Annotated in this window: 408 protein-coding genes, 1 pseudogene and 1 riboswitch (1 of these 410 running past the window's edge); of the genes and pseudogenes, 248 read left to right on the forward strand and 161 right to left on the reverse strand. The window is 66.3% G+C overall.

The window, feature by feature from the left end; genetic code table 11:
- Positions 1-6: 6 nt before the first annotated feature.
- The 4 genes from repA to WMC41_RS22435 all read left to right on the forward strand — a co-directional run bounded on the left by repA (position 7) and on the right by WMC41_RS22435 (position 4,109).
- Positions 7-1,212, forward strand: a complete 1,206-nt coding sequence (gene repA, locus WMC41_RS22420; protein ID WP_398430787.1) for a plasmid partitioning protein RepA — start codon at positions 7-9, stop codon at positions 1,210-1,212.
- A gap of 2 nt (positions 1,213-1,214) precedes the next feature.
- On the forward strand, positions 1,215-2,243 hold the full coding sequence (repB, locus tag WMC41_RS22425; RefSeq protein ID WP_244766161.1) for a plasmid partitioning protein RepB: 1,029 nt from the start codon (positions 1,215-1,217) through the stop codon (positions 2,241-2,243).
- A gap of 156 nt (positions 2,244-2,399) precedes the next feature.
- The gene (gene repC, locus WMC41_RS22430) at positions 2,400-3,722 is read left to right on the forward strand and encodes a plasmid replication protein RepC (RefSeq protein WP_432348874.1); all 1,323 of its coding nucleotides are present in this window, start codon (positions 2,400-2,402) and stop codon (positions 3,720-3,722) included.
- 93 nt (positions 3,723-3,815) lie between these two features.
- Positions 3,816-4,109 (forward strand): DUF6074 family protein, encoded by a 294-nt coding sequence (locus tag WMC41_RS22435; protein WP_432348876.1) that lies wholly within the window; start codon positions 3,816-3,818, stop codon positions 4,107-4,109.
- A 2-nt stretch (positions 4,110-4,111) separates the two neighbouring features.
- Here WMC41_RS22435 and WMC41_RS22440 read toward each other — a convergent pair whose 3' ends face one another.
- Positions 4,112-4,693 carry a LysE family translocator gene (locus WMC41_RS22440; protein WP_432348878.1) on the reverse strand — a complete coding sequence of 194 codons (582 nt, stop codon included), beginning with the start codon at positions 4,691-4,693 and terminating at the stop codon, positions 4,112-4,114.
- 148 nt (positions 4,694-4,841) lie between these two features.
- Between WMC41_RS22440 and WMC41_RS22445 the strand changes: the two genes are divergently transcribed.
- The 8 genes from WMC41_RS22445 to WMC41_RS22480 all read left to right on the forward strand — a co-directional run bounded on the left by WMC41_RS22445 (position 4,842) and on the right by WMC41_RS22480 (position 15,304).
- A complete protein-coding gene (locus WMC41_RS22445; RefSeq protein WP_272807552.1) occupies positions 4,842-5,342 on the forward strand; it encodes a heme-degrading domain-containing protein in 501 nt (166 codons plus the stop codon).
- 101 nt (positions 5,343-5,443) lie between these two features.
- A complete protein-coding gene (locus WMC41_RS22450) occupies positions 5,444-7,267 on the forward strand; it encodes a sensor histidine kinase (RefSeq protein ID WP_432348880.1) in 1,824 nt (607 codons plus the stop codon).
- Positions 7,264-8,619: a sigma-54-dependent transcriptional regulator gene (locus tag WMC41_RS22455; RefSeq protein WP_432348882.1), complete on the forward strand. Its 1,356-nt coding sequence runs from the start codon at positions 7,264-7,266 to the stop codon at positions 8,617-8,619. Before WMC41_RS22450 ends, WMC41_RS22455 begins: the two co-directional genes overlap by 4 nt.
- A 199-nt stretch (positions 8,620-8,818) precedes the next feature.
- Positions 8,819-9,802 carry a tripartite tricarboxylate transporter substrate-binding protein gene (locus WMC41_RS22460; RefSeq protein ID WP_432348884.1) on the forward strand — a complete coding sequence of 328 codons (984 nt, stop codon included), beginning with the start codon at positions 8,819-8,821 and terminating at the stop codon, positions 9,800-9,802.
- A 147-nt stretch (positions 9,803-9,949) separates the two neighbouring features.
- Entirely contained in the window at positions 9,950-10,411 is a 462-nt protein-coding gene (locus tag WMC41_RS22465) for a tripartite tricarboxylate transporter TctB family protein (RefSeq protein WP_272807555.1), read from the forward strand.
- Between the two features lie 9 nt (positions 10,412-10,420).
- A complete protein-coding gene (locus WMC41_RS22470) occupies positions 10,421-11,926 on the forward strand; it encodes a tripartite tricarboxylate transporter permease (protein WP_272807556.1) in 1,506 nt (501 codons plus the stop codon).
- Positions 11,927-12,057: 131 nt separating this feature from the next.
- Positions 12,058-12,942: an AraC family transcriptional regulator gene (locus WMC41_RS22475; RefSeq protein ID WP_244766170.1), complete on the forward strand. Its 885-nt coding sequence runs from the start codon at positions 12,058-12,060 to the stop codon at positions 12,940-12,942.
- Between the two features lie 166 nt (positions 12,943-13,108).
- Positions 13,109-15,304 carry a TonB-dependent siderophore receptor gene (locus WMC41_RS22480; protein ID WP_432348887.1) on the forward strand — a complete coding sequence of 732 codons (2,196 nt, stop codon included), beginning with the start codon at positions 13,109-13,111 and terminating at the stop codon, positions 15,302-15,304.
- Between the two features lie 100 nt (positions 15,305-15,404).
- Here WMC41_RS22480 and WMC41_RS22485 read toward each other — a convergent pair whose 3' ends face one another.
- From WMC41_RS22485 to WMC41_RS22535, 11 genes are all read right to left on the reverse strand, one after another.
- Entirely contained in the window at positions 15,405-16,427 is a 1,023-nt protein-coding gene (locus WMC41_RS22485; RefSeq protein ID WP_432348889.1) for an LLM class flavin-dependent oxidoreductase, read from the reverse strand.
- A gap of 394 nt (positions 16,428-16,821) precedes the next feature.
- Positions 16,822-17,172 (reverse strand): ribbon-helix-helix domain-containing protein, encoded by a 351-nt coding sequence (locus tag WMC41_RS22490; RefSeq protein ID WP_244766173.1) that lies wholly within the window; start codon positions 17,170-17,172, stop codon positions 16,822-16,824.
- 23 nt (positions 17,173-17,195) lie between these two features.
- On the reverse strand, positions 17,196-17,792 hold the full coding sequence (locus WMC41_RS22495) for a DJ-1/PfpI family protein (protein ID WP_432348892.1): 597 nt from the start codon (positions 17,790-17,792) through the stop codon (positions 17,196-17,198).
- Between the two features lie 95 nt (positions 17,793-17,887).
- Positions 17,888-18,247: a cupin domain-containing protein gene (locus WMC41_RS22500; RefSeq protein WP_272807558.1), complete on the reverse strand. Its 360-nt coding sequence runs from the start codon at positions 18,245-18,247 to the stop codon at positions 17,888-17,890.
- Between the two features lie 19 nt (positions 18,248-18,266).
- A complete protein-coding gene (locus tag WMC41_RS22505; RefSeq protein ID WP_432348894.1) occupies positions 18,267-19,652 on the reverse strand; it encodes an NAD(P)/FAD-dependent oxidoreductase in 1,386 nt (461 codons plus the stop codon).
- A gap of 18 nt (positions 19,653-19,670) precedes the next feature.
- Positions 19,671-20,777 carry an ABC transporter ATP-binding protein gene (locus WMC41_RS22510; protein ID WP_432348895.1) on the reverse strand — a complete coding sequence of 369 codons (1,107 nt, stop codon included), beginning with the start codon at positions 20,775-20,777 and terminating at the stop codon, positions 19,671-19,673.
- A 3-nt stretch (positions 20,778-20,780) separates the two neighbouring features.
- The gene (locus tag WMC41_RS22515; RefSeq protein ID WP_244766178.1) at positions 20,781-21,566 is read right to left on the reverse strand and encodes an ABC transporter permease; all 786 of its coding nucleotides are present in this window, start codon (positions 21,564-21,566) and stop codon (positions 20,781-20,783) included.
- A gap of 4 nt (positions 21,567-21,570) precedes the next feature.
- Positions 21,571-22,428 (reverse strand): ABC transporter permease, encoded by an 858-nt coding sequence (locus WMC41_RS22520; RefSeq protein ID WP_432349350.1) that lies wholly within the window; start codon positions 22,426-22,428, stop codon positions 21,571-21,573.
- 236 nt (positions 22,429-22,664) lie between these two features.
- Positions 22,665-23,738: an extracellular solute-binding protein gene (locus WMC41_RS22525; RefSeq protein WP_398430802.1), complete on the reverse strand. Its 1,074-nt coding sequence runs from the start codon at positions 23,736-23,738 to the stop codon at positions 22,665-22,667.
- A 42-nt stretch (positions 23,739-23,780) separates the two neighbouring features.
- Entirely contained in the window at positions 23,781-24,398 is a 618-nt protein-coding gene (locus WMC41_RS22530) for a helix-turn-helix domain-containing protein (RefSeq protein ID WP_064332806.1), read from the reverse strand.
- Between the two features lie 118 nt (positions 24,399-24,516).
- Positions 24,517-26,478, reverse strand: coding sequence for an FAD-dependent oxidoreductase (locus WMC41_RS22535; protein WP_432348897.1), 1,962 nt, complete (start codon positions 26,476-26,478; stop codon positions 24,517-24,519).
- A gap of 224 nt (positions 26,479-26,702) precedes the next feature.
- Here WMC41_RS22535 and WMC41_RS22540 point away from each other — a divergent pair, with 224 nt between their 5' ends.
- Complete coding sequence (locus WMC41_RS22540; RefSeq protein ID WP_432348899.1) at positions 26,703-27,308, forward strand: helix-turn-helix domain-containing protein; 606 nt, start codon at positions 26,703-26,705, stop codon at positions 27,306-27,308.
- 2 nt (positions 27,309-27,310) lie between these two features.
- Here the strand turns inward: WMC41_RS22540 and WMC41_RS22545 are convergent, their stop codons facing one another.
- A complete protein-coding gene (locus tag WMC41_RS22545; protein WP_432348901.1) occupies positions 27,311-28,189 on the reverse strand; it encodes a LysR family transcriptional regulator in 879 nt (292 codons plus the stop codon).
- A 242-nt stretch (positions 28,190-28,431) separates the two neighbouring features.
- Here WMC41_RS22545 and WMC41_RS22550 point away from each other — a divergent pair, with 242 nt between their 5' ends.
- From WMC41_RS22550 to WMC41_RS22600, 11 genes are all read left to right on the forward strand, one after another.
- A complete protein-coding gene (locus WMC41_RS22550) occupies positions 28,432-29,229 on the forward strand; it encodes a transporter substrate-binding domain-containing protein (RefSeq protein WP_432348903.1) in 798 nt (265 codons plus the stop codon).
- 126 nt (positions 29,230-29,355) lie between these two features.
- Positions 29,356-30,870, forward strand: coding sequence for a M81 family metallopeptidase (locus tag WMC41_RS22555; protein ID WP_432348905.1), 1,515 nt, complete (start codon positions 29,356-29,358; stop codon positions 30,868-30,870).
- Positions 30,871-31,010: 140 nt separating this feature from the next.
- Positions 31,011-32,057 (forward strand): LacI family DNA-binding transcriptional regulator, encoded by a 1,047-nt coding sequence (locus WMC41_RS22560; RefSeq protein ID WP_288079036.1) that lies wholly within the window; start codon positions 31,011-31,013, stop codon positions 32,055-32,057.
- On the forward strand, positions 32,050-33,072 hold the full coding sequence (locus tag WMC41_RS22565) for an ABC transporter substrate-binding protein (RefSeq protein ID WP_244766185.1): 1,023 nt from the start codon (positions 32,050-32,052) through the stop codon (positions 33,070-33,072). Before WMC41_RS22560 ends, WMC41_RS22565 begins: the two co-directional genes overlap by 8 nt.
- Before the next feature lie 245 nt (positions 33,073-33,317).
- Complete coding sequence (locus WMC41_RS22570) at positions 33,318-34,145, forward strand: ABC transporter permease (protein WP_272807569.1); 828 nt, start codon at positions 33,318-33,320, stop codon at positions 34,143-34,145.
- Complete coding sequence (locus WMC41_RS22575) at positions 34,142-34,918, forward strand: ABC transporter permease (RefSeq protein WP_064332814.1); 777 nt, start codon at positions 34,142-34,144, stop codon at positions 34,916-34,918. Before WMC41_RS22570 ends, WMC41_RS22575 begins: the two co-directional genes overlap by 4 nt.
- Positions 34,911-35,939, forward strand: a complete 1,029-nt coding sequence (locus WMC41_RS22580) for an ABC transporter ATP-binding protein (protein ID WP_432348907.1) — start codon at positions 34,911-34,913, stop codon at positions 35,937-35,939. Before WMC41_RS22575 ends, WMC41_RS22580 begins: the two co-directional genes overlap by 8 nt.
- A gap of 5 nt (positions 35,940-35,944) precedes the next feature.
- Positions 35,945-36,868: a nucleoside hydrolase gene (locus tag WMC41_RS22585; protein WP_432348908.1), complete on the forward strand. Its 924-nt coding sequence runs from the start codon at positions 35,945-35,947 to the stop codon at positions 36,866-36,868.
- Positions 36,865-38,655, forward strand: a complete 1,791-nt coding sequence (locus WMC41_RS22590) for an adenine deaminase (protein WP_432348909.1) — start codon at positions 36,865-36,867, stop codon at positions 38,653-38,655. Before WMC41_RS22585 ends, WMC41_RS22590 begins: the two co-directional genes overlap by 4 nt.
- Entirely contained in the window at positions 38,652-39,554 is a 903-nt protein-coding gene (locus tag WMC41_RS22595; protein WP_432348910.1) for a DMT family transporter, read from the forward strand. The genes WMC41_RS22590 and WMC41_RS22595 overlap by 4 nt, the downstream gene beginning before the upstream one ends.
- A gap of 16 nt (positions 39,555-39,570) precedes the next feature.
- On the forward strand, positions 39,571-40,872 hold the full coding sequence (locus WMC41_RS22600) for an amidohydrolase (RefSeq protein ID WP_432348911.1): 1,302 nt from the start codon (positions 39,571-39,573) through the stop codon (positions 40,870-40,872).
- Positions 40,873-40,951: 79 nt separating this feature from the next.
- On the opposite strand, the gene WMC41_RS22605 is transcribed toward WMC41_RS22600, so the two are convergent.
- Genes WMC41_RS22605 through capB form a run of 3 tightly spaced genes read right to left on the reverse strand, consistent with a single transcriptional unit; the run spans position 40,952 to position 46,220 of the window.
- Entirely contained in the window at positions 40,952-42,307 is a 1,356-nt protein-coding gene (locus tag WMC41_RS22605; RefSeq protein ID WP_432348912.1) for a purine-cytosine permease family protein, read from the reverse strand.
- A 60-nt stretch (positions 42,308-42,367) separates the two neighbouring features.
- Positions 42,368-44,446 carry a caprolactamase subunit alpha gene (gene capA, locus WMC41_RS22610; protein WP_432348913.1) on the reverse strand — a complete coding sequence of 693 codons (2,079 nt, stop codon included), beginning with the start codon at positions 44,444-44,446 and terminating at the stop codon, positions 42,368-42,370.
- 13 nt (positions 44,447-44,459) lie between these two features.
- Positions 44,460-46,220 carry a caprolactamase subunit beta gene (gene capB, locus WMC41_RS22615; protein WP_432348915.1) on the reverse strand — a complete coding sequence of 587 codons (1,761 nt, stop codon included), beginning with the start codon at positions 46,218-46,220 and terminating at the stop codon, positions 44,460-44,462.
- Positions 46,221-46,462: 242 nt separating this feature from the next.
- Between capB and WMC41_RS22620 the strand changes: the two genes are divergently transcribed.
- Positions 46,463-47,455 (forward strand): helix-turn-helix domain-containing protein, encoded by a 993-nt coding sequence (locus WMC41_RS22620; RefSeq protein ID WP_432348916.1) that lies wholly within the window; start codon positions 46,463-46,465, stop codon positions 47,453-47,455.
- Between the two features lie 35 nt (positions 47,456-47,490).
- Here WMC41_RS22620 and WMC41_RS22625 read toward each other — a convergent pair whose 3' ends face one another.
- Positions 47,491-48,969 (reverse strand): PLP-dependent aminotransferase family protein, encoded by a 1,479-nt coding sequence (locus WMC41_RS22625; protein WP_432348917.1) that lies wholly within the window; start codon positions 48,967-48,969, stop codon positions 47,491-47,493.
- Between the two features lie 137 nt (positions 48,970-49,106).
- On the opposite strand from WMC41_RS22625, the gene tauA reads away from it, so the two are divergent.
- The 9 genes from tauA (at position 49,107) to WMC41_RS22670 (ending at position 58,078) form a co-directional block, all read left to right on the forward strand.
- Positions 49,107-50,126, forward strand: a complete 1,020-nt coding sequence (tauA, locus tag WMC41_RS22630; protein WP_432348918.1) for a taurine ABC transporter substrate-binding protein — start codon at positions 49,107-49,109, stop codon at positions 50,124-50,126.
- Between the two features lie 84 nt (positions 50,127-50,210).
- Positions 50,211-51,023 carry a taurine ABC transporter ATP-binding protein gene (locus WMC41_RS22635; protein WP_244766198.1) on the forward strand — a complete coding sequence of 271 codons (813 nt, stop codon included), beginning with the start codon at positions 50,211-50,213 and terminating at the stop codon, positions 51,021-51,023.
- Positions 51,016-51,843 carry an ABC transporter permease subunit gene (locus WMC41_RS22640; RefSeq protein ID WP_432348919.1) on the forward strand — a complete coding sequence of 276 codons (828 nt, stop codon included), beginning with the start codon at positions 51,016-51,018 and terminating at the stop codon, positions 51,841-51,843. The genes WMC41_RS22635 and WMC41_RS22640 overlap by 8 nt, the downstream gene beginning before the upstream one ends.
- 110 nt (positions 51,844-51,953) lie before the next feature.
- Complete coding sequence (locus WMC41_RS22645; protein ID WP_432348920.1) at positions 51,954-52,340, forward strand: nuclear transport factor 2 family protein; 387 nt, start codon at positions 51,954-51,956, stop codon at positions 52,338-52,340.
- 17 nt (positions 52,341-52,357) lie between these two features.
- Positions 52,358-53,758, forward strand: a complete 1,401-nt coding sequence (locus tag WMC41_RS22650) for an NAD(P)/FAD-dependent oxidoreductase (protein WP_432348921.1) — start codon at positions 52,358-52,360, stop codon at positions 53,756-53,758.
- A gap of 36 nt (positions 53,759-53,794) precedes the next feature.
- On the forward strand, positions 53,795-55,570 hold the full coding sequence (gene xsc / locus WMC41_RS22655) for a sulfoacetaldehyde acetyltransferase (protein WP_432348923.1): 1,776 nt from the start codon (positions 53,795-53,797) through the stop codon (positions 55,568-55,570).
- Positions 55,571-55,641: 71 nt separating this feature from the next.
- Positions 55,642-56,679: a YeiH family protein gene (locus WMC41_RS22660; RefSeq protein ID WP_432348924.1), complete on the forward strand. Its 1,038-nt coding sequence runs from the start codon at positions 55,642-55,644 to the stop codon at positions 56,677-56,679.
- Positions 56,679-57,680, forward strand: coding sequence for a phosphate acetyltransferase (gene pta / locus WMC41_RS22665; protein WP_432348926.1), 1,002 nt, complete (start codon positions 56,679-56,681; stop codon positions 57,678-57,680). The genes WMC41_RS22660 and pta overlap by 1 nt, the downstream gene beginning before the upstream one ends.
- A 173-nt stretch (positions 57,681-57,853) precedes the next feature.
- Complete coding sequence (locus WMC41_RS22670) at positions 57,854-58,078, forward strand: hypothetical protein (protein WP_244766205.1); 225 nt, start codon at positions 57,854-57,856, stop codon at positions 58,076-58,078.
- 27 nt (positions 58,079-58,105) lie between these two features.
- Here WMC41_RS22670 and WMC41_RS22675 read toward each other — a convergent pair whose 3' ends face one another.
- The 5 genes from WMC41_RS22675 to WMC41_RS22695 are packed head-to-tail and all read right to left on the reverse strand — an operon-like array spanning position 58,106 to position 63,054.
- The gene (locus WMC41_RS22675; protein ID WP_432348928.1) at positions 58,106-59,170 is read right to left on the reverse strand and encodes a DUF2218 domain-containing protein; all 1,065 of its coding nucleotides are present in this window, start codon (positions 59,168-59,170) and stop codon (positions 58,106-58,108) included.
- Positions 59,167-59,988, reverse strand: a complete 822-nt coding sequence (locus WMC41_RS22680; protein WP_432348930.1) for an ABC transporter ATP-binding protein — start codon at positions 59,986-59,988, stop codon at positions 59,167-59,169. Before WMC41_RS22680 ends, WMC41_RS22675 begins: the two co-directional genes overlap by 4 nt.
- Positions 59,985-61,019 carry a FecCD family ABC transporter permease gene (locus tag WMC41_RS22685; protein WP_272807588.1) on the reverse strand — a complete coding sequence of 345 codons (1,035 nt, stop codon included), beginning with the start codon at positions 61,017-61,019 and terminating at the stop codon, positions 59,985-59,987. The genes WMC41_RS22680 and WMC41_RS22685 overlap by 4 nt, the downstream gene beginning before the upstream one ends.
- A 2-nt stretch (positions 61,020-61,021) precedes the next feature.
- Positions 61,022-62,065, reverse strand: coding sequence for a FecCD family ABC transporter permease (locus WMC41_RS22690; RefSeq protein WP_432348932.1), 1,044 nt, complete (start codon positions 62,063-62,065; stop codon positions 61,022-61,024).
- Positions 62,062-63,054, reverse strand: coding sequence for an iron-siderophore ABC transporter substrate-binding protein (locus WMC41_RS22695; protein ID WP_288079065.1), 993 nt, complete (start codon positions 63,052-63,054; stop codon positions 62,062-62,064). Before WMC41_RS22695 ends, WMC41_RS22690 begins: the two co-directional genes overlap by 4 nt.
- 294 nt (positions 63,055-63,348) lie before the next feature.
- Between WMC41_RS22695 and WMC41_RS22700 the strand changes: the two genes are divergently transcribed.
- Positions 63,349-65,481 carry a TonB-dependent siderophore receptor gene (locus tag WMC41_RS22700; protein ID WP_432348934.1) on the forward strand — a complete coding sequence of 711 codons (2,133 nt, stop codon included), beginning with the start codon at positions 63,349-63,351 and terminating at the stop codon, positions 65,479-65,481.
- A 6-nt stretch (positions 65,482-65,487) separates the two neighbouring features.
- On the opposite strand, the gene WMC41_RS22705 is transcribed toward WMC41_RS22700, so the two are convergent.
- On the reverse strand, positions 65,488-66,381 hold the full coding sequence (locus tag WMC41_RS22705) for a helix-turn-helix domain-containing protein (protein WP_432348935.1): 894 nt from the start codon (positions 66,379-66,381) through the stop codon (positions 65,488-65,490).
- A gap of 219 nt (positions 66,382-66,600) precedes the next feature.
- On the opposite strand from WMC41_RS22705, the gene WMC41_RS22710 reads away from it, so the two are divergent.
- The 8 genes from WMC41_RS22710 (at position 66,601) to WMC41_RS22745 (ending at position 72,818) form a co-directional block, all read left to right on the forward strand.
- Entirely contained in the window at positions 66,601-66,789 is a 189-nt protein-coding gene (locus WMC41_RS22710) for a hypothetical protein (protein WP_432348937.1), read from the forward strand.
- Between the two features lie 72 nt (positions 66,790-66,861).
- Positions 66,862-67,302: an acetyl-CoA carboxylase biotin carboxyl carrier protein gene (locus WMC41_RS22715; protein ID WP_432348939.1), complete on the forward strand. Its 441-nt coding sequence runs from the start codon at positions 66,862-66,864 to the stop codon at positions 67,300-67,302.
- Positions 67,302-68,669, forward strand: coding sequence for an acetyl-CoA carboxylase biotin carboxylase subunit (locus WMC41_RS22720; protein ID WP_432348940.1), 1,368 nt, complete (start codon positions 67,302-67,304; stop codon positions 68,667-68,669). Before WMC41_RS22715 ends, WMC41_RS22720 begins: the two co-directional genes overlap by 1 nt.
- Positions 68,656-69,123: a hypothetical protein gene (locus tag WMC41_RS22725; protein WP_432348942.1), complete on the forward strand. Its 468-nt coding sequence runs from the start codon at positions 68,656-68,658 to the stop codon at positions 69,121-69,123. Before WMC41_RS22720 ends, WMC41_RS22725 begins: the two co-directional genes overlap by 14 nt.
- Positions 69,120-69,818: a 5-oxoprolinase subunit PxpB gene (gene pxpB, locus WMC41_RS22730; RefSeq protein ID WP_272807597.1), complete on the forward strand. Its 699-nt coding sequence runs from the start codon at positions 69,120-69,122 to the stop codon at positions 69,816-69,818. The genes WMC41_RS22725 and pxpB overlap by 4 nt, the downstream gene beginning before the upstream one ends.
- Positions 69,815-70,807: a biotin-dependent carboxyltransferase family protein gene (locus tag WMC41_RS22735; RefSeq protein WP_432348944.1), complete on the forward strand. Its 993-nt coding sequence runs from the start codon at positions 69,815-69,817 to the stop codon at positions 70,805-70,807. Before pxpB ends, WMC41_RS22735 begins: the two co-directional genes overlap by 4 nt.
- 9 nt (positions 70,808-70,816) lie before the next feature.
- Positions 70,817-71,584 carry a LamB/YcsF family protein gene (locus WMC41_RS22740; protein WP_432348946.1) on the forward strand — a complete coding sequence of 256 codons (768 nt, stop codon included), beginning with the start codon at positions 70,817-70,819 and terminating at the stop codon, positions 71,582-71,584.
- 31 nt (positions 71,585-71,615) lie between these two features.
- Positions 71,616-72,818: a pyridoxal phosphate-dependent aminotransferase gene (locus WMC41_RS22745; protein WP_432348948.1), complete on the forward strand. Its 1,203-nt coding sequence runs from the start codon at positions 71,616-71,618 to the stop codon at positions 72,816-72,818.
- Here the strand turns inward: WMC41_RS22745 and nac are convergent.
- Positions 72,815-73,726: a nitrogen assimilation transcriptional regulator NAC gene (gene nac / locus WMC41_RS22750; RefSeq protein ID WP_432348951.1), complete on the reverse strand. Its 912-nt coding sequence runs from the start codon at positions 73,724-73,726 to the stop codon at positions 72,815-72,817. The two genes, WMC41_RS22745 and nac, sit on opposite strands and share 4 nt — an antisense overlap.
- A 150-nt stretch (positions 73,727-73,876) precedes the next feature.
- Here nac and WMC41_RS22755 point away from each other — a divergent pair, with 150 nt between their 5' ends.
- From WMC41_RS22755 to WMC41_RS22780, 6 genes are all read left to right on the forward strand, one after another.
- Positions 73,877-74,629, forward strand: coding sequence for an SDR family oxidoreductase (locus WMC41_RS22755; RefSeq protein ID WP_288079077.1), 753 nt, complete (start codon positions 73,877-73,879; stop codon positions 74,627-74,629).
- Complete coding sequence (locus WMC41_RS22760) at positions 74,626-75,333, forward strand: amino acid ABC transporter permease (protein WP_432348953.1); 708 nt, start codon at positions 74,626-74,628, stop codon at positions 75,331-75,333. The genes WMC41_RS22755 and WMC41_RS22760 overlap by 4 nt, the downstream gene beginning before the upstream one ends.
- Complete coding sequence (locus WMC41_RS22765) at positions 75,330-76,082, forward strand: amino acid ABC transporter permease (RefSeq protein ID WP_244766223.1); 753 nt, start codon at positions 75,330-75,332, stop codon at positions 76,080-76,082. Before WMC41_RS22760 ends, WMC41_RS22765 begins: the two co-directional genes overlap by 4 nt.
- Positions 76,079-76,846 (forward strand): amino acid ABC transporter ATP-binding protein, encoded by a 768-nt coding sequence (locus WMC41_RS22770; RefSeq protein WP_432348956.1) that lies wholly within the window; start codon positions 76,079-76,081, stop codon positions 76,844-76,846. Before WMC41_RS22765 ends, WMC41_RS22770 begins: the two co-directional genes overlap by 4 nt.
- Before the next feature lie 26 nt (positions 76,847-76,872).
- Complete coding sequence (locus WMC41_RS22775; protein ID WP_244766225.1) at positions 76,873-77,709, forward strand: ABC transporter substrate-binding protein; 837 nt, start codon at positions 76,873-76,875, stop codon at positions 77,707-77,709.
- A gap of 94 nt (positions 77,710-77,803) precedes the next feature.
- On the forward strand, positions 77,804-78,478 hold the full coding sequence (locus WMC41_RS22780) for a 4-carboxy-4-hydroxy-2-oxoadipate aldolase/oxaloacetate decarboxylase (protein WP_432348958.1): 675 nt from the start codon (positions 77,804-77,806) through the stop codon (positions 78,476-78,478).
- Between the two features lie 49 nt (positions 78,479-78,527).
- Here the strand turns inward: WMC41_RS22780 and WMC41_RS22785 are convergent, their stop codons facing one another.
- The 7 genes from WMC41_RS22785 to WMC41_RS22815 all read right to left on the reverse strand — a co-directional run bounded on the left by WMC41_RS22785 (position 78,528) and on the right by WMC41_RS22815 (position 84,656).
- Entirely contained in the window at positions 78,528-79,337 is an 810-nt protein-coding gene (locus tag WMC41_RS22785) for an ABC transporter ATP-binding protein (protein ID WP_432348960.1), read from the reverse strand.
- Between the two features lie 23 nt (positions 79,338-79,360).
- The gene (locus tag WMC41_RS22790) at positions 79,361-80,056 is read right to left on the reverse strand and encodes an ABC transporter permease (RefSeq protein WP_432348962.1); all 696 of its coding nucleotides are present in this window, start codon (positions 80,054-80,056) and stop codon (positions 79,361-79,363) included.
- A complete protein-coding gene (locus WMC41_RS22795; protein ID WP_432348964.1) occupies positions 80,056-80,769 on the reverse strand; it encodes an ABC transporter permease in 714 nt (237 codons plus the stop codon). The genes WMC41_RS22790 and WMC41_RS22795 overlap by 1 nt, the downstream gene beginning before the upstream one ends.
- Positions 80,766-81,926: an NAD(P)/FAD-dependent oxidoreductase gene (locus tag WMC41_RS22800; protein WP_432348966.1), complete on the reverse strand. Its 1,161-nt coding sequence runs from the start codon at positions 81,924-81,926 to the stop codon at positions 80,766-80,768. The genes WMC41_RS22795 and WMC41_RS22800 overlap by 4 nt, the downstream gene beginning before the upstream one ends.
- The gene (locus tag WMC41_RS22805) at positions 81,919-83,418 is read right to left on the reverse strand and encodes an FAD-dependent oxidoreductase (protein WP_432348968.1); all 1,500 of its coding nucleotides are present in this window, start codon (positions 83,416-83,418) and stop codon (positions 81,919-81,921) included. The genes WMC41_RS22800 and WMC41_RS22805 overlap by 8 nt, the downstream gene beginning before the upstream one ends.
- A complete protein-coding gene (locus WMC41_RS22810; RefSeq protein ID WP_244766232.1) occupies positions 83,415-83,720 on the reverse strand; it encodes a (2Fe-2S)-binding protein in 306 nt (101 codons plus the stop codon). The genes WMC41_RS22805 and WMC41_RS22810 overlap by 4 nt, the downstream gene beginning before the upstream one ends.
- Positions 83,721-83,807: 87 nt before the next feature.
- On the reverse strand, positions 83,808-84,656 hold the full coding sequence (locus WMC41_RS22815) for a transporter substrate-binding domain-containing protein (RefSeq protein ID WP_432348969.1): 849 nt from the start codon (positions 84,654-84,656) through the stop codon (positions 83,808-83,810).
- A 127-nt stretch (positions 84,657-84,783) separates the two neighbouring features.
- On the opposite strand from WMC41_RS22815, the gene WMC41_RS22820 reads away from it, so the two are divergent.
- Positions 84,784-85,707, forward strand: coding sequence for a LysR family transcriptional regulator (locus WMC41_RS22820; RefSeq protein WP_244766234.1), 924 nt, complete (start codon positions 84,784-84,786; stop codon positions 85,705-85,707).
- A 98-nt stretch (positions 85,708-85,805) separates the two neighbouring features.
- On the opposite strand, the gene WMC41_RS22825 is transcribed toward WMC41_RS22820, so the two are convergent.
- The 5 genes from WMC41_RS22825 to WMC41_RS22845 all read right to left on the reverse strand — a co-directional run bounded on the left by WMC41_RS22825 (position 85,806) and on the right by WMC41_RS22845 (position 93,441).
- Positions 85,806-86,942 carry a lysozyme inhibitor LprI family protein gene (locus tag WMC41_RS22825; RefSeq protein ID WP_432348971.1) on the reverse strand — a complete coding sequence of 379 codons (1,137 nt, stop codon included), beginning with the start codon at positions 86,940-86,942 and terminating at the stop codon, positions 85,806-85,808.
- Positions 86,939-88,189, reverse strand: coding sequence for a lysozyme inhibitor LprI family protein (locus WMC41_RS22830; protein ID WP_432348973.1), 1,251 nt, complete (start codon positions 88,187-88,189; stop codon positions 86,939-86,941). The genes WMC41_RS22825 and WMC41_RS22830 overlap by 4 nt, the downstream gene beginning before the upstream one ends.
- 23 nt (positions 88,190-88,212) lie before the next feature.
- Positions 88,213-89,535 carry a caspase family protein gene (locus tag WMC41_RS22835; protein ID WP_432348975.1) on the reverse strand — a complete coding sequence of 441 codons (1,323 nt, stop codon included), beginning with the start codon at positions 89,533-89,535 and terminating at the stop codon, positions 88,213-88,215.
- 234 nt (positions 89,536-89,769) lie between these two features.
- Positions 89,770-91,767: a CocE/NonD family hydrolase gene (locus tag WMC41_RS22840; RefSeq protein ID WP_432348977.1), complete on the reverse strand. Its 1,998-nt coding sequence runs from the start codon at positions 91,765-91,767 to the stop codon at positions 89,770-89,772.
- 90 nt (positions 91,768-91,857) lie between these two features.
- Positions 91,858-93,441, reverse strand: coding sequence for an ABC transporter substrate-binding protein (locus tag WMC41_RS22845; RefSeq protein WP_272807615.1), 1,584 nt, complete (start codon positions 93,439-93,441; stop codon positions 91,858-91,860).
- Between the two features lie 141 nt (positions 93,442-93,582).
- Between WMC41_RS22845 and WMC41_RS22850 the strand changes: the two genes are divergently transcribed.
- Positions 93,583-94,377 carry a helix-turn-helix domain-containing protein gene (locus tag WMC41_RS22850; protein ID WP_288079092.1) on the forward strand — a complete coding sequence of 265 codons (795 nt, stop codon included), beginning with the start codon at positions 93,583-93,585 and terminating at the stop codon, positions 94,375-94,377.
- 22 nt (positions 94,378-94,399) lie between these two features.
- On the opposite strand, the gene WMC41_RS22855 is transcribed toward WMC41_RS22850, so the two are convergent.
- The gene (locus tag WMC41_RS22855; protein WP_432348979.1) at positions 94,400-95,353 is read right to left on the reverse strand and encodes a LysR family transcriptional regulator; all 954 of its coding nucleotides are present in this window, start codon (positions 95,351-95,353) and stop codon (positions 94,400-94,402) included.
- A 101-nt stretch (positions 95,354-95,454) separates the two neighbouring features.
- Here WMC41_RS22855 and WMC41_RS22860 point away from each other — a divergent pair, with 101 nt between their 5' ends.
- From WMC41_RS22860 to WMC41_RS22890, 7 genes are read left to right on the forward strand one after another with little or no spacing between them, the layout of a single operon-like run.
- Entirely contained in the window at positions 95,455-96,864 is a 1,410-nt protein-coding gene (locus WMC41_RS22860; RefSeq protein ID WP_432348981.1) for an amidase, read from the forward strand.
- Positions 96,864-97,712 (forward strand): branched-chain amino acid ABC transporter permease, encoded by an 849-nt coding sequence (locus tag WMC41_RS22865; RefSeq protein ID WP_432348983.1) that lies wholly within the window; start codon positions 96,864-96,866, stop codon positions 97,710-97,712. Before WMC41_RS22860 ends, WMC41_RS22865 begins: the two co-directional genes overlap by 1 nt.
- On the forward strand, positions 97,709-98,689 hold the full coding sequence (locus WMC41_RS22870) for a branched-chain amino acid ABC transporter permease (protein ID WP_432348985.1): 981 nt from the start codon (positions 97,709-97,711) through the stop codon (positions 98,687-98,689). The genes WMC41_RS22865 and WMC41_RS22870 overlap by 4 nt, the downstream gene beginning before the upstream one ends.
- Positions 98,686-99,372 carry an ATP-binding cassette domain-containing protein gene (locus WMC41_RS22875; protein ID WP_432348987.1) on the forward strand — a complete coding sequence of 229 codons (687 nt, stop codon included), beginning with the start codon at positions 98,686-98,688 and terminating at the stop codon, positions 99,370-99,372. The genes WMC41_RS22870 and WMC41_RS22875 overlap by 4 nt, the downstream gene beginning before the upstream one ends.
- Positions 99,372-100,067, forward strand: coding sequence for an urea ABC transporter ATP-binding subunit UrtE (gene urtE, locus WMC41_RS22880; RefSeq protein WP_432348989.1), 696 nt, complete (start codon positions 99,372-99,374; stop codon positions 100,065-100,067). The genes WMC41_RS22875 and urtE overlap by 1 nt, the downstream gene beginning before the upstream one ends.
- Positions 100,068-100,119: 52 nt before the next feature.
- The gene (locus WMC41_RS22885) at positions 100,120-101,286 is read left to right on the forward strand and encodes a substrate-binding protein (RefSeq protein ID WP_432348991.1); all 1,167 of its coding nucleotides are present in this window, start codon (positions 100,120-100,122) and stop codon (positions 101,284-101,286) included.
- Positions 101,274-102,575: an amidase gene (locus WMC41_RS22890; RefSeq protein WP_432348992.1), complete on the forward strand. Its 1,302-nt coding sequence runs from the start codon at positions 101,274-101,276 to the stop codon at positions 102,573-102,575. Before WMC41_RS22885 ends, WMC41_RS22890 begins: the two co-directional genes overlap by 13 nt.
- A gap of 57 nt (positions 102,576-102,632) precedes the next feature.
- Here the strand turns inward: WMC41_RS22890 and WMC41_RS22895 are convergent, their stop codons facing one another.
- Positions 102,633-103,109: a RidA family protein gene (locus WMC41_RS22895; RefSeq protein WP_432348993.1), complete on the reverse strand. Its 477-nt coding sequence runs from the start codon at positions 103,107-103,109 to the stop codon at positions 102,633-102,635.
- A 125-nt stretch (positions 103,110-103,234) separates the two neighbouring features.
- Between WMC41_RS22895 and WMC41_RS22900 the strand changes: the two genes are divergently transcribed.
- A complete protein-coding gene (locus tag WMC41_RS22900) occupies positions 103,235-104,206 on the forward strand; it encodes a helix-turn-helix transcriptional regulator (protein WP_432348995.1) in 972 nt (323 codons plus the stop codon).
- An 83-nt stretch (positions 104,207-104,289) separates the two neighbouring features.
- On the opposite strand, the gene WMC41_RS22905 is transcribed toward WMC41_RS22900, so the two are convergent.
- Positions 104,290-105,204 carry a LysR substrate-binding domain-containing protein gene (locus WMC41_RS22905; RefSeq protein ID WP_272807625.1) on the reverse strand — a complete coding sequence of 305 codons (915 nt, stop codon included), beginning with the start codon at positions 105,202-105,204 and terminating at the stop codon, positions 104,290-104,292.
- A 169-nt stretch (positions 105,205-105,373) separates the two neighbouring features.
- Here WMC41_RS22905 and WMC41_RS22910 point away from each other — a divergent pair, with 169 nt between their 5' ends.
- From WMC41_RS22910 to WMC41_RS22940, 7 genes are all read left to right on the forward strand, one after another.
- On the forward strand, positions 105,374-106,207 hold the full coding sequence (locus WMC41_RS22910) for a transporter substrate-binding domain-containing protein (RefSeq protein ID WP_244766252.1): 834 nt from the start codon (positions 105,374-105,376) through the stop codon (positions 106,205-106,207).
- Positions 106,208-106,272: 65 nt separating this feature from the next.
- Positions 106,273-106,932: an amino acid ABC transporter permease gene (locus WMC41_RS22915; RefSeq protein ID WP_288079106.1), complete on the forward strand. Its 660-nt coding sequence runs from the start codon at positions 106,273-106,275 to the stop codon at positions 106,930-106,932.
- Positions 106,929-107,705, forward strand: a complete 777-nt coding sequence (locus WMC41_RS22920) for an amino acid ABC transporter ATP-binding protein (RefSeq protein WP_244766254.1) — start codon at positions 106,929-106,931, stop codon at positions 107,703-107,705. Before WMC41_RS22915 ends, WMC41_RS22920 begins: the two co-directional genes overlap by 4 nt.
- 24 nt (positions 107,706-107,729) lie before the next feature.
- Positions 107,730-108,851: an enolase C-terminal domain-like protein gene (locus tag WMC41_RS22925; RefSeq protein ID WP_432348998.1), complete on the forward strand. Its 1,122-nt coding sequence runs from the start codon at positions 107,730-107,732 to the stop codon at positions 108,849-108,851.
- 94 nt (positions 108,852-108,945) lie between these two features.
- A complete protein-coding gene (locus WMC41_RS22930) occupies positions 108,946-110,223 on the forward strand; it encodes an NAD(P)/FAD-dependent oxidoreductase (RefSeq protein ID WP_432349000.1) in 1,278 nt (425 codons plus the stop codon).
- Positions 110,224-110,260: 37 nt separating this feature from the next.
- On the forward strand, positions 110,261-112,015 hold the full coding sequence (locus WMC41_RS22935; RefSeq protein WP_432349001.1) for a thiamine pyrophosphate-binding protein: 1,755 nt from the start codon (positions 110,261-110,263) through the stop codon (positions 112,013-112,015).
- Positions 112,016-112,042: 27 nt separating this feature from the next.
- Positions 112,043-112,801 (forward strand): SDR family NAD(P)-dependent oxidoreductase, encoded by a 759-nt coding sequence (locus WMC41_RS22940; RefSeq protein ID WP_432349003.1) that lies wholly within the window; start codon positions 112,043-112,045, stop codon positions 112,799-112,801.
- A 12-nt stretch (positions 112,802-112,813) separates the two neighbouring features.
- On the opposite strand, the gene WMC41_RS22945 is transcribed toward WMC41_RS22940, so the two are convergent.
- The 9 genes from WMC41_RS22945 to WMC41_RS22985 form a co-directional block, all read right to left on the reverse strand.
- Positions 112,814-114,394 (reverse strand): GMC family oxidoreductase, encoded by a 1,581-nt coding sequence (locus WMC41_RS22945; RefSeq protein ID WP_432349004.1) that lies wholly within the window; start codon positions 114,392-114,394, stop codon positions 112,814-112,816.
- Between the two features lie 7 nt (positions 114,395-114,401).
- Positions 114,402-115,832 carry an NAD-dependent succinate-semialdehyde dehydrogenase gene (locus WMC41_RS22950; RefSeq protein ID WP_432349005.1) on the reverse strand — a complete coding sequence of 477 codons (1,431 nt, stop codon included), beginning with the start codon at positions 115,830-115,832 and terminating at the stop codon, positions 114,402-114,404.
- On the reverse strand, positions 115,822-116,811 hold the full coding sequence (locus tag WMC41_RS22955; protein ID WP_432349006.1) for an NAD(P)H-dependent flavin oxidoreductase: 990 nt from the start codon (positions 116,809-116,811) through the stop codon (positions 115,822-115,824). Before WMC41_RS22955 ends, WMC41_RS22950 begins: the two co-directional genes overlap by 11 nt.
- Before the next feature lie 4 nt (positions 116,812-116,815).
- Entirely contained in the window at positions 116,816-118,438 is a 1,623-nt protein-coding gene (locus WMC41_RS22960) for an AMP-binding protein (protein WP_432349007.1), read from the reverse strand.
- Complete coding sequence (locus WMC41_RS22965; RefSeq protein ID WP_272807637.1) at positions 118,428-119,207, reverse strand: enoyl-CoA hydratase/isomerase family protein; 780 nt, start codon at positions 119,205-119,207, stop codon at positions 118,428-118,430. Before WMC41_RS22965 ends, WMC41_RS22960 begins: the two co-directional genes overlap by 11 nt.
- Complete coding sequence (locus WMC41_RS22970) at positions 119,207-120,394, reverse strand: CaiB/BaiF CoA transferase family protein (protein ID WP_432349008.1); 1,188 nt, start codon at positions 120,392-120,394, stop codon at positions 119,207-119,209. Before WMC41_RS22970 ends, WMC41_RS22965 begins: the two co-directional genes overlap by 1 nt.
- Complete coding sequence (locus WMC41_RS22975; RefSeq protein WP_432349009.1) at positions 120,394-121,140, reverse strand: enoyl-CoA hydratase/isomerase family protein; 747 nt, start codon at positions 121,138-121,140, stop codon at positions 120,394-120,396. Before WMC41_RS22975 ends, WMC41_RS22970 begins: the two co-directional genes overlap by 1 nt.
- 8 nt (positions 121,141-121,148) lie before the next feature.
- Positions 121,149-122,075 (reverse strand): hydroxymethylglutaryl-CoA lyase, encoded by a 927-nt coding sequence (locus tag WMC41_RS22980; protein ID WP_432349010.1) that lies wholly within the window; start codon positions 122,073-122,075, stop codon positions 121,149-121,151.
- Positions 122,076-122,154: 79 nt separating this feature from the next.
- Positions 122,155-122,721, reverse strand: coding sequence for a MarR family winged helix-turn-helix transcriptional regulator (locus WMC41_RS22985; RefSeq protein ID WP_133036248.1), 567 nt, complete (start codon positions 122,719-122,721; stop codon positions 122,155-122,157).
- Between the two features lie 177 nt (positions 122,722-122,898).
- Here WMC41_RS22985 and WMC41_RS22990 point away from each other — a divergent pair, with 177 nt between their 5' ends.
- The 12 genes from WMC41_RS22990 to WMC41_RS23045 all read left to right on the forward strand — a co-directional run bounded on the left by WMC41_RS22990 (position 122,899) and on the right by WMC41_RS23045 (position 136,693).
- Positions 122,899-123,942 (forward strand): ABC transporter substrate-binding protein, encoded by a 1,044-nt coding sequence (locus tag WMC41_RS22990; protein ID WP_432349011.1) that lies wholly within the window; start codon positions 122,899-122,901, stop codon positions 123,940-123,942.
- Between the two features lie 22 nt (positions 123,943-123,964).
- Positions 123,965-125,032, forward strand: coding sequence for an ABC transporter ATP-binding protein (locus tag WMC41_RS22995; RefSeq protein WP_432349013.1), 1,068 nt, complete (start codon positions 123,965-123,967; stop codon positions 125,030-125,032).
- A complete protein-coding gene (locus tag WMC41_RS23000) occupies positions 125,029-125,931 on the forward strand; it encodes an ABC transporter permease (RefSeq protein WP_432349014.1) in 903 nt (300 codons plus the stop codon). Before WMC41_RS22995 ends, WMC41_RS23000 begins: the two co-directional genes overlap by 4 nt.
- Positions 125,931-126,740 (forward strand): ABC transporter permease, encoded by an 810-nt coding sequence (locus WMC41_RS23005; protein ID WP_288079133.1) that lies wholly within the window; start codon positions 125,931-125,933, stop codon positions 126,738-126,740. Before WMC41_RS23000 ends, WMC41_RS23005 begins: the two co-directional genes overlap by 1 nt.
- A 42-nt stretch (positions 126,741-126,782) precedes the next feature.
- Complete coding sequence (locus WMC41_RS23010) at positions 126,783-128,165, forward strand: aminotransferase (protein ID WP_432349015.1); 1,383 nt, start codon at positions 126,783-126,785, stop codon at positions 128,163-128,165.
- A 12-nt stretch (positions 128,166-128,177) separates the two neighbouring features.
- Positions 128,178-129,197 (forward strand): histone deacetylase family protein, encoded by a 1,020-nt coding sequence (locus WMC41_RS23015; RefSeq protein WP_432349016.1) that lies wholly within the window; start codon positions 128,178-128,180, stop codon positions 129,195-129,197.
- A gap of 617 nt (positions 129,198-129,814) precedes the next feature.
- The gene (locus WMC41_RS23020) at positions 129,815-130,417 is read left to right on the forward strand and encodes a TetR/AcrR family transcriptional regulator (protein ID WP_244766272.1); all 603 of its coding nucleotides are present in this window, start codon (positions 129,815-129,817) and stop codon (positions 130,415-130,417) included.
- A gap of 242 nt (positions 130,418-130,659) precedes the next feature.
- A complete protein-coding gene (locus WMC41_RS23025) occupies positions 130,660-131,913 on the forward strand; it encodes a sarcosine oxidase subunit beta family protein (RefSeq protein ID WP_432349018.1) in 1,254 nt (417 codons plus the stop codon).
- 9 nt (positions 131,914-131,922) lie between these two features.
- Positions 131,923-132,207, forward strand: a complete 285-nt coding sequence (locus WMC41_RS23030; protein WP_272807649.1) for a sarcosine oxidase subunit delta — start codon at positions 131,923-131,925, stop codon at positions 132,205-132,207.
- The gene (locus tag WMC41_RS23035; protein ID WP_432349020.1) at positions 132,188-134,995 is read left to right on the forward strand and encodes a 2Fe-2S iron-sulfur cluster-binding protein; all 2,808 of its coding nucleotides are present in this window, start codon (positions 132,188-132,190) and stop codon (positions 134,993-134,995) included. Before WMC41_RS23030 ends, WMC41_RS23035 begins: the two co-directional genes overlap by 20 nt.
- Complete coding sequence (locus WMC41_RS23040) at positions 134,988-135,518, forward strand: hypothetical protein (RefSeq protein WP_432349022.1); 531 nt, start codon at positions 134,988-134,990, stop codon at positions 135,516-135,518. The genes WMC41_RS23035 and WMC41_RS23040 overlap by 8 nt, the downstream gene beginning before the upstream one ends.
- A gap of 59 nt (positions 135,519-135,577) precedes the next feature.
- A complete protein-coding gene (locus WMC41_RS23045; RefSeq protein ID WP_244766277.1) occupies positions 135,578-136,693 on the forward strand; it encodes an ABC transporter substrate-binding protein in 1,116 nt (371 codons plus the stop codon).
- Positions 136,694-136,899: 206 nt separating this feature from the next.
- On the opposite strand, the gene WMC41_RS23050 is transcribed toward WMC41_RS23045, so the two are convergent.
- Positions 136,900-137,928: a LacI family DNA-binding transcriptional regulator gene (locus WMC41_RS23050; RefSeq protein WP_244766278.1), complete on the reverse strand. Its 1,029-nt coding sequence runs from the start codon at positions 137,926-137,928 to the stop codon at positions 136,900-136,902.
- Positions 137,929-138,138: 210 nt separating this feature from the next.
- Here WMC41_RS23050 and WMC41_RS23055 point away from each other — a divergent pair, with 210 nt between their 5' ends.
- The 11 genes from WMC41_RS23055 to WMC41_RS23105 all read left to right on the forward strand — a co-directional run bounded on the left by WMC41_RS23055 (position 138,139) and on the right by WMC41_RS23105 (position 149,458).
- The gene (locus WMC41_RS23055) at positions 138,139-139,431 is read left to right on the forward strand and encodes an ABC transporter substrate-binding protein (RefSeq protein WP_244766279.1); all 1,293 of its coding nucleotides are present in this window, start codon (positions 138,139-138,141) and stop codon (positions 139,429-139,431) included.
- A gap of 69 nt (positions 139,432-139,500) precedes the next feature.
- Positions 139,501-140,376: a carbohydrate ABC transporter permease gene (locus WMC41_RS23060; RefSeq protein ID WP_432349025.1), complete on the forward strand. Its 876-nt coding sequence runs from the start codon at positions 139,501-139,503 to the stop codon at positions 140,374-140,376.
- A 10-nt stretch (positions 140,377-140,386) separates the two neighbouring features.
- A complete protein-coding gene (locus tag WMC41_RS23065; protein WP_064333952.1) occupies positions 140,387-141,211 on the forward strand; it encodes a carbohydrate ABC transporter permease in 825 nt (274 codons plus the stop codon).
- Positions 141,212-141,216: 5 nt separating this feature from the next.
- Positions 141,217-142,215, forward strand: coding sequence for an alcohol dehydrogenase catalytic domain-containing protein (locus WMC41_RS23070; protein WP_432349027.1), 999 nt, complete (start codon positions 141,217-141,219; stop codon positions 142,213-142,215).
- A 4-nt stretch (positions 142,216-142,219) separates the two neighbouring features.
- A complete protein-coding gene (locus WMC41_RS23075) occupies positions 142,220-143,296 on the forward strand; it encodes an ABC transporter ATP-binding protein (protein WP_432349029.1) in 1,077 nt (358 codons plus the stop codon).
- Positions 143,293-144,204 carry a sugar kinase gene (locus WMC41_RS23080; protein ID WP_432349031.1) on the forward strand — a complete coding sequence of 304 codons (912 nt, stop codon included), beginning with the start codon at positions 143,293-143,295 and terminating at the stop codon, positions 144,202-144,204. Before WMC41_RS23075 ends, WMC41_RS23080 begins: the two co-directional genes overlap by 4 nt.
- Before the next feature lie 11 nt (positions 144,205-144,215).
- Positions 144,216-145,262 carry a tagatose 1,6-diphosphate aldolase gene (locus tag WMC41_RS23085; protein ID WP_432349032.1) on the forward strand — a complete coding sequence of 349 codons (1,047 nt, stop codon included), beginning with the start codon at positions 144,216-144,218 and terminating at the stop codon, positions 145,260-145,262.
- Positions 145,263-145,289: 27 nt separating this feature from the next.
- Entirely contained in the window at positions 145,290-146,768 is a 1,479-nt protein-coding gene (locus WMC41_RS23090; protein ID WP_432349034.1) for an NAD-dependent succinate-semialdehyde dehydrogenase, read from the forward strand.
- 8 nt (positions 146,769-146,776) lie between these two features.
- The gene (locus WMC41_RS23095; RefSeq protein WP_432349352.1) at positions 146,777-147,511 is read left to right on the forward strand and encodes an SDR family NAD(P)-dependent oxidoreductase; all 735 of its coding nucleotides are present in this window, start codon (positions 146,777-146,779) and stop codon (positions 147,509-147,511) included.
- Between the two features lie 7 nt (positions 147,512-147,518).
- Positions 147,519-148,688, forward strand: a complete 1,170-nt coding sequence (locus tag WMC41_RS23100) for a mandelate racemase/muconate lactonizing enzyme family protein (protein WP_432349035.1) — start codon at positions 147,519-147,521, stop codon at positions 148,686-148,688.
- Positions 148,685-149,458 (forward strand): TSUP family transporter, encoded by a 774-nt coding sequence (locus WMC41_RS23105; protein ID WP_432349036.1) that lies wholly within the window; start codon positions 148,685-148,687, stop codon positions 149,456-149,458. Before WMC41_RS23100 ends, WMC41_RS23105 begins: the two co-directional genes overlap by 4 nt.
- A gap of 28 nt (positions 149,459-149,486) precedes the next feature.
- Here the strand turns inward: WMC41_RS23105 and WMC41_RS23110 are convergent, their stop codons facing one another.
- From WMC41_RS23110 to WMC41_RS23125, 4 genes are all read right to left on the reverse strand, one after another.
- The gene (locus WMC41_RS23110; RefSeq protein WP_432349037.1) at positions 149,487-150,185 is read right to left on the reverse strand and encodes a methyltransferase family protein; all 699 of its coding nucleotides are present in this window, start codon (positions 150,183-150,185) and stop codon (positions 149,487-149,489) included.
- A 117-nt stretch (positions 150,186-150,302) separates the two neighbouring features.
- Positions 150,303-151,409: a DUF2218 domain-containing protein gene (locus tag WMC41_RS23115; RefSeq protein ID WP_432349038.1), complete on the reverse strand. Its 1,107-nt coding sequence runs from the start codon at positions 151,407-151,409 to the stop codon at positions 150,303-150,305.
- Positions 151,410-151,437: 28 nt separating this feature from the next.
- Entirely contained in the window at positions 151,438-152,544 is a 1,107-nt protein-coding gene (locus WMC41_RS23120; RefSeq protein WP_432349040.1) for an ABC transporter substrate-binding protein, read from the reverse strand.
- Between the two features lie 11 nt (positions 152,545-152,555).
- Positions 152,556-154,706, reverse strand: coding sequence for a TonB-dependent siderophore receptor (locus WMC41_RS23125; protein WP_432349041.1), 2,151 nt, complete (start codon positions 154,704-154,706; stop codon positions 152,556-152,558).
- Between the two features lie 251 nt (positions 154,707-154,957).
- On the opposite strand from WMC41_RS23125, the gene WMC41_RS23130 reads away from it, so the two are divergent.
- Positions 154,958-155,659 (forward strand): TetR/AcrR family transcriptional regulator, encoded by a 702-nt coding sequence (locus WMC41_RS23130; RefSeq protein WP_432349043.1) that lies wholly within the window; start codon positions 154,958-154,960, stop codon positions 155,657-155,659.
- Positions 155,660-155,725: 66 nt separating this feature from the next.
- On the opposite strand, the gene rtcR is transcribed toward WMC41_RS23130, so the two are convergent.
- Positions 155,726-157,333, reverse strand: a complete 1,608-nt coding sequence (gene rtcR, locus WMC41_RS23135) for an RNA repair transcriptional activator RtcR (protein ID WP_432349044.1) — start codon at positions 157,331-157,333, stop codon at positions 155,726-155,728.
- 209 nt (positions 157,334-157,542) lie between these two features.
- Between rtcR and WMC41_RS23140 the strand changes: the two genes are divergently transcribed.
- From WMC41_RS23140 to prfH, 4 genes are all read left to right on the forward strand, one after another.
- Positions 157,543-159,099: a vWA domain-containing protein gene (locus tag WMC41_RS23140; RefSeq protein WP_432349046.1), complete on the forward strand. Its 1,557-nt coding sequence runs from the start codon at positions 157,543-157,545 to the stop codon at positions 159,097-159,099.
- A gap of 658 nt (positions 159,100-159,757) precedes the next feature.
- A complete protein-coding gene (locus WMC41_RS23145; protein ID WP_432349047.1) occupies positions 159,758-161,182 on the forward strand; it encodes an RtcB family protein in 1,425 nt (474 codons plus the stop codon).
- Positions 161,183-161,413: 231 nt separating this feature from the next.
- On the forward strand, positions 161,414-162,631 hold the full coding sequence (locus tag WMC41_RS23150; RefSeq protein WP_432349049.1) for an RNA ligase RtcB family protein: 1,218 nt from the start codon (positions 161,414-161,416) through the stop codon (positions 162,629-162,631).
- Positions 162,618-163,238: a peptide chain release factor H gene (gene prfH / locus WMC41_RS23155; protein ID WP_432349050.1), complete on the forward strand. Its 621-nt coding sequence runs from the start codon at positions 162,618-162,620 to the stop codon at positions 163,236-163,238. Before WMC41_RS23150 ends, prfH begins: the two co-directional genes overlap by 14 nt.
- 87 nt (positions 163,239-163,325) lie before the next feature.
- On the opposite strand, the gene WMC41_RS23160 is transcribed toward prfH, so the two are convergent.
- The 5 genes from WMC41_RS23160 to WMC41_RS23180 form a co-directional block, all read right to left on the reverse strand.
- Positions 163,326-164,111, reverse strand: coding sequence for an SDR family oxidoreductase (locus WMC41_RS23160; RefSeq protein ID WP_432349052.1), 786 nt, complete (start codon positions 164,109-164,111; stop codon positions 163,326-163,328).
- A gap of 49 nt (positions 164,112-164,160) precedes the next feature.
- Complete coding sequence (locus WMC41_RS23165; RefSeq protein WP_272807669.1) at positions 164,161-165,111, reverse strand: sugar-binding transcriptional regulator; 951 nt, start codon at positions 165,109-165,111, stop codon at positions 164,161-164,163.
- A 22-nt stretch (positions 165,112-165,133) separates the two neighbouring features.
- On the reverse strand, positions 165,134-166,603 hold the full coding sequence (locus WMC41_RS23170) for an FGGY family carbohydrate kinase (protein WP_432349053.1): 1,470 nt from the start codon (positions 166,601-166,603) through the stop codon (positions 165,134-165,136).
- Between the two features lie 83 nt (positions 166,604-166,686).
- The gene (locus WMC41_RS23175) at positions 166,687-167,655 is read right to left on the reverse strand and encodes a transketolase family protein (protein ID WP_432349055.1); all 969 of its coding nucleotides are present in this window, start codon (positions 167,653-167,655) and stop codon (positions 166,687-166,689) included.
- Positions 167,655-168,464 carry a transketolase gene (locus WMC41_RS23180; RefSeq protein WP_288079173.1) on the reverse strand — a complete coding sequence of 270 codons (810 nt, stop codon included), beginning with the start codon at positions 168,462-168,464 and terminating at the stop codon, positions 167,655-167,657. Before WMC41_RS23180 ends, WMC41_RS23175 begins: the two co-directional genes overlap by 1 nt.
- Positions 168,465-168,673: 209 nt before the next feature.
- On the opposite strand from WMC41_RS23180, the gene WMC41_RS23185 reads away from it, so the two are divergent.
- The 5 genes from WMC41_RS23185 to ribB all read left to right on the forward strand — a co-directional run bounded on the left by WMC41_RS23185 (position 168,674) and on the right by ribB (position 173,943).
- The gene (locus tag WMC41_RS23185) at positions 168,674-169,648 is read left to right on the forward strand and encodes an ABC transporter permease (protein ID WP_244766304.1); all 975 of its coding nucleotides are present in this window, start codon (positions 168,674-168,676) and stop codon (positions 169,646-169,648) included.
- A gap of 118 nt (positions 169,649-169,766) precedes the next feature.
- Complete coding sequence (locus WMC41_RS23190) at positions 169,767-170,699, forward strand: substrate-binding domain-containing protein (protein WP_244766305.1); 933 nt, start codon at positions 169,767-169,769, stop codon at positions 170,697-170,699.
- A gap of 21 nt (positions 170,700-170,720) precedes the next feature.
- On the forward strand, positions 170,721-172,208 hold the full coding sequence (locus WMC41_RS23195) for a sugar ABC transporter ATP-binding protein (protein WP_432349057.1): 1,488 nt from the start codon (positions 170,721-170,723) through the stop codon (positions 172,206-172,208).
- 14 nt (positions 172,209-172,222) lie between these two features.
- A complete protein-coding gene (locus WMC41_RS23200) occupies positions 172,223-173,011 on the forward strand; it encodes an SDR family oxidoreductase (RefSeq protein ID WP_432349058.1) in 789 nt (262 codons plus the stop codon).
- Positions 173,012-173,071: 60 nt separating this feature from the next.
- Positions 173,072-173,218, forward strand: a riboswitch (FMN riboswitch).
- Positions 173,219-173,307: 89 nt separating this feature from the next.
- Entirely contained in the window at positions 173,308-173,943 is a 636-nt protein-coding gene (gene ribB / locus WMC41_RS23205; RefSeq protein WP_432349059.1) for a 3,4-dihydroxy-2-butanone-4-phosphate synthase, read from the forward strand.
- 49 nt (positions 173,944-173,992) lie between these two features.
- Here ribB and WMC41_RS23210 read toward each other — a convergent pair whose 3' ends face one another.
- The 4 genes from WMC41_RS23210 to glyA all read right to left on the reverse strand — a co-directional run bounded on the left by WMC41_RS23210 (position 173,993) and on the right by glyA (position 178,657).
- Positions 173,993-175,324, reverse strand: coding sequence for a D-serine ammonia-lyase (locus WMC41_RS23210; RefSeq protein WP_432349061.1), 1,332 nt, complete (start codon positions 175,322-175,324; stop codon positions 173,993-173,995).
- Positions 175,325-175,474: 150 nt separating this feature from the next.
- Positions 175,475-176,371: a formyltetrahydrofolate deformylase gene (purU, locus tag WMC41_RS23215; protein ID WP_432349062.1), complete on the reverse strand. Its 897-nt coding sequence runs from the start codon at positions 176,369-176,371 to the stop codon at positions 175,475-175,477.
- Between the two features lie 20 nt (positions 176,372-176,391).
- Complete coding sequence (gene folD, locus WMC41_RS23220) at positions 176,392-177,288, reverse strand: bifunctional methylenetetrahydrofolate dehydrogenase/methenyltetrahydrofolate cyclohydrolase FolD (RefSeq protein ID WP_432349064.1); 897 nt, start codon at positions 177,286-177,288, stop codon at positions 176,392-176,394.
- A 91-nt stretch (positions 177,289-177,379) separates the two neighbouring features.
- Positions 177,380-178,657, reverse strand: a complete 1,278-nt coding sequence (glyA, locus tag WMC41_RS23225; RefSeq protein WP_432349066.1) for a serine hydroxymethyltransferase — start codon at positions 178,655-178,657, stop codon at positions 177,380-177,382.
- A 131-nt stretch (positions 178,658-178,788) separates the two neighbouring features.
- Here glyA and WMC41_RS23230 point away from each other — a divergent pair, with 131 nt between their 5' ends.
- The 5 genes from WMC41_RS23230 (at position 178,789) to WMC41_RS23250 (ending at position 184,236) form a co-directional block, all read left to right on the forward strand.
- Entirely contained in the window at positions 178,789-179,757 is a 969-nt protein-coding gene (locus tag WMC41_RS23230; RefSeq protein ID WP_272807679.1) for a LysR family transcriptional regulator, read from the forward strand.
- 255 nt (positions 179,758-180,012) lie between these two features.
- Positions 180,013-181,044 (forward strand): transporter substrate-binding domain-containing protein, encoded by a 1,032-nt coding sequence (locus WMC41_RS23235; RefSeq protein WP_432349068.1) that lies wholly within the window; start codon positions 180,013-180,015, stop codon positions 181,042-181,044.
- Positions 181,045-181,109: 65 nt separating this feature from the next.
- Positions 181,110-182,321 carry an ABC transporter permease subunit gene (locus WMC41_RS23240; protein ID WP_432349070.1) on the forward strand — a complete coding sequence of 404 codons (1,212 nt, stop codon included), beginning with the start codon at positions 181,110-181,112 and terminating at the stop codon, positions 182,319-182,321.
- The gene (locus WMC41_RS23245) at positions 182,318-183,448 is read left to right on the forward strand and encodes an amino acid ABC transporter permease (RefSeq protein ID WP_432349072.1); all 1,131 of its coding nucleotides are present in this window, start codon (positions 182,318-182,320) and stop codon (positions 183,446-183,448) included. The genes WMC41_RS23240 and WMC41_RS23245 overlap by 4 nt, the downstream gene beginning before the upstream one ends.
- Before the next feature lie 29 nt (positions 183,449-183,477).
- Positions 183,478-184,236: an amino acid ABC transporter ATP-binding protein gene (locus tag WMC41_RS23250; RefSeq protein WP_288079186.1), complete on the forward strand. Its 759-nt coding sequence runs from the start codon at positions 183,478-183,480 to the stop codon at positions 184,234-184,236.
- A gap of 45 nt (positions 184,237-184,281) precedes the next feature.
- Here WMC41_RS23250 and WMC41_RS23255 read toward each other — a convergent pair whose 3' ends face one another.
- On the reverse strand, positions 184,282-184,530 hold the full coding sequence (locus WMC41_RS23255; RefSeq protein ID WP_244766317.1) for a hypothetical protein: 249 nt from the start codon (positions 184,528-184,530) through the stop codon (positions 184,282-184,284).
- Between the two features lie 174 nt (positions 184,531-184,704).
- The gene (locus WMC41_RS23260; RefSeq protein WP_272807685.1) at positions 184,705-185,583 is read right to left on the reverse strand and encodes a LysR family transcriptional regulator; all 879 of its coding nucleotides are present in this window, start codon (positions 185,581-185,583) and stop codon (positions 184,705-184,707) included.
- 162 nt (positions 185,584-185,745) lie between these two features.
- Here WMC41_RS23260 and WMC41_RS23265 point away from each other — a divergent pair, with 162 nt between their 5' ends.
- The 5 genes from WMC41_RS23265 (at position 185,746) to WMC41_RS23285 (ending at position 192,804) form a co-directional block, all read left to right on the forward strand.
- Entirely contained in the window at positions 185,746-186,588 is an 843-nt protein-coding gene (locus WMC41_RS23265; RefSeq protein WP_432349074.1) for a DMT family transporter, read from the forward strand.
- A 339-nt stretch (positions 186,589-186,927) separates the two neighbouring features.
- Positions 186,928-189,009 (forward strand): hydantoinase/oxoprolinase family protein, encoded by a 2,082-nt coding sequence (locus WMC41_RS23270; protein ID WP_432349312.1) that lies wholly within the window; start codon positions 186,928-186,930, stop codon positions 189,007-189,009.
- Positions 189,010-189,024: 15 nt separating this feature from the next.
- A complete protein-coding gene (locus WMC41_RS23275) occupies positions 189,025-190,683 on the forward strand; it encodes a hydantoinase B/oxoprolinase family protein (RefSeq protein ID WP_432349076.1) in 1,659 nt (552 codons plus the stop codon).
- 121 nt (positions 190,684-190,804) lie between these two features.
- Positions 190,805-191,611, forward strand: a complete 807-nt coding sequence (locus WMC41_RS23280) for an NAD-dependent epimerase/dehydratase family protein (RefSeq protein WP_432349078.1) — start codon at positions 190,805-190,807, stop codon at positions 191,609-191,611.
- Complete coding sequence (locus tag WMC41_RS23285) at positions 191,611-192,804, forward strand: NAD(P)/FAD-dependent oxidoreductase (RefSeq protein WP_432349080.1); 1,194 nt, start codon at positions 191,611-191,613, stop codon at positions 192,802-192,804. Before WMC41_RS23280 ends, WMC41_RS23285 begins: the two co-directional genes overlap by 1 nt.
- A gap of 19 nt (positions 192,805-192,823) precedes the next feature.
- Here WMC41_RS23285 and WMC41_RS23290 read toward each other — a convergent pair whose 3' ends face one another.
- Entirely contained in the window at positions 192,824-193,555 is a 732-nt protein-coding gene (locus WMC41_RS23290) for a FadR/GntR family transcriptional regulator (RefSeq protein WP_244766323.1), read from the reverse strand.
- A gap of 176 nt (positions 193,556-193,731) precedes the next feature.
- Between WMC41_RS23290 and WMC41_RS23295 the strand changes: the two genes are divergently transcribed.
- On the forward strand, positions 193,732-194,481 hold the full coding sequence (locus tag WMC41_RS23295; RefSeq protein ID WP_432349081.1) for an SDR family NAD(P)-dependent oxidoreductase: 750 nt from the start codon (positions 193,732-193,734) through the stop codon (positions 194,479-194,481).
- Positions 194,474-195,217 (forward strand): SDR family oxidoreductase, encoded by a 744-nt coding sequence (locus WMC41_RS23300; RefSeq protein WP_432349082.1) that lies wholly within the window; start codon positions 194,474-194,476, stop codon positions 195,215-195,217. Before WMC41_RS23295 ends, WMC41_RS23300 begins: the two co-directional genes overlap by 8 nt.
- Positions 195,218-195,235: 18 nt before the next feature.
- On the opposite strand, the gene WMC41_RS23305 is transcribed toward WMC41_RS23300, so the two are convergent.
- From WMC41_RS23305 to WMC41_RS23325, 5 genes are all read right to left on the reverse strand, one after another.
- Complete coding sequence (locus tag WMC41_RS23305) at positions 195,236-196,027, reverse strand: MurR/RpiR family transcriptional regulator (RefSeq protein WP_244766326.1); 792 nt, start codon at positions 196,025-196,027, stop codon at positions 195,236-195,238.
- Positions 196,028-196,070: 43 nt separating this feature from the next.
- Entirely contained in the window at positions 196,071-196,928 is an 858-nt protein-coding gene (locus tag WMC41_RS23310) for an inositol monophosphatase family protein (protein ID WP_432349085.1), read from the reverse strand.
- Positions 196,925-198,022, reverse strand: coding sequence for an ABC transporter ATP-binding protein (locus WMC41_RS23315; RefSeq protein WP_432349087.1), 1,098 nt, complete (start codon positions 198,020-198,022; stop codon positions 196,925-196,927). Before WMC41_RS23315 ends, WMC41_RS23310 begins: the two co-directional genes overlap by 4 nt.
- Positions 198,023-198,027: 5 nt before the next feature.
- Positions 198,028-199,710 (reverse strand): ABC transporter permease, encoded by a 1,683-nt coding sequence (locus WMC41_RS23320; RefSeq protein WP_432349088.1) that lies wholly within the window; start codon positions 199,708-199,710, stop codon positions 198,028-198,030.
- A gap of 166 nt (positions 199,711-199,876) precedes the next feature.
- On the reverse strand, positions 199,877-200,896 hold the full coding sequence (locus WMC41_RS23325) for an ABC transporter substrate-binding protein (protein ID WP_432349089.1): 1,020 nt from the start codon (positions 200,894-200,896) through the stop codon (positions 199,877-199,879).
- A gap of 380 nt (positions 200,897-201,276) precedes the next feature.
- Between WMC41_RS23325 and WMC41_RS23330 the strand changes: the two genes are divergently transcribed.
- The 5 genes from WMC41_RS23330 to WMC41_RS23350 all read left to right on the forward strand — a co-directional run bounded on the left by WMC41_RS23330 (position 201,277) and on the right by WMC41_RS23350 (position 206,743).
- On the forward strand, positions 201,277-202,116 hold the full coding sequence (locus tag WMC41_RS23330; protein WP_432349090.1) for a DMT family transporter: 840 nt from the start codon (positions 201,277-201,279) through the stop codon (positions 202,114-202,116).
- A 184-nt stretch (positions 202,117-202,300) separates the two neighbouring features.
- A complete protein-coding gene (locus tag WMC41_RS23335) occupies positions 202,301-203,215 on the forward strand; it encodes an ABC transporter permease (RefSeq protein ID WP_272807696.1) in 915 nt (304 codons plus the stop codon).
- Between the two features lie 9 nt (positions 203,216-203,224).
- Positions 203,225-204,145 carry an ABC transporter permease gene (locus WMC41_RS23340; RefSeq protein WP_432349091.1) on the forward strand — a complete coding sequence of 307 codons (921 nt, stop codon included), beginning with the start codon at positions 203,225-203,227 and terminating at the stop codon, positions 204,143-204,145.
- Positions 204,138-205,772, forward strand: coding sequence for an ABC transporter ATP-binding protein (locus WMC41_RS23345; RefSeq protein WP_432349093.1), 1,635 nt, complete (start codon positions 204,138-204,140; stop codon positions 205,770-205,772). Before WMC41_RS23340 ends, WMC41_RS23345 begins: the two co-directional genes overlap by 8 nt.
- Entirely contained in the window at positions 205,769-206,743 is a 975-nt protein-coding gene (locus WMC41_RS23350; protein ID WP_432349094.1) for a 2-hydroxyacid dehydrogenase, read from the forward strand. The genes WMC41_RS23345 and WMC41_RS23350 overlap by 4 nt, the downstream gene beginning before the upstream one ends.
- Here WMC41_RS23350 and WMC41_RS23355 read toward each other — a convergent pair.
- Positions 206,731-207,444 carry a GntR family transcriptional regulator gene (locus WMC41_RS23355; protein ID WP_244766336.1) on the reverse strand — a complete coding sequence of 238 codons (714 nt, stop codon included), beginning with the start codon at positions 207,442-207,444 and terminating at the stop codon, positions 206,731-206,733. The two genes, WMC41_RS23350 and WMC41_RS23355, sit on opposite strands and share 13 nt — an antisense overlap.
- Before the next feature lie 145 nt (positions 207,445-207,589).
- Here WMC41_RS23355 and araD point away from each other — a divergent pair, with 145 nt between their 5' ends.
- The 7 genes from araD (at position 207,590) to greA (ending at position 215,457) form a co-directional block, all read left to right on the forward strand.
- On the forward strand, positions 207,590-209,326 hold the full coding sequence (araD, locus tag WMC41_RS23360) for an L-arabinonate dehydratase (protein WP_432349096.1): 1,737 nt from the start codon (positions 207,590-207,592) through the stop codon (positions 209,324-209,326).
- 93 nt (positions 209,327-209,419) lie between these two features.
- The gene (locus WMC41_RS23365) at positions 209,420-210,130 is read left to right on the forward strand and encodes a ribonuclease activity regulator RraA (protein WP_244766338.1); all 711 of its coding nucleotides are present in this window, start codon (positions 209,420-209,422) and stop codon (positions 210,128-210,130) included.
- Positions 210,131-210,270: 140 nt separating this feature from the next.
- Complete coding sequence (locus WMC41_RS23370) at positions 210,271-211,176, forward strand: 5-dehydro-4-deoxyglucarate dehydratase (RefSeq protein WP_432349097.1); 906 nt, start codon at positions 210,271-210,273, stop codon at positions 211,174-211,176.
- Complete coding sequence (locus WMC41_RS23375; RefSeq protein WP_432349099.1) at positions 211,176-212,081, forward strand: dihydrodipicolinate synthase family protein; 906 nt, start codon at positions 211,176-211,178, stop codon at positions 212,079-212,081. Before WMC41_RS23370 ends, WMC41_RS23375 begins: the two co-directional genes overlap by 1 nt.
- 150 nt (positions 212,082-212,231) lie before the next feature.
- Positions 212,232-213,752 carry an ABC transporter substrate-binding protein gene (locus WMC41_RS23380; RefSeq protein WP_432349101.1) on the forward strand — a complete coding sequence of 507 codons (1,521 nt, stop codon included), beginning with the start codon at positions 212,232-212,234 and terminating at the stop codon, positions 213,750-213,752.
- Positions 213,753-213,815: 63 nt separating this feature from the next.
- Positions 213,816-214,871: an Ldh family oxidoreductase gene (locus tag WMC41_RS23385; protein WP_432349103.1), complete on the forward strand. Its 1,056-nt coding sequence runs from the start codon at positions 213,816-213,818 to the stop codon at positions 214,869-214,871.
- A gap of 103 nt (positions 214,872-214,974) precedes the next feature.
- Positions 214,975-215,457: a transcription elongation factor GreA gene (greA, locus tag WMC41_RS23390; protein WP_244766343.1), complete on the forward strand. Its 483-nt coding sequence runs from the start codon at positions 214,975-214,977 to the stop codon at positions 215,455-215,457.
- A gap of 4 nt (positions 215,458-215,461) precedes the next feature.
- Here the strand turns inward: greA and WMC41_RS23395 are convergent, their stop codons facing one another.
- Together WMC41_RS23395 and WMC41_RS23400 are read right to left on the reverse strand one after the other, a co-directional pair.
- On the reverse strand, positions 215,462-216,160 hold the full coding sequence (locus tag WMC41_RS23395; protein ID WP_432349105.1) for an LrgB family protein: 699 nt from the start codon (positions 216,158-216,160) through the stop codon (positions 215,462-215,464).
- On the reverse strand, positions 216,153-216,527 hold the full coding sequence (locus tag WMC41_RS23400; protein ID WP_432349107.1) for a CidA/LrgA family protein: 375 nt from the start codon (positions 216,525-216,527) through the stop codon (positions 216,153-216,155). The genes WMC41_RS23395 and WMC41_RS23400 overlap by 8 nt, the downstream gene beginning before the upstream one ends.
- A 231-nt stretch (positions 216,528-216,758) precedes the next feature.
- Here WMC41_RS23400 and WMC41_RS23405 point away from each other — a divergent pair, with 231 nt between their 5' ends.
- From WMC41_RS23405 to WMC41_RS23435, 7 genes are all read left to right on the forward strand, one after another.
- A complete protein-coding gene (locus WMC41_RS23405; RefSeq protein ID WP_432349109.1) occupies positions 216,759-217,094 on the forward strand; it encodes a hypothetical protein in 336 nt (111 codons plus the stop codon).
- A 71-nt stretch (positions 217,095-217,165) separates the two neighbouring features.
- The gene (locus tag WMC41_RS23410; RefSeq protein WP_432349111.1) at positions 217,166-218,638 is read left to right on the forward strand and encodes a multicopper oxidase family protein; all 1,473 of its coding nucleotides are present in this window, start codon (positions 217,166-217,168) and stop codon (positions 218,636-218,638) included.
- Positions 218,639-218,752: 114 nt separating this feature from the next.
- Positions 218,753-219,262 (forward strand): c-type cytochrome, encoded by a 510-nt coding sequence (locus WMC41_RS23415; protein WP_432349113.1) that lies wholly within the window; start codon positions 218,753-218,755, stop codon positions 219,260-219,262.
- 135 nt (positions 219,263-219,397) lie between these two features.
- Positions 219,398-220,954, forward strand: a complete 1,557-nt coding sequence (locus WMC41_RS23420; RefSeq protein ID WP_432349115.1) for a D-aminopeptidase — start codon at positions 219,398-219,400, stop codon at positions 220,952-220,954.
- Positions 220,955-221,086: 132 nt separating this feature from the next.
- Complete coding sequence (locus tag WMC41_RS23425; protein ID WP_432349116.1) at positions 221,087-221,938, forward strand: D-amino-acid transaminase; 852 nt, start codon at positions 221,087-221,089, stop codon at positions 221,936-221,938.
- Between the two features lie 136 nt (positions 221,939-222,074).
- Complete coding sequence (locus tag WMC41_RS23430; protein WP_432349117.1) at positions 222,075-223,112, forward strand: P1 family peptidase; 1,038 nt, start codon at positions 222,075-222,077, stop codon at positions 223,110-223,112.
- Complete coding sequence (locus tag WMC41_RS23435) at positions 223,109-223,909, forward strand: M55 family metallopeptidase (RefSeq protein WP_432349119.1); 801 nt, start codon at positions 223,109-223,111, stop codon at positions 223,907-223,909. The genes WMC41_RS23430 and WMC41_RS23435 overlap by 4 nt, the downstream gene beginning before the upstream one ends.
- On the opposite strand, the gene WMC41_RS23440 is transcribed toward WMC41_RS23435, so the two are convergent.
- Entirely contained in the window at positions 223,881-224,852 is a 972-nt protein-coding gene (locus WMC41_RS23440) for a LysR family transcriptional regulator (RefSeq protein ID WP_432349121.1), read from the reverse strand. The genes WMC41_RS23435 and WMC41_RS23440 overlap by 29 nt on opposite strands.
- Before the next feature lie 182 nt (positions 224,853-225,034).
- On the opposite strand from WMC41_RS23440, the gene WMC41_RS23445 reads away from it, so the two are divergent.
- From WMC41_RS23445 to WMC41_RS23485, 9 genes are all read left to right on the forward strand, one after another.
- Positions 225,035-226,660 (forward strand): amidohydrolase, encoded by a 1,626-nt coding sequence (locus tag WMC41_RS23445; RefSeq protein WP_432349123.1) that lies wholly within the window; start codon positions 225,035-225,037, stop codon positions 226,658-226,660.
- Between the two features lie 56 nt (positions 226,661-226,716).
- Entirely contained in the window at positions 226,717-228,309 is a 1,593-nt protein-coding gene (locus WMC41_RS23450) for an ABC transporter substrate-binding protein (RefSeq protein ID WP_432349125.1), read from the forward strand.
- Positions 228,310-228,392: 83 nt separating this feature from the next.
- A complete protein-coding gene (locus WMC41_RS23455) occupies positions 228,393-229,328 on the forward strand; it encodes an ABC transporter permease (protein ID WP_432349127.1) in 936 nt (311 codons plus the stop codon).
- A gap of 5 nt (positions 229,329-229,333) precedes the next feature.
- Complete coding sequence (locus WMC41_RS23460) at positions 229,334-230,155, forward strand: ABC transporter permease (RefSeq protein WP_272807717.1); 822 nt, start codon at positions 229,334-229,336, stop codon at positions 230,153-230,155.
- Positions 230,152-231,063 (forward strand): ABC transporter ATP-binding protein, encoded by a 912-nt coding sequence (locus WMC41_RS23465; RefSeq protein ID WP_432349129.1) that lies wholly within the window; start codon positions 230,152-230,154, stop codon positions 231,061-231,063. The genes WMC41_RS23460 and WMC41_RS23465 overlap by 4 nt, the downstream gene beginning before the upstream one ends.
- Positions 231,060-232,022 (forward strand): ABC transporter ATP-binding protein, encoded by a 963-nt coding sequence (locus WMC41_RS23470; protein ID WP_432349131.1) that lies wholly within the window; start codon positions 231,060-231,062, stop codon positions 232,020-232,022. The genes WMC41_RS23465 and WMC41_RS23470 overlap by 4 nt, the downstream gene beginning before the upstream one ends.
- 88 nt (positions 232,023-232,110) lie before the next feature.
- Positions 232,111-233,982, forward strand: a complete 1,872-nt coding sequence (locus WMC41_RS23475; RefSeq protein ID WP_432349133.1) for a sigma-54-dependent Fis family transcriptional regulator — start codon at positions 232,111-232,113, stop codon at positions 233,980-233,982.
- 162 nt (positions 233,983-234,144) lie between these two features.
- Positions 234,145-235,218: a 2,3-butanediol dehydrogenase gene (locus WMC41_RS23480; protein ID WP_432349135.1), complete on the forward strand. Its 1,074-nt coding sequence runs from the start codon at positions 234,145-234,147 to the stop codon at positions 235,216-235,218.
- A 66-nt stretch (positions 235,219-235,284) separates the two neighbouring features.
- On the forward strand, positions 235,285-237,084 hold the full coding sequence (locus WMC41_RS23485; protein WP_432349136.1) for an NAD(P)/FAD-dependent oxidoreductase: 1,800 nt from the start codon (positions 235,285-235,287) through the stop codon (positions 237,082-237,084).
- Positions 237,085-237,160: 76 nt separating this feature from the next.
- On the opposite strand, the gene WMC41_RS23490 is transcribed toward WMC41_RS23485, so the two are convergent.
- From WMC41_RS23490 to WMC41_RS23500, 3 genes are all read right to left on the reverse strand, one after another.
- Positions 237,161-238,534 (reverse strand): aspartate aminotransferase family protein, encoded by a 1,374-nt coding sequence (locus tag WMC41_RS23490; RefSeq protein WP_432349137.1) that lies wholly within the window; start codon positions 238,532-238,534, stop codon positions 237,161-237,163.
- Positions 238,535-238,791: 257 nt separating this feature from the next.
- Complete coding sequence (locus WMC41_RS23495; RefSeq protein WP_432349138.1) at positions 238,792-240,288, reverse strand: NAD-dependent succinate-semialdehyde dehydrogenase; 1,497 nt, start codon at positions 240,286-240,288, stop codon at positions 238,792-238,794.
- 131 nt (positions 240,289-240,419) lie between these two features.
- On the reverse strand, positions 240,420-240,902 hold the full coding sequence (locus tag WMC41_RS23500; protein ID WP_064332869.1) for an Lrp/AsnC family transcriptional regulator: 483 nt from the start codon (positions 240,900-240,902) through the stop codon (positions 240,420-240,422).
- Positions 240,903-240,968: 66 nt separating this feature from the next.
- On the opposite strand from WMC41_RS23500, the gene WMC41_RS23505 reads away from it, so the two are divergent.
- From WMC41_RS23505 to doeB, 10 genes are all read left to right on the forward strand, one after another.
- Positions 240,969-242,390 (forward strand): PLP-dependent aminotransferase family protein, encoded by a 1,422-nt coding sequence (locus tag WMC41_RS23505; protein ID WP_432349313.1) that lies wholly within the window; start codon positions 240,969-240,971, stop codon positions 242,388-242,390.
- Positions 242,391-242,512: 122 nt separating this feature from the next.
- The gene (gene ehuA / locus WMC41_RS23510; protein ID WP_432349140.1) at positions 242,513-243,298 is read left to right on the forward strand and encodes an ectoine/hydroxyectoine ABC transporter ATP-binding protein EhuA; all 786 of its coding nucleotides are present in this window, start codon (positions 242,513-242,515) and stop codon (positions 243,296-243,298) included.
- Between the two features lie 86 nt (positions 243,299-243,384).
- On the forward strand, positions 243,385-244,212 hold the full coding sequence (gene ehuB / locus WMC41_RS23515) for an ectoine/hydroxyectoine ABC transporter substrate-binding protein EhuB (RefSeq protein ID WP_432349315.1): 828 nt from the start codon (positions 243,385-243,387) through the stop codon (positions 244,210-244,212).
- A gap of 205 nt (positions 244,213-244,417) precedes the next feature.
- The gene (gene ehuC, locus WMC41_RS23520; protein ID WP_272807727.1) at positions 244,418-245,077 is read left to right on the forward strand and encodes an ectoine/hydroxyectoine ABC transporter permease subunit EhuC; all 660 of its coding nucleotides are present in this window, start codon (positions 244,418-244,420) and stop codon (positions 245,075-245,077) included.
- Between the two features lie 2 nt (positions 245,078-245,079).
- Positions 245,080-245,742, forward strand: a complete 663-nt coding sequence (gene ehuD, locus WMC41_RS23525; RefSeq protein ID WP_288079241.1) for an ectoine/hydroxyectoine ABC transporter permease subunit EhuD — start codon at positions 245,080-245,082, stop codon at positions 245,740-245,742.
- The gene (gene eutA, locus WMC41_RS23530; RefSeq protein ID WP_432349143.1) at positions 245,742-246,518 is read left to right on the forward strand and encodes an ectoine utilization protein EutA; all 777 of its coding nucleotides are present in this window, start codon (positions 245,742-245,744) and stop codon (positions 246,516-246,518) included. Before ehuD (WMC41_RS23525) ends, eutA begins: the two co-directional genes overlap by 1 nt.
- 3 nt (positions 246,519-246,521) lie before the next feature.
- Positions 246,522-247,529 carry a hydroxyectoine utilization dehydratase EutB gene (gene eutB, locus WMC41_RS23535; protein WP_432349145.1) on the forward strand — a complete coding sequence of 336 codons (1,008 nt, stop codon included), beginning with the start codon at positions 246,522-246,524 and terminating at the stop codon, positions 247,527-247,529.
- Positions 247,526-248,518, forward strand: coding sequence for an ectoine utilization protein EutC (gene eutC / locus WMC41_RS23540; RefSeq protein ID WP_432349147.1), 993 nt, complete (start codon positions 247,526-247,528; stop codon positions 248,516-248,518). The genes eutB and eutC overlap by 4 nt, the downstream gene beginning before the upstream one ends.
- A gap of 34 nt (positions 248,519-248,552) precedes the next feature.
- The gene (gene doeA / locus WMC41_RS23545; protein WP_432349149.1) at positions 248,553-249,734 is read left to right on the forward strand and encodes an ectoine hydrolase DoeA; all 1,182 of its coding nucleotides are present in this window, start codon (positions 248,553-248,555) and stop codon (positions 249,732-249,734) included.
- Between the two features lie 3 nt (positions 249,735-249,737).
- On the forward strand, positions 249,738-250,745 hold the full coding sequence (gene doeB / locus WMC41_RS23550) for a N(2)-acetyl-L-2,4-diaminobutanoate deacetylase DoeB (protein ID WP_244766373.1): 1,008 nt from the start codon (positions 249,738-249,740) through the stop codon (positions 250,743-250,745).
- 106 nt (positions 250,746-250,851) lie between these two features.
- Here the strand turns inward: doeB and WMC41_RS23555 are convergent, their stop codons facing one another.
- The 9 genes from WMC41_RS23555 to WMC41_RS23595 all read right to left on the reverse strand — a co-directional run bounded on the left by WMC41_RS23555 (position 250,852) and on the right by WMC41_RS23595 (position 261,696).
- Positions 250,852-251,685: a hypothetical protein gene (locus tag WMC41_RS23555; RefSeq protein WP_432349151.1), complete on the reverse strand. Its 834-nt coding sequence runs from the start codon at positions 251,683-251,685 to the stop codon at positions 250,852-250,854.
- Between the two features lie 225 nt (positions 251,686-251,910).
- Complete coding sequence (locus WMC41_RS23560) at positions 251,911-252,237, reverse strand: hypothetical protein (RefSeq protein WP_432349153.1); 327 nt, start codon at positions 252,235-252,237, stop codon at positions 251,911-251,913.
- A 259-nt stretch (positions 252,238-252,496) separates the two neighbouring features.
- Positions 252,497-253,342 (reverse strand): transporter substrate-binding domain-containing protein, encoded by an 846-nt coding sequence (locus WMC41_RS23565; RefSeq protein ID WP_432349155.1) that lies wholly within the window; start codon positions 253,340-253,342, stop codon positions 252,497-252,499.
- A 120-nt stretch (positions 253,343-253,462) separates the two neighbouring features.
- Positions 253,463-254,623 carry a tricarballylate utilization 4Fe-4S protein TcuB gene (gene tcuB / locus WMC41_RS23570; protein ID WP_432349157.1) on the reverse strand — a complete coding sequence of 387 codons (1,161 nt, stop codon included), beginning with the start codon at positions 254,621-254,623 and terminating at the stop codon, positions 253,463-253,465.
- A gap of 15 nt (positions 254,624-254,638) precedes the next feature.
- A complete protein-coding gene (gene tcuA / locus WMC41_RS23575; RefSeq protein WP_432349316.1) occupies positions 254,639-256,033 on the reverse strand; it encodes an FAD-dependent tricarballylate dehydrogenase TcuA in 1,395 nt (464 codons plus the stop codon).
- A 177-nt stretch (positions 256,034-256,210) separates the two neighbouring features.
- Complete coding sequence (locus WMC41_RS23580) at positions 256,211-257,857, reverse strand: amino acid ABC transporter permease/ATP-binding protein (RefSeq protein ID WP_432349159.1); 1,647 nt, start codon at positions 257,855-257,857, stop codon at positions 256,211-256,213.
- A gap of 127 nt (positions 257,858-257,984) precedes the next feature.
- Positions 257,985-258,965, reverse strand: a complete 981-nt coding sequence (locus tag WMC41_RS23585; RefSeq protein WP_432349161.1) for an ornithine cyclodeaminase family protein — start codon at positions 258,963-258,965, stop codon at positions 257,985-257,987.
- Between the two features lie 8 nt (positions 258,966-258,973).
- Positions 258,974-260,263 carry an FAD-dependent oxidoreductase gene (locus tag WMC41_RS23590; RefSeq protein WP_432349163.1) on the reverse strand — a complete coding sequence of 430 codons (1,290 nt, stop codon included), beginning with the start codon at positions 260,261-260,263 and terminating at the stop codon, positions 258,974-258,976.
- Entirely contained in the window at positions 260,260-261,696 is a 1,437-nt protein-coding gene (locus WMC41_RS23595) for an aldehyde dehydrogenase family protein (RefSeq protein WP_432349318.1), read from the reverse strand. Before WMC41_RS23595 ends, WMC41_RS23590 begins: the two co-directional genes overlap by 4 nt.
- A 181-nt stretch (positions 261,697-261,877) precedes the next feature.
- Between WMC41_RS23595 and WMC41_RS23600 the strand changes: the two genes are divergently transcribed.
- The 6 genes from WMC41_RS23600 to WMC41_RS23625 are packed head-to-tail and all read left to right on the forward strand — an operon-like array spanning position 261,878 to position 269,465.
- Positions 261,878-263,530: a hydantoinase B/oxoprolinase family protein gene (locus tag WMC41_RS23600; protein WP_432349164.1), complete on the forward strand. Its 1,653-nt coding sequence runs from the start codon at positions 261,878-261,880 to the stop codon at positions 263,528-263,530.
- Positions 263,520-265,628 (forward strand): hydantoinase/oxoprolinase family protein, encoded by a 2,109-nt coding sequence (locus tag WMC41_RS23605; RefSeq protein ID WP_432349166.1) that lies wholly within the window; start codon positions 263,520-263,522, stop codon positions 265,626-265,628. The genes WMC41_RS23600 and WMC41_RS23605 overlap by 11 nt, the downstream gene beginning before the upstream one ends.
- Positions 265,628-267,238, forward strand: coding sequence for a thiamine pyrophosphate-binding protein (locus WMC41_RS23610; protein WP_432349168.1), 1,611 nt, complete (start codon positions 265,628-265,630; stop codon positions 267,236-267,238). Before WMC41_RS23605 ends, WMC41_RS23610 begins: the two co-directional genes overlap by 1 nt.
- An 11-nt stretch (positions 267,239-267,249) precedes the next feature.
- Positions 267,250-268,035 (forward strand): SDR family NAD(P)-dependent oxidoreductase, encoded by a 786-nt coding sequence (locus WMC41_RS23615; RefSeq protein WP_244766384.1) that lies wholly within the window; start codon positions 267,250-267,252, stop codon positions 268,033-268,035.
- Positions 268,036-268,047: 12 nt separating this feature from the next.
- Positions 268,048-268,962 (forward strand): branched-chain amino acid transaminase, encoded by a 915-nt coding sequence (locus WMC41_RS23620; RefSeq protein ID WP_432349170.1) that lies wholly within the window; start codon positions 268,048-268,050, stop codon positions 268,960-268,962.
- A 26-nt stretch (positions 268,963-268,988) separates the two neighbouring features.
- Positions 268,989-269,465 carry a MaoC family dehydratase gene (locus WMC41_RS23625; protein ID WP_432349172.1) on the forward strand — a complete coding sequence of 159 codons (477 nt, stop codon included), beginning with the start codon at positions 268,989-268,991 and terminating at the stop codon, positions 269,463-269,465.
- A 32-nt stretch (positions 269,466-269,497) separates the two neighbouring features.
- On the opposite strand, the gene WMC41_RS23630 is transcribed toward WMC41_RS23625, so the two are convergent.
- From WMC41_RS23630 to WMC41_RS23640, 3 genes are all read right to left on the reverse strand, one after another.
- Complete coding sequence (locus tag WMC41_RS23630) at positions 269,498-270,247, reverse strand: FadR/GntR family transcriptional regulator (RefSeq protein WP_272807746.1); 750 nt, start codon at positions 270,245-270,247, stop codon at positions 269,498-269,500.
- A 136-nt stretch (positions 270,248-270,383) separates the two neighbouring features.
- Positions 270,384-271,838 carry an FAD-dependent oxidoreductase gene (locus tag WMC41_RS23635; protein WP_432349174.1) on the reverse strand — a complete coding sequence of 485 codons (1,455 nt, stop codon included), beginning with the start codon at positions 271,836-271,838 and terminating at the stop codon, positions 270,384-270,386.
- Entirely contained in the window at positions 271,835-272,137 is a 303-nt protein-coding gene (locus tag WMC41_RS23640) for a (2Fe-2S)-binding protein (RefSeq protein ID WP_432349175.1), read from the reverse strand. Before WMC41_RS23640 ends, WMC41_RS23635 begins: the two co-directional genes overlap by 4 nt.
- 194 nt (positions 272,138-272,331) lie before the next feature.
- On the opposite strand from WMC41_RS23640, the gene WMC41_RS23645 reads away from it, so the two are divergent.
- On the forward strand, positions 272,332-273,315 hold the full coding sequence (locus tag WMC41_RS23645; RefSeq protein WP_432349177.1) for an NAD(P)-dependent oxidoreductase: 984 nt from the start codon (positions 272,332-272,334) through the stop codon (positions 273,313-273,315).
- Between the two features lie 245 nt (positions 273,316-273,560).
- On the opposite strand, the gene WMC41_RS23650 is transcribed toward WMC41_RS23645, so the two are convergent.
- The 6 genes from WMC41_RS23650 to WMC41_RS23675 are packed head-to-tail and all read right to left on the reverse strand — an operon-like array spanning position 273,561 to position 280,885.
- Positions 273,561-275,747: an acetate--CoA ligase family protein gene (locus WMC41_RS23650; protein WP_432349179.1), complete on the reverse strand. Its 2,187-nt coding sequence runs from the start codon at positions 275,745-275,747 to the stop codon at positions 273,561-273,563.
- A 49-nt stretch (positions 275,748-275,796) separates the two neighbouring features.
- A complete protein-coding gene (locus WMC41_RS23655) occupies positions 275,797-276,225 on the reverse strand; it encodes a Zn-ribbon domain-containing OB-fold protein (protein ID WP_432349181.1) in 429 nt (142 codons plus the stop codon).
- Between the two features lie 3 nt (positions 276,226-276,228).
- Positions 276,229-277,374, reverse strand: coding sequence for an acetyl-CoA acetyltransferase (locus WMC41_RS23660; protein WP_432349183.1), 1,146 nt, complete (start codon positions 277,372-277,374; stop codon positions 276,229-276,231).
- Positions 277,374-278,372, reverse strand: coding sequence for an SDR family oxidoreductase (locus tag WMC41_RS23665; protein ID WP_432349185.1), 999 nt, complete (start codon positions 278,370-278,372; stop codon positions 277,374-277,376). Before WMC41_RS23665 ends, WMC41_RS23660 begins: the two co-directional genes overlap by 1 nt.
- Positions 278,373-278,418: 46 nt before the next feature.
- Entirely contained in the window at positions 278,419-279,600 is a 1,182-nt protein-coding gene (locus WMC41_RS23670; protein WP_432349187.1) for an acyl-CoA dehydrogenase family protein, read from the reverse strand.
- A 10-nt stretch (positions 279,601-279,610) separates the two neighbouring features.
- Positions 279,611-280,885, reverse strand: coding sequence for an acyl-CoA dehydrogenase family protein (locus tag WMC41_RS23675; protein WP_272807755.1), 1,275 nt, complete (start codon positions 280,883-280,885; stop codon positions 279,611-279,613).
- Between the two features lie 102 nt (positions 280,886-280,987).
- Between WMC41_RS23675 and WMC41_RS23680 the strand changes: the two genes are divergently transcribed.
- From WMC41_RS23680 to WMC41_RS23700, 5 genes are all read left to right on the forward strand, one after another.
- Entirely contained in the window at positions 280,988-281,905 is a 918-nt protein-coding gene (locus tag WMC41_RS23680; RefSeq protein WP_432349188.1) for an ABC transporter substrate-binding protein, read from the forward strand.
- Positions 281,906-281,967: 62 nt separating this feature from the next.
- Complete coding sequence (locus WMC41_RS23685) at positions 281,968-282,438, forward strand: hypothetical protein (protein WP_432349189.1); 471 nt, start codon at positions 281,968-281,970, stop codon at positions 282,436-282,438.
- 9 nt (positions 282,439-282,447) lie between these two features.
- Positions 282,448-283,227, forward strand: coding sequence for an enoyl-CoA hydratase/isomerase family protein (locus tag WMC41_RS23690; protein ID WP_244766399.1), 780 nt, complete (start codon positions 282,448-282,450; stop codon positions 283,225-283,227).
- Positions 283,228-283,254: 27 nt separating this feature from the next.
- Positions 283,255-283,443, forward strand: a complete 189-nt coding sequence (locus tag WMC41_RS23695) for a hypothetical protein (RefSeq protein ID WP_432349191.1) — start codon at positions 283,255-283,257, stop codon at positions 283,441-283,443.
- Entirely contained in the window at positions 283,440-284,831 is a 1,392-nt protein-coding gene (locus tag WMC41_RS23700; protein ID WP_432349192.1) for an amidase, read from the forward strand. Before WMC41_RS23695 ends, WMC41_RS23700 begins: the two co-directional genes overlap by 4 nt.
- A gap of 71 nt (positions 284,832-284,902) precedes the next feature.
- Here the strand turns inward: WMC41_RS23700 and WMC41_RS23705 are convergent, their stop codons facing one another.
- The 5 genes from WMC41_RS23705 to WMC41_RS23725 all read right to left on the reverse strand — a co-directional run bounded on the left by WMC41_RS23705 (position 284,903) and on the right by WMC41_RS23725 (position 289,021).
- Positions 284,903-286,114, reverse strand: coding sequence for an ATP-binding protein (locus tag WMC41_RS23705; protein ID WP_432349194.1), 1,212 nt, complete (start codon positions 286,112-286,114; stop codon positions 284,903-284,905).
- Position 286,115: 1 nt separating this feature from the next.
- On the reverse strand, positions 286,116-286,811 hold the full coding sequence (locus WMC41_RS23710) for a response regulator (protein ID WP_432349195.1): 696 nt from the start codon (positions 286,809-286,811) through the stop codon (positions 286,116-286,118).
- A gap of 9 nt (positions 286,812-286,820) precedes the next feature.
- On the reverse strand, positions 286,821-287,357 hold the full coding sequence (locus WMC41_RS23715) for a cytochrome b (RefSeq protein WP_432349196.1): 537 nt from the start codon (positions 287,355-287,357) through the stop codon (positions 286,821-286,823).
- A 70-nt stretch (positions 287,358-287,427) separates the two neighbouring features.
- Complete coding sequence (locus WMC41_RS23720; RefSeq protein WP_432349197.1) at positions 287,428-287,913, reverse strand: Spy/CpxP family protein refolding chaperone; 486 nt, start codon at positions 287,911-287,913, stop codon at positions 287,428-287,430.
- Between the two features lie 166 nt (positions 287,914-288,079).
- Positions 288,080-289,021: a LysR family transcriptional regulator gene (locus WMC41_RS23725; RefSeq protein WP_432349199.1), complete on the reverse strand. Its 942-nt coding sequence runs from the start codon at positions 289,019-289,021 to the stop codon at positions 288,080-288,082.
- A 270-nt stretch (positions 289,022-289,291) separates the two neighbouring features.
- On the opposite strand from WMC41_RS23725, the gene WMC41_RS23730 reads away from it, so the two are divergent.
- The 6 genes from WMC41_RS23730 to WMC41_RS23755 all read left to right on the forward strand — a co-directional run bounded on the left by WMC41_RS23730 (position 289,292) and on the right by WMC41_RS23755 (position 294,849).
- Complete coding sequence (locus tag WMC41_RS23730) at positions 289,292-290,116, forward strand: amino acid ABC transporter ATP-binding protein (protein ID WP_432349200.1); 825 nt, start codon at positions 289,292-289,294, stop codon at positions 290,114-290,116.
- Between the two features lie 13 nt (positions 290,117-290,129).
- The gene (locus WMC41_RS23735; RefSeq protein ID WP_244766407.1) at positions 290,130-290,789 is read left to right on the forward strand and encodes an ABC transporter permease; all 660 of its coding nucleotides are present in this window, start codon (positions 290,130-290,132) and stop codon (positions 290,787-290,789) included.
- A gap of 11 nt (positions 290,790-290,800) precedes the next feature.
- Positions 290,801-291,532 carry an ABC transporter permease gene (locus tag WMC41_RS23740; protein ID WP_432349201.1) on the forward strand — a complete coding sequence of 244 codons (732 nt, stop codon included), beginning with the start codon at positions 290,801-290,803 and terminating at the stop codon, positions 291,530-291,532.
- Positions 291,522-292,688, forward strand: coding sequence for an alanine racemase (alr, locus tag WMC41_RS23745; protein WP_432349202.1), 1,167 nt, complete (start codon positions 291,522-291,524; stop codon positions 292,686-292,688). The genes WMC41_RS23740 and alr overlap by 11 nt, the downstream gene beginning before the upstream one ends.
- 1 nt (position 292,689) lies before the next feature.
- On the forward strand, positions 292,690-293,535 hold the full coding sequence (locus WMC41_RS23750; RefSeq protein WP_432349204.1) for a transporter substrate-binding domain-containing protein: 846 nt from the start codon (positions 292,690-292,692) through the stop codon (positions 293,533-293,535).
- A gap of 69 nt (positions 293,536-293,604) precedes the next feature.
- A complete protein-coding gene (locus WMC41_RS23755) occupies positions 293,605-294,849 on the forward strand; it encodes a CapA family protein (protein ID WP_432349206.1) in 1,245 nt (414 codons plus the stop codon).
- 249 nt (positions 294,850-295,098) lie between these two features.
- On the opposite strand, the gene WMC41_RS23760 is transcribed toward WMC41_RS23755, so the two are convergent.
- On the reverse strand, positions 295,099-295,338 hold the full coding sequence (locus tag WMC41_RS23760; protein WP_432349207.1) for a hypothetical protein: 240 nt from the start codon (positions 295,336-295,338) through the stop codon (positions 295,099-295,101).
- Positions 295,339-295,538: 200 nt separating this feature from the next.
- On the opposite strand from WMC41_RS23760, the gene WMC41_RS23765 reads away from it, so the two are divergent.
- The gene (locus WMC41_RS23765; protein WP_432349209.1) at positions 295,539-298,328 is read left to right on the forward strand and encodes a bifunctional aconitate hydratase 2/2-methylisocitrate dehydratase; all 2,790 of its coding nucleotides are present in this window, start codon (positions 295,539-295,541) and stop codon (positions 298,326-298,328) included.
- Between the two features lie 323 nt (positions 298,329-298,651).
- Entirely contained in the window at positions 298,652-300,037 is a 1,386-nt protein-coding gene (locus WMC41_RS23770; protein ID WP_432349211.1) for an FAD/NAD(P)-binding protein, read from the forward strand.
- A gap of 65 nt (positions 300,038-300,102) precedes the next feature.
- On the opposite strand, the gene WMC41_RS23775 is transcribed toward WMC41_RS23770, so the two are convergent.
- The 3 genes from WMC41_RS23775 to msuE are packed head-to-tail and all read right to left on the reverse strand — an operon-like array spanning position 300,103 to position 301,181.
- On the reverse strand, positions 300,103-300,438 hold the full coding sequence (locus WMC41_RS23775) for a TIGR01244 family sulfur transferase (protein WP_432349212.1): 336 nt from the start codon (positions 300,436-300,438) through the stop codon (positions 300,103-300,105).
- 49 nt (positions 300,439-300,487) lie between these two features.
- On the reverse strand, positions 300,488-300,631 hold the full coding sequence (locus tag WMC41_RS23780; protein ID WP_432349214.1) for a hypothetical protein: 144 nt from the start codon (positions 300,629-300,631) through the stop codon (positions 300,488-300,490).
- Positions 300,621-301,181: an FMN reductase gene (gene msuE, locus WMC41_RS23785; protein ID WP_432349215.1), complete on the reverse strand. Its 561-nt coding sequence runs from the start codon at positions 301,179-301,181 to the stop codon at positions 300,621-300,623. The genes WMC41_RS23780 and msuE overlap by 11 nt, the downstream gene beginning before the upstream one ends.
- Positions 301,182-301,543: 362 nt before the next feature.
- Between msuE and WMC41_RS23790 the strand changes: the two are divergent.
- From WMC41_RS23790 to WMC41_RS23845, 12 genes and pseudogenes are all read left to right on the forward strand, one after another.
- Positions 301,544-302,503 (forward strand): annotated as a pseudogene (locus tag WMC41_RS23790) (O-acetylhomoserine aminocarboxypropyltransferase/cysteine synthase family protein); the annotation flags it as partial.
- 222 nt (positions 302,504-302,725) lie between these two features.
- Complete coding sequence (locus tag WMC41_RS23795) at positions 302,726-303,958, forward strand: acyl-CoA dehydrogenase family protein (protein WP_432349217.1); 1,233 nt, start codon at positions 302,726-302,728, stop codon at positions 303,956-303,958.
- Positions 303,959-303,963: 5 nt separating this feature from the next.
- Positions 303,964-305,016 carry a methionine ABC transporter ATP-binding protein gene (locus WMC41_RS23800; protein WP_244766432.1) on the forward strand — a complete coding sequence of 351 codons (1,053 nt, stop codon included), beginning with the start codon at positions 303,964-303,966 and terminating at the stop codon, positions 305,014-305,016.
- Positions 305,006-305,665 (forward strand): methionine ABC transporter permease, encoded by a 660-nt coding sequence (locus WMC41_RS23805; RefSeq protein WP_244766433.1) that lies wholly within the window; start codon positions 305,006-305,008, stop codon positions 305,663-305,665. Before WMC41_RS23800 ends, WMC41_RS23805 begins: the two co-directional genes overlap by 11 nt.
- Before the next feature lie 20 nt (positions 305,666-305,685).
- Complete coding sequence (locus tag WMC41_RS23810) at positions 305,686-306,498, forward strand: MetQ/NlpA family ABC transporter substrate-binding protein (RefSeq protein WP_272807789.1); 813 nt, start codon at positions 305,686-305,688, stop codon at positions 306,496-306,498.
- 74 nt (positions 306,499-306,572) lie between these two features.
- Positions 306,573-307,838, forward strand: a complete 1,266-nt coding sequence (locus WMC41_RS23815) for an SfnB family sulfur acquisition oxidoreductase (RefSeq protein ID WP_432349220.1) — start codon at positions 306,573-306,575, stop codon at positions 307,836-307,838.
- Positions 307,839-307,873: 35 nt separating this feature from the next.
- On the forward strand, positions 307,874-309,241 hold the full coding sequence (locus WMC41_RS23820; protein WP_432349222.1) for an LLM class flavin-dependent oxidoreductase: 1,368 nt from the start codon (positions 307,874-307,876) through the stop codon (positions 309,239-309,241).
- Between the two features lie 156 nt (positions 309,242-309,397).
- Positions 309,398-310,402 carry a sugar ABC transporter substrate-binding protein gene (locus tag WMC41_RS23825; protein WP_432349223.1) on the forward strand — a complete coding sequence of 335 codons (1,005 nt, stop codon included), beginning with the start codon at positions 309,398-309,400 and terminating at the stop codon, positions 310,400-310,402.
- A gap of 61 nt (positions 310,403-310,463) precedes the next feature.
- Positions 310,464-311,996, forward strand: coding sequence for a sugar ABC transporter ATP-binding protein (locus WMC41_RS23830; protein ID WP_432349225.1), 1,533 nt, complete (start codon positions 310,464-310,466; stop codon positions 311,994-311,996).
- Positions 311,986-313,035, forward strand: coding sequence for an ABC transporter permease (locus tag WMC41_RS23835; RefSeq protein WP_432349227.1), 1,050 nt, complete (start codon positions 311,986-311,988; stop codon positions 313,033-313,035). Before WMC41_RS23830 ends, WMC41_RS23835 begins: the two co-directional genes overlap by 11 nt.
- 1 nt (position 313,036) lies before the next feature.
- Positions 313,037-314,014 (forward strand): ABC transporter permease, encoded by a 978-nt coding sequence (locus WMC41_RS23840; RefSeq protein ID WP_432349229.1) that lies wholly within the window; start codon positions 313,037-313,039, stop codon positions 314,012-314,014.
- Positions 314,015-314,040: 26 nt separating this feature from the next.
- Positions 314,041-315,255 (forward strand): SfnB family sulfur acquisition oxidoreductase, encoded by a 1,215-nt coding sequence (locus WMC41_RS23845; RefSeq protein ID WP_432349231.1) that lies wholly within the window; start codon positions 314,041-314,043, stop codon positions 315,253-315,255.
- Between the two features lie 153 nt (positions 315,256-315,408).
- Here WMC41_RS23845 and WMC41_RS23850 read toward each other — a convergent pair whose 3' ends face one another.
- A complete protein-coding gene (locus WMC41_RS23850) occupies positions 315,409-316,620 on the reverse strand; it encodes an acyl-CoA dehydrogenase family protein (RefSeq protein WP_432349233.1) in 1,212 nt (403 codons plus the stop codon).
- A 251-nt stretch (positions 316,621-316,871) separates the two neighbouring features.
- Here WMC41_RS23850 and WMC41_RS23855 point away from each other — a divergent pair, with 251 nt between their 5' ends.
- The 3 genes from WMC41_RS23855 (at position 316,872) to WMC41_RS23865 (ending at position 320,193) form a co-directional block, all read left to right on the forward strand.
- Positions 316,872-318,284: an LLM class flavin-dependent oxidoreductase gene (locus WMC41_RS23855; RefSeq protein WP_432349235.1), complete on the forward strand. Its 1,413-nt coding sequence runs from the start codon at positions 316,872-316,874 to the stop codon at positions 318,282-318,284.
- Positions 318,285-318,330: 46 nt separating this feature from the next.
- Positions 318,331-319,785: an FAD/NAD(P)-binding protein gene (locus WMC41_RS23860; protein WP_432349237.1), complete on the forward strand. Its 1,455-nt coding sequence runs from the start codon at positions 318,331-318,333 to the stop codon at positions 319,783-319,785.
- A 132-nt stretch (positions 319,786-319,917) separates the two neighbouring features.
- On the forward strand, positions 319,918-320,193 hold the full coding sequence (locus tag WMC41_RS23865) for a hypothetical protein (protein WP_432349238.1): 276 nt from the start codon (positions 319,918-319,920) through the stop codon (positions 320,191-320,193).
- A 65-nt stretch (positions 320,194-320,258) separates the two neighbouring features.
- On the opposite strand, the gene WMC41_RS23870 is transcribed toward WMC41_RS23865, so the two are convergent.
- Positions 320,259-320,921 (reverse strand): TetR/AcrR family transcriptional regulator, encoded by a 663-nt coding sequence (locus tag WMC41_RS23870; protein ID WP_432349240.1) that lies wholly within the window; start codon positions 320,919-320,921, stop codon positions 320,259-320,261.
- A gap of 117 nt (positions 320,922-321,038) precedes the next feature.
- Between WMC41_RS23870 and WMC41_RS23875 the strand changes: the two genes are divergently transcribed.
- Positions 321,039-322,259 (forward strand): efflux RND transporter periplasmic adaptor subunit, encoded by a 1,221-nt coding sequence (locus WMC41_RS23875; protein ID WP_432349241.1) that lies wholly within the window; start codon positions 321,039-321,041, stop codon positions 322,257-322,259.
- 23 nt (positions 322,260-322,282) lie between these two features.
- A complete protein-coding gene (locus WMC41_RS23880; RefSeq protein ID WP_432349320.1) occupies positions 322,283-325,378 on the forward strand; it encodes an efflux RND transporter permease subunit in 3,096 nt (1,031 codons plus the stop codon).
- Between the two features lie 57 nt (positions 325,379-325,435).
- Here the strand turns inward: WMC41_RS23880 and WMC41_RS23885 are convergent, their stop codons facing one another.
- The 5 genes from WMC41_RS23885 to ehuB (WMC41_RS23905) form a co-directional block, all read right to left on the reverse strand.
- Positions 325,436-326,131, reverse strand: coding sequence for a GntR family transcriptional regulator (locus WMC41_RS23885; RefSeq protein WP_244766448.1), 696 nt, complete (start codon positions 326,129-326,131; stop codon positions 325,436-325,438).
- Positions 326,131-326,910, reverse strand: a complete 780-nt coding sequence (ehuA, locus tag WMC41_RS23890) for an ectoine/hydroxyectoine ABC transporter ATP-binding protein EhuA (protein WP_272807804.1) — start codon at positions 326,908-326,910, stop codon at positions 326,131-326,133. Before ehuA (WMC41_RS23890) ends, WMC41_RS23885 begins: the two co-directional genes overlap by 1 nt.
- Positions 326,907-327,560 carry an ectoine/hydroxyectoine ABC transporter permease subunit EhuD gene (gene ehuD, locus WMC41_RS23895; RefSeq protein ID WP_280530969.1) on the reverse strand — a complete coding sequence of 218 codons (654 nt, stop codon included), beginning with the start codon at positions 327,558-327,560 and terminating at the stop codon, positions 326,907-326,909. Before ehuD (WMC41_RS23895) ends, ehuA (WMC41_RS23890) begins: the two co-directional genes overlap by 4 nt.
- Entirely contained in the window at positions 327,560-328,288 is a 729-nt protein-coding gene (gene ehuC / locus WMC41_RS23900) for an ectoine/hydroxyectoine ABC transporter permease subunit EhuC (protein ID WP_432349244.1), read from the reverse strand. The genes ehuD (WMC41_RS23895) and ehuC (WMC41_RS23900) overlap by 1 nt, the downstream gene beginning before the upstream one ends.
- 63 nt (positions 328,289-328,351) lie before the next feature.
- Positions 328,352-329,182: an ectoine/hydroxyectoine ABC transporter substrate-binding protein EhuB gene (gene ehuB / locus WMC41_RS23905; RefSeq protein ID WP_432349245.1), complete on the reverse strand. Its 831-nt coding sequence runs from the start codon at positions 329,180-329,182 to the stop codon at positions 328,352-328,354.
- 223 nt (positions 329,183-329,405) lie between these two features.
- Between ehuB (WMC41_RS23905) and WMC41_RS23910 the strand changes: the two genes are divergently transcribed.
- The 15 genes from WMC41_RS23910 to WMC41_RS23980 all read left to right on the forward strand — a co-directional run bounded on the left by WMC41_RS23910 (position 329,406) and on the right by WMC41_RS23980 (position 345,334).
- Entirely contained in the window at positions 329,406-330,587 is a 1,182-nt protein-coding gene (locus tag WMC41_RS23910) for a M24 family metallopeptidase (RefSeq protein WP_432349247.1), read from the forward strand.
- 30 nt (positions 330,588-330,617) lie between these two features.
- On the forward strand, positions 330,618-331,766 hold the full coding sequence (locus WMC41_RS23915) for a M24 family metallopeptidase (protein WP_432349249.1): 1,149 nt from the start codon (positions 330,618-330,620) through the stop codon (positions 331,764-331,766).
- A gap of 7 nt (positions 331,767-331,773) precedes the next feature.
- Entirely contained in the window at positions 331,774-333,030 is a 1,257-nt protein-coding gene (locus tag WMC41_RS23920; protein WP_432349251.1) for a sarcosine oxidase subunit beta family protein, read from the forward strand.
- Between the two features lie 9 nt (positions 333,031-333,039).
- Positions 333,040-333,306 carry a sarcosine oxidase subunit delta gene (locus WMC41_RS23925; RefSeq protein WP_432349253.1) on the forward strand — a complete coding sequence of 89 codons (267 nt, stop codon included), beginning with the start codon at positions 333,040-333,042 and terminating at the stop codon, positions 333,304-333,306.
- Entirely contained in the window at positions 333,303-336,227 is a 2,925-nt protein-coding gene (locus tag WMC41_RS23930; protein ID WP_432349255.1) for a sarcosine oxidase subunit alpha family protein, read from the forward strand. The genes WMC41_RS23925 and WMC41_RS23930 overlap by 4 nt, the downstream gene beginning before the upstream one ends.
- Positions 336,220-336,711, forward strand: a complete 492-nt coding sequence (locus WMC41_RS23935; RefSeq protein ID WP_432349257.1) for a hypothetical protein — start codon at positions 336,220-336,222, stop codon at positions 336,709-336,711. Before WMC41_RS23930 ends, WMC41_RS23935 begins: the two co-directional genes overlap by 8 nt.
- Positions 336,712-336,858: 147 nt before the next feature.
- Positions 336,859-337,473 carry a cupin domain-containing protein gene (locus WMC41_RS23940; protein WP_244766651.1) on the forward strand — a complete coding sequence of 205 codons (615 nt, stop codon included), beginning with the start codon at positions 336,859-336,861 and terminating at the stop codon, positions 337,471-337,473.
- A gap of 138 nt (positions 337,474-337,611) precedes the next feature.
- The gene (locus WMC41_RS23945) at positions 337,612-338,553 is read left to right on the forward strand and encodes an ABC transporter substrate-binding protein (RefSeq protein WP_432349259.1); all 942 of its coding nucleotides are present in this window, start codon (positions 337,612-337,614) and stop codon (positions 338,551-338,553) included.
- A 70-nt stretch (positions 338,554-338,623) separates the two neighbouring features.
- The gene (locus tag WMC41_RS23950; protein WP_432349261.1) at positions 338,624-339,424 is read left to right on the forward strand and encodes an ATP-binding cassette domain-containing protein; all 801 of its coding nucleotides are present in this window, start codon (positions 338,624-338,626) and stop codon (positions 339,422-339,424) included.
- Positions 339,425-339,510: 86 nt separating this feature from the next.
- Positions 339,511-340,431, forward strand: coding sequence for an ABC transporter permease (locus tag WMC41_RS23955; RefSeq protein WP_432349323.1), 921 nt, complete (start codon positions 339,511-339,513; stop codon positions 340,429-340,431).
- A 1-nt stretch (position 340,432) separates the two neighbouring features.
- On the forward strand, positions 340,433-341,524 hold the full coding sequence (locus WMC41_RS23960; protein ID WP_432349263.1) for a phosphotriesterase family protein: 1,092 nt from the start codon (positions 340,433-340,435) through the stop codon (positions 341,522-341,524).
- A gap of 28 nt (positions 341,525-341,552) precedes the next feature.
- Positions 341,553-342,317 carry a glutamine amidotransferase gene (locus WMC41_RS23965; protein WP_432349265.1) on the forward strand — a complete coding sequence of 255 codons (765 nt, stop codon included), beginning with the start codon at positions 341,553-341,555 and terminating at the stop codon, positions 342,315-342,317.
- 25 nt (positions 342,318-342,342) lie between these two features.
- A complete protein-coding gene (locus WMC41_RS23970) occupies positions 342,343-343,254 on the forward strand; it encodes a PfkB family carbohydrate kinase (protein WP_432349266.1) in 912 nt (303 codons plus the stop codon).
- Positions 343,255-343,259: 5 nt separating this feature from the next.
- Complete coding sequence (locus tag WMC41_RS23975; RefSeq protein ID WP_244766463.1) at positions 343,260-344,093, forward strand: BtpA/SgcQ family protein; 834 nt, start codon at positions 343,260-343,262, stop codon at positions 344,091-344,093.
- A complete protein-coding gene (locus WMC41_RS23980; protein WP_432349269.1) occupies positions 344,090-345,334 on the forward strand; it encodes a Zn-dependent hydrolase in 1,245 nt (414 codons plus the stop codon). The genes WMC41_RS23975 and WMC41_RS23980 overlap by 4 nt, the downstream gene beginning before the upstream one ends.
- A 3-nt stretch (positions 345,335-345,337) precedes the next feature.
- Here WMC41_RS23980 and WMC41_RS23985 read toward each other — a convergent pair whose 3' ends face one another.
- The 9 genes from WMC41_RS23985 to WMC41_RS24025 all read right to left on the reverse strand — a co-directional run bounded on the left by WMC41_RS23985 (position 345,338) and on the right by WMC41_RS24025 (position 353,495).
- Positions 345,338-346,642, reverse strand: a complete 1,305-nt coding sequence (locus WMC41_RS23985; protein WP_432349271.1) for an aspartate aminotransferase family protein — start codon at positions 346,640-346,642, stop codon at positions 345,338-345,340.
- Positions 346,643-346,655: 13 nt separating this feature from the next.
- Positions 346,656-347,324, reverse strand: coding sequence for a cysteine hydrolase family protein (locus WMC41_RS23990; RefSeq protein ID WP_432349273.1), 669 nt, complete (start codon positions 347,322-347,324; stop codon positions 346,656-346,658).
- Positions 347,321-348,349, reverse strand: coding sequence for a branched-chain amino acid ABC transporter permease (locus WMC41_RS23995; RefSeq protein WP_272807821.1), 1,029 nt, complete (start codon positions 348,347-348,349; stop codon positions 347,321-347,323). The genes WMC41_RS23990 and WMC41_RS23995 overlap by 4 nt, the downstream gene beginning before the upstream one ends.
- 12 nt (positions 348,350-348,361) lie before the next feature.
- Positions 348,362-349,252: a branched-chain amino acid ABC transporter permease gene (locus WMC41_RS24000; RefSeq protein ID WP_244766468.1), complete on the reverse strand. Its 891-nt coding sequence runs from the start codon at positions 349,250-349,252 to the stop codon at positions 348,362-348,364.
- 5 nt (positions 349,253-349,257) lie between these two features.
- Positions 349,258-349,965 (reverse strand): ABC transporter ATP-binding protein, encoded by a 708-nt coding sequence (locus tag WMC41_RS24005; RefSeq protein WP_432349275.1) that lies wholly within the window; start codon positions 349,963-349,965, stop codon positions 349,258-349,260.
- Positions 349,958-350,692 carry an ABC transporter ATP-binding protein gene (locus WMC41_RS24010; RefSeq protein ID WP_244766470.1) on the reverse strand — a complete coding sequence of 245 codons (735 nt, stop codon included), beginning with the start codon at positions 350,690-350,692 and terminating at the stop codon, positions 349,958-349,960. Before WMC41_RS24010 ends, WMC41_RS24005 begins: the two co-directional genes overlap by 8 nt.
- Before the next feature lie 52 nt (positions 350,693-350,744).
- Positions 350,745-351,917, reverse strand: a complete 1,173-nt coding sequence (locus WMC41_RS24015; RefSeq protein ID WP_244766471.1) for an ABC transporter substrate-binding protein — start codon at positions 351,915-351,917, stop codon at positions 350,745-350,747.
- 121 nt (positions 351,918-352,038) lie between these two features.
- Entirely contained in the window at positions 352,039-352,689 is a 651-nt protein-coding gene (locus tag WMC41_RS24020) for an isochorismatase family cysteine hydrolase (RefSeq protein ID WP_272807824.1), read from the reverse strand.
- Positions 352,689-353,495: an N-formylglutamate amidohydrolase gene (locus WMC41_RS24025; RefSeq protein WP_432349278.1), complete on the reverse strand. Its 807-nt coding sequence runs from the start codon at positions 353,493-353,495 to the stop codon at positions 352,689-352,691. Before WMC41_RS24025 ends, WMC41_RS24020 begins: the two co-directional genes overlap by 1 nt.
- Positions 353,496-353,641: 146 nt before the next feature.
- On the opposite strand from WMC41_RS24025, the gene WMC41_RS24030 reads away from it, so the two are divergent.
- From WMC41_RS24030 to WMC41_RS24040, 3 genes are all read left to right on the forward strand, one after another.
- Positions 353,642-354,538, forward strand: a complete 897-nt coding sequence (locus WMC41_RS24030) for a MurR/RpiR family transcriptional regulator (RefSeq protein ID WP_244766474.1) — start codon at positions 353,642-353,644, stop codon at positions 354,536-354,538.
- Complete coding sequence (locus WMC41_RS24035; protein ID WP_432349280.1) at positions 354,528-355,841, forward strand: glutamine synthetase; 1,314 nt, start codon at positions 354,528-354,530, stop codon at positions 355,839-355,841. The genes WMC41_RS24030 and WMC41_RS24035 overlap by 11 nt, the downstream gene beginning before the upstream one ends.
- Positions 355,842-355,923: 82 nt before the next feature.
- The gene (locus WMC41_RS24040) at positions 355,924-356,157 is read left to right on the forward strand and encodes a DUF2171 domain-containing protein (protein ID WP_244766476.1); all 234 of its coding nucleotides are present in this window, start codon (positions 355,924-355,926) and stop codon (positions 356,155-356,157) included.
- Positions 356,158-356,220: 63 nt separating this feature from the next.
- On the opposite strand, the gene WMC41_RS24045 is transcribed toward WMC41_RS24040, so the two are convergent.
- Entirely contained in the window at positions 356,221-356,982 is a 762-nt protein-coding gene (locus tag WMC41_RS24045) for a DeoR/GlpR family DNA-binding transcription regulator (RefSeq protein ID WP_288079534.1), read from the reverse strand.
- A gap of 231 nt (positions 356,983-357,213) precedes the next feature.
- Between WMC41_RS24045 and WMC41_RS24050 the strand changes: the two genes are divergently transcribed.
- From WMC41_RS24050 to dmeF, 7 genes are all read left to right on the forward strand, one after another.
- A complete protein-coding gene (locus WMC41_RS24050) occupies positions 357,214-358,179 on the forward strand; it encodes an ABC transporter substrate-binding protein (protein WP_432349283.1) in 966 nt (321 codons plus the stop codon).
- Between the two features lie 94 nt (positions 358,180-358,273).
- On the forward strand, positions 358,274-359,293 hold the full coding sequence (locus WMC41_RS24055; RefSeq protein ID WP_432349325.1) for a quaternary amine ABC transporter ATP-binding protein: 1,020 nt from the start codon (positions 358,274-358,276) through the stop codon (positions 359,291-359,293).
- 4 nt (positions 359,294-359,297) lie between these two features.
- A complete protein-coding gene (locus WMC41_RS24060; RefSeq protein ID WP_432349285.1) occupies positions 359,298-361,331 on the forward strand; it encodes an ABC transporter permease in 2,034 nt (677 codons plus the stop codon).
- A complete protein-coding gene (locus WMC41_RS24065) occupies positions 361,331-362,242 on the forward strand; it encodes a phosphotransferase (RefSeq protein ID WP_432349287.1) in 912 nt (303 codons plus the stop codon). The genes WMC41_RS24060 and WMC41_RS24065 overlap by 1 nt, the downstream gene beginning before the upstream one ends.
- Positions 362,239-364,680, forward strand: a complete 2,442-nt coding sequence (locus tag WMC41_RS24070; protein ID WP_432349289.1) for a GcvT family protein — start codon at positions 362,239-362,241, stop codon at positions 364,678-364,680. The genes WMC41_RS24065 and WMC41_RS24070 overlap by 4 nt, the downstream gene beginning before the upstream one ends.
- 89 nt (positions 364,681-364,769) lie before the next feature.
- Positions 364,770-365,042 (forward strand): metal/formaldehyde-sensitive transcriptional repressor, encoded by a 273-nt coding sequence (locus WMC41_RS24075; protein ID WP_064332969.1) that lies wholly within the window; start codon positions 364,770-364,772, stop codon positions 365,040-365,042.
- An 87-nt stretch (positions 365,043-365,129) separates the two neighbouring features.
- Positions 365,130-366,125, forward strand: a complete 996-nt coding sequence (gene dmeF / locus WMC41_RS24080; RefSeq protein WP_432349291.1) for a CDF family Co(II)/Ni(II) efflux transporter DmeF — start codon at positions 365,130-365,132, stop codon at positions 366,123-366,125.
- Positions 366,126-366,138: 13 nt separating this feature from the next.
- Here dmeF and WMC41_RS24085 read toward each other — a convergent pair whose 3' ends face one another.
- Positions 366,139-366,780, reverse strand: coding sequence for a class I SAM-dependent DNA methyltransferase (locus tag WMC41_RS24085; RefSeq protein WP_432349293.1), 642 nt, complete (start codon positions 366,778-366,780; stop codon positions 366,139-366,141).
- A gap of 80 nt (positions 366,781-366,860) precedes the next feature.
- Here WMC41_RS24085 and WMC41_RS24090 point away from each other — a divergent pair, with 80 nt between their 5' ends.
- The 12 genes from WMC41_RS24090 (at position 366,861) to WMC41_RS24145 (ending at position 380,243) form a co-directional block, all read left to right on the forward strand.
- Positions 366,861-367,766 carry a phosphotransferase gene (locus tag WMC41_RS24090; protein WP_432349294.1) on the forward strand — a complete coding sequence of 302 codons (906 nt, stop codon included), beginning with the start codon at positions 366,861-366,863 and terminating at the stop codon, positions 367,764-367,766.
- 204 nt (positions 367,767-367,970) lie between these two features.
- On the forward strand, positions 367,971-368,999 hold the full coding sequence (locus WMC41_RS24095; protein WP_133034068.1) for a substrate-binding domain-containing protein: 1,029 nt from the start codon (positions 367,971-367,973) through the stop codon (positions 368,997-368,999).
- Positions 369,000-369,223: 224 nt separating this feature from the next.
- Positions 369,224-370,744 carry a sugar ABC transporter ATP-binding protein gene (locus tag WMC41_RS24100; RefSeq protein ID WP_244766655.1) on the forward strand — a complete coding sequence of 507 codons (1,521 nt, stop codon included), beginning with the start codon at positions 369,224-369,226 and terminating at the stop codon, positions 370,742-370,744.
- A 22-nt stretch (positions 370,745-370,766) separates the two neighbouring features.
- On the forward strand, positions 370,767-371,756 hold the full coding sequence (locus WMC41_RS24105; protein ID WP_244766484.1) for an ABC transporter permease: 990 nt from the start codon (positions 370,767-370,769) through the stop codon (positions 371,754-371,756).
- 1 nt (position 371,757) lies between these two features.
- On the forward strand, positions 371,758-372,765 hold the full coding sequence (locus WMC41_RS24110) for a sugar-binding transcriptional regulator (RefSeq protein ID WP_272807836.1): 1,008 nt from the start codon (positions 371,758-371,760) through the stop codon (positions 372,763-372,765).
- Positions 372,762-373,757, forward strand: coding sequence for an aldo/keto reductase (locus tag WMC41_RS24115; protein WP_432349296.1), 996 nt, complete (start codon positions 372,762-372,764; stop codon positions 373,755-373,757). Before WMC41_RS24110 ends, WMC41_RS24115 begins: the two co-directional genes overlap by 4 nt.
- A 12-nt stretch (positions 373,758-373,769) precedes the next feature.
- Positions 373,770-375,518: an FAD-dependent oxidoreductase gene (locus tag WMC41_RS24120; RefSeq protein ID WP_432349298.1), complete on the forward strand. Its 1,749-nt coding sequence runs from the start codon at positions 373,770-373,772 to the stop codon at positions 375,516-375,518.
- On the forward strand, positions 375,491-376,333 hold the full coding sequence (locus WMC41_RS24125) for a class I fructose-bisphosphate aldolase (protein WP_432349300.1): 843 nt from the start codon (positions 375,491-375,493) through the stop codon (positions 376,331-376,333). Before WMC41_RS24120 ends, WMC41_RS24125 begins: the two co-directional genes overlap by 28 nt.
- Positions 376,334-376,362: 29 nt before the next feature.
- Positions 376,363-377,892 carry an FGGY-family carbohydrate kinase gene (locus tag WMC41_RS24130; RefSeq protein ID WP_432349302.1) on the forward strand — a complete coding sequence of 510 codons (1,530 nt, stop codon included), beginning with the start codon at positions 376,363-376,365 and terminating at the stop codon, positions 377,890-377,892.
- 17 nt (positions 377,893-377,909) lie between these two features.
- Complete coding sequence (locus WMC41_RS24135) at positions 377,910-379,514, forward strand: GMC family oxidoreductase (protein WP_432349327.1); 1,605 nt, start codon at positions 377,910-377,912, stop codon at positions 379,512-379,514.
- Between the two features lie 70 nt (positions 379,515-379,584).
- The gene (locus tag WMC41_RS24140; protein WP_288079336.1) at positions 379,585-379,833 is read left to right on the forward strand and encodes a type II toxin-antitoxin system VapB family antitoxin; all 249 of its coding nucleotides are present in this window, start codon (positions 379,585-379,587) and stop codon (positions 379,831-379,833) included.
- A complete protein-coding gene (locus WMC41_RS24145) occupies positions 379,830-380,243 on the forward strand; it encodes a type II toxin-antitoxin system VapC family toxin (RefSeq protein WP_272807842.1) in 414 nt (137 codons plus the stop codon). Before WMC41_RS24140 ends, WMC41_RS24145 begins: the two co-directional genes overlap by 4 nt.
- 56 nt (positions 380,244-380,299) lie before the next feature.
- On the opposite strand, the gene WMC41_RS24150 is transcribed toward WMC41_RS24145, so the two are convergent.
- Positions 380,300-380,962, reverse strand: coding sequence for a GntR family transcriptional regulator (locus WMC41_RS24150; protein ID WP_244766492.1), 663 nt, complete (start codon positions 380,960-380,962; stop codon positions 380,300-380,302).
- 243 nt (positions 380,963-381,205) lie between these two features.
- Here WMC41_RS24150 and WMC41_RS24155 point away from each other — a divergent pair, with 243 nt between their 5' ends.
- From WMC41_RS24155 to WMC41_RS24175, 5 genes are read left to right on the forward strand one after another with little or no spacing between them, the layout of a single operon-like run.
- Positions 381,206-382,471 (forward strand): NRAMP family divalent metal transporter, encoded by a 1,266-nt coding sequence (locus WMC41_RS24155; RefSeq protein ID WP_272807843.1) that lies wholly within the window; start codon positions 381,206-381,208, stop codon positions 382,469-382,471.
- Positions 382,472-382,489: 18 nt separating this feature from the next.
- Positions 382,490-383,257, forward strand: coding sequence for a LamB/YcsF family protein (locus WMC41_RS24160; RefSeq protein ID WP_288079339.1), 768 nt, complete (start codon positions 382,490-382,492; stop codon positions 383,255-383,257).
- A gap of 9 nt (positions 383,258-383,266) precedes the next feature.
- Positions 383,267-384,076, forward strand: a complete 810-nt coding sequence (locus WMC41_RS24165) for a putative hydro-lyase (RefSeq protein WP_432349305.1) — start codon at positions 383,267-383,269, stop codon at positions 384,074-384,076.
- Between the two features lie 7 nt (positions 384,077-384,083).
- Entirely contained in the window at positions 384,084-385,676 is a 1,593-nt protein-coding gene (locus tag WMC41_RS24170; protein WP_432349307.1) for a 5-oxoprolinase/urea amidolyase family protein, read from the forward strand.
- A 10-nt stretch (positions 385,677-385,686) separates the two neighbouring features.
- Positions 385,687-387,417 carry an acetyl/propionyl/methylcrotonyl-CoA carboxylase subunit alpha gene (locus WMC41_RS24175; RefSeq protein ID WP_432349309.1) on the forward strand — a complete coding sequence of 577 codons (1,731 nt, stop codon included), beginning with the start codon at positions 385,687-385,689 and terminating at the stop codon, positions 387,415-387,417.
- Positions 387,418-387,620: 203 nt separating this feature from the next.
- On the opposite strand, the gene WMC41_RS24180 is transcribed toward WMC41_RS24175, so the two are convergent.
- The 17 genes from WMC41_RS24180 to WMC41_RS24260 form a co-directional block, all read right to left on the reverse strand.
- Positions 387,621-388,466 (reverse strand): cupin domain-containing protein, encoded by an 846-nt coding sequence (locus WMC41_RS24180; RefSeq protein ID WP_432349310.1) that lies wholly within the window; start codon positions 388,464-388,466, stop codon positions 387,621-387,623.
- Between the two features lie 28 nt (positions 388,467-388,494).
- The gene (locus tag WMC41_RS24185; RefSeq protein WP_432348437.1) at positions 388,495-389,064 is read right to left on the reverse strand and encodes a TetR/AcrR family transcriptional regulator; all 570 of its coding nucleotides are present in this window, start codon (positions 389,062-389,064) and stop codon (positions 388,495-388,497) included.
- A gap of 32 nt (positions 389,065-389,096) precedes the next feature.
- Positions 389,097-390,182 (reverse strand): Gfo/Idh/MocA family protein, encoded by a 1,086-nt coding sequence (locus WMC41_RS24190; protein ID WP_432348438.1) that lies wholly within the window; start codon positions 390,180-390,182, stop codon positions 389,097-389,099.
- A gap of 29 nt (positions 390,183-390,211) precedes the next feature.
- The gene (locus WMC41_RS24195) at positions 390,212-391,051 is read right to left on the reverse strand and encodes a carbohydrate ABC transporter permease (protein ID WP_244766501.1); all 840 of its coding nucleotides are present in this window, start codon (positions 391,049-391,051) and stop codon (positions 390,212-390,214) included.
- 1 nt (position 391,052) lies between these two features.
- Positions 391,053-391,961, reverse strand: coding sequence for a carbohydrate ABC transporter permease (locus WMC41_RS24200; protein WP_244766502.1), 909 nt, complete (start codon positions 391,959-391,961; stop codon positions 391,053-391,055).
- Position 391,962: 1 nt separating this feature from the next.
- Positions 391,963-393,036, reverse strand: coding sequence for an ABC transporter ATP-binding protein (locus tag WMC41_RS24205; protein WP_244766503.1), 1,074 nt, complete (start codon positions 393,034-393,036; stop codon positions 391,963-391,965).
- Positions 393,033-393,977, reverse strand: a complete 945-nt coding sequence (locus WMC41_RS24210; RefSeq protein ID WP_432348440.1) for an ROK family protein — start codon at positions 393,975-393,977, stop codon at positions 393,033-393,035. The genes WMC41_RS24205 and WMC41_RS24210 overlap by 4 nt, the downstream gene beginning before the upstream one ends.
- Positions 393,974-394,759, reverse strand: a complete 786-nt coding sequence (locus WMC41_RS24215) for a 6-phosphogluconolactonase (RefSeq protein WP_432348441.1) — start codon at positions 394,757-394,759, stop codon at positions 393,974-393,976. The genes WMC41_RS24210 and WMC41_RS24215 overlap by 4 nt, the downstream gene beginning before the upstream one ends.
- Complete coding sequence (locus WMC41_RS24220) at positions 394,756-395,631, reverse strand: sugar phosphate isomerase/epimerase family protein (protein WP_432348443.1); 876 nt, start codon at positions 395,629-395,631, stop codon at positions 394,756-394,758. The genes WMC41_RS24215 and WMC41_RS24220 overlap by 4 nt, the downstream gene beginning before the upstream one ends.
- A 111-nt stretch (positions 395,632-395,742) precedes the next feature.
- Positions 395,743-397,005: an ABC transporter substrate-binding protein gene (locus tag WMC41_RS24225; protein ID WP_432349329.1), complete on the reverse strand. Its 1,263-nt coding sequence runs from the start codon at positions 397,003-397,005 to the stop codon at positions 395,743-395,745.
- A 314-nt stretch (positions 397,006-397,319) separates the two neighbouring features.
- Entirely contained in the window at positions 397,320-397,679 is a 360-nt protein-coding gene (locus WMC41_RS24230; protein ID WP_272807856.1) for a hypothetical protein, read from the reverse strand.
- 178 nt (positions 397,680-397,857) lie between these two features.
- Positions 397,858-398,574: a DUF6065 family protein gene (locus WMC41_RS24235; protein WP_244766509.1), complete on the reverse strand. Its 717-nt coding sequence runs from the start codon at positions 398,572-398,574 to the stop codon at positions 397,858-397,860.
- Positions 398,575-398,677: 103 nt separating this feature from the next.
- Complete coding sequence (locus WMC41_RS24240; RefSeq protein WP_432348446.1) at positions 398,678-398,986, reverse strand: DUF6958 family protein; 309 nt, start codon at positions 398,984-398,986, stop codon at positions 398,678-398,680.
- Positions 398,979-399,515, reverse strand: a complete 537-nt coding sequence (locus WMC41_RS24245; protein ID WP_432348448.1) for a GFA family protein — start codon at positions 399,513-399,515, stop codon at positions 398,979-398,981. Before WMC41_RS24245 ends, WMC41_RS24240 begins: the two co-directional genes overlap by 8 nt.
- Positions 399,466-400,146 (reverse strand): TetR/AcrR family transcriptional regulator, encoded by a 681-nt coding sequence (locus WMC41_RS24250; RefSeq protein ID WP_432348449.1) that lies wholly within the window; start codon positions 400,144-400,146, stop codon positions 399,466-399,468. The genes WMC41_RS24245 and WMC41_RS24250 overlap by 50 nt, the downstream gene beginning before the upstream one ends.
- Before the next feature lie 472 nt (positions 400,147-400,618).
- Positions 400,619-401,359: an anti-sigma factor family protein gene (locus WMC41_RS24255; RefSeq protein WP_432348450.1), complete on the reverse strand. Its 741-nt coding sequence runs from the start codon at positions 401,357-401,359 to the stop codon at positions 400,619-400,621.
- The gene (locus tag WMC41_RS24260) at positions 401,356-401,898 is read right to left on the reverse strand and encodes an RNA polymerase sigma factor (RefSeq protein WP_432348451.1); all 543 of its coding nucleotides are present in this window, start codon (positions 401,896-401,898) and stop codon (positions 401,356-401,358) included. The genes WMC41_RS24255 and WMC41_RS24260 overlap by 4 nt, the downstream gene beginning before the upstream one ends.
- A gap of 381 nt (positions 401,899-402,279) precedes the next feature.
- Between WMC41_RS24260 and WMC41_RS24265 the strand changes: the two genes are divergently transcribed.
- Positions 402,280-403,398, forward strand: a complete 1,119-nt coding sequence (locus WMC41_RS24265) for a S8 family serine peptidase (protein WP_432349331.1) — start codon at positions 402,280-402,282, stop codon at positions 403,396-403,398.
- 81 nt (positions 403,399-403,479) lie between these two features.
- Here WMC41_RS24265 and nadE read toward each other — a convergent pair whose 3' ends face one another.
- From nadE to WMC41_RS24295, 6 genes are all read right to left on the reverse strand, one after another.
- Positions 403,480-404,469 carry an NAD(+) synthase gene (nadE, locus tag WMC41_RS24270; RefSeq protein ID WP_288079357.1) on the reverse strand — a complete coding sequence of 330 codons (990 nt, stop codon included), beginning with the start codon at positions 404,467-404,469 and terminating at the stop codon, positions 403,480-403,482.
- On the reverse strand, positions 404,466-405,992 hold the full coding sequence (locus tag WMC41_RS24275) for a class I adenylate-forming enzyme family protein (RefSeq protein ID WP_432348453.1): 1,527 nt from the start codon (positions 405,990-405,992) through the stop codon (positions 404,466-404,468). The genes nadE and WMC41_RS24275 overlap by 4 nt, the downstream gene beginning before the upstream one ends.
- 13 nt (positions 405,993-406,005) lie before the next feature.
- Positions 406,006-406,260: an acyl carrier protein gene (locus tag WMC41_RS24280; protein WP_272807866.1), complete on the reverse strand. Its 255-nt coding sequence runs from the start codon at positions 406,258-406,260 to the stop codon at positions 406,006-406,008.
- A gap of 2 nt (positions 406,261-406,262) precedes the next feature.
- Positions 406,263-408,218: an asparagine synthase (glutamine-hydrolyzing) gene (gene asnB / locus WMC41_RS24285; RefSeq protein ID WP_432348454.1), complete on the reverse strand. Its 1,956-nt coding sequence runs from the start codon at positions 408,216-408,218 to the stop codon at positions 406,263-406,265.
- 4 nt (positions 408,219-408,222) lie between these two features.
- Complete coding sequence (locus WMC41_RS24290) at positions 408,223-409,332, reverse strand: hypothetical protein (RefSeq protein WP_432348455.1); 1,110 nt, start codon at positions 409,330-409,332, stop codon at positions 408,223-408,225.
- Between the two features lie 148 nt (positions 409,333-409,480).
- Positions 409,481-410,263: a MauE/DoxX family redox-associated membrane protein gene (locus WMC41_RS24295; RefSeq protein WP_432348456.1), complete on the reverse strand. Its 783-nt coding sequence runs from the start codon at positions 410,261-410,263 to the stop codon at positions 409,481-409,483.
- Positions 410,264-410,314: 51 nt separating this feature from the next.
- On the opposite strand from WMC41_RS24295, the gene WMC41_RS24300 reads away from it, so the two are divergent.
- The 8 genes from WMC41_RS24300 to WMC41_RS24335 all read left to right on the forward strand — a co-directional run bounded on the left by WMC41_RS24300 (position 410,315) and on the right by WMC41_RS24335 (position 419,693).
- The gene (locus tag WMC41_RS24300; RefSeq protein WP_244766522.1) at positions 410,315-410,719 is read left to right on the forward strand and encodes a MerR family transcriptional regulator; all 405 of its coding nucleotides are present in this window, start codon (positions 410,315-410,317) and stop codon (positions 410,717-410,719) included.
- A 232-nt stretch (positions 410,720-410,951) separates the two neighbouring features.
- On the forward strand, positions 410,952-412,070 hold the full coding sequence (locus tag WMC41_RS24305; protein ID WP_244766523.1) for a sugar ABC transporter substrate-binding protein: 1,119 nt from the start codon (positions 410,952-410,954) through the stop codon (positions 412,068-412,070).
- 54 nt (positions 412,071-412,124) lie between these two features.
- A complete protein-coding gene (locus WMC41_RS24310) occupies positions 412,125-413,675 on the forward strand; it encodes a sugar ABC transporter ATP-binding protein (protein ID WP_432348458.1) in 1,551 nt (516 codons plus the stop codon).
- Between the two features lie 3 nt (positions 413,676-413,678).
- Entirely contained in the window at positions 413,679-414,650 is a 972-nt protein-coding gene (locus WMC41_RS24315; RefSeq protein ID WP_244766525.1) for an ABC transporter permease, read from the forward strand.
- Positions 414,651-414,662: 12 nt separating this feature from the next.
- Positions 414,663-416,198 (forward strand): FGGY-family carbohydrate kinase, encoded by a 1,536-nt coding sequence (locus WMC41_RS24320; RefSeq protein WP_432348460.1) that lies wholly within the window; start codon positions 414,663-414,665, stop codon positions 416,196-416,198.
- Positions 416,195-416,971 carry a DeoR/GlpR family DNA-binding transcription regulator gene (locus tag WMC41_RS24325; RefSeq protein WP_432348461.1) on the forward strand — a complete coding sequence of 259 codons (777 nt, stop codon included), beginning with the start codon at positions 416,195-416,197 and terminating at the stop codon, positions 416,969-416,971. The genes WMC41_RS24320 and WMC41_RS24325 overlap by 4 nt, the downstream gene beginning before the upstream one ends.
- Positions 416,972-417,009: 38 nt before the next feature.
- A complete protein-coding gene (locus WMC41_RS24330) occupies positions 417,010-418,698 on the forward strand; it encodes an FAD-dependent oxidoreductase (RefSeq protein ID WP_432349333.1) in 1,689 nt (562 codons plus the stop codon).
- Positions 418,695-419,693, forward strand: a complete 999-nt coding sequence (locus tag WMC41_RS24335) for a hypothetical protein (protein ID WP_432348462.1) — start codon at positions 418,695-418,697, stop codon at positions 419,691-419,693. The genes WMC41_RS24330 and WMC41_RS24335 overlap by 4 nt, the downstream gene beginning before the upstream one ends.
- A 77-nt stretch (positions 419,694-419,770) precedes the next feature.
- On the opposite strand, the gene WMC41_RS24340 is transcribed toward WMC41_RS24335, so the two are convergent.
- From WMC41_RS24340 to WMC41_RS24350, 3 genes are all read right to left on the reverse strand, one after another.
- On the reverse strand, positions 419,771-426,565 hold the full coding sequence (locus WMC41_RS24340) for a beta strand repeat-containing protein (RefSeq protein WP_432348463.1): 6,795 nt from the start codon (positions 426,563-426,565) through the stop codon (positions 419,771-419,773).
- Positions 426,566-426,751: 186 nt separating this feature from the next.
- A complete protein-coding gene (locus WMC41_RS24345) occupies positions 426,752-428,767 on the reverse strand; it encodes a beta-N-acetylhexosaminidase (RefSeq protein WP_432348464.1) in 2,016 nt (671 codons plus the stop codon).
- 5 nt (positions 428,768-428,772) lie between these two features.
- Positions 428,773-429,249 carry a GNAT family N-acetyltransferase gene (locus WMC41_RS24350; RefSeq protein WP_272807877.1) on the reverse strand — a complete coding sequence of 159 codons (477 nt, stop codon included), beginning with the start codon at positions 429,247-429,249 and terminating at the stop codon, positions 428,773-428,775.
- A 162-nt stretch (positions 429,250-429,411) separates the two neighbouring features.
- Here WMC41_RS24350 and WMC41_RS24355 point away from each other — a divergent pair, with 162 nt between their 5' ends.
- Positions 429,412-431,706, forward strand: coding sequence for an FdhF/YdeP family oxidoreductase (locus tag WMC41_RS24355; protein WP_432348465.1), 2,295 nt, complete (start codon positions 429,412-429,414; stop codon positions 431,704-431,706).
- Positions 431,703-431,972: a hypothetical protein gene (locus tag WMC41_RS24360; RefSeq protein ID WP_432348467.1), complete on the forward strand. Its 270-nt coding sequence runs from the start codon at positions 431,703-431,705 to the stop codon at positions 431,970-431,972. Before WMC41_RS24355 ends, WMC41_RS24360 begins: the two co-directional genes overlap by 4 nt.
- Positions 431,973-432,148: 176 nt before the next feature.
- On the opposite strand, the gene WMC41_RS24365 is transcribed toward WMC41_RS24360, so the two are convergent.
- The 8 genes from WMC41_RS24365 to WMC41_RS24400 all read right to left on the reverse strand — a co-directional run bounded on the left by WMC41_RS24365 (position 432,149) and on the right by WMC41_RS24400 (position 444,598).
- Positions 432,149-434,239 carry a caspase family protein gene (locus WMC41_RS24365; RefSeq protein ID WP_432348468.1) on the reverse strand — a complete coding sequence of 697 codons (2,091 nt, stop codon included), beginning with the start codon at positions 434,237-434,239 and terminating at the stop codon, positions 432,149-432,151.
- An 86-nt stretch (positions 434,240-434,325) separates the two neighbouring features.
- Positions 434,326-436,203 (reverse strand): methyltransferase domain-containing protein, encoded by a 1,878-nt coding sequence (locus tag WMC41_RS24370; protein WP_432348470.1) that lies wholly within the window; start codon positions 436,201-436,203, stop codon positions 434,326-434,328.
- An 8-nt stretch (positions 436,204-436,211) separates the two neighbouring features.
- Positions 436,212-438,431 carry a glycosyltransferase gene (locus WMC41_RS24375; RefSeq protein WP_432348472.1) on the reverse strand — a complete coding sequence of 740 codons (2,220 nt, stop codon included), beginning with the start codon at positions 438,429-438,431 and terminating at the stop codon, positions 436,212-436,214.
- Positions 438,428-438,868, reverse strand: coding sequence for a hypothetical protein (locus WMC41_RS24380; RefSeq protein WP_432348474.1), 441 nt, complete (start codon positions 438,866-438,868; stop codon positions 438,428-438,430). Before WMC41_RS24380 ends, WMC41_RS24375 begins: the two co-directional genes overlap by 4 nt.
- A gap of 115 nt (positions 438,869-438,983) precedes the next feature.
- Positions 438,984-440,660, reverse strand: a complete 1,677-nt coding sequence (locus WMC41_RS24385) for a heparinase II/III domain-containing protein (protein ID WP_432348476.1) — start codon at positions 440,658-440,660, stop codon at positions 438,984-438,986.
- 414 nt (positions 440,661-441,074) lie between these two features.
- A complete protein-coding gene (araH, locus tag WMC41_RS24390; protein WP_432348478.1) occupies positions 441,075-442,025 on the reverse strand; it encodes an L-arabinose ABC transporter permease AraH in 951 nt (316 codons plus the stop codon).
- Positions 442,022-443,536 (reverse strand): L-arabinose ABC transporter ATP-binding protein AraG, encoded by a 1,515-nt coding sequence (araG, locus tag WMC41_RS24395; RefSeq protein WP_432348480.1) that lies wholly within the window; start codon positions 443,534-443,536, stop codon positions 442,022-442,024. Before araG ends, araH begins: the two co-directional genes overlap by 4 nt.
- Before the next feature lie 78 nt (positions 443,537-443,614).
- Positions 443,615-444,598 carry an arabinose ABC transporter substrate-binding protein gene (locus tag WMC41_RS24400; RefSeq protein WP_432348482.1) on the reverse strand — a complete coding sequence of 328 codons (984 nt, stop codon included), beginning with the start codon at positions 444,596-444,598 and terminating at the stop codon, positions 443,615-443,617.
- A 191-nt stretch (positions 444,599-444,789) separates the two neighbouring features.
- Here WMC41_RS24400 and WMC41_RS24405 point away from each other — a divergent pair, with 191 nt between their 5' ends.
- Genes WMC41_RS24405 through WMC41_RS24415 form a run of 3 tightly spaced genes read left to right on the forward strand, consistent with a single transcriptional unit; the run spans position 444,790 to position 447,532 of the window.
- Positions 444,790-445,560: a FadR/GntR family transcriptional regulator gene (locus WMC41_RS24405; protein WP_432348483.1), complete on the forward strand. Its 771-nt coding sequence runs from the start codon at positions 444,790-444,792 to the stop codon at positions 445,558-445,560.
- A 35-nt stretch (positions 445,561-445,595) separates the two neighbouring features.
- Positions 445,596-446,744: a galactonate dehydratase gene (gene dgoD / locus WMC41_RS24410; RefSeq protein ID WP_244768269.1), complete on the forward strand. Its 1,149-nt coding sequence runs from the start codon at positions 445,596-445,598 to the stop codon at positions 446,742-446,744.
- A gap of 11 nt (positions 446,745-446,755) precedes the next feature.
- Positions 446,756-447,532, forward strand: a complete 777-nt coding sequence (locus WMC41_RS24415) for an SDR family oxidoreductase (RefSeq protein WP_432348484.1) — start codon at positions 446,756-446,758, stop codon at positions 447,530-447,532.
- Positions 447,533-447,775: 243 nt separating this feature from the next.
- Here WMC41_RS24415 and WMC41_RS24420 read toward each other — a convergent pair whose 3' ends face one another.
- The gene (locus WMC41_RS24420; RefSeq protein ID WP_244766545.1) at positions 447,776-448,981 is read right to left on the reverse strand and encodes an ROK family transcriptional regulator; all 1,206 of its coding nucleotides are present in this window, start codon (positions 448,979-448,981) and stop codon (positions 447,776-447,778) included.
- A 189-nt stretch (positions 448,982-449,170) separates the two neighbouring features.
- Between WMC41_RS24420 and WMC41_RS24425 the strand changes: the two genes are divergently transcribed.
- The 6 genes from WMC41_RS24425 to WMC41_RS24450 all read left to right on the forward strand — a co-directional run bounded on the left by WMC41_RS24425 (position 449,171) and on the right by WMC41_RS24450 (position 455,212).
- Positions 449,171-450,409, forward strand: a complete 1,239-nt coding sequence (locus WMC41_RS24425; protein ID WP_244766546.1) for an extracellular solute-binding protein — start codon at positions 449,171-449,173, stop codon at positions 450,407-450,409.
- Positions 450,410-450,478: 69 nt separating this feature from the next.
- The gene (locus tag WMC41_RS24430) at positions 450,479-451,363 is read left to right on the forward strand and encodes a carbohydrate ABC transporter permease (protein ID WP_432348486.1); all 885 of its coding nucleotides are present in this window, start codon (positions 450,479-450,481) and stop codon (positions 451,361-451,363) included.
- Positions 451,363-452,208 carry a carbohydrate ABC transporter permease gene (locus tag WMC41_RS24435; protein WP_432348488.1) on the forward strand — a complete coding sequence of 282 codons (846 nt, stop codon included), beginning with the start codon at positions 451,363-451,365 and terminating at the stop codon, positions 452,206-452,208. The genes WMC41_RS24430 and WMC41_RS24435 overlap by 1 nt, the downstream gene beginning before the upstream one ends.
- Positions 452,209-452,210: 2 nt before the next feature.
- Positions 452,211-453,227, forward strand: coding sequence for an SIS domain-containing protein (locus WMC41_RS24440; protein ID WP_432348489.1), 1,017 nt, complete (start codon positions 452,211-452,213; stop codon positions 453,225-453,227).
- On the forward strand, positions 453,228-454,151 hold the full coding sequence (locus tag WMC41_RS24445) for a PfkB family carbohydrate kinase (protein ID WP_432348490.1): 924 nt from the start codon (positions 453,228-453,230) through the stop codon (positions 454,149-454,151).
- A complete protein-coding gene (locus tag WMC41_RS24450; protein WP_432348492.1) occupies positions 454,148-455,212 on the forward strand; it encodes an ABC transporter ATP-binding protein in 1,065 nt (354 codons plus the stop codon). Before WMC41_RS24445 ends, WMC41_RS24450 begins: the two co-directional genes overlap by 4 nt.
- A 3-nt stretch (positions 455,213-455,215) precedes the next feature.
- On the opposite strand, the gene WMC41_RS24455 is transcribed toward WMC41_RS24450, so the two are convergent.
- Positions 455,216-456,121 (reverse strand): siderophore ABC transporter substrate-binding protein, encoded by a 906-nt coding sequence (locus WMC41_RS24455; protein WP_432348494.1) that lies wholly within the window; start codon positions 456,119-456,121, stop codon positions 455,216-455,218.
- Between the two features lie 44 nt (positions 456,122-456,165).
- A protein-coding gene (locus WMC41_RS24460; protein WP_432348496.1) for a TonB-dependent receptor crosses the window boundary here: on the reverse strand, positions 456,166-457,121 show its final stretch. The gene runs 1,354 nt beyond the window's last position; only the last 956 of its 2,310 coding nucleotides appear in the window; its start codon lies beyond the right edge, outside the window; the stop codon is at positions 456,166-456,168.

A 457,121-nucleotide genomic window follows, 5' to 3' on the forward strand; every position in this document is an offset into this window, starting at 1 on the left:
ATGAATATGGCCGCAACGTTCGGACGGGCAATTTCCGAGGTCGATCAACTGATCATCGGACAGGCGCACGAACTGTCAGACAAGCTGAAGCAGCACCGGCTGGAGATGTTTCCTCCCGTCGCACAGAAGAGCCTGCGCCAGTTCCAGCTGAGCGAGGCCGCCCGGTTCCTGGGCGTCACCAGCGGCTACCTGCGCAATCTCTCGCTGGAATCCAAGGGGCCTCTGCCGCAGGTCACGCCCTCCGGCCGCCGGTCCTATTCGGCCGAGCAGTTGCAGGAGATGCGCGAATATCTGGAGCAGAACGGGCGCGGCGGCCAGCGTTACGTGCCGCGCCGGCGCGGCGGCGAGCACCTTCAGGTCATTGCCGTCGTCAACTTCAAGGGCGGCTCCGGCAAGACGACGACGACGGCGCACCTTGCCCAGCATCTCGCGCTCACCGGGCACCGGGTCCTCGCGGTCGATCTCGACCCGCAGGCGAGCCTTTCGGCGGTGCACGGCTTCCAGCCGGAATTCGACGTCAACGAGAACGAGACGCTCTACGGCGCCATCCGCTACGACGACCAGCGGCGGCCGCTGAAGGAGATCATCCGCAAGACGAACTTCCCGGGGCTCGACATCGTGCCGGGCAATCTCGAGCTCATGGAGTTCGAGCACGATACGCCGCGTGTCCTGGCGCAGGGTGACCGGAGCGACTACGGCCGCATCTTCTTCGCGCGGCTCGACGAGGCTTTGTCGTCCGTGGCCGACGACTATGACGTGGTGGTGATCGACTGCCCGCCGCAGCTCGGCTTCCTGACGATGAGCGCGATCTGCGGTGCGACGGCGGTCCTGATCACGGTGCACCCGCAGATGCTGGACGTCATGTCCATGTGCCAGTTCCTGCAGATGCTGGGCGAGGTGCTGAACACGCTGAAGAGCGCGGGCGGCAACATGAACCTCGACTGGCTGCGCTATCTCGTCACCCGCTATGACCCGGCCGACGGGCCGCAGACCCAGATGGTCGCCTTCATGCGCTCGCTGTTCAAGCAGCATGTCCTGACTAATCCGATGGTGCGAAGCGTCGCCATCGCCGATGCGGCGCTGACCAACCAGACGCTCTACGAGGTCGACCGGAGCCAGTTCACGCGTGCCACCTATGACCGAGCGCTCGAATCGCTGGAGGCGGTCAATGCGGAGATCGTCGAACTGATCCACAAGGCATGGGGGCGTTGACCATGGCGCGCAAGAACGTTCTTTCCAACCTGATGTCGCCGGCCTCGGAAAAGTTGACGCCGGTAAACCCCGTCAATGACGAGCCGCGCCAGCACGTGACCTACAAGGGCATCGGCGCGCTCGGCGCCGTCACGCGCAGCATCGATGCGCTGGCCGCCAAGGCGGATGCGGCGAAGGAAATCGAGGCGAAGCTGACGGCCGGCGAAGTCGTCATCGAGCTCGAGCCGGACCAGATCGAGGAATCCTTCATCTCCGACCGTCTCGTTCATTCGGACGAGCAGTTCCGCGAACTGGTCGAGGCGATGCGCGTGCGCGGGCAGGATTCGCCGATCCTCGTGCGTCCGCACCCGACGAAGAGCGGGATCTACCAGATCGCCTTCGGCCACCGCCGCGCCAAGGCCGCCCGCCTGCTCGGGCGGCCCGTCCGCGCCGTCGTCAAGGCACTCACCGACCGCGACCATGTCATCGCGCAGGGCCAGGAAAACAGTGCGCGCGCCGATCTCTCCTTCCTCGAACGGGCGACCTTTGCCGGCGAACTGGAGGCGCGCGGCTTCGACCGCGAGACGATCATGGCGGCGCTGAGCGCCGACAAGACGACCGTGTCCAAGATGCTCTCGGTGGTGAACCGCATTCCCAAGGCGGTGCGGGCCGGCATCGGCCCGGCGCTCGCCATCGGCCGCGACCGCTGGCATGAGCTGGCTACCCGCTTCGACGCGCCCGAAAACGAGGACAAAGCGGTGGAATTCCTGGCACGCGAGCGGGTGAAGACCCGGGCGCCGGAGGATCGCTTCAACCTCGTCAGCAGCCACCTCGCCCGCAAGGAGGCGCCGGAGGCCGTTGCCAGGCCCGCGCCGGCCGAGTGGGTGCGCAAGGATGGCCCCGTGCGCGCCAGCATCAAGACCACCGGCCGCCAGTACACGATTGCGCTGAAATCCGCGGACGCCGCGGCATTCGGCGCCTACATAACCCAGAACCTGGACCGTCTCTACGAGGCGTTCCGGACGGAAAATGCACAGAAATCAGGAGATTGATCCGCAAAAGAAAAAGGCCCCCTCAACGTTACCGTCGCGGAAGCCCTTCTCATCGTTTAGCAGCCTGAGAATCGCACTTCCCCGAATCACAGTCAAGCCTTTTTGGCGCCGGTTCCGGTGATGGGGTCTCTTTTGCCTGTTGAAAGGTGAAGAGACATGGAGACGGACGGCATAACGACGCCCTTCGGGCGGCGGGCGATGACGCTTGGCATGCTCGCAAGCCAGGCGATCGCAAAGACAGTCCCGCCGGATGCGAGCGTGGACAAGTGGAAGCTGTACCGCTGGCTTTGCGAAGCGCGGCCGAAGCTGGGCATTAGCGACCGGGCGCTTTCGGTGCTGAATGCGCTGATGAGCTTCTACCCGAAGGCCGATCTCCTCGGCAGCGACGGGCTGGTGGTGTTCCCCTCCAACGCCCAGCTCTCGCTGCGCACGCATGGCATGGCGGAGACGACGTTGCGCCGGCATCTCGCCGCGCTCGTGGAAAGCGGCCTCCTCACGCGGCGCGACAGCCCGAACGGCAAGCGCTACGTGCGGCGCGACCAGCAGGGGGCGATCGACGAGGCCTTCGGCTTTTCGCTGGCTCCGCTGCTTGCCCGTGCCGAGGAAATCGAGCAGCTTGCCGCCGAGGTGGTCGCCGACCGCCTGTTGCTGCAGCGGCTGCGCGAACGCGTGACGCTCGTGCGCCGGGACATTGCCAAGCTGATCGAGACTGCGCTGGAAGACAGCCTTCCAGGCGACTGGATGCGGTACGAGACGGATTTCCGCGCGCTTGTCACCGCCTTGCCGCGCGTGCCGACGCCGGAAAATCTGACACCGGCCCTTTCTTCCCTCGAAGCGCTGCGTGCGGAAATCGTCAAGCATCTGGAACAACAGATTATTCTGCAAAAACCGGCGGGCAATGCCGGCCAAACTGAGCGGCACAAACAGAATTCAAAACCCGACTCATCTTTTGACTCTGAACCTAGCTTCGAAACGAAGCAGGGTCGCGATGGCGAGGCCAAACGGGAAGAGCTGGCTGGGGACGACGGCAGTGGGGATGAAAAGACGAACGGGCGCTATTCGCAATGGCCCGTGGACCTGCCGACCCCGGCAAAAGGGGTTCATCCACAGCCGGCGAATGTTTCGGATGCGCTCAAACCCTATCCGCTGGGCCTTGTGCTGCAAGCCTGCCCGGAAATCGTGGCTTTCGGCCCGGGCGGCGCGATTTCAAGCTGGCGCGATCTGATGACGGCGGCCGTGGTGGTGCGCTCGATGCTGGCGGTCAGCGCCTCGGCCTATGAGAATGCCTGCGCGATCCTCGGGCCGGAGAATGCGGCGACGGTCATCGCCTGCATTCTCGAGCGGGCCGGGCATATCAACTCGGCGGGCGGTTATCTGCGCGACCTCACCCGCCGGGCGGAACGCGGCGAGTTTTCGCTCGGGCCGATGCTGATGGCGCTCGTCCGGGCAAATGAGAAACCGGCGCGGCAGGTGGGCTGACGATGTCATTGCGGCACAGGAAATTCACTTTGGAAACCGGGCATTAACCATGGCCTCCCTAATCATGGGGGGAAGACAAGGAAGCCCGAATCAATGCCCCCAGTTGCCGCGATCCAGCCGCACCGCCGTTCCGTTGCCAACGAGAATGGACCGGTCGTCCCGTTTCCTGCCGAACGCCGTACGGCGCATGTTCGACGCTGCGCCGGAGAACTGGACGGCCTGCATGGCGAGGAGGCCCGGCTCTACTGGCTGAAAGTATGCCGTGAACTTGCGGTCGAACTGCAAAAGCTCGGATCGAGCGAAAACCAGGCCCGGGCCGCCGTCTTCGCCTTCCAGGACGAGGTGCAGCAGGAACTCATGCGCCTGCACCAGGCCGACGAGGCCTGATTTCAGATAAGCCCGGAAGCGGTTCCGGCAAGGCCGAGCGAGAAGACGCCGAGGCAGACCGCCGCAACGCGGTAGACCAGCTGCGGCGACAGGACCGGCGCGCGGCCGATAAGACTGCCGAGAACGAGGAAGCTCGTGCCGGCGCCGGCAACCAGGAGGCTGAAAAGCCCGATGGCCGGCGCGATCTGCGCGAGCGTACCATGCGGCATGATGACGAGACCGATGATCGGCGCCTTTGGATTGAGAACCGTCGTCAGGAAAACCTGACCGACCGTCACCGGTGACGACGTGTTGCTGTTCTCCTGAACAGCCGAAACGCGCCAAAGCCGGACGGCGAGGTACAGCACCCACAAAGCGGCCGCAAGGCGGAGAGCATTGGCAAGAGCCGGCCTTCCTTCCAAGAGCGAAGCAGCAATGGTCGCCAGCGGCACGACGACCACGAGATAGCCCGCAAGCTCCCCGACGAGCAGCGGAAGGCTTGACCGGAACCCCCGGGCGGCGGCGCCGACCGTCAGCAATGTATTGGTCGGCCCGGGCGTGAGCAGGAGCGCGAGAATGGCGAAGACGAAAAAGCTGTCCGGCATGAGAATCCCACGGGCAGGAATGGTCTGGTCGGTTCCACCCTAGGGTCTTCCTGCACCGTGGCCTTGATCTCCGTCAAGAGCGGGGCATCTTTCCCGGCGGACGAAGTCCGGGTAAGGATCGTCCCGCAACCATGTGAGGGAGAGGACGATGACGGAGACGATCGCGGACGACATTCGCCGGCTGGAGGAGCAGGAACGTCTTCTTCGGTTCAGCCGGTTCAGCCCGGACGACGCCTGGGCGCTCGGCAACCGGCTGCGCGAAACGGCGCTTGCGCGCGGCGCGGGCATCGCTATCGACATTTCCCTGCGTGACCGGGCGCTGTTCCATTGCGCCCTTCCCGGCACCTCGACAGATAACGCCGAGTGGATCCGTCGCAAGCGCAACACCGTGCTGCGGCTCTGGCATTCCTCCTATCTCGTCGGGCGGCGGCTGGCCCTGTCCGGACGGGACCAGGGGGATGCGCACAATCTTTCCCTCGCCGACTTCGCGGTGCATGGCGGCGGCTTTCCGATCTTCGTCGCCGATCTCGGCTGCGTCGGCGCGGTCACCGTTTCCGGCGTGCCGCAGCGCATCGATCATGCCATCGTCACCGATGCGATCGCCGGCTTCCTGAATATCGACCTTGGCGACAGCCGGTTGCCGGACTAGCGACCCCTCCCCTCCCCTCCCCTCTAGGAAAGACGCGCCCGGCTCAGTAGGATGGGCCGCGGCCATTCGGCCGCAGGGAAGCGGAGAGGAGCCGTCGTTCCGTGAAATTGCGTCATGCCCTGGCCTTCGTGATCCTGCCGATCCTCGTGGTGCTCACCATCCTGCAAGGCGGCGCGCTGCTGACCCGCAGCTATATGAACGAAGCCTCCTTGCAGGCCGGCACGACGCTTCGTCTTGCGGTTGCAGCGCTCGGCGGGCACCTCAGCCGCTACGAGCCCCTGCCCGCGCTGATCGCCGATCACGACGACATCGAAGCCCTGCTCCAATCGCCGGCCGACCCGGACCTGCGCCGAACTGCCAATCAATATCTCAAGGAAATCAATGGTCTGCTGGAGTCGTCCGACATCTATGTCATGACACCGGACGGCAATACGATCGCCGCCAGCAATTACGAAGCGCCCGGCACCTTCATCGGCCAGAATTTCGACTATCGTCCCTATTTCCAGGAGGCGATCGCCGGCCAGCAGGCGCGGTTCTACGCGCTCGGCACGACTTCGCTGAAGCGGGGCTACTATTTCTCCTCGCCGGTGGAAGTCGGCGGCACGATCCTTGGCGTCATCGTCTTCAAGGTCGACATCGACACCATCGAGGCCTCATGGCGCGGCGGTGAATACGAGATCTTCGTCGCCGATCCCGAGGGCATCATCTTCATGACGGGGAACGAGACATGGCTCTATAACGGCATTCTCCCGCTCGATGCCCCTCGCCTCGCCCGCACCCAGGCCTCCCGCCGCTATGCCGAGGCCGAATTGAAGCCGCTGCCCGTTGCCGAAAGTGTTTACTACGGTCAACATCTGATGCGGATCGCCAGCGAAGGCGCGACGCGGGAATATCTCCGGCTCTCGCACTACATGCCCGAGGCGGATTGGACCGTGAACGTGCTGCTCGACACGGCCTCGGTGCGCGCGCAGGCCCGCACCACCCTCATCGCCATCCTGCTGTTCATTTGCCTTGCCGGCCTGGGGCTTGCCGTGCTCTGGCAGCGCCGCGCCCGCGTCGTGGAGCGGCTGCGCCTGCAGGAGGAAGCCCGCAACGAGCTGGAGCATCGCGTCGCGGAGCGCACCGCCGACCTCGCCCGCGTCAATGAACAGATCGAGCTCGAAATCGCCGAGCGGCGGCTGACCGAGCAGGAACTGCGCAAGACCCAGGCCGACCTCATCCAGGCCGGAAAGCTTGCCGGCCTCGGCCAGATGTCGGCCGCCCTCTCCCACGAATTCAACCAGCCGCTCGCCGCGGCGAAAACCTATGCGGACAGCGCGGCCCTGCTGATCGATCGCGGCCGCGTGCCGGAGGCGCAGGACAATGTGCGCCGCATCTCCGCCCTCGTCGACCGCATGGCTTCCATAAGCCGCCACTTACGCAATTTCGCCCGCAAGCCGAATGAGAAACTCGGAGCGGTCCCCCTGCCCGACGTCATCGCGGACACGATGGAGATCGTCACTCCGCGGCTGAAGGCGGCGGATGCGGATCTGGCGATCGAGCTCGACGAACAGGCCTTCATCGTCCGTGCCGGCCCGGTCCGCCTGCAGCAGGTGCTTGTCAACATCATCAGCAACGCGGCCGACGCCGTCGAGGGGCTGGATGACCGGCGGATCCGGCTTTTCGCGCGGCGGGAGGGCGACCTGGTCGTCATCGAGGTGCGTGATCACGGGCCGGGCGTCCCGGCCGCAATCGCCGACCGCATCTTCGATCCCTTCTTCACGACCAAGGGCGTGGGCAAGGGACTCGGTCTGGGCCTTTCGATTTCATACAATATTATCAAGGACTTCGGCGGAAACCTCTCCGTCACGAACCATCCCGACGGTGGCGCCGTCTTCCGCATCGTGCTCCACGTGGCGGCCCGTGCGCAGGAGGCGGCCGAATGAGCGGGCCGCGCATCCTGCTGATCGACGACGAAGAGGAGATGCGGCGGTCCTCGGCGCAGGCCCTGGAGCTGTTCGACCTGACGGTGGATACCTTCGCCAGTGCGGAGCCGGTGCTGGAGCTCATCGGCTATGCTTTCGATGGCGTGGTGGTCAGCGATATCCGTATGCCGGGCATGGACGGCATGACGCTGCTGCAGCGCATCCGCGAGGTGGATCCGGAGGTGCCGGTCATTCTGGTGACCGGGCATGCGGATGTGCAGCTTGCGGTCAGCGCCATGCGGGCCGGCGTCTACGACTTCCTGGAAAAGCCGTTCACGGCGCAGCACCTCGCCGGCATCATCCGCCGTGCGATGGACCGCCGCAGCCTGGTGCTGGAGAACCGCCGCCTGCGCGCGGTTGCCGGCAAGCGGGATGATATCGAGGCCCGGCTGCCGGGGCGGACGCAGGTCATGGTGGACCTGCGCTACCGGCTACGGGCGATCGGCGCGACGGATGCCGACACGCTCATCATCGGCGAGACCGGCGTGGGTAAGGAGGTGGTGGCGCGCGCGCTGCACGATATCAGCGCCCGGGCGAACCGTCCCTTCATCGCCATCAACTGCGCGGCCCTGCCGGAGAACCTGATCGAGAGCGAGCTTTTCGGCCATGAGGCGGGGGCGTTTCCCGGCGCCCTGCGGCCGCGGTTCGGCAAGTTCGAGCACGGGCGCGGCGGCACGATCCTGCTGGACGAGATCGGCTCCATGCCCTTCGACCTGCAGGCGAAGTTCCTGCGCGTGTTGCAGGAGCGCGTCATCACCCGCCTCGGCTCCAACGAGCCCGTGCCGCTCGATGTGCGCTTCATCGCAACCAGCAAGGTGGACCTGGCGGCGGAGGTGGCGGCCGGGCGCTTCCGGGCGGACCTCCTCTATCGGCTCAATGTCGCGACGCTGCATGTGCCGTCGCTGGCGCAGCGCCGGGCCGACATCCCCCTGCTCTTCCTCCAGCTCGTGCGCGAGGCGGCGGCGCGTTACGGCCGCACCGATATCGACGTGCCGCCGGAGTTGACGGCGGATATTGCCGGCCGGAGCTGGCCGGGCAATGTGCGGGAGCTGCGCAATTTCGCCGATCGCCTCGTGCTGGGACTGGACACCGCGCCGGATGAAGCCGCTCCTGAAGCCGGCCCGCAACGCCTCGCGGACAAGGTCGCGGCCTATGAGCGGGGGCTGATCGCCTCGGCGCTGGCGGCCCACGGCGGCAGCTTGAAGCCGGTTTACGAGCAGCTTGGCGTCTCCCGCAAGACACTTTACGAGAAGATGCAGAAGTACGGACTGGATAAAAACCTGGGTTCCGGCCTGCTTCAGGACGACTTTTGAGGGGCAAATGGGTGGAATTCCACCCATTGCTGCGTCGCTTTGTTCCCGTCTCCACCCATCGAAGCGAGTTTACCGCCGTAAACTCGCCCGGAAAGTCCCCTCGCCGCTTGCCGACTCGCCGTCGCGGAGGCCCTTCTAGGCCATCCAGGACCGGCGCGGGAGGAGCCACGCCGGCCGGGCATCTCATCGGGAGGATTTGATGAAGACCTTGAAAGCCCTGTTCGGCGTTTCGGCCGCACTCGCCGTATCGCTGCTCGCCACGTCTGCGCTCGGCCAGACCTATCCGGAGCGTACCATCACCATGGTGGTCCCCTTCTCCGCCGGCGGCCCGACCGATACGGTGACCCGCCTCGTCGCCGAAGCCATGTCGAAGGATCTCGGCCAGCAGATCGTCGTCGAGAATGTCGGCGGCGCCGGCGGTACGCTGGGCGCAGGCCGCGTGGCGAGCGCCGATCCGGACGGCTACACGCTGCTGCTCCACCATATCGGCATGGCGACCAGCGCGACGCTCTATCGCAAGCTCGCCTATGACACGCTGAATGCCTTCGAATATGTCGGCCTCGTCACCGACGTGCCCATGACCATCGTCGCCCGCAAGGACCTCGAGCCGACGGACCTCAAGGGCCTGATCGACTACATGAAGGCGAACAAGGACACGGTGACCGTGGCCAATGCCGGCATCGGCGCAGCCTCGCATCTGTGCGGCATGCTCTTGATGAGCGCCATGGAGACGCAGTTCGTCACCGTTCCCTACAAGGGCACCGGCCCGGCGATGACCGACCTGCTCGGCGGACAGGTCGACGTCATGTGCGACCAGACGACCAACACGACGAAGCAGATCCAGGGCGGCACGATCAAGGCCTATGCGGTGACGTCCCCTGCCCGCCTCGACAACCTGCCGGACGTTCCGACGGCGGAAGAAGCCGGCCTGTCCGGCTTCCAGGTCGGCATCTGGCACGGCATCTATGCGCCGAAGGGCACGCCGGCAGACGTGACGGAGCGGCTTTCCAAGTCGCTGCAGGTCGCCCTGAAGGATCCCAACGTCGTTGCCCGCTTTGCCGAGCTCGGCACGGCGCCGTCAGCGGAAGAGGAGGCGACGCCGGCCGCCCTCAAGGCGAAGCTCGAAGGCGAGATTACGCGCTGGAAGCCCGTCATCGAGGCCGCCGGCCAGTACGCTGACTGAGGTCAACCCGCAAATGCCGCGCGGCATTTCCGTCGATAATGGCGGAAACGGCCTGCCGGCGCACGGACTGGCACATGGCGGCATCGGCTGCCGCCATGTGCCCTGACCGCCCGCGCGACCGTTCCGGCCGCTGGAAGAGGGGAACCCATGAAACAACTACAGTTCGACAGCACCAATGCGATCTGCGGCCTGACCTTTATCGCGCTCGGCGGCTTCTTTATCTATCAATGCCTTGATCTCGACCTCGGCACGGCCTTCCGTATGGGGCCGGGCTATTTCCCGCTGATCCTCGCCGCGATCCTGACGCTGCTCGGCGTCGTCGTGCTGGTGCAGGCGACGCGGGTGCAGGGCGAGCCCATGGGGCCGCTGGCGCTGCGCGGCATGCTGTTCATCCTGCCGGCTCCCGTCTTCTTCGGGCTGACGGTGCGCGGCCTCGGCTTCGTGCCGTCGCTGTTCTTCGCCGCGCTCATCGCCGCCTTCGCCTCCTCGCGCATGAAGCCGCTCTTGGCGGTGCTGCTGGCCGGGGCGATCACGCTCTTTTCCGTCCTGGTGTTCAGCTATGCCCTCGGGCTGCCGTTCGAACGCTTCGGCCCGTGGACCCGGCTTTAGGAGGCGCGCATGGATCTTGTCAGCAATCTTGCGCTCGGCTTCTCCACGGCGCTCTCGCCGGAGAACCTCGCCTTCTGCCTCATCGGCGTGCTGCTCGGAACGCTGATCGGCGTTCTGCCCGGCATCGGCGCGACGGCAACCATCGCCATGCTCCTGCCGATCACTTTCAAGCTGGAGCCGGTCTCCTCGCTGATCATGCTCGCCGGCATCTATTACGGCGCGCAATATGGCGGCTCGACCACGGCGATCCTGATCAACATGCCGGGCGAATCCTCGTCCGCCGTGACCGCCATCGACGGCTACCAGATGGCGCGCAAGGGCAGGGCGGGGGCGGCGCTTTCCATTGCCGCGCTCGGCTCCTTCTTCGCCGGCACGGTCTCGACCTTCCTCGTCGCGATCTTCGCCATTCCCCTGACGGCCATCGCGCTCGAATTCGGCGCCGCCGAATATTTCTCGCTGATGGTCGTCGGCCTCGTCTCGTCCATCGCGCTGGCGCATGGCTCGATCGTCAAGGCACTGGCCATGGTGGCGCTGGGGCTTTTGCTCGGCCTCGTCGGCACGGACATCTATACCGGTACGCCGCGCTTCACCCTCGGCATCCGCGAATATGCCGACGGGCTCAACTTCGTCGCGGTCGCCGTCGGCGTCTTCGGCATCGCCGAGATCCTGCGCAACCTCGAAGGCGAGAAGACGCGCAGCCTGCTGATGGCCAAGGTCTCCGGCCTCTGGCCGACGAAGGACGATTTCCGGCGCATGATGGGACCCGTGCTGCGCGGCACGGCCATCGGCTCGGCGCTCGGCATCCTGCCGGGGGGAGGGGCGATCCTTGCCGCCTTCGCCTCCTACACGGTGGAGAAGCGTGTCTCGGATAACCCCCGGGAGTTCGGCCAGGGCGCGGTTGCCGGTGTCGCGGGGCCGGAATCGGCCAACAATGCGGGCGCGCAGACCTCGTTCATCCCGCTGTTGACGCTCGGCATCCCGGCCAATCCGGTCATGGCGCTGATGGTGGGGGCGATGATCATCCAGGGCATCGTGCCCGGGCCGAATGTCGCGACCGAACAGCCGACGCTGTTCTGGGGCATCATCGCCTCGATGTGGATCGGCAACCTGATGCTCGTCGTGCTGAACCTGCCGCTGATCGGCCTCTGGGTGAAGCTGCTGACGGTGCCCTATTACGTGCTCTTCCCGATCATCATGGCCTTCTGCTCGATCGGCGTCTACAGCGTGAACTCGAATGTCTACGACCTCTATGCGGTCGCGCTGTTCGGCCTCGGCGGTTACCTGCTGGTGAAGCTGCGCTGCGAGCCGGCGCCGCTGCTGCTCGGCTTCGTGCTCGGGCCGCTGCTGGAGGAGAACCTGCGCCGCGCCATGATCCTGTCGCGCGGCGATCCGAGCACCTTCGTCACGCGTCCGATCAGCGCGTTCCTGCTGGCACTGGCGCTGGCGGTCCTCATCATCGTCTTCCTGCCTTCGGTCAAGAAGAAGCGTGAAGAGGTTTTCCAAGAAGAAGACTGAAAACAGGAAAACCTGCGGGGGAGGGGAGGAGCGGCGACGAACCGCTCCTCCCTTTATTTTAGTGATATTGCATTGCGGCGCAAATCGGGGTAAAACTTGACAAAAAATAGAAGGAATAGTCGCAGGGCAAGATGACGTTCCAGCCGCGCATGCAGAACAGGATCGAGGGCTTCTCCGTCGTCGGCGGTCTCAACCGCCGGCACTGGAACGGCATTGTCGCCGATGTCTGGGACGTGGAATGCGCGGCCCGTGCCGGCGGTTATTATGTCGGGCGGGACCCGCGGCTCTTCATCCTGCTCGACAAGCGGGGACCGGGTGATTCCCGCATCCGCCTGGCACCGGGCGGGGCGGAGTCCGTCGAGGACTGGCGGCATTGCCCGATTGCCTATATCCCCGCGAATTTCGAGCTCTGGGCGGACCTGGCCGATCATCAGTTCCTGCGCCACCTCGATCTGCATTTCGACGTGGAGACGGTCAGCCGGCGGCTGGCGGAGGACCTCGACCCGGAGCGGCTCGCCACCCCGCAGCTGTTCTTCTCCGATAGCCGCCTGCTCTCGCTGGCGCAGCTGATCGCCGCCGAGTGCACCAATCCGCAGCCGCTGCACGATCTCTATGGCGACGGGCTGGCGCTGGCGCTGATCATCGACGTCATGAAGCTCGGCAAGGCGCCGGGCCGCAAGCGCGGCAAGCTGGCCGCCTGGCAGTTGCGCCGCGCGACCGATTTCATTGAAGAAAACTGCTTGCGCAACATCCGCCTCGAAGAGCTCGCCAACCTTATCGGCCTGTCGCAATCCCATTTCAGCCACGCCTTCAAGGCCTCGACCGGCGTCGCGCCCCATCAATGGCAGGTGAATGCCCGCCTGCGCCGTGCCAAGCAATTGCTTTTGCAGGGCAACCATCCTCTGACCGAGATCGCCGCCGAGACCGGATTTGCCGACCAGGCGCATTTTACCCGCGTCTTCCGCAAGAATTTCGGCACGACGCCCGCCCATTGGCAGAAGGCGCAGCTCGCCTGACGCCGGCGAACGGGCGATTGTTCATCGCACGGAAAATTGCCCAAGAACGTACAATTTTCGCGGAATGCGACAAGCCCGATCGTTAAAACTGAGTTAAGCACTCATCTTATTGTTGGAAGGCCGCTCAGGCAGGCGAGCGGGACGAGTGGGGTATGCGCAGATGATGATGAAGTCGAAGAACCAGCGGCGGCTGAGGTTGACGCTTGCGTGCGGCACGGCGGCAATCGGCCTGTTGGCGCCGCTTTCCACGTTCGCGCAGGACGCGGAAGGCACGACACGGCTGGAAGAGGTCCGGGTCGAGCAGGGCGATCCCAACGCGGTTGCTGACACCGGTGTCGAACCCGTGCGTGGCATCGTCGCAAAATCGACGCGTACCGGCAGCAAGGCGGCGACGGACCTCAACGAGATCCCGCAGTCGGTCTCCGTCGTCGGGCGCGAACAGATGGACGATCAGAGCCCGCAGAAAGTCGATGAAGCGCTGCGCTACGTCGCCGGGGTGAATGCATCCACCTACGGAACCGATTCCGACACCGACTGGCTCTTCATCCGCGGCTTCCAGGCCGAGCAGACCGGCGTCTTCCTCGACGGGCTTTCGCTGTTCCAGACCGGCTTCGGGACGTTCCTTGTCGATCCGTTCTTCCTGGAGCGCATCGAAGTCATCAAGGGACCGAGCTCCGCGCTCTACGGTGGCGCCAATCCGGGCGGCTTCGTCAATTTCGTCAGCAAGCGCCCCACCGATGAGCCGCTGCGTTACGTCGAGACGGGCATCAACAGCTTCGGCAACGGCTATCTGGGCGTGGATTTCAGCGACAAGCTCGGCAGCGACAACGTCCTGCGCTACCGCCTGACCGGGAAAATCTCCGGCGGCGGCTGGGAGACGGACAAGTCGGAGGATTTCCGCGGCACGATCGCGCCCAGCTTCACATGGAAGCCGGATGAGGGAACGAGCCTTACCTTCCTCAGCTCCTACCAGCATATCGACCTGACGCACACCAGCACGGGTTTCCTGCCGTATCTCGGCACGGTGGTCGATGCGCCCGGCGTGGGACGGATCCCGACCGACCTGTTCTACGGCGATAAGAGCCTTGACGAATACGATCGCCAGCAAGCCATGATCGGCTACGAGTTCGAACATACGTTCGACAACAACTGGACGGTTCGCCAGAACCTGCGCTACGCGAGCGTCTCGCTCAAGGAAGACGCGCTCTATGCCAACGGGTGGTCGCTGGCCGATCCCACGAAGCTGGCCCGTTATCGCTTCGCGCATGACACGGATGTCGATATCTTCACGGTCGACAACCAGCTCGAAGGGGAATTTGCGACAGGGGCGCTGGATCACAATCTTCTTCTTGGACTGGACTACCGGTACTACTCGATCGACCAGGCCCAGGCCGTCGGCTTCGGCAACCTGGATCTCGATCCGCTTAACCCGGTTTACGGTGTCGATATTCCGGCGCTCGGAAATCCGTACCTGGATCAGAACCTGCGCCGCGACCAGCTCGGCATTTATGCGCAGGACCAGATCAAGTTCGGCGGCGGGTGGATCGCCACGCTCAACGGCCGTTACGATTTCGTGAAGACCGAGCTTGACGACAATATCAATGCAGCCAACTCCACCGAGAGCGACGAAGGCGAGTTCACCTGGCGCGCGGCGCTCGCCTATGAATTCGCAAACGGCCTGACGCCCTATGTCAGTTATTCGACCTCGTTCAATCCGACGACCTCGACGGACAATGACGGCAACCTCTTGAAGTCGGAAACGGCAAAGCAGTGGGAAGTCGGCGTCAAGTATCAGCCGGACTTCATGGACGCCCTCATCACGGCCGCCTATTTCGATATCACGCGCGAGAACGTGCCCAGCACGATCACGGTCAACGGCATTCCCCAGACGGCCGCCATCGGCGAGGTGGAGGCCCGCGGCTTCGAAACGTCGATCCAGGCAAATGTCACGGAGGGGCTGAAGCTCATCGGTGCGCTGACCTATCTCGACATGGAAGTCACCAAGGCGACGGGTGGCGCGTTCGACGGCACGCCTGCCGGCAACACGCCGATCCAGGTTCCGGAGCTGACGGCTTCGCTCTGGGCGGACTATTCGTTCCAGAACGATATGCTCCAGGGCGTGAGCGTTGCAGCGGGCGTACGCCATATCGGCAAGTCCTGGGCGGACCGCGAGAACACGCTCCGCGTTCCTTCCGCCACGCTGGTCGATGCGGCCATCCGCTACGAGAAGGACAACTGGGGTGTTGCGCTGAACGTCTCCAACCTGTTCGACAAGGAATATGTTGCGACCTGCCAGGGCGCGAACTCCTGCGGCTACGGCGCCGGGCGTACGTTCATGCTGAAGGCAAGCACGTCCTTTTGATCCTGCCTGAGGAGCAAAGACAAAAAGCGCGTCAGGGCGTCCCTGGCGCGCTTTCCTCGTTTTATGCGGTATCCCGTAGCGCTCACAATGGAAAGCGCGCCTAGCGCCAGCCCAGGGCCGGTGCGACGTGTTTCAGAATCGCCTCGATGACATGGGCGTTGTATTCGACGCCCAGCTGGTTCGGTACGGTCAGAAGCAGCGTATCGGCTTCCCGGATCGCCTCGTCGGCGGCAAGCTGCTCGATGAGCTTGTCCGGCTCGTCGGCATAGGAACGGCCGAAGATTGCCCGCGTCCTGTCGTCGATGAAGCCGATCGAATCCGCTTCCTTGCCGCCGCGGCCGAAATAGGCCCGGTCGCGATCGTCGACGAGCGCGAAGATGCTGCGGCTGACCGAAACACGCGGCGTGCGGCTGTGGCCGGCCTCCTTCCAGGCTTCGTGGTAGGCGCGGATCTGCGCGGCCTGCTGGATATGGAACGGCTCGCCCGTTTCGTCGTTCTTCAGCGTCGAGCTCTGCAGGTTCATGCCGAGCTTTGCGGCCCAGACGGCCGTGGCATTCGAGCTCGCGCCCCACCAGATGCGCTCGCGCAGGCCCTCCGAATGAGGTTCGAGGCGCAGGAGGCCGGGCGGGTTGGGGAACATCGGTCGCGGGTTCGGCTGCGCGAAGCCTTCGCCCTTCAGGATGTCCAGGAACACCTCGGCATGCCGGCGGCCCATGTCGGCGTCGTTCATGCCCTCCTGCGGCTGGTAGCCGAAGTAGCGCCAGCCGTCGATGACCTGCTCGGGCGAGCCGCGGCTGATGCCGAGCTGCAGGCGCCCGCCGGAAATGAGGTCCGCGGCGCCGGCATCCTCGGCCATGTAGAGCGGGTTTTCATAGCGCATGTCGATGACGGCCGTGCCGATCTCGATCGTCTTCGTCTTGGCGCCGGTGGCGGCGAGAAGCGGGAAGGGGGAGGCGAGCTGCCGGGCGAAATGATGCACCCGGAAATAGGCGCCGTCGGCGCCGAGCTCTTCGGCCGCGACGGCGAGGTCGATCGACTGGAGCAGCGTATCGCCGGCCGAGCGGGTCTCGGATTGCGGGGAGGGGGTCCAATGCCCGAAGGAAAGGAAACCGATTTTCTTCATGGATCTTTACCTCGACGCCGGGGCGTCCGTTGGGATGGGTGTCGCCGGCGAAGATGGGGTATCGGACAGGGCTTGGAAAGGTGTGGAACGAGAACGCAGCGTTCACCGTTTGGCGCTTTCACGCCGGTCGAGGCTGTGGCGCGCTATGCCCTGTCGCTTGCACGGACGGTTATTTGGATTTCAGGAAGGATAGCCTTGCCCTCGGCATTCCAAAGAAACTCTCTGCGCCCTGTGCGGTTTTTTGATCGAATGGGTATATAACCGCACGCTGGCGGATCCGTGATGGTTGGGAGCCGCTCCTTGTGGCGCCCCATGTCCCGGCTCTCTTCACGCGGCCGGGCGGATGCAATCGAAGCCACGGCGGGTGAAATTGCCGAGTGAACGGGAAGGGGCGTCAGTGGTACTTTTCCCGCTCGCGCACGAGGATCGCCGGTGCGTTCAGCCCGGCGATCGGTTGGTTGACGTCCGCCGGGATGTCGCCGGTCAGCTGGAGATCGAGATAACGCGCGCAGCACACCCGCAGGAAGGACGTGAAGTTGCCGAGGTCGTGGCCTGCGTCGATCGATTCATGATGCAGCCTGGTGATCAGCTGCGTGACGTTCATGCGATCGCGGCGCGCGATCTCCTCGAGCTTCGACCAGAAGAAATTCTCCAGCCGCACGCTCGTCACCATGCCGTCGATCCGCAGCGAACGCGTGGTGCTCTCCCAGAGCCTCGCATCCGCCTTGATGAACAGTTCGCACATCCCGGCCTCCCTTGCCTGTCTCCTCAGGCGGCGTCCGTTTGTAGCAGGGACGCGGCGTTCAGCACAGCCATGAACTGGCGCAGCCAGGAGGGGTGCGCCGGCCATGCGGGCGCAGTGACGAGATTGCCGTCCGAGACCGCGTCATCGATCGCGATATCCGCATAGATGCCGTCGGCAAGCTCCACTTCCGGGCGGCAGGCGGGATAGGCCGAGCAGGTGCGGCCCGTGAGGACGCCGGCCGCCGCGAGAAGCTGCGCGCCGTGGCAGATGGCCGCCACCGGCTTGCCGGCCTCGAAGAAGTGCCGCACGGCCTTGATGACATCGGGGTTGAGGCGCAGATATTCGGGCGCCCGGCCGCCGGGGATGACAAGCGCGTCGTAGTCCTCGGCGCGGATGCTGGAGAAGGTGGCGTTGAGCGTGAAATTGTGGCCGCGCTTTTCGGAATAGGTCTGGTCGCCCTCGAAATCATGGATGGCGGTCGCGACCGTCTGGCCTGCATTCTTGCCGGGGCAGGCGGCATGCACGGTATAGCCGCAGGCAAGCAGCGTCTGGAACGGGACCATGGTTTCATAGTCCTCGGTGAAGTCGCCGGTGATCATCAGAATTTTCGAAGCTGGCATCTGTTCCTCCCAAAACCAATGGGAGGAGTTTAGCAAGGACGGCATGCGAGCGGGTACTAAGGGGATACTACAGTGAAAATTCAGGGCAGGCGCCTTCAGACGCCCCTTGCCACCATCGTATAGATCTTGCGGGTCCGCTCGTGGATCGTCCATTCGCCGCGCCAGCCGAGCGGCAGGACGAACATCTCGCCCGGGCCGATCTGACGGCTCGTGCCGTCGCCGTTGTGCAGCGTCACGCGGCCGGAAAGGATATGGCAGATCTCCGCGATCTCGCTGCGGTCGGCGGTGAAGCGGCCGGGCGTGCATTCCCATATGCCGGTTTCCATCTTGCCGTCCGGGCTCGTCCAGAGGGGCAGGGTGGCCTCCTGCTGCTCGCCCTCGATGGAGGTCGGCTTGGGCGCGAAGGCGCCGATGTCGCGCTGGAGGAGGTCGCCGAAGTTTTCGAAGCTGATCATGGTCTGTCCCGTATCTGGCTCAGTGGCCGGTGATGCTGTCGGCGAGCGCCGCGAGTTTGGAGGTGCGCGAGAGGCCGGAAAACTCCCGGTCGTCCGCCATGCGGTAGAGCTGGTACATCGAATGCACGCCGAGCCAGCGGAAGGGCTCCGGCTCCCATTTGCGCACCGTGCGGTTGACCCAGGGCAGGCCGGTCAGTTCCGTCTTGCGGTCCAGCACCAGGTCGCAGAGCGTGCGGCCGGCCAGGTTCGAGCTGGAGACGCCGAGGCCGACATAGCCGCCGGCCCAGCCGATGCCCGTCGTTCGGTCGAAGCCCGCCGTCGTGCACCAGTCGCGCGGCACGCCGAGCACGCCGCACCAGGCATGGTCGATCTTCAGCGCTTTCGTCTGCGGCAGGAGGCGGGTCAGGATGGCATGGAGCGCATCGATCGTCGCCTGCTGCGTCTGGCCGTTGACGTCGGTCGCCGAGCCGTAGCGATAGGGCACGCCGCGTCCGCCCATGGTGATGCGGCCCTCGCGGGTGCGCTGGGCGTAGCAATAGGCATGCGCCGCATCGCCGAGCAGTTCATGGCCTTCCCAGCCGATCTCCTTCCACAATGCGTCCGGCACGGGCTCGGTGACGATCTGCGCGCTGTTCAGTGCCAGCCAGGTGCGCTCGAAGCCGGGCAGGCCGGCGGAAAACCCCTCCGTGGCGCGGATGATTTTTGGCGCACGCACCGTGCCGCGGTCGGTCGTAACGCGGCCCTGTTCGAAGCGGGTGACGGTCGTGCCCTCGCAGATCGACACGCCGAGGCCCTCGACCACCCTGGCGAGGCCGCGTACCAGCTTGGCCGGCTGCACGCGCGCCATGTTGCGGTAGAGCACGGCGCCCTTGAGATCGGCGATGCGGATGCGCTTTGCGGCATCCTCCGCCGAGAGCAGCTGCAGGCGCTCCGGCGGGATCTGCCAGTCGAGGCCGAACCGGTATTCTTCGCGCACCCGTTCGAGCTGGGCCGCATTGGTGGCGACGACGAGCTTGTCGACGCGGATGAGGTCCGCGTCGATGCCTTCGGCCTTGGTGACGCGCTCGACCTCGTCGACCGTGCCCGCCATGGCATTCTGCAGATCGACGACCGCGCCGCGGCTGGAGGTCTTCTCGTATTTTTCCCGCGACCAGCTGAAGCCGCCGGAAAGCCAGCCGCCGTTGCGCCCGGAGGCGCCGAAGCCGGCGAACTCCCGTTCGAGCACGACGATGTTGAGCGAGGGGTCGGCCTTCTTCAGGTAGTAGGCCGCCCACAGGCCGGTATAGCCAGCGCCGATGATGCAGACATCGGCCTCGCGATCGCCGGGCAGGGGAGGGCGCTTTTGCGGGATGCCGCCGATATCGGCATACCAGAAGGAAATGTCACCGTTGGTCTTGACGTCCATGGGAAAGGCTTTCGGGGTTCAGGTCAGCGTCACGTCGGCGCTGGCGTCATCGGGGAGAAGGGTGAGGTCGGTGGGCAGGAAGGCGATGTCGACGGTATCGCCGATGGCAAAATCGGCCGCGCCGAGGGGGCTGCGCACCACGGCGACCGTTCCGTCCGCCAGCCGCACCTCGTATTTCGAGCCGGAGCCGAGATAGATCGCTTCGGTGACCGTGCCGGAAAGGCGGTTTTCGCCCGTCACGGCGTCCGCGCCGGCGCGCTTCAGCCCCACGCGCTCGGGCCGGAGCAGGATGACCGGGCGGGCCTCGCCGGGAAGGCGGCCCTGGGCGAAGATCCTCTGGCCGCCGATGGTCATCGTCGTGCCGTCGCCGGCGGCTTCGGCCTTGCCGCGCAGGACGGTGGATTCGCCGATGAAGCGGCCGACGAAGAGCGTCGCGGGATGATCGTAGAGTTCGCGGCCCGTGCCGATCTGCTCGATGCGCCCGCCGTTGAAGACGGCGATGCGGTCGGAGAGGACGAGCGCCTCTTCCTGGTCGTGGGTGACGTAGACGAAGGTGGTGCCGAGCTCGCGGTGGATGCGCTTGATTTCGAGTTGCAGCCATTCGCGCAGCTTCTTGTCGAGCGCGCCGAGCGGTTCGTCCATCAGGAGCAGCGGCGGATCGAAGACGAGGGCGCGGGCGAGCGCCACGCGCTGCTGCTGGCCGCCGGAGAGTTCGTTCGGGTAGCGATGGGCGAAATCGGCCATCTTCACCATGTCGAGGGCGCGTTTGACCCGGCGGTCGCGTTCCTCGCCCCTTATGCCGCGCAGCGTCAGCGGATAGGCGACGTTCCTGCCGACCGTCATGTGTGGGAAGAGGGCGTAGTGCTGGAAGACGACGCCGATGTTGCGCTTGTGCGAGGGCAGGCCGGTGACGCTTTTTCCGCCGATCTCGAGCGTGCCGGAGCTGATGTCGGTGAAGCCGGCGATGAGGTTCAGCGTCGTCGTCTTGCCGGAGCCGGAGGGGCCGAGCAGCGTCATGAACTCGCCGGGGCGGATATGGAGGTCGATGTCGTTGAGGGCGGTGAACGCGCCGTAGCGTTTCGATGCCTTGCGGATTTCGATGGCGGCGCCAGCGGATGCGGTCATGGGTCAGGTCCTTGCGCGGCGCATGCCGAGAAGCAGGCCGGCGATGATGATGAGCGAGGTCGCGAGGAAGAGCAGCGTGCCGACGGCCGCGACGGTCGGGTCGGCGTCGCGGGTGATCGAGGTGTAGATCTGCACCGGCAGCGTCTTGAGATAGGGGCTGGTGATGAACAGCGCCACGATGATCTCGTCGAACGAGGTGATGAAGGCGAAGAGCGCGCCGGAGAGGATGCCGGGCAGGATGAGCGGCAGCGTCACGGTGCGGAAGACGGTCAGCCGGCCGGCGCCGAGGCTGGCGGCGGCGGTCTCGAGCCGCCGGTCGAAGACTTCGAGGCTTGCCTGCACGGCGATCAGCACGAAGGGGATGGCGAGCATGGTGTGCGCCAGCACGAAGCCGGTGACCGTGCCCACCAGATGCGTATCGAGGTAGACCGCGTAGATGCCGATCGCCAGCACCACGCCCGGCACGACCATCGGCGTGATGAGGAGGGCGCGCAGCAGGCCGCCGGTGCGCGCCGCCGCGCGGGAAACGCCGAAGGCGGCGAGCGTGCCGACCACCGTCGCCACCACCGCGACGATCAGCGCGATGATCAGCGAATTGGAAAAGCTCGTCGTCCAGTCCGGATTGCGGAAGAAGTTGTCGTACCATTGCCAGGAGAAGCCGACCGGCGGGAAGGCGAGCGACTTGTTGCCGTTGAACGACATCGGGATGACGACCAGCGTCGGCGCCAGGAGCAGCACCGCGACGAGCAGGCAGAACAGGCCGAGGAGGACGCGGGGGAAGGAGGGCATCGGCTCACGCCTCCCTGCGGGTCGAGGAATGTTTCTGGCGCATCAGCGGGGCGGCGATGGCGAGAAGCACGAAGGTGGCGACGAGGAGGACGACGCCCATCGCGCCGCCGCGCCCCCAGTTGAGCAGGCTCAGCACCTGGTTCTGCACCAGCGAGGAGAGCAGGATGCTGCGCGGCCCGCCGAGCAGGGCCGGCGTGATGTAGAAGCCGAGCGACAGGATGAAGACGATGATCGCGCCGGCATAGACGCCGGGCAGCGACAGCGGAACGTAGATCTGCAGGAAGGCTTTCCAGGGTTTCGCGCCGAGGCTGCGGGCGGCCTGGAGCAGGCGCGTGTCGATGCCCTTCATCACGGAATAGATCGGCAGGATCATGAAGGGCAGCAGCACCTGCGTCATGCCGATGACGACGCCGGGAAGCGTGCGGATCAGCTTGACCGGGGGGAGGCCGAGGCCGCGCAGGAACGAGTTGATGACGCCGGAATCCTGCAGCAGGATGACCCAGGCGAGCGTGCGCACCACGCCGCTCAGCCAGAAGGGCACGAGAACGCAAAGGATGAGCGCCAGCCGCAGGTTCCTGCCGACGATGGTCATGGCATAGGCGTAGGGGTAGGCGCAGATGAGCGAGACGAGCGTCACCCAGGCGGCGACGACGAAGGTGCGTTGCAGGACGGTGCGGTTTACCGCGGACTGGAAGAACCAGACGTAGTTGTCGAGGCCGGGGGTAGGATCGGTGAAGCTGCGCACCACGACGATCGCCAGCGGATAGGCAAGCGCGAGGAGCAGCACCAGCACGGCGGGAGCGGCGAGCCAAACCGCACCGCGAGGTCGCCATCGCGTGAGGAGAGCGGGCCTGTCAGGCATGTCGGTCACGGTCGTCTCCTGTGGTTCGGTTCCTGTGGTTCGGTTGGGTTCTGGCCCCTCATCCGGCCTGCCGGCCACCTTCTCCCCGTTTACGGGGAGAAGGGATATGCCGCACCGGTTTCCTCAACCAATATTCATTCGTGGGGCAAGTCCCCTCTCCCCGCTTGCGGGGAGAGGGTTAGGGTGAGGGGCAGGCCGCGGTGCGCTCCGGCGAAAGCATCGAGGCCGGAGACGCCTCAATTGCCGGAAAGCAGTGCGTTCCACTTCTCGGCGGCGAGGTCGAAATTCTTCACCCAGAACGGGATGTTCTGCTGGTAGCCCTGCGCGATGCGCTCGGGCGTCGAGGTGAGGAACGACGCGGTGATCTCGTCGACCTGCGGTTTGGCGTCCATGTGGATCGGCGTGTAGGAGGTCTTCTCGGTCAGGATCTCCTGCGAACGCTGGCCGAGATAGGCGTTGAGCAGCGCATAGGCCGCATCCGTGTCCTTGACGCCGACCGGGATGGTCATCTGGTCCATGACGACCAGCCAGTCCTGCCAGACGGGGGTATAGGCCGCGCCGTTCTTCGCGGCGGTCATCGCGCGGCCGGTCCACATCATGATCATGTCGGCCTCGCCGGATTCGGCGAGCTGCTGGGATTCGGCGCCGGTCTTCCAGTAGATCGTGTCGGGGCCGAGGTCGCGCAGCTTCTGGATGCCCTTCTCGATGTCGTCCGGCGTCATCGCCTTCGGGTCGCCGCCCGTCGCCCTGAAGGCCTGCTCGATCAGGCCGCCGGTCGGATCGCCGCTGCCGTCGATGGCGCGCGAGCCCGGGAATTTCTCCGTATCGAAGAAGTCCACCCAGTTCTGCGGCGGATTGTCCTTGTAGGTCTCGGTCTTGTACATGAAGATGACGCCATAGTTCATCGCCGGGACCGAGCACTCGCCGACCTGTCCGGGCGGGATCTTCGAGACGTCGAGCTTGGAGAAGTCGAGCTTCTGGAACAGCGTGCCGCAATGGACGTAGGGCGGCAGGTCGGCGGTGTCGACCACGTCCCAGGTGACGTTGCCGGCATCGACCTGCGCCTTCAGCTTGGCGATCTCCGTCGGGCCGTCATTGAGCAGCGTCACGCCGGATTTCTCGACGAACTCCTGGAGGGCGGCCACCTGGCCGTCCTGGTAGATGCCGCCGTAGGAGACGAAGGTCAGCGTCTTGCCCTTGAGCGAGCCTTCCTCCACTGCGCCGGCGACCGGCTTTTCCTGTGCGAATACCGGCAAGGCCAGGGCGCACGTCATCGTCAGGGCGAAAGCCCCCGCAAATTTTCTCATCATCGATACTCCCAGTAGCGCTCGCGTGCGTTGTTCCTGCCGCGGTTACGAGCCCGCCCGTGGCAGGTATTTGTCGAGGTCGTCGGCGACGCTGGTCGGCGGCGCGATCATCCACAGGACTTCGGCCGGTTCCGCGCCGATATTCACGGTCTTGTGCGGAACCGAGGTCGGATATTCGATGCTGTCGCCGGCCGACAGCACATGGCGCTCCTCGCCGAGCGTGAGTTCGACCTCACCGCGCAGGACGAAGAAGAGTTCATGCGAATCCCCGTGGCTGTAGGGCTTCTCCCCCGTCGAGCCGCCCGGATCGAATTCGCCGATATAGACTTCCATGTCGCGGATCGGCCGCCGCGACAACAGCATCTTTCGATAGCCTTCGGCCGGCGGCAGCGCCGGGCGTTCATGCTTGCGCAGCACGCGGCCGACGGGCGGGGCCGCTTCCTCGAAGAGGTCCGTCAGGCTGATGCCGAGCGCGCCGGCAATGCGCATCAGCGTGCTGATATTGACCCCGCTGAGCCCGCGTTCCAGCTGGCTCAGGAAGCTCGCGGTCGTGCCGGTGGCCTCGCCCAGCGTGCGCAAAGACATGCGGCGGGCGGTGCGGAAGGCCTTCACCTTCTCGCCGACGGCAGCCTGATTCTTCGTCGCAACCGCGATGTCGTCCATGGCCTGCTCCTCACTTAACAAGGTATTAAGTGAACGGCATTTTGGCAACCGCTAAAATCGACGGTCGACGATTTTTCTGTGGCCGCGCCGGATCCGTCTCCGGCAAGCTGAGGGCGCCTTACAGGGCGGTGCCCACCTTCAGCCCGTCATAGACCGCTTCTTCCGCGGTGCGTGGCGCCAGACAGTCGCCGATGAGATGAACCTCCGGCACCAGCCCGGCAAGCATCGCCCGCAGTTCGTCCGCCGGCGTATGCCCGAGACAGAGCACGAGCGTATCGATGCCTTCGAAGACGATCGGCTGCTCGCTGACGGTGTGCTGCAGGTAGACGGTGCCGCTGTCGCAGCCGTAGAGCCGGGCATAGGGCGTGATGCCGACACCCTTCCTGTGCAGTTCGGCGGCGATGTTGTCGCGCACGTAGAGCGGCAGCAGCTCGCCGGGATGGGTGCCGTTGACGGCGAGCTCGACGCTGCAGCCGTTGTCGACGAGCAACTCGGCGATGCCGGGGCCGATCCAGTCGCAGCGCCAGTCGGCGACGACGACGCGGCTGCCGGTCCTGACCTCCCGGCGCAGCACCTGCCAGGCATCGACCACCTGGACGCTGTCGTCGGCGGGGATTTCGGGCATGTAGGGCGTGGCACCGGTCGCGAGCACGACGGCATCGGGCTTTTCGCGCTCGACCAAGGCCGCATCGACGCGAACGCCCTTGACCACGCGCACCTGCGCCAGTTCCAGTTCACGCGAAAGATTGGTGATGATGCCGCCGAATTCAGCGCGGCGCGGCAGTTGCTGGGCGAGCAGCGCCTGGCCGCCGAGCTGGTTCGCGGCTTCATAGAGCGTGACCTGATGGCCGCGGGCGGCGGCGATCGCGGCCGCCTTCATGCCGCCCGGCCCGCCGCCGATCACCATGACCTTCTTCGGCGCGGCCGCCGGCACCAGCGTGCCGAAGGCCAGCTCGCGGCCGGTCTCCGGATGCTGGATGCAGGAGATCGGCACGCCGCGGTGAAAATGGCCGATGCAGGCCTGGTTGCAGGCGATGCAGGCGCGAATGTCGTCGGTGCGGCCTTCCTCGGCCTTTGCCGGCATCTCGGGATCGCAGATTAGCGCGCGCGTAATGCCGCAGACATCGGCCGCGCCCGCGGCGATGACCGCCTCGGCCTCGTGCGGCTGGTTGATGCGGCCGGCGACGAAGACCGGCACCTTCAGCGCTTGGCGGAAGCGGGCGGCGTCGCTGGAAAGGTAGGCGTTGCGATAGGCCATGGGCGGCACGATATGCACCGCGCCGCCGAGCGAGGCGGAGGTGCCGGCCGTGACGTTGACATAGTCGACCAGCGGTTCGAGCAGGCGACAGCCCTCCAGCGCCTCATCGGGCGTCAGGCCGTTCTCGTCGCGGTCCCCGGCGCTGATGCGCAGGCCGACGACAAAATCCTCCGATGTCGCCGCACGGATCGCCTTCAGCGCTTCCGCGGTAAAACGCAGCCGGTTCTCCAGCGATCCGCCATAACCGTCCGTCCGCCGGTTGACGCGCGGGTTCAGGAATTGGGCCGGTAGGTAGCCGTGGCTCGCCACCAGCTCCACGCCGTCGACACCGGCTTCATGCATGCGCCGAGCCGCCGCGCCGTAGCCGGCGACGATCTCGTCGATCATCGCCTGGTCGAGCGCGCGCGGCATGACGCGAAACCGCTCGTTGGGCGTGACGGAAGGCGCATAGGCGACCGTCAGCAGCCCGTCGCCGCCCTCCATGATCTCCCGGCCCGGATGGAAGAGCTGCGAGAAGAGCGCGCAGCCATGGGCATGGCAGGTCTTCGCCAGCGTGCGATAGCCGTCGATGCAGCCGTCGTCCGTCGCCATCAGCATATGCGAGGTGTAGCGGGCCGTCTCGTGCACGCCGGCCACCTGGCTGACGATGAGGCCGACGCCGCCCTTCGCCCGCGCCGCGTGATAGGCGACAAGGGCCTCGTTGACGCGCCCGTCCGTCGGCAGCGTCGTGTCGTGGCCGGTCGACATGATGCGGTTCTTCAGCCGCACGCCGCGGATCGTGAGGGGCTGGAACAGGTGCGGGAAGGCGGCGGGCGCGCTCATGCGGCGCTCCCGGTGTTGCGACAGTGGCGCATGGCATGCCTGATCTGTACGATCCCGATCATTCAGTCCTCCCATCCCGAGCGAGCGAAACAAGATACTTATATTTTATTTAAAGTAAAAAATAGACGCATTTTTTTACTGAAGGCAAAATCTGTTGCCATGAGGCGCATTCTGGACAACCTTGTGAGCCGATGCGCCGGCGCGGTGCGGGAAGGAAGGCGGCGATGGTGGACGAGAACGTTTCGGGGGCGCATGGCGGCGGGGCCGCGGCCGGCGAGGATTCGGTGCTCGGCGAGCGCATCCGCGGCCTGCGCAAGCGGCGCGGGATGACGCTCGCCCAGCTGGCCGAAAGCTGCGACCTCTCGACCGGCTATATCAGCCAGATCGAACGCAACCTTGCCTATCCGTCCATTCCCGCGCTGGTCGGCATCGCCCGCAGCCTCGGGGTCACCGTGCAATGGTTCTTCGGCGGCGCGGCGCCGGTGCCGCAGGCCGAGCAGGGCTATGTCATCCGCCACGGCAATCGCCTGCGTATCCAGTATGACGGCGGCATCGTCGACGAGCTGCTGACGCCGAAGATGAGCCTTCAGGTCGAGATGATCCACACGCGCCTGCCGCCGGGCAGCGAGAGCGCGGAGAGCTATAGCCATGCCGGCGATGCCGTGGGGTTCATCATGGCCGGCGAGCTGGAAATATGGGTGGGCGAGCGGCACTTCCACCTGCGCGAGGGCGACAGCTTCTCCTACTCCGCCGGCGAGCCGCATCGCTATCGCAATCCGGGAAGCCGCGATGCCGTCGTGCTCTGGGCGATCAGCCCGCCCAGCTTCTGACGTCAGCGAACGGTTTCGATTTCCTGGAGCAGCCAGTCGCGGAAGCGGGCGAGGGCGGGGTTTGCCTCCATGCTCTCCTTCGGGCAGATGAACTTGTAGGATTCCTCCGGCTGGAAGGTTTCTTCCGAAAGCACGCACAGGGTGCCACGCGCAATGTCCGCCTCGACGAAGGCGCGGTGCGAGAAGCCGATGCCATGGCCGGAGCGCGCGGCGGCAAGCAGCGTGTGCTGGTCGTCGAAGAACAGGTTGGCGTTCGTCTGCGTTTCCTGCAGGTTGTTGTGGGTCAGCCAGTTCTTCCAGTCATCGGCATTGCGATAGTGCAGGCGCGCGACGCTGCGGCTGAAGAGCAGGTCGCTGGCCTGTTTCACGCTGGCGAGCAGCGCCGGGCTGCACACCGGGACGAGGCGCTCGCGCAGCACCTCGACGGCGTAGTCTCCCGCCGGCGGATGGATGCAGTACTTGATCTGCGCGTCCTCGCGCTCGACCGCGCCGCTGCGCGCCTCCAGATTGCTGAGATGGAGCTGGATGCCGGGGTTCTGCTCCAGGAAGCCGGCCATGCGGGGCACCAGCACCTCCATGGCGAAGAAGGGGCCGGTGCGGATGCGCAGGACCTTCGTCTCGGTCTCCTGGCCGATGAGCGAGAGCACATTGGCGACATCATCGAAGGCGCGGGCGCAGGCGTCGAGCAGCAGGCTGCCTTCCGCAGTGAGGCTGACGCCGCGCGAATTGCGCTCCAAGAGGCGCCGGCCGAGCCGTTCCTCGAGCTGCTTGACCTGATGGCTGACGGCGCCCTGGCTGACGGCGAGCTCGCTCGCCGCCGCCGTGAAGCTCCGGTGATGGCCCACGGCCTCGAAGGCGCGCAGCGCGCGCAGATTGGCCAAGTGTCGCCGATGGTGCCGGTCTGTCATCGAACCATGAGGAAAACTAATGATTGGGAATATATCTTTTGCATTGTTGCGCCGCCGGCTCAACGGTAATCCTACACGGGCAGAACGAAACCGACCGGATGCATCGTTCGCCAAGACCCACGAAATTCAGGTTATTTCTTTTGCCTTGGCGTTTTGCGCCGGAGGGCGGGGCTGTGGGCGAGGCAAGCCGGCGACACAAACACGATGAGGGAACGATGATGAGAAAAATGGTGCTCCATGCGTGCACGGCGGCCGCGATTATCCTGTCGGGAGTGGCGTCGGCTGCGGCCGAGACGATCCGCATGGGCGCGGAGGGGGCCTATCCGCCCTTCAACTACGTCGCCGAGGACGGCCAGCTCAAGGGCTTCGACATCGATATCGGCAATGCGATCTGCGCCGAGCTGAAGGCCGAATGCGAATGGAGCACCAACGAGTGGGACGGCATCATACCGGCGCTCCAGGCCGGCAAGTTCGATATCATCGCCTCCTCCATGGCGATCACCAAGGCGCGCATGGAGCAGGTGAGCTTTTCCGATCCCTACTATTTCAACGCCATGCGTTTCGTCGCCCTGAAGGAGCTGAACCTCCAGGAGGTCAAGCCCGATGCCGTCAAGGACCTGGTGATCGGCACGCAATCCGGCTCGATCGCCACCGACATGCTGAAGGACTTCTTCCCGGACAACGAGGTCAAGCTCTATCCGACGCTCGGCGAAGCCTTCCTCGACATGAAGACCAGCCGCCTCGATCTCCTGGTCGAATCGAAGATCGCCATCGCCGACTGGCTGGCCGATGGCGAGGATTGCTGTGTCTTCGTCGGGGAGGAGTTCCTGCAGGACGGTACGCTCGGTGCGGGCCTCGCTTTCCGCAAGGACGACGATGCCCTGCGCGAGCGGGTGAATGCCGCCCTTGCCGAACTGGTGCGCAACGGAACCTATGAGACGATCCGCAAGACGTATTTCGACTTCGACATCCGCGAGAAGCCGAAGAATGCGAGCGCGCTCTTCGGCGGATAACCGGCTCTGACGGGACGAGGTCCGCCAGCGGGCCTCGTCCGCCGTCGCTGCCTGCCCGGATCGGGGCATGATCTACTCTCTCCTACCTCTTTCATTGCCCGCCCGGCGAGGGCGGGAAGGATATTCATGTCCTATCGTGTCGCCATCATCGAGTTCATCAACGAATCCAACACCTTCACGCGGAAGCGGACCGGGATCGACGATTTCCATGCCTCGCATTATTTCAAGGGCGACGAGATCCCGCTGAAATTCGAGGGTACGGGATCGGAAGTGGGCGGGGCGATCGAGGTTGCGCGTGCGAGGGGCTGGACGCCGGTCTACATCGTCGCCGCCCATGCCGAGCCGAACGGCATCATCCTTGAAGCGGCGCGCACCGAGATCACCCGGGAATGCCTGCGCCGGCTGAAGGAAAGCGGACCGTTCGACGGGATCTTCGTGGCGCTGCACGGTGCGATGGTGACGGAGACGGACGAGGACGGCGACTGCCAGTTCCTGCGCGAAATCCGTGCGGTGGTCGGGTATGCGGTGCCGGTTGCCATCACGCTGGACCTGCACGCCAATGTCTTCGACGAGCTGGCCGATCTCGCGCAGATCTCCGTCTCCTTCCGCACCTATCCGCATATCGACATGCGGGAGGTCGGCGTCGAGGCCTGCGACCTGCTGCACCGGGCGATGGCCGGCGAGATCGCGCCGAAGCTCGCCATCCGCCGCCCGCCCATGCTGCTCGGCTGCGACGACGGGCGCACGACGGACAACGGGCCGATGTGCCGCCTCCTGGAAAGGGCCGCGGCGGAAGCGGCCGCGCCGGGCATGCTCGCCGTCTCGATCAATGCCGGCTTCACCGATGCCGATGTCTGGGCCGCCGGGCCGAGCGTCGTCGTCACCTATGACAGCGCCATTGTGCCCGCTGTGGCGGCGGAGGGTGTCGGCGAAAGGCTCTGCGCGGCCATCTGGTCCTTCCGCAACGAATGGACGCAACCGGTGCCGCTGGCCGAATGCATCGCGGCGCTGAAGGCCGCCGATCCCAGGGACGGCATCGTCGTGGTGGCGGATTTTTCCGACAATCCCGGGTCGGGCGCCTATAGCGACTGCACGGCGCTGATCGCCGCCATGCTGGAGGCGCGGCTCACCAATGCCGCGGCCGGGGCGCTGCTCGATCCGGAAGCGGTGCGCGAGATCGCGGCGGCCGGCGTCGGGGCCGAGGTCACGGTGACGATCGGCGGGCGCACGGATCCGGCGGTCGGCGGCGGTCCCCTGACGGTAACCGGCACGGTGATGGCGGTTACCGACGGCAGGTTCGTCTTCGAGGGGCCGATGTTCACCGGCCTGCCCGGCACCTGCGGCAGGAGCGTTTGCCTGCGCGTCGGCGGGCTCGACATCATGATCGTTTCCGAGCGCATGCAGATGCTGGACAAGAACATCTTCCGCGCCGTCGGCATCGAGCCGACCGAAAGGGCGATCCTCGCTGTGAAATCCATGCAGCATTTCAAGGGCGCGTTCGGGCCGATCGCCGCGTGCATGATCGTGACGGATGCCGGCGGGCTGAGCTCGCCGGATCTTGCACGTCGGACCTATACGCATCTTCGCCGCCCGGTTTTTCCGCTGGATTCTGAAGGCCTTGTGGTGCCGGGGGCAGTCTGAGCCCCCGGCCATCCGCCGGTGGCCCGCGTCGGACGGGGCGCAAGCGAAGACTGTTTTCCACCGGCGGGAACCAGCGGCGATTGACAATGTTTTAAACTGTGCTAATGTGATTAAACGTTTAATCACATCGATGAGCAGCCGTGAAGCCTTCGCGACCCAACCTTTCGGAACTGGCGCGCCACCTCGGGGTGTCGATCGCGACGGTATCGAATGCGCTGTCGGGCAAGGGGCGCCTGTCGCCGGAACTCGCAAGGCGTATCCGCGATGCGGCGGATAAGCTCGGCTATGTGCCGAGCCAGGCGGGCAGGGCGCTACGCACCGGCCGCAGCGGCGTGCTCGGCCTTGTCCTGCCCGATATCGGCAATCCGCTCTATCCGGAGATCGCGCAGGAGATCGAGCGCGTGGCGACGGGAGCGGGCTACGGCGTGCTGATCGCCAATTCGCGCGACGAGATCGCCGCGCAGGACAAGGCGATCTTCCAGCTCATCGAGCGCGGCGTCGACGGTATCGTCATCGTTCCCCGCCGCGGCACGACGGTGCCGGAAACGCGCTGCCCCATCGCCATCATCGACACGCCGACGACGCCGCGCAACACCGTTTCGGCGGACCATTTCGCCGGCGGCGCCGAGGTCGCCGGCCACCTTGCGGCGCTCGGGCACGGCAAGGTCCTTCTGATCGGCGACGATCCGAGCTCGAATGTGCAGAACGCCCGCATCGGCGGCATGCGCTCGAAGCTGTCGGGCGTCGAGACGGAAACCATCTGGATCGTCGAACTCGAGGCCCGGCACGGCAAGGGCTGCGCGCTCGGGCTCGCGGACTGGCGCAAGCGCGGCTTTACCGCCTTCGCCTGCGTTTCCGATCCCCATGCGCTGCGCGCGCTCACGGAGCTGCAATCGGCCGGCATTGCCATTCCGGCGGAGGCCAGCATCACCGGCTTCGACAATCTGCAATGGTCGTCGTTCATCTCGCCGCCGCTGACGACCGTGAAGATGAACATGCCGGAAATCGCGACGCTGGCGCTCGATGCGCTGGTCGAGGCGATCCAGTCCCGCGAGACCTCGGACGACACGCCGAGCCCGCCCGTCACCGCTCGAAAGGCCGCCGTGCCGATGGAGCTTGTCATCCGCCGTTCCAGTGGTCCCGCGCCATCTGCCGGTTTTTCCCAGGAGGAGTCCAAGCATGCATAAGAAAGTACTGGCCGCCAGCGTCTTCTGGCTCATGAGCGGTGCGCTCGCATCCGCCGAGGAGCAGACGCTGACCATTTCCGTCTATGGCTTCGTCCAGGAGGAATTCACCGAAGCGCTCTACAAGCCGTTCGAGGCGGAATGCGGCTGCAAGCTGGTCGTGGAGACCGGCAACAGCATCGAGCGCCTTGCCAAGCTCGAAGCCAACAAGGATGCCCCGGTCATCGACATGGCCGTCTTCTCGCTCGCCGACGCGCTTTCCGCCGCGCGCAAGGGCCTGACCGACAAGATCGATACGGCGAAGCTCTCCAACTACGACAAGCTCTACGATTTCGCCAAGGACCCGAACGGCGACGGCATGAGCGTCGGCTACACCATCTACAAGACCGGCATCGCCTATCGCACCGACAAGATGACGGTCGAATCCTGGGCGGATCTGCTGAAGGACGAATATGCCGATCACGTTGCCCTGCCGAACATCACCACCAACCAGGGCGGGCCGGTGCTGAACATGATCGGCAAGGCGCTCGGCAAGGATTCGCCCGACCTCAAGGACGCCATGGCCGCCGTCGGCGAGAAGCGCGACGCGTTCGTCACCTTCTACGTCAAGAGCTCGCAGCTCGTGCAGCTTATGCAGCAGGAAGAGATCTGGGCCGCGCCGATGGGCCACTTCTCCTGGGCCGGCATTTCCAAGCTGGACCTGCCGATCGGCTGGGCCGCCACCAAGGAAGGCGACGCGGGCGACATGAACGCCATGGTGCTCGTCAAGGGCTCGAAGAACCAGGAACTCGCGCTGAAGTTCATGGACTTCTGGCTCTCGACGCCGATGCAGACGAAGATCGCCGAAATGCTGATCGACAGCCCGGCGAACAAGGAAGTCGTGGTCGCGCCGGAAATCGCCGAGAAGCTTACCTACGGCGCCGACGTCGCCAACAAGCTGACCTTCCTGCCGGCCGCGACGACCCTCGACTACCGCGAGAAGTGGCTCGCCGAGTGGAACACGGCGGTCGCGCAGTAAAGGCGTCCTGAACCGAAGGCGATCGCATTAAATTGCCCCTCACCCTAACCCTCTCCCCGCAAGCGGGGAGAGGGGACTTGCCCCACGAACCGTTGAGGAACTGGGGAAACCGGTACGGCATATCTCCTTCGCCCCGCCTGCGGGGAGAAGGTGACCGGCAGGCCGGATGAGGGGCAATCTCCACATACGATCGTTCCTGCGCTTCCCACCACCCCGAACGCTGCCCCCTTTCGGCAGGAGCACGCATGTTTCAAAATCGCGCTGAAGCCCTGGCGCTGGCCTTGCCGGCCGCCGTCTTCGCCACCGTCATCTTCCTGGTGCCGGTCGTCATCGTGCTGGCAGAGGGCTTCCGCAGCCCCGCCGGCTGGACGCTTTCCGCCTACACCAACTTCTTCTCCGAGCCGCTGAACCGGCTCGTGCTGGTGCGCACGTTCAAGCTCGGCATCGCCGTGACGGTGGTCTCCGCCATCATCGGCTATGCCGCCGCCTTCGCCATCGTCAATCTCAGCGCGTCCGGCAAGGGCCGAATGATCGGCCTCATCTCGCTGCCGCTGATGATCTCGCCGGTCGCGCGCACCTATGCCTGGATCGTCATCCTCGGCCGCACCGGCATCGTCAACCAGGCGCTGCAGGCCGTCGGCCTCAGCGACGAGCCGATCCGCCTGCTCTTCACCGAGACGGCGGTCTTCATCGGCCTCCTGCAGCTCTTCCTGCCGCTGATGATCCTGTCGCTGATCAGCGCGCTGGAAAACATGCCGAAGGATGCCATCCTCGCCGCCCGTGTGCTCGGGGCCAACTGGTTCCAGGTGTTCTGGAAGGTCATCCTGCCCTTGACGCGCGAAGGCCTCGTCGTCGGCGGCACCCTGGTCTTCACCGGCTCGCTGACGGCCTATATCACGCCTGCCATCCTCGGCGGCTCCAAGGTGCTGATGCTGGAGACGCTGCTCTTCCAGCGCGTCACCGTCGCCAACGATTTCGTCTCCGCAAGCGTCATCGCCTTCATCCTGATCGCCATGTGCTTTGCCGCGAACCTTCTCCTGAAACGGCTCGCCACCGCGAGGAACAAGCGATGAACCGCACGCTTTCCTTCTCCATCCTCACCGCGCTGATCGTCTTCCTGATCGGCCCGTTCCTGATCATCGTCGCCGCCTCGCTTTCGGCCGGCGATACGCTCGCCTTCCCGCCGCAGGGCCTGTCGCTGCGATGGATCGTCAAGGTTTTCACCGTCGAGAGCTTCCGCGACAGCTTCATCATGTCGATGATCCTTGCGGTCGGCGGCACCTTCGTCGCGCTCCTGCTCGGCGTGCCGGCGGCCTATGCGCTGTCGCGCTACAAGCTGCCCTTCGGCGAGGTGGTGAGCACCGTCGTCACCCTGCCGATCATCGTGCCAGGCATCATCGTGGGCCTGGCGCTCCTGCGCTACCTCGTCGTGCCCTTCAGCTTCTCGATCGGGGTCGCGCTGTTCCTTGCCCATACGGCCCTCGTGCTGCCCTATACGGTGCGCGTCGTCTCGTCTTCCTTCAACAACCTGCGCTCCGACATGGAAGAGGCGGCGGTGCTGCTCGGCGCCACCCGCCTCGGCGCGTTCTTCATGGTGGTGCTGCCGAATATCCGGGCGGGCATCCTCGCCGCCTTCATCCTCGGCTTCGTGACGAGCTTCAACCAGGTGCCCGTCTCGCTGTTCCTCTCGGGTCCCGGCGTGCGCACGCTGCCCATCGACATGCTCTCCTACATGGAAACCACCTACGATCCCTCCGTTGCTGCGCTGTCGGCGCTTCTCGCCCTGATGTCGATCGGCATCGTCTTCCTCGCAGAACGCTTCCTTGGATTCTCCCGCTATGTCTGATCGCGCCTTCCTCTCGCTTGAAAACCTGACGCTCTCCTACGGCAACTCGATCGCCGTCGATAAATTCAACCTGGATATCCGGAAGGGCGAGCTCGTCGCCTTCCTCGGCCCCTCCGGCTGCGGCAAGACGACGACCATGCGCTCGATCGCCGGCCTTCTCACGCCGACCTCCGGCCGCATCACGCTCGACGGCACGGACATCACCCGCGTCTCCGCCAACAAGCGCAATGTCGGGCTGGTCTTCCAGTCCTACGCGCTCTTCCCGCACCTGACGGTCTTCGAGAACGTCGCCTTCGGCCTGCGTTTGAAGCGCACGCCGGCCGCCGATATCGAGGCGCGCGTTACCGCCGGCTTGAAATCCGTCGGCCTTTCCGCCTTCTCCGGCCGCAAGCCGGCCGAACTCTCCGGCGGCCAGCAGCAGCGCGTGGCGCTCGCCCGCTCCATGGTGATGGAGCCGAAGGTGCTCTTGCTCGACGAACCGCTCTCCAACCTCGATGCGCGCCTGCGCGTCGAAATGCGCGCCGAACTGCAGCGCGTGCAGAAGGAGACCGGCGTCACCATGATCTTCGTCACCCACGACCAGGCCGAGGCCCTGTCGCTTGCCGACCGCATCGTGGTCATGCGCGAGGGCCTGATCGAGCAGATCGGCACGCCGGAGGAGATCTACAACAACCCCGTCTCCTCCTTCGTCGCCGATTTCGTCGGCTTCGAGAACGTCTTCGCGCTGAAGGACGGCAAGCTCGCCACCCCCGCCGGCGCGGTCGCCCTCCACGAAACCCTGCCCCGGAACGCCGCCGGCTTCGCCTGGCGTCCCGCCGGCGTGGCGCTGGATACGGGCCCGTTCAAGGGCCGGGTGAAGAGCGTTTCCTTCACCGGGAATCTGCGCGAATACCTGCTCGACACGCCGCTCGGGCCTATCACCGCCGAGGTCAGCGCCGCGCTGCCGGTCCATGAACTCGGCACGGAACTTTCCTTCGACCTGCCGCTGAAGGCGGCCGCGCCGCTCCAGCGCTTCGCGTGACCGCCATGGGCGTCTGGATCGATACGGATATGGGCTTCGACGACATTGCCGCCATCCTCGTGGTGGCGCACGCGAAGGAGCCCATCGACGGCGTTTCGCTGGTCTTCGGCAATTCCGGTTTTGCGCGGGTGCGCCAGAACGCGGCCTCGGCTGCCGCCGCCTTCGGCTGGACCTTTCCCATCCACGACGGCCGCGCCCTGCCTGTCCTGGGCCGCCTCGAAACCGCGGAAAACATCCTCTCCGAAGCCGGCATGCTGACCGCCGGCCGCAGCCTGCCCGCCGCCGCGTTGTTGCCGGAAAGCGATGCCTTCACCGCCCTCTGCCATTGGCTGGAGACGGCGGAAAGCCCGCGCCGCATCCTCGCCCTCGGCCCGCTCACCAACATCGCCGCCCTGGCGCTCGCGCGGCCGGACCTTGCGGGGAGGATCGGCGATCTCACCTGGATGGGCGGCGGCGTCACCGCCGGCAACCACACGGCCTCTGCCGAATTCAATGCCTTCGCCGACCCGGAAGCGCTCGCCATCGTGCTCGCCCATGGCCTGCCGCTCCGCATGGTCGATCTCGACCTCTGCCGCAAGGTCATCGCCTATCCGGACGACGTCGCGCCTGTCCGTGCCGCGGGCAGCCGGAATGCCGAGCTGCTGGCCGACCTTCTCGCCGGCTACATCTCCATAGGGACGAGCCGCGGCCGCGCCGGCATGGCGATCTACGATCCGTGCGCCGCTGTCGCCTTCGTGCGGCCGGAGACCGTGACCTTCACCGCGGCCCGCATCGACGCCGAGCTTTCCGGCGCGCTGACCCGGGGTCGCACCGTGGTGGATGTCCGCGCACCCGAGGAAAGGCGCAACGCCGCCTTCGCCTCCGATATCGACGTGGACGCTGCCCGTGCCCTCATCCTCGGCGCGCTGATCGCGGAGGCGCGGCGATGACCGGCCGGACCGACGCCCGCGATCTCGACGACGAAACCTTGAGGGAAAACGCCGTCGCGGCCGCCCGCGGCGACCGCGCCTTCGACATCCTCATCCGCGGCGGCATGCTGGTCGACATGGTGACGGGCGAGCGACGCCCCGCCGATATCGGCCTCGTCGGCCCGCTGATCGCCAGCGTCCATGTGCCGGATGCCCGCCGGGATGCCGCGGAAACGATCGATGCCGACGGGCTTTTCGTCTCGCCCGGCCTCATCGACACGCATATGCATGTCGAAAGCTCGATGATCACGCCCGCTCGCTATGCCGCGGCGACCCTGCCGCGCGGCGTCACGACGCTCGTCTGGGATCCGCACGAGCTCGGCAATGTGCACGGCGTCGCCGGCGTCGACTGGGCGGCGGAGGCGGCGCGCGTGCTGGCGCAGCGCCATGTGCTGCTCGCGCCCTCCTGCGTGCCGTCGGCGCCGGGCCTGGAACTGGCCGGCGCCGATCTTCCGGCCGAAACCATCGCCGCGCTGCTCGCCCGCCCGGAGATCGGCGGCATCGCCGAGGTCATGGACATGCGCGCCGTCATCGAGGGGCGGGTGCGCATGAGCGCCATCCTCGCCGCCGGCCGCCGCTCCGGCAAGCCGATCCACGGCCATGCCCGCAGCCTGGAAGGCGCCGACCTGCAGGCCTTCGTCACGTCGGGCATCAGCTCCGATCACGAGATCGTCTCGGGGGAGGACCTCCTGCAGAAGCTGCGTGCCGGCCTCACCATCGAGCTGCGCGGCTCGCACGATCACCTGCTGCCCGAATGCGTCGCCGCCCTCGACGCGCTGCCGCAATTCCCGCAGACGGTGACGCTGTGCACCGACGACGTCTTCCCGGACGATCTTTTCCATGCCGGCGGCCTCGACGACGTGGTGCGCCGCCTCGTGCGCTATGGAATGAAGCCGGAATCGGCCTTGCAGGCCGCAACGCTGAACGCCGCCCGTCGCATCGGCCGCGCCGACCTCGGTCTCATCGCCCCCGGCCGCCGCGCCGATATCGTGCTTTTCCGGGACCTTTCCGATTTCCACGCGAAACTGGTCTTTTGCAGCGGCCGTCTCGTCGCCCGCAATGGCGCACTCATCGAAGCGGCGGAGGAAGTCGATGCGGCTCCGCTCCGCGGCTCCATGCATCTCTCGCCGCTTGCGGAAAATGATTTCCGCATTTCCTGTGCGGGCAGCGAGGCGACCGTCGCCGTCATCGCAAAACCGCGCTTCACCGAATGGGCCGAGGCCGTCGCACGGGTCGAGAACGGTTTTGTCGTCCCCCCCGCCGGCACCACGCTCATCGCCGTGGCGCACCGGCACGGCAAGGCGGATGCGCGCCCGCGTGTCGGCTTCCTTTCCGGCTGGGGCGATTGGCGCGGCGCGCTTGCCACCACCGTCTCGCATGACAGCCACAACCTTACGGTCTTCGGCGGCAATGCGCGGGACATGGCCGTCGCCGCCAACGCGGTGATCGCGGCTGGCGGCGGCATGGCCGTCGCGGCCGATGGGAGGGTTTTGGCGCTGCTCGCGCTGCCGCTTTCCGGCCTGATCTCGGATGCGCCGCTCGAGGATGTGGCCGGCGCCTTCTCGGCGCTGCGCGCCGCGGCAGACGGCATCGTCGACTGGCAGCCGCCCTATCTGGTGTTCAAGGCCGTCTTCGGCGCGACGCTCGCCTGCAATGCCGGCCCGCACCAGACCGACCGCGGCATTGCCGACGGCACGACCGGCGCGCTGCTCGAAAGCCCGGTCCTGAGCATCCGGGGCCTCTCGTGAGCACGCCTGCCAACGCCATCGTCCCATCGGCCAGCACCGGCCTGCTGCTGCCGGCGGTCTTCGTGCCGCTCTGGTCGAGCGGCTTCGTGCTGGCGCGGCTCGTCGCGCCCCATGCGGAGCCGTTGACCTTCCTTGCCGTGCGCTTCTTCCTCGCCTTCCTGGCGCTTGCCGCCATCGCGCTCTGGAAGGGCGCGGCCTGGCCGCGCTCGCATCATGAATGGCGGCAGGCGCTGCTGGCCGGCGTGCTGATCCATGGCGTCTATCTCGGCGGTGTCTTCTGGTCGGTGGCGAACGGCCTGCCGACGGCGATCTCCGCGCTGATGGCGGGCATGCAGCCGCTGCTCGTGACGCTTCTTGCGGGGCGGGTGCTCGGCGAGCGCATGTCGCGGCGCGGTGCCGTCGGCATCGTCATCGGTGCCGCCGGCACGCTGGTCACGCTGGCGCCGAAGCTCGGCGCGACGGATGCCGGCGGCATCCCCCTCGTGCCGCTTGTCGTCTGCCTTGCCGGGGTGCTTGCCATCACCACCGGCTCCATTCTGGTGAAACGCACGAAGATCACCGCCGATCCGCTGACCAACACGGCCGTGCAATATATCGGTGCGCTGGTTCCGACGGCCGTCCTCGTGCCCTTCGTCGGCGGCCCGGGCTTCGATACGGCGGCGGTGCCGTTGTGGATCGGCCTTGCCTGGTCGGTCTTCGGCATGTCGCTCGGGGCGATCCTCCTGCTCCTGCATATGATCCGCCGCGGGGCGCTGTCGAAAGTGTCCTCGCTCTTCTTCCTCGTGCCCGGGGTCTCGGCCCTGATGGCCTGGATCGGTTTCGGCGAAAGCCTGACCATCGTCCAGATCGCCGGCCTTTCCATCGCGACGCTCGGCGTCTCCCTCGCCAGCCGCGGCTAAACCGACAGGAACCACCATGACCCTTGCCGAGATGATCGCCGCCAGCAATGCGCCCGCCGTGCTCGTGCGCCGCGACCTGCATCGCCATCCGGAAACCGCCTTCCTCGAATACCGCACGGCCTCGCGCATCGCGGCCTATCTCGACCATCTCGGTTTTGCCGTGCGCACCGGCCGCGAGGTGATGGACTACGACGCGGTCATCGATCCGCCGTCGGCCGGGCAGGTGGAGGATGCGAGGCGGGCGGCGCTTGCCGCGGGCGGGGACCCCGCCTGGATGGAGCGCATGCCGGACGGCCTGACGGGCATCGTCGCCGACTATCGTTTTGGCGAAGGTCCCGTCGTCGCCTTCCGCTTCGACATGGATGCCCTGCCGGTCAGCGAGACCGAGGCGGCGGAGCACCGGCCGAACGCGGAGGATTTCCGCTCCCGCTTTGCCGGGCGCATGCATGCCTGCGGCCATGACGGGCATGTCGGCATCGGCCTTGCCCTTGCCCGCCGGCTCAGCCGGGAAAAGGGGCTTTCCGGCACCCTGCGCCTGATCTTCCAGCCGGCCGAGGAGAGTGCGCGCGGCGCCGCGCCCATGGTGGCGGGCGGCGCGGTCGAAGGGGTCGACCATCTCTTCGTCGGTCATCTCGGCTGCCTGCTGCCCTCCGGCAAGATCGGCGCCAGCGCCGTCGGCTTCCTGTTCTCGAGCCGCTTCGTCGTCACGTTCCGCGGCGCCGTCGCCCATGCGGCGATGGGCCCGCAGGAGGGGCGCAACGCGCTGCTGGCGGGCGCTGCGGCAGCGCTCGGCCTGCACGGCGTTTCGCGTTTTGCCGGTGCAGAGACCTTCGTCAATGTCGGCATGCTCACGGCCGGCACGGCCTTCAACATCGTTGCCGATACCTGCGAGATGCTGGTGGAGGTGCGGGCCGACGACCGCGCGGCGCATGACTACATGGTCGAGCGGCTCCGCGCGGTCATCGAGGGCGCCGCCGCGATGCAGCAGTGCGACGTGGAGATCGTGCGCAAGAGCCATATGCCCGGAAACGAGAACAGCCAGGACGCCGCCGAGCTCATCGCCGCGGTCGCGCGGGGCTTGCCCGGCGTCACCGAGGTGCTGCCGGAATGGTCGATCGGCGGCGGCGACGATGCGTGCCTGATGATCCGCCGCGTGCGGGAGAACGGCGGTTCGGCCGCCTATTGCATCATCGGCAGCGACATTCCCGCCGTGCACCACGCCGCCGATTTCGATATCGACGAGGCATCGCTGGAAACCGGCGTGGCGCTGTTCGCAGGCGTTGCGCAGCGGCTGCTGGGGCCGCAGGGCGGCCGGTAGCAGGTCGCTGCAGCGTCCGGCAGCCGGCCGGGCGAATAAGGGACCGTGCCCCCGCAAGAAGGGGGCACGGCCGTTGGGCTCAGCCTGCCACCAGGAACCAGGAGCGACGCGCCTGCATCAGCCCCGCGGCATAGATGGAGAAGGCGAGGACCGCGGTCGCCGGCGCCGAGAGCTCCGCATAGGTGCCACCCCAGACATGCAGCGGGATGCCGACCGCTGCGGCGATGAACCAGGCGCTGATGCCGAGCGGATTGAAGGCCGGCACATGGCTGGAGCGGTATTCGATGGCAGGCCCCACCAGCGTGCTGTAGCGGTCGATCAGGATATGCGCCATGGCGACGGCGACCCAGGCGACGACGAAGATGCCCTGGTAGGCGAGGGCCTGGAGCAGGTAGGCGAAGACGTCGGCCAGCATCAGGAGATAGACGATGATGCCGACCGCGATCGCCCAGCCGACGCGTCCGAAGGGCAGGCGGCCGAAGAGTTGCACCAGCGCTTCGAGGTTGACGGCGGCAAGGTAGTAGTTCGCCGTGTTGATGCGCGTCTGGGTGACCCAGACGAAGGCGAGGCCCCAGATGCCCATGAGCTTCAGGAGCGCCAGCAGCACGCTGACCTCCGAGAGCGCGCCGAGATCCGGCACGGTGCCGATCATGAACATGCCGAAAAGCCCGCTGACCAGGAAGGCGACGGCATAGAAGGGCGTGCCGAAGTTGAACCAGGCGTGATAGCCGGCGTCCTCCTGCCGGCCGAAGCGGGCATAGTCGAAGGTGAACATCATCAGCACCCAGACGCCCATGTAATAGACGAAGCAGGACCACCAGCCGCCGACCGGCGCGCCGGTTTCCGGGCCGAGGCTCAGCCACTTGTCGCTGTAGCCGTATTCGCCGATGGCGAGTGCGACGGCGACGATCAGGCCGAGGATGTAGAAGGGCAGCAGCACGCCGTTGAACTTGTCGAGCCAGGTCTGGATGCTGCCGAAGATCAGGGGCACGCTGTAGAGCACGACGATCAGGGCTGCGAGCGGATAGGAGATCGACGGCAGCACGGTGTTGATGCCGACGGCGATGACCGAGCCCTCGAAGACGGCGTAGTAGATCGCCGTGGCGCAGAAGATCAGCGTCGCCAGCCCCGCCCCGACATTGCCGAAGAGGACGCGCGAGAACAGCGCCACGGAAAGTCCGGTGCGGATGGCGAAGCGGCTCAGCACCGCATTGACGACGCCATAGGCGATGACCGACAGCACGATGCCGATGATGGCGTTGCGCGTGCCGAAATTGAGCGCCATCGCCGCGCCGACGACGATATAGAAGACGGCGCTGCACACCGCCCACCAGGCCATGGTCAAGGCGCCCCTGGGCATGCGGGCATGCGGCGGGACCGCCACGTTGGAAAAATCCGAATTGTCGGCTTCGGTTGCCGATAGGTTGCCTGCCATCTTGTTCCCCTCGATTGTTGCAGGTGATGCGGCCCTGCCGGTGGCGGCGGGGCCATTGGCTCAGGTGCGCGTCAGCAGGTAGCTGCCGCTTTCATGCAGCACGCTCGTCCAGCCGGGCTCGATGACGATGGTCGTCGTCACCTCCTCGATGATCGCCGGCCCCGCGATGCGGGCGCCCGCGCCAAGTTTCGCGCCGTCATAGATCGGCGTGGAGATCGCCTTGCCGGACTGGTCGAAGATCGCCTCGCGGTAGCCCTTGAGCGCCGCCTTCCCGTCGCCGCCTTCGGCGAGTTTCGGCGGGCGGACCTTCTCGATGAGGCCGTAGACGGTGGATTCGAGATTCACGACCTCGACCACGCTGTGGCGTTCGGCATAGGTGTAGAGTTCCTCGTGGCGGGCGTGGAAGGCGTCCTTGACCTTTTCGATGGTCGTCTCGTCGATCGGGAACGTGCCGATATCGACCGTGCATTCATGCACCTGGCCGACATAGCGCATGTCGATGGAGCGCTTGATGGCGATCGCGTCGTCGGCAAAACCGTCCGCCTTCAGATGCGCGACGCCCTTCTCCTCGATCTCGCGGAACAGGCTGTCGATGCGCTGGTAGGCGCTCGCATTGTCGAGGCGCACCGGGGCGGGAGCCATGTAGTTGTATTTGACGTCGGAGATGATCTGGCCGAAGGCGCAGAGGCCGGAGGCGAGTTTCGGCAGGATGATCGTGTCGATGCCCATCTCGCCCGCCAGCGCCGTGATATGCGCCGCCGTCGCCCCGCCCGCGCCGACCAGCACGAAATCGCGCGGATCGTAGCCGCGCTCGACGGAGACGCGGCGGATGCCGTTGACCATGCTGTTGTTGACGATGGCGAACATGCCGTAGGCCGCCCGCTCGACGGAGATGCCGAGCGGTTCTGCAACGCGCGCCATCGCCGCGCGTGCCTTCTCGATATCGAGCGGCAGCTTGCCGCCGAGCAGGCCTTCCGGGTTGAGGTAGCCGAGCACGAGATTGGCGTCCGAAGTGGTCGGTTCCGTGCCGCCGCGGCCGTAGCAGGCGGGGCCGGGCTCGGAGCCCGCCGATTGCGGGCCGACCTGCAACAGGCCGAGCGGATCGATCCAGCCGATGGAGCCGCCGCCTGCGCCCAGCGTCTCGACCTGGATCATCGGCACGCCGATGCGGTAGCGCAGGAAGTCGATGTTCTTGTTGAGGTTGGTCTGGCCGTTGCGGGTGAGTGTGATGTCGAAGGAGGTGCCGCCCATGTCGACGGTGATGACGTTCTTGTGGTCGAAGGGCGCACCGGCATAGAGCCCCGCCTGCGGCGCGGAGGCCGGGCCGGAATTGATGGCGTAGACGGAGCGGTCGGTCATCACCTGGCCGACCGCAAGCCCCCCGTTCGACTGGAAGTAGCGCACCGGCTGCTTGGCGCCGAGCTTGCGGAAATAGGCGTCGACGGCGGCGACGTAGCGGCGCATGACGGGGGCGAGATAGGCGTTGGTGACGGCTGTGGAGGTGCGGGTGTATTCGCGCACCTGCGGGTAAAGCTCGCCGCCGACGGTGAGGATGGCCTCCGGCATCATTTCGCGCACGATTTCCGCCGCGCGTCGTTCGTGGCTCGGGTCGAGCACCGACCAGACGAAGGAAATGGCGACGGTCTCGACACCCTCCTTCAGGAACAGGCGGCAGGCCTCGCGTACGTCCTCCTCGTGCAGCGGGGTGCGTACCGAGCCGTCGGACAGGATGCGCTCGCGCACGCCGCGTCGGAGATAGCGCGGCACGAGCATGGTCGCGGCCGGATAATCCGGGTCGTATCGGAAACCGTCCTCCTTGTGGCCGTTGCGGATCTCGATGGAATCCTCATGGCCGGCGGTGCAGATCAGCCCCGTCCTGCCGCCGCGATGGGTGATCAGCGCGTTGAGGCCGACGGTCGTGCCGTTGATGCAGAGGTCGCAGCTCGCGATGATCTCCTCGATCGGCTTCCTGAGATCGGCGGCGATGAGGCCGAGGCCGTTCTCGATGGCCTTCGTCGGGTCGGTGGGCGTGGAGAGCGCCTTGAACAGCTTGACCTCCCCGCTGGCGCGATCGGCGATAACGAAGTCGGTGAAGGTGCCGCCGGCGTCGATGCCGAGACGGTAGGAATGCATGGTCATGTCTGGTCTTCCTTTATTCACTGGCGCGCAGCCGCGCGGTCTCGGCGACGTCGACGGCGAGGGTTTGCGGGTTGGCGATGGCGACGCCGTAATCGGCGCGCGCGCCTTCGATGGAGACGAGGCCGTTGCGCACGTCCCACACGACCATCTCAACCGGCCGCTCGAAGGGATTGCCGTAGCCGCCGCCGCCCGGATTGAGGTTGGTGATGGTCTCGCCCGGCTTGATGGTCTCAATGATGTTCTTGCGCTCGACCTCGACCCTGCCATCGCGGCGCAGCTCCACGCGGCCGACCTTGGTGTCGACCATCGCCGATCTTGCGCCCGCCGCGCCCATGGCGGGAATGCGCCGACCCTCGCCGAAACCGATGCACAGCATGTCGCCGTTGAGCGGTTCCACCTCCCAGGCGGTGCCGGAGCCGCCGCGGAATTTCCCCGCGCCGCCGGAATCGGTCATCAGCGAATAGCGGTGGATGACGATGGGGTAGGAATATTCGAGCAGTTCGACGTCGCCGGAGGTGAGCGCGCCGAAGCAGCATTCCGGGCCGACGGCATGCCAGCCGTCCTGCTTGGGCGTCGCGCCGCCGCCGGAGATGATGGTGGCGAGCACCATGGTGACGAATTCCTCGTTGGTGCGGGAATCGCGGCCGGCGATGTTGAGGCCGTTGGCGTGGCCCCAGGAGGCGGAGACCTTCGACGGCATCGCCTTTTCGAAGGCGAGGCGCACGGCGTCGGTCAGCGTCTCCATCGGCGTCGTCGTGCAGTTCATGTGCGGGGCGGGTTCCTGCGCATTGCAGAGCGTGCCCTTCGGCCCGAAATCGAGGCTGACGCAGCGATAGAGGCCTTCGTTGTAGGGCGGCGGCAGGGCGGCGAACATCATCAGGCCGAGATAGACGCCGGAATGGGAGTTGCCTTCGTAGGAATTGATGAAATAGGGGACCTGCGGCGGGCTGGCGATCGCGATGTGGCAGCTGTCGCCCGTGACCGTCACCGTCGCCTTGATCTCGAAATCGCCGAAACCGTGGCCGGCATCCTCCAGGATGGCTGAGCCCTCGTAGGTTCCGTCGGGCACGGTCGCGATCAGTGCGCGCATGTGCCGGTCGGCCATGTCGAGCAAGGTATCGACGCAGGCATCGACCTGCTCCTTGCCGTATTTGTCGAGCATGGCGATGAGGTTGCGCTCGCCGACCTGGCAGGCGCCGATCAGCGCCCGGAAGTCGCCCTCCTGGTCGCGGCGGGCGCGCATGTTGGTGAGGATCATGTTGAGCACGTCGTTGCGCGGCGTGCCGCGGTCCCAGATCTTGACCGGCGGAATGCGCAGGCACTCGGCGTAGATCTCGGTGGCGTTGGGGTTGTAGCCGGCGGGAACGGGCCCGCCGATGTCGGTGAGATGGCCCTTGCAGACGGTCCAGTAGACGAGTTCGCCCTTGTAGAAGACCGGCTTGTACATGCAGGTGTCGATGGCGTGGCTGCCGCCGAAGGCCGGGTCGTTGTGCAGGAAGAGGTCGCCCTCGTGGATGTCGTCGCCGAAGAAGGCGGCCACCGCCTTCATGGCGGGGATGAGCGAGCCGAGATGGATCGGGATGTCCTGGCCCTGCAGGATCATCTCCGGCCGGGCGTTGAACAGTGCCGTCGAATAATCGTGCGCCAGGTTGAAGACCGACGAGCGCGCCGTCTTTTCGAGCGCGAGCGTCATTTCGCGCTGGGTCGTCTCGAGCATGCCGCGCACGACCGAAAGGGTGATCGGGTCTACCTTTGAAGTCTGGGTATGGTTCATCGTGTTCACGCTGGTTGAGGGCGAGAACCGACGGCCTGGAAACCGTTGGAAGTGCTGATGTGACTGTTCCCTTGAGCCGCCGGTATCTGTCGCACCGTTGAAGCCGGGGTCAATCTAGGCAGAGTTTTCGGCTCCGGTCTTTGCAGCGCGGGAACGACGAATTGCGCGCGGGCGCACAAGCTGTCATTTTCGTTGCCTGGCGAAAATCATGTGCGTACCTTTGTTCGAAGAGGGCAAGCCGCATGAAGACGAGCATCACCACAAGCGCGACGCGCGCGCCGGATCGCAGCCGCCACTGGCACGAGGCCATCGCCTCGGCCTATTTTCCGCTCGACCTGCGCTTTCGTGACGCCGACCGGTTTTCCGGCGACCTGACGACCTGGCAGTTCGGCGACGTCTCGATCTCGCGCCTCACGTCAGACGCCTTGCAGTATCATCGCCTGCCGCATCATTTCCGCGCCGCGCGCGACGAGGAATTCCTGGTCACGGTGCCGGCCAAGGCGGAAGTGTTCTTTTCCCAGTGCGGCAAGGACATCAAGTGCCCGCCCGGCGGCTTCTTCCTGGAGCGCAGCAGCGAGCCCTACCAGTTCAGCCATGCCGAGCCGGCGGACATGTGGGTGCTGAAGGTGGAGGCCGATGCGCTGGCCGGCCGCATGCGCGCGCCCGACCGCTTCTGCACCCTGCAATTCGAGGCGAACAACGGGGCCGGCGGCCTCTTCACCGACATGCTGCATCTCCTGCCCGCCCGCTTCGACGGCATGACGCAGGAGGCGCGCGTGACCGTCGGGCGCCAGCTCGTCGATCTGCTCGTGCTGGCGATCAAGGCGGACGACCGGGTGCTGACCTCGGGCAATTCCACCGTGCGCGGCGCGCATCTCGCCCGCATCGAGGCCTATGTGCGCGCCAATCTCCAGGATTTCCGCCTCGACCCGGAGCGTATCGCGCGGGCCTGCGGCATTTCCACCCGCTACCTGCACGAACTGTTCCGCGATACGGGCCAGACGGTTCGCAGCTGGATCCGCGACCAGAGGCTGATGGCTTGCCGGGAAGCGCTGGAAGATCCGGGCAATTTCCAGACGGCGGCGGAGATCGCCTATCGCTGGGGTTTCGGCGACCAGACGCAGTTCTCCCGCGTCTTCAAGGCCGAGTTCGGCGTGCCGCCGGGCGAATTCCGCGAGAAGGCCCGGGCCGGCCAGCAGGGTGCCGCGGGGCCGGCCAAGTCCGCGCTTTCATAGGAACCCGGTGGGCAAGCGTCTGCCTGGCCGGCGGCTTACCCGCCTGCAAGGCGGTCGATGCAGGCCCGTACGCGCGAAACGCCCTCGACGATGTTGGCGCGCGGGATCGAGGAATAGCCCATGCGGAAATAGCGACAGGGCCTGTCGCTCTCCGGAAAGAACGGCGAGCCGGATTCGACGAGCACGCCGTCCTGGCGCAGTTCGTGCACCAGCCGGTCGGCGTCCAGCCCTTCCGGCCCCTCCATCCAGAAGGACGTGCCGCCGAAGGCGGAGGACCCGGCGATCGTCAGTCCCTCCCGCCGCAGCGCCTCGGCCATGAGGACGTGGCGCTTGTGGTATTCCGTGCGCATGCGGTGCAGCACGGCGTCGTAATGGCCGAGCGCGAGGAAATAGGCGCTGGTGCGTTGCAGGTGGCCGGGCGGGTGGCGCAGCATCAGGGAGCGGAGCGCGCGCGCCTCGCGGATGAACGAGGCGGGCGTGACGAGGTAGCCCAGCCGCAGGCCGGGAAACAGCGATTTCGAGAAGCTGCCGATATAGAGCACGCGCCCGGTGGAATCGAAGGCCTTCAGCGCCGGCGAGGGCGGGGCAAGATAGCTGATCTCGAACTCGTAGTCGTCCTCGACGATGACGAAGTCCTTTTCCGCCGCGGCCTGCAGCAGCCGCGTGCGCCGGTCGATCGGCATGGTCGCGCCCGTCGGCGAATGGTGGCTCGGCGTGACGAAGACCGCGTCGGTATCCTCCGGCAGGTCGTCCGGCGGCAGGCCCTCGCCGTCGACGTCCACGGTCGTGACCCTGGCGCCGCTGAGCAGCAGCGAGGCGCTGATATCGGGATGGCAGGGGTTTTCGCAGACCGCCCTGGAGCCCTTGTCCAGGATAAGGCGGGTGACGATCCACAAGGCGTTCTGTGCACCGACGGTGATGAGGACCTCGTCCGGGTTCGCATGGATGCCCCGCCGGGGCAGGGTGCGCGAGCAGATGTAGTTGACGAGCCTGACATCGTCGGCGGCGGCGAAATCGCTTGCCATCAGGATGAAATCCTCGCGCGCCAGCGCCCGGCGGGCGCAATCGCGCCAGGCGTTGAGGTCGAACAGCGACGGGTCCATCTGGCCATAGAGGAAGGGATAGGGGTAGCGCCGCCAGTCGAGCGGTTTCGACACCTGGCGTACGACCGCAAAACCCATCTTCATCTTCCCCGCCCAGTCCACCGGGGCCGAACCGGACGACGGGCGGTCGTTTTCCAGGCCCTTGCCCGGCGGATTGCTCGCGATGCGGTAGGAGCTGCGGTTCGCGGCCTCCACATAGCCCTGCGACACCAGTTCCTGATAGGCGAGCGTTATCGTGATGCGAGAGATATGGAGGTAGTCGGCGAGCTTGCGGGTCGAGGGCAGGTGCGCGCCGGGCTGGACGCGGCCCGCAAGCACGGCGGAGACCACGGTTTCCCGCAACTGCGCCTGGAGGCCCAGCCCGCTCTCCCGGTCGATGAAGAAGATCGTCTCGGAAACGTTGGTGCGCATGGCGTCCGTGCTGCGAGGAGGCAATCTGGATTTATTCAACTTCCAAACTGGATATAACGCAAGCGGGGTGCGGCATTTATCACTTTTGTCAAGAAGACCGGGGCAGCCGGCTCAAGCACCAATCGATGAGGAGAACGATGATGCTTTTCAAGAATTTCAATCGCCTGGCCACCACTGCCGGCCTTCTGGCAGGCCTTCTTGCGTCAGGCGCCGCTTACGCACAAACCAGTCTGGTCGTCGGCTATCAGCAGATCGTCGGCCCGTTCGTCGCCGCCATCGCCGATGGCCGCTTCGACGCGGCCGCCAAGGAGGCGGGTTATACGATCGACTGGCGCCAGTTCTCGTCGGCCGGCGACATCACGACGGCGCTCGCCTCGGGCGACGTGCCGATCGGCGTGATCGGCTCGACCGGCACGGCGGCGGCGGCCACGCGCGGCGTCGAGCTCCAGCTTTTCTGGATCCTCGACAATATCGGCAAGTCCGAGGCGCTGGTCGCCCGTGACGGCTCGGGCATCGAGACGCCGGCGGACCTCAAGGGCAAGAAGGTCGCCGTGCCCTTCGTCTCGACCTCGCATTTCCACCTGCTCGTCGGCCTGAACAAGGTGTGGAACATCGATCCGCGCGAGGTGGAGATCCTCAACCTGAAGCCGCCGCAGATCGTCGCGGCCTGGCAGCGCGGCGATATCGACGCCGCCTATGTCTGGCCGCCGGCCCTGTCGGAAATCCTAAAGACCGGCAAGGTGATCTCCGATTCCGAGGTCATCGGCGCCGCCAGCGTGCCGACCTTCGACGGGCTGGTGGTCGACAAGGCCTGGGCCGCGGAGAACCCCAAGCTGATGGAGGCCTTCACCAGGGTTCTTGCCGAATCCTACGCCGACTACAATGCCAACAAGGCCGCCTGGACGGTGGATTCGCCGCAGGTGCAGGGTATCGTCAAGCTCATCGGCGGCGACGGTCCGAGCACGGTGGAGGCGCTGGAGCTGCTCTCCTTCCCGAACGCGGACGAGCAGGCCTCCGACACATGGCTCGGCGGCGGGGCGACCCGCGCGCTTACCGAGAGCGCGAAGTTCCTCGTCGAGCAGAAGCAGATCGGCAAGTCGCTGGACGACTATGCGCCCTACGTGAATGGGAGCTTCGCCGAGGCGGCTGCGAAATAGCATAGTCTTGCCGCTTGCACCGGCCGCCTTTCGCGGCCGGTGTGTCCACCAGACCCGTGACCGAGGTGCAGGGAGGCATTTCTCATGGAAACACTCAGCGTCAGGAACATCAGTCTGACCTATCCGGGCTTGTACTCGGACCAGGCGGTGATCGCCCTGAAAGGCGTCAACCTTACCATCAAGAGCGGGGATTTCGTCGTCGCGCTCGGCGCTTCGGGCTGCGGGAAGACCACGCTGCTCAACCTCATGGCGGGCTTCATGGCCCCCTCGGAAGGCGATATCTCGCTCGGCAACCACCGGGTCAACGGGCCGGGCGCCGAGCGCGGCGTGGTCTTCCAGAAGCATGCGCTGCTGCCCTGGCTCAACGTCATCGAGAACACGGAATTCGGCCTGAAGCTGCGCGGCGTCGACAAGGCGACGCGGCGGGAGATCGCGACCAAGAACCTCGCTCTCGTCGGCCTGCAGGATTTCCACCGCCACATGATCTATCACCTGTCGGGCGGCATGCAGCAGCGCGTCGGCATCGCGCGGGCGCTGACCTGCGACCCCGCCATGCTGCTGATGGACGAGCCGATGGCGGCACTCGACGCGCTGACGCGCGAAACCATCCAGGAACTCCTGCTGGAGGTCTGGCAGCTCACCAACAAGATGTTCTTCTTCATCACGCACAGCGTCGAGGAGGCGCTGTTCCTCGGCTCGCGGCTGATCGTCATGTCGCCGCGCCCCGGCCGCATCACCCATACCTACGAACTCGACTTCAACCGCCGCTTCCTTGCCGAAGGCAATGCCCGCGCGATCAAGTCGAGCCCGGAATTCATCCGCATGCGCGAGGAAGTGCTCGGCATCATCTACGGCGACGAACGTGCGTCCGGCAACCCGGAGGTGGCCCATGCTTGACAGAGTGACGCGCGCCAAGCCCGCCAAGGCCGGCAAGATCTTCGGGGCTCCCGGTGACGGCAGCAGCGGCCTGATCAGCTTCGTGACGGCGGCCGTGCTCGTCGCACTGTGGTTCCTCGTGACGGAATCCGGCTGGGTCAAGCCGCTCTTCCTGCCCTCGCCGCTCTCGGTCTGGGAGAAGTTCTGGCTGGCGATGACGGAAGGGGTCTCGAACTCCACGCTGATGCAGCACACGATGGCCAGTATCGGCCGCGTCTTCGGCGCCTTCCTGCTGGCCCTGGTCACGGCGGTGCCGATCGGCATCCTGATGGGCGTCAACCGTTTCGTGCGGGGCCTTTTCGATCCCATCATCGAGTTCTACCGCCCGCTGCCGCCGCTCGCCTACCTGCCGCTCGTCATCATCTGGCTCGGCATCGGCGAGTTCCCGAAGGTGTTCCTGATCTATCTGGCGATCTTCGCGCCGATGGCGATCGCCGCGAGGGCCGGGGTGCGTTCGGTCTCGACGGAGCAGATCCATGCCGCCTATGCGATGGGCGCCACCCGCGGCCAGGTCATCGGTCAGGTGATCATGAAGGCGGCCCTGCCGGAGATCTTCACCGGCATGCGCATCGGCATCGGCGTCGGCTGGACGACGCTGGTAGCCGCCGAAATGGTCGCCGCGAACCGCGGTCTCGGCTTCATGGTGCTGAACGCCGCCGAAAACCTCGAAAGCGATACGGTGATCATGGGCATCTTCATCATCGGCCTCTTCGCCTTCGCCTTCGATCTCCTGATCCGCTACCTCGAAAAGACGCTGATCCCCTGGAAGGGGCGCATCTAACCGGCGGCGGACAACCCGACACTCCAACGACCCGGCCCCGGCGGCCTTTGAAGACGGCCTTTCCCGTCTCCGGCGGAGCCATGCCTTGCGACAAGCCAGAGGACTGCCCAATGACACTCAGCGCAACCGATCTCAAAACCCTGTTCGACGCCTTCAACCGGCATGACATCGATGGGGTCATGCACTTCTTCGCCGAGGACTGCGTGTTCAACGCGGTCGGTGGCCCGGACGTCCACGGCAACCGCATCGAGGGCGCCAGGGCGATCGCCGAGGCCTTCAACGGCGTCTGGACGGCGATGCCGGATGCCGAATGGGCCGGTCACAGCCATTTTACGGCCGGCGACCGGGGTGTCTCCGAATGGACCTTCCGCGGCACGGCGGCCGACGGCAGCCGCATCGAGGCGGAAGGCTGCGACCTCTTCACCTTCGCGAACGGCAAGATCGTCCGCAAGCAGGCGTTCCGGAAGAACCGGCCGGTCCTGCAACCCCGGTACTGAACGCTCGGAGCACGGCCATGCAATTGCGCACCATTCCTCCCAAGACCGGCAGGGCGCCGTTCGATCCCGCCTATGATCCGGAAACGGCTCCGACCCCGGGCACCGGCAAGGACTACGCGCCGACCTACTGGATCGGCACGGCCGGCCCCGAGCCGGAGGACGACGGCCCCGTCACACACGACATGGACGTCGACGTCGCGATCATCGGCTCCGGCTATACCGGCCTTTCCTGCGCCATCCATCTCGCCCGCGAGCACGGCATCAAGGCGACGGTGCTGGAGGCCAACGGGGTTGCCTGGGGATGCAGCACCCGCAACGGCGGGCAGGCGCAGATTTCCGCCGGCCGCCTGAAGCGCTCGCAATGGATCGCCCGCTGGGGCGTTGACGTCGCGCGCAGGATGCATGCGGAAATCGCCGAGGGGTTCGACCTGTTCCGGTCGCTGATCCGTGAACCCGGGATCGACTGCGACCCGCAGGACGGCGGCCATCTCTATATCGCCCATCGCGACAAGGTGCTGCCGGCGCTGGAAAGCGAGGTCCGCGTCCTCAACGAGACCTTCGGCTATCGCGCCCGCATGGTCTCGCGCGGGGAGATCCACAGCGATTTCGTGCGCGATGCGGAGGCGCGCGGCGCCATGTACGAGCCGGACGGCATGGGTGTTCACGCCGCAAAGCTGGCCTTCGGCTATCTCCGCCTGGCGCGGCGGCTCGGCGCGAGGGTGCACACGTCGAGCCCGGTGCTCGACTGCACGGCGAAGGGCGGCGTGCACTATCTCCGCACGCCCGGCGGCACGGTGCGCGCCCGCGCCGTCTGCATCGCCACGGCCGGCTACACGTCCCCCGGCATGAACGTGCTGACCCGGCGCCGGCTGATGCCGATCCTGTCGAACTCGGTCGTCACCCGGCCGCTGACGGAGAGCGAGCAGCAGGCGCTGAACTTCAAGGCGCGCATTCCGCTCACCGATACGCGCACGCTCCGCCACTACTATCGCATGCTGCCGGACGGCCGGGTGCAGATCGGCAGCCGCAGCGCCATCACCGGGCGCGACGCCGCAAACCCGAAACACCTCGCGCTGCTGCTCGACGGGCTCTACCGCAAGTTCCCGATCCTGCGCGGCATCGGGATCGATTACTCCTGGTGGGGCTGGGTGGATGTCAGCCACGACATGATGCCCCGCATCTTCCAGCCGGACCCCGCGCAGAAACTGTTCTACGCCATGGGCTATGGCGGCAACGGCGTCATGTATTCGGCGCAGGCCGGACGCCGCATGGCGCAAATGGTCGCCGGCAAGGGCGCCGGCCTCGACCTTCCCATCTTCACCTCGCCGCTGCCGAGCCACGGGCTCCTGACGCCGTTCCGTAGGCTCGGCCAGTGGGGCATGTACCGCTGGTATTACCTGCGCGACGAAATCCTCTAACCCATTGAAACCAATTCCGAAGGAAAGGAAGCAGCCATGAAAATGACCACCGAGGAAGCCTTCGTCAAAGTCCTCCAGATGCATGGGCTCGAACATGCCTTCGGCATCATCGGCTCGGCCATGATGCCGGTGTCGGACCTGTTTCCCAAGGCCGGCATCACATTCTGGGACTGCGCGCACGAGACCAATGCCGGCATGATGGCCGACGGCTTCAGCCGTGCGACGGGCACCATGTCGATCGCCATCGGCCAGAACGGCCCCGGCGTCACCGGCTTCATCACGGCCATCAAGACCGCCTACTGGAACCACACGCCGCTGCTGATGGTGACGCCCCAGGCCGCCAACAAGACGATCGGCCAGGGCGGCTTCCAGGAGGTCGACCAGATGGCGATGTTCAAGGAAATGGTCTGCTACCAGGAAGAGGTGCGCGACCCCTCGCGCATTCCCGAAGTGCTGAACCGCGTCATCGAGAAGGCCTGGCGCGGCTGTGCCCCGGCGCAGATCAACATCCCGCGCGACTACTGGACCCAGGTGATCGATGTCGACCTGCCCTCCATCGTGCGCTTCGAGCGCCCGGCCGGCGGCCCGCAGGCGATCGCCGAAGCGGCAAGGTTGCTGTCGGAGGCGAAGTTCCCGGTCATCCTCAATGGGGCAGGCGTCGTCATCGGCGGGGCGATCGGCGCGTCGATGAAGCTCGCCGAACGGCTCGATGCGCCGGTCTGCTGCGGCTACCAGCACAACGACGCCTTCCCGGGCAGCCATCGTCTTGCGGTCGGCCCGCTCGGCTACAACGGCTCGAAGGCGGCGATGGAGCTGATCTCCAGGGCCGACGTCGTGCTGGCGCTCGGCACGCGCCTCAATCCGTTCTCCACCCTGCCGGGCTACGGCATCGACTACTGGCCGAAGGATGCCGCGATCATCCAGGTCGACATCAACGCCGACCGCATCGGCCTCACCAAGAAGGTGACGGTCGGCATCTGCGGCGACGCCAGGCAGGTGGCCGGCCAGATCTTGGAACAGCTCTTCCCCTCTGCCGGCGATGCCGGCCGCGAGGAGCGCAAGGCGGCGATCCATCAGACCCGCTCGGCCTGGCAGCAGCAGCTCTCCTCGATGGACCACGAGGACGACGATGTCGGCACGGAATGGAACGAAAGCGCCCGCAACCGCGAGCCGAACCGCATGTCGCCGCGCCAGGCCTGGCGGGCGATCCAGGCGGCGCTGCCGAAGGAGGCGATCATCTCCACCGACATCGGCAACAATTGCGCGATCGGCAATGCCTACCCGACCTTCGAACAGGGACGGAAGTATCTCGCGCCCGGCATGTTCGGCCCCTGCGGCTACGGTTTCCCGTCGATCGTTGGCGCCAAGATCGGCTGCCCGGACGTGCCGGTCGTCGGCTTCGCCGGCGACGGCGCCTTCGGCATCTCGATGAACGAGATGGGCTCGATCGGCCGCGAGGGCTGGCCGGCGATCACCATGGTGATCTTCCGCAACTACCAGTGGGGTGCGGAAAAGCGCAACACGACGCTGTGGTACGCCAACAACTTCGTCGGCACGGAGCTCAACCCCAATCTCAGCTACGCCAAGGTGGCCGAGGGCTGCGGGCTGAAGGGCGTCGCCGTCGATACGCCGGCGGCCCTCACCGAGGCGCTGGCGAATGCCATCGCCGACCAGAAGAACGGCGTGACGACCTTCGTCGAGGTCATCCTCAACCAGGAACTCGGCGAACCCTTCCGCCGCGACGCCATGAAGAAGCCGGTGCCGGTCGCCGGCATCGACCGCGCCGACATGCGCCCGCAGAAGCGGGCCTGATCGCCCCATGATCCATGTCCCGCTCGGGAAGTCCGGGCGGGCAAGGTTTCCGCAAGCAACGGAACGACATCATGAGCTTCACCGCCTCCGTCCAAGACCGTTTCAGGGGCATGCCCTCCGGCTTTGCCGCCTACTGGCCGGGCTTTGCCGTCACCGCCGCCGTGGCCGTCGCCGCCCAGTTCCTCTCCGATCACTATGGCGCACCGGCCATGCTGATGGCGCTCCTGCTCGGCATTGCCTTCCATTTCCTCTCGGAAGAGGGGCGCTGTGTCGCCGGCATCGATTTTTGCGCCAAACATGTGCTGCGCATCGGCGTCGCGCTGCTCGGCATGCGCATCAGCGTCGATCTCCTGATCGGACTCGGCGCCGGCACCATCCTGCTGCTCGTCTCGGCACTCGTCGCCACCATCGGCTTCGGCCTGCTTGCGGCGAAACTGCTCGGCCGTGGCTGGCGGCTTGCCTTGCTCACCAGCGGATCCGTCGCCATCTGTGGCGCCTCCGCGGCGATGGCGATTGCCGCCGTGCTGCCGAAGAACGAGTTCTCCGAGCGCAACCTGATCTTCACCGTGCTCTCGGTCACCGTGCTCTCGACGCTCGCCATGATCGCCTATCCGATCATCGCCCAGACCATGGGGCTCGATGCGCGGGCGACCGGTATCTTCTTCGGCGGCACGATCCATGACGTGGCGCAGGTCGTCGGTGCCGGCTTTTCCGTCTCGCCGGAAGCGGGGGAGACGGCGACGCTGGTCAAGCTGATCCGCGTCACCATGCTGGCGCCGGTCGTGCTGGTCTATTCGCTCTCGCTGCGCAGCGTGCCGCAGCCGGAGGGCGAGGCGGGAAAACGCCCGCCGCTCTTGCCCGGCTTCGTCGTCGCCTTCCTGGTCTTCGCCGCGCTCAACTCCTTCGGCCTCGTTCCCGAACTGGTCGCGACGGCCGGCATGGAGACCTCGCGCTGGGCGCTGCTCGCCGGCATCGTCGCCGTCGGCATGCGCACGTCGCTGCGCCGGGTGCTGGATGTCGGCGGCGATGCCGTCGCGCTCATCGTCGCCGAGACCGTCTTCATCGCCCTCTTCATCCTCGTCGGCATTCACTATCTGGGACACGCCTGATGAAACCGCTCGACCGCATTCTCGAAGCCGCGAAAGCCGCGCCGCGCCACATCGTGCTCGCCGAGGGGGAGGATCCGCGCGTCGTCGAGGCGGCCTTGCGTGCCGTGCGCGCCGGTATTGCCGCGATCACGCTCGTCGGCAATCGGAAAACCGTCGAAGAGCGGCTGGCGGCGGCCGGCGCCGGGACGGAGGAGATCCGTATCGAGGACCCGGCATCGTCCGCGCTCACGCCGCGTCTTGTCGCCGCCTATCACGCGCTCCGCAGGAGCAAGGGCGTGGACGAAGCGGCGGCGGCCGCGGCGGTGCGCACGCCGCTCGTCTTCGCCGCCATGATGGTGCGCGAGGATGAGGCGGACGGCACGGTGGGCGGGGCGGTCGCGACCACCGCCGATACGGTGCGTGCCGCGCTCCAGACCATCGGGCGTGCGCCCGGTGTCGGCCTGGTGTCGAGTTTCTTCCTGATGATGCTGTGCGCCTCGCACCATGTGAAGAAGGGCGCTTTCGTCTTTGCCGATTGCGGCCTCGTGGTCGATCCAGATGCCGCGGGCCTTGCCGATATCGCCGTCAGCTCGGCGCGCTCCTTCGAGGCGCTGGCCGGCAAGCCGGCGAAGGTGGCGATGCTTTCCTTCTCGACGGCCGGCAGCGCCGCGCATGAGCGCGTCTCCAAGGTGGTGGAGGCGACGCGGCTCGCGCAGGAAACCGCGCCGGGCCTCGTCATCGACGGCGAGTTGCAGTTCGACACCGCCTTCGTCGAGGCCGTCAGCGCCGCCAAGGCGCCGCGGTCGGCGCTCAACGGCGAGGCCAATGTCTTTGTCTTTCCGAACCTCGATGCTGCCAATATCGGCTACAAGATCGCCCAGCGCATCGGCGGTGCCACCGCCATCGGCCCGATCCTGCAGGGCCTTGCCAAGCCCGCCAACGACCTTTCGCGCGGCTGCAATGCCGACGACGTTTTCCACATGATCGCCGTCACGGTGGTGCAGGCCGGTTCCAGCCCGTGACGCGCCAGGCGGATGCCTTCGTCCCAGCGCGTCGCCACTACGCTGACCCTCATCGACGAGCCGACCGCAGCGCTCGGCGTCGCGGCCGAATTTCCAGGCGCGAGAAAATGGACTTTCGGGCTGGCGGCGCCATATTCGACAGGTATCGCGGATGCGACAAGGGAGAACGGGAAATGACGATGACTTCGCAGGACGTCGCCGCCGTCCTTGGTCCGGTCGATCAAACGCTCGTGACCGAGGTCGTTGCGACGGGAGCCACGCAAGCCGAGCTTGCCGAGGCATGGGCGTGGATCAACAATGACGAGGCCTTCATGGGAGAGGGCCGCCATCTGCCGTCGGGCAGGGTGGCCATGCTCGTCGATCTGCTGTCTTCCGACGAGGAGGAGGAAGACGAATAGCGTGGCCGGCAGGAAGAAGGCCCGCCGTCAGGTGTTGTCGCGCTCCCAGTACCATGCGGCGTAGATGCGCTTGCGGTCGTGTTCGCGGCCCTTGAGGAAGGCGCGGACGAGCCGGACGTCCTCCCGCTCGCAGGCGACCCAGACGAAGGTGTCGCCGTCGACGGCGGAGAGTGCTTCTATCGTCGTCCGCGCGAGCACGTTTCTGGCGCCCGCGGCATAGGTCGTGCGATGCAGCCAGCGCACGTCGAGCGTTCCGGCGGTGGGCAGCGGCTGTTCCTCCGCGGCATCCGCCACCTCGATGATCGCCTGCATGCGCGTGCCTGCCGGAACTTCGGCGGCGATGCGGGCGATGGCGGGCAGGGCGCTTTCGTCGCCGGCAAGGAAGATGGTCCCGGCCTGCGGCAGGTCACCGCCGCCGGGGCCAAGCAGGGCGAGCCTGTCCCCCGGCTGCGCATCGCGGGCGAAATCGGCGCCGGGCGTCGGAACGCCGGACAGGGGATGCTGGAGAAAGTCGATCCAGAGTTCGCCGCGCTCGGCGTCGACGGCGCGGATCGTGTAGACGCGCACGAGAAGCGCGTCCTCGGCTTCCGGCCAGGCGATGCGGCCGTCGTCGCGCAATCCCGGCCAGACCGGCGCACGGCCTTTCGGCGGAACGAGCAGACGCACATGCATGCCGCCGCCGATGAAGGGTTTGACGTCCGCGCAGGCGAGGACGACGCGCCGCATATGCGGCGTCACGTCCTCGGCGGATACGACCGTCACCTCATGGAGATTGGCGAGCCGCGTGCGCGTCGCCGGCTCGGACCAGGTGAGTTCCAGCGGGTCCTCGCCGGCGAAATAGAAGAGATGCTCGGCGATGACCGTGCGGCTCATCTGGAGCGCCCCGTCGCTCGGGCAGGCGAGGTCGATGAAGAGCCGACCGCCGTCGAGGCGCATATGGGCGACGCCGATCTCGCTTGTCAGCGTCGCGGCGTTTTCCGTGCGTCGCACCTCGGCATGTTCGACGAAATGTTCACACACCTCGTCGAGCATCTTGGGCGCATCCTTCGGCAGCGCGACACCGGTGAGCTTGAATTCCGGGAGGGCGTTCATAGGGGCTCCTTGATGGCTGGGGCGATCATGCGGTGACGGCCGATCGGCAGCATGGTCGGCCGGCCCGAGGTCGGGTCGGTGATGATGCGGCTTTCGAGGCCGAAAACCTGCCGCACATGGTCTTCGGTCAGCACGGCCTCCGGCGGGCCGGCGACATGCAGCCGGCCCTTCGTCATCGCGACGAGATGGTCGGCGTAGCGGGCGGCGAGGTTGAGGTCGTGCAGCACCATGACGATGGTCGTGCCGCGCGTCTGGTTGAGGTCGGTCAAAAGGTCCAGCACCTCTATCTGGTGGCTGATGTCGAGGAAGGTGGTGGGTTCGTCGAGCAACAGGAGGTCCGTCTGCTGGGCGAGCGCCATGGCGATCCAGACGCGCTGGCGCTGGCCGCCGGAAAGCTCGTCGATCGGCCGTTCCGAAAGGTCGTCGGTCTTCGTCGCCGCAAGCGCGGCGGCCACCGCCTCGTCGTCCTCGCGCGTCCAGCGGGAGAAGACGCCCTGGTGCGGATGCCGCCCGCGGCTGACGAGGTCGGCGACGGTGATGCCCTCCGGCGCGATCGGCGATTGCGGCAGGAGGCCGAGCGTGCGGGCAAGGTCGCGCGAGGGGATGCGGTGGATCGACTTGCCGTCGAGCAGCACCTGGCCCTTCCTGGCCGGCAGCAGGCGCGACAGGGTGCGCAGCAGCGTGGACTTGCCGCAGGCGTTCGCCCCGACGATGACGGTGATCCTGCCCGGCGGCACGGCAAGATCCAGCCCGTCGAGGATGAGGGTTTCGCCATAGCCGGCCGAAAGGTCGCTGGCGAGCAGGGTGTGCGGTTTCATAGGGAACCTCCGGACCGGTTGACGCGCACGATCAGGAAAATCAGGTAGGGCGCGCCGAGCGCGCCGGTGACGACGCCGACGGGATAGCGGCTCGGCAGCAGGAACTGGCCGCAGTAATCCCCGACCAGCACCAGCGCCGCGCCGGTGAGCGCGGCGGGAACGAGCAGCGAACCGTTGTTGCCGACGATACGGGCGGCGATCGGCCCGGAGAGGAAGGCGACGAAGGCGATCGGCCCCGAAATGGCGGTGGCGCTTGCGATCATGCCGACGGCGGCGATGATGATCAGCACGCGGGTGCGGCCGACCCGGACGCCGAGCGCGGCGGCCGTGTCGTCGCCGAGCCGCAGGGCTTCGAGATCGCGGGCGCGGGAGAGCAGCAGGCCGCCGAAGAGGGCGAGCGCGACGAGGAGCGGCAGGGTCTGGCCGAGCTGCGCGCCGTTGACGCTGCCGGTCAGCCAGCGCAGGGCTTCCTGCAGGGTCCAGGCGGGGGCGGTGGAGAGGATGTAGGCGATGACGCTCTCCAGCATGGCCGAGACGCCGATGCCGACGAGGATGAGCCGCGTGCCGGCAACGCCGTTGCGGAAGGAAAGGGCGTAGACCAGGAGCGCCACGCCGAGCCCGGCGGAAACGGCGAGGATCGATACGATCGGCCCCGAAAGGCCGAGCACGACGATCGCGAACACCGCCGCGGCGCTCGCGCCCCAGCTGATGCCGATGATGTCGGGGCTGGCCAGCGGATTGCGCAGCATGATCTGGAAGGCGACGCCGCCGAGGCCGAAGCTGAGGCCGGCGAGGATGGCGAGGATGGCGCGCGGCAGCCGGAGCTGGCCGACCGTGAAGGCGACGCCCGGCACGTCCTCGCCCATCAGCGTGCGAAGAATGTCCCGCGGCGGGGTGAAGGACTGGCCGAGCAGCAGGGTCAGCACGAAGGTCGCGGCGACCAGCACAAGGAGAAGGCCGATGACGAGCCGATGCCGGCGGGCGCGGCGGCGGCGGTTCAGGACGATGGAATCGACGAGGGGCGCAAGCATGGTCAAAGGTCCCGCACCCGCTGGCGGCGAACGATCCAGATGAAGAACGGCGCGCCGAGAAGGGCCGTCACGATGCCGACGTCGAGTTCGGCCGGCCGCGCCACGATGCGCCCGACGATATCGGCGGCGATCAGCAGGCAGGCGCCGCCGAGGGCGGAAAAGGGCAGCAGCCAGCGATGATCGCTGCCGGTCAGAAGCCGGGCGAGATGCGGTACGACAAGGCCGAGGAAGCCGATCGGCCCGCAGACCGCCGTCGTCGCGCCGCACAGCAGGATCGCGCCGAAGGCGGCGACGGCGCGGGTCGTTGCGACGTGTTCGCCGAGGCCGGCGGCGAGTTCGTCGCCGAGCGCGAGCGCGTTCAGCTTGCGGGCGGAGAGGAGGCTGATGACGAAGCCGGCCGCAAGGAACGGCAGGATCGGATAGATCCGCTCGAAGGTCGCCCCGCCGACGCCGCCGATCTGCCAGGCACGCACGCCGCCGGCGATGTCGGCTCGCGGCAGCACGACCGCGATGACCAGCGAGGAGAAGGCGACGGACGTCGCGGCGCCGGCAAGCGCCAGTTTCAGCGGCGTTGCGCCGCCGCGTCCGAGCGAGCCGATGATGTAGACGAAGATCGCTGCTGCCCCCGCGCCGAGGATGGCGGTGACGATATAGGCATGGGCGGTTTCGATGTGGAACCATGCGACGCCGACCACCACCGCGAGCGATGCGCCCATGTTGACGCCCAGGATACCGGGATCGGCAAGCGGATTGCGTGTGACGCCCTGCATGATCGCGCCGGCAAGGCCGAGCGCCGCCCCGGCGAGAAGCGCCAGGAACGTGCGGGGAATGCGCATCGCCACCGCCGCCTCGCCGATCGTCTCGACCTTGCCGCCGAGCGCCGAGGTAATATCGCCGAGGCCAACGTCCCGCGTGCCGATCGCGACGGACAGCGCGACGAGCACGAGGAGTGCGGCGGCGACCAGCAGCAGCCACAGGGCGCGCAGCCGGCGGAGGCGCCCGGCGGGCGCCGTCACGCTGCGCGCCGTGGCGGCGTCAGGCCTCATTTCGCCTTCCCGGCGGCTTCGGCAAGAAGCGCGACATAGTCCTTCAGCACCCAGGAGATCGACAGCGGCGTCGGGTTGGCCGCGGTGCCGACCGGGTCGCGGCCGAGCATGACGAGCGCATCCTTGCTGACGGCCGGCATGCGCGAGAGCAGGAGATCGGCCTTCACGGCGTCGAGCAGCGGCATGCCGCCATAGCTCACCACGATATCGACATCGTCGAAGGCGTCGACCTGTTCGGCGCTGACGCTGGCGGCGAACTGCCCCGGCTTCGTTGCAGCCAGCACGCTTTTCGGGGAGACGAGCCCGAGATCGCCGAAGAATTTTATGCGCGTGTCGTTGGCGGTGTAGAAATTCACGGTGCTGAGGTCGGTCGCATCGAGATGCGTGACGAAGATCGCCGACTTGCCCTTGAGGACCGGGTAGCCCGCGACCGTATCGGCGATCTCCTTCTCGATGCGCGCGATCAGCGCCTCGCCGTCCTTCGCCATGCCGAGCCCGGTGCTGTTGAGCCGGATCATCTCGCGCCAGTCGGTCGACCAGGCCGATTGCGGATAGGCGACGACGGGGGCGATCTGGCTCAGCGTCTCGTAATCCGCCTGGCTGAGGCCGGAATAGGCGGCAAGGATGACGTCCGGCCTTGTGGCGGCGACAGCCTCGAAATCGATGCCGTCGCCTTCGTCGAACAGGACGGGTTTTTCGCCGCCGAGTTCTTTCAGCTTCTCCGCCACCCAGGGCAGCAGGCCGTCGCCGTCGTCGTCGCCGAAATTGGCCGCGGCAAAGCCGACGGGCACGACGCCGAGCGCCAGCGGCACTTCATGGTTCGCCCAGGCGACCGTCGCCACGCGCTCCGGCTTCCTGGCGATCGTCGTCGTTCCGAAGGCATGTTCTATGACGATCGGATAGGTGGTTTCGTCCGCGGCCCGCACTGTCGTCACGATCCAGAGGCAGGCGGCGAGAAGGATCAGGGGAAAGCGCGAAAGCCGCGACATTGGCGAAACCCTCCAGGGCGTTTAAAGTGGAGTTTCCGTTTCAGGTTCATCGGGCGGCGTCAAGGCGAACGCGTACCTTGCGGCGGGAGAGCGGCGAAGTTTCCGGGGTTTCGTACAAAACCATGGAAATCTACAATACTGGATAATACGTCTCAAGTTATTGCCGCTTTCCAAGGGACAGTCGCATCGACCTGAGGGGGTTCTGGATGCGCGGGGTTTATCCTTGTTCCGGCTGGTGTCCGGCATGACCTGCCGTGCGCCGGCGAGCGCAACTTCAATTTCTGGAACACGATGATGGACATCAAGACGACCGGCGCCGCCAATCGACAGCCTCTCACCCGCTTGAGGACCGCGGTCCTTCTTGGCTGCACCGCGCTCGTCGCCCTTGCGCCTTCCGTTTCGTTAGCCCAGCAGGCGGAGGCGGGCTCCACCACGGTTCTCGAGACGATCACCGTCGATGGCGACGGCTCCGCCGCGGGCGTCGACAATGATGCCAAGTCGATCGTCGCGAAGAAGACGACCGCGGGCGGGCGGATGGCGACGGAAATCCTGAACACGCCGGCGACGGTTTCCGTCATCACGGCCAAGGAAATCCAGCTGCGCGGCGCCGAGACCGTCGAGGAAGTGCTGCAATATACGGCCGGCGTCACCACGGACTTCTATGGTTCGGACGACCGCTACGATTTCTTCAAGATCCGCGGCTTCGACGCGACGACCTATCGCGACGGGCTCATTCTCGGCCGTCCCTTCGGCGGCGTGCGGGAGGAGGCCTATGCCTTCGAGCGGGTCGAGGTGCTGAAGGGCGCGAACTCCACGACCTTCGGCGTCTCCGACCCCGGCGGCGCCGTGAACTATGTGACGAAGCGTCCGAGAAGCGAGAAATTCGGCGAGGCCTATGTCACCGGCGGCTCGTTCGACCGCAAGGAAGTGGGCTTCGACTTCGGCGACAACCTGACGGCCGACGACACGCTTTCCTATCGCTTCACCGGCAAGCTGCGCGATGCGGACGCGGAATACGACCACTCGCGGGACGACGAGAAGTTCTTCATGGGCGGGCTCACCTGGCGGCCGACGGACGCGACCAGCCTCACCGTCGTCTACGATCATCTGAACAAGGACGGCGTGCCCGGCAGCGGCGGTCATCCGGTCGGCACGGATTTCGACCGCAGCCGCTTCTTCGGCGAGCCGGACTACAATTATCGCGGCACGAACCGCGACACGGTCAGCGTGATGTTCGATCATGATTTCGGCTCGGGCCTGACCTTCGGCGCGAATGCACGCTACAGCAAGTCCGACACCGATTTCGGCTACGCCTATATTTCCGCGACGCCGACGGACGGCTCGACGACGGCGTCGCGCGCCTTCTTCGGCAACGAGGCCACGAACCGGCAGTTCATCATCGACGCGCATCTGCAATACGAGGCGAGTTTCGACGCGGTGGACAGCCGCACCCTGGTCGGCGTCGAATACAACGACATGAAGGGCGACAACGACACCTGGTGGGGGCCGGCGCCCGGCATCGACTGGACGAACCCGACCTATACGGGCCGGCCCACCGACCTGCCGCTGATCGCCAGCACGCGCAGCGACCAGACGGGCAAGGCGCTCTATATCCAGCAGGAACTGACCTTCTGGGACAAGTTCATCGTCACGGCGGGCCTTCGAAACGACTGGCTCGACCTCAGCGAGACGAACAGGCTGACGGGTGTGGAGAGCGAGGGCGACTTCAGCGAGCTGACGAAGCGCATCGGCCTCACCTATCGCGTCACCGACGAGATCGCGCCCTTCGTCAGCTATGCCGAATCCGTCGCGGCGCCCTCCATCGGCATCGAGCCGGAGCGCGGCGAACAGATCGAGCTTGGGGTGAAATACCAGCCGAACGCCTTCCCGGCACTCATCACGGCCTCGATCTACGACCTGACGAAGAACAACATCACGCGCACCAACCCGGCGACGAACCTGCAGGAGACAATCGGCGAGGTGCGGGTGCGGGGCTTCGATCTTGAGGTGAAGGCGGAGTTGACGCCGAACTGGAGCCTGACGGCCGGCTACTCCTATCTCGACGCCGAGATCGTCGAGAACGGCACCGCCGGCAATGAGGGCAACCGGCCCTATCATGTGCCCAAGCATACCGCCTCGCTCTGGGTCAACTACCTGCTCGAAGGCGACGGCAAGCGCGGCGACATGACCTTCGGCCTCGGCGGCCGCTATACCGGCTCCTACTACTTCAACGACGCGAACACGGTGAAGACGGGCAGCAACTTCGTCGTCGACGCGGCCTTCACCTACAAGGTGTTCGAGAACACCTCCCTCGAAGTGAACGTCTCCAACCTCTTCGACCGCAAGCATGTCGATTACGGCGGCTTCGGCGCAGACTTCTACAATCCGGGCCGCTCGATCTCGGCGACGCTGCGCCAGACCTGGTGAAACAGGTCAGCGGCCCTGCTGCACCCGCCGCCAGGCGGCGGGTGTCTCGCCGGCGATCTGCCGGAAAGCCTTGGTGAGGTGCGCCTGATCGGAAAAGCCGAGCTGGGCGGCGATGTCGGCGATGGTCAGCTCGCTTTCGACCAGCAGTTTCTGCGCAAGGTCGATGCGCTTGCCGAGCTGCCACTGCAGCGGCGTCTTGCCGGTCGTCTGCTTGAAGACATTGGCGAACCAGCTCTCCGAGAGGCCGACCGTCTCGGCCATTTCCGCGACGGTCAGCCGGCCGTCGCTGCGGGCGTTGACGCGGGCGACCAGCCGGTTCATCTGCGCCTGGGTGAGCCGGCCGTTCTGCAGCTCGCCGCCGAGGTCCTGGATGTCGAGCAGGCCGCTGACGATCGTGCCGACCAGGCTCTCGGCATAGAGCGAGTGTTTCGCCGGGTTCGACACTTCGTCGACCAGAAGGCCCGCCAGCGTCTCGATCGCCCCCACATCCTGGATCTCCACCGGCCGGCGCAAGGCGGCGAGTGCCGCCGACGTGCCGACCGCGGGCGACAGGAAGCGCAGCATGCGGTCCTTGTGGAGGTGCAGGTCGAGATGGGAGAAGCGGTGTGCGGAGGTGAAGCTCGTCCAGAGCGGCACGCCGGCCGGCACGTAGACGGCCCGGGTCATCGGGCGGGAATGATCGATCATGCCGCCTTCGCGGTTGGTCATCTTGATGTGCGGCGACACGTCGTTGAAGAAGATCACGATGCGCGGATCGGGCGAAAGGTAGTAGCCTCGCGCGCCGGAATAGCCCTCCGCATCCCAGAAGACGCCCACCAGCCCATCGAGGCTGCGCCATTTCACCGGCGCGAGCACCTTGATGCCTTCTGTATGGCAGGTCATTGTATGCTGGTAGTTCACCGTTCAAAGCCACCCATGTTCGAGCAGTCCTCGCATGTCTCCATGCGTTTGGGTCAGGCGGAGCGCGACGACCCCGCTGCTGGGCGCGCTATGCCCCTTAAAAAAGATGATTAAAACTATCATGTTTTTTTGGCAGGGCAAGACGCCAAGGCAGCGGTCGGGCTGCCAGAGCCATTTGCGCGCTTGAAACATGCTTAGAGCAGAATGCAGGGGCGGGCAATGACGATGCCCGGCCGGGTGAACCATCCGCAACGGCAGCGCAAATTTGATGTGGGCCATGACGCTGGCCCATTTGTCCTTCTTGTCTTGCGCCTTGTGCGCCCGGTTGTGGATGCCGGTGCGGCGGTCGAGTTCATTCGCATCGATATTGAAAGTTTGTCTGCCCCCATCAATCGCGATGCTGTGTAAGGTTTTCCCAATCGGACCGGAGGGTTGGCCGCTGTGGCCATGTGCCGGTTCTGCCGTGCCCTGGGGAAAACCATGGATCTTGAAAAGATCAAGACGCTTCTCGATTTCGTCGGTCGCTCGCGTATCTCGGAACTGACGGTCAGTGAGGCAGGCACGACGGTCGTCATTCGGAACGCTTCGCAGACGGCGGCGGCCGATCATGTGCCTGGGGTGCTGGAACCGCAGGCATCGTCCGCCTCCATCTCGGCAGAGCCGGCCGAGAAATACGATGAGGAGGATGCGCGGATCGTGCGTTCGGCCATGGCCGGCGTCCTCCATCAGGCCGCGAATCCCGGTGCTGCGCCGCTGATCGCCGTCGGCGACGCGGTCGAGGCGGGTCGGCCGCTCTGTATCGTCGAGGCGATGAAGGTCTTCACCACGGTGAATGCGCCCTTCGGAGGAAAGGTCAAGCGCATCTTTTTCGAAGACGGACAGGATGTCGGCTTCGGCGATCCGCTCGTGGAGATCGTCTGATGGGCGCGCCCTTCACCTCCGTTCTCATCGCCAATCGCGGCGAGATCGCCGTGCGCGTCGAGCGCGCCTGCCTGGAGCTCGGGCTGCGGCCGGTCCTCATCGCTTCCGAGGCGGACAGGGCGGGCTGCGCCGGGCCGGACGAGGGCGGGCCGTTGGCCATCGGGCCCTCCGCGCCGTCGCGCAGCTATCTCAACCAGGCGGCCATTCTGCTCGCAGCCCGTGTGACGGGCGCCGAGGCGGTCCATCCGGGCTACGGGTTCCTGTCGGAAAATGCCGACTTCGCCGAGGCGGTGGAAGCGGCGGGGCTCACCTTCGTCGGCCCGCCGGCTTCCGCGATCCGCATCATGGGCGACAAGATCGCCGCCAAGCGGGCGATGATGGCGGCCGGCGTGCCCTGCGTGCCCGGGCCGGGCGAGCCGTTGCCGGAGCGTGTCGAGGCGGTTCGGGCGATTGCCGGGGAGATCGGCTATCCGGTCATCATCAAGGCTGCCGGCGGGGGAGGCGGGCGGGGCATGCGTGTCGTGCGCGAGAGCGCCGAGGTGGCCGATGCCGTCGCCATCACCCGTGAGGAGGCGCGGCGCGCCTTCGGCAGGCCCGAGCTCTACATGGAGAAATTCCTGGAGCATCCGCGCCACGTCGAATTCCAGGTGCTCTGCGACAATCACGGCAATGCCGTCTGGGTCGGCCATCGCGACTGCTCCGTCCAGCGCCGCCACCAGAAGGTGGTGGAGGAAGCGCCGGCGCCGGGCATCGCGCCCGAGCTTGCCGAGCGGATCGGCGCGCGCTGCGCGGAGGCCTGCCGGCAGATCGGCTATCGCGGTGTCGGCACCTTCGAGTTCCTCTACGAAAACGGTGAATTCTACTTCATCGAGATGAACACCCGCCTGCAGGTCGAGCATCCCGTCACCGAGATGACGGCGGGCGTCGATCTCGTGCACGAGCAGCTGCGCGTGGCGCAGGGTGCGGTGCTGGAGGCAAGCCGCTTTGCCGGCACGGCGCACGGCCATGCCTTCGAGTGCCGCGTCAATGCCGAGGATCCCGAAACCTTCGTCGCCGCGCCGGGGCGCATCACCGCGGTGCGCTTCCCGCGCGGTCCGGGCATCCGCGTCGATACGCATGTCTCCCCAGGATATCGCGTTTCGCCCTATTACGATTCGCTGATCGCCAAGGTGATCGTCCATGCGCCGACCCGTGAAGATGCCGTCCGCCGCATGCAGGTGGCCCTGTCCCAGACCCGCATCGAAGGCATCGCGACCAACCTTCCGCTGCACGAACGGATCTTTGCCGATCCCGATTTCGTGCGCGGTTGCGTCGATATCCATCATCTTGAAAAGCGGCTGAGGGAGGAACCCCGTGGCGAGGCGTGACCGCTCGACGGGTCGGAACACGATCGGCGATCTCTCCGATCCCGCCCTTATCTCCACCCTGGCCGGCTGGCTGGAAGGCTCCGGCGCGAACGCGCTTGAAATCATCACGCCGGATGGCGGCGGGCTGAAGATCGTTCTTGCTGCCGGCGCGCGCGCCGTGCGCATCGCCGAAACTGTGCCCGAAGCGTCGGCGGTTCGCCCGGAAGGCCATGCCGTCAGGGCGCCGATGGCGGGCCTCTTCCGCGACAGGCATCCCGCCGCCATGGAGACCGGGCCGCTTGCCGGCGCGGGCAGGGCGCTCGAAGCCGGCGCCATTGCCGGCTTTGTCGAGGTCGGCCCGGTATTGTTGCCGGTGATCGCCTCCAAGGCCGGGATGGTCGGCGAAATCCATGCCCGTGCCGACGGCCTGATCGGCTACGGCGACGCCGTCCTGACGATGGAGCCTTCCCGATGAGCTTTCAGCAAGCCGCACCCGCGTCCATCGTGCCGGATACGGACGAACTGGCAAGAATCTCCTTCATCGGCACGCGCGCCTTCCTCATCGAGGCGCCCGGCGCCTTCGACCTGCCGACCCAGCGGCGCATCTGGGCGCTCTCCCATGCGCTCGAAACCCGTCCGGAGGTAGCCGAGATCGTGCCGGGCATGACGAACCTGCTGGTCATCCTCAAGGAGACGCCGGAAACGCCGGAGGCGGTCGTCCATGCGTTGCAGGAGGAATGGCGGCGTGCGCGGGGCGTCGATCTTGCGGGCCGCGAAATCGAGATCGCCGTCACTTATGGCGGCGAGCATGCGGGCGACCTGCCGGCCTTGTGCGACCTTTCGGGCCTTTCCGACCGGGAGGTGGTGCGCATCCACCATGAGGGTACCTACCGTGTCTTCGCGCTCGGCAGCGCGCCGGGCTTCGGCTACCTGCACGGGCTCGATCCGCGCATCCACATGCCGCGCAAGACCGTGCCATCGCTCCACATGGCGCGCGGCTCGGTGACCATCGGCGGCATGCAGACGGGCGTTGCCGTGCTGACCGGCCCGAACGGCTGGAATTCCATCGGCTTTGCCGAGCTCCAGATGTTCGATCCCATGGCCGCCGCCCCGGCGGTCATGGCCCCCGGCGATACCGTGCGTTTCCGCCCCGAAAGGATCGAGCTGTGATCGAGATCGTCGCAACGGGACCGTTGAACACGGTCCAGGACCTCGGCCGGCCCGGTTACCGCAACATCGGCGTCACGGCCTCGGGCGCAATGGACCCGCTGGCGCTCAGGATCGGCAATGTGCTTCTCGGCAACGCGCCCGGCGCAGCCGGCATCGAAGTGCAGACCTTTCCCTTCCGGGCGCGCTTTTCGGAGGGCGGTGCCTTTGCCATCACCGGCGCGGACTGCCGCGCGACGCTCGATGGCGTGCCGCTGCCGCCCTGGTGGACGGCCGGGGCGGCGCCGGGCCAGATGCTGGAGCTCTTCCCGCCGCTGAAGGATGCGCGGGCCTATCTCTGCCTTGCCGGCGGGGTGGCTGTGGCACCGGTCATGGGCTCGCGCAGCACGTCGCTGCGCGGCGGCTTCGGCGGGCTTCAGGGCCGGGTGCTTGCGACGGGCGACCATATCGCGACGGACAGGGCCACCGATGGATTCCTGCCCGAGGGCGGCTTCGGGGTCGTGCCGCCGGCAGTGGCGCTGAAGGATGCCTTCCCCGTCGCGGAGGGCGGTGCATTGCTCATTCGTGCGTTGCCTGCCGGCGAGCATGATCTGTTCGGCGCGGACGCGCAGCGCTTCTGGCGCCAGCTGTGGAAGATTTCCGCGCGCAGCGACCGCACCGGCTATCGGCTGAGCGGCGACCCGATCCATCCCACCGAGGTGGTGGAGATGCGCTCGCACGGCGTCGTGCCCGGCGTCATCCAGGTGCCGCCGGCGGGCGAGCCCATCGTCCAGATGAGCGACGCCAACACCGCGGGCGGCTATCCCAAGATCGCGGGCGTCATCGAAGCCGACCTGTGGCGGCTCGGGCAGGCGCGCATCGGCTCGCTGCTGCGCTTCGTCCCGGCGACGCATGCGGAAGCAAGGGCCGCGGAACAGGCGCTCGCGGCCTATATCGCAGATGTGCACAAGACTGCCCGGCTGGTGCGCCAGGCGCTTGCAGGCATGGCTTAGGAGATAAACATGCAGGTCGACCTCAATTCCGACATGGGCGAGGGCTTCGGCCCCTACCGGCTCTGCGACGACGCAGCGATGATGGATGTCGTCACCTCCGCCAACATCGCCTGCGGCTTCCATGCCGGCGATCCCGACACGATGGTGCGCATGGTGCGTCTGGCACGGGAAAGGGGCGTCGATGTCGGTGCCCATCCCGGCCTGCCGGATCGCCAGGGATTCGGCCGCCGGGAACTGCCCTTCGGGCCGGACGAGCTGCGCCAGCAGATGCTCTACCAGCTCGGTGCGCTGACCGCGATCGCCAAGGCCGAGGGCGTCACGGTCTCCCATCTCAGCTTCCATGCGGCCATGGGAAACATGGTCAACCGCGACCCGGCGCTCGCCGCCGCGATGATGCAGGCGATCCGCATGGTCGACGGCGACCTCATCGTCTTCGCCACGGCGGGCAGCGTGATCGAGGGCGCGGCCATCGAGGCCGGGCTGAAGACGCTGACCCTTTTCCTCGCCGACCGCGCCTATGACGCGAAAGGCGCACTCGTGCCGCGCGGCCAGCCCGGCGCGCTCGTCAAGGACGAGGCTTCGGTTCGCGCCCGCGTGCGGCAGTTCCTTCTCCACGGCACCGTCACGGCCATCGACGGGACCGTCATCCCCATGCGGGCGCGGTCCATCCTCGTCCACAGCGATACGCCCGGCTCGCTCGAGCTTGCCCGCACCGTGCGCAGCGAAATCGAGGCGGCCGGCGGCACTGTAACGCCCGTCTCGAAGCTTCTGCGCTGATCTTTTCTCCGCTCCATCGAAAGCAACCGCCATGCCCGCCATTGCCGACCGTCTGAAGAACGTTTCCGTCTCCGCCTCTGCCGCCATGACCCAGCGCGCCCGCGACCTCGCGGCCAAGGGTGTCAGGGTCATCAGCCTGTCCTCCGGCGAGCCGGATTTCGCGACCCCCGCCAACGCCATCGAGGCGGGCCATGCCGCGGCGCTGGCCGGCGATACGAAGTACCCGCCGCTCGACGGCACGCCGGCGCTGCGCCAGGCGATTTCCCGCAAGTTCAAGCGGGACAACAATCTCGACTACGACCCCTCGGAGATCGTCGTTGCCGGCGGCGGCAAGCAGATCATCTTCAACGCCGTCATGGCCACCTGCAATCCGGGTGACGAAGTCGTCATCCCGTCGCCCTCCTGGATCAGCTACGCGGATATCGTGAAATTTTCCGGCGGCGTGCCGGTGCCGGTCGACTGCCCGCAGCAGAACGGCTTCAAGCTGCGCGCCGACGACCTTGACGCCGCGATCACGCCGCGCACCAAATGGCTGTTCCTCAATTTCCCGAACAATCCGACGGGCGCCGCCTGCTCGCGGGCGGAAATGAAGGCCATCGCCGAGGTGATGCTGAAGCACCCGCATGTCTGGATCATGACCGACGACATGTACGAGCACCTGATCTATGACGGCTTCGAGTTCTGCACCATCGCCGAGGTGGAGCCGCGGCTGAAGGATCGCGTGCTGACGGTCAACGGCGCGTCCAAGGCCTATGCGATGACCGGCTGGCGCCTCGGCTTCTGCGGCGGGCCGAAGGATCTCATCAGGGCGATCAGCAATGTCAACGGCCAGAACAGCGGCGGCACCTCGACCATCACGCAGGCCGCCGTCGCGGCCGTGCTCGACGGACCGCAGGATCTCCTGAAGGAGCGGGCGGCAATCTACAAGACACGGCGCGACTTCGTCGTGGAAAGGCTCGGCGAGATCGAGGGCATCCGCTGCCACAAGCCGGAAGGGGCCTTCTACGTCTTCCCGAACATCGCCGAACTCATCGGCAGGACGAGCAAGGGCGGGCGCAGGATCGAGACGGACACGGATTTCGTGCTGGCCCTGCTCGACGAGCACCACGTCACGACCGTGCAGGGCGCGGCCTATGGCATGAGCCCGTTCTTCCGCATCTCCTATGCCACCGGCATGGAGCAGCTCGACGAGGCCTGCGGGCGCATCGCCGAATTCTGCGCGGGTCTGCGCTAATCCTGGCCCTTGAGGCGTGCGGTCAGCTCCATGAGGATCGACCGCACCGCCAGGGCGGGCTCGGAGAGTTCGCTCTGGTCGGAAACGCACAGGGAAAGCGTCTCCTCGATCCGCGGCGTCAACACGCGCGAGACGATCGGCTCGGAGGATTCGGCGACGATGCGCTCGGCAATGGCGCGCGGCATGATCGTCGCCCCCACGCCCCGGCTGACGGCACGGCCCAGCGTGCGCACGATCTCCACCTCCGCCACGACGTTCAGCGACAGGCGGCCGCGGGTGAAGGCGAGGTCGATGGCGCGGCGCACGAAATTGTAGGGCGGCGGCAGGAGGAGGGGGAGGTCGTTCAATGCGCTCACCGGCAGCGGCGTTTCACCCGGTTCCATGCCGAAATCGCTATGGGCGACGAGATGGAATTCCTCCGTGAAGACCGGCTCGAAACGCACGCCCTTGATCGGCCCGGTGCCGTGGATCAACGCCATTTCCAGCCGGCCGTTCATGATCATCTGGCTGTAGGTCTGGCCGACGCTTTCCGTGAGATGCAGGAGGATGCCGGGATGGCGTTTGCGCGTTTCGGTGAGAAGATCGACGGAGAGCGTCGCCGCGCTCGAAAACGGCACCAGGCCGACCGAGACGCGCCCGACCAGCGTGGAGCCGGCCGCCGTCACGTCCGCCTGCGCCTGGTCCATCTGGCGCAGGATGATCTGGGCATGGCGATAGACCGCCTTGCCCGCCTCCGTCATGGAGACGCCCTGCTGGCTGCGGATCAGGAGCTTCTGGCGGAAATGATCCTCCAGCGCGGCAAGCTGCTGGCTGAGCGCGGGTTGGGCGATGTGCAGCACGTCGGCGGCGCGCGTGATGCTGCCGGTATCGACGATGACGATGAAGGATCTGAGACGCCTGATATCCATATGCCGAGCCTGTGACGAATGGTGCCGCATGTTACAGGCCCGAGGGGCGGGAGCAAGCCCATAAGGCTTCCTTATCCATCCAGATTCAAACGGTCTTATCCAGAGCCGGAAAGCTTCGCTACTCTCGCTTTCAACAACAGGGGAACCACAATGTCCTTTTCCGACTACAGAACCGCGCTCGTGACCGGTGCTTCCTCCGGGATCGGCGCTGCGGTCGTCGAACGGCTCCGTCGCGAGGGCCTCGAAGTGCATGCCGTCGCCCGCAGCGCGGGTGCCCTGCAGGACCTTGCCGCGCGCACGGGCTGCATTTCCCATGCCATCGACGTCACGGACCGCGCTGCGCTCGCAAGGCTCTGCGGCGAGGTCGAGTTCGACATCCTCGTCAACAATGCCGGCGTCGACCGGCCGAAGAAATTCCTGGAGGCGGAGGATGGCGACATCGACCTTCTCGTCGATGTCAACCTGCGTGCCGTCCTCCACCTTTGCCGGCTGGTCGTTCCGGGCATGGCGGCGCGTGACCGCGGCCATGTCGTCAACATCACCTCGATCGCCGGCAACTACAATTTCGGCGGCAATTCCATCTATCACGCCACCAAGGCCGGCGTCGCCATGCTCTCCAACCAGCTGCGCCTCGACACCTTCGGCAAGCGCGTGCGGGTGACGGAGATCTGCCCCGGCCGTGTGGCGACCGACATCTTCAACCATGTGCATGGCGACGATCCGTCGATCCGCGAGCGCTTCATCGACGGCTTCGAGCTGCCCCAGGCTTCCGACATCGCCGATGCCATCGCCTTCGCCATCGCCGCCCCCGTCGCCGTCAATATCGGCCATATGGAAATCACCCCGACGCTCCAGGTGATGGGGGGGCTCCAGACGGCCCGCCCGCAGGAGCGCCAGCCGTGAAGGGCTTCGACCTCACCGCCATCCTCGGCAACCCCGAATACATGGCCATGCTGGCGCACGGCATCGAGATGACCTTCATCATTGCGATCTGCTCCTGGCTGCTGGCGATGAGCCTTGCGCTCGTGCTGCTCGCCATCCGCTTCTCGCCGGGCCGCATCGGCAATTCGATCGTGGCGGCTTACGTTTCGTATCACCGCAACGTGCCGACGCTGGTGCAGCTCATGCTCTGGTATTTCGGCATCTTCACGATCCTGCCCTCGGCCTTGTCCGACTGGCTGACGGCCCATTCGGCGGAAATGATCTTCGCCATCGTCGGCCTCGGCCTCTGCCAGGCGGCCTATTTCAGCGAGGACCTGCGCTCCGGCCTGCGCTCGATCAGCCCCGGCCAGATGGAGGCGGCCCGTGCGCTCGGCCACGGCTATATATCGGCCATGCGCAACGTACTGATCCCGCAGGGGGTGCGCAACGCGCTGCCGGCGCTCGTCAACCACAGTGTCTCGCTGTTCAAGAATTCGAGCCTTGCCATCGTCATCGGCGCGCCGGAGCTCAGCCACGCGGTCAAGGAGATCGAGAACCTCTCCTTCCGCACCTTCGAGATCTACCTGATCGGCACGGTCCTCTACCTCGTCTTCTCCCTGATCATCATGGCCGGGGGAGCCTGGCTCACCAGGCGCGCAGACCCGCTGAACGGAGCCGCACGATGATCCACGACATCATAGCCATCATCGACGAATACTGGCTGCTGCTCCTCATCGGCCAATATCCGAACGGTCCGCTCGGCGGTCTTGCCAACACGCTGATCCTCTCGGCGCTCAGCATCGTCATCGCCTTCCCCTTCGCCATCCTGCTCGCCTTCGCGCGGCTTTCGAAATACCGCGTGCTGCGCTGGCCGGTCACGGTCCTGGTCTATGTGACGCGCGGCGTGCCGCTGCTGATGCTGGTGCTGTGGAGCTATTTCCTCGTGCCGCTGCTCACCGGCGCGGACGTGCCGAGCTTCCTGACCATGCTGACGACGCTGGTCGTCTACCAGGGGGCGTTCCTCAGCGAGATCATCCGCGCCGGCATCGTGGCGCTCGGACCGGGGCAGATGGATGCGGCCCGTGCCCTCGGCCACGGCTGGTTCGGCGCCATGCGCTACGTCATCCTGCCGCAGGCGCTCTACAACATGATCCCGAGCATGCTGTCGACCTTCGTCGCGACCATCAAGGACACGACGCTCGGCTATGTCATCAACGTGCCGGACCTCACCTTCGCCGCCAGCCAGGTCAACAACCAGCTGCTCACCCAGCCCTTCCAGGTCTTCCTGATCCTCGCGCTCACCTACTACGTGATCTGCTGGTCGCTGACCGCGCTCACCAATGTCGTGGAGCGGCGCATCACCCGCCGCCGCGCCGGCCTCGCCGCCCCGCGGCGCCAGCTTTCCCTGATCACCAACGCCACGGAGCAGCCATGACCGCTTCAGTATCCGCCCCCGCGAAGGATCAGACGATCCGGCTTGCCGATGTCCGCAAGAGCTATGGAGACTTCGACGTGCTGAAGGGCATCGACGCCACGGTCTCGCGCGGCGAGGTGGTCGTCATCTGCGGCCCCTCCGGCTCGGGAAAATCGACGCTCATCCGCACCGTCAACCGGCTGGAGGAGATCAACAGCGGCTCGATCTTCTTCGAGGGCCAGGATATCCACGCGCCGCTCAAGGGCCGCGAGCTGAACCGCCTGCGCAGCCGTATCGGCTTCGTCTTCCAGAGCTTCAACCTCTTCCCGCATCTGTCGGCGGTCGACAATGTCGCCATGTCGCCGATCCGGGTGAAGGGCGTGCCTGTGGCCGAGGCGCATGAGAAGGCGCTGAAGCTGCTCGACCGGGTGGGCCTGCGCGAAAAGGCCAATTCCTATCCCGCGCAGCTTTCCGGCGGCCAGCAGCAGCGCGTCGCCATCGCCCGTGCGCTCGCCATGGAGCCGCCCGTCATGCTCTTCGACGAGCCGACCAGCGCGCTCGATCCGGAAATGGTCGGCGAGGTGCTGAGCGTCATGAAGTCGCTGGCGGCCGAGGGCATGACCATGATGTGCGTGACGCACGAAATGGGTTTTGCCCGCGACGTCGCCGACCGCATCTGGTTCATCGACGGCGGCCGGATCATCGAGACGGCGACGCCGGACGAATTCTTCAAGAACCCGAAGCATCCCCGCGCGCAGCGCTTCCTCGCGGACCTGCGCCACTAATACCAAGCAACGAAGGAGAACAGCCAATGACGTATCAGCATCTCATCCTCGCAGCGACCGTCGCGGCCGCCGCGCTTGCCGGCCCTGCCAGGGCCGATCAGCTCGACGACATCCTCGCCAACAAGACGCTGCGCTGCGCGACCTTCGCCGACGTGCCGCCTTTTGCCGCGCCGGATACGCAGACCCGCGAAATGGTCGGCTTCGACGTCGACCTGTGCGGCGCCATCGCCCGCGAACTCGGCGTGAAGGCCGAGATCAAGCCGGTTTCGGTGGAGGCCCGCGTGCCGGAGGTCAAGCTCGGCCGCGTCGACATCACCGTTGCGAACCTCGCCTATACCCAGAGCCGTGCCGAGCAGATCCAGTTCAGCGATCCCTATTACCTCGCCAAGGAAATGCTGATCGTTCCGGCCGATGATCCCGGCACGTCGAAAGCCGACTATGTCGGCCAGCGCATCGCCTCCACCAAGGGCTCGACCTCGGAAATGTCGATCAAGCTCAACAAGTCCGAGCCGTTGACGTTCCAGGACACGGCATCCGCCTATCTCGCCGCCCAGCAGGGCAAGGCGCGCGGCATGGTCGCCAACACCATGACGACGACCAAGCTGGTCAACGAGTCCAAGACCAAGGGCCGCGAGATGCGCATGATCGAAGAGCCCATGCTGTTCCAGCCGATCGGCATCGGCATGCAGCAGGACCAGCCGGCGCTGACGGCCAAGATCAACGAGGTCCTGCGCAAGCTGGACGAAAGCGGCGAGCTCAACAAGATCTGGGACAAGTGGCTTGGCCCGGACACCGAATACAAGATGACCCGCACCGACAAGGTCGTGCCGCTTTCCGAACTGAAGTTCGACCAGATCCCGTAAGGGGTCGCGCGCAAGCGGCCTCCTTTCCGGCGTGAATCGAGCAACCCGGCGGCGGGCGCCGCGCCCGCCGCAACGACTACCCATGGGAAAAATCATGACGCATATCAAGAAAATGCCCGCTCGCCCGAGCGCCGCCGAGATCGAGGCGCTTGCGAAATTCTCGCCGGCGACCATTCACGAGGCGCAGGGTCGCCGCGGGGCGCTTTCCTCGCGCATCAAGCCGGTCGACTACCGCATGAAGCTTTGCGGCCCGGCCTTTACCGTGCGCTGCGCGCCGCGCGACAACATCATGCTGCAGCTCGCGATCAACTACGCTCAGCCCGGCGATATCATCGTGGTTTCGGGCGGCGAATACGAGGAGGCCGGCTCCTTCGGCGACGTGCTCGCCAATGCCTGCCTCGCCAAGGGCATCGGCGGCCTTGTGACCGACAGCGGCGTGCGCGACTCGCTGCAGCTGCGCGAGCTGGGCTTCCCGGTATTCTCGCTCAGCGTCTGCATTAAGGGCACCGTCAAGGAGACGCTGACCTCCACCAACGACCCGATCGTCGTCGGCGGCGAACTCATTCATCCCGGCGACATCATCGTCGGCGACGCCGACGGCCTGGTCGTCGTGCGCCGCGGGGAGGCACTTGAGGTGGCAAAGCTCTCGCAGGCCCGCGAAGACGCCGAAGCCGGATACATCGCCGACTACAAGGCCGGCAAGTCGGTCATCGAGGTCAGCAAGCTCGAAGCCGTGCTGAAGGCCAAGGGCCTGACCGTCGAGGCGTGAGCGGGATCGAGCGGCTGCAGGCCGGGCTATACCCGGCCGCGTGCAATCCTCAAGCCTGGTTGAACCGCGAGATGAACTGGTCAAAGCGCTCGTTGACGCCGCCGCGGAACAAGTCCAGCGGCGGGCCTTCGGCTTTGATCCGGCCCTGCTCCAGGAACACGATCCGGCTCGATACGTCTCGGGCGAAGGCCATTTCGTGCGTCACGATCAGCATCGTGCGTCCTTCCGCCGCCAGATCCCGCATGACCTTCAGCACTTCGCCAACGAGCTCGGGATCGAGCGCGGAGGTGGGTTCGTCGAAGAGGAGGCCCCGGGGCTTCATGACCAGGGCGCGCGCGATGGCCGCCCTCTGCTGCTGGCCGCCGGACAGCTGGGCCGGATAGGCTTTTGCCCGATCGATCAAGCCGACGCGCCGCAACATGGCTTCCGCCTCCTCGCGCACCTCGCCGCGACCGCGCCGTTGGACATGGATGGGCGCCTCCATCAGGTTTTCGAGCACGGTCATGTGGCTCCAGAGGCAGAAATTCTGGAACACCATCGCCACCTGGGTTCGCAGGCGATCCACCTGCCTGCGATTGCCGATATGGAGGGCGTCGCCGCTTTGCCGCAGATCGACCTGTTCGCCGAAGATCTGCAGCCGCCCCGCTGACGGAAGCTCCAGGAGGTTGAGACAGCGCAGGAAAGTCGACTTGCCCGAGCCGGATGCACCCAGGATGGAGATGACCTCGCCCTCATGGGCGCGGAAGTCGATGCCTTTCAGCACCTCGATCGCGCCATAGCGCTTGTGGAGGCCATCGACCGCGATGGCGGGAACCGTGGAAGCATTGTCGGCAGCAGCCGGGCGGGAGGCGGAAGCCATCTGGTTTCTCCGTATGGACGAGGTCAGGCGCGACGATGGGCGTGGTGGGCCTGGAGTTGCCGTTCGAGAAGCGCGAAGGCCGCGCTCATCAGGAAGGTCAGGGCGAGATAGATCGCCCCGGTGACGATGAAGATCTCGAAGATGCGATAGGTCGAGGAAATCAGCTTGTGCGCGATGCCGGTCAGCTCCGTCAGGGTGATGATGCTTGCCAGCGAGGTCGCCTTGATCATCAGGATGGCCTCGCTGCCGTAGACGGCCAGGCCCTGGCGGAGGGCGATGGGCCAGATGATGCGACGGCGCAGCAGCAGGCCCGACATGCCGCAGGCGCGCCCCGCCTCGATCTCGTGCGCCGGCACTGCCTGGATCGCGCCGCGGATGATCTCGGCCGTATAGGCCGAGGTGTTGAGCGCAAGGGCGAGGATGGCGCACCAGTAGGGTTCGCGAAGGAAGGGCCAGAGGGCCGAGTGGCGCAGCGGGGCGATCTGACCCAGGCCGTAGTAGATCAGGAAGATCTGCAGCAGGAGAGGGGTTCCACGAAAGAGTTCGACATGGGCCTTCGCGACCCATCGCAGCGGCGCGAAGGCGCTGCCGGCGGCGCCGGCGACGAAGACGGCGAGGGCGAAGCCGATCGAGAGGGACAGTGCCGCAAGCTGGAGCGTCAGCGGCAAACCCGACAGCAGCTGGCCGAGGACATCCGTCAGAAAGGGCCAATCCAGCATCAGCGTCTCCAGGGTTTGGCGAGGTGGCTTTCCATCCGGTTCAGCCCGGCGCCCGTGGCGCGCCCGATGACCAGGAACATCGCGGCCGCAATGGCGTAGAACAGCAGGGGCTGGCGGGTCGAACCCGCGGCGGTACCGGCCTGGCGCAACAGCTCCGTCAGCCCGATGACCGACAGGAGCGATGTTTCCTTGATCGCGGACTGCCAGATGTTGCCGAGCGCAGGCAGGGCGAAACGCAGCGTCTGGGGAGCGATGATGCGGCGCAGGAGCAGGAGTTTCGACATGCCGCACGCGGTGCCCGCCTCGATCTGGCCGCGGTCCAGCCGAAGATATGCGGATCGATAGGCTTCCGTCTGGTAGGCACCGGATACGATCCCGATCGCAAGGACACCGATGACGAAGGACGGCAGAGAATAGAAGCCGGGAAATCCTCCCGTGTTCATGAGCGTCGTCAGGACGACGCTGCCGCCGAAATAGAAGAGATACACCACGAGGATCTCGGGCACGCCGCGGAAGACCGTGGTATAGGCCTGGCCGATCAGGCGCAGGGCGCGCGGCCGGGCGAGCTTGAGGGTAGCGCCGCCAATTCCGAAAACGCTTCCCAGCAGGAAGCCGCAAAGGGCGGCGGCGATCGTGACGCCTGCGGCCTTCAGCAACGGAAACCCCCAGCCTTGCGGCCCGAATCCCAGCAATTCAAACATGCCCGACGTCATGGAACAGCCTCGTCTTTGCGCAGCGGCCGGTGCAAGCGGTCGACCGTGAAGGGAGCGAGCGTCGCCTCCAGGGTTCCGGAGACAAGCGAACGCGCCACCGCTTCCCCAACGGCGGGGGCAAGCTGGAAACCGTGGCCGCAGAAGCCAAACACATGCCAGAGGCCGGGATGCAGGCGGCTGGGGCCGATGAAGGGTATTCCGTCGTCGGTCGCTCCTTCGAGGCCGGTCCAGGTCCGCACGACGGGCACGCCCGCCAGGCCGGGAAAGGCCGCAACCGTGGCCGCGGCGCTCGATGCCATCCGGTCCATGACGGTGAACGAGGTGTCTTCGCTCAGGCAGGGCTTGCCGAGTATCCCACCGCCGATGACCAGCGAGCCGACCGCGCTCTGCTTGAAGGAGAGGGGCTGGTCGATGCCGATGACGACAGGGGCGATGAATGGTTTCACCCGCGCCGTCACCATCATGGAAAGGGCCAGGACCGTGATCGGCAGCGTCTCGCCGAGGCGTGCCGCGATGTCCGATCCCCAGGCGCCGGCGCAGTTGAGCACCCACTCCGCCTCGATCCTGCCCGCATCCGTATCGACGCGCCATCCGCCGAGGGGTTTGGCGGAGAGGTCGCGCACGGTGCACCGCTCAAGAATCCGGACACCGGCACCTTCCGCAGCCTTGCGGAAAGCGCGTGCGGAATTGGCGGGGTTTGCGTGCCCGTCGCGCCGGGAAATCAGGCCACCATGTGCGGAGCCGGCAAGGCCGGGCAGGAGCCGGTGAAGCTCGTCAGGCGCGATCAGCTCTTCGGATTCTATTCCCCGACCGCGCATCGCCCGCGCCCGCGCCGCGCACCATTGCAGCTCGGCCGCATCCATCGCCAGCGCAATCTGCGATGTGCCGAGCCGGACCTCGCAGGCTTCGGCCGCGTCCTGCCCCACGAAGTCCGCAAGATTCGCCCATATCTCCATGGCCCGCAGGGAAAGCGGATATTCGCGGATATCGCGCATCAGCGACCGAAGGCCACCCGCATTGACACCCGAGGCATGCCGCCCCGCCAGGTTCTTCTCGACCAGGGTGACCTGCCAACCGGCACGCGCGAGAAACAGGGCAATCGAGCATCCCTGCAAGCCGCCGCCGATAATGAGCGCATCGCAGCCGTTCCTATGCATGGACGTCGTCTCCGGTGATCTCTTCCGGCTTGTCGTCCAGCGACTCGACCTGCGCCAGCGCCGGATCGAGCCCCGTCATGCCGGCAAGCGCGCCGAGCGGAAGGGGCCGCAGCGGTGGCCTTGCGCGGAACGGGCTCGGCGGCATCGGTCGGCCGGGCTCTGCTTCCGCGAGAAGCCGGGCCAGCGTCGCCGCGCAGTTTCGGCCCTGGCAGGGCCCCATGCCGCAGCGCAGGAGCCCGCGGATCAGGTTCATGTCGGCAGCCCCGTTCCGGATCGCGGCACGTAGCGAGCCCGCCGTGATTTCTTCGCAGCGGCAGACGATGGTCGCGTCATCGGGCAGCCGTGCCGCCAGGCCGGGCGGAAACGCTGCGTCGAGGAAGGGGCGTGCTGCCAGGGTGCGCCGCACCTCGGCTTCGATCCGATCCGGCCCCCCCTGTTTCCGGGCGATACGACCGAGGTCGGCGAGGATGGCTCGCGCGGCATGACGCCCGTGCGCGGCCGCGGCGTCGGCGCCGCCGATCCGGCGTGCGTCGCCTGTGATCCGTATCCTGCAGGGGCCCGTCGTGAACGATGGGCAGGGCGCCATCCGCGCCCGACCATCGCGCGCCGTCCTGGGGCGCCAGCTCGCATCGTCCCGTTTCCACTCGAGAGCAAGCCCTGCGGCATGCGCCAGGTCCGTGGACGGTACGATCCCGTCGTGCACCACGAGGAGGTCGCAGGGAATATCCATGGTTTTTCCGCCGGCAAGCAGGCGGACGGATTCGAGATGCTCGCCGCCCAGCGCCTGAAGCCCGGATATGCCGGTCCGCATCGGGATGCCCGCAAGCCGCAACCGGGCAAGCCAGCCCACCCCCTTGGCGAGGGCCGGGATCCCGGCCGGTCGAACCCGTTTGAGAGCGGCAAGCTTGTCCCCGAGCCGGTCCGTGCGGGCAATCAACACCGGCTTTACGCCGAGACGCCGCAGCTGGTCGGCAAGCAGAAAGATCAGCGGGCCGGTTCCGGCCAGGACGATCCTTCCCTCCGGCTTGAGGCGTCCGGCCTTCATCAGGGTCTGAACCGCCCCGGCGGTCATCACGCCGGGCAGCGTCCATCCCGGAAACGGCGTCGGGCGCTCCATCGCACCGCTGGCGAGCACGACATGCGGCGCACGCAGGTAGCCGGCCGTGTTGCCCCTGAGCCAGCCGACCGTACCGTCTGCCCGCAGATCCCAGACCGTGGTGCCGGGCCGGAAATCGATGCCGGGCGCTGCCCGAAACCGCTCGATCAGGGCAAGGCCGGCCCTGTAGGCCGGCCCGAGGGCCGAGAGCAGCGCGTCCGTCCGGGGGCGTGCCTGCATGTTGGCTTCCAGCGAACGAAAGATCTGCCCGCCGGGTAAGGGCTGCATGTCGAGCACGATTACCCTGCATCCCGCAGACGCCAGCTCGATTGCGGACGACATTCCGGCAGGACCTGCCCCTATGACGATCACGTCTGCATCGGGAGCCGGGGTCATTGGAATTCCATGCCGGCGATGGCGGCAGGCCCATCCTGGGTGTGAAGCCTCATGCCATCCTCGACCTCGCTCAGGCAGGCCTGGCGGCTTCCGACGCCGTCGATCTCGATCAGGCAGTCGAAACAGTGTCCGATCATGCAATAGGGCAGTCGTCGCGCGCCGCTGACCGGTGTCGTGCGGAAGTGGCCGACACCAGCGCGCAGAAGGCACGCCGCGATGGTTTCGCCGGCCCGCGCCGGTATCGCCCGGCCATCCAGATAAATGGTCATCGTTGCCTCGGTGGAGCCGATGGGCGCGAACATGGTGCTACCTGCGCATCGTTGAAACGGCTGGTTCGGGAAGAGGGCCGCGCGGCGATTGCCCCCTCCCGAGAAGGGAGGGGGAGCGGGCTATTCATGGATGGAGATATCCACGCCGAACCACTTTTCGGTCAGGGCCTTGTTGGTCTCGTCCCTGTTGATGTCCGTGATGGCTGCGTCAAAGGCTGCCCGCAGCGCCTCGTCGCCCGGACGCAGGGCGACATTGATGGTGCCGAGCCCAAGCACGCCGCCGGCGAAGGTGGGGCCGGTAAAGACCAGCGTCCCTGCCGGGTTCGCGTCGATCACCGCCTTGAAGGCCGTCACATTGGCCACGGCGAGGTCGATGCGCCCGGCGGTGAGCTCCAGGCCGAGCTGTTCGAAGGAGGGATATTCGCGGATATCGAGACCCTTGAAGTATTCGCCGGCGAAGGTGGCCGCGGTGGAACCGGTCTGAACGCCGATGGTCTTGCCGGAGAGCTTTTCCTTCAGGGCTGCGAGCGCCGCCTCGGACTCCTGCGGAGCCTTTGCGAGGTCGAAGGAACGGCCGGCTTCCGGAAGATCCTTGAGCGCGTTGTCGCCCGCCGTGAGGAACCCGTTGGGCGCCTTCGCGTAGGGCTTCGAGAAGCCGATGACTTTCTTGCGCTCTTCAGTCACGCCCATCGACGCGATGATGGCATCATACTTGCCGACCGTGAGGCCCGGGATGATGCCGTTCCACTCCTGGGCGATGAGATCGCATTTGATCTTCATGCGCTCACAGAGCGCCTGCGTCAGCTCGATTTCATAGCCGCCCAGGGAACCATCGGCATTGCTGAAATTCCACGGAGGATAGGCACCCTCCGTCGCGACGGTGATGTGGTCGGGCAGGTTCTGAGCGGTCGCCGCGCCAGCCAGAAGCGGCGTCAGGGCGAGGGCAAGCAGCATATGGCGTCTGAGCATATCTTCGTTCCCTTGGTGTTGTTCATCGGGTTTTGAGCAACCCGTCATGCGACTATGCCAAAGAGCGAAGCATGTTTGGATACGGTATCTGATTGACCTGAGGCTAAGTTGAACTTAGCCTGATGCAATGCGTATCGCGAAAATCCCCTCGTTGAACTGGCTCCGCGTGTTCGAGGCAGCCGCGCGGCACCAGAGCTTCGCCCGGGCCGGAAAAGAACTAAGCATGTCCGCTGCCGCCGTCAGTCAGCAGATTCTTGCGCTCGAGACACATCTGGGACGTCCGCTGTTCGAACGCGCCGCAAACCGGATCAACCTGACGTCGGAAGGAGGCGATTTCCTTCCGACCGTCCAGGCATCCCTCGGGGCGATCGAAAGCAAGGCCGAGTCCCTCTTCGCGCGGCAGCGGATCGACCGCGTTACGCTGTTGGCGAGCCAGTTGATGGCGATGAGCTGGCTGCCGCGCGTGCTGGCGGATTTCGAAGCGGCGAACCCGGCGATCCGCGTCGACCTTCTCGTGGAGGGCACGCAGCGCAAGGTGGATCCGGACCTGGTGATCCGGTTCGGAGAGGAGCCGCACCTCGTGCGGCACCCTACCTGGCTGATGGGCATGTCCCATGTCGTCATGTGCCGGAAGGAGGACACGGCGCGCATCGGCAGCCTGGAGGACCTGCTGTCGTTTCGCCTCTATGACGTAGCGTCCCATGCCATTGGCTGGACTGCCCTTCTCAATCACAATTTCGGCCCGCAGCCGGGCCGGCACCTCAAGCTCGAAACCGTTGACACGACGCCGCTGTCCCTGATGATGGTTAGCCAGGGGCTTGGTCTTGCGATCGGTCACCTGCCGGTTTGCGGCCCGATTGCCGCCGCCCTCGGCCTTGTCGTTTGCCCGTTCGTGCCGAGAACGCCGGGTCCGGGAAACTACTATCTCGAACAGCCACAGGACAGGCCGCAACGCCCCTCTGTCGGACGATTGGAGCGTGCTCTACAGGAGGCGGCGCATGCGTCGATGCGCATTGGCGCTCAGCCAGCCGGCGCGGAGGATGGTCGATGACCATGAGCGCCGCCGGCGGCAGGCTGTAGGGCCGACCGGGCATCATCTTCCCGAGGTTCAGGATGAATGGATGCGGTGTTGCCGCTGAAACGACATGTCTAGCGAATTTCCAGATCCATCCTCGTGCCGAAAAGCGGCACGTCCCGGGCGGACCAGCCTTTGCCGTCGGCCGTAAAACCCAGCTCCGAACAGGGCCTGCCTTCGGCACCTGCGGGGTTCGAGGCCAGGTTCCTGCCGGCAAGGAAGGTCTGGGAGAAAGTGGTGTCGATGGGAACCGGCGTCAGGCAGGCGACCGCCTTGTAGAAATCGTCCCGGTGCTGCGGATCGTCCAGGGCATAGGATTGGAAGACGCCGCGCAATCCATCGAGTTTTTGCTGGCAGAACGCCGCCATGTCGGCGTCATAGCGGCAACCCAGTTCGGTGGAATACTGCACGCGGCATTGAGGATCCGCGAGGTTCTTCAGGCAGGAGGGCAGGCGCGCGGCAAAGGCTCCGGCCTCGTCCTTGTCCCAGCTGTTGTCGGCGGGGCTGCCCGCAATCGTTTCCGGCGCCGCATGCAGCCGCACGCCGCTTTCGGGATCATAGCGCAGCATGTCCCATTCGGCGGCGACGAAGCCGGAGGTCAGCGGGCCATAGCCGCTTGCCGCACGGATCTTCGCCTGGAAATCGCTGACCCATTTGCGAAAGCTCCAGTCCCGCACCTGGCGCGGACCGGTCGCGAGGGCCACGCGGTCGGCAACGGTGCGCATCGGCGGCCCCTCGAGCCGCAGCATGACCCAGGCATCCGTCTCGGAGGCGCTTTGATGGACCCGCCGTTCGGACCAGCTCTCGCCTTCCGTGCCGGCTTCCGCAATGTCGGGGTTCTGCAGCTCGGCGAGCCGCTCCTCCGCCATCGACTGGCGGCATGCCTCGGTACCGCCCGGGTGGGCGCCGGCAAGGGCGCATTGGCGATCGCGGAAGGTCTCCCAGGCGGCTTGCGATGCGGCAAGCCGTGTCCGCTGGTCCGCCGCCTTCTCCTGCGCGATCCCGCCTGCGGCGGCGCGGGCCTCGATCTCGCCGTCGAGCAGCCGGAGGGTTTGCGAAAGCGATTCCGTTTGCACCACGATCCGCCAGGCCTGGCAGAGGCCGGGCGTCAGCGCGTTTCGCGCGCAGTCGGCTTGGTCCTGTGCTTCGGCGAATGTCGCGGTGCCCGACAAGACGGCCACGGAGAGGAGACTAGCTGCAAGACGGCTCATTGTGCGGCCTCATCGAGTGCGTTGGCCACGCGTCGCAGGTGGTCGGCGTAGTCGGGATCGCGTGCCGGGTCGGCCGCCTGCGCATCCTCCCGGTACTGTGCGAACACGCTTTCGGGGGAAACGGCATAAAGTTCGATCGTGCCGCCCGCGGCGATCGGATTGCCGCTCTCGTCGAACGTCCAGCCGATGAGCGCGCTGCAAAGCTCCGCCTGCCGCTCGGGAAGCGTCTCGATATCGACCGGTTGGGCGACGGCGCTGCCGCCTGCCGGCTGCGCGATGAAGGTGAGCTTGGTGACGGTCTCGGCATTGTCCGGGGCGAAGACCGCAAGGCCCGCCCCCTTGCCGCCTTCCGCGATGCAGCCGGCCATGGCGTATACCGAATTGCCCTGAAAACCGGAAAAGGGTGAGGCGGTGCGGCCGTCGCGCCGATAGCCGGCAGCGATGGACCGGCTGATATCGAAGACGCCCTGGCATGCCTTCGCGACAGGCGGGTCGAGCCGGCAGCCGAGTTCGATCGAATAGGCCATGCGGCAATTCGCCGTGCCGAGATCGCGCATGCAGGCAGGAAAACGGGCCGCAAGCAACTGCATGTCGGTATCGCTGGCGCTCATGGGCGCGCTCTCCAGCAGGGGCTGGCCGTTTTCCGGGTGATATCGCCAGGCGTCCCAATCCGCCGAAATGGCCTTTGCCGTTTCCGCTTCGAAGCCGCGTGCCGCCAGCGCCTTCTCGATCAGGGCGGCGCCATAGCGTTTCTTGATGTACCAGCTGTAATCGCCGAAGGCGAAGGCGCGCATGGAATAGTGCGAATCGGCGAGCGTGTTGAAATCCGGTTCGAGCCCGCCCTCGGTCTGGCTTTCGTCGCCGTCCTCCGACGGAGCGACGCCCAGCAGCGTGTCGAGTTCCTTCATCCGGCGCCACGATGTCCAGCGCAGGCATTGAAGACCCTGGATGGCGCCGACGATGCCCTCCTGCCCGGCAAAATAATCGCAGGTCGCCTTGCGATAGGAAAGCCAGGCGTCCTGGGCGTCGCGCACCGCATCTGGCTGCGCGGAGGCGGCCAGCACGGCCGCAAGCCGGCTTTCCACCGCGCCGTCCAGCCCTCCGCCAAGGGCTGCGAGGCAGGCTTCGATCTTCAGGTCACCCCTGTCCGTGCATTCGGCCGGCGTCTCGAAATTCTCGACGATCCCGCCGGCAGCCGCCGTTTGCGGCAGGATGCCCAGCAGCGCAGCGATAAAAAGGCGTTTCATCCTCTTCCCTTCCCGTGATGCCGTCAGTGGCAGCGGAAGCCCGCCGGCACGGTATCGTAGATTTTCAGGGCATGGACCGTCTCGAGTGTCAGTCCGCTGGCCTTCAGCCGGGCCTGCTGCTGAAACGCGCCGACCGCGGCCGAAAGCCCGTCCGGGCCGGGGACGGTCACGCCCGCTTGTCCGAGTGCCTGGGCCAGCGTTGCCTTGCCGCCGTCCGAAAGGTAGGGCAGCAAGTCGTGGGCGGTAAGCGTGGATGCCGCTTCGAGATCGCCGAGGTCGCGCGCCCGCGAGATGAGCTGCAGCGCGCGGGCGACATCGGGCCTGGCCATGCCGCACCCGGCCAGATACATGATGCCGAGCGCATTGATAGCGGCCGGATGCCCTTTGTCCGCCGCCGCCTGGTATTGTTCCAGCGCCTCGGAAAGCCGCTCGGCCTTTTCGAGGCTGCGGGCAAGGTTGTGCTTGAGCCGGGCGCTTTCCGGCTCGGCCGCGACCGCATCAAGGCAGGCGGGCACGGCCTTCACGGCGTCGATGTCCTCGAAGGCGATGCCCTTCACGCCGATGAAATTACGCGCGTCGACGGCGAGCCGGTCGCATTCGGTTATGTTGGGTGGACGAAAGAAGAGCGTGCGGCTCGTCTGAACCAGATATTCGGGCTTCTGCATGCCGTTCGTGCTGGCAAGCACGTCGCCTGCCGCAAGGCGAAACATTTCGGACACTTCGAGCCCGGGCTGATCGATGAAGCGCAGCAGGCTTTCCGTATAGGGGCTGTGCTCCCTTTCGCCATCGGATGCCACTTGGCCGGCAGCCGTGGCGAAGGCCACCAGGCGATAATAACCGGCACTCGCCTCAGCGCCGGCCGGCTTGGGCAGGTCGATGCGCGCAAGACCGCGCGATCCGTCCGCGCCGTGGAAGAGGTCGCTGAACGGATTGTTCCGGCAGGCATCGAGCACGATGATCTTGGCGGCATCCGGCTTGGCCTTTTCCTCGATGGCCGAAAGGATCAGGTCGACCGCGATCAGGTCGTCCCGCTGCCCGCCTTTCGCGAGGTCGACCGGAACGAGGAAGTTGCGGCCGTCGAGCTGAAGGCCGTGGCCTGCATAGAAGACGAAGATCACGTCCGCACCGGACACGTCGCCGGCAAACCGCCGGATCGTCTCCTGCAAGGCGCTTGTCGGCTGGTCGATGGCGACATGGAGGCGAAAGCCGAGGCCGCCGAGTTTTTCCGCCATGGCCCGCGCATCGTTCGCCGGATTGGCGAGCCGGGCCACCGACCGATAGTCCGCGTTTCCGATCACCAGGGCAACCCCGTCGAAGGCACCGTGCGATGCTGACACCTGTGCCATGGCCGGCGATCCGGCAGGAAGGAAAAGCAGGCAGACGAGCGCGGCGAGAAAATGCCGGATTGCATTTCTTCCAGGAACAGCCCGCATGCCTCAACTCCGCCTTGCACGCCTGAACATCGCGGATGTTCTATTCCCGCCGTTCGTCGCCGTTCACCAGAATTGGTTTCATTCAAACCGAAAAGCCGCAAAGAGGCAACCAAGCGACCTGCGGTGTGGTTGGAAGCGGATGGAAGGCTACATGAAGTCGCGCGGAACCGCTTTTTCGAACGCCTTCTCGAAGATTTTCGCCTCGCCCTCGAAGGCGCGGACATTGGCCGAGATCAGCCAGTGCGTCGCAGTGCAGGCGATGGTGGCGGTCGAGACGGTGCGCACGAACCAGCCGGGGCGCTGCATGTCGCAGGTCCACACGGCCGTGCCCGTCATCGAGAGCGGGTCGTTTTCGGCGATCGACCAGAGTTCGTCGCGGACCTGGCGGGTGGCGAGGCCCGTGCCGGGATGCTCGTTGAGGCCGGTATCCTCGTAGATCGAATATTCGGTCAGGCCGTTCGTCAGGTCCCGTTCCACGCCGCGCGCCGTTTCGCCCGGAGCGAGCTCCGTATATTTCGGCAGCGGGTCGGGATTGGCCGGCTCGGGAAGAGAGACGACCCGGTGCGCGCCGAGTTTCGGCAGGGAAAGGCCGAGCGAGGCGAGATCGACCGTCACGCCGGCATCCACCGGCGGCGGCAGGATCATCGGCCAGTAGGATGTCGAGAGTGACAGACGGATGCGGTGGCCGGCGCGGAAGCGATAGCCCATGGCATCGAGCACGAGGCGGACACGGATCTTCTCCCCTCTGGGCATCGCCTTCGGTTCGGCATTGCCGTCGCAATGGGCGAGGTTGAGGACGCCGAAGGTCACGCGGGTCGCCGTGCCATCGGGATGGATATCGACGAGGCGGGCACAGAGATTGGCGATGTCGGCCTCCGTCGAGAGGTCGAGCTCCAGCACCGGCTGGCCGAGGAAGTTCTGGGCTTCCGAGAGCGGCGGCGTTTCGACGACAAGCGAGCCGGCATCGTCGAGGCGCTGGTCGAGCGCCATTTCCGCGTCCGGCTTCAGCGTGAACCACTCGCCGGCCATGATGCCGGTGTCGAGCGGCGACTTCAGGGTGCGGTCGTGCCCGGTGGCGCCGGCAATCGGCATGCCGGGCGCCAGCGCGCCGTATTGCTCGACGTAGAAGGTCGCCATGTCGGGCGCCTCCCAGCGATCCTTGGCGACCCAGAAGCCGGGATCGGCCTCGCGGCGCAGCGCCGGGCGGGCGGCGTCCTGGATATAGGCGCGCACCTGCGGCGTCTTCTCCGCGCCATTCTCCTCACCGCGCAGCCAGCGGTTCCACCAGGCGATGGCTTCCGTGTGGAAATCCATGCGCGGCTTCGGCCAGGCGAAATGCGGGTATTTGTGGACCCAGGGGCCGATCAGCGCCTTCGCCTTGTCGCCAAGGCCTTCGACGGCCTTGAGCGGCGTGCTGCGATAACCGTCCGCCCAGCCGGCGATGACGAGGGCGGGGACGGGGAAGCCGGCGAAATCCTCGCAGATGGAACCGTGTTTCCAGAAGGCGTCGCGGCGCTGGTGCTGCAGCCATTCCTCCATGAAGAAGGGCTCGTTTTCCAGCCGCTCCAGCCACATCGCCTTCCAGCGCTCGCCGACGATGTCGGGGTCGGGCGAGCGTGACTGGTAGGCGAGCATGGTGGCGGCCCAGGACAACTGGGCGGAAAGATGGGTGCCGTTCTTGTAGTGGATGTCGTCGTTGTACCGGTCGACGGTGGAGGCAATGGAGATGACGGCCTTCAGCGCCGGCGGCTTCAGCGCGGCGACCTGCAGGCAGTTGAAGCCGCCCCAGGAGATGCCCATCATCCCGACCGCGCCGTTCGACCAGGGTTGTGCCGCGATCCAGGCGATGAGCTCGCAGGCGTTCGCCAGCTCAAGCGGCGTATATTCCCCGTCGATGACGCCGTCGGATTCGCCCGAGCCGCGGATATCGACACGCACGCCGGCAATGCCGGCGGCGGCGAAGACGGGATAGGTCGATTCATCGCGCATGCACGTGCCGTCGCGCTTGCGGTAGGGCAGGAATTCGAAGACGGCGGGCACGGGGTCCGCCTCGGCCCCGTCCGGCATCCAGATGCGCGCGGCAAGCCGCGTGCCGTCGGCAAGCGTGATCCACTGGTTTTCGATGACGGTGAAGGGGCGAGACATGGCGGGCGTCCGTTTGGCGGGAGAGGCGGATTTGACTGACCGGATGCAGCGCGCGGCGCTGCATCCGGTCATGGATATAGAGGCATAACGTCAGGCGTCGAGCCAGACCCGGCTTGCGACATAGCCGTTGGAGACGTCGTTGCCGATGTCGTGGACATAGCCCTTCACCTGCTTGGAGCAGGCATTGAGGTAGTCGTTGAAGACCGGCAGGATCAGGCCGCCCTCGTCGCGCACGATGAGCGCCATGGTCTTGTAGAGCGCGCGGCGCTTGGTTTCGTCGAGCTCGGCCCTTGCCTGGAGAACCAGCTTGTCGAAATCCGGCCGCTTGAAGCGCGTGTCGTTCCATTCGGCGTTGGAGACATAGGAGGTGGAATAGCGCGAATCCTGCGTCGGGCGCCCGCCCCAGTAGGATGCGGAGAAGGGCTGGACGTTCCAGACGTTCGTCCAGTAGCCGTCATCCGGCTCGCGCTTGACGTCGATGGCGATGCCCGCCTTCTTGGCGCTCTCCTGGAAGAGCACGGCGGCATCGACCGCGCCGGGGAAGGCGGCTTCGGCAGTGCGCAGGAGAACCGGGCCGGAATGGCCGGATTTCTTGTAGTGGAAGGCGGCCTTGTCCGGGTCGAAGGCGCGCTGCTCGATACCGTCCGGGGCGAGGGCATAGGCCATGTTGACCGGATAGTCGTTGCCGAGGGTGCCGTAGCCGCTGAGCACCCGGTCGAGGATCTCCTGGCGGTCGATGGCGTATTTGAGCGCGAGGCGCAGATCGTTGTTGTCGAACGGTGCCGTGTCGCAATGCATCAGGAAGCTGTAGAAGCCCTTGCCGCCGGTCTGGAGGATCTCGACGATCGGCGCGCGCTTCAGGAGTTCGACGGTCTTGGGCTCTACCGCGCTGATGAAGTGGACTTGGCCGGAGGACAGCGCCGCAATGCGCGCAGTGGTGTCGTTCATGACGATGATCTCGACGCTGTCGACGAAGCCGCGGTCGGAGCGCCAGTCGTTCGCGTTCTTCTCGAAGGTCGTGCGCACGCCCGCCTCGAAGGAGACCAGCTTGTAGGGGCCGGTGCCGACCGCCGCATCGGGGTTTTCCACGCCGCCGCCCGGCTGGATGATCAGGTGGTAGTCCGAGAGGATCAGCGGCAGGTCCGCGTTCCCTTCGGCGAGCGTGATCACCAGGTCGCCGGCCTTGTCCTCGAAGGACCTGATCGAGCCGAGAAGCCCGAGCGCGCCCGACTTGGAGCCGGCATCGGAGTGCCGCTTCAGCGTGGCGAGCACGTCGGCGATGGTCATCGGGCTGCCGTCGTGGAACGTGACGCCCTTGCGGATCTTGAAGGTCCAGGTCGCGGCATCGGCGGAGGCTTCCCAGGATTCGGCAAGGGCCGGGACGGCGACGCCGGTATCGGGATGGGATTCGACCAGCGTATCTCCCCAGCAGCGGCCCGTCACGAAGGCGACGCCGGCGCTGTAGCCTGCCGGATCAAGCGTATCCGTCGCAGCGCCGCCCTTCAGGCCGAGCTTCAGGTGCCCGCCGCGCTTCGGCTCCTGCGCGAGCGCGCGCCCCGGCGCAAAGCCTGTCGCCGTTGCGGCGAGCACGCCGAGGGCGGCTGCGCCGCCGAGGAACTCGCGGCGTTTGAGGCTGCCGGTGGAATTTACATCAGGCTTCCAGATGCGCGTCATGTCGTCGGTTCCCCATTTGTGCGGGCTCCGGACATCCACCGGAGCTTTCGAGGAAATCGTAGCGAACATGGGGGCGGGAGAGAATTTCACGACTTGACGCGATTTTACGCTGCTTTACGCTCCTGTTCCCTGGAGTGAACCATGCAGCCGACGTCTTTCCCGATCAATCTCCGGCATGCCTGCAGCACCCGCAAGTCGGTGTCGGAAATCTGCCGCCAGCTCGGCGTCAACCGCCAGCAGTTCAACCGCTATGTGAACGGCGAGGCGGTCCCCTCGCCGCACAATCTGGCGCGGATCGCGGCCTTCTTCGGCGTCAGGCCGGCCGACTTCTCGCTCGACCCAGCCCTGTTCGAGCTGCGCCTCGTGAGCGCTGCCGGCGGGGCCTTCGGCACGGACGTGCTGCATACCTGCTTTCCCGGCAACCTGCCGTCGCTTCGCCGGCATCTCGGCTATTACCAGACCTACCACGTCTCGCTCTCGTGGCCGGGCATGATCGTCTGCTCCTGTGCCCGGCTGGACGAGCACGAAGGTGCGGTGCGCGTGAAATCCATCGAACGCATCCAGGATCGGCCGCATGAAATCCGCCAGTTCTCGAAATATCTCGGCCTCGCCTCGTTTCTCCGCAACCGCATCTTCGTCGTCGAGCGGAGCACCGGGCCTGAGCCGATGATCGCGCAGACGATCCTGACGCCTTTCGAAACGCACCAGCGCATCTATCTGAGGGGCATGACGATGGGTGTTTCCTGGCGGAAGCAGAACCTTCCCTATGCCTCGCGCGTCATCTGGCGCCATCTCGGCACGGATACCGACCGGCGCCAGCTGCTGTCCCGCTGCGGCGTGTTGCCGCCAGGCTCGCGGCAGCTTCCCCCGACGGTGCGCGAATTCCTCGACGCGAGCGAAAATCCCGCCATTTCCATCCCGTTCAGCGAGGTCTGAGCCCCTTGGGATCCGCGTCCGGCTAGACGGCGACCAGGCTTGCATGCCGTTCCGGCAAGGCAACCGCAAATCGCTCCGGCCCGGTCTCCGCGAAAAATTCCCGCGCCACCTCGATGAAACGCCGCAGAAAGGCCGGTTTTGCGCTTCCGTACCGGTCGGCGATCATCAGGCGGGGTGTCGGCAGGATTTCGAGCAGGGGGCGGCGCACCAGACGATCGCTGTCCGGACTTCCAAGCCCGATGGGACGCATGTTGAGGATCGACATGCCGAAGCCGCAGGCCACCGCGGCGCGAACGGTATCGTAGCCCCGCGTCCGGAACGAGATTTTCGGTCGCTGGCCCGCGAGATCGAAAAGCGTGACCAGGTAGCCCGAGGTCTGCGGCAGGTCGAACAGAACCAGCGGCCGCGTCACCAGTTCCGCGAGGCTGAGGCATTGCTTTTGCGCAAGCGGATCATTCGCATGAAGCAGCGCATGTGCCGGCACATGGGCGAGGGTCACGGCATCCGAGGGAAGGCCCGGGCCGATGTCATAGGCCACGATCGCATCGACCATGTTCGATTCCAGCCATGTCAGCAGTTGTGGTTGCTCGCCCTCGAAGAGCTGGATCTCGGTGCCGCTCGCTGCAACGAACCGGTGCAGGAGCTCCGGCATGAACAGGGCGCCGAACGGCTCGAAACAGCCGATCTTCAGGACCGGCGGCATGCCGGCGGTGAACTTGTCCATCGTGCGCTCGAACTCCGCCTCCGCCGCGAGCAGGCGGCGGGCCGACGCGACGAACCGCTCGCCGGCCGGCGTAAGCGTGACGCCCTTGGACGGCCGGCGCTCAAAGAGCCTGGAACGCATCTCGCCTTCCGCCTGGCCCATCGCGGCCAGAATGGAGGATTGCGCGATGCGGCAGGTGCGCGCCGCAGCCGATATCGATCCCGTCTCTGCGACGAGCACGAGGTAACGAAGCTGGCGAAGGGTCAGATTCATTCATCTATTCCATGTAACAAGCAGTATCATATTTTGCATTTTATATAATTCAACGTTTGCGCGATGCTGTCTTCACTGGTTTTCAGCAGTGGGAAGACGCCGTGAACAGCAGCCGCCAGTCCATCTCGCCAATCTCCGATGCGCCGGACCTGTGCCGCATGGATGTCGCGGCCCTCACCGCGGCCTTCCGGTCCGGCGCGCTTTCTCCGGTGGAGGCCGTCCAGGCGGCACTTGATCGCGCCGAGGCCATCCAGCCGCGTTTCAACGCCTTCACCTTCATCGATCATGCCGGCGCGCTGGAGGCGGCGCGCGCCGCCGAGGCGCGCTGGCGGGCGGGCTCGGCGCTCTCGGCGATCGACGGCGTGCCCGCGACCCTCAAGGACATCGTGCATGTCGAGGGCTGGACCGTGCGCTACGGAAGCCGGGTCACCGATGCCGCGCCGATGAAGCAGGATGCGCCCGCCGTCGCGGGCCTTCGCGCTGCCGGCGCGGTCTTCATCGGCCAGACCACGACGCCGGAGTTCGGCTGGAAGGCGGTGACGGACAGCCCCGCCTTCGGCATCACCCGCAATCCATGGAACCCGGACCGCACGCCCGGCGGCTCTTCGGGCGGGGCGGCGGTCGCCTCGGCCACCGGCGCGGGCGTTCTTCATCTCGGCACCGATGGCGGCGGATCGATCCGGATCCCTGCCGCCTTCACCGGGACCTTCGGCCTGAAGCCGACCTTCGGCCGTGTCCCGGCCGATCCGCCGAGCGTCTTCGGCACGGTTGCCCATATCGGCCCGATGTCCCGCAGCCCGGCCGACGCGCGGGCGATGCTCGCCGCGATGGGCGGACGGAGCCTTCGGGACTGGAGCCAGCCATGGGGGGCGGTGCCGGCGCTCGATGCGCAGCCCTTCGGCTGGAAGGGACGCAAGGTCGGTCTCTGGATGTCGCCGCCGACGGGTTCGCTCGACCCGGCGATCGAGCGCGCGGTGTTGGATGCGGCCCGGCGGATCGAGGCGGCGGGCGCACGCGTTGAAGCGATCCAGCTGCCCGGCGAACGCCTGCACGACCTGTTCTGCGCCCACTGGATGACCGGAGCGGCAAGCCGCCTTTCGTCCGTCCCCCCGTCGGCACGCGAAGCGATGGATCCCGGCTTCATCGATGCGGCCGGGGAGGGGAGCCGCTTCAGCCTGATGGACTATATCTCGGCGCAACAGGCCCGTGCCCGCTTCGGCGCCGCAATGGAGCAGTTGCTCACGGACTACGATCTCCTTCTTTCTCCCGCCACCGCCTGCCTGCCGTTCGCGGCCGGACGGGAGGTGCCAGAGGGCTCCAGCCTGTCGCGCTGGACCGAATGGGCCGGGTTCAGCTATCCGATCAACCTGTCGCAGCAGCCGGCCTGCACCCTGTTCTGCGGCCTGGCCGACGGCTTGCCGGTCGGCCTGCAGATCGTCGGCCCGCGTGGGCAAGACGGCTTCGTGCTCGATGCCGCCGAGGCGGTCGACCGCTTGCTGGGAGCGCCGTGATGCCGGATATCGTCTCCCTTTCCCTCAATGCGCTGACGCTGATGAGCATTCTCATGCTCGTCGCGCTGGGTCTTGCGATCATCTACGGATTGATGGGCATCATCAATCTCAGCCATGGCGAGTTCGTCACCATCGGCGCCTATACGCTTTTCACGGTACAGGCGGCCGGCGGCTCGTTCTGGCTGGCGCTCGTCGTGGCGCCGGTCGTCGGCTATCTCTTGGGCACGGTGCTTGAAATCGCGGTGATCCGGCGCCTCTACGACAGGCCCATCTCCACCATCCTCGCCACCTGGGGGCTCAGCCTCATCCTGCAGCAGGCGATCATCCTGGCCTATGGCGCCGCGCCGCGGCCGGTGACGGCGCCGTTCGAGGCGTCTGTTCAGGTGCTCGGCATCACATATCCGGCCTACCGGCTCTTCCTGATCGTCTTTGCCTTCGCCGTGATGGGCACCTGCGTGCTGGTCTTCCGCAAGACGCCGTTCGGGCTCGATGTCAGGGCGGTGATCCAGAATGCGGGCATGGCGCGGGCGCTCGGCGTGAATGCCGAAAGGGTCTATCGCCGGGCGTTCGCCAGCGGCGCGGCGCTCGCCGCCCTCGCCGGCGTCCTCATCGCGCCGCTCGTCGCCGTGACGGCGCTGATGGGCGTCAACTATCTGGCGCGCTCCTTCTTCGTCGTCCTCGTCGGCGGCGCGGGTTCCATCCCCGGTGTCGTCGCCGGCTCGGCCTTCGTGGGCGGGTTGGAATCGTTGCTCTCCACCACCGTGCCGATCACCGTGGCGCAGGCCAGCGTGCTGATCCTCGCGGTCGTCATCGTGCGGTTCCGTCCGCAGGGGCTGGTGCCGGCATGACGCAACGGGAGAAGACCTGGCTTTTCATCACCCTCGCCATCCTGGCGGCGCTCGCCCTCTATCCGGCCTTCGGCTCCTATTCCGGCGTCTCCGGCCTTCGCGACATCCTGCTTTTCGCGCTCTTCGCCGTCTCGCTCGATCTCTTCTGGGGACGCACCGGCATCCTCTCCTTCGGCCACGCCACCTTCTTCGGTGCCGGTGCCTACGGCATGGCGGTGATGACGATCCACCTGGCGCCGGGCGCCGCCTGGAGCAGCCTCGCGGGGCTTGCCTTCGGTGTCGGCCTTGCCGGCGTGATCGCCCTTGCGGTCGGCTATTTCGTGATCTTCGGCGGCGTGCGCGGGGCCTATTTCACCATCGTCACCCTGGCCTTGACCCTGATCGCGCAGCAGATCGCCATCGGCTGGTCCTCCGTCACCGGCGGGGATGCTGGCCTGATCGGCGTTCCGCCGCTTACGCTCGGCCTCTCGATCACCGGCAAGGTTTTCTATTATCTCGTGGTCGCCGTGCTGTTCGGCATCGTGCTCGCGCTCTGGGCGGGCCTGCGCGGCCAGCGTGGCCTCGTCCTTCGGGCAATCGAGGATGACGAGCGCAAGGCCCAGACGCTCGGCTACAACACGCCGCTTCACCTGCTCGCCGTCTTCGTGCTTTCGGGCCTGATCGCCGGGCTTGCCGGCGCGCTCTATGTGACCGGAACGGGTTTCGTCGCGCCGGACATGATCGCGCTCCTGCTTTCCACCGAGGTCATCATGTGGGTCGCGGTCGGCGGGCGCGGCTCGCTCATCGGCGCGGTCGCGGGCACGATGATCGTCTGGCGGCTGCAGCAGGAGGTTTCCACGCTCAGCGCTTCGGCCTGGCCGCTGTTCATCGGCGCTTTCTTCCTCGCCATGGTGTTCTTCTTCCCCGATGGCCTGCCGGCCGCCGCGCAGAAGCTCTGGACGCGCTGTAAGGGCGTGAAGGAAGGGGGCGCGGCATGACGGGCGGCGAACTGCGTACCGAAGGCCTCGGCCGTCGTTTCGGCGGATTGGTTGCCGTCGAGGATGTCAGCGTGACCTTTGCGGCGGGGGAGGTCTCCTGCGTGATCGGGCCGAACGGCGCCGGCAAATCGACGCTTCTCAACATGATCTGCGGCGCCATAGCGCCGAGCGCCGGCCGGATCCTGTTCGACGGCAAGCCTGTCGAAGGCCTCTCGCGCCACGCGATCGCCCGTGCCGGCATCGCCCGCAAGTTCCAGGTCCCCTCCGTCTTCGGTTCGCTGACGGTCGCGGAAAACCTGACGGTGGCGGGCGGCGGCGATGCGGCGGCGGTGATGGCGCGCACCGGGCTTGCGGCCGAGCGCGATACCCGCGCCGACGTGCTCGCCCACGGCAAGAAGCAATGGCTGGAAATCGCCATGGGGCTGATCCGCAGGCCACGCCTCCTGCTGCTCGACGAGCCGACGGCTGGCCTCTCGCCGGAGGAGACCCAGGCGGTGGCCGACCTCCTCCTGTCGCTGCGCGGCACATGCACGGTGGTGGTGATCGACCACGACATGCATTTCGTGCGGGCGCTGTCGGCCCGCACCGTGGTGATGCACCAGGGCCGGCTCGTTGCGGAAGGCGATTTTTCGGCCATCGAGCGCGACCCGATGGTGCGCGACATCTATCTGGGGCGGGCGTGATGCTGGACGTGAACGATCTGCGCGCAGGTTATGGCAGCACCGAGGTCCTGCAAGGCGTCACCCTGTCGGTCCGAAAGGGCGAGGTCGTGTCGATCCTCGGCCGCAACGGCGTCGGAAAGACAACGCTGATGAAGGCGCTGATCGGCCTCATCAGGCCCTGGGCCGGGCAAGTCGCGCTGAACGGCAAGGCCGCCGCGGGCCTGCCGCCGGAAAGGATCGCGCGGGCGGGCCTTGCCTATGTGCCGCAGGGACGGGGCATCTTCCACAAGCTCTCCGTCATCGAGAACCTGACCATGGGCACGCGTGCGCGCCGCGACGGCAGCGCGACGGTTCCAGCCGAGATCTTCGAAATGTTCCCGATCCTTGCCGAGCGTCGCCACCAGCTGGGCGGAACGCTTTCAGGCGGGCAGCAGCAGCAGCTGGCGCTTGGCCGGGCGCTCGCCTCGGCGCCGGATTTCCTGCTGCTCGACGAGCCCTCCGAGGGCATCCAGCCGAACATCGTCCAGATGATCGGCGACATCCTGCGCAGGCTCGCGGCCGAAAAGGGCCTGGGCGTGCTCTTGGTGGAACAGAACCTCGACCTCGGCCTCTCGGCGGCCGATCGGGTGCTGTTCATGGAGAAGGGGCGCATCGTTCACGAAAGCACGCCCCGGACGCTCGAGGAGGAGACGCTTCACCGGTACCTGGCCATCTGAACACGCCCGGATGGCCGGGATTGCATCAAGGCGAACCAAAAGGGGAACTGAAATGACGCTTATCACCCGCCGCCGCACGCTCCAGGGCCTTGCCGGCATCGCCGCCGTCTCGGCGCTCGGCGCGCCGTCCATCCTGCGCGCAGCCGACACGATCAAGCTCGGCTTCCTGTCGGGCCTCACCGGCCTTGAAACCATTCTCGGCGAAACGCAACTCCACTGCTTCGAGCTTGCGGTGGAAGAGCTGAACGCGGCCAACGGCATCGGCGGCCGCAAGATCGAATATGTCGTCGAGGACGACCAGACGACCACCCGCGGCGCCATCGAAAAGGCGCGCAAGCTGGTGTTCGAGGACGAGGTCGTCGCGACCATGGGCATGATCGCTTCGCTGGAGCACGTCGCCGCCCGCTCCGTCACCAGCCCGGCGAACCATATCCTGATGTACTCGACCTATTACGAGGGCGGGGTCTGCGAGAAGAGCTTCTTCTCGACCGGGCAGGTGCCGAACCAGCAGATCGTGCCCTCGCTCGGCTGGTTGACGAAGAACACCGGCAAGACCGTCTACGTCATCGGCTCCGACTACATCTGGCCGCGTGCCTCGACGGAAGTCATCAAAACGGAGATCGAAAAGCTCGGCGGCAAGCTGCTCGGCGCGGAATTCGCCCCGTTCGGCACGCAGGACTTCGCGCCGATCTTCGACCGTGCGCGGGCAGCCAATCCGGATTTCATCTGGATGATGGTGGCGGGCGCCGACGTCATCACGGCCCTGAAGCAGTACCAGTCCTTCGGCTTCAAGCAGCAGCTCTTCTCGAATGCGCTGGACGAACTGTTCTCCTTCGCCCATCCGGAACTGACGGCCGGCACGCTGTCCAACCAGGCCTACTTCATGAAGCTGGACACGCCGCGCAACAAGACCTTCACGGAGGCCTTCGCGAAGAAGTACGGCGCGGACAAGCCCATCAACGCCATCGGCGAGGCGGCCTATGACGGCGTCTATCTCTATGCCGCCGCCGTGGAGAAAGCCGGATCGACGGAAAGCGACGCGGTCATCAAGGCATTGCGTGAGGTGGAGTTCGATGCGCCGCAGGGCAAGGTCAACTTCGCCGCCAACAATTGCCTGCGCACCAACTCCATCCTCGCCCGCGGCACGCCGGACGGCCATTGGGAAACCGTCGAGAACTTCGGCCAGATCGACCCGGACGTGCCTGGATGCACCCTTTGAACGACATCCTCACCTCGGCGAAAGCGGCACGTGCCGCTTTCCTGTCCGGCACGGCAGGTGCCGAGGAGATGGCCCGGGCGATGCTGGCGGGCATCGCCCGGGACAATCCCCGCCTCAATGCCTATCGCGAGGTGCTGGAAAGCACGGCGCTCGCCGAGGCGCGTGCCGCGGATGCCGCCAGGATGGCGGGCCGCGATCCCGGGCTGCTTGCCGGGCTCTGCGTGGCGGTGAAGGAAAACATCGATACCGTGCCGGCACTGGCGAGTGCCGGCATGCGCTTCCTTCGTGACCGGAGGGCGGTAAAGGACAGCTGGATCACCGCGAGATTGCGCGCGCTCGGCGCGACGATCATCGGCACGACGATCAGCGATCCGGGCGCCTTCGGGGTACGGACCGCCGAGGTGGTGCATCCTGGGGATACGACGCTCTCCGTCGGCGGTTCTTCGGGCGGCTCGGGTGCCGCGCTGGCGGCGGGGCTTTGCCATGCGGCGATCGGCACCGATACCGGAGGCTCCATCCGGGTGCCGGCCGCGCTGTGCGGCGTGGCGGGCCTGAAGCCGAGCGCCGGCCGATGGTCCCTTGCGGGCGTATGGCCGCTCGTGCCCTCGCTCGACCATGTCGGACCGATGGCGCGCACGGGCGAAGACTTGCTGCTCCTGGCAGAGGCCCTAGACCCCGACATGCCGGCACGCCCGGCCGCGCGCCGTGTCGCTTTCGACCCGGCCTGGGTCGCCGAGTGCGATGGCGACGTGCAGGCAGCCTTCGGGCAGACGCTGACGGCGCTGACGCGCAAGGGTGTCACGGTGTCCGAGGCGCGCCTGCCCGCGCTCGATCGGGTGGCGGCGGTGCACGGCACGATCTTCTGCGTCGAGACGGCCGCCTTCTATCGCAGCGTCGTCGCGCCCGGCGTCGAGTTGCCGCGCGAGGGGCAAGGTGCCGTCAGCCACGCGGATTCAATCACCATGGCGGCTTATCTCGCTGCCTGCCGCGATCGCCAGCAGATGCGGGCTGCCGTCGATGCAATCCTTGCGGACGGCACGGTGATCGTGAGCCCGACGACCGCGGTGGCGCGTGCGCCGAAAGACGCGCAAAGCCTTACGATCGGGGGGACGGAACGGGATTTCACCTATGGATTGGTGCGGCTGACCTGTCTCTTCGACCACACGGGCCACCCCGCCGCGGCTCTGCCGGCCGCAGGCGGCAGCCTGCAGGTCGTTGCCGCCCGCGACGCTGATCGCTCGACTCTCGCGCTGCTGGAGGACGGCCCCTCTTTCAGCACCGGCGTGTGATGAAGGCGACGATCAACCCTCCGCTTGGGCCGCTTGCGCGGCCCCGCGGCAGGACCGCTAGTTCATGACGACCACGGCTTCCACCTCGAAAAGCATGGGGTCGATCGCAAGCCTGGGAACGGGAACGAGGGTCTGCGCCGGCAGCGCTTCACCGAACATTTCCTTAACGTTCTGGGTCAGCACCCCAAGCTTCGCCATGTCGTGATCGACCACGAATACGGTGAGCTTGGCGACCTGATCCGGCCTTGCCCCGAGCGCATCCAGGGCAGCGCGCAAATTTGCGTAGGCTTGTTTCACCTGGGCCGCGAAGTCGGGCGACAAGGCCCCCGTGCTGTCCTGGCCGCCCTGTCCGGAGACATAGGCAAGCCTGGCGCCTGCAGGGACGATGACCGCCGTGCTGTAGCCGTTCGGCGTCGGGTCGCCGAGGGTCGGCGGGTTGACGATGGTCAGCTCGTTCGCGCCCGCCGCAGCGGAGATTCCGGTTGCCATGATGATGAGCCCTCCAATGAGCAGATGCTTGGTTGCACGTGGCATGATTTCGGTCCTTGGGTTCTAAGACAGGTCGGAGCGAGCATCGGCGTGTCGCCTGCTCGTGGCCGACGACGCATTCTACGCGGCCATACCTGTCAATTTCTGTCAGGTTGGATTATGCTTTTTCGATGCGTGCAAGCCGCCTTCTGTCCATTCTGACGACCCTGCAAGCGAAGGGACATGTCACCGCCCAGGCGCTGGCCGCCGAGTGCGAGGTTTCGCTGCGCACGATCTATCGAGATGTGGATGCGCTCAGCGCAGCGGGAATCCCGGTCTACAGCGTGCAGGGCAGCAGCGGAGGCTATCGGCTGCTCGAGGGCTACCGGGTCCGCCTGAACGGCTTGTCCTCGACCGAAGCCGAGGCGCTGTTCCTGGCTGGCCTTACGCGCCAGGCGGCTGATCTGGGGTTGGGCGCCGTTGCGGCGAGCGCGCGCACAAAGCTCCTGGCCGCCTTGCCGGAGAACATGCGATCCGGGGCGATGAGGGCGCGATTCCACTTCGATGCGCCGGCCTGGTTCGCCGAGGCCGAGGCCCTGGACCACCTGCCCGCCGTTGCCGATGCCGTGTGGAACCAGCGTCCTATCCGCATGCGCTACCAAAGCCGGAAGGCTGACAGGGAGCGGCGCGTCGAGCCTCTTGGTATCGTCCTGAAAGGCGGTGCCTGGTATCTGGTCGTTCGCGCCGACAACGCTTTCCGCACCTTCCGCCTCTCCCGGGTTGGGAAGATGGAGGTGCTTGATGAACGCTTTGACTATCCGGAAGGGTTCGACCTCGAAGCATATTGGACCGAGAGCATCAGGCGTTACGAGGTGGACCTTCATCCCAATCGCGCTGAAATCCGGCTGTCGCCCTGGGCCATGGGCATGATGGAGGAGCTTCTGCCCCCCTATGTCCGCACCGGCGCCGTTGTTTCCGAGGAGGCCGACGCGCGAGGCTGGCGACGGGTAATCCTTTCGGTCGGTTCCATCGCTCACGCCGCGATGGAGATCCTGCGCTTTGGAGCGGACGCAGAAGTGATCGGGCCGCCGGAGCTTCGTGCCAAAATGGCGGAGATCGTCGGCACTCTGGCGCAGGTCTATGCCGGTGAGGATCCGGGGTAAGACCTTGCCGCTCTCGTTCCCGGCCGGATCTCAAGCACCAGGCTGACCATGGTGCGGACGGATCGGCGGCTTCGCGCAACGCCCTATTTCCGCGATGCTCCATACCGATCATACTTTCGTGTCTGCCGCACCAGCCAGTCCCGAAACAGAATGATGCTCGGCTGGTGGGCTTTGCGTTCCGGGTAGACCACGAAGTACGAATCGCCCGAGGGGATGGCGTCGCCGAAAGGCATATGCAGCTTGCCCTGGGCAAGTTCAGGCTCGATGAACGAGATCGGGATCACCGCGATCCCGACACCATGGACGGCGGCATTGATGAGCATGTCGTTGTGGGAAAACCGCGTTCCCTGGATTCGTCCGCTATAGCTGAGCCCGGCGACCCGCAGCCAGTGCAGCCAAAGGCTGGGCCGACTGGCATTTTGCAGCATCGGGAATTTCGAGAATTCGAGCGGATCGAGCCGTGTCCCCGGCGGGATCAGGCCGGGAGAGGAAACGACGGCAAGCTTCTCCGTGAACAGCTCGATGGCGCGCGCATGAAGCCACGTGCCCGCGCCGCGCAATATCGCGATATCGAGCCGTGTCGTTTCGAAGTCGACGCTCGGAAGGGCCGGCGCGATCTCGAGCGGTATGTCCGGATGGGCCGCGATGAAGGAGCCCAGCCGTTCGGGAAGCCAGCGAGACGCCAAGGTATAGTGCGTGCCGATCATCAGCGAGGAATCCACGCTGCGTCCCCGCACCGCGTCGATCGAGATTTCCTGCAGCCTGTCGAGCGACAGCGCGAGGTCGCGATAGTAAGTGGCCCCCACCTCGGTCAGGACCAGCCGCGGCCCGGAGCGGTGGAAAAGCGGCACCCCGAGAAAATTCTCCAGGTTCCTGATCTGCCGGCTGATCCCGCTCTGGGTCAGCCCGAGATCCTCCGCAGCCCGCGTGAAGCTCATGTAGCGCGCGGCCGCCTCGAAGGCGTGGAGCGCGGAGAGGGAGGGGAGGTAGCGTCGCATGCCCCGTTTTATCAATCATGACTAAAACTCATGCAAGAGAGAATTTTTCCATGATTTTCATCCGACCCGGGATGCGTCAGGTTCTTTCCAGAATAATCCAAACAGGAAGTTCAAGGTGGCCCGTGCGAACCGGACGGGCCGGCTGAAACTCCATAAAAAGGGGAATGCCATGATCAACAGAAGACACTTCAACAAATTCCTGGGGCTGGCCGCGATTTCCGCGGCGGCCTCGCTGCCCGCCCTGCGTGCCAGCGCGAACACCTCGCTCGAGCGGGTCAAGGCGTCGGGCGTCCTGCGCATCGGCGGCGTCGCGGACGGCGCGCCCTACTACCAGAAGAGCCTGGCGGATGGCTCCTGGCGCGGCTTCTATGTCGATATCTGCCAGAAGCTGGCGGACGACCTCGGCCTGAAGCTGTCGATCCTCGAAACCACCTGGGGCAACTCCGTCCTCGACCTGCAGGCGGACAAGGTGGACGTGTTCTTCGGCCTGAACCCTACCCCCGAGCGCCAGAAGGTGATCGATTTCTCCGGCCCTGTCTTCCGCAACGCCTTCACCATGGTCACGCGCAAGGGGCTGGAGGCGAAGACCTGGGAGGACTTCGACAAGCCCGAGATGCGCATCGCCGTCGATGCCGGCTCCTCCCATGATGCGGCGGTCTCGCGCCATGCCGCCAAGGCGGAGGTCGCCCGGCTGAAGACGGCGAGCGACGCCACGGCGGCCTTGCAGGCCGGCCGCGCCGACGCGCAATGCCTCGTCCTGATCCTGGCTCTGACGCTGCGTGCGAAAAATGCGGCGATCGGTGATCTGGTCATGCCGACCCCGCCCGACTTCACCACCTCCAATGCCGGCTTCCGCCGGGAAGAGGACGGCTCCTGGAAGGAATTCGTCGACCAGTGGATCACCGCCAACCGCGAGAGCGGTTTCGTCCGCGATGCGATCGTGCGCAACATGGGCCTCGTCGGCGTCAAGGAGAGCGACTTCCCGCCCAATTTCGAGATCTGATCCTCCCTCATCCGGCGAAGCTTCGGCTTCGCCGGCATCGGATTTTCGAAGATCGGGTTCGCATCATGTATCAATGGGATTTTTCCATCCTGTGGGACTATCGCTGGATTTTCCTGCAGGGTCTCGGCGTCACCGTGAGTTTCACGCTCGCCATCATCGCCGGCGGCCTGGTCGTCGGCCTGGCGGCGGCGATCGGCCTCCTGTCGCGCTTCGCCGTATTGCGCGGCATCTCGCTGGGCTTCATCGAAATCTTCCGCTGCACGCCCGTGCTCGTGCAACTGATCTGGTGCTACTACGCCCTGCCGATGCTGGCGGGTGTCGAGATGACGCCCGTGACGGCTTCGCTCCTCGCCCTGTCGTGTTATGGCGGCGCCTTCTATGCGGAGATCATCCGCGGCGGCATCGTCTCCATCGATGCCGGACAGTCCGAGGCCGCCTCGGCGCTGGGCATGACGCCGGCGCTCGCCATGCGGCGGATCATCCTGCCGCAGGCGCTGCGGCGCATGGTGCCGCCGCTGATGAACCAGTCGATCCTCCAGTTCAAGAACACCTCGCTCGTCTCCGTGCTGGCGGTTCCCGATCTCGTCTATCAGGGGCAGATGGCGGCGCATGACAGCTTCCGGCCGCTGGAGACCTATACGGCGGTGGCCGCGGCCTATTTCGCCATCCTTTTCCCGCTGACCTTGTTCGTCCGCTGGCGCGAGCGCAGGAGCGAAGAGACATGACGACCTCTCAAACCGCCATGATCGACATCACGGGCCTGCGCAAATCCTTCGGCCCCCTGGAGGTGCTGAAGGACATCAATCTTCAGGTGAAGGCGGGCGGCGTGGTCGCGCTCCTCGGTCCCTCGGGATCGGGAAAATCGACGCTGCTGCGCTGCATGAACCTCCTGGTGGTTCCCGATGCCGGCCGCATCCGTGTCGGGGACACCACGTTCCAGTTCGGCGCATCGACCGAACGGCCCGGGACGAAGCCGCTTGCCGCCTTCCGCTCGCGCACCGGCATGGTGTTCCAGAATTTCAACCTCTTCCCGCACATGACGGTTCTGGAGAACGTGATCGAAGCGCCCATCCATGTACGCAGGCTCGACCGCAAGACCGCGATCGACCTCGGCATGTCGCAGCTCGAGAAGGTCGGCCTCGCCGACCGGGCGAGCCAGCGCCCGCAGACGCTTTCCGGCGGCCAGAAGCAGCGGGTGGCGATCGCCCGGGCGCTGGCGATGGAGCCGAGCGTCATGCTGTTCGACGAGGCCACCTCCGCGCTCGACCCCGAGCTCGTCGGCGAGGTGCTGCAGACCATGCAGCAACTGGCGGCCGACGGCATGACCATGGTGATCGTCACCCATGAGATCGCCTTCGCCCGCGACGTCGCCGACCGGGTGGTCTTCATGCGCGACGGCTACGTGGTCGAGGAGGGGCCGGCGGGCGAGGTCATCAATACACCGAGGATGGAGGCGACGAAAACCTTCCTCAGCCACTTCCACAAGGGTGCGATCTAGCGCAACCCGCACGAGGCACAGGTCATGGAAACAATCAGCGCACTTCGGGTCTTCCTGATCGAAAGCCCGATCAAGATGGCCCGGCAGCAGGGTGTCGGCGACGTCAAGGGAACGGTCAAGCGCGTCCTGGTGGAGCTCACCTCCTCGTCCGGCATCGTCGGCTGGGGCGAGGCGGCGCCGTGGGAGGTCTTCACCGGCACGGCCGAAGCCGCCTTTGCCGCCATCGACGTCTACCTCCGGCCGCTGGTGATCGGCGCCCCGGTCGATCGCATCCGCGCCCTCGGCCTGAAGATGAAGAAGGCGCTGGTCGGCCATGGCGAGGCCAAGCTCGCCATCGAGACCGCGATGTTCGACATTCTCGGCAAGTCCTGTGGCCTGTCGATCGCCGACCTCCTCGGCGGGCGCGTGCGCGACACCATTCCGCTCTCCTTCTCGATCGCCGATCCGAGCTTCGAGGCGGACATGGAGCGTATGAAGGAAATGGTGCCGAACGGGCACCGGCTCTTCAAGGTCAAGACCGGGGTGAAGTCCCACCGGGACGACCTCAGGCATCTGGAGGCGATCCGCAACGCCTTCGGCGACGCGGTGGACCTGCGCCTCGACTACAACCAGGCGCTCGAACCCTTCGGCGCCATCGCCATCCTGCGGGACGTCGACCGGTTCCGCCCCACCTTCATCGAGCAGCCGGTGCCGCGCGAATGCCTTGCGGCCATGGCCTCCTTCGCCGCCGATCTCGACACGCCGATCCTTGCCGACGAGAGCTGCTTCGATGCCCGCGACCTGATGGAGATCGTCAGGCTGCAGGCCGCCGATGCGATTTCCGTCAAGCTGATGAAGGTCGGCGGCCTGTTCAACGCGCAGGCCCTGATGGCACTCGCCGACCTGGCGCATGTGCCGGGCTACGGCGGCACGCTCTGGGAAGGGGGCGTGGCGCTTGCCGCCGGAACCCAGTTCATCGCCGCCACGCCCGGTGTCTCGCTCGGCTGCGAATTCTACATGCCTCATCACGTGCTCACGGAGGACGTGCTGGAGGCGAAAATCGAGAACCGCAACGGCGAGGTCGTCGTCCCGGACGGGCCGGGTCTCGGCGTCATCGTCTCGCAGGCATCGCTGCGCGAGAACGCGCGCATCCTCTGCGAGCGATAGCGGGCAACACGAAACATCATTCGGAGACGTTCCTTTCCGGCGCGGCATCGCGCGCCGGTGATGGGAGCGTCGTGCAGATTGTCGAGGACGGGAAATGCCAAGCGGAGTTGCCAAGCATGTGGTCGTGATCGGGGCGGGCATCGTCGGTGCCTGCTGCGCGCTCGAACTCGTCCGCGACGGCCATCGGGTGACGATCGTCGATGCCGGCGAGCCGGGCGGCCGGCAGGCGGCGAGCTACGGCCACGGATGCTGGATCAGCCCCGGCTCCGTGGTGCCGATGTCGATGCCCGGCCTGTGGAGGAAGGTGCCCGGCTATCTCCTCAATCCGTGCGGCCCGCTCGTCATTCGCTGGCGGTACATCCTCAAGCTCCTGCCGTGGCTCGCCCGCTTCCTGCTGGCCGGCGCGACGGTGACGCGGGTGGAGCGCACGGCGCGCGCGCTCGCAACCCTCCTGAAGGACAGCCCTTCGCGGCACGGTGCGCTGGCCGGCGAAATCGGCCGGCCCGACCTCGTTCTCCAGGAGGGCCTGCTCTACGCCTATCCGGACAGGGCAGCCTTCGAGGCCGAGGCGCTCGCCTGGCGCCTGCGCCGGATGACGGGCCTCACATGGCGGGAGCTCGACCGGAGCGCACTCGAAGCGCGCGAGCCCGGATTGTCGCCACATTACCAGTTCGGCGTCCTGGCGGAAGACGGGGCCCATTGCGTCGACCCCGGCGCCTATGTCGCCGCCATCATCGCGCTGGCCGTGAGCCGCGGCGCAAGCCTCGTCCGGGCGAAGGCGACGGGCTTCGATGTCGAGGGCGAGCGGCTCGCCGCCGTGCGGACGGAGGCCGGGGCGATCGCCTGCGAGCGCGCCGTCATCGCCTGCGGGGCATGGTCGAAAACGCTTGCGCGCATGGTGGGCGACCGCGTTCCGCTCGAGACCGAGCGCGGCTATCACGGCATCGTCGCATCGGACCAGGCGGGGCCGCGCCATCCGATCATGCCGAGCGACGGCAAGATGGCCAACACGCCGACGCTCGCCGGGTTGCGCCTGTCCGGCCAGGTGGAGCTTGCCGCGCTCGACACGCCGCCGAACTGGAGCCGCGTCGACATTCTCGTCGCGCATGCGCGCCATACCTATCCGTCCCTCAAGGGCCGCGAGGATGTCGTCCTCGACCGGTGGATGGGGCATCGGCCCTCCACGCCGGACGGCCTGCCGGTGATCGGCCCGTCCACCCGTTCGCCGGATGTCCTTCATGCCTTCGGCCACGGCCACGTGGGCTTTGCCAGCGGCCCCGTCACCGGCCGCATGATCGCGGACCAGATCGGCGGCAGGCCCTGCTGCCGAGACCTCGCCCCCTTTTCGCCCCGGCGCTTCGGCCGGGCTTAGATCGACGATTTCGAACAGACGAATACAGGAGAAAGCAATGCGCGGAGCAGACATCCTTGTGGACATGCTCATAGGCTATGGCGTCGAGGTCGTCTTCGGCGTGCCCGGAGACACCAACGTTCCCTTCTACGAAGCGTTGCAGCAGCGCGAGGGCAGTATCCGCCATGTCATGGCCCGCGACGAGCGGTCCGCCGGCTACATGGCGGATGCCTACGGGCGCTTCACCAACCGGCCGGGCGTCTTCGAGTGCCCGTCGGGCGCAGGCGCCATGTATTCCCTGCCCCCGGTCGCCGAATCCAACATGTCCTCGGTGCCGGTCATCCTCCTGACGATCGACATTCCGCTGCCCGGCGAAGGGCGCGGCGTGCTGACGGAGCTGGATTGCGCCCGGCTCTTCGATCCGGTCACCAAGATGTCCGTGCAGGTGAAGTCGCCGGAAAAGCTGCCCGAGATCATCCGCCGCGCCTTCCGCGCCGCCTGCTCGGGCAAGCCCGGCGCGGTCCATCTGCAGATCCCGGAAGACATGCTGCTCGCCGAGGTCGATCCGGCACGCGTTTCCCTGCATGTGGAAACCGAATGCGCGACCTTCCCGGCCTATCCGACCCTGCCGCCCGCCGACAAGCTCGACAGCGTGCTGTCGCTGCTCATGACCAGCAAGCGTCCGCTCATCGTGTCCGGCGGCGGCGTCAACCGCTCCTGCGCGGGCCCGGAGGTCACCGCCCTTGCCGAGCGCCTCAACATCCCCGTCTGCACGACGATGACGGGGCAGGGCACGATGCCGGACGATCACCGCCTCGCGGTCGGCGTCATCGGCGACAACGGTTTCCATCCCCATGCCAACTGGGCGCTGGAACATGCGGATTTCGTGCTCTTCGTCGGCTCGCGCATGGGCTCGGTCGTGACGATCGGCTGGACCTTCCCGAAGATCACGCTCAACAAGCGCGTCGCCCAGATCGACATCGATCCGGAGATCATGGCGAACAACTACGAGAACGCCGTCTCCGTGCAGGGCGACGCGCGGCTCGTCCTGCAACGGCTGATCGACATGGCGCCCGCCGACAACGACGCGGCGCGCACACAGGACTGGGTGAACGAACTCAATGCGCTGCGGGCGAACTTCTGGGAGAATGCCGAGACCCTGCTCGGCTCGGAAGCCGCGCCGCTGCGCCCCGAACGGGCCGTGCGCTGCTTCAACGAGGCGCTGGAGGCCTGTGGCAAGCCGGCGCACATCTATTCCGACGCCGGCACGCCGACGCCGCATATGACGCGTTTCCTCAAGCTGAAGGACCGGCGCACCCGCTTTGCCATTCCGCGCGCCTTCGGCGGCCTCGGCTCGGCGCTGCCGGCCACCATCGGCGCGTGGTTCGCCGACAAGGAGCGCCGGCCGATCGGCATGTTCGGCGACGGCTCCTTCGGCATGTCCGTGGGCGAGCTGGAAACGCTGGTCCGTCTCCAGGTGCCGGCGATCCTGCTGCTGTTCAACAACGGCACCTTCGGATGGATCAAGGGCCTTCATCGCCTCAGGGGCCACAACCAGTGCTTCGGCGTCGACTTCCTGCCGCCGCGCGGCCAGGCGATCGCCGAGGCCTTCGACGTCAAGGCCTGGACCGCGACGAATTCGCGCGAACTCGACGCGGCACTTGCGGCGGCCTTCGCCTATAAGGATGGTCCCTGCCTGATCGACATCCATGTCGAATCCATCGCCGACCGCGTTCCGCCGGTCTATTCGTGGCTGGCCAAGCGCGGCAAGGATCCGCTCAGCATCGAGGCGGAAGACGTCCGCTACGCCTGAGGGAAAATCGAACGACGGGAGATCACCATGGCAAAGGGACCGACAATCCTCGTGACGGGCGCGGCCGGCGGTATCGGAGCGGAAATCGTCCGGCACATCGCCGGGCCGGGCGTGGCGCTGTTGCTGCATACGGGCACCAATAGGGAAGGATTGCAGGCCGTGGCCGAGGAGGCGCGCGGCAGGGGCGCGAGGGTGGCCGTGGAGACGGGCGACCTCGGCGATCCCGCCGTGCCGGCGCGGCTGGTGGACGCCGCGCGCGACGCCTTCGGCGGGCTCGACCAGATCGTTTCCAACGCCGGACGGGCGCATCAGGCGCGCTTCGAGACGCTGGAGGCGGACGACCTGCAGGCCGCCTTCGCGACCATGCCGATGGCGTTCTTCCATCTCGTGAAGGCCGGCCTTGCGGACCTGCGCGCCTCGCCGCAAGGCCGTGTCGTGGCGATCAGCTCCTTCGTCGCCCATGCCTTCGGCACCAACGGCATGCACTTTCCGGCCACCGGCGCGGCGAAGGCGGCGCTGGAGGCGCTCGCCAAGTCGCTGGCCGCGCAGCTCGCCCCGGACGGCGTGACGGTGAACTGCGTCGTGCCGGGATTCGTTCGCAAGGCGAGGGATGGCCACAGGGCCATCACCCCCGCCTCCATGGAAAGCGCGCGCGCCGTGACACCCAACGGAACGCTCGGCGAACATGCCGATATCGCCGCGCTTGTCGCATTCCTCCTGTCCCCCCACGCCCGCCACATCACCGGGCAAAGCATGCATGTCGACGGTGGCCTCCTGCTGCCATAGGTGCGGCTTTCTTCACGTTGAAAGCAGGAAGTCGGCGCAGCGCTCCGCGATCATGATGCAGGGGGCATTCGTGTTGCCGCTCACGAGTGTCGGCATGATCGAGGCGTCGGCGATGCGCAGGCGCGGGATACCCTGCACCCGCAGCCGGTTGTCGACGACCGCCAGCAGGTCGCGGCCCATCCTGCAGGTGCCGGCCGGGTGGTAGACGGTCTTGGCATTGGTCCGCGCATGTGCCTCGAAATCCGCATCGGACGACTTCTCGTCTCCGGGTGCCAGTTCCCGGAAGCCGAGGGCCTTCATGGCGGGAGCGGCGAGAATTTCGCGCGAGAGCCTGATGCCGCGCACCAGGGTGTCGACGTCTTCCCGGGCGACCAGGTTGTTGCCGACGAAGTGGATCGGATCTTCGACCCGGTTGCTGCGCAGCGAAACCTTGCCGCGCGAGACCGGGCGCAGGATGCAGGGATTGATCGAGACGCCATGGCCCTCCATCTGGCCGCGGGTGGCATCGCCCACGAGGGTCGGCGTGACGTGGATCTGGATGTCGGGCCGCCCGCAGCTCCCCGTGTCGATGAAACCGCCGCTTTCCACCACATTCGACGACAAGAGGCCGGACCGTCCGAACAGATAACGTAGCCCGTTTGCGACGGCCTTGAGGCCCTTGTCCTGGTCCTTCAGCGAGATCGGCCGATCGGTGATGCCGTAGACGGAGACGGCGATATGGTCCTGGAAGTTCTCGCCGACACCGGGAAGGTCGCGGATGACCGGGATGCCATGCCGCGCGAGCATCTCGCCCGGGCCGATGCCGGACAGCATCAGGATTTTCGGCGTGGCGAGCGCCCCGGCGCAAAGAATGACCTCCTCTTTCGCCCGAGCCTCGAAAATGCTGCCGTCCCGCCGGCGATAGGCAAGGCCGGCCGCCGCGCCGTTCTCCAGGATGATCTTCGTTGCGATGCTCTCCGTGCTGATCTCCAGGAGAGGGGAGCGGCGCACCGCCTTCAGGTAGGTCACCGCCGTGGAACCGCGCCGGGCGTTCGTCGTCGTCGTCTGGTAGAAGCCGACGCCGTTCTGCCGGGCACCGTTGAAATCGTGCGAATAGGCAAGGCCGACCTGCTGCGCGGCCCGGACGAAGGCCGCGCTGATCGGGTGGCGGAAGCGGGGCTCGGAGACCTTCAGGGGACCGCCGGTGCCGTGATAATCGTCGGCGAGAACCTCGTTGTCCTCCGAACGGCGGAAGACCGGCAGCACGTCCTCGTATCCCCAGCCCTCGCAGCCGAGGTCCCGCCAGGTGTCATAGTCCTCGGCCTGGCCGCGAATGTAGATCATCGCGTTGACGGACGAGCCGCCGCCGAGCGTCCTGCCTTGCGGCACGAGCAGGACCCGGTTGTTGGCGCCCGGTTCCGGCTCGGTGGCGTACATAAAAGTCCGCCGGGTGCCGAGAACCTTCACGAAGGTGGCGGGGATGTGGATATAGGGCGTGTTGTCGGCAGGCCCCGCTTCGAGAAGCAGGACGCTCTTGCCTGCCGTCACGAGCCGGTTTGCGAGAACGCAGCCGGACGAGCCGCCGCCGGCGATGATGTAGTCGTAGCTTTTCATCAGGCGCTCACAGGCCGATATGGCTGACGAACTTCGTCGTCAGGTAGGCGTCGAGCGTCTCGCTGCCGCCCTCGCTGCCGTAACCGCTCTCCTTGAGGCCGCCGAAGGGCGTTTCCGCGGCGGCGATGCCGAAATGGTTGATCGAGACCATGCCGGCTTCAAGCTCGGTCGAAAACCGGTCGGCCGTCGCCAGCGAGCGCGTGAAGCCGAAGGCGGCGAGGCCGAAGGGCAGGCGGTTGGACCGCCGGATCGCCTCGTCGATGTCGGAGACGGGCACGAGCGCCGCAAGCGGACCGAACGGCTCGTCATTCATGATCGCTGCGTCTTCCGGCACGTCGCCGAGCACCGTCGGCTCGAAGAAATAGCCGCTGTTGCCGATACGCTTGCCGCCGCATTCCAGCCGGGCGCCATGCGAGACGGCGTCGTCCACGAAGCGCGCCATCGCATCGAGCCGCCGGGCGTGCGTGAGCGGGCCCATCTGCACGCCGTCCGACAGGCCGTCGCCGACCTTGATGGCGCGCGCACCGGCCACGAAGCCCGACCGGAAGGCGTCGTAGACGTCTTCCTCGATATAGAAGCGGGTGGGCGCTGCGCAGACCTGGCCGGCATTGCGGTATTTCAGCATCAGGCCGAGCTTGATGGCGGCCTCGACATCCGCGTCCTTCGCGACGATGTAGGGCGCATGGCCGCCGAGCTCCATCGTCGCGCGCTTGACCCCGGCGGCGGCCATCGCCCCGAGCTTCTTGCCGACCGGAACGGAGCCGGTGAACGAGATCTTGCGGATGACCGGCGAGGCGATGAGGTGCTCGGAAACCTCGGCGGCCGGGCCGAAGACGATGCCGAGCACGCCCGGCGGCAGGCCGGCATCCTGGAAGGCGCGGGCAAGCGCGATACAGGCGGACGGTGCTTCCTCCGGCGGCTTGGCGATGATCGAGCACCCGCTGGCGAGCGCGGCGGAGACCTTGCGCACGAGCTGGTTGATCGGGAAGTTCCAGGGGGTGAACGCGGCGACCGGGCCCACGGGCTCGCGCAGGACGACCTGGCGTGCGCCCGGCACGCGCGCGGGGATGACGCGGCCATAGGCGCGCCGGCCCTCCTCGGCATGCCATTCGATGTGCTCGGCGGCGGCATTCGCTTCGCCGCGCGCCTCGGCGATCGGCTTTCCCTGCTCCCGGGACATGAGCTGCGCCATGGTTTCGGCACGCTCTCGCACAAGGGCGGCCGCCTTGTGCAGGATCTTCGCGCGCTCGAGGGCGGTGGTCCTGCGCCAGGTTTCGAAACCCTGCTGCGCCGCTTCCAGAGCCGCGTCGAGATTGGCGCGTTCGCACAAGGCCAGTTGCGCGATCAGCTCGCCGGTTGCCGGATTGTGAACCCCGGCCGATCGGTTGCCGGCGGGCGCGCGCCATTCGCCGTTGATGAGAAGCGGTTTATCCAGCATGGCTCAGTCCTTCATGAGAGCGTGTCATGGGGCGGGGCAGGGCGGCGAGCGCCGCCGCATAGTCCCGCGCGATGGCGGCGACGATGTCCGCCGCCGGTAGGATGTCGTCGACGAGGCCTGCGCTCTGGCCGGCCTCGACCTTGCCGTTCTCGACATCGCCGTCGAAGGCCGCGGCCTTGAGCGAGGCGGCGGCGAAAAGCGCCTTGCGCTCCTCCAATTGCCGTCCTTCCGCTTCCGCCGCCCCCATCCGTTCGCCAAAGTCGTTGCGCAGGATGCGGATCATGCCCAGGCCATGGCCGACCACCATCGTGTCGGTGACGGAGGCGGACAGCAGGCGCCGGCTGTAGGCGGCGTGCAGGCGTGCCTCGCAGGACAGCATGAAGCGCGTGCCGAACTGCGCCGCGCCGGCCCCCAGCGCCAGGGCGGCGGCAAGGCCGTATCCATCGGCAAAGCCGCCGCTGAGGATGAGCGGCACGCCGGGCACGGCTCTTATGATCGCACGGCCGAGAACGAGCGTGGAGACGAGATCCGGCGGAGGATGGCCGCCGGCTTCCCCGCCGACGGCGATGAGGCCGTCGACGCCGGCCGCCGCCGCCTTGGCCGCGTGCTCTGCACCGGCGACCACATGCAGGCAGACGGTGCCGATGGCCTTGAACCGCTCGAGGTAGCGCTTCGGCCCGCCCTGGGAGGCGATGAGCACGGGCACGCGCTTTTCGACAAGGAGGTCCATGATCTCGTCGGCGCCCTTGCGATAGAGCGGCAGGTTGACGGCGAACGGCCTGTCCGTGCCCGCCCGCACCGCATCGATCGCCGCGGCGAGGTCGTGCGCATACATGGGACCTGCGGCGATCACGCCAAGACCGCCGGCGGCCGACACGGCAAGCGGCAGGGCCGCGTTGGACGATGCCCACGACATGCCGGCCTGGATGATCGGCAGGTCGATGCCGAGGAGCCGCGTCACATCGGTTTCGATCCGCATGGGGTCACGCTCCGATCAGCTTGCGCGCATGTTCGGCGAGCTGCTTCTTCTGGATCTTGGAACTCGCCGTCATGCCGATCGCTTCGAAACTCTCGACGATCCAGACATGGCGCGGCACCTTGAAGCCGGCCATGTTGGCCTTCGCCCAGTCCATGATCTCCGCCGGTTCCGCCCTGGCGCCCTCCTTCAGGATGACGAAGGCGCCGGTCACCTCGACGAGGCGTTCGTCCGGCACGCCGACCACCGCCGCCTGGCGGATCGCCGCATGGCGATGCAGGACGTTCTCCACGTCGGCCGGCGAAACGTTCTCGCCGCCGACGCGTACGATCTCCTTGGCGCGGCCGAGGAAGGTCAGCCTGCCGTTCTCGTCCAGCGCGCCGAGATCGCCGGTGGACAGCCAGCCGTCGGCCGAGAGCGCGGCCCGCGTTTCGGCGGGCTTGTCGAAATATTCCCGCATGACGCTCCAGCCGCGCACGAGGATTTCCCCCGGTTCGCCGCAGGCGGCATCCTCGCCGTCTTCCTTCAGGATGCGGACGTCGATGCCCGGTTGCGGCCGCATGGCGGCGGATATGCGGACGGCCTCCGGCTCCCACCAGGAGGATTGCGCGACGTTGGGCGCTGCTTCCGAAAGCCCGTAGCCGACGACGCATTCGCCTGCGCCGAGCTCGTCGATGACGCGGGCGACGATGGTCGGCGAGGCGGCGAGCCAGGCACCGCGCAGGACGAGGCGGCGCGCCGGGCGCTCGGGATGGCTGAGCAGCATCAGCGCCATCGTGTCGTTGCCGGAAAAATGCGTGCAGCGCTCGGCCTCCATGAGGCGCAGCGCCTCGCCCGGTTCGAACCGGTCCATGGAGACGAGCGTCGCCATGTGCTGGAGGCAGGAGAGGATGGAGAGCGTCGTGCCCGCGACGTGGAAGAACGGCCGGGCGCTATGGAACCGGTCGCCGACGCGAAGGCCCATGCGATGACCGGAGACGAAGGCGTTGCCCAGCATGCTGCGCTGGGTGAGGAGAACGCCTTTCGGAAAGGATGTGGTGCCGGATGTATACTGGATGAGCAGCGGGTCGTTGGCCTCGCCCTGTGCCTGCGCGGGCGCGGCGCCGCTTGCGAGCAAGGCCTCCCAGGCGAGGGCCGTAGGCGGCACGTTGTCTCCGATGACGATCAGTTGCCTGAGATCCGGAAGAGCGAGGGCGGGCAGCCGGTCGGTGAGCGCGGGGTCGATCTGCCGCAGCAGGCCGATGAAATCGATCTTGAGGAACTGGTCGCACAGGATGAGGCGCGTGACCTTCGACTGGGAAAGCGCATAGGCCATCTCGGCGGCGACGAAGCGGGTGTTGATCGGCACGGTCACCGCGCCGAGCGAGCCGATCGCCAGAAAGATCGCCACCCAGCGCGTGGAATTGCCGAGGCAAAGGCCGATGTGCTCGCCCTTCCTCACGCCCTGCGCCGCCAGTCCGTCGCGGATGCGTGCGACCTCTGCGGCGAGCGCGGCATAGGTCAGCCGCCCGTCCGCCGCGACGACGGCCTCGACATCGCCGGCAAGCGTTGCGGCCCGCGCCAGTGCGGCGGAGATCGTCGTTGCGCAGAGCGCGTCGATGTCGAAGGGCGCGGCATGGTCAGAGGTCATGGTTTTCCTTGCCTCCGACGCTGTTTGCGAAGCGGTTCAGGCCGTCGCGCCAGCCGCCGTCCGCCAGGCAACGCTCGATCGCGGCCATTTCGACGCGGATGCCGTTGTTGAGGTCGGTTTCGCTGCCGAGATCCACCGCCTGCTTGGTCAGTGCCATGGCGAGCGGCGGCGCGGCGGCGATCGCCTCGGCGATGCCGGCGATGGTTTCGGCCAGGGCTTCCGCCGGCACGATACGGGCGACGAGGCCAAGCTGGTAGGCCTCCTCGACCGGCATGGTGCGGCCGGTGAACAGGAGTTCCTTGGCCCGCATCTTGCCGATCGTGCGCTGCAGGCGCTGCGTTGCGCCGACCGTGCCCCATTGCGGCTCGGGGAAGCGGAAGGTCGTCCTGTCCGATGCGATGACGAAGTCGCAGCTCATCAGGATCTCGCCGCCGGAGCCGACCACGGGTCCCTGCGTTGCCGCGACCACCGGCTTGCGGCAGCGGGCAATGGCGTCGTAGGCGGCGAAGGAGGCGCGCCGCCGGGCGATCACCCAGGCCTCGTCCCGGCCGTTGCGCTCCTTCAGGTCCGCTCCGGCGCAGAAGACGGGACCGTTTGCCGAAAGCACGACGGCGCGGATATCGGCATCGGCATCGAGCGCCTCGAAAATCTCCTTCAGGGCAAGGCACATCGGGAGGTTGAGGGCGTTGCGCGCTTCCGCGCGGTCGAGGACCACATGGGCGACACCCTCCTCGCGCCGCAGGAGAACCGGGGGTTTCGCTTTGCTCATCAGATCACTCCCTCATTCCTCAGCCGGTCGATGGTCTCGGCCGGTATGCCCAGCTCCTCGGCAAGCAGCGCCGCCGTGTCCGCACCGAGCGGCGGCGGGCAGCCGATGGCGGGATCCTCGTAACCCGCAAAGCGCAGCGGCGTGCGCAAGGCGCGGACGGTGCCCTCCTCCGGGTGGTCGAACGTGCCGACCACGCCGCGCGCCTCGCTGTGGGGATCGCTCAGGATCTCGCGGACCGTGTTCACCTCGCCGGCCGGCACGCCGCGGTCTCGCAGCGCCTCGGCGAGCGGTCCGCGTTCGCGCTGCGCGATCGCCTGCCGCATGTCCGCCATCACCCGTTCGCGGGCGGCGACGCGGGCGGCATTCTTCCTCAAGGCCGCGTCGGCGGCAAGATCGTCGAGGCCGAGGACCCCGCAGATATCGTTCCAGTGCTGGTCGCTGCCGCTGATATGCAGCCATGTGCCGTCGGCGCACTGGAACGCGGCGGAGGGAACACGGCCCGGATGCTCCGTTCCCGAGCGGCCGATATCCTCGTCCAGCGCGAAGAGGCGGGCGGCGGCAAGCGCCAGGAGGCTCGTCTGGACATCCATCATCGACAGATCGACATGGCATCCCCGGCCGCTGCGCCCGCGCCCGACCAGCCCCGTCAGGATCGCGATCGCGATCCACAGGCCCGAGGTCATGTCCGAGACCGGAATGCCGGCCTTGGCGGGCGGCGCGTCGGGATGGCCGGTGAGATGCATGATGCCGGAGAGCGCCTGGAAGATCGTGTCGTAGCCATTGCGCAGGCGATAGGGCCCGGTCTGCCCGAAGCCGGTATTGGAGACATAGACGAGGCCGGGATTGCGGCGGGAGAGCACGTCGTAGCCGAGATTGAAGCGGTCCATCTCGCCGGGCAGGAAGTTCTCCAGAACGACGTCGTGCGTCTCCGCCAGCCTGGCGGCGATCTCCTGTCCTTCCGGCGATTTCAGGTTCAGCGTCATGGAGCGCTTGGCGCGGTTGAATGCGAAGAAATAGGCGCTTTCGCCGCGGGGCAGCCGGGGCTCGAACAGGCGGGATTCATCGCCGGTGCCCGGCCGCTCGACCTTCGTCACCTCCGCGCCGAGCTCGGCGAGGATCTGAGTCGCCATGGGGCCGGCGAGCACGCGGGAAAAGTCGAGGATGCGGATGCCTTCCAGCGGTTTCATCAGCCCTCCTCCCGGAAGCTGCGCATCTGCGCGTTGACGGTGCGCCCGGCCGCCATCGCCTCGTCATGGGGGAGGTCGGCGACGCGATAGTACAGCGACTTGACGGCGGCCATCGCCTTCGGATGCGCGGCGGCCCATTGACCGGCGATGTCCAGCGCCGCCTCGACGACCGCCTCCGGCGCGACGATCCGGTTGACGAGGCCGAGGGCGCGCGCCTCCTCGGCCCCGATGAGGCGGCCGAGGCTGACCATCTCGAAGGCCGCCTTGCGGCCGAGCGAGCGTTGCAGGCCGGTCATCACCAGTGCCGGCACGATGGAATGCTTCAGCTCGGGATAGCCGAATTTCAGGTCGGTGCCGGCGACCATCATGTCGCAACCGATCGCCAGTCCGGCGCCGCCGCCGACGGCCGCGCCGCGCACGGCCGAAACGACCGGTTTGGAAAGGCGCTGCATCATCGCCTGGGTCCGGCAGGTGAGGTCGGCGCGCTTTTCCACGAGGTCCTGGTTGGCCGGCGTCAGGGTGGAGAACTCCGCAAGGTCCGCTCCCGCGCAAAAGGCCCGTCCCGTCCCCGTCAGCACGATCGCCCGCACGGCCTCGTCGGCGTCCGCGGCCAGCATCGCGTCGTGCAGCGCCTGCGTCAGGGCCGTGTCGAGGGCATTCAGCTTGTCGGGCCGGTTGAGCGAAAGGAGCCGGACCGGGCCGCGGTCTTCGCTGGTGAGGATCGGTGAAGCGTCAGTCTGTGTCATGAGAAATCCTACGCTGCCAGATGGCCGAAACCGGTGCGCGCCACCTTGCTCTGCAACTCGCGCCCAAGCGCCCGCTCGCATTGCAGCGAGGCGGCCTGGAGCCTGTCGATGTCGATGCCGGTCGCAATGCCCTCGGCCTCGAAGAGATTGACGAGATCTTCCGTCGCCACATTGCCGGTATAGCCGCCGCCATAGCGGATCTGGGCGGGGTGGCCGCCGACGCCGCCGATCGCGCTGTCGAACCAGCGGCAGCCGACCTCGTAGGCGGCCATGCAATTGGCGATGCCGGTGCCGCGCGTGTCGTGGAAATGGGCGATGGGCGTGACGCCGGGCACCTCGGCCATGGCGCGGGCAAAGAGGCGGCGCACGCTGCCGGGCGTGCCGTGGCCGGTCGTGTCGCAGATGGAGACGTGGCGCACGCCGAGGTCGGAGAAGGCCTTCAGGTCGCCGATGACGGATGCCGGGTCGACCCGGCCTTCGAAGGGGCAGCCGAGCGCCATGGAGATCACGCCGATCAGGCGGAACCCGCCATCCGCCAGCGCGACCATCTCGGCAATGTTGCGCCATTGCTGCTCGCGCGTCGTGCGCAGGTTCTTCTCGGTGTGCGCCTGTGTCGCCGACACGAGCAGGCTTATCTCCTCCGGTCCATGGCCGGCTTGACGATCCTCGATTGCTCGTCTGACGGCATGAAGGTTGGGGCAGGTCGCCTTGTAGGCCGTGCCGGGCCGGCGGCGGATGCCGGCCAGCACGTCGCTGGCATCGGCGAAGACCGGCACATGGCGGGGGCTGCTGTAGCTCGTCGCTTCCACGCGCGGGAAGCCGGCTTCGGAAATGGCGTCGATCAGGGTGATCTTGGTTTGCGTGGAAAGGTCCGTCGTTTCGTGCTGCAAGCCGTCCCTTGCAAAGCACTCGCAGATTGTCAGCGCCTCCGACATCTCGATCCTCCCGGTTTCCTTGGAGGTAGTGATGCGAAATTTAGTTCATATTGTCAACTATAATTCTGGCGATGCACGTTCACTCCTCGTCCAGTTCGCGCAGATCCTCCTGGGACGCCCTGGTTTTCAGGTCGTGGAAATAATGTGCGCTGTTGCGTCCCACCCGCTGCAGCAGTTCGATCAGGATCTGTCGTTCGGCGTGGCTGAGGGTCGAGAGCATGTTTTCGTTGCGCTCGAAGGCGTCGGCCAGGATCGCCTGCGACAGGTCCAGCCCCTCGGGGCTGAGCTTGAGCAGGATGCTGCGCCCGTCCTCGGGATTGGCGGTCTTCAGGATGTAGCCGCGCTCGATCATCGACGAAACCGTCCGGCTCATCTGGCTTTTCAGCAGTCCGCTGTGTTTCGCCAGTTCCTGGAGCGGCACTTCGCCGAGATATTTGAGAACGGCGAGCGCGCGCCATTCGCGCGCGGTGATGCCGTATTTCGGCCGGATCGAAAGGGCCGCGATGCGGGTGGAAAGCCCGGCCAGCCGCTGCAGCTCGAAGGAGAACAGGTCCCGTATGTCCGGTTCGCTCTTCTGGGGCGCCAGGTGTCCGCGAAAGAAACTGCCGTCGGAGCGGTCCGTCATGTTTTCGACTTTCTTATTCAAATGGTTGCTCCTCACGGTTCCCGCCGGGTCATTTTATGCGCAGAAATTTAGTTGACAAGGTGAACAATATAGTTCATCTCATTAACTAGATTGGCACGCAGGGAACGGAATGTCGATCATGCATTCGGGCCGTGGAGGATGGCTCCGGCCGGGCATCACCAGAGGAGGAACTTGGTAATGGCATCGTGTAATCGCGCATTCTTGACCATCGCCGCGACAGCGGGCGTGCTCTCCTTCGCCGGCGTCGCCGCGGCGCAGGACGTCCTCACCGTCGCCGGCTTCGGCGGCAATCTTCAGACAGACCTGCGCAAGACGATCTGGCAGCCCGCGGCCGATGCCGCAGGCGTCGAACTGCGCGAGGAAACCCATGACGGGCTCGCCGCCGTGCGGGTGCAGGTCCAGTCCGGCTCCCCGACCTGGGATGTCGTGCATCTCGGCGCGGACGAATGCGCGGTCGGCGGCAAGGAAGGGCTTTTCGAGCCGCTCGACTACGGTACGATCAGCACGAAGGGTTTTGACGCGCGCGGATACGGCGAGCACTGGATCGCGACGAACACCTATTCCGTCGTCCTGGCCTGGCGCACCGATGTCTACAAGGACAAGGCGCCGGCAACGTGGCAGGATTTCTGGAACGTGGAGGCCTTTCCCGGCCGTCGCGCGCTCAGCACCTATCCGCAGGAAATGATGGAGATCGCGCTCATCGCCGACGGCGTCGACAAGGACAGCCTCTATCCGCTCGACACCGAGCGGGCGCTCGCGGCCCTCGAGAAGATCAAGGCCAATGTCGGCGTCTGGTGGTCGTCCGGGGCGCAATCCGCCCAGCTCCTCAAGGATGGCGAGGTCGACATGATGGCGATCTGGGGCAGCCGCGTCGCGTCGGTGATCACGGACGGGGCACCCGTCAAGTTCACCTACCAGGATGCGATCCTCGGCTACGGCTGCCTGGCGATCCTCAAGGGCGCGCCGCACGCGGCGAGCGCCCAGAAGTTCATCGCCGGCGTCGTGTCGCCCGACGTGCAGGCGCGCATTCCGGAAATGATGCCCTATTATGGCCCGACCAACAGCCTGGCCTTCGAGGTGAAGGCGTTTTCGCCGGAGGTGCTGGCGCAATCCAACATGTCGCCGGAAAACGTCAAGAAGCAGACCTTCCTCGACGCCAACTGGTGGCGCGACAACAACGAGCTGGTTCGCGAGGACTACAGCCTGCTGATGTCGAACTGATCGAACGAGCCGGGAGGACAGGATGCGCTCGGGCAGAGTCAACCTTCGCGAGGTCCACAAGGCCTATGGCAGCTTCAGGGCGCTCGACGGCGTTTCCCTGGATATCAAGGCGGGGGAGTTCCTGACGCTTCTCGGCCCTTCCGGCTCGGGAAAGACCACGCTTCTCAACGTCATCGCCGGCTTCGAGCGGCCCGATCTCGGCAGCTTGCTGGTCGATGACGTCGAGTTCATCACGCGTCCGCCGCACAAGCGCGACCTTGGCATGGTGTTCCAGAACTATGCGCTGTTCCCCCACATGGACGTCTTCTCGAACGTCGCCTATCCGCTGAAGCTGCGGAAGGTGGACAGGCCCTCCATCCGCAGGCGGGTGATGGACGCGCTGGAGATCGTGCACATGCAGCACCTTGCCGACCGGCGCATCACCGCGCTGTCGGGCGGCCAGCGCCAGCGTGTGGCGCTGGCGCGCGCCTTCGTCTTCGAGCCGCGCCTGCTGCTGATGGACGAGCCGCTCTCCGCACTCGACAAGAACCTGCGCGAGCACATGCAGATCGAGCTCAAGCGGCTGCACAGGCAGCTCGGCATGACGACGATCTATGTCACGCACGACCAGCAGGAGGCCCTGACCATGTCGGACCGCATCGCGGTTCTCGACAAGGGAAGGATCATCCAGCTCGACGTGCCCGCGACGGTCTACGACCGCCCGAACTGCAAGTTCGTCGCCGGCTTCATGGGCGAGACCCGCTTCCTGCCCGTCGAGCGCCGCGATCAGACCTATGTCCTCGATGGACGGCCGCTCCGGCTTGCCGATACGAGGGCCGCCTCATCGACGGGGGAGGCCTGGCTCATGGTCCGCCCGGAGCGGCTGCGCTGGCAGGGCGATGCCGACCACGACAACCGCATCGAGGGCAGGGTGCTCGATGTCGTCTATCGGGGGGATTGCAACCAGGTTTCCGTCTCGCTGCCCGGCGGGCATGAGGTCGCCATCCGCCATGCGGGGGCGGAACGGCAACCCTTGCCGCAGCCCGGCGATACCCTTGCCCTGTGGCTGCCGGCGGAAGCGAGCCTCGTCATCGGGAGCGCCGCGCCATGACGCTCGCCATGGACGGAGCCCCGGGCATGCCGCTCAACCGCGCCATGCTCAAGAGCGCCAGGCGCCGGGAACGGCGCATTTTCAGCGGGCTTGCCCTGCCGGCGCTGGTCCTCGTCGCCTGCATTCTTCTCATCCCCTTCGCCTGGCTTGCCTGGCTGTCGCTGTTCGACGCTGCCGGCAATCTCTCGACCCAGAACTATGCCCGGCTGCTGCGGCCCGCCTATGTCGGCAGCTTCCTCACCACCTTCAAGGTCGCCGGCCTGGTGACGGCGCTGTGCGTGGTCTTCGGCTATCCGGTGGCCTATCTCCTGTCGCAGCTTCCCGCGCGTGCCGCGCAGATCCTCCTGGTGTTCGTCATCCTGCCGTTCTGGACGTCGGTGCTGGTGCGCACCTATGCCTGGCTGGTCCTGTTGCAGCGCAACGGCGTCATCAACGACTGGCTGCTTTCGATGGGCGTGATCGACGAGCCGCTTGCGCTGGTGCACAATCTGACGGGCACGATCATCGGCATGGTGCATGTCATGCTGCCCTTCCTGATCCTGCCGCTCTATGCCTCCATGAAGGCGATAGACCCGGTGCTTTTGCGCGCGGCGGCCAATTGCGGCGCCTCGCCGAGCCAGGCGTTCCGACAGGTCTTCCTGCCGTTGTCGATGCCCGGCCTTGCCTCGGGTATCGCGCTGACCTTCGTGCTTTGCCTCGGTTTCTACCTGACGCCGGCCCTTCTCGGCGGCGGCCGTGTCGCCATGTGGTCCACGCAGATCGCCGATGCCGTCTCGAAATTCTCCAACTGGGGCGCGGCGAGCGCCCTCAGCGTGGCGCTGCTGGTGGTGACGGCCGTCGTTCTGTGGGGCGTGCGCAGGCTGACGGACGCCTTGAGCTTCTCCGCGGGGAAACCATGATGCTGAACACGCCTGCCACCTCCACCCAGGTCACGCACGGCCAGCGCCTCTGGCTCTATGCGACGGTTGCGCTCGTCATGGCCTTCCTGGTCATTCCCTGCATCCTCGTCATCCCCATGTCGTTCTCGGACTCGCAATATCTGGAGTTTCCGCCGCGCAGCCTCAGTCTGCGCTGGTACGAAGCCTTCTTCACCTCGCCGGAATGGATCCAGTCCGCGGTGGTCTCGCTCAAGGTCGCGGGCCTCACGACGGTGCTGGCCACCGTGCTCGGCACGCTGGCCTCCTACGGGCTCTACAAGGCGACCAGCCTCTTCACGCCGATTACCCGGGGCCTCTTGATGCTGCCGATGATGATCCCGCTGATCTTCGTCGCCATCGGCGTGTTCTTCGTCTACGCCCGCTTCGGGCTCAACAACACCATCACCGGCCTCGTCCTGGCGCATACCACGCTTGCCATCCCCTTCGTCATGATCGCCGTCGGCAACGGGCTGAAGAGTTTCGACCCAAACCTCGAACGTGCCGCCCGCAGCCTCGGGGCCTCGCCTGTGACGGCCTTTCTCACCGTCACGCTGCCGCAGATCCGCATCTCGGTCTTCTCCGGCATGCTGTTCGCCTTCGTCACGTCCTTCGACGAGGTCGTCGTCTCGCTGTTCGTGTCGAGCGGCGCGAATTCCACGCTGACCAAGCGCATGTTCGCCAATATCCGCGACCAGGTCGATCCGACCGTCGCCGCCATCTCGTCCATGCTGGTGGCCCTGTCGATCGTCGTCCTGATCGCCGCCCAGTTCGTGAAGCGCAAGGACGCGTGACGGCCGTCCGATACGCCCCGCATCCCATTTCAGGAGGAAACCATGTACAATTCGCTGCGCATGCGCGACATCGCGTCCCAGATCCACCCGCAGACCAATCTTGCCGCCCACGAGACCGTCGGGCCGACGATCATGGCCCGCGGCGAAGGCGCCTATGTCTATGACGACGACGGCAAGCAATATATCGAGGGCATGTCCGGCCTCTGGTGCGCGGCGCTCGGCATGAGCGAGAAGCGGCTGGTCGATGCGGCGACGCGCCAGCTCAATACCTTGCCCTACTACCAGAACTTCGCCCACCGCGCGACGGAGCCGGCGATCGAGCTTTCGGAGCGTCTCCTGAAGATCGCGCCGGTGCCGATGTCCAAGGTGCTCTTCCAGAGCTCCGGCTCGGAGGCGAACGACACCGCCGTCAAGCTCGCCTGGTACTATTTCCACGCCCAGGGCAAGCCGGAAAAGAAGAAGATCATCGCACGCAACCGCGGCTATCATGGAACCTCGATCGGTTCGGCCAGCATTACCGGCCTGCCGCACCTGCACCGGGAGTTCAACCTGCCGCTACCGGGCTTCCTGCACGTCACATGCCCGCATTTCTATCGCGAGGGCCGGCCGGGGGAGACGGAGGAGGATTTTGCCACGCGTCTTGCGGAGGAGCTGGATGCGCTGATCGTGGCGGAGGGGCCGGATACGGTTGCGGCCTTCTTCGCCGAGCCGGCCATGGGGACGGGTGGCGTCGTCATTCCGCCGAAAACCTATTTCGAGAAGATCCAGAAGGTTCTGAAGAAGCACGACGTCCTGCTCGTGGCCGACGAGGTCATCACCGGCTTCGGGCGCACCGGCGCCTGGTGGGGAAGCCAGACCTTCGGGCTGGAGCCGGATATGATCACCTGCGCCAAGGCGCTGACCGCCGCCTATATGCCGCTCTCGGCAGTGCTGCTTTCCGAACGGCTTTATGCCGGCATGAAGGCGCAAAGCGAGAAGATCGGCGTCTTCGGCCATGGTTATACCTACGGCGCGCATCCCGTTGCATGCGCCGTCGGTGTCGAGGCGCTGAGGATCTACGAGGAGGACGGCATCATCGATGGTGTCGCAGCGCTCGAGGAGCGCATGGCCGAGGGCATGATGCCGCTTGCCGAGCATCCGCTCGTCGGCGAGGTGCGCGGCGTCGGCCTGATGTGGGGCGTCGAGATCGTCCGCGACAAGCGGACGCGCGAAGCCTTTCCCGCCGACATGCAGTTCGGCATCGGCATCCAGAACCGCGCCTTCGAGAACGGGCTGGTCTGCCGTTCGCTCGGCACGGCGATCGCCTTCGCGCCGCCGCTCATCAGCACACCGGAGCAGATCGACGCGGTCGTCTCGCGGTTCCGCGACGCTCTCGACAGGTCTCTCGACGCCTACCTTGCCGGCGGCGGCCGGCTCGGCGAATGAGGGGAGGCCATCGTGCTGGCGATCCATGACGAACGGCAGGCGCTGCACCGGCCGCTGACGCGCATTGCGGGTGGCGTGCTGAAGCCCAATCTCGAGGTTCCCGAGCGCATAGCGCTGCTGCGCGAGGGGTTGGCGCTGGCCGGTATCGATGTCGTCGCGCCCGCCGGCGACGATGAGGGCCTGATCCGTGCGTTGCATGATGCCGGCTACCTCGATTTCCTCGAGAACGGCTTTGCCGCCTGGCGCGCAATCCCGGGCAATGGCCCGGAGCTGCGGTCCAGCATCCATCCGAACACCTACATGAACCGGCGTCCCGACGATCTTCTCGGCCGCGCCGGCTTCTACCAGGCCGATGCGGGCTGCGTTCTGGTGGAAGGAACCTGGCAGGCCGCCCGGGCGAGCGCGCTGACGGCGCTCGATGCCGCGGCGCGCGTGCTTGAAGGCGAAGGCATGGTCTACGCCCTGTGCCGGCCGCCCGGCCACCATGCCTATCGCGACAAGGCCGGCGGCTTCTGCTACCTCAACAATTCCGCCCTTGCCGCCGAACGGGCGGTCCTGGCGGGGCGGCGCGTCGCGATCCTCGACATCGATGTGCACCACGGCAACGGGACGCAGACGATGTTCTACGATCGCGGTGACGTGCTGACGCTGTCCGTGCATGGCGATCCTGCATATCTCTATCCCTACTATGCCGGTTATGCCGACGAGGCCGGGACCGGCGCGGGGGCGGGAAGGAACCGCAATTTCCCCCTTCCGCTCGGCAGCGACGGCGCGGCGTACCGGGCGGCGGTGCGGGCGGCCTGTGACGAAGTCCGACGGTTCGGCGCCGACTTCCTGGTCCTTGCCCTCGGCCTCGATGCGTCCGTGAACGATCCTTTCGCCTGCATGACGGTGAACGACGAGGACTTCGCCCGCATCGCCGAGGACATCTCGGATCTGCGGATCCCGACCGTCATCGTTCAGGAAGGGGGTTATGTCTCGCCATTCCTCGCCGGAACGCTGGCCGCCTTCCTTTCCGGAATCTCCCGATAGAGCACCCGCTTTCGGCAAGGCCGGGCTGCCGGTCCGCGCCATTCGTCTGCCGCTTGTTACGATCCTCCGATGGGCGCCGGCTTCAATCGAGCCGGCAAGTCATCTTTTTTGAGCGTCCCGCTGCAAGATCGGAAATGTCGCGACGTCCTTGGCTGTGAGGGGATGCGGGCCCTGCCGGTGGCGGCGGGCGCGACGCTCCCACGTATTTGCAGCGTAGAGGGGTTCCATGGGCAGGATCGTGGGTCCTCAACGTGAATGCCAGCAATCTTCTCGGCAAGGAATTCGTCTCGAACTGCGCGGGCGAGGTTTGCTACTACGGGCCGGATCACTCCATCACGGCGACTGTGACGTATCGCTGGTGAGGAAGGAAAGTGGGCTCTTCGCGACGCGTGGTCGCGGAGGGACGCCTGAATTCCGTCCGCTCGAAGGCAGGCGCCGGTGGCTCTCGCGGGCCGCGGCGGCGCCTCGCGTCGTTGCGGCGCTTGCGATCGGCCTCTCTTTCAGCCACATGATCATTTTCAAGATCGGTGACGAGCAGGTCCGCCTTTGGAGCGCAAGTGAGTGCGATGAAACCCCTTCGGGCGAAACACGGTTCTTCAAGGCAGCCCACGGGTCGCATGACGCGGGAGGCCTGGATCGAGGCGGGCATCGCCGCGCTTGTCGAAGAGGGCATCGCCAATGTGAAGATCCAGGTCATGGCCAAGGCGCTCGCGGTGTCGCGCTCCAGTTTCTACTGGTTCTTTGCCGACCTTCAGGACCTGCACCGCGAGCTGCTCGACCATTGGCTTTGCAAGAATACGAGCCCGATCATCGAGCGCGCCCTTCGTCCTGCGCCGACCGTGACGAAGGCCGTATGCCACATCTTCGAATGCTGGGTGGATCCGGCCCTGTTCGATCCGCGTCTCGATGCGGCGGTGCGGTCCTGGGGACAGGTGGACGCTGCCGTGCGCGGCGTTGTCGACCAGGCGGATGACCAGCGCGTCGATGCGATCACGCGCATGTTCCTGCGCTACGACTATCCGGAGGCGGAGGCCTTCATCCGCGCGCGGATTCTCTACTTCACGCAGATCGGCCACTTCACGCTCGGCATGCGCGACGACCGGGAAATGCGGCTGCGCCTCCTGCGCCCCTATCTCCTCGGCTTCACCGGCCGTCACGCCACCGACGACGAGGTCGAGGCATTCGAGACATTGATGCGGCGTGTTCAGCCGGATGGCTGAATAATGGGCATATCTGTACGTTTTGGAATTCCTGAAATTTAAGGGGTAACCTCGCAAGTTCTCCAATATTCAGTATGTTTCAATGCAATCTTCTGGACATTCATGTACAGAGGGAATACGGATGGTCCCGATCGGGCGCAACGCGCCTGTTCGGCGGGTTCCTCCATTCATGGGCGGCGCATGAAGCAGCATTCAGCTTTGCCATTTCACCGCGGCGCGGGCACGCGCAGGAGGACGGCGCGATGACGCGGCACTATTCCGCCTTCTCCCTTCTCAAGGAGGGCCTCAGGGGCCAGAAGGGCTGGCAGCCCGCCTGGCGCTCGCCCGAGCCGAAGCCGCGCTACGACATCCTCGTCATCGGCGGCGGCGGTCATGGCCTGGCGACGGCCTACTACCTTGCCAAGGTGCACGATATCCGCAACATCGCGGTTATTGAGAAGGGCTGGCTCGGGGGCGGCAATACCGGGCGCAACACGACCGTCGTGCGTTCCAACTACTTCTTCCCCGAGAGCACGGCGCTCTACGATCTGGCGCTCCGCCTCTACGAGACGCTCGGCCGGGACCTCAACTACAACATCATGCTCTCCCAGCGCGGCATCGTCACGCTCGCCCACAGCGAGGCCGAGATGGAAATGGCGGCGCGGACCGTCAACGCCATGCAGATCAACGGCACGGATGCCGAACTCTTCGGCCCCGAGGATGTTCGCCGCGTCCTGCCGCTCCTCGATGTCTCGCCGGAGGCGCGGTATCCGGTGTTCGGCGGCGTCTGGCAGGGAAGGGCCGGCACGGCACGACACGATGCGGTGGCCTGGGGCTATGCCCGCGCCGCCGACCGGCTGGGCGTCGATATCATCCAGTCCTACGAGGTGGAGGACTTCCTGGTCGAGGGCGGACGCTGCCGCGGCGTGAAGACCAGCCGTGGCGAGATCCGCGCCGAGCGGACGGGCATGGTCGTCGCCGGCCATTCCTCCCATCTCGCTGCCAAGGCCGGCTTCCGCCTGCCGATCACCTCCTACGCCCTGCAGGCCTGCGTTTCCGAGCCGATCAAGCCGGTGCTCGATACCGTCGTGCTGTCGCCTGGCACGAGCACCTATGCCAGCCAGTCGGACAAGGGCGAGCTCGTCATCGGCGGTGCGCTCGACCGCGTTCCCTCCTATGGCCAGCGCGGCAACCTGCCGGTGCTGGAAGGCGTCGTCGCCGGCCTTCTCGAAATGTTCCCGTCCTTCCGCCAGCTTCGGCTGATGCGGCAATGGGCCGGCATCGTCGACGTGACACCGGACTCCTCGCCGATCCTCGGGGAAAGCCCGCTGCCGGGCCTTTTCCTCAACTGCGGCTGGGGAACGGGCGGCTTCAAGGCCATTCCCGCCGGCGGCACGCTGCTCGCCCATCTGCTGGCGACCGGCAAGCACCACGATATCAGCCGCCCCTTCGATCTCGACCGTTTTGCGCGCGGGCGGTTGATCGACGAGGCAGCCGGCTCCGGCATCGCCCACTAGGAGGTCTCCATGCAGCTTTTCCCATGCCCCTTCTGCGGTCCGAGAAGCGAGAGCGAGTTCCATTTCGCGGGTGAAGCCGGCAACCATCGCCCGGAAGGATTTCGCGATGTGACGGACGGCGTATGGGCCGCTTATCTCTACGAGCGCAACAACCGGTGCGGGGCGGCAAGCGAAATCTGGATGCACATGGCCTGCGGCGAGGTCTTCCGCATGGAGCGCGACACCGTGAACCACCGCGTGGCGCAGTCCGTCACGCTCGGGGAAGGAGGCGGCAATGACGGCATGGCGCACTGAAGGCGGCACGGCCATCGACCGGTCACGTCCCCTTGCCTTCACCTTCGACGGCAAGGCGATCGACGGCTTTGCCGGCGACACAGTCGCCTCGGCACTGCTTGCCGGCGGCGTTTCCGTACTTGCCCGCAGCTTCAAGTATCACCGGCCGCGGGGCCTCTGGGGCGCGGGCGTCGAGGAGCCGAACGCGCTGGTCGACATTGCCGGCGGCCTGCCGAACACGCGCGCCACGCAGGTGCCTGCAGCCGACGGCCTTGTCGTGCGCAGCGTCAATGCCGAGCCGAACGCGGAGAAGGATCGCCATGCCTTCCTTGACGCCTTTTCGCGTTTCATCCCGGCCGCCTTCTACTACAAGACCTTCATGTTCCCGGACTGGCATCTCTTCGAGCCGCGGATCCGGCAGATGGCCGGCCTCGGAACATTGGATGAAGCGACGAAAGGACCTGCCTTCGCGGAGCAGGTGAACCAGCATTGCGACGTGCTGGTGGTCGGCGCAGGGCCTTCCGGCCTGCTTGCCGCGCGCAAGGCGGCCCGCGCCGGCAAACGTGTCGTGCTCTGCGACGATGGCCGGCAGGTCGGCGGCAGCCTGCTTTTCCGGGCGGCGGCCATCGAGGGAAAACCCGGTGCCGAATGGGCGGCGGACGTCGCCGCGGAGCTGGAACGGGCCGGCGTGCGTGTCCTGACCGGGACCACGGCTTTCGGCATCTACGACCACCATCTCGTCGGCCTCCACCAGAAAGCCGCGGACGGCGCGCCGGACCGGTTGTGGCGCATCCGTGCCGGGTCGATCGTCCTTGCCGCCGGTGCCATCGAACGGCCACTGCCCTTCGGCAACAACGACCTGCCGGGCGTCATGTCCGCCGAGGCCGCGTTGGTCTACCTTCGCCGCTTCGGCGTTGCCGCGGGCCGCAAGGTCGTCATCGCAGCGAACAACGGGCTTGCCTATGAGACGGCGGAAGCCTTGGCGGCGGCCGGTGCGGATGTCACCGTCGTCGACTATCGCGCCGATGCCGCATCGCCCTCCGGGCTGCGCGTGCTGAAGGGCCTAGCCGTCGTGACCGCGGTCGGCCGCAGCGCCGTGACCGCCGTCAAGCTTTCCGACGGCACGGTGCTGGAAGCAGACGCGCTGCTCGCCTCCGGCGGCTTCACGCCGACGGTGCATCTCTATTGCCAGGCGCAGGGCAAGCTCGACTGGCGCGACGATATCCTCGCCTTTGTTCCCGGCCGGGCGGTCGACGGCGTGGAGGTGGTCGGCGCTGCCGCGGGCAATTTCGGCCTTCCGGCCGAGCTTGCGGGAGGGTCGGAGCGGGACTTCCGCATCGTTGCAGCCTGGCCGAAGCCCGGTGCAAGGGAGCGGGTCTGGATCGACCTCCAGAACGATGTCACGGCCAAGGACGTGGAACTGGCCGTGCGGGAGAACTTTGTCTCCGTCGAACACCTCAAGCGCTACACCACGCTCGGCATGGCGACCGATCAGGGCAAGACCTCGAACGTCAACGGACTTGCGCTGATGGCGGAGCTCACCGGGCGCCGCATTCCCGAGGTCGGCACGACGACCTATCGCCCGCCCTTCACGCCGGTGCCGCTCGCCTCTTTCGCCGGTGCCCGCTCCGGCACGCGCATGAACCCGCTCCGCCGCCTGCCGCTGGAAGCACAGCACCGGGCCGATGGCGCGGTGTTCCGCGAATATGGCGGCTGGTTGCGCCCGGCCTTCTATGGCGCCGGTGCACCGGAGGAGCGCATCCAGGCGGAAGCGCGGGCCGCGCGCGAGGGCGTTGCGCTCTTCGACGGTTCCCCGCTCGGCAAGATCGAGGTGATGGGTCCGGATGCCGCGCCGTTCCTCGATTTCATCTATTACAACACCATGTCGACGCTGGCGCCCGGCCGTTGCCGCTACGGCTTCATCCTCACGGAGGCGGGCAACATCTACGATGACGGCGTGCTGATGCGGCTCGATGAGAACCGCTTCGTCGTCTCGTGCTCGTCTTCGCATGTGGCGGGCGTGCACGGACTTCTGGAGGAATGGCGGCAGGACCGTTTCGACAAGCGGCGCGTCTTCATCCACAATGTGACGGCCGAGATGGCAACGCTGACCGTCACAGGCCCGAGGGCGCGGGCGCTTGTCGAAAGCGCTGGCCTTTCCATCGCGCTCGACGATGCGGCATTGCCGCATATGGCCGTGGTGTCCGGCCTGTTCGACGGCATTGCGGTGCGGATCGCCCGTGTCAGCTTCACCGGCGATCGCTCCTACGAAATCTCCGTATCGGCCGACCAGGCCCGGGCGCTCTGGGCACGGCTGCGGCAGGCGGGCGAGGCGTGCGGCGCAACGCTGCTCGGCCTTGAGGCCCTGATGATCCTTCGCGCGGAAAAAGGTTATATTGTCATCGGCAAGGATACGGACGGCACGAGCCGCCCGATGGATTTCGGCCTGACCGCGCCGCTGGAGCGCAAGAAGGTCGCGTTCATCGGCCGTCGCTCGCTGATCACGGAGGATGCGGCCGCGCCGGACCGCCGCCAGTTCGTCGGGCTCGAAGCGGTTGACGGCAAGGGCGTGCTGCCGACGGGGGCGCACGGCATCGAGCGCAAGGCCGGTGCCACGCGCAGCCTCGGCTATGTCACGTCCAGCTATTTCAGCCCGGCGCTGCGAAAGCCGATCGCGCTCGGACTGATTGAACGTGGCCTTTCCCGCATGGGCGACATCATCGAGCTGCAGCACCTCAGAGACGTGAGGCAAGCGCGCATCGTCCCGTCCTGTGCTTTCGACGAGGAAGGAGCGCGTCTCCATGCATGATGTCGCGCGCAAATGGCGGCCCGAGCCGGATTGGGCGAACGCCCGCCTGAAGGGCCGGACCATCGAGGTCGGGGCGATCATCGGGGTGACTCAGCGCCTCGTCAGCGGCGATGCCGGGCGCTTCCTCGCCCGCTACGGCCTCGGCGAGGATGTCGGCGCGCTTGGGCTTGCCCTCGGCGCGCGCTATGCGGTGCGTGTTGCCCGCGACCGGCTGCTCGTCATCGGGCTTTCATCCGCCGATCTGCCCGACGGATGGCATGAGGAGGGCTATGCGGTCTCGAGCGTCGATTCCGCCTTGCGTGTCTTCGAGGCGAAGGGAGAGGGCATCCGCGATCTCCTCGCCCGGGCGACGACGATCGATCCGGACAATCCGGGACCCTGTGCTGCGATGCCGTTCGGCGGGGTGACGGGGACGGTGTACCGGCACGCCGACGCCGAAACGCTGCGCATCCATGTCGACAGGGGGCTTGCCGCCTACCTCTGGGAGTGGTTCGAATGCCAGCCACTCTTTCTGCAAGCATAAAACTTCATTTCTGGAAGGAGCGACCCGCGCTGGTGCGGGCACAAAAGGGAGTTGAGACAATGCGAAAAATCCTGATCCTCGGCACGGCGCTCGGCCTGCTCATGGGCACCGCCGCGCAGGCGGAAGACCTGACCTTCGCCGTCGCCGGTCCGCTGACCGGTCCGCTCGCCACGATCGGCGACCAGTTCAAGCAGGGCGCGCAGGCGGCGGCCGATGCCATCAACGCCAAGGGCGGCGTGATGGGACGCCAGATCAAGCTGCAGTTCGAGGACGACCAGTGCGATCCGAAGCAGGCCGTCTCCGTCGCCAACCGCATTGCCGCAAGCGGAATCCGGTTCGTCGATGGCCATGCCTGCTCCGGCTCGAGCATACCGGCCTCGGCGGTCTATGCCGAAAACGGCACGCTGATGATGAGCCCGGCCTCGTCGAACCCGGTCATGACGGACGATGCCGCCGCCAAGGGCTGGACGAACATCATGCGCCTCTACACGCGCGACGACGCACAGGGGGCCTTCATCGGCCCTTGGATCGCCAAGGAATATGCCGGCAAGAATGTCGCGGTGCTGCATGACAAGACGGCCTACGGCCAGGGCGTCGCCGACGCGGTGCGCACGACGATGAACGCAAACGGCCTCAACGAGGTGCTTTCCGAAGGCATCAATGCCGGCGAGAAGGACTATAACGCGCTCGTGACGAAGTTGAAGGATGCCAAGGTGGATGTCGTCTATTTCGGCGGCTATCACCCGGAGGCGGGCCTCATCCTGCGCCAGGCCGCCGAGCAGGACTACAAGTTCCAGCTGATCATGCCCGATTCCATCGCCTCGCCGGAATTCTGGCAGGTCGCCGGTCCCGCCGGCGAAGGCACGATGTTCGTCTTCCCGTCCGATCCGCAGGCCAAGCCCGAGGCGAAGGAGGCCGTCGAGAAGATCCAGGCCGGCGGCTTCAAGCCGGAAGGCTTCACGCTCTTCTCCTATGCCGTGATCCAGGCCTTCGCGCAGGGCATCGAGCGCGCCGGCTCGGATGATCCGGCCAAGGTTGCCGAAGCACTGAAGAACGGCCAGCCGATCGACACGGTCGTCGGAACCGTTACCTTCGACGAGAAGGGCGACCTGAAGGACGCCAGCTACGACATCAACCGCTGGAGCAACGGCAGCTACGCGCCGATCGCGAAGTAAGAGGCGAAAACGGAAAGCCCGGCCATGTGCTGGGCTTTCCACCTCACGCCATATGGTCCTGCCGGCTCTCTCCAACCGCCCAGGCGGCGGGCTTGCCGCCGAGATCGTGCTGCCCTGAAAAGCACGGCGACGTCGGGCCGCTACGTTTCGATACATTTGCGCGCGTTCCGGAACATGCCGGATACGGGGGGCTCCCGTCAGCAACCCTATGCGGTGCTCGCCGGCGGGGCGGTCGATTCGCGCACGACGAGCGCGTAATCCACCTCGTAGTGCGTGGGAACCTTGTGGCCGTCGAGGCGGGCGAGGATATATTCGCCGGCGCCCTTCCAGGTCAGGTCCGTCGGAACGTGGAGCGTCGTCAAGGCGGGGCGCAGGTGGCGGCTCCATTCGAGGTCGTCGAAGCCGACGACCGAAAGGTCGGCGGGGATCTTCAGGCCCCTGCGCTCCGCTTCCAGCATGACGCCGTAGGCGAGCACGTCATTGCCGCAGGCGATGGCCGTCGGGACGCTCGAGCCCATGAGGATCTGCCGCGCGGCTTCCCGCGCATCGTCCAGCGTGTAGCGCACCTCGACGTGCCACGCCTCCGGCAGGTCCAGCCCGTGTTCGGCAAGGGCACGGCGGAACCCCCTTATTCGCGCGCTGGCGCGGTCGTTGTTGCGCTGGAGCGCGCTGACCACGCCGATGCGGCGGTGGCCGATCTCGATGAGATGCATCATGGCGCGGTGCGCGGCCGCCTCGTTGTCGACGCCGATGCTCGGATGCGGCTGGCTCGGATTGTAGATGCCGACATTGATGAAGGGCACGTCGCGGGCCGCCAGCAGGTCGCGCAGCGCCTGATGGTGACAGTCGCCGCGCAGGATGAGCCCGTCGACGCCGCGGCTGATCAGGTTGCGTGCCTGCTCCAGCTCCACATCGATGTCGTAGCCGTTCGTCGAGAGAATGAGCATGTAGCCGCGTGAGGAGAGGAACTTCTGCAGTGATTCGATCCCGCGGGCGAACATGGCATTGTCGATGGTGGGGATAATGGCGCCGATCGTGCGCGTCCTGTTGCTGGACAAAGCCCGTGCCATGCCGTGCGGCACGTAGCCTGTCTCGTCTATCACCCGCTGGATGCGGGCGCGCAGGTCTTCGCTCACGCTCTGCGGATTGTTGAGGGCGCGCGAGACCGTTGCCGTCGAGACGCCCGAAAGCTTCGCGACCGCCCGGATGCCTGTCTTTTCCTTCTCACTGGTCATGCAGCCGCCTGGATTATGTAACGTTACATTGTTGTGTGACGATCAGCTTGCGAATGTCAAATGGAAATAGCCTTGCAATGCAGCATTATTTTCATGCCAGTCGAGTGTTGACAGCCATGCCCGCAACATAATATGTAACCGGTTACATAGAAATTGCGCTCGGGAGAAGCGCTCGGTCTGCCGCTGGAGAGCGGCCTTGTGGAGGAAGATATGCTGAAAAATCGTTCTATCCCTGCTGTTGTCCTGTCTGTGCTCCTGGCCGGAACGGCGACCTCCGCCTTTGCCTTCGACTGGAAGGCGCATGAAGGTGAAACGGTTTCATTCCTGGCCAACAACAATCCCTGGTCCCAGGCGGTCTTGTCCTACAAGGATGAATTCACCGCGCTGACCGGGATCAACCTGCGGGTCGACTCCTACCAGGAGCAGCAGATGCGCCAGCGCCTCGTCACGGTGCTCAACTCCGGCAGCGACGAGATCGATGTGTTCATGACCCTCGCCTCCCGCGAAGGGCAGCAGTTCGCGGCCTCCGGCTGGTATGCCGACCTTTCGGCCTATACGCAGGGCTCGGTGGCTCCGGAATACGATTTTTCAGGCGTGAGCCCCGCTCTCGTGAAGGCTGCGACATTCGATGGCAAGCTGACCAGCATCCCGCTCAACCTCGAAGGCCCGCTGCTCTACTACCGGACGGATATCTTCGAGAAATGCGGCCTTGCCAAGCCGGCTTCGCTCGACGACGTGCGGGCCGCGGCCGAGAAGATCAAGGCATGCGACGCCAGCGTCACGCCCTTCGCCTCGCGCGGCCTGAAGCCGGCGATCGCCTATACGTTCAGCAACGTCCTGCACAATATGGGCGGCACCTACATCGTCGACGGCAAGTCGGCGCTCTGCGCCCCGGCAGGCCAGAAGGCCATCGCCTGGTACGGCGACCTGATGCGCGAATACGGGCCGCCCGGCGCGGCGAACTACAGCTTCTACCAGATTTCCGCGCTCTATCGCAGCGGCCGCGCGGCGATGGCCTTCGAATCCTCCAACGAATTGCGCACCATCATGGAGGGCGGTGAGCGCCTGAACGATACGGATGTGATTCCGCTGCCGGCCGGCGAGGCGGGAACCGTCCCGACGGCGATCGGCTGGGGCCTTGCGATTTCCAGCCGCAGCGCCAGGAAGGATGCGGCCTGGTACTTCGTACAGTGGGCCTCCAGCCCGGAAATGCAGAAACGCCTGGCGCTTCAGGGCGTCGCCTCGCCGCGCGCCTCCGTCGCCGCCGATGAGGAGTACAAGGCCTGGATCGCCGAGGCGCCCGTGCGGGCGAGCTGGCAGGCGGCGCTCGGCGTGCTGGCGTCCGACGGGTCTTCCGAAGTCGGCTACCCCATCATCGCCAATCCGGAATCGCGGGACTATATCGGCCAGGCCGTGCAGGACGTGCTTCTCGGGCAGCGGTCGGTCGAGGAGGCGTGCGCCGCCGCCGACAGCGCGCTCGACGGCCTGATCGCCCGCAAGTAGCGCATCTGCCGGGTCCTGCTTCGGCGGGACCCGGTATCCGACACAATCGCCCACTGGAAGGACCGGACAATGATTCCAGGCTCGACCAACAGCCAGGGACGGCAGCTTGCCGCGCTCTCCGCACCGGCGGTCCTCTTCACCGTCGCCATGATCGCCTTTCCGGTGGTCTACACGATCTGGCTCGGCTTCCACGCGTTCTCGTCGACGGGGGAGGCGCGCTTTGCAGGCGGCGCCAACTATGCGGCGCTCGTTGCCGACGGCGAGTTCTGGAACGGCCTCTACGTCACCTTCGCGCTCTATGCCCTGTCCATGGTCCTGCAGCTCGTCGCCGGCATCTATCTCGCCATGTTGCTGTTTCATTCCAAGCGCTTGTCCGGCCTCCTGCGTTCGCTCCTGATCTCGCCCTTCATGATGCCGCCCGTGGTGGCCGGCATGATGTGGCTCGTCATTCTCGATCCGTCGCTGGGCGCGGCCAACTACATCCTGGTGTCGCTCGGCCTTCCGGCCTCCGAATGGCTGGCCTCTCCGACCTGGGTGATCCCGACCATCGCCCTGATCGATACCTGGCAATGGGCGCCCTATGTCGCGCTGATCGTTCTCGGCGGGCTGCAGTCCCTGCCGCCCAGCGTCTACGAGGCCGCCCAGATCGACGGCGCCTCTCCGTTCCGCATCTTCCGGCGCATCACCCTGCCGCTGCTGCTGCCGACCATCGTCACGGCCGCCGTGCTGCGGAGCGTCGATCTGCTGCGCTTCTTCGACATCATCTACATCACCACCCAGGGCGGGCCGGGCAATGCCTCGAACACGCTCAACATCTACGGGTTCCGGGTCGGCTTCGAGTTCTTCAACATCGGCTATGCCAGCGCGCTCATGATCACGCTCTCGGCCATCGTGCTGGCCGCCGTGCTCGTGCTCAACCGCCTGCGCAACGCGGTCGCCTGGTAAGGAGACGACGATGAACGACCATTCGAGCCCCCGCTGGGTCCACTGGCTGAACACGCTGCAGCTGACCGTCGCGGGTATCCTTATCCTGGCGCCGACCGTCTGGATGGTGCTTTCCTCCTTCAAGCCGTCCTTCGAGGTGACGGCCTATCCGCCGACGCTGTTCTTCCAGCCGACCTTCGAGAACTACGTCACGCTGTGGCAGACGACGCCGTTCCTGTCCTATGCGGTCAACAGCTTCGTGGTGACCATCGGCTCGACGCTGCTTGGCCTTGCCTTCGGCATCCCGGCCGCCTTCGCCGTCTCCTGGTCGCGCATCACCTGGCCGGCCGTCCTGACGCTTGCCGCGCGGATGGCGCCGGGCACGCTGTTCCTGCTGCCCTGGTACATCATGTTCCGCGAGGTCGGGCTGATCGGCTCCTACACGGCGCTGATCCTCAGCCATGCGGTGATCACCATGCCGATCGTCATCTGGGTGCTGCTTCCCTTCTTCGACAACATTCCGCGCAGCGTCTTCGAGGCGGCGCAGATGGACGGCTGCTCGGTGACCCGCATTCTCTGGCGGATCGCCCTGCCGCTCGTCGGCTCCGGCGTCGCGGTCGCCTCGATCCTCGCCTTCGTCTTCTCGTGGAACTTCTTCCTCTTCTCGCTGATCCTGTCGAATTCCGACACGAAGACGCTGATTGCCGCCGCCTTCAACTTCGTCGGCGAAGGTTCCACCCAGTGGGGCTCGCTGATGGCGGCCGCCACGCTCATCGCGCTGCCGCCGCTCGCGCTCGCGATCCTCGTCCAGCGTTGGCTCGTCGCAGGGCTGACCCTCGGTGCCGTCAAGGGATGATCAGGATGACAGACAGAAAGAATGCCCGCATGCGTGCCTCCGTCTTCCACGGCGACCGCAGGATCACCATCGAAACCCAGGACCTGCCGCCCGTCGGGCAGGGCGAGGTGCTGGTCAAGGTGCTGCGCACCGCGCTTTGCGGCTCGGACTTCAAGCTCTGGTACAAGGGGGCGGAGTTCACCGCCGGCCACGAGATCTTCGGTGTCGTCGAACAGCCGGGCCATCCGCGCCATGGACAGCGCTGCGCGGTCTATATTCCGGTGCATTGCGGCCATTGCGATGCCTGCCGCGCGGGCGACACGCAGATGTGCCTGGAAGTATCGAGCCTGATCGGCTGGAACCGGCCGGGCGGCTATGCGGAATACGTGCCGGTGCCCGAGAACTGCCTCTTGCCGGTGTCCGACGACATCGAGGACGACCTCGCCCCGCTGCTGCTCGACACGATCGGGACGTCCGCCCACGCCGTTCGCTTCGCCATGCCGCTGGTTCCTCCCGAAGGGTCTGTGCCGGTCCTCGTGACCGGTGCAGGCCCGGTCGGGCTCGGCGTGGTGCTGGCGCTATCGAGCCTTGGCTACGAGGATATCCATGTCAGCGATCCGAACGAGGAGCGGCTGGCGATCGCCGTTTCCTTCGGTGCGAAGGCCCATCCCGTCGGCGCGCGCGACAAGCGCTTCAAGCTGATCTTCGAATGCTCCGGCGCGCATGTGGCGCGCAATCTCGGCATAGAGCTGGTCCTGCCGCGCGGGGCCCTGATGCTGGTCGGGGAGAACGCCGCGCCCTGGACCATCGAGGAAGGCAAGATCTTCCGCCGCAAGGACTTCTACATGATCCGCACCTTCTATTTCCCGGTCGGCGACTTCGCGCCGAATGTCGAACTGCTGCGCGCCAACAAGGAGCGCTATCGCCGGCTCGTCGACGCCGCCTTCGGTCTCGACGACCTGCCGGAGAATTTCGCCCGCTTCGCCGAAGGCAAGCTCATCAAGCCCGTCCTCTCGTTTGGGTGACACCATGGCCTCGATCACGATCAGGAACATCGCCAAGAAGTTCGGCGAGCTCACCATCATCCCCGGCCTCGACCTGGAGATCGCCGACGAGGAGTTCGTCGTCTTCGTCGGGCCGTCCGGCTGCGGCAAGTCCACGCTGCTGCGCATCATCGCCGGGCTCGAACCGTGCACCTCGGGCGAGCTCTTCATCGGCGAGACGAAGGTCAACGACGTGCCGGCCTCCAAGCGCGACATCGCCATGGTCTTCCAGGACTACGCGCTCTATCCGCACATGACCGTCTACGACAATATGGCCTTCGCGCTCGAGCTGCGCGGCATGAGCAAGGCGGAGATCGACCAGCGCGTGCGCCGTGCGGCGGGCCTCCTGCATATCGAGCCCTTCCTGGAGCGCAAGCCGAAGGCGCTGTCCGGCGGCCAGCGCCAGCGTGTCGCCATGGGGCGGGCGATCGTCCGCGACCCGAAGGTCTTCCTGTTCGACGAGCCTCTCTCCAACCTCGACGCCAAGCTGCGCGGCCAGGTGCGCACCGAGATCAAGGCGCTGTCGCAGGAGCTGAAGACCACGATGATCTTCGTCACCCACGACCAGGTGGAGGCGATGACGATGGCGGATCGCATCGTGGTCCTGAAAGGCGGCGAGATCCAGCAGTTCGGCCGGCCGGAGGAGGTCTACGAGACGCCTGCGAACCAGTTCGTCGCCGGCTTCATCGGCTCCCCGGCGATGAACTTCTTCCCGATCCGGCGCGCGGGCGAGACCTTCGTCTTCGAAGGCGCGCCGCATCTGGCCGCCCCCGTGCCGGACGCGCTGAAAGCGGCGCTCGGCAGCAGGAGCGAGGCGGTACTCGGCATCCGGCCGGAGCATTTCGTTCCCGTCGGCGGTGAGGAAGGCGCGCTTCCCGTCGTGATCGACCTGGTGGAGCCGCTCGGTTCCGACACGCTGACGCATTTCGACCTTGCCGGGGTGAGGACCGTCGCCCGCGTCGATCCCGAGCTCAGGCCGAAGGTCGGCGACAGGCTGGGCCTCGTCGCGCAGGCCGGCAAGGCGCATCTCTTCGACAGCGTGGACGGAAAGGCCATCCGATGAACCGCCCGCCGATCATGCCGGCAGGGGCCGCCCCGGCGGTTATCTGCCTCGGGCTGTCCGCGCTCGACCGCATCTGGCGGGTGGAGACGCCGTTCACCGGCGGCAGCGAGAAGATCCGCGCGGGCGAGCACCTGACCGAACCGGGCGGCATGGCGGCGAATGCCGCGGTGACCATCGCAAGGCTTGGTGGCCGGGCTTCGTTCTGGGGCAGGGCGGGCGACGACGATGCAGGCCGCCTCATGGCGGAGGCCTTTGCTGCCGAAGGTGTCGATATCGGCCAGTTCCGGCTCTTCGAGGGTGGGGCATCGTCCGTCTCGGGCGTCATCGTCGATGCGCGCGGCGAGCGGCAGATCGTCAATTTTCGCGGCCGCTATCCGGTCGATCCCGCCTGGCTTTCGCTTGCCGGCCTTTCTGCCGATTGCGTGCTGGCGGATCCGCGCTGGCCGGAGGGCGCGGAGGCGCTTTTCACCGCGGCGCGGCGCCGCGGCATCCCGACGGTTCTCGACGGTGACGTCGCCGACGCCGATATCTTCGAACGCCTGCTTCCGTTGACCGACCACGCCGTCTTCTCCGAGCCGGGCCTGCGCGGCTTCGGCGGAGAGGACATGGACGCGGCGCTGGCGCTGGCGGCGGGCTTCGGCTGCCGCATGGTCGCGGTCACCCGCGGTGGCGATGGCCTCGTCTGGCAGGACGCCTCCGGCAGGCACGACATGCCGGCACCGGCCGTCCATGCCGTCGACACCACGGCCGCCGGCGATGTCTTCCACGGTGCCTATGCCTTCGCGATCGGGGCGAACCTCGGCATTGCCGATGCACTCGCCTTCGCCAGCGCGGTCGCTGCCCTGAAATGCACACGGCCCGGCGGCCGTGCCGCCATTCCCTCCCTCGACGATCTGAAGTCATCCTGAAAGGAAACGTCATGCTCACACTCGGAAAAACCCGCGGCCTTGCCCGTCTCGCCAACAAGGACGGCCACTTCTGCATGGTGGCGCTCGACCAGCGTCCGCCGCTCTTCGAAGCGCTTGCGGCGGCGCGCGGCATCGACAAGTCGGACGTCACCTTCTCCGACATGATCACGGCAAAGCGGCTTCTGGTCGAAAATCTCGCCCCGCATTGCAGCTCCATGCTGTTCGATCCGAACTATGCCATTCCCGCCGCCATCGACGTGCTGCCGCCGGACTGCGGCCTGATCGTCACCCTGGAGGATCACCGCACCGAGGAGACCGAGGGCGGCCGCAAGTCCAAGGTCATCGCCGACTGGAGCGTCGAGAAGATCCGCCGTCTCGGCGGCGATGCGGTCAAGGTGCTCGCATGGTACCGGCCGGACGCCTCGGCCGACGTTCTGGAGCACCAGAAGGCGTTCGTGCGCAAGATCGGCGAGGATTGCCGTCGCCACGACATCGCCTATGTGCTCGAACTGCTCGTGTTCCCGTTCCTCGGCACCGCGGGCCATACGGCGGACTATGTCGAATCGCCGACCAAGCTGCCGGAACTCGTGATCGAGAGCGTGCGCGAATTCGCAAAGCCCGAATACGGCGTCGATCTCCTGAAGCTCGAAAGCCCGCTTGCCGCAAACAGCCTGCCGCCGCGTGACGGCAGCGCGGCTGCCCTTGCCGCCCAGCGGGAATTCGATGCGATCGGCAGGATCTGCGCCGATGCGGGCATTCCGTGGGTGCTGCTGTCGGGCGGCGCGGCGACGGAAAAGTTCGAACGCGTGCTCGACTATGCCTATGCCGCCGGCGCCGGCGGGTTCCTGGCAGGCCGCACCATCTGGCTCAATGCGATCCGCTCGCATTTCCCGGATACCGCTGCCGTCGCCAGGGCGCTTACGGAGGAAGGCGTGGCCGTGGTGGAACGCCTGAGCGCGCTCACCGCCGCCAAGGCCCCGCGCTGGACCCCCCCGGCGCCCGCCTTCCAGGAAATCCACAATGAAGGCGACTTCGCCAAGAGCTATGCCGCTGCCTGACACGGGCCATTGACGGAAGGAACGACCATGGACGATCGATCGACACAGCCGGTGCCGGCCCTGAAGGACCGGTCCCTCCTGACCGACAAGGCCTATGTGGCCGGCCGCTGGCTGGGCGCGGTGGACGGCAGGACCATCACGGTCACGGACCCGTTCGACGGATCGGTCATCGCCCGTGTCCCGGATCTCGGCGTGGAGGTGGTTCGCCAGGCGATCGACGCGGCAACCCTCGCGCAGGTCGAATGGGCACGGCGGTCCGCCAAGGAGCGAGCCGCCGTCCTGCGGCGCTGGTACGAGCTCATCGTCGAAAATGCGGACGACCTCGCCCAGATCCTCACCGCCGAGCAGGGCAAGCCCCTCGGCGAGGCGAGGGGCGAGATCATCTCCAATGCCGCCTATCTCGAATGGTTCGGGGAAGAGGCCAAGCGCATCGACGGCGACATCATTCCCGGCCCGAACCGCAACCAGCGCATCATGGTGCTCAAGCAGCCCGTGGGTGTCTGCGCGGCCATAACGCCCTGGAACTTCCCGAACGGGATGATCACGCGCAAGGCAGGGCCCGCCCTTGCCGCCGGATGCTCCATGATCCTGAAGCCAGCCGCCCAGACGCCGCTCTCGGCCTTCGCGCTCGCCGTTCTGGCGGAGCGTGCGGGCGTGCCGGCGGGGGTCTTTTCCGTCATTACCGGCGAGGCAAGGCCGATCGGCATGGAGTTCTGCCACAATCCGAAGGTCGCGAAGATCACCTTCACGGGCTCGACCGGCGTCGGGCGCTGGCTGATGAAGGAGGCGGCGGACGGCATCAAGCGCCTGTCGCTCGAGCTTGGCGGCAATGCGCCCTTCATCGTGTTCGAAGACGCCGACATAGACGCGGCGGTCGAGGGGGCGATGATCTCCAAGTTCCGCAATGCCGGCCAGACCTGCGTGTGCGCCAACCGCATCTATGTCCAGGACACCGTCGCGGAGGCGTTCACCGCCAGGCTTCTGGAAAAGGTCTCGGCGATCACGCTCGGCCGCGGCACGCAGGCGGGCGTCAGCCAGGGGCCGCTGATCGACGACAGGGCCGTTGCCAAGATGGAGGAGCATGTCAGCGATGCGCTTGCCAAGGGCGGCAGGATTCTCGTCGGCGGCAAGCGCAGCGCGCTCGGCGGCACCTTCTTCGAGCCGACCGTCATGAGCGGCATCACGCAGGACATGAAGGTGGCGAAGGAGGAGACCTTCGCGCCGCTCGCCCCCATCATCACCTTCCGCGACGAGGACGAGGTCATCGCCATGGCGAACGACAGCGAGTTCGGTCTCGCCTCCTATTTCTACGCGCGTGACCTCGGCCGCGTCTGGCGGGTCGCCGAAGCGCTGGAGGCGGGCATGGTCGGCGTCAACACCGGCATGCTGGCCAACGAGATGGCACCGTTCGGCGGCGTCAAGCAGTCGGGCATGGGGCGGGAAGGCTCCTCCTACGGCATCGAGGGTTTCCTCGAGCTGAAATATGTCGCCGTGGCAGGCATCTGATGGGCGAGATGACGGATCCTTTTGCCTTTCCGCCCGGCTTCCAGGTCGTCGTTGTCGGCGGCGCGGGGGATATCGGCTCGGCGATTGCCGCGCTGTTCCACGCCCGCGGCGCGAAGGTCGTGGCGACCGGCCACGACCGCGCCGCGCTCGACCGCTCCGCCCTGTCGCGCCTTCAGGCCGTCGATCTCGACGTCCTGGACGTCACCTCCGACGAGGCCGTGGCGGCGTTCGCCGCCCGCTTCGAGCGGGTCGATGCGCTCGTCAATTGCGCGGGCATCCTCGCCCGCGACGAGGAGTTCCGGATAGAGACCTTCCAGCGCGTGCTCGACGTCAACCTGACCGGCACCTTCCGGACCTCCACGGCCTTTCGCCCGCATCTTGCCGCAAGCCGCGGCTCGATCGTCAACATCGCCTCCATGAACGCCTTTGCCGCCTTGCCCCGCCTTCCGGCCTATTGTGCCAGCAAGGGCGGCGTCGTGATGCTGACCAAGGCCCTCGCGCTTGCCTGGGCGGAGGAAGGGATCCGGGTCAACGCCGTCGCGCCCGGCTATATCGAGACGGCGATCAACAGCGAGGGGCGCAAGGACATCGCGCATCGCGACCGGATCGCCGCGCGCACGGCGCTGAAGCGCTGGGGCCAGCCGGAGGAAGTGGCGGGCGCCGTGGTTTTCCTCACCATGCCGGCTGCACGCTATGCCACCGGTACGGTCTATGCCGTCGACGGCGGCTTCCTTGCGGGGTGAGGATGCCATGAGCAAGGCAGGGTCCACCCGTTCCCCTGTGATCAGGTCCGTCGAGGCGCATGTCTTCCGCGTGCCGCTCGAAAAGCCTGTCTCGACGTCCTTCGGCACGATGAGGGACCGGCCGGCCGTGCTGGTGCGGCTGGAGGATGATGCGGGCCTGATCGGCTGGGGAGAGATCTGGTGCAACTGGCCGGCCTGCGGCGCGGAGCATCGTGCCCGCCTCCTTGTCTCGGATATCGCGCCGCGCATCCTCGACAGGCCGCTGCCCGATCCCGCGGATCTTTGGAAGGAATTGACCGCGACAACGCACATACTCGTGCTGCAGACCGGGGAGGCCGGCCCCTATGCGCAGGTGATCGCCGGCTTCGACATGGCCTATTGGGACCTCGCTGCCCGCCGCCGCGGCGTGCCGCTTGCCGTGGCGCTGTCGCCCGATGCGGCGGGCGCGGTGCGCGCCTATGCCAGCGGCATTCATATCCGCGACGCCGAAAAGGTCGTGGCGCAATCCCGCGCGGCCGGCTACCGCGACTTCAAGGTCAAGGTCGGTTTCGACTTCGATCGAGACCTGGCGCTGATCCGGGCGCTCGCCGGGAGCCTGCAGCCCGGGGAAACGCTGCATGCGGACGCCAACCAGGCGTTTTCCCCGGAAGCGGCGCGAGACTTCCTGTCGGCGACGGCCGATCTCGGGCTCGGCTGGGTGGAGGAGCCCGTGCGTGTGGATGCCGGCCCGGCCGTCTGGGGCGAGCTTGCGCGGCTGACCGCAACGCCGCTGGCCGGAGGGGAGAACCTTGCCGGCCTGCGGGCCTTCCGGTCGGCAATCGGCGCCGGCCACCTCTCCGTCATCCAGCCCGATGCGGCAAAATGGGGCGGACCGACAGGCTGCCGCGCGGTGGCCCGGGCCGCAATCGCCGCAGGCCGGCGCTACTGCCCGCATTTCCTCGGCGCCGGCATCGGCCTTGCCGCCTCGGCGCATGTCCTGGCGGCAGCCGGCGGGGACGGGCTGCTCGAAATCGACGTCAATCCGAATCCGCTGCGCGACGCGGTCGCGCCCGCATGGCCCGTGGTGGAGGAGGGCGTCGTCGTGCTGCCGCAAGGGCCGGGCCTCGGAACGGTGCCGGATCTCGATCGGCTCGAACCCTTCCGCACCCTCTTCCTGGCGTCCGGCCCCGCGGCATGATCGGCACGAGCGAACTTGCCGTCTTCGCCGCGCTCGCCTTCGTGGCGGCCTATGTGCAGACCCTGACGGGTTTCGCCTTCGGCCTGTTGCTGATGGGCGCCCTGGCGCTGACGGACTTTGTCCCGCTGCCGGAAGCCGCCATCGTCGTCAGCCTGCTGACGCTCGCCAATGCCGTGATGGTGCTGGCGCGGGGCTGGCGGGATATCGCCGTGAAACCGTTCCTTCTGTCGCTTGCCGGCGCCCTGCCGATGGTCGCCGCCGGCTACGGGGTGCTGACACTTCTGGCGGCCTCGTCGCTGTCGGCGCTGCGCCTCATTCTCGGGTTCGCCATCATCGTGTCGAGCCTCCAGCTGATCCGGCGGCCGTCGCCGCTGGCGCAGCAGTCGGGCGGGCCTGCCTTCCTGTTCTTCGGTGCGCTTGGCGGCCTGATGGGCGGGCTCTTCTCCACCGCCGGGCCGCCGCTGGTCTTCCAGTTCTACCGCCAGCCTCTGCCGCATCGGGTCGTCCGCGAGACGCTCGTGGCGATCTTCGCGCTCAACTCGGTGTTCCGTCTCGGCCTCGTCGCCGCAGCCGGCGACTGGCAGCATCACGCGCTTTTATGGGCGCTTGCCGGCCTGCCGGCCGTCCTGGTTTCGACCTATCTGGCGCGCCGCTGGCCCCCGGCGCTTTCTGCGCGCACGCTCCGTTTCGCAGCCTTCGTGCTGCTGTTGCTGTCCGGCGTCTCCCTGATCGCGCCCGTGATCCTGGGGGCCGTTCCGGCGCGCGCATGACGCGCCATCCGCCTCCGCCGGTGCAGAGCTACCAGACGCCCGGAACGAGCCGGAACCGGACGCGGCGCGCATAGTCGGCATAGCCCTCCAGCCCGGATTGGAGAAGGGCGTCCTCCCAATGCGTGCGCAGGACAAGCACCGTACCGGCGACCGCCGCCGGCACGAGCGCCCACCAGGAACCGAGCGCCGGCGGCAGGCCGGCGAACATCATCAGCGCGCCGACATAGCCGGGATGACGGACGAAGGCATAGGGGCCGGAGGTGATGACGCGCTGGCCGCGTTCGCGTTGAAGACGCACGCCAGGCTCGAAGAAGCGGTTGACCCCTTGCGCCCAGGTGGTGATGGCGATGCCGGCGGCGAGAAGCGCGTAGCCGAGGACGATAAAGGCCGGGGGCACGCTCGACCAGGACATCCTGCCGGCATCCAGCGTGGCGAGCGGCACTTCGGCCACCATCGCCGGCAGCATCAGCAACAGCAAGATCCGGTCCCAGCGTTCCGTTCCTGGCTGGAAGCGGCTGCGAGCCCGATAGATCGCCGGGTTGACGCGCTGCAGGATCAGGGCCGAGACCGCGAAGGCGGCGACGAGGAAGCCGATGAAGATCCAGCCGGGCATCCAGCCGAGGCGCCCGGCCGGCAGGAAGACCAAAGCCAGCAGCGCCGCAGGCAGGCCTATCGCATAGGCGCCGGCCTTCGTTCGTGACATGGGGTCGGGTTCGGTGACAGGCATCCGTCGGCCTCCTGGTTTCGCGCCCCAACCGTCGAACCGTGAGCGTCATACCTTATCCGTATCGCGCGCCAGCCGCCAGCGGCGCAGTAAGCGCGGGGGGCGCATAGTGTGCGGGCATCAACCGGCGACGACATCGCCGCCGGCCTCGATGATTTCATCATTGCTCAGGCCGCGACGCCAATGGGAGAAGGCGACCTGCCGGTGGTTCGGCAGCTTGACCGTCTCGCGCAGGAACTGACGGATTTCCCGGAAGGTCGAGTATTCGCAGCCACACCAGAAGAAGGTGTCTTCCTTGTCCGCGGGCCAGTCGAGGGATCGAACCGCCTGCGCCAAGGGATCCGGAGTGCCCGGCGGCCGGCCGTGCCTGTGAACCCAGCGTATGTCGACGCCGTCTGGCGCGGCGATCGGTTGTTCCTCGGCCTGTTCGGCCACCTCGATGAGAGCGACGCCCTTCGCATCCCGCGGCAACGCCTCGATCATGCGGGCTATGCCCGGCAGGCCCGTCTCGTCGCCGACATAGACGTTCCATCTCGCGGGCTTGGGCCCGTGAGCGCCCGGGCCGAGCAGGCCGACGAGCACGCCCGGTGCCGCCTTGCGGGCCCATTCGACGCCGGCACCGCCGGCATCGTGCAGATAGAAGTCGACCTCCAGCATTCCCGTTGCCGCATCGACGGTCCGCATCGTGTAGATGCGCGACGCGAGCTGTTGTCCGCCCTTCGGCCAGACCAGCCGCCCGTTGTCGCCGAGCCTCGGCCATTCGGGGTTCGGCTCGCCATGCGGCTGGAACAGCAGGCGACAATGGATCTGATCGGGCACGTCGTAGTGAGCGAGATTTTCCCCGGCGAAGCGGATGCGGCGCATCCGCGGTGTCAGGTCGCGCACGGCGCGCACCGTCAGGACCCGAAAGTCCGGCGGCCATGTGTCGCCGGCCTTGTCGCCGGTCCAGACGATGTCGGGGTCCTCGGCCCGCGCGACGAAATCGACGAGGCCGGTAAGGGCGTTCTTCAGGCGGTTGAGGGAGGCGCCATTCTCGGCTTCCACCGCAATGTGGAGCATCTGGCCGGCGGGCCGCACGCGAACGGTGCCATAGGGCGACGTCGCGACATGGATGCCGTCCGCGAAACGAACCTGCATGTCGTGATCGCCGAGCAAGATGAGGATATTGTCCAGATATCGCGTCAGATCGGAAAATGTGATCGTGGTGTGCGCCTTTAGGCTCGGCATGGCCAAATTCCTGGGATTTCCGGGGATGTCAGAGGCTGACCCAGCACGGGCCGGCGATCGGTCTTGCCAGGAAGTGCCGGTTCAATTCCGCCAATGTTTCGTGCGGATCGATATCGTGGCAGCGGTCGGGATGCAGCCATTTGGCGGCGACTTCCAGGAAGAGGAGGTTGAGCGGCTGGGCGGTGATCAGCCCCGTCCAGATGCCATGCACCTGCTTGTGCTCTACAGCCTTCAAGAGGTGAAAGCCGGGCCGTCCGGTGAGGCGCTCCAGCCCGGCGCGCGCTTCGGCTTCGGGAAGGCCGGGGCCGATCGCGGGTCTCGTGGCGTTCGCATAGCCGCCGCCCGTCGCGATGTAGACGTCGGCGCCTTCCGCGAGCAGCTGTTCGAGCTGGATCTTGGCGGCCCACGGGGAGGACGCGGCATCAAGCCCGCGGCCGCCGGCCGCTTCAAGAAGCGTGCCCCAGATGTCCTGGCCGACGGCCCAGCAACAATCATCGTAGAGCGAGCCGATTTCGAAATAGGTCTTGCGCGGCGCCACGCCCGCCAGGCGTTTTTGCAGCCGCTCGATTTTCTGCTCATGGAAGGTCAGGAAGGCCGAGGCCTCCCGGCGGCGGTTCAGGATCGCGCCCCACATGTGCATCAGACGCGGCAGTTCCTCGAGCGGCGAGGGCGCCTCACCTGCCGCGTCATTGCTGAAGCTGCTGCTGAACAGGACGGGAATGCCAAGCTCCGCAAGCCGTTCGGACAGGGCGTCGGCGCCGTTTCCCGGCGCCATGTAGGCGGTGGCGACGACGAGATCGGGTTGCAGGGATATCAGACCCTCCAGCGAGACGGTTTCCGGCGTCTGCCGGCCGACCAGGGCTATGTCGAAACCCGTGCTGTAGGCGGAATGGAGATCGTCACTGTCCATGCGCTCGACCGCGGCCCAGCCGACGACGAGCCGTGCCGGGTCGGGATGCAGCATGGACATGGTGAGGATGTCGCGCGCCTCCAGAAGCACGATGCGTTGCGGTGGCGCCGCAAGCTCCACCGTGCGTCCTGCCATGTCCGTTACCGTGATCGCCCGCGGACCGGCACCGAGAGCCGGCCCGGAGAGGGCTGCGGCGGCAAGCGTCAGGAAGCGTCTTCGGTTCATCCGCATGCCCGTCACCAGCGATAACGAAGGCCGGCCACGACTTCGCGGCCCTTTCCGACCTGGCAGTAGAAACCGTTGCTGCAGCCCGAATAGTAGTCCCTGTCGAAAAGGTTCGTGACGTTGAGGGTCGCCTCCGCCCCCTTGAAGGCCGGATTGGCCGCGCCGAGATCATAGCGCAGGGCCGCGTCCACCAGGGCGTAACCCGGCGTGCGGACGGCGTTTGCATCGTCCGCGTAGCTGCTGCCGACGATCCGCACCCCGGCCCCGACCGAAAGGCCGTCGAACACGTCGTCATCGAAGGTGTAGTTCGCCCAGAGTGAGCCGAAATACCGCGGCACGCCCTGCGGCCGGTTGCCGACGATCGACGGAACGACGTTCGATCGGGAGATCTCGGTTTCGAGCAGCGTGACGGCCGTGATCAGCTCGAGATTGTCGGTCACGTTCCCACGCGCTTCGAACTCGATGCCGCGGGAACGGACCCCGCCCTGCTGGATGCTGAAGCCGGGCACGGGGCCGGGCGTGAGGACATTCTTCTGCTTGATGTCGAAGGCGGCGAGGGTGAAGATGGCATCGAGGCTTTCGGGCGAATATTTGACGCCTATCTCGAACTGCTCGGCCTCCGTGGGAACGAAAGGCCGGCCGTCCGATCCGACGCCGACGACGGGCTCGAAGGATGTCGAATAGCTGAGATAGGGGGCGATGCCGTTGTCGAACTCGTAGAGCAGGCCCGCCCGGTAGCTGGCCGCGCGTTCCGTCTGGTTGCGCTCAACGCCTGTGAGACGGTTGAGCGAGCCTTCCTGGGACCAGTCGTAGCGGCCGCCCAGCAGGATATGCAGATTGCCGAGGGTCATCTGATCCTGGAGATATATCCCCGTCTGCCGCAAATCCTGCTTTGCATCCGTGAAGGTGGCGAACGGCCCGACGGGTAGGCCGTACTGCGGATTTGTCACGTCGAGCGGCTGGGCACTGCCGAGCAGGAACAGGAAGTCGCTTGTCGAGCGCTGGACATCGATGCCGACGAGGACCTTGTGCTCCAGGGCCGCCGTGGCGAAGCTCAGTTCCACGTTGTTGTCGGCGCTCACGCCGCGCACGCTTTCCGCCGAGTGCGCCGCCCAGCGCGGCAGCAGGCCGTCGGGAGTGAGCGGTCCTGAGATCTGAAGGGTCCGGAATGTCGAATCGAGACCGCCATAGCGCAGGCGCGAGCCCACTTTCACCGCATCGTTGAAGCGGTGTTCGAAAATGTAGCCGATGCCGAACTGGTCGCGGTCATAGCTGTCGTACGAAGGGTCGCCCACATTGAGGCCGCCGGTCAGGTAGGGACGGTATGCGGCCGGCGCCAGAAAGCGCGGATAGATGTGGTTGAAGTAGCCGCCTTCGGGGTCCTTCTGGTAGAAGCCGAGCAGCGTCAGGCTCGTGTCCTCGTCCGGCTGCCATGTCAGCGCCGGCGCGACCGCAAGGCGCCGTTCATCCACGTCGTCATGGCGCGTGCCGGACTGGCGGCCGATCGCGCTGAACGAATATTGCAGGACGCCGTCCTCGCTCAGCGCGCCGCGGCTCCTGACGCCGGCCTGGACCCGGCCATGGCTGCCGGTCTCAAGGCGCAGCTCGTGGGACGGGTCGGCACTCGGTATGTTGCTGATCTGGTTGACGAGCCCGCCGGGGCTTCCCTGACCGTAGAGAACCGCCGACGGACCCTTGAGCACGTCGATCCGGTCGAGCAGGAAGGGGTCGATCTGCGGTATGCCCCATGCCTGGCCGCGCGGAAGCTTCAAGCCATCGAGATAGTCGACGGTCCGCATGGCGCTGAAGAAGCCGCCGAAACCGCGAATCGAGAGGCTGTCGAAGCGGCTGTTCTCATCGACGTTCGAAAGAACGCCTGCCGTATAGTTCAGTGCGCTCTGCACCGTCTGGGCGTTCTGGTCATCCATCTGCTTGCGGCTGACGGTCGTCGTCGATTGGGGCGTGCTCTCGACCGGCGTCGCGCCCTTGGTCGCGGTGGTCGTCCGACTGGCGACATAACGATCGCCCTTACGCGGGGTTTCGCTTTCACCCTCGACGACGATCGTCTTGAGCCGGGTCGCGGCGTCTTGAGCGTGCGCGCCGGCAACCTGCAAGGGCAGGAGGCTGGCAGTTGCGAGAAGGTAGGTCAGCTTGCGTCCCATTGTGTATCCCCAGCCCCTTGTCCGACCCTCGGACACCATCACGGCGGCAGGCATTTGCCCCGCCGGTCGGAGTCGTCTATTAATCAAACGGGACGGTAGTGTCCAGTTAATTATATGAGCTCGAAACTCATATTTTTGGCGCCGCCTTGCCCGACGCCGCGACCGGCCAAGGGTTGGGTGGGAGCGGTGGAGTCTGCTAAGGAAGGGCGCAAACGAGCATGATGGGAAATTCAGCGATGTCGGAGCGGGGCATGACGGATGGCGTTCGGCGATCGGCCGCGGAAATCGGTGTCGAAGGTGCGCCAGGCCCTGACGAACAGGCCCGTGCTTCGAAAACCGGCCGGCCGTCGCGGCAGAGATCCGAAGAGCTGACGGCCAGGATCCTCGATGTCGCGACCGGCATGTTCGCGGCGCAGGGTTATGCGGGCACCTCGATGGAGAAGATCGCGGCCGCCTGCGGTGCCGGCAAGGACACGGTCTACAGGCGTTTCCCATCGAAGGAAGCGCTGTTCCGCGGCGTTATAGAGCGCATCCGCGCAAGCGCGTTGCGCAGCCTCGAAATGACCGTTCCACCCGCGGGCGCGCCGCTGGAGCGTCTCAAGATGGCCGGCCACTGGTTCCTGACCGCCCATCTCGAGCCGCAGCAAATCGCCATGAAGCGCATCACCCTGAGCGAAGCCGCGATGTTCAGGCAGAGCCTTGCCGACGGGGCGAGCAGCGATCCGACCGTCCGCTGTCTGATCGAGCTGATCGAGGCCGCGCAGGCAAGCGGTGACCTTGCGAAAGGAGAGGCGGCCTTCATCGCCGATCAACTCATCTATTCGCTGACGGTGAAGCCGATCACCTATGCCATGCTCGGAAGCACCGCCTTCGCCTCCACCGAAGCGCGCGATGCCTATTTCGAGCAAGCGTGGGAGCTGTTCATGCGAGGCGCCGGAAAGAGGGCAAGCTGACGCGGCCCGACATGACGCCGCGCCGCAGATTCGAATCCAGCCGGTGTCTCGATGGAGATCGGCAGCCTAGCGCAGCATGCTCACATCATTGAACCTCAGGCCAAATCGCGCGAGATATTTCGACAGGCGGTCGGCGTCATTGCTGCTTTTCTTTTCCAGGCGCGAGCTTGCGAACAGCGCCCGGCCCGCCGCGCTGGCGCTGGCATGTTTGCGGCAAGTCTGCAGCACGGCGGCGAGCTGCACGGCGTCGAACCGGTCCAGCTGCGCTGCAGCATCCTCGCCCAGATGCTCGACAAGGATGTCGTCGAACGCCGTCTGCCGTGAAGCGCCGTGCCAGGCCGTGTTCAGCCGCCGGATCTCGTCGTCGACGACCTCGATGGTGATGCGGCCGAGCGGGGCGAGCGTGGCCATGCGGGTGACGGATGCGGAAAGGTCGCGGAAATTGGCGTTCCATGCGGCGTCAGGGCCGGTGGCGAAGGCGAGATAGCGTTCGCGTGCCTCCTTGTTGAAGGTCACGTTCTGGCCCTCGCGCTCCAGGAAGCGGCGCAGCTCGAAATCGAGGTTGGGTTCGATGTCCTCCGCGCGCTCGCGAAGGGCCGGCAGCCGGAACGTCCAGAGGTTCAGGCGGGCGAAGAGATCCTCGCGGAACCTTCCGAGGCGCACGGCCTCGGCGAGGTCGCGGTTGGTGCCGGCGAGAAGCTGGAAATCGGCGGAGGCCTCGGTGTCGGCGCCCACCGGGAGGAAGCGTTTCTCCTCGATGGCGCGCAGGCACATGGCCTGTTCATCGAGGCCGAGCTCGCCGATCTCGTCCAGGAAGAGCACGCCCTTGTCCGCAGAGCGCAGGAGGCCCGCGCGCTCGCCGGCTGCCCCCGTGAAGGCGCCCTTGACATGGCCGAACAGCGCCGACATTGCCTGGTCTCCCCGCAATGTCGCGCAGTTGACCTCGACGAAGGGACCGCTGACCTTCCGCTGCGCTTTCTTGAGCTCGTAGATGCGCCTGGCGAGCTGGGATTTGCCGGCGCCGGTCGGTCCCGTCAGGAGGACCGGCGCCACCGAGCGGATCACCACGCGCTCGATCTCGTCGATCATCCGGTTGAAGGCGGTGTTGCGCGTGGAGATCCCCGATTTCAGGAAGGAGGCGGCCTCCTCGCGCTCGGAGGCGAAGCGCTTGGCGATCTCGTCGTAGCGGGAGAGGTCGAGGTCGATGATCCGGTGCGTGCCGGCGAAGTCCGCGCCCGGATCGCGATCGCGCGGCGGCGAGAGCTGCAGCAGCCGGCCGGGGATGATGCGGGCCTCGGTCAGCAGGAACCAGCAGATCTGTGCGACATGCGTTCCGGTGGTGATGTTGACGAGATAATCCTCGGTATCGGGGTCGAACGGGTAGCCGCGCGCAAAGTCCCGGAGGTTCGTGTAAACCTCCGAAAAATCCCACGGGTCGCGGAAATTGATGACATTGCTGCGCACCTCGGTGGCCGGTGACACGGTCTCGATATCGGCGATGATCCGCGTGGCGAGGGCGCTCGCGTGGTTGTCATGGATGAGTTCCAGCCGGTCGATAAACAGGCCGGCTTGCTGGCAGAGCCCGACATTGGGCCGCCAGCGGCTCCAGCGATTGTCCCATTTCCCCATGTCGAGGGTGGTTCCCAGGATGCTGATGGCGACACGTCGCTTCATGTCTTATCCAATTTTATAAGGATGGATATTCTTGGATAGGATAATGGGAGCGTCGAATTTTGGCAATTTGGGCCGGTGTATGGGCAGGAATAATTTTTAGATATTAATTACAGCGAGATAGAAGAAAATTTCCGCTTCTGAGAGACTATTTCGTCAAACTGGCACGCCGCTTGAAACGTATCTGGCACGAACCAACAAGAGGTGCCGTCATGGTCAACAAGGCGATCTTCAAAACCTATCTCGGAAAGCTGCTTCCCGGCACGGACACGAAAAACCACGAAGCCGCGCCGGCCTACAGGCTGACGCCGCGCGAGGCGCTGGCGCAGTATGCCGTGACCGGCACGTTCAACGGTACGTTCTACACCGACGGTGCCGAGCAGCTGGAGGCGGTGAAGGCGCTGGCCCTTGAGGTCGAGCCGGAATTCCTTGCCAAGGTGGCCATCCACGCGGCCGGGAAGGGGCACATGAAGGACATGCCGGTCACCCTGCTGGCCATGCTGTCCAGCCTTGAGAGCGATGCTTTCGCCCGCGCCTTTCCGCGCGTCGTCAAGAGCGGCAAGATGCTGCGCGGCTTCGTCCAGGTGATGCGCTCCGGCGCAACGGGGCGCAAGTCGCTCGGCACGCGGCCGAAGAAGGCCGTGCAGGCATGGCTGGAACGGGCAAGCACAGAGCAGATCCTGCGCGCGATGGTCGGCAACGACCCGTCGCTGGCCGACGTCATCCGCATGGTGCATCCGAAGCCGGTGTCGGAGGAACGCAGGGCGCTCTATGCCTGGGCGATCGGCAAGCCGCACGACGTTGCGGCGCTGCCGGACCTCGTCAAGGCGCTGGAAGCCTTCCGGCGCGACCAGACGCGGCCGGTGCCGGACGTGCCGTTCCAGATGCTGACCTCGCTGCCGCTGACGCGCGAGCACTGGGTCGAGATCGCCCGTAAGGGCGGCTGGCAGATGGTGCGGCAGAACCTCAACACCTTCGCGCGCAACGGCGTGTTCGAGGTCGAGGGTTTTGCCGAGGCGCTGGCTGCGCGGCTGGCCGATCCGGATGAGGTCCGCAAGGCCAGGGTCTTCCCCTATCAGCTGATGATGGCGTGGAAGATGGTCGACGGCCAGGTTCCGGATGTCGTGCGCGATGCCTTGCAGGACGCGATGGATATCGCGATCGCCAACGTGCCGTCGTTCGGTGGCAATGTGGTGCTGTGCCCCGACGTTTCCGGATCCATGGCGTCGCCGGTGACCGGATACCGCAAGGGGGCGACGTCGGCGGTCCGCTGCATCGATGTCGCCGGCCTGATGACGGCGGCCTTCCTGCAGCGCAACCCGAAGGCACGGGTGCTGCCGTTCGAGACCGGCGTGGTGAACGTCGCGCTCAACCGGCGGGATTCGGTGATGACCAATGCCGGCAAGCTGGCGGCCATCGGCGGCGGGGGAACGAACTGCTCCGCACCGCTGCGCAAGCTCGCGGACGAGAAGGCCAGGGTCGATCTCGTCGTGTTCATCTCGGACAACGAATCCTGGATGGATGCGCGCAAGGCCGGTCAGCCGACGGGCGTGATGACGGAATGGGCACGGATCAAGCGGGTCAACCCGGCTGCAAAGCTGGTCTGCCTCGATCTCCAGCCCCACGCCACCACGCAGGCGCCGACCCGGAACGACGTGCTCAACATCGGCGGCTTCTCGGATGCCGTCTATGGGGTCATCACCGCTTTCGCCGCCGACAGCAAGGGCGCCGACGGCTGGGTGAGGGCAATCGAGGCGATCGAGCTCTGACATGAAGCAATACCCCCGTGCCGCCCGTGAACGGCACGGGGACCGTGACGAATGCCGGATGAAACTACAGGCTGTTAACCTCCAGGTCGCGGGTTCGAATCCCGCCGGGTCCCCCAACCATGGACCCGTAGCTCAGCGGATAGAGCGGGTCGTTTCACCACACCTCGTCGTCACGGACGAACGACATGGGCAAGAAGGCTATTGCCCATGGAAGACTTGCAGCGGCGAATGCCGGACGGAACTACAGCCACCACCGTTGGATGGTCTGGCAGGTTCGACTCCTCCTGGGCATACGCTCTCTGGCACGAGCGGGGCCATCCGGTTTCGTTCATCCTCGTCGCCGCTGCAAGGGCTTGCATAGGGAATGCCCGGCGAATGCCGGTGGGACTACAGGTAAGAGCGGCTCGCCGGATATCCGGCGTGCAGGTCGGATGTTCGATCCATCCCGCATGTTCGTCAGGATGTGCGTAGCTCAGAAACCGTCCCGCCAAGGTTCGTCGCCGGGATGGCAAGAGGCCCCGGGCGAATGCTGCGGAGGACTACATGGGCCGCATCGCGCCATGCAAATGGAATGCGTGCGGAAACGTCTTCCGCCTGAATTTGTCGCCCGGGGACAGGAAACTCGATGGATAGAAGGACTGCAGAAGCAGAAGAAACGATGAAACAGGTAGTAAGCGGGCAGGATCTGATCGATGCGGGCATGCCCCAGGGCAAGTGGTTCCGCGATGCGCTGGACGCCGCCAACACGGTCTTGAGCGAAGGCGGTTCGATGGAGGGCGCGCTGGAAGCGGCACGCGCCTTCCAGCCGGGCCCGACGCTTGCGCTGAGGGCGGACAACGATATCGAGATCTATTCCAACATCCGCGCGGAAAACGCCTTCGAGCAGGACAATGTGGAGAAGGTCAATGCGACGATGCGGGCGCTGGTGCGCACGCCCGTGGTGCGCTCGGCGGCGATCATGCCCGATGCCTGCCCGGCAGGCCCGATCGGGACGATCCCGGTCGGCGGCGTCGTCGCATCCGAGGCGATCCACCCCGGCATGCATTCGGCCGATATCTGCTGCTCGATGGCGATCTCCATCTTCCCGGATGTCGATCCGAAGGCCCTGCTCGACGCCGTTCATGCGGTGACGCATTTCGGTCCGGGCGGGCGCCCGCGCGGTGGGCAGTTCAAGCCCTCGCAGGCGACGCTGTCCGCCTTCCAGCAGAACCCCTACCTGCGGGACGGCGCCCTCAGCGCCGGCATCGAGCACTTCGCGACGCAGGGCGACGGCAACCACTTCGCCTATGTCGGGACGATGAAATCGACGGGTGAAACGGCGCTCGTCACCCACCACGGGTCGCGGGCACCGGGCGCGCGCCTCTACGACAAGGGCATGAAGGTCGCCAATCGCTTCCGCGAGCAGCTGTCGCCGCAGACGCATCGGGAAAACGCCTGGATTCCCGCCGATACCGAGGAGGGCGACCTCTACTGGTCGGCGCTCCAGACGATCCGCCAGTGGACGAAGGAGAACCATTACGTCCTGCACGACATGGCTGCGGAAAGGCTCTCGGCCAAGGTGGCCGACCGCTTCTGGAACGAGCACAACTTCGTCTTCCGCAAGTCCGACGGGCTCTTCTACCACGGCAAGGGAGCGACGCCGGCCTTCGACAAGTGGGCAGAGGATGCGACAGACCTGACGATCATTCCGCTCAACATGGCGGAGCCGATCTTGATCGTTCGCGGTTCCAATGCCGCCCATGGCCTCGGATTCTCGCCGCATGGCGCCGGCCGCAATTTTTCCCGCAGCGCCCATATGCGGCGCCTTGCGGAGGAATACGGCGCCGATGCCCGCGGCCTGAGCCCGAACAACCTGGCGGATGTGCTGAAAAAGGAGACGGCGGGGCTGGACGTCCGCTTCTTCTCCGGCTTCGCGGATGCTTCGGAGCTGCCGAGTGCCTACAAGTCCGCCGCCAATGTGCGCGCCCAGATCGAGCACTATGGCCTCGCCGAGGTGGTCGACGAGGTCGTGCCCTTCGGGAGCATCATGGCCGGGGACTGGCAAAGGGACGCGCCGTGGCGGAAGAGGCGGGAAAGGCGTTGAGTGACGACGCGCCGGCCGTCGCCCTTGTGGCGGCGGTCGGTGCGATGACGGTTGAAACGGGACAGAATTCGCGTATAAGCGCCGGCAGTGTGTTTCTGGAAAGGGAGCGGATCGATGCAGAACATCTCCTCACGCCCCATCGGGGTTCCGGTCTGACTCAGCCTGGCTGAGGAGGATCGTTCGACCTGCCGTATTCGACGGCGGACACGAGCACCTATCCAGAGTTCTATCATGGGCACTTTTTTCGGGGACACGTCTGTCCCCACCCAGCCGGCATGCGCGCCGGCGACTATCCATCACTATTTCTCGGACGAAAGCTGGATCGAGGGCGCCGCGCTCGATCAGCTCGACAGGATGGCGCGCCTTCCGGGCGTCAGAAGCATCGCGGCCTTCCCGGATCTCCATCCGGGCAAATACGGTGCGACAGGTGTCGCGCTCCTGTCGGACAGGCTGCATCCGCTGCTCGTCGGCAACGACATCGGTTGCGGCATGTCCCTGTTCGAGCTCGATCTTCCATTGCGGAAGCTGAAGCTCGACAGGGCGGCAAGCCGTCTCCGGCGGTTCGACGCGCTTGCGGTCGACGATGCTGCCGGGCGCCTCGACGGTGTCGGCCTTCCGGGCGATCTCTTCGCGGATGCGCTGGGAACGATCGGCGGCGGCAATCACTTCTGCGAGCTGCAGGCGGTGGAGAGCCTCTCCTCGCCGGTATCCGGCATCGGCCGCCAGGGCCTTTACCTGCTCGTCCATTCGGGTTCCCGCGGCTTCGGAGCAGCTGTCCTGTCCGACAGTCTCTCGGCCGAACCGGACCTGATGTCGGGGCTCGATGCCTCGTCTCCGGCCGGCCTCCATTGGCTCGGCAGGCATGATCAGTGTGTTGCCTGGGCCTCGCTCAACCGCATCCTCATCGCCGAGAAGGCGGCCTCGGCGCTTGGCGCCGATTGCCGCCTGGTGACCGACGTGCCGCATAATCTCGTTCGCCGGAGCGGGAAGGGCTATGTCCACCACAAGGGCGCGGCGGCCGTCGATCCCGGCATGATCGCCCCGCTCGCAGGGTCGCGCGCGACGCTGAGCTACATCGTGCGGGCCACGGAAAAGGTCGCCAGTTCGCTGGGCGGCATATCGCACGGTGCGGGGCGCAAATACGACCGTGCCACCATGCACGGCCGCGTCGGCCGGACCCGCTCCGAGCGGGACGACCTCCTGCGCAATGCCTGGGGTGGCATCGCCATATGCGACGACCGCGCGCTCGTCATCGAAGAGGCGCCCTCCGCCTACAAGGATGCAGGGCAGGTGGTGGCTGATCTCGTGGCGGCGGGCCTCGTCGAAAGCCTGGCCGCCATGCGGCCGCTCGTCACCTACAAGAAGGCGGTCGACGAGGAGGGGCGTGCCCGCCGTCCGGACAAGCCGGATCACCGTCAGACGGGGAGGCGCAAGCATGACCGCTCTTGATCTGCTGATCACCGCCGGCAACGGTCCTGCCGAATGCCGCATCGCCGTCAGGGCGTGCCTCGATATCCTGGAAAAGGAAGCGGCGGCGCGTGGCTGCCTCTTCGAGGTCAGCATGGGGGTCATGCCGGACCGTCACGGCCCGAAATCCGCCCTCGTCAGCCTGGAGGGCGACGCGGCACCGTGCATGGCCGCGGAGTTCTGCGGCACCGTGAAGTTCCTGTTCAAGAGCCCGGTGCGTCCGGGCCACAAGCGGCAGAACTGGTTCGTCTGCGTACAGCGTGTCGACCTTTCCGGCGGTGAGGACGTGGCGATCGATCCGCGCGACATCCGGTTCGAAACCTTGCGGGCCGGCGGACCCGGCGGCCAGCACCAGAACACCACGGACAGCGCCGTCCGGGCCATTCACATTCCAACCGGGCTGCGCGTCATCGCCCGCAACGAGCGATCCCAGCATCGCAACAAGGCGCTGGCGGTCAAGCGGCTCGCAGCCATGCTGCAGCATCTGGAGGACAGGAAGACGGACGCGGCAAAATCGGAACGCTTCATCGCCAACCGCTCGATCGAGCGGGGCAATGAAGTCAAGACGTTCAAGATCCAGCGGCCATAGACCGACGCTGGACCTGCAGAGGGGGGACGGCGACGGAGCATTTCCGCGATCAGAGGAAAAGCGGAAATGCTCCAATCGGCTGCGGCTTCACGACATGATCAGCCCGCCGTCGACATTGATCGTCTGGCCGGTGATATAGGCGGCGTCCTCGGAGGCGAGGAAGGCGACGAGGGCGGCGACTTCGGCGGGGGTGCCGGCGCGGCCCATCGGGATGCCCTCGACCCATTCGGCCATCAGCTCGCCCGGGCCGTATTCGCCGAGCATCTTGCCCCAGACACGGTCGTTGTAGTCCCACATCTCGGTGTGGATGATGCCGGGGCAGATGGCGTTGGCGGTGATGCCTTCCCGCGCCAGCTCCTTGGCGAGGCTCTGCGTCAGGCCGACGACGCCGAATTTCGAGGCGGCATAGTGCGGGGTGTAGATGAAGCCCTGGCGGGCCTGGCCGGAGGCGGTGTTGACCAGGCGGCCCTTCGTGCCGCTGGCGCGGAAGCGGCGGATCGCCTCCTGGCAGCACAGGAACACGCCCTTGGTGTTGACGTCGAGGTTGAGGTCCCATTCGCGCTCGGTGAGGTTCTCCACCTTGGCGATGGTGATGACGCCGGCATTCTGCACGGAAACGGAGATCGCGCCGAGCTTCCCCTCGGCCTCGCCATAGGCGTCCTGCACGGCTTTCGCGTCGGTCACGTCGAGCGCAAGGCCGATCACCTCGGCGCCGGTTTCCGCGGCCAGCGCCTCGGCGGCCGCGGCTGTGTCCTTCTCGATCGCCGCGATGGCGACCCTCGCGCCTTCCTCGGCAAAGCGCTTGGCGATGCCGCGGCCGATGCCCTTGTTGCCCCCGGTGACGAATACCGTCTGGCCTGCGAAACGTCTCATGGTCTTCTCTCCATAATGCGCAGCAGGCCGTGGACTGGTCCGGGATGGATCAGGCCGTGAGCCGTGCCGCAGTGAACTTGTCGGTGACGAGCACATCGATGACGCCCAGCTTCAGGGCGCCGGCGATGGCCTCGGTCTTCGATTCTCCGCCCGCAAGGGCCATGACGCGGTTGGTCCTGCGCAGGTCCTCCAGCGAGATGCCGATGACGCGGTCGTTGAGCGGGGTTTCCACCGGTTTTCCGTCCCGGTCGTAGAAACGGTAGGAAATCTCGCCGACGGCGCCGGCCTCGTGCAGCATCGCCATTTCCTGGCGGGAGAAGGTGTTGCCGGACCGGGCCAGCATTTCGGACGGCTCCACCGCGCCGATGCCGACGATGGCGAGGCTGAGGCGGCCGAAGAGGTCCATCGTCTCGCGCACGGCCGGGTCGGCGAGCATGACGAGTTTCGCCTCGCGCGAGGAGGTGATGCCCTGGACGAGCAGGAGCCGCGGCTCGCCGCCGGTGAGCTTGGCAAGCCGCGCCGTCAGCTGCGTGGCGTGCATCTGCACCGAGGCATCGCCCATGCCGCCAAGGATCTGCACGATGTACTTTGCCTTGGCGTTCTTCAGCGGGTGGATGTTGTCCACCATGCGCAGGATGGTCTGGCTCCAGCTCGAGACGCCGATGATCTCGTCCTGCTGCAGGGTGACTTCGAGGAAATGGGCGGCAGCCTCGCCGATGCGGGCCATGATCGCGCCGTCGCGGTCCTCCGAACAGTCGATGACGATGGCTTCGGTCAGGCTGTAGCGCTCGCGCAGGGCCAATTCGAGTTCGGCGAAGGTGCCGGCGGGCGGGATGACCGTCGTTCGCACGATGTCTTCCTGCTCCGCGCGCTTCAGCATGCGCGAGACGGTCGCCTGCGACATGTGCATGATCTCGGCGATCTCCGCCTGCCGCTTGCCTTCGATATGGTACATCTGGGCGACGCGGGCGATCAGTCGCAGCTCGTTGAGCCTTCCCATAGGGTTCTCCATGAGTGAATTTTTATTCACTCATAGTGGATGGACCCGTTAGGGTCGAGCGGCAGATTGCGTCTTTCCAGACCGCAAGTCGTCGTGTGGCGTCGGAAGCACGCGGGGCGATGGCATTGGCGGCGCGCGGCAGGGCGGCGATGGCGGGGAGATCCGGCCAGACGCCGAGCGAGAGGCCGGCGAGATAGGCCGCGCCGAGCGCGGAGGCCTCGGGCGCATCGCACTGGATGACGGCGTGGCCCAACGTATCGGCGACGCATTGCATGAGGAAGGTGTTCCTGCTCGGGCCGCCATCGGCATGGAGCCGGCCGAGCGGCACCGGCGATTGTGCGGACATTGCCTTGAAGACGTCGTGCACCTGGAAGGCGATGCTGTCGGTCACCGCGCGGGCCATCTGGGCGCGGCTGGTGTTGAAGGTGATGCCGCAGAACAGTGCCCGCGCGTCGGAGTGCCAATAGGGTGCGCCGAGGCCGACGAAGGCGGGCACGAAGCCGGGGCCGCCGGGCTCGGCGGTGGCGGCAAGCTCGGTCAGGGCCTGCACGTCCGGCAGGCCGAGCATTTCGGCCATCCAGGGCAGCGAGGCGGCCGAGACCAGGATATTGCCCTCGAAGGCGTAGGTCGGCTTGCCGCCGATCGACCAGGCGATGGTCGTGGTGATGCCCTGTTCCGGCGCGATGAAGCGCGGCAGTGTGGTCATGATCGACGAGCCGGTGCCGAAGGTCACCTTGCCGTCGCCGGGATTGAAGGCGCCGTGGCCGAAGAGGGCGGCATGGCTGTCGCCGATGGCCGAGGCGATCGGGATGCCGTCGGCAAGGCCCGGCACGTTCCTCGTCACGCCGAAACGGGACGCGCTGTCGCGCACCTCGGGCAGGGCGGCCTTTTCGACGCCGAAGAGGGTGCAGAGCTCGTCGCTCCATTCCCGCCGGTTGAGGTCGTAGAGCTGGCTGCGCGCGGCGTTGGCGGCGTCGCAGGCATGGACCGCGCCGTCCGTGAAGCAGTGGATGAGCCAGGCGTCGATCGTGCCGAGCCGGACGGGACGTCCCTCGGGCACGCGGTCGAGCAGCCATTTCATCTTGGGGCCGGGGAACATCGGATCGATGGGAAGGCCGGTCAGCGCCTGGACGCGCGGCGCATGGCCCGCCGCGATCAGGTCGGCGCAGGCCAGCGCGCTGCGGCGGCACTGCCAGCTCACGACCGGGCCGAGCGGTCTTCCGGTCTCCGCATCCCAGACCGTGACGGATTCGCGCTGGTTGGAGATGGCGATGCCGAGGATATTTACCGCAGGACCTGCCGCAAGGCAGGCGGCGATGGCCTCCTGTACGGATTCCCAAAGGCGTTGCGGGCTTTGCTCCACCCAGCCCGGCTGCGGATGCTCGATGCCGACGGGAGATGCGCCGCGGGCCAGGATCGCGCCGTCCGTGGAGACGAGCACGGCCTTCGAATTCGTGGTGCCCTGGTCGATGGCGAGGATGGCGGTCGTCATGGCGGCTCCGGTAAGCAGGAGTTGGAGGGCGCGGCGAAAGGGAGGTCTTGCCGCGCCCCGGCACGAAATCTAGCCCCGCACAATCACGTGCGGGAAGATTTTCGCGCGATCAGGGCGATGGCCGCCTCGGCGATGGCGGCGGGCGACATGCCGAACTCGTCGAGCAGGAATTCGGCCGAGCCGGTGGGGGCGAAAATGCCGGGCACGCCGAGGATCTTCATCGGCACGGGGGCCTCCGCCACGACGACCTCCGCGATGGCGGAGCCGAGGCCGCCGAAGGTGGAATGCTCCTCCGCCGTCAGGATGGCGCCGGTCTCGCGTGCCGCGGCCACCACGGCCTCGACGTCGATCGGCCGGACGGTCGCCATGTTGAGGACACGCGCCTCGATGCCCTTCTCGGCGAGGATGGCTGCGGCCTTCACCATGCGGTGGGTCAGCGTGCCGTTGGCGATGAGGGTGACGGCATCGCCGTCGTGCAGCAGGTTGGCCTTGCCCAGCGTGAAGGTGTGGCCGACCGGCAGCAGGTCCGGCACGCCGACGCGCGAGAGGCGCAGGAAGACCGGGCCGTCATACCTGGCGGCCCATTCCACGACGGCGGCCGTCTCGATGGAATCGCAGGGCGCGATGACCGGCAGGTTCGGCAGGACGCGCGTCCAGGCGAAATCCTCGATGGAATGGTGCGTCGGGCCAAGCTCGCCATAGGCCATGCCGGAGGAGATGCCGACGAGTTTCACATTGGCGTTGGAATAGGCGATGTCGGCCTTGATCTGCTCCAGCGACCGGCCGGTCAGGAAGCAGGCGGCGGCGCAGACGAAAGGCAGCAGCCCGCCATTGGCAAGGCCGGCGCCGACGCCGACGAGGTTCTGCTCGGCGATGCCGACATTGACGAGGCGTTCGGGCCATCTCGCCTTGAAGCCGCCGAGCTTGGAGGAGCCGACGGAATCGTTGCAGACGGCCACGACCTTGGGATTGTCGGCGCCGAGGCGCTCCAGCACGGCGACGAAGGCGTCGCGGCAATCGTGAAGCTTGGCGGAAGGGGTCACGGCGTTCATCAAAGGGCCTCCGAAAGCTCAGCCACGGCAATTTCGTATTGTTCGGCATTGGGCACCTTGTGGTGCCAGTCGACCTTGTCCTGCATGAAGGAAATGCCGTGGCCCTTGTTGGTGTGGGCGACGATGCAATGCGGGCGGCGCCCACGCTTTTCCAGCGCCGGAACGATCTCGTCCATGGCATTGCCGTTGATCTCGGTGACATCCCAGCCGAAGGCTTCAAGCTTGGCGGGGAAGGGCGCGAGGTTGTTGGTGTCCTTCAGCGAGGCACCCTGCTGGAAGCGGTTGTGGTCGATGATCAGCGTCAGGTTGTCGAGGCCGAACTGTGCGGCCGAGGCGATCGCCTCCCAGTTCGAGCCTTCCTGCATCTCGCCGTCGCCCGTCAGCACGTAGACGCGGTAGGTCGCGCCGGTCAGCTTGGCGGCCTTCGCCATGCCGACCGCGACCGGCAGGCCATGGCCGAGCGGGCCGGTATTGGTCTCGACACCCGGCACCTTGTTGCAGTTCGGGTGGCCGTTGAGCCGCGAATGGGGCTTCAGGAAGGTCGCGATCTCCTCTTCCGGAATGAAGCCGCGCCTGGCGAGCGTCACGTAGAGCGCCAGTGCCACATGCCCCTTGGACAGCACGAAGCGGTCGCGATCCGGCCGTCTCGGCGCCTCGGGGGAGACGTCGAGGACGCGGAAGTAGAGCGCCGTCAGGATGTCGATGGCGGACATTTCCCCGCCGATATGGCCTGCGCCAGCTTCAAAAACCGCTTGCAGATCGCGAAGGCGGATCTGGCGAGCGATGCGGTCGAGATCGTTCGGCTGCATGAAACCCTCGTTGTGAATAAATATACAGTGATACATATATTTGCATGGACGCCGAACAAGTCAAGCGAAAATACCATCAGTAGTCACTAAAGAATTCGGAAATGGCGCCTTGACACGCTCCGCCTGGATGCGTTACGAATTTACACACACTAATGAATATTTATGCGTTAAGCGAAACGCGAGGCGGAGACCGGTCGGGAGGAGTGCTCATGGTGGCGGATGTGAAGGAAAGACGCGGGGTGGCCGGTATTGCGCTGCCCTCGCTGCGCGGCGCCACGGGGCCGCTGATCGGCCTCATCGTGCTGTGCCTCTTTCTCACCTTTGCGACGGACAAGTTCCTGTCGGTGCGCAACTTCCTCAACGTGCTCGACCAGATCACGGTGCTCGGCGTCATGGCCGTGGGCATGACGATGGTCATCCTGATTGGCGGCATCGACCTTGCGGTCGGCTCGGTCATGGCGCTGGCCATGATGGTGCTGGGCTATCTCAACGTCGTCGCCGGCTTGCCGATGGGGATCGCCATTCCGCTCGCCCTCTTCGTTGCCGCCCTCAACGGGCTCGTCGCGGGTCTTCTGATCACGCGCTTCAACGTGCCGGCCTTCATCGCGACGCTTGCCATGATGTCGATCACGCGCGGCCTTGCGAACATGATCACCGACGGCCAGCAGATCATCGGCTTTCCGGCCTGGTTCAATATGATGGCCATCGTGCGCTTCGGCGGCTTCCTGACGCTGACTGTCGCCGTGATGATCGTCGTCTTCATCGTCGGCCTGCTCTACCAGCGCTACCGCCATGGCGGGCGCGTGCTCTATGCCATCGGCGGCAATGCCGAGGTCGCGCGCCTTGCCGGCATCAACGTCCAGCGCGCCACCGTGCTCGTCTATGTCGTGTGCAGCTTCCTTGCCGGCCTCTCCGGCATGGTGCTCGCCGCCCGCCTCGACTCCGTCCAGCCGTCCTCGGGCGTCTCCTACGAACTCGACGCCATCGCGGCGGTCGTCATCGGCGGCACCTCGCTTTCGGGCGGCACGGGCGGCATCGGCGGCACGATCATCGGCGTCCTCATCATCGGCGTGCTGCGCAACGGCCTCAACCTGCTCAGCGTCTCGCCCTTCATGCAGCAGGTCATCATCGGCGCGGTCATCGTGCTCGCCGTGACGGCGGAGACCTACCGCAAGCGCAAGTAACCCCGTTCACCCCCGCCGCCGGCGGGGTGGCGAAAACGGCCCGCAATGGTGCGGGCCGGCAAAAGGAAGGCGGCTTCCTGCAGGGGCGGGGGCTGCCGGGCAAACCGGAGGAGAAACCATGAAACTGTCCAGACTGCTGATCGCGGCAAGCGCCGCGTCCGTCCTCGCGCTTCCCGCATCCGCGGCCGAGGTCAAGAAGATCGGCCTCGCGGTGCCGAACCTGCAGGCCGACTTCTTCAACCAGATCAAGCTCGGCGTCGAGAAACATGCCAAGGAAAAGGGCATCGAGGTGGTCGTGGTCGATGCCAAGAACGACACCAACACCCAGGTCAGCCAGGTTCAGGACCTGATGACGCAGGACATCGACGCCTTCATCTACATCCCGGCCGGTGCCGCCGCCGCCGCCGTGCCGACCCGCCTTGCCCGCGAGGCCGGCATTCCCGTCATCAACGTCGACCGCACGCCCGAGGGTGCCCCGGGCGACACGTTCATCGCCGGCGAGAGCGTCGAATCCGCTTATGAAGTCTGCAAGTACATCATCGGCAAGGCGGGCGGTTCGGGCAAGATGGCGATCATCCACGGCCAGAAGGGCACGACGCCGGAAGTCGACCGCTTCACCGGCTGCAAGCGCGCCATCGACGAGAACCAGGGCGTCGAACTGGTCGACCAGCAATGGAGCAACATGTGGTCGGCCGACGAAGGTTTCACGATCGCCCAGAACATGCTGCAGGCGAATCCCGACATCACGATCATCTTCGGCCAAGCCGACGGCCTCGCGATGGGCGCGGCCAAGGCGGTCGACGTCGCCAACCTCTCCGACAAGGTGATCATCGGCGGCTATGACGGCGATGTCTCGGCGCTCGAATACCTCGCCAAGTGCACGGGCCCGTTCATCGCCACCGCGACGCAGAGCACGCAAAAGATGGGCGTTCTCGCCGTCGAATCCGCGCTCGCCGTCGCTGCCGGCGAGAAGGTCGAGGAGCGCCAGACGCCGAACGCCGTGCTGACGACCTGCGAGAACGCGCCGGAATTCGTCAAGGTCCACCCGTAACAGCACGAAGGCAGCAGCGCCATGACGAACCGCTCTCCCACCCTGTCGCTCCGCGGGATCCAGAAATCCTACGGTCCGATCAAGGTCCTCCACGGTGTCGATCTCGACATCCATCCGGGAGAGGTCGTGGCGCTGCTCGGCGAAAACGGTGCCGGGAAATCGACCCTGTCGAACATCATTTCCGGCACCGTCCAGCCCTCCGCCGGAGAAATGACCTGGCTCGGCAAGCCCTACGCCCCCGCCAATCCCCGCGCCGCCATGGACGAGGGGGTCGGCATGATCCACCAGGAACTCAAACTGCTGCCGAAGCTTTCGATTGCCGAGAACGTCTTCGTCGGCCGCTATCCCATGAAATCCGGCCGGCTCGACCGCAAGACGATGGAGGACAAGGCACGCGCCGGCCTCCAGCGCCTCGGGCTCGACGTCTCGCCCGACCGCCCCGTCGAAGGGCTTTCGACGGGAAAGCAGCAGCTCATCGAAATCGCCAAGGCGCTGACGCTCAACGCGCGCCTGCTCATCCTCGACGAGCCGACCGCCGCGCTGGGCGGCGAGGAGACGCAGGCGCTGTTCCGTCAGATCGAGCGCCTGAAATCCGAAGGCGTCGGCATCATCTACATCTCGCACCGGCTGGAAGAGATCCGCCAGATCACGGACCGCATCGTCGTCATGCGCGACGGCGCCAAGGTGCAGGAATTCGATCGCGGCGACGTGCCGATCCGCACCATCGTCGAGGCCATGGTCGGCCGTTCGCTCGAACGCATGTTCCCCGCGCTCCCCGTCCCGGCGCAGGAGGTGGCGCTGGAGGTGCGCGGCCTTTCCTCGCCGTCGAAGGCGTTTCGCGACATCAACTTCTCCGTCCGCAAGGGCGAGGTCTTCGGCATTGCCGGCCTGATGGGCGCCGGCCGCACGGAGCTTGTCCGCGCCATCACCGGCGCGGACCCGATTTCCGCAGGCGAAGTGCTTTTGCACGGAAAACCCGTCACGCCGCGTTCGCCGATCGATGCGATCCGCAACGGCATCGTCCTCGTGCCCGAGGATCGCAAGCTCCAGGGCGTGGTGCTCGACCATTCGATCGCGGAAAACATCGGCTATGCCAATCTCGGGGAAATCGCCTGCAACGGCTGGCTCTCCACCCGCCGCATCCGCGAATTCGCCGAGGACTACATCAGGAAATTCGGCGTGAAGGGCCGCGGCGGGCAGAATGCCGGCGAGCTCTCCGGCGGCAACCAGCAGAAGGTGGTGCTCGCCAAATGGCTGGCGCGCAAGCCGCAGGTCGTGGTGCTGGACGAGCCGACGCGCGGCATCGACGTCGGTGCCCGCTCGTCGATCTACGATCTCATCATGGACCTGGCGTGCCAGGGCGTCGCCGTCATCGTGGTCAGCTCCGACCTCGAGGAGGTGCTCGGCGTCTCCAGCCGCATCATGGTCATGGCCCAGGGCAAGCAGGCCGGCATCCTGAACCGCGAGGACGCCAACGACGTCTCGGTCATGGAACTGGCAACGATCTGAACAAGGAAGAAATCATGTCCGACATCACGCTCAACGCGCCGAAACTGTTCGATCTCTCGGGCAATGTCGCCTTCGTCACGGGCGCCGGCAGTGGCATCGGCCAGCGCATCGCCATCGGCCTTGCCCAGTGCGGCGCCGATGTCGCGCTGCTCGACCGGCGCACGGACGACGGGCTTGCCCGGACGGCCGATTTCATCGCGCGGGCCGGGCGCCGCAGCATCCAGGTCGCCGCCGACGTCACCAGCGGCGCGGCGCTCGCCGAGGCCGTCGCCCGCACCGAGGCGGAGCTCGGCGCCCTCTCGCTCGCCGTCAACGCGGCCGGCATCGCCAATGCCAATCCGGCGGAGACGATGGAGGAAAGCCAGTTCCAGACGATGATGGACATCAACCTGAAGGGCGTTTTCCTGTCCTGCCAGGCCGAAGCGCGCGCCATGCTGAAGACCGGCCGCGGCGCCATCGTCAACATTGCCTCCATGTCCGGCGTCATCGTCAACCGCGGCCTCAGCCAGTGCCACTACAACGCCTCCAAGGCGGGCGTCATCCACATGACCAAGTCGATGGCGATGGAGTGGGTCGGCCGCGGCATCCGCGTCAACACGATCAGCCCCGGCTATACCGCGACGCCGATGAACACCCGGCCCGAAATGGTGCACCAGACGAAGCTTTTCGAGGAGCAGACGCCGATGCAGCGCATGGCCAGCGTCGACGAGATGGTCGGCCCCGCCGTCTTCCTGCTCTCGGATGCCGCGAGCTTCGTCACCGGCGTCGACCTTCTCGTCGATGGCGGCTTCTGCTGCTGGTGATTTTCCCGGGGCCGGCCGCACGCGGCCTCTTGCATCCCCCGGCGAAAATTCCTTATTTACGCCTGTTCTCAGGGCGGGGTGAAATTCCCCACCGGCGGTATCCGGAGCGATCCGGGAGCCCGCGAGCGCTTCCGTTGACGCGGAAGGTCAGCAGATCCGGTGCGATGCCGGAGCCGACGGTCACAGTCCGGATGGAAGAGGACATGTCTGCTAAACCGCCCTTTCCCGGGCGGTCGCGGGCCTGTTCGCCCAAGGGATTGAAACGCCGGCATCGGCAACCCTTGAAAGGCAATGAAATGGCACTCTCGAAAATTGAAGACGCAATCGCTGCTCTTGCGCGCGGTGGCATGATCGTCGTCGTCGACGACGAAAACCGGGAAAACGAGGGCGATATCATCGTGGCCTCGGATGCGGTGATGCCGGAGGCGATCGCCTTCATGATGAAACACGCCCGTGGCCTCATCTGCGTGGCGATGGAAGGCGGGCGGCTCGATGCGCTCGACATCCCGCTGATGGTTCCGCAGAACACGGAATATCTCCATACGGCCTTCACCGTCTCCGTCGATTACCTTCCCGGCACGACGACCGGCATTTCCGCAGCCGACCGCGCCGCAACCGTCAAGGCGCTCATGGACCCCGCGAGCCGCCCGGAAGACTTCGCCCGCCCGGGCCATATCTTCCCCCTGCGTGCGCATCCGCGTGGCGTGCGCGGTCGCCCGGGCCATACGGAAGCCGCCGTCGATCTTGCGCGCCTTGCAGGCAGGACCGCATCGGGCGTGATCTGCGAGGTCGCCAACGATGACGGCACAATGGCCCGGTTGCCCGAATTGATCGACTTTGCGGCAACCCATCGGCTGCCGCTGATCAGCATCGAGGACCTCATCGCCTACATCGCCGCGGGCCGCGACGATACGCCTGCGGTGGCCGCGTAGTTGTCCGGATATGGTCGCGCAGTCCCCGGTAAGGCGCGTTGCCGGCCCGTCAGTTCGTCCCGCCGATCTCGCTCGCCGTGCGCAGGAAGGCCTGGAATTGGTCCTCCGGCACGAAGGCGCCACCGGTGGTCCAGATGACGTGGGTTGCCTGGGCGAGCCGGTCGCCGATCTGCCGATGCGCGCAGAATTCCTTGCCCGCCGGGTGCTTCACGAGGAAGTCCGGGCCGGCGAAGCCGGCGGCGGCGGAGGGTTCGAGGCGCAGGTTCTGGCTCTGGTGGGCGCTCAGGAGCCAGCGGAAGAGGGACGGGTCGTCGACGGTGAAGACGCCGGCCAGCATGCGGCGCATGACGGTGGCGACGAAGGCCGACATGCGGGCGACGGCCATGCCGTCCGCCTCCGTGCGGTTGGTCAGGCCGACATCGTAGACGGAGACGAGATCCGCCGAACCGCTCATGAGATGGACCAGCGCGCAGGGCGATTGAACCGGCTCCACGAAGAAGCAGTGCACATCGTCGCCGAAGACCGTCTTCGCACCATAGGCGACGCCGCCCGGTGCGCCGCCGATGCCGCAGGGCAGGTAGAGGAACAGCGGATGTTCCGCATCGACGACGATGCCGCGGGCCTGGAGCTGTCCGGCAAGCTCCAGCGCGGCGACGCTGTAGCCGAGGAAAAGCTGCCGGGATTGCTCGTCGTCGACGAAGTAGATCGTCGGGTCGCTCTCGGCGGCGATGCGGGCATTTTCCACCGCCGTCGTATAGTCGGCGTCGTGCCTGACGACCGCGACGCCGAGCCGCGTCAGCCGCTCCACCTTCCACGCCTTGGCGTCGGCGGACATGTGGACCGTCGCCCGGAAGCCGAGCGCGCGGGCCGCGACGCCCACGCTGAGCCCCAGATTGCCGGTGCTGCCGACGGCGATGGTGTAGCGGGAGAAGAAGTCTTTCGCGTCCGGTCCGGCGAGGCGCCGGATGTCCTCGCCCGCTTTCAGCAGGCCCTCGCGCCGGGCCAGCCGTTCGGCGAACAGGAAGACCTCGTAGACGCCGCCGCGCGCCTTGATCGACCCGGCGACGGGGAGGGCGTTGTCCGCCTTGACGAGAAGGGTGCCGAATTCGGCGCCGTCATAGCCCAGCGCCTTGCGCATGGCCTCCAGCGGCACGAGGTCGGAGCGGATTTCGCCGTTCGTGGCTTGCAGTTCGGGGAAGCAGGCTTCCAGCAGGGGCGCGAGACGCCGCCAGTTCTCCCGCGCCTCGCCCACATCCGACGGCCGCACGGGAAGCGTCGCGTCCGCGATGGCGTTTTCCGTGTAGTGCGGGTTCGTCCAGAGCGTCGGGCGCGCCGCCAGCACATCGGAGCGGGCGGGATTGTCGGGGAGGTGGATGGCCATGTCGTGATCCTGCTTCGGGTGGGAGGCGCACGCCGCGCCATTGGCGGCGGCGTGCCGGTCTTCGGGGAGTAGCGATAGCCGCGGCGATCTCGACCTGGCAAGGCGCGTGCCGGGAATGACGCCTTTCACGGGTCTCGCGGCGGGCGGAGCCTATCCCATGCGCTCGGAGGCATAGGAGCCGGGCGAGGGCGGGAAGACGATGGTCCGGTTGCCGTTGAGGAAGACGCGGCCGTGGATATGGGCGTGGATGGCGCGGGCGAGCACCTGGCTCTCCACGTCGCGGCCGAGGCTGACATAGTCTTCGGCGCTCTGGGCGTGCGTCACGCGCACCGTGTCCTGCTCGATGATCGGGCCCTCGTCGAGGTCGGCGGTCACGTAGTGCGAGGTCGCGCCGATCAGTTTCACGCCGCGCTCGAAGGCCTGCTTGTAGGGATTGGCGCCCTTGAAGGACGGCAGGAACGAGTGGTGGATGTTGATGATCCGGCCCGACATCGTCCGGCACATCTCGTCGGAGAGCACCTGCATGTAGCGGGCGAGCACGATGAGCTCGGCGCCCGTCTCCTCGACGATGCGCATCTGCTCGGCCTCCGCCTCCGGCTTGTTCTCCTTCGTCACTTTGATGTGGTGGAAGGGGATGTCGTGGTTCACGACCACCTTCTGGTAATCGAAATGGTTGGAGATCACGCCGACGATGTCGATCGGCAGGGCGCCGATGCGCCAGCGATAGAGCAGGTCGTTGAGGCAATGGCCGAAGCGCGAGACCATGAGGATGACCTTGCGCTTGGTCGTCTCGTCGAAGAATTCGGCATCCGCCTGATAGGTCGCGGCGATCTCGGCAAAGCCCTCGCGCAGCGCTTCCAGCGTGCGGCTCTCCTCGGACTGGAAGCTGACGCGCATGAAGTAGCGGCCGGTGCTCTTGTCGTCGAACTGGGCGCTGTCGGAGATGTTGCAGCCGTTGGCGGAGAGGTAGGTGGCGATCGCGGCCGTCACGCCCCGGATCGAGGGGCAGGCGACGCGCAGGGCATAGCGGTTGGAAAGGGCGGACATTGGCGATTCTTTCGGGTCGATCAGTCGATAGGGATGGAATGCTGGCGGCCGAAGGCCGTGAGCGTGTTGGAGAGCAGGCAGGCGATCGTCATGGGGCCGACGCCGCCCGGAACGGGCGTGATCGCGCCGGCCACATGGCGGGCCTCCTCGAAGGCGACATCGCCGACGATGCGCGGCTTGCCGTCGATCTCCACCCGGTTGATGCCGACGTCGATGACGGTGGCGCCCGGCTTGATCCAGTCGCCGCGCACGAGGCCTGGCCGCCCGACCGCGACGACGAGAATATCGGCGGCGCGGCAGAGTTCCGGCGTGTTGCGCGTGCGCGAATGGGCGATGGTCACCGTGCAGTTTTCCGAAAGCAGCAGCTGCGCCATCGGCTTGCCGACGATGTTCGACTTGCCGACCACCACGGCGTGCAGGCCGGAAAGATCGCCGCCGAGCCGGTGCTTCAGCAGCATCAGGCAGCCGAGCGGCGTGCAGGGCACCAGCGCCGGCTGGCCTGTGGAGAGGCGCCCGGCATTGGAAACGTTGAAGCCGTCGACATCCTTGTCGGGATCGATGCCCTGGATGACGGCACTGGCGTCGAGATGAGGCGGCAGGGGCAGCTGGACGAGGATGCCGTGCACCGCAGGATCGCCGTTGAGCCGGCCGATCAGCGCCATCAGTTCGTCCTGCGTCGTGTCTGACGCAAGCTCGTGCTTGAAGGAATTCATGCCGGCGGCGGCCGTCTGGCGATGCTTCGAGCCGACATAGACGGCACTGGCGGGATCGCTGCCGACGAGGACCACGGCGAGGCCCGGCACGGCGCCGGTCGCGGTCTTCAGCCGTGCGACCTTCACCGCGACGTCGTCCAGCAGGCCGGCCGCGAACATCCTGCCGTCGATGATCGCACCGCCGGCGCCCCTGTCCATTCCCATGACGTTCCCTTTCGCATCATCCAAGGCCCGGCTCGGGCCGGAACGAGGGGCGCGTGGCGCGCCCCCTTCTGTCAGTCCGGATCTCTCGCGCTCAGTGCGCGTAGACCGGGAAAGCTGCCGTCAGCCTGGCCACCTTGGCCTTCGCGCCGTCGACGACGTCGTCCGCCGTGCCGGCGGCTTCCGCCTCGATGAGGTCGGCGATGATGGTGCCGAGCGTGCGGAACTCCTCTTCCTTCATGCCGCGCGTGGTGGCGGCGGAGACGCCGAGGCGCATGCCGACCCATTCCGGCGGGCGCGGGCTGTCGCCCGGGATCGGGTTCTTGTTGGCGGTGATGTTGGCGCGCGCCAGGAGGTCTTCCGCCTGCTTGCCGATCAGGCCCTTGCTCGACAGGTCGACCAGCACGATGTGGGTGTCCGTGCCGCCGGAGACGATGCGCACGCCGCGGTCGATCAGGGTCTCGGCAAGGGCGCGGGCATTGGCCTTGACCTGCGCGGCGTAGACCTTGAAGTCATCCTGCAGCGCTTCGCCGAGGCAGACGGCCTTGGCGGCGAGCACGTTGCTGTGCAGCGAGCCCTGGACGCCCGGGAAGACAGCGGCCTGCAGCTTCTTGAACCAGGCCTCGTTGTTGGTGAGGATCAGGCCGCCGCGCGGGCCGCGCAGCGTCTTGGTCGTGGTGCAGGTGACGATGTCGGCATGCGGGAAGGGCGAGGGGTGGGCGCCGCCCGCGACGAGGCCGGCGATATGCGCCATGTCGACGAGGAACCAGGCACCGACCTTCTTGGCGATCCTGCCCATGCGCTCGAAGTCGAGTTCGCGCGGATAGGCCGAGCCGCCGGTGATCAGCAGCGTCGGGCGGACCTCTTCGGCGATGCGCTCCAGCGCGTCATAGTCGATGACCTCGGTTTCCGGGTCCACGTTGTAGTTGTGCGATTCGAACCAGCGGCCCGACAGGTTGCCCTTCATGCCGTGCGACAGGTGGCCGCCGGCGGCCAGATCGAGCGAGAGGACCTTGTCGCCCGGCTTCAGCAGCAGGAAGAAGACGGCGAGGTTGGCCTGCGTGCCCGAATGGGGCTGGACGTTGGCATAGGCGCAGCCGAAGAGCTGCTTGGCGCGGTCGATCGCCGCCTGCTCGACGATGTCGACGAACTGGCCGCCGCCGTGGAAGCGGTTGCCCGGATAGCCTTCCAGCGTCTTGTTGGTCATCTCGTGGCCGAGCGCGTCGAGCACGGCGCGGCTGACGATGTTCTCGGATGCGATGAGCTCGATCTGGTCCTGCTGGCGCTTGCGCTCGTTGTCGATGGCGCCGGCGACGAGCGGGTCGCGCTCGTGAACGGGGGCGTTGAAATAGGCTTTCGTCTGTTCGGTCATGACCAGTCTCCGCAAGGGGTATGAGGGCTTGGAGAAAGGCTAGTCACCGCTTCGATCCAGAAAAAGTTAATAATATTTGCACATGCGTTCTGATTTGCTAATCATTCTTCGTGCTGCTCCAGGAGGAAAGAATGGACCTTGCCCGCTTGCGTGCCCTGCGCGAACTGTCGATCCGCAAGACCATGGCCGCGGTGGCCGAGGCGCTATACGTTTCCCCATCCGCCGTCTCGCAGCAGATCGCGCTGCTGGAGCAGGAGGTCGGCATCGACCTCATCGAGCGTCGCGGCCGCGGCGTGGAGCTGACGCCGGCCGGAAAGCAGCTCGTCGAGCGGGCGGAGCGGATCCTCATCGAGCTGGAATCGGCCCGTGCCGACATCGCCGAACTGAAGAAGGTCATTGCCGGCGAGCTGCGGGTGGCGGCCTTTCCCTCCGTCGCCGCGGCGGTGGTGGCGGGGGCGATCCAGAGCCTTTATCGCCTCCATCCGCACCTCACGGTGCAGTTCGACGAGATGGAGCCCGCCGAAAGCCTTGCCGCCCTGCGCAGCTGGCAGACGGACATCGCGATCATCGACGACCTCAACGTGCCCGCCGGTGCCGTCGATCCGAACATCGAGACGATCCCGCTGATGGAGGACGTCTTCAATGTGATGGTGTCCCAGACCCATCCGCTGGCCGAGCAGCCGACCGTCATGCTGCATCAGCTGCGCGACGAGCGCTGGGCGCTCGATACCGCCTCCTCGACCTACAACCGCATGATCACCGATGCGTGCCAGGAGGCCGGCTTCACCCCCAACATCGTCGCCCGCTGCAAGGGCTTCGAGGTGACGATCGCGCTGATCCGGGAGGGCTATGGCATCTCGATCCTGCCGGGCCTTCGGGCGAGCTACGACCTCGAGGACGTCTGGGTCTGCAAGGTCGAGCCGGAGATCCGCCGCAAGATCTCCCTGGCCTTCCGCAAGGGGGAAAAACGCAGCCCCGCCGTCCAGGCCTTCATCGCGCAGATCAACGCGCGGATCGGCTCCCGCCGCCGCTTGCCCACGGGCAAGGGCGAGGCGCGGCTCCCGCCCGATGCGGCTTCCGCAGGCAATGCCGACGGTTAAAATCAAACAGTTTTGCTAAATAGTACGTAAAGTAGAATTAAGTAGACCTGAACAAATCGTGTTCCTATCGTCCCCCTGTCGATTGATATGGGTTCGCGGCTTGGCTACCAAACGGCGGACTTAGGCCAATGGCGGGAACAATTGCTACAGAACGGCAAGAGCCGCTGTTGCCCTATCGCCCAAATCAGCTCTCGGCATGAGAACCGGGCTCTGCACCAGCGTGCAGGGCGCTCGCGATATTCACAGGGGACTGCAATGAAACTGATCAAGCTTCTCACGGCCGGCGTGTTTGCCGGCCTCGCCGTTACCGCAGGTCACGCGTCGGCCTCCGTCCTCGACACGGTCAAGCAGCGCGGCACGCTGAACTGCGGCACGGACAACACCGCGCCCGGTTTCGGCTACCTCAATACGACGACGGGCCAGATGGAAGGCCTCGATGTCGACTTCTGCCGCGCGGTCGCTGCCGCGGTGCTCGGCGATGCGTCGAAGGTCAAGTTCGTCACGGTCACCGACAAGAGCCGCTTCGATGCGGTCCTCACCAACCAGGTCGACGTCGTCTTTGCGCACACCACCATCAAGCCGGCGCGCGAATCCTCCATCGCCATCGATTTCCTGCCGGTCAATTTCTACGACGGCACGGGCGTCATGGTGAAGACGGAGACGGGCGTGAAGGAATTCGCCGACCTTGATGGCGCCACCTTCTGCACGACGCAGGGTTCGGTGACCGAGACGGTCCTCACCAGCGCCTTTAAGGCGCGCGGTTGGGAAGGCTCCAAGGTCCTGACCTACGAAAACCTCGAAAAGCTCTTCGCCGCCCTCAATTCCGGCCGCTGCAACGCGATGAGCACGGACAAGTCCGCGCTTGCCGCCTGGGCCGGCAACTCGCCCAAGCCGGCCGACTACCTGATCCTGCCCGACACGCTCGACAAGTCGCCCTTCGGCGGCTTCGTCGCGGCCAATGATTCCAAGTGGCGCAACGCGTTGCGCTGGGTCACCTACGGCCTGTTCCAGGCGGAGGAATCCGGCATCACGCAGGCCAATCTCGAAGAGAAGCAGAAGAGCGAGGATCCGTTTGTCCAGAAGTTCCTCGGCGTCGGCGGCGGCTACGGCAAGGATTTCGGCCTTCCCGACGACTTCGTCGCGCAGGCGATCAAGGCCACCGGCAATTACGGCGAGATCTATGCGCGCAATCTCGGCCCGGACACCCGGATGTTCCTCGACCGCAAGGGCACGCCGAATGCCCTGTGGACCGAGGGCGGCGCCATCTATTCGCCGCTCTGGAACTGATCCCCTCCTGACCGGACCGGGGCGGCATCGCGCCCCGGTCCCCCAATCGGTTCTGGTATTTCGACATGACTGTGCAAACCCAAGCGAACGTGGCCGGAAACGTGGCCGACGACGACCTTCCGGCTCGCCGCTGGCGCAACCGGATTCGGTACAACGCCACCCAGTCCGCCATCGTCGCGGCTGCCATCGTCCTCGTGGTCCTCTTCGCCTTCGCGGTGAAGGAGGGACTTGCCCGGCACGGGATCAGGTTCAGCTTCTCCTTCCTTTGGGATGCCGCGGGCTTCGACATCAGCGAGGGCAAGACGATCGCCCTTAAGGACGGCGTCTGGCCGGCCTTGCTGAACTTCACGTCGGATCACCTGATCGCCCAGGCCTTCGTCACCGGCATCTTCAACACGATCAAGGTGGCCGTCCTCGCCATCCTTCTCAGCACCGTGCTGGGAACGCTGCTCGGCGTCGGCCGGCTCTCGACCAACTGGGTGGTGCGCAACCTCTCCTTCTGGTGCGTGGAGTTCGTGCGCAACACGCCGCTCCTGATCCAGCTCGTCTTCTGGTATTTCGCCGTCGTCCTGCATTTTCCGCCGATCGCCGCGGCCGCGAAATTCTATGGCGTCGTGATCAGCCAGCAGGGCCTCTATTTTCCTGTTCCCACCTGGCAGGGCGGTGACTCGCTCCTCGCCATCGGGACCGCAACGGCATTCTGGGTCGCCATCCTCGGCGTGCTCTTCGATCGTCACGGCACGGTCCGGTGGATCTGCGCCGGCGCCGTCCTCCTGCTTGGCGGATTAATGTTCGCAACCGGCATCGTCGGCCTCGACGTTCCCGTCGCCTCGAAATTCCAGGCGCGCGGCGGCACGAGCATGAGCCCGGAAATGGCCGCGCTGCTGCTTGCCATCGTCGTCAACAGCGCGTCCTACATCGCGGAAATCGTGCGCGGCGCCATCGACGCGCTGCCGAAGGGGCAATGGGAGGCGGCCGCTTCCCTCGGCCTCACGCGTCGCGACACCGTCAACGACATCATCCTGCCGCAGGTCTTCCGCGTCGTCCTCCCGTCCTTCGGCAACCAGTATATCAGCCTGACGAAGAACACCGCCCTCGGCATCGCCATCGGATATCCCGAACTGTTCAACATCTACGGCACCATCGCGAACCAGACCGGCCACAGCCTCGAAGGCATCGTCATCGTGATGGCCTCCTACCTCATCCTCAGCTGGGCCATCAGCGCCGCCGTCGGCTGGGCCGACCGCCGCATGACAAGACACGGAGCGTCGCGATGATCGCCAGATCCCTGAAATGGTCGCGGCACAACCTGTTCGCCAAGCCGTTCGACATCCTTCTGTCCCTCACGGTCATTCCCGGCGTGCTCTGGCTCATCTGGCAGATCGCCGGCTGGGCGCTGACGGTGGCGCAATGGGACATCATTCCGCAAAGCCTGCGCGTCCTGATGATTGGCATCTTCCCGGTCGACCAGGTGTGGCGGACCTGGGTCGCGGCGATGATCATCGCCGCCCTGCTCGGCGCGGCGCTGGGTTGCGTCTTCGCTTTCCGCGGGCGACATGCCGGCGGCCTCCTCCTCGTGGTGGCGGTTGTGCTGGTCCTGACGGGCACGAACGACCTTGCGAACACCCTGCTTGTTGCGGCACTGGTCGTTCTCTTCGGGCTGTCCTGGGTGCTGATTTCCCGCGTTCCCGCGGCTCACAGGGGTCTCGTGCCGGCAAGTTTCGTCGGGCTGATCACGATCTTCGCCGTGATGGCGCCGCCCGGCGCCGGCCTTTGGGGCGGCCTGCTGCTCAGCATCCTCTTGACGCTCGTCACCGCGGTCGTCACCCTGCCGATCGGCATCCTGCTCGCTTTCGGCCGCCGCAGCCGCTTTTCCAGCGTGCGCTGGATCTGCACCGCCTATATCGAGGTGATGCGCTCGGTGCCGCTGATCATGGTCGTCTACTGGATATGGATCCTGATGCCCGTGCTGACGCCGCAGCTCAACCTTGCCGATGTGGTGCGCGGCATGATCGGCTTCACGCTGTTCTATTCCGCCTATGTCGCCGAATATGTCCGCAGCGGCCTGCAGGCCGTGCCGCGCGGGCAGACGGAAGCCGCCCGGTCGCTCGGCATGAGCGAGTTCGACATCAACCGCTCGATCGTCCTGCCGCAGGCCCTTCGCGTGGTGGTGCCGCCGCTCGTCGGCAACGTGCTCGACATCTTCAACACGGCCCCGCTGGTCTTCATCATCGGCCTCACCGATTTCCTGCGTGCCGGCCAGATGATCCTCGCCAATCCGCAATATGGCGACCGCACCTATGAAGTCTATTCGTTCCTGTTCCTGACCTATTTCCTCGTCGGATCCCTGATCACCTTTGTCGCCCGCAAGCTCGAAAAGCACCTTGCGCGGGGCAGCCGATGAGCGACGCGAACACCACCGGAGGCCGCTCCATGAGCACCATCGTCGAAATGAAGACCCTCAACAAGTTCTACGGAAGCCATCACGTCCTGAAGAACATCGACCTTTCCGTGGCGCGCGGCGAGGTGGTGGTGGTGATCGGCGCGAGCGGCTCGGGCAAGTCGACGCTCATCCGCTGCGTCAACGGGCTGGAAATGTACCAGAACGGCAGCCTCATGGTGGATGGCTACCCGATGCCCGTGGAGGAGGATCGCCTTCTCGGCGGCGAAAGCGAGCTTGCCGCCATCCGCAAGGGCGTCGGCATGGTGTTCCAGCAGTTTAACCTCTTCCCGCACAAGACGGTGGTGGAGAACATCACCATCGCGCCGATGCGCGTGCACCGCAAGTCGAAGGCCGAGGCCGAGGCGACCGCCCTCAGGCTGCTCGACCGCGTCGGCCTGAAGGCGCATGCGCACAAATATCCCGGCCAGCTCTCCGGCGGCCAGCAGCAGCGCGTGGCGATCGCCCGTTCGCTGGCGATGGAGCCGCACCTGATGCTGTTCGACGAGCCGACCTCGGCGCTCGATCCGGAAATGATCGGCGAGGTGCTCGACGTGATGCGCGAACTGGCCGCCGACGGCATGACGATGATGATCGTGACGCACGAAATGGGCTTTGCCCGCGAAGTGGCCGACCGGATCGTCTATATCGACCAGGGCGCGATCCTGGAGGTCGGCAAGCCGGACGCATTCTTCGACAACCCGCGGAACGAACGCGCCCGCGCCTTCCTCGCACGCGTGTTGAAGCACTAGGTATTTTCATCCCACGCCTTAGCTAGGCGCCCTTTGACGAAGTGGTCAGTTAACGAGCGTCGGCCGCGGCAGGATCCGTTCCGTCACGGGGCAGCCTTCCTGGATCTTGGTCCAGGACGAGACATTGAGCTTCATCTCGCAGCGCGCGAGATAGGAACCGCCATCGACCCTCAGGCAGGATGTCTCGCCGAGTTCGAACATGACGCCGCGATTGCGGCATTTGCAGTTGTGGGCATCCGCCAATGTGGGAATCAGGGCCACGGCGAGGCCGGGTACGAGCACTCCAAGACGCATGGCTGAGGCTCCAGATGATAGGCCGCCAGATTACACCCGTCCGCTGGCATCGTAAAGCGGCCGCCCGTCCGCCGAGGTGGAGCATACGCCGCGTGCGAGTCTCGCGGGGAGGCCTTCCGGCCAGTCGGATTTGTCGCTTTCGTGGCACCGTTCGGCCGCTGAAATCGCCATCCGCTACTCAAGGCCCCGCATTTCGGCGTTCATCCAGTTGCAGAATTGCCGGACCACTCTCGATTCCGAGCGGCGCTGGTAACGATATGCCCCGATCTCGACCGGCTCATATCCGGGCAAGGCCACCAATGCGCCGGATCGTGTTTCCCTGGCTGTAAGGATGGGGGGCGCGAGCACCATGCCAAGGCCGGCAACACAGGCGTGAAGAGCTGCGTCGTCCGTGTCGAATTCATGGGCGAAGGTCAGGGCCGTTATGGGAATATCGAAGGTCTTGCACCAGAGCTTCCAATCCCAGTTGCCGGCTGCGCATCGAAGCGCGGGCACATCCGAAACGGTGATCTCCCGGCCCGTGGCGCCCCTCGCCAGCAGGCCCGGCGAGACGACGGGGCGGCTGAAGTCGCGGCACAGGTGCTCCCAGCCGTCAACCGCGTCACCGGCCCGGACATAGCGGATGCTCACGTCGGACGCCGGAGCGGCCGGGAAGGTGAGATAGGCACTTGTTTCCACCCGCACGCGCGCTTCGGGGCATAGGGAGCGGAAACGGTCCAACGACGGAATGAGCCACCGCACGGCAAACGACATCGACGCCAGAACGCTGATCTCGTTTTCGTCTCTGTACAGCGCATCGGCCGACCGCTCGATGAGCGCCACTGCCGGCGCGACCTCCTGATAGAACCGCTCCCCGGCATCGGTCAGCGAAACGGAATTGTGTCCGCGACGGAAGAAGCTCACGCCGAGCTCGTCCTCGAGCTTCTTGATCTGGTGGCTCACCGCGCCGGAGGTGACGCCGAGCTCTGTGCCTGCGGCCGTCAGGCTCGCGGTGCGTGCGGCGGTGACGAACACCCGGATGGCATTGAGAGAGACGCGGCGGCCAATCTGCATGAATTTTCCTCAGGCTCCCCTCAAAATCCTCGTTTGAGCAGAAAACGGAAATCCGGCACAAGGCAAGGGCAAAAACCTCATGGATGTGCAATGCGCCCACGCCAGTTCTATACCAACACCAGAGCCATTGCATGGGTCACGGTCGGGACAGCATTATTTTCCTTGATCTTCGCATCGGGCAAATTCGCCGATGGAAGCGCAACCCCGCTGCAGATCCTGTTCCTCCGCTACATCGGCGGCTTGGCAACGCTGCTGCTGGTCGTGGTGGCGCGGCGGGAAAGGCTGTCCGCCTATCGAAGCCCGAAACCGCTCTCCCATTTCATGCGGGCCGTCTTCGGCGCTTCGGGCGGGGGCGCGCTGATCTACGCATCGGCAAACATGCCGATCGTGGATGCCACGGCCATCGGCCTTCTCTATGTCGTGTTCGTCGTTCCTCTCGGGGTGCTGGTTCTGAAGGAACGGCTTGGCCGGCAGCAGCTTGGCGCGATCACGATATGCTGCGCCGGCGCGGCGATCATCATGGCCTCGCGCGGCGCCTTCACCGAATTCCAGCCGGCTTATGTCCTGCCGGCCTGTATCGCGGTTCTCGGTGCGGCGCTGCTGGCCGTCGAAGGGCTGATGATCAAGGTGCTTTCGCACGCCGACCGCACGATGACGGTGCTGCTCTATGTCAATACGTTCGGTCTCCTGCTGATGGCCGGTCCCGCTGCCATGCAGTGGGTGCCGCTTACGCTCGAAGGTGCTCTGCCATTCGTGCTGCTCGGCCCGCTTGCGGTGACGGCGCAATATTGCATCGTCCAGGGCTACCGCCTTGCGTCTCTGTCGATCGTCGGTCCCGTCGACTATACATGGTTGATCTTCGCGGGCCTGATCGGCTTTCTGTTTTTTGGCGAACAGCCGACACTGGGTGTCGTCGCAGGGTCCGCAATCGTCGCCGCAGGCGGCATCATGCTTGCGGTCGTCAAGTCACCGCCCAGCGAGCGCGAAAGCACGTCGGCAGCGTGAGGCATGCACGAAATCCCGCGCTCTGCATAGGGAAGCGGGGATTTCGTCCGTCCCGCATGCACTTTTCGCGGGGCGTCGCACCACGCCGCGCCGGGTGCCGGTCGGGCTTGCCGCCGGCGACGACTCGTGTTCGATACGAAAGTGGCTGTCGCTCCGGTCCTGCACCTGTATCGCCGCTGGTTGCGCGCAGAGGAGGCGGGATGGCGAGGTCTCTACAAGTTGACACATGTATGATAAGTGATATATCCATTTTTGCCTGGGAATGATCCCGTGCGCGGCCGGGGAGGCCGGCGGGCGGCGGGCGGCGTTGCGAGGATATCGTCGGTGGAGAATGCGATGATGAAGGACAGGTCGCGGAACTGCCGGGTCGGCGTCGATATCGGCGGCACGTTCACCGACATCGCGCTCGATGTCGACGGCGTCCTGCATTCGACAAAGGTGCTGACCGATTATGCGGCGCCCGAGCGGGCGATCCTGAAGGGGGTCGCCGCCGTCGCGGATCTTGCCGGCATCGCCCTTTCCGAGATCGACCTGCTGATCCACGGCACGACGCTCGCCACCAATGCGCTGATCGAGCGGCGCGGCGCGAAGACCGCCTTCGTCACGACCGAAGGCTTTCGCGACGTGCTGGAAATGCGCACGGAAAACCGCTTCGAGCAGTACGACCTCAACATCACCCTGCCTCCGGCCCTTATACCCCGCGCCGATCGCTTCGTGGTGCGCGAGCGCATGAACGCAGCCGGCAAGGTTCTGCTGCCGCTCGACGAGGCCTCGGTTTCCGTCGTCGTCGAGGCGCTTGCTGCGGGCGGCTACGAAAGTGTCGCCATCGGCTTCATCCACGCCTATGCCAACGGCGCTCATGAGGCGGCCGTGCGCGCGGCGATCCTCGCGCGCCTGCCGCATCTTTCCGTGTCGATCTCCTCGGAGGTCTCGCCGCAGATGCGAGAGTTCGAGCGCTTCAACACGGTCTGCGCCAATGCCTATGTGAAGCCGGCGATCAAATCCTATCTCGACCGTCTCGTCGTCTCGCTGAAGGAGATCGGCGTTTCCTGCCCGGTCTTCATGATCCATTCCGGCGGCGGCATCGTTTCGGTCGAAAGCGCCGCGGAATTCCCCGTCCGCCTCGTCGAATCCGGCCCCGCGGGCGGGGCGATCTTCGCCGCCGACATTGCCCGCCGCCATGGCCTCGACACGGTGCTCTCCTTCGACATGGGCGGCACGACAGCAAAAATCTGCCTGATCGAGAACCAGGTGCCGAAGACCGCGAAGACCTTCGAGGTCGCGCGCACCTACCGGTTCCGCAAGGGCTCCGGGATGCCGATCTCCATTCCGGTCGTCGAGATGGTGGAGATCGGCGCCGGCGGCGGCTCCATAGCCTCGGTCGACGGCATGCGCCAGATCCGCGTCGGGCCGCATTCCGCCGCCTCCGAGCCCGGTCCCGCCTGTTACCAGCGCGGCGGCAGGAACCCGACCGTGACGGATGCCGACCTCATCCTCGGCAAGCTCGACCCCGGCAATTTCGCCGGCGGCGCCATTCCGCTTTCCATCGCGGCCAGCCGGCAGGCCATGGCCGACGACATCGGCGCCGTCATCGGCCTTGATCCGGAGGCTGCCGCCTTCGGCACCTGCGAGATGGTGGACGAGAACATGGCCAATGCCGGCCGCGTCCACACCGTCGAGAACGGCAAGAACATCGCCGATTTCACCATGATCACCTTCGGCGGCGCCGGCCCGCTGCATGCCGCGCGGCTCTGCGAGAAGATGGGCATCTCCACCTTCCTCGTTCCGCCGGGCGCCGGCGTCGGATCCGCCATCGGTTTCTTGCGCGCGCCTTTCGGCTACGAATCCGTGCGCAGCGCTGTCTTCAGCCTCGCGGGCTTCGACGTGGCGGAGGCGAACCGGCTGGTGGAATCCATGGAGGTGGAGGCGCTCGGCTTCGTCGAGGGCGGGTTGGACACCGGCGAACCTCTCATCGAACGCACGCTCTTCATGCGCTATGCCGGGCAGGGCTGGGACATTCCCGTACCGCTCGCCGCCAGCCGCTTCGATGCGGGAAGCGCGCAGAAGATCGCCGCGCTGTTCGAAATAGAATATGAGCGCTTTTTCGGCCGCGCCATCGAGGGGCTGGATATCGAGATCGTCAGCTGGTCGGTCAAGGCAAGCTCTCCGCTGCCGCTGGTCGCGCGCGTCGCCGCCATCGCGGAAGGTGCGGCGGTGACGCCCGCAAAAACCCGCCGCCTGTTCGAGGCCGCCCAAGGTGCTTTCCTCGACGCCGGCATCTATGAGCGCGACAGCCTGAGGCCCGGTGATGTCGTCAAGGGGCCGGCCGTCATCGTCGAGCGCGAGACCTCCACCATGCTCACCGCCGCATTCAGGGCCGTCGTGCAAAACGACGGCTGCCTGCTCGTCACCCGGACCTGATCGAGGATCGAAGGCATGAACCAGTCGATGATCGATATTCACATGCAGGTCATGTGGAACCGCCTGATCTCCGTCGTCGAGGAGCAGGCACAGACGCTGATCCGCACGGCTTTCTCCACCTCGGTGCGCGAGGCGGGTGATCTTTCCGCCGGCGTCTTCGACCTCGAAGGCCGCATGCTGGCGCAGGCCGTCACCGGCACGCCGGGCCATGTCAATGCCATGGCCGAATCCGTCGCCCATTTCATCCACGACATCGGCCCGGAGAACATCTTCGAAGGCGATGTCTACATTACCAACGACCCGTGGAAGGGCACCGGCCACCTGCACGACATCACCGTCGTCACGCCCTCCTTCCACCATGGCAGGCTGGTCGGCTATTTCGCCTCCACCGCCCATGTGGTGGATATCGGCGGTCGCGGCTTCGGGCCGGATGCGCGCGAGGTCTATGAAGAAGGCCTCTTCATCCCGATCATGAAGTTCTTCGAGCAGGGAGAGCTCAACCGCACGCTCATCCACATCGTGCGCAACAATGTGCGCGAGAGCGACAAGGTGGTCGGCGATTTCCACGCGCTCGCCGCCTGCAACGAGACCGGCCACCGCCGCCTCGTCGACATGCTCACGGAGTTCAACCTCGAAGACCTGTCGATGATCGGCGGCTTCATCCTCAAGCACAGCCGCGAAGCGACGCTGGAGCGCCTCAAAAACCTGCCGCACGGCAGCTGGTCCTATAGCCTCGATCTCGACGGCTATGACGAGCCGGTGCATCTCGCCGCAACGCTGAGCATCGGGCCGGATGGCGTGCTGGTCGATTTCGACGGCACCTCGGGCATGAGCAAGTTCGGCATCAACGTGCCGCTGGTCTATGCGAAAGCCTATGCCTGCTACGGCATCAAATGCGTTGTCGCACCCGAGATCCCGAACAATGCCGCCTCGCTTGCGCCGTTCGACGTCGCCGCGCCGGAAGGCTGCATCCTCAATGCCAAGCGGCCGGCCCCGGTCGCGGTGCGCCATGTGCTCGGCCATTTCGTGCCGGACCTCGTGCTCGGCGCGCTGCACCAGGCGCTGCCCGGCCAGGTGCCGGCGGAAGGGGCGAGCGCGCTCTGGAACCTGCATATGAGCGTGCGCCCGGTTTCCGACCAGATCGGCGGCAAGGGCGCGGAAATCCTGATGTTCAACTCCGGCGGTACTGGCGCGCGCGCCAGTCTCGACGGGCTCAACGCGACGGCCTTTCCGAGCGGCGTGCATACCATGCCAATCGAGGCGACGGAAAATGTCGGCCCGGTCATCGTCTGGCGCAAGGAGCTGCGCGAGGGATCCGGCGGTGCCGGTGCACAGCGCGGCGGCCTCGGCCAGATGATCGAGATCGAGGCGGCCGAGGGTTTTTCCTTCCGCTTCTCCGCCATGTTCGATCGCCTCGGCCATCCCGCCCGCGGCCGCGACGGCGGCCTTGACGGCGCGCCCGGCGGCGTTGCGCTGGACGACGGCACGGTGCTGAAGGGCAAGGGCCTGCAGTTCGTGCCGGAGGGGCGCCGCCTCGTGCTCTCGCTGCCGGGCGGCGGCGGCTATGGCGATCCGTCCGGGCGCCCCGCCGATGCCGTCGCCCATGACGTCAGGCACGGCTATATCACCGGCGAGCAGGCCGTGCTCTACGGCAAGGCGGAAGGGAAAGCATGAGACGATGCGTCCCCTAGACAATCGCGGAAGTCCGGCCACGCGCCCTCCCGCGTATGATACGCTCATGCCGGCCATCGGGCGCATCGCCCGTGGATCGGCCGGTTTTGCTGAAGGAAAGATCATGTCGCATTTTCAAAGGGTTCTGTTGACGGGGGCGGCCGGCGGCGTCGGCACGGCGCTGCGCCAGTCGGGCATGCGGCTCGGCAAGGTCGTGCGGCTTTCCGACCGCCGGCCCTGCGAAAACCTCGCGCCGCACGAGGAGGATTTCACGCTCGATCTTGCCGATTTCGATGCGGTCTGCGCGGCGGTGAACGGCTGCGATGCCATCGTGCATCTCGGCGGCCAGCCGCTCGAGGCCGAATGGAAGACGATCCTCGACAGCAACATTTCAGGCGGTTACCACATCTACGAGGCCGCACGCCGCCACGGCGTCAAGCGCATCGTCTATGCCAGCTCCGTGCATGCCATCGGCTATTACGAGCGCACGGAGACGATCGACGGCAACGTGCCGACGCGGCCGGACAGCCTCTACGGCGTTTCGAAGACCTTTGTCGAAAATCTCGGCCGCTACTATTTCGACAAGTTCGGCATCGAGAGTGTCAGCATCCGCATCGGCTCCTGCTTCCCGGAGCCGACCGACCGGCGCCATCTCATCACCTGGCTCTCCTACCGTGATTGTCGCCAGCTCGTCGAAAAATGCCTTTCCGCGGAGCGCGTCGGCTTCATGGTCGCCTATGGCATGTCGAACAACAGCCGCGCCTTCTGGGACAACCGCACGGCAGCCTCGCTCGGCTACAGGCCGCAAGACAGCGCCGACGACTATGCCGACAAGGTTTTCGCCAAGACCGAGCAGGGCGACCCGAACGATCCGGCGGTGCGCTACCAGGGCGGCAGCTTCTGCGCGGCCGGCCATTTCGAGGACAAATGATGCAGGCTTCGCGGACATCCTATGATGTGGTGATCGTCGGCGGCGCGGTGGTCGGCAGTGCGACGGCCTATTTCCTGGCGACCAATCCGGATTTCGCCGGCTCCGTGCTGGTGATCGAGAAGGACTGGACCTACCAGCGATCGGCGACCGCGCTATCCTCCAGCTCGATCCGCCACCAGTTCTCCAACGCGATCAATGTGAAGATCTCGCAGTTCGGAACGGAATTCATCCGCAACTTCAAGGAGAATGTCGCGGTCGATGCCGACACGCCGGAGATCGGCTTCCACGAGAACGGCTATCTCTTCCTGGCGGGCGACGAGCGGGGGGCGGACGTGCTTCGCCGGAACCACGAAACGCAGGTCGCCTGCGGCGCGGACGTCTCGCTGCTCGACCCGGATGGTTTGGGAAAGCGCTTTCCCTGGCTGAACACGGAAGGCCTCACCCTCGGCAGCAAGGGCGAGCGCGGGGAGGGCTGGTTCGACAGCGTCGGTCTCCTGCAGGGGTTCCGCAAGAAGGCGCGTTCGCTCGGCGTCGAGTATATCGAGGACGAGGTCGTCGCGATCAATCGCGAAGGCGATCGCATCGTCTCGGTGACGACCGGGGGCGGGCAGGTGATCGCCTGCGGCATGCTGGTCAACACGTCGGGCACCAACGGCAAGGTCATGGCGCGCATGGCGGGCCTCGACATTCCCGTCGAGCCGCGCCGCCGGTCGATCTTCGTCGTCGATTGCCGCACGCCGCTCGGCCCCGGCGTCGGCCTCACCATCGACCCGACCGGCGTCTTCTTCCGCCCGGAAGGCAAGTTCTACCTGATGGGCACCTCCCCCAGGCATGATCCGGAGGTCGAGCCGACCGATTTCGCCGTGATGCACGACGAGTTCGAGGAGGAGATCTGGCCGACGCTGGCGGAGCGTGTGCCGGCCTTCGAGGCGATCAAGGTCGTCAACAGCTGGGCGGGGCACTATGACTACTGCACGCTCGACCACAATGTCATCCTCGGCCCGCACGCCGAGGTGAGGAATTTCCTCTTCGCCAACGGCTTTTCCGGCCATGGTCTGCAGCAGTCGCCGGCCATGGGGCGCGGGCTTTGCGAACTGATCACCTATGGCGGCTTCCGCACGCTCGACCTCTCGCCCTTCGGCTACGAGCGTGTTGTCGCAAACCGGCCCTTCCTGGAGGACGCCGTCATCTGACGGCGCGTGCGCCGGCCCCTCAATCGTCCCCTTTGCTGCCTGCCGGCTCGTCCAAGAGGGCGCGGTAGCGGTCCAGGCTTTCCTCCAGATGGGCGGTCAGCGCCTGCTTGGCGGCCTTCGGGTCGCCCTGGGTGATGGCGGCGAGGATGGCGGCGTGCTCGCGGTTGATCTTCTTCAGGTACGTCTTCGAGGCGGGGCCGGACTGGCGGTGCTTGAGAACCAGGTCGAGATTGATCTCGCCCATCACGGCCTCGAGGAAGCGCGGGAAATGCGGGTTGCGCGTCGCCTTGGCGATGGCGAGGTGGAACTCGAAATCGGCGCGCGCCTCGATCTCGGCATTGTTCGTGTCGAGCGTCTCGATATGGTCGAAGGCGCGGGCGATCTCGGCGAGGGCTTCCGGGGTGCGGCGCTGGGCGGCCAGCGCCACGGCCTGCATTTCGACGCCGAGCCGCAGTTCGAGGATCTGCATGGCCGAGCGGATGTCGTCGATGCGGCTGATCTCGAAGTTCAGCGCCCGCGCATCCTTCTCCGTGACATAGACGCCGGCGCCCTGCCGCGCGATGACGCGACCGGCGACCTTGAGCGAGGCCAGCGCTTCGCGGATGACGGTGCGGGAGACGCCGAACTCCTCGCACAGCTGGGCGCTCGACGGGATCTTCTCGCCGGGCGGATAGAGGCCCGAGTCGATCCGCTCGGCGAGCCTGGCGACGACGATCTCCGCGAGGTTGCCGCGCTGCGTGATGATCGACATGCCGATCCAGCCTTTCCCGGGTTTTCATTTATCACATATCATACACAGCGGGCTTCTCCAGAGGAAGAACGCCGGCGGGCGGCCTTCGGGAAGCAGCTTGCTTTTAGGTAAAGTTAGCATATAAGTGATAACATACCAATATGGCGTTGCCGCGAAAATCGCGGAGGAGATGGAGCATGCAGGACCAGTCTGTTGTCATCGTCGGCGGCGCTTCGGGGCTCGGTCTCGCCACGGCCCGGCTGATGGTGGAACGGGGCGTTGCGAAGATCGGCCTTATCGACCGCAACGAGGCGCTGCTCGCCTCCTCCGCGGCGGCGCTCTCCGCGATGGGCGCCGAGGTGGCGACCGCCGTTGCCGACATTTCCCGCGCCGAGACGGCCCATGGCGGGTTCGCGGCGGTTGCGGAAAAGCTCGGCCGCGTCCATGCCCTCGTCAACAGCGCCGCCATCTATCCGCGCAAGCCGATCCTCGACATCACGGACGAGGACTGGGACCTGGAGAACGCCATCAACATCAAGGGCACCTATCACATGATGGTCGCGGCGGTGCGCCACATGCGCCGTTTCGTGACCCTGCCGGAGGTGACCGGCCGCATCGTCAACGTCACCTCGGTCGATGCCTTCAAGGCGCATCCGCAGAACGCCCACTATGCCGCCACCAAGGCCGCGGTCGTCAGCCTCACCAAGTCCTTCGCGCAGGAATGTGCCAAGGACCAGATCCTCGTGAACTCCGTCGCGCCGGCCGGCTTTGCCACGGACCGCGCCAGGGAACTCGGCTTCCTGCCCGAGCTTGCCAGGGCAAGCGCGCTCGGCCGGGCGGCTGAACCGGTGGAAATGGCCGAGTGGATCGTCATGATGGCTTCCAGCCGCAACACCTATGCGACGGGCGAGAATGTCGTGGTCAGCGGGGGCTACATCTATGTCTGACGCAAATCGCATCGCCGTCGTCACGGGGGCTACCAGCGGCATCGGCGAGGCCATCGTGCCGATGCTGCGGGGGCGGGGACTGGCGGTCTACGCCGTCGGCCGCAACCCGGCGGCGCTTGCCGGGCTGGCGGAACGCTGCGGGGCGATCCCCGTCGAGGCGGACGTGCGCGATACGGCGCGTATCGCCGAGGCGCTGGCGGGCGTCGCGGTCGACGTTCTCATCAACAATGCCGGCATCCTGTCGACCCGCGCGGCCTTCCAGGACATCGACCCCGCCGAGATCGACGCGATGATCGACGTCAATCTCAAGGCGCCGATGCACCTGACGCGGGTCTTCCTGCCCGGCATGGTGGCGCGCAAGCGCGGCCATCTCCTCTATGTCGGCTCGAGCGGCGGCCAGGCGCCCTATCCGAACATGGGCGCCTATGGTGCCTCGAAGGCGGGCCTCAGCCTCTTTTGCGACAACCTGCGCTGCGACCTCCTCGGCACCGGCGTGCGGGTGAGCGAGATCGTGCCCGGCCGCGTCCAGACGGCGCTCTACCGCACCTCGCTCCCCGGCGACCAGGCGAATGCCGCGCTCTATGACGGCTACCGGCCCATCCAGCCGGAAAACATCGCGCAGATCGTCCACGACGTGATCGCTCTGCCCGCCCATGTCGACGTCGCCCGCGTCGAGGTTTTCCCGACCGACCAGGCGACCGGCGGCGGCACGATGGTGAAGTTCGAGGCGCCCTGAAACCGCAAGGCGGCCGGCTCAGGCAGGCGGCCCGGCCTCCCGCTTGCGCGCGAGCAGGGCAAAGAGCACGTCGAGCATCACATACATCGGCGCGCGGCCCGTCGGCACGATGAGCGGATGGCCGGAGGCGCGGTAGGCGTTGAGGTTGATGTTCTCCTCGGCGAGCGAGGCGACGACCGAGCCGCCGGGCGAGATCGACAGGATGCGCGCGCCGGCCTTCTTGGCGATCTCCATATTGGCGATCAGGTAGCTCGTGCGGCCGGAGAAGGAGAGCACGAAGAGCACGTCCTGCGCCGTCAGCCGCGGGGCGGAGACCATCTGCAGCGTCGGGTCGGCATAGGCGACGCTCGCTATGCCGAGCGAGGCGAGGCGGTGCTGCGCCTCGCCCGCCAGGAAGCCGGAGCCGCCATAGCCGTAGACGTCGATGCGGCGGGCGCCGGCGAGCAGGTCCACGGCGCGCCGGAGCGAGTCGAGGTCGAGATCGTGCCGCGCCTCGCGCAGGGATTCCGCCGCGCGGTTGAAGACGTCGTCGACGAGGCCGGTGAAGGGGTCCGCGCCGCTTTCCGCCGTGCTCGCCGGCGCCTGGCGCACGGCCAGCTGCTGGGCGAGCTTCAGCCGGAAATCCGGAAAGCCGTCGCAGTCGAGCCGCCGGCAGAAGCGGATGATCGACGGCTCGCTGACCTTGGCGATGCGTGCGGCATCGGTGATCGACCAGGTGATCGCCGTGCTCGGCGTGTCGAGGATCGCCTCGGCGATCCTGCGCTCGGCGGGCGTGAACTGCGACAGCGATTGCCTGATCAGGTCGAGCATGGAACCCTTTGTGCCGGCGGGACGATGGTCTTGCGGGTAACGGTCACAGTGTGCCGCCGGCCATCACCGCCGACAGGCAGGACGATTGATAGTCAAAACCGGCCTGCGCCACAACGAGCCTTTTGACCGATGCCAGCGCATCCTCGTGCGGCTCGATGCGCCGCCCCTCCGCGTCCGCGGCGACGACTTGCCCGCCGGCCGCCTCGACCAGCTGGATTCCGGCCGCGATGTCCCAGGCATTGAACTTCGATTCGTAGCAGACCGCCACGCGGCCGACGGCGACATAGGCAAGATGCAGCGCGCAGGAGCCGAGCCGGCGCACGGCGCGGAACGCGTTGACGAGGTCGGCATGGGCTTCCTGGGCGGCGCGGCAAGGGCGCTCGCCCTCGTAGGGCGCATTCGTCAGCACTTCCACCTCGCGGTCCGTGCGTCCGCGCAGGAAGGGTTTTATCGGCTCGCCGTTCAGCGTCAGCTGGCCGTGCGCGGCCATGAACAGCTCCTCGCGGACCGGATCGTAGACGACGCCGCAGACCGCCTTGCCGGCGTGATAGGCGGCGATCGAGACGCAGAAGAAGGGCAGGCCCGAGGCGAAATTGCTGGTGCCGTCGATCGGATCGATGATCCAGGTCGTCTCGCCTTCGCCCTGCCAGCCGCCTTCCTCGCCGAGGATGCGCGAGGCCGGCAGGCGCGACCAGATCGTGTCGCACGCGGCCCGTTCCGCCGCCTTGTCCGAGGCGGTCACGATGTCGAAGAAGCCGGCCTTCTGCTGGGTCTGCAGGGTTTCCGGGCTGGCATTGACGAAGCCCCGGTGCGCGACGATGCCGGCGGCCAGTGCGGCTTCGCAGGCCACGGTCGCGATCATGTCATGAAGATCCCCGGTGAGGGGCTGGTTGAGGGTCATGCGGCTTTTCCCATGCTGGCTGTTTCGGTTTCCGGCAGGATCCAGACCGGCTGGCTGTCGATGGAAAGGCGCAGCGTCTGGCCGACCTCGGCAACGCCCGTCCGGTAATAGTCGCTGTCGAGGAAGACGCATTCCTGGCCTTCGATCTCGGTAAGGTACTCGACATGGGCGCCCTGGAAGACGACGCGGCGCACCTTCGCCTCCATCGCGCCGTCGGGATCGACCCGGATATGCTCCGGCCGCACGACGCAGCGCACCGCCTCGCCCGGCCTGAAGGCGCGGGGGCCGCGCGCCAGCGTGAAGGCGACCGTCGTGCTGATGCGCACGCGCACCGTCGTCTCGTCCACGGTCTCGACCGTGCCGCGGAGAATGTTCGCCTTGCCCATGAATTCGGCGACGAAGCCGGTGCCGGGGCGGGAATAGACGTTGAGCGGCGTGTCGTCCTGCTCGATGACGCCGCCGCGCATCACCACCACGCGGTCGGAGATCGCCATGGCCTCGCTCTGGTCGTGGGTGACGTAGAGGCTGGTGATGCCGAGGCGCAGCTGGATGGCGCGCAGCTCGTCGCGCATGCGCTCACGCAGCTGCGCGTCGAGGTTGGAGAGCGGCTCGTCGAAGAGCAGCACCTTCGGCTGGGTGACGACGGCGCGGGCGAGCGCCACGCGCTGCTGCTGGCCGCCGGAGAGCCGCGCGGGCGCGCGGTCGGCATATTGCGCGAGCGCCATGGTCTCGAGGATGGAATCGACCCGGTCCTTCATCTCGCCCTTGGCCAGGGGCAGAAGGCGCACGCCGTATTCGACGTTCTCGCGCACCGTCATGTGCGGGAAGAGGGCGTAGCTCTGGAACACCATGCCGACATTGCGGGCGTTGACCGGCACGTTGGTGACATCGCGCCCGCCGATGGTGATCGTGCCGTCCGTCGGCGTCTCGAAGCCGGCGAGCATGCGCAGCGTCGTCGTCTTGCCGCAGCCGGAGGGGCCGAGCAGGGTGACGAGCGTGCCTTCCTCGATGGTGAGGTTCAGCCGGTCGACGGCGGTCGCGCCGGCAACGCCGGGAAAGCGCTTGGTGATGTTGGAGAAGATGACTTTCGACATGGGGCTTACCTCTTCGATGTCGAATTGAGAACGAGCTGCATGAGCGCCAGGATGGCGAGCACGACGAAGACGAGGATGCTGCAATAGGCCGCCGCCACGCCGAGCTTCAGCGTTTCCACCTGCGACAGGATGGTGACGGTGATAAGCGTCCAGTTGGCCGAGACGAGGAAGATCACCGCCGACAGCGTCGTCAGCGAGCGTGTGAAGGCATAGGAGAGCGAGGTGAACAGCGCGGGCTTCAGGAGCGGCAGGGTGATCTGGAAGAAGGTCCGCGTGTTGGAGGCGCCGAGGATGGTGGAGGCTTCCTCGATGGACTTGTCGATCTGGCGCAGCTGGTTGGAGCCGGCCTCGATGCCGACCTGCAGGTTCTTCACGACCATGGCGGCAATGACGATGAAGGCGGTGCCGGTCAGGAGCAGCGGCGGGGCGTTGAAGGTGCTGACATAGCCGATGCCGAGGATGGTGCCGGGCGCGGCGAAGGAGAGGAGCGTGCCCCAGCGCAGCAGGAAGCTGCCCGGGAAGGCCTTGCGGATCAGGAGATAGGCGATCAGCATGCCGGCGATGGCGGTGACGGGCGTTGCGATGCCCGCGAGCAGCAGCGAGTTGCTGAGCGTGTGGAAGCCGGCGGTGAAGACGGTGACGTAGTGCGCCGTCGTCAGCGTGTTGTCGACGCCCGGCAGCCTGGTGAAGGAGACGTAGATCACCGTCAGGTAGAAGAGCAGGATGGCAAGCACGATGGCGTAGCAGGCGATGGTGAGCGGCACGACGACCGCGCCGGAAATGCGGATCGTCTGGGCGGAGGGCTTGCCCGTGACCGTGACATAGCTGCGCTTGCTCACCCAGTAGCGGTGGATGAGGAAGGCGGTCATCGAGGGCACCAGCATGAGGCTGGCGAGCAATGCGCCGGCCTGCAGGTTGAAGTAGCCCACCATCTGCGAATAGGCCTCGACGGCAAGCGTGTTGAAATTGCCGCCGATCAGCATCGGATTGCCGAAATCCTCGACCGACTTCACGAAGACGAGCAGCGTGGAGGAGAGGATGGCCGGCGTCACCAGCGGCAGCGTGACCCGCGAAAAGGTCGTCCAGCGCGAGGCGCCGAGCGAGGCGGAAGCGTCCTCCAGCGCGCTGTCGATCGATTGCAGCATGCCGCGGATGTTGAGATAGGCGATGGGCGTGAAGGCAAGCGACTGGATCAGCACGAGGCTATGGAAGCCGTAGACATTGGCGTTGCGGATGCCGAGCAGTTCGCGGGTGATGAGGCCCGAGCGGCCGAACAGGATGACCACCGCGAGCGCCATGACGAAGGGCGGCGAGATGATCGGCAGGAGCGCCACGCCATGCACGAAGATCTTGCCCGGCATCGTGGTGCGTGTCGCGGAGAAGGCGAGCAGGAAGCCGGCGGCCGTGGCGATCAGCGCCGAGGTGGCGCCGAGCAGCAGCGTGTTGGCGAGCGATTCCCAGACGAAGGACTGCGACAGCGTGCTGATGAGGACGGCGATGTCGAAGCCGTGCTCGGTGACGACCGCCTGTTTCAGGACGATGAAGATCGGCAGGGCGGCGAAGACCAGCACCGAAAGCGTGGTGACGGCGAAAATGCCGAACAGCCAGGGATCGACGACGATGTTGCGCAGGAAGGCTGGCGCGGCCGCCGTCCGCCCGGACGGCGCCGCTTGCGAGGCGAGGGTCATGATGGGGCTCCTTGAGCGGTCCGCGCGGAACCGCATGAAGACAAAGAGAGCGAGCCTTTCGCCTGCTGACAAGCCCCTTTGCCAGGGGCTGCCCTTTCTCCCTGCCGGGAAGAAAGGGCAGCCGGCTGGGAGAGGGGAGGCGGCGGCCGGTCAGTGGTCGGGTGGCTTACTTGGCGTCGGCCTTGTGGCGGACGTCGTTCTCGTAGCGCTCCAGCAGGCGCGCGCGGTTCTCGCCGGCCCAGGTGAAGTCGTAGTCGATCATCTTGACGTTCGACAGGTCGATCCTGGCATCCGGGTTCTTGTAGCCGGGCACGATCGGGCCGCGGAAGGTGGCGCCGATGGCGGCCTGGCCCTTTTCCGTCAGCACCCAGTCGAGGAAGGCGCTGGCGCCCTTGGCCTGCTCCTCCGGCGCATTGGCGATGGCAGCGGCGGCATTCACCTCGAAGCCGGTGCCTTCCTCCGGGAAGGAATAGCCGACCGGATAACCCTGGGCGAGCGCCGCCTCGATGTCCTGCGTATAGGCCATGGCGAGCGCGATCTCGTTGTTGGCGACCATACGGGAGGGGGCGATGCCGGAGCGGGTGTACTGCACGACGTTCTTGTCGATCTCCTTCATCAGCGTGAAGGCCGGCTCCTCGCCGAGCAGCTGGACGGTCGAGGCGAGCGCGACATAGGCCGTGCCGGACGAGGCCGGATGGGCGAGCGCCACGCTGTCCTTGAAGGCCGGATCGGCGAAGGCCTTCCAGCTCGTCGGCGGCTTGGCGCCGATTTCGTCGAGCACCTGCTGGCTGTAGGCGAAGACGATGGGCGACAGCGAGATCGGCGTCCAGCGGGCTTCCTTGTCGGTGTAGCGCGGATCGACCTTGTCGATGCCAACGGCCTTGTGCGCGGCAAGCAGGCCCTCGCCGGCCGCCTGGATGAAGTTGTCCGCCGCGCCTGCCAGCCAGAGGCCGGCTTGCGGATTGGCCTTTTCGGCGCGGATGCGGGCGAGGATCTCGCCGGCGCCGATGCGCACGAACTGCGCCTCGATACCGGTATCGTCCTTGAAGGCCTTCAGCACGGCGCCGCAATCGTCTTCCGACATCGGGCAATAGACGGTCATTCCCGCAGCATCGGCGCTACCGGCCGAAAAGACGTGCGAGCACAGGACTACGAGCGCTGAGGCCAGCGCGAAACGGCGTGACATATCGATTTCCTCCAGGTGACGCCACGGCCTCCTGCGAAGACCGGTCGGGCCTTCGCGTCTCACCGCCGTGGGTGAGCATCGGTATAATGAAGAAATCTACATTTGTCAAAGAAAATGTAGATAAGCTACATTCACTTCTCAACCGAGCCGCTGGTGCCCGTGGCAGCCGGCTATGCCATTGCGTGCGTTCCGCCTTCGGTACTAATATTCTTATATTTTAGTATGGATCGCCGCGTCGCCATGCCGTAAGTTCGCGCGCAGGAAGAGGGGCGTGTGCGGAGGAAGGTCATGGCGTTCCACATCATATCCGGGCCGGTCGCGGGCGGTTTTGCGTGAGGGCGGCGGTGCCGGGGCCGCGGGCAGGCGCGGCGGTGCTCATCATGGTGTGTGCGGCCGTGCTGGCCGGGCTCGACGCGGTGATCGTGCGCATGCTGGCGGGCGGCGTCCATCCGCTGATCATCGGGTTCTTCCGGGCGTTGTTCGGCCTTCTCGCCGTGCTGCCATTCCTGTTGCGGCGGGTCGAGATCATGGCGTCCCCCTATCGCGCGCTGCATGTCGTGCGCGCGGGCCTGAAGTTCGCCTCGCTCGTCGCCCTGTTCATCGCCTTCGGGCATGCCCCGCTCGCCGATGCCACGGCGATCAACTTCACCATGCCGATCTTCCTCACGCTCGGCGCCTGGATCTTCCTCAAGGAGAAGGTCGCGCTGTCCGTGGTCTTCGGCGTGCTGGTCGGATTCATCGGCATCGTCATCATCATACGGCCCGGCGCCGGCGCGTTCGATCCCTGGCTGCTCTTTGCCCTTGCCGGCGCGATCCTGACGGCGATCAGCCAGCTAATCCTGCGGCGCATGGCGCTGCGTGACACGACCGATCGCCTCGTCGCCTGGAACCTGCTGGCGATGGCACCACTGGGCCTTCTCGCCGCTCTGCCGGTCTGGGCGGCGCCGAGCCCGGCGCAGATCGGCCTGCTGGCGTTGCAGGGTGGGCTGGGGGCGCTCAACATGGCGCTCATCACGCGCGCCTTCGCCATGGCGAGCGCGTCGTTCCTCGCGCCGCTCGATTTCCTGCGCCTGCCGGTCGTGGCGGCGCTCGCCTTCCTGTTCTTCGGCGAGGTCGCGCCGGTGACGACCTGGATCGGTGCCGCGATCATCTTCGGCGCAGCGCTCCTGGCGGCCGGCGGCGCGCGGTGGCGGCGTCACCGCGCAGAGGGCGGCGACTGATTTCGCCGAACGCGAAAAAACAGGTTCACAAAAATCTCAGGTGTACTAATATATTACTTACGGTGGGTTCAGGCGACGTGCCGTCGATTGGTCCGCAGGGGCCAGCAGGAGCCGGGAGGGCGGCCTCCTGCAAGACGGCCGCGGCAGGACCGGACCCATGAAATTCTCGCTCGGGAGGAGTGGCATGAAATCATTCATCGGCAAGCGGGCCATTGCCAGCGGCGTTTCGCTGGTGGGGCTCGTCGTCCTTGTGTTCTTCCTGTCGAGGCTGACGGGAGACCCCACCGACCTTTACCTGCCGCTCGATGCGTCCGTGGAGATGCGCGAGCAGTTCCGCCAGATGCACGGTTTCAACGATCCGCTGATCGTGCAGTTCGGCCGCTATGTCGCCGATCTCGTGCAGCTTGACTTCGGCCATTCGCTGCGCCAGGCGCGGCCGGCGATGGAGGTGGTGCTGGAGGCCTTCTCCTGGACGCTCCGGCTCGCCGTCATCACCATGAGCTGCGTGACGGTGGCGGCGATCGTCATCGGGTCGCTCGCCGCCTTCCGCGTCGGCGGCATCTTCGACCGGATCGCCACCTTCTTCTCGCTGATCGGCGCTTCCGCCCCGGATTTCTGGCTCGCCATCGTCGCCATCGTCATCTTCGCGGTCAACCTGCACTGGCTGCCGACCTCGGGAACGGGGACGGCGCTGCACTGGATCCTGCCGGTCAGCGTGCTCTTCATCCGCCCCTTCGGCCTGATCCTGCAGGTGGTGCGCGGCTCGATGATCAACGTGCTCTCCTCCGCCTATGTGAAGACGGCACGGGCGAAGGGCGTGCGCACGCCGCGCATCATCTTCGTGCACGGCCTGCGCAACGCCATGCTGCCGGTCATCACCGTGATCGGCGACCAGGCGGCGGCGATCCTCAACGGCGCCGTCGTGGTCGAGACGGTCTTCGGCTTTCCGGGCATCGGCAAGCTGATGATCGATTCCATCCTGCTGCGCGATTTCGCCGTTGTGCTCGCCGTGATCATGGTCTCCGCGCTGGCGATCTTCCTCATGAACCTCCTGATCGACCTCGCCTATGCGCTGCTCGATCCCCGTATCCGGTATTGAGCGATGACCATGACCGACACGCAAACTCTCCCTGGGCGAAAGCCGGGCGGTGCGCTGGCCCGCTGGTTCTCCATGCTGTGGGCGGACAAGTTCGCCTTCTTCGCGGCGCTCTTCCTGCTGCTGGCGCTGCTCTGTGCGCTCTTCGGCCCCCTCCTCCTGGAGGCGGTCGCCACGAAGCAGAACCTGCGCGGGCGCAACGCGCCGCCCTTCGATCTTGCGCGCGGCTGGATCTACATTCTCGGCGCCGACGCGCTCGGCCGGCCGCTGCTGGCCCGCATCGTCGTGGCGGCGCAGAACACGATGCTCGTCGCGGGCGCGGCGGTGCTGGCCTCGTCGCTCGTCGGCGGCACGCTGGGGCTGGTGGCCGGCTATAGCCGGCGATCCGCCAGCCAGTGGATCATGCGGCTCGGCGACGTCATCATGTCCTTCCCCTCGCTGCTGCTCGCCGTCATCGTGCTCTACATGCTCGAGCCCTCCGTCGCCAACATCGTGCTGGTGCTCGCCGTCACGCGCATCCCGATCTACCTGCGCACGACGCGCGCCGAGGTGCTGGAGGTGCGCGAGCGCATGTTCGTGCAGGCCGCGACCGTGATGGGCGCCTCGCACCGGCGCATCGTCTTCCGTCATATCCTGCCGGTGATCCTGCCGACGCTGGTGACGATCGCGACGCTGGATTTCGCCTTCGTCATGCTGGCCGAATCCTCGCTCTCCTTCCTCGGCATCGGCATCCAGGCCCCGGAGATCACCTGGGGCCTCATGGTCAGCCAGGGTCGGCCCTATCTTACCAATGCCTGGTGGCTGTCCTTCTGGCCGGGCCTTGCGATCATCCTGACGACCCTGTCGCTCAATCTTCTTTCGAACTGGATGCGCATCGCGCTCGATCCGACGCAGCGCTGGCGCCTTGAAATGGGAGGCCGCAGGAATGGCTGAACACCTGCTGGAGGTCCGCGGCCTGTCGGTCGAGTTCCACACCGCCGCCGGCACGGTCAATGCCGTGCAGGACGTCAGCTGGCATCTCGATCGCGGCGAGACGCTGGCCATCCTCGGCGAAAGCGGCTCGGGCAAGTCCGTCTCCGCCTCGGCGATCATGAACCTCATCGACATGCCGCCCGGCAAGATCACCGCCGGCACCATTCTCTTCAACGGAAGGGACATGCTGGCCATGGACGCCGAAGAGCGCCGGGCGATCAACGGGGCGAAGATCGCCATGATCTTCCAGGATCCGCTCGCCCATCTCAATCCCGTCTATGCCGTCGGCTGGCAGATCTGCGAGATGATGACGATGCACGGCACCCCCGGGGCGGAGGCGCGACGGCGCGCGCTGGACCTCCTCGAGCGTGTCGGCATCCCGCAGCCGGAAGCGGCCATGCGCAAATATCCGTTCCAGTTCTCCGGCGGCCAGCGGCAGCGGCTGATGATCGCCATGGCGCTCGCCTGCAAGCCGGACATTCTCATCGCCGACGAGCCGACCACGGCCCTCGACGTGACGGTGCAGGCCCAGGTGCTGGAGCTTCTGAAGGAGTTGCAGCAGGAGACCGGCATGGGCCTCCTCCTCATCACGCATGACCTCGGAGTCGTCGCCGAGATCGCCGACCGGGTCGTGGTGATGAACGGTGGCTCCATCGTGGAGACCGGCAAGGCCGCGGCCGTCTACCAGAACCCGCAGCATCCCTATACGCGCAAGCTGATCGATGCGGCGCCCGGCAAGGGGGCGATGCCCGAGGCGCGCGAGCGCCGGGGCGAACCGCTGGTCAAGGCGGTCGGCCTGCACAAGCACTACGGCTTCTTCCATGCGCTCAAGGGCATCGACCTTGCGATCATGCCCGGCGAGACGGTCGCCGTGGTGGGGGAAAGCGGTTCGGGCAAGTCGACACTCGCCCGCGCCATGCTGCGGCTCGACGATCCCGACGGCGGGGAGATCCTCTATCGGGGCAGGGACCTTCTGGCGATGACCCCGCGGGAGCTGTTCGGGCTGCGGCGCGACCTGCAGATGGTGTTCCAGGATCCCACGCAATCGCTCAATCCGCGCATGACGGTGTTCCAGCTCATCTCCGAGGCCTGGGTGATCCATCCGGATATCCTGCTGAAGGCGCGCTGGAAGGAGAAGGTCGCCGAGCTGCTGGTCAAGGTCGGGCTGAAGCCGGACATGGCCGGCCGTTATCCGCACCAGTTCTCCGGCGGCCAGCGCCAGCGCATCGCCATTGCCCGGGCGCTGGCGATGGAGCCGAAGCTGATCGTCTGCGACGAGGCGGTGTCCGCCCTCGACGTGTCGATCCAGGCGCAGGTCATCGCGCTGCTCGACGGGCTCCGGCGCGAATTCGGCCTCTCCTACCTGTTCATCGCCCATGACCTGCCGGTCGTGCGCGATTTCGCCGACCGCGTCATCGTCATGAAGGCCGGCGAGATCGTCGAGGAAGGCCCGGTGCGGCAGATCTTCGATGCCCCGCGGCATCCCTATACGCGTGCGCTGCTCGCCGCGAGCCTCGATCCGGATCCCGATATCCAGGCCGCCCGCCGCGCCGCCCGAAACCTCGAAGAAGGACGTGTCTCCGCATGAAACCCGATGTTCTGGTTGCCTATCCGCTCCGCCCGCGCCAGATGGCCCTGCTCGAAGAGGCCTATACGGTGCACCGCCTCGATCTCCTGAAGGGCGATGACCGCGAGGCGATGCTGGCGGAAGCCGGCCCGCGCTGCACCGCCATGGTGGTCAACGGCCATGTGGCGATCGACGACGCGTTCCTGGCGCGGCTGCCGGCCCTGAAGCTCGCCGCCTGCTCTTCCGCCGGCTACGACCAGATGGATGTCGCGGCGATGACCCGGCGCGGCATCACCCTCACCAACACCTCCGACGTGCTGCTCGACGATGTCGCCGACATGGCGCTGCTCCTGATGCTGGCCGCCCGGCGCCGGCTCGTCGTCGGCGACCGCTACGTCCGCTCGGGCGACTGGGGGCGGCAGGGCATGATGCCGCTGACGACGTCGACCGCCGGGAAGAGGGCGGGCATCGTCGGGCTCGGCCGGATCGGCCTTGCCATCGCCCGGCGCTGCGAGGCCGTCGGGCTGACCATCGGCTACTGCGGCCGGTCGCGGAAGACCGGCAACGACTATGCCTATTTCGACGATCCCGTGAAGCTGGCCGAATGGGCCGACATCCTGCTGGTCGCAACGCCCGGCGGGGCGGAAACCGAAGGGCTGATCTCGGCCGCGGTGCTCGACGCCCTCGGCCCGGCCGGCAGCCTCGTCAACATCGCGCGCGGCTCGGTGGTGGACGAGCCGGCGCTGATCCGTGCGCTCAGCGAGGGGAGGATCGCCTCGGCCGGGCTGGATGTCTATTACAACGAGCCCCATCCGGACCCGGCCTTCGCCGCGCTCGACAATGTCGTGCTCTACCCGCATCACGCCAGCGGCACGGAAGAGACGCGCGACCGCATGGCACAGCTCGTCATCGACAACCTTGCGGCCTTCTTCTCCGGAAAGCCGCTCCTGACGCCGGTGAACGGAGCAGGGGCGGCGCGTCAGGCGAAGTAGTGCGGAAACTCGTTGCGCAGCTCCTCGACCTTGGCGACGGTGCGGCTGAGATGATCGCGGATGGCGGCGATGGCGGCATGCTCGTCGCCGGCCGCGATCGCCTCGACGATCGCTCGGTGGCCCTCGAGGATGTTCACCACCTTGCCCTTCTCCGGAAGGTGCAGGCGGCGGATGCGCTCCAGATGCCCAGAGCGCTCGCGGATCAACTGGTGCAGGCCGCTGCGCTTGACGCCGGCAAACAGCGTCTGGTGGAAGAGCTCGTCCAGCTCCTGGAAGATGACCATCTGCTCGGGATCGTCGGCGACGGCCTCCTGCATCTTGATGATGGAGCGGGCCCGCGTGACGGTGGAGGGATCCGGCTCCTGCGCCAGGCGGCGGCAGACCTCGGTCTCCAGCGCCACGCGCAGGAAATGCGCCTCGTAGATCTGCGGCACGTCGATGCGCGTCACGACGGTGCGCGACTGCGGATAGATGCGCACGAGGCCCTCCTGCTTGAGGAGCTGCATCGCCTCGCGGATGGGGGTCTGGCTGACCTCGTAGGTCTCGGTCAGCTCGGTGCGCGACAGCGTGGTGTCCGGCGGCAGCTGGATCGTGATGATGCGTTTGCGCAGGTCGTCGTAGACGCGCTGCACGGTGCTTCCCGCGATGGCGGGGAAACCGGGTGACGAAAGGCCGAACGTCTGGGCAAGCGATGTAGTCATCGTGGTTGTCCTTTTTCCCGCAGTGTTATCCGGCGTGTCGCTCATACACAAGAATAGAAATATAGATGTTGATATAGATGTAAAACTAAAATATTAGTATCGATGTTGAGGCGCAGCCGGGAGGCGGCTGCGGAAGGAGACGGAAATGGCCGGGAGGAAGACCTACGAAGAGCTGCGTTCGGCCCGCTGGATGATGCCGGACGACCAGCGGTCGTTCGGGCACCGGTCGCGGACGATGCAGATGGGCTACGCGCCGGAGGACTGGCAGGGCAAGCCGATCATCGCGATCATCAACACCTGGTCGGACGCCCAGCCCTGCCACATGCATTTCCGCGAGCGGGCCGAATGGGTGAAGCGCGGCATCCTGCAGGCGGGCGGTTTTCCGATGGAGCTGCCGGCACTGTCGCTCTCGGAGAATTTCGTCAAGCCGACGACCATGCTCTACCGCAACCTGCTTGCCATGGAGACCGAGGAGCTGCTGCGCTCCCACCCTATCGACGGCGCGGTGCTGATGGGCGGCTGCGACAAGACCACGCCCGCTTTGGTCATGGGCGCCGTCTCCATGGGCGTCCCCTTCATCTACCTGCCGGCCGGCCCCATGCTGCGCGGCAATTATGCCGGCAAGACGCTGGGCTCCGGCACGGACGGCTTCAAATACTGGGACGAGCGCCGGGCCGGCACGATCTCCAGGGAGGAGTGGCAGGGCATCGAGGGCGGCATCGCCCGCAGCTACGGCCATTGCATGACCATGGGCACGGCCTCCACCATGACGGCGATCGCCGAGGCGATGGGGCTGACGCTGCCGGGCGCCTCCTCGATCCCGGCCGCCGATGCCAACCACCAGCGCATGTCGGCCGCCTGCGGCCGGCGCATCGTCGACATGGTCTGGGAAGACCTGACGCCGGACCGGATCATCACGCCCGCCGCGGTCAACAACGCCGTCACCGTGGCGATGGCGACGGGCTGTTCGACCAATGCCATCATCCACCTCATCGCCATGGCCCGCCGCGCGGGCGTTCCGCTGGAGCTGGACGATCTCGACCGCATCGGCCGCACGACGCCGGTGATCGCCAATATCCGCCCGTCGGGCTCGACCTATCTCATGGAGGATTTCTTCTATGCCGGAGGGCTGCGCGCGCTGATGAAGCAGCTCGGCGACAAACTCGACCCAACCGCGATCACCGTGACCGGCCGGCCGCTGGTCGAGGGGCTCGATGCCGTCAAGGTCTGGAACGACGACGTGATCCGGCCGCTCTCCGATCCGGTCTATCACGAGGGGTCGCTGGCCGTGTTGAAGGGCAATCTCGCGCCCGATGGCGCGGTCATCAAGCCGGCGGCCTGCGATCCCAGGTTCCACCGTCACCGCGGCCCGGCGCTCGTGGCCGACAGTTACCCCGACCTGAAGGCGATCATCGACGATCCGGACTACCCGCTGACGCCGGAGACGGTGCTCGTCCTGCGCAATGCCGGGCCGCAGGGCGGGCCGGGCATGCCGGAATGGGGCATGATCCCGATGCCCAAGGCGCTCCTGAAGCTCGGCCTGCGCGACATGGTGCGCCTGTCGGATGCGCGCATGTCGGGCACGAGTTTCGGCGCCTGCGTGCTGCATGTCTCGCCCGAGGCCTTCGTCGGTGGCCCGCTCGCCCTGCTGAGGACCGGCGACATCGTCGAGCTCGACATCCCGACGCGCAGCCTCAACATGCTCGTTCCCGAGGCGGAGCTTGCCGCGCGCCGCGCGGCCTGGCGACCGCCGGAGCCCCGTTACGAGCGCGGCTACGGCTTCATGTTCACCCGGCATATCGAGCAGGCCGACAAGGGCTGTGACTTCGATTTCCTGCGCACCGAATTCGGCGGCAAGACGCCGGAACCGGTCATCAACTGAGGAGGCGCGCCATGCCCGGTGGGCTGCGGCCTTGCCGGCAGGGCGCGTGACTGGACCGTTGAAACCCGCCGCTTCGGCGATTGAGGAGGACAGATGAAACCCGAAACCCGTGAGAAGCTGCAGGGCGTTTCCGTCGCGACCCTGTGCTCGGCGCTCTACAAGCGCGGCCTCCGGAACCAGACGATCCAGGATGTGCGCCCCGTCCGCGCCAAGGGGCGCAACATGGTCGGGCCGGCCTTCACGCTGCGCTACATGCCGGCCCGCGAGGATCGCAATCCGATGTCCGTCTTCCGCGATCCCAAACATCCCCAGCGCCTCGCCATCGAGACCTGCCCCGAGGGGCATGTGCTCGTCATGGACAGCCGCAAGGATCCGCGCGCGGCCTCGGCCGGCGACATCCTGATCACGCGGCTGATGGCGCGCGGCGGGGCAGGGGTGGTGACCGACGGCGGCTTTCGCGATTCCATGGTGATCGGCGCGCTCGACATCCCCGCCTACCACAACCGGCCCTCCAGCCCGACGAACCTGACGCTGCACGAGGCGATCGACATCAACGTGCCGATCGGCTGCGGCGATGTCGCGGTCTTCCCCGGCGACGTGGTGGTCGGCGATGACGACAGCGTCATCGTCATCCCGGCGGAGATCGCCGACGAGATCGCCGACGAGGCCGTCGAGATGACCGCCTACGAGGACTTCGTCGTCGAGCGGGTGAAGGCGGGGCACACGATCATCGGGCTCTACCCGGCGACCGACGAGGCCAATCTCGCGCTCTTTGCCGATTGGCGGGCGGCGAACGGCCGCTAGGCCCTCCGCCCTCAAGGCACGACAGCATTGCAAGGCCGGGGCGTCCGTTCCGGCCGAGAGGACGCGCGCGCCCGGCACGGCCATCGGAATTTCCCGCCGCTCTTCCGGAAGAGCGGCGCAACCGAACTGAGGAGAATAGCATGATCCACCCGACCGACCTGCGCGAGATCATTCGCAACGGCCTCCTGTCCTTCCCGGTCACGCCCTTCGATGCCGAGGACAATTTTGCGGCAAAACCCTTTGCCGCGCATCTCGAATGGCTTTCGTCCTATCCGGTGGCGGGCCTCATCGTCGCGGGCGGCACGGGCGAGCTCTTCTCGCTGGCGCCGGGCGAGGTGGTCGAGGTCGTGAAGACGGCACGCATGGTGGCGGGGGATGCGCCCGTCATCGCCGGCTGCGGCTACGGCACGCGGATCGCCTGCGACATGGCGCGCGAGATCGAGGCGGCCGGCGGCGACGGCATCCTGCTCTTGCCGCACTACCTCACCGAAGCGCCGCCGGAGGGCATTGCCGCCCGCATCCGCGCGGTATGCAAGGCCACTCGCATGGCCGTCATCGTCTACAACCGCGGCCAGGCCCGCGTTTCCGCCGAGCAACTGGCGAAACTGGCCGAGGAATGCCCCAACCTCATCGGCTTCAAGGACGGCACGGGCGACATAGACACCGTCCGGCGGGTGACGGTGATGCTCGGCGATCGCCTGTCCTATATCGGCGGCATGCCGACGCACGAGCTCTTCGCCCAGGCCTATCGCGGCGCCGGCATGCCGACCTATTCCTCGGCGGTCTTCAACTTCGTTCCCGAGACGGCCCTGAGGTTCCACGGGGCCTTCCTTGCCGGCGACGATGCGACCTGCGAGCAGATGCTGCGCGACTTCTACTATCTCTTCGCCCGGATCCGGGACCGCAAGAGCGGCTATGCCGTCTCCGCCGTCAAGGCGGGCGTGCGTCTGCGCGGCTTCGAGGCCGGCCCGGTGCGCGCGCCGCTGACGGACCTTTCCGAGGAGGAGATCGCGATGATGCGCGACCTCATCGCGTCGGCAAAATGATGGCGGGCGATCTGAGAAAGGCGCTGGGCGGCATTTCCGGCATCCTCGTCACCCCGTTCGATGCCGAGGACCGGATCGCGCCGGATCGCTTGCGCCCGATCCTCGACCGGGCGCTCGCCGCGGGCCTGCATGTGCCCGTGGTGAACGGCAATACCGGCGAGTTCTATGCGTTGACCGTCGAGGAGGCCGAGGCGATGGCCGCTGCGGTCTGTGGGCTCGTCGACGGCCGCGCGCCTGTTGTCGCCGGCGTGGGACGGTCGGTGAAGGACGCCTGCCGGCTGGCGGCCGCGGCCCGCCGCGCCGGCGCGGCGGGGCTCATGGTGCACCAGCCGCCCGATCCCTTCGCCGCCCCGCGCGGCGTCGTGGACTATGTCGAGCGGGTGGCGGAGGCCGGCGCGGGACTGCCTCTGGTGCTCTATCTGCGCAACGACGCCATCGGCACCGCGGCCATCGCCCGGCTCTGCGCCATTCCCGGCGTCATCGGGGTGAAATGGGCGACGCCGAACCCGCTGAAGCTCGCCGAGGCGATCGCGGCCTGCGATCCCGGCATCCTCTGGGTGGGCGGGCTCGCCGAGGTCTGGGCGCCGGCGCTCTATGCCGTCGGCGCGCGGGGCTTCACCTCCGGCCTCATCAATATCTGGCCGGAGCGCTCCATCGCCATCCATGCGGCGCTCGAAACCGGCGACTATGCCGCCGCGCGCGGCCTGATCGCGGATATGGCGCCTTTCGAGGCGGTGCGCGCCATGGAGCTGAACGGGGCCAATGTCACCGGCGTGAAGGCGGCGCTTGCGGCGATGGGCTGCGACTGCGGCTCGACGCGCCCGCCCGCGGCCTGGCCGCTTTCGTCCGACCAGCAGGCCATCCTGCGGCAGTTCCTCGTCGCAAACCGACTCATCCAAGCTTGAAATAGGAGGTGAACTGGAATATTAGTGTGCATGTGCATTAGTTGATCCGCAATTCGGAGGGGAATTGCCCGGATCACCATCGCGACCCACAGGTCTGGATTTCATCAAAGAAAAGAGGCGTCCTGCCGGATGCCGAGGGAGGAGACCGAAATGAAACGCCGCATGGCAGCTGTCTGTTTTTCCACCACGATGCTGGCGCTGGGCGCCGGCCACGCCACCGCGCAGGACGCGAACAGGAACGTGACGATCGTGCTTGCCGAAACCGTCGACGTGGTCGAGCCCTGCATGGCGGCCCGCCAGGATGTCGGCCGCGTCATTTCCGAGAATGTCAACGAGATGCTCGTCGAGTTCGACTATGTGAATGGCGGGCTGAAGCCGCGCCTTGCCACGGAATGGTCGCAGGTCGACGCCGATACCTGGGAATTCAAGCTTCGGCCGGGCGTCAAGTGGCACGACGGCAAGGACTTCACGGCCAAGGACGTGCAGTTCACCATCGAGCGCAACAAGAATCCCAAATTCAGCTGCGAGGTGGGCGGCAAGTATTTCGGCGGCACCGAATTCAGCTTCGAGAGCCCCGACGCGCATACGATCCGCATCACCACCAAGCCGGCGCAGCCGATCCTTCCGCTGCTGATGACCGTCATGCCGGTCGAATCCGCCGAGGCGACGCCGGCCGACGAATTCACTCGCAACCCCGTCGGCACCGGCGCCTATGTCTTCGACAAGTGGGAGGTCGGCCAGTCGATCGTCCTCAAGCGCAACCCGAACTACTGGGGCGAGCAGCCCGGCGTGGAGCAGGCCACCTATCTGTTCCGCTCGGACAGCGCCGTGGCGGCGGCCATGGTCGAGGCCGGCGAGGCGGATATCGTGCCGTCCGTCGCCTTGCAGGATGCCACGAACAAGGAAACGGACTTCGCCTATCCGAACTCCGAGACGACGTCCCTGCGCATCGACACGCGCGAGGCGCCGCTTGACGACCGGCGCATCCGCGAGGCGATGAACCTTGCCATCGACCGGCAGGCCATGCTCGGAACGCTGTTCCCCGAGCAGGCGCAGATCGCCACCCAACTCGTCGTGCCGACGACCATCGGCTACAATGCCGACATCCCCGTCTGGCCCTATGATCCCGAAAAGGCCAGGAAGCTGGTCGAGGAGGCGAAGGCCGACGGCGTACCGGTCGACAAGGTGGTCCGCATCATCGGCCGCAATGGCCAGTATCCGAACGCCACCGAGGCGATGGAAGCCATCATGGCGATGCTCCAGGAGGTCGGCCTCAACGTGAAGCTCGACATGTACGACGTGTCGGTGTGGAACAACTACTTCGTCTCGCCCTATGTGGCCGATTCCGGCCCGACGCTGACCCAGTCGCAGCATGACAACGCCACCGGCGACCCGGTCTTCACCGCCTTCGTCAAATATGCCTCGACGGGCGCGCATTCGATGGTGCGGGATCCGGCCGTCGATGCGCTGATCGAAAAGGCGACGACGGCGACGGGCGACGAGCGCACAAAGCTGTGGAAGGAGCTGTTCGCCAAGGTGAACGCGGAGATCATCGCCGATATCCCGATGTTCCACATGGTCGGCTTCACCCGCGTCTCGCCCCGGCTGGATTTCAAGCCGACGATCGCGACGAATTCCGAGCTCCAGCTCTCCCAGATCAAGTTCAAGTAAGCCTGTCGTGCGGGCCGGTCCGACCGGCCCGCATCGTCTGCCAAGCGATGGATGGATAGCCCGATGCCCCATGTCGACCACCGTGCCCTGACCGCTTTCGTCGAACGCATGCTGGCCAAGGCCGGCATGGAGGCCGACAAGGCCGAAGCCACCGCCGCCATCCTCGTCGAAGGCGACATGATCGGCCATGACACGCACGGGGTGGGCCTGCTGCACTGGTATCTCGAGGCGCTCGAGGACGGATCGCTGGCCAAGGCCGGCCGCTACGATGTGGTAGCCGACCGGGGCAGCACCTTCGTCTGGGACGGCAATCTGCTGCCGGGCGCTTGGCTGCTGACCAGGGCGCTCGACCAGGCCTGCGAACGCGTCGCCGATCATGGCATCGTCGCGGCGGCCATCCGCAACTGCCACCATACCTGTGCGCTGGCGGCCTTCATGCGCCGCGTGACCGAACGCGGCTATATCGTGCAGATCTCCGTTTCCAATCCGGGCGCGTCGCGCGTCGCGCCCTATGGCGGCACCCGGCCGCTGCTGACGCCAAATCCGACGGCGGCGGGCTATCCGACGTCCGGCGATCCCATTCTGATCGACGTCTCCTGCTCGATCACGACGACCACGATGACGCAGACGCTCGCCAAGCGCGGCGAGGACTTTCCGGAAGACTGGGGCCTGACGGCCGCGGGAGAGCCGACCCGCGACCCGCGCGACATCACCGAGCGCGGCGGCTCCATGATGCCGCTCGGCGGCGTGGCCAAGGGGCACAAGGGCTTCGGCCTCGCCCTCATGGTCGACCTCATGGGGCAGGGCCTTTCCGGCAAGGGCCGGGCGAACACGGCGCCCGGTACCTTCGCGCAGAGCGCCTTCCTGCAGGTGATGGATCCGGCCTTCTTCGCCGGGCTTGACGCCTTCACCGCCCAGGCGGACTGGACGGCCGCCGCCTGCCGGGACAATCCGCCGGCCCCCTGGAACAACGGTCCCGTGCGCATGCCTGGCGACAGCGCGGCCCGCAAGCGGCAGGCGGCGCTGTCGGGCGGCGTTCCCGTCGGCGATGCGGTCTGGGCGAAGCTCGCCCGGGATGCGGAGCGGCTGGGCGTCGCGATGCCGGCGCCGAACGCCTGACCGCCGGCGCTCCGCCGCCGAGGAATTGCCCGTCCTTTCGCGATGGGATACGGTTCCCGTTCCCGCGGGCCATGGCCCGCCGCGACAGGAATGGAGTTCGAGCGTGAGCGTTGCCTTCATGAAGGAAGAAAGCGCCGAGACGGCAGCGGAAACCCTGCTGCCCGAACGGGCGATTTCCCCGCACCCGAACCTCGTCACGGAGGCCGGGCTGAAGGCGCTGGAGGCGCAGCTTCAGGAGGCCCGCGAGGCCTATGCGGCGGCGAATGCCATCGAGGACGTCAACGAGCGCCGGCGGCAGGCGGCCGGCCCCGGGCGGGACCTGCGTTATCTCGCCGAGAGGGTCCGCACCGCCGAGCTTGTTGCCGCCCCGGCCTCGAACGACGTCGTTTCCTTCGGCAGCACCGTCACTTTCAGCCGCGACGACGGTCGGGTGCAGACCTACCGCATCGTCGGCGAGGACGAGGCCGACCCCAAGGCCGGCTCGATCTCCTATGTGGCGCCGGTGGCCCGCATTCTCATGGGCAAGGCCGTCGGCGATCTCGTGACCGTCGGCGCGCAGGAGCTCGAGATCATCGCCATCGCGTGAGCGGTCACAGGAAGAGATGCACGATGAGCGACGTGAGTACCGCGTTCAGCCCCATCGCGATTCCCGAAAACAGGCCTGCGACCGGATCCACGGAATAGGCGCGCGCCGTGCCGATGCCGTGCGAGGCGAGGCCGACGGCAAAGCCGCGGGCGCTGTAGTCCTTGATGCGCATGGCGTTCATCATCGGCGTCACGACGATCGCGCCGCAGATGCCGGTGAGGACGACGACGGCCGCGGTAAGGGCCGGATCACCCGCAAGGCCCGACGAAATAGCCATGGCGACCGCCGCGGTCGTGGATTTCGGGGCGAGCGAGGCGACGACCTCGGGCGTGAAGCCGAACAGCCGGCTGAAGACCACCGTCGTGCCGACCGCCGCAAGGCTGCCGGCAAAGAGGGCGGCGAGCAGCGGCAGGAGGTTGCTCTTCACCAGCGACAGTTTCTCGTAGAGCGGGATGCCGAGCGCCACGGTCGCCGGGCCTAGCAGGAAGTGGATGAACTGCGCGCCCTCGAAATAGGCGGCGTAGTCGATCCCGCTGACGCAGAGCACGGTCGCGATCGCGGCAATGGAGAAGAGGATCGGGTTCAGCAGGGGATTTCCCGGGCTGAGCCCGGCAAGGCCGGTGGCGGCCAGCCAGACGGCCAGCGTGGCGGCGAGCCAGAGCAGGGGCGAGGTGGCGAGATAGACCCAGAGCCCGTCAGTCATCGGCATAGCCTCCGGAAAGCCGCTTCACCAGGATGAAGACCCAGACGGTGACGGCGAGCGTGATGACGGTCGAGAGCGGCACGATGGCAAGCAGCGCCAGGCCGCGGTCGCGGATGAGGTCGAGGTGCTGGATGATGCCGACCCCGGCCGGCACGAAGAGGATGCCGAGATTGGCGAGGATCGCCCTGGAGGTGTCGAGCGTCTGCCGGTGGGCGGATTCGATGAGCGGTTTGCCGCCGGTCAGCGTGAGGACCACGGCGATCATTGCCATGCCGATGACCGGCCCCGGCACGAAGCCGCCGAGAAAATAGGCGGTCACTTCGCCGATCAACTGGAAAACAAGCAAGATCGTAATTCCGACGAGCATCTGCGCACTCCCTGCCCCGGCCTCGATAGGTCCATTCTCGATCCGGACGAGCGGCAAGGCGCGGCTGTCGGAACGCACGGCCTCGGGCCGTCGCCTGCGAGGATTAAAGGCCTTTTGCCTGTAAATCCATCACCGTGGCCGGATCGGAGGCCGCGCGGCACTTTGCCCATGGCCGTGCCGATGGACAAAGCCGGGCCGGGCTCCTACTTTTGCTCCATGCTTCGGTTCCTGATGCTCATCGTTTCGGCGTGTCTGTTCGCGGTCGTGTCCTTCACGGCCGCGGCGCACGAGACCGGCATGATCGTCTCGACGGAACTGGCCGGCCGCATGCAGCCGATGGACCATGCTTCCATGGCAAAGGCGTCCTGTAGCGACGACGGGACCTGCAAGATGGATCCCGGCCTGTGCGATCTCGTCTGCATGGGCGTCGGCGTGTTCCTGCCGGCGGGGCGGCTGTCCGCAGGCCTCGCCATGCCGCGTGAAACCTATCGCCGCCATCCCGACGCGGCCCTTGTCTCGACCCCGCCGGCCCTTAACGACCGGCCTCCCATAGCGCATCGCCTCTGAAGCCGCGGCAGGCCACGCCTGCCGTATTCCTCCAGATTTTTTGAGTGGGACGTCCGTCCCGAGGTGATGCCATGAGATCCTTTTCCCGACGCGGCTTCCTGGCCGCCGGCGCAGCGACGCTCGCTGCAACCCAGTTTCCCGTCCGCGCCTTCGGCCAGGCGGCCGCGCCGCTACGGCTTGCCGCCACGCGCCGCACGCTCGATATCGACGGCCGCGCCGCCACCGTCTTCGGCCTTGCCGGCCCCGGCGGGCAAGGCCTCGTGCTCGATCCCGGCCAGCGCTTCCGGGTCGACCTCGACAACGACCTGCCCGTTCCGACCATCGTGCACTGGCACGGCCAGATCCCGCCGAACGCGCAGGACGGCGTGCCCGACCTGCCGCAGCCGCTGCTTGCGCCCGGCGAGACGCGCAGCTTCGATTTCGCCCCGCTTTCCGGCACGCACTGGATGCACAGCCACGTTCCCATCCAGGAAATGCAACTGCTTGCCGCCCCGCTGATCGTGCGCCGGCCGGAGGACGTCGCCGCCGACCGGCAGGAGGTTGTGCTCTTCCTGCATGATTTCTCCTTCAAGGCGCCGGAAGAGGTGCTGGCGGAGATCACCGGCGGACACGGCGCCACAGCTTCCGGCGCGATGCCGGGCATGGACCACGGCGGCATGCATGCCGGCGCCGGAGCCGCGGGACCGATGGCGATGCCGATGGACATGGGCACCATGGGCGGCATGGCCATGGACCTCAACGACTACGATTGGGATGCCTATCTCGCCAATGACCGCACGCTCTCCGATCCCGAGGTCGTGCCGGTCGAGCGCGGCGGGCGGGTCCGGCTGCGTGCCATCAATGCCGCCGCCGCGACGGTGTTCTGGATTGATACCGGCACGGTGGAAGGGCAGCTCGTCGCGGTGGACGGGCAGCCGGTGTGCCCGCTTGCGGGTTCCCGTTTCGGCCTTGCCATGGGGCAGCGTCTCGACATCGAGTTTGACCTGCCGAACGAGGGCGGCGCCTGGCCGGTGCTCGCCCTTCGCGAGGGTGCCCGCGAGCGGACCGGCATCGTCCTTGCCACGCCCGGTGCGGCGGTCGCCAGGCTCGACGCCCTCGCCGAAAGGGCGGCGCCGGCCTTCGATACCGATCTTGCGCAGGAGGCGAGCCTTGTCGGCATCGACGCCTTGCCCGAAAGGCCGGTGGAGCGCCGCCACATGATCATGCTGGGCGGCGCGATGCAGCCCTATGCCTGGACCATCGACGGGGCGGTCTGGGGCAAGCATCGCCCCATCGTCGCAAAAAGCGGCGAGCGGGTGGAACTCGCCTTCCACAACATGTCGATGATGGGTCATCCGATGCACCTGCACGGCCATGCCTTCCAGGTGGTCGGTATCAATGCCCGCCGCTTTGCCGGCGCGCGGCGCGACACGGTCTACGTGCCGCCGATGTCCATGGTCACGGTGGCGCTGGATGCGGGGGAGGCCGCGCGCTGGATGCTGCATTGCCATCACATGCCGCATCTTTCGACCGGCATGATGACCGAGTTCCGGGTCGAGGCGTGAAGGCGGCGTGCATTGCGGGTGGGGCGGCCCCGGTGGCCGCTCGGTCTGCCCGTCAGAAAATAGCTCCTTGCCGGGCGCGATCGCCGCGACCGGCTTCCTATCAGGACAGGAACCATGACACGAAACGATCAACAGCCCGGGCATTCGAAGACCGCGCCCGGCGCACCGGAAAAGCCGGCGTCGGCCGGCAGCATGAACAAGGGGAAGATTGCCGTCATCGCCATTGTCGCGGTGGGCATTGCCACTGCCGCCCTCTGGACGCGTCGGGGCGCGGAGGCGCCGGCGACCGGAGCAGCGACCGGCAAAGGTGCCATGGTCGCGGTCACCGTTCCCGCCACCCTCTCGGAGGCGGTGAAGATGGGGGAGAAGGCGTTCAACGCCGTCTGCGCCGCCTGCCACGGCGCCAATGCCGCGGGAACCGAGGCCGGGCCGCCGCTGGTGCATGAGATCTACGAGCCCTCGCACCACGGCGACCCAGCCTTCGCGGTGGCCGTCGCCAACGGCGTGCGCGCGCATCACTGGACATTCGGCGACATGCCGCCCCAGCCGGCGATGACGCGGGCCGACCTCCGGAACGTCATCGCCTATGTGCGCGAGCTGCAACGGGCAAACGGTATCGACTGACCGGCGCATGCCCTGCCGGCCAGATTTGCCGAGTTGCGAAGCGGCCACGGATGGCAACAATGGCCGCCCGTGAGATTCGCTGCGATCCCCGCAGGTCAGGCGCCGGGCGGGGCAAGGACGGAAGGCAGGCAGGGCATGATCGACGGCAAGCGGCTCGAAGCGGAGATGGATGCGCTTCCCGTGCGGTTCCCCGGGCCGGGCGGCGTCGCCGGCGTGGTCAGCGAAGGGCGGGTCGTCGCCCTTCGTGCCTGGGGGTTCTCCGATCTCGACACGCCTCGGGCCATGACGGCGGGGACGCGGCTGCCGATCTGCTCGGTCTCCAAGCAGTTCACCTGCGCGGCCATGCTCGCCGCCTGTGGCGCGCCGGAGGCACTCGATGGCCGGCTTGCCACGCACCTGCCGAGTTTCGAAGGCCCGCTGCCGCGCGTGCGCGATCTCTGCAACAACCAGTCGGGCCTGCGCGACTACTGGGCACTGACCGTGCTGCACGGCGCCAGGGCCGAGCAGCGTTTTTCGCGCGATGACGCGGCATCGGTGTTCGAGCGCATGCGCAGCGGGCACTTTGCGCCCGGCACGCGCTATTCCTACAGCAACGGCAATTTCCGCCTCGTCTCCGATCTTCTCGAGGAGTTCTCCGGCGAAACGCTCGAGGCGCTCTATGCACGGCACATCTGGGAGCCGGCCGGCATGGCCGGCGCGGTGCTGACCGCCGATACCCGCCAGCCGGAGGACGGCGTGGTGGGCTACGAGGGCAGCGACGCCACCGGCTATCTGCCGGCGGACAACGGCATCTACTGGCGGGGTGATGCCGGCATTTCCGCCTCGCTCGACGACATGATCGCCTATGAGCGCTGGATCGATGCTACGCGCGGGGATCCGGACAGCCTCTACCGGCAGATCGCGGTGCCGCAGACCTTCCGTGACGGTGCGGCCGCGGCCTATGGCTTCGGCCTGCAGCATTCGCACGTCGGTGATGTCGCCTTCACCGGCCATAGCGGCGCCCTGCGCGGCTTCCGGGCCTACCGGGCCCATTCGGCCGAAGCGCGGCTCTCGGTCGTGGTGATGTTCAACCATTACGGCGATGCGCATGGGGCGGCACACCGGCTGCTCCGCACCGCGCTCGGCCTGCCGCACCCCGTCCCCCGGCCGCTCGACGAGCGCTGGGGCGGGCAATGGATGAGCCGCGAGACCGGTCTTCTCGCGCGGCTGGAGCCGGGCCTCGACGCGGCAACCCTGCGATTCGGCACGTCGCCGGAGAGCCTTTCGCAGACGGAGGACGGCGGCCTTGCCTCCTCGTCCGTCACGGTCGCCCGCGCGGGCGAGGACCTCCTGATGCAGCGCGCGCAGGAAAATTACGCCGAGAGGCTGGTGCCGGTCGCTCCGGTGCCGGCGGTCGGGGACAGGCGCCTTGCGGGCCGTTACCGCTCCGCCGAGCTGGAGGCGGATATCGTCATCGAATGCCGCGACGGGGGGACCTATCTCTGGGCGGAGGGTTTCCTCGGCACGGGCCGGCCCGAGATCGTCCAGCCGGCCGGGCCCGATATCTGGATCGTCGTGACGCGCCGCTCGATGGACGCGCCGGCGCCGGGGGACTGGACGCTGTTGACCGAGCGCGATGCGGCCGGACACATCACCGGCCTGACGCTCGGCTGCTGGCTGGTCCGAGGAATCCACTATGCCCGATGCGTGTGACAATACCTAAGTCATTGCGAAACAACGGCTCAGGCGATTTTTGCATAGGATGCTGCCCAAATTGAATTGGTCAGCCGCGGCAAGTCGCACCAATGTTCGGCGCGAGAGCCACAGGCGCAGCAAGGGGAACAGATGGGCAGGATCGTCTACGTCCACGGTCAATTCGTGCCGGAGGAGGAGGCCAGGATCGGGCTGTTCGATCGTGGCTTCCTGTTCGGCGATGCCGTCTACGAGGTGACGGCGGTGATCGCCGGGCGGATGATCGACAACGACCTGCATCTCGCCCGGCTCGAACGTTCGCTGAAGGAGCTGGGCATCCCCCTGGCGCTCGCCCGGCCGGACATCGTGGCCGTCCAGACGGAACTGATCGCCCGCAACGCCCTGCAGGACGGCACCGTCTATCTGCAGGTCTCGCGCGGCGAGGCGGACCGCGACTTCTTCTACCCCGCCACGCTGGCACCGCGGCTCGTCGGCTTCACGCAGGCCAAGACCCTCACCGGCACCAAGGCGCAGCAGAACGGCATTGCGGTCGACCTTGCCGTCGATCCGCGCTGGCAGCGGCGTGATATCAAGACCGCCATGCTGCTCGGCCAGGTGATGGCCAAGCAGGCGGCGCGCGCCCGCGGTTTCGACGATGTCTGGCTGGTGGAGGGCGGGCTGGTGACGGAGGGGGCCTCCTCGACCGCGCACCTCATCACCGTTGACGGCCGCATCCTCACCCGCGCCGCCTCGCAGGCCACGCTGCCGGGCTGCACCCAGCGCGCCCTTGCGCGGCTCTGCGCCGCCGAGGGCCTGCACATCGAGGAACGCGCCTTCACGCCCGAGGAGGCGCAGGGCGCAGCAGAGGCCTTCCAGACTTCCGCTTCCAGCCTGGTCACGCCCGTCGTGCGCATCGGCGACCGGGTGATCGGCGACGGAAGACCCGGGCCGCGGACGCGGGCGCTGCAGGCGCTCTATCTGGAAGCGGCCGGCGTTTCGGTCTAGAGCATTTCCAGCCGAAGCGAAGTCGCTTCGGTGTCGGATAATGCGGTAAAAGCAGGAATCCAGAGCATTTCCGGCGAGGCGGCTCGCTCGGAAAAAGGTCATCCTTTCAAGGATTGGAAGGCCGGAAAGGGCGGACATGAAGACGGCGCGTGAACTGGGCCTGATCCCTGAGGGGCGGCTGGAGCCGGGGCCGGGCAATGCCATTACCGATGTTGCCGGGGTCGCCGTCGGCCATCGCTCGCTGCGCGGCGAAGGCCTTTTCACCGGCGTGACGGCCATCGTGCCGCATCCCGGCGATCTCTTCCGCGTCAAGCCGCGGGCGGCGGTCGAGGTCGTCAACGGTTTCGGCAAGTCGGCCGGGCTGATGCAGGTGGCCGAGCTCGGCACGATCGAGACGCCGATCCTGCTCACCAACACGTTCGGCGTCGCCGCCTGCACCGAGGCGCTGATCCGCCGCGCCATCGCCGCCAATCCGGCGATCGGGCGCAAGACCTCGACGGTCAATGCGCTGGTCTGCGAATGCAACGACGGCAGCATCAACGATATCCAGGCGCTCGGCGTGACGCCCGCGGATGCAGAGGCGGCCCTCGATGCCGCACGTCCGGGACCGGTGGAGCAGGGCGCGGTCGGTGCCGGATCCGGCATGACCGCCTTCGGCTTCAAGGCCGGCATCGGCACCGCCTCGCGGCTGATGCGCATCGGCAAGCGCGATTTCACGCTCGGTACGCTGGTGCTCGCCAATTTCGGTGCCGCGGGCGATCTCGTCCTGCCGGACGGCCGCCGGCCCGATCCGCGGGTGCCGGCAAGCCCCGAGCGCGGCTCGGTCATCGTCGTCATGGCGACGGACCTGCCGCTGGGCGACCGGCAATTGCAGCGCGTCGCCCGGCGCGGCGGCGCGGGGCTTGCAAGGCTTGGTGCCTTCTGGGGCCATGGCAGCGGCGATGTCGTCCTCTGTTTCACCACGGCCGATCCGGTGGAGCACGATCCGGCGGCGCCCGTCGCCATGCAGCAGCGGCTGTCCGACGGCTATATCGACATCGCCTTCCGCGCCGCCGCGGAAACCACGCAGGAGGCGGTGCTGAACGCGCTCTGCGCGGCCCCCGCCATGCCGGCGCGCAGCGGCCGCATCTATCCCGCCCTCACGGACTGGCTGAAAGAGAGCTCCGCCCCATGAAAGTCTTCATCTCCGCCGACATCGAAGGCACGGCCGGCATCGCCCATTGGAGCGAGGCCGAGCGCACCCACCCGGACTGGGCCGAATTCCGCGCGCTGATGACGGGCGAGGTGGTCGCCGCCTGCGAGGGCGCGCGCGCCGCCGGCGCCACGGAAGTGGTGATCAAGGATGCCCATGACAGCGGCCGCAACCTCATCCTCGACCGCCTGCCCGACTACGCCCGCATCGTGCGCGGCTGGTCCGGCCATCCGGACGAGATGATGTTCGGCATCGACGCCGGCTTTGCCGCCGCGATCTATACGGGCTACCATTCCAAGGCCGGCACGGAGGGCAATCCGCTCGCGCACACCTCCAACCTGCGCATCTCTCGGCTCCTGCTGAACGGCGAGGTGGCGTCCGAGTTCACCTTCAACGCGCTCTGCGCGGCCGGCTACGGCGTACCGTCCGTCTTCCTCGCCGGGGACGTGGGCATCTGCGCGGAGGCGCGGGCCATGGTGCCCGGCCTTGCGACGGTGGAAACGCTGGATGGCAGGGGCCGCGCCTCGACATCCATCTCGCCGGTCTGGTCGCGCCGCCTTATCCGCGAAGGCGTGGCGGCGGCGCTGTCGGGCGACTTCGCGCAGGCATTGCCTGCGAAGGCGGATCACTACGAGGTGGTGATCGAGTTCAGCACGCCGACCGAGGCCTACAGGGCCGCATGGTATCCGGGTGCGAAGGCGCATGGTCTCCGCGCCGTCGCCTTCGAGCACAGGGATTTCTCCGAAATCCTCAGGGCGCTGCTCTTCCTGAAGGTCTGATGTCGGGCGGCCCGCGTTCGAGAAGCTGCCGCGCCGTGCGCCAGAAATCCTCGACCTTGCCGGTCCGGCTCGCCGCATGGCGGTAGAGGCGGACTTCGAGGTCGAGGTTCCAGCCCTCGTCCACGGAGGCCGGCACGAGGCGCCCCGCCTCCATCTCTTCGCGCGCAAGGCTCTCCGGCAGCCAGCAGACGCCCGCGCCCGTCACCGCCATGTTCATCAGCCCGGCGCTAATGGTGTTTTCATGGGTCGTGCGCCGGCGAAAGGGCGGGCGGCGCAGGAGGAGGCGCGACAGCGCGACGCCGAAGAACGAATTGAAGCCGTAGCTGAGATAGGGAATGGCAAGCCGCGGCTGCGCGACGGCGCGGTCGAGGAGATTGCGCCCGGGCTGCAACTGGCCCGAAACCGCGATCTCCGCCGATACCAGCGGCATCAGCCGGTCGCGCCCGACCGTCAGCGAGGCGAATTGGCCGCGGTCGAGATGAAACGGCACCTCCGGATGGGCATAGGTGAGGAAGAAATCCGCCTCGTCGCCGACAAGGGCGTCGAGATTGGCCTCGATGCCGCCGCGATCGGGGATGAGCGAGGTGCTGAAGGCGCCCCCCGCGCCTTCCAGCGTCTTCAGCCAGCGCGGGAAGAAGGTGACCGTCAGCGTGTGCAGGGCGGCAAAGCGGATGAGGCCAGGCTCATGCGCGGGGCGCAGCGCTTCCCGTGCCGCATAGAAGGTACGGATCGCCTCCTGCGCGACGGGCAGGAAACTGCGCCCTGCGGGTGTCAGCTCGGCCGGCATGGTGGCGCGGCTGATCAGCGTGGCGCCGAGCCAGCCTTCCAACTGCTTGATGCGGCGGCTGAAGGCCGGCTGGGTGACATTGCGCAATTCGGCGGCGCGCGAAAAGCTGGACGTGTCGGCCAGCGTCACGAAGTCCTCCAGCCACTTGATCTCCATTTGCGCGTCCCCCGGTGCCTTCTGCGCGGCGAAAGCGATCATAAGTCATTCAATCGAAATGGGTATGCCGATTTCGCATAGGATCGTGCCAAAAGCGAATTGGCCAAGCCCGCCGCAACCTTTCAGTTTGCGCGTGGAGGAAATGGGCGCTGGTTCGCCGGTTCCGACAGGGGGAGCTGTGCATGGCATTCGGAATTGAAGCCGATCTTGTCCTCATCAACGGCCGCATCTGGCGGGGGCGGGAGGAAGGCATCTGCGAGGCCCTGGCCATTTGGCAGGGCAAGGTTCTGGCAACCGGCAGCACGGCCGACATGCTGAGCCTGAAGGGGCCGGCGACCGAGGTGATCGACCTCGAGGGGCGTTTTGCGACGCCCGGCCTCATCGACAACCACCTGCATCTCATCGCGACCGGCATCGCCATGGGCTTCGTCGATGCGACGCCCGCAGCCGCGCCGACGCTTGCAACCCTGATGAAGGGCATTGCCGAGCGCGCGGCTTCGACGCCGGAGGGCGGCTGGGTGCGTGCCCGCGGCTATGACCAGGTCAAGCTCGACACCGGCCGCCACCCGACGCGGGACGATCTTGACCGCGCCGCGCCGGATCACCCGGTCCTGCTGACGCGCGCCTGCGGCCATGTCTCCATCGCCAATTCCCGCGCGCTGGAACTTGCCGGCATCAGCGAGGCGACGCCGGTGCCCGATGGCGGCGTGATCGGCGTCACCGACGGGAAGCTCAACGGCTTTCTCGCGGAGAACGCCCAGAACCTCGTCAAGGCCGTCATGCCGCCGGCGACCACCGAGGAGCTGATCGACGGCATCGAGCGGGCCGGCCGGCATCTGCTTTCCTTCGGCATCACCAGCTGCATGGATGCGGCGGTCGGCCATGTCGCCGGGTTCTCCGAGATCCAGGCCTATGAGATGGCAAAACTGTCCGGCCGCCTGCCGGTGCGCGTCTGGCTGACGCTGCTCGGCGATCCCGGCGTGTCCATCGTCGAGGACGCCTGGCGCGCCGGGCTGCTGTCGGGTGCCGGCGACGACATGCTGCGCGTCGGCGGCGTGAAGGTCTTCCTCGACGGTTCGGCCGGCGGGCGCACCGCCTGGATGACGAAGCCCTATGAGGGCGAACCCGACAATATCGGCGTGCAGATGCTGCCGGACGAGACGGTCGAGGCGGTCGTTCGCGATTGCCACGACCGCGGCTACCAGATGGTCTGCCACGCCATCGGCGACGGGGCGATCGAACAGCTCGTCACCGCCTACGAGAAGGCGCTCGCCGCCAACCCGGATCCCGACCGCCGCCACCGCATCGAGCATTGCGGCTTCTCCACGCCAGAACAGCATGCGCGCATGCAGGCCGCCGGCATCCTGCCCGCGCCGCAGATGGCCTTCATCCACGATTTCGGCGACAGCTACATTTCCGTGCTCGGCGAGGCGCGCGGCAAGCCGTCCTATCCGATCGGCACTTGGATGCGCATGGGCCTCAACCCCTCGACCGGTTCGGATTCGCCGGTCTGCTCGCCCGATCCCTTCCCGAACCTTCACGCGATGATCACGCGCCAGACCGGCAAGGGCACGGTGATGGACGCGTCCGAGCGGCTGAGCCCGGAGGAGGCGCTGCAGTCCTATACGGAACACGGCGCGTATTCCCAGAAGGCCGAGGGCGTAAAGGGCCGGCTCATACCCGGCCAATGGGCGGATATCGCGGTCTTCGACAACGATCTTCTCGCCGCGGAGCCGAAAACCATTCTCTCAGGCACGCGCTGCCTGCTGACCCTGCTTGCAGGCCGTGTCGTGCATGATGCGCGGTAAACGCCTGCCGGACTGAACTGAAACGATGCCGAAAACGGCACGAGAGGGAGAACGACATGCTCAAGACACTGACACTGGCCGCAATGCTCAGCCTCGGCGTGGCTTCCGGGGCGCTCGCCGCGGGCGAACGCCAGGGCGGGACGCTCGTCTTCACCGCACCCTACGGATCGAGCTTCGCCACGCTCGACGTGCAGGCGAGCCCCAACACGCAGGAAGAGTTCATCACCCAGGCGATCCACCGCGCGCTCTACAGCTGGGACTCGATCCAGAACAAGCCGGTGCTGGAACTGGCGGATTCCGAGGACGTTTCCGAGGACGGCACGGTGCACACCTATCACCTGCGCAAGAATGCCGTCTTCCACAACGGCAAGCCGCTGACGGCCGACGACTTCATCTACAGCTACAAGCGCATCGCCAATCCGAAGAACGCCTTCCCGGGGGCGAGCTTCATTGCCAATATCAAGGGTGCGGACGACTATATCGTCGGCAAGGCGGACGAGATTTCCGGCCTGAAGAAGATCGACGACAACACGCTGGAGATCACCTATACCGGCCCGATCAATCCCGGTTTCCCGCTGATGCAGAATACGACGGTCATCTATCCGTCGAATGTCGAGGACGAATCGAGCTTCGGCAAGTCCCCCGTCGGCCTCGGCGCCTTCACCTTCAAGGAGCATGTGCCGGGCTCGCAGGTCGTCGTCGAGAAGTTCGACAAGTACTACGAGGAGGGCAAGCCCTATCTCGACCGCATCAACATCGTGCTGATGGCCGAGGACGCCGCCCGCGACGTTGCCTTCCGCAACAAGGAGATCGACGTCTCCATCCTCGGGCCGACACAGTACCAGGCCTATCAGGGCGAGGAGGCGCTGAAGGGGCAACTGCTTGAGGTCGCCGAGGTCTATACCCGCAACATCGGCTTCAACCCGGCCTTCGAGCCCTTCAAGGACAAGCGGGTGCGCCAGGCGATCAACCACGCCATCAACGCGCCGCTGATCATCGAGCGCCTCGTCAAGAACAAGGCCTATCCGGCCTCCGGCTGGCTGCCGATCTCCTCGCCGGCCTTCGACAAGGACAAGCCGGCCTATGCCTTCGATCCGGAAAAGGCCAAGGCCCTGCTGGCGGAAGCCGGCTATGCCGACGGCTTCGAATTCGAGGTGACGGCGAGCCCGAACGAAAGCTGGGGCGTGCCGATCGTCGAGGCCATCCTGCCGATGCTGAAGAAGGTCGGCATCACCGTGAAGCCGAAGCCGGTGGAAAGCTCGGCGCTCGGCGAGGCCGTGACGACCAACAACTTCCAGGCCTTCATCTGGTCGAACCTCTCCGGCCCCGACCCGCTGAACGCGCTGCGCTGCTACCACTCCAAGACGGCGCAATCGGCCTGCAACTATACGAGCTATGCGAGCGCCGAGTTCGACAAGCTCTATGACGCGGCCCAGCAGGAGCGGGACCCCGCCAAGCAGAACGACCTCCTGCGCCAGGCCAACAACATCGTGCAGGACGACGCGCCCGTCTGGTTCTTCAACTACAACAAGGCGGTCATGGCCTACCAGCCGTGGATCCACGGCCTCGTTCCCAACGCCACGGAACTGGCGGTCCAGCCCTATGACGAGATCTGGATCGACGAGACCGCGCCGGATTCGCGCAAATAAGCCTTGAGGGGTTCGGGGGCGGCATCGATGTCGCCCCCGCATCGATTGTCGCGCCCGCAAGGGCGCCCAACACGGAACCGCTCATGCTTCGCTTCACCCTGCGCCGCATCTTCCAGATCATTCCGACGGTCGTCGTGGTGGCGCTGCTGATCTTCGTCATCTTCTCCGTCGTGCCCGGAACCTTCGCCGCCAGCCTCTTCGCCGATGGCAAGCGCGCCGCCGATCCGCAGATGATCGCCCGCCTCAACGAGGAGTTCGGCCTCAACAAGCCGCTGATCGAGCGCTTTACGACCTATGTCACGGATCTTGCGCAGTTCGACCTCGGCACCAGTTTCCGCACGCGCCAGCCAGTGATCGACCTCATCAACGACCGCATGTGGGCCTCGCTGCAGCTTGCCATCGCCGCCATGGTCTTCGCCCTCGTCGTCGGCGTGCCGCTCGGTTTCCTCGCGGCGCTCCGGCCCGGCTCCGTGCTCGACACGGTGACGATGATCGGCGCGGTCTCGGGGCTCTCCATGCCGCAGTTCTGGCTGGGCCTCCTGATGATGTATCTCTTCGCCCTGCAACTGAACTGGCTGCCGAGCTTCGGCTATGGCGACGGCTCGTTCCGCAACCTCATCCTGCCCGCCGTCACCCTCGGCGTCACGCCGCTGGCGCTTCTTGCGCGCACCACGCGGGCGGGCGTGCTCGACGTGCTCAACGCCGATTTCATCCGCACCGCCCATTCCAAGGGCATGAGCGAGGCGAAGGTCGTGCGCTGGCATGTGGCGCGGAACGCCCTGGTGCTGATCGTCACCACGGTCGGCCTGCAATTCGGCTCGCTGATCGGCCAGGCCGTCGTCATCGAGAAGCTGTTCGCCTGGCCCGGCATCGGCTCGCTGCTGGTCGACAGCGTCGCCATCCGCGACATTCCCGTGGTGCAGGGCACGATCCTCGTCATCGTGCTGTGGTTCCTCGTCATCAACACGGCCGTCGATCTGATCTATGCCGCGATCGATCCGCGCATCAAGCAGGAGTGACGGGAATGCGCCTCGGCTTCAACTTCTGGCTCGGCGCGAGCCTGACGGCGCTGGTCATCCTCGCCGGCGTGCTCGCCCCGTGGATCGCGCCCTTCGATCCGGTGCTCGACGCGGACCTGATGAGTTCCGAACTGCCGCCCGACGCCACCTTCTGGTTCGGCACGGACGGGCAGGGGCGTGACGTCTATACCCGCATCCTCTACGGCGCGCAGATCTCGCTGACGGTCGGCATCGTCTCGCAGGTGATCAACTCGGTCATCGGCGTCACGCTCGGCATGACCGCCGGCTATTGGGGCGGCTGGTGGGACGATCTGGTGAACGGCCTCACCAATGTCATGCTCGCCATCCCCTCACTGATCTTCGCGCTCGCCGTCATGGCGGTGCTCGGCCCCGGCCTGCCGTCGCTCTTGATCGCGCTCGGCCTCACCAACTGGAGCTGGACCTGCCGCATCGCCCGCTCCTCGACGCTCTCCTTGAAGTCGCAGGGTTACGTGCAGGCGGCGCAGACGCTCGGCTACGGGGACCTGCGCATCATGTTCACGCAGATCCTGCCCAACATGATGGGGCCGATCCTCGTCATGGCGACGCTCGGCATGGGCTCGGCCGTCCTTTCCGAGGCCGCGCTCTCCTTTCTCGGTCTCGGCATCCAGCCGCCGTTCCCGAGCTGGGGCTCGATGCTGACGGATGCGCGCCAGCTCATCCAGCTTGCGCCCTGGGTGGCGATCTTCCCCGGCCTTGCCATCTTCCTCTCCGTGCTCGGCTTCAACCTTCTGGGTGACGGCCTGCGCGACAGCCTCGACCCGCATATGAGGACGCGCAAGCCATGACCGCGCCGCTTCTCGACATCCGGAACCTTCGCCTCGGCGTCGCCCTCGGCCGCTCCGCCCATCACCCGCTGTTGAAGGATGTCTCCTTTGAGATCATGCCGGGCGAAGCCTACGGGCTCGTCGGCGAATCCGGCTCCGGCAAGTCGATCACCTCGCTGGCCGTCATGGGGCTCCTGAAGAAGCCGCTCGCCGTTTCGGGCGGCGAGATCCTGTTCAAGGGCCAGAACCTGCTTTCCCTGCCGAAGCGCGAGATGCGGCGCCTGCGCGGCAACCGCATCGCCATGATCTTCCAGGAGCCGATGACGGCGCTGAACCCGCTCTCCACGGTCGGCCGGCAGATCGCCGAGATGTTCGTGCTGCACCAGGGCGAGAGCTGGGGCGAGGCGGAAAGGCTCGCCGTCGAGGCGCTGGGCAATGTGCGCGTGCCCAATCCCGACCGCCGCGCGAAGAACTATCCGCACCAGATGTCCGGCGGCCTGCGCCAGCGCGTGATGATCGCCATGGCGCTCGCCTGCAACCCGGATCTCCTCATCGCCGACGAGCCGACGACAGCGCTCGACGTCACTGTGCAGGCCGAGGTGCTGCGGTTGATCAAGGAGCTTTGCGCCGCGCGGGGTACGGCCGTGCTCTTCATCAGCCACGATCTCGGCGTCATCGCCAGCATCTGCCAGCGCGTCGGCGTGATGTATGCCGGCTGCCTCGTGGAAGAGAACGAGACGCGGGCGCTCTTCGAAAACCCCCGCCACGCCTATACGCGCGGCTTGCTCGGCGCCCTGCCGCGCCTCGGCAGCCGCAGCGTGCACGGCCGCCAGCGTCTCGTCGATATCGACAGCATCATCGCCGACCGCTCGACGCTGACGGAAACCCGCTTCATCGCGCCGCGCGGGGCGGAAGGGAGCCAGCCATGACAGCGCCCCTGCTGCAGGTGGACGATCTTCATGTCCGCTTCCCGATTTCCGGCGGCGGCCTGTTCGGTACGGGACGGCGCATGCTGCACGCCGTCAACGGCATCAGCTTAGACCTCGCCAAGGGCGAATGCCTGTCGATCGTCGGCGAATCCGGCTGCGGAAAATCCACCACGGCCCTCTCCATCCTCGGCCTCCAGGAGCCGACGGAAGGCACGATCCGTTATCGCGGTCAGCCGCTTGCCGGGCCGGGCGCGCCGGGCCGCATGCAGCGCGCGAAAGCGGTGCAGATGGTCTTCCAGGACCCCTACGCCTCGCTGAACCCGCGCCAGTCCGTGCGCACCTCGCTTGCCGCGCCGCTGAAGCTGCACGGCGTCACCGCGGCGTCGGAAATCGAGGGCCGAATCGAGGCCATGCTGAAGAATGTCGGCCTGACGCCCGAGCAGGCGCGCCGCTATCCGCACGAGTTCTCCGGCGGACAGCGCCAGCGCATCGGCATCGCCCGCGCGCTCATCCTCGAACCGGAGATCGTCGTGCTCGACGAGCCGGTCTCCGCCCTCGACGTCTCGATCCGGGCCCAGATCATCAACCTGCTGCTCGACCTGCAGGAAAAGCTCGGCCTCTCCTACATCATGATCAGCCACGACCTCAGCGTCGTCGAGCACATGAGCGATAGGGTGCTGGTGATGTTCTTCGGCGAGGTGGTGGAGGAGGGAGGCTGGCGGCAGATCTTCGAGACGCCGACCCACCCCTATACCCGCCGGCTGATCGCCGCCATTCCCGATCCGGATGCGGCGCTGAACCAGGGCGCAGCCGCTTTCGCGATGGATGCGGCCCTGCCCGATGGGCGCCGCTTCGTGTCCGACGGCAGCGCGGCGCCGGATGTCTTCACGCCGCCGGTGCCCTCCGCGCTCACCGAGATCGCCCCCGGCCATCGCGTGCGGCTGGCATCGACGGCTTGATGCCGCCCGCTGGCGCATTTCGCGTCCGACCTATGGGCGATTGTCCCGCGGCGGCTCCTGTGCCACCATGCGGGCGGGAGGATGTCTTATGGTGTCGACGTTGTCGCACATACGGGAGATCGAACGCGTCGGCATGGGCGCCGTCAGCCCGCGCGATGCGCCCGTCGTCAAATCCTGGCTGCGCTGCCTCAACGACTACAAGCTCGACCCGACCATCGCGCAGGAAGCCTATATCGTTCCCGAACTGAAGCTGCGCGAACACCGCGAGCAGGCGGAGGAACTGATCCGCATCGGCCGCTCCGGCCTCGAAGGCCTGTTCAACCAGGTCGCCGGGCAGAACTATGTGCTGCTGCTGTCCGATGCGCGCGGCGTTACCGTCGATTTCATGGGCGATCCGACCTTCGACAACCAGCTGCGCAAGGCGGGGCTCTATCTCGGCTCGGAATGGTCCGAAAACCGCGCGGGCACCTGCGCCGTCGGTGCCTGCATCGTCTCCGGCGAGCCGGTCATCATCCACCAGGATGATCATTTCGATGCCAGCCATATCGGGCTGACCTGCACGGCCGCGCCGGTCTTCGACACGCTGGGCGACCTCACCGCCGTGCTCGACATTTCCCAGCTCCGCTCGCCGACCGCCAAGGCCAGCCAGCAGCTGGCGCTGCATCTTGCCACCTCCACCGCGCGGCGCATCGAGCTTGCCAACCTCATGACCCGCACCCGCAACGACTGGGTGCTGCGCCTTGCCCGCTCGCCGGAATTCCTGGACGTCGATCCGGACGCCGCCATCGCGCTCGACGGTTCCGGCCGCATCACCGGCATGACCCATGGCGGTTTCGGCGCGCTCGCCCGCTCGATGAACATGCGCGGCCTGGCGACGCGCGATTTCCTCGGCCTGCGGATCTCCGAGGTCTTCGACATGGATGTGGACGACCTGCCGCGTTTCATGCGCGGCCGGCCGAACGGCGAACGCCTGCTGCGCGCGAAAAACGGCCTCGTGCTCTTCGCCAGCGCCATCGCGCCCGCCGTCAGCCTGCGCGCGCCGAACATGCCGGCGCCGCGTCTGCCGCGGGCGTTGCGCGACCTCAGCCAGGGCGACGCGGCGATGCAGCGGGTGCAGGCGCGGGCGGCGAAGCTTGCGGCGCGCGACATCCCGATCCTCATCCAGGGCGAGACCGGCAGCGGCAAGGAGTTCCTCGCCCGCGCGATCCATGACAGCTGCGGCGGCGGCGGCAATTTCGTCGCCGTCAATTGCGCGGCGATCCCCGAACATCTCATCGAGTCGGAGCTGTTCGGCTACACGCCCGGTGCCTTCACCGGCGCCAGCCAGAAGGGCAAGCGCGGCCTGATCGAGGAGGCGAATGGCGGAACGCTCTTCCTCGACGAGATCGGCGACATGCCGCTTATGCTGCAAAGCCGGCTGCTGCGCGTGCTTTCGGAAAACGAGGTGCAGCCGGTCGGCGCGCTGAAGGCACGCCCGGTGCGCCTGCGCGTGCTCTCTGCCTCGCACCGCGACCTTGCCGACCTGGTGAAGGAGGGTCGCTTCCGGCAGGATCTCTACTATCGCCTGAATGCGGCGATGCTCAGCCTGCCGGCCTTGCGCGAGCGGCAGGACCTCGGCTGGCTGATCGACCAGTTGCTCGCCCGCGTCGAAAAGGAGAACGGCGAGACCTACCGCATCGACAAGGCGGCGCAGGCCGCCCTGCTGGCCCATGCCTGGCCGGGCAATCTGCGGGAGCTTTCCAATGCGCTGCGCGTCGCCGCGGCGCTCTCCGAGGGCGGCGTCATCGATGTCGACTGCCTGCCGGACCATCTCTTCGCCGGGCCTGTTGCCGCCCCGTCCGACGATGACGGCGAACTGCGCCAGGCGCTCAGCGATTGCGGCAACAATGTCTCTGCGCTCGCCCGCAAACTCGGCGTCAACCGCTCGACCATCCACCGTCGCCTGAAGCGTCTCAACTGACGCGGCGCCTGCAACACCTGTTGCACGCCACCTGTTGCATTTCGCCCGGCGGCGGAATCCCCTTCCTCGCAATTGTTTGAAAAGACAGTGAAATCAGGAGATCCGCCATTCTGGCACGGCGCTTGCTGACCTTCCTGTGCAAGAACAACAGGAGGAAACACAATGAAAGCTCTGCGCTTTCACGCCGCCAAGGATCTGCGCATCGAGGAGGTCGATGCCCCGCCGTCGCCCGGCCCGGGCGAGGTGCTGGTCGAGAATCGCTTCTGCGGCATCTGCGGCACGGACCTGCATGAATATGCCTATGGCCCGATCTTCGTGCCGAAGGAGCCGCATCCCTTCACCGGCGCGCACGGGCCGCAGATCCTCGGCCACGAATTCGGTGGCGTCGTCAAGGCGGTCGGCGCGGGCGTCGTGCATGTGAAGCCCGGCGACCGGGTGTCGATCCAGCCGCTCATCATGCCCCGCCAGGGCGACTACTATGCCGATCGCGGCCTCTTTCATCTCAGCGGCAACCTCGCGCTTGCCGGCCTTTCCTGGCATTCCGGCGGCATGGCCGAGGCCGCCCTTCTCAACGACTACAATGTCCAGCCCATTCCGGACGCCCTGAGCGACCAGGAGGCCGCGCTCATCGAGCCGACGGCGGTCGCCGTCTATGCCTGCGACCGCGGCGGCGTGACGGCCGGCAACAGCGTGCTCGTCACCGGCGCCGGTCCGATCGGCATTCTCGTCGCCATGGCGGCGCGTGCCGCGGGCGCCTCGCAGATTTTCCTCTCCGATCTCAACGATACGCGGCTGGCGCTGGCGCGCGAGGCGCTGGGCACGGTGCGCACCATCAATCCGAAGACGGAAAAGGTGGGCGACGTCATCCGCGCCGAGACGGAGGGCGGCGTCGGCTGCGATGTCGCCATCGAATGCGTCGGCAACGAGCACGCGCTGAAGAACTGCGCCGATGCGGTGCGCAAGCAGGGCGTCGTCGTGCAGACCGGGCTTCACCCCGGCGAGAACCCGCTGAACTGGTTCGACGTCACCTTCAAGGACATCGATATCCGCGGCTCCTGGGCCTATCCGACCCACTATTGGCCGCGCGTCGCCCGGCTGATCGCCAGCGGCCAGATCCCGGCAAGCCGCATCGTCACGAAATATGTCTCGCTCCGCGAGGCCGTTTCGGAAGGGTTCGACCAGTTGCTCGACCCGGCCGGCAAGCACCTGAAGATCCTGATCGACCTGTCTCGCTAGGCCGGTCCGTCTTGCGGGGCGGTTGAGGAGCCGCCCCGTCTTTCACCTGAGCAGGAGGAGAAACATATGCTCGACAAAACCCCCACCACCCGCGTCCAGACGCTTCTCGATACGTTCGGCGCGGCCCTCGAGAGCGGCCGGATCGACGATGCCGTCGCCCTCTTCGCCGAGGAATGCTACTGGCGCGACCTCGTCGCCTTCACCTGGAACCTCAAGACCGTCGAGGGGCGCGATCAGGTGCGCGACATGCTGCAATCGCAGCTCTCCACCGCCAGGCCTTCCAACTGGCGCGTCGCCGACGGCGAGGCGGCGACGGAGGCGGATGGCGTCCTGGAAAGCTGGATCTCGTTCGAGACGGCGGTCGGGCGCGGTTATGGCCTCGTGCGCTTCAAGAACGGCCTCATCTGGACGCTGCTGACGGTGCTGTCCGAACTGAAGGGCCACGAGGAGAAATCCGGCTTCACGCGCCCGCTCGGTGCCAGGCATGGCCAGAATGTCGGCGCCAAGACCTGGAAGGAGGAGCGCGAGGAGGAGGAACGCACGCTCGGCTACGAAAAGCAGCCCTATGCCGTCATCATCGGCGGCGGGCAGGGCGGCATCGCGCTCGGCGCGCGGCTGCGCCAGCTCGGCGTGCCGACGATCATCCTGGAAAAGAACGACCGGGCCGGTGACAGCTGGCGCAAGCGCTACAAGTCGCTCTGCCTGCACGATCCCGTCTGGTACGACCACCTGCCCTATATCGATTTCCCGAAGAACTGGCCGGTCTTCGCGCCGAAGGACAAGATCGGCGACTGGCTGGAATTCTACACCAAGGTCATGGAGCTGAACTACTGGACGCGCTCCGCCGCCAAATCCGCCAAATGGGACGAGGCCGCCGGGGAATGGACCGTCGTCGTCGACCGCGACGGCGAGGAGGTGGTGCTGCGGCCGAAGCAGTTGGTCTTTGCGACCGGCATGTCCGGCAAGGCGAACATCCCGGATTTCAAGGGCCGAGAGCGGTTCAAGGGCGAGCAGCACCATTCCTCGCAGCATCCGGGTCCGGACGGTTACAAGGGCAGGAAGGTCGTGGTCATAGGCTCGAACAATTCGGCGCATGACATCTGCGCCGCGCTCTACGAGGCCGGCGTCGACGTCACCATGATCCAGCGCTCGACGACCCATATCGTGCGCTCCGACACGCTGATGGATATCGGCCTCGGTTCGCTCTATTCGGAGCAGGCGCTGGCGAACGGCGTGACGACGGCGAAAGCCGACCTCATCTTCGCCTCGCTGCCCTACCGCATCATGCACGAGTTCCAGATCCCGCTCTACGACAAGATGCGCGAGCGCGACGCCGATTTCTACGCGGCGCTGGAAAAGGCCGGGTTCCAGCTCGACTGGGGCGCGGACGGCTCGGGCCTCTTCATGAAGTACCTGCGCCGCGGCTCCGGCTACTATATCGACATCGGCGCCTCGCAGCTCATCATTGACGGCAAGGTGAAGCTTGCCGCGGGGCAGGTGGAGGAGATCACGGAAAACGCCATCAGACTTTCCGATGGCAAGGAAATCCCCGCCGACGTCATCGTCTATGCGACGGGCTACGGCTCGATGAACGGCTGGGTCGCCGATCTCATCGACCAGGAGACCGCCGACAAGGTCGGCAAGGTCTGGGGTCTCGGTTCGGATACGCCGAAGGATCCGGGACCCTGGGAGGGCGAGCAGCGCAACATGTGGAAGCCGACGCAGCAGGAGGCGCTGTGGTTCCACGGCGGCAACCTGCACCAGTCGCGCCACTATTCGCAATATCTCGCCCTGCAGCTGAAGGCGCGCATGGAAGGCATCCCGACGCCGGTCTACGCCCTCCAACCGGTGCATCACCGGAAGTAGGCCGGCGCGCCGAGGGCGGGCGGCGTTGCGCCGCCCGCCCTCGATGGGGTCGTGCCGGTATGGATTGCCGGCCGGCTTAGCCGAGAACCGCCTTCACCGCATCGGCCGTCGCCTTCACGACGATGTCCGCTTCTTCCCTGGTCAGGCACAGCGGCGGGGCGAAGCCCAGAATGTCGCCCTGCGGCATGGCGCGGCCGATGACGCCGCGTTCCAGGAGGGCGGCGGAGACCTGCGGGCCGATCTTTCTGCCCGGATCGAAGAAGGCGCGGTCGTCCTTGTCCTCGACGAATTCGACCGCCGCCATCAGGCCGTCGCCGCGCACCTCGCCGACATGCTTGTGGTCGCCAACGGCCTTGGCGAGTTCGCCGCGGAAATAGGCACCGGTGGAGCCGGCATTTTCCACGAGGCCGAGTTCGTCGATGAGTTCGAGATTGGCGACGCCGGCGGCGGCGCAGATCGGGTGCGAGGAATAGGTCCAGCCGTGGCCGATGGGGCCGAGTTCATCCGAGCCCTTCACCAGCACCTCCCAGACCTTGTCCGAGACGATGGTGCCGGAGAGCGGCGCATAGGCCGAGGTGAGGCCCTTGGCGATGGTGATGAGGGCGGGCTTCATGCCGTAGTGGTCGGAGCCGAACATCGTGCCGAGGCGGCCGAAGCCGGTGACGACCTCGTCGGCGATCAGCAGGATGTCGTACTTGTCGAGCACGGCCTGGATCTTCTGCCAGTAACCCTTCGGCGGCGGCACGATGCCGCCGGTTCCGAGGATCGGCTCGCCGATGAAGGCGGCGACGGTGTCCGGGCCTTCGGCAAGGATCATCTCCTCCAGCTTGTCGGCGCAATATTGCGCGAACTGTTCCTCGTCCATCGACCGGTCCGGCCGGCGGAAGAAATAGGGGGCCTCCGTGTGCAGGATCGGCGCGCGCGGCAGGTCGAAGGCGTTGTGGAAGAGGTGAAGGCCGGTCAGCGAGCCGGTCATGACGCCCGAGCCGTGGTAGCCGCGCCAGCGCGAGATGATCTTCTTCTTCTCCGGCCGGCCGAGGATGTTGTTGTAGTACCAGACGAGCTTGATGTTGGTCTCGTTTGCATCCGAGCCGGACAGGCCGAAATAGACGCGGCTCATGCCCTTGGGCGCACGGTCGATGATCATCTTGGACAGCGTGATCGAGGCTTCCGTGCCGTGGCCGACATAGGCGTGGTAATAGGCGAGGTTCTTCGCCTGCTCTGCGATGGCGTCGGCGATCTTCGTGCGGCCGTAGCCGACATTGACGCAATAGAGGCCGGCAAAGGCGTCGAGGCTCGTCTTGCCGTTCGTGTCGGTGATGTAGACGCCCTCGCCGCCGCCGATCACGCGCGTCGGCGTCTCGCCGCGGGCGTGCATGCCCATATGGGTGGAGGGGTGGAAGAAGTGGTCGCGGTCCCAGGCGGTGAGTTCGTTGCGTCGGTCGAGCATGGTCTTTTCCTTTCGAAGTCGGTTGTTTTTAGAGTTCTGGGGCGCGGTTGTCCGATATTTTCACCGTCATTCCCTTTTTCCCATCGTCATCCTCACTCTCCCTCCGTCATCCTCGGGCTTGACCCGAGGATCCACAATCTCGGTGGCACATGCATCCTCGGGTCAAGCCCGAGGATGACGGTCGAGAGGTTGGGCACCCCGGGGTCGGGCGCCCGGAGCAGGTGCCCGGAATCAAGCCGGTGGAGACGCGCCCGCGCTCAAGCAGCGGTGTCGATGCAGAGATATTTCAGTTCCGTAAAGGCCTCCATGCCGTGGCGCGAACCTTCGCGGCCGACACCGGATTGTTTCCAGCCGCCGAAGGGGATCGGCCCGCCGGTGATCTTCACGCGGTTGACCGCCACCATGCCGTATTCCAGCGCGCGGGCAAGCCGCATCTGGCGCGCGCCGTTCTCGGTGACGACATAGGCGACGAGGCCGTATTCGGTGTCGTTGGCGCGGGCGATCACTTCCGCCTCGCTGTCGAAGGCCGTGACGGCGGCGACGGGGCCGAAGGTTTCCTCGCGCATGATCAGCGCATCGTCGGAAACCTCGGTCAGAAGCGTCGGTTCGTAGAACAGCGGGCCGGCCTTGTGGCGCCTGCCGCCGGTGAGGACCTTCGCGCCGTGTTTTACGGCGTCGGCCACCTGCTCCTCCATCTTGGCGATGGCGCGCTCGTGCATCAGCGGGCCGATCTCGACATCCGCCTCCAGCCCGGCACCGACCTTCAGCGCCGCGATGCGGGCCTTGAAGGCGTCGGTGAAGGCGGCAAGGACGGGGCGCTCGACATAGATGCGGTTGGCGGCAAGGCAATCCTGTCCCGATGTGGCGAACTTGGCGTTGACGGCGATGTCGGCCGCCTTCTCTATATCGGCGTCGGCAAAGACGATCAGGGGCGCATGGCCGCCGAGCTCCATCACGAGGCGCTTCATGGTCGGCGCGCACTGGCCGGCGATCAGCTTGCCAATCTCCGTCGAACCGGTGAAGCTCATGGCGCGCACGCGGGCGTCGGCGTTCATGCAGGCGACGATGGTGGCGGCATCGCCCGTCACGACATTGAAGACGCCTGCCGGAAGGCCGGCCCGTTCGCCGAGTTCGGCAAGCGCGAGGGCGGAAAGCGGCGTCTCGCTGGAAGGGTGGGCGACCACGGTGCAGCCGGCGGCAAGCGCGGCGGCGGCCTTGCGCGTGATCATGGCGGAGGGGAAGTTCCACGGCGTCACGATGCCGACGACGCCGAGCGCCTCGCGGCGCACGATCATCTCGGCGCCGGGCAGGTGGCTCGTCACGCTCTCGGCATTGAGGCGCTTGCCCTCCTCGGCATACCACTCGATGAAGGAGGCGGCATAGTCGATCTCGCCGCGGGATTCGGCGAGCGGCTTGCCCTGTTCCAGCGTCATCAGCAGCGCGAGGTCCTCGCGCGCTTCGAGGATCAGCCCGTGCCATTTGCGCAGGATCGCGGCGCGCTGCTGCGCCAGCAGGTCCCGCCAGGCGGGGAAGGCGTTCGCCGCGGCCGAGACCGCCTCCGCCGTCTGGCCGGCATCGAGCGCGGCGACCCAGGCGAGCGTCGCGCCGGAGGCGGGGTCCGTCACGGCGAAGCTGTCGCCGTCGCGGCCGGCCACCCAGCGGCCGCCGACATAGGAGAGTTCGCGCAGCAGGTGAGGATCGCTCAGGCGGGCGAGCGCTTCGTGGAAAACGGTCCGGGCGAATAGGGCGGTCATGTCGGCCTCCTCTGGCTGTGTCGACGGTAAGTCTGCCAGAGGCGCGGCGACAGATTGTCTATTGCCGGGCTCGGCCGCAGAGACTTTGGCCAAACCGGCCGCCGGCCATAGACAATCTCTCTACGTCGATATCAGTCCGGGGCCGGCAGCAGCGTCGTCAGCGGCAGCGCGGTCTCCTCCTTCACCGTCTTGGTGACGATGTAGGTGAAGTAGCGGTCGATGCCGAGTTCGCGGTCGAGCAGGTCGTCGACGAGGCGCTGGTAGGCGTCGATGTCGGGGGCCATGATCTTCAGGATGTAATCGACGCCGCCGCCGACGGACCAGCAGGCGACGATCTCCGGTGTTGCCGCCACCGCGCGCTCGAAGCGGTCGAAATCGGCCTGCCGGTGGTTGGCCAGCGTCACCTCCATCATGACGCTGGCGACCGGCGCCAGGCGCCGCACCGCGACGCGCGCATGATAGCCCGTAACGATTCCCGCCTTTTCCAGCTTGCGCAGCCGCAGCCAGCAGGGCGTCGGGGAAAGGCCAGCCTTCTCCGCCAGCGCCAGCTTGGTGATGCGCCCGTTCTCCTGGATCGCCTCCAGGATGCGCAGGTCGATGGCGTCGAGTTTCATGCGGTCGCCCTCCGGGCGGATATCATGTCAAAGCCGAGAAAAAGACCATGGAAAGGCATTTTGGCGTTGTCAATTGAACTGAATTTGAGCACTGTTGAAATCATGACAAATTGGCGACCCGATATATCCCAATTGCGCCGGCCGGCCTACCTTTCTCTCGCCGAGCAGATCGCCCGCGCCATCCAGGAAGGGCTGCTGCCCAACGGTACACGCCTTCTGCCACACCGCAAGCTTGCCGACGACCTGAAACTTTCCGTGCAGACCGTCAGCCGCGCTTATGACGAACTGATCCGCCGCGGCCTGATTTCCGGCGAGATCGGCCGCGGCTCCTTCGTGCAGACGCGGCCGAAGGAACCGGAGCCGCCCTACCTGCCCGAGCGGCTCGGCGAGCTGGTCGACCTGTCGATCCTGAAACCCGTCTGCGAGCAAATCCACCTGGAGCGCATGCGCGAGGCCTTCGGGTGGCTCGCGGAAAACCTGCCGTCGAGCTCGGCGCTCTCCTTCCGTCCCAACATGGTCTTCCCGCGCCACCGGACCGTCGCGGCCGAATGGCTGGCGCGCTGCGGGCTCGACATCTCGCCGCTCAACATCAGCCTCACCAACGGCGCGACGTCCGGCATGACGGTGGCGCTGATGAGCGTCGCCCCGCCCGGCGCGACCGTTGCCACGGAGGCGATCAGCCACCACACGCTGGTACCGCTCTCCACCTATCTCGGCCTCCATCTGGAGGGCCTGCCGATCGACCGCGACGGCATGATCCCGGAGGCGCTGGACGAGGCCTGCCGCAAGGGCGTCATCCGCGCCGTGTTCCTGCAGCCCTCCGTCATCAACCCGACCGCGACGCTGATGAGCGGAGAGCGCCGGCAGGCGCTGGCCGAGGTGGCGCGGCGCCACGATATCGCGATCATCGAGAACGACATTCTGGGGCCGCTCGTCGAGGAGAGGGCGCCGCCTCTCGCCGCCTACGCGCCGGAGCGCACGCTCTACGTGACGAGCTTCACCAAGATCACGGTGCCGGGCCTGCGCATCGGCTATCTCGCCGCGCCCGACCGCTATGTCGCGGCCGTCGCCAACCGGCACCTCGTCTCGAACTGGATGGCGACGCCCTCGATCGCCGAGATCGCCACGCGCTGGGTCGGCGACGGTACTGCGATGGAACTCGTCACCTGGCAGCGCCGGGCGCTGGCGGTGCGCCATGCCATCGCGGAGGAGATCTTCGCGGGCCTGCCCTATCGCTCGCATCCGCAGAGCCTGCATGTCTGGCTGCCGCTGCCGGAAGGGCATACGGAGGAGGGCTTCGTCTCGCAGGCCCGCCTGCGCGGCGTCGCCATCGCGCCCGGCTCCTCCTTCCGTACCGCCGACCAGGGCTGGCAGCCCGCCGTGCGCATCTCCCTCGGCTCGACGACGGAGCAGGAACTTCGCACGGGGCTCGGCATTCTGGCTTCGCTGGCCAGCGGGAACCCGGAGGCGCTGTTGCTCGCGATTTGAGTCGGGATGCCCGCGAAATGGGCGGCGAAACAATAATTGTCATGAGATTATTATCTACATTGACATGATTTCGATCGCCGCGCATCGTTAGGCCAACACGGTCTCGACAGGGAGAGACATGCATGGCCGCACCCATCATCCGCATCGACAATATCGTGAAGCGCTACGGTCCCTTGACCGTGCTCGACGGGTTGTCGATGGAGGTGCTGCCGGGCGAGAAGCTCGCCCTCATCGGCCCCTCCGGCTCCGGCAAGACGACGATCCTGCGCATCCTGATGACGCTGGAGACGATCAGCGACGGCCATATCGAGGTCGACGGGGACCAGCTCTACCACATGCCGAAGAACGGCGGCCTCGTGCCGGCGGACGACCGGCACCTGCACAGGATGCGCGAGAAGATCGGCATGGTCTTCCAGCACTTCAATCTCTTCCCGCACAAATGCGTGCTCGACAATGTCACGCTGGCGCCGATGCTGACCAAGGGCGTGGCGAAAGCCGCGGCCGAGAAGCGGGCAATGGAGCTTCTCGACATGGTGGGCCTTGCCGACAAGGCGAGGAACATGCCCGCCCAGCTGTCCGGCGGACAGAAGCAGCGTGTCGCCATCGCCCGCGCCCTGGCGCTCTCGCCGAAGATCATGCTGTTCGACGAGGTGACCTCGGCGCTCGACCCGGAACTGGTCGAGGAGGTGCTGAACGTCATGCGCAAGCTCGCCTCCGAGACCGACATGACCATGCTGCTCGTCACCCACGAGATGGGCTTCGCCCACGATTTCGCCGACCGCATCCTCTTCTTCGATCGCGGCAGGATCGTCGAGGAGGGCAAGCCGGACGAGATTTTCCGCAATCCCAGGCAGGAACGCACGCAGACCTTCCTGCGCAAGATCATCGCGGCAGGGCACCGCGTCTGAGGATCTTCCTCGGAAACAATGCTCCAAGCAACAACTAGAGACAGCCAGAGGAGTTCGGAACAATGAGCATCAGGACGTTTTTGACCATGGCCGCCGGCGCGAGCGCGCTGATGGCAGTCGTCGCCGCCGCGCCGGCTTTTGCCGATGACGGCAAGCTTGCGGAACTGAAGGAGCAGGGCTTTGCCCGCGTCGCCATCGCCAACGAACCGCCGTTCACGGCGGTCGCCGCCGACGGCAAGGTTTCGGGCGCGGCGCCCGACGTCGCCCGCGAGGTGTTCAAGCGCCTCGGCGTCGGCGACATCGTCGCCTCGATCTCGGAATATGGCGCAATGATCCCGGGCCTGCAGGCCGGCCGCCACGACGTCATCACCGCCGGCCTCTTCATGAAGCCGGAGCGTTGCGCCGCCGTCGCCTATTCCGAGCCGATCCTGTGCGATGCCGAGGCCTTCGCGCTGAAGAAGGGCAATCCGCTCGGCCTCAAGAGCTACAAGGACATCGCCGACAATCCGGATGCCAAGATCGGCGCGCCGGGCGGCGGCACGGAAGAGAAGCTGGCGCTCGAAGCCGGCGTGCCGCGTGACCGCGTCATCGTCGTGCCGGATGGCCAGAGCGGCCTGAAGATGCTGCAGGATGGCCGCATCGACGTCTATTCGCTGCCGGTCCTGTCGATCAACGACCTCGTCTCCAAGGCGAACGATCCGAACATCGAGGTCGTCGCACCGGTCGAGGGCGCCCCGGTCTATTGCGACGGCGCGGCCTTCCGCAAGGGCGACGAGGCGCTGCGCGATGCCTTCGACGTCGAGCTCGCCAAACTGAAGGAATCCGGTGAATTCGCCAAGATCATCGAGCCCTACGGCTTCTCCGCCGCAGCGGCCATGTCGACGACGCGCGAAAAGCTCTGCGCGGCGCAGTAAGAATGGTGGATCTGCCCCTCATCCCGCTGCCGCGACCTTCTCCCCGTAGACGGGGAGAAGGGGCTGGTGGCCAGGCTTTCCCGTCATCGCGTGCTTTGGTGGGCGGGAAGCCGGCCCCTGTTCTGCCTTCTCCCCACTTGCGGGGAGAAGGTGCCGGCAGGCGGATGAGGGGCGATGCTCCGTTGACGTTAACGTGGAACACACCATGACCGACTGGTCCGGCTATATAGGCTTGATCCTGCAAGGCGCGCTGGTGACGCTTCAGCTCACCGTGATGGGCTCGGCGCTCGCTCTCGTCATGGCCTTCGTCGCCGGGCTCGGGCGCGTCAGCCGCTTCATGGCGGTCCGGGCGCTCGCCACCACCTATATCGAGTTCTTCCGCGGCACATCGATCTTCGTGCAGCTCTTCTGGGTCTATTTCGTGCTGCCCTTTGCCGGCGTCACGCTCTCGCCGCTGCAGGCAGGCGTGCTGGCCCTCGGCCTCAATGTCGGGGCCTACGGGGCGGAGGTGGTGCGCGGCGCGGTCAAGGCGATCGGGCGCGAGCAGCGCGAGGCCTGCATCGCGCTCAACCTGACGCGCGGCCAGGCGATGCGTCACGTCATCCTGCCGCAGGCGCTGCCCCTGATGCTGCCGACCTTCTGCAACAATGCGATCGAGCTCCTGAAGGGCACGGCCGTCGTCTCGCTGATCTCGCTCACCGACATGACCTTCCAGGCCCAGGTGGTGCGCGCGCAGACCGGCAACACGCTGATCCCCTTCGCCACCATCCTCGTGCTCTACTTCCTGATGGCGCTCGCCATCTCCACCGCCATGCGCTGGCTGGAACGGCGCGTCACCCGCGGCCTCGATGGTGTGAGGACCTGACGATGGAATGGGACTGGAATTTCGTCTGGGAGATCATGCCGACCCTGCTTCAGGGCCTGAAGATCACCCTGTTGGCGACCGTGCTCGGCGCCGCCGTCGCCGCCGTGATCGGCCTCGTCTTCGCGATCCTGCGCATGACGGCACCGAAGCCGATCGCCAGGGCCACGGGTTTCGTCGTGGAGTTCATCCGCGGCACGCCGCTGCTCGTGCAGCTCTATTTCATCTTCTACGTGCTGCCCGATATCGGCATCCGCCTGCCGGCGCTGCTCGCCGGCGTCATCGGCCTCGGCCTGCACTACGGCACCTATGCGGCGGAGGTTTATCGCGCCGGCATCGAGAACGTGCCGCGCGGGCAGTGGGAGGCGGCGAAGGCGACGAACCTCACCGGCCGCCAGACCTGGATCCACGTCGTCCTGCCGCAGGCAATCCCGCCGATGATCCCGGCGCTTGCCAACTACCTGATCGCCATGTTCAAGGAGACGCCGCTGCTCTCCGCCATCACGGTGCTCGAACTGATGAACCAGGCCAAGAGCGTCGCCAACAGCAGCTATCGCTACATCGAGCCGATGACGCTGGTCGGCGTGTTCTTCCTGATCATGAGCCTGATCTCCGTCGTCTTCCTGCGCTGGCTGGAAGAGCGCTACGCCCGGGTGGAGGAACGCTGATGCAGACCCTTGATCTCTCGCTGGCCTCCCGCGCGCCAAAACTCGACGATCGCCCGCTGGAAAAACGCGTCGGCCTGATCATCCTGGCGACCGACCACACGACGGAGGTGGATTTCCAGCGCATGGTGGCGAACGGACGGATCGGCGTCTATGCGACGCGCATTCCCTACGCCAATCCGGTGACGCCGGAGAACCTCGCCGCCATGCAGCCCTCGCTGACGGCGGGCGCGGCGCTCATCCTGCCGGATGAGCCACTGGATGTCGTGATGTATTCCTGCACCTCGGCCTCGGTCGTCATCGGCGACGCGGCAGTGAAGGCGGCGATCAAGGCGGCCAAGCCCACCGCCACGGTGGTGACGCCGACCGCTGCCGCGGTTTCCGGCCTGAAGGCGCTTGGCGCGAAGCGGATTTCCGTCCTGACGCCCTATACGCTCGAAACCAGCCGGCCAATGGCCGACTACTTCCTGGCCCTCGGCTTCGACATCGCCCGCTTCACTTGCCTCGGCCTTTCCGACGATCGGGACATGGCGCGGATTTCCCCGGAAGAGATCGTCGCCTTCGCGAAGGAGGCGGCGGCGCCGGAGTGCGACGCGCTCTTCATCTCCTGCACCGCCGTGCGCGCGGCGGGCGTGGCGGCAAAGATCGAGGCGGCCATCGGCAGGCCGGTCGTCACCAGCAACCTCGCCACCGCCTGGGCGTGCCTGCGCCTTTGCGGCGACGAAACGGCTCGGCCGGCGCTCGGCCGGCTGATGACGCGCGCCTATCCGGGACGGTGACGCATGACGAAGACAGACCTTCCCGTGACATTGGCGGATATCGAACTGGCTGCCCGGCGTATCGACGGCCGCGTGCTGCGCACGCCCTTCGTCCCGTCGGCGTCGCTGACCGAACGCTGCGGCGTGCCGGTCGGCCTGAAGCTCGAACACCATCAGACGACGGGCAGCTTCAAGCTGCGCGGGGCGACGAATGCCGTGCTGTCGCTTTCGGCGGACCAGCGGGCGCGCGGCGTCGTGGCCGCCTCGACGGGCAATCATGGGCGGGCGCTTGCCTATGCCGCGAAGGCCGAGGGATCGGTCGCGACGATCTGCATGTCGCGGCTCGTGCCGGAGAACAAGGTCGCGGAGATCCGCCGGCTCGGCGCAGACGTGCGCATTGTCGGCCGGTCGCAGGACGAGGCGCAGGTCGAGGTGGACCGGCTGGTCACCGAGGCTGGCCTGGTCATGGTCCCGCCCTTCGACAATGCGACGGTCGTGGCGGGGCAGGGCACGCTCGGCCTCGAGATCGTCGAGGCGATGCCGGATGTCGCGACCGTTCTCGTGCCGCTGTCGGGCGGCGGGCTGGCGGCGGGCGTTGCCGCGGCGGTGAAGGGGCGCGTGCCGAAGGCGCGTGTCATCGGCCTCACCATGGAGCGCGGCGCGGCGATGAAGGCGAGCCTCGATGCGGGGCGGCCGGTCGCGGTCGAGGAGGTGGCGAGCCTTGCCGATTCTCTCGGCGGCGGCATCGGCCTCGACAATGCCTTGACCTTTCAAATGTGCCGCGCGCTGCTCGACGAGGTGATCCTCCTGTCGGAAGCGGAGATCGCGGCCGGCATGCGCCATGCCTATGCCGAGGAGCGCGAGGTGATCGAAGGAGCGGCGGCGGTCGGCATCGCGGCACTGCTTTCCGGCCGACGTGGCCGGCTGGATGGCCCGGTGGCCGTCATCCTTTCCGGCCGGAACGTGGACATGGGCCTGCACAAGCGGGTCCTTGACGGCGTGGCCGATCCCTTTGCGGAGGACAGAACGTGACGCGGATGAAGATACTGACGGAAGCGGAGCTGCGGCGCATCGTTCCGCTCGACCTTGAAGCCATCGCCTGCGTGGAGGACGCCTTCCATGCGCTCGCCACCAAGGCCGTCGCCATGCCGCCGATCCTTCGGCTCGACATTCCCGAGCACCGCGGCGAGGTGGACGTGAAGACCGCCTATGTGCCCGGCCTTTCCGGGTTCGCCATCAAGATCAGCCCCGGCTTCTTCGACAATCCGAAGATCGGCCTGCCGAGCACCAACGGCCTGATGGTGCTGTTCTCGGCGACGACCGGCCTCGTCGAGGCGGTGCTGCTCGACAACGGCTACCTGACGGATGTGCGTACCGCCGCAGCCGGTGCCGTCGCCGCCCGGCACCTCTCGCGTCCGGATGCGACGGTCGCCGCCATCTTCGGTGCCGGCATGCAGGCGAAGCTGCAACTGGAGGCCTTGTGCCTCGTCCGGCCGATCCGGGAGGCCCGCCTCTGGGCGCGCGACGGAAGGAAGGCGGAGGCGGCTGCGTTGGAACTGACGGCAAAGCTCGGCCTTCCCGTCCGCGCCGAGGCCGATGGCCGGGCGGCGGTCGATGGTGCGGATATCATCGTCACCACCACGCCCTCGGAAACCCCTGTCCTCAAGGCCGAATGGCTCCAGCCCGGCCAGCATGTCACGGCCATGGGCTCGGATGCCGAGCACAAGAACGAGATCGAGCCGGCCGTCATCACGGGCGCCGGCCTCTATGTCGCCGACAGCCTCAAGCAGACGCGCCGGCTCGGCGAACTGCAACACGCCATCGCGGCGGGGCTCGTGACGGAGGGCGCGGGCTTCCCGGAACTCGGCGAGATCATCGCCGGGCGCAAACCGGGCCGCAGCGGCCCCGAAGAGATCACCGTGGCGGACCTGACCGGCACGGGCATTCAGGACACGGCCATCGCAACGCTTGCTGCCGCCCGCGCGGCAGCGGCGGGCGCCGGCACGGCCTTCGAGAGTTGAGACCGGCTTTTCGCCGGGTATAGAGGAAAAACCGATGAAACAAGCGAACCTGAAGTTCTCACTTCCGGAGTATGAGGCGCGCCTTGAGAAAACGCGCAGGGCCATGGAAGCCAGGGGCATCGACGTCCTGATCTGCAGCGATCCCTCCAACATGAACTGGCTGACGGGCTATGACGGCTGGTCCTTCTACGTGCACCAGTGCGTCGTCGTGCCGCCGACGGGCGAGCCGATCTGGTACGGCCGCGGGCAGGATGCCAACGGGGCGAAGTTCACCGCCTATCTGAAGCACGAGAACATCATCGGCTATCCCGACAACTACGTGCAGTCCACCGAGCGCCACCCGATGGACTATCTCTCGGCCAGGCTCGCCGAGCGCGGCCTCGACAAACTGACCATCGGCGTCGAGATGGACAATTACTGGTTCTCCGCCGCCGCCTTCGCCTCGCTGCAAAAACATCTGCCGAATGCCCGCTTCGTCGATGCCACCGCGCTCGTCAACTGGCAGCGTGCGGTGAAGAGCGAGACGGAAATCAAGTACATGCGCAATGCCGCGCGCATCGTGGAAAAGATGCACCAGCGCATCTTCCACAGGATCGAGGTCGGCATGCGCAAATGCGATCTCGTGGCCGAGATCTACGACGCCGGCATCCGCGGCACGGACGGCATCGGCGGCGATTATCCGGCCATCGTGCCGCTGCTGCCCTCGGGCGTCGAGGCCTCCGCGCCGCATCTCACCTGGGACGACCGGCCGATGAAATCGGGCGAGGGCACCTTCTTCGAGATCGCCGGCTGCTACAACCGCTACCATGTGCCGCTCTCGCGCACCGTCTTCCTCGGCAAGCCGACGCAGGCCTTCCTCGATGCGGAGAAGGCGACGCTGGAGGGCATGGAGGCGGGCCTTGCGGTGGCGAAACCCGGCAATACCTGCGAGGATATCGCCAATGCCTTCTTCACGGTGCTCAAGAAATACGGCATCGTCAAGGACAACCGCACCGGCTACGGCATCGGCGTCTCCTATCCGCCGGACTGGGGCGAGCGCACCATGAGCCTGCGTCCCGGTGACCGGAGCGAACTCAAACCCGGCATGACCTTCCACTTCATGACGGGCCTCTGGCTCGAGGACATGGGCTTCGAGACGACGGAGAGCATCCTCATCACCGAGACCGGCGTCGAATGCCTCGCCGACGTGCCACGCAAGCTTCTCGTGAAGGATTGAACCATGGCGGACCGCACGCTTCGTCCGTCGCCGATCAGCCCCACGGTCGATTTCTCGGCCGAGGGCGTGCAGCACGGTTTCCTGCGCCTGCCCTACAGCCGGGACGATTCCGCCTGGGGCTCGGTGATGATCCCGGTGACGACAGTCAAGAACGGGGAGGGGCCGACGGCGCTCCTCACCGGCGGCAATCATGGCGACGAATACGAGGGCCCGATCGCGCTCTTCGACCTCGCCCGCACGCTGAAGGCGGAGGATGTGACCGGCCGCGTGATCATCGTGCCGGCGATGAACTACCCGGCCTTCCTGGCCGGCACGCGCACCTCGCCGATCGACAAGGGCAACATGAACCGCAGCTTTCCGGGCGCGCCGGACGGCACGGTCACGCCGAAGATCGCCGACTACTTCCAGCGCATGCTGTTGCCGCTCGCCGATATCGTGCTGGACTTCCATTCCGGCGGCAAGACGCTCGACTTCCTGCCCTTCTGCGCCGCCCACATCCTGCCGGACAAGGCGCAGGAGGCGAAGGCCTTCGAGCTGGTGCGTGCCTTCGGCGCGCCGTGGTCGATGAAGATGCTGGAGATCGACGCGGTCGGGATGTACGACACGGCGGCCGAGGAGATGGGCAAGGTCTTCATCACCACGGAACTCGGCGGCGGCGGCACGGCGACGGCGAGAAGCGCCGGCATCGCCAAGAAGGGTGTGGCGAACGTGCTGAAGGCGGCGGGCATCCTCAAGGGCGCCGTCGAGGCGTCCGGGACGACCTGGCTCGACATGCCGGACGGCAACTGCTTCTCCTTCGCCGAGGACGGCGGCCTCATCGAGCCGCTTTACGACCTTGGCGACATGGTAAAGACTGGCGCCGTCGTCGCCCGCATCCATCCCGTCGGCCGTACCGGCGTGGAGCCGCTGGAGGTGAAGGCAAGGATGGACGGCATCCTCGCCGCCCGCCATTTCCCCGGCCTGGTCAAGTCCGGCGACTGCGTCAGCGTCCTCGCCGCAGTCGTCGCGTGAAACCCTGATATCGTCGCCGCAGACCATTTTTGCGGCGACGTCCGGGGTGGTCCTGCGGCAGCGCTTTCCCTGGACAAAGGCAGCCGTCTAACATTTCCTGCGACCGTCAGAACCGCTCCTCGTTCTCGCGCGCCAGTGCTGCGAATGCATCCGAATCGGCAATGTAGCGCTGCCCGACGTCGTCCCAGCGATAGGTCACGGCGATGGTGCGTGTTCCCGGTTCTGGAGCGGTTGCATCGCCGCATTGCTCTCCGGAGCCTGCCGTGCGTTCGGTCACGGTGGCCTCTATATCCGCGAACGGCGCTCCCGTCCCCTGCCGGATGTCGAGCCGCTGCGTGCGCTCGAAGGCGCATGCCCTGTCGTCCAGCGTGGAAATCCTGTCGATGAGTTCGAAGCGGTCTTCGCGCAGGAGTATCAGGGCCGTGGTCGCATAGCCCTGGCTGGAATTGGAATGGGTGCTGCGGGTGACCAGCAGATCGTCACCCTCGCCGACCGCAAGCCGACCCGGTTCGGCAAAGGATGTCCAGCGGTCGAAGGCGACATCGGCCGCGTCGAGAAGCCTCGGCTCACCCGTGACGTCGAAGAGGGCAAGTACGGCAAAACCGGAGGCGCTGTCCCGCGCCTGGCCGAAATCCAGAAGCAGCACCATCCGATCCAGACCACCGGAGCGCGCCGGAAGAGCCGCAAGCTTCAGAAGTTCCGTCGCCTCTGGTCCGGCACTGCTCCACGCTTCGCCGCCAATGTGGCGGACGTCGATCGCTCCGCCGCCGGAAGGCGCCTCGCCGTTTGCGGCGGTCCGGGGCGCGACGAGCCGGATGAGGTCGGCGAAGGTCACATCCTCCCTGCCGGCGACCGAATCCGCGAGATCGGGAAACGACGCCGGTTCGGCGAACGCACGATCAGCCGGCGTCCACGAGATCGCCAGCGCGATCAGCGCCATGCGCAACAGAACAACCATCGTGACGGCTCCCGTGGGATCAGCGTACGAAGAATAGCTTTTTTGGCGGCCCGATAGGGAGCGCCATCGAGCGCGAGCCTGCCTTCCTGTTCCGTCGTGGAGCTCCTGCAGAAGTCTTGGTGTAAAGCCTGCATCATCCCTCGGTTCGCGTGTCATGCGGTCGATTCAGGTTCGGCTCGATGAGGTTGCCGTTCACGGCCTTCTCCACTAGCCGGTGAGCCGGGTCAGATCGGAAACCCGCACCTCATGATGCTCGACGAATTCCGGCCGATCGAGCAGATATTGGTCATCCTCGGGATAGTAACGCGCGACGCCGTAGTCATGGCCGGCAAAGCGGCGGACGGCGTCAAGGTTCGTCCACCAGCTGATGGTCGAAATCTCGCTGGTGCCATCGCCGAGCTCGCGCAACACGATCTGGTAGCCAAGGTTACCCTCGGTCTCGGCATAATGACCAGCGCCCGTCTTCTCCACGTACTGGACGTATTCTTCCGCCTGCGCGGTGCGGATGCGAGCCGACCATTTTCTGAGGATCATCTTTCCTGCCCCTATGTTTCGGTGTCCGGCTGACTTTCGCCGGTGCGGTGTCGCCACCGCTCGCGCCCGTGCGCGAGCCAGACCAGCTCGGGGTCGAGCGCGAGCACTATATCACATCCGGCGCGTCCTGGATGACGTTGGCTATCGCGGTGGCAGGTATTGAGCGGGCGACTGCGCATCGGCAGTTACGGACACGCTGACCGACGAGCCATCGGCGCTATGCTGATGGCTCGTCATCATTCGTCCTGGATCGACTTCTTTACTGTCGTGTCTCGATGGGAATGAGGATCTCGGCAGGCAGCCCATATTTCTCGGCCAATGCCTTGAAGCGGCCGTCCTGTTGCTGGACCGCCAACCCGTCGGCGATGACCTGGAGCATTTCCTTGTTGCCCTTGGCGACGACCATCCCGGTATAGATATCCGTAATGACGGTTTGGACGATTTCCATCGACGCTTCCTTCTGGATTCGTGCGTTTGCCGCGACCGCGTCATCCATCACGAAGTCCATGCGGCCGGTCAGGATCTGGCGATAGGCGGATTCAGCGGAATCGGCGGGCCGGTAGTCGATTGCGGTCAATCCATTCTCGACGCATTTCTGACTTTGGCGCTGAAGGGATTGCGGGGACGAACCGCTCATGTTTGCCGAACCGACGAGGCCGCACACATCGTCGAGCTTCGCGATCTTTTTCGGATTGCCCTTCGGAACGATCACGCTCTGGCCGGCACGTGCGTAGAGAACGAAGTCAGCCTTCTCGGCGCGCTCGGGGCGGTAGTTGACCGAGCCGATCATAAGATCGGTCGAGCCGGCAAACAGCGTCGGGAGCAGGCCGGACCATGCGCCTTTGTAATATTCATACTTGAGGCCGGCACAGTCCATGACGTTCTGGATCAGTTCGGCTTCGAACCCGATCATCTCGTCCGGGTTGTCGGGGTCGGAATAGGCGAACGGCGGCTGCGCCGGCGACGCGGCGATTTTCACGACTTTGCCCGCAAAACCGGGATACTTCTCAGCGACCTTCCCGGGTTCGCACTGAGCGGCGCTCGCAGAGGAGATCGCGGTGCCGAAGAATGCTAGGCATGCAAATGGCAACAACATACGTTTCATGACATTCTCCCTCTTTATTTTTATAACTAGTATACTGGTTTAATAGTAACGCGATGTCAAGCGAGGCGGCCGCGGAAAGTGATTTTCGGCTGTTGCGAACGGAAAAGCCGCTGCGGTGGATCACTCGCCGCCTGCCTGAACCGGATTGGGCCGACGCTTCTCGATCGCGTATTTCAAGAGAGCCGCGCTGCGGAAGATGCCGTGGGCGAACTTGCCGTAGGGCAATGTGAGGAAGAAGCCCATGACGAACCCGAGATGGACGGCGAGAAGCAGCGGCATTGCGGCGGTGTCTCTCCATGCCAGCAGCGCGAGCCCTGTCAGGCTCACGAAGAACAGAAGCGCTATGAAACCTCGATCCATCGTTTTCTGCGTCTCATCGGCCTGCATCGGATTACGCCGGATATTGAGCCAGAACAGCCCCGCGGGGCCGATCAGGAGGCCGATGCCGCCGGCGGTGCCGAGGAGGACCGGCAGGCTGAGGATCGGGTAGGGCGCCTCCATGGCGAACAGGTAGTGGTACAGGGTCGCGACCGACGTCGAGGCAAAGCAGAGCATGAACCCGTAGAACGTAAAATGGTGAAAGCGGCGCCGCCAGAGCGTGAACGCGTCGTCTTCATTGTTGCAGCCGTCACGGTGGCCTCCGTCGAGATACCGAAGCGTCAGGACAGCCCGGGCCGCTTCTCCTGCAGCGTTTGGAAGGGGCACGGGCTTTCCCGGCTCGGATACCTGCCTCCAGAACCGGATGACCCCGATCGCCAGCGCCAGAACAGAAAAGCCGAAGGCGGCACCGAAGAGGACGGCGAGGAGGTTGTGGGGGAAGATCGCGTAGAATTGCCCCTCGAGGCCATGCACGAACAGGCTGCCCTGCATCAGGATCGCACCGATAAGGAACGCCGCGACGCCGAGGCTGACAGCCATGGCGACGGTCAGTCCGTTGCGGCGGTAGAGCACGCCGAGGGATTTCGGGAAGGCATATTCGACATAGGTGTCGCGCCGTACCTGCGCCAATGTCTTCGGCACGTTGACGCCGAACTCATGCGGAGGCGCGTACTGGCATGCATAGAGGCAGGCGGAGCAGTTGTGGCATAGATTGGCCAGGTAGTGCGCATCGGCCACGTTGAAGTCGAGCCGGCGTGTCATGGCTGGAAAGACCGCGCAGAAGCTTTCGCAGTAGCGGCAGGCATTGCAGATATGCAGGATGCGGTCGACCTCCGCGGCGTTCGTCTCGAGTTCGCGCTCGGCATCCGATGCGAGCCTTGCCAGGTCTTCAATTGCGGCCATTTCGAACGCCCTCCATTATGCCGGCCTGCCGAGCGCGGCGGCCGCGGCCCGGGTTCCGGCGATCCGCCCGAAGGCCGTGCCTATGCTCATGCCGACCCCGGCGGTGTAGCCTTTTCCGAGCACATTGCCGGCCATCATCTCGCCGGCGACGAAGAGGTTGGAGCTCGGCTTGTTGCCGAACCGCACCGCGGCCGTGTCATCCACTTTCAGCGAAAGGTAGGTGAAGGTGATCCCCGGCCGCAGGGCATACCCGTAGAAGGGTGGCGTATCGATCGGCAGAGCCCAGTGGGTCTTTGCGGGTACGACGCCCTCCGTCCGGCAGTCGTCGAGGATCGTGTGATTGAACGTGCCCGGCCGGCAGGCTGCATTGTAGCTGTCCAGCGTGCGCATGAAGACCTCGACCGGCACGCCGAGTCTGGTCGCCAGTTCAGGCAGGCTGTCGGCGGTGATCCCCGGGAATACCGGGGGCATGAAGCGTCCGATCACCTTCCTGTCGATGATCGAATAGCCGATCTGGCCCGGTTGCTGGGCAACGAGACGCCCCCAGATGGCGTATCGTTTTGGCCAGAAGTCCTCGCCTTCATCGTAGAAGCGTTCACCATCGCGATTGACGACCACGCCGAGCGAGACGCAGTCGATGCGGGTGCAGATGCCTCCGTCATAGAGTGGCGCGCGCGCATCGATCGCGACGCAATGGCCCTGCGACGGATCGCCGATCATGTCGGCTCCGGCCCGCATCATGTCTTTGAGGAGGACCCCCTGATTGAAGCGGGTCCCGCGGATCAGGAAATTGTCGGCCGGCCATTCGCCGCGATCATTGCGGCCCCAGGCCTCCCGCAGCCATTCCCGGTTCGACTCGAAGCCGCCGGCGGCCAGCACGCAGGCCCTGGCGGTGATCAGTTCCCCGCTTTCCGTGCGAGCGCCGACGAAGCGATCGCCGTCGAGCACGATCCCGGCCACCGGCGTTTCGTAGCGAACACGGACACCAAGGGTCTGGGCACTTCGATAATAGGCATTGACGAGCGCCTTGCCGCCGCCCATGAAAAATGCGTTCGTCCGGGCAACATGCAGCGCGCCCGATAGCGGCGGCTGAAAGCGCACGCCGTGGCGGCGCATCCAGTCCCGGCAATTCGAGGAGGCGCGGATAACGAGACGGGCGAGATGCTCGCTGGTCTCGCCTCCCGTCACCTTCAGCAGGTCCTGCCAGTATTCCTCTTCCGGATATGCCTCGACAAGGACGTCCTGCGGCGCGTCGTGCATGCAACGCAGGTTGCGGGTATGCTGGGAGTTGCCGCCGCGCCACTCCTTCGGCGAGGCTTCGAGCATCAGCACCGAGGCGCCCGCCTCGCGCGCCATCAGCGCCGCACACAATGCCGCATTGCCGCCTCCGATGACCAATACGTCAATCACGATGAAATCCTCACTTCGTGTCACCCGGAACCTCTCATTCGAGGGCACGGGTCATCGGCCGCCCCCGGATGTCCAAGGAACGAGACCATTCACAGTCGGCAGTTTGAGAGGACCCTTCCCGGGGGCGTGCCTGCTCCCCGCACGGCGGAGCGGACCCGTCTGCCCGGCGGTCCTGCGTCAGTCGCGCCGGTCGACCATGCGCAGGAACTGCTTCGTGCGTTCCTCTTTCGGGGTGGTCAGCACCTCGCGTGCCGGACCATCCTCGACGATCACGCCCTTGTCCATGAACACCACCCGATCGGCGACGTCACGGGCAAAGTTGATTTCATGGGTCACGACGATCATCGTCATTCCTGCTTCGGCAAGGCTGCGCATGACGGCAAGGACCTCGCCGACGAGCTCGGGATCGAGTGCCGAGGTCGGTTCGTCGAACAGCATGAGCTTGGGTTCCGTGGCGAGCGCACGGGCAATCGCAACGCGTTGCTGCTGGCCGCCGGAAAGGCGCATCGGCAAGTGGTCCGCATGCTCTTCGAGGCCGACGCCCTTCAGCAACTGCATCGCGCGTTCGCGGGCCGCCTGGGGCTTCATCCCGTAGACCTGGATCGGCGCTTCCATGATGTTCTCCAGCGCCGTCTTGTGGTCGAAGAGATCGAAGCTCTGGAAAACCATGCCGATCTTCGCGTCCGCCCGGGCCTTGGCCAGGTGCTTGGTGGGCACGAGCTTGCCGCGCTTGCGCTCGTAGCCGACATGCTTGCCTTCGACCAGGATCTCGCCGTCGTTCAGGACTTCGAGGTGATTGATCAGGCGCAGAAGCGTGCTCTTGCCGGAGCCGCTGGCGCCGAGGATGGCGACGACCTCGCCCGGATGGACCTCGAAGTCGACGCCTTTGAGAACTTCGAGGTCACCCCTTCCGCGCAGGTGATACGCCTTGTGCACGTTCTTGCAGATGACGAAGGGCGTATCGGCCGTCTCGCGTGCGCTCCTTGACGCACTGGCCGCGAGCACCTTGATGATGGAGTTGTCGTCGGGCTTGGCGGGCGCGTGTTTCGAACTGTCGGCGGCCGTGGTTCCGGCGCCGCCTGTCGCTCCGCCATCGTCTGCATCGACGACCTCGTAGTGCTGGGTGCGCACGCCGGTGACCCAGCGCTCCCAGATGGACGGCTGTTTGCTGAGGCTGCGCAGTTCGGGATCGAGCCGGCGCTCGATGACGAGCTGGCCGAGCGATATCAGCGTCGTCGTGAAGAGATAGAGCGATGCGGCAGCGATGAAAACCGTGAAGAAGTCGAAGTTTGTCGCGACGATCTGCTGTGCGCGGAACGTCAGCTCGTTCACGAAGACGACCGAGGCGAGCGATGTTCCCTTCAGCATCGATATCGTCGCATTGGATATCTGCGGGGTGATCGACCGGAGCGCCTGGGGAATGATGATCCTGCGCAGCGTTATGAACGGGCCCATGCCGAGCGCCGAGGCAGCCACGGACTGGTTTCGCTTCACCGACAGGAGACCGCCACGGATAAACTCCGCCGCAAAGGCTGCTTCGTTCAGGGCGAAACCGATGACCGCCGTCGTGAACGGATCCAGCCGGATTCCCAGCCGGGGCAGCGCATCGAAGATGAAGATCAGCTGCAGCAGGATCGGCGTACCGCGCATGATCCAGATATACACCCACGCCACGCCGCTGATGGCCGGATTCTTCGACATCCTCATCAATGCGAGGGCCAGGCCCAGCGCCAGGCCGCACACCATGGCAAGCGCGGTAATCTGGATAGCGATCCAAAGGCCCGTCAGCAGGTTCACGCTTGTGAGGTATTTCACGATTTCCATGACACGTTCCCTTATCGTTATTAAGGATACTAGTATAACTAATATCCTTGTCAATCGGGATTATGATCGAGACATTGCGAGGTGCCGGGCATGCGCAACCCGGATGAGCGATCGAGACCCCGCAGGTCTAGAAGTCGACAACCACGCCCGCGCCCTTTTCCAGGGCCCGCCGGTAGACATGGCGGGCGATGACCAGATCCTGCACGCCCACGCCCGTGGACTTGAACACGGTCAACCTGTCTGCAAAGGTCCTGTGGTCGAGCTTGCCGTCCGCAAGGTCGCCGATCTCGGCGACAAAGTGATCGGCATCGTAGAGGCCCTCGGAAATGGGAATGAGATAGTCGCCGGCTTCGGCCATCAGCGCGTCCTTGCTCTCGATGAAGATCGCGGCCGCGGCCATGGTCGCGCTGTCCACCTCTCGCTGATCCTTGCGATGCGCTCCGAGCGCGGAAACATGACAGTTTGCGGTCAGCCATTCGCGTTTGATCACCGGATCGTGGGACGTGGTTGCCAGCGACACGAGGTCCGCGCCGCTTACCGCCTCTTCGTTCGATGCGCAGATCGTCACGGTGATGCCGGTTTTCCGCTCCATGACCCCGCGAAACCTTTCCGCAGCTTCCCGGTTCGGATCGTGGACCGTGATCCGCGACAACGGACGGACTGCGGCCATGACTTCCGCTTCCGCCTGACCCATCGGTCCGCAGCCGAGCACCGCAAGGTGGGAAGCCTCCGGCAAGGAAAGGAATTTCGCGGCGAGCGCGGAGCAGGCAGCGGTACGATACATCCCGAGCAGGGTTCCGTGCATGACCGCCAGGAGCCGCCCTTCCGTGTCGCCGAGGGCGATGATCTGCGTCAGGTGACGGGTGCCATCCACGTCCCGGAGCGTGGGATGACTGAAACCGAGCTTTGCACTGAACAGTTCCTCACCGGAGAGATAGCAGGGAAGGCTCGCCAGAAGGCCGCCTGTCCTGCTGGAAAAAACCCGGGTCCTCAGCGGCTGCACCGCCTCGCCCCTGCTCAACGCGGCCATCCCGTCGCCAATCTCGTCGACCAGCTTGTCCAGCTCAAGGCAATCGAGCGTGGCGGCCTTGTCCAAAATCAGTACCATTTGATCTCCTATTGAATGGGTGGCGCCACGAGATTGCCAAGATGGCCGACACGGCTCACCGGCTCGTCGGACGCTTCGATGTCGAGTGGCCGTTCAAACCGGACGGGCGCGAATGGATCGAGGCTGACCGTCGGGGTTTCGCCGAGGATCGCCTGCGCCAGGCTCTCGGTTACCGACGGCGCGATCGCCATGCCGTGGCCGTTGAAACCAGTCGCAATCCACAGACCGGAGACATGCTCGGCCGGTCCGATCATGGCACGGCCGTCGGGCGTGAGGTCGAAGAGCCCGCTCCAGCTGCGCACGATATGCGCGTTCTTGAGGGCCGGCACCAGCCGGATCGTCTCCCTGGAGATCGCTTCGATCTTGCTCGGTTCGACGCGTTGCGGCGCATCCGGAGCGATGTCGCTGGCCGGGCCGAGGCCGAGCAGCAGCGTTCCGCTGGCGGTTTGACAGAAGCTTATTCGTGGCGAGGCGCAGCGAAGGTAGGGACCGGTTACGAAGGGCAGCTTCTCCGTCACCAGGATCTGGTGGAGCGCGAGGCTGATCGGCGTCTTGATTCCAAGCGGCTCGAGGAGGCGGACACTGTCGCCGGCCGCCGCGACGAGGACGCTCTCCGTCGCTATCCGGCCGCCACTGGTTTGAACGGCCGTAACCTTGCCGTGGTCGTGCTCGATCAGGTCCGCGGCAGTTCCGCGAAGGAAGCGGACACCGGCGAGCTTGGCTTGCCGGGCGGCCTCCCATGTGGCCAGCTGCCCGTTGACGTGCCCGTCCTGTGTCGTCAGGAAGCCGGCGACGATGTCCGGCGAAATATGGGGAACGAGTTCGCGAAGGGCGGCGCCCTCGACGATATGCGCATCGAGACCGATCGCCCTGTGGCGGTCGACTTCGATCTGGAAATCGGCGGTGAGGGTCTCGTCATAACTCACCAGCAGGTTGCCGGTCACTCTGTACTCGACCGTCGTCCGGGCGCTTTCTTCGAAGTCCTGCCAAAGGACAAGCGAACGGTTGATGAGATCGCGCTCGACGGCTTCGCGCAGCTGCACACGCAAGTTTCCGCGGTTTCGGCCTGAGCCGTTGTGCGCGATCTCGGCCTTTTCGACGACGCAAACCTGTTTGCCTGCACGGGCAAGGTGCAGGGCGGTCCAGCAGCCGATGATGCCACCCCCTATGACCACGAGGTCAGCGCTCTTGAGATTGGGTGAGTTCGACATTTCCTTCTCGGTCTCCATCGGCGCGCCATTCAAGTCATGCGCCTGTTGCGAGAATAGTGTTAAGAACGCCGTGCCCGCGACGGTCACGCAGGCCAGAAGATCGCCTTTGACTGGAGATACTGCCGCAGGCCGTCCAAGCCCTTTTCACGCCCGAGGCCGCTTTGCTTGTGGCCTTGGAACGGCGTGGAAATCGAAAGGTTCTTGTAGGAGTTGAGCCAGAGCGTGCCGGTTTGAAGCCTGGTGGCGATCTTCCAGGCGCGTTCGATGTCGCGTGTCCACAGGCCGGCTGCCAGTCCGAACGCGCTGTCATTGGCCTGCGCGATCAAGTCCTCGTCGTTCTCGAAGGTGAGAATGACGCCGACAGGCCCGAAAACCTCCTGTTGCGCAATGTCCGAACGGTTCGAAAGCCCGTTCAGGAGGGTCGGGGGATAATAGGCGCCGGCGGCGAGTTTCTCGTCGGTCGGCAGGGCGCCGCCGGTCAGCAGATTTGCGCCGGCGGCCACGGCACGGCTGACATGGGCGTGAACGGTGTCTCGATGGGCGAAGCTCACCAAGGGGCCGAGATGCGTGCCGGGGTCCGCGGGGGATCCGAGCCGTAGGGATCGGGCGATGTCCACGAGCGTTGCGGTGAACGCGCTCGCGATCCGCCTTTCGATGAAGATCCGCGATCCCGCGACACAGCTCTGGCCCGCGCCGGAAAAGATGCCCATCGCGACGGCGTTGGCCGCCTTTTCCAGATCCGCGTCGGCGCAGACGATATGCGGGGACTTGCCGCCGAGTTCGAGAACGACGGGCTTGAGCTGGCGTGCGGCCTCCGCTGCGATGTGCCGCCCGCCGGCCGTGCCGCCGGTGAAGCTGATCATGTCGATACCGGGATGGGACACCATCGCGCGACCGAGCTCGATCCCGCCGGTCAGGACCGATACGATACCGTCGGGGAAACCGGCGTCCCTGGCCAGGGACGCATATTCCAGCCCGATGAGCGGCGTCACCTCCGATGGCTTCAGTATGACGGCATTGCCGGCAGCCAGGATCGGAGCCAGTTTCTGCGCCTCAAGGGTGGCCGGCGAATTCCAGGGCGTTATGGCGCCGACCACACCGACGGGAACATCGACCGCGATATTGAGATAGGCGCCCCGGGAAGGAGGAACCGTGCCCTCCATGGTCTCGCAGGCGGCCGCGTAATAGCGAAAGGTGTTCGCGGCACTTTCCAGAAGGGCGCGACATTCCGCGAGCGTCTTGCCGTTGTCCACCATCTGAACATGGGCAAGCCGCTCGCGATCACGATCGATGAGCTCACCCATCTCGTGCAGCATGCAGGCGCGCAGATGCGGCGCCAGGCCCGCCCAGGACGGTGCGGCGACAGCCTGGCGAGCCGCCCGTACCGTTTCGTCGAGGTCTTCCGCCGAAGCGGACGACAGGACCTCGATGACATCCCCCGTTGCCGGGTTCCTGCTTTCGAGCGGCATGCCGCGGCCCTCGGTCCAGACGCCTGCTGAGAAGAATGGTCGAGTTGCCATGAAGTGATTTCCTCTGGAGGTCGCCGGTGGGCCTGTCATTCCGACTTTGTATATGATACTAGTGCACTCATTAATCGCTGGCAAGTTCCAAAATTCCGTTGACATTACTTATACCAGTATACTAGTAATTTGAAAAGCCTTTAAGCCGGCCAACGGCTGTGGCGGTCCCCAGGAGCGGTTCATGAGCGATGTGTTCGACCCCATTTCCCTTGAGATCTATTGGTCTCGATTGATCTCGATCGCCGACGAGTCCGCGGCTGCCCTGCTGCGCACGGCGTTCTCGACGGTGGTCCGTGAATCCAATGACTTCACCACCGTTCTCATGGATGCGGATTGCAACTGCCTCTCGGAAAACACCGCCGGCATCCCGTCCTTCGTCGGCATGTTGCCGAGCGCGGTCCGCTCGTTCCTTCAGCATATTCCGCGCGAGGAATGGCGGCCCGGCGACTGCATCATCACCAATGATCCGGAAATCGGCTCGGGGCACCTGCCGGACATCACGATGGCCGCGCCGATCTTCTACAAGGATCGCCTGGTCGGCTTCTCGGGTTCGATCGCGCACCTGCCTGACATCGGCGGCGCCGGCTGGGCGGGGGACTGCCGTGAGCTGGTCGAGGAAGGACTTCGCCTCATGCCAGTGAAGTTCATCAGCGAGGGGCGCGAAAACACCTATGTGACGCAGCTTATCCGTCACAATGTCCGCGCTCCCGACCAGGTCATCGGCGACATCTACGCCCAGGTCTCCGCGCAGCGGGTCTGCGCCGCCGGCGTCCGGCAGTTTCTGGAAGACACCGGCATGGACGATCTCGTCCTGCTGTCCGCCGAACTTCGCGCCCGCGCGGAAGCCGCCATGCGCAAGGCGATCGAGGCGCTGCCTGACGGCTCCTGGACATCGAGCGTGCGCGCCGACGGCTTCGACGCCGACGAGACCTTCATCAACTGCCGGCTGACCATTCGCGGTTCGGATCTCGAGATCGATTTCGAAGGAACCTCGCCGCAGATCAATCGCGGCATCAACTCGGTGCTCAAATACACGACGGCATACGCCACCTATCCCATCAAATGCGCCCTCGACCCGGAAAGCCCCCGCAACGAAGGTTCGTTCCAGCCGGTTTCGGTGAAGGCGCCGGTCGGTTCCATCCTCAATCCGATCTTCCCGGCACCTGTCGCCGCGCGCCAGCTGACAGGGCACCTTCTTACCGGCGCGATCTATGGATGCCTGGCGCAGGTCGTTCCCGAGCTGGTCGTCGCGGAATCCGGCAGCGCCCCGACGCTGCGCACCGTCTTTGGCGGCCGCACGCGGGATGGCCAGGCCTTCAACCAGGTTCTGTTCGCCTCGGGTGGTCTCGGCGCCAGCAGCAGGATGGACGGTTACGGCTGCACGGCTTTCCCCTCGAACACCGGCGCCGGCAGTATCGAGGTGCTGGAAAGCGTCTCGCCCTTGCTTGTGCGCCACAAGGAGCTGGCGCAGGATTCCGGCGGCGCGGGCAGGTTCCGGGGCGGCCTGGGCCAGGATGTCGTGCTGGAGATCCAGTCCGACAGCCCGGTCAATATCTCGCTCCTTTCGGACCGCCACAAATACCCACCGCAAGGTCTGCTCGGCGGCCGACCCGGCTCGAAATCGATCGTGGCCCTGTCGGACGGGACGCGCCTGCACCCCAAGTCGCGCAGCGTCCTGCAGCCGGGCGAAACCCTGCACATTCATTTCCCGGGCGGCGGCGGCTTCGGCCCGCCGGCCGACAGAGACCCCGCCGCGATCAAGCGGGACATCGAATTTGGATACGTGTCGCGGGATGCGGCCGAGACGCTCTATGGGGTGCGAAATGACCGCTAATCTCCGTGTCAGGATCGGTGTCGACGTCGGTGGGACATTTACCGATCTCGTTCTCGTCGATGACCGTCGTGGTGTGATCTACACCGGAAAGCAGCTCACCACGCACCAGGACCCCTCGCAGGCGATCTGCGAAGGCGTCGCGCGGATCGTGCGGGAATCGGGGCTCACGATCGATCAGGTCGACGGCATCGTCCACGGCACGACGCTGGTGACGAACACCCTGATCGAACGGAACGGATCGCGCGTCGGTCTTGTGACCACGAAGGGGTTCCGCGATGTGCTGGAGGTCGGCCACGAGATGCGCTACGACCTCTACGACCTCTTCATGGAAAAGCCGGAGCCGCTCGTCCCTCGGCCGCTTCGCCTGACAGTGACCGAACGCATGTCGGCAAAGGGCGAGGTTCTCGAACCCCTCGACGAAGAGGAGGTCCTGGCGGCGGCGAGGCAGCTGGTCGAGGCCGGGATCGATGCGATCGCCGTCAGCTTCCTCAATGCCTTCGCCAACCCCTCGCATGAAACGCGGGCCGCGGAACTGATCGCCGGGGCTTATCCGGACATCCCCGTCACGACGTCCGTCGGCGTTGCCCCGGAAATCCGGGAATACGAGCGGACCTGCACGGCCGCTGCCAATGCCTACGTGCTCCCGCAGATGCGCCGCTACATCAAGGTCCTGCGCCAGAAGCTTCAGGACCTCGGCTTCCGCGGAACGTTGAGCGTGATGCTCTCCAACGGCGGCACGGCCGCGCTCGGCGTTGCCGAGGATGCGCCGATCCAGATGATCGAGTCCGGTCCCGCCGCCGGCGCGATATCGGGCGCCCACTACGCCGGCCTCAGCGACACCGATCATGCGGTCGCCTTCGACATGGGCGGCACGACGGCGAAGATGTGTCTGATCGAGAAGGGCCAGCCCGAACATTCGCAGACCTTCGAAGCCGGCCGCGTTCGCCGTTTCCGACAGGGCTCCGGCATCCCGCTGAAGGTTCCGGTCATCGATCTCATCGAGATCGGCGCCGGCGGCGGCTCGATCGCGCGGCTCGACCGGATGGGCCTCCTGAAGGTCGGCCCGGACAGCGCGAGTTCCGAGCCCGGGCCGGTCTGCTACCGCAAGGGGGGAGAAAACCCGACCGTTACCGATGCGGACCTCATGCTCGGCTATCTCTCGCCCGAATACTTCCTGGGCGGGGAGCTGGAACTCGACACCAGCGCCGTCGAGACCGCCCTGAAAAGGAAGCTAGCGGACGATGCCGGGCTGGAGACGATCGAAAGCGCTGCCGGCATCCATGCCGTCGTCAACAACAACATGGCGGCCGCCACGCGGCGCTACATCGCCGAGAAGGGGCGCGATCCCCGCAAGTACACGCTGATCGCGACGGGCGGCGCCGGACCGGTCCACGCATACGGGCTCGCCAAGGAACTCAAGATCAGCCGCCTGATCATCCCGTTCGGTGCCGGCGTCAGCTCGGCCCTTGGTTTCCTGCTGGCAGCCCCGGCGGTCAATGACGTGCGCAGCCAGATCGTCCTGCTCGATCAGGCAACGCCGGAGGTCGCGGCGGGTCTCTACGGACAGATGCGGGAAAACGCAGTCGCGCAGCTGACGGCGGCCGGTGCGAACCGGGACGAGGTGACGATGAAGTCGTTCGTCGACATTCGCTATCGGGGGCAGGGCTTCGATATCGAAGTGGAGCTTCCGGCCGATTTCCTCGAAGCGGACTTCAGCGCGGGGCTGAAGGCACGGTTCGAAGAAAAGTACGAGCTCCTGTTCGGCCGCCACATCACCGATGTGCCGATCGAGATCGTCTCCTGGCGCCTCACGGCGAGCTGCCCGCGCCCGGAAATCAAACTGCGGTTCGAGGGCCGGCAGATCGACCGGCGCGAAGCCCGCAAGGGAACGCGCCGCGTGCATTTCGGCCAGTCCGGCTTCGTCGAGGCGCAGGTCTACAACCGCTACGGCCTGACGGCCGGGACGACCTTCAAGGGGCCGGCGGTGATCGAGGAGCGCGAGTCCACCGCCGTTGTCGGCCCCGACGCCACGGTCAGCGTCGATCAGCACCTGAACCTGATCGTCGAAATTCAAGATACCAGAGGAGACCTCGTCTAATGGCTAGCACAGTCGAAGTTTTGGCCGACGCCATCAAGGAAAGCGGCACGCCCTTTATCGTCGGCCATCCGGGCGGCGAGACCGTCGAGCTGATGGATGCGGCCAGCCAGCGCGATATGCGCTATATCCTGATGAAGCAGGAGACGGCCGGCGCGATCCTCGCCGCGACATGGGGCGAGATCACCGGCAGTCCGGGCGTCTGCACGTCGACCCGCGGGCCGGGCGCCACGAACATGGTCAACGGGGTCGCCTATGCCTGGCTCGACCGCGCACCGCTCATCGCCCTCACCGATCAGTATCCGGGCGCGACCCTGGAAACCGGCCAGCGCCAGGTGATCAATCATCGGGCGATCTACGATCCGATCACCAAATGGAGCACGACGCTCTATGCGAAGAGCGCGCAGCAGCAGATCCGCCGTGCTCTGAGGGCCGCCACCGCTCCGACGCCGGGGCCTGTTCATATCGACGTTCCGGCGGGGGAAACGACCGCCGAAGCCCCGGAGATGAAGTTTCCGCCGGATCTGCGGCAAAACACGCTGTCGACGATCCCCGTCGAGGAAACGCTGACGCCGGCGCTCGACATGATCCGCCGGGCGAAGCGGCCGATCCTTCTTGCGGGTCTCGGCGTGCTGTGGGACCGGGCATCGGCCGAGCTCGTCGGCTTCGCCGAGGCACTTGGCGCACCGGTTCTGACGACGTCGAAGTGCAAGGGCGTCATTCCCGAGGACCATCCGCTGCGGGCCGGCTGCATCATCGGCGGCCTGATCGAGCGCGATCTCGTCAGCCAGGCGGATCTCATCATCACCGTCGGCCTTGACGCCGTGGAGCTTCAGCCGAAGGCGTGGCCCTACGGCACGCCGCTCCTGAGCCTTGCGAACACTCCGACGCTCGATGCGCTCGTCCCCGCGACGCTCGAAATCCTCGGTGAGATCAATGGTCTCCTCAAGGGGCTGCGCGCCGGCATCGGCGGCCAGGGGGAATGGGGCGAGAAGGCCGCCGCCACGTTCCGCACCGCGGTCATCGACGCCCTGAACGTGCCGACCAAGGGGTTTTCGCCTCACCGCGCGATGGAAGTCGCGCGCGCAGCGCTTCCGCGCGACACGATCGCGACGTGCGATGCCGGCGCAAGCCGACTGCTCGTCGTGCAGAAATGGGAATCCTACGGTCCCCGCGAGTTCCTGACGTCGAACGGCCTCGGTACGATGGGCTACGCGATCCCGGGCGCGCTTGCCGCGCGCCTTGCCCATCCGGGCCGCCCTGTCATCGCTTTCGCCGGCGACGGCGGTTTCCTCATGGCTGTCGGCGATCTGCACACGGCGGTGAAGGAAAAGCTTCCGATCATCGTCATGGTCTTCGACGACCGCGAGATCGCACTGATCCGCATCAAGCAGGAACTCAAGAAGATCAAGCGGTTCGGCATCGAACTGGGCGGTTTGGACTGGGTCAGTCTCGCGCAGGGCTTTGGTGCCGATGGTGTCGTCGTCGAGACGGAAGGCCAGCTGACCGACGCCCTTCAGGCAGCGGTGAAGTCCGGCAATACGACCGTCATCGCCGTTCGCATCGATGGTTCGTGCTACGTGGATCAGTTCAACGCTCTGCGTGAGCTTTAAGGGGCATCGAAATGCGTATGAAGGGAAAACGTGTTGTCGTCACGGGAGGCGCGCGTTCGATCGGACGCGCCTGCGCCGAACGCTTCGCCGAGGAAGGCGCGGATGTCGCCATCCTCGATGTTCTTGCCGACCGGGGCGGGACAACCGCGGCGGAGATCGCCAGGCAATACGGCGTCGATTGCCGTTTCTATGAATGCGACGTCGGCACGAAATCGTCGGTGGACAGCACCATCGACCGGGTCATCGGGGACTTGGGCGCCATCGACATCCTTTTTTCCAATGCCGGCATCACGCGCCGTGCCGACTTCCTCGAGCTCACCGAGGAAGACTGGGACGATGTCATCCGGATCAATCTGAAGTCGATGTATCTGGTTGGCCAGAAGGTCGCCAGGCATATGGTCGAGCGCGGCGGAGGAGGGGCGATCGTCAATATGTCGTCCTCCTCGGTCAGGATGACCATGCCGACGATTGCACCCTATGCCGCGTCGAAAGGGGGCATTTCGGCGCTCACGACGGCCATGTCGCTGTCGCTGGCTCCGCATGGCATCCGTGTGAACGCCGTCGGTCCGGGCACGATCTACACCGAGCTCAACAAGGACAATCTCCTCAAGGATGTGGAGAAGCGCCGGGAAGTCCTGTCGCGCATCCCGCTGATGCGATTTGGCGAGGGGCGCGACGTCGCCAATGTCGTGCTGTTCCTGGCCAGTGACGATGCCGGCTACATCACCGGCGAGACCCTCTACATCGACGGCGGCCGGTCCGGTCTCAACTACACCCTTCCCGTCGAAGAGAAATAGGAACCATCCGCCATGTCCGACTACTCAAATCTTCTGGTCTATCTCGACGGAGAATTCGTCGCGTGGAACGACGCCAGGATCCACGTTTTCACTCCGGCGGTCAAATACGGCGCCGCCGTGTTCGAGGGCATTCGTGGATATTGGAATGGCGACACGGAAAAGATGTATCTCTTCCGGCTCGAAGAGCATATGCGCCGCCTGGAGCTCAGCCAGCGGATCATGCGCTTCGGCCAGATCGTCCCGGCTGAAACCATGATGGAGGCGACTGTCGAGCTCATTCGCAGGAATGCGTTCCGTGCGGCTGTCCACATTCGCCCGACGGTCTATGTCGCCGGCGCCGGCGAGAGCAATGCGCAGACCCCGATCGGCACGTTCATAACGGCAATCGCGCGCGATACGCCCAAGAAGGTGGAACGTGGCGTGCGCGCTCAAATCTCGTCCTGGCAGCGCATCTCGGATAACGTCATGCCGGCACGTGCCAAGGCGAACGGCAATTATAACAATTCCCGTTATGCCGGCCTGCAGGCCGCCAAGGACGGCTATGATGCGGCGATTTTCCTCAACAGCCGTGGCAAGCTGTCGGAAGGTCAGGCAATGTGCCTCTTCCTCGTTCGCAACGGCGTTGCGGTGACGCCCTCGGCAACGAGCGACATCCTCGAGAGCATTACCCGTGATACCGTCATTCGCCTGCTTCGCGAGAAAGGTATCGAGGTGCAGGAGCGGGACGTCGATCGCAGCGAATTCTTCGATGCGAGCGAGGCGTTTTTCTGCGGGACCGGGGCCGAGATCACGCCGATCATCGATGTCGACGGCGACGCTATCGGCGCCGGCACGCCCGGCGAGCTGACCAGGGCACTGCAGGCCACGTATTTCGATCTCGCGTTCGGCCGCACGAACCCGGATCACGCGTGGCTGACGGCGGTATGACAGGCGGTATGGACGAGGAGGGCGCGATGGATACACGGATCTTGTCGACGGTCGATGCGGTTCTCGCCGCGATCGGCAGGGAAATCGGCGTAAGCGAATGGCTGCTGATCGAGCAGTCACGCGTCGACGCCTTCGCGGCTGTCGTCGGAGATTTTCAATGGATCCATTGCGACCCCGCACGGGCCGCGAAGGAGAGTGCGTTCGGCGGTACGATCGCCCATGGCGCCCTCACATTGTCGCTGGTCTCGACCCTGCGCGAAGACCTGCGCGGAATGCGGATCGAGCTGAACGCGAAGATGGGCGTGCTCTACGGCTACAACAAGGTGCGTTTCGTCTCGCCCGTCCCCGTGGGATCGAGGATCCGCCTGCGGCAGACCCTGGCCGATGCAAAACTGGTCAAGCCGGGGGTTTTCGAAATGCAGTTCAAGGAGACCGTCGAGGTCGAGGGCAAGGAGCGCCCGGCGCTCATCGTCGAGGCCATCAACCGCAAGTTCCTGGACTGAGAAGGCCGGAACGCCTCGTGACCTGCTTCGACCTATCGAAGCAGGTTTCTCGTCATCTGCTCGCTTGTGGCGTCGTTTCTGAGTTTGTAGCCGGTTTGCGAGGACCGAACCGCGAACTCGCACTGATGCGCGTGATCGAGCGTTGCCTCACGAGCCGCTTCGGCATCGCCCTTCTTGATCGCATCGACGATACGCTGGTGTTCTTCCGCGACTTTCAGCGGCCGTTCGCCCACGCCCTGATAGTCCAGGCGGACGATCACCTGCCGGATCATCGTGCTGAGGAAGATCAGCATCTGGTTCTTGGTGGCGCGCGCCAACAACACATGGAAGCGGTTTGCCTGGGTTTGGCAAAGCACGCGGTCCGTGGTGTTGGCGAGCATGATATCGATCGACTCCTGGAGGGCGTCGATGTCTTCCTTCGTGTGCCGCTGTGTCGCCAACTCGGCTATGATCGGCTCGATGTGTTCGAGCGTCTCGTGGACCTGATCGATCGAGGTGTTCTGTAGCCGCATGAGCGTTGTGATCGCCGGCACGAACTTCAGCGGATCAGGCTCGCAGATCTCCGCGCCGCCGTTTCGTCCGGAGACGAGGCGGATGAGGCCTTCCGCTTCCAGCGTTCGCAAGGCCTCGCGGATGACCGCGCGGCTGAAGCCGAACTGCTCGATCAGATCCTTCTCCTGCGGCAGGCGGTCGCCGACGCGCAGCTTGCCGGCATCGACCGCCTCTCGAATCTGAGAGACGATCACCTGAGATGCTTTTCCGGGATTGGCTGAATCAAACATCTTCCTGGTCGCCGCCTGCGATGTGTCTTGCTGAGTATCCACCAGACTAAGGCCTCGCGCTGTTTCTCGATATCTGTCTATCGGGGTTACTATTCTACTCATACCCAATCCATCTTTGCATGTCTATCATACGCCCTCAGGGCGTTTGATCTGTAGGCCGCAGCCCTCCTTGCGACGGGTCGAGCCATGGCGCGACTTCATGCAGGGCCAAGGGTTTGACGGGCATTCGTGCCGTGTCGGGTGCCGGGATGCTGTCGGCGGCAGCGCAATGCCGGCGGACGAGTTGCGCGACGGCAAAGCCGCACATCCGCCCCTGGCATCTTCCCATGCCGGCACGGGTGCATTGCTTCACCGCTCGCTGGGCCCCGTCCCACATCTCGGCATGGTAGTCGATTTCCGCGCGAGGGACGGACTCGCATCGGCAGACGATCGTGTCCGGCTTCGTGAGATCGAAGATCTTCGGCTTCAGCGCGAAGGACTTCAGCATGTGGTGAGCGAACTGCCGGCCGGCCGACCTGGTTCGCGACGCTGCCTCCCGCTTGTGGACGGCTCCCGGAGCAAGCCTGTGGCCCAGGTGCTCGAGAACGCTTGCGGCGGCAAGGATGCCCTCGGCCTTCGCCACGCGGTGCCCGCCAATTCCGGCGATTTCACCGGCAAGATAAACGCCGTCACGCGAGGTTTGGAGCTGACCGTCGGCTTTGACGAAGTGCGCCTGCTGAACCGGGTCCCAACGCAGCTCGCACCCCAGAAGCCGGGCTATCTGAACATTCGGCACGAAGCTGAAACTGGTCAGCAACGTATCGGCGGGTACCGTTCGGCGCGTTCCGGGAATCTCGCTGTGCGCAGCGTCGAATTCGGCGATCACGACTGCACGCAGAGCGACGTCGCCAACAGCTTCCACGACGCTGGTGCCCATGGAGACGTGAAGGCCCAGTCGCCGCATCCTGGCCAAGTACCCAAGCGCTTCCCGATAGATATGAAAATGCCTGTAGGGCTGCTTGACACGGAGCGGCCAGAAGCGATCCCGCGACAGTTCGCAGATTGCCGCCAGTTCGGCGCCTGCAGCCGCCAGCTGGGTCGACACGGGATACAGAAAGGGGCCTGTGCCGGCAATCACGACCTGTTTTCCGGGAAGAATCCCCTGGGCTTTCAAGAGGGTCTGGGCGGCCCCGGCCGTCATGACACCGGGCAGAGTCCATCCGGGAAACGGGATAACCCGTTCATGGGCGCCGGTGGCCAGAATGATCGCTCCCGCCGATATGCGCCCCGAATGTCCGCCCTGCGTATAAAGGATGGTCTTGCTGTCCTCGACGCCCCAAACGAGGGTGTCGGTGGAGATGGTTGCGTGATCGGCCTTGACCTTGCCAATCAGGTCGCGACCCGCCTCCTGCGAGGGGCCGACGATCGTTTCGGGCAGGGAGCCGGCCAGCCTGCTCTGACGGTAGTACTGGCCGCCGGGACGCGCATTCTCGTCGAGAACGACGACGTTCACACCCGCATCGCTGAGGAGCGCGGCGGCCGAAAGGCCGGCCGGGCCGGCACCGATGACCAGGACGTCCGTGCTGGCTGGAGGGCGTTGCTGCGTCGTCATTCCGCACGATCCTTCGACAAGGCGGGAATCTCGATCGTCATGCCGGGCTTGCAGGCCGTCATGCACGCTCGCTGGGACCGCTGGCCGTCCACGTCGACAAGACAGTCGTAGCAGACGCCCATCCCGCAGAACTGGCCGCGTTCGCGGCCCGTTTCGCGAGTTTTCCTGAAAACGTTCATGCCCGCAGCGAGGAGGACACCGGCCACCGTCTCGCCGGGATATGCGCGGACCGGCATTCCGTTCACGGAAATGTCGAACGGTTGTCCGCGCTTTACGGGGGCGACGCGTAGATCAATCATTCTGACCTCACATTCATAAAACTAGTATACTATATATCCTGCCATGAAGGGTAAGTCCAGCGAACGGAACAAACATTCGAGGCGGCAGGAACCCGGTCTCCATCGATGGCAGCCGACTGAGGAGGTTCCATTGCGAAACTGCATTATTGGGTGTACTGGTATCATATAATCGTGCTGAGGGAGGTGAAACCGTCATGGTGCATTTGGCGTTTCTGGATGCCGTGGATCCGAGGATTCGGGAAGAGATCGGCAGGCTTCTTCCCTCCGGCTGGCAGGTATCGTGCACCCTTTCCAACGATAGGCGCGACCGGCAGGCGGCTGCCGCAGGTGCTGACGTGGCGATGATAATCGGAACGGGGATCGATGCTGCGCTCCTGGAGGCAGCGCCGAATCTGAAGTTTGTCCAGAAGCTCGGTGCGGGTGTCGACAATGTGGACCCCCAGGCGTGCCAGCGGCACAATGTAGGGCTCGCGCGTCTTCAGGCCGGGAATGCGGGGCAGGTCGCCGAGCATACCGTCCTGTTGATGCTGGCGGCACTCCGCCGGTTACCCTATTTCGATCGTCGGACACGGGCGGGACAGTGGTTGCGGGCGGAAGGTCGGGCGACTCAACGGCAATTGGCCGGCAAGACGGTCGGGATCGTCGGTCTCGGCGCGATAGGGCGCGAGGTTGCACGCCGTCTTGCCGGTTTTGACGTCGATGTCGTCTATTACGATATCAGACGGCCGGATGAGGATACCGAGGCAAGACTGGCGGTCCGCTTTTGCGAATACGAGGAGCTGCTCACCTGCTGCGACGTGGTCAGCCTGCATGTCCCGCTCACGGCGCAGACCCGGAACATGCTCGATGAAAGACGCATCAGGATGCTGAAGCCGGGCGCCACGATCGTCAATTGCGCCCGGGGCGGCTTGATAGACGAAGCGGCATTGGCCCTCGCACTCGATCGCAAGGAGATCTTCGCGGCGGGTCTCGATACGTTCGACGTCGAACCTTTGCGCGAATCGCCGCTGTTCACGCGCGAGGATGTTGTGGTGACGCCCCATCTGGCGGGCGCGACACTGGAGAATTTCGTGAAGATCTATGAACGCGGCCTGGCGAATATCGAGCTGTTTCTGTCCGGACGCCCGCTCCCCGACGGCGAACTCTGCATCCGGCAGGGCGAGGGATGGTCAAACTAGAGCATTTCCAGCCGAAGCGGGATCGCTTCTGTGTCGGATAATACAGTAAAAACAAGAGCATATAGCATTTCCGGTGAGCCGGAGTTCACCGGAAATGCTCTAGGCGGTCTTCCGCTTGCCGTGCGAGGGGAGATTTTCGGTCCGGCATGGCCGGCGCTCGTTCCCGGTGCCGCCTGGCGGTAAAATCAGGGCGCCTCGATCGTGCTTTCGCCAGTCGAGGCGCCCACATCCGCTGGATGTTTGGATCATCCCTCAGTGACGATGAGGACGTCGAGTGCCTCGACCTTGTCCTCAAGGCACCATAGGGGGTTGATTTCGAACGCCTGCACCTGATCGCCGAGCGACAGGCTCGCCTGCGTGATCCGGTGGATCGCCGCCGCGGCCTTTGCGATATCCACTTTCGGGCCGCCCCGAGCGCCGTTCAACAGCGGGCTTGCGCGCAGAGAGCGGAGCATCGTCTGAATATCGTCCTGCGTCACAGGAAGGACGCGCAGGCTCACGTCCTTCAGGGTTTCGATCCAGATGCCCCCAAGTCCGACCGCGAGCGTGGGGCCGAAGGACGGATCGAGCGTGACGCCGGCGAAAAGTTCCACCCCACGAGGGCGCATCGGGCTCACAAGGACACCCTCGACAGTGGCGCCCGCGACACGGCGCTCCGCCGCGGCGACGCGCTCGTAGGCGTCGCGCACCGCCTCGGCCGTCTGGAGATCGAGGGCTACGCCACCGATGTCGGACTTGTGCGCGATCTCGGCGGCGCAGATTTTCAGGACGACCGGATATCCGAGCTTTTCCGCGGCGATGACGGCTTCCTGCGCGTCGTTCACCAGTTCCGCCGGAACAAGCGGCACGCCGCTCGCTTCGAGAAGCTTGCGGCCGGCATATTCCGACCAGGGGCCTTTGCGGGAATCGTGAAGCGTGATCGCCGGCGCCGGGGTTTCGGCTTTGCCTGCGGCGAGGGCCGCGCTGCGGGCCTTTTGCCACCGGACGCAATGCCCGAGGGCCGTCATGCCGAACTCGATGCCGCCGAGCATGAAGATGCGGTTTGCATCGTAGAGCTCCCGCGCAAACGGACCCACTTCCATGCAACTCAGGCTGACCGGAACGATCGCGACAGGGGAGTTGTCCAGCATGTCCCGAACATAGGCCATTCGGGCCGCTTCCTTTTCCGCCGCGGCATCGTCGGGACGGGTCTGCGGAACCACGTTGAAACCGAGATAGAGGACGAAGTCGATGTTCGGGTCACGGCTGACGATTTCCGCAACGACATCCATCGGAACGGCGGCCGTGCCCGTTTCACGCAGGGTATCGACGGCAGCCGTGTCCAGGGGATTCTGCACCGTGGCGAATGAGGGGAGATAGTCCGCGAGCGCCTTCCTTGTCTCGGGGCTGAAGCCGGGAAGCTCCAGACCCTCGTCGGATGCGCGGTCGGCAATGATGTCGCAGGCGCCGCCCGACGCGGTGACGGCGCCCATGCGTGCGCCCTTGATGTGCACGCCGCTCGCGAAGAGGCCGGCGGTGATCAGCAATTCCTCCAGGCTGCGCACGCGCGCAACGCCCACCTGGCGAAGGGCTGCATCGACCAAGGCTTCGTCGCCGGCGACCGCGCCGGTATGGGCAAGCGCGGCTTTCTGACCTTCCGGCGTGCGCCCGGCCTTGAGCACGACGATCGCCTTGCCTGCGACGAGAGCCTGGCGCGCGAGATCGAGGAAGCGGCGCCCGTTGCGGAATTGCTCGGCGAAGATCGCGATCACCCGGGTCTCGCCATCGGCGATCAAATGCTCGATCACGTCCGCCGTATCGACGATGGCTTCGTTGCCCATGCAGATGAGCTTGGAAACGCCGATGCCATGGGTCCGGGCGAGCCTCATGATGACGGTGGCAAGCGCGCCGCTCTGAAGGACGATGGAAACGTTGCCGCTTTTCATCCCGGCCGGGATTTCCTGGCCATAGGCGGAAACATCCTCCGCGATGTTCACGAAGCCCGGGCAGTTCGGTCCAAGGATCGTGATGCCGTGCGCGGCGGCCTTGTCCTGCAGCTCGCGCTGGCGATCATGGGCGCCGGATTCGCCGAAGCCTGCGGCGATGATCACCGCGTTGCGGATCCCGACGCTGGCAGCATCGTCCAGGACCGACCCCACGAAATCGGTCGGAGTCGCGATATAGACGAGGTCCACCGGCTCCTTGAGATCGCGGAGGCTGGCGAGGCAGGGAATGCCGAAGATCGTCCGGCGCTTGGGATTGACCGGCACGATGCGGCCCTCGAAGCCCTGCGCTTTGAGGTTGCGGAAGATATTCCGGCCCCAATAGGACGTTTCGGACGCGCCGACGACCGCGATGCTGCGCGGTGAGAAAAAGCCGTTCAGCGAGAGGCCGGCGGAATGGCCGTTGGTTCGACCGTCGTCGCTCGACTGGCGGAGAGCCGGGGTGCTCATTGGTTTTCTCCTGGGTTGAGGAGGTGCGCTTTTTTGGTGTGTGCCGGGCCTAAGCCTCGGCACGCACGACCGGACGGAACTTCGGCAGCGTCACGTCGTCCGTGACATGGTGGTAGACGATCTCGACGGGCATGCCGATCCTGACATGATCGGGATCCGCAAGGACGTCGACGATGTTCGTCATGATGCGGCAGCCTTCGTCGAGTTCGACGAGCGCGACGACGTAGGGCGCATCGGCCTTGAAGGCCGGCCCCGGCGCCTTGTGGACGATCGTGAACGTGTAGATCCGGCCGCGTCCGGAGACCGGGGTCCATTTCAGCCGGCGCGAACTGCAATGGGGGCAGAGCGCGCGGGGATAGAAAATGTGGGCTTCGCAATCGTCGCAACGCTGAACCTCGATTTTCTCCCGCTTGAGGCTTTCCCAGAAGGGCGCCGTGACGGGGTCGGCTTTCGGAAGCGGTTTCGTGTATTCGGTCATGGTTCAATCTGCCGCCAGAATGGCGGTCCCCGTTGCTGAAAGCTTACCACCCGTGCCATGGACCAGGCCGATCTTCGCGTCGGCGACCTGGCGCAGGCCCTGTCCGCGGAAATCTCCACGAAGCTGGCGGACGCATTCGATGATGGTGAAGATGCCGAACATCCCGGGATGGGTATAGGAGAGGCCGCCGCCGCTCGTATTCAGCGGGAAATCGCCACCGGGCGCGATCCGGCCGCCCGAGACGAAATCGCCCCCTTCGCCCTTCCTGCAGAAACCGAGATCTTCCAGCGATGTCAGAACCGTGTAGGTGAAGGAATCGTAGACCTCGGCAACATCGATGTCCGCGTGCTTGACGCCAGCCATCGCGAAAGCGTCGGGGCCCGAAATCCGGCCGGGGCCTGATGTGACGTCCGGCATCTGGCTGATGATCTGGTGATCGTGGCCTTCGCCCCAACCGAGCACGCGCACCGGTGCCTTCTTCAAGTCCCTTGCGCGTTCGACGCTGGTGACGACGACGGCGCCTGCTGCATCGGTCACGAGGCAGCAGTCCAGCTTGCGGAACGGCCAGCTGACATAGGGGGAGGCGAGGACCTCCTCGATCGTCAGCGGATCGCGCTTGAACGCCCTGGGGTTCAGTCGCGCCCATCGGCGTGCGGCAACGGCGATTTCCGCAAGCTGGCGATCGGTCGTGCCGTACTGGTGCATATGGCGCGCGCAGGCCATGGAATACGCGCCCGGCGCGCCGGGCATGCCGTAAGGGTGTTCGAACTGGCCTTCCATTCCCTGCGCGCTGCTGGCGGAAGCGGGCAGGCCGACACGAGACCTGCCGCTTTCGCCGTGGACGATCAGGGCCACCTCGATCCTCCCCGAGGCGATCGCCGCTGCGGCATGGCCGAGATGCACGACGAAGGACGAGCCGCCGACATGCGTTCCGTCGTAATAGCGGGGGTGGATGCCCAGATATTCAGCCACCTCGGTCGTGCGGAACCCCGCCGTGAACAGTCCATCCACGTCGCGGAGCGCAAGGCCGGCATCGTCGAGCGCATTGAGCACGGCTTCACCCTGGAGTTGAAGCGTGGATTTGTTCGGAACAACGCCGATCTCGTCGGATTCGGCAACGCCGACGACGGCGGCTTGTCTGGTTGGCATTACCTGCTCTCCTCTTTGCGCACCCAATAGCGGCGTCCCTCGCCGATCGCGTGCCAGTCATCGTCGCCCAGGTTGTCGACGTCGCGGCCGAACGGCATTGCGGGACGGGGCTTCATGTCGGGTTCCATATATGTGTCGAAGGCATCTGCCAGGCTCTCGGCCGTCCAGGCATGATCGCCTTCCAGCCGCGCCAGCGTGCGCGGAGGCTCGACGAGCGTGTAGCCGAAACCGTAGGAATGGAAGACCTGGCCGTTGACGTTCGCGGCGCGATCGGAAGCAAGGAAGGAGACCAGCGGCGCGACATTGTCGGGATCCTTGGGCGTGCCTCTGGCATGCTCGCTCGGCCACTTGCCGGTTTCCTCGAAGATCTTCCGCGATTCCGGCTTCGAGTCGATCATGCGCGTCGTACCGGTCGGCAGGACGACGTTCGAGGTGACGCCGTATTTTGCCATCGCATTGGCCGTGGAATAGCTGAGCCCGATGATGCCGGCCTTGGCGGCGGAGTAGTTCGGCTGTCCCGCATCGCCATAGGCCGAGCCTGACGCCAGCGAAATGATGCGGCCGCCCTTCTGCTGTCGCATCAGGGCCGTTGCCGGGCGCAGAACGTTGAACAGCCCCTTGAGGTGAACGGCGACCACGATGTCCCATTCCTCCTCCGTCATGTTGAAGATCATGCGGTCGCGCAGGACGCCCGCCGCGTGGACGACGATATCGAGGCGACCGAAGGTGTCGACCGCCTGTTCGACCATTCCCTGGGCGGCGGCATGGTCGGCGACCGAACTGCCGTTGATGACGGCTTTACCGCCGAGCGCCTCGATGGCGGCTTGCGTTTCTTGCGCCGGTCCGGCGTCGGTGCCGTCTCCTGCCAGTCCCGCACCCAGATCGTTGATGACGACTTTCGCACCATTGGCCGCCAGGGACAGCGCGATCCCGCGACCGATCCCGCGTCCTCCGCCGGTGACGAGCGCGACTTTTCCGTCCAGCAACTTCATTTCCATTCCCTTTCCTGTCGTTCCTGCGTGCCCAAGTCCTCGGGTGTTTCGGCTATGCCACCTCGGGCGGTTTCATCCGATCGTCCTGCGTCCGCGCGTGGATATGTTCGGGCAAAGTCTGACCGAGTTTCTTCAGGTACCAGTCGGCATCGCCGAACATCGCTTCGCAGACGCACAGCCGCTTGTAGAGATGGCCGGCTTTCAACTCGTCCGTCATGCCGATGCCGCCATGGAGCTGAAGGCTCTGGGTCCCGACGAAGCGCGCGGACTGGGCGGTCTGTACCTTCGCGTGCCAAACGGTGCGCTGCGCCGACGCCGCGCCGATGTCGAGCGCTTCAAGCGCGGCATGAACGATCGCGCGCGCCTCCTCGCAGGCAAGGCTCATATCCACCAGGCGGTGCTGGAGAACCTGGAATTTGGCAAGAGGCTGGCCGAACTGCTCGCGGACCTTCAGGTATTCGATCGTGTTTTGCGTGGCCTCGGCCATGGCCCCGCAGGCCTCGGCACAAACCGCGATCGCGGCCCGGTCGATGAGATGGTCGATCGAGGCGATCTGGTCGACATCGGCACGGCCGAGCAGCGCGGAACCCGGAACCCGGGCCGACAGGCGGACTTCAGCGCCAAGCCGCGCATCGAGGGCAGGGGCTATGTTGAGAGAAACGCCGTCCGTTTCGCGCGGTACGAGGAACAGGCCGACAGGGCCATCGGCCGCGCCCATGCGCGCCGAAACGACCAGCAAGTCTGCCGCCTGTGCGCCGAGCGTGAAGGCCTTGCGGCCTTCCAGGGCGTAGCCGCCGTCGACCGGACGGGCGATCGTTGTGACGTAGTCGCGCGCATATCCGGCGTCCTGTTCGGAATGACAGAAGGCGAGACGCAACTCTCCGGCAGCGATTTTCGGAAGCAGGTCGCCCTTTTGCGCTTGCGTACCGGCCAGTTCGATGGCGCCGGCTCCGAGAACGACGGTGCCGAGCAGCCCTTCGAGAACCATGTGCTGGCCGGCCGCCGCCATGACGATGGCAAGTTCCGTCAGCCCTCCGCCGGTGCCTCCGAATTCCTCGGGTATCGCAACGCCGAGCCATCCGAGATCCGCAAACTGGCGCCATTCATTTGAGCCATATTGATCGCCGGACGGACCCGAACGCTGTTGCCACCGTTCAAAGCCGTATTTTTCCGAGAGGAAGTTCTGCAGGCTTTCGTCGAGAAGCTGGCGTTCGTCAGCGGAGAAACTGGTCATGGATCGATCCTCAAAGCCCCAAGGCGCCCTTGGCGATGATGTTCCGTTGCACCTCGTTCGAGCCGCTGTAGATTGTCGCCGCCCGGCGATAGAGGTGCTCGTAGATCAGGCCCGCGGAGACGTCCGGGCCGACAAATTCGCCGTCCCAGTTCTGTTCCAGCGCCAGGTCCTGATAAACGGGCCCGTTCCGGCCGAGCACTTCCAGTCCCATCTGGAGAATGCTTTGCTGGAGTTCGGTCCCGCGAAGCTTCAACGCCGCGGCGCCCATCATCGGCGGAGAGCCGGTCGTCCGCGCGGCGGCCAGCTGGTCGGCCATCAGCGCTTTTGCCGTCGCCATCCTGACGTCGAGTTCCGCGAGCTTCCGCCGATAGGTGGGGTCTTCCGACAGGGGGCGCCCGCCATCCTTGACGACGTCGAGCGCTTTGCGGATCTTCGCCAGATAGGCTTCGAACTTCGCGAAGCTCAGACTGTGCAGCCGCTCGTTGGCAAGGAGGAACTTGGCATAGGTCCACCCCTGGTTCTCTTCGCCGATGCGGTTCTCGACAGGCACGCGGACATTGTCGAAGAAGACTTCGTTGAGGTGGTGGTGCCGTGTGATGCCGATGATGGGGCGGACGGTGATGCCTGGGGTGTTCATATCGATCAACAGGAACGAGATCCCGGCCTGCTTCTTGACGGTCGCATCCGTCCGCACCAGGACGAAGATCATGTCGGCCCAGTGAGCCCACGAGGTCCAGGTCTTCTGGCCGTTGACGACGTAGTGATCCCCGTCGCGGACAGCGCGGGTCTTGAGGCTTGCAAGATCGGAGCCGGCGCCCGGTTCCGAATAGCCCTGGCACCACCAAGTGTTGTTCTTGGCGATATCGGCGAGGTACTTCTTCTTCTGCTCGTCGTTTCCGAAGGTGAAGATGACGGGACCGGCCAGATTGATGCCGAAATTGATCAGGGGCGGTGCCCCCGCCTTGCCGAGCTCTTCCTCGAACACGAGGAACTGTTCGGGCTCCCATCCGAGGCCGCCATGCTCCTTCGGCCACTTGCCGGTAAGCCAGCCTTTTTCGCCGAGCAGTTTCAGCCAGGCATCATATTCCGCTTTTTCGAGGTGCTGTGACTTCTCCTGCTTTCGCCGGATTTCCGCAGGGATCTTTTCGCGGCAGAATTGGCGGACCTCCTCGCGGAATGCATTCAAGCGGTTGTCGCTGCCGACAGACCTGATGAACATGCGCGCCTCCTGCACAAATAAGTATACTATTTGCCCGGTATACCTAATATCGCTTTTGCTTGTCAACCGATCTTCGCGGATTCTGGCAGATTCCGCTGCCCATATCGGCACGAGAAAAACACACATCCGGCAATTGACGAAAAAGTAAAATAGTCGCACAGTGTACTGGTGCACTCTTTTATCGCGGCCGGACAAGGCAAGCCGGGTGCGTCCTTTCAGGTCATAATCAGGGGAATTCAAATGAGCAGACGAGCAATGCGTTTTCTGGTTGCCATCGCTGGGCTTGGCTTCATGACTGCCGCGGCGAGCGCGGCATGTGAGCCCGACAAGGCCGCCGAGAAATACCCGACCTTCGCCGAAAAGCCCGTGAAGATCGCCATATCGCCGCTTTACGCGCCGTTCGCCTATGCCGAGGAGGGCTCCGACAAGCTCATCGGGAGTGACGTCGAGATCGGCGAAGCGGCCCTGGAATGCGTCGGCCTCAAACCGGAATATGTGAAGGGCGTCTTCACCAGCTTGCTTCCGACCGTGCTGAACGGCCAGACCGACATCATGAACGCAAACCTCTTCTACAACGAGGAGCGTGCGCAGAACGTCGATTTTGTCGTCTACATGAAGGCCGGCAGCGCCCTGGTGGTGCCGAAAGGGAACGAGCACGCTATCAAGTCGATGGACGACCTTTGCGGCCTTACGACAAGTGCGGTTATCGGCACCTTCTCGCAGAAGGCGCTGGAGGAGCAGTCGAAGGCGTGCGAGGCGGCGGGCAAGCCCGCGATCAATATCGTGGTCGCGACCGAAACGGATGCGGCCGTGCGCGGGATTTTGAACAAGCGCATCGACTTTCTGCTCGACAATGCGGGCGCCGCCGTCGTGCGGGTGAAGGACGATCCGGAGGCGCTGGAGATCGCCTTCACCCAGGCGCGTGACGTGAAGGTCGGCTTTGCCGCCAAGAATGACAACAACGAGATTCTCGACGCCTATCTGAACGGGATACAGGAGATCTATCGGAACGGCACGGTTGCGAAGATCCTTGAGAAATATGGGATCGACCCGCAGCTTGCCATCGAGCCCGAGATCTTGCGCTGACCTGGAGCACAGACGGGACCGGCCCGATTCCATCGGGCCGGCCTTCGATCCGGAGGCCGACCATGCGCTTGCGCGTCATTTCGACCTGCGCCGACCTCCAAGCCCTCCTCGCGAAGGACCTTGGCCCAGGCGCATGGTCGCAGATCAGCGAAGAACAAGCTCGACGCTTCGAGGCGGCCTGGCGTGCCGGACCGCACGACACCGGGAGGAGATGCACGAAATCCCGGCCAGCGCTTGTTGACGGGGCACTGCTTCCCTCCCTTCTCGGGCGATTGCGGGCGAGCATCGAGGATCTGCGTTTCGAGTTTCCCAGCCGGATGAACCTCCTCTACGGCTTCGACGACGTTCGCTTTTCCGATCCGGTGCCGGCACCCGTCATGATCCGCCTTTTCCTTAGGATCGTCGACGTGAAGCTGCTCGAACCGGGGACGATCCATGTCGTTTACGCGCACCGTCTCGAAACGTCCGAGGGTCTCACGATCCTTGAGGCAAACGCGATCAACCGCATTTACCTGCAGGAGCAGGCTGTTTGAGGAAACCTGATGTCGATAGATTTTCTCGCTGATGAGAATGGAATTGCCACGATCACGATCAATCGGCCGGAACGCTTGAATGCCCTCGACCGCGCTCACTACGCCGAGCTTTCCAGGGCGTGGGTGGAGGTGCGGGACGACCCGAAAATCCGGTGCGCCATCGTGACGGGGGCGGGCGAGAAATCGTTCTGCGCGGGCGCGGACATCAAGGATGTCATCGGCGCGAGGGAAGAACTGCGGAACCTCTGGCAGACGCAGGAAATGCCGTTGCTGAACCGTGGCCTTGAACTGTGGAAGCCGGTGATCGCGGCGGTCAACGGCCATTGTCTCGGAGGGGGGATGACGTTGCTTCTCGCCACCGATATCAGGGTCGCCTCCCCGAATGCCGCATTCGGCGTCGCGGAAGTTAAGCGCGGCATCGTTGCCGGTCTCGGCGGAACCCAACGGCTGGTGCGGCAACTGGCCCATGCGCACGCGATGGAAATGCTCTTGACCGGAGACACCATCGATGCGGAAACGGCGGAACGGCGCGGCCTCATAAATCGTGTGGCGCCTGCGGGCGAATTGATGGCCGTGGCGAGGCGCTATGCGGACACCATGGCCCGCAATGCACCGCTCGCCGTTCAGGCGACGAAGGAATTGGCAATGCGCGCGCGTGACATGAGCCTCCAGGACGGGCTGCGGATCGAGCAGCTGCTGAACAATCTGCTTCAGCGCAACTCGGTTGACGTCGCCGAAGGGCGCGCTGCCTTTATCGAAAAACGGTCCGCGGCATTCCGCGGGGAATAGCGCAAGGGGCCTCTCGAAGGGCGTGTTATGGCTGAGACAACTTTTGAAGATTTCGTCGTCCTTGTCCGTCAGAGTGGACTGCCTCATGACGACGTCGACCTTGAGCTGCTGTTTGATGGCTATCTCAAGCTTCAAGGCATGATCGCCTCCCTCCGCCGGCCATCGGACCTCACGACCGGCCTTGCCGTCGACTTTCAGCCGGAACCCGTCGAATGAGCCCGTTGACGATCGCTGAAGCGGGCAGGAAGCTTGCCGCAAAAACAGTGTCGCCTGTCGAGCTTACCCGCGAATGCCTCGATCGGATCGAGGCTCTCAATGCGACGCTCGCAGCGTTCATCACGGTGACGGGCGAACGAGCGCTTGCCGATGCCCGGGCGGCTGAAGAGCGGATGATGAAGGACCGGAGGCGAACGCCGCTGGACGGCATTCCCATCGCCCACAAGGATCTTTTTGAAACGGCGGGAATTCTGACGTCTGCGCATTCCCGGATCTTGCAGGATAATGTTCCTTCGTCCGATGCCACCGTTGTACGCCGCCTGGCGGACGCGGGGACCGTCATGCTCGGTAAGCTCGCCACGCTGGAATTCGCTCTTGCCGGGCCTTCGTTCGATTTGCCCTGGCCTCCCGCCCGGAACCCCTGGAATCCCGATTACTTCACCTCGGGCTCGAGCAGTGGAACGGCCGCGGCGGTGGCTTGCGGCATGGCTCTTGGCGGGACCGCCACCGATACCGGCGGCTCCATCAGGGGACCGGCCGCCATGTGCGGTGTTTCCGGCATCAAGCCCACATTCGGCCGCTGCAGCCGATCCGGCGTGATTCCCCTTGCCCATACGCTCGACCACATCGGGCCCATGGCGTGGACGGCGCAGGATTGTGCCCTCCTGCTTCAGGAGATGGCCGGCTTCGACCCCTCGGATCGGGCGAGCGCCGACGTTCCCGTTCCCGATTTTTCAGGTGAGATCGGCAAGAGCCTGCAGGGCTTGAAAGTTGGCGTTGTCGCTCACTTCCATGAAAGAGACAATCCCGTCAGCGAGGAGACGGCAGCCGCGGTATCGCAGGCCATCGAGATCCTGCGGGCCGGCGGCGCTGTCGTTTCCGATGTCAAGCTGTCGTCCCTGGCGGAATATTCCTCGGCAAACCGCGTGATAATGAACGCGGAGGCCGCCGCATATCACGAGCAGACGCTGAGGAGCCGCTTTCGCGATTTCGGTGAGCGTTTACGGCACAGATTGCTGCTGGCATCCTTCATGACAAGCAACGACTATATCCAGGCGCAACGGCGCAGGCGCGAACTGTGTGACGAGTTCGCGCAGGCTATGGAAACGGTCGATGTCCTCATAACTGCAGCTTCGGCTTCCGAGGCGCCGCTCATCGAGGACGTCCCCTTCTGGGACGGCCTTGAAAAGCCGAGCTTTGCATTGCCTTGGAATTTGACCGGCTATCCTGCCATCGCGGTCTGCATGGGGTTTGGGCCGAAAGGCCTGCCGCTCTCCGTACAGATCGGCGGCCGACCCTTCGGCGAGGTCACGCTTTTCCAGGTCGCCACGCTCCTTGAGACTTCAACCCCATGGAGGCAGAGGCGCCCTGTTCTCTGCTCGTCCTGACATTGTGCGGGGCTGCCTTGCCGCGCGCCCGATGGCGTTCTGCTCGGCATGCATGTATGCGCCCGCGGGGCTCAGGGCGTATCCAATCGTGGCAGCCGCAGTATAAACCGCGTCCCGCCATCCCTGGGCGGGTCGTGCAGCACCGTTCCTCCATGCAGCTGTGCGATCTGGCGCACGAGGGAAAGGCCGAGCCCCCATCCTCCGGCAGCCTCGCCGTGGCCGCCCGGGCGGTAAAAGGGTTCGAAGACACGTTCGCCTTCTCCCGCGGGGATACCGGCACCATGGTCGCGGACCGACAGTTCGGTCATGGCACCCGTGGACCCGACGCTGATCGTGATGGGCGCCGCGCCATGACGAACCGCGTTCTGTATCAGGTTGCGGATCGCCCGGGACAGGAGCCGCGCATCGCCCATGACCTCCGTCGGCGTTCCGGAGGCGTCCAGCCCCGCCCGCGCGGCCTCTTCCGCGGCAAGCGCCAGAAGGTCGAGCGGCTGGAACGCTTCGGTCCGCTCGCCATGGGTCAGCCGGCTGGAAAGCAGGATTTCGCCGACAAGGTCGTCCAGTTCGCCCAGGTTCCGCGCGATCTCCTCGCGCTGCGTCTGTGTGGGGTTGTCCTCATGGAGATGCACGGCCATGCGCAGGCGGGCAAGCGGGGAGCGCAACTCGTGGCTGGCATTGGCCAGGAGCGAACGGTTCGAATTGACCAGCGCCTCGACCTGCGCAGCGGCCCGGTTGAAACTGTCGGCGACGCTCGCGACCTCGTCGCGTCCCTCGACGGCGACGCGCAGGGACAGGTTGCCCTTCCCCCAGCTCTCGACACCGTGGCGCAGGCGCTCCAGCCGGCGCGTAAGGTTGCGCACGACCGGCCAGGCCGCGAGCGCCGTCAAGCCGGCAACGAGCGCCAGAAGCAGCAACGGATTGCCGCGCGGCCGGAACGGCAGGGTGAAACGCGCGGTCAATGTTCCGCCGTCCCGCACCGCAACGGTGACGGGAGCGAAGGTGGTGATGCCATCCCGTTCGGCGGGCCGATAGGCCGCGACGAGGGTTCCCGCCGCATCGCGCAGTTCGATCTCCGCATGGCTTGCCGGGCCGATGCGGTTCAGCACGGCCTGCGGCTCCTCGGGACTGGACAGCATGGCTGCCAGCAGCTCGGCACGCTGGTTGACCCAGCCGCGATCCTCGCGATCCACGAACAGCGCCACCATGACGATCCCCGCAATCGCGAGGATCGCGATGCCGGCCAAAACCGTCAGATAGATCTTGAGAAACAGCCGCCCGCGCATGTCAGTCCTTCTCGTCCTGGCGTCGTGCGAAGACATAGCCTGCGCCGCGCACGGTGACGATGCGGCGAGGGTGCCGGGGATCGTCCTCGATCGCCGCCCGGATACGGGAGACATGGACATCGACCGACCGGTCGAACGCATCGGCTTCGATCCCCTTCACGCGATCAAGCAACTGCTCGCGCGTGAGAATCCGCCCGGCGCTTTCGGCAAGGGCCAGAAGGATGTCGAACTGGTGGCCGGTCATGTCGCAGACCTGCCCGTCGAGCCGCGCGCTGCGGGAGCCGGGGTCGATCTCCAGCCGCCCAAAGCGAAGGATGCCCGCCACCGGAGAGGCGCCGCGGCGGCGCAGGATCGCGCGCAGCCGGGCCAGCAGCTCGCGGGGGCTGAAGGGTTTGGGAAGATAGTCGTCGGCGCCGATCTCGAGCCCGACGATGCGATCGGTCTCGTCTCCCCTGGCGGTCAGCATCAGGACCGGGACGTCCGATCCGGCGCGGATGCGCTTCAGCACCTCGAAGCCGTCGAGGTCGGGCAGCATGACGTCGAGGATCACCGCTTCGGCAGGGCTGCGGCTGAGATCGGCCAGTCCCGCCGCGGCCGTGGGCGCCGATCGCACCCGATAGCCATTGGCGGACAGGTAGTCGTTCAGCATGGCGGAAAGCCTCGTGTCGTCGTCGATGATCAGGAGATGTTCCGCCATGCCCGTTCCTCAGCGCACCGCGCTGTCCTTGCCATACCACAAACGCGTGAAGATCGCCTCACGCCGGACGAAGGCGTGATAGAGCGCGGCCCCGACATGGGCAACCAGGAGGGCGATAAGAGCCATCGCGCCGATCCCGTGCGGGCCGCGCGGCGCATAGGCCGCGAAATCCGGCAACGACCCGGTCCCGCCGAACAGGATGGTTCCGGCCCCGCTCATCGCCATCAGCGCGATGCCGCTGCCGAACATGCCGAAGAGGACGATATAGAAGGCGGCATGAACCCCTCGCGCCAGCCGTTCCTGCCAGGGCGGCGTATTTGCCATGGGCGCCGGCTTGCGGTCGAAGGCCAGCCACCACGCCACGCGCAGGATCGTCAGCGCAAGGGTGGCGATGCCGAGCGGCACATGCACGCGCAGGAACATTGCCGGATCGCTCGAGGCGGCGGCTCGAAAGCCGGTTCCCAGGAGGACGAGAATCGCGGCGGCGCTGAGCCAGTGGATTGTCACGGCAACGCTGCCGTAGCGATCTGCGCAGCTCTTCATCATGATCGGAACTCCTGATTGGATATCGGGTCGGGGAGCCGGGGCGTGGCCGCCCCGGCCGAACCATGCGCCTTCATTCACGGCCCGGCCTGAAGCCGGGACCGAAAGAGCGGCGCTTCTCCAGCAGTTCCGTCCGCTGTTCGGGCGTCAGGACCTCGGCTGCCTGGATGAAGGCGTCGAGCGCCCGGGCCGAGACGGCGTCGGCGGTGGCAAGGACTTCCTTCCGCAGGGTTTCGATCGCGGCGCGGTCCAGCGTCTCGGCCCTCACGAGGGCGGCCAGGCGGTCACGCCTGTCGTCCAGATCGCTGATCATGGGGCGGATTTCCGTCCGGGCGGCATCGACGATGGCCCAGATTCTCTGGCGCTGCTCTTTGGTCGTGTCCACCGATTTCAGCGCGCGTTCCAGGCCGAAGCCGCCGAAGGGGCCGCCGAATCCATGGCCGCGAAAGCCGTTCGCCTGAACCACGCCGGTGACTGCGAGCGCGCCGAGGGCCAGAACCGCGGTCATCCCGCCCACCAGATACTTGCGCAGGCGGCCTTTCTTGCTGCTGTCTTCCATGTTGCTTCTCCTCGTCTTGCACGGCCTCTCATCGCCGCGACAAGGAGAAGTTGATGTCCGCGTGTTTCTCCTATCCACGCGTCATATTAAGTTTTGTGAAGAAGCAGGAGGAGGGCGCCGACGGACGTTTGCGTGCCGGGCCGCCGGCTGGCGTCCTTCAAGATCCCTAGCCATCGGGTGCTTTTGTGCCCGCTGGCAGATCGGCGTCTTGCGCGCACGCGACGAGTACGTTCACGGCTTCCTGCAACATGGGACCCAGATATCGGCCTTTCTGCCAGAACACGACGTAGTGATAGAGGGCGCTTGGCTCGAAGGGGCGGATCTCGACGTTGAAGCACGCAGCCTGCCGGGCGGCGAAGGTATTGCTGCTTGAAATGCCGAGGCCGGCGGCGACGAAACTGACCTCCTGGCCGATGACATCCACCTGGATGGCGAGGTGCGGCTCCGCCCCCATGTAGCGAATGGCATTCTCGCTCATGAGGTGGGATTGCATCTGCGGTTCGATATCCGCAAGCGGCTCGCCGACCAGATCCTCCGGCCGGATCAAGTCCTTCCGGGCAAACCGGTGCTCCGGATGGAAGATGCATACATTGGTCGCCGTCGTCATCGGGCGCCAGTCGAAGACGTTTTCGTCGAGCGGCAGGCGGCCAAGTCCGAGATCCGCCCGCCCTTCGAGCACATGGTCCGTCACCTCCCGGTAGGTGCCGGATTTGATGTGGACCGCCGCGACCGGCTGGCGCGACCGCAGCATGCGGATGGCATCGGGAAGTAGCCGGAGCGAGAAGACGTGCGGCGCGGCGATGCCGATCGTGTCGCTGTCGATGCCCTTCAGCGAGGAGACGGTCCGGGCGATCCTTTCCATCTGCACGAAGGTCGCATCGGCGTCGCGAAAGAGGGTCATCGCCTGCGCCGTTGGAACGAGCCGCCCCTTGTCGCGCATGAACAGCTGCACGCCGAGCAGGGTTTCCAGCTGCTTGATCTGCTGGCTGACGGCGGGTTGGGTGATGTCGAGGGCCTTTGCCGCCGCCCTCTCGGAACCGGTCCTGACGACCTCGCGCAGAATCTGAAGCTGGCGAAGCGTGACGCCCGTTCCTGCGATTTCGACCATGATGATGCGTTCCTGCGTGCGCGGTTCGTAGCTCTGCAAATGCAAAGACCAACTTATACCCTCTCGCGTGGAGCCGCCACCATCCGAGCCGGATGGTTCTTCTTCATATAAGCCCGGCTTATCTAAAAATAATCCCGCTTATAAATTGACCCTATGGGCGTGACAGGCAATTCTATGTCCGTAACGCCGCCGTGACGGACAGCCGGCGCCGACGGAACACAAGGGGTTCCGCTACATCGAAAATCGAAAGCGAAAGGGTGGTGCCGCTTCATGCGCGCAGCAAAGGCTTTGTCGTATCCTGCATTCGGCGTCGGTGAACCGGCCGCGGAACCCGGTATCCGCGCCGAGCGGATCGAAAAGCGGCTCGGCGGCAACGATGTCCTGCGGGGTGTCGAGCTTATCGTCCGTCCCGGCGAGATCCTCTCGATCCTCGGCAGCAGCGGTTCGGGCAAGAGCACGCTGCTCAGGTGCCTCAATCTCCTGACCATTCCCGATCGCGGAGACATCTGGGTGCACGGCGAGAAGCTGGCGATCCGCGCCGCATCGCCGCACGGCGGACCTGCCGGCATCCTCGATCACCGGCAGGTCCGAAGGATGCGGGCTTCCATGGGCATGGTGTTCCAGAACTTCAATCTCTGGCCGCATAAGACGGCGCTCGAGAACGTCACGGAGGGGCCCGTTCTCGTCAAGGGGATCCGGCGCGGCGCCGCCGCCGAACTCGGCCGCCACTACCTCGCCAAGGTAGGGCTCTCGGACAAGGCGGACGCCTATCCGCGCCATTTGTCCGGTGGCCAGCAGCAGCGCGTGGCGATCGCCCGGGCGCTGGCGATGGAGCCGCAGGTGCTGCTTTTCGACGAGCCGACCTCGGCGCTGGACCCGGAACTGGTGGGCGAGGTGCTGCGTGTCATGGCGGCGCTTGCCGGGGAGGGGCGGACCATGGTGATCGTCACCCACGAACTTGCTTTCGCGCGCGAGGTCTCGACGCGGGCCGCCTTCATGCACGGCGGGCTGATCGAAGAGGAAAGCCCGCCGCAGGAATTCTTCTCCTCTCCCGTCTCAGGCCGTCTTCGCGGCTTTCTCGCTTCCCATCGATAGGAGGACCTCGCGCATGGACGGTTTCGTGGTGCAGTTCGTCAACGGACTGAAGACGACGGTACTGCTGGCGCTTGTCAGCGGCGCGCTCGGCATGGCGCTCGGATTGCTTGCCGCGGCGGGGCGGCTGTCGCGGTGGAGGGCGGTAAGCGCCGCGGTCGGCTTCTACACGACGATCATTCGGGGCGTGCCCGAACTCATCATCATCCTGCTGATCTATTTCGGCGGAACGGTCGCCATCAGCGCCTTCTTCGGACGCTATGTCGAGGTCAACGCGTTCCTCGCCGGGGTCGTTTCCCTCACCGTCGTCTTCGGCGCCTATACGGCGGAAATCTTCCGAGGGGCGGTGCTCAGCATACCGGCAGGGCAGATCGAGGCGGCCCGCTCGCTCGGGCTGCATCCCTGGCAAACCTGGCTGCTCGTCATCCTTCCGCAAATGCTGCGCATCGCCCTGCCGGCGCTTGCGAACCAGTGGATCTCCCTCGTCAAGGAAACGTCGCTGATCTCGATCGTCGGGCTGACCGATATCATGCGGGTCGCCGCCATCGGCGCGGGGTCGCTGCGGGCGCCGCTGACATTCTATCTCGCGGCATCGGCGCTCTATCTCGCGCTGACCAGCCTGGCGCTGGTGATCTTCAATCTCCTCGAACGGCGTTTCGCCGTTCCCGGGCGGTGAGGTGCCGCGCCATGGATATCATGCTCCTCCTCACCAGCACGGTCACGCTTGCCGGCGGCATTCCGCTGACGCTTCTCCTGACATTCGCATCGCTCCTGGCGGGTTTCGTCCTCGCCGTGCCCCTTGCCTTCATGCGGGCGTCGCCATGCAAGTGGCTTTCCCTGCCAGTGCTCGCCTATACCTACGTGTTTCGCGGCACGCCGCTGCTCGTCCAGCTTTTCATCATCTATTACGGCCTCGGTCAGGTCGGCGCCATTCGCTCGAGCGTGCTCTGGGTCCTGCTGCGCGATCCCTTCTGGTGCTGCCTGCTGGCGTTCTCCCTGAACGGCGCCGCCTACACGACGGAGATCTTTCGCGGCGGGATCCAGGCCGTGGCGACCGGCATGATCGAGGCGGCGCAGGCGGTCGGCATGTCGCCGTTGCAGATCAAGCGCCGGATCATCTTTCCGATCGCCTTCAGAAGCGTGCTTCCATCCTATGCCAACGAGGTCATCAGTCTGGTGAAGGCGACGTCGCTTGCCAGCACCGTGACCTTGCTGGAGATCACCGGCCTTTCGCGAAAACTGGTGTCGGAGACCTTCGCACCCTACGAGATCTTCATCGCCGCGGGCGTGCTCTATCTCGGCCTGACCTTCCTCCTGACCGGCTTCTTCAACGTGCTGGAGGCCCGGTTGAACGCGGCGCCCCAGGCAAGGACACATCCGCGCCGGGTCATCCTGCAGCAGGTGCCCCATGAACAGTAACGCCCATCAAAACCTGCTGCCGCTCCGGGAGAGCGCGTGGCGCGAGATCGATCCGTCGGCGATTGTTTCCAACTACCGCGCCATACGGGCGGCGATCGGTCCCGGGACAAAGATCTTCGCCTGCCTGAAGCAGGACGCCTATGGATGCGGGGCGGGGAAGGTTGCCTCTCTCTTGTCCGCGGCCGGCACCGATGCCTTCGGCGTCGTGTCCATCGCCGATGCGATCGCCGTGCGGCGGGCGGCGCCCGGAACGCCGATCCTCATGTATCCGGGCATCGGCCCGGATGCCGTCGACCTTGTCAGCGACCTCGACCTGACGATTTCAGTTTCCGGCGAGGAGGACCTGCAGGGCTGGCTTGCGACCGGCGTGCCGCTCAAGGTTTTCGTGAAGGTGGATCTCGGCTTTTGGCGCGCCGGCGTGGTGCCCGCCAGCCTCCGGCGCCTGGTGAAACTGTGCGCCTCGCAAAGCAATCTCGCCGTTGACGGCCTTTATGCCCATCTCAGTGAGTTCGGCGACGCCGGGTCTTCTGCGCCGGCGCAGGTCGCACGCCTGACGCCGCTTCTTGACGCGCTGAAGGCGGAGGGGCGGCTTCCCTCGACCGTCATGGTTTCAAGCAGCGAAAGCCTGCTTCAGCACCCGGAATTCGACATGGACGCGGTCGATCCCGGTGCCCTCCTCTTCGGATTGGCCCGTTCCGGGGCCGGGCGTCGAACCCTCTCCATCCGGCCGGCCCTGTCGGCGATCAAGGCGCGCATCGTGGCGCTCAAGACGTGCCATGACAGCATGGGAAGGCCGCCGGGCCTGCCGGGCTACCACCCGGCGATGCGCCTTGCCGTGCTGGGGATCGGCTGGGGGCACGGGGTGCCGCGAGACCTCGGCTCCTCGGCCTCGGTGCTCGTCCGGGGGCGGCGTGCGCCCGTCGTGCCGCCCATCCATCTCGAACATCTTCGCATCGACGTCACGGATATTCCCGAAGCGGTGCTCGGGGATGAGGCGGTCCTGCTCGGCTCTTCCGGTGCGGACCGCATCACGCTGCCGCAACTCGCCGAAGCTTGGAACACCGATGAAACAGGCGTCGGCTGCGGCCTCAGGGAGAGCCTGCGGCGGATAGACGCCGCACCACGATCGAAACCGAACCAAGAAGAAGGGGAATGACATGAAACGACAACTGACCTGCGCCCTCGCGGCGCTCCTGCTGGCTGCCGGCCTTGCTTATGGCGGGGAGCGCACGGCCATCACCATCGCCTCGGAAGGCGCCTCGCCGCCATGGGACTATATCGACGAGAACGGCGCGCTCGTCGGCTTCGACATCGACGTCGGCAACGAGCTCTGCACCCGGATGAAACTGCAATGCACCTTCGTCGCACAGGACTGGGACGGCATCATCCCCGGCCTTCTGGTGAAGAAGTACGATGCGATCATGGCCGGCATGTCGATCACCGAAAAGCGCAAGAAATCAATCGCCTTCTCCGTTCCCTATGCGGTGGCGCCGAACCAGATCGTCATGCGCCGGGCGCTCGGCCTGCCGCCCGGGGATATCGAGGCGAAGCTGAACCTCACGGATATCGACGCGGCGAAGAAGGAGACCATCGACAAGCTGAGGGAAAGCCTGAAGGGCAGGACCCTCGGTGTCCTTCGCTCCTCCAACTCGGAGGCGGTCGTGCAGGAACTCTTCGGCGACATTGCGGAGGTGCGCAGCTATGACAGCCAGGAAAACCTGAAGCTCGACCTGACATCGGAGCGTATCGACGGCGGCCTGGGCGATCGTCTGGTCTGGAAGCAGTTCCTCGACACGCCGGAGGGCAAGGCGGTGGAATTCTTCGGCCCTGAACTTTCGGGAGGCACCTGGGGCCCCGGCGTCGGTGTCGGTCTTCGCAAGGAGGATGCCGATCTTGCCGAGGCCTTCGACAAGGCCATCGAAGCGAGCACCCGGGACGGCACGCTCGGGAAGATCAGCCAAAAATGGTTCGGCGTGGATATTGCTCCGCAGCTCGCGAACTGACTGTCCCCCTGCGACTATCGGCGGCCCCCGGGCCGCCGCCTCCTGAATTCTTCTCCAAGGTACATCGCCATGTCTTCACCGTTCACGCTCGCCGTCACCGGGCAATCTCTCATTCATCATGATGTCCGGCAGGTCCGGGACGATGGATTCGCCGCAATCAAGGCACTGATCAAGCAGGCCGATATCGCTTTTACGAATTTCGAGACGACGGTGTTCGGCCGGCATGGCGGGTGGCCGATGAAAGGTTCCTATTTCGGATGTTCGGCGCCGTTTGTGCTGGATGCGCTGAAGGACATCGGCTTCAACACCCTGGCGCTCTCCAACAACCACGCCTTCGACCTCGGCCCTCCGGGCGTTCTGTCGACGCTGGAGGAAGTGGCGGAGAGGGGGTTCCTTCACGCCGGTATCGGTGTCGATGCCACAGACGCGGGCCGGCCGGGAATGAAAACCTTCGGCACAAGACGGGTGGCGCTCGTTGCCATGGACGCCGGCCCCGGCCCGGCGACCATGTATGCGGCCGACGCGACGGACCGGCGTCCTGCAAGGCCGGGCGTGAATGGGCTCGACGTGTCGAGGCGTTTTGCGGTCGAGCCCGCGGTATTCGCGAGCCTCTCCGGCATTCAGGACATCTTCCAGAGCAGTCCGATGGAACGGGGCAACTACGCCCAGCCGCACGATCCGCCGGACCTGCAATCGGCCGATGAGATCGATTTTTACGGAACGGTCTTTTGCCGCGCCCCGGAGAACCGGCGCCGGATCCTGGTGGACGAGGCGAGCCTGCAGCGTCATCTGTCGGCGATCCGCCGCGCTGCCGCGGAAGGCGCCTTCGTCATCGCCTACCTCCACCATCATCATTGGGAGCCGAACTGGCGGGAGGTGCCTTCATGGGTTCAGGCGTTCGCACGTGCTTGTATCGATGCCGGCGCGGGGATGTTCGTCAGTCATGGCGCGCCGGTCCTGCAGCCCATCGAAATCTATCGCGGCGCGCCGATCTTCTTCGGGCTCGGCAATTTTCTCTTCCATCTCGATGAAGGGGAAGTCGTATGGAGCGCACCGGACGTCTGGAAAAGCGTTGTGGCGACATGCCGCTTTGATGCCGACGCCAGGCTCCGGTCGATCGACCTTCATCCTGTCGTCATCGGCGGCGAGAATCTGGACGCTGACAATTATCACGAACGGATCGTTCCGGTCCCTGCCCCGGAAGGGCTGGCAGCGAGGATGATCGAGGATTTGGCAATCCGCTCGAAGGCACACGGCGTGTCGATCGACTTCGTCGAGCGTTTTGGGAGAATAACGGCAGAGATCAGCGCGTAACGACAATGACCGGAAATCAGCTTTGGTAACTGAGCGACCCAGAGAATCCAGGGTAAAGCACGTCGAATACCTTCGCGGTTTTCCGGTCAACCGCCTCCGCAAGGTGATCGTAACCGGACCGAGGGATCTCCGATGCAGGACGAATTGTCGTGCCTGCTTCTTCCAGAACCTGCTGGAACGCTTTGACGCATCCTCTTGGCATGGTGTCGAGCGAGCCGATCTCGTCGAGCAGCGCCTCCTCAACCGAGGTCAGAACGGAACTGTCGTTTTTTGTTCGCCGCCTATTCTGGTCCGGAAGCGTTCCAAAAGGTCAAACAGCGACAGGAGGCCCTCATGCAGGCGGTCATTCTTCAGCATTTCGGTCAGGCTGCCTTCGGCCTCCTTGCATGTCGAGCCGCAAGATTGCCAGTGCCGGAAAACCGAAACGACGAATGCTTCATCACTGGTCAGATCGGAAAAGCCAAGCGGGGTAAAATTGATGGTTTCCATAAATCCAGTCCGAGCGGCACGCGGAGGCCTTCTTTAGCCGATTAAAGTTGATTTCGAAACACCACTTTTTAATGAAATGCGGTATCTTGTCACGCGGTCCTGGTTGACGTACTCGAAACCCACAGAGCCCTGTGGGCCAAGCAACAACCGCTCGGTGGCGCTACGTTTCCGCGCCATGCAGTTCATGACGTGGGATAGCGATGAACCTTTACCTGGATTACCTGGCTGAGATCAAAAGCAGAGAAGCACAAGGGCTCGCCCCCAAGCCGATCGACGACGGCGGATTGACCGGCGAAATCATTGCAATCATCCAGGATGCCGGTAACGAGCATCGGGCCGATGCCCTCAATTTCTTCATCTACAATACGCTGCCGGGCACGACCAGTGCGGCTGGCGTCAAGGCCGCTTTCCTGAAGAAGATCATTCTCGGCGAAACGATCGTCCCGGAGATCACCCCCGAATTCGCCCTCGAACTGTTGTCGCATATGAAAGGCGGCCCTTCGATCGACGTGCTGCTCGACATCGCGCTTGGCGATGACGCCGCGATCGCCGGGCAGGCCGGCGAGGTGCTGAAGACGCAGGTCTTCCTCTACGATGCCGACATGTTCCGGCTGCGCGATGCCTTCAAGGCGGGCAATGCCATCGCGAAGGGCGTTCTGGAGAGCTATGCCAAGGCCGAATTCTTCACCAAGCTCCCGGCTGTCGAGGACGAGATCAAGGTCGTGACGTTCATCGCCGCCGAAGGCGATATTTCGACCGACCTGCTGTCGCCCGGCAACCAGGCGCATTCGCGCTCGGACCGCGAGCTGCACGGCCAGTGCATGATCACGCCCGAAGCGCAGCAGGAAATCGTGGCGCTGAAGAAGCAGCACCCGGACAAGCGCGTGATGATGATCGCCGAAAAGGGCACGATGGGCGTGGGCTCGTCGCGGATGTCCGGCGTGAACAATGTGGCGCTCTGGACCGGCAAGCAGGCCAGCCCCTATGTGCCCTTCGTCAATTACGCGCCGGTCGTCGCGGGCACCAACGGCATCTCGCCGATCTTCGCGACCACAGTGGACGTGACCGGCGGCATCGGAATCAACCTGAAGAACTGGACCAGGAAGACCGGCGAGGACGGCAAGCCGATCCTCAACAACGACGGCAACCCGGTCCTCGAGCAGCAATTCTCGGTCGAGACCGGCACTGTCCTGAAGATCGACACGAAGAACAAGAAGCTCCGCGACGAGAACGGCAAGGAGCTTGTCGACGTCGCCGCCGCTTTCACACCCCAGAAGATGGAGTTCATGAAGGCCGGCAGCTCCTATGCCATCGTCTTCGGCAAGAAACTCCAGACCTTTGCCGCCCAGACGCTCGGGGTCGAGCCGACCCCGGTCTTCGCCCCGAACAAGGAAATCACCGTCGAGGGCCAGGGCCTGACCGCGGTCGAGAAGATCTTCAACCGCAACGCCGTCGGCGTGACGCCGGGCAAGGTGCTCCACGCGGGCTCGGACGTGCGGGTCAAGGTGAACATCGTCGGCTCGCAGGACACCACCGGCCTGATGACCGCGCAGGAACTCGAGGCGATGGCGGCCACCGTCATCTCGCCGCTCGTGGACGGCGCCTACCAGTCGGGTTGTCACACGGCATCCGTCTGGGACAAGAAGGCGCAGGCGAACATTCCGAAACTCATGGCCTTCATGAACAACTTCGGCCTGATCACCGCCCGCGACCCGAAGGGCGTCTATCATTCGATGACGGACGTGATCCACAAGGTGCTGAACGACATCACCGTGGATGACTGGGCGATCATCATCGGCGGCGACAGCCACACCCGCATGTCCAAGGGCGTGGCCTTCGGCGCCGATTCGGGCACCGTGGCGCTGGCGCTGGCCACCGGCGAGGCAACCATGCCGATCCCGCAGTCGGTCAAGGTGACCTTCAAGGGCACCATGAAGCCCTATATGGACTTTCGCGACGTGGTGCATGCGACCCAGTCGCAGATGCTCAAGCAGTGTGGGGACAACGTGTTCCAGGGCCGGGTGATCGAGGTCCATATCGGCACGCTTCTGGCCGACCAGGCCTTCACCTTCACCGACTGGACGGCCGAGATGAAGGCCAAGGCGTCGATCTGCATCTCGCAGGACGAGACGTTGATCGAGTCGCTGGAAATCGCCAAGTCGCGCATCCAGATCATGATCGACAAGGGCATGGAAAACACGGCACGGACCCTGCACGGCTTGATCGCCAAGGCGGACAGGCGCATCGCCGAGATCCGCTCGGGCGAAAAGCCTGCGCTCGCGCCCGATGACAATGCGAAATACTTCGCCGAAGTCGTCGTCGACCTGGACGTGATCGACGAGCCGATGATTGCCGACCCCGACGTGAACAATGCCGATGTGTCCAAGCGTTACACCCACGACACGATCCGTCCGGTGTCCTATTACGGCGGCGCCAAGAAGGTCGACCTGGGCTTCGTGGGCTCGTGCATGGTGCACAAGGGCGACATGAAGATCGTCGCGCAGATGCTGAAGAACATCGAGAAGGCCGAGGGCAAGGTCGAGTTCAAGGCGCCGCTCGTCGTCGCCGCCCCGACCTACAACATCATCGACGAGCTGAAGGCCGAAGGGGATTGGGAAATCCTGCAGAAGTATTCGGGCTTCGAGTTCGACGACCTGATGCCGAAGAGCAAAGCGCGGACCGAATACGAGAATATCCTCTATCTCGAGCGTCCGGGCTGCAACCTGTGCATGGGCAACCAGGAAAAGGCGGAGAAGGGCGATACCGTCCTGGCGACCTCGACCCGCCTGTTCCAGGGCCGCGTCGTGGAAGACACCACCGAGAAGAAGGGTGAATCGCTGCTGGCCTCGACCCCGGTCGTGGTGTTGTCGGCGATCCTCGGACGCACGCCGAGCATGGAAGAGTACCGGGCTGCCGTCGACGGAATAGACCTGACAAAGTTCGCTCCGCCGAAAGTCGCTCCGATCGATTCTTTGTCCGTCCATTACTAAGGGTTCGACATCGAGAGGGCGCTGTAAAGCCTGACGCCGATTGGGTGGCCCGGCGAGGCGCCCTGCTGTCAGGCGGGCGCAAGCCCGAGCGATTCATTACACCGCTGATCCCCGGAATCTGCGCACGGATGAAGATCCGGCGCGGACCGGCGGCGCGCTGTCCCGTGGCACCCCTGCCGCTGGGTGAGCGCGGCCGCGCTCGGGAGGGCTTGATTTTACGGGAAGTATTCTATTGTTTTAGTAGGGAATGCCGTGTCACCCACTCGTCGGACAGGACGAGTTCCTGGAAACCGCCTCACGCCGTGCAGGAAAGGAACCCATCGATGACGCTTGCGCCCGCCCAACTCCTTCCGCAATCGCAGGACGCCGATACCCTTGCACGGATCGCCATCATCGGTCGTGGCTTCACCGGCCTCATGACGGCGATCGCGCTCTTGAAGACCGTCCACAGCCCGTTCCATCTCGTGATGTTCGACCCTTATCCGAAAATCGACGGCGGGGAGAGCATCGGCCGCCCGGCGTCCGGGCTCCTGAACAGCCGCGTCCGCGATCTCTCGGTCGATCCGGCGGCCCGCGACGATTTTCGTCATTGGCTGGAGGCCAATGACGGCTGGCGTGACCGCGACCAGGCGGTGTCCGGTAATGTTGATCATGCCTTCGTGCCCGGGGAGGTGTTCAGCGCCTATGCCTATCAGCGTTTCTCCGAAGCGCTGCGCGAACGGGCCGATGTGATGGTTCAGGTGCGTGCCGAGAGTGTCGCGGCCATCGGGCGCCACCCGCGGGGCGGTCTTTCCGTTCTTTCGGGCGAGGGCGATCAGGCGCGCTTCGATGCCGTCTTCCTGGCGACGGGCTATGGCCTGCGCGAAATCGCCGAAGGCAATGCCGGCCCGACCGGCGCAAGGGAGGTGCAGGTCATCGGCGGCGGCGTTCATGCCGTCGACCGTGCGCTGCGCCTGCTTGCGGCAGGGGAGGCGTCCCATGTCACGCTCATTTCCGCGTCCGGTTTCCTGCCGCAGCCGCATGCGCCGTCGGCCGTCGGCGCCGTATCCTCCGATCGTCCGTTCCCGAACACGCTCCGCGGCGCCTTCCGCCATCTGCGCGAGGCCGCGAACCGGGCGGCACTGGAGGGGACTGGCTGGCAGGGCATCATGAACGATTTCCGCCTGCGCGCCCGCGAGCTCTGGCAGGGCCTGACGCCGGAGGAGCGGCGTCGCTTCAAGCGCCATGTCAAGCCGATCTACGACAGCCACCGCAACCGTCTTCCGCTCGGCCACTATGAGCGGCTGCGCCGGGCAATCGACAGCGGGGCGATCACGGTGCGCAAGGGCAAGGTCGAGCGCATCGCGACCAATGGCGTGCTGCTCTCGGGCGCGGGGGGACTGCAGGTTCTGCCGGCGGACCGGACGATCGATTGTCGTGTCCGCCCGACCGATCTCGATTCCCCGCTCTTCCGCTCGCTCCTGTCGGCGCAGCTTGCGCGGCGGGACGAGCTCGACCTCGGCATCCTCGTCGACGGTGACGGCCGGGTCTTCTCGCAAACGGGGGCATTCGAGGGGCTCTTCGCGATGGGGCCGCTGGGTCTTGGAAGCCTGCCGGATATCGACCTCGTGCCGCAGATCGTCGTTCAGGCTCATGCTGCAGCCGACGCCCTCGGGGCTTGGCTTGCGGAGGCCGCGAGCAGCAAAGCCGCGGAGTCTCGCACGCGCTAGAAAGACGCCGGGCCGGCCGGCAGCCGGGTAAGGCCGGTCCCGAGAGGGCGCGACAGGTGCGCGGATCAGCGGGGCAGCAGCGCCTGCTCGTAGATCTTCGTCGAACGGGCGCCGGAACGGCAATAAGCCAGGATCGGCCGGGGAAGATCGTCCAGCGCCTGGACCATGCTGCCCACGGCCTCGTCCGTCAGTCCCGTGGAAAGCACGGGGATATGCCGGACCTCGATGCCGAGCTGGGCCGCGCGGCCGGCAATCGACGAGAATGCGGGCTGGTCGGCTTGTTCCCGGTCGGGCCGGTGGCAGACGATGGAGCGGAACCCCAGCAGGCTGACGATGTCGACATCTTCAGCCTCGATCTGCGGTGAAACCGAGTAGTCCTCGTCGATCTTGCGGATGTCCATGCCTGTCCTTCCTTTGTCGTTCTGGCGAAGGCGCGTTGTCTTTCGGGCTTCAGGAAAAGCCCAGGGGCCGCACAGACACGCTGAGCCACAGGGCGGCGGCAACGAGCGCCACGGCCGCCGCCACCCCGACGAAAAACCAGCCCAGTTCGCTCGAAGGCCTCAAGACCGGCCCGCGGCCGATGTCACGCCGCATGATGGACATCCTTGTCGATAGTCGGAAGAAGGCCGGACAGATCCGACAGGAGGTCGTCGAAGCGCGCCGCAAGGCGGGCCGATGCAACCCTGTGGTCCTTGAAATCGACATCGGATGCATAGATCGCCGTCGGGAGTGTCCGGGCGCTGAAGAAACCGAAGAGGGGACGCAGCTGATGCTCGACCACCAGCGCATGCCGGTCGCCGCCGCCGGTCGCCGTGAGGATGACGGGTTTCCCGCGCAGTTCGAGAGGGTCGATCAGGTCGAACAGGTGCTTGAAGAGGCCGGGATAGGAGCCCTTGTAGGTGGGCGAGCCGACCAGCAGCAGGTCTGCCGCGACGATATCGGCGACGACTTGCCGGGCCTGATGGTCGAGGTCCTTGCGCCAGAGCGCGCGGCCGAGCGAAGGGCCGACGTCATTGAGGTCGTAGGACGATGTCTCCACCGCGTAGCGGGCCTGGATCAGCGAGGCGATGTGCCCGGTAAGCGCCTGGGTTTTCGACGGTCTGTTGTAGCTGCCTGTTATGCTGACGAGCCTCGGTATCGACATGGCGTTCTCCATTTTAATCCATGATTCTCGATAAAAATTATAGATTAAAGGAAAAGCACGCTATTTTCGGCTCGTCTGGAGGAAAGATCGCCCACGCATCCGGTGGCCTCCCAGGCCCCGGCGGGCGTATCGCGCGCCGCTCCTGCTTTTCCGGAGCTTTCCCGTCTCTCAGATAACGGAGGATTTTCCGTGATATCGAACGGTTTTGCATTCGCAGCGGATGGGGCGTTCGTTCCATTGGAGGAAAGATTCTTGGAAAGAATTATCTCCTTGAGCGTGTTTGGCGCATTTATTACCCATCCGGTCATTGAAACGCGAAACACGGGCCGGGAGACCTTGATGAACACTGCGATGAACATGATGGCGGCACCTGGGCGCTCTTCGCCGCGACCCTGAAAAGCTTCGGCATCGAGACCCGTTTCGTCGATGCGTCGGACCCGCAGGCCTTCGAGGCGGCGACCGACGAGCGTACACGCGCCTACTACGCCGAATCCCTGCCGAACCCGAAGCTGGAAGTCTTCCCGATATCCGAGGTTGCGGCCATCGGCCGCCGGCACGGCATTCCGCTGATCGTCGACAACACGGCAGCGCCCTTGATCATCCGGCCGCTGGAGCACGGCGCGGCGGTCGTCGTCTACTCGACCACGAAATATATCGGTGGCCACGGCACCTCCATCGGCGGCGCGATCGTCGACGGCGGCAATTTCCCCTGGGCGGAGCATGCCGCGCGCCAGCCGAACCTCACCGAGCCGGATGCAAGCTACCAGGGCAAGACGTGGATCGAGAAGGCCGAGGCCATCGCCTTCCATCCCTATATCCTGCGCGCCCGCGCCGTACTGCTGCGCGATCTCGGCGCGGCGATCAGCCCGCAGAACGCCTTCCAGTTCATCCAGGGCCTCGAGACCCTGCCGCTTCGCCTTCGCCAGCACAACGAGAACGCGGTGAAGGTCGCCGAATATCTCAAGGGCCATGCCAAGGTGAAACGTGTGATCTTCCCGAAATTCCAGGAAGGCGAGGCGAAGGCGCGGGCGGACACATATTTCAAGCCGGGTTATTTCGGCGCGCTGGTGGGCTTCGAGCTGAAGGGCGGGCGCGAGGCGGGGCGCCGCTTCATCGACAGCCTCCAGCTTTTCTATCACCTCGCCAATATCGGCGACGCCCGGTCGCTGGCGATCCACCCGTCGACGACGACCCATTCGCAGCTCTCGCTGGAAGACCAGCTCGCGACCGGCGTCACGCCCGGCTATGTGCGCCTTTCCATCGGCCTCGAACATCCCGACGACCTGATCGCCGATCTGGAACGAGCCATCGCGCTGGCCTGAGGCCGGCCACCCCGATCGGCGTGTGACCCCGGCGCTTCCTCCTCGCGCCGGGGTTTTCCTTGCGCTGCGTGCGCTCCGGCAGCGAGGGGAACAGCGTTTCGCTTTGTAATATATAAAAAAGATAGAATTTCTGTATTTATCCGCAGCGAAGGCTACCCTCCTCGTCAATTCCAAGCGTGACCGGTCCGAAGGCCGGCACGGCAGCGACGATGAGCAGGATGCATGACGCAGATCGACAATGCCTGGGGCGCCGGCCCCGGTGAACGATATGAGGCGCTGGCCGCGCCGTTCCGGCCGATTTTCGCGGAGATCGCCGCGCAGGCGACCGCGCGCGACCTGGGGCGCGATCTGCCATACGAGGCGATCCGCCGCTTGAAGGAGGCCGGTTTCGGCGCGGTCCGCCTGCCGGTGGAGGCGGGCGGCAAGGGGGCGAGCCTGCCGCAGTTCTTCAATCTGCTGATCGAGCTTTCCGCAGCCGATTCCAATGTCACGCAGGCCCTGCGCGCCCATTTCGGCTTCACCGAGGATATCCTGAACACGAAGGATGCCGCACGCCGCGCCCTGTGGGTCGCCCGCATCGCGCGGGGCGAGACCGCCGGCAGCGCCTGGAGCGAGATCGGCGCAGGCGCGGCGCTCGACCGCTTCTCCACGACCGTCGCGGAGAAGGATGGCCGGCTCGTCCTCAACGGCGAGAAATACTACACGACCGGCTCGCTCTTCGCCGACTGGATCGATGTCGGCGCGAGCGACGTGGCGGGCGAGGGGATCGCCGTCGCGGTGCGGCGCGAGGCCGCCGGCGTCGCGGTCATCGACGACTGGGACGGTTTCGGCCAGACGCTGACGGCGAGCGGCACGACCATCTTCCGCGACGTCGTGGTCGAGCCCGGGGACATCGTCATCGACGACGAGCGCTTCAAGTATTCGGCCGCCTTCTACCAGCTCGTGCACCTCGCCACGCTCGCCGGCATCGGCCGGGCGATCGCTGCCGACGTCGCGAAAGCCGTGGCGGAGCGCCGGCGCACCTATACCCACGCCGCCGCCGCGCGCCCCAGCGAGGATCCGCAGGTCCTGCAGGTCGTCGGGCGCATCCGCGCCGCGGCCTATGCGGCGGGTGCGATCACCCTCCAGGCGGCCAACGGCCTCCAGCGCGCTTTCGAAGCGCATTTCGTCGACGATGCGGAGGCGGAGGAAAAGGCCAATGCCATTGCCGAGCTTGAAGCCGCGCAGGCCCAGGCGGTCGTCTCCGACCTCATCCTCGAAGCCGCGACACTGCTCTTCGACGCGCTCGGCGCCTCCGCGACGAAGAAGTCCGCCGGCCTCGACCGGCACTGGCGCAACGCCCGCACGCTCGCCTCGCACAATCCGCGCATCTACAAGCACCGCATCATCGGCGATTTCGCCGTCAATGGCACGCCGCCGCCCTATCAGTGGCGCATCGGCGCAAGCGCGGGCTGACGGCGATGATAAGGCTTGAGCGCGTCACCAAGAGTTTTGCCGGCAAGGAAGGTGCGGCCGCTGCGCTCGACGGCGTCGATCTCTCCGTCGCCAAGGGCGAGATTTTCGGTGTCATCGGCTCCTCTGGCGCGGGGAAGTCGACGCTGGTGCGGCTCATCAACCTCCTGGAGCGCCCGAGCGGCGGCGACGTCTTCGTCGCCGGCGAGCGGGTGACGGAGGCCCGCGGCGAGCGTCTGCGCGCCCTTCGCCGGTCGATCGGCATGGTCTTCCAGCATTTCAACCTGCTCAGCGCCCGCACGGTCGCCGGCAATGTCGCCTATCCGCTGGAGCTGACCGGCGAATATGGCAAGGCCGAGATTTCCGGGCGGGTCGCCGCGCTGCTTGCCCGCGTCGGCCTTTCCGAACACGCCGGGAAATATCCGCGCCAGCTTTCGGGCGGGCAGAAACAGCGCGTCGGCATCGCACGGGCGCTCGCCTGCGAACCCTCGGTCCTTCTCTGCGACGAGGCGACGAGCGCGCTCGATCCGCAGACGACGGGCGCGGTGCTCGATCTCCTGCGCCAGATCAACCGCGACCTCGGCGTCACCATCGTGCTCATCACCCATGAGATGGACGTGATCCGCCGCACCTGCGACCGCGTTGCCGTGCTCGATCGCGGCCGCGTGGTGGAGGAGGGGCCGGTGACGGACGTCTTCCTGCACCCGCGCCACCCCGCGACGCTGCGGCTGGTGCGCGAGGCCGAGCCGGACGGCGGCTCGCTCGACGCCGTCGCAGGGGCCGATCTCGGCGGGCGCACGGTGCGTCTCACCTTCACGGGGCCTGCCGCGCACAAGCCCATCCTCGGCCGCATCGCCCGGGAAAACCTCGTCGACTACGCCATCCTCGCCGGCCGGGTCGGCCATATCCGCGAGACGCCCTACGCGCAGTTCATCGTCTCGCTCTCCGGGCGGGACGTGGCAGGGGCGATCGCGGGCCTTCGGGCGAGCGGCGTCGACGTGGAGCTGCAGGGCGGCGCGCCGCTCGCGCCGCCCGAGGAAAGGCCCCGCCATGTCGTTTGAGAACATCTATTGGGGCGATATCGGCGCGGCGCTCGGCCAGACTCTCGCCATGGTCGGCGGCGCGCTGCTGCTCACCGTCATCGTCGGCCTTCCGCTCGGCATCCTGCTGTTCCTCACCGGGCGGCAGCAGCTCTTCCAGGCGCCGGTCGCCTATGGCGGCCTCTCCTTCGTGCTGAACATCATCCGCTCGGTGCCCTTCATCATCCTGCTCATCGTGCTGATGCCGGTCACCGTCATCGTCACGGGCACGTCGCTCGGCATCCGCGGCGTCATCTTCCCGCTCGTCGTCGGCACCGCGCCCTTCTTCGCGCGGCTGGTGGAGACGGCGCTGCGCGAGGTGGATCGCGGCGTCATCGAGGCGAGCCTGGCCATGGGCGCCTCGACGCGCCAGACGATCCTGCGCGCCGTGCTGCCCGAAGCGCTGCCGAGCCTGCTGGCGGCCGTCACCGTCACGGCGATCGTGCTCGTCGACTATACGGCGATGTCCGGCGCGATCGGCGGCGGAGGGCTCGGCGACCTCGCCATCCGCTACGGCTACCACCGGTTCCAGACCGAAATCATGCTGGTCTGCGTGGCGATCCTCATCGTCTTCGTCCAGCTCATCCAGGCGAGCGGCAACCGTCTCGTCGCCCACTTCTCCCGTAAATGACCCGCGCCAGGAGGACCCACATGCGCATCCTGAAATCGCTCACCATCGCCGCCAGCCTTGCCTTCGCCGTCTTCGGCTCCGCCAGGGCGAACGAGACGCTCGTCGTCGGCGCCACCGCCATTCCGCACGCCGAGATCCTCGAATTCGTCAAGCCGATCCTCGCCAGGGACGGCCTCGACCTCGATATCCGCGTCTTCACGGACTACATCCAGCCGAACGCCCAGCTCGTCTCCGGCGAACTCGACGCCAACTACTACCAGTACCGGCCGTTCCTAAACGACTACAACCGGGAGCGCGGCACGGAGCTCGTGCCCATCGTGCCTGTGCATATCGAGCCCTTCGTCGCCTATTCGACGAAGATCGATTCGGTTGGGAAGATCGGGGACGGCGCGACCGTCGCGATCCCGAACGATCCGGTCAATGGCGGGCGCGGCCTGCTGCTGCTCCAGAAGCTCGGCCTCATCAAGGTCTCCGGCAAGCCGGAGCTGACATCGCCGGAAGACCCGCTGCCGACCATCAAGGACGTGGTCGAGAATCCGAAGAACCTCAAGATCGTCGAGCTGGAATCCGCACTCCTGCCGCGCGCGCTCGGCGAGGTCGATCTCGCCGCGCTCAACGGCAACTACGTCTTCGAGGCCAAGCTCGACATCTCCAAGGCGCTGCTTATCGACCGCGGCCAGGACGGCCACAATGTCTGGAGCGAATATCTCGTCACCCGCCCCGAGACCAAGGACGACGCGCGCGTCGCCAAGCTCGCCAAGGCGCTGAACAGCGAGGAGACGCGGAAATTCATCGAGGAGCGCTACAAGGGACAGGTGGTCGCCGCCTTCTGATTTTTCGTCCCTCGCCGCCGGGCTGCGCCCTACCGCAGCCCGGCAATCCCTTTCTGAAATGACGGCCGAGACCGATGACCCCGACCCAAGCCACCGCCCGACAAACCCCTGCCGATCCCGCGCCCGGCGACCCCGGCTGGCTGCCCGCCCCGCCGGAAAGGCCTGCCCATGTCATCCGCGACGACGCGGAGGCGATCGCCGTCGCGGAACGGCTGAAGCCGCTCTTCGCCGTCGAGGCGAAGGAGCGCGACCGCGAGCGGCGTCTCCCCTTCGCGGAGGTCGACCTCTTCTCCGAAAGCGGCCTGTGGGGCATCACCATCCCGAAGGAATATGGCGGGGCCGGCGTCTCGCAGGTCACGCTTGCAAAAGTTTTCGCGACGCTTGCGGCGGGCGATCCCTCGCTGACCCAGATCGCCCAGAACAGTTTCGAGATCATCGATGTCATCCGCCAGACCGGGAGCGAGGCGCAGAAGCACGAGCTGTTCGGCGCGGTGCTGGCCGGCAAGCGGCTCGGCAACGCTTTTTCCGAATTCGGCGGCAAGAACGTCGAGGCCTTCGAGACGAAGCTTGTCCGCAAGGGCGATCATTTCGTGGTCTCGGGCCGGAAGTTCTACGCCACCGGCGCGCTCTTCGCCCATCTCGTGCCCATCGTCGCGCTGGATGAGGCAGGCCATGTCGTCGTCGCCGTCGCCGACCGGGGCGCGGCGGGGCTGGAGGTCGTCAACGACTGGTCGGCCTTCGGCCAGCGCACCACGGCAAGCGGCACGGTGATCCTCGACGAGGTGGCGATCCCGGAAGCCCGCGTTCTGCCCGCCCATATCGTCTACGAGAACCAGAGCGCCGTCGGCCCGCAGAGCCAGCTCATCCATGCGGCGATCGACGCCGGCATCGCGCGCGGGGCCATCGAGGCGACCATCGACCTCGTGCGCAACCACGCCCGCCCGTGGATCGACAGCGGTTCCGACACGGCGTCGGACGATCCCTACACGATCGCGGCGATCGGCGACCTCAAGATCCGCCTGCACGCCGCCGAGGCGCTCTTGGAGCGGGCCGGCCGCCAGCTCGACGAGACCATCGCCGACGTCACCGAGGAGACGATCGGCAGGGCGAAGATCGCCGTCGCGGAAGCCAAGGTGCTGACGACGGAAGTGGCGCTCGCCGCATCCAACAAGCTCTTCGAGCTTGCCGGCACGCGTTCCACGCTCGGCGCGCACAATCTCGACCGTTTCTGGCGCGACGCACGCACCCACACGCTGCACGATCCGGTGCGCTGGAAGTTCCATGCGGTCGGCCAGTATTACCTCAACGGCGTGCAGCCGCCGCTGCATTCGTGGATTTGAACGGGGAGGGCGCGCGCCGCCCTCCGCAAGAAGACATGCGAAAAGAAATCCTCCTCAACGCCTTCACGATGAACTGCGCCGGCCATATCAACCATGGGCTTTGGACTCATCCGCGCGACCAGTCGCACCGCTACACCAGGCTCGGCTACTGGACGGACCTGGCGGCGACGCTGGAGCGCGGCCTGTTCGACGGCGTGTTCCTCGCCGATATCGTCGGGGTCTACGATGTCTATCAGCAGTCCGTCGACCTGACCTTGCGCGAATCCATCCAGCTTCCGGTTAATGATCCGCTGATGCTGGTCTCCGCCATGGCGGCGGTGACGAAGGGGCTCGGCTTCGGAGTCACGGTCAACGTCAATGCGGAGGCGCCCGCCATCTTCGCGCGCCGTATCTCGACGCTCGACCACCTGACGGAAGGCCGCATCGGCTGGAACATCGTCACCGGCTATCTCGACAGCGCGGCGCGGGCGATGGGTGAAACCGCGCTCGGCGAACACGACCGGCGCTACGACCGGGCCGACGAATTCCTCGATCTCCTCTACCGGCTCTGGGAAGGAAGCTGGGACGACGACGCCGTCATCCGCGATCGCCGCGCCCGCGTCTATTCGGACCCGGCCCGGGTGCGCAAAATCCGGCACGAGGGAAAATTCTACCGCGCCGAGGCCTATCATCTGAGCGAGCCCTCGCGCCAGCGCACGCCGGTGCTCTACCAGGCCGGCACCTCCGGTCGCGGCCGGATGTTCGCTGCCCGCCACGCCGAATGCGTCTTCATCTCGCCGCCCGACACCGGCGTCGCCCGCGCGGCGTCGCGCGCCATCCGCCAGGGCGCGGTGGAAGCGGGCCGGCGGGCGGAGGACGTGCGCATCTTCGCCGGCCTCACCGTCGTCGTCGACCGTACGGAAAAGAAAGCGAAGGAGAAGTTCGAGGATTACGCCCGCTATGCCAGCCCCGAGGCGGGCCTTGCGCATTTCTCCGCCGGCACGGGCATCGATTTCTCGCAATACGATCTCGACGAGCCGATCGCCTACGGCAAGGGCAATTTCGTGCAGACCTCGGTCGATCTTGCCCGCGCGCGCGGCTGGACGAAGCGCTCCATCCTCTCCGGCATGGCGCTCGGCGGGCGTTATCCGCTGATCGTGGGCGATCCCGCTCAGGTTGCCGATGCACTGGAGGAGTGGATCGCCGAGGGCGAGGTGGATGGCTTCAATCTCGCCCGCACCGTCGCGCCGGAAAGCTACGAGGACTTCATCGATCTCGTCATTCCGATTCTGCAGGAGCGGGGGCGCTACAAGACAGCCTACGGCGCGGGCAGCCTTCGCAACCGCCTTTTCGGCGAAGGCGACCGCCTGTCGGACCGCCATCCTGCCGGCGCGTTTCGCGCGCGGGCGGAGGGCGCGGAGTGAGGGGCGGGCATGGGACGGATATGCCGCCGGCGTCCCTTCGGTCCGCCGCGCCGAATCTTTTCCCAAGGCGCCCGTATTTTGGAAATTCCTGCCTGTCGCCGCTCGTTAGTATATTTAATTTATAGATTATATCATTATTGATCTGACGGGGACATCATGACCGACGACATCCGCTCCGGCGTCAACCGCCGCAATCTCCTCAAGCTCACCGCAGTGGCCGGCGTGGTGGCGGGAACGGGCCTTCTTGCGGCGCGCACCGCCGCGGCCGAGGACGGGCTTTCGCTCAAGGGCAAGCGCATCGGCATCAGCACCGCCGGCACCGATCATTTCTTCGATCTCCAGGCCTACAACGCCCAGATCGAGGAGGTGAAGCGTCTCGGCGGCGAGCCGATCGCCGTGGATGCCAGCCGCAATGACGGCAAGCTGGTCTCCCAGCTCCAGACGCTCATCGCCCAGAAGCCGGACGCCGTCGTCCAGCTTCTCGGCACGCTCAGCGTCATCGATCCCTGGCTGAAGAAGGCGCGCGAGGCCGATATTCCGGTCTTCACCATCGATGTCGGCTCGGTCAATTCGATCAACAATTCCACCTCGGACAACTGGGGCATCGGCAAGGATCTCGCCCTCCAGCTCGTCTCCGATATCGGCGGCGAGGGCAATATCGTCGTCTTCAACGGCTTTTACGGCGTCACGCCCTGCGCCATCCGTTACGACCAGCTCGTCAACGTGGTCAAATATTTCCCGAAGGTGCAGATCGTGCAGCCGGAGCTGCGCGACGTGATCCCGAACACCGTTCAGGATGCCTTCACCCAGATCACCGCGATCCTCGCCAAATATCCGGAAAAGGGATCGATCAAGGCCATCTGGTCGGCCTGGGACATCCCGCAGCTCGGCGCGACGCAGGCGCTCGCCGCCGCCGGCCGCACGGAGATCAGGACCTATGGCGTCGACGGCAGCCCGGAAGTGCTCCAGCTCGTTGCCGATCCGAATTCGCCGGCCGCCGCCGACGTTGCCCAGCAGCCCGCCGAGCTCGGCCGCGTCGCGATCCGGAACGTCGCCCGCTACCTCGCCGGCGAGACGCTGCCGCGCGAGACCTATGTGCCGGCGCTGCTCGCCAACAAGCAGAATGTCGGCGAGGTCTCCAGGAAGCTCGGCATCGGCTGAAATCCGGCGCGGACCGCGGCGGCCTCGCCGCGGTCTCTTTCTGTCAACGGGGAATGCGGCCATGGCGGACACGGCAGGGCGCGGCGCGGCGATCGTCCGGCTCGAAAACATCGTCAAGCGCTTCGGCGGCGCCGAGGCGCTTTCGGGTGCGTCGCTCACCGTCGAGCGCGGTTCGGTGCATGGCCTCGTCGGCCAGAACGGCGCCGGCAAGTCGACGCTGATCAAGCTCATCGCCGGGCTTCACCGGGCGGACGAAGGCACGGTCGAGATCGACGGCAAGGTCTATGACCGGCTGACGCCGCATCTCGCGGAAGAGCTCGGCATCCATTTCATTCATCAGGATCGCCTGCTCGTCCCGACCTTCACGGTGGGCGAGGCGCTGTTCCTCGGCCGTGAGCTCCGGTTTCCCGGAACGCCCTTCCTCGATCGCGCGGCGATGCGGCGGAGGTCCGCCGAGATCCTCGAGCGCTATTTCGGTCTCGCGCTGCCCCATTCCGCGCTGATCGCCGATCTTTCGGCGGCGGAAAAGCAGATCGTGCAGATCACCCGCGCGCTCATCGCCAGCCCCAAGGTGCTGGTCTTCGACGAGCCGACCGCGGCGCTCGTCCGGCGCGAGGCGGACCTGCTCTTCCAGCTCATCCGCCGCCTCAGCGCGGAGGGCGTCACCGTCCTCTACATCTCGCACTATCTCGGCGAGATCGTCGACCTCTGCGATACGGTGACGGTGCTGCGCAACGGCCGCGACGTCGCGACCCTGCCGGTCGCCGGAACCTCGGCGGCCGAGATCGGCGCCCTGATGGTCAACCGCGATATCGGCGAGCTCTATCCCAAGCCCGACGTCGCGCCCGGCGAGGTGGTGCTGGAGGTGGAGAACCTGGCGCTTGCCGGCCGCTTCGACGCCGTTTCCTTCACGCTGCGCAGGGGCGAGGTCCTGGGTCTTACCGGTCTCGTCGGCTCTGGCGCCAAGGAGGTGGTGCGCACGCTCTTCGGCCTCGACCGGCCGACCGGCGGTACGGTCTCCGTCAAGGGCGAGGCCGTGTTCTCGGCCGATCCCGCCGCGGCCACCGACCGCCGCCTGGCGCTGGTGCCGGAGGACCGCCGCCGCGACGGCGTCGCGCTGGACCTCTCGGTCACCGAAAACACCACGCTCGCCAGCCTCGGCCGTTTCTCCCGCGGCCTCATCGACCGCGGCGCGGAACGGCGCCAGACGGAAGACCTCGTCAAACGGCTGCAGATCAAGACCGACGGCGTCGATGCGCTGGTGAAGACGCTCTCGGGTGGTAACCAGCAGAAGGTGGCGATCGCCAAATGGCTGAGCCGCCAGTCGGAAATCTACCTGCTCGACGAGCCCACGGTCGGCGTCGACATCGCCGCCAAGGTGGAGATCTACCGGCTGATCGGCGAGCTTGCCGAACGCGGCGCGGCTGTGCTCGTGCTCTCGTCCGACATCGAGGAGCTGCTCGGCGTCACCGATCGCCTTCTCGTCTTTTTCCGCGGCCGTGTGACGCGGCAGTTCATCTCCTCCGAAACGAGCCCGGACCAGGTCCTTGCGGATGTGACGGGTGCCCACGAGACGCTTCGCCATGTTGGTTGACGCCCCCTATATTCCGGCCTCCGCTCTCGAAATCGAGGCGCAGAAGGCTGTCGAGCCGGGAAGGCCCGGCCCCGCCTTCGGCCGCCGCCTTGCCACGCTGGCGCTGCGGGGCGGGGCGCTTGCCGTCTTCGTCGGCGTCCTTGTCGTCTTCTCCGTCACCGCGCCCTTCTTCCTCACCATCGGCAATATCGGCAACGTGCTCGGCCAGTCGGCCATTGCCGGCGTTCTGGCGATCGGGCTCACCATCGTCATCATCGCGGGCGGCTCGAACGTGGTGACGGGCGGCATCGACCTGTCGCTCGCCGCGAATATGGGGCTCAGCGCCGCCGTCTACGCCTCGCTGGCACAGGCGGGGCATGGCGACGGCGTCGCCATTGCAGGCGCGCTCGGCACGGGGCTCGCCATCGGCGCGGTCAACGCCGCCGCCGTCACGCTCGCGGGCATCGTGCCGCTGCTCGCGACGCTCGCCGTCATGAATGTCGTCGCCGGCCTCGAGCTGGTGCTGACGCAGAATACCGTCGTCCCGGCCTCGAGCGAATTCCTCTCCGCGCTTTCCGCCGGCGGCCCCTTCGGCATCCCGGTTCTCGCCTATGTCCTGCTCGGCTTCACGCTGGTCGTCGCGGCCGTCGTGCAATATACGCCGCTGGGCCTTCGTCTCTATGCGGTCGGCGTGTTTCCGGATGCGGCGCGGGCGGCGGGCCTGCCCGTCAAGTCCTTCGTCGCCGGCTCGTTCCTGGCGAGCGGCCTGTGCGGCGGGCTCGCCGGCATCCTGTCGGTCTCCTACCTCTCGGGCAGCACCACCGGGGCCGGCGACATGCTGTTGCCGGTCGTCGTCACCGCCCTGCTGGGCACGGTCTTCTCCCGTCGGCTGGTGCCGACCGTGACCGGCACGCTGCTGTCGGCGCTCTTCGTCGGCTTCCTCATCAACGGCTTCCAGCTCCTCAACATTTCCAGCACGCTGGTGAGCGGCGTGCAGGGGCTGCTGATCCTGCTCGTCGTTTCCGCCACCACGCTGCTCGGCCGCAAGGAGAACGCCTGACATGGCGACGACCGCTCTCTCCTCCTTCACCCGCGGCGTCGCCCGCTATGCGCTGGTCGCGGCGCTCGCCGCCGTCTTCGCCCTCTTCGCAGCGCTCGCGCCGGGCTTCCTCTCGGGTGCGAACCTCCTCAGCGTGCTTGTGAACAATTTCGCCCTGCTTGCCATCGTCGCCATCGCCATGACCTTCGCCGTTTCGGCGGGCGGCATCGATCTCTCGGTCGGCACGGCGGTCGATTTCGCGAGCTTCGCCTTCGTTTCCCTCGTGCTCGCCGGACAGCCGATCGCGCTTGCCGCCCTTGGCGGGCTTGCCGGCGGGGCGCTTGTCGGCGTCTTCAATGCCGTGCTCATCGCCGGCATCGGCATCTCGCCCTTTCTCGCCACGCTCGGCACGCTCTTCGTCGGCCGCAGCGCGCAGCAATTGCTGACGAATGGCGGCAATCCGGTCTACCTGCCGCCGGCCGGCGTGCCGGAAGCCTTCCGCTTCCTCGGCCATGGCACGGTCGCCGGCATTCCCGTGCCCCTCCTCGTCACCGCGCTCGTCGCCGCCGGTGCCTGGCTCGTGCTCTCGCACACCCGCTTCGGCCGGGTGACGCTCGCCGCCGGCATCCAGGCGAGCGTCGTGCGCTATTCGGGCCTACGCCTGTCGCGCATCACCGCCCTGACCTATGTGCTCGTCTCGACGATTGCCGCCGTGGTCGGGCTCATCCTCACCTCGACGGTCACGGTCTACATTCCGTCCTCGGGCAACGCGTTCCTCCTGAACGCCATCGGCGCGACCTTCATCGGCACCACCTTCGACCCGCACGGCCGGCCGAACGTGCCGGGCACCGTGCTTGGCGTGCTGCTGCTCGGCGTCGTCGCCAATGGCCTCCTGCTGTCGGGTCTCAATTTCTACTGGCAGCAGGTCGGCACCGGCCTGCTCATCTTCTCCGTCCTCGCCATCGGCTTCGCCAATCGCAAGGCGGCTGCCCGGGCCTGAACCCGGATATCTCGAAAGGATTTCTCATGAGCAGCGTCACCCGGCTCGCCAACCCCCAGGACACCGCCCATCGCATCGCCAGCGAGGACGAGGCGCTTGCCGTCGCGCGCACGCTTGCCGACGAATTCGCCGGCGGCGCGAGCCGGCGGGATTACGAGCGGGCGCTGCCGTACGAGGAGCTGGACCGGCTTTCCGCCTCCGGCCTCCTCGCCATCACCGTTCCCGCCGAATATGGCGGCATCGACGTCTCCAATGCGGTGCTCGCCGAGGTCACGGCGATCCTCTCCGAGGCCGACAGCTCGATCGGCCAGATCCCGCAGAACCATTTCTACATTCTCGAGGCGCTCCGTCACGACGGCAGCGAGGCGCAGAAGCGCTTCTACTTCAGCCGGGCTCTCGCCGGCGACCGCTTCGGCAACGCCCTTTCCGAGGTCGGCACCAAGACGGTCGGTGACTACAACACGCGGATTGCTCCCGATGGCGCGGGCTTTCGCATCAACGGGCGGAAGTTCTATTCGACGGGTGTGCTCTTCGCCCATTGGGTGGCGATCTTCGCGCTCGACGACGAGGACCGCCTCACCATGTCGTTTGCCCCGCGCGAGACGGAAGGCATCGAGATCGTCGATGACTGGGATGGCTTCGGCCAGCGCACGACGGGCAGCGGCACGACGATCCTGCGCGACGTCTACGTGCCGGCCGAGGCCGTCGTGCCGCACCAGAAGGGGTTCGAGCGCCCCGGCACGATCGGCTCGGTCGGCCAGATCATCCATGCCGGCGTCGATCTCGGCATCGCCCGCGCGGCGCTGAAGGAGACGATCGGCTACGTGCGCGACACGGCGCGGCCCTGGACGGACAGCGGTGTCGAGCGCGCCGCGGACGATCCGCTGACCATCGCCCGCATCGGCGAGCTCGCCATCCGCGTCGAGGCGGCCGAGGCGACGCTGGAGCGGGCCGGGCGCAAGGTCGACCAGGCGCAGGTCAACCTCAATGCGAAGAATGCCGTGGCCGCGACGTTGGCGGTGGCCGCCGCCAAGGTGCTGACGACGGAGCTCGCCATCGACGCGACCAACGTGCTCTTCGAGCTGGCCGGCACGTCCGCCACCAGGCGCGGCCTGAACCTCGAACGCCATTGGCGCAATGCCCGCACCCATACGCTGCACGATCCGGTGCGCTGGAAGTACCATGTCGTCGGCAACTATCACCTCAACGGCGTCACGCCGCCGAAGAACGGCGCGCTCTGAAATCCAACCCTCGTGGTGGGGGTGGTCACCTGGCCGCAATCCTTCGGGGTTGCGGTTTTTTTTGCCCAAGGGCGGCGAAGCTTGCAGGAACGGTGCCTGCCAAAAACAAGAAGCGGCCATCGGCCGCCTTCGCTTCGCCAGCCGATCCTCGCCTCAGCTATAGAGGCTCGGCTCCGGCACGCGGCCGTTGAGGGCGAAGTCGCCGACTTCGCGCGCCTTGTAGAAGACCGGGTCGTGCAGCGTGTGGGTACGCACGTTCCTCCAGTAGCGGTCGAAACGGTGGTGCGATGCCGTCGAGCGGGCGCCGGTCAGCTCGAAGATGCGCGAAGTGACGTCGAGCGCCACATGGGTGGCGTTGACCTTTGCGGCGTAGGCCTCGATCGCCGCTTCGCCGCGTTCGCGGGCGGTGACGCCCCTGCCGCGCGCAAGCGACGACTGGACGATGGCGGCGGCCGCGTCGGCGAGCGCGGCGGATGCCTTCAGCGCTGCGCGGAACTCGCCGATGCGTTCCAGGATATACGGATCCTCGCTCGCCTTTTCGAGACCGGACGTGACCCAGGGGCGCGTCGTGGTGCGCACATAGTCGGTGGCTGCCGCCAGCGCGCCTTCCGCCGTGCCGAGATAGAAGTTGACGAAGACGAGCTGGATCAGCGGCGTGTTGAACGTCGCCTGCACGGGCGGGGCGTCATCCTTCCTCGCAAGCGGCAGCAGGAAGTCGCTTTCGTAGACCGGGAAATCCCGGAATTCCACGCTGCCGCTGTCGGAGAGCCGCTGGCCGATATTGTCCCAGTCGTCATTGGCGATGTAGCCGGGCCGGTCGGTCGGCAGCACGATATTGGCGATCTCGTCGCCGAAGGCCGCATTGGCGTTGATGCGGTCGGAGACATGCGCGCCGGTCGAGAACGTCTTGCGGCCGTTGAGCAGGTAGTGGTCGTCGCTGCGGGTCAGCGTGAGGCCGGGATCGCGCGGGTTGACGGCGGCACCCCAGTAGAGCCTCTTTGCGACAGTCTCGACGCCGAGGTCCCAGGCCTTGTCCGGGTCGTCGGCCGCCCAGTAGACGTACTGGCTGTTGACGAAATGATAGCCGAGCAACTGGCCGATCGAGCTTTCGCCGCGCGCCAGGATGCGCACGAGCCGCAGCCCGTCCACCCAGTCGAGACCGCCGCCGCCGATCTCGACCGGGTGCAGCGCGGTCAGGAGGCCCTCCGTCTTCAGCCGCTCGATTTCCGCGAACGGCGGCTTGCCGTCGGCATCGAGCTGCGCCCCGCGGCGGGCAAGGTCGGCGGAAATCTCCTCGGCCTTCGCGAAGAGGCGGGCCCGATCGTCCTGAAGGTCGGACTCCTTGACAAGGTGTAGGGCGGTCATGGTCGGTCTCCTGCTCTCCGGCCGATCCCGGGCAGGTCGCCACGGTCGGGGTGGGTGAAAGGGTGCGCACGGTTTTCCGCCGCTGCGCGCATCTTCCCAGAGTCCCCGGATGGCAGCCAGAAAAGCCGTTTCCGAAATTAATACATATAAAAGATAGAATTTCTGTATTTAATGGAAGAAGGCGCTATCTTCGCCCCGGCCAATGCCGCCAGGCATTCTCGATACCCTGGCCCGATACCCTGGAGAGACCCATGGCACGCCATATCCGCTTCAATGCCTTCGACATGAACTGCGTGGGCCACCAGTCCCCCGGCCTGTGGGCGCATCCGCGCGACAGGTCCTGGAAATACAAGGACCTGGACTATTGGCAGGATCTCGCCCGCACGCTGGAACGCGGCGTCTTCGACGGCATCTTCATCGCCGACGTCATCGGCTACTACGATGTCTACAAGGGCTCGAACTATCATGCCATCCACCAGGCCGCGCAGATTCCGGTGAACGATCCGCTGCAGCTTGCGGCCCCCATCGCGCTCGCCACCCAGCATCTCGGCATCGGCATCACGGCGTCCACCTCCTTCGAGCATCCCTATACCTTCGCCCGCCGCCTCGCGACGGCCGACCATCATTCCAAGGGCCGCGTCGGCTGGAACATCGTCACCTCCTATCTGGAGAGCGGCGCGAAGAATGTCGGGCAGGGCGGCCTTCGCCGGCACGACAACCGCTACGAGGTCGCCGCCGAATATGTGGAAGTGCTCTACAAGCTGCTGGAAGGCTCCTGGGAGGAGGGTGCGGTGGTGCGCGACGGCGACAGGCGCATCTTCACCCATCCCGAAAAGGTCCACGAGATCGGCCACAAGGGCAAGTATTTCGAGGTGCCGGGTTACGGCCTCACCGAGCCCTCGCCGCAGCGCACGCCGGTTCTCTACCAGGCCGGCGCCTCCGGGCCGGGCAAGGCGTTCGCCGCCGCGCACGCCGAGTGCATCTTCGTCGCCGCGCCGACGAAGTCGGTGCTCAAGGCCTATGTCGCCGATATCCGCCAGCGCATCGCCGCTGCCGGCCGCAACCCCAGAAAGGTCTATATCTACACGCTCGTCACCATCATCACCGACGAGACCGAGGAGAAGGCGCAGAAGAAATTCGAGGACTACAAGAGCTACGTTTCCTATGACGGCTCGCTGACCTTCATGTCCGGCTGGAGCGGCATCGATTTCGGCCAGTATGCGCCGGCGGATGTGGTGGAGAAGATCGAGACCAACGCCATCCACTCCTTCGTCGAGCACATTGCCGGCGGCGACAAGTCGTGGACCATCGACGAGCTTGCCCGGTTCGGCGGCATCGGCGGCATGGGACCGGTCTTCGTCGGCTCGCCGGAGCGCATTGCCGACATCCTTCAGGAATGGGTGGCCGATACGGATGTCGACGGCTTCAACCTCGCCTATGCGGTGACGCCCGACAGCTTCGAGGATGTCGTCGCCCATATCGTGCCGGAGCTGCAGAAGCGCGGCGCCTATCCGACGGCCTATAGGGAGGGTACCTTGCGGGAGAAGCTGTTCGGCGAAGGGCCATACCTGCCGAAAACCCATCCGGCTGATGGCTACAGGGATATCGAGGCCGTGAAGCGGCGCGACGCCGATATCCCGGCGCTGAAATCGGTCGGTGCGTGACGCGGCGCTTGCGGCGATGCCGCTGCGTGGCGCGGAGGTGAAACGGATGCCGGCAAGGCCAGTCGTGGCGATCATCGGGGGCGGCTTCACCGGTGCCGCCTGCGCCTATCATCTCGTGCGGCGGCTTCCCGTCGGCGCCGCGAGGATCGTCGTCTTCGAGCCCCGGGCGATGCTCGGGGGCGGCCTTGCCTATGATACGGACGAGGCGACGCACCGCATCAATGTGCCCGCGACGCGCATGTCGCTCCTTCCCGACGACGGCGATCATTTCCAGCACTGGCTCGTCCGCAGCGGGACCCTTGCGGACGATCCGGAGGCCGTCACGCCGGAGGGACACGCCTTCGCGCGCCGTTCCGCCTTTGGCCGTTATGTTTCCGACAACCTTGCCCCCTTGGTCGCGAGCGGAGCGGTCGAGCATCGCCGCAGCCGCGTCCGCGCGGTGACGGCGGCGCGCTCGGGGCGCTGGCATGTCGAGACCGGGGACGGCCCGGCGCTGGAGGCCGATATCGTGGTCGTCGCGACGACGCATCCAAGCCCGCAGCCGCCCGCAACCCTCCACCGCGCCCTTTCCGGCCGCGCCGGCTACATCCCGGATGCCACGGTGCCCGGCGCCCTCTCCGGCATCGCCCCGGACGACCGGGTGCTGGTCGTGGGCACGGGGCTCACCGCAGCGGACGTCATCGCGACACTCGATGCCGCGGGGCATCGCGGCAGGATCACGGCCGTCTCGCGCCGCGGCCTTCGCTCGCGCGGGCACAACCTTTCCGTTCAGGAGCCGTTCGGCGAGTTTGCCGATCCGCCATCCCGCTCGGCGCGGGCCTTGCTGCGGCGGATCCGGGAGGGCCTTGTCCAGGCCGATGCTGCGGGGCTCAGCTGGCATGCGGTTTTCGACCGGGTTCGCGGCCAGGGCAGCGATATCTGGCGCTCTCTGCCTGTCGCCGAGCGCCGGCGCGTCGCGCGCTTCCTGCGACCCTACTGGGACGTGCACCGTTTCCGTATCGCGCCCCAGGTGGAAGCGGTCATCGACCGGCGCCTGGCCGCTGGCACGCTTTCCTTTCATGCTGCGGCCATCGCCGGTGTGACCTGCCCCGCAGAGGGCGGGATTGCCGTGGATTTTCGCCCGCGCCATGGGCGGGAGCCGTACCAGGAAACGTATGGCAGCCTGATCGTGACGACAGGCCCGGGGCATGCATCGGTGCTTTCAAGCCAGCCATTCCTCGCGGGTCTCGCCACCGCGGGCGATCTGCAATCGGATGCCGTCGGTCTTGGCATCGCGGTCGACGAGCGAAGCCGCGCCATCGGAACCGATGGGCAGGCGCTGAATAGCCTCTACATCGCCGGCCCGTTGGCCCGCGGCACGTTCGGCGAGTTGATGGGCCTGCCCCAGGTGACGGACCATGCGGTCTTCGTGGCGGAAGACATCGTGCGCCAGATGAACGCCACGGCGACCTTTCGCTCTCGGCAGTCGAGCTATCACGGCGATCACGACATCGCTGGGTAGAGGAGGCGGGACGCGGAGGTACAAAACGCGCGCTGAGAGTACCTCAATAAGTTCCAGCTACGCTCCGGCCTATCGAAAGCGATCTGGTGGATAGACATGGTCGGAGCAGTCTCCTCGACGATATCGGCAACCGTGACACTCACGTCCTCGTCCGGCGGCACCAGCCTTTCCGCGCTTCAAGCGCAGCTCTCGGCCAAGGAGAGCGAGCTTGCCGAAGCGATGGACGAGGAGGCCCAGGCCGAACTCAAGGAAGCGATCGCCAGCCTCAAGGCCGAGATCGCTGTGCTGAAGGCGAAGGAGGCAGGTTCGGCACAGCGGCAGACCGCCGAAGGCGCAAGCACCTCGCGCATCGGCACGCGCAATTTCGAGGATGGCGATCCCTTTGGCGAGCGGGAAATATACGTCTGAGCAGGTTCAATTGTCTTTGCGCGTTTCCGGACGCAGAACCGCGTCGCACTTTTTCTGGAAATGCACTAGATAGCGGGCGATTTTCCGGTGCCGTGGACGAAGATGCGGATGCAGCGCCGCATGTAGTCCTTGCGTGCGTCGAAGCCCGGCCATTCGGCGCCCGTGCCCGTCTTCGTGACGACGGCGCCGAACATCATGTCCATGAGGATCGTCGCGGCGCTCGTCGTATCGTCGACGAAGAGCCTTCCGGCCCGCTTTTCTCCCTCCATCCATTCGGCAAGCAGCGCATGGGCCCGCTGGCCGCCGAGCCTCTTCATCATCTCGCCGACTTCTGGATAGCGCGCGGCTTCCACGATGGTGAGGTTGAGGAAGGCCGCGCGCGCGCTATCCTCTTCCGTGCTGATATCGATCTGGAAGATGCGTTCGAGGGCGTCCGAGAGGCTCAGGCCCGTATAGTCGCCGGGAAGCGCAAGCATGCTGGTGCGGTGCTGCTCGATGATCGCGGCGAGCAGATCGGTCTTGGAGGGGAAGAGTTCGTAGAGCGTGCGCTTGGAGATATGGCAGTGGGCGGCAACCTCGCTCATCGTCGTCCTGCCGTAGCCTTCGGCCAGGAACAGCTTGCGCGTCGCCTCGACGATCTTGGCCCTCTGTTCGGCCGGCGTCGCGAGTCTGGGGCGGCCGCGTTTCCGGCGCTTGGCCGGGAGAGTTGTGGCGGTTGTTTCGGTCATGGAGGTTATCCAGAGGCGGGCCATTGACAATGTCGATATCTGGATATTAATGGTACTCATGAGTTTTGTAAATATGGCAAGCGTGCGGCATGGTCCGCCGCTCCGAAGAAAAGGTGCATGATGCGCGAGAAAACCCTGCGGATCGGCCTCGTTGCCGCCGGCCTGTTCCTGGCCGCCTGCTCGGACCAGAGCGGTGGAAACGCTCCGCCCGGCGCCGGGGCCTTGCCCGCGGCCGAGGTGGGCTTCGTGGTGCTGAAGGCGCAGTCCGTTCCGCGTTATACCCAGCTCTCCGGCCGCGTGGTGGCGCACGCCACGGCGGAGATCCGCCCGCAGATCGACGGCATCATCGAAAGCATCGATTTTCGCGAGGGCCGGCAGGTGAAGGCCGGTGACATCCTCTTCAAGGTGCGCGATGCGAAGTTCAGCGCGGCCTATGCGGCGGCGGCGGCCACGCTGTCGCGCGCCGAGGCGACGCAGCAGTCGGCGCAGTCGGCTTTCGACCGGAACCAGCGGCTGCAATCGCAGAGCGCCGTGAGCCAGCAGGCGCTGGACGAGGCGACGGCAGCGCTGCTGCAGGCGAAGGCGGATGTGGAATCGGCCAGGGCCAGCCTTGAGACGGCGCGCATCGATCTCGACAACACCACGATCAAGGCGCCGATATCGGGCATCATCGGCACGGCCGGCGTCAGCGTCGGCTCGCTGGTCACGCAGAACCAGACGGATGCGCTGGCGACGATCCGCCAGATCGATCCCGTCAATGTCGACCTCGTCGATACCAGCGCCAACCTTTTGCGGATCCGGCAGGATGTCGAGGCGGGGCGCCTCGGCCGCGACGGCGCGGGGGCACCGAGCGTCAGGCTGACGCTCGAGAACGGCGAGGACTACAAGACCATCGGCACGATCTCGCTGGCGACGGTCAATGTCAGCGAGAGCACGGGCACCTTCACCCTGCGCGCAAGCTTCCCCAATCCGGAGCGCATCCTGCTGCCGGGCATGTTCGTGCGCGCCTCCGTCGATCTCGGCACCATGCCGAACGCCTTCCTCGTCCCGCAGCGCGCCGTCCAGCGCAGCGGCACGGGCGATCCCATCGCCTATGTCGTCTCGGCCGACAGCAAGGTGGAGCAGCGCAAGCTTGCGACCGAGGGCACGAGCGGCAACAACTGGATCGTGACCGACGGCCTGAAGGACGGCGAGCGCCTGATCGTCGATGGCTTCCAGAAGATTTCCGCGGGCGCTGCCGTAACGGCCGTGGAAGCGACGATCGATGAGGACGGCGTGGTCAAGCAGTCCCTCGCCAGCCCCGCCGATGCGGGCGAAGCGTCGGAGGCCGCCCAATGACCGAAGGCTTCCGGCGCAATGCCCTGGCGAGCTTCTTCATCGCCCGCCCCGTCTTTGCCATCGTGCTCGCGATCGCCACGCTGCTTTCCGGCGTCATGGGCATCTACTCGCTGTCGATCTCGCAATATCCCGATGTCGCGCCCGTCACGGTCCGTATCGGCGCGACCTATTCCGGTGCCACGGCGGAAGCGGTCGAGAACTCGGTCACGACGAAGATCGAGGGCGCGATGACCGGCCTCGATGGCCTGCTCTACATGGAATCCACGTCGAACACCGGCTCGGCCTCCATCTCGCTCACCTTCGCCAGCGGCACGGATCCGGAACTGGCGCAGGTCGAGGTGCAGAACAAGCTGTCGCGCGTCGAATCCCAGCTTCCCGAGGCCGTACAGGACGCCGGCGTCACCGTCTCCCGCTCGCCCTCCGGCATCCTGATGATCGGCAACATCATCTCGCGCGACGGCCGCTACACCTCCTCGGAGCTTTCCGACATCATGTCGAGCAGCATCGAGGAGCGCATCGAACGGCTCGACGGCGTCGGTTCCGTGCAGGCCTTCGGCAGCGGCTATGCCATGCGCATCTGGCTCGATCCCGATCAGATGCAGAAGTACCAGCTGGTTCCCTCCGACGTCACCGCGGCCATTCAGGCGCAGAATGCCCAGGTCGCCGCCGGCTCCATCGGCGCGACGCCCGTCGTGCGCGGCCAGCAGCTGAAGGCGAGCATCGTCGCGCAGACGCAGATGACCTCGGCCGACGAGTTCAAGAAGATCATCCTCAAGACGGCGACGGACGGTTCCGTCGTGCGCCTCGGCGATGTCGCGCGCGTCGAGATCGGGCTTGAAAGCTACGGCCAGAGCTCGACCTTCAACGGCATGCCGGCCGCCGGCTTCGGCGTGCAGCTGGCGAGCGGCGCGAATGCCATCACGACGGCCGAGGCCGTGCATGCCGAGCTCGACAGCCTCGCCGGTTCGCTGCCCGAGGGCGTCGAGATCGCCTATTCCTACGAGACCACGCCCTTCGTCGAGCTGTCCATCGAGAAGGTCGTGGAGACGCTGATCGAGGCGATCGTGCTGGTCTTCCTCGTGCTGCTGCTCTTCCTGCAGAACCTGCGCGCGACGATCATCCCGATGATCGCCGTGCCCGTCGTGCTGCTCGGAACGTTCGGCGTGCTTGCGGCGCTCGGCTATTCTATCAACATGCTGACCATGTTCGCCATGGTGCTCGCCATCGGTCTTCTCGTCGACGATGCGATCGTCGTGGTGGAGAATGTCGAGCGCGTCATGTCGGAGGAGGGGCTCTCCGCCCGCGAGGCGACGGAGAAGTCGATGGGCGAGATCACCGGCGCGCTCATCGGCGTCGCGCTCGTCCTCACCGCCGTCTTCATTCCCATGGCCTTCTTCTCTGGCTCGGTCGGCGTCATCTACCGGCAGTTCTCCGTCACCATCGCCAGCGCCATGCTGCTCTCCGTCCTCGTCGCGGTCATCCTGACGCCGGCGCTCTGCGCCATGCTGCTGAAGCCCACGCATGGCGGGCTGGCGGCGCGCATCTTCGGTGGCTTCAACCGTGGTTTCGAGAAGACGACGCGCGGTTATGTGAGCGCCGTCGGCGGCATGCTTGTGCGGCCGCTGCGCATGCTCGTGCTTTTCGCCATGCTCCTCGGCGGCGCCTGGTGGGTCTATACGCAGCTGCCGACCTCCTTCCTGCCGGAGGAGGACCAGGGCGTGCTGATGACGCAGATCACCCTGCCGGCCGGCGCCAATGCCGCCCGCACGCAGGCCGTCATCGACATGGTCGAGAACTATTTCCTCACGGAGGAGAAGGACGCCGTGCAGAGCGTCTTCATGACGCTCGGCTTCGGCTTCGGCGGCAGCGGCGAAAACGCCGCCATGGCCTTCGTGCGCCTCAAGGATTTCGACGCGCGCACGGATACGTCGCTTTCGGCTTCCGCCATCTCGCAGCGTGCCTCGGCGCATTTCCGTAAGATCCGCGACGCGGAGGTCTTCGTGCTGGCGCCGCCCGCCATCCAGGGGCTGGGGCAGAGCAACGGCTTTTCCATGTATCTGGAAGACACCGGCAACCGCGGCCGCGACGCGCTGACGGCGGCCAGCAACCAGCTTGCCGACCTCGCCCAGCAGGACGACACGGTCGGCAATGTACGCGGCAATACCCGCACCTTGGAAAGCCAGCTGAAGATCGAGATCGACCAGGAGAAGGCAGGTGCGCTCGGCGTCGATCTCAGCGGCATCAACGGGCTGATCTCCACGGCCTTTGCCGGCAGCAACGTCAACGACTTCGTCTATAACGGCGAGATCAAGCCCGTCTATGTGCAGGCGGACGCGCCCTTCCGCATGCAGCCGGAGGACGTCAACCGCTGGTACGCGCGCAATGGCGATGGCGAGATGGTGCCGTTCTCCGCCTTCGCGACGACGACATGGATCCAGGGCTCGCCCTCGCTCGCCCGCTTCAACGGCACGGCGGCCATCTCCATGAACGGTGCGGCACAGGCCGGCGCCAGCTCCGGCGATGCGATGGACCGCATGGAGGCGCTCGTCGCCGGTCTCGACGGCGGCTACAGCGCGGCCTGGTCCGGCCTGTCCTACCAGGAGCGGCTTGCCGGTTCGCAGGAGGCGATGCTCTACGCCGTCTCCCTGCTCGTCGTCTTCCTCTGCCTTGCCGCGCTCTACGAAAGCTGGTCCATCCCGCTTTCCGTCATCCTTGCGGTGCCGGTCGGCGTGCTTGGCGCGCTCGTCGCCGCCTGGATATTCGGTCAATCGAACGACGTCTATTTCAAAGTCGGCCTGCTGACGACGATCGGCCTTACGGCCAAGAACGCCATCCTGATCGTCGAATTCGCCAAGGACCTGCGCGATCAGGGCAAAAGCGTCGTCGACGCCGTTCTGGAGGCTGCCCGCATGCGCCTCAGGCCGATCGTCATGACCTCGCTCGCCTTCATCCTCGGCGTCCTGCCGCTCGCCTTCGCGACGGGGGCAAGCTCGGCCGCGCAGAACGCCATCGGCATCGGCGTGATGGGCGGCATGATCGCAGCGACCGTGCTCGGTGTCTTCTTCGTGCCGCTGCTCTTCGTGATCGTGGCCGGAAGGGGCAGGCCGAGGGCCGCGTAGACGCGTTTGCCGCATCCGTCGAGCGGGATCGCCAGTCCTTGCCCTTCGATGTCAAAATCATCTCGCATAATTCTTGATGCGATTGTAGCTCATCGAGAGATGGGCCCGGCGGATGTAGCCGATGGCTTCCCAATCCCCGATCTCGGCGGCGTTCAAGACGGCCTGCATTTCGTCGCGGAATGCCCGGTATTCCTCGACAAGCCCGAGCTTGGGCATCATCTTCAGGACGACGCGGACGATCTTGAGATACAGCCGTTCATTAACCTCGCGCAGCGCCGCATTGCCGGTGAATGCCGATATCTCCCAGTAGAAATCCATGTTGAGGCGCAGGAAGGCGCGTTGGGACGGTTCCTGCATCTCGTCGTCGCAGCGCTTGATGAGCGCGCGGATCCTGTCCAGATCGTCCGGGGTGCGCGGGAGCGGATCGAGCTTGCCGACCAGTTCGGCAAGCTCCAGCCGGAGACGGTAGATCTGGAAGATCTCGTCGAGATCGGGATCCGTGACGATCGTGCCGACCCCGTGCACGGAGGCGACGAGCCCTTCCGCTTCCAGCCGTGCAAGGACGCGACGGACGGGGGTCCGGCTCGTATCGAACTGCTTTGCCAGCTCCTCCTCCGAAAGCCGGGTGCCCGGTGCATATTCCAGAAGGCAGATCTGGTCGCGGATCGTGTTGTAGATGCGGTCGAAACGCTCTTTCGCGCCGACGAGAGGGGCGGATTGCTCCTTTGCACCGGAATTGTCGGTCTGTGCCATCAACCAGCTTCCAGGACAGCGTTCAGGAATTGCCGCGTCCGCTCGTTCTGCGGGTTGCCGAAGATCTGCGCGGGCGGTCCCTGTTCGCATATTTTCCCCTGATAGAAAAAGCAAACCCTATCGGAGAATTCCTTGGCGAACCCCATCTGGTGGGTCACCATGAGCATCGTCAGATCGTGCTCGGCGCCGATCCTGCGGATGACCTGAAGCACCTCGCCCACGAGCTCCGGGTCGAGCGCGGAGGTGACCTCGTCGAAAAGCATGATCTTTGGCCGCATGGCCAGGGCCCGGGCGATCGCCACGCGCTGCTGCTGGCCTCCGGAAAGCTGGCCCGGATAGTGATCCTTCTTGGCCGACAGGCCGACCATGTCGAGCAGCTCGGCGGCGCGCTCCTCCGCTTCCTTCCTTCCCATTCCAAGGACGGTGATCGGCGCCTCTATGCAGTTGCCGAGGGCGGTCATGTGCGGGAAGAGGTTGAAGGACTGGAACACCATGCCGATCTTCGCGCGGATACGGCGGATATGCTTCGCATCCGCGGGCACCAGCCGTCCGTTCTTAGGCATGTGGGTCATCGGCTCGCCATCGACCCACAGCGTGCCGCCATTGATGCTTTCCAGCGTCATCAGCATGCGCAGCACGGTCGTCTTGCCGGATCCGGACGGGCCGATGATCGAGACCTTCTCGCCGCGCGCGACGTCGAGGTTGAGATTGTCGAGAACGGTGAAGGCGCCGTAACGCTTGGACACGTTCTCATAGCGGACCATGGGCATTTCGGTCATCCGTATCTCCTTGAAAGCCAGCCGTCCAAGACGCGGACCAGTCCCGCGGACAGGAGGCTCATCACCAGAAAGAAAAGCCCGACGAGCGTCACCGGTTCGGTGTAGCGGAAGGTCTCCGAGCCGATGATCTTGGCGCGTTGCATGAGCTCGACGACGGCGATCGCCGAAAGCAGGGGTGTCTCCTTGAACAGCGCTATCAGATAGTTGCCGAGCGCCGGCACCACCGGCGGCAGCGCCTGCGGCAGGATGATGTCCTTGAAGGTGGTCCAGGGGGAGAGGTTGAGCGCGATCGATGCCTCCCACTGGCCGCGGGGAACGTTCTCGAAGCCGGCCCTGTAGACCTCCGAGCAATAGGCCGCGTAGTGCAGGCCGATCGCGAGCACGCCCGCCGTGAAGGCATCCAACACGATGCCGACCTTGGGCAAAACGAAGAACAGGAAGAAGATCTGAATGAGGAGCGGCGTCGAGCGGACGAGCTCGACCAGGATCGCGACGACAAGGCCCGCCGCCGGGGAGGAGAGCCGTATCGATGCCAGGACGAGGCCGAGGAGCGCCGCAATGACGAAGCCGATCGCCGTCGCCTGGACGGTGATGACCGCGGCCCGTGCCAGCACGGGCAGGATGTCGATGGTGAAGGCCCAGTCCCACATCACGAGGCCTTTCCGTGCAGCACGCCCTTGGCCGCCCATCCCTCGGTGAAGCGCATGCAGATCGTGATCGTCAGCGAGATCGCGAGATAGAGGAGCAGGACGAGGGTGAAGATCGGTACGGTCTGCAGCGTTGCCTGGTTCATCTGCTGTGCCTTGAAGGTGAGATCGGCGAGCGTGATCAGGGAGACGAGCGAGGTCGACTTGACGAGCTCGATGAAAAGGTTGCCCCAGGGCGGGATCATCGCCACGAAAGCCTGCGGCAGGATGATGCGCCGGAGCATTTGCGCCCGCGTCATGTTGAGCGCCGTGGAGGCTTCCCACTGGCCTTTCGGGACGGCCCGGATGGCGCCGCGCACGACCTCGGCACCGTAGGCACCGATGTTCAGCCCGAGCGCCAGCACGGCGACGGGAAACGCATCCATGAAAACCCCGAACTGCGGCAACACGAAATACAGCCAGAAGAGCTGCACGAGCGCGGACGTGCCGCGGAATATCTCGATGTAGGCGACCGCCAGCCATCGCAACGGCAGCGGGCCATAGAGCTTGGCGAGCGCTGCCGTCAGCGCCATGACGACGGCCAGCAAGGCGCCGAGAACGGCGATCTGGATCGTCAGCCAGGCACCCTGGAGCAGGCCGGGCACGAAGACCTTGAAACCGTCCTGGAAGGACAGGATGACGATGGCCGTCAGGGTAGCCGCCAGCATGGCGGCGAGCACGCGTATCCACATCGGAAATCCCCCGTCATAGGCGAAGACGCGGACGGCCTTGGCATCGCCGCCCGCGCGAAAAGCTTATTCGCCTTGGCAGAGTTCGGCGGTCGTCTTGTTCGGAAGGTAATCCTTGCCGAAGCCGAGGGGCTCGACAAGGGCGAGATGCTCCGGCGAGCCGAGGAAGGCAGCCAGTTCCTTGTTGAAGGCCTCCTGCAGGTCCGTGTCTTCCTTGCGGAAGCCGAACCCGCCGTGACCCTTGACCGACTTGCCGGCGACTTCGCCGAAGGGCGTGGTCGATTCCACACCTTCCGCCTTCTTCGCCATGTCCGCGATGGAAAGGGCGGTCAGCGCCGCGCCGTCGGCGCGGCCCGACTGGACGGCGGCAACGAGGCTCGACTGGTCCGGCAAGGTCACGATCTGCTCCTCGGCAACGCCGGCCTCCCTCGCATAGCCCGCCTCGACGGCGCCGGCCATCACGGCGAGCTTGAGATCCTTGTTGTCGGCGAAGCTGGAATAATCGGCGATCTTCTTGGCGTTGCCGGCCGGCACCAGCATGGCCTGGCCGATGCCGTATGACGGCTCGGAGAAGCCGATCTCGGCGCAGCGCTTCGGGTTGATGAACATGCCGGCGGCGATGATGTCGAAACGTCCGGCCTTGAGGCCGGGGATCAGCGAGCCGAATTCGGTCAGCACGCCATCGACCTCCGGAATGCCCATTTTGGCGAGCACCGCCTTGGCGACCTCGGGCGCTTCGCCCGTCAGCTTGCCGTCGGGCGTGGCGAAACCGAAGGGGGCTTCGTTGGCAAAGCCGATGCGGATGTAGCCGGCGGCCTTCGCCTTTTCGAGGGTGGTCTCGGCGAGCGAGGGGCCTGCGACCGAGACGGCGGCAAATGCCAGCACGGCGGCTTTCATGGCATTTCGGCGAGAGAAGAGAAATCGAGACATGGGTTCCCCTTGTGTTTTTGTCAGGAGTCTCAAAGAGCGGCGCCCGTGGCCGAGCACCTAAAGATGTATACGTCTTGTTGATAAAATTTGCAAGGTTTCGGATAAATAAAAAGTTTTCAGGTGATATATTGCGCGGACTGAGAATTGATGTACACATCTTGTCATCGTTGGTTCAGTGTTGGAGGGCGGGATGTCGCGACGGCAGATCTTCACGGGCGAGGAATATTCGCGCCGGCTGCGGGAGGTGAAGCACCGTATGGCCACCGCCGGGCTGGACCTCGTCGTCTGCCAGGATCCGGCCAACATGAACTGGCTGACCGGCTATGACGGCTGGTCGTTCTACGTGCCGCAATGCGTGCTCGTGCATTTGGACGAGGATCTGCCGATCTGGTTCGGCCGTGCCCAGGATCGCAAGAGCGCGCTCATGACGACCGGCTTGCCGGAGGCAAACGTCGTCGCCTTTTCCGAACATCTCGTTCAGAACCCGGACGGGCATCCCTATGACGAACTGGCCGATCTCATCCGCTCGCGCGGATGGGCGGGCGCCCGCATCGGGGTCGAGATGGACGCGCACTACTATACGGCGCGCTGCCACGCACACCTCGCCGCCGGCCTGCCGGACGCGGCTTTCTCCAACAATCGCGACCTCGTGAACTGGGCCAGGCTCGTGAAGTCCGAGCCGGAACTCACGCTGATGCGCCAGGCGGGCCGGATCTGCACGCATGCCATGAGCCGCGCCGTCGAGCGCATGCGACCCGGCGTGCCGCAGAACGCGGTGATCGCGGAACTGTATCACGCCCAGATCATGGGGGTGGACGGCATGGGCGGCGATTACGCGGCCATCTGCCCGCTGATGCCGGTCGGAGAGGGGACGGCGACGCCTCATCTGACGTGGAACGACGACCCGCTGCCGGACAGCGGGCTTGCGATCCTCGAGATCGCCGGTGTCCGCTCCCGCTACCATGTCGCGCTGACGCGGACCGTCCATTTCGGCAAGCCGCCGCAGAGGTATCAGGATATTGCCAGGGTGATCGTGGATGCCGTCGATGCCGGGCTCGAAAAGGCGCGGTCCGGCAATGTGGCGGAGGAGGTGGAGGCGGCATGGCAGGCGGAGTTGCGCCGCAACGGCCTGAAGAAGGAAAGCCGCGTCGGATATCCCATCGGGCTTGCCTATCCGCCGGATTGGGGCGAGCGCACCGCCAGCCTGCGCCCCGGCGACAGGACCGAACTGGAGCCCGGCATGTGCTTCCACATGATGGCCGGCGTCTGGCTTGAGGACTTCGGCCTGGCGATATCCGAATCCTTCGTCGTGACCGACACGGGCGGCGAGAAGCTCTGCGCCGCGCCCCGGCAGCTCATCGTCGTCGACTGACAGAAAACCGAAATTCACGAGGCAAGAATCATGGATGGCAATCCCTTCAGCGCAGAGGAGATCGCGCGGCGGCTCGATATCGTGCGGCATGAGATCGCCGTTTGCGGGCTCGACGCCGCCGTCTTCGCGTCGCCGGAAAACGTCTTCTATCTGACGGGCCTCGATCACTGGGGCTATTTCGCGCCGCATCTGCTGATCGTGCCCGTCGAAGGCCGGCCGGTGCTCGTCACACGGGCGATGGAGCGCGTGACGATCGAGAACCATGTCCGATCCGCCGAGTTCCGTGGTCATTCCGACAGCGAAACCGCTGCCGATCTCGCCGCGCGCATCCTTGCCGAGCGAGGGCTTTCGTCACGGCGGCTCGGGCTGGAACTCTGGACCGCGGGCCTCAGCCACGGCCTTGCCCGGCGGCTGGAGGCGCTGGTGGAGGCCGAATGGACGGACGTCTCCAACCTCGTCGACCGGCTGCGGCTGGTAAAGAGCCTCGAAGAGCAGGCGCTCATGCGCAAGGCGGCCGCGATCACCGACATCGCCGCGCAGGCCGCGACCGACGCCGTCCATGACGGTGCGGCCGAGCGTGACGTCGCGGCCGAATGCCTCGCGGCGATGACGCGCGCCGGCGGCCATGTCCCCGGCTTCGGCCCGTTCATCCGGCCGTTCTCGCGGCTGGGCGAGGAGCACACGACGTGGGGTTCGGCACGGTATCGCAAGGGCGAGCCGGTGTTCATCGAGCTGTCCGGCTGCGTTTCGCGCTATCACGCCCCGCTCGGCAGGCTGGTGCGCCTTGGCGGGATCAGCGATGCGGATGCGCGCATGGCGGAGATTGCCGCCGAGGCCTTCCGCGCGGTGGTCGATGCGCTGAGGCCCGGCGCGCGTGCCCGCGACGTCTATGCCGCCTGGCAGAACGTCGCCGACGAACGGGGGCTTTCGCACTATCGCCGGCATCATTGCGGCTATTGCGTCGGCATCGGCCAGCCCCCGTCCTGGACCGGCGGGAATTCCGTCACCGGCCTTCGGCACGATTCCGATCTCGCGATCCGCACCGGCATGAGCTTCCACATCCTCTCCTGGCTGATGGGCACCGGCCGGGGCGACGATTTCATTTCCAACACCGTGTTGCTGACGGACGACGGTCCGGAAGTCCTGACACGCACACCAATGGGGCCGATCCTTCGGTGAATTCGTGATGGGCAGCTTTTCCGCATTCTCCCTCCTCCGGCATGCCATCGGCGGAAACCGTCACTGGCAGCGTCATTGGCGCGCCGCTTCGCCGAAGCCCTCCTACGATGTCATCGTCGTCGGTGGCGGCGGCCACGGGCTGGCGACGGCGTTCTACCTTGCGGAGAACCACGGTATCCGCAATGTCGCGGTGATCGAGAAGGGCTATATCGGTGGCGGCAATGTGGGGCGCAACACCACGGTCATCCGGTCCAACTACCTGCTTGACAGCAACACCCAGTTCTACGAATTCTCGATGAAGCTCTGGGAAGGCCTGTCGGCCGCGCTGAACTTCAACGTCATGTTCTCCCAGCGCGGGCAGATCGTCACGGCGCATTCGGCGGACCAGATGGACGCCTTCAGCCATCGCGCCAACATCATGCGCCTCAACGGCATCGATGCCGAGATCCTCGGCCGGGACGAGGTGCGCCGGCTGGTGCCCTATCTCGATTTCTCCGATACGGCCCGCTTTCCCATTCACGGGGCCATCCTTCAGGCGCGCGCCGGCACGGCCCGGCATGATGCGGTCGCGTGGGGTTATGCGCGGGCAGCGAGCGGCCATGGCGTCGACATCATCGAGAATTGCGAGGTGGTCGATTTCCTGCGCAAGGGCGACAGGATCGTCGGCGTGGAGACGACGCGCGGGCGCATAGGCGCTGAGCGGGTCGGGCTCGCGGTCGCCGGGCATACGTCCGTTCTCGGCCGGAAGGCCGGGCTGGAGCTGCCGATCGAAAGCCATGTCCTGCAAGCCTTCGTGACCGAGCCGGTGAAACCGCTGGTCGATCACGTCGTCGCCTATGGTGCGGACCATTTCTATGTCAGCCAGTCCGACAAGGGCGGCCTCGTCTTCGGCGAGAATCTCGACGGCTACAATTCCTATGCCCAGCGCGGCAATGCCGGCGTGCTGCGGGAGGCCTGCGAGGCCGCCGTCGCCCTGATGCCGAACATTTCCCGGCTCCGGCTCCTGCGCCATTGGGGCGGCATCATGGACATGACCCCGGATGCGAGCCCGATCATTTCGCTCACGCCCGTCCCGGGCCTCTATCTCAACGGGGGCTGGTGCTACGGCGGTTTCAAGGCGACGCCCGCATCGGGCTGGTGCTTCGCGCACATGCTGGCGACGGGCGAGGTTCACCCCCTGACGCGCGGCTACGGGCTCGACCGTTTCCGCACCGGCCACAGTCTCGACGAGGCGGGGGCCGGTCCCTTCGCCTGGCTGCAGTAGGAGGCGGACATGCTGCGTATCCATTGCCCCTGCTGCGGCCCGCGTGACCATGACGAGTTCCGCTATGCCGGCGATGCGTCGGTCGTTCGTCCGGCCCATGAGAATCCGGATTTCGAGGCCTGGTATCGCTACGTCTATGTGCGCGCCAACCCCAAGGGTCCGCATCGCGAATATTGGCAACACGTCCACGGCTGCCGGCAATGGCTGGTGGTGGAACGCGACACGGCCACGCACATCCTTCATTCGGTCCATTTTGCAAGGCAGCAGGCATCATGACAGACAACCGTCTTCCCTCCGGCGGCCGCATAGACCGGTCGCTGCCGGTGGACTTCCGCTTCGACGGCCGCAGCTATGCCGGCTTCAAGGGCGATACGCTCGCCTCGGCGCTCCTGGCGAACGGCGTGACGCTCGTCGGCCGCAGCTTCAAGTATCACCGGCCGCGGGGCATTCTCTCCGCCGGTATCGAGGAGCCCAATGCCCTGGTGACGCTCGGCGCCGGCGGCCGGCGCGAGCCCAATGTTCCGGCGACGATGGTCGAACTCTCGCCGGGCCTTACGGCCGAAAGCCAGAACCGCTGGCCGTCGCTCGGCTTCGACCTGCAAAGCATCAACGGACTGTTCGCGCCGCTGCTCGCCTCGGGCTTCTACTACAAGACCTTCATGGGACCGGGTCGCAAGGCTTGGATGGTCTACGAGCATTTCATCCGCAAGGCCGCGGGCCTCGGACGGGCGGCCATGGAGGCGGACCCGGACCGCTACGAGACGCGGCACGACTTTGCCGATGTCGTCGTGGTCGGCGCGGGGCCGGCAGGGATTGCGGCGGCGCGGGCCGCCGCGCAGGCGGGCGCGCGCGTTCTGCTGGTCGAGCAGGATTTCGAGCTGGGCGGCCAGATGCTGGCCGAGCCGCAGGGACAGGACTGGCTTGCCGGCATGCTGGCCGAGCTCGCCTCCATGCCCGGGCTGCGGCTGATGCGGCGCACGACCGCCTTCGGCCTTTATGACGGCAACACATTGGGGCTGCTCAGCCATGCCGATCCCCGCGCGAAGGCGGCGGCACGTCAGGTCTTCACCCTGCTTCGGGCCGGCAGCATCGTGTTCGCCACCGGCGCCGTCGAGCGGCCGATGGTCTTTTCGAACAACGACCGGCCGGGCGTCATGCTCGCATCGGCGATCCGCACCTATCTCAATCGCTTCGCGGTGCTGCCGGGGCGCAAGGTCGTGATCGGCGCAGCGGCGGACAGCGCCTACCGCACGGCCTTCGACCTTGCGGCGACCGGCGCCGAGGTCGTGCTGGCCGACAGCCGCGCCGAGATCGACCCGCAGCTTCTCGGACAGGCGGTCCGGAGCGGCGTCGAGGTGCATGCCGGAACGCGGATCGTAAAGGCCGCGGGCGCGCGGGGCCTGCGCGCCGTCGAGCTGGAAGGCCGGTCCGGACCGTTCCGGCGTGACTGCGATCTCGTCGGCATGGCCGGCGGCTGGACGCCCGTCCTGCATCTCACCTCGCATCTCGGCGTCAAGCCGCAGTACCGGCAGGATATCGACGCTTTCGTCCCGGGCGGTCTGCCGGCCGGCCAGTTTGCGGCCGGAGCGATGACCGGTGCAGCAACGGCTGCCGAGGCCGTGCGGCAGGGACACCGGGCCGGCTCTGCCGCAGCCGCCGCCGCGGGATACGATCGGAAGGTGGACGCCGCCGTGCTGCCCGCCTTCGAGGAATCCGGCCGGCCTAATGCCGTGCAGGTGCTTCCCTTCGGCCGGAAGAAGGCGTTTGTCGATTTCCAGATGGACGTGAGCCTCGACGACATCACGCTTGCGCAACGCGAGGGCTATGAATCCGTCGAGCACCTCAAGCGTTATACGACGCTCGGCATGGGCACCGACCAGGGCAAGACGAGCAACGTCAACGCCGTCCGCGCCATGGCGGCGCTGCGGGGCACGCCGATGGAGGCGGCCGGCACCACGACGTTTCGCCCACCCTACGCGCCCGTCGCTGTCGGCACCATTGCGGGTCGGGCGAAGGGACACCACTTCCGTCCCTTCCGGCGGACGCCGATGCACGACTGGCACGTCGCCAACGGCGCGGACATGCTGGAGGTCGGGCTTTGGATGCGGCCGTGGTACTTCCGGTCCTTCGGCGCGGATGTCGACGAAGCCTATGTCGCCGAGATGCGGCATGTCCGCTCGGCCGCCGGCCTCATGGACATTTCCACGCTGGGCAAGATCGCCGTCGAAGGACCGGATGCCGCGACCTTCCTCGACCGCGTCTATGCGAACGGCTTCGCCAGCCTGAAGGTCGGTCGCGCGCGCTACGGCGTCATGCTGCGCGACGACGGGATCGTGCTGGACGACGGCACGACGACACGGATCGCCGAGAACAGCTATTTCATGACCACGTCGACGGCCAAGGCGGCCGATGTGATGTCCTGGCTGGAGTTCCTGCTCGATGTCGCCTGGCCGGAGCTGCGCGTATCCGTGACATCCGTGACCGACGAATGGGCGGGCATGTCGGTCGCCGGGCCGAAGAGCCGCGCCGTGCTGGCCGCGGCTTTCCCGGAAATCGACGTCTCGAACGAGGCGCTGCCGCATATGGGCCTCGTCGAGGGAACCTTCCGGGGCAGCCGGCTGCGGATCGTCCGCCTCAGCTATTCCGGCGAACGGGCCTACGAAATCTATGTCGGCGCCTCGCAGGGACTTGCCGCCTGGGAACACCTGCTGGCGATGGGTAAGGGCTCCGATCTGCGGCCCTACGGCGTCGAGGCGCTGGGCGCGCTGCGCATCGAGAAAGGCCATGTCGCCGGGCCGGAGATCGATGGCCGCACCACGCTCGCCGATCTCGGCATGGCGCGCATGGTGGCGAAACGCTCCGGCTACATTGGCGCGGTCCTGGGGCAGCGGCCGGCGTTCCTCGCGCCCGACCGCCAGCGGGTGGTGGGTCTCGAATGCGCGGAGAGCGGCAAGCGGCTGCGGGGCGGTGCGATCCTCTTCGCGCCCGACGAGGCATGGCAGGGACACGGCCGCGGCCGCGTCACGTCCACCACCTTCAGCCCCGATATCGGCAAGTCCATCGGGCTCGGGCTGCTGGCCGCCGACTTTGCCGGCGACGAGGTCGTGGCCGTCTATCCGATGAAGAACGAGGTGGTCCGCGCGCGGGTCGTTTCGCCGGTTTTCCTCGATCCTATGGGAGAACGCATGCATGGCTGATCCGACAGCGATCCAAGGGATCACGATGACGCGGTCCTGCTGCCCGCTGGTTCAATGGCAGGCGTGGGGCGATGACGACGATGGTTTTGCCCGTTTCGCCGCGGGACGCCTGGGGACCTCCTTGCCGGCAGAGGTGGGACAGATCGTCAAATCGGATGGTGTGACGGCCGTGAAGATCGCGCCCCGCCGCTTCTGGCTGATGGCGAGCGATCCTGACGCAGTGCCGCGCGGCCTTCCAGGGACTCTCGGCGCCGAACTGGATCTTGGCGAAGGCCGGGAGCGCATCGACATACGGACACCCGCATTGCGCGACGTGCTGGCCCAATGCCTCGCCGTCGACTGGGACCGAACGCAGGACCGAGCGGTGTTTGCGCCGCTGCATCGCGTTCCGGTGATGTTTACCCGCGGATCGACGGAGCACGGGACATTCGTCGTGCCTCGTACTTTCGCACAGAGCATTGCCGATTGGCTGGAAGACTGCTGACGATTGGGCTTGATGACATCAAGGCCGTGTCCGCGCCGCCTTCGTCGCGTAAGTGGCGCCAGATGGGCTTGCGGTGGTCTCTGGACAGCCGTCGTTTGAAGGATTTATGATTGCGGTCTCGATCAATGCGATACTCATATCATGAACATGCTCAAGCCGCCTTCGCCGTCTGACAGCAGCCGGGAGGACAGGATCCACTCGAATCCGGTGCGGCTCGGCGCACGCCTGAAACTTGCCCGCCAGACACGCGGGTTGACCCTGAAGGCGCTGGCGCAGGCGGCGGAATGTTCCGAAAGCCTGCTTTCCAAGATCGAGAACGGCAAGGCCTCGCCCTCGCTGCCCATGCTGCATCGGCTGGTGCGGGCGCTCGATTCCAATATCGGCTGGATGTTCGAGGAGACCGACGGCGAGGAAGGCGTGGTGTTCCGCGCCGGGACCCGCCCGCTCATCACGCTCGATCCTCTCCGGCGAGGCGAGGGCATCTCGCTCGAACGCGTCATTCCCTATTCGGCCGGCCACCTTCTCCAGTGCAACATCCACCACATCGATGCCGGCGGCCAGAGCGCCGGACCGATCCAGCATGTCGGCGAAGAGGTGGGCTATGTGCTGGTCGGGGAGATCGAGCTGATGATCGACGACAAGACCTTCCGGCTTTCGGCCGGCGATACTTTCGTGTTCAATTCCGAGCTTGCACACTGGTATCGCAATGTCGGGACCGAGCGCGCCTCCATCTTCTGGGTGAATACGCCGCCAACCTTCTGACATTTTTCTTGAAAAGCCTCCCCAGCGGATTCGGCGAGCGCGCCATTCAAGTATCTTGACAAGAATTCAAGCTACTTGAATAATGCCTTCCGTAAATTCCGGTTGCCGCCAACGGCATCAAACAAGGGGAACATCAAAATGGGTCGGACCAAATATCTCCTCGGCTGCGCCGCAGCCGTTGCCATGACGCTGTCCATGGGCGCCGCAAACGCCTTTGCCGATACGTTCGCGCTCGTCACCATCAACCAACAGGCGCTCTTCTTCAACCAGATCAATGACGGCGCCAGCGCGGCGGCCAAGGAGGCCGGCGCCGAGCTCGTCATCTTCAACGCCAACAACGTGCCCTCTGCCCAGAACGATGCGATCGAGACCTACATCACCCAGAAGGTCGACGGCATCATTCTGGTCGCCATCGATGTCAACGGCGTGAAGCCCGCCATCACCGCCGCCAAGAATGCCGGCATTCCCGTCATCGCCATCGACGCGCAGATCCCGGACGGCGACAACATCGCCTTCGTCGGCGTCGACAACACGGCGGCGGGCGGCGAGATCGGCAAGTTCTTCTCCGACTATGTGAAGAGCGACATGGGCGGCACCGCCAAGGTCGGCGTCGTCGGCGCGCTCAACTCCTTCATCCAGAACCAGCGCCTCGACGGCTTCAAGGCGGCGGTTGCCGAGGGCGGCCAGAACGTCGAATTCCTCAACACCGTCGATGGCCAGAACGTGCAGGACGTCGCGCTCGCCGCGGCGGAAAACCTGATGACCGCCAATCCGGACATGACGGCGCTCTACGCCACCGGCGAACCGGCGCTGCTCGGCGCAGTCTCGGCCGTCGCCAGCCAGGGTCGCGGCGACAGCATCAAGGTCTTTGGCTGGGACCTGACGAAATCCGCCATCGACGGCATCGACCAGGGTTTTGTCACCGCCGTCATCCAGCAGGACCCGGCCGGTGAAGGCAAGGCCGCCGTCGAGGCGCTCGTCAAGGTGAAGAAGGGCGAGACGATCGAGCCGATCATCAACGTGCCGGTGACGATCGTCACCAAGAAGAACGTCGACCAGTATCGCGACATGTTCAAGTAAGCTGAACCGCCGCTGCCCGGTCCACGCAAGCGGGCCGGGCAGCCGGAACCTCCTCCAGGGGCCATCGAACATGACCGACACTGACGTCAGCCGCGTCCGGATGACCGGCATATCCAAGCGCTATGGCGCTCTGCAATCGCTCGACAACGCCTCGCTCAACCTCATGCCGGGCGAAGTGCTCGGGCTGGTGGGCGACAACGGCGCGGGAAAATCCACCATCAGCAAGGTGCTCTCGGGCGCCGTCGTCCCCGACGCCGGCACGATCGAGATCGACGGCCGGCCGGTGTCCTTCACTTCGCCCGCCGAGGCGCGCGCCGCGCGCATCGAGATGGTCTACCAGGACCTCGCCCTCTGCGACACGATCGACGTCGCCGGTAACCTCTTCCTCGGCCGCGAGCCGAAGCGGCGCATCGCCGGCGTGCCGATGCTCGACAAGAAGACGATGCACGAGCGGGCGCGCGACATGCTCTCCAATCTCGGCATCGTCATTCCCGATACGCGCATGAAGGTGGAGAACCTTTCCGGCGGCCAGCGCCAGTCGATCGCGATCGGCCGCGCCGCGTCCTTCAATCCCTCCGTTCTGATCATGGACGAGCCGACGGCCGCCCTTGCGGTCGCCGAGGTGGAGGCCGTGCTCGAACTCATCCGCACCGTCTCGAAGCGCGGGGTCTCCGTCATCCTCATCACGCACCGGCTGCAGGACCTCTTCCTCGTCTGCGATCGCATCCAGGTGATGTACGAGGGCCGCAACGTCGCGGAGCGGCGCATCGAGGACACCAATATCGAGGACGTCGTCAATCTCATCGTCGGGCGGAAGTTCACCGCCCGTTCCGCCGGCCACAACCATCAGGAACGAGGCGCACCCGCATGAGCTCCGAGCCCAACGCCTATTCCAGCCATCCGCCGCGCCTGCGGGATGCGACCATCCTCGACAAGGTCGTCGCCAATGGCGGCGTCATGTCGATCGCGCTGTTCTTCATCGTCTGCTGCCTGTTCTTCGCGGTGACGACGGATGCCTTCCTCACGGCGCCGAACCTCCTGAACATCATCCGCCAGTCCGCGCCGCTCTTGATCGTCGCGGCCGCCATGACCTTCGTCATCACGACGGGCGGCATCGACCTTTCCGTCGGCTCCGTCCTGGCGCTGACCGCGACGCTCTCCGCCGCCGCCCTGCAGGCCGGTGTTCCCTGGCCGCTCGCCATCCTGCTGATGCTCGCGCTCGGCGGCGTGGTGGGACTGATCCAGGGCTATTTCATCGCCTATGAGCGCATTCCCGCCTTCATCGTCACGCTGGCCGGCCTTTCCGTCATCCGCGGCTTCGCGCTTCTGATAACCGGCGGCTATTCGATCCCGATCGAGCCGACGAGCCCGTTCGTCACGATCGGCCGGGCCTGGGTCCTCGGCATTCCGGCCCCGGCGCTCATCGCCATCGTCGTGCTGATCGTCGCCTACATCGCCTTCAACGAGACCCATTTCGGCCGCTACGTCACCGGCGTCGGCGCCAATGCGGAGGCCACGCGCCGGGCCGGCGTCAACACGCGGCGCATCATCCTGTGGGTCTACATCCTTTCGGGCACGGCCTCGGCGGCGGCCGGCGTCATCCTGTCCGCCCGCCTCGGTTCCGGCTCCTCGAATGCGGGGCAGGGGTTCGAGCTCGACGTCATCGCGGCCGTGGTGCTCGGCGGCACCAGTCTCTTCGGCGGGCGCGGCTCGCTCGTCGGCACGATCCTCGGGGCGCTGACGGTCGCGGTGCTGGCGAACGGCCTCATCCTGTCGCATCTCTCGCCCTTCTTCACGCCCATCGTCACCGGCTTGATCATCCTGGTCGCGATCTGGCTCAACTTCCGCCTCTTCAAGGGCGGGGCGAGGGGGCGCTGACATGCTCGACCACCTCTTTGCCGAGGAGCCAAGGAAACGCCATCCGATCGGCGTGACGTCCGGCTTTGCGATGACCGTGACCGGCCCGATCCCGGTCGATGATCTCGGCGTAACGCTGATGCACGAGCACATCTTCCTCGATGGTGCGCGCAGCTGGATCTGCCCCTGCCATCCCGACGAGAAGGCGATCGCCGAGCAGAAGGTCAATATCGAGATCGTCGGCGAGCTGCGGATGAACCCCTACATGAACCGGGACAACGTCTCGCTCGACGATGGGGACCTGGCGCTCAGCGAGTTGAAGCGCTTCCAGGCGCTGGGCGGCTGCACCGTGGTGGAGACGACGAATTTCGGCATCGGCCGCGATGCTGTCGGCCTGGCCCGCATCGCCCGCATGTCGGGGCTGCGGATCATCATGGGCACCGGCTTCTATCTCGAACACACCCATCCCGACTGGCTGAAGGCGATGGATGTGGAAGAGGTGACGCAGTTCATCGTCGAGGATGTCGGCGGCGGCGAGAGCCAGCCGGAGATCATGGCGGGTATCATCGGCGAGGTCGGCGTCAGCCGTAACTTCACCACTGAAGAGGAAAAGTCGCTGCGCGCATCGGCGCGGGCGGCGCGCATCACCGGCCTGCCGCTCTCCATCCACCTGCCCGGCTGGGAACGCCTCGCCCACCGCGTGCTCGACGTGGTGGAGGAGGAGGGCGCCGACCCGGCGCACACCGTGCTCTGCCACATGAACCCGAGCCACAGCGATCCCGACTACCAGATGGCGCTCGCAAGGCGCGGCGCCTTCCTGGAATACGACATGATCGGCATGGACTATTATTATGCCGACCAGGACGCCCAGTCGCCGTCCGACGAGGAGAACGCCCGCGCCATCGCGGCCCTTGTCGACAAGGGTTTCGTCGATCGGCTGCTGCTGTCGCAGGACGTGTTCCTCAAGATCATGCTCACCCGCTACGGCGGCTTCGGCTACGGCTACATCCTCAAGCATTTCCTGCCGCGCCTGAAGCGGCACGGCGTCGAGCAGGCGGCCATCGACCGCATGCTGATCGACAATCCGAAATCCGTCTTCTCCGCCGCGCGCTGAGCGCCGGCCAACCGTTCAAGGAGTTACCATGACCAAGAAGAAAGTGCTGCTGGCCGGCGAATCCTGGGTTTCGACCGCGACCCACATCAAGGGTTTCGACCAGTTCCCGACCGTCACCTACCACACCGGCGCCGACGAACTCCTGAAGGCGCTGAAGGACAGCCCCTTCGACGTCACCTTCATGCCGGCGCACGAGGCGCAGAAGGAGTTTCCGAGCACGCTGGAAGGCCTCCAGGCCTATGACGCCATCGTGCTCTCGGATATCGGCGCCAACACGTTGCTGCTGCATCCCGACACCTGGATCCACTCCCGCCGCACGCCGAACCGTCTGAAGCTGCTGCGCGACTATGTCGCCAAGGGCGGCGCGCTCCTGATGTTCGGCGGCTACTATTCCTTCCAGGGCATCAACGGCGGTGCGCGTTTCCGCAACACGGCGGTAGAAGAGGTCCTGCCCGTCGCCTGCCTCTCGGTCGACGACCGCGTGGAAGTGCCGGAAGGCTTTACGCCCGTCGTCTCGGGCGACGCGTCGCACCCGATCCTGTCGGGCATTTCCGGCGAATTCCCCTACCTGCTCGGCTTCAACGAGGTGACGCTGAAGGACGGCGCCAACCAGCTGATGACGGCCTCCTCCGAATATGGCTCGCTGCCGCTGCTCGTCACCGGCACCTATGGCGAGGGCCGCACGGTGGTCTGGACCTCGGATGTCGGCCCGCACTGGCTGCCGCCGGAATTCATCGCCTGGCCTGGCTACAAGACGCTGTTCGAGCAGATGCTCGCCTGGGCGACGGACTGAACCGGAGGTTCCAGGAAGCAGCCCCATGACCATCCATGTCGTCGGCAATGTCTGCGTCGATACGAGCTTTCGCCTGGAGCGGCTGCCGCTGCCCGGTGAAACGCTGAACGCGGCCGCTGCCGGCGACGGTCCGGGCGGAAAGGGCGCCAACCAGGCGGTGGCCGCGGCCCGTACGGGGGCGGCCGTGGCGCTCTGGGCGCCGGTCGGCCGGGATGCGGCGAGCGACTGGGTTGAGGGGGCGATCGCCGCCGAGATCCCGGATCTCCGCCTCGTGCATCTCGACCTGCCCTGTGACCGTTCGGTGATCATGATCGACCGCGCCGGCGAGAATGTCATCATCACCGCCGCGGCCTGCGCGGAGGCCTTCGACCCGCTCGCCATGACCACCCTCGGCGACACATGGGCGGCCGGCGACATGCTGCTGATGCAGGGGAACCTTTCGACGGCCGCGACGATGGCCTGCCTCAAGGCGGCGCGGGCGGCAGGCCTCGTCACGATACTCAATCCGAGCCCGCTTTCCGCCGATCCGCTCGACCTTGCGGCCGTGTCGCTCATCGTCGTCAACCGGCCGGAGGCGGAGGCCCTGACCGGCGAGGCCGATGCCGAGCGCGCAGCGCGCCGCCTGCTGGCGATGGGTGCAGATAGCGCCATCGTCACGCTCGGCAGCGCGGGCGCCCTGCTTCTTGAGGCAGGGGCTTCGTCCGTCCTTCGTCTCCCACCCTCGGATGTGGAGGCCGTCGATGCCAGCGGCGCGGGCGATTGTTTCGCCGGCACGCTTGCCGGCCTGCTGGCGCAGGGGGCACCGCTCCCGGATGCCGCGCGACTGGCAACCCGGGCGGCCGCCATCGCGGTCGGTCGTCCCGGCACGCTCGCCTCCTTCCCCACGCTGGCGGAAATCGCCGCCCTCACCAAGACACTGAAACTGGAAAATGTGTGATCGCCATGAGCAACCCCATCGGACGGCAGGACAAGGATACGCTGAAGACGCTTTTCGGGCGTGACAAGCCGGTGATCGGCGTGGTGCACCTGCTCCCGCTGCCGGGCGCGCCGCGTTATGACGACGAGGGCGTGGAGGCGATCTACGAGCGCGGCCTTTCGGATGCGCGCGCCTATCTGTCCGGCGGCTGCGATGCGCTGATCGTCGAGAACCATGGCGACGTGCCGTTCTCGAAGCCGGACCAGATCGGCCACGAGACCTCCGCCCACATGGCCGTCATCGCCGACCGCATCCGCCGCGAGCTCGGCCGCCCGATCGGCATCAACGTGCTCGCCAATGCGGCGATCCCGGCGCTGGCCATCGCCTCGGCCTCCTCGGCCTCCTTCATCCGCGTCAACCAGTGGGCCAATGCCTATGTTGCCAACGAGGGCTTCGTGGAGGGCGAATCCGCCCGCGCCATGCGCTACCGGGCGCAACTGCGCGCCCGCGGCATCCGCATCTTCGCCGACGCCCATGTCAAGCACGGTGCGCACGCCATCGTTGCCGACCGGCCGGTCGAGGAGCAGGTCAAGGACCTCGTCTTCTTCGACGCCGACGTCGTCATTGCCACCGGCCAGCGCACCGGCCATACGGCCGATCTTGGCTATATCCGCATGATCAAGCAGGCCGCCTCGCTGCCGACGCTGGTCGGCAGCGGCGTCACCCATGACAATGCCAACGACATCCTCGCCGTCGCCGACGGCGTGATCATCGCCAGCGCCCTCAAATATGACGGGGTCTGGTGGAACGCGGTCGATCCGGACCGGGTGAAGCGCTTCATCGCAGGCCTCGGCCGATGAGCAGAATGCCGGAGGTCAATCCCGCGCGCCTCCTTACATCCATCGCCGATTTCGCGGCCATCGGCGCGACGCCCGCCGGCGGCGTCAACCGGCAGGCCCTGAGCGTCGAAGACCGTGCCGCCCGCCGCTTGCTGGCCGAGCGCGCGCTCGCGCGGGGCTTCACCGTCTTCCAGGACGAGGCGGCCAATCTTTTCCTCCGCCGCGATGGCCGGGATGCGACGCTGCCGCCGCTCCTCATCGGCAGCCATCTCGACAGCCAGCCGACCGGAGGCCGCTTCGACGGCGCGCTCGGCACGCTCAGCGCCTTCGAGGTGCTGGAAGCGCTCGCCGATGCGGGCGTCGAGACCGGCCGCGCCATCGAGGTCGTCGCCTTCACCAACGAGGAGGGAAGCCGCTTCTCGCCGGGCTGCATGGGCTCCATGGCCTTTGCCGGCGCGGGCAACCTGTCGGATTGGCGTCGGGCACGGGCGACGGACGGCGCGTTGCTTGCCGACGAACTGGCGGCGACGCTGCAAGCGCTGCCGGAAGCCCGAATGCGGCCCATCGGGCATGCCGTCTCCGCCTTCGTCGAGCTGCATATCGAGCAAGGTCCCGTCCTCGAACGCGAGGACGTGCCGATCGGCGTGGTCACCGCCGTTCAGGGCACGAAATGGCTGGAGATCGCCTTTTCCGGCGAGGCGGCCCATGCCGGCACCACGCCGCTCGAGTTCCGCAAGGACCCGATGGGTGCGGCGGCGGCCGCCATCGCGCGCATCCAGGGCGATATCATGCCGGCCGATCCCGCAGCGCGGCTGACGGTCGGCCGCATCGCCGCCGAGCCGGGCTCGATCAACGTCATCCCGAGCCGCGTCTCCTTCACCGTCGACATCCGCCATCCGGACGCGGTCGCGCTCGCTGCCATGGAACGGCGTGTGCGCGAGGAATGCGAGGCCGCGGGCGCGCGATGGGACTGCGGAACGGTCATAGAACTGCGCGTCGACATGGCCCCCGGCCGCTTCGACCCTCAGGTGACGGCGGCGATCGAGGAGACGTGCCGGGCGCTCGCGATCCGCTGCCGGCCGATGGTGTCGGGTGCCTTTCACGATGCGCTGTTCGTGGGCCGGGTCGCCCCGGCGGCGATGATCTTCGTGCCCTGCCGCAACGGCATCAGCCACAACGAGGCGGAGTTCGTTTCCGACGCGCATATCATCGCCGGCGCGCGCACCCTGTTGGGCGTCGCGCTTCGTCTTTCGGCCGCCTGAAACCTACCAGCCGGCGAAATCCGCGAGCAGTGTTTCATCGACCCGGCCCGCCGCGACATCGGCGAGCGCCTGGTCGAGGATCGCGACGCCCTCCTGGGCTTCCGCCTCCGTCAAGGTCAGCGGCGGCGTGAATTCCAGCACGTTGGAGTTGACGCCGACATAGTAGAGCACGAGGCCGAGCTGGAAGGCGCGGTAGACCGTCAGCGCCGTTTGCCGCGCGGCCGGTGCGCCATCCGCCACAAGCTCGACGCCGAGGGCGAGGCCCCGGCCGCGCACATTGCCGATCAGAGGATGGCGGACGGCGAGGCGGTCGAGCGCCTCGCGCAGCATGCGTCCTGTCCGTTCCGCATTGGCGACGAGATGGTCACGCTCGATGGTCTGCAGCACGGCGAGCGCCGCAGCGGCGCAGACCGGATTGCCGTGCACGGTCTGCAGCGAGAAGGCGACGGCGTGGTTCAGGATCGCCTCCGGGCCGACCACCGCCGAGACCGGCAGCCCGCCGCCGAGGCCCTTGCCGAAGACGACGATGTCGGGCTCGATGCCGCAATGCTCGAAGGCGTTGAAGCGTCCGGTGCGGCCGAGACCGACCTTCACCTCGTCGCAGACGATGAGGATGCCGTGTGTGCGGCAGAGCGCTTCCACGTGCTTGAAAAACCCGTCCGGCGGCACCAGCATGCCGCCGTCCGACTGGATTGGCTCTATGAAGAAGGCGGCGACCTCTTGCGGCGGGATCTCGGTGGCGAAAAGGGTTTCGAGATGGGCGAGGGCGGCGTCCTTCGCGGCTTCGGGGCTGCCGGCGGCGTAGCTGTTGGGGTAGGGCACGAGCGTCAGGCCCTTCGCCCGCGCGCTCTGCTGGGCGGGGTGGCCGGAGACGGCCATGGAGCCGACGGTGCCGCCGTGATAGGCGCCGTTGAAGGCGAGGATGCGCGGCCGACCGGTGGCGGCGACGACCATGCGGGCGACCGTCTCGTTGGCGTCCGAGCCGGAATGGCCGAACCAGACGCGGCCGCGGGCGCGTTCCGGCACGAGGGAGAGCAGCTTTTCGGCGAGCAGCACCGAGGGCTCGTTGGCGGTGGAGAGATAGCTTGCACCCGCCTGGTCGGAAAGCGCGCGGTTCACCGCCTCGCGGAGGGCGGGATGCGAATGGCCGAGGCTCGCCGCGCCCCAGGAGGCGGCGAAATCGAGGAGTTTGCGGCCGTCGTCGCCGGTGAGGTACGCGCCGCTTCCGCCGACCACCGCCTGCGGAAAGAACCGCAGATGCGCCATCGTCGAGACCGATCGGCTTTCGCGGGCGTAGAGGCCGGACATGTCGCTCTCCTCGTTACTTGAAGAAGGTCAGGACCTCGTCGAGCTGGACGACGTGGCAATAGATCATGTTGATGATCTCCAGCTCCCGCCGGTGCAGTTCGTCCGTCGCCGCCGCGCCGCAATCGTCGACGACGACCACGCCGAAGCTTTCGTCCGCCAGGCTGCGCACGGTGGAGGAGACGCACTGGTCGGTGAAGATGCCGCAGCAGATGACGTCCTTGATGCCCATATTGTGCAGGATCAGGCGGAGGTTCGTGCCGGTCAGCGCGCTGTCGGTCGTCTTGGTGATGACGATCTCGTCGGGACGCGGTTCGAGTTCCGGCACGACCTGGCCCTCGGGCAGGTCCTTCGGCAAAAGCAGGTAGTTGAAGCCGGGTTTCTTCTGGCTCAGCGAGCGGTCGCGGCCGTCCGGCTTCAGGCAGGCGATGCGGGCGAAGATGACCTCCACCTTGCGCTTGCGGCACTCTTCGATGAGGCGTGCGGTGTTCGGGATCACCGTTTTGCGCATGCGATCGTAGAAGGGCTGCCAGCGGGCGGTCTCTTCCGGCGTGTCCTTCGGGTCGAGATAGGTGTTCTGGATGTCGATGACGAGCAGCGCGGTCGTCTGCGGATCGAGCACGATGTTGTCCGGCGCTTCGGCATTGGCGTAGTAGAAGGAACGGTAGGCGGTCTTCCAGCTCATGCAACTGTCTCCTTCTTGCGGCGGGCGCGGGTGAGAATGTGGCCGATCTCGCGGTTCGGAAAGAGGCCGCCGGGCTTGACGATCATCACGGCGATCATGGCGAGCGCCAGCACGATCTCGGTGAGGCCGACGACCTGGCCCGCGCCGATGGCGGTGGCGTTCAGCGCGCCCTCGGTGCCGCGCAGGCCTTCGTAGGCGAAGGTGATGAGGATCGTGCCGGCGACGGCACCGGTCACCGTGTTGGCCCCGCCGATCACCAGCATGGTGATGATGAGGAAGGTCTCCTTCAGGTAGAAGGCCTTCGGTGCGAAGGAGGTGATGAAGTGGCCCCAGAGCGCGCCGCCGATGCCGGCGATGAAGGCGGCGAGGATGAAGGCCCGCCAGCGCAGGTGCGGGATATTCGCGCCGAGCGCGGCGGCGGCGACCTCGTCCTCTCGGGAGGCGCGGAGCAGCTTGCCGGTGCGCGATTCCTTGAAGAGCAGCGCAACGACCACCACGACGGCCGCGACGATGGCGGCGATCGGCAGGTCCGTCGTCTTCGGCAGGCCGAAGAGCGTGCGCGGGCCGTTGGTGAAGGCGCTCCAGTTGTTCATGACGGTGTAGAGCACCACGAGCAGCGCGAAGGAGGTGATGACGGAGGCCGCATCCGAAAGCCGCATCAGCGGATAGGCGACGACGGCCGCCACGACCGCGGCGAGCACGCCCGCAGCCAGCATGGCCAGCAGCGGCGAGATCTCCACCACCTTCATGAAGTCGTAGAGGTCCGGCAGCGCCATGCCCTTCATCTGGGCCGGGATGGTCAGCACGGCGGAGGTGTAGGCGCCAAGGCCCATGAAGCCGATATGGGCGAAGGAGAGCAGGCCCGAATTGCCCATGAAGGTCTGCAGGCCGACGACGAGGACCAGCGAGATCAGGAGGTTGGTGGCGATCCGGTCGTAGAGGCGGATGCCGATGAGCTGGCTGCCGATGGCAATTACGGCGATGACGGCGATGAGGACGAGGGCGGTGAGATAGGAATGTTTCATGGTCTCCGCTCCTCAGGTCCGCTGTCCGCTCGCCGGGCCCTTGATGAGGCCCTGCGGGCGCCAGAGCAGGATCAGGATGACGAGGCTGAAGGTGAAGGCGTCGCGGAACTTCAGGAGATCCTGCGACAGGGTGTAGTTGAGCGTCGTATCGATCAGCGCCAAGAGGAAGCCGCCGACGACGGCGCCCGGAAGGCTGCGCATGCCGCCGATCACGGTGGCGATGAAGGCGACGAGCAGCGGTTCGAGGCCGACGCCCGGCACGACCGTGCCGATGCGCCCGATCCACAGGATGCCGACGACGCCGGCAAGGAAGCCGGAGAGGGCGAAGGCCGAGGAAATGATGAGGTTGGCCGGTACGCCGAGCATGCGGGCCATGGTGAAGTTGGTGGCGGCCGCGCGCATGGCGATGCCGAGCGTCGTCCTGCGCATCAGGAAGGCGACGGCGGCGAGCAGCACGATGGAGGCGGCGATGGTGATGAGGTTGCGCACCGGCGTGATCGCGCCGCCGATCGAGACGGTCTGGGAGAAGATGTCCGGCAGGGGAACATTGCGCGGGCGCGGCGAGATGAAGAGGAGGGCGGCATTCTGCAACAGGTTGGAGAAGGCGAAGGAAGTGATCAGCACCGCCGTCACCGATTTGGCGCGCACCGGGCGGAAGGCGGCATAGTCGGTGAGGATGCCGAAGAGCACCGCCATCGCGACGGCGAGCGCTGCCATGACGAGCCAGGGCAGGCCCGAGCCGCTGGAAAGATACATGGTGTAGCCGGCGACCATGATGAGTTCGCCATAGGCGAAGTTCACCAGCCGCAGGATGCCGTAGATGATGACGAGGCCGAGCGCCATGAGGGCATAGGCCCCGCCGAGGCTGAGGACGTCGATGACGAACTGGATCGTGAAAGCCATCGCAATCAGCCTCCCAGATAGTGTGCGCTGAGATCGCTGCCCGAGCGGATCTCCTCGGCAGTGCCGGAGGCGACGATGGCGCCGAGCCGCATGACATAGGCGCGGTCGGCGATGGAGAGCGCCTGGTTCACGTTCTGCTCCACGAGAAGGATGGTGAGGCCGGATTTCTTCAGCGTCTCGATCATCTCGAAGATGCGCTCGACGATGGCGGGCGCAAGACCCAGCGAGGGCTCGTCGAGGAGGAGGACGCGCGGGCGCGCCATCAGCGCGCGGGCGATGACGAGCATCTGCTGCTCGCCGCCGGAAAGCGTGCCGGCCGGCTGGTGCGAGCGCTCGGCAAGGCGCGGGAAGAGCGTGTGCAGCTTTTCGAGATTCTGCCGGTTGCCGGCCTGGTCGCGGCGGTGGATATAGGCGCCGAGCATGAGGTTCTCGGCGACCGTCAGATCCGGGAAGACGTCGCGGGTTTCCGGCACGGTGGCGAGCCCCGCGCGGATGACCTGCTCGGGATTGGCGGCGGTGATGTCACGGCCTTCGAGCGTGATCGCGCCGCCCGCCGCCTTGAGCGCGCCGGCGATGCATTTGATGGTCGAGGACTTGCCCGCGCCGTTCGCGCCGAGCAGGCTCACCAGCTCGCCCCTGGCGACGGTGAGGCTGATGCCGCGCACCGCGCGGATCGTGCCGTAATTGACGGAGAGATCGGAAATCTCAAGCATGGGCCGCTCCCTTGCCGAGATAGGCTTCGATGACGGCCGGATGGCTGCGGACATGGGCGGCGTCGCCTTCGGCGATGGTGCGGCCGGAGGCGAGCACGTGCAGCCGGTGGCAGAGGCGCATGATGAGACCCATGTCGTGATCGATGATGAGAAGGCCGAGGCCGCGCTTCTTCGGCAGCTCGGAGAGGGTATGGAGCAGGGTTTCCGTCTCCGCGTCGTTCATGCCGGCGGCGGGCTCGTCGAGCAGCAGGAAGCGCGGCTCGGCGGCGAGCGCCCTTGCGATCTCGACGCGGCGCTTGTCGCCGTAGCTGAGGCTTTCGCCCAGCTCGTCCGCCTTCGCCGATAGGCCGAGTTCGTCGAGAAGGTTTTTCGCGCGCTCGGTGGCGACGGCGCGGGAGGCGCCCTTCGCCAGTGCTGCGGCCTCGACATTCTCCAGCACCGTCATCGTGTTGAAAAGGCGCACGATCTGGAAGGAGCGGCTGACGCCGGCAAGCGCGATCTGGCGCGGCGAGAGGCCGGAAAGGGTCGTGTCGCCGGCGGTGATCGTGCCGCCCGCCAGCTTCACCTGGCCGGTGATGGCGTTGATGAGCGTCGTCTTGCCCGAGCCGTTCGGGCCGATCAGGCCGACGACCTCGCCGGTGAGGACGGAGAGCGACACATGGTCGAGGGCGCGGAGGCCGGTGAATTCCACCGACACGTCGTTTACCGCGAGGCGCGTTTCAGACATGGCTTTTCCGAAGGTGATGGGCCGGCTCCGAGAGCCGGCCCGCAATGTATGATCAGGGCTTCGGCAGGGATTCCGGCTTGCGCCAGCCCACGAAGGTCGGCTTTCCGCCCTTCAGCTCGATGAGCGCCGCCGCCTTGTTCGGAACGTGGCCCTCTTCGGCCGTGCCGTAGTCGAGGTCGCCGGTCAGGAGCTTGAACTGGCCGTCCTCCAGCGCCTTGGCGAGGGCTGCGCCTTCCGTGGTGCCGGCGGCCTTGATCGCCTCGGCGATCATCATGATCGTGTCCCAGCCCGTCGAGACGAAGGACGTGTCCGGGTCCTTGCCGAACATCTCCTTGTAGAGACCGATGAACTTCTCCATTTCCGGATCCGCTCCCGTTCCCATCCAGGTATGGGTGACGAAATAGACGTCGTTGCCGAACTTTTCGCCGAGTGCCTCGTGCATGGCCGGGTCGTCATAGGCGTCGCCGCCGAGGATCGGCGCATCATAGCCGACTTCGCGCAGCGCGCGGATGATCACGCCGATATCCGTGCCGTAGGACGAGACGAAGATCACGTCCGGCTTCTTGCCGAGCGCCTGAAGACGCGCGAGCTGGGCGGAAAAGTTGTTGTCGCCGTTCGTGTAGGTGTCTTCGAGAATGATCTCGCCGCCATCGGCCTTGAACTGCTCGACGAAATACTTCGACAGCGACTTGGTGTAGGCGATGAACTGGTCGGTGACGACATAGGCCGTCTTCCAGCCCTTCTCCTTGAAGGCGAAATCGGCTGCCGTCGCGCCCATCGTGGTGTTCCACATGGAGAGCGTGAACTGCTTGTCGCCGAGCGACCAGGAAGAGTAGAGCGGATCGGAGGCGCAGGTCGAGATGCCGACGAGGCCGGCCGACTGCGCCTCGCGGCTCGCCGGCGAACCGAAGTCGAAATCGCAGGGCGCGACGATGACCTGGGCGCCCTTGTCGATCAGCTCGACGGCGACGTTGCCGACTGTCACCGGATCGGATTTGCCGTCGATGTTAATGAACTCGACCTGCTTGCCGAGCACGCCGCCATTGTCGTTGAGATATTTCACCGCGACCTGCGCGCCGTTGTAGCCGGGCGTGTCGAGCGGCGCCTGGATGCCCGTCATCGAGAGCGCGCCGCCGATGACGATCTTGTCGTCCTCGGCAAAGGCCGCGGAGGCGGCGAGCGCAAGGCTTGCGGCCGCCAGAAGCAGTTTGGAAGTCTTCATCATGGTCGTTCCCCTTTTTGATGCCTTTCGGCAGTGAAGTGTCGTGCGGCCCGGCCTTTTGTTGTGTTCTGCGGCCCGCTTTCGGATGCTCCTCGTTTCCGTCCCGTCGGTTCGTCTGCAGGCCCTACTGCCCGATCTCCTTCAGCAACGCATCGGTCGAGACCTGCCGGCAATAGCCCTTGATGGCGCTCAGCGAGGTGTCGTGGCGCTCCTGCGAATAGGTGCCGCAGGCATCGGGCACCAGCGTCACGAGATAGTTGAGGTCGCAGGCATCGCGCACGGCCGATTCCACGCACTGGTCGGTCAGAAGTCCACACAGCACGAGTTGTTTTACGCCGAGATTGCGCAGGATGTAGTCGATATGAGTGGAGACGAAGACGCTGGACGAGCTCTTCGGGAAGACGATCTCGTCCTCCAGCGGTTCCAGCTCGTCGATGACCTTGCCGTCCCACGAGCCCTTCGGCACGTTGAAGCCGGTGATCTTGTAGTCGAGGCTGCGGTCGCGGCCGTCCCTGGTGAGGCTTTCGATCGTGGTGTGCAGCACCTCGATGCCGGCCTTGCGGAAGCCTCCCAGCAGGCGCTGCATGTTCGGGATCGCGACCTCGTGGATGCGCTTGAAATAATAGCCGTATTTTCCCGCGATATCGGCGTCGGACACGTCCTTGAACTCGCCGCCCTCGCGGCGCACGGAAAAGTTCTGCACGTCGATGAAGAGGATGGCGGAGGCGGCCGGATCGAGCGGCACGTCGCGGGTGGTCAGATGGTCAGCGGCCATCAAGCGTTTCCTTCGAGGCTGTCTGCCGCAAGGCGGAGGGGGCCGGCGAGGCGGCCTGCCCATTCCTCCTGCCCGCGGGCATCGTTGATGAGATCGTTGCGCACTTCCAGAAGCACATGCGCTATGCCGCGCCGCTCGCCGTGCACCGGGATCGTGTAGTCGGAGATGTCGTCGACGTGATAGGGTGCGTTGAGCTTGACGGTGACGTCCGGATTGGCGGCGCGGAACGTCTGCGCAAGCCGCTCGGCAAGGCGGGCATCGCGGTTGTAGAGCAGGCCGAGTTCGAAGTCCCGCGTCGCGCCCGTCGCGCGCATGACCGGCGTGAAACTGTGCACCGAGACGAGGACGAGCGGCTTTCCCGTCGCCTGCCGCTGGTCGAGCGCCACGGCGATCGCCTCGTGCAGCGGCTGGTGGATTTCCACATAGCGGCGGCGGCGGTCGAGATCGGTGACATCGGCATTCGCCGGCACCGGTGTGCCGTCGCTCTCCCCGACGACGCAATCCTTCGCCTCGAAGGGACGGTTGCAGTCGATGACGAGGCGGCTGTAGCGCTGCAGGATGAGGGCGGCGTTAAGGCGATCGGCAAGGCCGCGGGCGACGCCCTCCGCGCCGACGTCATAGGCGATGTGGCGGTCCATCTCCGCGGGAGGAATGCCAAGGTCGCCGAGGGCAGCCGGAATGACGCGGCCGGCATGTTCGCATGTCAGGAAGATCGACGAGGCGCCGGCGGTATTGATCCACTCCACGGGTTCCGGGTCGCCCGCCTGCAGCAATCTGGTCGTATCGCGGTCTGCGAACCTGAGCATGAGATGGGATCCGCCATGCGCCCGCCGATGCGGGCTTCCATGTTGGGCAGTCAAGGAAATTTTTAGATCATAGTCAATCTAGTTTTTCCATTTGACTAATTTTTTTCATGGCGCGAATATTCGTCCAACCAGGGGAACGAACGCCAATGAGCGATGGGAAGTCGTCGACGACGATCCGCACGAGGATCCGCGATGCGGCAGCGCAGCTGACCGCCAGCGAGCGCAAGATCGCCAATGCCATTCTTGCCGATTATCCCTTCACGGGCCTCGAAAGCATCCAGGAGCTGGCGGCCAAGACCGGTGTCAGCGCGCCCTCGATCACCCGCTTCGTCAGCAAGATCGGCTGCGGCGGCTTCCAGGACCTGCAGCGCCAGCTGATCACCGAGCTGAAGGAAGGGCAGCGCTCGCCGCTCGACCTGAAATCGAGCCAGAAGCCGGTCGGCCATTCGGAATTCCTGTCGGAATATGTGGCGCGCGTCTCGGCGGTCATGCAGGAGATGACGGCGACGGTGTCGCAGGCGCAGTTCGACATTCTCGCCGACCTGCTCGCCGATCCGGCGCGCAACATCTTCCTGCTCGGCGGGCGCGTCAGCGACAATGTCGCCGCGTTCCTGTCGATCCACCTGCGCCAGATCCGCAGCGGCATCTACCACATGTCCGACAATCCGGAAATGTGGCCGGAGCACGTCTTGCGCATGCGCCGGAAGGACGTCGTGCTGCTGTTCGATTTCCGGCGCTACCAGCTCAGCCTCGCGCGCCTTGCCGAGACGATCGCCAAGAAGCGTGGCGCGACCATCGTCGTCGTCACCGACAAGTGGATGTCGCCGGCCGCGCGCAGCGCCGACCATATCGTCGCGCTGCCGATCGATGCCGGCACTGCCTGGGATACGGTGGCCGCCGCCATGGCGCTCGTCGAGGCGCTGATCGTGCGCGTCTCGGAGGCCGACTGGGAGGCGACGCAAAAACGCATCAAGGATTGGGACGGCATCCGCTTTTCGATGCCGGGTTATGACCAGATCAACGGGGACGCCGATGAAACGTGAGGAAATGATGGTCGCCTGCTGCGGCGACCTTTCGGGCAAGGTGCGCGGCAAGGCCTTTCCGCTGGCGCAGATGGACAAACGCCTGAAGCGCGGCGTCGGCTGGACGCCGACCAACGTGCAGATCACCTGCTTCGACAACATCGCCGAAAGCCCGTTCGGCTCGCTCGGCGACCTCGTGCTCATTCCCGATCCCGCGACACGCGTCAGCATCGAGAGCGAGGAAGGGGCGCCGAACGAGAATTTCGTCATCGGCAACATACGCTATACCGATGGCCGGCCGTGGGAGTTCTGCACGCGTTCGATCCTCGAGGCAGCGCTCGATCGCCTGCAAAGGGTATCGGGCGTCACGCTCTACGGCGCCTTCGAGCACGAGTTCCAGATCAAGCACCTCGTCTCCGATATCGGCAAGGCCTTCACGCTCGGCGGGTTCCAGGAGGAGCGGGACTTCTGCGAGGCGATCATCGCGGCGATGCGGGAGGCGGGCGTGACGCCCGACACCATCCTCAAGGAATTCGGCGCCGGCCAGTTCGAGGTGACGATGGGCCCGCAGAAGGGCGTGACCATCGCCGACCACTCGCTGATCACCCGCGAACTCGTCGGCCTCGTCGCCCGCGAACTCGGCTACGACCCGACCTTCACGCCGATCCGCGATCCGGCGGGCGTCGGCAACGGCGTGCATGTGCATATGAGCATGCTGGATGCGGCCGGCAATCCCGTCACCCACGATCCGGCCGGCAAGCACGAGCTCTCCGGCGTCGCCGGAAAATTCGTCGCCGGCATCCTGAAATATCTCGATTCGATCATCGCCATCACCGCGCCGAGCGTCGTCTCCTATCTGCGCCTCACCCCGCATCGCTGGAGCGCCGCCTTCAACAATCTCGGTTTCCGTGATCGCGAGGCCTCGGTGCGCATCTGCCCGGTTTCCGACATCAGCGACATCGCCCGTGCGGCCCAGTTCAACTTCGAGTTCCGCGCCGCCGACGGTGCGGCCAATCCGCATCTGGCGCTCGCCGCCATCGTGCATGCCGGCGTGCAGGGCATCGAGGAGGGGCTGGCCGTGCCGGAGGCGACGCAGGAGGACCTTTCGCTGCTGGGCGTCGAGGCGCTGGCCGCGCGCGGTTACGTCCGCCTGCCGCAGACGCTGGAGGCCGCGCTCCAGCGGTTCCGCGGCAATGCGACGGTCTGCGGCTGGTTTCCGGAAGGGTTTGCCGACGTCTACATCAAGCACAAGGAGGGCGAGATCGCCTATCTTGCCGGCAAGACGCAGGCCGAGATCTGCGCCGCCTACGAAAGCGCCTACTAGCCACAAGGCTTTGCGGCGCGGGGAACCACGCAAGGCTCCCCGCGTTCCTTTCGGGTGAATTTGACCTGAAAGGAGAATTTCCATGGTCGCTGCAAGCGAAATTCGTGAACATATGGAAGTCCGCGCCGCCGATGGCCGCCATGTCGGCACCGTCGACCACATGGAAGGCGACAGCCGCATCAAGCTCACCAAGAGCGATTCGAAGGACGGCCAGCACCACCTGATCCCCCTCGATTGGGTCGACCATGTCGATGCCCATGTGCATCTGAACAAGGACGCACAGGAAGTCGAGCGCCAGTGGTCGGCGATGAACTGATCGTCCCGCCTCTCGGCAGGATCCAAAGCGGTTCGGCGAAATATTCGCCGGGCCGCTTTCTCGTCAGCGCGCCAGCGCGACGTTGACGCCGGCCGCCTTCAGGGCGGCGGAGACATCGCGGGGCGGCGCCTTGTCGGTGAAGAGATCGGTCAGCATGCTGAATTCGCAGACGCGCACCAGCCCCTGCCGGCCGAATTTCGTATGGTCGGTGACGACGACGGCCCGCTTGCCGCGCGCGACCACGGCACGTGCGAATTCCGCTTCCTCCAGGTCGTAGTCCATCACGCCGATCGCGGCATCGATCGCGCCCGTGGAAATGACCGCATGGCCGACGGTGAAATGGTTGATGAACTCGATCGCCGAGACGCCGAAGGCCGCGCCATTGTCGCTGCGCAGCTCGCCGCCCGCCATGTAGACCCGGTTGTCGTTGACCGTCGAAAGCGTGCGCGCGATGTCGGAGGAGTTGGTCACGACCGTCAGCCGCCGGTGGCCGAGCAGCTCGCGGGCGAGGTAGCTTGTCGTCGTGCCCGTATCGAGCATGATCGAATCACCGTCGCGGATCGTCGCGGCCATGGCGACGGCGATCGCCTTCTTCGCCTCGCTGTTTTCGCGCATGCGCTTTTCGAAGGGCGCTTCGCCGACCACGGAGGGCAGCGCCACGGCGCCGTGCATCTTCACCACGGTGCCGTTCGTCGTCAGCGGCTTGATGTCCCGCCGCACGGTTTCCAGCGAAACGTCGAGTTTCTTGGCAAGGTCGGCGATCGTCACCGTGCCGTCCTGCTGGAGCAGCCTCAGAATGTCGTTGTGGCGTTTGGAGTGGTTCATCGTCGTCATGTCCGCATGCGTTCTCCTGCTTCATAATCCTAGACGGATCATCTGGCAAGAAAGCCGCAGATTCGGTCACAAAGGCAGAAAAAGCCACATTTCAGGATTGACAGCCGCTTTCATCCAGCGTGTGATCGGCTCCATGCGCAGGCCGACAGATACAAAAGTACGGGGAACGGCATCCGGCGCATCAGAAAGCATCGACTTCAAAGTGCGACCGGGAGATCACGCATGTTTCAACCTATTCGCCTGCCAGGACTGTTCGCCGCGACGCTTTGCCTGTCCGCGGCCTTCACGATTGCGCCCGCGGCGGCGCAGGAATCCACCGATCCGATCAAGCTGACGCTGCACGACTGGACGGGCCAGCTCATCACCACGGAAATCATGGGCGAGGTGCTGAAGAAGGCCGGCTATTCCATCGAATATGTCCAGGCCGACTATCTCGCACAGTTCGCGGGCCTGGAGACCGGCGACCTGCACGTCGCCATGGAGATGTGGGAAACCACCGGCCGCGACGCGATGGACGCCGCGACGGCCACCGGCAAGGTCGAGAATTTCGGCGAGACCGGCATGCAGGCCAAGGAAGAGTGGTGGTATCCGGCCTACATGAAGGAGAAATGCCCCGGCTTGCCGAACTGGGAGGCGCTGAAGAGCGAAGCCTGCGCGGAAGCCTTCTCGATCCCCGAGACCGCGCCGAAGGGCCGTTATCTCGGCGGCCCCGTTACCTGGGGCGGTTTCGACGACGAGCGCGTCGAGGCGCTGGACCTGCCCTTCGAGGTGATCCATGCCGGCACGGACGCCGCGCTCTTCGCGGAGCTGGAAAGCGCTTACCAGCGCCAGGCGCCGATCCTGCTGTGGATCTACGCGCCGCACTGGGCGCCGGCCAAATACCAGGGCGAGTGGGTCGAGTTCCCGCCCTATTCGAAGGAGTGTTACGAGGACCCGGTGGCCGGCGTGAACCCCGATGCCGCCTATGACTGCGGCAAGCCCTTCGGCCCGATCTGGAAGGTCGGCTGGTCCGGCGTCAAGGACAAGTGGCCGGGCGCCTATGCCGCCATCAAGGCGTTCAGCGTCAACAATGACGAGATGGGGGCGATGATCACCAAGGTGGACCTCGACGGCAAGAAGGTCTCCGAGGTGGTCGCCGAATGGATGGCGGCGAACGAAGCGCGCTGGTCCGGCTGGATCAAGAAGTAGCGCGCAAGGCCCGGCCCTCCGCCAGCAGGGGAGGCCGGGCGCCTTTCGTGCGGTCCCGTAGGGACCGCGTTTCGATCACGCGACCGGAATGACGATGGCCTCTAGCGAACCGAAACTTGTCTGCCGCGGCGTCTGGAAGATCTTTGGCGCAGGCGGCAGATCCCTGGCCGGCCCGGCGGCCGCGCGGCTGACGAGCGCGGACCTGCGCGCGGCCGGCGCCGTCGGCGCGGTGCGCGACGTCAATATCGAGGTGCGCGAGGGCGAGATCTTCGTCATCATGGGCCTGTCCGGCTCGGGCAAGTCGACGCTGGTGCGCTGCCTCTCGCGCCTCATCGAGCCGACCTCCGGCGATATCCTCTTCAACGGCGAGAACCTGCTTGCGGCAAGCGAGGCGCGGATGATCGAGATCCGCCGCCACCAGATGGGCATGGTCTTCCAGCATTTCGCCCTGCTGCCGCACCTCACCGTGCTGGCGAATGTCGCCTTTCCGCTGGAGATCCAGGGCGTCGAGCGGGCAGCGCGCGAGGAGCGGGCGCGGCGCATGATCGACCTCGTCGGCCTTTCCGGCCGCGAGAATGCCTTCCCGCGCGAGCTGTCCGGCGGCCAGCAGCAGCGCGTCGGCATTGCCCGCTCGCTCGCCGCCGAGCCGGAGCTCTGGTTTCTCGACGAGCCCTTTTCCGCGCTCGACCCGCTGATCCGCCGCGAGATGCAGGACGAGTTCCTGCGCCTGCAATCGGTGCTGAAGAAGACCATCGTCTTCATCACCCACGATTTCGACGAGGCGATCCGCCTTGCCGACCGCATCGCCATCATGAAGGATGGCGAGATCGTGCAGGCGGGCACGCCGGAGGACCTCGTGCTGAACCCGGCGACGCCCTATGTGGCGGAATTCACGCGCAGCGTCGCCCGGGCCAAGGTCGTCAAGGTGGCCGCCCTGATGCGGCCGCTGAACGGCACGCTGCCGCCGGCCTCGATCCGCGCGAATGCGCCGGTGGCCGAGGCCGCGCCGCTCTTTTCGCGCGGTACGGAGACGCTTGCCGCGGTCGACGGGACGGGAACGCCCATCGGCCTCATCGACCGTGCGGCGGTCGTCGACGTGATGATGCGGGGCTGACGGCATGGGCGCGTCCTTCCCCGTCCTCCAGCCTGTCTCCGAGCCGATCCCGGAAAACCCGGCCTCGCGCGGTGCGGCGCGGGCGCGCTGGCTGTGGCCGCTCGCGCTCGCCCTCTTCGTCCTTTTCTGGCAGTTCGGCGAGGGCTTTGCGAAATGGGCCTTCTCCTATCCGCGCGCCTTCGAGATCCCGGCGGCGCGCTGGATCGGCAGGGCGACGAAATGGCTGGTGGACGAGGCGAGCTTCGGCCTCTTCACCTTTACGGACCTTACCCGTTTCCTTGCCGAGATCATCGACGTTCCCTACCGGGTGTCGCTCGGCCTCCTGTCGAGCGGCCTCCTGTCGGGGCAGGGCTCGAGCGCCGTGCAGCATCTGCCGCCGCTCTCCTGGCTCGCCGTGCTCGCCATCGTCGCGCTGATCGGCCACCATGCCGGCGGTGCGCGGCTCGCCGCGCTCGTCACGGCCTGCTTCGGCTTCCTTGTCATCTTCGGCCAGTGGACGAGCGCCATGGTGACGCTCGCCTCCATCGTCGTCGCCGTGCCGATCGGCGTGCTGGCCGGCCTCCTGCTCGGCCTTGCCGCCTGGCGCTGGCCGTTCTTCGAGCGGATGCTGGTTCCCGTTCTCGACCTCATGCAGACGATCCCGGTCTTCGCCTATCTCGTGCCCGTGCTCGTCTTCTTTGGCTTCGGCCCGACGGCGGCGATCGTCGCGACGCTGATCTATGCCCTGCCGCCGATGGCGCGCGTCACCATCCTCGCCATGCGCTCCGTGCCGGCGGAGATCCGCGACCTCGGCAACATGGTCGGCTGCAGCCGGCGGCAGATGACCTGGAAGGTCATGGTGCCGTCTGCCAAGGACAGCCTGATGGTCGGCGTCAACCAGGTCATCATGCTTTCGCTGAACATGGTCATCATCGCCTCGATGATCGGCGCCGGCGGCCTCGGCTTCGACGTGCTTGCCGCGCTCCGCCGCCTCGATATCGGCGCAGGCCTCGAAGCGGGGCTGGCGATCGTCGCGCTCGCCGTGGCGCTCGACCGGTTGAGCCAGGCCTATGCGGAAAAGGCCAGCCGGCCGGCGGCCGGCATCGCGGCGGGCGGCGGCTTCGTCTCCCGCCATCCCTATCTCGTCGCCGCACTGGCGATCGTCGTCGCGACCTTCCTCGCCGGGCTTGCCGTGCCGGCACTGCAGAGCTTTCCGGAACGCTGGCAGGTCTCCACCGGCACCTTCTGGTCCGAGGTGGTGCGCTGGATCAACGTCAATTTCTTCGACGCGCTGGAGGCGATCCGCAACGTCATCCTCCTGAACATCCTCGTGCCGCTGAAGCGGCTGCTCGGCGACCTGCCCTGGGCTGGTGTCGTCGCGCTGCTGGCATTGGCGGGCTACCGGCTGGGCGGCCTGCGCCTTGCCGCGCTGGTCGGCGTGCTTTCCTTCCTGATCGCCGCGACCGGGCAATGGGAGAAGGCGATGATCACCGTCTATCTCTGCGGCATCTCCGTCGTCTTCGCCTGCCTCATCGGCGTGCCGCTCGGCATCCTGGCGGCCGAGCGCGAACGGCTGTGGCGCTGGCTCCAGCTCGTCATCGACACGCTGCAGACGCTGCCGTCCTTCGTCTATCTCATGCCCGTCGTCATGCTTTTCCGCGTCGGCGATTTCACCGCGATGATCGCCGTCGTCGCCTATGCCGTCGTGCCGGCGATCCGCTACACGGTGCTGGGTCTCCAGCGCGTCGATCCGCGCGTGGTGGAGGCGGGCCGCGCCATGGGCTGCACGTCCGGGCAGATCCTCGCCAAGATCAAGCTGAAGCTGGCGCTGCCGGAAATTCTGCTCGGCCTCAACCAGACGATCATGTTCGCCCTCTCCATGCTGGTCATCACCGCACTGGTCGGCACGCGCGATCTCGGGCAGGAGGTCTATATCGCGCTCACCAAGGCCGATACGGGCCGCGGTATCGTCGCCGGCCTCTCGATCGCCTTCATCGCCATCATCGCCGACCGGCTGATTTCCGCCGGTGCGAACCGCATCCGCGAGAGGATGAGCTGATGGAGGGCCATGTCGAGCTCAGCCGCGCCGTCGAGGACCGCATCCGCGCTCTGCCCTGCTGGGCGGGCCGCATCGAGATCGCGCCGCTGAAGGGCGGCATCAGCAACGAGAGCTATCTCGTCAACGATGCGGCGGGGCGCCATGTCGTGCGCTTCGGCCGGGACTATCCCTTCCACCATGTCTTCCGCGAGCGGGAGCTGATGACGGCGCGGGCGGCCCATGCGGCCGGCTTCGGCCCGGAGGTGCGCTACGCCGAGCCCGGTGTCATGGTCTCGGCCTTCCTCGGCGCGAAGACTTTTGGCGCGGAAGACGTTGCCGCCGAGCGGCGGCGGGTGGCGGACCTGCTGCGCCGGTTCCACGACGAGATGCCGCAGGAGGTGAGCGGCGCCGCCTTCCTCTTCTGGCCCTTCCATGTGGTGCGCGACTATGCCCGCACGTTGCGGGAGGGCGGCAGCCGCATGAAGCCGCACCTTCCGGGCTACCTCGCGCTCGCCGAGGAGCTGGAGGCGGCACAGGCGCCGCTGCCGATCGTCTTTGCGCACAACGACCTGCTGCCGGCCAACATCCTCGACGACGGCGATCGGCTCTGGCTGATCGATTTCGAATATGCCGGCTTCTCCACCGCCATGTTCGACCTTGCCGGCGCCACCTCCAATGCCGGGCTTTCGCCCGACGAGGCGGAGGATTTCCTCGCCGCCTATTTCGCCGGCGCGCCCGACCCGGCGATCCTTCGCTCGCATGCCGCCATGCAATGCGCCTCGCTGCTGCGCGAGGCGATGTGGAGCATGGTCTCCGAACTTCATCTGACAGCGCCCGGCGCCGACTATGTCGGCTACACCGCCGAAAATCTCGATCGTCTCGACAGGGCGCTCGACCATTACAGAACAAAATACGGGAAACACGCCAAATGACCCTGCCATCCCATGCTGAGATCGTTGTCATCGGCGGCGGCATCATCGGCTGCTCGACGGCCTATCATCTCGCCCGCGACCACAAGGCGAACGTGATCCTCCTGGAGCAGGGCACGCTGACCTCGGGCTCGACCTGGCATGCGGCCGGCCTCGTCGGCCAGCTCCGCTCCTCGGCGTCGATCACCCGGGTGCTGAAATATTCCGTCGATCTCTACAAGGGCCTCGAAGCCGAGACGGGCCTTGCGACCGGCTGGAAGATGACGGGATGCCTGCGGCTTGCCACCAACCAGGACCGCTGGACGGAGTTCCGCCGCCTCGCCACCACGGCCAGGAGCTTCGGCATGGACATGCACCTCCTGACGCCGCAGGAGGTCAAGGCCATGTGGCCGCTGATGGAGGTCGGTGACCTCGTCGGCGCAAGCTGGCTGCCGACCGACGGGCAGGCGAGCCCCTCGGACATCACCCAGTCGCTCGCAAGGGGCGCGCGCATGCATGGTGCGACGATCGTCGAGAACGTGCGCGTCACGGGCTTCGACATCGAGGACGGCCGCATTCGCCGCGTGCGCACGACGCGCGGCGACATCGCCTGCGAAAAGGTGGTCAACTGCGCCGGCCAGTGGGCGCGGCAGGTGGGCGCGATGGCCGGCATCAACGTGCCGCTGCAGCCGGTCAAGCACCAGTATATCATCACGGAAACCGTGCCGGGGCTCGCCACCGACGCGCCGACGATCCGCGATCCCGATCGCCGTACCTATTTCAAGGAGGAGGTCGGCGGGCTCGTCATGGGCGGCTACGAGCCGAACCCGCAGCCCTGGACGACCGGCGACGTGCCGGACGAGTGGGCCTACCGGCTCTTCGACGACGATTTCGACCATTTCGAGCAGCATATGGTGGAGGCGATCGCCCGCGTGCCGGCGCTGGAGAAGGTCGGCGTCAAGCAGATGATCAACGGGCCGGAGAGCTTTACGCCCGACGGCAACTTCATCCTCGGCGTGGCGCCGGAATGCAGCAACATGTTCGTCGGCGCGGGCTTCAACGCCTTCGGCATCGCCTCGGGTGGCGGGGCGGGCTGGGTGCTGGCGCAATGGGTGATCGACGGCGAGGCGCCGCTCGATCTCTGGGTGGTCGATATCCGCCGCTTTGCCGGCATGCACCGCGACCGGCAATGGGTGCTCGACCGCACGCTGGAAGCCTACGGCAAGCACTACACGATCGGCTTTCCGCACGAGGAATACGAGAGCGGCCGCCCGCGCGTCGTCTCGCCGCTCTACGAGCGGCTGAAGGCGCATGGCGCGGTGTTCGGCTCCAAGCTCGGCTGGGAGCGGCCGAACTGGTTCGCGCCGAAGGGCATGGAGGCGCGGGACGTCTATTCGATGGGCCGGCAGAACTGGTTCTCGACGGTCGGCGACGAGCACCGCCATGTGCGCGAGGCCGTCGGCATCTTCGACCAGTCCTCCTTCGCCAAATACGAGATGACGGGGCCGGACGCGCTGAAGGCGCTCGACTGGATCTGCGCCAACGATGTCGGCAAGCCGGTGGGGCGGCTGACCTATACGCAGCTTCTCAACAGCCGCGGCGGCATCGAGGCGGACCTGACGGTGGCGCGGCTCGCCGAGGAGAAATTCTACATCGTGACCGGCACGGGCTTCCGCACCCATGACCTCGGCTGGATCACGGATCATCTTCCCGGCGGCCTCGACGTGACGCTCCGCGATGTAACCGAGGATTTCGGCACGCTGTCGCTGATGGGGCCGAAGGCGCGCGACGTTCTGGCCGCGCTTGCCGATGCCGATGTCTCCAATGCCGGCTTCCCCTTCGGCCATGTGCGGGAAATCGTGCTTGCCGGCCATGTCGTGCGGGCGCTGCGTGTCACCTATGTCGGCGAGCTCGGCTGGGAGCTGCATGTGCCGATCGAGGCCATCGGCACGGTCTTCGATGCACTGATGACGGCCGGTGCCCCGTTCGGTATCCGCCCGGTCGGCTACCGCGCGCTGGAATCGCTGCGCCTCGAAAAGGGGTACCGCGCCTGGGGATCCGACATCACGCCGAACGACACGCCCTTCGATGCCGGCCTCGGCTGGGCGGTGAAGCTGCGCAAGAACACCGATTTCCTCGGCCGCCGGGCGCTGGAGGCGCTACAGGGCGAAAAGCGCAAGAAGGCGCTGGCCGGTTTCACGGTCGACAATCCGGACATCGTGCTCGTCGGTCGTGAGACGATCCTGCGCAACGGCGAGCCCGTCGGCTACCTCACCAGCGGCGGCTATGGCTATACGCTCGGCAAGAATGTCGGCTACGGCTATGTGCGCCGCGCCGAGGGTGTGGACGACGATTTCCTGACGGGCGGCGACTACGAGCTCGTCGTCGCCATGGAACGCACGCCGGCGAAGATCCACCTCGAACCGCTCTACGATCCGGCCGGTGCGCGCGTGAAAGCCTGATCCTGCGGCAGGGAAGGCCTCCGGGTCTTTCCGGATCGGAGAATCCATAGTATACCCCGCTATATTATGAATTTGAAAGGCGATCCCGCATGAGCCACACCATCCAGCAGAAGGACAAGCTGATCGCCCGGGTGCGCCGCATCCGCGGCCAGATCGAGGGCATCGAACGCGCGCTGGAAGGCGAGGCGGGCTGTGCGGAGATCATGCGCCAGCTCGCCTCCGTGCGCGGCGCGCTCGGCGGCCTGACGGCGGAAGTGATGGAGGATCATCTGCGCCATCACGTGATGGAAGCCGAGACGAAGGCGGACTGTCTTCAGGGCGGCGAGGAGCTGATTGGGGTCATCCGGACCTACATGAAATAGCGCAGGTCCCGCAGCAGGGCGAAGCAGCCTTGCCCCGGGCGCTGCCGAGGGTATTCGGCCCCGCCTGCCGCAACGAAAGGGAGTCCCATGGCAAACGATACGACGGCAAGGCCAACCCACGACCACGTCTTCCTCGGCGCCGACCACAGCCGCAACGAGCGCAGGGTCTGGCTCGTCATCGCGCTGACCGCCGGCATGATGGTGGCGGAAATCGTCGCGGGCACGATCTACGGCTCGATGGCGCTGGTGGCGGACGGCTGGCACATGTCCACCCATGCCGGCGCCATGCTGATCGCGGCGCTCGCCTATTCCTATGCGCGGCGCCATGCGCGCGATCCGCGCTTCACCTTCGGCACGGGCAAGCTCGGCGATCTCGCGGGCTTTGCCAGCGCCATCGTCCTCGCCTTCATCGCCCTGCTCATCGGCTGGGAAAGCGTCCTGCGCCTTGCCGATCCGGTCGAGATCCATTTCGGCCAGGCGATCGCCGTGGCCGTCGCCGGCCTTGCGGTCAACCTTGCCAGCGCCTGGCTGCTGCGGGACGACCACGCACATCACCACCACGGCCACCACGGTCACGGCCATGGCGGCCATCATCATGACCACCATGACGATCATCACCACGACCACGATCACCACCATGCGCACGACCACCCGCATTCGGCGCGCGACAACAATCTTCGCGCCGCCTACCTGCATGTGCTGGCGGATGCGCTGACCTCCATCCTTGCCATCGTCGCACTGCTGCTCGGCCGGAGCTACGGCTGGCTCTGGGCCGATCCGGTGATGGGCGTCGTCGGGGCGCTGGTCATCGTCCGCTGGTCGTGGAGCCTCATCCGCGAGGCGGGCGGCGTGCTGATCGACGCGGTGCCGGAGGGCGGGGCGCTGGCGGAGGATATCCGCACGGTGCTGGAACGCGGCGACGAGCACATCACCGACCTGCATGTCTGGCAGGTCGGTCCCGGCCATCACGCGGCCATCGTCTCGCTCTCATCCCCGCACCCGAAGGCGCCGTCCGACTACAAGGCGCGGCTTGCCCATCTCGGCGGGCTGTCGCATGTGACGGTCGAGGTGCAGCCGGCCTGACCGGGGCCCTGCCTCAGGCGTGGCGCAGCACCTTCAGCACCACGCCGCGGCTCGGCACGGTGCCCGTCTCGCCGGGCATCGAGACATAGGGCGCGGTCTCCTCTGTCCGCGCGAGGATGCCCTTGCGCTCCAGGGCCGCCAGCCGGTCGGAAAAACCGTCGTTCCACAGCGTGTTCTTCACCGTCAGGACGAGGACGCCGCCCGGCCGCGTGATGCGGATGAGTTCCGGCAGGCCCTCGACGCCGACATGGCCCGACGTGAACACGCCGGCCGAGACGATGCCGGCGAAGTGCCCGTCCGGGAAGGGCAGGGGATTGCCGAGGGCGGCGCGGTGCAGGGCGGCATAGACGGCCTTCGCCGCCGCCCGCTGGAGCATGCCGTCGGAAATGTCGAGGCCCTCGACATGGGCATAGCCGAGGATCGCCAGCCATTCGCCGATGAGCCCGGTGCCGGCGCCCGCATCGAGCAGGGGCGCGGCGCCGCGCGGCAGGTGGCGCGCGAGGAGCGCGAGGCAGATCGATGGATGGCGGTAGCCGGCGCTCGCCATGTCGGCGTCGTAGGTCTCCGCCCAGCCGTCGTAGAGGGCCGCGACCTCCTCCGTGCCGCTTGCATTGTAGACCGCGCCGAGTGCACCCTCATGATGTCCGTTTGCCATGGCCTTCCCTCATGTTTTGATGATGATAGCGAAAGGCTGAAATCTGTGAAACCGTCGCGGACGGCCAAAAGGAGGTGTTCATGAGCGAAGAGCGGCAGGCCCTGGATGCAATCGCGAAAATTCCCCTTCTGGAAGGCTATGACGGACCGGTGGAACGGCTCGGCGGCCTCACCAATCTCGTCTTCCGCGTCCGCGACTGGTGCCTGCGCGTGCCCGGCAGGGGCACGGAGGAATATATCGACCGTGGCAACGAGGCCGTCGCCGCGAGGGAAGCGGCGCGCGTCGGCGTGGGGCCGGAGGTCTTTCACGTGGATGCGGCGACCGGGTTGATGCTTACCCGTTTCATTCCCGGCGCGACGACGATGACGCCGGAGGGCTTCAAGGCCGTTTCCGGCGCGCCGGCGCGGGCGGGCGAGGCCTTCCGGCGCTTGCACGACAGCGGCGCGATCTTCCCGGCGCGCTTCGAGCTCTTCGCCATGATCGACGAGTACCTTGCCGTACTCTCCACCAAGGATGTCGCCCTGCCGGAAGGCTATCACGAGGGGCTGCGCGAGGCGGAAACGGTGCGCGCCGCGCTCGCCGCCCACCCGCTGCCCGTCGTCGCCTGCCATTGCGATCCGCTCTGCGAGAACTTCCTCGATACGGGGGATCGCATGTGGATCGTCGACTGGGAATATTCCGGCATGAACGACCCGATGTGGGACCTCGGCGATCTCTCTGTCGAGGCGGAGTTCGACCGGCAGCAGGAGGAGGCGATGATCCGCGCCTATTTCGGCGGCGAGCCGAAACCGGCCGAGCGCGGCCGCATCGTCATCTACAAGGCGATGTGCGATCTGCTCTGGACGCTCTGGGGGCTGATCCAGCTTGCGAACGGCAACCCGGCCGCCGATTTCCGGGCCTATGCGGACGGGCGCTTTGCCCGCTGCCGCGCGCTGATGGCCGATCCGGTCTTTGCCGCGTCGGTGGCGGCCGTCGCGAAGGGATGAAAGATATTTCAGCCGTCGGGCTTGATTTCATGATTTAGGTATGAAATATATTTCATTGTCTGAATTATATTGACACTCCCTTTGCTTTGCGATTAGCTGCCCATACCGGACTTCGAGGAGGAAGTCCGGTCTTCACAGAGATCACCGGCGTCGGAACGACGCCCACGGGCTTTTGGGAGGGGCTTTCGCCCCGGAGGAGGATACTTGCGCACTTTTCTGACGACGACCGCGTTGGCGGTCCTTGCGACGACGCTTTTTGCCGGTTCCGCGGCGGCCGAGACGGAGAACCCGTTCCGCTGCAAGCCGGGCGAGAAATACGTCATGAATGTCATGGTTTCGGGCGTCGAATACTGGTTCCCGGTCTATGAGATGTTCAAGCAGGCCGGCCAGCAGCTCGGCTGCGAGACGGAATATACCGGCACGCCGGAATATGACGTCAACAAGCAGATCGCCACCTTCGACCAGGCGCTGGCACAGAACCCGGCCGGCATTCTCGTCCACCCGATGAACTCCGACCCGTTCATCGAGCCGATCAACCGCGCCATCGACCAGGGCACGGCGGTCGTGACCTTCGCCGCCGACTCGCCGCTTTCCAAGCGCGTGTCCTTCATCACCTCCGACAACACCCGCGAAGGCACCTATGCGGCCGACGCGATCGCCGAGAAGATGGGCGGCAAGGGCGAGTATGCGGTGCTCGAAAACCCCGGCCAGGACAACCACGACAAGCGCATAGCCGCCTTCATCGCCCGCATGGAGGAGAAGTGGCCGGACATGAAGCTCGTCGGCCGCGCCGCCTCCAACCAGGATCCGACCAAGGCCTATCAGGGTCTTTCCAGCATCATCCAGGCCAACCCGAATCTCGGCGCGGTCTTCATGCCGGAAGCCAATTCCGCCATCGGCGCGGCGCAGGCCAACAAGGAAGCCGGCGGCAAGGTCCTCGTCATGTGCGCGGACGTCAACGCCAACATCCTCGACATGATCAAGGCCGGCGAGGTGTTCGGCTCGATCAACCCGAACCAGGGCATGCAGGGCTATATGGGCTTCATGCTGCTGTGGCTCGCCAAGCATCCGGAACTGATCGACCCGATGAACGACGCCAAGCGCTCGGGCTTCAACCCGATGAGCATCCCGGTCGTCGACAACGGCCTGTCCATCGTGACGGCGGAAAACGCCGACGATTTCTACTGGGACAAGTACCTGAAGCGTCGCGGCACCAAGGGTATCGAGGAGTAGTATCGGCGGCTCATGCCTTTGGCCGCTTCCACCGTGGCCCCCCTCTGCCCTGCCGGGCATCTCCCCCTCAAGGGGGGAGATCGGCAAGATGGAGGGCGGTGCCCACATCGAAACGGCCGATGATGGGCGAAGTGCTTCCCCCCATCTGATCTCCCCCCTTGAGGGGGAGATGCCCGGCAGGGCAGAGGGGGGAAGCTATGGACGACGATCTGGAAGGAAAGACGATGGCGGAGCCGGTGCTCACCATTCATGGCGTGACCAAGCATTTCGGGGCGGTGAAGGCGTTGACCGAGGTCGACTTCACGCTGGAACGCGGCGAGGTCCATGCGCTCTGCGGCGAGAACGGTGCCGGCAAGTCGACGCTGATGAACATCATCGCCGGCGTCCTGCAGCCGACCGAGGGCGAGATCCGCGTCGACGGCAAGGCCGTGCGCATCGCATCCCCTGCCGCCGCCCAGGCGCTCGGCATCGGCCTCGTCCACCAGGAAATCGCGCTCTGCCCGGATGCGAGCGTGGCGGAAAACATGTTCATGGCCGCCACCAACCGTCGTCGCTCGCCCTTCATGAATTACCGCGCCCTGGAGCGCGACGCGCAGGCCGTGATGAACCGCCTTGCCGCCATCGACGTCCGCCGCAAGGTGGCGGACCTGCCGATTTCCAGCCAGCAGCTCGTCGAGATCGCCAAGGCGCTGACGCTCGACTGCCGCGTGCTGATCCTCGACGAGCCCACTGCCGCGCTCACCGAAACCGAGGCGCAGCAGCTCTTCTCCATCATCCGCGACCTCAAGGCGAACGGTATCTCGATCATCTATATCAGCCACCGCATGGCCGAGATTTTCTCGCTCTGCGACCGCGTGACCGTTTTCCGCGACGGGCGCTATGTCTGTACCGACCGCATCGCCGACATCACGCCGGATGACGTCGTGCGCCGCATGGTGGGACGCGAGATCACCCAGCTCTATCCGGACAAGCTCGATACGGAGCCGGGCGCGACCATCCTCGAAGTCGATGACCTCGGTGACGGCGACCGTTTCCACGCCGTCGGTTTCACCCTGCGCAAGGGCGAGATCCTCGGCATCGGCGGCCTCATCGGCTCCGGCCGTACGGAGATCGCCGAGGGTATCTGCGGGCTGCGGCCGCACACCGCCGGCACGGTGCGCCTGCATGGCGCGGCGCAGGCGATCCGCGCCTATGCGGATGCGGTGAAGGCCGGCATCGTTTACCTCTCCGAGGACCGCAAGGGATCGGGCGTTTTCCTCGACCTTTCCATCGCGCAGAACATCTCCGTCCTGGACCTGAAATCGCTGACGGGTCCGCTCGGCCTGCTCGACCGCCGCGCCGAGGCGGCGCTGGCGGAGGACTTTGCGAAGCGCCTCGCCGTGCGCATGGGCGGCATCGACGCGCCGGTAAAATCGCTCTCCGGCGGCAACCAGCAGAAGGTGGCCATCGCCAAGCAGCTCGCGGTCAAGCCGAAGGTCATCCTGATGGACGAGCCGACGCGCGGCATCGATGTCGGCGCGAAGACCGAAATTCACCGCCTGCTGCGCGAGCTTGCGCGCGCGGGCATCGGCATCGTCGTCATATCCTCGGAAATGCCGGAGCTGCTCGGGCTCTGCGACCGCGTGCTCGTCGTCCGGGAGGGACGCATCGCGGGGGAACTCGGCGCAAAGGAGATGACGGAGGAGGCCGTGATCCGGCTCGCTTCGGGCCTGGGCACGGCAAGGGCGGCAAACCATGCCGCGTGAGAAGAAACTGGGAGAGACGGGAATGGCAATCGACACGATGGCGGCGGGCACGCCGAAGACATCGTCCTTCAGGCGCATCGGCACCATGCGCGAGGCCGGGCTGATCGCGATCATCCTCGCGCTCTGCGTGATCATGAGCTTCGCCTCGCCGCACTTCCTGACGCTCGGCAATTTCCGCGCCATGCTGATGAGCTTCTCGGTGGAAGGCATCGTCGTCGTCGGCATGACGATCCTCCTGATCGTCGGCGGCATCGACCTTGCGGTCGGCTCCGTCGTCTGCTTCGCGATGGTGCTGTCCGGCTCGCTGTTCCTGGCCGGGCTCGATCCGTGGACGGCCTCGCTGGTCGGCATCCTCGCCTCGAGCGCCATCGGCGCCGCCATGGGCTTTTTCGTGACGGTCGTCGGCCTCAACCACTTCATCACGTCGCTGGCAGCCATGGTGATCGTGCGCGGCCTCTGCCTCATCATCACCAAGGGCACGCCGCTCTCGCTCTTCACGCTGCCGGCCGGCTTCAAGGCGGTGGGGCAGGGCACCTTTTACGGCGTGCCCTATGTCATCCTGATCTTCGTCGCCGTCGTCATCCTGTTCGATTTCCTGCTGCGCCGGGCGACCGCCTTCCGCAAGGTCTTCTACACCGGCAGCAACGAGAAGGCCGCGCTCTATTCCGGTATCAAGACCAACCAGGTGAAGTTCTGGGTGACGGTGCTGTGCTCGACGCTCGCCGGTGTCGCAGGCGTCATCTACATGTCCCGCTTTGGCGCGGCGACCCCCACCTTCGGCGTCGGCATGGAGCTCAACATCATCGCGGCAGCGGTGATCGGCGGGGCCTCGCTCAATGGCGGTTCGGGCACCATCCTCGGCGCCATCCTCGGCATCGCGCTGCTCTCGGTCGTCACCTCTTCGCTGATCCTGCTCAATGTCTCGGTCTACTGGCAGGACATGATCAAGGGCTGCATCCTGCTCGCCGCCGTCTCGATCGATCATTTCCTGCACAAGCGGAAGGCCGCCTGACATGCCGATCGCCAAGTTGAAACCCAAGACCACGGCGCCGCGCGAAGAGATCGTCATCGCCCGCCAGATGCACCAGGCGCTCGTGCTGCACTTCCTGGAAGGCCTGACGCAGGCGCAGATAGCCGACCGGCTCGGCCTGTCGCACGCCACCGTCAACCGCCTCATCAAGCGCGGCCGCCAGCTCGGCCTCGTCGAGATCAAGATCAAGTCGCCGGTCGAGCCGCTGGTCGACATGGAGGAGCGGCTTCTGGCGCTCGGCGGCATCAGCCGCGCCGTCGTGGTGCCGACCGTCTCCGACAATCCGCAGACCGCCTTGCAGGCGGTGGGGGAGGCCGCCGCCCGCCTGCTGCTCGAAGAGATTGCCGACGGGGACACGATCTGCATCACCGGCGGCAAGGGGGTCAGCGCCGTCGTCGCCGGCCTGCAGGCGCCGCGCCGCTTTGATGTCGAGGTCATCCCCGCGACGGGCTGCGTGCAGGGAAAACACTATACGGACGTCAACCATGTCTCGACGCTGATGGCCGAACGGCTCGGCGGGCGCTCCTACCAGATCCACGCGCCGCTCTTTGCCGACGATGCCGAGCAGCGGGAAATGCTGATGAACATGCGCTCCGTCGCCGACGTCTTCCAGCGGGCGCGCGAGGCGAAGGTGGCCGTCGTCGGCATCGGCTCGATCCTCAGCCCGGACTCGACCTATTACGACCTGCATCCCTCGTCGAGCGAGGACCGCAAGGCCATCGAGCATTCCGGCGCGAGCTCGGAGCTTCTCGCCCATCTTCTGGACGGCGAAGGCAGGCTCTGCGACTACAGCCTCAACCGTGCGCTGGTCTCGCTGACGCTTCCGGAATTCGCCTCGATCCCGACGAAGATCGGCGTCGCGAGCGGCTTCAACAAGGCCGGCTCCATCCTCAGCGTCCTGCGCGGCGATCATCTCGACACGCTCGTCACCGACGAGGCGACCGGCGCGCGCATTCTTGAACTGGCATCCGAAGAAGGGATTTCCGCATGAGCGGCGAACAATTGATCCGCGACATCGGGCGCTCCGGCGTCAAGGCGTCGGCCGTCGGCCTCGGCACCTGGGCGATCGGCGGCTGGATGTGGGGCGGCACGGACGAGGCGCAATCCATCGCCGCCATAGAGGCCTCGCTCGACGCCGGCGTGACGCTCATCGACACGGCGCCCGCCTATGGCCTCGGCCGCGCGGAGGAGATCGTCGGCAAGGCCATCGCCGGACGCCGCGACAAGGCGGTGATCGCCACGAAATGCGGCCTCGTCTGGCATACGCAGAAGGGCAGCCACTTCTTCGACCAGGACGGCAGGCCGGTCCATCGTTATCTCGGCCGGGACGCGATCGTCCACGAGGTGGAGGAGAGCCTGCGCCGGCTCGGCACGGACTATATCGACCTCTACATCACCCACTGGCAGGACGCGACGACGCCGATCGCCGAGACGGTCGCGGCGCTGGAAGAGCTGAAGACGGCCGGCAAGATCCGCGCCATCGGCGCGAGCAATGTCAACCGGTCGGAGCTCGAACAGTACATTGAGACCGGATCGCTCGACGCGATCCAGGAGCGGTTCAGCATGATCGATCGCAAGATCGAGGCGGACCTGCTGCCGCTCACCGTTCGAAACGGCGTGGCGACGCTCAGCTATTCCTCGCTGGCGCTCGGCCTGCTCTCCGGCACGATCGGCCCGGATCGCGTCTTCTCCGGCGACGACCAGCGCAAGGACAATCCGCGCTTCTCCGTCGCCAACCGGCAGAAGGCGAAGGCCTTTTCCGACGCCATCCGCCCCGTCGCCGAGCGCCATGAGGCCAGCATCGCCCAGGTCGTGATCGCCTGGACGCTGGCGCAGGAGGGCGTGACCTTCGCGCTCTGCGGCGCCAGGAACCCGGAACAGGCGCTCGACAATGCACGGGCCGGCACGCTGCGGCTTGCGACGGACGATCTGGCGGCCATCGACACCGCCATTACGGCGCACCTCGTCTCCATGGACGGATAACGGACTGCCATCATGAACCGGAAACAGACATTGGACGGGCTGCGCCGGAGCCCGAAGGTGGACGTATGCGTCCTCGGCGGCGGCATCAACGGGCTCAGCGTCTTCCGCGAGCTGGCGCTGCAGGGCGTCGACGTGCTCCTCGTCGAGAAGGCCGACTATTGTTCCGGTGCGAGCGCCGCCCTCTCGCGCATGGTGCACGGGGGTCTGCGCTATCTCGAAAACGGCGAGTTCAGCCTCGTCAGGGAATCCCTCGTCGAGCGCGACCGTCTCTTGCGCAATGCGCCGCACTATGTCGCGCCGCTGCCGACCGCGGTGCCGATTTTCGGCATCTTCTCCGGCCTTGCCAACGGCATCGTCCGCTTCCTCGGCCTCACCCGCCGCCCCAGCCGCCGCGGCGCGATCGCCATCAAGACGGGGCTCGGCATCTATGATTTCCTGACGCGCGAGCGGGCGCTGATGCCGAGGCACCAGTTCCGCAGCCGTAGCGCGACACTCGAAAAATGGCCGGCGCTCAACCCGGCGATCCGCAATTCGGCGACCTATTACGACGCCTGGGTCAGCCATCCCGAACGCCTCGGCATCGAGGTGCTGCGTGACGGCCTTTCCGGCGGGGAGCAGGCCCGGGCGCTCAACTATGCGACGATCGAGGCGACCGGCGGCGGGCGCTACAGGCTGCACGACGGCCTCACCGGCGAGGCGCTCGCTCTTCAGCCGCGGATCATCGTCAACGCGACCGGCGGCTGGGTCGACATCGCCAATGCCAGCCTCTTTCTCGCGGACAGCCGGCCCGAACCGCTGATGGGCGGCACGAAGGGCTCGCATCTCATCATCGACAATCCGGCGCTGCGCGACATGCTCGACGGCCACATGATCTATTACGAGAACGAGGACGGGCGCATCTGCATCCTCTTCCCCTATCTCGGCAAGGTGCTGGTCGGCTCGACGGATATCCGCGTCGACGATCCCGGCACGGTGCGCTGCGAGGCGGACGAGCGGGACTACATCCTGCAATCGCTCGCCTTCGTGCTGCCGGGCATCCGCATACGTCCGGAGGAGATCGTCTTCCAGTTTTCCGGCGTGCGCCCGCTGCCGGCGAGCAAGGACAGCTTTACCGGCCGCATTCCACGCGACCACTTCTGCACCGTTCTCGAAGGGCGCGACGGCGGGCCGCCGGTGCTGTGCATGATCGGCGGCAAATGGACGACGTTCCGCTCCTTCGGCGAACTTTCCGCCGATATGGCGCTCGACCGGCTCGGCCTGCCGCGCCGCATCGACACGGCGGATCGTCCGCTCGGCGGCGGGCGGGACTATCCGGAGGACGGCGACGGTTGGGCACGGGCGCTCTCGGCCTCGACGGGCCTTTCCCTGGAACGGGCCGCGACGCTGTTTGCCCGCTACGGCACGGATGCGCGCGACATCGCCCTTTTCATCGCCGCCGGACCGGATCATCCCATGCCCCATCCGGCCTACAGCGCCCGCGAACTTCTCTGCCTCATCCGCTGCGAAGCGGTCGAGCATCTGGATGATTTGCTCCTGCGCCGCACCGCGCTTGCCATTACCGGCGAGCTCTCGCTCGCCATGACGGAGGCCGCACTCGACGTGCTGGCTGCCGAAAAAGGCTGGCCCGCGGCGCGCAGGGCCGAGGAGCGATGCCGTTTTCTGACCCTCCTGCGCGAGCGCCACGGCGTCGCGGAGGAAACCCTTTCCGCACGGAACGAACAAAGGAGTGATGTATGCGAGACAACCGCAAGGTCCGGATGAACCGGCTGTTCGGCTACGGTCGTTGCCTGGACGTGGCGATCGATCACGGCGTGTGCAACGAGCCGTCCTTCCTCGACGGGCTGGAGGACATGCCGGCCGTGGTGAAGGCGCTGGTCGATGCGAGGCCCGACGCGATCCAGATGAACTACGGCCAGGCCGACCTGTTGCAGGGGCTTTCCGGCAAGGACAAGCCCGCCCTCGTCATGCGCATCGACATGGGCAATCCCTATAACCGCATCCGCCATCGCGACATGTGGGCCGTGCTGCAGAATGAGGCGGAACCGCTCATCGGCGCGCTGGAGATGGATGCGGCCTGCGTGGTGGTCAATCTCTTCATGCTGCCGGACGAGCCCGACCTCTTCCGCCAGTGCGTGCAGAACATCGCGCGCGTCCGGGCGGATTGCGAGAAATACGGCATGCCGCTGATGATCGAGCCGCTCGTCATGCAGCCCGTCACGGAGCGCGGCGGCTACATGGTCGATGGCGATGCGGAGAAGATCGTCACCCTGACGCGGCTTGCCCGCGAGATGGGCGCCGACATCGTCAAGGCGGACCCGACCACCAATGCGGAGGATTTCCACCGCGTCGTCGAGGTGGCGCGCTGCCCGGTCCTCGTGCGTGGCGGCGGCAAGGAGGACCTTCGCGCGGTCTTCGACAAGTCCGCGGCCTTGATGCGGCAGGGCGCGGTGGGCATGGTCTATGGACGCAACATCTACCAGCACGCCAATCCGAGCGCCGTGGTGCGGGGCCTGATGGCGATCATCCATGCGGATGCGAGCGGCGAAGAGGCTTTCGCGCTTTACCGGCAGGGATAGGGTGAAACGAACCTTGGGAGGGGTTCAGCATGACGGATTATCTGTTGGGGCTCGATGCCGGAAACACCGTGATCAAGGCGGTGATCTTCGACCGGACGGGCCGGGAGCTGGCGCATGCGGGCGAGGAGGGCCATAGTCGCATGCCGAGCCCCGGCCATGTCGAGCGCGATCTCGGCGAACTCTGGGCCAATGCGCGGCACGTCATCCACACCTGCCTCGACAAGGCGGGCATTGCGGCCGGCGACATCGCCGCCATCGGCTGTGCCGGCCACGGCAACGGGCTCTATGCGCTCGACCGGGCGGGCGAGCCGCTCATCGGCATCCAGTCGCTCGACACGCGGGCGACCGGCCTCGTCGAGGCGTGGCTGGCCGAGGGTGTCGGCGACCGGACCTATCCGATCGCCCGCCAGCGCCCCTGGCCGTCGCAGACGCCGACCCTGCTCACCTGGCTGAAGCGTTACAGGCCGGAGCTCTTCCAGCGCATCGGCACGGTGTTCTTCTCCAAGGATTTCGTCGTCAACCGCCTGACGGGCCAGCGCGTCAGCGAGGTCTCCGACATGTCCGGCGCCGGCCTCATCGACCTTGCGGCCCGCCGCTACGACCGGGCGCTGATGGAGGCCTATGGCCTCGGCGATTGCATGGACCTCCTGCCGCCGCTCATCGAAAGCGCCGACATTGCCGGGCGGGTGACGGCGGCGGTGGCGGCGGAGACCGGCCTTGCCGCGGGCACGCCCGTCATCGGCGGGCTCTTCGACGTCGTCGCCTCGGCGCTCGGTTCGGGCGTCTCGCGCACCGGCAGCGCCTCGATCATCGCCGGCACCTGGAGCATCAACCAGGTCGTCATCGGCGGTCCGGATCTCGACGGTCCCGTCTTCATGTCCTCGACCTTCGACCGGACCCGCTACATGGCGATGGAAAACAGCGCCACCTCGGCGGCCAATCTCGAATGGCTGGTGCGGGAGTTCTTCGAGGGCGACCACGCGGCGGACATCTCGCCCTTCGACGCGTGCTGCGCGCATGCCGCGGCGGTGGAGCCCGCGGCGGACGATCCGCTCTACCACCCCTATCTCTACGGCGCCCAGCAGGACGGCCATGCGCGGGCGGGCTTCTACGGCATTGCCGGCTGGCACACCAGGGGGCATCTGGTCCGCGCGCTGCTCGAAGGCGTCGCCTTCGGCCACCGCCAGCATGTCGAGGCGATCCGCAAGGCCGGTGCGACTTTCGAGGAGGCGGTGCTTTCCGGCGGCGGCGCGCGCAGCAGGCTCTGGCCGCAGATCTTTGCCGACGTGCTCGGCGTGCCGGTCTCCGTCGCCGTCTCGCACGAGACGGGCGCGCTCGGCGCGGCGATTGCGGCAGGCACCGGGGTCGGCCTCTTTTCCGATTTCACCGACGGCGCCAATGCCATGGTGCGGACCGACCGGCACTACAGGCCGAACGGCGCGCTGTCGGCCCATTACGACCGGCGCTACGCCCTCTACAGGGACATCGGCGAAGCCATGACGCCGCTGTGGCGGCGGCTCTCGGCGTCTCGGGACATGGCACCAGGAGTTGCAGCGTGACCGTCGATGGACAGGAAATGGCGGTGGACGAGGGCAGCTACGATTTCATCGTCGTGGGCGCCGGCTCGGCCGGCTGCGTTCTGGCGAACCGGCTTTCGGCCGATCCGAAGAACCGGGTGCTGCTCATCGAGGCCGGCGGCTCGGACCGCTACCATTGGGTCCATGTGCCGATCGGCTACCTCTATTGCATGGGCAATCCGCGCACGGACTGGATGATGAAGACGGCCGCGGAGGCCGGCCTCAACGGCCGTATGCTCAACTACCCGCGCGGAAAGGTGCTCGGCGGCTGCTCGTCGATCAACGGCATGATCTACATGCGCGGCCAGGCCGCCGACTATGACGGCTGGCGGCAGGCGGGCAATGCCGGCTGGGGCTGGGACGACGTGCTGCCCTATTTCCTGAAGTCGGAGGACAATTACCGCGGAAAATCCGCCCTGCACGGGGCCGGCGGCGAATGGCGCGTCGAGCGCCAGCGGCTCTCCTGGCCGATCCTCGACGCCTTCCGCGATGCGGCCGAGGAACTCGGCATTCCGAAGACCGACGATTTCAACGACGGCGACAACGAGGGCTCCGGCTATTTCGAGGTCAACCAGCGCGGCGGCCTGCGCTGGAACACCACGAAGGCCTTCCTGCGGCCGGCGATGAAACGGCCGAACCTGCGTGTCCTGACCGGGGCGGAGACCGAGCGGGTGGAATTCGACGGCAGGACGGCGACCGGCGTGCGCTTTCGCCTGCGGGGCCGCATCTGCCTTGCCCGCGCCACGCGCGAGGTGGTGCTGTCGGCCGGCGCGATCAACTCGCCGAAAATCCTGGAACTGTCGGGCATCGGCCGGCCGGGCCTGCTTTCCGCCCTCGGCATTCCCGTGCGCCATGAACTGAACGGCGTCGGCGAGAACCTGCAGGACCACCTGCAGATCCGCACGGTCTTCCGGATCGAGGGCGCGCGCGCGCTGAACCAGCTCTACCACAACCTCTTCAGCCGGGCCGGCATGGGCCTGCAATATGCGTTTTCCCGCTCCGGCCCGCTCTCCATGGCGCCGAGCCAGCTCGGCATCTTCGCCAGGAGCGATCCCGCCGTCGCGACGCCCGACCTCGAATATCACGTCCAGCCGCTCAGCACCGACCGGGTCGGCGAGCCCTTGCACCGCTACCCGGCGGTCACCGTTTCGGTCTGCAACCTCCGGCCGGAAAGCCGCGGCACGGTGCATGTGACGACCCGCGACCTTGCCGAGGCGCCGGAAATCCGCCCGAACTACCTCTCGACGGCCGGCGACCGGCTGCTTGCGGCGAAATCCATCCGCCATGCCCGCAGCCTCATGCAGACCAGGGCGATCGCGCCGTTCCGCCCGCAGGAAATGCTGCCCGGCCGGGAATACGAGAGCGAGGAGGACCTGATCCGCCGGGCCGGCGACATCGCCACCACCATCTTCCACCCCGTCGGCACCTGCAAGATGGGCAGCGACCCGATGGCGGTGGTGGACACGAAGCTCGCCGTGCACGGCCTGAACCGGCTGCGCGTCGTCGACGCCTCGATCATGCCGAGCATCGTCTCCGGCAACACCAATTCGCCGGTGATCATGATCGCGGAAAAGGCGGCGGAAGCGATCCTGGCAACGAGGTGATGGTTTGCCATCGCTTGCCATCTTGATGGCAAGATTGCGCGGCACTATGTTTCCGCCGAAGGAGGCCATCATGGCAGAACCGCAGCTTTCCGTCCGCAGCGCCCGCGCCCGCGACCTCGCCCACCGCCTCGCGCGGCGGGAAAACCGCACGATCGCCGATATCGTCGAGCGGGCGCTGGAGGCCTATGCGGTGCGGGAGGCCGGCAGCGAGCCGGCGGCCCGCTTCTACCGGCGGCTTGCCGCCGATTTCGGCGCGGAGGTCGATCTGGAAGCCGCGATCCGCGAACATCGCACGCCTCACGAGGGGCTCGACCTGTGATCTTCCTCGACACGAACGTGGTGTCCGAGACCCTGAAGAAGGCGCCGTCGGAAAGCGTGCTCGCCTGGCTCGTGCGTTTCGACGCCGAACTGGCGTTGCCGACGGTGACGATTGCCGAGATCGCCTTCGGTATCCGGAAGATCAGGCCGGACGAGCGGGCAGACCGGCTGGAGCAGGGGCTGGCCGAATGGCGCCGCCGCTTTGCCGGGCGGATCTTCGGCCTGACGGAGGCGGCGGCCCTTGCCTATGGCGAGATCATGGGGCAGGCGGTGCGGGAAGGCCGCCCGATGACGGCGCCCGACGGCATGATCGCCGCGATCGCCCGCGTCAACGGTGGCCGGCTTGCGACGCGCAACATCCGGGACTTTACCGGCACCGGCGTCGAACTCGTCGATCCCTGGGCATTCTGACGACCGAAGTGAATCGCAAGGAAGCGCCGTGCTGCCGTCGCGTGGACCGGATCTCGTCAGGCCAGTTCGGAGGCCCGCTCCAGCGCTTTCAGCATCGTGCGTTCGGCAAGGTTGAGATAGGTCTCCATCTGCGCCGCGGCCTCCTGCGGCCGGTTGGTCTCGACGAGCGTCGTGATGGCGTCGTTCATATCGACGAAGGGGGAGTGCAGGTGCTCCGGGTCGTTGAGCAGCCCGAAGCAGAGGCGTAGTTCCGCCGAGATGCGCTCGTAGAATTCGTTGAGCCGCGCGCTGTCGGAAAGGTCGATGACGGCGGTATGGAACATCATGTTGGCGCTGCCGACGCCGATCCAGTCGCCTTCGGCACGCCGCTCGCGCGCCATCTCCACCGCCGCGCGCATCGCCCGGATCGCCGGGTGCTGCTGCCAGGCCTGGCGCAGTGAGCCGCATTCGAGCATGCGCCGCACGCGGTAGATGTCGATGATCGAGGCCATGGAGGGCACGGCGACGAAGACGCCACGGTTGGCCTCGTGGCGCAGCAGCCCGTCCTTGGTGAGCAGGCGGAAGGCCTCGCGCAGCGAGTTGCGCGAGACGTCGAAGCGGTCGCTGAAGGCGGCTTCCGACAGGCGCTGGCCGGGGGAGAGTTCCCCCGAGATCAGCAGCGTGCGAATGCGCCGCGCCAATCGATCCGCCAGCGGCAGGCCTTCTCCGTCATCCGTCATCGTCGTCTCCCCGGCCCGATTCCGTTTCCTCGGGCGCCCTCTTTCCAAGCTGGCCATAGCACGAATGGGTGAGCAATGGGGCTGAAAAGTGCGGCGAATCCCGTGCTATGTGATTGGTAAAACGGCAATAATAAGGAACGATATAGAAATATTGTTGAACAATATTGACATTTTTGTGTGACGGTTCATCATTTAACGATGCATCACTCGCGAGGGGCGGGTGTGTGAGAGCGGAGAAATCTCATGGAACAGAATGCAGCTGCGCCTGCCGGCGCGGGTGTGATCGCGCAGGGCATCCACACCGTCAAGTCCCGTCGTTCGGCGCTGGTCGCCGCGATCTTCCTGATGGCGACCTCCGCCATCGGCCCCGGCTTCATCACGCAGACGGCGACCTTCACCACCAAGCTCGGCGCCGCCTTCGCCTTCGGCATCCTCGCCTCCATCCTCATCGACTTCGTCGTTCAGCTGAACATCTGGCGCATCGTCACGCTGACGCGCATGCGCGCTTCCGATGTCGCCAATGCCGCCATTCCCGGCTCGGGCTATCTTCTGGCCATTCTTGTCATCGTCGGCGGCCTGTTCTTCAACATCGGCAATATCGGCGGCACCGGCCTCGGCCTCAATGCGGTCTTCGGCCTCGATCCGAAGATCGGCGGGGCGATCAGCGCGGTGTTCTCGATCGGCATCTTCCTGTCGAAGCGTGCCGGCCTTGCGGTCGACCGCTTCATCGTCTTCGCCGGCATCCTGATGATCGTGCTGACGCTTTACGTCGCCTTCGTGTCCGGCCCGCCGGTGGGTGACGCGCTGTTCCAGACCGTCCTGCCCGATACGATCGACTTCGCCACGATCACCACCATCGTCGGCGGCACGGTCGGCGGTTACATCACCTATTCCGGCGCGCACCGCCTGCTCGACCGCGGCATGGTCGGCCAGGAGCACCTGTCGGCCGTCACCCGCGCGGCGCTCACCGGCATCGCCGTGACCGGCCTGATGCGCTACGTGCTCTTCCTCGCCATCCTCGGCGTCGTTGCCAGCGGCGTCATCATCGACACCGCAAGCCAGGCGGCGAACCCGGCCGCCCAGGCCTTCCAGGCCGCTGCCGGCGATGTCGGCCTGCGCCTCTTCGGCATCATCTTCTGGGCAGCGGCTATCACCAGCGTCATCGGCGCGGCCTATACCTCGATCTCCTTCATCACCGTCTTCAAGCAGGATATCAGCGAGCACGCCCGCAACATGGCGACGGTCGTCTTCATCGCCATCTCGCTGGTCTCCTACCTGCTGATCACCACGCCGCCCGCCGCCATGCTGGTCTTCGTCGGCGGCCTCAACGGCCTCATCCTGCCGATCGGCCTCAGCATCTTCCTCTTCGCCGCCTGGAAGCGCGAGGACCTGATGGGGGGCTATCGCTATCCGCGCTGGCTGCTCGCCCTTGGCGTCCTGGTCTGCGCGCTGACATGGTATATGGGCTACAAGTCGGCCGGCACGATCTTCGGCCTGCTCGGTCTCTAAGGAAAAGGGGAGGGAACAATGGCAGCGATCGATCTCAACAGCGATCTCGGTGAAAGCTACGGCGCCTGGCGCATGGGCGACGATGCGGCGATGCTCGCCGTCGTCTCCTCCGCCAACATCGCCTGCGGCTTCCATGCGGGCGATCCGGCCGGCATCTACCGCACGGTTCAGGCGGCCGCGAAGAACGGCGTCGTCATCGGCGCCCATGTCTCCTATCCGGACCGCGTCGGCTTCGGCCGGCGCGACCTGGACGCGACGTCCGAGGAGCTGATCGCCGACGTGATCTACCAGATCGGCGCGATCAAGGGCGTCGCCGCCGCGGCGGGAACGACGGTGCGCTACGTCAAGCCGCACGGCGCGCTCTACAACCGCATCGCCTATGACGCCAGGCAGGGCCAGGCCGTCATCGACGGCATCAAGGCGGTCGATCCCTCGCTGGTCCTGATGGGCCTTGCCAATGCGCCGATCCTCGATCTCGCCCGCAAGGCCGGCCTTGCCGTCGTCGCCGAGGCCTTTGCCGACCGCGCCTATACGCCGAAGGGCGAGCTCGTCTCGCGCCGCGAGCCCGGCGCGGTGCTGCACGACGCGGCGAAGATCGCCGACCGCATGGTGCAGCTTGCCCGCGAGGGGACGCTCGAAGCCACCGATGGCAACACGATCCGCATCGAGGCACAGTCGATCTGCGTGCACGGCGACAGCCCCGGCGCGGTCGCCATCGCAGAGGGGATCCGCCGCCGCTTCGAGGCGGAAGGCATCGCCATCCGCTCCTTCGCCGACAAGTCGTAAGGAGCGGCCATGACGATCCCCATCGCCTTCCTGGACCATGCCGACGCCACGGCCGCCCGCAAGGCGCGGGCCGATTATCGAGGCGGGCTCGTCGCGCCCACCTCCGGCATCGCGCCGGGCTTCACCCAGGCCAACATGATCGTGCTGCCGCGCGACTGGGCCTTCGATTTCCTGCTCTATGCGCAGCGCAACCCGAAGCCCTGCCCGGTGCTCGACGTCTCCGATCCCGGCTCGCCGACGACGCTGCTTGCGCCCGGCGCGGACCTGCGCACCGACCTGCCGCTCTACCGCATCTGGCGCGATGGCAGGCTCGCGGAGGAGACGGCGGACGCGTCGGCGGCCTGGGCGGAGCGCGACGACCTCGTCGCCTTCCTGATCGGCTGCTCCTTCACCTTCGAGACGCCGATGGTCGAGGCCGGCATCGAGATCCGCCACATGACGGACAAGACCAATGTGCCGATGTACCTGACCAACAGGGCCTGCCGGCCCGCCGGCCGGCTCAAGGGCAACATGGTCGTCTCCATGCGGCCGATCCCGGCCTCGCGCGTCGCCGACGCCGCCACCATTTCCGGCCGCTTTCCGGCCGTGCATGGTGCACCGGTCCATGTCGGGGCTCCCGAGGAAATCGGCATCGCCGACCTTGGGAAGCCTGATTTCGGCGATGCGGTGCGCATCGAGCCCGGCGAAGTGCCGGTCTTCTGGGCCTGCGGCGTCACCCCGCAGGCGGCCGTGATGGCGTCCGGCGTGCCCTTCGCCATCACCCATGCGCCGGGCCACATGTTCATCACCGATATCCCCGATTCCGCCTATCACGCGTGAGGGTTCGATGCGCTTTCTTCCCGTCAGCCTGACCACCGTCCTCGTCGAGCTTGCCGATCTCGACGAGACGCTCGCCCTCTTCGCCGCGCTCACGGCCGATCCCGTCGACGGCATCGAGGAGATGGTGCCGGCCGCACGCACGCTGATGATCCGCTTCCGTCCCGAAAAGGTGACGGCCGCGGATCTGGCGGCCCGGATTAGCACCCGCGACCTTTCGGCGAAGATCGCCCCGTCGGAGCATCTGGTCGAAATTCCCGTGCGCTATGACGGCGAGGACCTGCGCGATGTCGCCGACCTGACCGGCCTCAGCGTCGAGGAGGTCGTGCGCCGGCATACGGAAAGCGAATTCACCGTGGCCTTCTGCGGCTTTGCGCCCGGCTTCGGCTATCTCGTCGGCGGCGATCCGGTCTTGCATGTGCCGCGCCGCAAGAGCCCGCGCACCCGCATTCCGGCGGGTTCTGTCGCCCTTGCGGGCGCCTTCAGCGGCGTCTACCCGCAGGCGAGCCCCGGCGGCTGGCAGATCATCGGCACGACGCCGGTCCGGATGTGGGATATCGACCGCGAGCCTGGCGCGCTGTTCCAGCCCGGCTATCGCGTGCGCTTCTTCGACATGGAGGCCGCGGGCCGGACCGTCAGCATTCCCGAGCCGGCCGTCAAGCCGGACCGCACCGTCGCGGCGGATGCGCCGCAGTTCAGGGTGCTGGCCGCGCCCATGCCGGCGGTCTTCCAGGATCTCGGCCGTTTCGGCCAGACGGGGCAGGGCGTTTCCGCCTCCGGCGCGCTCGATCGCGCTGCCTTCAATTCCGCGGGCCGCATCGTCGGCAATCCGGCCAACACGCCGGCGCTGGAACTCACGCTCGGCGGCTTCTCCTTCGAAAGCAACGTGCGCGCCGTGATCGGCCTTGCCGGCGCCGCCTGTCCCGTGACGGTCCGCGATGCGGACGGCCGTGCCCACGACTTTTCGATTCTGCAGCCCATCGCGCTGGAGCCCGGCGACGTCGTGACGATCGGCCATCCGAAGGCGGGCATGCGCACCTATCTTGCCGTGCGCGGCGGCTTCGATGTCGCGCCGGTCCTCGGCAGCGCGGCGACCGATACGCTGGCCGTCGTCGGTCCCGAGCCGGTCACGGTCGGGACGGTGCTGGCGCTGAGCGGCCGCAAGGCGGGGCTTGCGAGCGTCTCGCCGGATGAACTCCCCGCCTTCGACCTGCCCTCGGCCGGCGACGTGGTGACGCTCGACGTGGTGCTCGGCCCCCGCACGGACTGGTTCACGCAGAAGGGCATCGAGACGCTGACGAGCCAACTCTGGCAGGTCACGCCGCAATCGAGCCGCGTCGGCATCCGCCTTGCCGGCGAGGTGCCGCTGGAGCGCAAGGACAGCGCGGAACTGCCGAGCGAAGGCACGGCGACGGGCGCCATCCAGGTGCCGCACAGCGGCCAGCCGGTGCTCTTCCTTGCCGACCATCCGCTGACCGGCGGCTATCCCGTCATCGGCGCCGTCGCCGAATACCATCTGGACCTTGCCGGCCAGATCCCGATCAATGCAAAAATCCGTTTCCGCCCGATCGGCCCCTTCGCCGACATCGCCGCGACCCGCTAGGAGGACTGCCATGAAGAAAGTGCTGATTGCCAATCGTGGCGAGATCGCCGTGCGCATCGTGCGCGCCTGCCGTGATTACGGCCTCCAGTCGGTCGCCGTCTATGCGGATCCGGATGCGGACGCGCTGTTCGTGCGCCTGGCCGATGAAGCCTACGGGCTCGAAGGCGTGCGCCCGGCGGAAACCTATCTCGACATCGAAAAGCTGATCGCGGTTGCGAGGCGCGCCGGCGCGGATGCGGTGCATCCGGGCTACGGCTTCCTTTCCGAGCGTGCCGAATTCGCGCGCGCCGTGCAGGGTGCCGGCCTCATCTGGATTGGCCCCGATCCGTCCGTCATCGAAGCGCTCGGCGACAAGGTCGAGGCGCGGCGCATCGCGCAGGGCGTCGGCGCGCCGCTGGTCGCGGGCAGCGACGGCCCGGTGTCCTCGGCGGCCGAGGTCGTCGCGTTTGCGGAACGGCACGGCCTGCCGGTCGCCATCAAGGCGGCGCATGGCGGCGGCGGGCGCGGCCTCAAGGTGGCCTGGAAGATGGAGGAGGTCGCCGACCTCTACGAATCCGCCGTGCGCGAGGCGACGGCGGCCTTCGGCCGCGGCGAATGTTTCTTGGAACGCTTCCTCGACCGGCCGCGCCATATCGAGGCGCAGGTCATCGCCGACAAGCATGGCAACGTGCTGGTGCTCGGCACCCGCGACTGCTCGGCCCAGCGCCGCAACCAGAAGCTCATCGAGGAGGCCCCGGCGCCCTTCCTCTCCGACGAGCAGCGCCGGAAGATCCACACCGCCGCCAAGGCCATCTGCGCGGCTGCCGGCTATTCGGGCGCCGGCACGGTGGAGTTCCTGCTCGGCGTCGACGGCACGATCTCCTTCTTGGAGGTTAACACCCGCCTCCAGGTCGAGCATCCCGTCACGGAGGAGACGACCGGCATCGACCTCGTCATCGAGCAGTTCCGCATCGCCGAGGGCCTGCCGCTGCGTGTGCTGGAAACGCCGGAACCGCGCGGCCATTCCATCGAGTTCCGCATCAATGCGGAAGACCCCGGCCGCGGCTTCCTGCCGACGCCCGGCGCCATCACCGTGTTCGATCCGCCCTCCGGCCCGGGCGTGCGCCTCGACAGCGGCGTCGTTACAGGTTCCACCGTGCCCGGCGTCTTCGATTCGCTGGTCGCCAAGCTGATCGTGACCGGCGCGACGCGCGAGGAGGCCCTGCGCCGCGCCCGACGCGCGCTGAAGGAGTTCCGCATAGAGGGCGTCGCGACGGTCCTGCCGTTCCACCGCGCTGCCATCGACACGGCGGATTTCATCGGCACGGACGGCTTCAAGGTGCATACCCGCTGGATAGAGACCGATTTCGCCGCCATGCCCGAGGCCATGGCCCGGCCGGAGCCGGCCGACGATCCGACGCTGGTCCGCACCCATCTCGAAATCGACGGCAGGCGCGTGTCGATCGCCCTGCCGAGCCTGCTGCTCGCCGGCCTCGGCGCGGCGGGGCAGGGCAGCGCATCGGCCGCGGGCAAGGGCGGACGGCCCGCCGAGGATGGCATAACGGCCCCGGTTTCCGGCACGCTGCAGGCCTTCAAGATCGCCGACGGCGCCACCGTCGCGGAAGGCGACCTCGTGGCGGTCATGGAGGCGATGAAGATGGAAACGCAGGTTCTCGCGCCGAAGGCTGGGCGGCTCAGGCTGCGCGTGAAGGAAGGCGACTACCTCCAGGCCGGCGACGTGCTGATGGTGTTCGAAGGCTGATTGGATGCCGGCTTCCGGTTTTCGGCAGCCTGTCAGGGACAAAACCCGTATACCTCTCCTCCGCCATGGTCGGGCTTGACCCGACCATCCACAGCCGCGGGTGCCGCGTGGATCCTCGGGGCGCGCCCGAGGATGACGGAGTGCTTGGGGTGATGCTTATCATCGAGTTGACGGCTCTCGGTCTTCGAGAGCCCACTTCCCAATCAAAAATCCGGCGCCACGCCGAAGACGAATTCGCAGGGCGTGTGCGACATGTTGAAATACTGGTGGTCGAAGCCGGCGGGGATGTAGAAGCCGTCGCGCGGATTGAGCTCGAACCAGGCCTGGCCCTCGGCATCCGGGATGTGGATGTTGAGCACGCCGGAGACGACATAGAGGCATTCGTCGCCCTTGTGGCGCTCGATGCGGGTGCGCTTGCCGCCGAGCACCGTCGTCTTGCCGACCGTCAGCTGGTCCGTCGCGCAGTAGAAGCCGGTATAGGCGCCCTGCGTCTCGGCGTCGAGGCTCCAGAGCATGTCCGCATCGCGCTTGGGATGGATGGTGCGGGACTTCTCCTGTGCCGCCGCCTCCATCGGCCAGCGGCCGAGGAATTCGTCCTGGATGTAGCGGTTTTCCGAAAGCAGCGGCTTGGTGCGGGCATAGGGGCCGGACGTGCCCTTGGCCGGCGGCGGGGCGAAGAATTCGAGCACGCGCACCTGCTCCTCGCCGAGGTTGAAGCCGTGGTGCCAGGTGTCCTTGCGGAAGAACAGCGCCTCGCCGGGCTTGGCGATGCAGACCTCGCCCGTTTCCGGATTGGCAAGGCCGAGCGTGCCGCTGATCACGTAAAGCAGCTCGTCCGCGCCGAAGATGGTGCGAAAGGCATCGGTGTGCTTGAAGCAGCCGCCCGGCTGCATGCCGAAGACGATCTGGTGGATGTTTTCCGTGGAGGCATAGATCCAGTCGTCGACGAGGCCGGCATTCTCCTCACCCCAAAGATGGCGCGTCACGCCGGCATAGGGAATATGGCTCGGCCGGTCGAAGACGGGGCGGGGGGACGGCTTGTAGCCCATGGAAGACTCCTTTTCAGATAGTGGCAAGCTAGGGGGCTGGGGCACCAGCGGGACGTGTGCGCGCGATCAGCCGGTCGATGACGGCCTGCTTCATGGCGGGGTCGAGATGCATGACGTTGAACACCTCGGCCATCCACATGCCCTCGATGGCGAGGCGGATGATCGTCGCTTCGACGGGATCGAGGCCGTCCGTCTCGACGGCGGCCTGGCAGCGGATGTTCTGCTGGTGGACGATTTCGAGCAGGTCGGGAAAGTTGGACAGCGCCGCCGTGATGCTGGCGCCGAGCCGGTCGTACTGGTCGCCGGTGCTGGCGGCCCCGCCCATCGTCGCCTTCACATAGGCGCGGGTGTAGCGGCCATGCGGCTCCTCGTCCTCGCCCTCGATGCCGGAAAGACCGGTCTCGAAGCGATAGACGAAGCGCTCGACCATGGCGCGCACCAGCGCGTCCTTGCTGGCGAAGTGGTAGAGGATGCCGCCCTTGGAGAGCCCCGTCACCTCCGCCACCTTGTCGAAGGTGAGCGAGGAGACGCCCTCGTTGACGACGATCTCCTCGGCGGCGCTGAGGATGCGTTCCCGTGCGGTGCCACGTCTTGCCATGTCGAACCCCGATGCTGTTGCTGGTCTTCCCGCTATAGCGACGAACTTTCGCGCAGGCGACCGACGATTTCGGCCATCAGGGCGAGGTCCTGGCGGGAGTCGTCGAGCGTCGTCTTCGGCGCCGTGCCGTTCACCAGATGGTCGTGGAAGGCGCGCAGCTCGATGGCGAAGGGATCGGTGTAGTTCGGACCGAAGGTGCGGGTCTCGGTCTCGGTGTCGGTCGAGTCCGTGACTTCCAGCGTGGTCGGCAGGTTGCGGATGTAAGGCGTGTCGTAGCCGAAGCTGAGGCGGCGGCGGTCGGAATAGACCTCGATGCGGGCATCGAAGCGCGCGACATTGTCGATCAGCGCCTCGTAGATCGCGGTGAAATGGCCGTAGTCGAGGAGCGCGACGATCTGCTCGCCGTTCTGCTTGTGGTGGGCGGCGATGACCCGCTGCGGCAGGCCGATCAGCTCGCGCATGGCCGAGAGGCTGTGCGAGGAGAGGCCGGTCAGCACCTGGTAGGCGCGCATCAGGCTGGGCGAGGCGTCCTTGCCGGCGACGTCGCGCAGCAGCGCCTCGGTCTCGGCGCGGGACTTTGCGAGGAAGGCGCCGTCGAGATCATCAGGATAGAAGATGTTGCGCGTCTGGCGGATGAAGAACGGGCCTTCGCAAATGAGGTCGCGCACGCGCACATAGCGCAACGCCTCCTTTGCCGGCATCATCTCCTTGGCCCTCAGGAAGCTTGCCGAATAGCGCCGCATATAGGCGACGAAGACGAGGCGGCCGGATTTTTCGGCAAGCGGCAGAACGTCGTCGATCTCGCCGAGCGTCAGGCAGGCGGGCTTTTCGAGGAAGACGTCCTTGCCCGCCTTCAGCGCCAGGTCGAGATAGTGGCGGTGTGTCTGGTCGGGCGTCAGGATGAAGACGGCGTCGATATCGGACGCCGCGAGCAGCGCTTCGGCGCTCTCATAGGCGCGCGCGCCGGGATAGCGGCCGGCGCAATGGGCGGCGAGGCTCGGCGAGACGTCGAAGACGCCGGCGACCTCGAAGAGATGGCGGTGATCGGCAAGGATCGGCAGGTGCATGAGCTGGCTCACCTCGCCAAGGCCGATGAGGCCGACACGGACGACACGCATGGAAAAGACCTTTCTGCCCCGCAAGGGGCCTAACCCTTGACCGCTCCGGCGGTGAGGCCGGAGACGATGTATTTCTGGAAGAGCAGCGCCATCACGATCAGCGGCACGGTGACGATGGTCGATGCGGCCATGATCGCGCCATAGGGGAACTCGTAGCGGCTGGAGCCGGAGATGAGGGCGATCGCGACCGGCACCGTGCGGTTCTCGTCCGTCAGGATGAAGGTGAGCGCGAAGAGGAACTCGTTCCACGAGGCGATGAAGGCGAGCAGGCCCGTCGAGATCAGTGCCGGCCCCATCATCGGCAGGAAGATGCAGCGCACGATGCGCAGCGGCGAGCAGCCGTCCATGATCGCCGCCTCCTCGATCTGCCGCGGCAGGCTGCGCATGAAGGTGGTCAGCACCCAGATGTTGAAGGGCAGCGTGAAGATCATGTAGGCGAAGATCAGCGAGCCGAGCGTGTTGTAGAGGCCGAGCCAGCGGATCATCTCGAAGAGGCCGGAGAGCAGCGCGATCTGCGGGAACATCGAGACGGCGAGGAAGAGGAACATGATCGGCGAGCGGCCCCGGAAATCGATGCGGCCGAGCGCATAGGCCGCCGCGATCGCCAGCCCCAGCGAGAGCGCCACGACGGAAGCCGCGACGATGAGCGAGTTCAGGAGGCTGCGCAGGAACACGCCGTCCGACAGGATCGCCTCGTAATTGTTGAACTTCAGGTCCGGCAGGAAGGTGACGTCGAAGATCGCCTGGCCGGATTTCAGCGAGGAGGCGATCATCCAGTAGAAGGGAAACAGCGTGTAGAGCGCGACCACGGCAAAGAGCCCGTAGATCGCGATGCGGTGAAGGCGCCTGCCCGTTGCACTGCGCACCATGTCACACCCCCAGGAGCTTGCGGTTGAGCCGGAAGACGGTCACGTAGATCGCCGTCACCACGGCAATCATCAGGAAGATCGCGGCGCTCGCCGCAGAGCCGACGCCCATGTCCTGGAAATTGACCAGCACCTCGCGGGCATAGATCGACACGGTCTTCGTGTCGTCGCTGTTCGAGGACAGCACGAAGCTGAGGTCGAACATGCGCAGCGCATCGAGCAGCCGGAAAAGCACAGCGACGGCGATGCTGGGGGCAAGCAGCGGCAGGGTGAGCGCGGTGAATTGCCGCCATTCCGACACGCCGTCGATCGAGGCGGCCTCGTAGATGCTCTTCGGCAGCATCTGCAGGCCGGCGAGGATGAGCAGCACCATGAAGGGCGTGGTGATCCAGACGTCGACGGCGATGATGACGGGCATGACGAGATCGGGATTGGCCGTCCAGGCGATGCCGTGGTCGATGACGCCCATGAGCTTCAGCACATGGTTGAGGATGCCGAACTGGTCGTGCAGCATCCACTGCCACATGCGCGCGCTGACGACGACGGGAATGGACCAGGGAATGAGAATGACCGCGCGCATGAAACCGCGGCCGGACATGTGGGCGTTCAGCAGCAGCGCGATGGCAAGCCCCAGCGCCGTCTCGATGGAGACCGACACGACCGTGAAATAGAGCGTGTTGCGGACCGACTGCCACCACAGCGCATCCTCGAACAGCGTGAAATAGTTCTCGAGGCCGATATAGGCGTAGATGTCGGGCTCGGTGAGGAAGGCGTCGGTGAAGGAGAAGAGGAAGGTCCGCCCGAGCGGCCAGAGCGCCACGGCGAAGAGCACGAGAAGGCTCGGCGCGAGGAACAGCCAGGCCGTGCGCGCCCGCTTGGCATTGAGGCCGATGCGTATCGCTCCCGTGGCCATGTCATGCACCCCTCGGGTTGAGAGCGCGCTCGTCCTTGTCGAAGAGATGCGCGCGCGTGTGGTTCCAGCCGACGACCGTGGTGGCGCCCGGCCGGATCTCCGGCCTGCCCTGCGCCTTGGCGACGATCGAGCGGCCGTCGCCGACATTGAGATGGACGAGGGATTCGCCGCCCAGCGGCTCGACGAGCAGGACCTCGGCCTCCAGCGTTGCATCGCCCCCGCCGAGGATCAGGTCTTCCGGCCGGATGCCGAGGCTGACATCGCCCGCATAGTCGTGGGCGGAGAGGCGATGGCGACCGCCGGCAAGCGACAGCACGCTCTCCTCGCCCTCGCGCACCAGCATGCCCGGCAGGAAATTCATGCGCGGCGAGCCGATGAAGCCCGCGACGAAGCGGTTTGCCGGGCGCTCGTAGAGTTCCATCGGCGTGCCGACCTGCGCGATGCGGCCGTCCTTCAGCACGACGATGCGGTCGGCGAGTGTCATCGCCTCCATCTGGTCGTGCGTGACGTAGACGGTGGTGGCCTTCACCTCGCGGTGGATGCGGGCGATCTCCACGCGCATCTCCATGCGCAGGTCCGCATCGAGGTTGGACAGCGGCTCGTCGAACAGGAAGAGCTTCTGCTGGCGCACGAGGGCGCGGCCGATGGCGACGCGCTGCTGCTGGCCGCCGGAAAGCTGCGCCGGGCGGCGGTCGAGCAGGTGGTCGATCTTGAGGAATTTCGCCGCCTTCGTCACGCGCTCGCGGATTTCGGCGGCGGGAAGCCGGGCGGTCTCCAGCGCGAAGCCGAGATTGCGCTCGACATTCATGTGCGGATAGAGCGCGTAGGACTGGAAGACCATGGCGATGTTGCGTTTTGCCGGCGGCGTCTCGTTCATGCGGCTGCCGGCGATGCGCAGCTCGCCGTCGGAGATCTCCTCCAGCCCCGCGATCATGCGCAGCAGCGTGGACTTGCCGCAGCCCGAAGGGCCGACGAAGACGACGAACTCGCCCTCGGCAATCGCAAGGTCCACGCCGTCGATAACCGTCAGCGCGCCGAACCGTTTGACGACATTGATGAGATCTATACCGCTCATGGCCGTTCCATCTTGCTGATTGTCTTTTCCGCGATCGTGCCGCTCGCCCGGGCCGCGAGTGCCGCAACGCCGATGGCGCAGGCGGTGTCGCCGATGAGGCTCGGCACGATCGGCATGTCCCGCGCTCCCTCCGCCCAGATGAAGCCGCGCGTCAGCGCCGAAAGCCGCGGCGTCACCTTGGGGTCGCTGCCGATGCCGCCGCCGAGGACGAGCATGGCGGGGTCGAGCGTGTTGACGAGCTGGCCGAGATAGGAGGCGAGCGAAAGGAGCGCATCGGCGACCATCGTTGCCGCCCGCGGGTCCGTCGCCTCCGCCTCGAACAGCGCGCGCGCCGAGGCGTCGGGGCGGCCGGTGAGCGCGCCGTAGCGCTCGCCGAGCGCCTTGCCGCCGGCAAAGAGCTCGAGATTGTGCCGCACCGCGCGGCCATCACCGTCGAAGGCGACGATATCGCTGCCGGAGAAATGAATGGCGAAGCCGCGGGCGCCTTCATAAGGCGCGCCGCCGATGACCAGCGAATGGGAAAGGCCGGTGGAGATGGTGGCGTAGACGAAGGGATCGACGCCCCTGCCGGCGCCCATCCAGCCCTCGGCGAAGGCGGCGGCGCGCACGTCGCTGTCGATGTGCAAGGGGGCGAAGGCGCCAAGGCGGGCGCGGTAATCGAGGCCGCGCCAGTCGAAATTCCAGGCCGAGGCCGGCTCGCCGTCCCGCGTCACGAGTTCCGGCAGGCAGATGCCGAGGGCCGCGATGTCGAGATCTTGCGCGTCCGCGCGATCCTGCATGGCCGCCGCGAGATCGCAGACGAGGTCGAGCACGGCGCCGCCGCCGTTCTGGCAAAGCGTCGCCTCGGTGCGCTCGGCGACGACTGCACCGTCCGAAAGCCGGACGATGCAGGCCTTCGTCTTCGTGCCGCCGACATCGATGCCGATCGCGTGCCGTGTCATGGCCGCGCCCCGGCGGCCGCGTCGGCATGGAGCTCGTCGTTCCGGCATTCGGCAAGGATGGTCGCCGGCCAGGATGGATCGTAGGCCGTCGCTGCCGAAAGGCGGCGGAAGGCCGCGCGCTTGCCGTCGCCCCAGACGATCATCGCGACGGCCTTCGACAGCGTGGCGATGGAGCCGATGCCGATGGTGAGGCCGTGGGTCGGCACCTCTTCGATCCCGCGGAAGTCCGGGAAGGTCGCAAGGTTGTCGCGTCGTGTCTGCTCGGCGAGCGTGACGATGCGCGTGCGGCTGTCGCGGGCGGAACCCGGCGGGTTGAAGGCGATATGGCCGTCGCCGGCGCCGGACGCGAGCAGGAACAGGTCGATGCCGCCAAGGGCAGCGAGCTCGCCGTCATAGGCCGCGGGATCGGTGAGCGAGGGCATGCGGAAATTCGTCTCGGGCATGCGCAGGGCGTCCGGCAGTGCCCGGTTGATACGCCCGACGATCTCGCGCTCGCCGAAGCCGCGGCATGAATAATGCGCGGAGGCGGCGGGCGGACTGAGGCCATCGCCGTCCGGCAGCAGGTATTCGTCCATCATCGCGATGACGAGGCGGGAGCAATCGACAGGGGCGGCGGTCAGCTGGCGCTCCAGCGCCTGGTAGACGGGCATCGGGCTGCGCCCGCCCGGGCAGCCGAGCACATAAGGCCGGCCGGCGACATTGGCGGCGCCGATTTCCGCGAGGATGCGGGCCGAAAGATGCGCGCCGATCGCCTCGGGCGTGTCGTGGATCATGGTCTTCATCGGCCGGTCCGCTCCGCAAGCAAAGCCGAGACGAAGGCGAAGTTCCGCGCGGCGATCGCCTCCGGCGTCTCGGGATGGTTCGGCGCAAGGTCCTGTTCGACGACCAGCGGGCCGTCATAGCCGCTCGCCAGCAGCGTCCGCATGAAATCGGCGATGTCGACCGCACCGCGGTCGAGATCGGTCATGATGCCGTCCTCGAAGGCACGGTCGCAATGGATGTTCTGCGCCAGCACCTTCTCGCGGAAGGCGCCGTCGACGTTCTTGAGATGGATGGCGTTGATGCGCGCCTTGTGGCGCAGGAAGAACGCCTTCGGGTCCGCTTTCCAATAGGCGTGGTGGCCGGTATCGAGGCAGAGGCCGACGAGGCCGGGATCGGTCTCCGCGAGAAGTCGCTCGATCTGGTCCTCATGCTCCACGCAGGTGCCGACATGCGGGTGGAAGCTGAAGTGCAGGCCGTAGTCGCGCACGATCCGGGCGGAACGCAGGGTCTGCTCGACGACGGCGCGCCAGCCGTCCTCGCCGACGATGCCCATCCGGTCCTTCGGGTAGAATTCCGACTCGTCCATCAGGATGAAATGCGTGCCGCCGACGGCCGAAAGCAGTGTGCAGATCTGGTGCGTCCGTTCGGCCAGGGCGTCCGCGGTGGCGGCGTCCGCCAGCGTGTGGACATGGGCCGCCGCGACCACGGAGAGGCCGCGGCGGTTCAGTTCGTGCGAAAGCACCTTGGGATCGGTGGAGAAGTAGCCATAGGGGCCGAGTTCGGTATGCCGGTATCCGGCCGCGACGATGCGGTCGAGGTAATCGGTCCAGCCGAGGTCGTTGCCGGTGGGCCAGTAGACGCCCCAGCAGCACGGTGCGATCGCGATATTCACTGTCTTTTCCTTGGGTTTCCAGAACGGTCCCGGCGGCGATCTCGCTTCCGGAACCGCATAAAACAGAAAGACGGCGCCTTCCCGGCTTTCCCCGGAAAGGCGTCCGGACCGTTACCAGCCGCGCTTCTTCAGCCGTTCCAGATCGCTGCTCACCTTGGCGAGCGCGTCGGCGGCGCTTTCCTTGCCGCTCAGCACGTTGTGCACGCCGTTGAAGATGCGCTGCGAGACGCGGTTGTAGGAGGCGCCCGTGACCTGCGACGGCCGCGAGGCGCTTTCCGCATAGGCCTTCTCGGCAAAACGCAGCGAGGGATTCTTCTCGATGATCTCCGCGTCCTGGTAGAGCGCCTTCAGCGTCGGGCTGTAGCCCTGCAAAGCGCGGCGTTTCTGCTCGCTGGCGCTGGTGAGGTACTGCACGAGGCTGACGGCGGCATCGACGTCGTCGGCATATTTCGATACGCCGAGAAGGCCGGCGCCGTAGCAGCCGCTCGATTTCTCGCCTTCCGTCCCGACCGGCAGCGCCATCACGCCGACCTTGCCGAGCAGCGAGGAGCCCTCCGCCTGGCTGGTGCCCCAGACGTAACCCCAGTTGCGGTGGAAGATGGAGTTGCCGGCCTCGAAGACGCCGCGCGAGCCTTCCTCGTCATAGTTGAGCACGCCTTCCGGGCTGATGCCGCCGATCCAGGTGCGGGCGAGTTCCAGCGCCTCGACGGCCTTCGGATTGTTCGCGGTGATCTCGCCGTCCGGCGAGATGAAGGTGCCGCCGCCATAGGAGGCGACCCATTCGAGCGCATCGCAGATCAGCCCCTCATAGGCGCGGCCCTGCCAGACATAGCCCCACATGTCCTTGTTGCCGGCGGCGCGTTCCTGTTCCTGGATGGACTTTGCCGTCTCGGTCAGTTCCGCCCAGGTCTTCGGTTCCGCCTTGCCGTATTTTTCAAGCAGGTCCTTGCGGTAGAACATCAGGCCGGCATCGACGAACCAGGGCATGGCGAGCAGCTTGCCCTCGATGGTGCTGTCGGCGAGCGCCGCCTCGAAATGCGCCGAAAGCTCCTCCGTCGGGACCTTCTCCTTGAGGTCGACGAGGTGGGCGGCGAGCGCGCCGACCCAGATGTTGTCGAGCGTCAGCACGTCGATGTCGCCCGACTTGCCGGCGAGAAGCTGCTGGTAGAGCGGCAGGGCCTCGCCCCAGTTCGCGGGCATCTTGTTGATCTTGACCGTATTGCCGGTCTCCTTCGCCCAGGCCTCGGAGGCCGACTGGCAAAGCTCGAGCTCGGCGCCGGCCGAGCTGCAGAAGATCGACACTTCCGCCGCTGTTGCAGAGCCACCCCACAGGACGGCGCCGACCAGCGCCGTCGTTCTCAGAAATCCATCCAGCTGCACCGTGTTTCCTCCCACACTGCGTTGAGCACGGAAAATTACTATACCGTCTGGTCGGTAGAGTAAAGCGGGCGAAAGGTCCTTTGGACGGCGATGGTGGATAACGGAGCGAGCGCTGCGGCGAGGGCTCTTGCGGCCCCGTGGAGCTGGCTGCGCAGGCGCGTGGCGGCCCCTTTCCACCATGCCGGCGATCTGCCCGGCGGGTACGCTTCAGGGGTGGAAAAGTCCCCCACGCCGGCCGGCGTGGGGTGCGGGAAGGGGGATTGCGGAAGCACAGGCTCCGCCCTCCCTTCGGTCCTTCAGGCTGGTGCTCAATCGTCGTCGGAAGACGAGTTCGACGAGGAGTTGGAGGAGGAGTTCGACGACGAGTTCGAACTCGAATTGCTGGAAGAGTTCGACGAGCTGTTCGAGTTGGAATTGCTCGACGAGTTGGAGCTCGAATTCGAGTTGGAGTTCCGCGAGGAATTCGACGAGCTGTTGGAGTTGCGGTTGGAATTCCAGCTGCCCCGGCGGTCGTCGTCCCGGTCGCGGCTGGAGCGGACATGGCTCGCCTTGCTGCTGCGCACCATCTTCTGCAGGAAGCGGTGGACCGGGTCGTCGGCGACGGCCGGCGCCGGCGCGGCGGCACCGGCCACGAGCAGGGCGCCGAGGATTGCGATGAGTTTCTTCATGGCATGTCTCCTTTGAATGGCAGCCTTGCCGGCTGCACAGGAGGAACGGTGGGCCAGGACATCTATTCCATGAAAAATGAGTTATTTTTCAATGCTATAGCGCGCCACTCCAGCCCACGCGGCTTCGCCGCCGCTGCGTGCGGCAGCGGCGGTGGGAAGAGCGGTCGTCTCTTCGGTCCTATCGCTGGGCGCGCGCGAATTTGCGGTACCAGCCGTCGGCGGCGAGCGTCTTGCGCAGGATCGTCTTGCGGACGACCCCTTCCGCCTCGCGCTCGGCGCGGATGTCGGCGTCGAGGTCTGACGTCTCGCGGCGGAAGGGGATGACCTGCACGAGGGGCGTGCCGCGTTCCAGCACATGCAGGCCGTCCTCGCCGGTGGCGAAGAACGGAAAGTGGATTTCCGACTGGTAGGTGTCGGTATCGACGACGCCCGAAACGACCTCGAAGACGCCGTTCGGCCGGTTGAGCGGCGGCACGAAGAGGCAGCTCCAGCCGGGCGGCGTGCGGATGGTCCAGTAGTTGTGGAACTTGCAGGGCGGCAGGGGCTCGCGCGGATTGCCGGCGACCTGGTGGCTGGCATGGTTGCTGACCAGCGTGCGATCGAAATCCCAGCCGCAATCCACGGTCCTCCCGCCGTCGGAGATCTCCATGCGCACGGTGCCGGCAAGCCCGATGACCCAGCCTGCCGCCATGGCGTCGAGGAAGGGCATGCAGCGTTTCACCGTCAGGCCGCTGTTGTTCGGCGAGACATGGGCGGCATCGACGGGCGGCAGCTTGCGGAACCAGTCGGGCAGGGCCGTCTTGGCGCGCACGGGGGCGGGGATGACGCCCTCGTCCTCCTTGCGGCAGAGGAAGGTCAACCGGGGCTGCGGCTTCTTCAGAAGGGCGAGTGCCATCGCTGTTCTCCTCATCGTTCGATGGGGGAGGAACGGCGCCGGGCGCGGTCTATTCCCGGCATCTCGAAAAATGTCGGGACATGCCGTCGCCCGGCCGCGGCCTTCAGTCGGCGGTGGCGGGAGCGATCCGGTAGAGATGGACCGGCCTGCGCGGTGCGCGCCGGATGAGGCCCTTCGCCTCGAGATCGAGCTGTACGGCCTTCATCCACCAGCCCGCCTTCTGCCGTTCCGGAAAGTCCGTTTCCGAGAGGAAGGGCAGGAGGGCCGCCTGGGCCTCGGCCACGGTCATGCCGGGCGCGGTGTCCGGCAGGGCGGCGAGCAGCGCCTTTCGCATCGCCGTGTATTTCGTGCGGTCCACCCGCTCCGTGCGGCCGGGAATGTTGACGTTCTCGATTTCGATCTTCTCAGGCATCGATGGTTCCTCCCACGGTGATTTTCGGATTGCGGAAGCCCATGGCGATCCATGCCGCCAGAAGCTTGGCATAGAAGGCGACGGTATGGGTCTTGAGGTTCGGCATGTCGGCCGGCAGGCCGGAGGCGTCGGCAAGGTCGCCGGTCATCGTGCGGAACGCCGACTTCGGCCGTATATCCTCCGGCCACAGATGCAGGTAGAGGCTCAGCCAGTGCGCGCCCTTCATCTCCAGGAAGACCGGCGTGTTGCAGCAGGCCGCGATCACCCGGCGCGAGCCGGCGGTGGGGGAGAGGCGGAATTCCCGGAGGTTTTCCGCGCCGGAGAGGATCTCCACCCGGTCCTTGCGGTACTCCGCCGTGGGCGTCGCCTGATAGGCGGTCAGGGTGTTTCTCGCGCCGGGAAGGGCGGCGAGCCTGCCGGCGGCGGCCCGGCAACTGTTGCACAGGCATTCGGAAACGAGGATCGGGCTTCCCCGCAGTTCAAGGCGCGTCTGTCCGCAGGCGCAGCCGATCCGGGTCGTTCTCATCATGTGCGTCATCCTCCATGGCGTTGAACAGGTGTCGTATGTATCGCTCCAGGTGATCGAGGCTTTCGCGCGCGAGCGCAGGGTCGTTGCCGGCCTTGGCGAGGACGAAACCGCCCTGCAGAACGGCCTGCATGTGCCGCGCCAGGCTCTCGGCGGACCAGTCCGCCGTGATGCCGCGTTCCCGCCGTGCCGTCTCGATATCGGCCTCCAGCGTCGCCGTATGGCCGAAGATGCTGCGGCCGCAGGCATCGCGAATGTCGGGCGCGCTCGCATGGACCTCCTGTGCCATCGTTCCGACGAGGCAGGTGAAATCCTTCAGCGCGCCCGTGATGATCGCCTTGCGGAAGGCGACATAGGCAAGGATCCGGGCCAGCGCGTCGTCCGGTGCATGATAGGGTGCGGCGGCGAAGTAGGCCGTTGTCGTCTCCGCCCAGAACTCGGCCACCGCCACGCCGAGCGCCTCCTTGCTGGCGAAGTGATGGAAGAAGGCGCCCTTGGTGACATCGGCGGCCTTGCAGAGATCCTCGACGCTGGTTGCGGCAAAACCCTTCTCACGGATGATGTCGCGCGCCGCCTCCAGGAGCCGGGTTCGTGCGTTGCCGCGTTCGGGTGCGTGTTTGGTTGGTCTGGACATGTCGTTAACATACCATACGGTCGGTATGTGTCAATAGTAGATTGATATCAACCCATGTGATGTTGCCGCACGCCCTTTTCGAATGGCGCGCAATCACATGGGAAGCCGCCCTCTGCCTGCGGGCGTCTCCTCTGCCAGCGGTCCGGCTATCCATCAGTCTTTTGGCGTCAAGGATGCCCCGCAGGCTGAGCCCTCCTCATGGGAGCAGTCCATCAATATGGAAGGAAACCGCTGCCCCATCCCCTTCTCCCCCGCGGGGAGAAGGGGCCGGCAGGCGGATGAGGGGGAGGTCGGAAGCGCAGACGATCCGGCGGAGTCCTCCATCCGACCCTTCGGGCCCCCTTCTCCCCGCGGGGGAAAAGGGAAAACGGCAGCGTCGAATTCTCTATGCGTTTGCCTTGCCATAGGGGACGGGAAGGGGGATGGCCTTCTGCATACCCGGCCCGAAAGGGACGTCAGCAGGTCCCTCGTTTCAAGGGGAAAGCGCCTTGCGCTCCTCCTCGGCGGACAGCGGCGGGCCGGCCTGGATGGAGGCGAGGTAGGCGTCGACGGTCTCCTGCGCGGAGGCGGGCACATAGCCTTCGGCCAGCGGCGTCGTCAGCGCGAGTCGCGTCGTCCAGGCGCCGTCCTGGCGGCAGGCGACGGTCTGCGTGCTGCTTGCCGGCTGCGTCAGCCGGTATTCCCGGCAGAGCTCGCCCCGCTCGTCGCGGAAGGTGGCGACGACATGCAGCACGGCGGTGCCGAGCGTCACATCCTGGCCGGACGCCTCGCGGTCGAGGGCGGCGGCGATTTCCGCGCCGGCATCGGTGACGGATGGCCCCATGCGTCCGAGCGTGAAGCCGACGACGCCGGTGACCAATGCCACGAGGCTTGCCGCGATCGGCATGAGCCAGCGCCGTGCCGCCGCCCGGCCGGCCTCCGGCTGCGGCCTTGCGGGGAAGGAGACGACATTGTCCTGCGGCGGCGCCGTCTTCTCCCCGGCCTCCTGCACCATGCGGCGCACCGAGGCGGCGAGCGCTTCGGGCACCGGTTCGTCGATCAGCGGCTTGAGGGCATCGCCGACCAGCCGGCGGCTGTCGAGGAAGACGGCGAGCCGTTCGGCGAGGGCCTCGTCGTCGGCCAGCGCTTCTTCCAGCGCGAGGCTCCGCGCCTCGTCCAGTTCGCCGTCGGCGAAGGCCATCAATGTTTCGTCGTCGAATGCCTGTTTGCTCATAGAACGCCGCCTTTCGTATCGGACGAACGCCCTTCGCCGAAACTTATTCCCGTGAGCTGCATCAAATTTTTCCGGGCGCGGGCAAGGCGGCTCATCACCGTGCCGATCGGAATGGCCAGCACCTCGGCGGCATCGCGGTAGCTCATGTCCTCGACGCAGACCAGGACCAGCACTTCACGCTGCTCTGTCGGCAGCCTCTGCAGGGCGGCGGTCACCCCGGCGAGATCCATCCGTGCATGAGCGGCCGCCTCGCCCGACGGCACGGAGACGTCGCGGGCCTCATCGATGTCGTCGTGCGGGCCGGCGGTCTTCTGGCGGCGCAGGTGGTCGATCCACAGGTTGCGCAGGATGCGGAACATCCAGGCGTCGAAGCGGCTGTCGGGCGCAAAGCTGTCTGCCGCGAGGATCGCCCGCTCGCACGCCGCCTGCACCAGGTCGTCGGCCAGCTCCCGCGACCGGCAGAGCGAGATCGCGAAGCGTCTGAGGTTCGGCAGGAAGGCCACAAGCCGTTCCGGCACCGTCGGCATGGTGTTCGTCATGGGATTTCTTTGGCATGCCATGGAATAAGCTGTCGAGTCGAACGTATGCCAGGAAGGACAATCAACGGAAGGCCGCACCCGACGGACGGCCGCCGCCACGGGAGACGGACCATGCCGAGCCGCCTTGCAGACAGAACCAACCGCCTTTCCCTCCTCCTTGCCCTCGCCATGGGGGGGCTCGTCGCGTTGCCCGCGCCGCAGGGTGGTTTGTCGCCCGGCATGGCCGTGGCCCTCGCCGATGACGATGACGGAGGCGATGACGATGACGACGACGACCGCGGCGGCAGTCGCGGGCGGGGCGGAGACGATCGCCGTGCAGACCCGCAGCGCATCCTGCGCCCGCTGTTCCGCCAGTCGACCCGCGCGGTGCGCCGTGCGCCCGTGCGCCGCGCGGTCGCGGTGCCGGAGCAGGCGCCGAACGAGATCGTTGCCGCTGGCCTCGACGAAAACGCCCTTGCCGGCCTGACGCAGGACGGCTTCGTCATCGACGGCCGCGTCGAGGTCGCGCTCGTCGGCGGCGAAATGGTCCGCCTCATCGTGCCGCAGGGCCTGACGCTCGAGGCGGCACGCGCGGCCGTTTCGGCCCGCAGCGCCTCGGCGACGGTGGATTTCAACCATTTCTACCAGCCGCAGGCCGCGGACAAGGCCGTCTGCAGGGGCGAAAGCTGCACCCTGGTGCGCCATATGGTCGGCTGGCCGACCGGGGGTGACGGCAGCGGCATGGCCTGCCTGAAGCCGCAGCGCATCGGCCTCATCGACACGGCGATCAACGCCGATCATGCGGTTCTGGCGCGGGCGCGGCTGGAGGTGCTGAGCCTTGGCGACGAGAAGGACGCGGCATCGGGCGAGCAGCACGGCACGGCGGTCGCGGCCCTTCTGGTCGGCGCGCCCGGCAGCCGCGTGCCGGGCCTGCTGCCGGAGGCGGAGGTCGTCGCCGTCGATGCCTTCCAGCGTTTCCGCAAGACCGCCGACATCGCCAATGTCTACGACCTCGTCCGCGCACTCGACCTCCTGGTCCGGCGCGATATCCGGGTCGTCAACCTGAGCCTCACGGGCCCGGCCAACGCGGTGCTGGAGCGGGCCGTGGCGGCCGCCGCCGGGCGGGGAACGATCCTGGTCGCGGCTGCCGGCAATGACGGACCGAATGCCGAGCCGGTCTATCCCGCCGCCTATGACGACGTGATCGCCGTGACGGCGGTCGACAAGGCCCGCAATCCCTATCGCCGCGCGGTGCGGGGCGATCACATCGACATCGCCGCGCCCGGTGTCGGCGTGTGGACGGCGGCGTCGATTTCCGGTGCGCGGCAGAAGACCGGCACCTCGTTCGCCGCCCCCTTCGTCACGGCCGCCGTGTCCGTTCTCCTCTCCGCCAGGCCCGACCTTTCGCCGGATGCGCTCAAGGCGGAGCTGATGAGATCCGCCGAGGACATCGGCAAGCCCGGCAAGGACGCGGTCTACGGCTGGGGGCTGCTCAACGCCCGCGCGCTTTGCGGGACCTAGGGCAGATCCGGTGAAATCCCGGAATTGCACTTGGTCCTTGTTTCTACTGCGTTATCCAGTGCCGTTTCGGCTGGGAATGCGCTACTTCGCTCCGTCGAAGACGAGCGGCGGGCAATGCAGGTAGCGGGCGACCTTGCGCTTGGCAGCGATATCCGCCCAGACCAGCTCGACGTCGCTTGCCTCGAGGCCCGTCGCCGCGGCGATCTCCGCCGGCGGCACGGCGTTCTCCAGCCCGTAGAGGCAGATGTCCATCTTGTCGTAGGGCAGGGCGAAGTAGAACTCCTCCTGCGTCTGCGGCAGGGAATAGGTGTCGGTGGTGGGCGGGCGCGAGAGGATGTCGGCCGGCACGCCGAGATGGGCGGCAAGCTGGAAGACCTGCGACTTGTAGAGATGGGCGATCGGCTTGATGTCGGCGGCGCCGTCGCCGTTCTTGACGAAGAAGCCCTGGTCGTATTCCAGCCGGTTCGGCGTGCCGAGCACGGCGAAGTTCAGCCGGTCGGCATGGTAGTATTCGAGCTGCTTGCGGGTGCGCTGCTTCATGTTGGTCGCCGCGACGATGCCGAGATAGGCGCCGGCCGAAAGCCGCACCTTGCGCATCGCGCCGTCCGGCGAACGCACGACGAGCGAGGAGATGTTGTAGCCGCCCGTCGTCATCGGGTTGTCGAAGACGATCTTGGAGGCCCAGCCGGCCTCGTATTCCGGCACGGCCTCGCGGATGAAGGCGTCGCGGCGCTCGTAGCAGCCCATGGCGGCGAGCGATGGGCCGATATCCTCCACGATGGCCTCGATGCCGAAGGTCTCGGCGACGCTGCGCCCGAGGCGCAGGCTTTCCGGGTCGGAGTCGTTTTCCGGCATGAAGAGGGCGAAGACGTTCTTCGCGCCGAGTGCCTTGACGGCGAGCGCCGCGCAGAGGCTGGAATCGATGCCGCCGGAAAGGCCGAGCACCAGGCCGCGCTTGCGCAGGTCGAGGCGCAGCCGGTCGCGCATCCAGCCGGTGATGCGCTCCACCTCCGCGGCGGGATCGAGCACGAGCGGGGCGAAGGAGGGCGTGTGGGGCTTCGGCGTGGTCATGCGGGCGATCCTGTATCTTGGCCGGTCGTGCCGGCTGGGTCGGCGGCAAGCCGGCGGCTTGCCTTGCCGGAATCGGTCCTGGGGAGAAAATCCCGGAATTCGACCTGCTTGGGGACCATATGGTCCTCCAGATGGCGGGCGCAGAAACGCAGCACGTCCCGTTCGGTAAGGGCCGGGTCCGAGGCGACGATCACGGCCTTGACGGCCTGTCCGAGCACTTCATGGGGAACGCCGGCGACGAGCGCTTCCGCCACGCCCGGCATGCGGCAGAGCACGTCCTCCACGGCCTTGGGCGCGACCTTCTCGCCGCGCGACTTGATGATGTCGTCCATGCGGGAGACGAAGGTGAGATAGCCGTCCGCATCCGCGGTGAAGAGATCACCGGTATGGAGGCGCAGGCCCCCCGTGTGCGGATCGGGCCGCAGCGCGCGGCGCGTCGCGGCCTCGTTCTGCCAGTAGCCGCGCATGACATGCGGCCCGCTGATCACCAATTCGCCGGTCATGCCGGGCACCACCGGCTCGCCCGCCTCGTCGACGACCTCGGCCCGCCCGCCCGGTATGCTTATGCCGACCGAACCGCGCCGGGCGTCCACCTCGCCCGGCGGCAGCCAGCTGGCGCGGGTGCATTCGGTCTGGCCGTACATGGAATAGAGCTTTACCTGCGGCAGGAAGGCGCGCAGCCAGTCGAGATGGGGAAGCGGCAGGGGCGCGGCGGCGCTGGTGATGTAGCGCAGGCTCGCGAAGAGCGAGGCGTCGAGGTCGCGCGCCTGCATCATCATGGCCGCCATGGCCGGCACGAGCGGAAAGCCGGTGACACGCTCGTCGCGGATCTTCTCGAAGATCGCCTGCGGAAAGGCGAAGGACTTTTCGATGACCAGCGTCGCACCGCAGCGCATGGCGGTGACGAGCTGGTTGAGCCCGTAGCCGAAGGACATGGGCAGCACGACGAGGATCGTGTCGGCTTCGGTGTTTTCGAGATAGCCGGTGATCGCGCGGGCGGCGGCGTCCACGTTCTCATGGGCGAGCATCACGCCCTTCGGTTCGCCCGTCGAGCCCGACGTGTAGATCAGCGCGGCAAGGTCGGTGTCGGGCAGGGGCTCGGCTTTGAGCGGTGCTGCGTCGAGCGCGGCCTCGAAGCTGCCGCCTGTCGCGATGCGTGGTGTGGTGGCGAGCTCGGGCATCTCATCGAGCAGCCGTTCGAGGCGGCTCTCCACGAAGACCAGCGCAGGGTTGCAGTCGCGCACGATCTGCGCGAGCCGCGTGCTCCTGGTCGCCGGGTTGACGGGGCAGATGACGGCGCCGGCGATCCAGGTGGCGAAGACGGCGACGGCGGCCTGCCAGCCATTGTCGAGGAAGACGAGAACGCGGTCGCCGCGCCTGACGCCGCGCATGTGCAGCGTGGTTGCCATGCGGGCGGCGAGGTCGAGGAAGCGCGCGTAGCTCAGCCGCACCTCGCCCGAGACGATCGCCATCCGGGCGTCGTCGCGGGATGCGCTGTCCTCAAGATATCGCTCGATCCGCATGGCCGGCCCGCCGTCAGGCCGCCTGCTTGCGGGTGATGAAGCCGGCGATGCGTTCGATCGTGTCGAGATTGGCCGGCACGATGTCCGCGTCGGCGACCTGGACGTCGAAGCGTTCTTCAAGGAAGCCGACGAGTTCGAGGATGCCGGTGGAATCGACGAGGTCGTTGTCGATCAGTGACAGGTCGGCGGGCAGCGGGTGGCTGTTGTCGCCGAACAGGAAGTTTTCCACGATGAAGGTACGAATGGCGGCTTTGGTCTCGTCGGACATGGTCAGCTTATCCCGATGCTGGATGCAGGTTCTGTGGATCGTGCGGCGCCGGTGCCGCGCAGGAGCTGGGTCGACAGGATGCCGATGAAGGCCGCGTTGTCGCGGAAGCCGGAGACCTGCTCCCTGATGACCTTCTCCTTCAGCTTGCCGACGGCCTGGACGTTGAACAGTCCGCTCCCGGCGAGCCGGTCCGGCGACAGCACCGTGTCGATATAGCCGGGCGTCTGCGGGGCAGCGAAGCTCTCGCTGTCCGGCGCGCGGTAGGGCTGCTTCGGACGCTCGATGATGGCTGCCGGCACGAGGCCGCGGGCGGCTTCCTTGAGGATGTGCTTCTCTCTAAGGCCGAGCAGCTTGGCATCCGGCGCAAGGCCGGCGGCGAAGGAGACGACCCGGTGGTCGAGGAACGGGAAGCGCCCCTCCACGGCATTGGCCATCATCACCCGGTCGCCCTGGCTGGAGAGGATGTAGCCCGGCAGCAGGAAGGCGGTTTCGAGATATTGCGCTTGGTGCAGCGGATGCCAGCGGCGGAAATCGGCCGGCAATTGCGCTGCAAGGTCCTCGGCGGCGTCGTAGTCGCCGAGCGTCTCCTTGAGGCCGGCGGAGAAGAACAGTTTTGCCGCCGCCGTGGAGCGGAAGCGCGGGCGGTGGGAATAGAGCGGATCGTCAAGGGCTTCCGAGCCGAAGGCGAAGAAGCGCGCGAGATATTCCGGCGTCTGCTGCTTGAGGCCGGGAAGATAGGGATAGAGCCGCTGGAAGAGGCGAGGGCGCCGGGCGGAGCCCGGCTGCCGGCCGCAGAAGCGCCGGACGCGCGCCTCGCGGAAAAGGTCGTAGCCGGCGAAGATCTCGTCCGCGCCCTCGCCGGTCAGCACCACCTTCATGCCGCGTTCGCGCACCCTTCCGGCGAGCAGGTGCAGCGGCACGGGCGCGGTGCGCAGGATCGGCCGCTCGATATGGCCCATCACCGCGGGCAGGTGGCGGGCGATCGCCTCCGTCGTGCATTCGACGCTGTCGGCCTGCGCATCGAGCGTTGCCGCCATCTGCCGCTGCCAGGCGCTTTCGTCATGCTCCTCGCTGCGGAAGGTCAGGGAGAAGGTCCGCAGGCCGTGCGTCACGGTGCGTGCGGCAAGCGCGGCGATGATCGAGGAATCGATGCCGCCGGAGAGATAGGCGCCGACGGGCACGTCCGCGCGCAGGCGAAGGCGGGTCGCATCGGCGAGCAGGGCGCGCAGTTCCTCGACCCGGCTCTCGAACCGGCCGGCCGGCTCGGCGTCGCCCCGGTCGGGGAAGGAGAGCTGCCACCAGGGACGGACCGTCCGGCGACCGTCCTCGACGGTCATCACGTGGCCCGGCGGCAGTTCGAAGATGTTGCGGTAGGCGGTGCGCGGCGGGATCGGGCACCAGAGCGTGAAGATCTGGTCGAGCGAGACGGGGTCGATCTCGGCCACCATGCCGGGCAGGGCCAGCAGCGCGCCGATCTCGGAGGCGAAGAACAGGGTGCCCTCGTGCTGGGTGTAGAACAGCGGGCGCACGCCCATCCGGTCGCGGGCAAGCACCAGCCGGCGGTTCCTGGCATCGTGCAGGGCAAAGGCGAAGTCGCCGTTGAAATCCTCCAGGCAGGCGGCGCCCTTCTCCGTAAAGGCCGCAAGCAGCACCTCGGTGTCCGACGTGGTGCGGAACCTGTGGCCACGGGCCGCCAGGTCGTTGCGCAGCTCCACATAGTTGAAGATCTCGCCGTTGAAGGTGAGAGCGAGCGCCCCGTCCGCCGTCGCCATCGGCTGGGCGCCGTCGGCAAGGCCGACGATGGAGAGGCGGGTATGGGCAAGGCCCGCATCGCCGCGCACCAGGATGCCTTCGCCGTCCGGTCCGCGATGGCGGAGCGCGTCGACCATGCGGCGCAGATGGTCCGCCGCCCGTTCCGGTGCGATGTTTCCCCCGCAATATCCGGCGATCCCGCACATGGCCTTACCCGAACCGATCGCCGATGAGGCGGGTCCAGCCTTCGCCGGCAAGACCGTTGAGGAATGCCCGGCCGCTGGTCAGCGCCTCCAGCAGCGCGGGGTTGCGCGAGTGCACGATGGTCGAGGACGTATGCAGGAAGGCGCATTTCTTGCCGATCATCGCCTGCAGCAGGGCGGGTTGCGTGCGCCCGCGAATGCCGACGAGACCGCGGGCATGGGCGTTGCGTATCAGGCAGTCGATGACGATGGCCTCCTGGCCGGGCTCGGCCATGATCTGCACCGTGCGGCCGATGCCGCCGGGATCGCCGTAGTAGAGATAGAGGCCGATCGCCTTGCCGGACCGCGTCTTGACGGCATGCTGGATGCGCTCGCCGTGCAGCGCCTTGCGGGCGGCGTGCCCGAGCATGGTTTCCAGCACCGGTGTCTCCCATGCGGGGCGCAGCGGGAAATGGCGTACGAACTGGCGGCACAGATGGGCAAATTCCGTATCGCTCACCGCGTCGACGACGAAGGCGTCGGCCTTGCCGGCAAGCGGCGCGTAGTGCGACCAGCTCTGTTTTCCACCGCGTCGGCAGAGAAGCGCGTCGATGGGCCGGGTCATGGGGCTGAGCAGCCTCAAGGCGGACATACGCCCGGCGGCGGCTTCCAGCGCGAAGGCGGAGGGTCTTATCACACGCAGCCATTCGAGGCTGTAGGGGCCGAGGACGGTGGCGCGCGTCGTGCGCCACATGTCCGTCGAAACATCGTTCGAGGTCTCGGTGAAGGAGAGGTCCTGCGGGCCGGAGAGCACGTCGCGCAGCAGGCGCGCACCGGCGAAGGGGTCGCCATCGCGGTCGTCACAGGCGAAGGTGCCGCAATTGGCGGCCTTCAGGCGCCGCCCCTCGAATTCCATCTCCACCGGCAGCACGCCGAGGAAGCCCGAAACGCTGCCATCCGCGCGGACATGCACGCGCGAGCGCAAATCCGGTTCGGCGGCGGGAAAATCGATGAAGAGGGTGCGGAGATAGGTTTTCAGATCGTCGCTTGGCGGCTGGGCGCTCTTTCGCAGAAGGCGCTGGAACAGGTCCGCGACCGCATCCACATCCCCCGCTTCAAATGAACGCACGCTCGACATCGACACCCATCCGGCCCCTGTCCCATTCCGGGCCTCGCCCCCGCTTTGCTTACGCGAGGAGCGTGAAGAAAAGGTCAAGAAGGCCTTGCGGCGCGGCGGCGTGGGGTGAGGAGGGGCCGCGAGACGAAGCGGACCCTCGACGGCGTGGCTACATGGCGTGTCCGCCGGCATAGCCCAGGCTGACCGCCGCCATCCAGACGGCCATGGCGATCATCATCAGGTTCTCCGTCAGCGAGATGAAGCCGAGGGGGACGTTGCTGGAGCCGCCGACGCAGGCGCATTTCAGCGCGCGCTTCTCGATATAGACCGCCTTGAAGACCGAGACGGCGCCGATCGTGCCGATGAAGAGGGCGACCGGGATCGACAGCCCGTTGAGCGCGCCCGCCACCATGAGGATGCCGGCAAGGCCTTCGGCATAGGGATAGATGTAGCTGTAGGGCACCCAGCGCCTGGCGAGCAGGTCGTAGTTGAGGAACATGGTCGCGAAGCTCTCGACATTCTGCAGCTTCAGCATGGCGAGCGCGACCATCGAGAAGGCGATGAACCATTCCGCCGCCCTGACGGTGAAGGGCGTGCCGCTGACGGCATGGCTTGCGGCCATCGCCATCAGCGCCGTGAGCGCGAAGAGCACGACGACCGGGCGGTAGGTGGTCGCCTTCGGGTCCGCGACGGGCTTGTCGAGATAACGCCTCAGGTCGTCGTAGCCGCCGACGCGCACGCCGTCGATGAAGACCTGCGGCGTGGTGGGAACATCATGTTTCGCCTTGAAGGCGTCGGTCTCCGCGCGGCTCGTCAGGTGACGGTCGTCGACCGTGTAGCCCGATCGGCGGAGCAGGTCCTTCGCCTTCAGCCCGTAGGGGCAGATGTGGCCCGGCATCACCATGCGGTAGAGGACGGCCGTGCGGCCGGCCTGATTGTTTCTGTCCAACATCTCACGTCTCCTGTCTTGTGAAATCGTTGGCGGGACTATAAGTTCCGTACCATGGTACGGAGTCAAGCGCCTGACGACCTGACGATCGGAAAACTCGCGGCGGCGGGCAATGTCGGCGTGGAGACCGTGCGCTTCTACCAGCGCAGGGGATTGCTCGCGACGCCAAGGCGCCTCGACGGCATCCGCCGGTACGGGCCGGCCGACGTCAGCCGCCTGCGGTTCATCCGCCAGGCGCAGGCCGCCGGCTTCACGCTGGAGGAGATCCGCCAGCTTCTCGCGCTCGATTCCGGCGAGGACCGGGCGGCGGTGCGTCTTCTGGCGACGAAGCGTCTCGCCGAGCTCGAGGCCCGGATGGCGGAGCTGCAGGAGGCGCGCCTGTCGTTGCAAAGGCTCGTTTCGGAATGCGCGGTCGGCAAGACCGGCCCCTGTCCCATCCTGAAATCCTTCAAGGCCTGAGCAGCCGGCCGAACGGCCTATCGGCTCGATCGCAGCCTTCCGCCGTCCGCTCGGCGGTATTTCCCTATTGTTTTTCCTCGACTTCTCTTGCCGGCGGCGGCTTCGGCGAGGCACGCACTCCTTTGCCCGAAAATGGGCGCCTGGAAAATTTGTAACATCTATTGACGATATTATAACGTATGTATACGTTACAAATAGCGCTGGACGAAGCGGCGCATTCGGAGGAGAATCCATGAAAACCAGGACTTTGCTGACGGGCCTGTCAGCGATGACGCTTGCCCTTTCCCTGTCGACGGCTGCCGTGGCGAAGGACAGCTACCGTGTCGCCGTGATCCGCTGGGAGCCCAACGACATCTATTTCAACGGCGTGCAGCTCGGTCAGGAGATCGAGAAGAAGCGCATCGAGGAAAAGGACGGTGTGAAGATCGAATTCACGGTGTTCGGCGCCAATGACGTGAGCGCGCAGCGCAATGCGCTCGACGCGCAGATCGCCCGCGGCGTCGATGGCGTGCTCCTGGTTCCCTGGCGCGGCGAGGCGATGATCAAGGTCGTCGAGGACCTGGCCGCCAAGAACGTCCCGGTCGTCGTGACGAACGCCTTCGTGCCGAAGTCCAAGTCGACCTTCGTCGCCTTCGACAACGAGACGGCCGGCCGCAAGGGCGGCGAGGCGATCGTGAACTGGCTCGACAAGAACCGGGGCGAGGACTGGCGCAAGCAGGACGGCGTGATCATCGAGCTGCGCTGCATCATCACCGCGTCCTTCGATATCGGCCGCAGCGCCGGCTATCACGCGGCCTTCGATCCGATCGTCAAGGACAACCCGAACATCAAGGTCGAATCCCACGAGGCGGGCTGCGACGGCTCCAAGGCCCGCAAGGTCGTCGACGACATGATCTCGCGCTATGGCAAGGACAAGATCCTCGCGGTCGCCAGCATCGATGGCACGATGGGCATCGGCGGCGCCATCCCGGCCTTCGGGGCGCAGGGCATGCTGAAGAAGTCGGACGACCCGGCGCATATCCCGGTCGCGACGATCGACGGCACCCAGCCGGAACTCGCCGCCGTGGAGAAGGGCGATCTCACCCACGTCTCCGTGCAGCCGGCGACGGGCGAGGGCATCGTCTCCATGCGCCTGCTCTACGACATGATGAAGAGCGGCAAGCTCCTCGACAAGTCGGCTTCCGCCGGTACCTTCCCCATCGAGGGCGAGGAACTCTGGGCGCCGGTCGAGATCGTGCCGTCCGACGCCTTCGACGGCGACTGGTACAAGATCCAGGCCTATTCCGTGCCGGAGGACGTGCCGGCGGCCGACGCCCGCAACTGGGCGAACCAGATGAAGGCCGCCAACTGATCGACGGGCGGCGGCATATCTGCCGCCGCCTTCTTTCCCGCCGTGAGCAAGACCATGATCCAATCCGCCGCCCTTCCGGCGACCGAGGCGCCGTCCTATCGCCTTGCCGGGCTGACCAAGACCTTCCCGGGCCTCACCGCCGTCGCGGATGTCGATCTTTCCGTGCGCCGCGGGGAGATCCACGGCATCATCGGCCGCAACGGCGCCGGCAAGTCGGTGCTGATGAGCCTGATTTCCGGCGCGCAGCAGGCGACGTCGGGTGCAATCGAAATCGGCGGCGAGAGCGTCGCCATTGCCGAGTACGATCCCGTGCGCGCCCACGGGCTCGGCGTCTCGCTGGTGCCGCAGGAGCCGAAATTCGCGCCGCGCCTGTCCGTCGTCGACAACATGTTCATGGGCCAGCCGCTGACCCGCAGCTTCGGCTTCCTCCGCCGTGCCGACATGCGGCGCAAGGCCGTCGAGGTCGCCGAGGCGGTCGGGCTCACCGTCGACCCGGACGCGCTGATGCTGACGCTGCCCATCGAAAGCCAGCAATTGCTCGCCTTCGGCAAGGCGCAGTTCATCGACGAGGCGAAGGTCATCCTGCTCGACGAGATCACCGCCTCGCTGTCGCGCGAGCGCAAGACCATGCTGCTGTCGCTGCTGCGCGATCTCGTGCGCCGCCATCCCGACCGGTCCTACACGCTGATCTCGCACCACGTTTCCGAGATCATGGAATTCTGCGACCGAGTCACCGTCATGCGCGATGCCCGCGCCGTCGCCACGCTCGACGTCGCCGCGACCACCAGCGCGGAGCTTGCCAACTGGATCGTCGGCGACATTCCCGTGATGAGCCTCGACGGCCTGTCGCGCGCCGTGCCGGAAGGACAATCCCGCCCGATCGCCCGCATTTCCGGCCTCACCCGCCGCGGCGTCTTCGAGGACGTCACGCTGTCGCTCGGCACGGGCGATGTCGTCGGTTTTGCCGGGCTCGACGGTTCCGGCAAGGACGAGGCGGCCGAAGCCCTGTTCGGCCTCGGCAAGCTCGACGCCGGCACCTTCGAGATGGAGGGCAAGGTCCTGCATCTCGCATCGCCCGGCGAGGCGATGAAGCACCGCATCGCGCTTCTGCCGAAACACCGCGAGCGCCAGGCCGTCATCCAGGGCCGCTCGATTGCCGAGAACACGCTGATCTCCAGCTATCGCCAGTTCTCCACGGCGCTCGGCCTGATCGACAGCCGCCGCGCCCGCCAGGTGACGGCCGACAAGATCGTGGAGTTCAAGGTCAAGGCCAAGGGGCCGGAGATCGGCATGAGCGGCCTTTCCGGCGGCAACAAGCAGAAGGTGCTGATCGCGCGCCTGACGCTGAACGCGCCGCGCCTTCTCATCCTCAACGAGCCGACGCGCGGCGTCGACCTTGCGACGAAACCCGAAATCCTCAAGGCGATCCGCACCGACCTGTCGTGCGACAGCGCGGTGATCGTGCTGACGGAGAGCGAAGAGGAGATGATCACGGTCTGTGACCGCATCTATGTCTTCTTCCGCGGCCGCATCATCGCCGTCCTCAAACGCGGCGAGGAGAATTTCACCGTCTCCGCGCTCTACAAGACCATCCAAGGAGTTTGAACGATGTCCAGCACAGTCCGGCTGTTCTCCCGTCTGATGGAGCGCCACCTCATCTGGGTGCTGCTCGCCGTTCTCGTCGCCGTCGGGCTCACCGTTCCGGGCTTCGCCTCGCTGCAGAACATCACCAACGTGCTCTGGGCGGCCGCTCCCCTCGGCTGCATGGTGCTCGGCCTCTTCCTCGTCCTGCTCATCAAGGAGGTCGATCTCTCGCTGGAATCGAGCTTCGCCTTCGCGCCGGCCGTCGCCATCGTGGCGATGACGGTCTGGGCGCCGGATGTGGTCCATCCCGTTCTCGCCGTCATCCTGACGCCTGTCGTCGGCCTGCTGGTCGGCCTCGCGGCCGGTGCCTTCGCGGTGAACCTGCGTGTCAATGCCTTCCTCGTGACGCTCGCGACGCTGCTTGTCATGCGTGGCGCCGTCGTCTTCCTCATTCCCGAGGGCGTCTATTACCTGCCGGCCGAATACACCTATCTCGGCGAGGCCCGTTGGTTCGGCATTCCCGTGGCGATCTTCGTCTGGCTCGTGCTCTACGGCGTCGCCTATATCTTCATGGAGCGCCATCGCATCGGCAAGGAGATCTACGCCATCGGCAACAACGAGGAAGCCGCCTTCCTCGCCGGCGTGAAGGTGCACCGCACCAAGATCCTCTGCTTTGGCATTGCCGGTCTTGCCGCCGCGATCGGCGGTCTCCTGGAAGTCGGTCGCCTGCAATCGGTCGTCGCCGATCTCGGCGAGGGGGATATCCTCATGGTCTTCGCCGGCACCATTCTCGGCGGTACCAGCCTCAATGGCGGGATCGGGCGGCTTTCCGGCGTGTTCGGCGCGGTCATCGTCATCGCCATCATCGAGAACCTGATGAACCTCACCGGCATCGAGCCCTCGATCCGCCAGATGGTCTTCGGTTGCGTGCTGCTCGTCGCGATCTATCTTGCCAGCCTGCAGGACCGTTTCGCCCTGCGTGCAAGCCGGAACTGACGGGAGAGAACCATGGCGCTGCTTCTGGGCATCGATAACGGCCTGACGGTCACCAAGGCGGTGATTTTCGAGGAGGACGGCACGCCGATCGCCGTCGCGCGGCGGCGGGTGCCGCAGTCCTTCCCCGAGCCGCGCCATGTCGAGCGCGACATGGCGGGCCTGTGGACCGCAACCGCCGAGGCGATCCGCGAGGCGATCGAAAGGAGCGGCCGGCCGGCGGCTGACATCAAGGCCGTCGCGGCGACCGCCCATGGCGACGGCCTCTACCTGCTCGACCGCGACAAGCGTCCGCTCGGTGCCGGCATCCTCTCGCTCGACAGCCGCGCCGGCGCGATCGTCGACGCATGGGAGGAGGACGGCGTGGCGCAGCGCGCGCTGGACCTGACCGGCCAGACCGCCCACGCCTCCGCGCCCTCGGCCCTGCTCGCCCATATCCGGCAGCACGAGCCGGAGCGCTACGGCGCCATCGGCCATGTCTTCACCTGCAAGGACTGGCTGCGCTTCTGCCTGACCGGCGTCGTCGGCACGGATTTGACCGAGGCGAGCACGAGCTTCACCAATGTGCGCACGCAGGCCTTCGACAAGGCGGCGCTGGAGGTCTTCGGCCTCGGCGACCTCTGGCCGGCCCTTCCGCCCGTCGCCCGGCCGGACGAGATCATCGGCACGGTGACGCGTGACGCGGCGGCAGCGACCGGCCTCGTCGAGGGTACGCCCGTAGCCGCGGGCCTGCACGACGTGACGGCCTCGGCCCTCGGCATCGGCGGCCACGCGCCGGGCCTGCTTGCCGTCGTTGCCGGCACCTATTCGATCAACGAGCTGGTCACCGAGGAGCCGATGGCCGATCCGCGCTGGTTCTGCCGCAACGGCATCCGCAAGGGCTGGTGGAACGCCATGGCGATCTCCCCGGCTTCCACCGCGAACTATGACTGGTTCCTCGACAATTTCTGCCGCGACCTGGCGGAGAAGGCCGAAAGCGAGGCGAGCGACATTCACGCGCTGCTGCGGCCGGAACTCGACCGGGCGCTGGAAAAGCCCTCGGACATCGTCTTCCATCCCTTCCTCTTCGGCTCGCCCTTCGGCAGCGGCGCGAGCGCCGGCTTCTTCGGCGTGCACGGCTGGCACGAGCGCGGCGACCTCCTGAAGGCCGTGCTGGAAGGCATCGTCTTCAACCACAAGCTCCATATCGACGACCTCCTGTCCCGCGTGCCGGTGGAGCGCATGCGCATCAGCGGCGGCGGCGCGCGCAGCCCGGTTCTGGCGCAGATGTTCGCCGATGCGACGGGGCTCGCCGTCGACGTGTCCTCTGCCGACGAGGCTGCTGCCTGGGGGGCGGCGCTCGTCGCCGGCGCCGCGGTTGGTCTCTATGCGAGCCCGGAAGCCGGCGCGGCCGCGACGACCCGCATCCTGCGTTCCTACCGGCCGGATGCGGCGCGCAGCGCCCGGCTTGCCGAGCGCTACAATCTCTATAGACAGCTTGCGGACGGGATGGCGCCGCACTGGCGGGCCATCGAGGATCTCGCAAGACGGTCAAGGGGAGTGGACGGATGAAGGCGGACGCACGGCGCGAGGAGATCGCCGATTACATCACGCGGGCCGGCCAGGCGCGCATCGAGGATCTCGTCGAGCATTTCGGCGTGTCGCGCATGACCATCCATCGGCATATCGACGCGCTCGCCCAGCAGGGCGTGCTGCGCAAGCTGCACGGCATGGTCACCGTCCAGCCCTCCGGCCTCTACGAGAGCACGTTCCGCTACCGCGAGACGGTCGGCAAGGCGGAGAAGGAGGCGCTCGCCCGCGCCGCCATGGCCTATGTCGAGGCCGGGCAGGCGGTTATGCTGGATGATTCCTCGACGGCCTGCGCGCTCGCGGACCTCCTGCCGGACGCCCGCCCGCTCACGGTCATCACCAACAGCTACATCTCGGCCGGCAAGCTGATCGAGGCCGAGGAGGTGGAGCTGATCAGCCTCGGCGGCAAGTACCACCGCAACTACAACGCCTATATCGGCATCACCTGCGAGAAGGCGGTGGCAAGCCTTCGGGCGACCGTCCTCTTCTGTTCCGCCTCCGCAATCGACGGCGTGACGGCCTTCATCCAGGACGCGCAGGTCACCAAGGTCAAGCAGGCGATGATGGCCTCGTCGAGCCGCAAGATCCTGCTCGTCGATTCCTCGAAATTCGGCAAGGTCGCCCTCAACGTCCTGAGCGACCTCACCGCCTTCGACGTCGTTCTGACGACGGACCGGGTTGGCGAAGCGGACAGGGCGCGCCTGAAGGAAGCCGGCGTCAATCTCGAAATCGTGAAAATGGGCAAGAGTACATGAATGCGAACGCGGCAGGCGCCGCCGCCTTTCCCGGCGGCATGGGCGAACGAATGGCGGCGATGGAGGCGCGCGGCACGCTCGACGTGCTCATCGTCGGGGCGGGCGTCAACGGCGCGGGCCTTTTCCGCGACCTCACGGCGCAGGGGCTCGACTGCCTGCTGATCGAGAAGAACGATTACGCAGCCGGCACCAGCGCCGCGCCTTCCCGCCTCATCCATGGCGGGCTGAAATATCTCGAGACGGGCGAATTCCGCCTCGTCGCGCAGTCGACGCTGGAGCGCAACCTGCTGCTCGCCAACGCGCCGCATTACGTCAAGCCGCTGCCGACGCTGATCCCGATCTTCTCCTGGACGAAGGGCATCGGCGCTGCGCTGCGCACGCTGTTCGGCTCGAAGAGCGCCCCGCGCAGCCGCGGCGCGCTGCTCGTCAAGATCGGCCTGATGCTCTACGACTTCTATGGCGCGCGCCACCGCGTCATGCCGCGGCATTCGACGGCGAGCCGGGCCGCCTCGCTGCGCGACCTGCCGGCGCTGACGCCCGACATTGTGGCGACGGGCACCTACTACGACGCCACCGTCACCCATCCCGAGCGCCTGATCCTCGAACTCGTGCGCGACGGCCTTGCCGACAGCCCGCGATCCGCCGCCCTCAACCATGTCCGGCTGGAACGCGCTGATGGCGGTGCTTTGATGGTGAGAAGCCTTGCCGGCGAGGCGGCTGCGACCGTGCGGCCGAAGATCGTCGTCAATGCGGCCGGCCCCTGGATCGACGAGGTGAATGCCATTCTCGGCGCAACCTCGCGCATGATCGGCGGCACCAAGGGCTCGCATATCCTGCTCGACCATCCGGACCTGCTGAAGGAGTTGAAGGGCCGGATGATCTATTTCGAGGCGGATGACGGGCGCATCTGCCTTGTCTTCGAATATCTCGGCCGCGCCCTTGCCGGCTCCACCGATATCAAGGCGGCCAATCCCGACACGGTGCGTTGCGAGCCCGACGAGGTGGAATACCTCCTCGAAAGCCTGCGCAGGCTCCTGCCGAAGCTTCGCTTCTCCCGCGACCAGATCGTCTATGTCTACAGCGGCATCCGCCCGCTGCCGGCCTCCGATGCGAAGGATCCGGGCCTCATCACCCGCGACCATGCGACGCCGGTCCTCGAACCCGTCGCCGGCCGGCCCTATCCGGTCTATTCGCTCGTCGGCGGCAAGTGGACGACCTTCCGCGGCTATGCGGAAGAGGTGGCGGACATGCTGCTGAAGCGCCTGTCCGCAAGCCGCAAGGTCTCCACGCGCGACCTCGCCATCGGCGGCGGGCGCGATTATCCGAAGACCGAGGCGGCAAGGCAGACGTGGATTGCCGGTCTCGCACGGGAAACCGGGCTTGCGGAAAAGCGCATCGGCGAACTCTTCGCCCATTACGGCACGACGGCGCGGGTCGTTGCGGCACATGTCGCAGCGTTTCCGGCCGACGCGCCGCTTCCCAACGCTGCGGACTACAGCACCGGCGAGATGGACTACGTGCTGCGCCACGAGCAGGTCGGTTCCCTCGCGGACCTTGCCTTCCGCCGCACGACGCTGGCCGTGACCGGCCGCCTGACGTCCCGGCTGGTCGAGGCGCTCGCCCTCCAGGCGGGCGAGACGCTCGGCTGGGATACGGCCCGCCGTGCCGCTGAAATTGCCGCCGTCCGCGAGCGGCTGAAGACCTTCCATGGAGTCGACCTGACATGATCCCCAAGAGCTACGACGAGAAGATGGCGCGCATCCGTGCCGGCGCCTACCGATCGGGTGACTTCATCCTCGTCGACGCCAAGGATGCCGACATTTCCGGCGGCATCCTGACGACGGGTTTTCGCCGCGGCGCCGACGGGTCGGCCGCCGGCAGCCGCACGCGCCGGGAATTCCTGGCCGAGATGGAAACCCTCGTGGCGGAAAGGGCCGTCGACGTCATGCTGGGGTCGGCAGGCAACATCGAGCGGCTGGTCGAGGGCGGCATCTTCGCGGAAAGCACCGTGACGCCGGCCTTCCGCGCCAACGAGACGACCGACGTCTGGCTCAACATCCGCGGCGGCCGCTACCGCGAGACACCGGCCCAGCCCTATCGCGGCGCCGATCTTCTGCGCGCGCGGGCCGACCTCTGCCTGTTCTCGATGACCTTCAACAACGACGCCGCCTCGGACGTCGCCATGCTGGAGGCCTACCGCGCCTTCCGCATCGAGGCGCGCGCTGCCGGAAAGCGTCATTTCCTCGAAGTGTTCAACCCGAATGTGGCGACCGGCTTCGGGGTCGCGGAGACCGGCACCTTCGTCAACGACTGCATCGTGCGGGCGTTGGCGAGCCTCACGCGCGCCGAGCGGCCGGAATTCCTGAAGATCGTCTATAACGGCCGCCGGGCGCTGGAGGAACTGGTCGCCCATGACGACACGGTCGTCGTCGGCGTGATGGGCGGGGCGAGCGGCACGCATCGCGATGCGATGGAAATGGTCGCTCGCGCCGAGGCGAGCGGCGCCCGCCTTGCCATCTTCGGCCGCAAGATCAACCTTGCCGAACATCAGCTGTCGCTGACGACATGGATGCGCGCCGTCGCGGACCGAAACGTGACGCCGGCGGAAGCCGTGCGCGGCTATCACGGCGACCTGCAGCGGCTCGGCCTGAAGCCGGACCGCGCGCTCGATCTCGACAACACGATCACCGATGCGGCCCTGAGAGAAGACGGCACCCCGTAGCCGCCGGGCAGAATCGATCGAAATGCATTTCGCCCCGGCTTGCCGGAGCGAAAGCGTTTTCAGGCTCCTGACGCCGGTCAGACCGCGAGGTAGGACGAGATGATCGACGCGATCTCGGATTGCGGGTCGCTCTTGGTCTGCGGCTCGTCTGTTCCGGTGCCGGCGTCTTCCACCACGGGCTCGTCGCTCATGGCGAAGAAGGTGAAGCTCTGCGCGCCCGCGCCGCCGGCCTGCGGCAGGGCGTTGATCTGCGCCGAGGTCATGGCGGCGAGCTGGCCGGGCGTGAAGGCGGCGGCCTGCTCGCTGGAAAGGCCGGCGAGCGTTGCCGTGCTGAGGCCGGAAATCGCGCTCGAACTCAGCGAGAGGATGTCCTCGGTCGAGAAGGAGGCGAGGTCGTCGGCACCGAGGGCCGCGGCCTGTGTCGCCGTCAGGGCGCCGATCTGGTCGGAGGAGAGCGCGCCGACCTGCTGCGGGCCGAGCGCCGACATCTGGCCATAGGTGAGGGCGGCGACCTGGGCCGTCGACAACGCGGCGATCGAATCCGTGGACAGCGCACCGATCGTGCCGCTCGAAAGCCCGCGGATGGCTGCCGTGCCGATGGCCGCCAGCTCCTCGGCGGAGATGGTCTGCATCTGCGCGGAGGTGAGGCCGGCAATGCCCGGCAGGCTCAGCGCGGCGATCTGGGCAAGCGAGAAGGCCTCCACCTGCGCGGTGCTGAGCGCGGCGATCTGGGCGCTGCTGAGGCCGGAGATCGCGGCGGTGCCGAGGGCGGCGATCTCGCTCTCGGAGAGCGTCGCCATGTAGCCCGGCGGCAGGCCCTTGATCGCGCTGGCGCTGATGGCGGCGAGCTTGCCGGGCGAGAACGTGTCGAGCGCTTCGGTCGAAAGACCGGAAAGGGCGGCCGGGCTGAGGGCCGCGATCTGGCTCGTGGTGAGGGCTTCGACCTGTTCCAGCGAAAGGCCCGCGGTCTGCGTGCCGGTGAGGCCGGCAACGCCGCTCGTGCTGAGCGCGGCGATCTGGGCGGGTGTCAGCGCGCTGACGTCGATGGCATCGAGGGCGGCCACCTGCTTCGAGCTGAGCGCGCCCAGCTGCTGGGTGGAGAGCCCGGCGACCTGCGCGGATGTCAGGGCGGCGACCTGGCCGGTGGTGAGCCCGCCGATCCCCGCGGCGCTGAGCGCGGCGATCTGGCTGGCCGAGAAGCCGGCGAGCACCGCCGGCGGCAGGCCGGCAATGGCGCTCGAACCGATCGCCGCCATGTCGGCCGTCGAGAACAGCGCGATATCGTCCGCATCGAACGCCGCGATCTGCTGCGATGTCAGGGCGCCGACCTGCGCGCTCGTCAGGGCCTCGACCTGGTCGGCGGTCAGCGCCCCGATCTGCGCGCTCGACAGGCCGGAAATGCCGGAGGGGCTGAAGGCGGCGATCTGCCCGGGGCCGAGTGCGGCGAGCATTGCCGTCGACAGGCCCGAAATGGCCCGCGAATTGATCGCGGCGAGATCGGCGGTCGAGAACAGTTCGAGGTCTTCGGCCTCGAGCGCCGCGATCTGGTGCGAGTTCAGCGCGGCGACCTGCCTGCTGGTCAGTGCCTCGGCCTGGCTGCTGGACAACGCCGCGACCTGTGCGGTGGAGAGGGCGGCGATGCCGGCGGTGCCGAGGGCGGCGATCTGCTCGGGCGAGAGAACGGCGATGTCATCCGTGCCGAGCGCGCCGATCTGCGCCGAGCCGAAGGCGGCGAGCTGGGTCTTGGTCAGCGCCTCCAGCTGGCCGCTGCCGAGCGCGTTGACCTGCGCGGATGTCAGGCCCGCGCCGTTGAGCGCGGCGATCTGCCCCGTCGTCAGGGCGGCGATGGTTGCCGGCGACAGGCCGGAGACCGCGCCGGATGCGATCGCGGCCATCTCGGCTGTGGTGAAGGTCTCCATCGCGTCGGCGCTGAAGGCGGCGACCTGCGTGGAGCTCAGTGCGGCGATCTGGGCGCTGGTCAGCGCCTCGGCCTGGCCGGTGGAAAACGCGGCGATCTGGTCGGTGGTGAGACCGGAGACGCCGGCCGAGCCGAGGGCGGCGATCTGCGCCGGCGACAGGGCGGCGATATCGTCCGTGCCGAGCGCCGCGGTCTGCCTGGAGCCGAGGGCGGCGATCTGTGCCGTGGTGAGCGCAGCGACCTGGTCGCTGGTGAGCGCGGCGATCTGGCTGCTCGTCAAGCCGGAGAGGCCGGCCGGGCTGAGGGCGGCGATCTGGCTCGTGGTCAGCGAGGCGAGCATGTCGGTCGAAAGGCCCGGCATGGCACCGGAGTTGATCGCCGCCATGTCGGCGACGGAGAACGTGTCGAGGTCGTCGAGGCCGAGGGCGGCGACCTGGCGTGAGGTGAAGGCGGCGACCTGTTTGCTGGTGAGCGCTTCGGCCTGGGCGGTGGAGAGCGCCGCGATCTGGTCGGTGGAAAGGCCGGCAATGGCGGCCGTGCTGAGGGCGGCGACCTGTTCCGTCGAAAGCGCGGCGATATAGTCCGTACCGAGCGTCGCGATCTGCCGGGCGTCGAGCGCCCGGACCTGGGCGGGCGACAGGGCGTCGAGCTGGGCGTTGGTAAGGGCCTGGATCTGGCGCGTCGCCAGGCCGCCGATGGCGGCGGTGGAGAGGGCGGCGACCTGCGCGGTGGAGAGGGCGGCGACCGCGGCCGACGAAAGTCCGGAGATGGCACCCGCGCCTATGGCGGCGATCTCGCGCGTCGAGAAGGTGGCGATGTCGTCGGTCCCGAGGGCGGCAAGCTGTGCCGAGTTCATCGCGCCGATCTGGGCGCTGGTGAGCGCCTCGGCCTGGGCGACGCTGAGCGCCTCGAACTGTCGTGCCGTCATGCCGCCGATGCCGGTTGCGCTGAGCGCGGCGATCTGGGCGGTCGAGAGGGCTGCGAGCGTATCGGTGGCGATGCCGGCAATGGCGCCCGAACCGATGGCGGCGATATCCCGGGTGGAGAAGGTCGCCAGGTCATCGGCCCCGAAGGCCGCGAGCTGGGCCGAGCTCAGCGCGGCGACCTGCTGGCTGGTCAGGGCCTCGGCCTGGGCGGTGGAAAGGGCTGCGAGCTGCTGGGCGCTCATCGCGCCGATGGCGGCGGTGCTGAAGGCGGCGATCTGTGCCGTCGAGAGCGCGGCAAGCGCCGCCGGCGAGAGACCCGCAACGGCGCTGGCGCTGATCATGCCGATATCCTTCGGCGAGAAGGTGGCAATGTCGTCCGTGCCGAGCTGGTGGATCTGGTCGGAGTTGAGGACGCCCACCTGGGCGCTTGTCAGCGCTTCGGCCTGCGCGGTGCTGAGGGCGGCGAGCTGCTGGGACGTGAAGCCCGCGATGCTGCCGGCATTGAGGGCGGCGATCTGCGCCGTGGTGAGCGCCGCGACCTTGTCGGTGCCGAGCGCGGCGATCTGCGCGGAGGAGAGGGCCGCCATCTGGCGGTTGTTGAGGGCGGCGATCTGGGCGGTGGTGAGCGCTGCGACCTGGCTTGCGGTCAGGCCGGAAATGCCGGTCCCGCTCAGGGCGTTGATCTGCGCGGTCGTCAAGGCGGCGATGCCGGCGGTGCTGAGGGCGCCGACCTGTCCGGCACTGAGCGCCGCGATATGGGCCGTCGTCAGGGCCGCGATCTGGTCGGACGACAGCGCCGCCATCTGGCCGGTGGTAAGGCCGCCGATGGCGGTCGGGTTGAGGCTGGCGATCTGCGCGGTGGAGAGCGCCTCGATATCGTCGGAAAGGCCGCCGAGCTGCGCCGCGCTGAGGGCCCGGAGCTGTGCGGCGGAAAGCTGGCTCACCTGCTGGGAGGTCAGCGCGTCGAGCTGGCTGCTGGTGAAGCCGGTCATGCTGTTCGGGCTGAGGGCCGCGAGCTGGTCGGAGGACAGGGCCGCGATGGCTGCTGCGCCAAGGCCGGAGATCGCCCGTAGGGGAAGGGCCGCGATCTGCGCGGTGGAAAGCGCACGGACGTCTTCCGCCTCCAGGGCGCCGGCCTGCGCGGGGGTGAGGCTGGCGATCTGCGCGGTGGTGAACGCGGCGATCTGGGCGAACGAGAGGGTCTCGATCTGCCCGGCATTCATGCCGGCGATCGCATAGCGGTCGAGGGCGGCGATCTGGCTCGGCGAAAGGCTGGTCAGCACATCGGCATCAAGCCCCCCGATGGCCCTGCTGCTGATGGCCGCAAGGTCCGCGGTGGAGAAGGTCGCGATGTCTTCCGCGGTCAGCGCGGAAAGCTGGGAAAAGGTCATGGCCCTGACCTGCGTCGGGGTCAGAGCCTCGATCTGCTCCGTGCTCAGCGCGTCGATCTGGTCGGGCGTGAAGCCGGCGACGACGCTGGCGCCGAGGGCGGCGACCTGGCCGGTGGTCAGCAAGGTGAGGAATGCGGCGTCCATGCTGGCGAACTGCTTGGCGGTGAGGCCGGCGATCTGGGCGGTGGAAAGCACGCCGACCTGCTCGTCCGAAAGCCCGGTAAAGGCATCGGAGGTGATGCCCTGCATGGCCTTGGCGTTGATCGCCGCCATGTCCTCGGCGGAGAAGGTGGCAAGATCGTCCGCGCCGAGGGCCGCGATCTGCTGGGCGCTGAGCACACGGACCTGCGCGGGTGAAAGCGCCTCGACCTGGTCGGGGGAGAGGGCGGCGATCTGCACGGATGTCAGGCTCGCGATGGCGTTCGTGCCGAGGGCCGCGATCTGGTCGGTGGAAAGGGCGGCGATGGCGTCGCTGCTGAGGCCCGCTATGGCCTTGGCGTTGATCGCCGCGATATGCGCCTCGGTGAGCACCGCCATGTCCTCGGAACCGAGCGCTGCGAGCTGCGCCACGCCCAGCGCGGCGATCTGGGTGGTGGACAGCGCCTCGATCTGCTCCGTGCCGAGGGCGCGGATCTGCGCGCCCGTCAGGCCGCCGAGCGCACCGCCGCTGAGGGCGGCGATCTGCTCGGTGGAAAGGCTCGCGATCGCCGCGGTGCTGAGGCCGGCCGCACCCCGGTTGCTGATGGCGGCCATGTCCTCGATCGAGAAGGTCGCGACCGCGTCGGGCGCCAGCGCCGCGAGCTGGGCGGCGCTGAGGTAGCGGACCTGGTTGGGGATGAAGGCCTCGACCTGCTCGGTGGTGAGCGCCGCAAGCTGTGCCGGCTTGAGGGCCGCGATCTGGGCCGTGGTGAGCGCCGCGATCTGCTCGGGCGAAAGGCTGGCGATGGCGCTGCTGCTAAGGCCGGAAAGCGCGCCGACCGAAAGGGCGGCGATATCGGCAGTCGAGAAGGTTTCCAGGGCCTCGGGGCCGAGGGCGCCGACCTGCCGGGCGGTCAGCGCCTTGACCTGCGCGGCGGTGAGGGCCTCGGCCTGTGCGGCGTCGAGGGTGGCGATCTGCTGGGACGTGAGGCCGGGGATCGACTTCACGTTGAAGGCGGCGATCTGGTCGGTGGACAGGCTGGCGACGGTATCGGTGGTAAGGCCGGCCACCGCGCTTACCGAGAGGGCGGCGATGTCGGCGGTCGAGAAGACCGCGATGTCGTCGGCATCGAGGGCTGCGATCTGTGCCGCGGTGAGCGCCTTGGCCTGCAACGGCGAGAACGCTTCGACCTGGTCGAGGTCGAGCGCGGCGATCTGGGCGGTCGTCAGGCCGGGGATGGCGCTGCTGTTGACGGCGGCGATCTGCAGCGTGGAGAACAGCGCGATGCCCGCGGCACCGAGGGCGGTGATCTGCCGTGCCGACAGCGTATTGATCTGGCCGGTCGACAGCGCCTCGATCTGCTCTTGCGAAAGCGCGGCGATGGCGGCGGTGTTGAGCCCCTTCAGCGCGGCGTTGTTGATGGCGGCAAGGCTGTCGCTGGAGAGCGCCGCGATGTCGTCGCCCCCAAGCGCTGCGATCTGCGCCATGTTCATCCCGCGCATCTGGGCGGGGGAGAAGAGCGCGATCTGGCCAGGGCTGAGGGCGTTGACCTGGGCCACCGTCAGGGCCTGGATGGCGACCGGGCTGAGCGCCTCGATCTGCTCGGCGGAGAGCGTGGTGATGATGCCGATGCCGAGGGCCGGGATCGCGCGGCTGGAGATTGCGGCGATGTCCTGGCTGGAGAAGGTGGCAAGGCCGGTCGATCCCATCGCGGTGAGCTGCTGGCCGCTCAGCGCGCGCACCTGCGCCGGGGTCAGCGCTTCCATCTGCGCCGTGCTCATGGCCTGGATCTGCGTCGGCTTGAGGCCCGTCAGGGCGCTGGTGCTGAGCGCGGCGATCTGGGGCTCGCTGAAGGCGGCGATCGCTGCCGCGCTGAGCGCGGCGATCTGTGCCGGCTTGAGGAGGGCGACCTGCGCCGGGGTCAGTGCTTCGATCTGCTCCGGGGTCAGCGCGGCCGTCTGCGCGGGCGTGAAGCCGGCGACGGCGAGCGGCGTCAGCGCGCCGACCTGTTCGGGGGAAAGGGCGGCGATGGCCGCGGTGCCGAGGCGCTGCACGGCCTTGTAGCTGATGGCCGCCATGTCCTCGGTGGAAAAGGTCGCAAGATCCTCCGGGTCGAGGGCGGCGAGCTGGGCGGCGCTCAGCATGCGGACCTGCGAGGCCGTCAGCGCCTCCGCCTGGTCCGACGACAGGCCTTTCACCTGGGTCGCGGTGAGGGCGCCGACCTGGGAGGGCGTCAGGTTCTGGATGGCGTATTTGTCGAGCGCGCCGAGCTGGTCGAGCGACAGGCCGATGATGGCGCTTTGTGAAATGGCGCTCAGCTGCCGGGTGTTGAGAACCTCGATGTCCTCCACTTCCAGCGCGGCGAGCTGCCTGGATGAAAAGGCGTTGAGCTGGCTGGTGGAAAGCGAGGCGACGTCCTCCGTCGTCCAGGCCGAAATCGCCGAAGCGGATAACTGCTTGATCTGGGCGATGCTCAGGGAGGGTACGATCGACGTCATGGATAAAGTCCTGAAATATGGAATCGAAAGAACAGCAAACGCACCATTCTGCTGAATTTCGATACAGCGACGAGCTTGCCTGAACCTGTACCTGAAGGTTGCCCGCCCGAAGGCTGGAATTCCCGCGGGTTGCGCGGTTTTTCCGCGGGTGGAAGGCGAAGGAGCGAGCCTCCGCCGCGCGCGGTTCTACGGGGCGGCGTAGAGAACGGGCATGAGGCCCGCGCAGGCCTTGAACCGTGCCCAGGATTTGTGTTCCGGGCAGGTCCAGCCGGTTTCGGCGACGGCTGAAAGGCGGGGGAAGACGAGGCGGTCGAAGACGGCGCGGTCGAGCATGGGCTCGGACCAGATGCAGGCCTGCACGCCGAGCAGCTTTGCCTTCTGCGCCGCGCTCCACCCGGCGACGGGATCGAAGGCATAGGTCATCTCGGGCGTCGAGGCACCGGCCCAGCTTGCCCCCGGCTCGTCCCAGTCGGCCGTATGCGCCATGTCGAGATAATAGGCCTGGCCGGGGCAGACGACCATGGTGTAGCCCTCGCCGGCAAGCGCCGCGGAGGCCGCAACGTCCCGCCAGCCGCAGAGATAGGCCTTGTCCTTGTCGATGACGTTGCCGTGCGCGGCTTCCTGCCAGCCGCCGGTGACGCAGCCCTGCGCGGCGAGGAATGCCTGGACGCGCTTGAGGAAGACCGCCTGCAGCGCCGCCGCGCCGGAGCCCTCGATGGCGTCGGCGCCGTGCGTGTTGGTGATCACGTTGAGCCGGTTCGCATGGGCTTCGGCCGCGTCCTTGCCGGCGATTTCGGACAGTTTTTCGAGCGCCTCCGGCGAGCCGGACCAGGCGCCGAGCGGGACTTCGTCGGCGCCGATATGGATGGTGCGGAAGGGAAACAGAGCGATCAGTTCGGCAAGGATCGTCTCCACCACACGGTAGGTCGCCTCGCGTGCCGGGTTGAGGCAATTGTCGGCAAACCCCTGGACCGAATGATAGCTGCCCCGCTCCTGCGGATCGCGCAGTTCGGGAATGGCCATTTGCAGGGCGTGGCAGTGGCCGGGTATGTCGATCTCCGGCACGATCTCGATGCCGAAATCGCGGGCCTGCCGGACGATGTCGCGGATGGCGGCCTTGCTGTAGTAGCCGCCGCTCCGTTCCGCGCCGGAGCCCAGGAGGGGCGGGATGGCAAGGCCCTCGCCGCGCCAGGCGCCGATCTCCGTCAGCGCCGGATAGGCATCGATCTCGACCCGCCAGGCCTCGTCGTCGCAGAGGTGCCAGTGGAAGCGGTTGAGCTTGTTCCAGGCGAGGATCGCGAGCAGCCGCCGGATTTCCGCCGCGCCGTAGAACCGGCGCGCCACGTCGAGATGCAGCCCGCGCCAGCCCATCGCCGGCGCATCGGCGATCCGCCCCTCCGTGGGAAAGCCGTAGGCGTGCGGAAAATGGTGCGCGCCGCGCCAGATCTGGCCGAGCGTGACGAGCCCGTAGAAGAAGCCGGCCTGCCCGCAGGCGCGGATGGAGACGGAATCGGGCGTGAAGACGAGTTCATGGGCCTCGGCCGCAAGATCCTCGCTGACATGGAAATATACCGGCCGCCCGCCTTCCTCGGCGGGCCGCACGATGCCCTCGACGGCGAAAAGCGCCTCGGCCAGCCGCCGGAACGCCTCCGTTGCCCCCTTTGCCGCGGCGTCCTCCGCAAGGGGCGTCAGGCCGGCAGGGGCGGGGCCGAGGCGGGTGAGCGCGACATGGTTCGGCCAGGGGATGATCGAAACCGGCGCCGGCGGGTTGGTGGGCACGGGATAGGGGTCAACGCCCCGCTTCGGCGCGGCGTTGTCGCCCATGCGCCTCGTCGGCGTGGTGGCGACCCTGCGCGTGCTGCCATCGGGAAAGAGGAGATAGGCGCCCCGCGCGCCGTCCGTCCAGTGCCGGAACGGCCAGCTCAGGCCGTGGATGGTGACGGTCCAGCTTGCGCCGGGGGCAAGGTCCAGCCCGTCCGGCGGCAGCAGTTCGGTGAAGGTGGAAAGCCGCCGGCCGATACGGCCGCCCTCGGCGGTCGCCGTGGCATCGACCTGGCAGGGGCCGCTGAAGCACAGGCGAAAATCGCGGAAGGGGGCCGTCCCGTCGTTGCGCAGCGTGAGCCTGTAGGCCATCGGATGCGCGTCCGTGGCCGGGATCCAGACGGTTTCGAGCGTGGGGGCGTGGAGGTCCTGTACCGGCATGGCGGCTATCCCTGGACGGCCAGCATGCCGGCATAGATGCCGGGTGCCGATCCGGGGATCGGCATGGCGCCGACTGTCTTCTCGTAGAAGGCAGAGGGGCCGACATCGCCGATGATCGCATAGCCGTAGCCCATCGCCTTCAGATCGAAGAGGCAGGCGAGCAGCAGGGCGTGGCCGATGCCGAGCCCGCGCGATTGCGCTTCCACCCCCGTTGGCCCGAAGAAGCCGCGGGCGATCGATTCATGGCAGGCGAAGCCGACGAGCCGGCGCGCGCGCGTCGCGATGAAGACGGTGGGCGGCTGGCGCGTCAGCGCGATCGCGGTCTCGCTGGCCCAGCCATTGCCGAACGTGTCCGCCACCCAGTCGGTGACGAGCCGGGCTTCCGGGGCAAGCGCCCTGCGGATCGTCACGCCGGCCTCCGCCATCCGGGCATCGAGCGCTGCGTCGGGGGAAAGACGCGAGAGATTGACGAGATAATCCAAGACCGGCCCTCCGGTTCGATGCTCCGCATACCAGATTGGTAGTCAATCGCCGTGATTCAGGCAAACCGCCAATTTCCGCACGACCGCGGTGATAGATATTCCCTATCAAGCCATTCGAACTGGCCTCTTGATCAATCCTGACGAATGGCAAATACCTGACCTATGGATACTCGTTTTATCGGAAAGAAATCCTCCGCGGCCGGTGGCTGGGGGGCGTTGAAGAGCTGTGGCAAACGGCTTCTGGAGAGCGGCACGCCGCTGTCGGGCGCCATGACCATGCTGAAGGCGAACCAGCCGGACGGGTTCGATTGCCCGGGCTGCGCCTGGGGTGATCCCGAGCACGGCTCCTCCTTCGAGTTCTGCGAGAACGGCGTGAAGGCGGTCGCCTGGGAGGCGACCGAAAAGCGCGCCTCGCCCGCCTTCTTCGCCGCGCATACCGTCTCGGAGCTGCGCGAGCTGAGCGACTACGAGCTGGAGCTCCATGGCCGTCTCACCCATCCGATGCGCTATGACGCGGCGAGCGACCGCTACCTGCCCGTCGCCTGGGACGATGCTTTCAGGGAAATCGGCAACATCCTGAAGAGCCTCGACAATCCCGACCGCGCCGAATTCTACACGTCCGGCCGCGCCAGCAACGAGGCGGCCTATCTCTACCAGCTCTTCGTGCGCCTCTACGGCACGAACAATTTTCCCGATTGCTCGAACATGTGCCACGAGGCGAGCGGCGTTGCGCTGCGCCAGGCGATCGGCGTCGGCAAGGGCACGGTGCTGCTCGAGGACTTCGAGGCGGCGGATGCGATCTTCGTGATCGGCCAGAACCCCGGCACCAACCACCCGCGCATGCTGGGCGACCTGCGCCGGGCGGCATTGCGCGGCGCGCGCATCGTCGTCTTCAATCCGATCCGCGAGCGGGGCCTGGAGCGGTTCTCCGACCCGCAGGACAAGATCGAGATGCTGCGCGGCGGCTCGACCGACATTGCCAGCCACTATTTCCAGCCGCAGCTCGGCGGCGACATGGCGGCCGTGCGCGGCATGGCGAAGGCGGTGCTCGCGGCGGAGGATGCGGCGGTCGCGGCCGGCCTGCCGCCGGTGCTCGACCATGCCTTCCTTGCCGAACATTGCGTGGATTTCGCCGCCTACCGTGCCGCGGTCGAGGCGACCGGCTGGGCCGAGATCGAGGACCAGTCCGGCCTGACGCGGGCCGAGATCGAGCGTGCGGCGGCGGTCTACATGCAGGCCGAGCGCGTCATCTGCACCTGGGCGATGGGCGTGACGCAGCATGTGCATTCCGTCGCGACGATCCGCGAGATCGCCAGCTTCATGTTCCTGCGCGGCAATATCGGCCGGCCGGGGGCGGGCCTCTGCCCGGTGCGCGGCCATTCCAACGTGCAGGGCGACCGCACGGTCGGCATCAACGAGAAGCCGCCGAAAGCCTTTCTTGATGCGCTGGAGCGTGAGTTCGGCTTTTCCCCGCCGCGCAGGCACGGGCACAATGTGCTGTCGGCCATCGGTGCCATGCTGGACGGTTCGGCGGAAGCCTTCATCGGCCTCGGCGGCAATTTCGCCCGCGCGACGCCGGACAGCGCGCTGGTGGAAACGGCGCTGCGCCGCCTCAAGCTGACGGTGAACATCGCCACGAAGCCCAACCACTCGCACCTGATGCCGGGGGAAGTGTCCTTCATCCTGCCCTGCCTCGGCCGCACGGAGATGGACCTCGCGCCCAACGGCAATTCGCAGCTGATCAGCGTCGAGGATTCGATGAGCATGGTGCATGGCTCGGCCGGCATCAACCGACCCGCCTCGCCGCATCTGCGGTCGGAAGTGGCGATCATCGCCGGCATCGCCGAGGCGACGGTCGGCAGCGGCATCGTCAGCTGGAGCGCGCTTGCGGAAGACTACGACCGCATCCGCGACCATATCGAGGCGACCATTCCGGGCTTTGCGGATTACAACACGCGGCTGCGCAAGCCGCGCGGCTTCCTCCTGCGCAATGCGGCCGCGCACCGGGAATGGGATACGCCGGCCGGCAAGGCCTCCTTCTTCTCCGGCCCGCTGCCGGAGGAGACCGTGCACCAGCGGGCGCGCAAGGCCGGCGGGCGTTTCGCGCTGCAGACGTTCCGCTCGCACGACCAGTACAACACGACGGTCTACGGTCTCGACGACCGCTACCGCGGCGTCTACGGCGAACGGCAGGTCATCTTCATCCATCCCGAAGACCTGAAGGCGATGGAGGCGGAAGCCGGCGACCGGGTGGACGTCATCGGCGCGCATGACGACGGAATCGAGCGCGTGGCGCGCGACTTCCGTTTCGTGCCCTACGATGTCCCGCGCGGCAGCATCGCCGGCTACTATCCGGAGCTGAATGTGCTGGTGCCGCTTTCCAGCGCCGGCGAGCAAAGCGACACGCCGACCTCCAAGTCGATCATGGTCTCGTTCCGCAAGCGCGAGGCCGCGTGAGCGGCGAAGCGGAGGAGGCCGGTGATTTCCTGGAACTCGTCGCACGGTTGCAAAGCGAGGATCCGCGGCTGACGGGCATCCAGGCCGCCCTCGTCGCGGCGGTGCGCACGGGCGTCGCAAGCGACAGCCGCACCTTCGCCCGCCGCCTCGGCCTTGCCCATGCCCTCGTGCTGCGGGAGTTGAACGCGCTGGCCGAGCAAGGCGCGATCCGTATCGAAGGCCGGGACGCGCGCACGATGCGCACCCGCTACTCCCTCGCCTCGTAGGGCAAGCACCCCTGAATACCCTCTCTGCCTGGCGGCATCCCCCCACAAGGGCAGGGCAATCGCTTGTGGAATTCGGCATTACCGTTCTTCCCCTTCTCCCCGCGGGGGAGAAGGGGAAGGAGGCAACGTCGAATTCCACATGCGACAGTCCTGTCCCGCCCCGCTTGGCCCGGCGCCTATTTGACGGCGATGGGCTGGAAGTCGGCAGCGAATTTTTCAGCGTTCCTGACGGCCTTGCCGCCGAGCTTTTCGCCGAGCGTCGCCACCATCTCGCCCGCCCGCTCGACGCCGTTGGCCTTTGCCAGCGTGAACCAGTTGAGCGCCTGCCCGGCATCCTTCTTGAGGCCGATACCGTCGAGATAGAGCGTGGCAAGCCGGAACTGCGCCTCGTTGTAGCCCTGCCGGGCGGCCTTCGATATCCACTGCGCGCCCGCGGCGGGGTCCTTCTTCAGGGCGCTGCCGTCGAGATAGAGGTCGCCGAGCCGGAGCTCGGCATAGATATGGCCCATCTCGGCCGCGCCCGTCAGCAGGATCTCCGCCTGGGCGACGTCCTTCGGCACGGCCTTGCCTTCGAGGTAATAGGCCGAAAGCTTCTCCATGGCCGGCGCGAATCCCTGCTTGGCCGCGCGCCAGAGCCAGTAGGCCGCCTTCTGCGGATCGGCCGTCACGCCGAGGCCGTTCTCGTAGATCAGGGCGAGGTTGAACTCGGCAAAGACGTTCTTCTTCGCCGCTCCCAGCACATACCAGTATCGGGCTTCCGTCAGGTTCTTCTCGATGCCGCGGCCGTCGCGATAGACGTCGCCCAGCGAGCGGTAGGCGATCGGAAAGCCGGCGCTGGCGCCGGTGCGGTAGATTTCCCGCGCCTCGTCATGCCGGCCGGCGGCATCGATGGCGCGGCCGTAGTTCATCAGGATGCGCAGGCTGTCGGGAAACTGCTTCAGCGCCGTCATGCAGGCCGGGACCGCGGTCTCCGGCCTGATCTGCTTGAAATAGACGCCGACCGCGGGGTCGGCGATCTCCTGCACATGGCCGGCCTCGCGGTCGCAATCGGTGATCTCGGGGTAGAGCGGGCTCTGGGCGAATTCCTCGTAGTTCGCCGTCACGCGGCCGGAGATCGCCGGCACGGTCTCGTCGGAGCCCTTCGTCGCATCTTCGAGCCGCAACCGGGCAAGCTTGGCGAAGACGCCCTCGGGGAATTTTTCGAGATAGCCGCGATACTGGTCGGCGGTGCCGTTCGCCTGGATGCCGTTCCACATCAGGAGGTCCTCGGCGGCATTGATGCTGCGGTCGACCGGCAGGGCCGCCACCTCCTGTTCCTTCTCCTCCTTCGGCCTGTTCGCCTCGGCCAGCGCCTCGACGCGCATTTCGGCGATGTCGGCGAAGAGGCCCTGCGGGAAGGAAGCAAGGTAGGACCGGTAGCTTTCGGTCGTGTCGCCATCCGAGGCGGCCTGCCAGGCTTCCGCGTCCTTCGTCGCTTCCGCGGAGAATTTCGGCACTTCCGGCAGGGCGTCGGTGAAGAAGAAGTCCTTGGTCAGCGAGGAATTGTCCCACGGCACCTGCTCGCCGCCGGTCTCCTCGACCACCCGCTCGCGCACCCGCTTGAAGACCTGCTCGATGGGCAGACCCGGCGCGGTGATGAAGTCGGCAAGCGCCCGCGTGAAGGGGCTGTTGCCCTTCGTGCCGTCCGTCGCGACCTTTCCCGGCGCGGTGGCGAAGGCGATGAAGGTGCCGAGCGGGCCGGTGGCGCGCGCAAGGCCGCGCGAGGCGCCGTCATTGGCCGCCGCACCGGCCGAACGGTTCGTTTCCAGGGGGTTGTTGCGGCAGGCATCGACGATGAACACGGCGATGCGCGGGCGCGCACGCTCGATCTGCTCGGTGATCATCTTCAGGCTGAAGGCTTCGAGCGGCAGGTCGGAGGAGGAGGTGAGCTGGCTGTCCGTCGGGATCAGGTAGTTCTCGTCGGCGAACTGGATGCCGTGGCCGGCATAATAGACGACGACATTGGTGTCCGGCGTCAGTGCCTCGGCCAGGCTCTTCATCGCGCGGACCATCTGCTGGCGGTCGCCGTCGATGACCGAGACGATCTTGAAGCCTGCCGCGGAGAGCGCCTTCTCCATCAGCTTCGCATCGCTCTGCGCATTGGGCAGGTGCGGCAGGTCGGCATATTTGCCGTTGCCGATCACCAGCGCGACGCGATTGTTGCCGGCGGCAAGCGCCGCGGCTGTCATCGACAGAAGAAGCGCGAGAAAGAGAAACAATCTTTGCATGAGCATCGCCACCCCATGAAGATCCCGGCGGGACGCTAGCATAGTCCCGCGGCCCGATCCTGGACAAGACGGGATATAGCCCGGTGTTATTCTGCGCGGCCTTCGTCAAAACTGCCTTCCAGCATGCGTGCCAGCGTTTCCGCGCCGTTCCGCCAGCCGCCATCGGCGCCGGCGATGGCGGCACATGCGGCGGTAAGGCCCGCGCGGATGTCGGGGCGGAGCAAACGGTCGAGGGCGGCGGCGCGCTGCGTCTCACCGTCTTCGACCCGGTGCAAGAGGGCGGCGCCGTGCGCCTGTGCCCAACGCGCCCGGTCGACCTGCCGGTCCATGTCCGGGCTTTCGTCCGGCACGAAAAGGGTCGGGATGCCGCCGGCGATGGTCTCGTGAAAAGTGTTGTAGCTCGCGCGCACGATCGCCGCGTCCCAGGCGAGGCTTGCGGCATAGGCCGGGTGGAGCGTGACCCGGTGGTGCCGGGCGGGATGGCGAGGGGTGGCGCTTCCGGTCAGCGGCGACTGCAGCTCCACCACATGCAGGTCCGGCCGGGCGAGAAGATCGTCCAGCAGGCGGGCGTGAAGGCGCGCGAGGTCTGGATTGGCGGAGCGGGAAAGGTCGAGGAGGATGACGGTCGCCTCCTGCGGCAGGCCGAGCGCCTGCCGGGCCGCCGCGCGTTCCAGCCGCTCGGACGGGTCGATCAGCAGCATCGGCGGCACCAGCCGGGTCTTCGCCCGGTCTGCCACGGTCGGCCCGCCGTCGCATTCGCCGGCATAGTCGCCCGGCTCGATGACGATGGGGAAATGTGCCCCGGCGCCGATATAGCCGGCATGGTGGGCCGGCCACATGCCGCGCCGGATCCAGACGGCCTGCACGCCGCTATGCTCGCCAAGGGCCTTGATCACCCCGTCGAAGACGAAGTTGACGTCGTAGACGAGGGTGGTCGCGTGATAGGCTTCGAGCAGCAGGCCGATTTCCGCGGCGAGACGGTCGTTCCAGGCGGCGGGTTCCTCGCCCGTCAGGCCGTGGTGCGGCACGAAATGCACGGGAAAGCCGAGATCGCGCACGATGGCGGCACTGTAGCTCATGGTCAGGAAGGCGGATGGGCGGTGCTTCAGCCGGCGCGCGACGGCGAGCTGGCGCGTGAGGTGGCCCTGGCCGATGCCGTTTGCCGAGACGAACAGCACGCCGTCGGGGCGAGGGGGACGGGGGACGGGGCTTGCAGGTTGCACTGCCGGGGTCGGGGCCTCCAGGGCCTGCCCGTCCCCCTGACTTTCGATGAGGAAGACGGCATTGTTGTTGAAGCCGCGCCAGGCCGCTTCCGGCACGTTGATGGCCAGGAGCCGCTCTGCCGGAACGAGGCGGGTCGCGTCATAGTCCGCCGGCAGCGGCAGGACCGAGCCGAGCGTGGCGGCGAGATCCCCCGGCGAGAAGATGCGCATGTGATCCGCCTGGCCGAAGCGCGCCGTCCGCTCGGTGCCGGTGTGTTCGTCCAGCGCCTCGCGGAAGCCGCCTTCGAGGAAAGGGATGCTGAAGATGTGCAGGCCGCCGGGCTTCACCAGCCGGTGGAGACCGGCGGCGACGGCGCGGTAGTCGCAGGCGACATGTTCGAGCACATGGTTGTGCAGGACGATGTCGAAGGAGGCCGGCGCGAGGGTCGGAAGATCGCGGCAGAGATCGAGGCGGGCGACGGCGAAGGGGAACTGGCCCGGGTCGATGTCTGCGCCGAGATAGCGGCTGCCGAAGCGGCTTCGGAAAAGGGTGGCGAGGCATTCCTCGGGGGCGAGGTGCAGGATGCGGCGGTTTCCCGACAGGAGGCCCCGCAGGCGCAGCACCTCGAAGATCAGCCGGTGACGCTCCAGCGAGCCGCACCCCTCGCAGCGCACGTTCTGGCGCAGGAAGGCGCTGTCCTTCTCGCCATAGGTATCCCCGAAGACCGAACTGCCGCAGATGTTGCAGGTTGGCCGGGCCACCGTCGTCCTCACAGGCTGCCGAGTTTGGTGATGTCCCAGTCGGTCCGGACGATGCGGGCATGGTCCTCGACATAGCGGGCAATGTCCCGCGCGCCATTGGTCCAGGCGATCGACCGGCAGCGGCGCACGACGCTCTCCCGCTCGACGGGGTCCAGCAGGCGCTCCACATGGGCCGCGACGAAGCCGAGGTCGTAGTCGCGGCGCATCAGCCAGCCGCGGCCGGTGAGTTCCGCCCAGCGGGCGCGGCTCGCCTGCAGGTCCATCTCGTCGGCCTCGTTGGGCACGAACAGCGTCGGGATCGCGCCGAGCACCTGTTCGTGGAACGTGTTGTAGCCCGCCGCCGTGATCGCCGCGTCGAAGGCGTTGCTGAAGCGGAAGCTCGGGAAGAGCTCGACGACCCGGTGCCGCTCGCCCAGCCTTTCGAGGCCGGCGGCCTCGGGCGTGATCGGCGAGCGGATTTCGAGCGCGATCGTGTCGGGGCGGCGCAGCACTTCGGCAAGCAGCGCGCCGCGCACCTCCCGCATGTCGAAATTGGCGCCCGAGCCGAGCTGGAAGGCGACGACGGTCATGCCCTCGGGCAGGTCGAGGGCGGCGCGCGCGCTTTCGCGCGCCATGCGCTCGGCCGGATCGAGATGCAGGACCGGCGGCACAAGGAAGGTTTCCTTGCGGCAGGCCGCCGTCGGGCCATGGTCGAAGGTCTCCGCCAATTCGCCGGGCTCGATCACCGCATCGAAGCGGTCAGAGAAGTCGAGGAACACCCGGTGGCATTCCCGCCAGAGCGGCCGGCGCACCCAGATTTTGAAGATATCGGGAAACGCGCCGAGCGCCCGGGTGACACCCTCGAAGACCGCCGTCGCATCATAGGCGAAGACCGCGGGGCGCAGATGGGCGATGAGCTCGAACAGCTCCTCGGCAAGGCAGTTGTTCCAGTCCTCGGGATCGGCGTCGAGGATGCGGTGGTGCGGCAGGAAATGCGCCTGGTAGCCCTGCTGCACGGCGGCCTTCATGGAATAGGACATGGTGGCGAAGACCGGCGTCAGGCCTGGCGGCAGCCGCTGCGCGATGGCGAGCTGCTGGGCGAGGTGCCCGACGCCGATGCCGTTGCTGGAGGCGAAGAGCACGTTGCGTTGCGGCAGGGCGGGGAAAAGCCCGCCGCCCTGGGGTGCAGCCTCGTCCGGTGCCGCCATGATGCGGGCGAGGCGATCGGCGTAGATCGCCGCGTCGTGGTTGTTCTCGACGAAGCGGCGGGCCTGTTCGCTTTGTGACCGGTAGCGCTCCGGGTCGCTTACGAAGCCGTCGATGAGGCGCTCGACATCGGCCGGCTCGCCATAGACCGCGGCCCTGCCGAACAGCAGCGCGAAATGCGGGGGCAGGATGACGACGAGGCCGGTCGCGAGCGCTTCGAGGATCGTCCGCCCGAAGGCCTCCGACCAGGCCGGATCGTGGAAATAGACGTAGAAATCGAGCGTGCCGAGGAAGGCCGGGACATCGTCCCAGGTGAAGGGCACCAGCTCCCAGTTGGGCGGGATCGTGCCGTATTTTTCCGCAAGGAAGGCATCGGCGCCGAGCGCGCGCACGCGAAACCGCGCGCCGTCTGCCGGATAGGCGAGCAGCACCTCCTCGGCGGTCGGCCATTTCAGCGGGTCGGGGCGTGAATGCCGCCCGATGACGACGGGATAGGCGGGCTGGCGGGCCGGTTTGGCCGCCCAGTCGTCGAGGTCGATGAGATTGCCCCAGTCCTCTTCCAGCATGTGCGCATAGGGCGGCAGGCGGCGTGGAAGGCTGTCGCGCACGACGGTGCTGACCGGCGCCAGGAACACGTCGCTGCCGAAGGCGTCGCAGGCATGGGCGACGACGCGGTCGAGATCGTATTGCCGGCGGCCGTATCCGTCATACATCGGGTGGTGCAGCACGACCAGCAGCCTGTCGGCGGTGATCGACAGCGGGCGCGTCGGGCGGTTCTCGATGATCGTCGGATGGTGGATCAGCACGAGGCGGGCATGAAGGCGCATGTCGGGGTCGATGCGCTCGGTCAGTCCCTCGTCGATCAGGCGCCGCAGGTCCGGATGCATGGGGAAGGGCAGGCCGAGCAGCGGCCCCTTGATGGCGAGCAGCCCCGTGCGCAGGCCCGCCCGCGCCGCCGTGCGGATTTCCACGGCGAGCGCCGTCGAGGTTCCTCCCTCGAAGCGCACATCCGCGACGAAGAGGACGTCGAGGGCCGTGCTCATCGATCGGTCCGCGCCGTCATCGGGGGCGCTGCGGCAAGGAAGACGTCGATGTTCTGGCCGTAGCCGATGACATGCACCGGCTGCCATTTCGACACGAGGAGGCGCCAGCGCTTGGCGAGATAGGCGTTCCAGGAGATCTCGGCGGCATGCAGCTTCTGCTCGAGGGCGGAGGGCAGGTATTCGAAGATGGCGTTCCTGTCGCGGAACCGCATGAAGTCGAGGCTGTCGGTGAGATAGACGATCCTGTGCTTCTTGCCGAAGCGGCGGGCGGTCACGTCGATGATCTCGTCGATCTGCTCTGCCTCGATGCCGATGAGCGTGACGATGATCGTGGTAAGCGCGGGTTGCGAGGCGTAGATGGCGAGGGTTTGCTCCGGCGCATCGTCCGGTGCGGCGGGCTTAGGGCCGCGTTGCGGCAACCAGCCGAAAATCCCCATTTCGCCTCCCCTCTCGATCCCCCGGGCGGGCCTGAAAGCGCCTTTGGATCAAGGCTATTGCCGGGATCGGGGACTGTCAACGAAGGGGCGGGCGGAAAATGCGGGAGGCGAGGGATCAGGCGTCGAGCGGCCAGTCGGCGATGGCGGCGGGGCGCCATCGCGAAGGCCGGCCGGCGGCGAACCGGACGATGACGGATTGCGTTCCGGCGGCCGCGGGCACGCAGAAGAACAGCCGGCCGAAGGCGGCGTTGCTGCTTTCTCCGTCGGGGGAGGGGGCGGGCTCGAACGACCAGGCGAGGCCGTCCGGCGCCAGGATCTCCGCCGTCACCGCCGCGCCGTCGAGGGTGAGGAGGGCGCCGGGGCCGTCGAGCGCCGCCGCGGCTTCGGTGAAGAGCTGCCAGGTGCTCGCCGGGGTGGCAGTGTCCTCCTCTCCAAACTCGTCGACGATGAAGACCGTGTCGGTGCCCTCCAGAACGGCACCCCGGCGCCAGCCGACCGGCCATCCGTCATCGCTGACCGCATAAGCGGCAAAACGGCGGTCGCCTTCCCGTCCCGTGCCGAGGAGCCTCGCAAGGGCTGCGGTCGATTGCGGCGCGCCATCGATAAGCAGGGTGCTGTGGGCCGCGGCCTGTGTGCGGAAGTAGCCGAACCGCCTCCCGGGCTCGAAATAGCCCGGGAGGGCGTAGTTTTCCCGGCCGAGCTCGCTGACGAAACGCCGGCCGGCCATTTCCAGCACGAAGGTGCCGAGGTCGAGATGGGCGTGGTTGACGTCGTTGCGCCCGCCCTTCAGCACCAGCCAGGTCGTGCCCGCGCGCAGCACGGCAAGGCCTGCCGGCTCATAGGCGGACGGTGCGTCGTCGGGCGTCGGCGGCTCCGTCTCCAGCGCGCACCACAGGAGGTCGAAAGGGTGCGGGTCGCCGGGCGCGGCGTGCTGCCAGGCCATGGCCGCTGCCTCGCCCGCGCGGCCGGCGAGCCAGCCGAGCACGGGCGCGCGGCGCGGCCGTTCCGTCGCATCGCCGAAATTGAACACGCGGCCGCTCGGGCCGGTGAGGTCGCGGCCGTATCGCCAGGTGCGCGCGAGCGCGGCGGGCACCTCCGACCCAGGCCCTATATCCTCGAGAAGGGCGTGGGCGAACACCGCGTAGCGGACGGCATATTCCCAGTAGTCCGGGCCCTCGTCATAACCGCCATCGGCGCCGAAGGCGGAAAGCCCGTGCCGCAGCGCGGGTATAAAACAGGCCAGGGCGTCGCGCGCGAGAGGATGGCCGGTGCCGGCCATCGCGGCGGCGCCGGCGATCATACCGGTGCAGCAGACGATGTTCCAGTTGTTGTTGGCCGTCATCCAGGGCACGCCGGCCGCGGCGGCGGCAAGGCCGGGGGAAAGCCCCTTTTCGATGATCGCCGCGGCGATCGTGTCGTGCTCCGTGCGGATGAGCAGCGGGCGGGTCCAGCAAAGGCCGAGCGCCATGCCGGTCGTCATCTCGGCGGTGTCGAGGAAATGCGGGGGGTTCCAATCGGCAAAGGCGGCGGCGTTCAGAAGCTCGCGGATCGCCCGCCGGCGAAAGGCACTGCCGCCGACCAGGCAATCGGCAACGGCCAGCGTCGCGATGCGGTCGAACAGCTTGCGGCTTGTCGGAAGGATGACGTCGCGTCCGTCTTCCCGCTCCAGTTCAAGCAGGGGAGAGGCATGGATGTCCCCGGCGACCCGCAGGACCGCCTCGGCATAGCGACTTCCGGCAGCGGAGGACCGGGCCGAAGACCGGATCTGTCCCGCATCCAGGGATAGGATCAATAGTTCCTGTTCCTGGCGCCGCGCGTGGCGCTCGACGTATCGATCTGCGTCTTCTTGGCGACCTTGCAGGGCACTTGCTTGCCCTTGACAGTACAGACCGTGGGCTTGCCTGAACTCGTCTCGCAGCCACTCAGTAACACAGCCGCCGACAGGAGAGCCGCGAGGGAAGTCCACTTTGCTACTACGAACCTGGTCATGGCCGTGTCCACCCGAAATTAGCAAGTCTGCATGGAAAGCGACAAGCCGGGCAAAGTCAATATCTCCTCTGCCCAAAACAGGGTCTTTCGCACGGCCATGTGGCGTGTCGGCAGGCAAAGCCGGTCCGGCAGAACATTCGATCGGATGTTTTGCCTGTTTGCGGTTCGCAAAGCCGCCCTCCGGGGCGCGAATCGCCCGGGCGGCGGCCTGCCCGGACTAGGCGCGCCGGCCGGCGGCGGCCGAGCGCAGGTTGTCGAGCAGCACGGCGAGCAGCAGGATCAGGCCGCGCACGACATATTGGTAGAAGGCCTGGATGTTGAGGAGGTTCATGACGTTCTCCGCAATGCCCATGATCAGCACCCCGACGATGACGCCCGTCATCGCCGCCCGCCCGCCGGCCAGCGACACGCCGCCGAGCACGCAGGCCGAGATGACCGAGAGTTCGAGGCCCGTCGCGGCATTCGGCTGGCCGGAGGTGATGCGCGAGGCCAGCAGCACGCCGGCGACGGCGCAGACGAGGCCTTGCAGCGCGAAGATCCAGATGCGCATGTTGGAGACGTTGACGCCGGCAAGGCGCGAGGCTTCCGGATTGCCGCCGATCGCCAGCGTGTTCTTGCCGAAGACGGTGCGGTTCAGCACGAAGCCGAAGATGATGAAGAAGACGGCCATGACCCAGATCGGCGTCGGGATGCCAAGGAATTTCGACAAGGCGAGCTGGTAGAAGCCCGGGTCGTTGATGCCGACGGCGCGGCCGTCCGAGGCGATCAGCGCGAAGCCGCGCACGATCTGCATGGTGGCGAGCGTCGTGATCAGCGCGTTGATGCGGAAGCGGGCGATCACCACGCCGTTGACGAGGCCGACGCCGCCGCCGCAGATCAGCGCCGCGATGAGGCCGACGAGGATAGAGCCCGAGGCGTTGGACGCCATGACGGCGACCATGCCGGAAAAGGCGACGGTGGAGCCGACCGACAGGTCGAAGTCACGCGAGGCGAGGCAGAACATCATCGTGCAGGCGACGATGCCGATGGTGACGACCGACTGCAGGAGGCCGAGCATGTTGCGCTCGGTCAGGAAGTTGGGCACCGTCAGGGCCACGATGGCGAAGGCGACGGCGAAGATGACGACCAGACCCTGTTCGCCGAGGAGGAGTTTTTTCAAGGACGTCATCGGGACTTGACCTGCTGGTTGGGAACGTCGGGAAGGGCGGCGGCGAGGATGCGGCGCTCGTCGAAATCGGCCCGCTCGATATCCGCGGCGACGCGGCCCTCGCACATGACCATGATGCGGTCGGTGATGCCCATCACCTCGGGCAGTTCGCTGGAGATGACGACGATCGCCATGCCCTGTCCGGCGAGTTCATAGAGGATCTCGTAGATTTCCGACTTGGCGCCGACATCGATGCCGCGCGTCGGCTCGTCGATGATGAGGACCTTGACGCCCTGCTCGGACAGCCAGCGGCCGAGAATGACCTTCTGCTGGTTGCCGCCGGAAAGGTTGACGATCTCCTGCTTGCGGGAGGGCGTGCGCACGCGCAGCCTGGCGATGAAGCGGTCGGCAAGCTCGGCCTCCTTCTTCGGCTGGAGGATGCCGAAGGGGGAGAAATGCCGGCGCGAGGAGATCGCCATGTTCTCCTCGATGTTGCGGCCTTGCACGATGCCGTCGAACTTGCGGTCCTCCGGGCAGAGCACGATGCCGGACCGGATCGATTGCGGCGGGCTGTCCGGGGCGACGGCCTTGCCGTCGACGCTCACCGTGCCCTGCGAGCGGCTGTCCGCGCCATAGACGAGGCGCGCCATCTCGCTGCGGCCGGCGCCGATGAGGCCGAAGAAGCCGAGGATTTCGCCCTGGCGCACCGAAAAGCTGATCGGCGTGCGCAGCTTGCGGCCGGCGAGGTCCTTCACCTCCAGCCGCACGGCGCCGCGCTCGCGGGGGCGGAAACCCCAGATATTGGCGATCTCGCGACCGACCATTTCGGAAATGATCTGGTCGCGCGTCACCTTGGATATGTCAGGATGGTGGGCGGCTAGCTTGCCGTCGCGCAATACGGTGAGGCTGTCGCACAGGCGAAAAATCTCGTCGAGGCGGTGCGAGACGTAGAGGATGATCTTGCCTTCGGCGCGCAGGCGATCGATCAGCGCGAAAAGAATCTCGCTTTCGCGCGAGGAGAGCGAGGAGGTCGGTTCGTCGAGCGCGATGACGCGCGCATCGGCCATCACGGCCTTGGCGATCTCGACCATCTGGCGCTCGCCGATCGACAGCGAGGCGACCTTGGCGGCCGGATCAATGTCGATGCCGATATCGTCAAGCTTTTGCTTCACCACGCCGACGAGACGCGTGCGGTCGATGATGCCGGCCTTGCCGGGGAAGCGGCCGAGCCAAAGGTTCTCGGTGACCGTCAGCTCGGGCACGAGCTGCAGTTCCTGGTGGATGACGATGACGCCCGCCTCGAAGGCGTCGCGCACCGAGCGATAGTGCTGCGCCTTGCGGTCGATCAGGATCTCGCCGGTGTCGGCGGACTGGTCGCCCGAGAGCACGCGGATGAGGGTCGACTTGCCGGCGCCGTTTTCACCCATCAGGCCGTGCACGGCGCCCTTCTTCACGCAGAAGGAAACGTCGGCCAGCGCCTGCACGCCGGGATATCCCTTGGATATCGCGTTGAATTGAAGAAAGTCCTGCATCTCTCCACCCCGAAAGAAGGCCCGGCGGCCCAAAGCCTTCAACTGCGCCGCCGGGCTGACGTCATCCTGGGAGGATGATTATTCGATGCCGAGGTCCTTGCGTACCTGCTCGTAATTGTCGCGCAGGGCGACCTGGCCGGCCGTCAGGATGAGCTTTTCCGGTTCCTTGCCGTTGGCGACCCACTCGAACATGTTGAGCGCGGTCTCGTAGCCATGGCGCTTCGGCGAGATGATCACGGTGCCGAAGAAGCCGGTTGCCGCGGGCTTGTTGAACTCGTTGATCGCCGAATCCGCACCGCCGATGCCGACGCCGATCACGCTGTCGGCGGCAATGCCGACGCTTTCGGTGGCGCGCACCGCGCCGAGCACGGCTTCGTCATTGAGGCCGACGGCGACCCAGTGCTTGATGCCGGCATTCTTGTTGAGCACGACGGTGGAGGCGTTGAGCGCCGCTTCCGTATCGGTCTTGGCCTGCGGGGCGTCGAAGATGTTGGCTTCCGGGAAGCCGGCGGCCTTCAGCACGGAGAGCGCGCCTTCGACGCGGTCGACGGCGGTCGGCAGCTGGTCGTAGGACACGCGGATCGCGCCGACGTCCTTCATGTCCCAGCCGCGCTTCTTGATTTCCGCGACGATGGTCTCGCCGACGGCCTCGCCGATCTTGGTGGCCGAGATGCCCATATGCGGCACGTCTTCGATCGGGCTGCCATCGGCGTTGACCAGGCGGTCGTCGACGGTCATCAGCTTGAGGTCGTTGGCGGCCGCCTTTGCGACGATGCCCGGGCCGAGCTTCACGTCCGGCGTGCAGATGATGAAGCCCTGGGCGCCCTGCGCGCCGAGATTGTCGATGGCCGACTGGACCTTCTCGCCGTCCTCGGCGCCGATCTTGACGAGGGTGAAGCCCTTTTCCTTGGCGGCGACGTCGGCGAACTTCCATTCGTCCTGGAACCACGGCTCTTCCGGCTGCTTCACGATGAAGCCGATCTTCACGTCGGCGGCAAAGGCGGAGGTTGCGGCGAATACGGCGACGGTGCCAGCCAGGATGGCTGCTTTGATAAAGCCCATGTCTCTCTCCCAAGTTAACTGCGCCTGCAGTGTGGCTTGGTGTAGTGTCTTTCATCATATCCGTCAATTGTCTTTGTATGATGAATGAAATATCAGTGTATGATAGTAGCATCGGGACGATGCGAAGCGGGCCGTCGCCATCGGGCGCGAAACGGGCTATGCATCGCGGACGGAATGGGTGGAGAATGATCGTGCAGGAACAGGACGGGCGCGCGGGCGTGGTCGATGGCGAGGGCGAGGGCGGCGTACGGCGCCCCCGGGTACAGAAGAACGTCACGCGGGCGATCGCCTCGGATATCTGCGCCGACGTCTTCCCTATCGGCGGTTTCCTGCCGACGGAAAACGAGCTGTGCCTGCGCTACGGCGTCAGCCGCACCGTCATCCGCGAATCGCTGAAGATCCTCGAATCCAAGGGTCTGGTGCGCGGGCGCTCCCGGGTGGGCACGCTCGTCTGCCCCAAGGAGGAGTGGAACATCCTCGACCAGCAGGTGCTGGAATGGATCGGCCCGCGCATCTTCGAGTTCGATCTTCTCACCTGCGTGCTCGATGCGCGCCGCGCCATCGAGCCCTTTGCCGCCGAATTCGCCGCCGAGCGCGCGACCGTGCAGGACGTGGCGGAAATCGAGCGGGCCTGGGAGCGCATGCGCGACGCGGAGAGCGATCTCGATACCTTCTCGCAGGCGGACTTCGCCTTCCATGCCGCCCTGCTGAAGGCCAGCCACAACCAGGTCTTCATGCAGCTCGCCAGCATCATCCAGGCGGCGCTCGAATTCTCGCTGCATGCCTCCGCCGAAGCCGCGGATGCCCGGGACGAGGCGCTGGAAATCCACAAGCGCCTCGTGGACGCGCTGCGCATGCGCGACAAGGCGGCGGCGCGCGAATGTTCGCACCGCATGCTCGATCTTGCCGCGCGCGATCTTGCCATCGCCGTCAAGAACCATCCGGCGCCGGCCGGCGCCTGACCTCATTCCCTTTCCTGTTCCCAGACGAGTGTCCCATGAAGATCACGAAGCTCACGACCTATATTGTTCCGCCGCGCTGGCTGTTTCTGAAGGTTGAGACGGACGAGGGCATCGTCGGCTGGGGCGAGCCGGTGGTGGAGGGCCGTGCGCTGACGGTGGAGGCGGCCGTGCACGAGCTTGCGGACTATCTCGTCGGCAAGGATCCGCTGCTCATCGAGGATCATTGGCAGGTTATGTACCGCGCCGGCTTCTATCGCGGCGGCGCCGTGCACATGTCGGCGCTCGCCGGCATCGACCAGGCGCTCTGGGACATCAAGGGCAAGGCCTATGGCCAGCCCGTCCATGCCCTGCTCGGCGGCCAGGTGCGCGACAGGATCAAGGTCTATTCCTGGATCGGCGGCGACCGGCCCTCCGACGTCGCCAACAATGCCCGCGAAGTCGTTTCCCGCGGCTTCAAGGCGATCAAGCTCAACGGCTGCGAGGAGATGCAGATCGTCGACAGCTGGGACAAGGTGGAGAAGGCGGTGGAGACCGTCGCCGTCATCCGCGAGGCGATCGGCCCGCATGTCGGCATCGGCGTCGACTTCCACGGCCGCGTGCACCGGCCGATGGCCAAGGTCCTGGCGAAGGAGCTCCAGCCCTACAACCTGATGTTCATCGAGGAGCCGGTGCTGTCGGAGAACCGCGAGGCGTTGAAGGAGATCGCCAACCATTGCGCGACGCCGATCGCGCTCGGCGAGCGGCTCTATTCGCGCTGGGACTTCAAGTCGGTGCTGTCGGACGGTTATGTCGACATTCTCCAGCCGGACCTTTCGCATGCGGGCGGCATCACGGAATGCCGCAAGATCGCGGCGATGGCGGAGGCCTATGACGTGGCGCTGGCGCCGCATTGCCCGCTGGGTCCGATCGCGCTTGCGGCCTGCCTGCAGGTGGACGCGGTGTCGCACAATGCCTTCATCCAGGAGCAGAGCCTCGGCATCCACTACAACACGGGCAACGACATCCTCGACTACATCTCCAACAAGGCGGTGTTCCACTATGCCGACGGCTTCGTGTCGATCCCGCAGGGACCGGGCCTCGGGGTGGAGGTGGACGAGCAATACGTCATCGAGCGGGCAAAGGAGGGCCACCGCTGGCGCAACCCCGTCTGGCGCCATGAAGACGGCAGCGTGGCAGAGTGGTGAGGAGAGCGGCGATGGGCGGACGCCTTGACGGAAAACGGATCGTCGTCACCGGCGCGGCGCAGGGCATCGGCCTTGCCATGGCCGAGTGCTTCCTTGCCGAAGGGGCGAGCCTCTTCCTCATCGACCGGGACGGCGGCCTGCTCGCCGCCGAAGCCGGGCGGCTTCGTACCGGCGGCGGCCGGGTCGGCCATGCCGCGGCCGATATCACCGATGCCGACGCCATCGCGCGGGCGGTTGCCGCAGCGGCGGCCGAGATCGGCCGGCCGAACGCGCTCGTCAACAATGCCGGCGTCAACGTCTTCTTCGAGCCGCTGACGCTTTCGGATGCCGACTGGCAGCGCTGCTTCGACATCAACCTCAAGGGCGCGTGGAACTGCAGCAAGGCCGTGCTGCCGGGCATGATCGAAGAGGGCGGCGGGGTGATCCTCAATATCGCCTCGACCCATGCCTTCACCATCATCCCGCACACCTTTCCCTATCCCGTCGCCAAACATGCGCTGCTCGGCATGACCAAGGCGCTCGGCCTCGAATATGCGGGGAGGGGCGTGCGCGTGAACGCGCTGGCGCCCGGCTATGTGCGCACGCAGAAGGCCGTGGAATACTGGAACAGCTTTCCCGATCCGGTCGCCGCCGAGGCGGAGACGATGGCGCTGCATCCCAGCGGGCGCATCGCCTCGCCGGAGGAGATCGCCAAGGCCGCGCTCTTCATGATCTCGGACGAATGCCCCTTCATGAACGCCACCTGCCTGACGGTGGATGGCGGGATGAGCGTGCTGCATCACCCCTGAGCGGGCGGATTTTTCGGTAGCTGAAAAAAAGAGGCCCCGCACGAAGCGGGGCAGCGAGCGCCACGGTTGGCTCCCAATGACGCGGGGAAGCTCGCGGGTTGCGCGAGTGATATCCCAGTAGGGTTTTGCCGGAGCGCAGGGAAGGTCTGATTCGGCGATTCCGGTACGCTCGTGCAAATAAACTGCAGATGCAGCCGTTTTGGCCGCGGCGCGGCCGGAAAATGCCTGCGAAACAGGCAGGCTTCAGGAGGCCGTTTTCAGGATCGCGGAAAAGCGCGGGTCGAAGGCGCGGCGGATCGGCTCGGCCGCCGCGCCCAGCGCGACGGCCCAGGGACCGATCATGCCGAGCTGCAGGCGCGGCAGCGTGCGGCCGGGCCGGTCGGCATTGGAGGGGATGAGCGGGAACATCGCGTCGAACAGCCGCTTGGCCAGCGGCTCCGGCGCGCTGCCGGAGAGGATGACGGTCTGCGGGTCGAAGATGGTCTCGACCATGTGCACGGCCTGGCGCATGTCTGCCGCCGCATCCGCCAGCCAGGCGAGGATGCGCGGATCGTCCGCAAGCGTTCGCCGCTCGACCTCGGCATAGGCTTCCGTGGTCGCCGAATCGAGGCCGAGATGCTGGAACAGCGAGGCGAGCGACGAACGGTGCTCCAGCGGAGACGGTGTGCCGCCGCGCGAGAACAGCACCATGCCGATCTCCCCGGCATTGCGGTTGCTGCCGGTATAAAGTTCCCCGCCGAGGATGAGGCCGGCGCCGATGCCGTAGCCGAAATAGATGCACACGGCGTGGTCGAGGCCGTCGGCCGAACCGTTCATGCGCTCCGCCGCCGCGCAGGCGGTCGCGTCGTTCTGCAGGCTGGTGGCCAGCCCCGTGCCGGCGGCCAGCGTTTCGACGAGCGGAAAGGCCTGCCACTCGGCCATCATCCAGGTCTCGTCGTCGGAGGGCGCGAGGCCGAAAGGCCCGGGCATCGCAAGGCCCAGCCCGGCCAGCCGGTGCGCCGATTCAGGAATGCGCCGCGTGAGGTCGGCGCGCATGGCCTCAATGAGGCGAAGGATCAGCTTGCAGCCCTCCACCGGCCCGCCCGGCGGAAGGTTGGCCACCGCGCGGGCGACCTCCTGTCCCATCAGGTCGACGGCGACGAGACGTGTCAGGTGCCGGTCGATCTGCACGCCGAGCGCGAAGGCGCCCTCCGGCACGAGGCGGTAGGGGGTCGAGGGCTGGCCCCGCCCGCCGCGCACCACCTCCTCCGAGGCGACGAGACCGTCCACCTCGAGGTTTTCGACAAGGTTGGAAATGGTCTGCTTGGTCAGCCGCGTGGCGCGGGCGAGATCGGCGCGCGACAGCGGCCCGTTCAGCCGGATGGCCTCGATGATGACGCGCCGGTTATGGGCGCTGGTGCCTTCCTGGTTGGTCCCGCTCTTGGCGCGGATCGTCCGCAGTTCGTTCATCGACATCCCCTCTTGACACCATTTGAATAATACAGAACATTTAAGTCAAGAAGTTTGACTTAATAAGGAGCCGGAGAGCTCCGGGGAACGGCGGCGGGTCTCCCGCCATGATCCGGCGATGAACCCGCAACGACCGGGGGTGCCTGCAGGGCGCTTTCGGATGCATGAACCAAACAGGAGGACGCAATCATGTTGAAATCGATGAAGAAGACCTTGCTCGGCGCGGCGCTGGTTGCCGGCGTTTCCGCCCCGCATGCCTTCGCGGAGACGACGCTCAACGCGCTCTTCATGGCGCAGGCCGCCTATAGCGAGGCGGACGTGCGCGCCATGACGGACGCCTTCACCAAGGCGAACCCGGACATCAAGGTGAACCTGGAATTCGTTCCCTACGAGGGCCTGCACGACAAGACCGTGCTCGCCCAGGGCTCCGGCAGCGGCTATGACGTCGTGCTCTTCGACGTGATCTGGCCCGCCGAATATGCGACGAACAACGTGCTGGTCGACGTTTCCTCCCGCATCACCGACGAGATGAAGAAGGGCGTGCTGCCGGGCGCCTGGACGACCGTCGACTATGACGGCAAGTCCTACGGCATGCCGTGGATCCTCGACACCAAATACCTGTTCTACAACAAGGAAATCCTCGAAAAGGCCGGCATTCAGGCTCCGCCGAAGACCTGGGCCGAACTGAACGAGCAGGCCAGGATCATCAAGGACAAGGGCCTGCTGGCCACCCCGATCGCCTGGAGCTGGTCGCAGGCCGAGGCGGCGATCTGCGACTACACCACGCTCGTCAGCGCCTATGGCGGCGAATTCCTGAAGGACGGCAAGCCGGCCTTTGCCGAGGGCGGCGGTCTCGATGCGCTGACATACATGGTCGACAGCTACAAGTCCGGCCTCACCAATCCGAACTCCAAGGAGTTCCTCGAAGAGGACGTGCGCAACGTCTTCCAGAACGGCGAGGCGGCCTTCGCGCTCAACTGGACCTACATGTACAACATGGCCAATGGCGGGGAAGACAGCAAGGTCGCCGGCAAGGTCGGCGTCGTGCCCGCGCCGGGCGTTGAGGGCAAGAGCGAGGTCTCGGCGGTCAACGGCTCGATGGGCCTCGGCATCACCACGACCAGCAAGAGCCCGGACGAGGCCTGGAAGTACATCGTGCACATGACCTCGCAGGAGACGCAGAACGCCTATGCCAAGCTCAGCCTGCCGATCTGGGCGTCGTCCTACGAGGATGCCGCCGTCACCGCCGGCCAGGAAGAGCTGATCGCCGCCGCCAAGCTCGGCCTTGCCGCCATGTATCCGCGGCCGACCACGCCGAAATACCAGGAGCTCTCCACCGCTCTCCAGCAGGCCATTCAGGAAGCCCTGCTCGACCAGGCATCGCCGGAAGACGCGCTGAAGTCGGCGGCGGACAACAGCGGCCTTTGAGGTTCGGCCTTGCGGGCGGCGCCGGCCGCCCGCACACTCGCCCTTCCTGAAATCGACGAAGAGGACGCTATGTCCAGCACCTGGATGACGACCCGGGCATGGCTTCTCATGCTGCCGCTGCTGGCGGTCATGCTCGCCGTGATCGGCTGGCCGATGGTCGATACCGTGCGGCTTTCCTTTACGGACGCCAAGCTGATCGGTTCCGGCGGCGCTTTCATCGGCTTCGACAACTACCTGAAAATGCTGTCGAACAGCAATTTCCAGCGGGCGCTCTACGCCACGACCTGGTTTGCCGTCGTCTCCGTGACGGCGGAGATGGTGATCGGCGTTCTGGCCGCCCTGCTGCTGAACCAGCGGTTCTATGGCCGCACCGTGCTGCGCGCGCTGCTGATTCTGCCCTGGGCGCTGCCGACGGTGGTCAACGCGACGCTCTGGCGGCTCATCTACAATCCGGAATACGGCGCGCTGAACGCGGCGCTGACGCAGGTCGGTCTCATCGACGGCTACCGCTCCTGGCTCGGCGAGCCCGGCACCGCCATGACGGCGCTGATCATCGCCGACTGCTGGAAGAACTTTCCGCTCGTCGCCCTCATCGCGCTCGCCGCCCTCCAGGCCGTGCCGCGCGACATCACCTCGGCCTCGCTGGTCGACGGCGCGGGGCCCTTCGCGCGCTTTCGCTTCGTCATCCTGCCCTATCTCGCCGGCCCCCTGATGGTGGCGCTGGTGCTGCGCACCATCGAGGCCTTCAAGGTGTTCGACATCATCTGGGTGATGACGCGCGGCGGCCCGGCCAATTCGACGCGCACCCTGTCGATCCTCGTCTACCAGGAAGCCTTCTCCTTCCAGCGTGCCGGCTCCGGCGCCTCGCTCGCCCTCGTCGTCACCCTCATCGTGACGGTGCTGGCGGTTGGCTACGGCATGCTCGTGCGCCGCACGGCGGGGAGTGCCGCCTGATGGAACGCCGCAGCCTTCTCGCCTCGATCCTCATCCACGCCGCCGCATTGCTGCTTGCCGCGGTTATCGTCGCGCCGATCTTCTGGCTCTTCGTGATGAGCATTTCGCCGGCGGCCGATCTCGTGGCGCGCCCGCTGCGCTGGTGGCCGGGCACGATGGACTTCTCGCGTTACGCCACGCTGCTGTCGACCATCCCGAACAGCGCGGGCGCCAATTTCGTCGCCTCGCTTGTCAACAGCATCCTCGTGGCGGGCATGGCGACGGTCGCCGCCGTCGTGCTTGCCGTGCCGGCCGGCTGGGCGGTCTCGCGCACGCCCTCGGTCGGCTGGTCGCTCTCGCTGGTCATTGCCACCTACATGCTGCCGCCCGTCGCGCTCGCGGTGCCGCTCTATATGGCGCTCGCCACCTTCGGGCTGCTCAATTCGGTCTTCGGCCTGGCGCTCGTCTACCTCACCATCCTCGCGCCCTTCACCACCTGGCTGATGAAGTCTGGCTTCGACGGCATTCCGCGCGAGATCGAGCAGGCGGCGATGATGGACGGGGCGAGCCTTCTTGCGACGCTGCGCATCATCACCCTGCCGCTCGCCATGCCGATCGTCGCCACCGCGGCGCTCTTCGCCTTCCTGCTCGGCTGGGACGAGTTCTTCTATGCGCTGCTCTTCACCTCGGACCAGCGCGCCCGCACGCTGACGGTCGCAATCGCCGACCTCGCGGGCGGCCGGGTTTCCGATTACGGGCTGATCGCGACGGCCGGCGTCCTGGCCGCGCTGCCGCCGGTCCTGGTCGGCCTCATCATGCAACGGGCCCTGATCTCGGGCCTTACCAGCGGCGGTGTGAAAGGATGACGATGAACACGACTGCATCCCGGCCGGAAGGCCTCAAGGCGATCGATCGGGAAATGGCGCGCCAGCATGCCGATGCGCTCGCCTCCTTCCGCAACAACGGCGCGATGGCCGAAAGGGCCGCCGCCAGCCTGAAACGCACCGGCCGGCTGCTGCTGCTCGGCATGGGCGGCTCGCAGGCCGTCGGCCGCGCCGTCGAGCCGCTCTACCGCCGCCTCGGCATCGACGCGATCGCCCTGCCGCTTTCCGAGCAGCTCGGCGCGCCGCTCGCCATCGACGGGCGCACGGTCTTCGTCACCTCGCAGTCCGGGGAAAGCGCCGAGGTGCTGCGCTGGTTCGAGGAGACCGGCGGCAATGACGAAACCTTCGGCTTCACGCTCGAAGGCGGCTCCTTCCTCGCCCGCACCGCGCCCTGCCTCGTCGGCCATGGCGGTACCGAGCAGGCCTTCGCCGCGACCCGCAGCCTGACGGTGAGCTTCTCGCTGCATCTGGCGATCCTCGCCGCCCTCGGCGAAGACGTCGCGCAGGCGGTCCATGCCCTGGAGAACCCGCGGGAACCGGCCATCGACGCGGCGCTGGCCGAACTGTCCGGCGTGCGCTCCGTCGTGACGTCCGGGCGGCGGCTGCAGGGGCTCGCCGAGGCCATCGCGCTCGGCTTCACGGAACTGTCGCGCCTGCCGTGCTTCTCGCTGGAAGGCGGCCAGTTGCGCCACGGGCCGATGGAAATGCTCTCGCCCGATGTGGGCGTGGTTCTCTTTCGCAGCGACGACGCGACGACGGACCTCCTGACGGCGATGGCGACCTCCGTGGTCGAGGCGGGTGCAAAGCTCGTCATGTTCGACGCGTCCGGCCGCCCGCCGGTCGAGGGCGCGGCGACCATCGCCTTCCCGCCGCTGACCGGGCTTGCCGCCGTCTTTGCCATGCTGCCGACGGCGCAGCGGCTGATGATCGCCTTCGCCGCCGCGCGCGTCGCCGATGCCGGCACGCCGGTGCGCTCGACGAAGATTACCCGGAGTGAATGAGTGAAGCCGCTTGCCGTCGTCGGAAACGTCAATGTCGACCTGATCATGGGGCCGGCCGCGCCCTGGCCGCAGCCGGGCACGGAAAGCATCGTCGAGCATGACGAGCTGCGCGTCGGCGGCTCGGCGGGCAATGCCGCGCTCGCCTGGATGGCGCTCGGCACGCCCTTCGAGATCGCCGCCAGCATCGGCCGCGACCAGTTCGGCGTGTGGCTTGCGAACGGGTTCGGCGCGCATGCGAAGAACTGGCCGGTGCATGGCGACAGCACGACGCTCTCCGTCGGCATCACCCATCCGGACGGCGAGCGCACCTTCTTCACGACGCGCGGGCACCTGCCGCTGTTCAGCCTGGAGGATGTCTTCGCGGTGCTCGAAGGGCCGCGGCTTGCCGGCGGCATCGTGCTCCTGTGCGGCTCCTTCCTGACGGAGAAGCTGGTGGAGGATTACGACCGGTTCTTCGACTGGGCGGATCGCCACGCCATTGCCGTCGCCCTCGATACCGGCTGGCCGCTGGAGGGCTGGACGGAGGCGAACAGGCGGGCGGCGAAAGGCTGGCTGTCGCGCTGCCGGATCGCGCTGTTCAACGAGGTAGAGACGACCAGCCTTGCCGGCGTTGCCGATCCCGCCGAGGCCGGGTGCATCCTGCGGCACGGCATGCCGGACGGGGGCATCGTCGTCGTCAAGTGCGGCCCGAAGGGTGCGATCGCCGTGGATGCCGACGACCGGGTTGTCCGCGCTGCGGCGCCTTCCGTGCGGGTCGTCGATACGATCGGTGCGGGCGACGTCTTCAACGCCGCCTTTCTCGCCGCGCATGCGGCCGGGGAGGCGCTGCAGGCGAGCCTTGCCGCCGGCACGGCGGTGGCCTCGCGTGCCATTTCCACCCATCCCCGAAGCTACGCACCGACCGCGCAGGACGTTCCGGCATGAGCACGCTGACCATTGACGCCATCCGCAAGAGCTACGGCGCCGTCGAGACGCTGAAGGGCATCGACATCGCGCTCGAAAGCGGGGAGTTCCTCGTGTTGCTCGGCGCCTCCGGCTGCGGCAAGTCCACGCTGCTCAACATCATCGCCGGCCTTGCCGAGCCGACGAGCGGCGATATCCGCATCGACGACCGCTCCATTGTCGGCGTGCATCCGAAGGACAGGGACATCGCCATGGTGTTCCAGTCCTATGCGCTCTATCCCAATCTCACCGTGCACCGGAACATCGGTTTCGGCCTCGAAATGCGCAAGGTGGACAGGGCGGAACGCGACCGGGCCGTGCGCGAGACGGCGAAGCTGCTGCAGATCGAAAACCTGCTGGAGCGCAAGCCCGGCCAGCTTTCCGGCGGCCAGCGCCAGCGCGTGGCGATCGGCCGGGCGCTGGTGCGCAACCCGAAGATCTTCCTGTTCGACGAGCCGCTGTCCAACCTCGATGCGAAGCTGCGCATGGAGATGCGCACCGAGCTGAAGCGCCTGCACCAGATGACGAGGACGACCGTCGTCTATGTCACGCATGACCAGATCGAGGCGATGACGCTCGCCACCCGCATCGCCGTCATGCGCGGCGGGCGGATCGAACAGCTCGACACGCCGGAGAACATCTACAACCGGCCGGCGACGCTCTATGTCGCGACCTTCGTCGGCGCACCGCCGATGAACCTTCTGGCCGCGACGGCAGGCGAGGGCGGCTTGCGGATCGACGGCACGGATATCACCGTGCCCGTGCCTCACCTGGAAAGTGTCGCGCCGGGGCGCCGGCTCGTCCTCGGCATCCGGCCGGAGGCGATCGAACGGTCGGGCGCGGGCGTGCCGCTCACGGCGCGCTGCGAGGTCGCGGAGCTGACCGGGCCGGAGCTGGTCGTCACGGCGGCGATGGGCAACCAGCGCCTCGTGGCCGCCCTGCCGGCGACCGCCCGCGTCGCGGCTGGCGACGAGATCGCCCTTGCCGTCACGCCCGCCGCCTTCCACGTCTTCGACGCGCAGACGGAGCAGCGCCTGAACTGACGGTTATTTCGCCGCGCTAAAGGCCTCGGCGATGGCGGAATAGACGCGGATCATCGCCTGCGCGCCGCCGGCGGCGATGTAGAAGTCGCCGGACGGCAGGTAGACGACCTGGTCCTTCTTCCAGGCCACCGTCTCGGCGACCAGCTCGTTGTCGAGCGTGATCCTGGCATTCTGCTCGTTGGAGCCGATCGCGGCGGCGCGATCGAGCACGATCAGCCAGTCCGGGTTCGCCTCGCGGATGAACTCGAACGACACCGCCTCGCCATGCGTCGCCGCCTCCACCTCGGTGATCGCCGGCGGGAGGTCGAGCGAGCGGTGCAGCCAGCCGAAGCGCGAGCCGGGGCCGTAGGCGGTGACCTTCGGCCCGTTGGTCATGACGATCAGCGCCTTGCCCTTGCCGGCAACCGCGGCGCGGGCCGTTTCGATGGCGCTGTCCAGGTCCTTGCGGGCGGCCTCGGCCTCGGCCTCCTTGCCGAACAGGCGGCCGTAGGTGGCGATGCGCGCACGCGCCTGGTCGACGAGGTCGTCGCCGTCCATCGTCATGTCGATGGCCGGGGCCACCTTGGCCGCGGCCTCCACCTTGGTGGAGGAACGGCCGCCGAGGATGATGAGATCGGGGGCAAGCGCGCTCAGCGCCTCGAGATCCGGCTCGAAGATGTCGCCGACCGCGCTCGCATCGTCCTTCAGGTGCGACAGTTCCTTCAGGTAGAGATTGGACGGCAGGCCCGCCGGCTTCACGCCGAGCTTGTCCAGCGTGTCGATGGCCGCGATGTCGAAGACGGCGACGGTGGTGACGGGCGTTGCCACGGTCTTGCGGCCGGCGGCCGTGTCGATTTCCACATCGGCGGCGCCGGCAACGCCGGCGGCAAGCAGGACGGCCGCGAGGGCAAGGGATTTCAGGCGTTTCATGTCTGTCTCCGATAAGGCCCCGGCGGTCGGCCGGGGCCATGTCATCAGAACGTGGCGCGCAGGCTGACGAGGAACGCGCGTCCCGGCTGGTAGAGCGGCTTCACCTCGCCGAATTCCTGGCCATAGGTCGCGCGGTCGGCATAGGTCTCGTTGAAGATGTTCTTCACCTCGGCGCGCAGCGTCAGGTTCTGGTGGCTCGGCGGCTTGTATTCGACGAAGCTGTTGACGACCTGGTAGGCCTTGAAGGCCGGGCTGCCGTCCGGAACCTTGTCGTATTTCGGCGCGATCTCGATATCGCCGCCGACGGTGAGGCCCCAGTCGGCGAAGGTGTGGGCGGCGGAGACCGTGATGATCTCGCCGACCGGCGTCGTGAGGTAGGTGCCGGTATCGGAATCGGCCGGCTTGCCGTCGATCAGCGTGTCGATATTGGCATATTTCACGCGGATATAACCATCCGTCCAGTCATAGCCGGCACCGATGGAGAAGCCTTCGGATTCGACCTGCCGTGCCGCATAGGCATAGGCGTATCGGGCGGCGCGCGCATTCTCCATTTCCGTGCGGAAGATGGAGCCTTCGATGCTGAAGCCCTGATATTTCGCGAGAAGGCCGACCGTATAGTTGTCGGATGTGGTCGGCTCCGGCTCCGGGAGATAGGTCCAGGCCGGGTTCATGATGAAGTTTTCCGCCAGCGGAATGCCGGCCCAGACATGGGAATAGCCGGCCTTGGCCGTCAGGAAGTCCGCAATCAGGTCGTATTCAGCGGAAATATTGCCGCTGAGGCCGGAATTGTCGAATTCCTGGCCGCCCGTGCCGGTGAACCACTGATGATCCGCCCGCCCGCCGAAGGAGAGGCGCGCACGCTCGAAGGGCTCCAGCCGTGCCTGGACATAGGCGCCGAGATTGCTCGCCTTTTCCGTCGCCGGCTCGAACATGTCCTCGAGCTCCGCCCTGTCGCGATAGAAGTCAACGCCCGCCGTGACGGTGCCGAGATCGAAATGGA

This window comes from Shinella yambaruensis, assembly GCF_050859155.1.
GTDB lineage: Bacteria > Pseudomonadota > Alphaproteobacteria > Rhizobiales > Rhizobiaceae > Shinella > Shinella yambaruensis.

Bases quoted from the DNA above. Each gene is read 5' to 3' on its own strand.
- WMC41_RS24300 (WP_244766522.1), top strand. From the start codon at position 410,315: ATGGTACGGAGTCAAGCGCCTGACGACCTGACGATCGGAAAACTCGCG.
- WMC41_RS23140 (WP_432349046.1), top strand. From the start codon at position 157,543: ATGGTCAACAAGGCGATCTTCAAAACCTATCTCGGAAAGCTGCTTCCC.
- WMC41_RS23930 (WP_432349255.1), top strand. From the start codon at position 333,303: ATGACAGACAACCGTCTTCCCTCCGGCGGCCGCATAGACCGGTCGCTG.
- WMC41_RS22495 (WP_432348892.1), bottom strand. From the start codon at position 17,792: ATGCCAGCTTCGAAAATTCTGATGATCACCGGCGACTTCACCGAGGAC.
- WMC41_RS23645 (WP_432349177.1), top strand. From the start codon at position 272,332: ATGGTGCATTTGGCGTTTCTGGATGCCGTGGATCCGAGGATTCGGGAA.
- WMC41_RS23730 (WP_432349200.1), top strand. From the start codon at position 289,292: ATGCGCGCAGCAAAGGCTTTGTCGTATCCTGCATTCGGCGTCGGTGAA.
- WMC41_RS24450 (WP_432348492.1), top strand. From the start codon at position 454,148: ATGAGCACGCTGACCATTGACGCCATCCGCAAGAGCTACGGCGCCGTC.
- WMC41_RS24340 (WP_432348463.1), bottom strand. From the start codon at position 426,565: ATGACGTCGATCGTACCCTCCCTGAGCATCGCCCAGATCAAGCAGTTA.
- WMC41_RS23585 (WP_432349161.1), bottom strand. From the start codon at position 258,965: ATGGTACTGATTTTGGACAAGGCCGCCACGCTCGATTGCCTTGAGCTG.
- WMC41_RS24030 (WP_244766474.1), top strand. From the start codon at position 353,642: ATGAGCGATGGGAAGTCGTCGACGACGATCCGCACGAGGATCCGCGAT.
- WMC41_RS22600 (WP_432348911.1), top strand. From the start codon at position 39,571: ATGACCCTTGCCGAGATGATCGCCGCCAGCAATGCGCCCGCCGTGCTC.
- WMC41_RS23435 (WP_432349119.1), top strand. From the start codon at position 223,109: ATGAAAGTCTTCATCTCCGCCGACATCGAAGGCACGGCCGGCATCGCC.
- WMC41_RS22895 (WP_432348993.1), bottom strand. From the start codon at position 103,109: ATGCCACGTGCAACCAAGCATCTGCTCATTGGAGGGCTCATCATCATG.
- WMC41_RS24200 (WP_244766502.1), bottom strand. From the start codon at position 391,961: ATGGCCACGGGAGCGATACGCATCGGCCTCAATGCCAAGCGGGCGCGC.
- WMC41_RS22465 (WP_272807555.1), top strand. From the start codon at position 9,950: ATGAAACAACTACAGTTCGACAGCACCAATGCGATCTGCGGCCTGACC.
- WMC41_RS23980 (WP_432349269.1), top strand. From the start codon at position 344,090: ATGAGCAGAATGCCGGAGGTCAATCCCGCGCGCCTCCTTACATCCATC.
- WMC41_RS24025 (WP_432349278.1), bottom strand. From the start codon at position 353,495: ATGCTCAGGTTCGCAGACCGCGATACGACCAGATTGCTGCAGGCGGGC.
- WMC41_RS24245 (WP_432348448.1), bottom strand. From the start codon at position 399,515: ATGATGAGAACGACCCGGATCGGCTGCGCCTGCGGACAGACGCGCCTT.
- WMC41_RS22815 (WP_432348969.1), bottom strand. From the start codon at position 84,656: ATGCTCAGACGCCATATGCTGCTTGCCCTCGCCCTGACGCCGCTTCTG.
- WMC41_RS22975 (WP_432349009.1), bottom strand. From the start codon at position 121,140: ATGACACAGACTGACGCTTCACCGATCCTCACCAGCGAAGACCGCGGC.
- WMC41_RS24305 (WP_244766523.1), top strand. From the start codon at position 410,952: ATGAAAACCAGGACTTTGCTGACGGGCCTGTCAGCGATGACGCTTGCC.
- WMC41_RS23630 (WP_272807746.1), bottom strand. From the start codon at position 270,247: ATGTTTGATTCAGCCAATCCCGGAAAAGCATCTCAGGTGATCGTCTCT.
- WMC41_RS22620 (WP_432348916.1), top strand. From the start codon at position 46,463: ATGAAGACGAGCATCACCACAAGCGCGACGCGCGCGCCGGATCGCAGC.
- WMC41_RS22800 (WP_432348966.1), bottom strand. From the start codon at position 81,926: ATGCATAGGAACGGCTGCGATGCGCTCATTATCGGCGGCGGCTTGCAG.
- WMC41_RS23060 (WP_432349025.1), top strand. From the start codon at position 139,501: ATGATTCCAGGCTCGACCAACAGCCAGGGACGGCAGCTTGCCGCGCTC.
- WMC41_RS24240 (WP_432348446.1), bottom strand. From the start codon at position 398,986: ATGCCTGAGAAGATCGAAATCGAGAACGTCAACATTCCCGGCCGCACG.
- WMC41_RS22870 (WP_432348985.1), top strand. From the start codon at position 97,709: ATGACGCAACGGGAGAAGACCTGGCTTTTCATCACCCTCGCCATCCTG.
- WMC41_RS23035 (WP_432349020.1), top strand. From the start codon at position 132,188: ATGACGGCATGGCGCACTGAAGGCGGCACGGCCATCGACCGGTCACGT.
- WMC41_RS24275 (WP_432348453.1), bottom strand. From the start codon at position 405,992: ATGCGGATCGAGCGATATCTTGAGGACAGCGCATCCCGCGACGACGCC.
- WMC41_RS24215 (WP_432348441.1), bottom strand. From the start codon at position 394,759: ATGAAGACCATGATCCACGACACGCCCGAGGCGATCGGCGCGCATCTT.
- araH (WP_432348478.1), bottom strand. From the start codon at position 442,025: ATGACGTCCTTGAAAAAACTCCTCCTCGGCGAACAGGGTCTGGTCGTC.
- doeB (WP_244766373.1), top strand. From the start codon at position 249,738: ATGGCGGACCGCACGCTTCGTCCGTCGCCGATCAGCCCCACGGTCGAT.
- WMC41_RS23710 (WP_432349195.1), bottom strand. From the start codon at position 286,811: ATGGCGGAACATCTCCTGATCATCGACGACGACACGAGGCTTTCCGCC.
- WMC41_RS23665 (WP_432349185.1), bottom strand. From the start codon at position 278,372: ATGGAAATGAAGTTGCTGGACGGAAAAGTCGCGCTCGTCACCGGCGGA.
- pxpB (WP_272807597.1), top strand. From the start codon at position 69,120: ATGAGCTTTCAGCAAGCCGCACCCGCGTCCATCGTGCCGGATACGGAC.
- WMC41_RS23885 (WP_244766448.1), bottom strand. From the start codon at position 326,131: ATGGCACAGACCGACAATTCCGGTGCAAAGGAGCAATCCGCCCCTCTC.
- WMC41_RS23150 (WP_432349049.1), top strand. From the start codon at position 161,414: ATGGGCACTTTTTTCGGGGACACGTCTGTCCCCACCCAGCCGGCATGC.
- WMC41_RS24345 (WP_432348464.1), bottom strand. From the start codon at position 428,767: ATGCCGGTACAGGACCTCCACGCCCCCACGCTCGAAACCGTCTGGATC.
- WMC41_RS24180 (WP_432349310.1), bottom strand. From the start codon at position 388,466: ATGGGCTACAAGCCGTCCCCCCGCCCCGTCTTCGACCGGCCGAGCCAT.
- WMC41_RS23430 (WP_432349117.1), top strand. From the start codon at position 222,075: ATGAAGACGGCGCGTGAACTGGGCCTGATCCCTGAGGGGCGGCTGGAG.
- WMC41_RS22440 (WP_432348878.1), bottom strand. From the start codon at position 4,693: ATGCCGGACAGCTTTTTCGTCTTCGCCATTCTCGCGCTCCTGCTCACG.
- WMC41_RS24330 (WP_432349333.1), top strand. From the start codon at position 417,010: ATGGGCGAACGAATGGCGGCGATGGAGGCGCGCGGCACGCTCGACGTG.
- WMC41_RS24235 (WP_244766509.1), bottom strand. From the start codon at position 398,574: ATGGCACTCGCCCTTCTGAAGAAGCCGCAGCCCCGGTTGACCTTCCTC.
- WMC41_RS24040 (WP_244766476.1), top strand. From the start codon at position 355,924: ATGGTCGCTGCAAGCGAAATTCGTGAACATATGGAAGTCCGCGCCGCC.
- WMC41_RS23355 (WP_244766336.1), bottom strand. From the start codon at position 207,444: ATGACTACATCGCTTGCCCAGACGTTCGGCCTTTCGTCACCCGGTTTC.
- WMC41_RS23595 (WP_432349318.1), bottom strand. From the start codon at position 261,696: ATGGCAACTCGACCATTCTTCTCAGCAGGCGTCTGGACCGAGGGCCGC.
- WMC41_RS23385 (WP_432349103.1), top strand. From the start codon at position 213,816: ATGCCCCATGTCGACCACCGTGCCCTGACCGCTTTCGTCGAACGCATG.
- WMC41_RS23320 (WP_432349088.1), bottom strand. From the start codon at position 199,710: ATGACCCTCGCCTCGCAAGCGGCGCCGTCCGGGCGGACGGCGGCCGCG.
- WMC41_RS23190 (WP_244766305.1), top strand. From the start codon at position 169,767: ATGAAACTGTCCAGACTGCTGATCGCGGCAAGCGCCGCGTCCGTCCTC.
- ehuB (WP_432349245.1), bottom strand. From the start codon at position 329,182: ATGAAAGCCGCCGTGCTGGCATTTGCCGCCGTCTCGGTCGCAGGCCCC.
- WMC41_RS22520 (WP_432349350.1), bottom strand. From the start codon at position 22,428: ATGCCTGACAGGCCCGCTCTCCTCACGCGATGGCGACCTCGCGGTGCG.
- WMC41_RS24165 (WP_432349305.1), top strand. From the start codon at position 383,267: ATGACGATCCCCATCGCCTTCCTGGACCATGCCGACGCCACGGCCGCC.
- WMC41_RS23070 (WP_432349027.1), top strand. From the start codon at position 141,217: ATGACAGACAGAAAGAATGCCCGCATGCGTGCCTCCGTCTTCCACGGC.
- WMC41_RS23580 (WP_432349159.1), bottom strand. From the start codon at position 257,857: ATGGAAATCGTGAAATACCTCACAAGCGTGAACCTGCTGACGGGCCTT.
- WMC41_RS23185 (WP_244766304.1), top strand. From the start codon at position 168,674: ATGGTGGCGGATGTGAAGGAAAGACGCGGGGTGGCCGGTATTGCGCTG.
- WMC41_RS23995 (WP_272807821.1), bottom strand. From the start codon at position 348,349: ATGAAACATTCCTATCTCACCGCCCTCGTCCTCATCGCCGTCATCGCC.
- WMC41_RS23210 (WP_432349061.1), bottom strand. From the start codon at position 175,324: ATGGCCATCCACCTCCCCGACAATCCCGCCCGCTCCGATGTGCTGGCG.
- WMC41_RS23755 (WP_432349206.1), top strand. From the start codon at position 293,605: ATGTCTTCACCGTTCACGCTCGCCGTCACCGGGCAATCTCTCATTCAT.
- WMC41_RS23835 (WP_432349227.1), top strand. From the start codon at position 311,986: ATGTTGGTTGACGCCCCCTATATTCCGGCCTCCGCTCTCGAAATCGAG.
- WMC41_RS24325 (WP_432348461.1), top strand. From the start codon at position 416,195: ATGAAGGCGGACGCACGGCGCGAGGAGATCGCCGATTACATCACGCGG.
- WMC41_RS24380 (WP_432348474.1), bottom strand. From the start codon at position 438,868: ATGGGGATTTTCGGCTGGTTGCCGCAACGCGGCCCTAAGCCCGCCGCA.
- WMC41_RS24160 (WP_288079339.1), top strand. From the start codon at position 382,490: ATGGCAGCGATCGATCTCAACAGCGATCTCGGTGAAAGCTACGGCGCC.
- WMC41_RS23720 (WP_432349197.1), bottom strand. From the start codon at position 287,913: ATGGAAGACAGCAGCAAGAAAGGCCGCCTGCGCAAGTATCTGGTGGGC.
- WMC41_RS23690 (WP_244766399.1), top strand. From the start codon at position 282,448: ATGTCGATAGATTTTCTCGCTGATGAGAATGGAATTGCCACGATCACG.
- WMC41_RS23055 (WP_244766279.1), top strand. From the start codon at position 138,139: ATGCTGAAAAATCGTTCTATCCCTGCTGTTGTCCTGTCTGTGCTCCTG.
- WMC41_RS24320 (WP_432348460.1), top strand. From the start codon at position 414,663: ATGGCGCTGCTTCTGGGCATCGATAACGGCCTGACGGTCACCAAGGCG.
- WMC41_RS24070 (WP_432349289.1), top strand. From the start codon at position 362,239: ATGACCCTGCCATCCCATGCTGAGATCGTTGTCATCGGCGGCGGCATC.
- WMC41_RS22635 (WP_244766198.1), top strand. From the start codon at position 50,211: ATGGAAACACTCAGCGTCAGGAACATCAGTCTGACCTATCCGGGCTTG.
- urtE (WP_432348989.1), top strand. From the start codon at position 99,372: ATGCTGGACGTGAACGATCTGCGCGCAGGTTATGGCAGCACCGAGGTC.
- WMC41_RS22550 (WP_432348903.1), top strand. From the start codon at position 28,432: ATGATGAGAAAAATGGTGCTCCATGCGTGCACGGCGGCCGCGATTATC.
- alr (WP_432349202.1), top strand. From the start codon at position 291,522: ATGAACAGTAACGCCCATCAAAACCTGCTGCCGCTCCGGGAGAGCGCG.
- WMC41_RS22905 (WP_272807625.1), bottom strand. From the start codon at position 105,204: ATGCGACGCTACCTCCCCTCCCTCTCCGCGCTCCACGCCTTCGAGGCG.
- WMC41_RS23975 (WP_244766463.1), top strand. From the start codon at position 343,260: ATGAGCAACCCCATCGGACGGCAGGACAAGGATACGCTGAAGACGCTT.
- WMC41_RS23860 (WP_432349237.1), top strand. From the start codon at position 318,331: ATGCCGGCAAGGCCAGTCGTGGCGATCATCGGGGGCGGCTTCACCGGT.
- WMC41_RS22675 (WP_432348928.1), bottom strand. From the start codon at position 59,170: ATGAACGCCCTCCCGGAATTCAAGCTCACCGGTGTCGCGCTGCCGAAG.
- WMC41_RS24205 (WP_244766503.1), bottom strand. From the start codon at position 393,036: ATGAGCGGTATAGATCTCATCAATGTCGTCAAACGGTTCGGCGCGCTG.
- WMC41_RS23965 (WP_432349265.1), top strand. From the start codon at position 341,553: ATGACCAAGAAGAAAGTGCTGCTGGCCGGCGAATCCTGGGTTTCGACC.
- WMC41_RS23650 (WP_432349179.1), bottom strand. From the start codon at position 275,747: ATGAGCACCCCGGCTCTCCGCCAGTCGAGCGACGACGGTCGAACCAAC.
- WMC41_RS23610 (WP_432349168.1), top strand. From the start codon at position 265,628: ATGGCTAGCACAGTCGAAGTTTTGGCCGACGCCATCAAGGAAAGCGGC.
- WMC41_RS22585 (WP_432348908.1), top strand. From the start codon at position 35,945: ATGGGCGTCTGGATCGATACGGATATGGGCTTCGACGACATTGCCGCC.
- WMC41_RS22435 (WP_432348876.1), top strand. From the start codon at position 3,816: ATGCCCCCAGTTGCCGCGATCCAGCCGCACCGCCGTTCCGTTGCCAAC.
- ehuD (WP_288079241.1), top strand. From the start codon at position 245,080: ATGGAATGGGACTGGAATTTCGTCTGGGAGATCATGCCGACCCTGCTT.
- WMC41_RS23115 (WP_432349038.1), bottom strand. From the start codon at position 151,409: ATGCCGAGCCTAAAGGCGCACACCACGATCACATTTTCCGATCTGACG.
- WMC41_RS23325 (WP_432349089.1), bottom strand. From the start codon at position 200,896: ATGTCACGCCGTTTCGCGCTGGCCTCAGCGCTCGTAGTCCTGTGCTCG.
- WMC41_RS24210 (WP_432348440.1), bottom strand. From the start codon at position 393,977: ATGACACGGCACGCGATCGGCATCGATGTCGGCGGCACGAAGACGAAG.
- WMC41_RS24250 (WP_432348449.1), bottom strand. From the start codon at position 400,146: ATGTCCAGACCAACCAAACACGCACCCGAACGCGGCAACGCACGAACC.
- WMC41_RS23450 (WP_432349125.1), top strand. From the start codon at position 226,717: ATGCTCAAGACACTGACACTGGCCGCAATGCTCAGCCTCGGCGTGGCT.
- WMC41_RS22875 (WP_432348987.1), top strand. From the start codon at position 98,686: ATGACGGGCGGCGAACTGCGTACCGAAGGCCTCGGCCGTCGTTTCGGC.
- WMC41_RS22640 (WP_432348919.1), top strand. From the start codon at position 51,016: ATGCTTGACAGAGTGACGCGCGCCAAGCCCGCCAAGGCCGGCAAGATC.
- glyA (WP_432349066.1), bottom strand. From the start codon at position 178,657: ATGACCGAACAGACGAAAGCCTATTTCAACGCCCCCGTTCACGAGCGC.
- WMC41_RS22690 (WP_432348932.1), bottom strand. From the start codon at position 62,065: ATGAGGCCTGACGCCGCCACGGCGCGCAGCGTGACGGCGCCCGCCGGG.
- WMC41_RS23175 (WP_432349055.1), bottom strand. From the start codon at position 167,655: ATGAACGCCGTGACCCCTTCCGCCAAGCTTCACGATTGCCGCGACGCC.
- WMC41_RS23695 (WP_432349191.1), top strand. From the start codon at position 283,255: ATGGCTGAGACAACTTTTGAAGATTTCGTCGTCCTTGTCCGTCAGAGT.
- WMC41_RS23875 (WP_432349241.1), top strand. From the start codon at position 321,039: ATGATGCGCGAGAAAACCCTGCGGATCGGCCTCGTTGCCGCCGGCCTG.
- WMC41_RS24150 (WP_244766492.1), bottom strand. From the start codon at position 380,962: ATGACGGATGACGGAGAAGGCCTGCCGCTGGCGGATCGATTGGCGCGG.
- purU (WP_432349062.1), bottom strand. From the start codon at position 176,371: ATGTCCGCCCTTTCCAACCGCTATGCCCTGCGCGTCGCCTGCCCCTCG.
- WMC41_RS24135 (WP_432349327.1), top strand. From the start codon at position 377,910: ATGGCGGTGGACGAGGGCAGCTACGATTTCATCGTCGTGGGCGCCGGC.
- WMC41_RS24190 (WP_432348438.1), bottom strand. From the start codon at position 390,182: ATGCGTGTCGTCCGTGTCGGCCTCATCGGCCTTGGCGAGGTGAGCCAG.
- WMC41_RS23005 (WP_288079133.1), top strand. From the start codon at position 125,931: ATGCTGAACACGCCTGCCACCTCCACCCAGGTCACGCACGGCCAGCGC.
- WMC41_RS22950 (WP_432349005.1), bottom strand. From the start codon at position 115,832: ATGCTGGATAAACCGCTTCTCATCAACGGCGAATGGCGCGCGCCCGCC.
- WMC41_RS24335 (WP_432348462.1), top strand. From the start codon at position 418,695: ATGATCCCCAAGAGCTACGACGAGAAGATGGCGCGCATCCGTGCCGGC.
- WMC41_RS22920 (WP_244766254.1), top strand. From the start codon at position 106,929: ATGACGACCTCTCAAACCGCCATGATCGACATCACGGGCCTGCGCAAA.
- WMC41_RS22700 (WP_432348934.1), top strand. From the start codon at position 63,349: ATGGACATCAAGACGACCGGCGCCGCCAATCGACAGCCTCTCACCCGC.
- ehuA (WP_272807804.1), bottom strand. From the start codon at position 326,910: ATGACCGAAATGCCCATGGTCCGCTATGAGAACGTGTCCAAGCGTTAC.
- capB (WP_432348915.1), bottom strand. From the start codon at position 46,220: ATGAACCATACCCAGACTTCAAAGGTAGACCCGATCACCCTTTCGGTC.
- WMC41_RS23750 (WP_432349204.1), top strand. From the start codon at position 292,690: ATGAAACGACAACTGACCTGCGCCCTCGCGGCGCTCCTGCTGGCTGCC.
- WMC41_RS24365 (WP_432348468.1), bottom strand. From the start codon at position 434,239: ATGCAAAGATTGTTTCTCTTTCTCGCGCTTCTTCTGTCGATGACAGCC.
- WMC41_RS24020 (WP_272807824.1), bottom strand. From the start codon at position 352,689: ATGGCCGCTGACCATCTGACCACCCGCGACGTGCCGCTCGATCCGGCC.
- WMC41_RS23405 (WP_432349109.1), top strand. From the start codon at position 216,759: ATGCTCATCGTTTCGGCGTGTCTGTTCGCGGTCGTGTCCTTCACGGCC.
- WMC41_RS22930 (WP_432349000.1), top strand. From the start codon at position 108,946: ATGCCAAGCGGAGTTGCCAAGCATGTGGTCGTGATCGGGGCGGGCATC.
- WMC41_RS23560 (WP_432349153.1), bottom strand. From the start codon at position 252,237: ATGATCCTCAGAAAATGGTCGGCTCGCATCCGCACCGCGCAGGCGGAA.
- WMC41_RS22670 (WP_244766205.1), top strand. From the start codon at position 57,854: ATGACGATGACTTCGCAGGACGTCGCCGCCGTCCTTGGTCCGGTCGAT.
- eutB (WP_432349145.1), top strand. From the start codon at position 246,522: ATGACGAAGACAGACCTTCCCGTGACATTGGCGGATATCGAACTGGCT.
- WMC41_RS24005 (WP_432349275.1), bottom strand. From the start codon at position 349,965: ATGCTTGAGATTTCCGATCTCTCCGTCAATTACGGCACGATCCGCGCG.
- WMC41_RS23920 (WP_432349251.1), top strand. From the start codon at position 331,774: ATGGGCAGCTTTTCCGCATTCTCCCTCCTCCGGCATGCCATCGGCGGA.
- WMC41_RS23235 (WP_432349068.1), top strand. From the start codon at position 180,013: ATGAAACTGATCAAGCTTCTCACGGCCGGCGTGTTTGCCGGCCTCGCC.
- WMC41_RS22695 (WP_288079065.1), bottom strand. From the start codon at position 63,054: ATGTCGCGGCTTTCGCGCTTTCCCCTGATCCTTCTCGCCGCCTGCCTC.
- WMC41_RS22535 (WP_432348897.1), bottom strand. From the start codon at position 26,478: ATGAGCGCGCCCGCCGCCTTCCCGCACCTGTTCCAGCCCCTCACGATC.
- WMC41_RS24355 (WP_432348465.1), top strand. From the start codon at position 429,412: ATGGATACTCGTTTTATCGGAAAGAAATCCTCCGCGGCCGGTGGCTGG.
- WMC41_RS23915 (WP_432349249.1), top strand. From the start codon at position 330,618: ATGGATGGCAATCCCTTCAGCGCAGAGGAGATCGCGCGGCGGCTCGAT.
- WMC41_RS24260 (WP_432348451.1), bottom strand. From the start codon at position 401,898: ATGACGAACACCATGCCGACGGTGCCGGAACGGCTTGTGGCCTTCCTG.
- WMC41_RS23705 (WP_432349194.1), bottom strand. From the start codon at position 286,114: ATGCGCGGGCGGCTGTTTCTCAAGATCTATCTGACGGTTTTGGCCGGC.
- WMC41_RS22980 (WP_432349010.1), bottom strand. From the start codon at position 122,075: ATGTCGGAGGCGCTGACAATCTGCGAGTGCTTTGCAAGGGACGGCTTG.
- WMC41_RS23955 (WP_432349323.1), top strand. From the start codon at position 339,511: ATGTCGATCGCGCTGTTCTTCATCGTCTGCTGCCTGTTCTTCGCGGTG.
- WMC41_RS23050 (WP_244766278.1), bottom strand. From the start codon at position 137,928: ATGACCAGTGAGAAGGAAAAGACAGGCATCCGGGCGGTCGCGAAGCTT.
- WMC41_RS23280 (WP_432349078.1), top strand. From the start codon at position 190,805: ATGTCGCATTTTCAAAGGGTTCTGTTGACGGGGGCGGCCGGCGGCGTC.
- WMC41_RS23165 (WP_272807669.1), bottom strand. From the start codon at position 165,111: ATGGGAAGGCTCAACGAGCTGCGACTGATCGCCCGCGTCGCCCAGATG.
- WMC41_RS23685 (WP_432349189.1), top strand. From the start codon at position 281,968: ATGCGCTTGCGCGTCATTTCGACCTGCGCCGACCTCCAAGCCCTCCTC.
- WMC41_RS24130 (WP_432349302.1), top strand. From the start codon at position 376,363: ATGACGGATTATCTGTTGGGGCTCGATGCCGGAAACACCGTGATCAAG.
- WMC41_RS23830 (WP_432349225.1), top strand. From the start codon at position 310,464: ATGGCGGACACGGCAGGGCGCGGCGCGGCGATCGTCCGGCTCGAAAAC.
- asnB (WP_432348454.1), bottom strand. From the start codon at position 408,218: ATGTGCGGGATCGCCGGATATTGCGGGGGAAACATCGCACCGGAACGG.
- WMC41_RS22795 (WP_432348964.1), bottom strand. From the start codon at position 80,769: ATGACGTCGGGCATGTTTGAATTGCTGGGATTCGGGCCGCAAGGCTGG.
- WMC41_RS22445 (WP_272807552.1), top strand. From the start codon at position 4,842: ATGACGGAGACGATCGCGGACGACATTCGCCGGCTGGAGGAGCAGGAA.
- WMC41_RS23305 (WP_244766326.1), bottom strand. From the start codon at position 196,027: ATGCTCGACCTGATCAGGCAATCGCTGTCGCAGTTCACGCCCGCCGAG.
- WMC41_RS22645 (WP_432348920.1), top strand. From the start codon at position 51,954: ATGACACTCAGCGCAACCGATCTCAAAACCCTGTTCGACGCCTTCAAC.
- WMC41_RS23125 (WP_432349041.1), bottom strand. From the start codon at position 154,706: ATGGGACGCAAGCTGACCTACCTTCTCGCAACTGCCAGCCTCCTGCCC.
- WMC41_RS22460 (WP_432348884.1), top strand. From the start codon at position 8,819: ATGAAGACCTTGAAAGCCCTGTTCGGCGTTTCGGCCGCACTCGCCGTA.
- WMC41_RS23600 (WP_432349164.1), top strand. From the start codon at position 261,878: ATGAGCGATGTGTTCGACCCCATTTCCCTTGAGATCTATTGGTCTCGA.
- WMC41_RS23095 (WP_432349352.1), top strand. From the start codon at position 146,777: ATGACGGATCCTTTTGCCTTTCCGCCCGGCTTCCAGGTCGTCGTTGTC.
- WMC41_RS24155 (WP_272807843.1), top strand. From the start codon at position 381,206: ATGGAACAGAATGCAGCTGCGCCTGCCGGCGCGGGTGTGATCGCGCAG.
- WMC41_RS23795 (WP_432349217.1), top strand. From the start codon at position 302,726: ATGACGCAGATCGACAATGCCTGGGGCGCCGGCCCCGGTGAACGATAT.
- WMC41_RS24290 (WP_432348455.1), bottom strand. From the start codon at position 409,332: ATGTCGAGCGTGCGTTCATTTGAAGCGGGGGATGTGGATGCGGTCGCG.
- WMC41_RS22485 (WP_432348889.1), bottom strand. From the start codon at position 16,427: ATGAAGAAAATCGGTTTCCTTTCCTTCGGGCATTGGACCCCCTCCCCG.
- WMC41_RS23170 (WP_432349053.1), bottom strand. From the start codon at position 166,603: ATGACGACCGCCATCCTCGCCATCGACCAGGGCACCACGAATTCGAAG.
- ehuD (WP_280530969.1), bottom strand. From the start codon at position 327,560: ATGTGGGACTGGGCCTTCACCATCGACATCCTGCCCGTGCTGGCACGG.
- WMC41_RS22915 (WP_288079106.1), top strand. From the start codon at position 106,273: ATGTATCAATGGGATTTTTCCATCCTGTGGGACTATCGCTGGATTTTC.
- WMC41_RS22470 (WP_272807556.1), top strand. From the start codon at position 10,421: ATGGATCTTGTCAGCAATCTTGCGCTCGGCTTCTCCACGGCGCTCTCG.
- WMC41_RS22910 (WP_244766252.1), top strand. From the start codon at position 105,374: ATGATCAACAGAAGACACTTCAACAAATTCCTGGGGCTGGCCGCGATT.
- WMC41_RS24185 (WP_432348437.1), bottom strand. From the start codon at position 389,064: ATGGCAAGACGTGGCACCGCACGGGAACGCATCCTCAGCGCCGCCGAG.
- dmeF (WP_432349291.1), top strand. From the start codon at position 365,130: ATGGCAAACGATACGACGGCAAGGCCAACCCACGACCACGTCTTCCTC.
- WMC41_RS24085 (WP_432349293.1), bottom strand. From the start codon at position 366,780: ATGGCAAACGGACATCATGAGGGTGCACTCGGCGCGGTCTACAATGCA.
- WMC41_RS24120 (WP_432349298.1), top strand. From the start codon at position 373,770: ATGAACCGGAAACAGACATTGGACGGGCTGCGCCGGAGCCCGAAGGTG.
- WMC41_RS23295 (WP_432349081.1), top strand. From the start codon at position 193,732: ATGCAGGACCAGTCTGTTGTCATCGTCGGCGGCGCTTCGGGGCTCGGT.
- WMC41_RS24100 (WP_244766655.1), top strand. From the start codon at position 369,224: ATGGCGGAGCCGGTGCTCACCATTCATGGCGTGACCAAGCATTTCGGG.
- WMC41_RS23775 (WP_432349212.1), bottom strand. From the start codon at position 300,438: ATGGACATCCGCAAGATCGACGAGGACTACTCGGTTTCACCGCAGATC.
- WMC41_RS22455 (WP_432348882.1), top strand. From the start codon at position 7,264: ATGAGCGGGCCGCGCATCCTGCTGATCGACGACGAAGAGGAGATGCGG.
- WMC41_RS24055 (WP_432349325.1), top strand. From the start codon at position 358,274: ATGGCCTCTAGCGAACCGAAACTTGTCTGCCGCGGCGTCTGGAAGATC.
- WMC41_RS22715 (WP_432348939.1), top strand. From the start codon at position 66,862: ATGGATCTTGAAAAGATCAAGACGCTTCTCGATTTCGTCGGTCGCTCG.
- repC (WP_432348874.1), top strand. From the start codon at position 2,400: ATGGAGACGGACGGCATAACGACGCCCTTCGGGCGGCGGGCGATGACG.
- WMC41_RS23620 (WP_432349170.1), top strand. From the start codon at position 268,048: ATGTCCGACTACTCAAATCTTCTGGTCTATCTCGACGGAGAATTCGTC.
- WMC41_RS22945 (WP_432349004.1), bottom strand. From the start codon at position 114,394: ATGAAAAGCTACGACTACATCATCGCCGGCGGCGGCTCGTCCGGCTGC.
- WMC41_RS24175 (WP_432349309.1), top strand. From the start codon at position 385,687: ATGAAGAAAGTGCTGATTGCCAATCGTGGCGAGATCGCCGTGCGCATC.
- WMC41_RS24425 (WP_244766546.1), top strand. From the start codon at position 449,171: ATGTTGAAATCGATGAAGAAGACCTTGCTCGGCGCGGCGCTGGTTGCC.
- WMC41_RS23030 (WP_272807649.1), top strand. From the start codon at position 131,923: ATGCAGCTTTTCCCATGCCCCTTCTGCGGTCCGAGAAGCGAGAGCGAG.
- WMC41_RS22740 (WP_432348946.1), top strand. From the start codon at position 70,817: ATGCAGGTCGACCTCAATTCCGACATGGGCGAGGGCTTCGGCCCCTAC.
- WMC41_RS23855 (WP_432349235.1), top strand. From the start codon at position 316,872: ATGGCACGCCATATCCGCTTCAATGCCTTCGACATGAACTGCGTGGGC.
- WMC41_RS22995 (WP_432349013.1), top strand. From the start codon at position 123,965: ATGCGCTCGGGCAGAGTCAACCTTCGCGAGGTCCACAAGGCCTATGGC.
- WMC41_RS23840 (WP_432349229.1), top strand. From the start codon at position 313,037: ATGGCGACGACCGCTCTCTCCTCCTTCACCCGCGGCGTCGCCCGCTAT.
- WMC41_RS23495 (WP_432349138.1), bottom strand. From the start codon at position 240,288: ATGACCGCCCTATTCGCCCGGACCGTTTTCCACGAAGCGCTCGCCCGC.
- WMC41_RS24415 (WP_432348484.1), top strand. From the start codon at position 446,756: ATGGGCGGACGCCTTGACGGAAAACGGATCGTCGTCACCGGCGCGGCG.
- msuE (WP_432349215.1), bottom strand. From the start codon at position 301,181: ATGTCGATACCGAGGCTCGTCAGCATAACAGGCAGCTACAACAGACCG.
- nac (WP_432348951.1), bottom strand. From the start codon at position 73,726: ATGGATATCAGGCGTCTCAGATCCTTCATCGTCATCGTCGATACCGGC.
- WMC41_RS23465 (WP_432349129.1), top strand. From the start codon at position 230,152: ATGACCGCGCCGCTTCTCGACATCCGGAACCTTCGCCTCGGCGTCGCC.
- WMC41_RS22960 (WP_432349007.1), bottom strand. From the start codon at position 118,438: ATGACCTCTGACCATGCCGCGCCCTTCGACATCGACGCGCTCTGCGCA.
- WMC41_RS22940 (WP_432349003.1), top strand. From the start codon at position 112,043: ATGGCAAAGGGACCGACAATCCTCGTGACGGGCGCGGCCGGCGGTATC.
- ehuB (WP_432349315.1), top strand. From the start codon at position 243,385: ATGGCCGCCGGCGCGAGCGCGCTGATGGCAGTCGTCGCCGCCGCGCCG.
- WMC41_RS23850 (WP_432349233.1), bottom strand. From the start codon at position 316,620: ATGACCGCCCTACACCTTGTCAAGGAGTCCGACCTTCAGGACGATCGG.
- doeA (WP_432349149.1), top strand. From the start codon at position 248,553: ATGAAACAAGCGAACCTGAAGTTCTCACTTCCGGAGTATGAGGCGCGC.
- WMC41_RS22625 (WP_432348917.1), bottom strand. From the start codon at position 48,969: ATGCGCACCAACGTTTCCGAGACGATCTTCTTCATCGACCGGGAGAGC.
- WMC41_RS23075 (WP_432349029.1), top strand. From the start codon at position 142,220: ATGGCCTCGATCACGATCAGGAACATCGCCAAGAAGTTCGGCGAGCTC.
- WMC41_RS23090 (WP_432349034.1), top strand. From the start codon at position 145,290: ATGGACGATCGATCGACACAGCCGGTGCCGGCCCTGAAGGACCGGTCC.
- WMC41_RS23845 (WP_432349231.1), top strand. From the start codon at position 314,041: ATGAGCAGCGTCACCCGGCTCGCCAACCCCCAGGACACCGCCCATCGC.
- WMC41_RS24050 (WP_432349283.1), top strand. From the start codon at position 357,214: ATGTTTCAACCTATTCGCCTGCCAGGACTGTTCGCCGCGACGCTTTGC.
- WMC41_RS22720 (WP_432348940.1), top strand. From the start codon at position 67,302: ATGGGCGCGCCCTTCACCTCCGTTCTCATCGCCAATCGCGGCGAGATC.
- pta (WP_432348926.1), top strand. From the start codon at position 56,679: ATGAAACCGCTCGACCGCATTCTCGAAGCCGCGAAAGCCGCGCCGCGC.
- WMC41_RS23040 (WP_432349022.1), top strand. From the start codon at position 134,988: ATGCATGATGTCGCGCGCAAATGGCGGCCCGAGCCGGATTGGGCGAAC.
- WMC41_RS23375 (WP_432349099.1), top strand. From the start codon at position 211,176: ATGGCGGGCGATCTGAGAAAGGCGCTGGGCGGCATTTCCGGCATCCTC.
- WMC41_RS23270 (WP_432349312.1), top strand. From the start codon at position 186,928: ATGAAGGACAGGTCGCGGAACTGCCGGGTCGGCGTCGATATCGGCGGC.
- WMC41_RS22680 (WP_432348930.1), bottom strand. From the start codon at position 59,988: ATGAAACCGCACACCCTGCTCGCCAGCGACCTTTCGGCCGGCTATGGC.
- WMC41_RS23740 (WP_432349201.1), top strand. From the start codon at position 290,801: ATGGATATCATGCTCCTCCTCACCAGCACGGTCACGCTTGCCGGCGGC.
- WMC41_RS22925 (WP_432348998.1), top strand. From the start codon at position 107,730: ATGGAAACAATCAGCGCACTTCGGGTCTTCCTGATCGAAAGCCCGATC.
- WMC41_RS23605 (WP_432349166.1), top strand. From the start codon at position 263,520: ATGACCGCTAATCTCCGTGTCAGGATCGGTGTCGACGTCGGTGGGACA.
- nadE (WP_288079357.1), bottom strand. From the start codon at position 404,469: ATGACCACGCCGAAGCCCCACACGCCCTCCTTCGCCCCGCTCGTGCTC.
- WMC41_RS23760 (WP_432349207.1), bottom strand. From the start codon at position 295,338: ATGGAAACCATCAATTTTACCCCGCTTGGCTTTTCCGATCTGACCAGT.
- WMC41_RS24420 (WP_244766545.1), bottom strand. From the start codon at position 448,981: ATGAACGAACTGCGGACGATCCGCGCCAAGAGCGGGACCAACCAGGAA.
- WMC41_RS23640 (WP_432349175.1), bottom strand. From the start codon at position 272,137: ATGATTGATCTACGCGTCGCCCCCGTAAAGCGCGGACAACCGTTCGAC.
- WMC41_RS23230 (WP_272807679.1), top strand. From the start codon at position 178,789: ATGGACCTTGCCCGCTTGCGTGCCCTGCGCGAACTGTCGATCCGCAAG.
- WMC41_RS23445 (WP_432349123.1), top strand. From the start codon at position 225,035: ATGGCATTCGGAATTGAAGCCGATCTTGTCCTCATCAACGGCCGCATC.
- WMC41_RS22590 (WP_432348909.1), top strand. From the start codon at position 36,865: ATGACCGGCCGGACCGACGCCCGCGATCTCGACGACGAAACCTTGAGG.
- WMC41_RS23735 (WP_244766407.1), top strand. From the start codon at position 290,130: ATGGACGGTTTCGTGGTGCAGTTCGTCAACGGACTGAAGACGACGGTA.
- WMC41_RS22605 (WP_432348912.1), bottom strand. From the start codon at position 42,307: ATGGCAGGCAACCTATCGGCAACCGAAGCCGACAATTCGGATTTTTCC.
- WMC41_RS22530 (WP_064332806.1), bottom strand. From the start codon at position 24,398: ATGGACGACATCGCGGTTGCGACGAAGAATCAGGCTGCCGTCGGCGAG.
- WMC41_RS23245 (WP_432349072.1), top strand. From the start codon at position 182,318: ATGATCGCCAGATCCCTGAAATGGTCGCGGCACAACCTGTTCGCCAAG.
- WMC41_RS23145 (WP_432349047.1), top strand. From the start codon at position 159,758: ATGAAACAGGTAGTAAGCGGGCAGGATCTGATCGATGCGGGCATGCCC.
- WMC41_RS22790 (WP_432348962.1), bottom strand. From the start codon at position 80,056: ATGCTGGATTGGCCCTTTCTGACGGATGTCCTCGGCCAGCTGCTGTCG.
- WMC41_RS23925 (WP_432349253.1), top strand. From the start codon at position 333,040: ATGCTGCGTATCCATTGCCCCTGCTGCGGCCCGCGTGACCATGACGAG.
- WMC41_RS23120 (WP_432349040.1), bottom strand. From the start codon at position 152,544: ATGAACCGAAGACGCTTCCTGACGCTTGCCGCCGCAGCCCTCTCCGGG.
- WMC41_RS23010 (WP_432349015.1), top strand. From the start codon at position 126,783: ATGTACAATTCGCTGCGCATGCGCGACATCGCGTCCCAGATCCACCCG.
- WMC41_RS22835 (WP_432348975.1), bottom strand. From the start codon at position 89,535: ATGGCACAGGTGTCAGCATCGCACGGTGCCTTCGACGGGGTTGCCCTG.
- xsc (WP_432348923.1), top strand. From the start codon at position 53,795: ATGAAAATGACCACCGAGGAAGCCTTCGTCAAAGTCCTCCAGATGCAT.
- WMC41_RS23940 (WP_244766651.1), top strand. From the start codon at position 336,859: ATGCTCAAGCCGCCTTCGCCGTCTGACAGCAGCCGGGAGGACAGGATC.
- WMC41_RS22850 (WP_288079092.1), top strand. From the start codon at position 93,583: ATGCAGCCGACGTCTTTCCCGATCAATCTCCGGCATGCCTGCAGCACC.
- ehuC (WP_272807727.1), top strand. From the start codon at position 244,418: ATGACCGACTGGTCCGGCTATATAGGCTTGATCCTGCAAGGCGCGCTG.
- WMC41_RS23315 (WP_432349087.1), bottom strand. From the start codon at position 198,022: ATGTCGAAAGTCATCTTCTCCAACATCACCAAGCGCTTTCCCGGCGTT.
- WMC41_RS23365 (WP_244766338.1), top strand. From the start codon at position 209,420: ATGAAACCCGAAACCCGTGAGAAGCTGCAGGGCGTTTCCGTCGCGACC.
- WMC41_RS22970 (WP_432349008.1), bottom strand. From the start codon at position 120,394: ATGAAACCGCTGGAAGGCATCCGCATCCTCGACTTTTCCCGCGTGCTC.
- WMC41_RS24075 (WP_064332969.1), top strand. From the start codon at position 364,770: ATGAGCCACACCATCCAGCAGAAGGACAAGCTGATCGCCCGGGTGCGC.
- WMC41_RS23635 (WP_432349174.1), bottom strand. From the start codon at position 271,838: ATGACGACGCAGCAACGCCCTCCAGCCAGCACGGACGTCCTGGTCATC.
- WMC41_RS23290 (WP_244766323.1), bottom strand. From the start codon at position 193,555: ATGTCGATCATCACGCAGCGCGGCAACCTCGCGGAGATCGTCGTCGCC.
- WMC41_RS22525 (WP_398430802.1), bottom strand. From the start codon at position 23,738: ATGATGAGAAAATTTGCGGGGGCTTTCGCCCTGACGATGACGTGCGCC.
- WMC41_RS23065 (WP_064333952.1), top strand. From the start codon at position 140,387: ATGAACGACCATTCGAGCCCCCGCTGGGTCCACTGGCTGAACACGCTG.
- WMC41_RS23950 (WP_432349261.1), top strand. From the start codon at position 338,624: ATGACCGACACTGACGTCAGCCGCGTCCGGATGACCGGCATATCCAAG.
- WMC41_RS22765 (WP_244766223.1), top strand. From the start codon at position 75,330: ATGATCCACGACATCATAGCCATCATCGACGAATACTGGCTGCTGCTC.
- ehuA (WP_432349140.1), top strand. From the start codon at position 242,513: ATGGCCGCACCCATCATCCGCATCGACAATATCGTGAAGCGCTACGGT.
- WMC41_RS22565 (WP_244766185.1), top strand. From the start codon at position 32,050: ATGCATAAGAAAGTACTGGCCGCCAGCGTCTTCTGGCTCATGAGCGGT.
- WMC41_RS22710 (WP_432348937.1), top strand. From the start codon at position 66,601: ATGACGATGCCCGGCCGGGTGAACCATCCGCAACGGCAGCGCAAATTT.
- WMC41_RS23000 (WP_432349014.1), top strand. From the start codon at position 125,029: ATGACGCTCGCCATGGACGGAGCCCCGGGCATGCCGCTCAACCGCGCC.
- WMC41_RS23410 (WP_432349111.1), top strand. From the start codon at position 217,166: ATGAGATCCTTTTCCCGACGCGGCTTCCTGGCCGCCGGCGCAGCGACG.
- WMC41_RS24170 (WP_432349307.1), top strand. From the start codon at position 384,084: ATGCGCTTTCTTCCCGTCAGCCTGACCACCGTCCTCGTCGAGCTTGCC.
- araG (WP_432348480.1), bottom strand. From the start codon at position 443,536: ATGCAGGACTTTCTTCAATTCAACGCGATATCCAAGGGATATCCCGGC.
- WMC41_RS22475 (WP_244766170.1), top strand. From the start codon at position 12,058: ATGACGTTCCAGCCGCGCATGCAGAACAGGATCGAGGGCTTCTCCGTC.
- WMC41_RS24435 (WP_432348488.1), top strand. From the start codon at position 451,363: ATGGAACGCCGCAGCCTTCTCGCCTCGATCCTCATCCACGCCGCCGCA.
- WMC41_RS23285 (WP_432349080.1), top strand. From the start codon at position 191,611: ATGCAGGCTTCGCGGACATCCTATGATGTGGTGATCGTCGGCGGCGCG.
- prfH (WP_432349050.1), top strand. From the start codon at position 162,618: ATGACCGCTCTTGATCTGCTGATCACCGCCGGCAACGGTCCTGCCGAA.
- WMC41_RS23080 (WP_432349031.1), top strand. From the start codon at position 143,293: ATGAACCGCCCGCCGATCATGCCGGCAGGGGCCGCCCCGGCGGTTATC.
- WMC41_RS23255 (WP_244766317.1), bottom strand. From the start codon at position 184,530: ATGCGTCTTGGAGTGCTCGTACCCGGCCTCGCCGTGGCCCTGATTCCC.
- WMC41_RS23425 (WP_432349116.1), top strand. From the start codon at position 221,087: ATGGGCAGGATCGTCTACGTCCACGGTCAATTCGTGCCGGAGGAGGAG.
- ribB (WP_432349059.1), top strand. From the start codon at position 173,308: ATGGCACTCTCGAAAATTGAAGACGCAATCGCTGCTCTTGCGCGCGGT.
- WMC41_RS24010 (WP_244766470.1), bottom strand. From the start codon at position 350,692: ATGTCTGAAACGCGCCTCGCGGTAAACGACGTGTCGGTGGAATTCACC.
- WMC41_RS22745 (WP_432348948.1), top strand. From the start codon at position 71,616: ATGCCCGCCATTGCCGACCGTCTGAAGAACGTTTCCGTCTCCGCCTCT.
- WMC41_RS23395 (WP_432349105.1), bottom strand. From the start codon at position 216,160: ATGACTGACGGGCTCTGGGTCTATCTCGCCACCTCGCCCCTGCTCTGG.
- WMC41_RS22900 (WP_432348995.1), top strand. From the start codon at position 103,235: ATGCGTGCAAGCCGCCTTCTGTCCATTCTGACGACCCTGCAAGCGAAG.
- WMC41_RS22955 (WP_432349006.1), bottom strand. From the start codon at position 116,811: ATGCGGATCGAAACCGATGTGACGCGGCTCCTCGGCATCGACCTGCCG.
- WMC41_RS23960 (WP_432349263.1), top strand. From the start codon at position 340,433: ATGCTCGACCACCTCTTTGCCGAGGAGCCAAGGAAACGCCATCCGATC.
- WMC41_RS23810 (WP_272807789.1), top strand. From the start codon at position 305,686: ATGCGCATCCTGAAATCGCTCACCATCGCCGCCAGCCTTGCCTTCGCC.
- WMC41_RS23765 (WP_432349209.1), top strand. From the start codon at position 295,539: ATGAACCTTTACCTGGATTACCTGGCTGAGATCAAAAGCAGAGAAGCA.
- WMC41_RS24310 (WP_432348458.1), top strand. From the start codon at position 412,125: ATGATCCAATCCGCCGCCCTTCCGGCGACCGAGGCGCCGTCCTATCGC.
- folD (WP_432349064.1), bottom strand. From the start codon at position 177,288: ATGGGAATGGACAGGGGCGCCGGCGGTGCGATCATCGACGGCAGGATG.
- WMC41_RS23500 (WP_064332869.1), bottom strand. From the start codon at position 240,902: ATGAAACTCGACGCCATCGACCTGCGCATCCTGGAGGCGATCCAGGAG.
- WMC41_RS23615 (WP_244766384.1), top strand. From the start codon at position 267,250: ATGCGTATGAAGGGAAAACGTGTTGTCGTCACGGGAGGCGCGCGTTCG.
- WMC41_RS23300 (WP_432349082.1), top strand. From the start codon at position 194,474: ATGTCTGACGCAAATCGCATCGCCGTCGTCACGGGGGCTACCAGCGGC.
- WMC41_RS22775 (WP_244766225.1), top strand. From the start codon at position 76,873: ATGACGTATCAGCATCTCATCCTCGCAGCGACCGTCGCGGCCGCCGCG.
- WMC41_RS22965 (WP_272807637.1), bottom strand. From the start codon at position 119,207: ATGAGCAAAGCGAAACCCCCGGTTCTCCTGCGGCGCGAGGAGGGTGTC.
- WMC41_RS23455 (WP_432349127.1), top strand. From the start codon at position 228,393: ATGCTTCGCTTCACCCTGCGCCGCATCTTCCAGATCATTCCGACGGTC.
- tauA (WP_432348918.1), top strand. From the start codon at position 49,107: ATGATGCTTTTCAAGAATTTCAATCGCCTGGCCACCACTGCCGGCCTT.
- WMC41_RS22810 (WP_244766232.1), bottom strand. From the start codon at position 83,720: ATGTTCGCGCCCATCGGCTCCACCGAGGCAACGATGACCATTTATCTG.
- WMC41_RS22865 (WP_432348983.1), top strand. From the start codon at position 96,864: ATGCCGGATATCGTCTCCCTTTCCCTCAATGCGCTGACGCTGATGAGC.
- WMC41_RS22555 (WP_432348905.1), top strand. From the start codon at position 29,356: ATGTCCTATCGTGTCGCCATCATCGAGTTCATCAACGAATCCAACACC.
- eutA (WP_432349143.1), top strand. From the start codon at position 245,742: ATGCAGACCCTTGATCTCTCGCTGGCCTCCCGCGCGCCAAAACTCGAC.
- WMC41_RS23160 (WP_432349052.1), bottom strand. From the start codon at position 164,111: ATGAGACGTTTCGCAGGCCAGACGGTATTCGTCACCGGGGGCAACAAG.
- WMC41_RS22825 (WP_432348971.1), bottom strand. From the start codon at position 86,942: ATGAGCCGTCTTGCAGCTAGTCTCCTCTCCGTGGCCGTCTTGTCGGGC.
- WMC41_RS22490 (WP_244766173.1), bottom strand. From the start codon at position 17,172: ATGTGCGAACTGTTCATCAAGGCGGATGCGAGGCTCTGGGAGAGCACC.
- rtcR (WP_432349044.1), bottom strand. From the start codon at position 157,333: ATGAAGCGACGTGTCGCCATCAGCATCCTGGGAACCACCCTCGACATG.
- WMC41_RS23420 (WP_432349115.1), top strand. From the start codon at position 219,398: ATGATCGACGGCAAGCGGCTCGAAGCGGAGATGGATGCGCTTCCCGTG.
- WMC41_RS23345 (WP_432349093.1), top strand. From the start codon at position 204,138: ATGGCTGAACACCTGCTGGAGGTCCGCGGCCTGTCGGTCGAGTTCCAC.
- WMC41_RS22570 (WP_272807569.1), top strand. From the start codon at position 33,318: ATGTTTCAAAATCGCGCTGAAGCCCTGGCGCTGGCCTTGCCGGCCGCC.
- WMC41_RS24440 (WP_432348489.1), top strand. From the start codon at position 452,211: ATGAACACGACTGCATCCCGGCCGGAAGGCCTCAAGGCGATCGATCGG.
- WMC41_RS24255 (WP_432348450.1), bottom strand. From the start codon at position 401,359: ATGAGCAAACAGGCATTCGACGACGAAACATTGATGGCCTTCGCCGAC.
- ehuC (WP_432349244.1), bottom strand. From the start codon at position 328,288: ATGTGGATACGCGTGCTCGCCGCCATGCTGGCGGCTACCCTGACGGCC.
- WMC41_RS24000 (WP_244766468.1), bottom strand. From the start codon at position 349,252: ATGGCTTTCACGATCCAGTTCGTCATCGACGTCCTCAGCCTCGGCGGG.
- WMC41_RS22650 (WP_432348921.1), top strand. From the start codon at position 52,358: ATGCAATTGCGCACCATTCCTCCCAAGACCGGCAGGGCGCCGTTCGAT.
- WMC41_RS24455 (WP_432348494.1), bottom strand. From the start codon at position 456,121: ATGAAACGCCTGAAATCCCTTGCCCTCGCGGCCGTCCTGCTTGCCGCC.
- WMC41_RS22540 (WP_432348899.1), top strand. From the start codon at position 26,703: ATGGTGGACGAGAACGTTTCGGGGGCGCATGGCGGCGGGGCCGCGGCC.
- WMC41_RS24115 (WP_432349296.1), top strand. From the start codon at position 372,762: ATGAGCGGCGAACAATTGATCCGCGACATCGGGCGCTCCGGCGTCAAG.
- WMC41_RS22580 (WP_432348907.1), top strand. From the start codon at position 34,911: ATGTCTGATCGCGCCTTCCTCTCGCTTGAAAACCTGACGCTCTCCTAC.
- WMC41_RS23770 (WP_432349211.1), top strand. From the start codon at position 298,652: ATGACGCTTGCGCCCGCCCAACTCCTTCCGCAATCGCAGGACGCCGAT.
- WMC41_RS23440 (WP_432349121.1), bottom strand. From the start codon at position 224,852: ATGGAGATCAAGTGGCTGGAGGACTTCGTGACGCTGGCCGACACGTCC.
- tcuB (WP_432349157.1), bottom strand. From the start codon at position 254,623: ATGGCCGCAATTGAAGACCTGGCAAGGCTCGCATCGGATGCCGAGCGC.
- WMC41_RS23275 (WP_432349076.1), top strand. From the start codon at position 189,025: ATGAACCAGTCGATGATCGATATTCACATGCAGGTCATGTGGAACCGC.
- WMC41_RS23045 (WP_244766277.1), top strand. From the start codon at position 135,578: ATGCGAAAAATCCTGATCCTCGGCACGGCGCTCGGCCTGCTCATGGGC.
- WMC41_RS23200 (WP_432349058.1), top strand. From the start codon at position 172,223: ATGTCCGACATCACGCTCAACGCGCCGAAACTGTTCGATCTCTCGGGC.
- WMC41_RS23935 (WP_432349257.1), top strand. From the start codon at position 336,220: ATGGCTGATCCGACAGCGATCCAAGGGATCACGATGACGCGGTCCTGC.
- WMC41_RS23085 (WP_432349032.1), top strand. From the start codon at position 144,216: ATGCTCACACTCGGAAAAACCCGCGGCCTTGCCCGTCTCGCCAACAAG.
- WMC41_RS23310 (WP_432349085.1), bottom strand. From the start codon at position 196,928: ATGACCCTCAACCAGCCCCTCACCGGGGATCTTCATGACATGATCGCG.
- WMC41_RS22480 (WP_432348887.1), top strand. From the start codon at position 13,109: ATGAAGTCGAAGAACCAGCGGCGGCTGAGGTTGACGCTTGCGTGCGGC.
- WMC41_RS22755 (WP_288079077.1), top strand. From the start codon at position 73,877: ATGTCCTTTTCCGACTACAGAACCGCGCTCGTGACCGGTGCTTCCTCC.
- araD (WP_432349096.1), top strand. From the start codon at position 207,590: ATGGCCGGGAGGAAGACCTACGAAGAGCTGCGTTCGGCCCGCTGGATG.
- WMC41_RS22990 (WP_432349011.1), top strand. From the start codon at position 122,899: ATGGCATCGTGTAATCGCGCATTCTTGACCATCGCCGCGACAGCGGGC.
- WMC41_RS24315 (WP_244766525.1), top strand. From the start codon at position 413,679: ATGTCCAGCACAGTCCGGCTGTTCTCCCGTCTGATGGAGCGCCACCTC.
- WMC41_RS23330 (WP_432349090.1), top strand. From the start codon at position 201,277: ATGGTGTGTGCGGCCGTGCTGGCCGGGCTCGACGCGGTGATCGTGCGC.
- WMC41_RS23780 (WP_432349214.1), bottom strand. From the start codon at position 300,631: ATGCGGCGTGACATCGGCCGCGGGCCGGTCTTGAGGCCTTCGAGCGAA.
- WMC41_RS24140 (WP_288079336.1), top strand. From the start codon at position 379,585: ATGGCAGAACCGCAGCTTTCCGTCCGCAGCGCCCGCGCCCGCGACCTC.
- WMC41_RS24045 (WP_288079534.1), bottom strand. From the start codon at position 356,982: ATGAACCACTCCAAACGCCACAACGACATTCTGAGGCTGCTCCAGCAG.
- WMC41_RS23985 (WP_432349271.1), bottom strand. From the start codon at position 346,642: ATGTCCGGCCTCTACGCCCGCGAAAGCCGATCGGTCTCGACGATGGCG.
- WMC41_RS22780 (WP_432348958.1), top strand. From the start codon at position 77,804: ATGACGCATATCAAGAAAATGCCCGCTCGCCCGAGCGCCGCCGAGATC.
- dgoD (WP_244768269.1), top strand. From the start codon at position 445,596: ATGAAGATCACGAAGCTCACGACCTATATTGTTCCGCCGCGCTGGCTG.
- WMC41_RS23025 (WP_432349018.1), top strand. From the start codon at position 130,660: ATGACGCGGCACTATTCCGCCTTCTCCCTTCTCAAGGAGGGCCTCAGG.
- repB (WP_244766161.1), top strand. From the start codon at position 1,215: ATGGCGCGCAAGAACGTTCTTTCCAACCTGATGTCGCCGGCCTCGGAA.
- WMC41_RS24035 (WP_432349280.1), top strand. From the start codon at position 354,528: ATGAAACGTGAGGAAATGATGGTCGCCTGCTGCGGCGACCTTTCGGGC.
- WMC41_RS23825 (WP_432349223.1), top strand. From the start codon at position 309,398: ATGACCGACGACATCCGCTCCGGCGTCAACCGCCGCAATCTCCTCAAG.
- WMC41_RS22890 (WP_432348992.1), top strand. From the start codon at position 101,274: ATGCACCCTTTGAACGACATCCTCACCTCGGCGAAAGCGGCACGTGCC.
- WMC41_RS23625 (WP_432349172.1), top strand. From the start codon at position 268,989: ATGGATACACGGATCTTGTCGACGGTCGATGCGGTTCTCGCCGCGATC.
- WMC41_RS22885 (WP_432348991.1), top strand. From the start codon at position 100,120: ATGACGCTTATCACCCGCCGCCGCACGCTCCAGGGCCTTGCCGGCATC.
- WMC41_RS22785 (WP_432348960.1), bottom strand. From the start codon at position 79,337: ATGGCTTCCGCCTCCCGCCCGGCTGCTGCCGACAATGCTTCCACGGTT.
- WMC41_RS23815 (WP_432349220.1), top strand. From the start codon at position 306,573: ATGACCCCGACCCAAGCCACCGCCCGACAAACCCCTGCCGATCCCGCG.
- WMC41_RS23655 (WP_432349181.1), bottom strand. From the start codon at position 276,225: ATGACCGAATACACGAAACCGCTTCCGAAAGCCGACCCCGTCACGGCG.
- WMC41_RS23415 (WP_432349113.1), top strand. From the start codon at position 218,753: ATGACACGAAACGATCAACAGCCCGGGCATTCGAAGACCGCGCCCGGC.
- WMC41_RS23195 (WP_432349057.1), top strand. From the start codon at position 170,721: ATGACGAACCGCTCTCCCACCCTGTCGCTCCGCGGGATCCAGAAATCC.
- WMC41_RS23350 (WP_432349094.1), top strand. From the start codon at position 205,769: ATGAAACCCGATGTTCTGGTTGCCTATCCGCTCCGCCCGCGCCAGATG.
- WMC41_RS22935 (WP_432349001.1), top strand. From the start codon at position 110,261: ATGCGCGGAGCAGACATCCTTGTGGACATGCTCATAGGCTATGGCGTC.
- WMC41_RS23565 (WP_432349155.1), bottom strand. From the start codon at position 253,342: ATGAAACGTATGTTGTTGCCATTTGCATGCCTAGCATTCTTCGGCACC.
- WMC41_RS23380 (WP_432349101.1), top strand. From the start codon at position 212,232: ATGAAACGCCGCATGGCAGCTGTCTGTTTTTCCACCACGATGCTGGCG.
- WMC41_RS23110 (WP_432349037.1), bottom strand. From the start codon at position 150,185: ATGCCTGTCACCGAACCCGACCCCATGTCACGAACGAAGGCCGGCGCC.
- WMC41_RS23340 (WP_432349091.1), top strand. From the start codon at position 203,225: ATGACCGACACGCAAACTCTCCCTGGGCGAAAGCCGGGCGGTGCGCTG.
- WMC41_RS23260 (WP_272807685.1), bottom strand. From the start codon at position 185,583: ATGCAGATTGGCCGCCGCGTCTCTCTCAATGCCATCCGGGTGTTCGTC.
- WMC41_RS23130 (WP_432349043.1), top strand. From the start codon at position 154,958: ATGACGGATGGCGTTCGGCGATCGGCCGCGGAAATCGGTGTCGAAGGT.
- WMC41_RS22855 (WP_432348979.1), bottom strand. From the start codon at position 95,353: ATGAATCTGACCCTTCGCCAGCTTCGTTACCTCGTGCTCGTCGCAGAG.
- WMC41_RS23945 (WP_432349259.1), top strand. From the start codon at position 337,612: ATGGGTCGGACCAAATATCTCCTCGGCTGCGCCGCAGCCGTTGCCATG.
- WMC41_RS24090 (WP_432349294.1), top strand. From the start codon at position 366,861: ATGAGCGAAGAGCGGCAGGCCCTGGATGCAATCGCGAAAATTCCCCTT.
- WMC41_RS22845 (WP_272807615.1), bottom strand. From the start codon at position 93,441: ATGACGCGCATCTGGAAGCCTGATGTAAATTCCACCGGCAGCCTCAAA.
- WMC41_RS23475 (WP_432349133.1), top strand. From the start codon at position 232,111: ATGGTGTCGACGTTGTCGCACATACGGGAGATCGAACGCGTCGGCATG.
- WMC41_RS23715 (WP_432349196.1), bottom strand. From the start codon at position 287,357: ATGATGAAGAGCTGCGCAGATCGCTACGGCAGCGTTGCCGTGACAATC.
- WMC41_RS22840 (WP_432348977.1), bottom strand. From the start codon at position 91,767: ATGTCTCGCCCCTTCACCGTCATCGAAAACCAGTGGATCACGCTTGCC.
- WMC41_RS24280 (WP_272807866.1), bottom strand. From the start codon at position 406,260: ATGTCCGACGAGACCAAAGCCGCCATTCGTACCTTCATCGTGGAAAAC.
- WMC41_RS23725 (WP_432349199.1), bottom strand. From the start codon at position 289,021: ATGGTCGAAATCGCAGGAACGGGCGTCACGCTTCGCCAGCTTCAGATT.
- WMC41_RS23180 (WP_288079173.1), bottom strand. From the start codon at position 168,464: ATGCAGCCGAACGATCTCGACCGCATCGCTCGCCAGATCCGCCTTCGC.
- WMC41_RS23460 (WP_272807717.1), top strand. From the start codon at position 229,334: ATGCGCCTCGGCTTCAACTTCTGGCTCGGCGCGAGCCTGACGGCGCTG.
- WMC41_RS23490 (WP_432349137.1), bottom strand. From the start codon at position 238,534: ATGCTCGACCGACGCAACGAACTCACCGCCTGGGACCGCGACCACTTC.
- WMC41_RS23660 (WP_432349183.1), bottom strand. From the start codon at position 277,374: ATGCCAACCAGACAAGCCGCCGTCGTCGGCGTTGCCGAATCCGACGAG.
- repA (WP_398430787.1), top strand. From the start codon at position 7: ATGGCCGCAACGTTCGGACGGGCAATTTCCGAGGTCGATCAACTGATC.
- WMC41_RS22505 (WP_432348894.1), bottom strand. From the start codon at position 19,652: ATGGACGTCAAGACCAACGGTGACATTTCCTTCTGGTATGCCGATATC.
- WMC41_RS23970 (WP_432349266.1), top strand. From the start codon at position 342,343: ATGACCATCCATGTCGTCGGCAATGTCTGCGTCGATACGAGCTTTCGC.
- WMC41_RS23480 (WP_432349135.1), top strand. From the start codon at position 234,145: ATGAAAGCTCTGCGCTTTCACGCCGCCAAGGATCTGCGCATCGAGGAG.
- WMC41_RS24400 (WP_432348482.1), bottom strand. From the start codon at position 444,598: ATGGGCTTTATCAAAGCAGCCATCCTGGCTGGCACCGTCGCCGTATTC.
- WMC41_RS23805 (WP_244766433.1), top strand. From the start codon at position 305,006: ATGTCGTTTGAGAACATCTATTGGGGCGATATCGGCGCGGCGCTCGGC.
- WMC41_RS22575 (WP_064332814.1), top strand. From the start codon at position 34,142: ATGAACCGCACGCTTTCCTTCTCCATCCTCACCGCGCTGATCGTCTTC.
- WMC41_RS23100 (WP_432349035.1), top strand. From the start codon at position 147,519: ATGAGCAAGGCAGGGTCCACCCGTTCCCCTGTGATCAGGTCCGTCGAG.
- WMC41_RS24105 (WP_244766484.1), top strand. From the start codon at position 370,767: ATGGCAATCGACACGATGGCGGCGGGCACGCCGAAGACATCGTCCTTC.
- WMC41_RS23020 (WP_244766272.1), top strand. From the start codon at position 129,815: ATGACGCGGGAGGCCTGGATCGAGGCGGGCATCGCCGCGCTTGTCGAA.
- WMC41_RS24060 (WP_432349285.1), top strand. From the start codon at position 359,298: ATGGGCGCGTCCTTCCCCGTCCTCCAGCCTGTCTCCGAGCCGATCCCG.
- WMC41_RS23240 (WP_432349070.1), top strand. From the start codon at position 181,110: ATGACTGTGCAAACCCAAGCGAACGTGGCCGGAAACGTGGCCGACGAC.
- WMC41_RS23800 (WP_244766432.1), top strand. From the start codon at position 303,964: ATGATAAGGCTTGAGCGCGTCACCAAGAGTTTTGCCGGCAAGGAAGGT.
- WMC41_RS23470 (WP_432349131.1), top strand. From the start codon at position 231,060: ATGACAGCGCCCCTGCTGCAGGTGGACGATCTTCATGTCCGCTTCCCG.
- WMC41_RS24065 (WP_432349287.1), top strand. From the start codon at position 361,331: ATGGAGGGCCATGTCGAGCTCAGCCGCGCCGTCGAGGACCGCATCCGC.
- WMC41_RS22770 (WP_432348956.1), top strand. From the start codon at position 76,079: ATGACCGCTTCAGTATCCGCCCCCGCGAAGGATCAGACGATCCGGCTT.
- WMC41_RS23485 (WP_432349136.1), top strand. From the start codon at position 235,285: ATGCTCGACAAAACCCCCACCACCCGCGTCCAGACGCTTCTCGATACG.
- WMC41_RS22500 (WP_272807558.1), bottom strand. From the start codon at position 18,247: ATGATCAGCTTCGAAAACTTCGGCGACCTCCTCCAGCGCGACATCGGC.
- WMC41_RS23700 (WP_432349192.1), top strand. From the start codon at position 283,440: ATGAGCCCGTTGACGATCGCTGAAGCGGGCAGGAAGCTTGCCGCAAAA.
- WMC41_RS22805 (WP_432348968.1), bottom strand. From the start codon at position 83,418: ATGACCCCGGCTCCCGATGCAGACGTGATCGTCATAGGGGCAGGTCCT.
- WMC41_RS23105 (WP_432349036.1), top strand. From the start codon at position 148,685: ATGATCGGCACGAGCGAACTTGCCGTCTTCGCCGCGCTCGCCTTCGTG.
- WMC41_RS24195 (WP_244766501.1), bottom strand. From the start codon at position 391,051: ATGGTGCGCAGTGCAACGGGCAGGCGCCTTCACCGCATCGCGATCTAC.
- WMC41_RS24375 (WP_432348472.1), bottom strand. From the start codon at position 438,431: ATGAGCACGGCCCTCGACGTCCTCTTCGTCGCGGATGTGCGCTTCGAG.
- WMC41_RS24430 (WP_432348486.1), top strand. From the start codon at position 450,479: ATGTCCAGCACCTGGATGACGACCCGGGCATGGCTTCTCATGCTGCCG.
- WMC41_RS23250 (WP_288079186.1), top strand. From the start codon at position 183,478: ATGAGCACCATCGTCGAAATGAAGACCCTCAACAAGTTCTACGGAAGC.
- WMC41_RS24015 (WP_244766471.1), bottom strand. From the start codon at position 351,917: ATGATGAAGACTTCCAAACTGCTTCTGGCGGCCGCAAGCCTTGCGCTC.
- WMC41_RS23370 (WP_432349097.1), top strand. From the start codon at position 210,271: ATGATCCACCCGACCGACCTGCGCGAGATCATTCGCAACGGCCTCCTG.
- WMC41_RS22820 (WP_244766234.1), top strand. From the start codon at position 84,784: ATGCGTATCGCGAAAATCCCCTCGTTGAACTGGCTCCGCGTGTTCGAG.
- WMC41_RS24230 (WP_272807856.1), bottom strand. From the start codon at position 397,679: ATGAAGAAACTCATCGCAATCCTCGGCGCCCTGCTCGTGGCCGGTGCC.
- WMC41_RS24125 (WP_432349300.1), top strand. From the start codon at position 375,491: ATGCGAGACAACCGCAAGGTCCGGATGAACCGGCTGTTCGGCTACGGT.
- WMC41_RS22660 (WP_432348924.1), top strand. From the start codon at position 55,642: ATGAGCTTCACCGCCTCCGTCCAAGACCGTTTCAGGGGCATGCCCTCC.
- WMC41_RS22510 (WP_432348895.1), bottom strand. From the start codon at position 20,777: ATGACCGCATCCGCTGGCGCCGCCATCGAAATCCGCAAGGCATCGAAA.
- WMC41_RS23870 (WP_432349240.1), bottom strand. From the start codon at position 320,921: ATGACCGAAACAACCGCCACAACTCTCCCGGCCAAGCGCCGGAAACGC.
- WMC41_RS22830 (WP_432348973.1), bottom strand. From the start codon at position 88,189: ATGAAACGCCTTTTTATCGCTGCGCTGCTGGGCATCCTGCCGCAAACG.
- WMC41_RS24110 (WP_272807836.1), top strand. From the start codon at position 371,758: ATGCCGATCGCCAAGTTGAAACCCAAGACCACGGCGCCGCGCGAAGAG.
- WMC41_RS23555 (WP_432349151.1), bottom strand. From the start codon at position 251,685: ATGGCGCTGATCGCGCTGGCGATCTCGTGGACGCCGGCTGATCGTGCG.
- WMC41_RS23335 (WP_272807696.1), top strand. From the start codon at position 202,301: ATGAAATCATTCATCGGCAAGCGGGCCATTGCCAGCGGCGTTTCGCTG.
- WMC41_RS22685 (WP_272807588.1), bottom strand. From the start codon at position 61,019: ATGCTTGCGCCCCTCGTCGATTCCATCGTCCTGAACCGCCGCCGCCGC.
- WMC41_RS22515 (WP_244766178.1), bottom strand. From the start codon at position 21,566: ATGCCCTCCTTCCCCCGCGTCCTCCTCGGCCTGTTCTGCCTGCTCGTC.
- WMC41_RS23990 (WP_432349273.1), bottom strand. From the start codon at position 347,324: ATGAGCTGGAAGACCGCCTACCGTTCCTTCTACTACGCCAATGCCGAA.
- capA (WP_432348913.1), bottom strand. From the start codon at position 44,446: ATGACCATGCATTCCTACCGTCTCGGCATCGACGCCGGCGGCACCTTC.
- WMC41_RS23910 (WP_432349247.1), top strand. From the start codon at position 329,406: ATGTCGCGACGGCAGATCTTCACGGGCGAGGAATATTCGCGCCGGCTG.
- WMC41_RS23670 (WP_432349187.1), bottom strand. From the start codon at position 279,600: ATGACCAGTTTCTCCGCTGACGAACGCCAGCTTCTCGACGAAAGCCTG.
- WMC41_RS24295 (WP_432348456.1), bottom strand. From the start codon at position 410,263: ATGTTGGACAGAAACAATCAGGCCGGCCGCACGGCCGTCCTCTACCGC.
- WMC41_RS23400 (WP_432349107.1), bottom strand. From the start codon at position 216,527: ATGCTCGTCGGAATTACGATCTTGCTTGTTTTCCAGTTGATCGGCGAA.
- WMC41_RS23820 (WP_432349222.1), top strand. From the start codon at position 307,874: ATGCGAAAAGAAATCCTCCTCAACGCCTTCACGATGAACTGCGCCGGC.